Genomic DNA, 461,373 nt, shown 5'->3' with positions numbered 1-461,373 from the left:
ATTTTGGCAAAATCATATATACGACCTAGCGTAATACCCTGATAGACAATAGGTGCACCAATATCAAGTTCGCTATTCCAACCTAGCATTAACTCGATTTTATGACCCATTTCCGCGTCTTCGAAATCATCAAACAGATCATACTTTTGGCCATTCTGTGCGATTGCCATTTCAGGCTCAAAAGTACTATTGTCAAACGCTATACCACCAGCAACAATTGACGCCAGTGATTCGGTCGTTAGTTTCACGCCTGACGTTAGCGAGCCGGTAATTTGAAAACCGCTGGCATTCCAGAAGCGACTGTTTTCTTTAACTAAATGTGCATATTCAGGCTCGATAAAAGCATGAATGTTCACCATCTCAGTATTTTCATCGTAGCTATGTCCATCAACATAACCTACTTTGATTTGCTTGTAGCTGATCGGGCTATTTTTACCAATCGAGCCGAGATTATCTGCTGAAAGTGTGATGTGAAGCCCAGGTGTTTCTTGAGAGAGTGAAGGTGGCTCTTTTAGCGCAACAAAATGACGCTGACGTTTACCTGTTCTATCGCTGTCTGGCTGCATGTTGATGTAGCTGCCAGATAATAATGTATCTAGGCCCGTTACCCCTTGAAAGGATACATCTGCGGTGACGAACCAGAATTGCGTTTCGTCTGTTAGTGAGTCTGCTGACTCGCTAATCATTTCAATCTCTACAATGACATTTTGTAAGTCATCAGACACTTCAACATCTTTTACGACACCAATAGTCAGGCCTTTGTATCGCACTTCTGTTTTACCGACAACAATACCGTTTGCGTTATCAAATTCTATGGTAATAAACTCACCGCGTTCAGAGACGGCTTTTATCAATAACCATGCACCGAACAGCAGAGCAATAAATGGGACGAGCCAAACAGCAGAGATACCCTCCCGCTTTACAACATCGACCATTGACGATTCATTATTATTTTGATTGTTCATCAGTTTGTGTATCCCATAGCAAACGTGGATCAAAGCTTTCAGCAGCGACCATGGTTAACACCACCATCAATGCGAAATAAACGATACCTGGTCCTGCTTGAATAGAGGTTAAAAAACCTAAATTAACGACGGCCGCCATAATCGCGACAACAAATACGTCAAGCATTGACCAAGGACCTAAAAACTCAACTAAATGATATAGTTTAGTGCGTTGAGCCGACTTTAAGCCCGGCCCCTTTTTAGCCCCGTACATTAAGATAAATAGCCCCAGAATCTTCCCTAGAGGCACAATAAAACTGGCAATAAAAACGATAATGGCAACAGGGTACATACCCAACTGTAGGAAGATAATAATACCGCCTAGAATGGTTGATGCATCATCAACACCGAGTGTGGTAAATACCATCATTGGCATCAGGTTCGCCGGAATAAACATCACTAGCGCGGCTATTGTCCATGCCATAGTGTGTTCTAAGCTCTTCGGCTTTCGCTGATAAAAGTGTGCATTACAGCGTGAGCACTGGTGACGGCCTTCTACGGCTGGATTTAATTTGTAGCACTTAGGGCAAAGACTGAAGCCCTTATCACGGGCGGTCTCAACCATTGTCAGCTTGCTCCAACTCTTCCCAAATAAGATGGTGATCTAAGGTTACTGATATCGCTGTTGAGCAAATAAGTAAAAAAACAAATGCGGTAAAACCAATACCCACATGCAATTCTGCTAGGTCGACCAACTTATACATCGACACCACCATACCCAGCAGGAAAACATGTAACATGGTCCAACTATCAAGCTGATGATAAGAACTGAAAAAGGTACGCATTGAAGGCGTGATGCGATTGAATTTGATGGATGCGCAGATATAAGCGGCACTAATTAATCGCACGAGTGGAATAGCAAAAGCGAACAGAAAAAGGCACAAAGCAATGCCTTGATAGTTGGTGTCAATCAAAAGCCCAATACTGTCGACAATTGATGCTTGATTAAAGATACCTACAGCGCTTACACCCATCACAGGTAAGGTCATCGCAGGATACGCTAATATCAATCCTGCCAGTGAAAGAGCAAGGGTTCTATCGATTGAGTTGGGTTTACACTCATAAAGCTTGGCACCACAGCGGTGACATACAAGCTTTTGGCCTTCATGCACGTCGGGCGCAGGTGATAAAGCATCACATTGATGACAAGCGACGTGAGTTTCAACGGAAGGTTTTTGTTGAGTCATTCCACAACTTTATTGATTGTTTTTAATTCAGTGTAATTTATGAAGTTATTGATTGCTATGTCATTAATCAAAATTTAACCAAAAAAAAAGCAGCCATTAGGCTGCTTTTTCGTAATTTGGATACTGACATTAAAGCGATTTAATGTACTCGGTTAAGTTGGCGATATCTTCATCAGTCAACTTAATAGCAATATCTTGCATCATACCGTTTGTATCATTTGCACGTGTACCTGAACGGAACTGTTCAAGTTGTGATTTGATGTAGTCGCTATTTTGGTTTGCAAGCACTGGGAACTTAGCGTGTTGCATACCTTCACCGCTTGGGCTGTGACATGCTGCACATGCTGTAATGCCGCGCTCAGCGTCGCCACCAAACCAAAGTTTGTAACCCGCTTGGTTAACTGTGTCAGGCTTAGCTACTTTACTTACTGTTTGGCTTGCGTAGTAAGCTGCTAAGTTTTTCATGTCTTCGTCAGAAAGCGCTGCAACCATACCAGCCATTACGCCGTTGTTACGTGCGCCCGACTTGAATTCAACCAGTTGCTTGTATAGGTAACCTTCATGTTGACCCGCAATCTTCGGGTACATAGCAATAACCGCGTTACCGTCTGCGCCGTGACATGCTACACAGGTTGCTGACTTCGCTTTACCTAGCTCAGCATCACCCATGACTTTCACAGCACCTTTCGCTTTCTTAGGCGCAACGTTGGCAACAGCCTCAGGATCTTTTAAGTATGCACCTAAGTCAGCAATTTCTTGCTCTGTTAGAGGCGCAGCAAATTCACCCATTGCGTAGTTGTTGGCGCGGTTACCTTCTTTGAATTGCTTCAACTGCTTTTCGATGTACTCAGGGTGTTGCTTTGCAAGATTAGGGTAGATAAGTACTTGGCTTTCACCCTTGTCGCCGTGACAGCCGATACATGCACCGATACCACGAGTTTCGTCACCGTTTTCGTATAAGTATTTACCTGCTGCAGCGTCACCCACAATCGCAACTGGTGCTGCAACAGCAGCCGTTGCTTCACCGCCCGCAGCAGCTGCGCCGCCACCTGCAGTAATTGGCTGACTTGCGAAGTATGCACCTAGGTCAAGCATGTCTTGTTCAGATAGACCTGCTGCCATTGGTGCCATTACCGCATCGCTACGTGTTGAACCATCTTTAAATGCTTTCAACTGCTTAACGATATATTCAGCGTGTTGACCTGCTAGGTTAGGATACATGTCTATTGCGCTATGACCCGTAGCGCCGTGACAAGCTGCACAAGTTGCTGCTTTTGCTTTACCCGCTTCTGCATCGCCTTGGGCATTGGCATTTGCCAACATACCTAAGCCTAAAACCAGTGATACGATAACTTTTTTCATCGAATGCTCTCTGCTTTATTCTTCTTGCTTGGGGGCGCTGTTCAAATAAACAACACCCATTAATTCGTCTCTTAATTAATCGCGCCATTTTACACGAATATTCGTTTCGTGTAACAGCATATGACATAAAAACCTATAAAAAATCAGGTTATTTATGCATCTAGTTGTCAGCCAGGCGAGAAAAAACGTTATAATGTGCGCATCTTAGCCTGTGGAATATACTTGTGACAGAGCAACAAACGATCAACTTAAACAAAGCGAAGTTTACAATTAGCGCGCCTGACATTCGTCGTTTACCTGAAGACTCAGGTATTGAAGTCGCGTTTGCTGGCCGATCAAATGCCGGTAAATCTAGCGCCTTAAATACGCTTACCAACCAAAAGAGCCTTGCTCGCACCAGTAAAACACCTGGCCGTACGCAATTAATTAATGTTTTTGAGATTGAAGAAAACAAACGTTTAATTGATTTGCCTGGCTACGGATTTGCAAAAGTGCCACTAGAAATGAAAAAGAAGTGGCAAAAATCATTAGGTGAATACCTAGAGAAGCGTGACTGTTTAAAAGGTCTTGTTGTATTAATGGATATTCGTCATCCACTCAAAGACCTGGATCGCGATTTAATTGAATGGGCGGTAGATAGTGACTTACCCGTACTTGCTCTGCTGACAAAGTCAGACAAGTTATCGCAGGGTAAAGCGTCAGCTGAAGTATTGAAAGTGAAAAAGATTTTGGCTGAACTCAATGGCGACATCAAAGTACAGTCTTTCTCTTCATTAAAGAAAACAGGCATGCCGCAAGCATTGCAAGTGATCAACAACTGGTTTACTGAAGAGTAAACCAGTCTCCCCAACATTTTCTCTAGACCAAAAAAAACCGCCGGTACAAGTACCAGCGGCGTATTAGCTATGGGGAAAGCTAGAATATACAAAATTATTACAACAGGCGTTCACAAGGAACGAGTTGAATTATAGAGTAACAGCTCTACAAAAGTAAAGTAGTTACTCTAAAATAATCGATATTCATGCGGTGAATACGTTTGCATGTGTGGATCGTCACAAATTATCAGAAGTGCGTCATGCCATCAGAAAATTTAATAATCTAAATGTCGAACACGTACAGTTTTATAAAACGAGTTCATACATAAATTTTTCACCAACACCAACAGATCTGCCTTTTGATTTATTAGGAAAATCATAAATGGCTCCAACGTACTTCTGTCTTGTATTATTCGGAGCATTGTTTACAAGAAATACGCAAGCAGCGATTGCTGCTGGCTTAGTGCCCATGGAAGCAATTACTACTTTTTGATAAGCATCATAAAACTTCTCTAATACTAAATTTAGCTCATATGGGTTTGTTGCTGGATAAGAATGCAACGAAGTTCTAATATTATCGAAATACTCTATATGCCTATGAATTGAACGGTTTTCCCAGCCGGGATTGAACGCAGGTATACCCACCATTGAGATTAGATTACTGAAAGATGCCCCATCATACTCTTCTAAAACCTGGCCAAGACGATTATTTTCAAATCCTAGCAACGCAATTAAATGGGACCTTTCATTGTCTTGGTTATTAACAGAAAACAAAGGTAAACCGATAAATTTTTGCTGTGACTCACTAAGCAGAAATTCTTCTTTTTCTTTTAAGTGGGTATTGGCATTACTATAGTCTTCTGGTTCAAGATAAGATAATACTAGTTCTATTTTTCCTTCTAAAACCTTTAGTCCGTGTAGTAGATATAAAATCTCACTAAAGTCTAAAGAAGTCGCTTCTATTAACACACGAATATTAGTTTCTGTTGTAACTTTACTTACAAAAAAGTCACTTAGATTTAATATCGGCAAAGCTTCATCATTAAAACATAAACTGTACCTTTCAATATCAATTTTTACTTTGTAGATACTCTCAGAGCGACAGTTTTTGTTTATTAGCTCGTTAATATGCGTGGTTCTATCATCAATCGATAAACCACAAAAAATGAGGTCATATGGCGAGTCAAAAATACAATCAGTACTTTTAAGCTGTCTGATTTTCTTAATTTTTACCATGTTAAACTATACTGCGAGTTAGTGTCTGAAATAGAGTTATCGTCGTCTACTCTTAACTTCTTGCGTAAACCATCTAAAAAGGAGTTGAAATCTTCATCTCTGCCTAAAAAAATCACTTCTAACTGTTCTGGCATGAATTTAATTTTCCTTTTTTTCCTAGGGCTTATTCCAAAGTGACATGATAAAACTGGGTGCAGTAAGTAATCAATTTGCTCGATATCACTTTCAGATTTGTTTTTTGTACTCCTGTAAGGGATTAAAACCGACCATACTAACGACTCGTTGAGTAATTGCTGAACTTTCTCATTAAGTAAAGATACATCTGATATATCTATCGAGAAATGATTAACTTCAGGTTCACTTTGTGATTTTCTTTTTTGATGCTGCGAGAAGATAATTCCCAGTCTGTAAGCAATTTTCTGCAAGTATTTACCATTAGCTCCAGAATTTATTATTTTACCGAGCTGGTTTGTGCTAGTCGTTAACGTAGCTTTTGACTGCGTTTCAATAGGCACGGAGCTGATAAATTTATCTTCAAGCAAATTAGACTCAGATTGAGCTTTTGACAAAGATTGAAAACAAAGCTCTAAAAAATGCCTCAGGTTTCCTTTTGACATAAGTATAAACTCAGAAAAACCAGCATATGTTGGGCTTACCCTTTGAGGAAGAGTGTTATATAGATACAGCAACGCCCCATATAGATTGTTTTGAATCCACTGTTTGTACTTTGCATTACTTCCTAACGCAATTAAAGAGTCAAATTCTTGCTTTATTTCTATAGGCTTCACTCTCGTTCTATGTAACAACACTCCATTAATAATAGAGGCTTCAGGATAGTCACTGTTAATAAAATCTAGCGATGTCAATTCAGTTTCGCCATTCTTTTTTAAAGCATCTTCAATCAATGTGCTTTTCAATTTATTTAACAGCGTACTATCTGATAAAAGCTGTCTAGATATTTCTGCTTGAGATTGGCTAGGGAAAATATGTTCGATGATTTTTTTTATTTGAGCTTGATATGTTGGCTGCTTTCTTAGTTCTATAGACTCAACTTCAGAATAAGCCTTAATTACTTTATCCATATCTGGCATGTCTAAATAGTCACTTAGTTTTAACAATAGAAGCTCTGCGGCTAATATCTCAAATGACTTTGGATTCTCAGAATTAAAATATATTTTTTCAACATCAATTAAGCGATAGTCATCCCTTTCCTCTAACTTTTCTTGAGTCTTTGTGTCACTAGTTACATTCGCATATTTTTTATATGCAATGCTAAATAAAAGAGGGTCATGTCCATGCTTCAACCAAGAGTTAATGATTTTTTGCTGTTCACTACTCAAATTCTCGAACTCATCAATAAAAATATGAAAGAGTGAATCATTCAGTTGAGGGCAATTAGACTTAAGCTTTTGAATTACCAACAAGGCTGTTTGTTTCAAATCAAGACTAAAAGGTGGTGTTTCTGAGGATGGCATTCTAATCCAGTTTGTTATTTCAAATAACGCATCTTGGAAATATTCCTCGGAGGAAATAAAATTAGTCTCTTCAATAGATAATGCTTTCTTAATAGGGGTTGGAATTAGGAAGTTTTGGAGATTAGCTTTTAGATTAGGATCATCAATATTGGACAAGTATATGTTATTTATGAGACGAGAAAATTCAATTAATATCGATACTGACATCAAACTATTGAAAACACTTTCCCAGTATTTACCCACCCAGTTCGGGTTAATATTAGGTGTAAATGCAGTATCGGGCCTCCAATGAATTCCCAAGAAACTTAAATCTTCGCGCGTTATTTCCCTTCTCTTGGGGCTTAATTGCGTAGCGTGACAATGATATTTAATAAACATTGTCTTCCCTGTTCCTCTGCCACCAACAATAACTGAGGCTTTTTTCTTTTCTTTTAACGCGATGCTTTCAAAGTCCAGAGGTAGAACAAATTGTCCCCATAAATCTTCAGGTAGCTCTTCCGCTCTGTTCTTAGCAAAAACTTCTAAAATTGATTTACTCACATTTTACCTCTTTACAAGCCTTTTCCAGTTTTTGTCTCCATACCAAAGGGCAGCGATATTATTATTTGGTGTTGAGTCATTAAATAGGTATGTTAACGCCAACTCACCTTTACCCAATAACTCATTGACGTCCATTTTAAAGTTTCTACTAGAGCACAAAGCTTTATAAAAGTGTTTAAAATCTTCTGCTTTACAAATATTGTCGTGATAAAAAAGTTTATTAGACTTTGCAAACAAGCCGTTTGCTTCACTAAGAATTTCAACTGGTAATACATCAATACTGGGGTACTTGCTTTTGATTTCCTTTAACCCCTCTGCATTAGCTGCAAAAGGGCAATAAAGTACGTTCAAGTTCAGCGAAAGCAGTCCAGTTTTTTTAATAAAAGTATCAAATTGTTCGCCCGTTCCCAATATATCGTCAAAAAGAATTAACGTATTGATTTTGTTGTTTTTTGATAGGTTTTCGAAGGACTGACATCCAATACCTAGACTATTGTCAAAAAACTCTTTTTTTAATGCTCTGAAAATTGCAGCTCCACTTTTTGCGGGCTTATTGTCAACCCCCTCTATAGTGGAGAACCTAAAGGGCAAGTTTGCTCTAGCGTTGGGGGTATTGATCTGCTCATGCCAAGAATCTAAACAGTCAATAGAATAAACTTTCTTTTCTTCAAGATAATTTGGGATTGTGACTTGGAAAAGCTGTGCACCAAATGTTCTGATTGCATTTTGATTACGGTAGATCAAAGTTAACAGAATTGAAGCGGCGAAATATTTTTCTTCTTTGGTTGTAAAATTGTTAATCCAAGAAACTAGCTCATACTCTTGAATAGCATCCCAATATTTATATTCGATTAGTTTTTTAGCACTTTCAAAAATCCGCTCTGAAATATTTTCAGCGTCTGCTGGTATAGGAAGGTTCATATAAATATTGGTAATTCACTTAAATCAGTTAAAGTAATATGTCTTGCGCCAACACCTTTTGAAATGGAGTTGAGCCAATTTTTTCCAGCACGTGATTTTAAAGTTCTCAGTATGAGTTCTCTGCTTTTCTCATCATCAGCTCTAATAGCTATAATACAATCTGAAATGTGAAAACATCCTTTTGAAACAAGCCCAACTTTACCAATAGCCCTAGTACCTACTCTAGCAATCACAATATCGCCATCTTTAACATGTTTTTCATTATCATTTTCAATGTTTTCATTAGAAAAAACCTTAAAATCACTGCTTCCAAAAGAAGTTGTGTGAATGAAATCAACAGACATATTCGATAATTGTTTATTGGGTAGTCGGCCTCGAATGAGTTGAGCATTTAGTGTTTTTAATTTACGTGCATTCAAATGGCTAGGCTTTGTATGATATGAATAGTCGGCTCTAGAAATGAATTCAGATTTGCTTATTGAGATCGAGCTATTAGGAAAGTCAATCGACTCTAACTTAACTTTATAAGGTGATTTTAGTTTTCTTTTTTTCAAAGTTAATATATGAGTGCAAGCTTCGGTACCTTCAAATCTTTTTTTCCCTAAATGAACGACGCTAATAACTCTGTAATTACTAATTAATACTTCTCTAAAATTCTCATATCGAGCGTTCGTTAAAAGCCCATCTGGTAATATATAGCTCAAGACCCCATCATGTTTTAGACAACGAATACCCAAAAGTACAAATAGCAACTCTAAAGAAACGTTTGCTGAGGAACAGTTACACCCGAATTCATTTAAAATATTAACAATAAAAGGGGTTTTCTCAATAAATCCAAATGGTGGATTACCCAGAACTAATTCGAAGCTATTGGTGCCGATTAGAACGTCTAAGGCTTTGGATGTGGAGTCAATATTGAAAACATTTACATTAAGGTTTTCTTGTTTAGAGACAAAATTAACGTTTTTACTATCGATGTCGCAGCCATATAAAGTTGCACGTGGGTAGATATTTTTTGCGCTTTGAAGAAGCGCACCTTCTCCCATACTTAAATCAATAATCTTACTCGGAGTGGGTAATTGTTCTAACCTTTCAACAAGTACGCTACTAATATCATTACAAGTATAATATTGGGCATATAGCTTTCGCGCATCCAAGCGCTCTATATTTTTATCAATACTCGTCAACATTTAGCGACTCTCAAAACAAAAAACCTAATGTTATCATATCAATTATTCACATACCTTAAAGGTTTTTAACCCCACAACCCAAGAGACGGTAAGTTTATATATATCAATAACATACCGTACAAAATATTACCTCGCATCACTATTGACTTTATTTCAAATCAAATGAATTTGATTTATTAATGCATAGGTACAGTGCTCTAATTACTTTGGCGCTTAGTTTCAGATAGGTTACTTTCATATGCTGACATCATCTTCTCAATGACTTGATCCATATAAGAATCAAGTTCAATAAACATATCTTTGTTTTCTAAGGTCAGACGGTTTTCCAGCACAATTTTGGTGTCTTTATGTGTTTTAGAACCGCAAGTTTTAGCAAGCGCTAAAATATCGTCTTCTAATTGAGCGATTGAGTCTTCTGTTGATTTTTCTGACATATCATTGGAAATTTCAACAACCAGATCATTCATCCACTCCATCCCTTTTGGTAACTCGATATTGTTAGGAACGGACTTACTATACTGACTCGCTTGGCTAATTAGCTTTGCCAGAGCTTCCTTGCCTTTGAGGCTGAATGATAAAACTGGATTAACGCCAGCAAGCTCCAAAAGTGATTCTTCATAGGGTTTTATTAAGTCAGCTTCTGCCTTAATTTTTACTGTCGAAACGATGCTTTCAAAATACCCACGAATTAAATCAACCAGCCCTTCGTCAAAGTCACTTTTTGATAGCTTAATGCCTTTTCCGGTAAGGTGTTTGGAGTAATGTTCAATGTATAATGCAGTTTCCTTATCCGGGTTAAACAGTGAAGTCAGAATAAAATACCTAATTTCTAGTAAGTAATAGAGTGACTTTCGAGCGCTCTTTTTTGCCTCAGCTCTCACTTTATAAAAATAAGCTCCGGCACTTAAAGCTGAAGCTAGCAAAACGCCAAACAGTGCGATTAATGCCGCAATAACTTTTACATCTACTCCAAACATCATTGTTGACTAGCTTCCTTTTGTTTTACCTTTTTCTTATCCCTAACCCATGTTGCTGAGCCATGAGTTTGCTTCATTTCAAACAAATCAATTGCAGCAAATAAATCACTAAGTTTTTTAAAGCCGTAATTTCGCTGGTCGAAGGACGCATGATTTGAAATATGTTTGCCGATAGGGCCTAACTGTGCCCAGCCATCCTCCTCTTCAGATGCTTCTATTGCCTGGCGAAGCATATTCATCAACCTTGTATCACTTTTAATACTTGGCTTTCGTTTTTGTATTGGCTTTTCTTCAGTCTCAATATCGTCAAGATACAGGAACTTTGAACAGCTATTTACGAATGCAGTTGGTGCTTTTCGTTCACCAAAACCAATGACAAACTTGCCATCTGCAAGTGCTCGCGTAACAAGTGGAGTAAAATCACAATCAGATGAAACTAAACAAATGGTGTCGACGTCTTTGGTATATAGGGTATCCATCGCGTCTATAACGAGTGCTATATCAGTAGCATTTTTGCCTTTGGTTAAATCAAATTGTTGAATGGGTTGGATAGCATATTCGTGTAAAACATCTTCCCAAGGTTTAATACATGGGCTTTTCCAGTTGCCGTAGGCTTTTCGAATATTTACTACACCATAGCGAGCAAGCTCTGAAAGTATGATGTCAATTTTAGTAGCAGGAGCATTATCAGCATCTATAAATAGCGCGATTTTTTCCTTGTCTTTCATGTCTAAAATCCTTTTTATTAGACAAAACCGTTTCATATTAATGACATAACCAACTGAGATATCAACTGATTTCGTCTCATTCATTGTTTCTAATCAAATGAACTAGACTTATTAATAGGGATGTTTGGGCGAAGCAAAAATGAAGAAATCAACCAATCGTCAGCTAGATTTTGCAAACCTAAATAGACACTGGGATTCAAATAGCAGCATCTATCGCAACATGACATTAGACGAGTTGTTGAAGCTTACAAGTCAATTTATTCAGTCGAGACGAAAAAGCCGCCATCACTCAAGGCCTGGTTGTTTGAAAGGTGAGAATCACGAGTCATAAGGTCAAAGACCTTGTCACGCTTATTGCCTATTTTTTTCATAAGCCTTGAATAACGCTTGCGATATAAATCCGGTACGCTCTTTTCTTTTGATGCGCTACTTTCTTGATATTCTTTTGCCATCTCGACGAAAGTCTGTCCGTCTAGCCTATCCCAAAAACAACGAATTTCTTTATCATTGAGGTGTAGCTTTTTTAGGTATTCCGTTGTGCTCTCAATGGCCTCATCACTAATATTAGCTACCCCAAACGACGTGCTTAATATAGCGATTTCTAGTTTGTCGTTACCGTCAACAGCCCGCGCAGCTTTACCACGTCTTTTCTCTGTTTGGATGACATTACCATCTGCGTCAACCACTTTTGAGCGGCCTTGATTACATTTGACTTGTTTGGCTGTGCAGTAGGTATGCGTCGCGGTAGTTAAGTACTCTTCAATGTAGTTAGGGTCTTTTTGAAACTTTTCTAACTTTTCTCGCTGGAATTTGAGTCTATTGGAATAGCCTTCTGCTTTTTCAAATTGCGCATAAACTACGTTTGAGATATGGCTCGTGCACTTCTCTGCTGTGCTCCACATACAAGTGTATTCAGGAAAACTACCTAGCCTTTTAGCCACAGTACGGCGAATCTTTGCTTGCCTTGAAGGGCTACGCAACTCTAATTCCAGAGCATCTCGAAATGCTTTTTTTAAATTCTCTGTCACAAACTTGTCCGGTATTCCCAAAACTTCACAGGTTAATCATTGAAAGGCTCAAAAGAAGTTGTGTGTAACAAGACAAAAAGTTGTCCGGTTACTCCCAAAACTCACACGTAGCTTTCATGAATACATAAAGATTTTTGCTGATAACCACCAAAAAGGGCCACAAAAGTTGTCCGGTCGCCTGCAAAAGTCCCAAGTATTTAAGCATAAGCCAGCCGGTTTTAAGAAGACTTATTTATTAACGCCCTGGCAAGAAAAATTGAAATGTCTGATTTTAGAACACTTTAACTGACAGCTAATTAATTATTGCTATATTAAGTTGTTGATATTTAAGGTTTTTGTATTTGAAAATTTTTGCAAAGTGTACCATACCTCAAAGATAAAAATTTTTGAGGGTGTGAAATGAAAAATCTGACTGAGCCAATAAAAAAATATCAATTGGGAAATGCTACTGATGACACAACGCGAATTATCAAAGTATCGCTCAGATAGACAAGTAACGCTATTTAAGTCGTACAAAAACGACCGAAGTGACTTCGTTTGGGCTGAAAGCCAGCTAGAGCGAGACACGCAGCGCTACTATGAATACCAACAAAACGTGATTTCTTTCAAAGAACAACCGGCTCGATATGAGTATATCGACGATAGAGGTGTTAAACGCGGTTATACACCAGACTTAGAAATCACCACAAAGGACGGCATTGATCTTCGCGAAACAAAGCCTGCTATTTTCACCCGTTCGAAACGTGCAGAAGAGCGTTTTAATCATCTAAGAGACCTTTTTGACGAAGTAAAAGGGCTAAAAATTGCCTACGCCACTGACGAGCAAGTCTACGCCGGACATACCACCAAAAATCTAAAAAAAATCCATCATTTTCGTCGTTTAAGCATCGCACAAATCGATTTGGAGGCGATGCACGAAGCGCTCGGAGAAGTTACTTCGTTTAGCAAGCTTACAACCTACATTCAGTCTCTTGGACTTCAAACCAAGCATGCATTAGCTCTACTTGGTCATCAAGTTTTTATCTTTGATTACGCGCTAGAGCTAAATGAAAACACCACGTTAACGGCAACAGGAGAATAACAATGAATCACGCATTAACACTAGCATCAGGCCAAGAAGTTAAGCTGTCAGGCCGCCACGGCACGATTAAGCACATCGACAACGACGTAGTCTTTATTAAATTCGGTGATAAAAGCTACCAGCATTTTGCCCCTCACGAGATTTATCAAGCAGCAAACGAAGGCCATTTCCATATGGTTGAAAAGCCCATTGATATTCGATGTATCGTGGAAATGACCGAGAAGCAAAAGCGTGAGTGCGAACGAAGAAGTGCATATTGCGACGCTTTTTTAGCCTTTAAGGACGAGCATCCCACAGAAGGATTATCTGAAGACTTAATTAATAGCGTCTACGAAGAAATTCAAGAGACACACGCTAGAAAGCCAGCAGTCAAAACAGTCTATGGCTGGTACAAGCTGTGGCTTAGCGACGGTCGAGATATGGCGCTACAAGTGGTACATGGCAACAGCCGAGATGAGCGAATGCCGCCTGAGGTAAAAGAGCTTATGGCTCAAACCTTAACACTTCATTACTTAAAGCCAAGTAGGCCGACAATTAATTTCGCTTATAGACAATTTAGCCTCGCTTTCGAGGCAAAAGGTCGGTCTTTTTCTGGTTTCACCATGCCAAGCAAGTCTACTTTTTCTCGGTTCATTAAACGTTTGCCTAAGTACGAAGTTGAACTTAAACGCTATGGCAAAAGACATGCAGATAGAGAAAATCGAATCGCAGCTAAAACGTTCAACGTGACCATGCCACTTGAAGTTGCTGAGTGTGACGCAGCTGAATTCAATATCGGTTTATTAAATGGTGACGGCACATACGCTGGCAAAGTTCTCATCCTCGCTATCGTTGATGTCGCCACTAGAGCATGTCTCGGATATACGGTACAGGTATCTGAAAAGCCAGCAGAATCGGCAGCACTTGTTATTCACTCGTTGACTCATTCAATGCGTGTAAAGCAAGACCCAATGAGATATCCGATGGCAGGTATTGCGGTGACATATATCTTCGACAACGGACCGGGATTTCGCGCAGAAATGACGCGAAAATTCATGAATAACATTGGCTCTGAACTTACTTACTGTCGCTCTCGTCGCCCAGAAGAAAAGCCGCATGCCGAGAGAATGTTTGGTACGTGGAGAACAAAGTTTTTCGGTAAGTTGCCAGGCTATCTTGGTAAACGTCAGAAAGAAATTATTCAAGAATCAACGCTAAGACAAGCAGCAAAACTCACTGTTACAGAGTTCATGGAACTCTTTGAAACTTATGTTCAAGATGAGTACCACCACACGCCTAACAAAGGGATCAACAATTACACTCCTTTTCAAAAGTGGCAAAAACTAGCTCGTATTGATGAGGTCATGACAATGAGTGATTTGGATGACCGCCTTAAGATTCGCGGCAATGCCAAAAGCCTCACTTGTACTTCATCTCATGGGATTTCTCATAGAGGCCAACGCTTTCAGAGTACTGAGTTGAAAAAAGCATTTGCCAATATTGTTCGCAATAGCGGGAAAAGCTCTTCAAAGGTGAGTGTAATGATTGATGATTATGATGCATCTGCCATCACAGTTGCCTTACCCGACGGACAACTCATTGAAGTACCAAACGTAAGCGGTATCGACCGTGACATTAGCTTTACACAGGCTAGCTCACACATGCGTAAAGTCACTGAAAAAGACTACCCAGAGAGCCAAACAGTGCAAAAAGCTAGAAACAAAATCAAACGAAAACGCGCCAATGGCACCTTAGTTCAAAGCGATTCTTTGGTGCGCGACGACGAATTATCACAAGACACACAAACTGAAATGGAGACTGACATTGAGCAGAGCACAACAATCACCGACGAAGAACGAGACACATCAACTGGCTTTGGTCTTGAATAACGAGGAGGAGACGAATATGGCAGAATTGCTACCCGATGACTCACCAGAGTTACTCGAAGAAACACATGCTTTCTTAGCACAAAAGATGAGAACGCCGGATATTGCCATTGTTAGGAAAGCATTCGATGCATGTCGCGCAACCCGTCACACTAATTGTGTGCAAGGTATGTATCTCATCGGTGATTCTGGGACAGGTAAGTCTTACATCGCAAGAAGCTATGCAGAGCAGTCACCGCCTTATCAAACAGACGTACAGAGAGTGGTACCGGTTCTGTATGTCAATTTGCAAGAGAAGTCGACGTCTAAAGCGCTTATTCAGCGTCTTTACAGGAAGCTGACTGGGGTGAAGCGAATCACAGGAAGTGAAGAAGAAATCCAAGCACGACTGGTTGCCCGACTGCGCAAATCTCAAACCGAATTAATCATTCTAGATGAAGCTCAACATCTCGTTAGAGAAACATCAAGCGTGAGTGCCCAGCACGCTGCTGACGCGATTAAAGCGCTAATGGATGATGAAGATGGTGCGGGCATTCCCGTTATTTGTGTTGGTATTGATTCGGCGGCTGAGTTACTGACCGGCAAAGCAAAGTTTAAAGCTGAAAAACAACTACAGCGCCGCAACAGAAAGCTGCATCGCATCGCGGGCTACTCCGTCGGTACTTCAAACTGGAAAAGCCTAATTGAAATGTATCAAAAAGCATTGGATTGCAAAGTTAATCTTTGCACTGAAGACATGCTTAAACGCTTGCATCTCGCCACTCACGGACTGTTCGGCAATTTAACACCGTTATTTAAAGAAGCCATTGAAATTGCGGGTTCAAGAGACGCGATTACTAAAGAATCTTTGGCAAAAGCATACAGAGTATTTCAGCCAAAGAATGAGCTTAGTTGCAATCCGTTTGATACCACTATGGCGACTATCGAAATGCACCTAACCACCAAGCTAGTTACTAACAATAGGGACGCTGCATAATGAAGTTAATGACCGCACTTTACCCAATCGAAAATGAGAGCATTCGAAGCTTTCTACTGCGATTATCGATTGCCAATGACTATGAGCTTACCAACAGGCTTTTCAGTGAGTTAAACGACTCGACTGCCGTCGGTATGGGAAGCACAGAAGAAAGACTCGTATCGTTTGTTTGCTCGCTTGTTGATACCTGTGACCACAGCTCTTTTTCACCTGTTCAAAAAAGTCCGAGGGAATGTGGCAAAAGACTAGGCTATCAGGCAATTACTCAACGCACACCGCACGTGTGCGCTGAGTGTATGATCACGCAAAACCATACTGATTCGCATTGGCAACTTACTCCGATCACACATTGCCACAAGCATCAAAAGCGCCTCATCTCGAATTGCCCTTGTTGTGAAAAGGTACTGCATTGGAATGAGGACTTGTTGCATTTTGGATGCAGCCAGTGTGACGCGGCTTGGCATGAAATCGCAGCAATGTTGCCAGAAGAACAGTTGCCGAACTATATCGAGCATTTTCACGCACAACCTGATGATGAACGAGCAGACTATTTAGAAGACTTGTTAACAGCAGCTATGCGAGCACTGCGTCCTTACGACTCAGTCCACCATGCAATCAAACAGCTCCCTCAATTGGAGCTAGATTGGACGAAGCTATTCACTCAAGCATACGACTTACTCACGAATAAGCATTTGATTGAACTGTGGTGTCAGTCAATGATCAATCAACGTCGTAAATACGCTGAAATTGGCTCTGGCGCAGTCTTTTATCCTTTAAAAACAATGTTGACCCGCCTTCATCAAAAGTGGCTTGTACATGCGTTTGCACCAACGTTAACGAATACGGCGATTTCGAGTGACTTAATGTGCTTTCATCACCATACTCCGTGCACTACTCGAAATGCCGCTATTGCTGTGCTGTCAGATGACGAAAGTAACCAGCAACTGATTCACCATATTGACCAGCACGCATTTGCTCAAATGCTTGGCTGTGACTTAGCGCTAGCTAGAAAGCTCTTTAAAGTGTCGTCCATTTCATCCGTAACACCGGTCGGTCGTGGTCGATACAGTTTCATCGATATTCGTGACTTTATTGAGCAAACCAAGCGCCAAAATACAGCGTGTGCTGCTAATACAATGAAACTCAACGAGCTATCTGAATTACTAGACATTTACACTATTGATACGGGCGACATTTTGGTCGAAATTTACAAGCATAATTTGCCAATTTACATAGATAGAGCTGCTAATACTCTTGTCGATGCAATCAAGATAAATGAGCAGCTTATCAGTGAGCATTTTGAGACAACTTACTTGGAAGGTGAGGCGTCCATATCGCTTACACGAGCCACTCATATATTGAGAATTTCACGTAACCGAGTGAAGCAACTTGGTGCACTAAAGCTCATCAAGGAATTACCAAGTAAACCATTTACACATAATTACTCAGGGACATCAATTGCAGAGTTTTTGAGTCGCTACGAATGCATTGAACGCTGGGCAAGTCACAACAATGTTTGCGCTGACAAAATTATCAAGACGCTAAGAGGTAGTAATATTCAGCCGGTTATAGCGCCATTTATTTATGCAAGAACCCCAAAGCTTGAACAAATATTGAATGACCATGTTAATGCCAGCTGGCAACAGCAAGAGCAACTAGAACTCTTTCCTTTAGCTGGTTAGCTAAGCCCCTAGAAACATTAACACCAATAACCTATATCAAACGAACTGGACAACGAAATGAAAACAGATGAACTAGCTTACTTGCTAAGAAGCCACCCAGAAATTCACAAAGCCGTCTTAGAGGTCTTTAAAAGAGATGACGTGGCTCTGAGGTGGCTAAGAGCCCCTAGGGTACAATTAGGCCACAAGACGCCTATAGAGGCTTTGGAAGGTGACGAATCAATGGTACTAGACCTTTTATTTCGTATTAAAACAGGCGATTTATCTTAGCCCATGTAATACAGATTCATTTGAGCGTGCTCACTATTTTTACGCACTAAGAATCAACTCTTTTTGAATCTCACTCGAATATCGTGCCTAGTTGCTGCAATATCTAACCATTCATTTATTTCTTTCTGTTTAGAATCTCGCTCATACTCAAGTCTAAACTCAAAATAAAATCCAAAAAACAATATGTAGCCAGACATAACAAAAACGAAAAACAAAGTGTAATTTAACGACTCTACTTCTTTTGAGTATTCACTGACACGACTCAACGCACTCTCTAGCTGAATATTTTGATACACCCCTAAATCACAATCTATGCTCTTAATTTTAGAGTCAAAGTTTTCGCACCCAATTTCCCGTAACATATAGTATATATCGTGAAAAATGGCTTCTTGCGCTACCTCTTTGTTCTGAGAAACCAATTCATTATTTCCATTTATTTGAAATTGAATAAACGGCACAGCAATAAGTGTTAACAAGAAACCCGCAAGCTGTATGACTCTGTGTGGATGGAGCGATATTTTCATCGTTTTTATGAAACTCAAAACTACTATTACTTTGAAAAGTATTGTAAGCAGAAGCTATCAGCTTTATCGAGAAAATAATGTTAACTATCTGATGTTTATATCAACTGGAAGCTGATAAATACAAAATTTCATATTCTGTAAGTAGGCTAATATCTATATCAAAGCTTGAGTTGACGGTAAAAATTGGTGTGCCTTTAGCGTCTAATTCCAAACCATCTATATAAACCACACCTCCTTCTTCTATACCTAGCTCATTGAATCTCTTAAGCATTGAGTTACATACAAAAACATATTTATCGTCGAGTACTTCCAAGCTACACACTTTAATGTTTGAGTAGTTTTTCTTTGCATGGATAGAAAGTGCTTGATAATTCATTAACGAACTCGATGTACAAACTAGGTCACTTAAGTTTAGCAGCCTCGATAAGTTCAACTATGGACAAAAACCTAAAATATGAAAATGCTTACATAAAAGCACTCATTCCTAGATTGTCGAGAGGCACAAAAATTGTAATCCCTCTCACCTAAGTGTATGTTATTTAAATATTTACTGTTATTTCAAATTAGTGAAAAAGCAATGCGTAGTCAATGAAACCATATTAGCTGCATGGTAGGTACAATAAAATATGAAGGAAAACTTACGTGAAAACTAACTCAATACGATTTGACTTATCTGATTGGCTAATTCACTTTTTTCGAGACATTGATTTCGAGAGTAATAATTCAATCGCCTATGTCGAGCATATGGGATGGGGAAACGTTGCTGAAGACAACAAATATTCAGCGTTATTCATGCTAAGGTGTGCAATAAGATCAGGGCGCTTATGGGCGACTTGGTCTTATCGTAACCATGTAAGAACAATTTATGGGCCTGATCCTGCGGTTTGTTTTACTGAAATGCCAATCGCGGCTTTCTTAGAATCAGGGGAATCACGGCATAGGCGAGGTGAGGCAATGAGCCCATTTGCTCTGATATTCCCTAAAAAAGCGATGTTTAAAGCAGGTGCCAATCCGGTTATATATGGTTTAGATAATCGAGACCGCTGGGCTCCTCGTGGAGAAGGAGGTGGTCCTAGAATTTTTGACTCTCATATACTTCCTGAACGTGAACAGTACCGATACGTTACTTATAATCCCGCTTCAACAAAACCAATTGACTGGAGCCATGAGAGAGAATGGAGGTGGCCGTATCGTGGTGATTACGGACACGTAGAAAAAGCTCTTGAAAAATTTGGAATGATAGACGAAATCAAGGATATTCCGGGGCTTAACTTCTATGAAGAGGTAACTACAGGTATAGGTGTCGTTGTAAAAAAGGCTTCGCATGGAAGGTGGGTGACTCACGATATCTTAGCTCTCGTTGATAGAGGGGTAATTCAAAAAAATACTTTTAGCTTTGTACTTGTTTCTGACGAACTGCCTGAAAGTGAAAATCTTATTAGCCCTCAAGAAATCAGCACGGCAATCAACGATTCTTTAATTGATCTTGCCCCCTTTTTCTCTCATAAAAAAGAAAAATTAGAGGTAGTAGCTCAAGAGTTTTCAGCTTTTGTTTCTGAAATAGAAAATGAGGCTGATGCGCCAAATTCTGGAGAAGTAGGAGGTTGTTGGCTCTGGATACTCGACAACACTAATACCTTAACTAGGGCTCTCATAGATGATGAACGTGTTACAGTTACCGAATCAGGAAAGTATCTAGTGCATTTGTATGAGTTCAATGATGCAAGAGGGCTTCGAGAACGTGAAGAAATGACGAAAAAGTTGGCAGCTAAGATTTCTAATCATTTTGGTGTTGAGTGTGGATATTTTTCTGTTTTGAATTCGGACGACCCGGATAGCGTTCCATTCTATAGTAGCGATTATTTGGATAATCATATGCACTATAATGTTTCCGGGGAATATTAACCCAGAAGAAATGTTCATTGCTCAATTCAGTGCCAGATGTGTCTAGAGCGGGCATTAAAACTGATAACTATAAAATATTATAGTTATCAGTAGGAAATTTATGCCAATATAGTACTAGTAGTGAATAGTCGGCTTGTTAATTTTCTTACTAAATTGGAATCTTTTTTTCAATTTCTGGCGACATGTGAATCAAAGTTTAATCTTATTTTCCTTGAAGTTCGCTACAGCCCATAAGATACCATTCAAGAATTCTCATTAATTATGACGATCCACAGATAAGTTATGTGAGATCTAGCGCCATTTGTGACCACGCATAATGCTTGAGATTATCAGTCAGCGTGTGAGATTTACGAAATATTAAGCAATTCTTAGTATTTTTTTTGAAGAGTACTGGCAACCCCTTTTTCAGTTAGAAACAGTGACAGATTCGAATAATCATTTAAATGATCTGCGCAATATGCTGGCAGTATATAAAGTCCAAGTTCAGAAACAAGCTTAAACATATCAAGGCACTGCTCTTGGTCTAAATATTTAAAATGGATAGTCCAATTATCTTCAAACCAAATCTCTACTCCTAGTTTTTCGAAAACAATATTTGGTGAGTACACTTCATCAAATTGTTCCGAAAAATATTCTGAAGCTTGCGCATCACCGATGTAATTCGAAAACTGCAATTTTTGATTAACGTTTCGACCTACATACTTATATTTTATCGGAACTTCTATCGCAGTTAGCTGAGACAGAAATGATTTAATAATCATGTCCCACTCTCTTTTTTGCGCTTCGGTAGCGCCCTCAATAATATTGAAGGAGGCCGTCTCGTATAACCAATGATCAAAGATAGTAACCGCAGCCCAAGAAAAGTCAGCATTGGTGCAGTCTTCATTATATTTTAAAAGAAATGAAAACTTTTCAGACAATACTTTGTTATCTGCTTTAGTTACGTTTTTAAACTTTCTCATCGCTACCTGACGAATGCTTTAAAATATAAGCTTCTAATAGTGCTCCAATATCATTCGGGTACTTGTAAAACTGATCATCTAAATCCTCTAGATAATCATCAAACTTCTCGTTAAGGGAAAAGAGTTTTTGAGTTCTCTTATGCCAGTCCCTATCAGGGCCATCAGAACCAAATATCAAATTCGCCTTTCTAGCTATTTTAGCCATTTCAAATGCTCCAATAGCCACTAGAGCAGTAGGGGCATAGAAAGCAATATCACCAGATGAATTAAAGAAAAATTGATCAAAGCCTCCATTGTTAACTTCAGCTTCTATCGCAAATGTTGTAGCAATTACTTTGTCTTGCTCACTCAAGGCATCAAAGCCATTTAATCCCAAATTCTCTAATGCTTTATCGTAGGCAGCATAAATTAGGTCATTCAAAATAGATATTCCCTATCATTTAATCCATTCCTCCAATTCTTCTTTGTCGATATAGCTAACATTTGAGACTTCACTCAAGCAGCTAAATATTATGAACAGTCGAGCGCACTAGGAAGTGTCGATGCCCACTATAGTCTGGGCCTTTTACTTTATAAAGGGCTAGGAGTAGAAGACAAAGAGAGCTATCGACTTAATCAAATACGCAGCAGATGAGAATTATCAAGACGCTATTCATTTTATGTCAAAAATTTTGAATGATGAGTGTTAGAAGACTTATTTATAGAGTACTGGTAATACACTTACTATATATCTTCTAGCATAAACCCACCAAATCGCACCTACGTCGTCAGTTAACAAATAAAAATTTAATCCGTCATCGACATAGTTAGACTCTATATATCTAGTGATTAAGTCGTTGCGCAATTCAATGGTAACAGGCGCTAATAAACTAAACGAAAGATTAACAGCTTCAACGTTTAAAAAGACTAATTCAATCTCTCCTTTGTCTTTAGTTCCAGTATCACCATTAAACTTAATAGTAATAGCTCCTGAAATAACAGTGATATCTTCAACCGATGCAGGTCCATGAAGCACATTAAGGTAGCTGTTCAACTCTTCAAGGTTCATATTGAGCATTCTTTTTTTCAGAAACGCATGGCTTGAACTCAACGGCTTTGAGTTCACCGATTAAATCGGACTTATCTATCTCTTTAATGACTTTTTTCATAAGCTTTTTTAGATGAGGCTTGAGATATTGATGAGCTGCGTCATCAGGTAGCTTTTTTAGTTTTATAAACAGAGCAAGCGCATATATATGCTCAGTTTCACTTAAATAACCACTACGGCTAGTCTTCCATCCTTGAGAGTCGGTATCAGTATACTGACTAAAATTGAATGCAGAGTTCGCCATAAATAGGCCAAAGCCCATGAAAGTAGCAGCGACATCAGTAGCAAATTCCCAATTTTCCCAACCACCCGGTGGTTCTTCTGGTGAAGTAGCCGTTAAATAATGCGCAAGCTCATGTGCAAGTGTGGCAACTAGCTGAATAGGCTGTCCTACCAAGGCAGGGTTATAGGTAATGATAACCTCATTGTTCTCAGTAGCCTGAAACGTCCCATTTGGGCTTGTTGGACTATTTTGAACAACCATTGTTGGAGCCACTAGAGGATTTGCGTCTTCCTCTTGCTCTTGTAACTTACAATCCCAAGAGTCCATATTTGCATGTTTTTTAACTGACTTAAAAGTTGCCGCAGCAGCCGCTTCAGGGCTATCTACTTCATCAGGAAAGTGTTGTTTGGTAGGTAAAACTAAGTTAGTTAATTTATAAAAGTCATCACCACCAAAGTTCCGCAGTAACCATTTAAAAGTGGCAATTAGAAATTCTTGATCTGCTGACGATAGCAAAGGTTTTGATTTGAAAAGGCTAAACATAAATCCATTTATTTTTTATTCGAATATTCAATGTACTAGCCTACTTTACTGCTAATTTAGCTGATAGACCACATCATTTTAGATTTCGCGCTAAACTTTTATAACACGTCACGAAAATACTCATACCTCTCCTTTCAGAGTAAATCAACCTCACTAATTGACTCATAAACATCAATAACTTAAGGTCTGTTTCAAATAAAAATTAAAAGGATTTTAGCTTGTCTGATGCATGGAAACCCAAAGGTTGGATAGCGATACTGCTAGGGTTAATACTGCAACCATTTGTTTTTTTATACGTCAATAAACTCAAAGTATTTTTCTTATATTTACTGGTTGTAATTTGCAGTGCTTTGTTAGATATGAATCTGCAAGCTACTGCGACTGAGTCAATTTGGTATAAAGACATCTATTTCTCCAGTTTTTTCATGTTAATTTGCCCCGCCCATGCTTACTGGATAACAAGAAATTATAACGCGAATGATCCCCGCGCATGGTTTGCGAGTTGGTGGGCAACATCTTTGACATTTATCAGCGTTTTTATATCTATTATTGGATTTAGAACATTCCTTATTGAGCCTTTTACTTTACCAGCTTCATCTATGGCTCCTACTTTAGACAAAGGAGTTCAAATACTAGTTAGTAAACTTGGTTATGGGAACTATCGATATCTAGGCATTCAAATTCACAAGACAAAGGTTAGTGCAGAGGTTAAAAGAGGAGACGTTGTAGTTTTCCAGTACCCTCAAAGCCCGGAGTCAGACTGGGTTAAAAGAATAATTGGTCTTGAAGGTGATCGTGTAATTTATCGAAACAAGACTGTATATATTAAAAAAGCATGTGATGCTCAATCTGAAGAATGCTCTGGTTTTGAACCGCTAAAATCTTCATCTGAATCGGTTTCACCCGAAGGTTTAATCGTGCGAAAAGAGGAGATTGATGGGCAAGAATACGAAGTTTTATTGAATGAAGCTCAAGGCGACCTTACACATCATTATTTTCGACAGGTCGGCAGTGGGACTGGTGAGTGGGTTGTCCCTGAGGGTCACTTTTTTGTCTTAGGTGACTCTAGAGATAATAGTTTAGATAGTAGGTTCTGGGGATTTGTACCCAAAGAAAACTTGATCGGTAAAGTTGTTTATTCTTGGTAAATGATGAAAAAGAATAGCGTTAAATTACTTATTTATATTGTGGTTGTTTGTTTAGTTGCCTACTTAGCAATAAATAACTCTGCTCATGACGAGCAAGATGTCTTTCTTTCGTTGGTTCAAACTATTAAAAAAAATGAAAGCTCTAAACAAGCTGCCTTTTACAGTTACCCCACTCACTGTATGCAAAATGTAGAGAATATTTATGAACTAGAAACTGGCTTATGGAATAGTTTTTTGAAAGCAAATGATTATAACAAAGGACCTGTACAACTCTTTTCTCTCAATGGGTTAGCAAACACTGTAAAGTGGGAGGATAACCTTCAAATTTATGACACAGAAGGTGGCTCTAAGCTATTTAGAAGTTCAAACAAAGATCTTATAAAATTATCTAGGGTTGGCTTTAATAGTAGTAAAGAGCAAGCTCTAGTTTGTTTAGAGTCTAGCTGGAGAGGTATATTATTTCACCTCCGAAAACAGGATGATAGTTGGGTAATTGTTGATGAGTTTCAAGCTTGGATAAGCTAGTAAACTAGGGCCAAAATTTGAAGAAGATCATAATATTCATACTAGCTGCCTTTTCTTTGAAAAGTATAGCTTGTATGGTTCCAATACACGGTGAACAGTATGACAAGCTAATTGTACTAACCCAGTTAAAAGCAATTAATAGCTACAACTTGTCAATCCCTAGTAGTGTGAATTCATCGAATGAACTACCTTCAGTCTTTGTTATTTATGACAAGAAAGAAAGCAGTAACACTCAGCCAGTTCAATTTGTTCAAGAAATAGAAGTGATGGGGTTTGCAGAGAGGGTCATTGATTTTTTTTGGTCAAGCGATGGAGATGTTCTCAATATAGTGTTTACGTCAAAAGAGAAAGAGGGCTATAACAGAACTTTAAAAGTTTCTTGGCCTAGTGAAGTGTGTAGTACTTCGGCTAGCAAGAAAATGTTTTAAGTTCCTTACGTTCATTTTGCCGCTTTAGAAACGAAGTTAACAATGGAAATATATACCCTTAACAATGGCAGAGCCGATACACTACTCTATGCTCTGAGCCAAAATCAGTTAAAAGAGCTTGATTCCGCTTTCAAGCATTTCAATAAAGCCACTGGTATACGAATTGATTTATACGGTGACACCAGGTTTTCATCTGGAAATGAAGTTCTTATAGAATCAATTGAAGAAAGCTTGGAAATTAAATCAAAGACAAGAAAAGATGTTGTTAACGTCCTTAAGGCCAATAAGAAGATTATTTTTGTAGGAGACTAACTGCTTTAAATTTGATTAGTTATAGGTACAAGCGTTGAAATGTTGTGACTGAATCCTAGATAATGTGACTGAAAAAATGAAAAGTCGAATTTTCAGCCACCCCATATGTCAGCTCTGGCAAAGTTCAACAGATGAGACTCTCTCAAGCATTATGACTGGTCACAACTCTAACCAAGGCTACAAACTAAACCTTTCTCGCAAGAACTTTGCTACCCCATCATCGTCATGATGGCCGATAATCTGGGTAGCTTTTTCCTTTATTTGCTCGTTGGCGTTTGCTGGTGCATAGCATTCGTCTGCAATATCAAACATGCTCAAGTCGTTGTAGCCGTCACCAAAGCAAATGACGCTATCAACCGCCAGTTGAGTTTTAAGCCTTTCAATGGCGGCGCCTTTGTTAGCGCCGTTATGATGAATATCTATCCAACGATAGTCCTCTCGTTCAGCAGCTTGGCCAGAATAGGATGCAATTTGTTTGAGTGAGGTTATGTTTTGCTCTGCGCTCAATACTTCTTCACTTGGTCCAATCATACTAATATTGGTAACACGCACATCGGGTGCCATTTGCTCGATTGGCATCAATAACGTGTCTTGATGATCACTTAAGCGTTCAAGCACACTCTGTTCTATCTGATTTTTGAATCTGCTGTGAAAAATGATGCGCTGTTTCTCGTCATTTATTGCGCTAATAAAAGGGGTAGCTGATAAAGATTCCATTGCAGTGAGTGCAGACAGGCTCTCGTCTTTTGTTAAACAATTGTCGAAACTAAACTGTTCTTGTTTAGGACACCATGTCACTACGCCATTTGTGTATATCTGCGGGAGTCCGAATGTGTGATCTTTGATGATTCGAGCCGCAGAAAGAAAGCTTCTGCCCGTAGCTATCGTGTAGTGAATACCTTGCGAATCCATATCTCTGAGCGTTTGCAGTGTTAATTCGGAAAGCTCTGATGCCTTGTTTAATAATGTTTGGTCAAGATCAAATACAACTAACTGCTTGAGTTCGCTCAAAATAATTACCTTTTAGTGTAAGTGTTTATATGTAGAGTATGGGTTTTTCCGCAATGGAACTTCGAGTCGGTTACTGCCCTGCTTTGGCGGTTGACCCACCATTTCATCGTATGCACTTTCATGCCGTAGAACAATCGCCTCTATGTCCATGTGTTCAAAATGTTCACGCATTTTGGTGAGATTTCTCGTGGTCAGTGTTTTCGTTTCAGACTCCCAAATAACATGCTCATCGCCGTTTATAACAGCTATCGCCTGATATAGTGCCTGCTCGAGTGAGTTGATGATTAGCTTATCTATCTTCCTCGAGGGTAAATCTTGATAAAGTAACTTCATGTGTATGCCTTTTTATTTGAGCATTAACCTGTGCCAACGATTAAATCGGAACCAAATACTTTAAAATTACGTCGTGAATGGTGCATTTGATCAAAGACGGCTTTTTTCGAGAACAGCTAAAATCAAAGCATCGGCTACTCATTCCATCTATACTGAGCGACAGTACGATAAAAATTAAAGGAAAACTCAATGAAAATTGCAGCAAAGCAATGGGTAAATAGAGCTTTTATTGTTTCATTACTTACCCTGATGTCGTTATTTAGCGTTGTGAAGTCTGCATATGCAGAAGACTCATCGTCGTTAACCAATATGCTGGTTAGCAACTTAGGTATTACAGAGCAACAAGCACAAGGTGGTATGGGTGCTTTACTTAATTTAGCGAAAACTAATTTGTCAGGTGGTGAATTCTCATCATTGCTGGGCGGTATTGCTGGTGGTAGCGATATGTTAAGTGCGACGCCTGAGGTGAAAGCGAAGGAAAACAGCACATCTTCAATGTTGGGCAGCTTAGGCGGTAATTCGCTTAAAGCCTTGGCTGATAGCGCCTTGGTGAAAGAGCAGTTTGAGGCACTGGGATTAAGCCCGAAAATGATCGGTTCATTTGTTGATACATCAATCAACTACTTACAATCTGAGCAAGGCCAACAAATGGTTGATTTATTTAAGAAGGGCGTGACTAAACTCCTCTAATAGTAAGCCACAAGCTCCTGTCAAAAAAAAGAGAACCTATTTCGGGTTCTCTTTTTTATTTGGTTTTAGCCGCGAATAGTTACTGCGTGCTTGCGGTGTGCATCGGCTGCTCTTTGATACTGACTAACACACGGTCTGCCAATTCCAAAGCCGTTGTGAGATTACTGGTATCTTTATAGATATCGCCATCTCTTCCTGAATGGTGGCCGTGACCAATCAATACCATTTGATTTAAGTTATCAGGCTGGCTGAAATCAATCACCGATTCATAAATGACAGAAGGCTGCGCACTGAACCCATCACCAGAGTATATTTCGTCATCTGGGAATCTATCTGACGAGTAGTATTCGTTATAATCAAACGAATGGTTTATCTCCATTCGCACGCGGTATTGCCCTGTTAACGCTTCAGGCATTGTGATTGTGTAGATAAAGTTTTCCGTCATGGTCGCACCGCTAAATCCATCCACTTCTAAGCTATTGTCGGTCGGTACAAAATAGCCATTGTCTGCTTTAGCAGCTAGTTGATGCAGAAAAACAGGTAGTGACTCAGGACGCATACGAGTGTCTTTGCTTTCAGGGTCTTCGCCTCCTTCCAGTGCGCTCGCCGCAATCGGATTAGGGCCTACCATTAAGTGGGAATTGAACACTTGATTGGGATCTTTCTTGCTGACTTTATTCGTGAAATTGTTGGTTGCAATAGCGCTAGTGACATAAAGCGGTTGTACAAATTCACCTGAAAGCGTTTCAAGCCATATAGCGTACTGCGGCCACAGAAAATAAGGTCCTTTTTTAAGTTCGATGGTGATTGACTGCCCTGTTGCTCCTTCAACATCCACTTGTCGTTCCACATACATGTGCTCAACATCGTCGTTTCCTTTGTCCGCTGCTTTGAGTGTTTGACCAAGGCGATAAATATCCATCGCCGGCGATAAACGCAGAAATGGCGATGCGATTAAGTAGCCAATAAATAGTAATGCTACTGGAAAAGCGAGGTTTATCTTCCCTTGGTGTTTCTTTAACGGGTTTAGGTATTGCACTAAAGGCTTGTAGTTTTTCACTAAATGCCAAATCAGTGTCAGTACCATGGCAAAGCCAATCATTGTGTGAATGAGTGCAATTAAATTACTGTGCTGCTGACTGAACAGCAAAAATGACGTGATAAGCATCACAATAAAGGCAAAAAATAATGCCGCGCCAATAAATGAGCGCGATTGCATAGCTGGCATAAAACTCTCCTCGTTTGTTTTGTGTTTTATGCCCGCTGAAGTCTATTAAGGTCTAATTAATCTTTTTGAAATTTTCTGAAATCGTTGATATCTATAAGGAATTTATAAGTGATTCTATTTCGTCTATTTTGATTGTTAAGTGACGTTTGGTCGCAATATCCATTGCTTTTTTAAGTGCTAGAGACTGCTTTTCTGTGTCATTTTGGCGCTTTGCTAACTCGCTCAAGAATATCCAGGACTGGGTTTCACCCAGTGGACACTTAAGCACTTGATGGTAGCCTTTTGCCTCTTCAATCAGTTTTTCTGCATTGAGAAAATCATCGGTATGCATCGCGATTGTCGCTTGTAATTCGGTGAGGTAGGCAAGGAATAACCAGTCTTTACTTTCCTGCGCTAAGCCCAACCCTTCAGCAATAGTCTGGGCTGCTAATTCAGGCGTGCCATTCATAATGCTATAGATACTTTGAAAGTACAGCAGTCTGGTAAGCTCTTGGTTGTCAGCTTGCTCTCGAGCAACGGGTAACGCTGCATTGAGCTGGTATTTGGCATCTTCAATGCTGCCGGTTTTTAGGTAGCTTTCAACCAGTAGCCGATGAGCGGTAAGATTGTTTGCATCACTGTCGACAATACTTTTCAACAGTGCAATGGCTTGTTGGTCTTTGTTTTCAAGTTTCAGGTCAATGGCAACGCCCAACATTTCATTATTGAAATCGGCGTGATACTGACTTGCACTATATGGTGAACTTGGTCCTATGCGCGTTGCAATTAGGTCGCCTAGTTCGTCGATGGCGCCCTGAATATCTCTATTAAAAATAGCACCCTTGTGCTGCGAATTAGGTCGATAGAATGTGTAGCTTAATTGGTAATCGTGTGGTGAACCTGACAGCCTAGTGGCCACAATAAAGTCTGCGCCAGAAACGGTAAAAATGTTAGGTATGTGATCAGGTTTAATGTCAGTTAAAGGTGCACTCGCTCTTTCTAGCACTTGCATAACGTAGTCGGTTTGTAACACGCCGACTTGGTCATTACTGGGTAGACGTTGAATGAGTTGGTCCATCAAGCCCAGCCTTATCCAGCTATGATCGTTGCCAGGGATACGATTTTCGGTAGGTAGAATCACTACAGAGCCTGAAACATTTAACTCAACACTGCTTGGGGAAGCGTGCTGAGCTGGCGTCCAATATTGCGTGTATACACCAGTTATTGCTGCAATAAAAATAATGCTGGCTACAAATGTTATAGTTAATCTATTGACCTTGTTATCACTCGACTGCTCATTAACAGTCTTTACTTCGGCTAGCCAAACATAGCCTTGCTTGGGTATGGTTTTAATGACAATGTCATCAGCAAATAATTTACGTAGCTCTTTTATCGACTGAAAGATGACTTGCTCATCAACCACCGAATCACGCCAAACTGAAGACAGTATGGTTTGTTTACTGACAGAACTGCCTGCATTCTCTAACAATAGAATCAACAATTGGCAGGTTTTAGGTCGAATATCGATAGGTTCGCCGTTAGGTGCTTTAACTGAAAGTGCTTGGCTATCTATTTCGTAATGTAAACAATGAAATCGTGGCAAGGTAGCGATGTTTGTTGCTCGTTAATAGGGGTTAACTTAAGGGAAAATAACAATCAGTCAATCAATAAAGTAAAACTAATTGTGTCTATTCATCAGTTATTGGTGAATTCAGGTTGACCACTTCACCTATCGTTAACCATACTAAACATATAACAATGATGTGATGTTGCTGATCAGGTAAGCATTTGTATCTCTGCATCAATAAAGTCATATAGTAGTAAGCAGGTGTTCATGCTCGATTCCCTTCTCAATAATGTAAACGCGTACATCTTCGTTAAGAATTGTCAGGGAAAGTACATCTATGTCAATCAAAAGGTTGCTGAGCTATTTGAAAAGCCTATCGATGAGATTTTAGGAAAAGATGACAGTGAGTTTTTTGATTTAACGCATTATCAAACCCTCAAAGAAAATGACCAAAAAGTGCTCTCAGAACGTGTCACCATTGAATCGGAAGAAGAGACATTTGTTAAAGCATTGAACTCTATCCGGGTCTACAAAACCACTAAATCACCACTGTTTGAAAATGGTGAGTTGATTGGTTTGTACGGTGTTTCCACCGACATAACCGAAATGAAATTGCTTCAAGACGACCTAAAACGAAAAGAAAACCTGTTGAATGTAGTGTTAAACAATGTCGATGCTCATATTTACATGAAAGACAGCAATAGAAATTTCTTGTATGTAAACAACAAGGTGGCTGATCTGTTTGGTTATGATGCTGACTTTATCGCCGGTAAGCGCGATTCTAGTGTGCTGCCACAAGAAACCGCAGATCATTTCTGGCAGTCAGATAAACAGGTTTTCGAACGTAATGAAAAAACCGTTGCCCATGAAGTCGTCGAAGATAATGGACAAAGGTTGCATTATCAAAGTGTCAAAATACCGTTTGAATATGAGAACGGCCAACAAGCGCTGATAGGCTTTTCAACAGACGTTACAGAGCTGTATAACCTGAAAGAATCATTTGAGCAGCTGGCGGTGCTTGACCATTTAACGGGATTAAATAACAGGCGCTATTTTGAAGAACAATCCATAAAAGAGTTCAATCGAGCCCAAAGGCATAACTCACCGCTGTCGATCATTTCAATTGATATCGATAACTTCAAAAATATTAATGATACCTATGGCCATCCGGTGGGTGATCAAGTCTTGATAGAGTTGTCGAAGAACCTCAAAACCATCGTTAGAGACCATGACATTGTGGCGCGAATGGGAGGAGAAGAATTTTCGATATTATTACCAAACACTTTTTTAAACGAAGCCAAGGTGATAGCAGAACGTATTCGAGTTCATCAGCTCAACCAAGGGATTACGGGTTGCTGGGGGCAAGAAATTTTTATTACCTTGAGTTTAGGTGTTGCTCAAAGAACGAATGAACATACGCGCTTTGAGGACATGTTTAGCATCGTCGACAAAGCGCTATATCAAGCTAAAAATGAAGGCCGTAACCGAATTAAAGTGTACGCATAGTTAGCTTTCTATTCTTTTCTACTTTATTGCCCTGTCTGCTTCTTTCGATTGAACCAGAATTCAACAACACTTAGGTTGATGACAATGGCAAGTAATCGTCCGTAGTTATGGTGTAGATCAACAAGCATATCGAAAACTCCATTAAATGAGCCAAACACAAGCAGTATTAATATGTCGACAAATAAGGGTGTTACCGCAGCCAATGTGACTGCAACAGCACGTGCCATCCATTTTTGGTGAGCACTCACACGTTTATTAATGATATGCCATAGAGCGATGGAAAAGGTTAGACACATGGCAATGCTCATGACAATCAAAGAAAAATACCTTCCTCCTTGTGATTCCGGTGTTAATACGTTGTGCATCCATACACCTGAAATAGCCATGACATATCCTGAAACAACGGCAATTCTGCCTGACATCTTGTGCCAGTTTAAGTGACTTGCTCTTAGCTTGGGGGAAAACTGAAATGGCATGCTCAGAAAAAACAGTACGCCAGATCCTCCATGCACAAAAAGAGCAGCGGGTTTTTCAAAGTGTGCGGCACTCACGTAAGCCGTTAACTCGCCAATAACCGATGGCCCCAATGCAACAGCAGTGATAAAAAACATGGCAGGAATAGCAGGAATGGCCATCAAGAAAAATAGTGAGCCTACCACCGTCCAATTGAATGAAATTGTTGGCTTTTCAGAGCTGAGTTTAGCGGTATTTGCTAGTGTCATTTGTTATATCCGTATCAAGTAGCTTAGGTGGAACTGATTATGTAGAATCGAACTAACATTGGCGTCCGATTATGCTAGCTCGAACCTGTAAAAAGGTTCATCCTGTAGGTTCGAACTTTTTTCTATTTTCTCGAGCCCAGTCAATACGGGGGTTACATGGTAGAATAGAGAATCAATAGTAATGGATAACCCTGTTCAGCTTTTTTTTAATATTGTTACCTTAACCATCATTGTTTTTGGTGCGCACTTGCTTTTTTTACGTGCGCTGAATAGACAAACTTATTTGCCATTGGCTATTTGTTTACTAGCAATCGGCGTGGTTATTTGTCAGCCAAGCATCGCATTTTTATTACCTGAATTACGTGATGAATTTTTAATATTTTCCTTACCTGCACTCCTATTAATAGCACCCATGTTTTGGTTTTACGTTGTTGGCTTAACCGCCGAATCAGCATGGCATGTTAGACAAGTTAACCCCGTTCATATCGTGCCAGCGGTGATTGGCTTATTGGTGTCACTAGTGGCTGTATTTATGCCCGCAGACATAAAATACGCGCTCTTAATGGAAGGTGATGACGCTATTTTGAAAACGCTGCTGCCAACGCTCCGCTATACCGTTGTGACGCTGTTAATCACCACCTTATTGTTGGTTATTTTTTGGGTACTGCAGTCTGGTTGGTATTTTGATCAGGTTGTTCGTCGTCTTGCGGCCTATCGCCGTCAATTGAAAGACCTTTTTGCAACCACAGATGCAAAGGAGATCCGATGGCTAAGTTGGTTATTGCTAGCGGTTGGTGTGGTTTGGTCAGCAACGGCAATTAACATATTGTTGGACAACTTATTTTATTCGACAGAAATAAGTGCAAACCTTGCTGCAATAGTGACGTTGCTGATGGTATGGTCAATTGCGTTATGGGGATTGCGCCAAAAACCGGGGCTGGAAGAGCTATACGACAGTAAAGAGGAAATTAATGATGTACTCGATACGGCGCAAACTGCGTCAGGAAAGTACCAAAAGTCGGCGCTCGATCAGGCACATGCAGAAAAAATTGCGGCAAAAATAGAGGCAGCAATGCAGCAAGACAAACTCTATCTTGATGCGTCATTATCACTACAGAAGTTGGCAAAGCATATCAGCACTTCACCGAATTATATTTCGCAAACGTTAAATGAATCACTTGGCATGAATTTCTTTGATTATGTGAATAAACATCGAGTTCAAGCAGCGCAGCAGTTGTTGAGAGAAACTGACGATACTGTGCTTGATATTGCAATGAATGTCGGCTTCAACGCTAAGTCCTCATTTTACACCGCATTCAAAAAAGAAGTGTTCCAAACGCCTAGCCAGTATCGAAAGAGTGCCGACTAACCTCAATTTCTCATTAAACTTATCTATACTTGGGTAAGAGTGCGTTGTTTCCGTATCTTGCTGTTGAATTAACGTGTGTAGTTTAGTTTTTGAATGAAGTGCCGGTTCGATGAAGTTATCGTGGTTGTTGGCAGTGTTAATGTTGTTTCACATAGAAACACAGGCACAGCAGTTAGAATTGAAAGTCGTTACTGAAAACTGGCCTCCCTATATTATTAAAGGTGATGAGCCCAGTGGTATCGTTACTGAAAAAATTAATCAGATTCTCTCCTATACTAATCTCAATTACTCCATCTCAGTGTATCCATGGGCACGAAGCTATTATATTGCGACTAATAAGCCCAACGTGCTGATTTACTCAATTTACCGCAATGCCAAACGTGAGCCGCTTTTTCATTGGTTTTGTCCAATACATCAAGCTACCCCCATTCGGATATATAAACTGGCAGGAAACCCTACCGATATTGATTCTATCGAGGGCTTAAAGAAGTCTGTCTTGGGCATAATGCGAGGTGACAATAGTCATAACTTCTTTCTTCAGAATGGTTTTGTGCCAGGAAAAAACATTGATATTTCTGCCAGTGAAGAGATTAACTTATTGAAGTTAGTGAATGGTAAAGTAGATGCTGTTGTGCAGTCGGAAGAATCATTGCGTCATCGGCTCAATGACATGGATGCAGAGCACCTTACCTTTATTGCTGGGTTGGTGCTCCATGACGGTGAAAAAGCACAACATTGCATGGCATTGAGTAAAGAAACGGAGCCTGAGATCATTCAAGCGGTGCAAACCGCATTTGATACTTGGCAATTAACGCAGGCGAATTAGTAAACTGACCACCCCAGGTATTCGGATAACATTTCCAAAGCCGCTAAACCTGCATATGAGTTGCCTGCTTCATTCAAGCTTGGTGACCAAACACAGATAGAAAGTTTGCCTGGAACAATGGCGATAATACCGCCTCCCACGCCACTTTTACCCGGCATACCCACTTTAAAGGCGAAACGGCCTGCTTCGTCATATAAGCCACTTGTTGCCATTAACGCATTCAGCTGTTTGGTTTGGTTTTTGGTGAGCACTTGTCTGTCTGTGCCTAAATGTACGCCATTATTGGCAAGGTAACTGACTGATTTAGCTAAATCGATACATGACATGGTAATCGCGCAGTTGGAAAAATAGCTGAGCAGCACTTTTTCAACATCGTTATCGAAGTTACCAAATGCTTTCATCAAGTAAGCCATTGCCGCATTGCGTGAACGATGTTCGTATTCCGATGCAGCGACTACTTCGTCTACTTTAATGGCTTCATTGCGTGCCAACCGTCTAACAAAGTGCTTCATCACCAAATTTGAAGCCGCGTAATGCGACTCTATCATGTCTGAGATAACCAGTGCGCCGGCGTTGATAAAAGGGTTACGAGGTATGCCATTCTCATATTCAAGTTGAACAAGTGAGTTAAAGGGAAGACCTGACGGCTCTCGGCCAACTCGCTGCCATATATCATCGCCTTTACGCTGCATGGCCAGGGTTAAACCAAAGACTTTTGAGATACTCTGAATAGAAAAAGGCGTTTTTGCATCGCCAGCAGAATATACTTTGCCTTCGTTTGTATAGATAGCTATCCCAAATTGGTTAGGGTTTACCTTCGCAAGCGCAGGAATATAATCCGCGACCTTGCCTTTGGTGGTCAGCGGTAAACACTGTTTGTAGATATCTTCCAGTAAGTCTTTCATTTAGCGACGTAATTAGAGCCGGATGTTCAAATAATAGAGAATCTCGATGCTAACAAAGTCTTTGATAAGGGAAAACCAGTTAAACAAAATACTGGTAGTAAACAGATAAAAATAAGCGATAAGTGAGCGCCATTTTAGGCGCCCACAAGTCGATAGTTTGGCCTACGTTGTTATTGCATAAGCCACATTCTTGCGCCACGTTCTGGTAAGTAGAACTTGTGCCATTGAGAGGTTATGTATTGCGTGTCGCCCGTTAAGGTATCGACGTAATTTCGGTACCACCACAAGTTGTCGGTTGCAGTATTCACCCAAACGTCGCGACCTGAACCACACTTATTAATACCAACAATACCAACATGATCTCGTTTAAATAAGATATGACAGTCGCTGTAACTAATGACTTGCATACCATGGCCATGCGCGCCGTTATGGAACTTCAATTGTGCAACCACATCACTACGCTTGTACATATCTTGCCAGCGGTTATCACCACTTTCGTTATGATCTGAATAAACCATGGGTACGCCGCCATCACGACCAAATATGTAGGCATTTGCTAAGAACTCGTCAGTAGGGTCTAAGATTTGGTATCTAAAACCCTCATTGAGCGGGATGTCATGTGTGACACTGAAGGTTATCGCACGGTTGCCATCAAGCGCTTGGCCATATGCGCCTGGATCAACTAGCTGGGCCATCGAGCCACCGAAGCCTAATGCGTTACGCATTGAGTTAAACAACGGAAAGTCGTAGGCATTGTGTCCAGTATCGTTTAAATACGGGGCTAGAAAGCTATCGTACTCTGTTGAACCTGCACCGCCTGCGGTGATCACTTCACCAAATACATTAACGCCATTTTTGATATCACCATCAAATACGGCGTTGATATGGTAGTTTGACATATGTTTTGCAGCATCAACTCTAAAGCCGGTCACACCGAATTCTTTTAACTTGTTTAAGTAAGTCTTTTGCTGCGCGACAACCCAATTGTTAGGGTCTAGATCCGGTAAACCAGTGTCACCATTACCACCACACAATCGCCAATACTGAACATGGCCTGGATTCCCCCAGTCAGTAATACAACCTGCTGGATGGAAATCATTGGCGCCTAAAAAGTTATCGGTTATGTCACCAAACAAGGTCTGATTAGCTGTATCAGGGTTACTGGCGTATTCAGCCAATACTGCACTGCCTGGATAGCTCAAATCAGAGCGAATTGATGCTTCGTTTGCCATGTGATTAAACACGATATCAGCATACACCTCCACACCGTGGCTTTTCAGTGTTGTGATCATCTCTTTAAAGTCAGTCGTGTTACCGAGCGGATTATCAATGACGCGATAGTCTTGTGGCTGATAACGTGCCCACCATTGACTACCGGTTGATTTATACGCAGGCGAAACTAGCACCTTCTTGTAACCAAGGTTAGCAATTTCTGATGCTTTCGCCGCCACGTCATCGTACGACCAGTTGAACGCATGTAGTATCGCCTCGGCGCTGGCTGAACCACTAAAGGCGATGCTTAACGCTAAAAGACTGGTTGTTATTTTACTTTTCATTTTCTACTCCCCCCTCTGTTAATATTTTGTTAACCAAGAATAGGTTTAGCATCGTTTTCGGTTGAAAAATATTCATCTATAGGATGAATACGTATGCAGTTAAAAGAGCAATAATGTTGAAAACTGAAAAGTTAAGGTGAAAAAAAACGCCACATTAGTGGCGTTTAATAAGTATGTAAGCGCTTACTGTTATCTATTTCAAATCAAAGCGATCTAGGCGCATGACTTTCACCCATGCTTTTACGAATTACCGAAATAAAACTCGTATTCTTTTAATACTTCTGCAAGTTGGTCATCTGTCGATATATCTGAGACAAACTTTTCAGTAGATTTTTTAAGCCATTCTTTCGTTTCTTTATTTAGTTCTCGATTTGGACCTGCCCAAATCGAGTTTGCGTCTGTCACATTGTGTGTGTAAATGTGCTCAGTAACTGTTGAATTGTTAAGCCTAATACGGAACGTAAGAACGATATCGTTATTGTTAACGATAGGGATTATGCCAAGTGTTGCAGCTGAAAAAAGTGCTGATGTTGCAACAGCGGCGCTACCACCGTTTGTTTCTTGAGTTTCCATGTATGCAACAAGAAGAAAAGGACTGCCATGAAGCTCCTTGTCTAAATTCTTCCACGCATTGTTTGACTTAAGCACATCGAAGCTATGTTCATCATCGACATTACTTACGTATTTCATTGCTGGTATCGGACTAGCAGCAGATTGCAAAGTAACGCTGAATATTAAGAGAGTTATTGCCCAGTTTATAAGTTTCATATCATATCCTTATTGATAGCAAACAACTTGCCCTGTAGATGCTAACGCTATGTCGTTCACATCTTGCAAGGCTAAATTTTTATTTGTTTCGTATTGTATCTGGTGAGCATCTAAAAATTTGGAAAGGTAGTGACTTTGAAGTGCAAAATTAATATTTTGCGGGACGATACCCTCCTCGATCAGCTCTTTCGCGTTGAGAGTGCTCGTGACAACACCAATTACTTCGCCACTTTCAGCAACTAAAGCTCCGCCACTTGAACCAGGCTGAATGGGTGCACTAAACTGAAATAAGCCAAGTGAGCCTTGAAGTGCTTTTTTAGAGGTTACATTTCCAAGCGTTAAATTTGCCGAAGAAGCTAGAACACCTTTGAGTGGATAGCTCACAGATACAACCTTCTCTCCTAAGTTAATTTTCTCAGATTTTCTAATTGGTAAAAAATCTTTATCAGATACCGCCGAGCTAAATACTGCCAAGTCCAACAATTTACTGTTTTCTTCGAGTTTTACGTCAAAAACACCGTCTTTGAATTTTACTTTTGTAACCATACAGCTTTTGACTACGTGGTTTGAAGTCATGAAATTTCCATGACTATTGAGAAGAAATGCAGTTCCACTGCTTACGGGCTTATCAGCATTTATTAGCAGATTTAAATCAAAAGCAGCCATGTTTCCTGCACTAGGAAATTTTTCTTGTGAAGGTAGTTGTTTGTTTAGTATCGAAATGGCTAAGCTTTGTAGTGCCTTGAAACTAGAATTAAAAAACGCTGCGTCGGTATGTCGATAATTTGCCGTAGCATTGTTTTTGAATGTTCCAGATCTTATATTTTCACCACTTGGTAAATAAATATTGTAATTGATGGTTGAATAGACTTTTCCATTTTCAAATTTCCATTCTGGATCAAGATCTAATAGCAACCCAAATTTATCGACATCATTTTTGTAGTCGAACAGTCTGTAGTTTTTAAAATAAGGTTTAAAAGCTTCAATAACGCTATCTTGTAAAGCTTTTCCTGGTCTGTGAAGTGTTCCTGAAAAAAACTCTAGTGTTCGCTTGCCTTCTGGCAGGTAAATAGCTAACTCTGTAGAGTTTGGAGTTTCTACGCTTGCGTTCACTTTTACTTTAGGTTTATTAGTAACTCGTGAAGTATTAGCGCAACCAGTGAGCGTCAGAGAGACGACAATGGCAGCCAATATGACGATGCCCTTCATGATCATTTCCTTTTGTCATTATTTTTGCGGGACAACTTTACATTTATCGGTGATATAGCACAACTTAAGTTGCATAATGCAGGAAAATTCATGTATTGATCAAAAAAGAGCGGCGATGTTGCCGCTCAAGTTAGGTTTGTTACTTTAAATCAAAGCGATCCAGGCGCATCACTTTCACCCATGCTTTTACGAAGTCGTCCACGAACTTTTGTTTAGCATCAGCAGAGGCATACACTTCAGCAATGGCTCTTAGCTCTGAATTCGAGCCATAAATTAGATCAACTGGCGTTGCGGTCCATTTCGTTTTGCCAGATTTTCTGTCTTTACCTTCATAAAGGCCTTCTTGCGCACCTTTGCTCCATACGGTGCTCATATCAAGCAGATTCACGAAAAAGTCATTACTCAAACTACCTGGCTTATTCGTTAAAATGCCGTGACTACTGCCGTCGTAGTTGATATTGATACTACGCAACCCACCAAGTAACACCGTCATTTCAGGTACGGTAAGGCCTAACATGTTGGCTTTGTCGACCATCATCTCTGTGGGCCCCATATAACTAGTGCCATCGAAGTAGTTTCTAAAGGCATCGGCTTTTGGCTCTAAGTAAGAAAACGACAGCACCTCTGTTTGCGCTTGTGTTGCATCAACGCGACCCGGTGCGAAAGGCACAACAAGTTTTCTGCCACCTGCTTTTGCTGCTTCCTCAATACCTGCTGCACCAGCAAGTACGATAACGTCAGCAAGTGATACTTTTCGACTGCTCGACTTTTTGTTGAAAGCTGTTTGAACTTTCTCTAGCTCTGCCAGTGTGCTGCTTAGATTTTTAGGGTCGTTTACCGCCCAATTTGCTTGTGGCTCCAGACGAATACGAGCACCATTGGCACCGCCACGCATATCAGTAACACGATGACTTGCTGCAGATGCCCACGCTGTTTTCACGAGTTCTGATGGTGCAATGCCTGTCGCAATGATTTGCTTCTTAATATCTGTTGCATCTTTCCGATTAATCGGCTTGCCTTTAGCCGCTGGCAATGGATCTTGCCATAGCAGTACTTCGGCTGGTACTTCAGCACCAACATAACGAGCACGTGGTCCCATATCGCGGTGTGTTAATTTAAACCATGCTTTCGCGAAGGCTAACTCAAATTCTGCAGGGTCTTTGCGAAAACGTTCGACGATTGCTCTAAATGCGGGATCTTCTTTCAATGCAATGTCAGTGGTTAACATCATTGGGGCGTTAAATTTTCCTTTAACATGTGCATCCGGCACAAGTTTGTCAGCACCGTCAAAGTCAGGCTTCCATTGTTTTGCACCCGCTGGGCTCTTTGTTAATACCCAATTGAAGTTCATCAAGTTATCGAGGAAGTTAGTTGACCACTGTGTTGGTGTCACTGTCCAAGCACCCTCTAGGCCACTGGTAATGGTATCTTCAGCATTCCCTTTTCCACATTTGTTCTTCCAACCAAAACCTTGCTCTTCAATTGCAGCTGCGGCTGGCTCTTTGCCAACACAACCTTTAGGGCTCTTTGCGCCATGTGCTTTACCGAAGGTGTGACCACCGGCAATAAGCGCTACAATCTCTTCATCGTTCATTGCCATACGCCCAAAAGACATACGGATATCTTGGGCCGCTAAAAGTGGATCAGGTTTACCATGTGGGCCTTCTGGATTCACATAAATGAGGCCCATTTCTACCGCTGCAAGAGGACCTTTTAATTTACCTTTTTTGTCACGTCGGTTGTCTTTCAACATCACCGTTTCTGGACCCCAATACACCAGATCTGGCTCCCAGTCATCTGCACGTCCACCCGCAAAACCAAAGGTTTTAAAGCCCATAGATTCAAGCGCAACATTACCTGCAAGTACCATTAAATCAGCCCAAGAAAGGCTGCGACCGTACTTTTGCTTCACCGGCCACAACAGGCGTCGTGCTTTGTCGAGGTTAGCATTATCTGGCCAGCTGTTGAGTGGGTCGAATCGTTGTTGACCGCCTGCTGCACCGCCACGGCCATCGTGCACGCGGTATACACCAGCGCTATGCCATGCCATACGAATCATCAATGGACCGTAGTGTCCCCAATCAGCCGGCCACCAATCTTTCGAATCTTTTAAGGTTTTCTCGATATCTGTTTTAACGGTTGCTAGGTCTAACTTGGCAAAGGCTTGGGCATAATTAAAATCTGCGCCGTAAGGATTAGATTCTGCGCCGTGTTGACGGAGTGGACTTAAGTTGAGTTGCTCTGGCCACCAGAATTGATTTGTTTTTGCTTCGCCGATTGACGCAGCTATCGATGTTGAACTTAACATCGCACTTGCTGCGACTATCGCAGACAGTACCTGTTTGATTTGCATGTGCTCCCCCTTGATGGAAGTGGATAGTTGTTTTCACGAATACCCTTACAAGCATAGAAGTGTTTCCTCATTCTCGAAATCGCATTAAACTGAAGTTAATGTTCAATTTTTTAGAACGTCATCATGATTTCTATAAAACAAATCAATTACGCATTGGCGGTAGAAAAAACCCTGCACTTTAAAAAAGCGTCTGAACTTTGCAATGTGTCGCAATCTGCTTTAAGTACAGCCATTAACGAAATGGAAAATCAGTTGGGCTTAAAGGTGTTCGAACGTAACAATAAACACGTTTTTGTCACCGATTGTGGTAAGAAAGTGCTGGCAAAAGCTCAGAAAATAAAACTTGAGTTGGACGAGTTGATGCAGCTATCACAACTTGAAAAAACACCACTGAGTACACCCATGACGCTTGGTGTGATTCCGACAATTGGACCTTACTTGCTGCCTAAGGTATTGCCCGATGTACGCAAGCAATACCCTGAATTCCGCCTGAAAATTGTTGAAGCGCAGTCACATGAATTGGTCGATGGAGTTAGAGATGGTCATCTTGATGCGGCGATACTGGCCTTGCCTTACCCTATCGACGGCCTCATGAGTTTTGAATTCTGGCAAGAAGATTTCTATATGGTGTGCCATCAAGATGAATGCCCGCAACAAGCCAAAGAAATTACCACCAAAGAAATGGAAATCGACAAGTTAATGTTGCTCAAAGAGGGACACTGTCTCAAAGATCATGCATTGGCGGCGTGTCAGCAAAAGAGTATGGAGCAAGATGCAACGTTCGACTCGACAAGTCTGCATACCATTATCCAAATGGTGGCAGGTAAGCTTGGCACTACATTAGTGCCCGAAATGGCGTTAAGCCAGTTATTGCACAATGAAACCGACCTTCGAGCAATTCATTTGAACGAGCCAGGACCACACCGCAGTATCGCATTTGTTATACGTCCTAACTACGTTAAAACCCCAGATATAGAAGTGCTGATAACGCTCTTTCAAAAGCAATTGAAAGTGTTATGCCCACAAGGTGGTTCGAAAAAATAGATTACAGCTATCGATTTAATCCATTTTTATAATCAAACAAGCTCTCGCATACTGAATTTGTCAACCCAACATCGCCTATAAAGCGACAGGATATGAGGAATTTAGTATGAAAGAAGTTATTCAACAACTCGTTAACCAATTCAATAGCGCAGCGCACGAAAGCGAAGAGACACAGGTTTGCAACTACGCTGACAACTACTACGGCGACCAGCTGTGTAAATCATCAGCAGCGGAAAACTAGGAGCAAGTTATGGCGAAAACTACCACGTTTGCAGTCACCCATTTCTCTGTGGCATTCGGCGTAACCTACGCCATAACAGGTGATTTTGTGCTTGGCGGACTGGTGGCCATTGTTGAGCCAGCCATTAATACCGTGGCGTACTTTTTCCATGAGAAATTGTGGGAAAAAGCGCGTAAACCACAAATAACGCCAAGCGAAAGTAACGAACTGCTGGCCACATAGATGACTAAAGCTTTTGATATCACAGCGCGGCAGAATTAAAAACTCACCGCTGTGCACCTGATAGCAAAGCGATGCGTAATGATAAAACGGCTTGACGGTTTCGGGCAGTTGTAGAGTTACCATCTATAGTTATATCAGTCGCAAAACAAGGGCAATGTGTAGTTCGCCTTAATAATCACGAATAATTGGAGAGCACCATGAGCAATGACAATGCGTCTGCGAGCGGCAAATGCCCGTTCGTACACGGAAGCAATACGAAATTAGGTGGTACAGGCACCAACAATAAGGATTGGTGGCCAGAGCAGCTTAACCTCAATATCCTCCGCCAACATGATACTAAATCAGATCCTATGGGTAGCGACTTCAGTTACGCAGAACACTTCAATCAACTCGACTTGGATGCACTTAAACAAGATCTCTATGCATTGATGACCGACTCACAAGACTGGTGGCCTGCCGACTATGGTCATTATGGGCCGTTGTTTATTCGAATGGCATGGCACAGTGCAGGTACATACCGTATCGGTGATGGTCGTGGTGGTGCATCAACCGGCAATCAACGTTTTGCACCGTTAAATAGCTGGCCAGATAACGGTAACCTGGATAAAGCACGCCGCTTGTTATGGCCAATAAAGCAGAAATACGGCGCCAATATTTCATGGGCGGATCTGATGATACTTGCGGGTAATTGCGCGCTGGAATCTATGGGCTTTAAAACCTTTGGCTTTGGCGGAGGACGTGAAGATATCTGGCACCCAGAAGAAGATATTTACTGGGGAGCAGAAACCACCTGGTTAACAGATAAGCGGTACACAGGAGAGCGCGATCTAGAAAACCCACTTGCTGCTGTTGAGATGGGCCTTATTTATGTAAACCCAGAAGGTCCTAATGGCGAGCCTTCTGCGTTAGCATCAGGTCAGGATATCCGTGAAACCTTTGCACGCATGGGGATGGACGACAAAGAAACTGTTGCATTGGTGGCAGGCGGCCACACGTTTGGTAAGTGTCATGGCGCAGGTGATGCCGCCCATGTCGGCCCAGAACCTGAAGCGGCGCCAGTTGAAGCCATGGGACTTGGCTGGTTGAGTACGCACGGGAGCGGCAGTGGCAATGATACCATTACTAGCGGTATTGAAGGTGCTTGGACTGCCAATCCAACGCAGTGGGACAATGGTTACTTCGATGTGTTATTTGGCTATGACTGGGATTTAGTCAAAAGCCCAGCGGGTGCTTGGCAGTGGGTACCGGTTTCGCCAGCTGATGAACACTTAGTGCCTACTGCGCAGGATCCATCGAAGAAAGTAAAAACCATCATGACGACGGCAGATATGGCAATGCGAATGGACCCGATTTATGGACCTATTTCAAAGCGTTTCCATGAAAATCCAGAAGAATTCGCTGACGCATTTGCACGTGCTTGGTTCAAACTAACACACCGAGATATGGGACCTAAGGCAAACTATTTGGGTAGTGAAGTACCGAGTGAAGATTTAATTTGGCAAGACCCAGTGCCAGCACATCAAGGTGAATATCTTGATGACAACGACATTGCGTCGTTGAAATCGGAAATTTTAGCATCAGGCCTATCGGCACAAGCACTGATATACACAGCTTGGTCATCAGCATCTACTTATCGTCATTCAGATAAACGTGGTGGTGCCAACGGTGCTCGTATTCGCTTAGCGCCACAAAACACGTGGCAAGTGAATGAACCAGAGCAACTTGCCAATGTGCTTGAACACCTTGGCGCTATTCAGCGTGCATTTAATGACGCAAATAGTGGTAAACAGGTATCAATGGCGGATTTGATTGTACTTGGTGGTAGCGGAGCCATAGAGCAGGCAGCAAAAGCTGCGGGTCATCATGTGACTGTGCCTTTCTGTCCTGGACGTACTGATGCGACCGAGTCACAGACAGATAAAGCTGCATTTGCGGTGCTCAAGCCAAAAAGTGATGGCTTTAGAAATTTTGGTACCAGTGCTCCTGGCGTTCGCCCAGAAGAAACCTTGCTGGATAAAGCACATTTACTCACGCTAACGCCACCAGAGCTTACCGTGCTTATTGGCGGATTTAGAGCGCTTAACATCAATCATGGGCAGTCAGATTATGGGGTGTTAACGGATAATCCTGGTCAACTGACCAATGACTTCTTTGTGAATTTACTCGACATGAGTACACAGTGGCAAAAGACAGACAATGAATTAGTGTTTGACGGCATCGATAGAGCGAGCGGCAACAAGAAATGGACAGCAACACGTATTGATTTATTGTTTGGCTCTAATTCTGAATTGCGAGCCATTGCAGAAGTGTATGCGACCAATGAAGCGAAATCGAAGTTTGTGCAAGACTTTGTGAATGCGTGGTCAAAGGTGATGCATTTAGATATGAAGCACTAGTCTTATGGCTAATTAGCATGTAATAAAAAGCATCAAAGTAAATAGTTTATAAAGGCACGGGAAACGTGCCTTTATTGTTTACCTACGATACTTTTTCTGACGTGTGTTAACGCTATTTAGCCTTGGCGGTCATGCCTATTTTTTCGGCGTCACTCACTAGTTTTGCCATTAAACGTTTTATTGTTGGTGCGCCTGCTGCTGGGGCTGTGCCCGTGTGATTTGCTTCAAACGTATAGCCCTGGACAGTATTGTTATTGTCGTCGATGCCTTGCGCTGGAATAGCACTTACCGTTATCGCGTCAGTATCTATTCCCCAATCCACAGACGACGAATAGCCGATATCAGATGACAGTTTCAGTATCGATTTTTCTTCAAATTCCGTTTTCATCGCAGCGTAGATAAGCCTATCTGCTATGCGTTCATTAATGACGTAGATATGATTTTTTGCGTTGCCTGAAATGTCAGAGGATTTGATAGTGCCTGAACATGCGGTACACACAATAATGCACACGATCAGTAAAAAATATTTCATGATGGTTCCCTTTTGTCGCTTTTGTCTGCCCTGTAACGCTTCATGTGTTTATTGTTCGCAGAGAGCGCGTACTTTGATTAACGCATTGTCGGTTTCTTTGTCTGTTGTTGCTGCCAGTAATGCCTTTCTTGCCGCGACACATGCGTTGGCTTGTTGCGTTTGCATATCGGTAACATCCTGTTCAGATAAGGCGGGATGACTAGGGTGTAAACAAAAGCTGTTAGAGACAGGCCTGACGTTTACATGCCTTTCAATGGTCTCAATTACGACACAATCGCCGACATTAAACTTGCCATTATCGAGAGCAACTTGTTTGAGTTGTGTGCCTTGTTCTATTTTATAAATAAAGATGCGGCGATCGCCCTCTAGCGCAGAGGTGATCGCAAAGCCACCCGCGGCACCAGACAATACGCTTTGTGTTGAATCGCCAATGAGTAGCCCCAACATGCCGCCCAAAAGGGTGCCCTCGGGTACATTCGTTTCAGGAGCTATTACTTTTACGTTGATAACATTGCCATAGAATTGCTCAGGCTTTTCTGTGGCGAACGCCCCCGGAATCAAGCACAAGGAACAAAGTGTCATTGCTAATTTTTTAAACAACGCTGATTTCTCCTATACTCAAGGCTGTTAACCATCTGATTGGCATAAAAAATGACGCTTCTACGCCATGTTGTGGCTCTATTCTCGTTCAACGGCCACATTGAACGATTGCAATTTTGGCTAATTATTATTCTGACCAATATCGTGCTAACCCCTATTCATATTCACTATGGTGAAAGCGTAAGCCAAGGCACAGTGACAGTGATCCATAGCCTTATCTATATCATAGTAACGTTAGTCGCATTTTGGCTAATTATTGCGGCATGTAAGAAACGATTAAACAGCAGAGGGCGACCGACTTACTGGTTGTTCCTTCTGTTAATACCTATGCTAGGACACATTTGGCTGATGGTTGAATGCGGTATCCTTGGCAATAAACAGGCGGCAAAATCAGACTGATTTTACGAGCAATAACAATAAAAAGGATAAGCGAGATGCAAGATAAAAATGAGATACCACAAGAAGCGTTTGATTGGTACGACGATTATGCCCATGGCGGTATGGATCGACGCACTTTCATGAAAAAACTGAGTGGTTTGGTTGCGCTTGGTTATTCGATGACGGTGCTTACCGGTGCACTTTTGCCAAATTACGCGCTTGCAGAGCAAGTGTCGTTTAATGACCCAGAAATTAAAGCCTCATTTGCAGAATTTGATTCACCTAAAGGGCATGGCAAAGGTCGCGGTTACTTGGTTGTGCCAACGACAGAGAAAGCAAATTATCCTGTGGTGCTGGTGATACACGAGAATCGTGGTTTAAACCCTTATGTAAAAGATGTTGCCAGACGCTTGGCGAAAGCGGGGTTTGTGGCATTTGCACCAGATGCCTTATTTCCTGTTGGTGGTTACCCAGGAAATGACGATGAAGGACGAGCCATGCAACGTCAACTGGAACGCAGCAAGATAGAACAAGACTTTTTAGCCGCAGCGAAGTTTTTGAAATCTCATTCACTCAGCAATGGCAAGCTAGGCGCTGTAGGATTCTGCTTTGGTGGCTATATGGTCAATTATCTGGCCGCTGTTGAAAGCGATTTGTTGTCAGCAGGTGTTCCGTTTTATGGCACGCCAGCGGCGAAGGCGCTACGTGCAAACATCAAAGCACCGTTGATGATTCAGCTGGGCGAGTTAGACGAGCGAGTGAATAAGTCTTGGCCTGAATATGAGCAAGATTTAAAAGCAGCGGGCGTTGATTATCAAATGCATATGTATAAAAACGCTAAACACGGTTTCCATAATGACTCGACGGGTCGTTTTGACAAGGAAAACGCAGAGCTTGCATGGCAAAGAACACTGTCATTCTTCACGGAGAAGCTGAGCTAAATGCTCAGCTTTTGTGTTTCAAAAAAGTGGTAAAGAATTGATCTGACGCGTACTGATTACCAGAAAAATTCTGTACGCGTTTAATCTTCCCATTTTCTATTTGATAGAGCAGCACCCAGTTGATATCGATGTTGTCTCCGCCTGTGTTACTCCAACCTCGATGAGCATCAATCACATAAGTATCATTTGCGGCGAGTATCATTACTTCCGCTTTAAAACCTGCGCTTGCAAGTGATGAAAAGAATGCAAGAAACTCATCGATTCCTCGCTTTGTGCCAGCAAGAGGGTGCTTTCCTGGGATATGCCATTCCACGTCTTCTGCCACAAATTGTCTGAGTTTAGCGGTATCGTCTTCAGCATAAGCTTCGAAAAATTGTTGAACGACTTTGAGCGCTTCACTACTTTCTGAACCCAATGCAACGGGGGCTGCTGGTTTCGGCCATAGTGCAGGGTCGTTAATGTCTTTTGCCAATGTAGTAGGTGTTTGTAGCGAAGCGAAAAACAATGTTGCGCTAAGCAGTTTAGTCATCACGTTATACATAGCGAACTCCTCCTTTTGATGTTTGATAAGTTAAATCGCGGTCACTTGATAGTCATGAATGATTAAGCCTTTGTCAGTTTGCTCAGTCATTTGCCACGTTTCATTGACCAACATGTTGATGTCATCTCCACAGAGGGATTGCGCAATTAGGCGTATGCGCAAGTTTACTTCGAAGCCTTCGTTGGTTTTCTCAACATCAATTTGCTCTACTTGATGATCACATCCTGGCTGAAAGGTTTGTTTTGCGATGGCGTACCAGTCCTTGAACCCTGCATGGCCTTTGAAGGCGCCATCGGGCATTACCCAGTTGATGTCTTCGGCAAGTTTGGCTAGGAAAAACGAATCGCTGTCTGGCAGCTGATCGAACTCTGCAAACCAATCGGCAACGAACTTTTTAATGCGTGTTTCTGCTGAATTAGCTAATACATTTAGGGTATCAATTAACCGGCTTGCATGGTTTAGAGCGCGCTTTTCAACATCTTCTTGGGTGTTGTACACACCAGGAATAAACACCATGCGATGGGTATATATTGAAGGCAGCATATTCAGTCCAGCTAAATAGGCGGTTTGCTTCAGTGGTTTAATCAGTTCTTCGATAGGGTAATGGTTATATCCCAACGGATCGTATGACTCTTCGGGGCCACCAATGGTGAAAGACAGAATAAGATTTTTGCCTTTTAGCTTGTCGCCCTTTGAGCCGTATGCAAAATCGTAGGCGAATACATCGTCTAACCACTTTTTCAGTAGTGCAGGTACTGAGTACCAGTAAAAAGGAAACTGGAAAACGATAGTATCGGCAGATAGCAAAGCCGCCTGTTCAGCTGCAACATCGATTTGGTAGTCGGGATACAGCTGATCGAGATGACGAATTTCTATATCTGAAACCTCTGCTGATAGGGCAGTTAAAATACTAGAATTTGTGTAAGAAGACGCTAAATTTGGGTGTCCTGAAATGACTAGTACCTTGCTCATATCTAACCTCGTAAATCATGTGACTTATTCAATACGGATATAGTAGTCACTATTACTGTTAATTTTTAGATGAGGTTTTTCTAAAAAATTATTAGGATAAACCTAATAATGTGCTGATAAGGCAAAAATACATGAAAGGCGCAACGTACAATCAACTGGCAACATTTCACTGTATTGTGAGTGAAGGGTCAATTTCAGGTGCTGCTAGGCAACTTGAAATAGCCCCCGCATCAGTTAGCCAGTCACTAAAATTGCTTGAGTCACACTTGGGTTTACCGTTGTTTACGCGTACAACCCGTCGTATCGAGTTGACTGAAGCTGGTCACCAATTGTTTGCTCAAACACAGTCTGCGATGTTTGATATTGATAGTGCATTGGAAAATGTGGGTGATCTCAGTCAGGTACCGTCGGGGCATGTTCGTATAACAACCCCACGTTTTGCCTACCAGTTTTTTCTGGCACCTATTTACGCAGAATTTTGTCAGCGTTACCCAGAAATCACCTTGGAAATTTCAATTTCCGATAAAGCCGAAGACATCATCAAAGAAGGGTTTGATGTAGGCATCCGCTTTGGCGACAGGATTGCTGAAGGAATGGTTGCTAGACAACTTACACCCGCGATGCGTGATGCCATGTTTGTTTCTCAAGGATACGCTGAAAAGCATTGCCTGCCAGAAACACCTAATGACCTCCATAACCATAAAATGGTGCAATATCGATTTATTGCCTCCAACCAAATTGCGCCTTTGCGACTAAATAATGATGGCGAAGAACTGCTGGTAGATATGGAGTCAGCGCTGATTTCGAATGACACGGATGTGATGGTAGATGCCGCAGCCAAAGGGCTGGGTATTGGCCGACTTATTGAGCCCATGGTTAAGCATCAGCTTACATCAGGTAAATTAATCCCTGTGTTAGAGGATTACTGGTTTACGTATCCGGGCCTCTACGTGTATTTTGTTCAACACGCACAACGTGCAAAGCGAGTGCGTGTACTGATCGACTTTCTTCAAGAAAAAGCGATGAAACAGTGGTCTTGATTAACTTGGCAATAATTGCCAGGCAGACGTGGTGGCAGGAAATAGTCCTTTCAGGCCACCAGGCACTTTTTCGTGTGCAAGTTGCGTGATTTGATATGCATTTCGATAGTGAGCATAAATTTCTTGCTCACTAATAGAGAAAGGTGGTCCAGGATAATCTGGCTGGTCATATTCATACGTGACGATAAGTTGTGGCGCGTGTTTCGTTAGCGTTATAAGATGTTGGCTATACGCGATACGCATTTCTGCTGGCAGGGCTACGATAGCTGCTCGGTCGTAAATAGCGTCAACATAATCCAATTGCTCAGCGGTTAATGTAAAGATATCACCCACCCATATGACTAACTTTTCCGCGGCGTAGCGTTTTAATTGACCGTGTTCTGATATTTCAGGTGTTAGCGCTAGTTCTTCAAATAATTGTCTAATAGCAAGTTCACTTAGCTCTGCGCCAACAACGGCATAGCCTAGTGATAACAGCCAGCCTATATCCCCCGTTTTGCCACATAGAGGCAGAAATATTCGAGAATGTGGTGATTGGGCAATCGTTGATAAATGTGACTGCAAAAGTGCATTTGGGTTTGTTTCGTGAAAGCCAATCTCATTGGTTGCCCAGATATTGTGCCAAAACGCATGTTCCATCTTTGTCGTCCTCTATAAATATGTGTGAAAGTTGCGCTAACAATCTTGTTTGCCAACATATGAGCTACTACCATACAACTTGAAGTCGACTTCAAGTCAACATCCTTTTTAAGGAATGTGAGGATTGATTATGGATATTGCTGAAGTAGCAAAGGTCTCAGGTATTGCGGCTCATACACTGCGTTTTTATGAAAAAAAAGGATTGATTAGTTCGATTGGCCGGCAGGGTATTCGTCGCCAGTTTCATCAAAATGTGATTGAGCGCTTATCGCTCATTTCATTGGGTATTGCTGCTGGTTTTTCGCTTGATGAAATTCATGAGATGTTCACTGACAGTGGCCCCAACATAGACCGTGAATTACTGTCTTCCAAGGCTAACGAATTGGATAAAAAAATTAAGCAGCTGACCGCTATGCGAGATGGACTAAGACATGCCGCGCAATGTCAGGCACCCAGTCATCTCGAATGTCCTAATTTTCTGCGTATTCTTAAAATTGCCAGTAACAAACGATTCAAACCACAGTCAAAGTTTTAGGTCCTTATCATGTTTCTGAATCTCGTTAGAATTTACATTAACAAAACGTTTACATTTTGTTAGGCTAAGTTTTAGCACAGGGTAAGAGCTTCTCACGAAGTGGTGCGGAGTTTTTACTCACACATAAAAAACTATAAACAAGGATGCGTCATGAATTTATTCAAGTCACTTGCTGCTACAGCATTACTTTCTAGCTCTCTATTTGCACAGGCAACGTCGGTTGACGAAATTATCTCTACATACCACGAAAATATTGGTGGTGTAGAAGCGCTTAAGCAATTGAAGGGCGTAAAAATGACCGGAAATTTCCAACAAGGTCAAATGCAATTCCCAATTGAAATCGTCAATCTTGATTCTGGCAAAACGTACACAAAATTTTCGGTACAAGGTAAAGACTTCAAGCAAGCGGTTTACGACGGTGAAACGTTATGGTCAATCAACATGATGACGTTAAAGCCTGAAAAAAGCACAGCAGAAGACACATACAACTTCAGCTTAAACTCAAATGATTTCCCTGACGCGTTAATGGACTACAAAGCAAAAGGTTACACTGCTGAGCTAGTGGGTACCGAAACTGTTGAAGGTGCTGACGCATACAAAATTAAATTAACTCAAGAGCCAATAAAGTTAGAAGGTAAAGAAGTACCTAATGTGTCTTACCACTACTTTGATGCCGACTCTATGGTGTTAGTGATGACAGAAACTGAGCTTCACTCTGGCCCAATGAAAGGCGCAACGCAAATTATGAAGTTTAGCGATTACCAAGAAGTTGATTCTTTATATTTCCCATTTGCGATCATGAGTGAAATTAAAGGTCAACCGGGTGGTTCGCCAATTACTATTAAGTCTGTAGAGCTAAATCCTTCAGTTGATAATGCGGTATTTGACTTCCCTACAGCACCAGCTGCTGAATAATTCACATTTCAGGTAAATTGAACATGAATCTAAAATTGATTTGTGCTGCAGTGCTAGGTTTGAGCGCTGCAGCTTTACCTGTTGACGCTAAAAAACTGACAGGTAAAAGCGTATTTGGTGATTTAGAAGCCCGCCATGTTGGTCCGGCACTGATGAGTGGCCGCATTGGTGATTTGGAAATGCATCCGACCAATAGCCGTATTATTTATGCCGGCGCTGCGGGTGGTGGTGTATGGAAAAGTATTAATGGTGGTGCCACGTTTAAGCCGATTTTCGATGAGCATCCACAATCGATAGGTGCCATTGAGCTAGACCCTAATGACCCAGATAACACCGTTTGGGTTGGTACCGGTGAAATCTGGACACGTAATAGTGTTTCTGTTGGTGATGGCTTATTCGTCAGTAAAGATGGCGGCGCAAACTGGACACAGAAAGGCTTTGAAGGTTCAGAGCGTATCAGTAGTGTTGTGGTAAACCCAAAAAACAGTAAAGAAATTTACGTCGGTGTGCTTGGCGCCCTATGGGGAGACAGCAAACAGCGTGGCGTTTATAAGTCTGTTGACGGCGGTGATACGTGGGAACAGCTGCTATATATCGACGAAACAACAGGTTGTTCAGACGTGGTGATGGATCCGAGCGACCCGAATGTGCTTTACGCGTCAATGTGGGAGTTTCGTCGCACGGCATGGTCATTTAACTCGGGCGGCGAGAGCAGCGCATTATATAAATCGACAGATGCCGGTAAAACGTGGAATAAAATCCACAACGGCTTCCCTGAAGGTAAATTAGGCCGTATCGCGGTGGCTGTCGCGCCATCAGATCCTAATCGACTTTATTCTGTACTTGAGACGGAAAAAGACGAAGATAAAGGTTTATATCGCTCTGACGATGGCGGTAAAAGTTGGCAGCACTTAAACGGCGACTTTGGCCTAGTGGTTCGCCCTTTCTACTTTTCACGCATTGTTGTTGACCCGCAGAATCCTGATATTTTAGTTAAAGGTGGCTTGTTTGGTTCTATCAGCCGTGACGGTGGTGCAACGTTCAAAGACTTAGGCCGTATGCATGCCGATATCCATGACGCTGTGTTTGACCCCAAAGATTCAGAGCGCATGTATGTGGCGACTGATGGCGGTGTTTACCGTACTTGGGACGGTGGTTCGACAATGGAAATTGTTGAAAACATACCTGTATCGCAGTTCTATCACATCAGTGTTGATAATGCTGAACCGTATAACATTTACGGTGGCTTGCAAGACAACGGCTCATGGTATGGCCCATCTTCTTCACCTGGCGGTGTTGAAGCGAGAGACTGGAATAGCGTTGGCTATGGTGATGGCTTCCGTGTGTTAAAACATGCCACTAAGCCCATTGTTTACTCAGAAATGCAAGGCGCACAAAATGTTTGGCGTTTGAATACTGAGTTAAATCAAGTGAAAACGATTCAGCCGCTACCAGAGAAAGGCGACCCTAAATTACGTTTCAACTGGAATGCGCCGATTGAATTGAGTCCAAATGAGCCAGATCGCTTGTACATGGGGAGTCAGTTTGTCCACGTCTCTGAAGACATGGGTAGCACATGGAAAAAAATCTCTCCTGATTTGACGACAAACGACCCGGCGAAGCAAAACCAGCTAGAGTCAGGTGGATTGTCGGTAGACAATTCTGGTGCAGAAAATCATTCAACGATATTTACCATTGCTGAATCTAGTCTTGACGAAGATATTATCTGGGTAGGTACAGATGATGGCAACGTACAAGTGACCAAGAACGGCGGTAAAAAATGGCAAAATGTTATTGAAAATGTGCCTAACTTACCTAAACACACTTGGGTAAGCCACATTGAAGCGAGTGTTCACGACAAAGGAACAGCCTATGCCGTGTTTGATGGACATACCGCTAATGACAGCAATACGTATGTCTACAAAACCACTGACTTTGGTAAAACTTGGACGTCGCTTGCCAAAGACAATATCAAAGGTTTTGCACGTAATATTCAAGAAGATTACGAAAACCCTAACTTACTGTTTTTAGGCACAGAGTTTGGTTTGTACATTACCTTGAATGGCGGTCAGGACTGGTTACGCTTTACCAATAATATGCCTGCCACTGCCGTGCATTACATTGAGTTGCAAAAGCAGACAAATGACTTAGTGCTTGGTACACATGGACGCGGAATCATTATTCTAGATGACATTAGCCCACTACGTGAGCTAAGTGATGATGTACTTAACAAGAAGTTTCACTTCTTTGCATCTGAACCGACGATCATCAACGAAGAAAATGGTTTTGGCGGCGGTAGTACTGAAACACAATTTGTTGGTCAAAACGCTTCAACTAGCGCCCAAATTAAATACTTTATGAAGAAACGCCATATCTTTGGCAAAGTTAAATTGGAAGTATTTGATGAAGAGGGTAACAAGGTTGCTGATCTACCTGCAGGTAAAGCGAAAGGCATCAATGTTGTTGATTGGAACTATCACTTAAAGCCGCCGAAAATTGCTAAAGGCAAAACGTGGACGTTTGGTGGGTTCACTGCGCCTCGTGTAAGCCCTGGTGTTTACAATGTTGTCATGACAAAAGGTAAAGAAGTCTACGAGACAAAAGTTGAGCTTATTGCCGACCCAGACTCGCCATTGTCGAAACGTGACCGTAAAAAGTTACATAAAACGACGATGAAACTTTACGATATGACGCAAGAGTTAGCGTACTTGGTTTATCAAATAGATGAGCATATTGCGCTTGCTGAAAAGCAAGAAGGGGAGCAAGCCATCGCGTTAACAAAGGCGTTAAACACGTTAAAAGAAACGTTGGTGATTACTACTGGTGATAACTACGTTGGCAGCGCAGAGCCGCAATTACGTGAAAAATTGGCTGACTTATACAGTAAGGTCACACAAGGCTTTGAAGTGCCATCTAAATCAGAAATGGCTAATTTAGCATTGCTAACGACCCGTTTTGATGATGCTAAAAAGCAATACGGTGATATTTTGGCTGGTCAAGCTGACACAATTAATGGTTTGAAAGGTAGTGACACTGAAGGTCAACCATTTGAAGTGAAAACGTACGATGAGTTTGTTGCTGAATAGCAAATAGTCCATTTAAAGAAAAGGCCTGTATAAACAGGCCTTTTTTATTGGTGTGATGCCAATAAATGGCACCGTCAAAACAAAGCCGGGCTTTAGGTAAACGTTATCGCTTTGTTAAGGGGTAACTCCCTTATACGCTGGCCAGTTGCTGCATAAATGGCGTTTGCTAATGCTGGTGCAGCTGGCGGTACACCAGGTTCACCAGCTCCCTTGATGGCGTCACCATTTTCAAGTACGTGGACCGTTATGTCAGGTGCTTGATTGATTCTCATAGCTTGATATTGATGGTAGTTGGTTTGTACTGGTGCATAGTTTTCATACGTCAATTCACAGTTCATTGCATGCCCGAGTCCGAATATGGCACCACCTGAGAGTTGCGCCTCGATATTGATCGGGTCTAATACTGCGCCAACATCGGCAACAATATACACATGATCAATTCGAATACGGCTTGCTTCATAACTGACATCGACCACAAAACCGACCGGTACGCCAAATGATTTTGTCATAGCGATACCTCTGCCCTTGTTTTCAGCAGGCTTAGGTCCTTGCCATTGACTTATTTCACCAAGCTTTTCCAGCACCTTAGTGGCAATGTCATCGTTGCACAATCTGAGCCGCTCTTTTAGTGGATCAGCACCAGCTTCAGTAATGAGTTCATCAAGGAAAGACTCGTGGTAGAAGCCGTTTTGGGAAGCACCCACCGAACGCCAAGAACTGATTGGCACCATTTCAGGCGCTTTGTAACCCGTTACTCGATAGTGGGGAATACCGTAGGGTTGGTCATCAGCACCCGTTGTAATCGTGGCATCGGGTCCAGGCGGTGCAGAGTCAATTCGTCCCATCCAGGAGGCAACCAACGATGCCGATACGATTTGAAGCTGCATTGCTGAAACTTGGCCGTTTTCGACAGAACCTTGCGCTTTTGCCAGGGTCATTGGACGCGGGTAATCATGCTGCATGTCCTCTTCGCGAGACCATGTCATTTTTATCGGGGTTCCTTTCATGGCCTGCGCAATTTCAAGGGCTTGCAAAACGTAGGTATCCTCCAGCCGGCGGCCAAAGCTACCTCCCATAGGTTGTGCATAAAGGTGGATTTGGGATTTCAATAGTCCAGTTAACTCCGCAACATGATTGACGACAAAGCGTGGTATTTGTGTACCTGTCCAAATTTCGACTTTGTTGTCAGTCACTAGCACTGTTGCATTCATGGGCTCTAATGGAGCATGTGCTAAATAGGGTGTGCGGTAACTGTGTGAAATGACGTTACTGTTGCCAACAGAAAGTGCTTTGGCGATATCCCCTTCGTTTTTTCGCTCCACATTTTCAAATTCAGGCGTTAGATGTTGCTCCAATACCTGCCACATTTGCGCTGAATTTTCAGGGTAAGGCCCCGGTGACCAGGTGATGTCAATTGCGTTGACCGCTTTTATCGCACGCCACGTATTATCAGCAATTACCGCTACACCATTGGTTATCGGTAATATTTTTTTAACCCCGCGCAATGCCTTAGCTTTAGTGTCGTCAAAAGACGCTGCACCTGCTCCTATGCCCGGATTTGCTCGCACGGACGCATACAACATGTTGTCAAAGGTTACATCGATACCATAGTCCTGTGTGCCAGTAGATTTAGCCAAAATATCGGTGCGTTGATGTGGCTTACCTAAATACTTCCATGAAGAGGGTGGACGAAGGCTAACGTCGTTAACAGGCGCGATATTCGCGGCAGCAGTTGCTAATTCACTGTAGTTTATCGCTCTACCATCGGGTAAATGTACCTGACCATTTTTAGTCGTAAGCTTTGCCATATCAACGGAATACAGAGTTGCCGCAGCTTGCTTTAAGGTTTCCCTTGCGACAGCACCGGCGAGACGCATACGTTCATACATATCGGGTACTGTTGAGCTACCACCAGTAATTTGCATACCTAACAATTTACCCAGTACATCCCCAAATCCGGGAGCCGCCTCATCCAATACGGCACCGTTATAATAGGCCGCACTGGGTTTTCCGGGTGAAGTGCGCACTTGATAAGGGTCGATATCCAGCTCTTCTGCAAGCAGCATTGCTTGAATTGAGTAGGCGCCTTGGCCTTTATCAGCACGCGGTGTGATGAGAGTTACACCATGTTGGTCAATCTTCACAAAGGGTGTGATCGCTGCTTCATCAGCTTTCAAGTCATCAAGTAGCGGGTTGTCTTCCGGTGTTAAGTACTTGTAGGTGCCAAAAGCCACACCACCAGCAATAGCGGTAGTACCAATGAGAAAGGCGCGGCGGGTAAAGGTTCGTAGCTTGCTCATTTACTTACCCTCTCTTAGTCGTTTTCCAGCCGCTTGAATGGCCGCTTTGATACGTGGGTAAGTGCCACATCGACATAGGTTGCCCGCCATCGCGTTGTTGATGTCTTGTTCGCTTGGGTTACTGTTGGTGGCTAACAGAGACGCTGCTTGCATCATTTGGCCCGATTGACAGTAGCCACATTGGGCAACTTGGTGTTCTACCCAAGCCTGTTGAATAGCACCAAGCGCTTCTGGCGTGCCTAATCCTTCAATAGTCGTAATTTTTTGGCCATTGACGGCAACAGCTGGTAGCTGACATGAGCGCATTGCTACGCCGTTCATGTGAACTGTGCATGCACCGCACTGAGCGAAACCACAACCGAACTTGGTGCCTTTACTATTAAGCTCGTCTCGCAATACCCAAAGCAATGGCATGTCATCTTCGACATCAACGCTAACTTGCTGACCATTTAATTCGAAATTCATTGTACCTGCCCCCAAAATGCAACAAATGACATCAATCATTCGTGATCTAGATGATTAATTAAAGCATAGAATACATTGTTGAACTTTAGTGTAATAAAGCACTTTGCTATCAGCAACTTGTTGTTAGGTCGTGTTTTTTGTACTTTTAATGTACGCATCTATGGTTCTTACTGTGAAGAACGATGCAAACAAGGATTTACGTTTATGTTGCTGCGCCCTTTATTTTTACTTTGCTTGTTTTTGTTCGGATCGCTTTCTCATTATGGCGTGTCTGCACAAGAGCCTGAGTCTCCTGCTCCGTCTTCCCAATTACAAATAGATATTGATGCTATTAACGAAGAAATAAGGGCGCTGTCAGAGTCCTTGCAGCATTCAAAAGGGGATGACTTTGGTGCTATTCAGCTGCAGCTCTTTTATAAAAACGAAGAGCTACGACACGACATTACCAAAGCCATTAGCAGCCAAGGTGTGGCGTCTGCAACATTAAAGACCTTAGTGTCTGACCAACAAAAGTACACATCGCAAGCAATCGATCATTTGAATAGCCGCTCTGATGAGTTGACCGAAGAAATTAGCGCGGCTAAGTTGGAAGACAAATTGAGCTTGTTAAATCGGTATCGCGAGCTTCAACACTTCTTAGACTTGATGTTCAAATGGAGTCATCAAAATATTGATTGGATGACAGCTTTAGCGATCAAAGCTGATAACACGACTGAGGCTTTAGAGCGAAAACTGCGTTCGCGATTGCGCTTACTCTCTGCCTCAATTAAATACTATGGTCAGCAAAATAAGTTCTTGAACCAGCAGTTAGCTGAAAGCCCTGAATCTGAAAAAGCAAATTTGCAGGTGAATCAGCTGGTGATTAAACAACGCCTAGAAATCAGCACAACTAGCATGCGCTCGCTCGTCGATATTGCAGCAGATTTCGATATTGAAACATCAGAATATAAGCAACTGATATTCGAAACGACGGGTGATATCACCTATGACTTATTGAATTGGAAAGTGATGCTCACCATTGTGACCAGTTGGTCTGAAAGGTTATGGGCATGGTTAGTTGATAATGCGCCTGGGCATGTTTTCCAAGTATTAATTTTCGTCATCATCATTCTGGTGGCTAAAGTTATCGCTAAAGCGTTTAGCCGCGTTGTTAGTAAAGCGGTGCGCACCAAGAACTTAAACATGTCGCAATTGATGCAAGACTTTTTCGTGTCGATTTCGGGTAAAACCATCATGGTGATAGGCTTTCTAATCGCACTGTCGCAAATTGGGCTCGATTTGACGCCTGTGCTTGCCGGTTTTGGTATTGCCGGCGTGATAATAGGTTTTGCACTTCAAGACACATTATCGAACTTAGCAGCGGGCATGATGTTACTGATTTACCGTCCATTTGATGTCGGCGATTTTGTCTATGCTGGTGGCGTTAATGGCAAAGTGAACAAGATGAGTCTAGTGAACACCACTATTCGCACCTTTGACAACCAAGTGATTATTGTACCCAATAGCAAAATATGGGGAGACGTTATCAAAAACGTGACTCACGAACGTATACGCCGTGTCGATATGGTGTTTGGCATTGGATATCAAGATGATGTGAATCAAGCGGAAGAGGTGTTAAGAGACATTATTGAGTCACATGAGTCTATTCTTCGTTCGCCAGAGCCGATGATTAAAGTACATACGCTCAACACGAGCTCAGTCGACTTCATCGTCCGTCCTTGGGTAAAAACGGACGATTATTGGGATGTCTACTGGGATGTCACAAAGGCGGTAAAACTGCGCTTCGACGAGGAAGGCATTACCATACCGTTTCCTCAACAAGATGTGCACCTGCACATGGTGAAAAACGAATTACCTAGCGAATAAGCCGTGATAATTGGGCTAACTTAAAGAATACGCTGCTGCTTGTTGGCGACTGTATTTTACTTGGTTCTTACCATTGTGTTTTGCACGATAAAGCGCATTGTCCGCCTCTGTTATCATGCGCTCAAAGAAACTGTCTTGAAGCGGAAGTTGATGCAGTTTTCCATGGTTAGTGCCGGCTACACCAAAACTTGCTGTTAAGCGGATAGCAGAATCTAACCATTGTACTTCTAATGCTGCAATGGCGGTACGCAGCCTTTCTGCTTGCACCATAGCTAGCTCGGCGGATGTTTCAGGTAAAAACAGGATGAATTCTTCACCGCCCCAACGACCAATTACATCACATTTTCGAGCAGTATTTTTAATACAGCGGGAGATGGTTTGTAACACTTTGTCCCCTGCTTGATGGCCATAGGTGTCGTTGATTGACTTGAAGGCATCAATATCTAATAAAACGATGGAAGCATCTCGCTGTTCACGAATACATTTTTGCCAAAGAGGATGTGATATATCTTGAAAGCCATGGCGATTGTTCACTTGGGTGAGAGGATCGGTTCGCGCATAGCGTTCAGCAATCATTTTATCCACTTTAGCCATGCGAAACTGTTGTGCAAGTATGACGGCAAGCAGTATTGCTTCGAATGCCATGCCTGCCTCAATGGCTTTAAAGGTAACATCGTTATAGGGCACAAGAACCCCTGCGACAGCGAGAGTTGATATGGTAATGCAAATTGCTGCTGTTACAGATGAGAATAGGAAAATCACTGCAAATGGTCTATTCGCTTTTAGTGCGTAGATACCCATTGCAATAAACAAGGTGACGAACCCGCAATTCAATATAAAGGCGAGGCTAGTGGCAAATACCAGTTGGTCAAAGACAAAGCCTATAACCATACCGGCAGGAATCAACACAGTAATTCGTACGACAAATTGATCGAGCTTGGGCGCATGTGCTTTGGTGTGCAATAACGTTCGCGCAAAGTGAAGTCCTGCAACGCTATAAGTAATCATTAAGAAGATATCGACCCAATCTTGAAAATAGGGGCCGTAGTCAACGGTGATAATGGTGTGAAGTTGTCCAGTATATGACAAGCTGTTTATGACAAAACCCAACAAATACAGACTATACAATCCATATTCGCGTTGGCGAATAAAGATATAGAGAACCAGATTATATAGCGCTAGTGCGACCATAATGCCGTATAACACACCATACTGATATGCCGCACTAATATCGCGTTCTATTGCCTCTGGCACTGTACTTAATCGAACCGGAATAGCCATAGGGCCTAGTGACTCGACTCGAATATAAACATCCGTTAAGCCAGGGGAAAAAGTATGCTCAAAAGCGTAATACTTATACTGCATTGGACGTTGTTCAAATGGAACAGCATCACCACCTATAACGTGCTTTTCAACAATACCTTGGTGATAAACCCAGGTATCGATATGGTCAAGCCACGGCGTTTCTATCGCTAAACGATATGCTTGGCTAAGTTGAGTTTGCTGATGCACCGTGAATTTTAACCACACTGGCGCAACGCCTATGCCGAGTGAAATGGAGTCGCTCGTTGCGCCTTTTCCAAAACCGAGATCAAACGTTTCTTTTGCTTGCTCTAGAGTGAGCCTTTGCTGTTTTTCTTGAAAATACGTGATGGACGGACCGATGGTGTCTTGCGTAAATGTCGACAGTTCTATGGCGGATTTTTGTTCCTGCGCAGCAGCCATCATACTGACAATAAGTGTCAGAAAAAATGAGAGAAATACACGCTGCATCATCCTGACACTGAGACGCGGTTGTTCAAGAGGTAACGTGTTTATCGGCGACATTTACGACAAAAAATAATCCAATTAAAGAGTGTATACAATTATTGTAACACCCTTGTAACTTGGGCTCTACGTTGACGTTATACGTATCACTTTTTATCTATACTTATTATCCATTGTTACATAATCAACGCTGTGCAAATTTCTAATATTTGATAATGTTATGAATGTGTTATCACTACTTTTATTTTTTCATGTCAACATCGCTTAAAGATATTTTAGCGACGTGGTATCCACGTCGAGATGAAACCGAGTGGGTTTTGTGTACGCTTTTCCAAACAGAAGGTTCGAGTTATCGAAAACCTGGCGCGATGATGATGTTCTCAGGCGATGGTGCTCAACTGGGGATTCTGTCGGGTGGCTGTTTAGAGGGGGACATTCAGCGCCATGCGCAAACGGTAATGGCCAGTCAAAAAGCAAAAACCATCACTTATGACGCAACAGATGAAGATGATGTTACGTTTCAACTAGGTATCGGCTGTGGTGGGGTAGTACACATCTTGATGCAGCCAGTTTGCGCAGAAAACAATTATCTCGCCTTGGAGAACGTCTTTCATGCCTGCGAGCAAAGTGAAACTGGTTTGTATAAGCAAGTGATCCCAAATAGCCCTGACACTGCTAAAGCAAGCTTTTCTCGCACTGATGTTCAGCATCAATGGTCTTTAAATCGTCGTTCGCAACTAGAAAGCATAGAAGGAGTCACGTACTTAGTCACCCATATCTTTCCAGAACCTCATTTATTGGTCATTGGTGGAGGCTTTGATGCTCGTCCAGTTACGCAAATGGCAAAATTACTCGGCTGGCGCGTTTCACTTTGGGATCAAAGGCCGGCCAATGCACGACAAGCCTATTTTAAAGAGGTTGATAACATTTGTGAGGGTGACCTTGAAAGTGTTGCACAATATGCCACAACACAAAACATTACGGGCGTGATTTTAATGAGCCACAGTGTCTCTATTGATGCAAAGGCTCTCGCTGTATTACACAGTTTACCCTGTGCCTATATTGGATTACTTGGGCCGATTCATCGTAAGCAGCAAGTTATTGAACAAAGTGGTATCCATCCAAGCACCATGCAAACCAAGCTTTCTGGGCCAATAGGTTTGGATTTAGGGGGCGAAACACCAGAGAGCATTGCACTGTGTATGTTATCTGAAATGCACGCGGTGATTTGTCAGCGCAATGGTAAATCGATTAGCCAAGTCACTATTGATTGATTCAATCCGTTATTACATTTTAAGTTGTTTGCGTCGTGCCGCTTCAATACACTTGATAAATTGCAGTGAATTGAGCCGATAAACATGCCAGCTGATAGATTTATTCCCTTTAGAAAGCAAGATGTTGTGACGATGTGTCGAGATACTGTTGTGTCTGATACTGACTCGGTCTCCTTTCAGCAGTTTTGTGATTTGTTGGCCAGCGTTATTCATTTTAAGTATCACGATTTACTTGAACAGCTTAAAAATGACTATGCGCCTTTCGACCCGAACATTGATACGCGCGTCATTCAACGTTTAAACCATGCAGAGCGCCAATCAGCGCAGAAAATGTTTGCCTCAAATTTTGCTAAGGTGCTTGATGCCGCCAATTTCGAAAAAATTACCGAGCAAGATCTGCAGGACGCGTTGACAGAAGAGTCGCTATTTAAAGTGCGCCTTGAAGTAGAGTTTGAGGACTTTGAGCAAGTCGTTTTTTATCGTCGTGGTGAATCGCAAAAAACAGAAACACTCACCACGTGGTGGGGGTTGCGTAAACAAACAATACATTTTACCAACTACGATCGAGTCGCGGTTTTTATTACCTTTAAAGACCAAGCCTATTTCGAACAAAAACAAAAAACACCACTTGGCTATGAACCAGGTGCCACGATTATCAAGCTATTTCAAAACGTGCCTAAAGCTGATCTGGAGATGTTGTTTCCCAACAGTGAAGTGAGAATGCGTCCTATTGATAAAGTGATTATCGGTGCATCCGCTGTTGTTGGTGGAGCTGTGGTGCTTGTCACTAAACTGGGGGCGTCGTTTTTGTTGCTCGCGGCACTGATCGCCTTTTGGTTAGGCTGGCGTGCAGATGATGTAGAAATGACGCGACAGCACTTTATCTCACTTGGCATAGGATTAGGTGTTTTTGGTAGCTTTGTGTTTAAAGAGTGGAGTAAGTTTAAAAATCGAAAAATTAAATTTATGAAAGCGTTGGCTGACAATCTCTATTTTAAAAATTTAGATAATAATGCTGGTGTTTTTCATACCTTAGTCGATGCTGCAGAAGATGAAGACTTTAAAGAAGCACTGCTAGCGTATGCATTTTTACTCAATCAGCCACAAGGGTTAAGCGCGCAAGCACTTGATGAGAAGGTTGAGCAATGGTTTGCGCATCAACATGACTGTGTACTCGATTTTGAAATATCTGACGCTTTGCAAAAACTGGAGACGTTACGCCTGGTTACCTTGCAAGGCGATATCTTTCACGCGTTGCCATTGGAGCAAGCTAAACAAGTGCTCGACCATTATTGGGACAACGTATTTAATTACAATCAATAGTGCTTTTATCTGGACTTTATTTCTTGGCATTACAGTAACTCGCGTAAATTTGACCTGATTTTTCACAGGTTTAGATTACACTTAGGTCTGTTGCACATTGATTAGTGGCGACGTACTGAAAAATAATAAAGTAGCATCTCAGGGTGGCCAATGCAGCGCTCAAACCAACTCTCAACTCACTCAGGGTTAACCCGTATTACCCTGCTTCCCCTACTCATCCTGCTGGTAGGTGGGGCGATATTGTGGTTGGTTAATGGCTATGTTGCCGAGCAAGCAACCGAAGTACGTAATCAAGAGCTTGGCTTTCAAGCAGACACAATACACAGGGAAGTGCAGTCGAATATTAATCGTCGGATGTTTCAAGTCGCTTCTGTTGCTAATCTTTTCAGTAGTTCGAATTGGGTAAGCGCGCGTGAATTTGAACAAATGATTGAGCTTGTTTACGGTGATGAAGCTAATGAGCAACGCTTAACATTTCTGGTGAACACAGTGCCGGATCAAGTATCGGCTATCGAGCAACAAGTACGAGATAGCGATGATCCTGTGTTTCGACAATTTTCGATTTTTGATTTTGATTACATTGCGCAGGAACCCCGGCCTTTAGCGAAAGATCAAAAGCATGTCGTCGCTATTATGTATGACTATCCGAGGCGCGCTCATCCTCATTTTATCGGGCGTAATTTAGGTAAACAAAGGCCCGTGTATGAGCACGCCATGGCGGCAAAGCTAACGATGCAGCCGTTTATTGGTCCACTTTCAATGCCGATTCCAGCCGTCAATCAATTGCATTTTTTTATTGTGTATCCGGTATTGGATTTTAGCCAGCAAACACACAGCGTTTCTGGCTTTATGGTGTCTGCTAATATTTTAACTAGTGTTTTTGATTCGTTAAAAAATGGCCCTTTGCTGGCAAAGCATGAAGTAATTCTGGCCGACAGCAACGGTGTCTTCTATCACTTGAATGACAATATATTTACCAGTGAGCCGGTTTCAAGCGACCAGCGCCAGTGGCTGACAAGACCACTGACGATTGCCGATCAAACTTGGCAACTTTATGTGGCCCCAAAAAATGTTGTCAGCACGACATCGAGTCAATTGATGATCATTGTTAATGCGTTTGCCACCTTGTTTCTGCTCACCTTGGCCTTGCTATTTAGGAATGCTTTCAAGCAACAAAAGACTTTAGCCCATGCGGTTGAACAGAAAACCAAAGAGCTCGTAGAGCAAAACGCGCAGCTTGAAGAAGCCAATAGAGAAGCTGAAAATGCGGTACGCATTAAGTCTCAGTTTCTTGCCAATATGAGTCATGAGATTCGTACACCAATGAACGGCGTACTCGGGATGACAACGCTGCTTAAAGATACGTTACTTGATGACACGCAAGCTGACTATGCAGACAAAATAGAGCTATCTGCGAAACACTTGCTGACCATTATTAACGACATTCTTGATTTCTCTAAGCTTGAGTCAGGCAAACTCGATATTAATGCACAACCTTTTAGCTTGCACAGCGTGGCAACGTTGCTTAAAGATACGTTTGTATTTGATGCCAAAGAGCAAGGTATAGAATTTCTGCTGGAACTTGATGATGACATTAGTACCGATTTGGTTGGCGATGTGGTGCGCATTAATCAAGTACTCCTTAACTTATGCTCAAATGCAACAAAGTTTACCCATCACGGTAAGGTCTCTGTGTTTATCGACGGCAGGTCAATAGCACCAGCCGGAAATCAAAATTATCAACTCAGATTTACTGTTATTGATACGGGTATTGGTATTACGCGTGATAAACAAGCAAATTTGTTCGGCGCCTTTATTCAAGCTGATTCTTCCATATCAAAACAATATGGTGGCACAGGACTGGGCCTTTCCATCAGCAAAAAATTGTGTGAACAAATGGGCGGTGATATCACCTTTAACAGTCAGCCAGGAAAAGGCAGTGAGTTTATAGCAACACTCAATGTGAGAACTAATGAACGTGTCATTAATACTACGGAGCAATCACTGCAGTTTGCCAACAAAGTAAAATTAATGGTGGTTGATGACAATGCACTGGCAAGGGAGGCACTTTATGGTTGCCTGACAAAAATGAATGCTGATGTCGTCCTATGCAAAAGTGGTAAAGCGGCATTAGGAAAACTTCGCGATGAAGCGTCTAATATTGACGCTATTATCATGGATTGGATATTGCCCGATATGAAGGGTAGTAAGTTGATGCGCGTTTTTAAACAGCAATATGACATTTTGGCGCCGATCATCATATTGTCGGCCTATTGCAAAGATGAACTCGGCAAGGAGTCCTTCGCATTACCTGTATTTGATGTGCTGGAGAAACCGTGTGAAGACAAATGTTTGTTTGATACCATTCAAGCGGCTATTAACAAGGAAGAAAACCGAATTCCAGAGAATACTGGTCGTGATCTGTCATCTTTAAAAATACTCGTCGCTGAAGACAATAAGATTAATCAGGTCATTATTCAAAAATTACTTGCGAGTGAAAATGGTCGTGCCGATATTGCGGCTGATGGTGTTATCGCGCTAGATATGCTTGATAACGCGAAATATGATTTGGTGTTGATGGATATCAGTATGCCTAACATGGATGGGTTGACGGCAACTAAACGAATAAGGAGTAGCGGCGAGCTTTATCAAGATATTCCTATAATCGCATTGACTGCCAATGTACTCGCTTCTGAAGTGAAAACCTATATGGAGTCAGGTATGAATGCTCATGTGCCAAAACCTATCGATAAAGAAAAGCTGATGAGTAAAATTATTGAAGTGATGAGTAATCACTAGGATTTGCTCTCTAACATTTGCTGGCAATAAAGTCATGCAAAGTTCATTAACATACCATATGATGACAACATGGTTGGCTATATTCACCTTCTAAGATGTTGAAAAACAGAAAGTTCCCTCTCTTTACATTAGTCTTTCTTATACTGCTTGGCCTGCTATGGGCAAACTTAGCCCGTATAGCAAATTATTATACGAATAAATCGCTTGCTGAACTTGGCCTTGAAGTTGATATTGGTGGGCTGTCGGTCAATTTACTTCACCTGAACATCGAGGTCAGCAATCTCGATATTAACCATACGAGTGGCAAGCTATTTTCCGCTGGCTACCTTAGGATTGATGCTGAATACACTAAATGGTGGCAGGGGAATATCCAGGTTGCAGATGTTGAAATAGATAAACTCTCATTGAGTGTACCGGTTCTTAATACTTTTCTTGCTGAGCAGTCAACCGCTAGCGACTCTGATAACAATGTCGCGAATAATGCGAATTCAGATATCAATCAAGCGCAACAGGAGAGCGCAGCAGAGTCTATAGCTGCTAGCGCAGATACTGTACCCCAAAATCCGTTAGCTATTGCTGTTGGTAGCGTAGTGGTGACTGACAGTGAAGTGCTATTAGTTGCAGAGCAAGCACCAGTTAAAGTGACTGATTTAGCGCTTGAGAATTTTAGACTAACTGACGGTAATATCTTAAGCGACGTTGAGATGGGCTTAACCTGGCTGAATAATACCATTGCGGTTGAGGGCAGTTACCAACAAAAATCTGAGCAACAGAGTGTAACATTACGTCAACTGAACGTAGATATTGATATGGTAGAGCTGGATCAGTTGTTGTCTGTTGGTCTGCCTGTAGAACAAGGACAATTGTCTTTTGATGGCAACCTTCGTGTTAATTTGGTGCCCGGTATTATTCAAGTGGCCAGTGATACGTTGTCGACCAAGGTCTCTTCACTCAAATCATCATTACCGTTTAAAGGTGATCATCAATTAACTATTGAGTCTGCCGAATTGAAGGCAAATAGCTTGTCAGTATCGATGGACGCTGCGCAAGGTGTTTTTGTCGATACTGCGCAGAGTAGTTTGCGCGTAAATGGGATCGATTGGCTGGCTGACAATAGTCAGTCAACAATTGCGAAGATAGCTGAACTTTCGTCACAGTTTACGCTTAACCACTCTTCAAAAGATTCTTCACTAAACATTGAGGAGTTGAACGTTACACAAGGTACTTTGGTTAAGCCGAGCCAGCTTAAAACCATTGTACTTGAAGAGGGTGAAGTGCCAGAGCCTCTGTTAGTTTTTCAACAGCTTATAGTGAAGTCTGCAAACATCACGTCGAAACAGTTTATGGCAGAGCAAATTGTGTTAGACGCAGACCGCATCGTGGTTTACAAAAGTGCCGATCAACTCTTGGACAACCTAATAGAAATAGAACCTGTAGCTGCTGAATCATCAGACACCGCGGCTTCGACAGATGAAGTGTTTGGGTTGAGCATCAAGCGGCTCAGCTTAGTTGATGAACCCGTTATTGCTTTGTTCGATCATTCAGTTTCACCCGCAGTTGAACAAGAAGTGAAAGTGACAAAGTTTGAGCTCAATGGCATTAGCAATTTAAGCGGTAGTGCGATAACTGATTTTGATGTAGCAGCCAATATCGGTAAGCGGGGAAGTTTCAACGCAAGTGGTACCATTGATTTGTTTGCTAACCAGCGGGACATGTCTGCGCAAGGGTCAATAAACGCGTTGAATCTGGTGCCTTACTCGCCTTATATTTCTGAAGCTATGGGATACGCTATCAAAAGAGGTACCTTATACTCAGACTTTGATTTTAGTGTTGAGCAACAACAAATTTCCGGCAAGGTAAAAACAAATATCAGAGCGATTGCCTTAGGAGACTATCAACTCGATCACCAAAAAGAAGAAGAATCAACGGTTTTACCACTCAACACAGTGATCAATCAACTAACTGACGATAAAGGGAATTTTGAACTTGAAGTGCCATTGTCCGGCGCTGTTGATGACCCCAACTTTGGTTTGACTGGCCTAGTTTCGTTAGTGACGACTAAGGCCATTAAGCAAGGTGCAACAACCTATTTGTTGCAGTCATTAGTGCCGTACGCAACGGTAGTGAATATCGCGATGATGGCGACAGACAACTTGTTTGAGCTTACGGTTAATGATCTTGAGTATGCTATCGGACAAGAAGAATTGTCTGAAGCGCAATTATCTTATGTTGGCAAGCTTGCCCAGCTGCTAAAAGATAAACCTGAGCTGCAACTTACCGTATGTCCAACGGTGTTGATTGAACCAGAACTTAACGTGGCAAAAAAATCAGAACTTACTGACAAGCAGCGCAAAGCGCTGCGTAAACGTGGTCAAGATCGGATGCACGCGTTTATTGACGTGATGGCTGATCAATATAGTGTTTCTACTGACCGCATGATTGAGTGCCAAACCAGCATTGCAAACGGCGGAAAAATTAAACCACACCTAGCGTTTACTGTGAAATAGCAGATCTTGTTGGGAAACCGTAGATGACCAAAAGCGTTCATTATTTGGTCATCAAACCGTCAGCAAGCTTTTAAAAAAGTGTCACAGATCTGACATATCTGCTTCTTAGCATGTGCTCATGAGTAAAAGGCTGACGAGCGCCTGTCATGAAGCAACATCATCGCACGGTTTGGTTATCTGATATTCACCTCGGCTGTAAAGATTGTAAAGCCGAACTTCTTCTCGACTTTCTTGAACACAATACCATGGATACCCTCTATTTAGTTGGCGATATCGTCGACTTTTGGGCGCTTAAACGGCGCTTTATGTGGCCAGAAAGTCACAATACGTTGCTTCACGCCTTGTATCAGAAATCAGTAGATGGCACCCGTGTAGTGTATCTTCCGGGTAATCACGATGAAATTATTAAACCTTATGCAAATATGCTGTTTGGCAACATTGAAATAGAGCGTCGTATTGTCCATACCACAGCAACGGGTAAACGTTTGCTGGTTTTACACGGTGATGATTTTGATGGCGAAGTTTGCCTGGCCAAATGGCAAGCGTGGTTAGGCGACAAACTGTATGACTTTTTGTTGTTTCTTAATCGTCATTACAATCATTTTCGACGTATGCGAGGTGGGCATTATTGGTCACTTGCTGCTTACATCAAAAAGCGTTTTCACAAAGCGAACGAAGCCATTGCCCGTTATCGAGAAGCGACTCTTAAAGAGGTGGCTCGCCATGGTTTAGATGGCGTCGTATGTGGCCATATTCATCATCCAGAGATTGTGGAACAGAATGGCTTAACTTATTGCAATGACGGTGATTGGATAGAAAGTTGCAGCGCTTTAACCGAGAGCACCAGCGGTGATTTGTCGCTGACTTACTGGACCGTTATGCAAGAGAATTTGGACGTGATTCAACTGGCCAGTTGATGGTCATAAAAGCATCACATCGTTGTCACCGAAGTTTCATTTATTCGCTCTAAGGTTGCTCACATTGACGTGTAGTAAACGCGTTTATGGTGTATTTGAGTTAAACGGAGAGCGAAAATGTTTCGTGTCGACGATGTCGTAGCAAAAAACCTACCTGCTATTTCAGGCAAACCTTGGCTGGAGAAGCCAGTAAAAGCAGCCCTGCGAGGCCTACTTCATGAGAAAGAATTCCAGGCATTTGAACAGCAATACCCGCATTTAACGGGGTTCGATTTTGTTGAACAAGTGTTGAACATGTTTGATGTCAGTTATTCGGTGCGAGACTCGGAGCGCGAAAATATTCCTTGTTCTGGTCGCGCAGTCATTATTGCTAATCATCCCATTGGCTCCATTGACGGTCTGGCGTTGATTAAAATGGTTGCAGACATAAGGCGGGACGTAAAAGTGGTTGTGAATAGTCTTTTAATGACGCTCGACCCACTCAGTCCATTATTACTGCCAGTAAATAATATGACGGGCGGTAAAACACCAAAGGAAAACTTAAAAGCTATTCAAGAACACTTAGACATGGATGCTGCCATTATTGTATTTCCTGCGGGCGAAGTCTCTCGAATTAGACCTAACGGAGTTAGAGACACTAAGTGGCATTCTGGCTTCTTAAGGTTCGCGCAATCGGCAAAAGCGCCTGTCATTCCTGTGTATATTCAAGCTAAGAACTCGGCAGCGTTTTACGGTGTTTCGATGATGTATAAGCCGGCATCAACCTTGATGTTGGTGAACGAAATGTTCAAACAGCAGCAAAAAGATATTCCTATGCGCATTGGTCGCCAAATACCGTATGACAGTTACAGCAGTATGCAGTTGGACTTAAAAACTAAGACTAAGCTATTTAAAAAGCACTTATACCGTTTAAAAAATGGCAAGGCGGATGTGTTTCAAACACAAAGTCCAATAGCGCCCGCTGAAGACCGTAAGGTGTTGAAAAAAGCTATCAAACAATGCGAATACTTGGGAGATACACAAGACGGTAAGGCCATTTACTTGCACCGTGCAAAAGAAAATGACCCTATCATGCGAGAAGTTGGTGTGCTTCGGGAAATTGCATTTCGTATGGTCGGTGAAGGTAGTAACTTGCGACGTGATATCGACAAATACGACAGCCATTATTTACACCTCATTTTATGGGATCACGATGAGTTAGAAATCGTTGGTGCTTATCGCTTGGCTGATACTAAAGATGTTATCGCAAAAATTGGTATGGAAGGGTTATACACTCACACTTTATTTGAGCTGACAGAGGGTATGTCTCCCTATCTGGAGCAGGGCTTGGAGCTCGGTAGAAGTTTTGTACAGCCTAAATGTTGGGGCAAGCGCAGCCTGGATTATCTATGGTATGGCATTGGCGCTTTTTTACAGAAGTATCCGCAATATCGCTACCTATTTGGCCCGGTCACTATCAGTAATGCTTTACCTCAATCAGCGAAAGAGTTGCTGGTGTATTTTTACCAGATGTATTTTGGTGCGGATCGCGAGATAGCGCCTTCTCGTTCGCCATTTACGATTAATAAGCCAGCGATGGAGCAACTCAAAAGCCAGTTTACTGGTGATGACTATAAAGCAGACTTTGCTCAGTTGAAGCATCTCCTCGCAAACATGGGCACTAGCGTGCCAACGCTCTACAAACAGTACAGTGAATTGACGGAAGAAGGCGGTGTTCAGTTTATCGACTTCGGCGTTGATAAAGATTTTAATGACTGTATCGATGGTTTGGTACTGCTCGATATCGAAAAGTTAAAACCGAAAAAACGTCAGCGTTATTTGTCGCAAGAACTCACTAAATCTGCATAGAAAACCCGAACATAGCCACTAGTGGCGAAGCTTGTCGCCGTTAGTGGTTGTCCTCTTAGATTAACGTTAAAGTATTGACGACTAACTAGCCATGAGTTTGGTGAGGAGTGCTTGATAGATATCTTGCAATGTTTGAAGGTCTGTGAGTTTTACGCGTTCGTTAATTTGATGAATGGTGTTATTTGGCACGCCGACTTCAACGACTTGGCAACCTGTTTCTGCAATAAATCGGCCGTCGGATGTTCCGCCAGATGTTGATAAACGTGGAAAACGTTTGCACACCGAGTAAATTGCTTGTTCAACTTCAGACACGAGGTTGACACCGTATTCGGGTGCATTCGTGAAATAGGGAATACAAGGGCGCTGCCAATCAATAGCGATGTCTTGTTGTATTTGCATCAAACCATCTTCGATGCGTTGGCGAATGCCCAGTTCGTTATATACGTGGCTGTATCGGATATTAAAGCACAGCGTACTATCACCTGGAATGATATTATCGGTCCACGGTCCTGTATCTATGCTGGTGATTTGCAAACTGGTCCCAGGGAAGTCATCACTCCCACTATCCCAGCTTAAGTGATTGAGCCAAGAGGCAATATCGGAAGCAATATGCGCAGCATTGTTGGCATATTGGGGATAGGCAGCATGGCCTTGTTTACCCTGTATTTTAAGCTCACCAGATATTGCGCCTCTGCGACCTATTTTAATCACGTCACCTGTTTGCTTGCTGGCACTAGGCTCGCCAACAATACACAATTCAGGCAGCAAATGGTGTTCTCGTAAATATTGCACAATCGATTTGGTGCCAAACTCTGCCTCACCTTCTTCGTCACTGGTAATTAATAACATGAAGGTATACTCGTTCAAATCCCAGCTGCTGACGCTTTTCTCAATGGCAGCCATCATTGCTGCAATACCGCCTTTCATATCGGCAATACCACGTCCGACGATTTCATCATCGACAAAAGTAGGTTGAAAAGGATGACTTTTCCAGAGCGCAATATCTCCTGTTGGTACCACATCTGTGTGACCAGCAAACGCAATTCTGGTATCACCTTCACCAATTGTCGCAATTAAGTTGCTGACCCCATAGTGATTAAATTGATGAACGCTGAACCCGAGCGCTTGTAATTGCTCGGTAATGTATGCCTGACAACCCTCATCATGAGGGGTAATTGACGCTTTGCTGACCAAACACTCAATATGGTTTAGTAAATTTATGTACTGCGAAGCCGTCTTTTTTTGGTTTGAAACGTGCTGAGCTAACTGCATAGCTGACAACTTTTTAGCTTGCTTAATCGTCGATGATATGGTCATTTATTGACAGGGCCGTGACAGTAACGTGGCAAATTGATGACAGGTTTACACGCATCATGCGTATCAATTTGTAACAACACTTTCAATGGTTGTACCAGATCAGTAAAATAGCGCACCAGTCGAAGTGAGCAGTGATGTGGAGGTAGAAATGAAATACGCAGAAATTACAGGTTGGGGTAAATGTATACCGCCAGCAACCTTAACAAATGAAGATTTAGCGACTTTCGTTGATACAAGTGATGAGTGGATAACCAGCAGAACAGGTATTAAGGCTCGCCGTATTTCTCATGTCAACACAGCTGAGCTAGCAGCACTAGCAGCCAAGCGCGCACTGGCAACTGCCGGTATCGACCCGGAAGAGGTTGATTTAATCGCTGTCGCCACATCCTGCCCAGATACGTTAATCCCTAATACGTCTTCAAAAGTACAGCAAATTTTAGGTGCGCATAATGCAGCAGCATTTGATCTAAACTCTGCATGTACGGGCTTTTTATACGCGCTTCAAAACGCAACCGCACAAGTACGCATGGGTGCAATTAAGAAAGCGATTGTTATTGGTGCAGAGCGAATGAGTTGGTTTGTGAACTGGTCTCGTCGTGAAACTTGCGTACTTTTTGGTGATGGCGCAGGTGCGGTGGTTATTGAAGCGACCGACAAACCTGTAGGTTTGCTAGAAGCCAAATTAGGTTGTGACAGCCAGGCGCGCGACATATTAGAAGTGCGCGGATTTGGTACTGACATGGATCGCTATGAAAACCCACCAACAGCGTTGGATATCAACTTTATAGGTCAGGACATCTTTAAGCGTGCAGTTAAGGCGATGGGAGCAGGCGCTACTCATGTCACTGAGAAAGCGAATCTGTCGATTGATGACATTGATTTGCTTGTGCCGCACCAAGCGAATCTTCGTATTATTGCGGCATTACAGAAACAGTTTAAGCTGGCCGATGAAAATGTCATGGTGAATATCGACAAATACGGTAACACCTCAGCGGCGACTATTCCTATTGCATTATGTGAGGCCGTTGAGCAAGGCCGTGTTAAACCAGACGCAAATATTATGACAGCAGCTTTCGGTGCAGGGCTGACATGGGGCGCGGGATATATCAAATGGGGTGAGAGAGTCACGCCGATTGCTAAATGTGATGATGAATTGCCTGCAAATGACAAAACCGCAAAAGAGTTATTGTCGACGGCAATTGACTATTGTTTGTCAAAACAAAATAGCGAACAATAGCGCCTATTAATTGTCTGTGTTTTAATAGAAAAGCCGCATTGTGCGGCTTTTTTTGTATGAGAAGATTTTATGAAAGCGATAGATGCTAACCATCAAATTTGCGATGTGACAATTCTGGGTAATTTGGTTGCTAAACCTGATATTCGTTATTTGGCAAACCCAGTGATGGCTATTACAGATGTGGTTGTGGCAACCACTCATCGCTGGAAAGACAAAGCCGGTAATAACAAGGAGTGGACCAGCTATCACCATATAAAAGTGGTTGGGAAATTGGTTGAAGATAGTCTTATTCATGCAAATAAAGGCGATATAGTGTTAGTAAAAGGCTATATCGTGAATAATAAGTCAGAGCCGAAAGAGGTGATTCATGCGACAAGCATGCAGCATTTTCCAAAAGGCTTTACACAAAGTATCAATCACATCACATGCAGCGCATCTATTGATTCACCAATTCGATTACTCAATGCTGACAGTGGTGCACCGCTTGCTGCATTTGATGTATCGATTCACCACTTTGCATATGCAGAACACAAGCAAACAATGGTGGCGCACCAAGTATCGAGACCGGTACAAGTATGGGGGCAGCAAGCGAAGTACTTAGCTGAGCATGGCAAAGAAGGTGCTACTGTGATTATTGAAGGGCGAATAAGCTACGCGAATAATCAGCAAAAAAGTCAGCAAATAGATGCGTCGAATGTCCACGTGCTACCAAAATAGATAAATTATTGAAAAGAGTGGCTAAATGGCACCTATAGGCACTATTTTCGTCACATTGGTATGATAATATTAGGTGTAATGGTACAAGGATGAAGAAAACTTAAGCACATGATGAAAAATGTATTGGCCAATCTTTTGGTCTTAATATTTGTTGGCATATCGACGGTGAGCCAAGCGTTTCAATTAACGGTCGACACCATAGCTGAGCTACCCAAGGAAATTAATACACTCAGTGACTTATTGCCAATAACTAATCAGAAGGACAAATTTTTTGCGGTCAGTGACAGTGGCGAGATCTACGTTGTCGACTTGAAGCAACGTAATGATGCGCCGCTGGTTAAAGTTTTCGATATTAATTATTTAGTCCCCGATGCCATTCTCACGGCGATGACGATTCATCCTAATTTTGCCATTCGAGACCAGGACGGCTATCGCAAAGTCTACATTGCCTATGTGACTAAACAACCGTCTCAGAAACGGTTGCTTCCACCAAAGAGTAATGGGAGTGATTACCCCAATACGGCGGTTATTTCCGAATGGCTCCTAGACGAACAATTCATTGTGCAGCCAAACAGTCAGCGTGTGGTGATGAATATTGGATTACCCAATGATGTTGAGGGAGTTACGTTACTCTCGTTCAATCCCTATTCACGTGTTTGGAATGATGACTTTGGACAACTATTTTTTACCTTGTCTGCATCTAAGAATGCCGAATTCGCAAAAGAGCATCCGCTATATTCTGGTGCCGTACTGAGAATTGAACCAAGCACATTTGGACTAAAAAATTACACGGTACCTAACGATAACCCTTTCGTTGCAGACCTTGCTATTCCCTCAGAGCTGTGGGCTTATGGCCTAGGTGAATTGACGGGGTTATTCTGGTTGCCTGGCATAAAAGACACGTTAATTGTTGATCATACTATCGATAATTCTCATCAAATTGATGAGGTCAAAGAAGGAACGAAAAACAAAGAAGCGATTGTACGCTCTCAAACGATTAACTCGCTTGCTGGTGTGCATCATATGTTGAGATATACCGGAAATCAGCACACTTACCTTCGAAATAAATTAGTTTTTGCTGATAAGGATGACAGTGGTTGGAGTATATATCAGCTTAGCGATCTAAATGATGAACCGAGTCTGGTTTGGTCTTTTCAGCAAAATGAACCAATCAAGCTATTTACCGACCATGACAACGAAGTTTTGATCTATCAACCGAGCAACGGCCACGTTCAACGATTAATGAAAGTGATGCTAGCAGGGGAAGCTCAAGCTTCATCTCCGTCAGCAATCGGGCAGAGCAGTCGTTGGTGGCAGTACATGTTGGTTGTCGTGGCGATAATACTGTTGGCGCTGCTTTGTGCGATAGTCGCGCGCAGGTATTATGTGAAAAAGCATTCAGCCAAGCATTTTATTGCCAAAAAATACGTGAAAGCAGAATTTGATGCTGCCAACCAAGTCATTGGGTTCTACAAAGCAAGGCAGGAAGAGCCTGAAAGCACGCTTCGTTATCATGAACTATCTTCCTTAGCCATATATATCAACGGTGCTCAAGTGGGTGTTGTTGATGTTAATGCGTCCTTTTCAAATGATGCGGAAGATAAATTACGAGAAGCATTCGCCAAAGAGCGCACGAAAAAGCTTTCTGATGACAGCTGGCGTACTGTTTCATTAACGTTTGTGGATAAGCATAGTGAACAAACAGAGCTGTTTTGTTACTTCCGTAAGGGCAGTAACCGTATGACACGATTTAATTACGACAAAGCGCAAGAATTTGTTGTCGACTGTTGTTGGGACAGTGCGGCGATAATTGCGCCGGAAACTCTCGAGAAACGCAGTTCTGTCAAAAAAGAAGAACAACACAGATCGATAAAGAAATTTGTCCAGCCACCTAAGCAAGCATTAGAAACACAGGTAACGGTTCAAACATCGGCATCTAAAACGAGAACTCGTAACACCGTTGATGTAGAAGGCGCTTCGAAGTCTACAGGTAGTGCTGACTCGATGAAGCGAGACACAGAAGTTGTCTTTGCGCTAAACCAATTGGTTGAAATGCGAAAAGAAGGCTTTTTGTCAGAAGAAGAGTTTGAGCAAGCAAAAGCTAAATTGCTAAAAGGGTTACAGTAATATCGAATCGTTAAATCAAGCCATTGTTGGACTGGATTGGTTTGGTCAATCAATAGAGGGCATGTTAGCCCTTTATTTATTTCTGTCTGTTGCAACCGCGCTGGCATTGCCACGGCAAGTGGCGGCACTGAGTGCAGGGGTTATTTTGGGGTTTAGCCAAGGCTTAGCTATCGCTTTATTGGCAACCATTACTGGATGTTTTACCACATACCTTGTTGCAAAACTTTTGCTCGCAAATTGGGTTAAGCGGCGCTTTCCTGATAAAACCAAGGTTGTTCATGAATTTTTATCAAACGACACCTTTGTAAAAGCCTTAATTATTCGCATTCTACCTCTTGGCAGTAATTGGCTAACCAACGTTGTTGCGGGTGCTACACGTATTCCAACGCTGCCATTTATTTTGGGCTCGAGTATCGGTTTTGTTCCTCAGATGGTGATTTTTTCACTGGCCGGCGCGGGCCTTAAATTGTCAGCAGGCAATGAGCAAATTATCACTTACGGATTAGTAGCAATCGCCATAGCTTTGGTTGTATTTCTTTGGTGTAAAAAGACAAAAAAAAAGCCTAGCGAATGCTAGGCTTTTACATATTTCCTCTACTTAACTTGCACTGTCTAGCGCAACCAAGTAGTTAACAAGATTAATGTAGTCTTGTTCGAAGTTGTTGCGATCTAGCTTATCGACATTAATGCGGTATTTACCGTTTACAACAACAGTAGGAACACCTGTTAATGCGCGCTTTTGCACTAATTCGGTTTGCTTCTTCTTCATTAACTTCGCTTTGCTGTTTACCGCGAAGCTCTTAAATGCTTTGTCAAATGCTTCACCGTCTACACCATTCAGCACGAAAAGGTTACGAACGTCTTTCTCTTCGGTAATGGCTGCACGTTGAACTTGAATGTAGTTGAAAATAGCGGCAACCACTTTTTCTTCAACGTTTAGCTGTTGCGCAGTGACAAGTGCTTTAGTCACTAAGAATTGTATTTCTGGCGACGCTGCACGTAGGAAGTCGACATGGTTACGTTCAAAAGCTACATTTTCAGGTAACTTTTTCTTCAATGTTGCAAAGAACGGCTCAAAACGCAGACAATGCGGGCAGTAGAAAGAAAAGTACTCGCGTACCTCTGGTTTTTTAGATAAGTTCTCACTGACTTTAGTGTACTGCTTACCTTCTTCATAGTTAGCGGCAACGGCTGCGAAAGGTAGTAAAACAGCTACCAACAAACTCGCAAATACTTTTTTCATAGTTGATCCTTTAAGGTAGTAAACTTAACGGTGGCTGCTCCAATGCAGCGTGCTGCTCTTTGAGCATCAACACCTGTTGTTCCCAATATTTTTCTGTATTAAACCACGGGAAATTGCGCGGAAACGCGGGGTCGCCCCATCGCTTACATAGCCAAGCAATATAATTGACTACCCGCATTGTACGTAAAGATTCTATCAGCGCAAGTTCACTTGATTCAAATGAATAGAACTCTTCATAGCCACAAAGCATGGTATCCATTTGTAACATTTGTTGTGACCTGTCGCCTGACAACATCATCCATAAGTCTTGAATCGCTGGTCCTTGTCTCGCGTCATCTAAATCAACGAAGTGTGGGCCATGTTCATCGCGCCATAAAATGTTGCCCGCGTGGCAATCTCCATGTAATCGTATTGTAGATGTTGGCTTATATTGGCTGACTGCTAGCTGAACGACTTGATCTAATACCGTAAAAAATGCGGTTTCTAGCGTTCGCGGAACGAAGCCGCTGGCGACGATTGTTTCCCGTGCCTGAGTGAGTAATTCGTCGGTAGTGATACTTGGTCTATGAGCAAATGGTTTACTTGCGCCAATCGCGTGGATGCGGCCAATAAAGCGACCCATCCATTCAAGTTGGTCGAGATTATCCACTTCAAATATGCGCCCGCCGCGGCATGGATACAGTGCGAAATGGTAACCTTGGTGCTCAAATAGGGTTTCTCCGTCACGCACCATCGGAGCGATCATAGGGACTTCATGTCCCTCGAGCTCAAGCGCAAATTCATGTTCTTCTCGAATTTGCGCTAGTGACCACCGTTGTGGTCGATAAAACTTAGTCACCAATCGTTCACCGGTGTCGGTTTGGAATTGGTAAACACGGTTTTCATAGCTGTTTAGCGCCAACAAGCCGCTATCAGCATAACATCCCACTGACTCTAGCCCATCGAGAATAAGGTCAGGCGTCAGCGAGGAAAAATCAAATACTGCCATTAACGTTTTTTAAAGAATCTACTTTCGTGCGTTAGCTTAACATCTGCATTACCAACTTGCTCGATAACAAATTCAATATCAGTCATATAGCTCTCTAATTCATAAGGGTCTACAGCAATGCTTATCGGCAACGTGAACACTGCAGCAGCATCAACGGTTACTTCACTGTCACCAATCCAGCTCGCGTTTTCGATACCCGTGACAGACAACTTATATGTCTGTTGCTGTTGTGACTTGTTGAGAATCTTTAAGGTATATACATTCTCTACTTCACCTTTGAAGTTTTCACGAGCTAGCGAATTTCGATCACGAATGATATCTAGCGCGACAGGCTCCCGATTCATGATCTCAAAGCCGAGTAATGATGTCATAATGATCATTAAGGTAGCGTAGCCAACAAGTTTGCCACGCATAATATGCACTTTCTTGCCCTGTAATTCATGTTCGGTGGTATAGCGAATTAAGCCTTTTTCATAATTCATTTTTTCCATTACGCCATCACATGCATCAACACATGCACCGCAGTTAATGCATTCATACTGCAGGCCGTTACGGATATCAATGCCTGTTGGGCATACTTGCACACATAAGCTACAGTCAATACAGTCGCCTAAACCCAGCGCCTTTGGATCCTGTTTTCTTCCGCGAGGGCCTCGGCTTTCTCCGCGGTTGTAATCATAAGAAACCGTTAAGGTGTCTTTGTCGAACATGGCTGATTGGAAACGTGCATATGGACACATATGGAGACACATAATTTCACGCATCCAGCCGGCATTACCGTATGTACAAAAGGCGAAAAACCAAACGACTGCTGCTGCCGCAAATGAGGCGTCAAAAATGAAAAAGTCGACGAATAAGTCGCGAATTGGGGTGAAATAGCCAGCAAAAGTGAGTGCGGTCAGTAACGAGAAAAATAGCCAACAAAAGTGTTTCAGTGCTTTTTTCCAAAACTTCGAAGCATCCATTTTTTGCGCATCGAGCTTCTTGCGTTGATTCGCGGTACCTTCAATTTTCTCTTCAAACCATATAAAGATAAATGTCCACACCGTTTGAGGACACATATATCCACACCACACCCTCCCCAAGAAGGTTGTGACAAAGAAAAGGAGAAACGCTGACAAAATAAAAAGCCAAGCTAATAGCGTTAAGTCTTGTGGCCAAAGGGTCATGCCCCAAATGTTGAATCGTTGCTCTTGAATATCAAAAAGGACGGCTTGTTGTCCGTTAAAGTTTATCCATGGAATGGCTGCGAACATGAACAAAAAGACAAAATTCATTTTCTGTCGCAAACGCTGGAAGACACCTTCTACCTTACGAACATAAATTTGATCCCTCGGTTTATATTGCTCTTGCGAGGTACCTTTAGGTTGATGAATTTTTACGTTCTTAACAGGGATATTTTTTATTTCTGCTGACTGCTTAGTTTTATCGTCCACGCTGCGCCTTTGCTCTCAAAAAATACAGGAGTTGATATCATCGAAATACGAAAAATGTGGTTCGGTTGACCCGTTTAACTTTTCACTTTTTTTTATTATCCTATAACCACTTAACTATTATATGCCAAGCTATGAAAAATTTATTGATCTTAATCGTGTTTGCCGCGGTGTTTTTACACTTCTACCCTCAACCAGAGCTTACAGAGTGGTATGAAGAGCAAAAAGACAATGTATTGGAGGCGTTTTCAGATGCGACTGACACGAAAGTCAGGCTAAAGTCGGACAGGATCTATAAGGATTTGGAACCTAAGTTTAATCAATTTCGTCCAAGTGAACAGAAACACCTGCAAGACATCACAGCATCACGTCCCGCTGTAAAGAAGTATTACCGAGAATATTGTGAGACGAAAAAACGTGATCAAAAACTTGCTCGCGTTAATCAAGAGTTGGTTTGTAAAACCATCAGTAAGTATACAAATCTGTTTTAATCAGTGTTTTTTGCGCCGTTTTATTTAACACAATAGCGATGGATTTGGACGTGGGTGTGAAGCTGCCATCACCTACACTATCGAGGGGAACAAGCGGGTTAGCTTCAGGAAAATAAGCGGCAGCGTTCCCCATTGGAATATCATACGGTACCAGCGTAAAGCCCGTCACCTCACGTTTTTTGCCATCAAGCCATAAAGATGCAATATCGACTAGTTCTCCAGCACTAAAACCGAGCTTGGTAATGTCTTTTTCATTCAGTAGCAATACCTTACGCTCACCAGAAATGCCTCGGTACCTGTCCTCGAAACCATAAATGGTGGTGTTGTACTGGTCATGAGAGCGGAGTGTTTGGAGGACCAATATTGGATTTTGTGATTGTGAACGTATTTTCTCTGAGATAATTGCCTCGGGAAGAGGGTGAGAAGTGAACTCGGCCCGTTGTGAGTGTGTCAGCCATTTGCGTTCAGCAGCACTGTTCCCAAGATAAAAGCCGCCGGGTTGATCAAGCTTTATGTTCATATCTGAAAAGCCTGGAATGACGGCTTCAATGTGATTGCGAATCAAGTCGTAATTCCCTACTAATGTAAGCCAATCAACAGGTTGATTGCCTAGCGTTGCGTCCGCTATCCCCGCAATAATTGCAGGCTCAGAGAGCATCTCACCAATATCACTTTCAACAACGCCTGATGAAGCGTGTACCATGGAAAAGGAATCTTCTACGGTAACACGTTGTGGTCCTGTCGCTTGAATATCGATGTCAGTGCGGCCCAGGCAAGGGAGGATATATGCATTTTTCCCAGGATTTACGTGTGTTCGATTAAGCTTGGTTGCAATATGTACGGTAAGTTCGCACTGTGACAACGCTTGTGCAGTGACCGTTGAATCTGGTGTAGCCGCTGCAAAGTTGCCGCCTAAGCCAATAAATACTTTACTGTCGCCGGTAAGCATAGCTTTTATAGCTTGTACGGTATTGTGACCTAGTGTTGATGGTGGTCTAAAATCAAAGTGCTTGCCAAGGTTGTTAAGAAAAGTTTTATCAGGCTTCTCATTAATGCCCATGGTGCGGTCACCTTGCACATTGGAATGCCCTCTTACTGGGCACAGCCCTGCGCCTTTTTTACCTATTTGGCCAAAGAGCAACTGTAAGTTAGTGATTTCTTGGATAGTTGCGACCGAGTGCTTGTGCTGAGTGATACCCATGGCCCAAGTGATGATGACATTTTCTGCTTTTGCATAGAGCTTCGCTGCTTGCTCTATGTCGTCCTGCGATAAGCCTGATTGCTCTTCTATCCGTTGCCAAGACGTATTGGCGACCATAGTGAGGTAGTCATCCAAATGCTGCGTGTGTTGCTCTATAAATTCGAGGTCGAACAACGAGCTGCCTTGTTCGATTTTTTGCTGATGCTGCGCTGTTAGGTATTTCACCATGCCTCGGACAACAGCCATATCGCCACCTAGATTCGGTGTAAAATAACGGCTTGAAATAGTTGTTGCTTGGTTGGTTAGCATGTCCTTGGGTGACTGGGGGTTCGTAAAGCGTTCCAATCCTCGTTCTTTGAGAGGGTTGAAAGTAACGATTGTCGCACCACGCCGAGAGGCATGGCTCAAGGAATCTAACATTCGCGGGTGATTTGTTCCTGGGTTCTGCCCAAAAATAAAAATAGCATCAGCGTGTTCAAAATCCTCGAGAGTCACAGTACCTTTACCGACACCAATAGATTGTTTTAGGGCAACGCCGCTAGCCTCATGGCACATGTTTGAGCAATCTGGAAAATTGTTTGTACCAAAAGCTCTAACGAACAACTGATACAGAAATGCTGCTTCGTTACTTGCTCTACCAGAGGTATAAAACTCAGCTTGATTTGGGTCTTTTAACGCGTTGAGTTGGCTTGCGATATCGGTAAAAGCATGCTGCCAAGACGTTGGCAGGTATTTATCAGTTGCAGCATCATAACGCAGCGGTTGGTGCAGCCGGCCTTGATCCTCAAGGAAGTAGTCACTTTGTTTGTTTAGCCAAGTGACACTATGCCGCTTAAAAAAATCGGCTGGAATGCGCTTGCGTGTTGCTTCCCAGTTCACTGCTTTTGCACCGTTTTCACAGAATCGAAAGCGACCTGGTTCATCTTTTTCTCCCCAAGCACAACCAGGGCAGTCAAATCCTTGATCCTGATTAGTTTTTAGCAAGTTCTTGATGTTTTTGGCGACGTTTTCGCTTTTTAACAGGTGTTTTGCAGTGCTTGTAAGTGCACCCCACCCGCCAGCTGCACCTTGATACTTTTTGAAACTCATAATGACCCTAGCTAGGAAGAATTAGCTGCTCATATCCATAATATACGTTAGCTTGAGTAGGCTTCACAAAGCCTATTAACGGTAGGTTGAATTGTTGAGCGGTTGCGATGGCAAGATCTGATGGTGCACCGACGGCAATGATCGCACCAATATTGGCGACAACTGCTTTTTGGACAAGCTCAAAACTGATTCGGCCACTGAGCACTAACACTGATTTTTCTGCGTTTAAGTGAAGATCTGATTCTTCACTCAGCTCACCGGCTAGTTTGTGCTGATGTAATTGGCCGATAACTTTGTCTACGGCATTGTGCCGTCCGACATCTTCGGCGATGAGTTGAATGTTGCCCTCAAATGCTAAACCAGCACCGTGCATGCCACCTGTTTGCACGAAAGCTGCTTGTGCTGACTGCAGTTTAGCCGGCAGGGTCAGTATCTCGTCCATGCTCAGCCATGGCGTATTGGATGTTCGTGCATCAAACTGCGTCGCTAGTTGTTTGAGTTGACTCTGCCCGCATACCCCGCATCCAGAATGACTCACAAAAATACGCGCTAATGCTTGCCAGTCAGGTTCGAACGACTCGACTAGTGTGATGTCGGCAACATTTTCATCAGAAAACGTGATGTGCTTAATATCATCAACACATGCGATAACTTGTTGAGTGAGCAAGAAGCCAATGACTAAGGCTTTATCATCACCTGGCGAGCGCATAACAATCGCCAGCTGTTTGGATTGCCATTGTTGTGATGCTTGCCCAAACCAGTTGAGCATCAATTGCAGCGGCTGCTCAGAGGCGACGACGTCTTTTTTCCACTTACCAAGTGACACTTTGCCGTTGTCGATAGTGACAACAGCACGAGAAGATTCGGTAATGAGTGCGTGTTTAGTCATCGAAGACCCTAGATCTCAGCCACTGGTCGCTACGTTACGCTGACAGGCTTGCTAACAGTTTACTGAAGCGTTGTTTAGTGTCCACTTCAAGCGGGTGTTTACCGTTTTCAATCACCCATTGGCCATTAACCATCACATCTTGGACGCAATTGTCATTGGTCGCAAATATTAGGCTATCAAGCCAGTGGGCAGGGCTATTCGCGTAACAAGCTAATGTGTTGTCATCTAACACAAGTAAATCAGCTTGTTTGCCAACCGCGATTTCCCCCGTATTCGTACTGGTACTTTGCGCGCCACCTTGGGCAGATTGCTGCCACAAATATTGACCAACAGATGGTGTTGCATTATCTGCCAGTAACGCACGTTGTTGCTTGTCTAAACGCTGTGCGTACTCTAACCAGCGTAACTCTTCTACCGGATCTACACTGATATGGCTATCAGAGCCAATGGCCAGCACTCCTTGCTCTCCAAAATATTCTGTCGTTGGGAAAATACCATCACCTAAATTTGCTTCGGTGGTTGGACAAATGCCAGCTACCGCACCGCTGTCAGCCATAGTTTTGCGTTCTTTTTCAGTGATGTGCGTTGCGTGTATTAGGCACCAGTGTTTATCAACATCAATGTTGTTATAAAGCCATTCTACTGGTCGCTCTCCATAATGCGCTAAGCAATCGTTCACTTCTTGTTGCTGCTCGGCAATGTGGATATGAATGGGGGCGTTTGCATCTTTACTTCGCACATGTGCAACCGCTTGTTCAATATCAGATTTGTTGGTTGCACGTAATGAATGAGGTGCGATACCTACGTTGGTGTTCTCGTATTGTTCACTTAATGAAAAACACTCGTCAATTAGCTGATTAAACTGCTCTATAGAATTAATAAAGCGGCGCTGCCCGTCATTAGGTTGTTGTTCACCAAAACCGGCATAGCGATATAACACGGGGAGCAATGTCAGACCTATGCCTGAATTTTTAGCGGCATCAAAAATTGCTTTCGCCATGGTGGACAATTCGCGGTATGGCTGACCGTTTTCTGCATGATGTAAATAGTGAAATTCAGCCACACGGGTATAGCCGCGTTTGAGCATTTCAATATATAGCTGCTGAGCGATCAGTTGCGCGTCATCATTCGTTAGCTTTGAAAGAAATTGGTACATGATTTTGCGCCAGGTCCAAAAACTGTCATTTCCTTCACTACCTTGCTCACTGAAGCCAGCAAAAGCGCGTTGGAATGCATGAGAATGACAGTTAACCATACCAGGTATCACTATCTGTTTTGAGGTATCCGCTTGTTCAATGCTGCCTGATGTAATCGCTTCAATTGCGCCATTTTCAATGGTGATAATTTGGTTTTGTGTCCAACCTGTAGGTAATAACACGTGATGTGCAAATAATTTCATTGTTATGTTTTTGCCTGTTGTGCGAACGAGATAAGTGCCTCAACCATAGCCTTTAACTTAGGCTTTACTTTTTTTGCCAATTCTTCATTGTAAGTGAGTGCTTGCTCATCCATGTATGTGATTTGTGAAAGTTCAAGCTGTAGAGCGTGAATGTTGTTCTCTGGGTCGCCATATTCACGTGTGATAAAACCACCTTTGAATCGGCCGTTGGTCGTACGTGAATAAGGCATTAAGTCTAGGTTCTCAACCGCTTGTAACATAGCTGGTGAACAACTTGCACCATCGGCTGTGCCGAAGTTGAAATCAGGTAAACGTCCTTCAAAAAAGCGAGGAACATGTGACTGAATTGAATGCGCTTCAAGTAACACTGCTACCCCAAATTTAGCTTTCATCTCTGTCAGTGTGGCCGCTAATGCTTGGTGATAGGGTTGCCAGTAAAGGGCGATTCGTCTGTCAACTTCTTCAGCATTTGGCTGTTTGCCATCTTGATATAGCGGGGCTAAGTCAAATGCTGTTGTTGGACAAAGCTCTGTACTGTTTGCGCCCGGATAAAGGTTCGTTCCGGCAGTATCGCGATTCAGGTCAATCACAAATCGGCTGTAGGTAGGTGATATGGTGTATGCTCCGAGCGCTTGAGCAAAATCATAGAGTTTGTCTTTGAACCAATCGGTGTCACGACTAGAGCGGCCATCGTCTGTCATGGTTGCAGCAATATCATCGGGGATAGCATGGCCATTGTGGGGCATACTAATAAGAAGAGGCACGTTGCCAGACGTTAGCGTAAAGCTATCTGTCATAAATCACCAAATTGTATATACAAGTTGTGTGCTAATTTATCATGCCTGTTGGTTTACTGGCAATGTGTCAGATGAATTATAGCTAAGGCAATAAAAAAGCCAGCAAAATGCTGGCTCTCTTCAAAGGTTTACACTGCTTTTGTGATCAGTCACGAATAAACTCAGCTACCGTATTGCCATCTTCATTCAATAAAAATAACTTGGCGTAATCAATTTTGTAGCTTTTTACTTCCGCCATTGTTTTTGCAAACGACGCTTCCAGCTCCATACCAGATTGACAAAACTTTCGTGTCATTGCCAATTGGCTAAATGACACGTTGTTTTCGTCCGCTGTATATGACGCAAAGTAATTATTGCACCCGGCAAAGCCATTGATTTTTTTTGTCGCTTTATCGAAAGTTAAGTAGGGCGTTTTTCCACCTGCGCCTTTGACTTCGTTACTGCCGTTTAGTGACTGCAATTTCCATTTTAAAAAAACTAGCACATCAAGTGAACTTGGCTTTGTTTCCATGGCTTTTTCTTGTGCAACCTCTTCCACTGTCCGTGTTGTTTTACAAGCGCTTATTGCAAGCGCGGTACACACCAAAACAACACTGGCGATTAATTTCATCGTATTTTGCCCCGTCGTCCATCATAGAATAACTTCATAGTAACGCTTTTTGCGCGGAAATCGATGAAGAATTCGCTTCAACTTATTTCACAAGTTTTGCAGCAAGTAACAACAAGTCTTCGTGTAAGCGTACACGGAAATTAGGGTTAACATAGCTAAATTGCACTAACGCATTTTCATCAACTACATAAATTGCAGGCACAGGCAGCACTAAGCGTGGCTCTCCTGCTGCATTCTTTTGAAGTGGATTGCCCAGTTTCATTGCAGCTAGGTAACGATCAGTCACTTTTTGTGATGTGAAGAAAGCAAGACCGAATGCCTGACTAACGTTAGAGTTGTAGTCTGACAGCAGATCGTACTCTAATGACATGTCTTTGATGCTCTTTTGCAAATCAGCTGGTGCATCAGTTGAAATACCAATGAGTTGAAAGCCCATTGCTTTAAGTTGTGGTTCGATTTGTTTTAGCTGTCCCATTTGCGTGTTACAAAATGGACACCAACCGCCGCGGTAGAAAAACAAAATAGATTTTTTACCCGTTAACGTTTCTTTTAAATCAACGTCTTTGCCATCAATGGTTTGTGCAATCACAGACGGGATGGTTTGGCCATTGAGCAGTGGCGCTACTTGTTCTTGTGTTTCAGCAATTGGCTTATTCGCTGCCATTGCGCTTGAAAAAGACAGACTAACTAGAGTGGTAAGAAGGTAAATATACTTTTTCATGGTTTTCCCATTACAGATTGTTGTGCTGGTATTGACCTGACGGATCTCAAAATAATTTCGATGTTCTAAAATTAGTTGCAATATCAGCGGTTTTATCTAGATTATATCTTTGTAATACAAGGAAAATTGTTATGGTTCGAGCGATAACGAGAAGTCTGCTAACACGCTGTCGTGTACTTTGCGTCATCTTCCTCGTATTGTCTTGTTTTAGCGCTCAAGCCTTTAGTCAAAGCTCGCTACCACCTAGACCCAATAATAAACCTGTACAACCCATCAAAATTGCTCTGCCTCATATTGATGACAGTCAAATCAGTCACACAGAGCGCTTTAAAGATCTCGTCCGCTTTTTACAGGAGTATTGGCAGATATGGGCAATAGACTACGGTTACAAAGTTGAGTTTGTTGAGATTGCATCAGAGGCGGCTCGACAAGCACTGGTCAATGGCGAAATTGATGTGGTCTCGGTTGGCATTTATAGCGAAGATATGACAGAAAAGTACCTGTTTAGTTTGCCATATGCCAAATATAAACAACGATTGTTTCGTCGTGTCGACGCTGACCCTAGCAAAGGGGTTCAAATAGGTATTCATTCTAGTCAGCCAACCACCTTAGATTTTTTAAGCAATCAGATTGAACGTGAATACTTCACTGACCTAGCGACATTGATGGCTCAATATCAGCGTTTTGATGCTCTATATTCGAGCACGCCATGGGCGCTTCAAGATTATCTTGTTGAAAATAACCTGATTAATCGCTTTTACGTGAGCAAGAGTGAGGCGCCAAGCATCTTTTTTCATGCAATGACCCGCAAAGTCGATCGGCAGTTGATGTACGACATTAATGAAGGGCTGCGCAACATCAATCAAATTCAAGCGAAACTCTGGCGTGAAAAATACCCATTCAAGACAACGAGTAATATCGAGCTGACTTTAGGCAACTACTTGCGAGATATCACAGAATCAGAAAAACAGTTTCTTTTAGACCATAATCAGTTGACCTATCCCTTGCCGGAACGGGGCTTTCCGCCTTTTTTGATCACCAAAAGTTATACCAATATAGCCGAAAGAGGCTTTGTCATTGATCTATTTAAGCGCGTAACTGAGCGAACAGGCCTTATTTTTAAGCCGCTATATATTCCAAATGAACAATTTTATTTGGAGAGTGTACGCAGTGGCAAAGCGGACCTGCTCGCTATCACTAATGAGCAGAACTTTCTCGTTGATTACGTTGATTTAACAATCCCTTTTCTTAAAGCGCGTTTCAGCTTAGTTACCCGCATAGACTCAACACTCACCAATGATATGGATGATCTTAAACAAGAAAGGTTTGCGTTGCTGCGCGAATCAACAAACTCTGTGTTATTGAAGCAACAATTACCCGGTGCAACGTTTACTTTGTATGACACTCAGGAAGAAGCACTTCGCGCGGTCGCGAATGGCGACGCCAATGTTTACATAGGTAATACACTGCTCACAGCATATGAAATTAAGCGCTTGCTGCTTGCAAATTTAACGTCTCAGCCTATGCCTGATTTCAGACCAACGAGCCACTACAGCTTCGCCATGTTGAAGGGTAAACAAGCGCAACTAACCTTGCTAAATCGTACATTGAGTAGCATCTCTGCGGATGAATATGAGCAACTATATGACCGCTGGAGTAGCGCCGCCTTTCAAGAGAAAGATGTGCAAGAACATGTCGAAGGGGCATATCGACAGGCTGGGTTTGTTATTGCCATTTTATTAGTTGTTGTCGGCTTAATTGGCTGGATTTACTACCGCCATGTACAAGCGATGAAAGCGGCTAACGCAAAAGTAGAACATGCTTTGGCTATTGCGGAAGCCGCAAGGGCTGATGCGGAAAAATCAGCGCAAGCCAAAATCACATTTTTAGCGCGTATGAGTCATGAAATACGGACGCCGATGAATGGGGTACTTGGCATGGCAGAAGAGCTGTCATATACGACATTAAGTGATAATCAGGAAGAATTGCTCGATACGTTGCAAAGCTCGGCACGAAACCTTTTATCGTTACTTAACGACATTCTCGACTTCTCTAAGATCGATGCAGGCAAGCTCGTACTTGAATCAGTGCCTGTGGATATCCGAGAGCTATCACATGTCGCTGTGGCTGGTTTTAAACATCATGAAAATGAGAAACCGATAAAGCTAGTGCTGGTTGTAGATGATGAGCTTGCCTCAACGTATATCAGCGATCCAACAAGGTTAATGCAGGTTTTTAATAACCTGTTAAGTAACGCGGTTAAGTTCACCCATCAGGGCAGCATTACGCTATCTATAGGTTTGGTGAACAAAAAGTCCAAGCAAGATAGTGAATACCACACCTTAAAAATTGCGGTGAAAGACACAGGTATAGGTATTGCGAAAGAAAACCAAACACAGCTTTTCACGCCATTTATTCAGGCCGACAGTGCGGTGAGTCGCAAATTTGGTGGGACTGGTCTTGGCCTAAGTATTTGCCAAGAGATTGTGAATGCTATGGGCAGTAAAATTACAATTAATTCTGAGGAAGGCGAAGGGAGTGAGTTTTCGTTTGCATTAACGTTTAAGCAAGCGACACAGTTGAGCACTAAGGTTGAAAGACGGCAGCAAGATCGAACCAGTTTACCTGCGCAAGACGACCGTTTTGATGGCGTTCGATTTCTTATTGCCGAAGACAACTTGGTCAACGTGAAAGTACTCACGGCTCAACTTGCACGACTGAATATCTACCCTGATGTCGCAGAGAATGGCCAACAGGCACTCGATATGCACAATGCGCAGCCATATGACATCATAATTTCTGATTGTCATATGCCTGAGCTCGATGGCTTTGAATTAGCCAAAATACTAACCAGTCGCGAGACCTCCGCTCCGCTTTGGATGATTGCTGTTACAGCCGATGCATTGTCTGGTAGTGCAGAAAAATGTCTGGCAGCAGGCTTCGATGATTATATGGCTAAACCCAGCTCACAAGAAACGGTAGCGGATAAAATGCATCATGCTTATCGTCAATTTATGCGCCGCAAAAAAGCTTCCGCTATCGCTTTGCCAGATAAAACACAATATCGTTTGTTTAATCCTAAAATTTTACTCAAAGACAATGGCCACGACCTAGTGTTGTCAACCAGTGTGGCGGCAATGTTTGTTGATGCCTGGCCACAAAATAGAAAAAGTCTCGAAGATGCCTTGGCTATGCAAGACTTAGAAAACCTTGTTGCCATAAGCCACAAAATAAAAGGTGGCGTTCACTACCTTGTGGGCTCTGCCTTAAATGCTGCAGTGGCAGAGGTAAGCGATAGCGCTTCAGATAAAGAATTAGACAATGCTAAGGAAGCAACGTTTGCGCTCGTTTCACAATTAGATGAATTGTCTAGTGAAGTGTCTACTTGGTTGAAAAACCAGGCAAGTGCATTAGCCACGGAAGAGTAATTGGCAGAGGAAAATTACCGGAGAATTGAGCTTATTAAAAAAGGCGAGCAAGCTCGCCTTTCTGGGGTACATAACCAATACATTTACACTCTGAACTTACTCACTAACGCGTTAAGATCATCAAATGCGACTTGCAAATCATCACATGCTGCTTGCGTTTGCTGTAAATTGTCGACACCTTCTTGGTTGAGGTGCATTAGCTGCATCACTTCTTCATCAATTGACTGAATGACATTCACTTGCTGCTGTGTTGCCTCTGCAACGGCATGGTTTTCAACATCAACTGCACGCAATGCTTCAATAATATGCTGCATGGTTTCGCCAGCCGCATTAGCCATTGCAACGCTGGCTTCACTCGTGCGTTTACTCTCAGTCATTGAATCGACAACAGTGGCAGAGCCGGACTGAAGATTATCAATCATTTGCTCAATTTCTTCTGTAGCGTCTTGCGTACGTTGTGCTAATTGACGAACTTCATCGGCAACAACAGCGAAGCCTCGGCCCGCTTCACCTGCGCGTGCTGCCTCAATAGCAGCATTTAGTGCAAGTAGATTAGTTTGTGCACTGACGCCTTTTATTACGTCAAGTATGTTGCCAATATTTTGTGTTTCTTCACTTAACTTGGCTATTTCAACACTAGATTCTTCCATCACGTGCGACAGTTTTTCCATCGATGACAAGTTACTTTTTAACGTACCTACGCCTTCGCTCGATTCTGTTTGCATGTTGCTGGTCAATTCTGATGCTGAACTCGCATTAGAGGAAATTTCTTGTGCCGAGCTATTCAGTTCCGTAACCGCTGTTGAAACGTTGGTACCGCGGCTTAGCTGCTCTTCAACCATGGAAATACCCGATGCCGCACTCTGGCGAACCTGGGTAATTTGGCATCTTAAGGTTTCAGCAACCTTGAGCACTTGCGACATTGATTGGTGTATGGTGTCGATAAAACCATTGAAATGCTCAGATAACTCACCAATTTCATCATGGCTACTGACCTGTAAACGTTTGGTTAAATCGCCTTCACCTTCTGAAATATCTTTAATGGCCTCTGACAGTTGATTTACCGGTTGCAGTAAACGTGTTAGCACTAAGTTCAAGAGAATCATGGTGACGATAACGCTAATACCACCAAATATAATTGATTGATTTCGTGCCGATGCTAATGGCGCATATGCTTTGTCTTGGTCAAGCACTACGCCGACGTACCAGCTGACCGACTCTATGCCTTTAACTGGAATAAAAGAGATAATTTGGTTGCTATCATCAACATCAGTGAGTTGGTTGTTAAAAGCCGGTTTAAAACCCAATAAGTCGGTAATGTTCTTATCGATATATTTAGCATCTGGGTGACTTAATATCTTGCCTTTGTCTGTAACGAGATAAGCGTAGCCTAGGCCCAAAAATTCGATGTCATTAATTATGCGTGCAATTTCATCGAGTAAAATGTCACCACCTGCAACACCGATAAATTGACCTTGTTTCTCGATAGGCGCGACAGCAGATATCAGCAATTGGTTAATGGTCACATCGATATAGGGTTCTGTAAATGAACTGGCACGTTCCTGTTTTACTTGTGTGTACCAAGGACGTTGGCGAGCATCGAAATCAGCGGGTAACTGAACGGTCGGATCATCAAGAATAAATTCGCCTGTGCTCTCTACACCTACGTAGGCATTTTTAAAATCACCTGATATATCCGCTTGTACAACGATATCGCTGATACGTGCAGAGCTACTATCTGCGTCGGTTGCTTGCGCAATAGCATTGACGATGGCTAATTTTCCATTAAGCCAGTTGGCGATATTCCCCGACACAGATGAGGTAATTTCTGATATCCCTTGTGCCAGGTTGTCTTGAATTTGTGTTTTTACGGCGCTGTAGTTTCTGATGGTTAAAACGGTCAACGCAAACACTAATAAAATTGCTGCTACTAAATTGATTTTGTGAGCAAATTTTAGTTTTGCAAACATCGTGTTCTCTTTTACTGCTGATTCGATGAAGTGAACTTGTTATATCACGTTATGGCAAAAATGCCCAAGTTAGAGCACTTTAATCTATGTGAATAATCAGACAAACGAAATAAATTCATTTATTTCATCAATTTATTTTTGTCGCTGGTTTACCAGCCGGACAAGATTAGATTTTGTCTACAGCACTTTTCGTTGTTTATTGTTCGGAATAATCTTTATCTGTTTATAAAACTAGTGGAAGTATTCAGCGTTTATAGGGGCTGTAGGCTTGTGTAGGGCTAGTAATTGTCTGCTAATTCACTCAGTATAGAGTTTTTACTCTCGGAAAATAAACATGCAGTCTTTTAATCACTATGTACTCACTTGGCAGTGTCCTGACTCGTCTGGTGTTTTGGCCAAAATCACACAAAACCTATATGAGCATGGTGCCTTTATTACTGAGACTGCACAGTATAGTGACCCTTATACCGATACGTTCTTTTCGCGCATAGCTTTTGACGATAGAGCGATGACAGTGCCTATCGAAGAGTTTAAAGAAGGCATCGAAACGTTAGCGAAACCACTAGATATCGATTATCAACTGCGTAGTCGCGACTTATTGCCCAAAATTGTAATCGCTGTTTCTAAAGATGATCACTGCTTAGTGTCGTTGCTAACCAAATGGAAAGCAGGTGCACTACCAGTGGATATCGTTGCTGTAGTATCAAATCATGAGGATTGTCGGGCGCTTGCAGAGTGGCATGGGATAAAGTTCCATTACCTACCTATTTCAAAAGACACCAAATCTCAGCAAGAATCACAAATGCTGGCCATTTTTAATGATTATCAAGCCGATTTGCTAGTACTGGCGCGTTACATGCAAATATTGTCAGATGACTTGTGTGGTAAGCTTAAAGGCAGAGCCATTAATATTCATCATTCTTTCTTACCAAGCTTTAAAGGTGCGAGGCCTTACCACCAAGCGCATGCTCGAGGTGTTAAAGTCATTGGTGCTACAGCCCATTATGTCACCGCAGATCTCGATGAAGGGCCAATTATTGTGCAAGAAGTTAAACCTATCAATCACACATTCACCATAGAGCAGATGGTGCACATGGGACATGACTTGGAGGCAACGGCCCTATCTCATGCGGTAAAAATGCACGCTGAACAACGTATTTGTTTAAATGGTGATAAAACCGTTATTTTGGTGTGATTGGTACTGAGTTGAGCCAAAACAAGTTGAGATTTACTTGTATGTAATTGTTTACAGGTGTAGTCAATCACTTACGTTTACGTGCGTAATAATTTAGCGGCTAGTTTTAGTAGCTAGATCCGGTTTGTGATAAAACTAGCCCCAACATTACCGATTGAGCAAGTAACAATGATAAACATCAAGCGTTTCCACCACGTTGCTTACCGTTGTAAGGACGCGAAGCAAACTGTTGACTGGTACAAAGATATGTTGAACATGGAGTTGACGGTTGCGATAGCCGAAGATGAAGTGCCTTCAACAAAGGAACCAGACCCCTACATGCACATCTTTTTAGATGCGGGTATGGGTAATGTATTGGCGTTTTTTGAAATACCTAACTCACCTGACATGGGGCGAGATGAAAACACACCAGTGTGGGTGCAACACATTGCGCTAGAGGTCGAAAATTTCGACGCATTAGTTGCAGCTAAAGAAACGCTTCAGTCTAAAGGTGTTGAGGTACTAGGTCCGGTGAACCATGGCGTATTCAAATCAATATATTTCTTCGATCCTAATGGTCATCGTCTAGAGTTGGCTGCCAATACGGGCACTGAAGAACAATATAAAGAATTAAAGCGTGTAGCACCTGATATGGTAGAAGAGTGGAGCCAAACGAAAAAGGCACCGCGTCATGCTGCCTGGTTACACGAGCAAGACTAATTTGAATATGTCTAGGCAGTAGTTCACCACTTCTGCCTCTTTACTCTCTCCATTACCTCTCCATTACTTTTTAACCTTTTTTATTTGTATTCCGCCAACTGTCGAAAATTTCTATTATTTTTGTATAAAAACCTGACATTATGAATGTTTATTCATCATAACGAATGATTTCGTACAAAAAACAGTCGATGCATTTGTGAGATATCGGATTTTATGTTTGTAAGACATTTGCCATAAAAGTGGGTTTATTTTGCGCTTATTTTATTTGGTTACATTTAATTACATTTGAAATACAGCGACTTAGCCATTTAACCGAAAAGATATAAAAAAAATATAGCAATATCCCCTTGTCGTTAAGGACAAGATAGGTAGAGTAGTTGCCAGCTATTCATTTAGCGATAAAAACAAGGACGCTAGTAAAGCTAGCCTTGCACAGGAAGCAAGTCGTCAATCACGAAAGTATTGACCCTTTAAAGACACGGATGGTTCAATCAAATTATCAGGATGATAAGTTTATACGGTCCAGGAGGGCTCGTAGGGACAGCTAAGAAAGTGTTAGGAAGACCGAGAAAAAGAAAATTAAGTACGGAAACATTAGAAATACAAGAGGAACGTGTCAGATTTACAGGGACTGTGCTAATTAGGTAGGATACCTATTAAGAATCGGAACTATTAGTTGCTGGCGTGAGCCACAATGACTATCCCAAAGCGGTGCTACGGCATCGCTTTTTTCTTTTCAGCTATTTTTGGCAACTAGACGTAAATTTACGTAAAATAGCCTACATTCAACTTTACTGCCCCAACAGACTATGACTCGTAAGAAAAAATCACGTAAGCCAGGCCGAGGTTCCATTGGCCTTATCAAAGCGGATAACACCCTTAAGGAAACGGCTAAAGACAAAAAGCCAAGAAAGAAAACCGGTAAACCTGCCGGCTCTCGTCAAACCGAGGCAGTAAAGAAAAAGCGTGTTGTCCAAAGTGGCGGAGGCACAAAGGACGAACGTATCGGTAGTAAAACGCCTATTGTACTCGTCAAAAGTGACCAAAAGCCTGCATCACATGCTCCAACCAAAGTTAAAAAACCATCAGCGATTCCTGGTGTTCGGGTTATTGACCGTGGGCCAAGTATTGCTGAGCAGATTGAGCAAATAGAACAAGATGAACGTTTGTTAACGATCTTGGCGAAACAAGAAGAGGGTGAACTTTTGTCTAGTGAAGAAGTTGATTATTACAACGACTTAATGGACAAGCATGAACAACTCTCTGAACAATTAGAAGACACGACACGTACTCCTGATGTCGAAGAACCGATGGATGAAGATGCGCTATGGGATAAGTTAGACGGCAGCGATTTGTCCGATTACGAGTAGTATGTACTTATGTGGATTATGTTGATAGCGCTTGGCGCCTTGGTCATTTTTGGACTCGCTGTATACGCGGGAAAACTGTTGATGCAATTAAAGCAACAGCGCTTGCGTCAAGAACAGGCAGAAAAAGAGCATGCAAAAAACTTGGCAAAGCACGATGCCAAAGTCTACGACAGTGTAATTATCATTGTGAGAGCAATGAAAGAGAAACAGTGTGAGCTAGGTGAGGGGTCTTGGCGACTATCGGTGTTATTAGAGTCACTTAAACTGCCGTCTGAGGCTAAATCTGAGTTTCCTGCTATATTTGATCTATACGATGCAATTAAACACCACGCGATTTTGGATGCGCGTAAACAACTACCAAAACAGCAGCGAATGAAACAGGATGTTGAACGTATGAGTGCCGAAGCTAAGTTTACTGAGCAGATTTCAGCTGAGCTTGACCGCCTCTACGATCACGCTGTCGCCCAAAAGTCAGCACTAAGCGGATAACCCTATTCGGTGGTTCGCTTTGTCCTAGGAGCGAACCATGCATGAACAATTAAAGCAGCAATTTACAGAGCGTATCGTTGCGCTTCAGCAACGTATTGACAGTATTCATCAGGATTTTGCAGATGGCCGTCATGCCGATTGGTCAGAGCAAGCTGGTGAACGCGAAAACGACGAAGTGCTCAATGCCCTAGAATCTGAAGCGAAAGTCGAAATACAACAACTATCCAATGCGATCATGCGTATTAATAATGGTTATTACGGCTACTGCCAAACGTGCGGCGAAGAAATTGCTGAAAGGCGTTTGGAGGTGCAGCCTGCCGCCATCAAATGTATTAAATGCGCAGATTAGAGCGAAAGCTTGCTTGAGATCAATATCCCCATCTCGCAATTTGCATAGAATATGCGCTTCATCATAGGGAGCCCATATGCAAGTTGCGCAATTTTTCGACCCAACCTTACTCGCTAAATACAATACCAGCGGACCACGATATACTTCTTACCCGACAGCGTTAGAGTTTAACAGTGACTTTTCTGTTGCGGACTTTGAGCATGCTATTGAGTCTTCTGCGAACCGCGCATTATCCTTGTATATCCATATTCCGTTTTGTCACAGCCTCTGTTACTACTGTGGTTGCAATAAAATCGTAACGCGTCATCGACACAAAGCTGATGACTATCTTGTCTACTTGGCTAAAGAAATTTCAAAAAAGGCCCCGTTGTTCAGTGATTACAAGGTCAGTCAGTTGCACCTTGGTGGTGGCACCCCTAGCTTTTTGACCTCAATGCAGCTGGGTCAGTTGGTCAATTTACTTAAACAGTCGTTTCATTTTGCTGATGATGTTGAGATGGGCATCGAAATGGACCCGCGAGAGATAGCGATAGACTATGCTAATGACTTGGCTACTCTTGGTTTTAACCGCATGAGTATCGGTGTACAGGATGTCGACGAGCGCGTTCAAGAAGCCATTAACCGCAGGCAGTCTACTGAGTTCATCAGCGACTTAGTTGCTCGTGCGAAACATGTTGGCTTCAAATCGGTGAATGTTGATTTAATTTATGGCCTGCCGTTCCAAACGGCGGAAACCTTCGGCAATACGCTAAAGAGTGTCAAGGCGATGGATGTCGATCGCATTTCGCTATTTTCTTATGCGCATTTGCCTGCACGATTTGCGGCACAAAGAAAACTAAAGGACGAGTGGCTACCTTCAGTTGATGAAAAGCTCGCGCTCATGCGTCAAGCGGTAGAATACTTAACGAACCATGGTTACGACTTTATTGGAATGGACCACTTTGCAAAAGTTGATGATGAGCTGGCAATAGCGCAACGCGCAGGAAAGCTGCATCGCAACTTTCAAGGTTATACCACTAATGGTCATTGTGACTTGCTCGGTCTCGGGGTTTCTTCTATCAGTGCGGTAGGTAATTGTTACAGTCAAAATCAAAAGGAATTGAACGCCTATTATCAAGGTATTGATGCGTGTGGCTCTGCCGTTGAGAAAGGACTGACAATGAGCCCTGATGACGCAGTGCGACATGACGTAATTAAAGCATTGATGTGCAATATGCGCGTTGACAAAGCAGATATCGAAAGCAAGCACCAAATTAACTTTGACGAGTACTTTTCTGAGGAACTGTCCGACTTAGCAACATTCATAGCGGACGGGCTAGTCATTTTGCGTGACGCAGAAGTGGTGGTGACGGCTAAAGCGCGTTTGCTCATTCGCAATATTTGCATGACATTCGATACGTACATGAAAAAGCACATTAACAAGCAACGTTTTTCTAGGGTCATTTAACTAACCTGGATATGCAGCTCTACAGTTAGCTATGAATTATCGCGTTAGCAATAACCGATAACAATCGAGTTACCTGCGCTCTCAAAGTACACCTCTGTCCCTTGCTCTGCAGTATCACGCTGAAGTGCTTGTTCTATCCACTGGTAATAGACATTTCGGTGTACTTTAGCGCGTAAGTTGCGTCTGACGGTAACATAAAGAGTGCCATCTTCAGAGATGCTCAGCGGGTGTTCTTCTGACAAGGGAAATTCGTCACCTAAATTGGTTGCGAGTATCATAGTCGAGTGCGCTTTGTCGTCCTGCCATTGCCATCGAGTAATGATGAAGGGCACATCCTCTACTTGAATTTTGACTTTCTCTACTGGCGTGACCAGAAAATACTCTTCACTATCTTTTCGCAGAACAGACGCAAAAAGTTTCACTAGTGACAACCGCTTAAAGGGCGTACCCATATAAAACCAATCACCATTTTGCTTAATGACTAAATCAATTTCACCACAGTATTCGGGCGCCCATTTATCAACAGGCGGCATACCTTTTTCTTCGCCCGTTAAATGATTGTCGAGCTGTGCAAATAGATTATCTAAAGCCATTAATTTTCAATTCAGAGGAGTTCTCATTTTATTTTATGGCCGATCGCGTGAAAAGTCGAAAATCTCGCTTGTCAAAAATAAATAAACGATATAGAATCCGCGCACTAATTCGCTGTCACGCCCGCTTGGGTCTATGATTGACGGATAAAGTACTTCTTAGTGGTGGCATTAGCTCAGTTGGTAGAGCCCTGGATTGTGATTCCAGTTGTCGTGGGTTCAAGTCCCATATGCCACCCCACTCTTTCTCGTGTCGCTTAACCCCTTTAAAAATAAAGACCTTTTTTCCATTCGGAGACCCTTGGACCGTTATGGTGTCCGAAGTATTTCAATTCAAGAAAACGAAAAACTATTTCGAAATGATGCAGATGCTAATTTTGCTAACGAGGTACTTTGAGGGTGGCGCACCCAGCAGGAGTCGAACCTGCGGCCTCTGCCTCCGGAGGGCAGCGCTCTATCCAGCTGAGCTATGGGTGCAGCGCGGGCAATAGTATAAGCTATCTATGTGGTTGTCTAGAGCTCTGCTTCTGTTTTTTGGCTTTCTCTTTCTTCCAGTTTATCGGTCACACTGCGAATCGATTTTTTTATCAAATGAGGAATGAGAAGTCGAAGGGGCATTCTCAGTAAATGGGCTCTAAGATACAAGGTCATTGAAGCAATGTAGTATTGCTTAGTTCGACAGCTAGAATGGAAGGGTTGTAGTACCTGACAATAACAACGGTCGAGAATACTCAACCTCACCTTGGTGGGTTTGAATGCCTCAACGGTTTCAAGCATCGTTTTAGAGAAGCCAATGTTAAACAGTTTATGACTGTATCGTATAGCTAAATACAAAGGTAATATCAGGTTGGTCTGTTCAGCCAAACGAATAACGTTTTTGAGTGAATCATGGTTTTTTAGGTATTGCTCAAAGAGACTGGCTATGTCTGATAAGTCTCGAAAACCCTTCTCAAATTCCCCTTCATGAAATAGGTGTGTTGCGCAATGCAATATCAGCGCTTCTTCACTTAACGTGTTGATGTGAGAAAAATGCTCGAATTGCGACTGTCCTTCCAGTAAAGGAGGTAAATTCACTTCTGTCTTACCTGAAACGGGCAGAATATTGTGGTGAATATCTAACACCGTCTTGCGCTTTATGTGTTGAAGCGGTTCTATTTCATGCATCCATTGGCGATAGTAGCGTTTATCGTAATCATCTTCTTTCGCTGCTATATAGCCGCTAAACCACAGCTCTTTTTCAACGGTCTCTATGTGAGACCGAGGAAAAAGTAAATCGATGTCAGAAAATACTCGCCCTTTACTCACTGGTAGGTTCAACTCTGAGTAGGCTGCTCCTTTAAGTAAGGTAGCTGTCACGGAAATTCTTGAAAAAGTACCGTTTAGACGCATTAATTCATGGTGAGTATCGAGCTTTTGTTTGTCCGCTACGATGATGGCATTTGCCATGTGTCGCCATACGCGTTCAGGAATATTGCCATTTTTGTATTGTGAATGCAGCTTGTGTCCGAGGCTAGCGAGCACGTAACTTGAACGAGCTTGGCCAACAAGTAACTGCCATTGTTTATTGGTTAAATTGCCAGCGACATCAGGCGCCCGCCATACTTGGAGTAAAAGGTTCATTAGTCTGAATTTACCTTGGCATTGATAAATGCAATGGCGTCATCCAAGTTGTCATATTCTATGGTGTAACCATCGACGTTAGAAATAAATGCCGACATGGCGTCAAATCCCTCGCTCCCTAAATGATTGTAATTGAAAGAATCTTCTACACATTTCAAGAAGCACTCAGCCTTGGAAAGTTCACTCTGGCTAAAGGGAGCACCGCTTTTATATTTGGGAAACACGACAAACCGAGGTTGGCAGAGTTTGCCAATATTGACGTCGGTAGGAAAGTGCGCGACATAGCCCTTGTTTTCAGTTCTTACATTGCTAGCAGGTGATAGAGACGGGTAACGTTCAGTGATGACGTCAATTGATTTATTTTTTAAGCTAATAGGTCGACAAACGGGATCTATAAGACCTGTTTCGCGATCAAAAAGCGCGAGTTCATCAGAAAGCACTTGATAACCTTCAGCCATCAGTGCGGCGCAAAGTGTACTTTTTCCAGAGCCTGGCGCGCCAGGAAGAATAACGATAGCGTCATTCTTTTTTAATACCGCGGAGTGAATGATTAAATATTGATGGGCATGAGCGCCAATACACCAGTTCATGCTCCATTCTAAAAGGGGGAATGCTTCTCTTAAACTTAATGGTTTAAAGGGGCATTGGTCATCGAAGAAAAACTCTATTTGGGGCTTGAACCAACGACGTATACCTGTGCTCTTTTTAAGATATATATTAAAGTCAACAAAGTCGTCTTTAGAGAGCAGCTTATGATTGCCATACAATACCCTAAAAGGTTTAACGATGGCTGTATGGTTTGACGATAACAGAAAATTAAAGGGACCTATTTTGATGGGTAGCCCCTGACTCGTTAATAACTCAGTAAGCTCAGATTCCGGCAATTCCTTTACATATTGGAGCATTTAATTAAATTACTTGATGCTAACGCGTCTAAATAAGGTTTGATGTCATTTAAAGAAATATTTTCTCCATCGCACTGTTTATTTAATGAAGCCAGTATCGATTCCGGAGAGTTTATATTTTGAGACAATAGCTCGATGATTTCAAAAGAAATTTCATCTAGTGCTATTGTCTCATTTGTCGTCAGTTGGTAAATGACAATCGAATCGTCAAATACCACTGATTTGTATGGGCTGGACAGGTAGTAATGACAACTCACAACGTAAACGAACTGCTCTGTTGACGTTACGAGAAAAACTCAATTTGCGCCTTAACTTCGTCGCTATCGACAGTGAAGCTTGGCGGAAGGTTTTTGTATATCTGACCGTTTGTATGTGATGTAAAGATTGAATCGAATATTTCGATAATATCATTCGCTCGAGTCGAGCCCGGTTGTCGTGCTACAATCTGGAACGCATCAATAACTTGTTGTGCTGTATAAGGAACGTCTGCTGACATCATAGGGTGTCTTGCAGATAAATACGCTGCAACAACATGTCTATCGAAGCTATTGGACGCTCCGCCGAGTTCCATAACGTGTCCAAGAGAATCATTTACGCCAGCGCCAGGTGTCGCACCAAAGATGTTTGAAAACGAATATGAAGGCCACGCACCAGCCTCTCTCCAGTTATATAAAACTTTAAGACCTAACTGATGATGAGCACTGTTACTAGACGTAACTTTCCACCATTTGCTCCAAAAGCCAGGAGAACGGCCTGTCGGCCCATCACAGCTGTATTGCGTGCCATGATTTGACATGTTGCCAGACAACGAACCAGAAAGCGCACAAATACCTGCACCCCAAACTGGTTTGCTTGCAATCGACGAAATGATTGGAGCACCTAATGCTGCGCCTTTTAGAAACTTTCGTCTTAATTCTGTGTTATCTTTTTCTAATCTCGAATTAGGTTCGTGATTTGACATCTTTTAAATCCTTTCGGTGTTACGTTCGACCTACTGTCGATAACCTTTACACTAGTCGGTGTAAATGCGTACAATTGATAGTGTGTAAGCAAGAATCAAGCCCATAATTTTTTATCAAAGAAAACAACAAATTCTTAGGGCTGCTTATTTTTTTTACGTATCCGTGTAAATATATAAAACGATAAATATGAAACTATGATAACAAAAGTGCGCATTGGCTGCATTTTTTTCATCAATCTTTACGAAAAAGAAGGCACTAAATGGAAGTAATTGGTATTGCTGGGTTTGGATTAGCAAGTGTTGCGTATCTAGTATTTTCACTGCTGCTTTTAGTCATACGACAGAAGTCTTTTATTGCTAAACAGATTGTGTTTATTTCTGTCATGGTGCTTGCTACGTCGATAATGTCGCTCGTACAGATTCAGTTATCCCTGTCGCTTAAATATGTGCTTTTACTCGAAAACGTGAAGTTATCGCTTTACTTGCTGCTATTGGTTTTTTTGCGCCATGGCGTGAATTCACTGTCTCAGGCATTTAGAAGTAAAGATGTGCGCTTGGCTATATTCTACATGGCGATTGCGTCAACAGCCTGCTGGAGTTTTTCTCTGGTATCCGAAGATGGACATCATTTCTTATTCTTACTCTTTTTAGTGCTCAACCTCGGCATCATGGTTTACCTAGAGCAAATATACCGAAATGCAGATGCTAAAATGAAGTGGGCTTTGTGGCCACTTGTTATCGCGCTCGGTACCTTAAGCACATTTGATTTCATTATATTTGCTCAAGCGACAATGCTGGATCAATTGGACTTCTCTTTCTGGTATGCACGAGGATTTATAATTGCGTTAGGAATGCCTTTTATTCTTATCAGTGCGCGCAGAATTAAGAATTGGGAAGTTGAAGTTTTTGTCTCCCGCGAGGTTGTTTTTTACAGCACTATGCTGATGATTGCAGGCGTTTATTTGCTAGTTCTCGCGTCGGCTGGTTATTTATTGCGTCTAATCGGCGGGCAATGGGGTGACGTACTTAGTATTGTTTTCGCTTTGCTGGGTTTATCCGTACTCGCTACCCTTCTGCTCACAGAGCGCTTGAGACGCGAAGTTAAAGTATTTATTACTAAGCATTTTTATGCCAATAAATATGACTATAGAATAGAGTGGCTGAAGTCTATTGAGCAGTTGGCCCAGAGCGAAAATAAAGATTTTTATGCTAACGCACTGGATATCATTTGCTCATCAATGCATTTCAAAAAAGGGGCGTTAATTCGAGCCGAAAAAGGAAACCGTTTTAAAGTTGTTCATGATAATCAGCTCGGTATTTTAGAGCTTCCATCTGAAGAGATGCAAATTCTCTCAGAATTTTGCTTAACGCACAGTTGGATAATCGATGTCAAAGAATATGTCTACGTAGAGGATGTGTACAAAGGACTCAACTTAGATCTCGAGTTTTACCGTTTATATAATATTGATGTTATCGTACCTGTTATAAATGCTGACAAGCTCTATGGACTGTTCCTTTTGTCAAGAGGGGAAGCGTCGAGCACGTATTTGAATTGGGAAGATAGGGATCTTCTTTTTGCTGTTACCAAACAGCTGAGTAATTATTTATCTCTTAACGAGGCAAGGATAGAGTTATCCGAATCAAAACAATTTGAAGCCTTTCATAGAATGTCTGCGTTTTTGGTGCACGATCTTAAAAATGTTCAAGCACAGTTGTCTCTCATTAGCAGTAATGCTGAAAAACATAAAAATAACCCTGCATTTATCGAAGATGTATTTGAAACGGTTGAATCGGCGACAGAGCGGCTAGAAAAAGTGCTCAATCAACTGAGAAATAAGCAGCTTCCAGAGCGTCACTCGAAGGCAACTACGGTTGAATCTGCAATACACAAGGTTGTAGAGCAGCGCAATTTAAATAAACCTAGTGTTGACGCTGAAATTGATGGACAATTGGATGTAACGATAAGCGATGAGTTGGTCTCGGTGTTAAACCATCTCGTCCAAAATGCACAGGAAGCGACGCCAGCTGATGGCTGGGTATCCGTTAAAGCATCTTTAGCTGAAAGTGATGTACTCGTAGCGGTCATCGATAATGGTTCCGGGATGAATGAGGCTTTTATAAAAAACCGCTTGTTTAAACCGTTTGATACCACTAAAGGTAATGCAGGTATGGGTATTGGCGCCTATGAAGCCAAACAATTTGTCGAAAGCCTGGGCGGTAGCATCAGCGTTACGAGCATTGAAGGTGAAGGCAGTATATTTACGCTGCGAATCCCAAGTAAACAATAAAAAATAAAAGGTATATAAAGTAGTTATGGAAAAATTACTTATCGTCGATGATGATTTGGGTGTGCAAAAACAGCTCAAATGGAGCTTGTCTGATTACGACGTAGTGCTGGCCGAAAATCGAGAGTCTGCAATTGCCGCCGTTCGTCGGTTTGAACCGAGTGTTGTTACATTAGATTTAGGTTTGCCCCCTGATACCGCAAACGCTTCTGAAGGATTAGCTGCACTAAAGGAAATCCTGGCAATCGCACCACATACCAAGGTGATCGTTATCACGGGCAATGATAACCATGAGGTGGCGTTGCAGGCAATTGAAATGGGAGCATATGACTTCTATCAAAAGCCAGTCGATGCAGACGTCATCAATGTTATTGTGAATCGTGCTTTTGCTGTTGCTGGGTTAGAAAGTGATAACCGAGCAATGAAATCGTTTGTTGGCGCTGATACGGGGATTATAGGGAATAGCGCGAGCATAGACAGAATGCGCCAAATGATTCAACGCATTGCACCAACGGAGATTACGGCATTGCTTCTTGGTGAATCGGGCACCGGTAAGGAAGTGACAGCCAAAGCGGTACACAATGTCAGTAACCGCGTGAAAAAGCCTTTTATCGCAATAAACTGTGCCTCTATCCCAGAGACGCTGTTAGAAAGTGAATTGTTTGGTTTTGAGAAAGGCGCATTCACTGGTGCACACAAAACGACAAAAGGGAAAATCGAGTGCGCACAGGGCGGCACTTTATTTCTCGATGAAATCGGTGATATGCCCTTTAACCTCCAAGCAAAGCTTCTTCGGTTCCTGCAAGAGAAAGTCATCGAACGTATTGGTGGCAGACAAGAAATACCTGTTGATGTCAGGGTGGTTTGTGCAACTAACCAAAACTTGCAAGAAATGGTTGCCAACAAAGAGTTTCGTGAAGATCTGTATTATCGCATCAGTGAAATTACGCTCGATATTCCGCCACTACGAGACCGAGAGGAAGATGTGCTCATTCTTGCGCAATTCTTCCTTCAGCAGTACGCAAAAGAATACAAACGTAACGTAAAATCGTTTGCAGAAGATGCTATTCAAGCCCTTAAGCAACACAAGTGGCCGGGTAATATTCGAGAACTACAGAACAAAGTGAAATCATCGGTCATTATGGCGATGGGTAGCCAGGTAACAGCGCTAGATTTAGGCTTGGTTGTTTCTCAAGATGAAGGGTTTGAACTGTCTCTGAACTTACGTACGGTGCGCGAAGAAGCGGAAACTGTGGCGATTCAAAAAGCATATGCGCTGGCCGATGGTAATATGTCAAAAACAGCTCAACTCTTGGGAATAACCAGACCTACATTGTATAGCTTGATTGAAAAATACGGATTAAATTTAAACAACTAGCCAGAGCGGCTGGTTAAAGGAAAAATGATGACATTTGCGAATTTGTACCCTGCAATAATGTGTGGCGGCAGTGGAACAAGATTATGGCCATTATCGAGAAAGTTATTCCCAAAACAGTTTATTTCGTTGGTTAATGATACATCTATGCTACAAGACACGATAAATCGTTTACCTAATGGTTGTGAAAAGCCACTCTTTATTTGCAATGAAGAACATCGGTTCAGTGTTGCGGAACAAGTGTTAGCGCTGGGTGCCAAAGGCGATATTCTACTCGAACCAGAGGGAAGGAATACTGCGCCTGCAGTTGCGTTAGCTGCTTTTCAGGCGCTTTCGAAGGACCCTGAGGCCATCTTGCTGGTGTTGGCAGCTGATCATGTCATAAGCAATACTTCAGCTTTTCATCAAGCGATCGAAACGGCATATAAAGCGACATTGACGGATAAGTTGGTGACATTTGGCATTGTGCCGGATAAACCTGAAACGGGTTATGGGTATATTAAGTTTGGTGATACCGACAACAGCGGTGTTGCACCAGTAGAAAAATTTGTCGAAAAACCTAATTTAACAACAGCTGAAACCTACTTGGCGTCTGGTAATTACCTGTGGAACAGTGGCATGTTTATGTTCAAAGCCAGTGTTTACCTTGAAGAGCTCAAAACGTTCAATCCAAACATTTATTCGGCATGCGAACAGTCGATGTCGGATAGCCAAACAGACCTTGATTTTATCCGTCCGAACAAAGACGCGTTTCTTACTAGCCCGGATGACTCTATTGACTATGCCGTCATGGAAAAAACCGCTTCTGCTGTTGTTGTGCCATTAGATGCTGGTTGGAGTGACGTAGGCTCATACAGTGCGCTTTGGGAAGCTTCAAAACAAGATGATAACGGTAACGTACAACGAGGTGATGTGCTTACCCATAACACGAACAATAGCTACCTTCATTCGGAAGATAAATTAATTGCAACTGTTGGTGTGAATAATATTGTGGTTATTGATACGCCGGATGCGGTGATGGTTGCTGATAAAAATCAAGTGCAAGATGTCAAAGCGATAGTAAATCAACTCAAAAAAGATAAACGCAGTGAAGTTGAGCATCACCGACAAGTCTATCGCCCTTGGGGAAGCTATGACTCTATCGACATGGGTGAGCGCTTTCAGGTAAAACGGATTGTCGTTAAGTCAGGCGCGAAACTTTCAGTGCAAATGCATCATCACCGCGCTGAACACTGGATTGTCGTTTCTGGAACAGCAAAAGTTACCATTAATGATGATACCTTCCTAATGACGGAAAATGAATCCACGTATATCCCTATCGGTGCAGTTCATGCGTTGGAAAATCCTGGCAAACTGCCGCTTGAGATGATTGAAGTGCAGTCAGGTAGTTACTTAGGTGAAGATGACATTGTCCGTTTTGAAGATAGATACGGACGTGTAGAAAAATAATGACGACGCTAACATGTTTTAAAGCCTATGATATACGTGGCGAATTGGGCAGTGAGTTGAATGACGAAATTGCCTACCGTATTGGCCGAGCTTACGCCCAACATCTTGAACCCAAAGTAGTTGTTGTAGGTGGAGATATCAGACTGACCAGTGCGTCGTTAAAAGCCTCATTAGCACAAGGTTTAATGGATGGCGGTAGCGATGTTATTGATATTGGCCTTTGTGGTACTGAGCACATTTATTTTGCGACCAGTTATCTTCAATGTGATGGTGGCATTTGTGTGACGGCAAGCCATAACCCGATCAATTACAACGGTATGAAATTGATCAGAGAGGATAGTAAGCCGATAAGTGGTGATACCGGCCTTCGCGATATTCAGCGCCTAGCAGAAGAAAACCAATTCGCTGATATAACGTCTGTTGGCAATATTACGCAGAGAGATATCGCTGAGCCCTATACTGAGCATCTGCTTACTTATATTGAGCCAGCAAATATTAAGCCTTTAAAGCTTGTTGTCAACGCAGGTAATGGTGCAGCAGGTCCTGCGCTAGACGCCATTGAAGAGGCCTTTCATCGGAAAAGTATTCCTGTTGAGTTTGTTAAAGTGCATCATGAACCGGATGGTTCATTCCCGCATGGCATTCCAAACCCATTGTTGCCTGAAAACAGAGCGAGTACATGTGATGCTGTGATAGCGCATAATGCTGATATGGGGATAGCGTGGGATGGTGACTTTGACCGCTGTTTTCTATTTGATGAACGTGGTGAGTTTATTGAAGGCTATTATATTGTTGGATTACTGGCAGAGAATTTTCTTGCTAAGTCATCTAATGAAAAAATTATTCACGACCCCCGCTTAACCTGGAATACTGTCGACATTGTTGAGCAGTCTGGTGGCACCCCTGTTCAGAGTAAAACGGGCCACGCTTTTATAAAAGAGCGCATGCGACTTGAAAATGCGGTTTATGGTGGTGAAATGAGTGCGCATCATTATTTCCGAGATTTCTTTTATTGTGATAGCGGCATGATTCCGTGGTTGTTAGTGGCTGAACTTATTTGTTTGAAAGAACAGCCACTATCAGCTTTAGTGAAAGAGAGAATCGCGAAGTTTCCGTCCTCCGGTGAAATAAATAATAAGCTACGCAATCCAGCAGAATCGATTGCGCGTGTTAAAGCCCATTATGCTCAACAAGCGTTAGCTATCGACGAGACGGATGGTATCAGTATGTCTTTCGCTGATTGGCGATTTAATTTACGTTCAAGTAATACAGAGCCGGTTGTTAGACTCAATGTCGAGTCAAGATCAGACCCTTCGCTGATGAAAGCAAAAACACGAGAAGTGTTAAACTTATTAATTCAGGCGTAGAATACGCCTGCTAGTCAAACAAAATTTTTGGTATTAAAGCAATGCAAGCAAAAATGAAGATAGGGATAATCGTTGGCACTCGTCCTGAGATCATAAAGATGGCCCCAGTCATTAGAGAGTGTCAAAAGCGTGGGCTTCCTTACTTTATTATTCACTCAAATCAGCACTACTCTGAAGAAATGGACAGTATCTTTTTCAAAGAGTTGAATTTACCTGAGCCTCACTATAATTTGGGCGTTGGTTCTGGATTACACAGTAACCAAACCGGAAATATTCTTATCAAGATGGAGCCCATCTTGGTAGATGAGCAACCTGATGTTGTTTTGGTGCAAGGGGACACAAATACTGTGTTAGCAGGTGCGCTTGCCGCATCTAAGTTGAACATTAAGGTGGGGCATATCGAGGCAGGTTTGCGGAGTTATGACCGCACAATGCCGGAAGAAACCAACCGTATTCTAACTGACCACCTGAGTGAGTTTCTATTTGCTGTAGGTCCAAATCAAGAAAAGATCTTGAAGCATGAAAGTATTGACGAGGAAAAAATATACACGGTTGGTAATACTGTCTCTGATTCACTCTTCCAACATCTAGAAATTGCCTCAGATAAAAGCACTATTTTAGAAGAATTAGCGGTTGAGGCTGGTAAATTTTTCCTGGTGACGGCTCACAGAGCTTCAAATGTTGATATCCCTGCCCACCTTAAAGAGCTGCTTTCGCTATTTGACCGCTTACATGAAAAGTATAGCCAACCTATCGTTTGGCCTATTCACCCACGTACTAAAGCAAAACTTGAAGAGTTTAGCATAGCCGTCCCAAGTTACTTGAAGCTGAGCCCGCCAATTGGTTATTTAGATTTTATTCAACTTCAAAAGAATGCACAGCTTATCCTGACTGACTCTGGTGGTATCCAAGAAGAGGCCTGTTTGCTGGGCGTACCATGTATCACGTTAAGAGAAAACACTGAACGACCAGAGTCTATTGAAGTGGGTGCGAATGTCTTGGTTGGTCGCGATGCAGATAAAGCGTTAGAAGCGGCCGATAAATGGCTGACTGCAGAGAGTTTTTCATGGGAAAACCCGTTTGGTGATGGCCACGTAGCAGAGCGAATTATTGATATTTGCTTAGGTGAGGACAAAAACGAAGAAATTGTATCTATTACACCTAAGCATCAAGATATTGCGGTTGTTGGAATGGGCTATATGGGGTTACCTATCGCTTGTTTACTTGCTGATGCTGGTTACAGTGTGACAGGAATTGATTTAAATGCAGACAAAGTCGCTTCCATCAATAAGGCTGAGTGTCCATTTGATGAAGTAGGAATGCCAGAGCTCTTGTCTCGGGTAGTCGGTCAAGGATACTTGAAAGCATCGACAGAAATTCCTAGTAGTGATACATATCTTGTCGCAGTACCTACCCCCCACAAAAATAATAGCTGCGATCGCTCTTACGTGTTTAGCGCAGTTGATGCTATTGCGAAAGTGGCCAAAGAGGGACAGACCGTCATTATTGAGTCGACGATCTCCCCACAGACAAGTTTGGAAGCGGCTAAACGATTTGAAAGTGTGGGTGTTAACGTTGACGTAGTTCACTGCCCTGAGCGAGCAATTCCAGGTCAAACACTCCACGAGCTTGTGAATAATGACCGTATTATTGGTGCAAATAATGAAGTGGCACAGAACAAAGTTAAAACCATTTACCAAAGCTTTGTGAAAGGCCAAGTATTCTTGACTGATTTGACTACGGCAGAGTGCGTAAAGCTTGTTGAAAACACGTCTCGTGATGTCGGTATTGCGTTTGCTAATGAGCTGGCGCAAGTATGTGAAGAGCTAGATGTTAATGTATATGAAGTTATCAAATTAGCGAACAGACACCCGCGAGTTAATGTATTAACGCCGGGCCCTGGAGTTGGTGGCCATTGTATTCCTATTGACCCTTGGTTCCTTGTTGAAAATACTAAGTCTGGCGATTTTATTCGTATGGCGCGTCATGTGAATGATAAACGACCAGAAATAGTGGCTGAAAAGGTAAAAGCGTTGTTAAGTCAGGGGCAAAATAAAGTTGGTATATTAGGCGTTGCCTACAAAGCCAATGTTGATGACTGCCGTGAAACACCTGCTGATCCAATCTATGATTATTTAGTGAATGCTGGTGTTGAAGTGCGTTACCACGACCCTTACGTACCTCATTGGCAATGTCAGCGCATCGATTCAATAGACGCTATCGATGACTGGGCTGACGTTTTGGTCTTAGTGACCGACCATAAGTGTTACCAAAAACTAACTGTTAAATCCTTGCTACTAAATACGCGAGGTTAATAAAAAGCTCACGATTCGTGAGCTTTTTCGTAAGTAAATTCATGGAAAGATAGTAATGAAAAATATGCTAAAAAAAACCGTAGTAGCCATCAGTATTTTATCTCTTCTATATGGCTGTGGAGAAGCTGAAACCGCTGACAAATATATCACACAAGCTAAAACGCAACTGGCACAGAATGATATAAACACATCGATCATTTCATTGAAAAATGCAATTCAAATAGATAACAAAAATGCAGAGGCACGATATTTACTTGGTAAAATCTATTTGGAATCAGGCAATATTTTAAATGCGATTAAAGAATTAGAAAAAGCTGATTCATTAGTGTTTGACGATAACTTAGTTTTACCTCTATTGGCTAATGCTTACTATCTAAACGATGACTTTCAAGCGATAACAGCTCTTAAATCTGACGGTGTTCAAGATCAAGCGAAAAATGAACTCCTGACATTTCAAGCACTGTCTTCAGTGCAATTAGACAATATTCCAAAAGCGAGAAACTTAATTGGCCGATTGAGCAATGCTTCTGGTGAGACTGGTCATGAGTTGCTCGTTTCAAGCTACATTGCATTTTCTCAACAGGAACTCGAAGTGGCTAAAACGAAAGCGGAAGAAGCGTTGAGCAAGCTCCCAGGGCAACCTCAGGCTTTGTTGCTACTCGGTCACATTGGTATGGCTAGCCAAGACTTTGCTCTCGCTAGTGAAAATTACCGAAAATATATGCAAGGTATTCCGAATCAACACAGCGTTGAATTAATGCTAAGTAACGCACTAATGAAGAAAGGTGATTTGGATGAAGCGGAAAAGCATGCGGACAATATATTACGGCTTTTACCGAATCAGCCCTTTGCTAACTACATTAAAGCGATGGCTCGTGCTGCAGCACAAGATTATGAAGCTGCAAACAAGCATGCTGAAACGGCAATAGCCAATAAATTTAACCAACGTGATATTAAACTCGTTGCAGGTGTCAGTGCGTTTTATCTGAAAAAGTTTGAACTTGCGCTCTATCATTTAAAGCCGCTTCAACAGTATTTGCCAGCTGACCATTTTGCGCGAAAGCTGGTTATTGTTAGTCAGATGGAGCTTGGTTTAATCGTTGATGCAGCTGATACTCTTGATGATTTGTCAATCAATACCGAAGACAATCCTTCATTTTATTCCGCATTGAGTTACAAGCTGTTGCAAGCTGGTGCAACCGAAGAAGCACGTGAACTCATTGCCAAATACGGTGATAGCCAATCGAATGACCCTGAAAAGCTTTTACAAGAAGGCTTCCTACAAATGATGGTTGGCGACCAAGCAGCCCTGAAGTCTCTTGAAAAGGCAGTAGAGTTGGATCCTCAGCTAGTAAAAGCTGAATTGGCATTAGCCTATTTAGCTGTAAAGTCAGGTGATATTAACAAAGCGCAATTAATAGCAGAAAAATGGAAACAGAACTTACCAGATAAAGCAGACGGTCTAAATTTAGAGTCAGCAATTGCGGTTCATCGAAATGATCTAGATTTGGCAAAGCGCTTGTTAATGAAGGGCTTGGAAGTAGAGCCCAATAATTCATATGGCTTAGTTCAGTTGGCTATTATCAATCACAGTCAAAAAAATGAAGAAGATGCTAAACAATTTATAGCTAAGGCGCTTGAGCAGACACCGAATAATATAAAAGTCTTACGTGTTTATGACAGTATATTTAATGATAGCCAGTCGTTGGAAAATATTGCGAAAAAATATAAAGCTGAACAGCAGGAACTATTGGGTATAGTTTATGCGGAAGCATTAGTAAAAAGGCAAAAAATTGACGAAGCAACAAATGTATTAAATGGTATCGAGCCATCGTTAACAACACCGAAGTTGTACTTTACGTTGAAGGTTTATGTAGCAAAAGAGAAGAATAACAAAACGTTATTGAAATCGACGTTAGATACTTGGCGCAAACTCAACCCATACCACGTAGAACATTACATTTATCTTGCAGAATATTACTCAGTAGATAGAAAACCTGATTCGGCACTGAAAGCCGTTGAAGAGGGCCTTATTCACCATCCTGATAACCTACCTTTGTCGTTAGTGAAAGCGCACTTACTCATAGATCTAAAAGATGTTAGGGCCGCCAAACAGTTTTATTCAAGCATGAAAGGCAAACTTAGTGGTTTGCCGGCGCAGAATGCTATCGAGGGGCGATTAGCGCTATTGGAAAACGATTATGAACTTGCTCAAGACAGACTGCTTGCTTTCTATACCACGATGCCCTCTCCTAAGAATGCATTGTTCGTCACTTCAGCATTGGTGAACGGTGACAAAAAGAAAGAAGCGATTTTATTTATAGAAGATCACATAAATACTAGAGGTTTCAACCAACAACTCGCATCATTGCTTGGTAGCCTACTGTTGGAGCAGGGCCAAAACGCTGATGCGCTTAATGTATTTGAGTCAATGGTTAAACAGCAGCCTAATAATGTTATTGCTATGAACAATGCTGCTTGGCTGTTGATGGAACAAGGTAAGTTAGAGGAAGCTGAGCGCTTAGCAGCAGATGCCGTCAAATTAGCACCCAATGTATCGAATATTGCAGATACATATAGTCAAATCTTATTAAAAGCTGGAAAGGCGAGAGAGGCCTTAACGTTCTCTCGGAAGGCATATGAGATATCGAAAGGCAAGGACGTTGATATTGCTTTGAACTATGTCGAAGCACTACTCAAGAGTGCACGTAAAAATGAGGCACGTAAAATTCTGACGCCACTAGCAGTGAATACGCCGGAACAAGAAGAAAAGAAAACTACTTTGTTGAATGAACTAAAAAGCTCATAGGAAGAATCATGAATATTAAGAGTTTTGTCGTTGCAGGCGCTATTGGAATACTTGCGGCGTGCACGCCTAGTCAAACTGTTGAAGAGCTTAAAGTATCTGCAAACTCCTTTATTCAGCAAGGAGATTTTCAGAGCGCCATCATTGATCTCAAAAATGCAGTGCAGCAGTCTCCCCGAGATCCAAGTTTAAGGCTTACATTGGGGCAATCATACACCAAGCTAGGTTTTTACTTGGAAGCTGAGAAAGAGTTTGAGAAAGCGCTTGATCTTGGTGGAGACTACAATGTTCTCTTAACTGAGATTGCTTATATTAAAATGAAGCTGTTAAAAGCGGAAGACGTTACAGACATTGTGAATAGTGCTGGAGAGCTGTCAAATGAGGAATATGCAAAGATATTGCTTTACGCAGGAATTGTCAGTTATAGCCAACTTACAGTGCAAGAAGCACAAGATTTCTTTGGCCAGGTACTTGCTGTTGCGCCATCTAGTGAAACGGCAGTCCTTTCACGAGCATATTTAGCCTATATTGATAACGACTATACCGCCGTATTAGACCAGCTTGATTCCGTTGAAATGCTCGATAGCAAGCCACTTTTTCTGCTAATAAAGGCGTCTGCGCTAGCTAAAATAGGTCAACACAGCTTATCTGCCGATGCATATGTGATTTACCAAGAACTTGTGCCTTTTGAAGAAAATATTCGTTTGGTGGAAGTTGAACAACTCATTCAGGCTGAAGAAATTGAAAGAGCAGATCAGCGACTTAAAGCAAAATTTGGCATTTTTGAAGAAGAGCCGAAAGCCCATGAACTTAATGCCCAAATATCATTTGTTCGCGAAAATTATGAAGCTGCTTTGCAGCAAGCAGACAAAGCGTTGCAGTTAAATAAAAACTACTTCCTCTCTAATGTTATTGCAGGTCTGAGTGCATACAAATTAGGCAATTTAGAGCAGTCATATTCTTACCTGAAAGCGGTTGATAGGTTTGTTCCTTTTGATCACCCAGTTAAAAGGGTGTATGCAAGTGTCAAATTACAACTGGGCTACAGTGAAGGTGCTGCTGATCTTATTGGTGAGATAGACCAGTTAGCGGGTGCAGATACCGAGCTTTTATTTAAAGCTGGCCATGAATTATTAAAAATAGGCGAAATAGACAAAGTTCGCGACATCTTGGAGATGGAACTGCCAGAGGGTGAAGACTCTCCAGAAGCACTGCTGACAAGAGGTTATTTGAAAGTTGCTTCTAACGACTTTAATGGCGTAAAAGACATCGAAAAAGCTATTGAGTCAGGAGCTGACCAAGATCAGTCCAAAATTTTACTAGCAACAGCATATTTGTCACAGGGTGATATTGCCTCAGCCCTCGGTATTGCAAAAGAGTGGCAAAGAGAAGCGCCTGATAACATAAATGCCAACGTTTTACTTGCAAAGATACACGATCTTAAAGGCGAAAAAGCGGAGTTAGCTAAACTGATCACCAAGATTGAAACATTGAACCCAAACAATCTTGTGGTTTTGCGATATCGAGCACTTCAAGCACTTGAAAATAAAGAAATGGATAAAGCTGAAGCGCTATTGGCTAATTATTTAGAGCAAGATAACACAGCGGTAGATGCGCATAGCTTGTATTACTCACTGCTGAAAGGTAAACAAAAGCAGCATGTAGCCATCGAAAAAGTTAACGCCGCATGGTTAGAACAACCCGATAATGTGCAATTACGTTACACACTTGCCAAAATGTTTTTTGCAGAAGAACGGTATCAAGAAGCGTATGAACTATTAATGAGTAATAGTGACATGACACAACTACCTGCTAATTATTGGTTGATAGCGGCAAACAGTGCGCTTAAGTTTTCTGATTATGGATACGATGTAGCGCTTGAGGTCTACGATAAATGGATTTCTGTATCTCCGGAGCATAACCGTGCATGGTATGGCAAACTAGAGCTCTTAGAAAAAGGACAGAAGTGGCCAGAAGTCATTGAAACGGCGAAGAAATTTTCTCAACGATATCCCGCAAATGAAAATATTGCACTACTGTTACCATATTACTTAGTAGTCACCAAAGACTACCAAGAAGCTGAAAAAGTACTTAGCCAGCTAAGTGATGCGACATTATCACAACCATTTGCAGCAGGTTTAGTAGGGCAGGTTGCGTTCTCTAAAGGCAATTACCAAAAGGCACTGCCTGACCTACTATCACTTTACCGTCAAAAGCAAAGCCCCAAGCATGCAGGGCTTGTTTACACCAGCTACTACAAACTGGGCCAAATACAACAGGCTGTAAGTTTTATTGAGGAGCACCTTACGCAATCACCGAATGATGTGATAACAAAATCTTTCTACGGCCAATTGCTACTTGACCACGATCACAATAAAGCTGAACGAGTCTATCAAGAGTTACTGGCACTAGATGAAAGCAATATGGTGTTCTTAAACAATAGTGCTTGGGTAAAGTCGAAACTGGGTAAGCAGTCAGAAGCTAAAGCTATTATCGAGCGTGCTGTTGAAGTGGCCCCCGAGAACCCAATCGTTCTCGATACTTATGGAATGATACTAATAGCGTTGAATCAATATGAAGATGCGCAAAGAGTGCTAGAAAAAGCGATATCAATAAACCCAGATAATGCAAGTGTTAAACGTCGACTCTCAACACTAAAGGAACAGTTGTAGCTGTCGATATTTTTTACGCAAGCCAAATTGCGAGCAAGGTAATTATCTTTAAGTGTATGTTATACAATGATTAAATATTCTTGGCATTGAAAGTGCTTTATACAGAACAGATAAACTACACTGCGTATATCTTAAAGGATTTGAGTATGAAAAAATTAATTCTAGGTGGCTTGTTAGCTGCGCTTTCTGTAACTGCTCAGGCAGATACGTTTATGTTTGACCCAGAGCAAGACGGCAGCTTTGTAAATGTTGATATTTTCAATGCTGGCATCGCACCAAACTTCCCTGTGGAAGTGCGTCAGTACTTAGGCGCTGACCTTGTGTTAAACGATGGCGATCTTTTCGAAGAAGAATTCGCTTACAACATGGTATTTAGCACTGACTTAGGTGGCGGTACAGCAGAATTCTACACGCCAGGTGACTTAAACTTCAGCTTTGACCTGTCAGGCTACATTAGCGACGTTGCATATGGCGCTGGTATTCCAGATCTAGCGAATAACACTGCTCCTGAGTTTGCTGCGAACATGGCTGCATCGTCTTTCAAAGTTAACTTCGATAATTCAGAAGCTGCTTTGACTATCGACTACCAAGGTACAGTCATTGGTGTATTTGATATTTTCGCATCAAGCACAACTGACCGTATTGAACTTGACGGTTCTAACCAAAACGTTGGCTTCCTATTCGGTTTCGAGTTCAACGAAGCGTGGGCTGCATTAAACATGGCAACGATTAATGATGTATGGCGCAAATTCAACGGCGACATCATTGATATTAAAACATTCCGCATCGGTGCTGCTGGTTCAGCAGGCCCTGACGGTACATCAACAGGTGTATCTGCTGACGGAAATGGTTTTTATGTAGGTGTTAACACTAAAGACAATGGTTCTACGTTTATCGCTCGTATTCCTGAGCCAGCATCTATCGCTATCCTAGGTCTAGGCCTATTAGGTATGGCGGGTATGCGTCGCAAAGCATAAGTAATCTTATTACTTGAGAGAAGGCTAGCGCAATTGCTAGCCTTTTTTATGCCTGCAATTTAACCTCGATAGACCCTTAATTAATGTTATATCAGTGTTCAATGTAAAGTTTCCAATTGGTTAGATTGGATTCGATCTGCAACAGCGGATTAGATGTACAAAGTGGTTGGCTAAGTGCTAAGTGCATACAGAAGATGTGAAAAAAACCAGCAATAGCTGGCTTTTTGGTTATCAATACGACTTTATTGTTATTCGCTAACGATTAAGTCTTTTAAATCCATTCGTGTTGAACGAGAGGTCGGTAGTGGCCCTCTGCCAAGTCGCCCTAAGAAGTGGACGTTTTGTTGTGTGCCGACTAGCGTTTCAAACATTTGCTTTCCTTTCTTGGCGTTTTTCACCACGTCATCTTGTTCTGTAAATGACAGTCCGTTCTCAAGAAAGCGTGCGAATATAACTGGCGTTTGCTCCGGCTGAAAGCCAAGACCAAGTTTTGCGGCTGTTAGCCAAAAGCGTTGCACAGCTCGGCCAGCATTAAAATAATCTTCAATGGTCTCAGGCTTCTTATCGGCCTTAATCGCGAAGTGCGCGCAACTTTTGATACTAGGTAGAAAATCGAGCATTATTCTCGGCATGTACGTACCCGCAAAATACTTATTTGCTACCTCTATCCGAGACCAACTCTTGAACAACCATTGCATTAAGCGTGCTGTCATCCAATCTACGCCAAGCGCCTTTTCGGGAATTTTAGTCTTACTGTACTGTTCACCCCACTCGATGATTTCTTTATGAACGAAGTACGCTTCCTTCATCGTCAACCGTGTTTTTGCGTTGCAAAAATTCAATTTTGCTAAGGCAAGTCTCTCATCGAAAGATTCGAACCATTGAATTGAGTAATGGTCTGGTAAGCACTCTTCAAGCTCTTGTTTTTCAACTACCGTCAAAGAGCGCGTGCCCATTGGTTTTCGTTGAACAGTTCGGGTTTTAATGTAAGGGAAAAGGCTATCCGTTTTGACTTCTTCCTCTTTAACCAGTTCTACCCGTATTCTTAGCTCTTCTATGTTAGTGAAGTCGTAGTGATAAATTGTTTTGTAACCATACTCTGACGAAGCAATATCAATTGTTTCAGCTAAAATACCGAGCGCTAGATGGCTGGAGTGTCTGTCCAAATCATATACAACGTGGTCGCTTGTGTCGAAACCTAATATCGTAAAGCTGGTGTCACTGTCTATTTTAAAGCGCCAATTTTGCTTGTTGTCTCCACTTGCTGCCCAGCGTGCTTGCTCTAATACTTTCAATGCAATGGTATTAAGCTCAATATCTGAAGACGCAATATTTTGAGGAACAAGTAACGTCTTTTTGGCCATATTAAAGATTAGCTTTTGCAAAACATTATTGTTTCCACCAGGACGCCAGTTCTTTTTAAATTTATTCGTGTAGGCATCATAGTGCAGGCTCCATGGGACCGATATAACCGATCCCCGGTTGAGCAGTATCTTAGATACATTTGCTGCAACAACGCCGGCTGCCAGCTTACATCCGATAATTGTAGATGGGCCTTTCTTATTGGCTAGATCCAATTTGCTTGGGTCGACAAGGTACTCTTTCTGAAGCGCAGCAGGTGTAAGCCCGATAAAAAATTTCAGGTATTGTTCGTTTTCAGTACAGCCTTCTAATCTAAAATACTCTTCAAATGTCATTTCGCCCGGCATAAAGTTGAGGTAGGCAGTTCCCATGCCTATAGGAGCGGCTGTTGTTGAGGGAATTCCTTTTTCTGCGCATAGTCTAAAGACTCTTTTTCTTGCTTCTAACGCAAAAAAATCAAGCGAATCTACATAGCAATCAACCCCTTCCAGAAATTCGTCGGTATTGTCTTCATCAATACCGTCTGGAAAAAGTTTAATGTCTAGAGCTGGGTTTATTGCGAGTGCCATTTCAACCATGACGTCCAGCTTTTTCCGGTCGTAAGTATTGACGTTGGCACCCGCTTGTCGGTTTGTGTTCTCGCAGCCAAATTCGTCGAAATCAGAAAGGTTAAATTTTGTAATACCCAATCGGACAAGTGTTAGGATGTGCTCTCCGCCTACGCCACCGCATCCAGCAATCGCAATGCGTTTGCTCTTTAATACTTGTTGCTCGGCCTCAGTCACCCAGCCAATGTTTCTGGAGTATGCCAAGTCATAATCAAAATCTTGATTCATAATACTATTCCGATTTATTTGTCACGGGGGTTAGTAAATGGCACGAGGTAAAGCTGTTCAACCAAATCGTTATATATCAGCTTGTAGAACTCTAACAACTCTGGAGAAAGATCTGAGTTAAACCCCGCTCTTTTTAGATAAAACATGGCTCGCATACCATGATAATCCATTTCATCACCGCATTGTACGAACGGTAGCCCGAATCGGGTCAATCGGCGATTAAGGCGGGGCTCCATCATGACAAACATACCTTGATGATTGCATATATCTGCTAATGCTACAGCTGCTAGATACAACCCCATAGCAATATTGGGAAAGTTTCGTCTCTCTTCTTCAGAGTAAACGTTTTGAGGATTCACTTCATTCAGAACAAAAGGCTTGTTCTTTTCTTTCTCCCTTCGTCTGAAGGTTTCAAGAACGGCAAGCCTTGATATCTCACCAAAGCTTCCTCTTGGCAGTATGGTCGAGTCGATAACGTCTTTACGTGCGCTCTGTAGGCAGTTTGCTTCGAACGGTAATTTTAGGCCGGGATTATCGGGGGAGGGAATAACTAACCTCACACAGCCAGCAAATACCCCCGTCCTTTTATGCTCGAGTAAACAATGATAAGCGTAGTCATCACACTCATCAGTTTCCATCTTGTGTTCATTCTCTGGCTCCCAGCCTAGCTCCGCAGCATAAACACCGTAGCGTATTTTAAACGCTTCTTGTCTTAGCTCTTTTGTATTTGCAAACCGAATTTTGAAATACTGCGCAAAATTACTAGCGATGGAATATTCACTCATGAGTTATCCGAGATACCTTTGCTTAGTAAATGGCACTATTACCATTTTAGTGCGTAATCTGTATTAACTATAACAAGTTATCGCGAGAATTCATTAAAATAAGCAAAATTGTCTTAAAATTTTACAACACCTATCTTTATGAATTTAGAGTAAAATTTCTTTTAGCTCTGGTTGGCTGAGGAAATTTTGCGGGCTTGCAGATGCACCGTAGGCACCTGATTGAAAAACAGCAATAAGATCGCCAATTTCAATCGTTGGTAACATCATTTTATCCGCAATAATATCCAGCGGTGTACACAGTGGGCCGACAACATTGGTCTTGGTGAGATGTTCCTCTTCCACTTCTAACTTGTTGGCAACAGCAACAGGGTAGTTTTTACGAATAACTTGGCCAAAATTTCCGGAGTTTGACAGGTGATGATGTAATCCTCCATCACAAACAGCGTACTGTGTGCCTCGAGATTCTTTAATATCAACTACTTCACAAATGTATACGCCAGCTTCACCAACAAAGTAGCGACCTAGTTCCATAATGAGTTCGATTCCTGCCAGCCCCTTATGTCGCGCAATTAATTGAGCAAGGTTATCGCTAATTTCTTCCAGTTGAATGCGTTTCTCACCCGGGAAATACGGAATACCGAGTCCGCCACCTATGTTAACGTAGTCAATGTTTACTGGCGTCATTGCCACCAACTCTTCTGCCAGTGCAAAAGTTTTTTGGTGCATTTCAATAATGGCGTCAATATTTAGATTTTGTGAGCCTGCGAATATGTGGAAGCCACGAAACTTAACCGAATCAAAATCCATTTGGCCGATAATGTCGGGCAACAACTCTTGATCGATACCAAACGGTTTAGCGCCGCCAGCCATTTTCATGCCCGATGCTTTTAGTTCAAAAGCAGGGTTCACGCGAATAGCAATATTTGGCTTTATCCCCAATGATTTTCCTAGTTTCGTTGCGCGCGAAATTTCTGTAGCCGATTCTGCATGTAAGGTAATGCCAGCAATAATTGACGCTGAAATGTCGTCTTCAGTTTTACCTGGTCCGGCAAAACTGATCTCTTCCGGCGGCATACCGCTTTGAATAGCCAGCAGCATTTCCTTTTTTGACGCAACATCAAAACCGTCAACAAGTGGCTTCATAAAATTGACGAGCGGTGGGTAGGGGTTAGCTTTAACCGCGTAATGTAGAGAAATTGATTCAGGCAATGCCGACTTTAGCTGAGTAACTTTGTCACTCAGCAGTTTTCTATCGTATGCGTAAAAAGGTGTACTACCTAGCATTTGCTTTATTTGCGTCGTTGTTAGGCCACCGACGACAAGTTCGTTATTTCTTTGTTCAAATGGCGGTATTACATCGTGTTTTGCTTTCATCGCTAGCTCGTAAATAGGTGTTGGTATTCGCGGTTTAAATTTGCGCGGTCAATTTTTCCGTTCGCATTGTGAGGCATATCTTTGAGCACAATGATGCGTTTAGGTACCATAAAGTTTGCTAGCTCTCGCATACAATGCTTGTTGATTGATTTTACCAGCTCATCTTTTTCTAGTTCACCATTGCCTTGAACAATCGCTACAATGGCTTGTCCTAGTTCTGGGTGCTTAGCACCAATAATTGCGCCTTCAGCGATATTGGGGTGTTGATATAACACCTCTTCTACTTCCATTGGGCTAATGCGATACCCAGATGATTTTATCATTTCATCTGCTCGGGCAACAAAGTACAAGTAGCCATCTGCATCCCGTTTGACTGTATCACCAGACCAAACTGCCATCTCTGTTAGCATGATACCGCTGGGTTTACTTGTTACTGGCTTAAAGCGTTCAGCCGTTTTTTCTGGGGCATTCCAGTAACCTAAGCTAACCAAAGGGCCGATGTGAACTAATTCACCCGGCTCATCAACATCACATTCTGTGCCATCAGGTCTCATCACGATGACTTCTGCATTCGGAATGGCTTTTCCCATTGAACCAAGACGATTGTCTACTTCACTAGGCGGTAAATATGTAGAGCGGAAAGCTTCTGTTAGTCCGTACATTAAGTAAGGGCTTGCTGAGGGCATTCTGTCACGAAGCGTACTCAGGTTTGCAAGCGTTAACGCACCGCCACTATTAGTGAAATAACGGATAGATTGGCCTGAGCCTTCTGGCCAATTTAGGCTGCACAGTTGTGAGTACAGTGGTGGAACAGCGGCCAAACCAGTGATTTGATACTTATCTATAGTTGTGAGTACATCTTTAGGCAATAGATAGTCAAGAAGTACGCAAGAAGCACCAACGTAAAAGCTTGTTGTTAATTGGCTTAATCCATAGTCAAAGCTAAGTGGTAACACTGCCAAAATAACGTCTTCAGACGTGTTTTCTAAATAAGTCGCTACTGAAATTGCACCTTCAACCATGTTTTGGTGGGACAGCACAACTCCTTTAGGTTTCCCTGTACTGCCCGATGTATAGAGTATGGCGGCCATATCTGTACCGGTTTTAGGTGACAGGCTTGGAGCGTTTTTACCGGATGTGTTGAGGAATGTCTGCCACGAAATAATGTGGCACTGCTCGACTTGGCGGTCTTCTTCCTGTTTGCCGTCTACAACAACAATATGCTGCAGGCTTGGCAAGCTTGAAATAACACCTTCTAAAGACTTTAATCTGCCCTTGTTTGTGACAAGTACTTTAATATCGCAGTCATTTGCAATGTGCTGAACTTGTGCAGCTTTAAGCACCGGATTAATGGGGACAAAAACACCGCCAACTTTGCTTGCTGCAAAAAGGCTTGTAATGGTTTCAAAGCTTTTCGCTAGATATACGCCGATACGATCAAATCGTTGCAATCCCAATGCCTGATAGCAAGCCGCTACTTTGGATGTTTGCTCAGACAGCGCATGATAAGACAGCGTGTCTTGCTTAAAATGGATAGCTACAGCATCCGGCGTTCGTTGAGCGCTTGTCTCAATGAAGTCGTGTAAAAACGTGGCCATTCTTCGTCCTGAAAGTGGTAAAGCAGAAAGTACCGCTAAAAACGCGTAATTTGGCCTTATTATGACAATTCTTGTGGGGTGTTCACAAGTCTAACTATGCACAACGCGTTTGTTAACCGAACTTACTGGTTGTGCCTTGATTTTGGTTTTCACAGGGATAATATCCATCGCTGTGTTGTAGCCGGTTTCGAATAACTTCAGCTTCTTATCAGGTGTCATGTTGAAGTCTACCGCTGAACAGTCACCCGTATTGATGATAATGGTGTTATGCCAGAACGCTTCATTGATGTATTCCCGCGATATTGTAGTCATAAACGTTCTAATCAGTAGGGTAACGTAGTTAAAAATGGGGAATATGCCGCCCACGTTTAAATCGTCATATTCTTGTTCTCCGCGCAAGCGAAAACATAAGACTGGCGTCTTCTTCCCATCCCAGTCCCTGTGTAAAGCATCTTCTGACAGAATGCTACCATCTACCATGATGCGTTTGCCAAAAGGCTTAAAGCTGAAAACAAGCGGAATTGACATTGAAAAACGCACCGCTAGGGATACTTTGGTGTTTGGGGTATGCTCTGCATCGAAGATAACCGGTCTACCGCTTTTGACATCAGTGGCGACAATATGAAGATGCTTATCCATTTCTTCAAATGTTTTACCATCAAGTAAGTTATCGACCCAAGCTTCAAAAGCATCTCCAGAGCTTAAGCCACCATTACGGATTAACTTAAACAACGAAAATTCTCTGAATTGATTGTAATTGGTTTCTAAGGCTATTTTTTTGATATCCGGTAAAGACAAGCCGGATGCATACAAACTAGACACTATACTACCGCCAGATACACCCACAATATCGTCAAATTCGACACCGAGCTGTTCAAGTGCGGATAAAATACCAATATGCGCAGGTAGTCTGGTACCCCCACCCGCCATGATAGGAATAATTTTATCTGTCATTTTGAATATCTCTCCTGAACGTAAAATAATTATGGTTCAGATCTGTGATCTTTGCCTAAAATTGGCATACTAATAGTCAGTCGATGGCGGCCTGAACGGAAATTCTAAAAAGGGACATCATGAAAAAGATAATCACTATTCTCGTCTGTATTGCGTTAAGTTTCTCTGCATATAGCCATGATATGGTCAATATCATTAAACAAATTAAACCGTCGGTTGTTGGTATCGGCGTTCATACCCCGTTAGGACAACCTAAAAATGAGTTGCGAGGAACGGGGTTTGTGATCGGTAATGGACAATATGTTGCGACTAATCACCATGTGTTACCTGAGCTATTGAACAGCGAACGTTTGCAAGAAATGGTGGTTTTTATTGGCGCAGGAAAGAAAGCAACAGCGAGAAAAGCAGAGATAATAGCGTCTTCTCAGTATTACGATTTGGCGATACTGAAAATTGAGGGAGAGCCGCTGCCTGCTATGAAGCTTGCGTCTGATAACTTTTATCCTGAGGGCAAAGTGGTTGGCTTTACCGGCTTTCCTATCGGTGCCATTTTAGGTTTGTACCCTGTGACTCATACAGGGATGATTGCAAGCATTACGCCTGTTGTTATACCCGTAAAAGATACACGCCAAATGACCATAACGATGCTTAAGCGCTTACGAGATCCCTATATGGTGTATCAATTGGATGGCACCGCGTACCCAGGCAATAGTGGAAGTGCTATGTATGATGTTGACAGTGGTGAGGTGGTAGCCGTGATTAATAAGGTGTTTGTGCAACAAACGAAAGAAGCCGTTATCTCAAATCCAAGTGGTATTACTTATGCTATTCCGGTGCGTCATTTACGCAGGCTAATGAAAGATAACAAAATCGCTGAATAGTTGACTATTCAGCGCTGATACTTGGTGCCAGGTTCGTATGCTCTCGTAAATAAAGCGAAGATAAAGGGACTAATTCAATATTGTTTTGTTTAAGTTGTGGAATTAGTCGACTCAAAGACTCTACTGTTTGAGGATGAGGGTGGGCAATAGCAATGGCGACCTGGTTCTTCTTAGCTTTGCGTATCAGTTGTTTAAATTGCCCTGCAATATAATCATGATTTAAGTGGTTATCTAAAAATACATGTCGACTCATCACCGGTACGCCTAATTGGTTTGCAATCGCTTTGCCTAGTGAGTTAGGGCTAGTCACACTATCTAAAAACAACATGTTGTTATCCTTTAGAAATTGCATCGTCCAAATCATGGGCTCTGTTAGTGTCGTTAGGTGGCTGCCCATATGATTATTGATACCAACCGCAAACGGCACTTCTTCAAGAGACTTAGTTAAGCTTTGGCGTAGCGCTTTTTCGTCCATATCGCTTGTTAAGGCACCTGGTCCTAGTTTTTTGCCAAGCGTTGACTCCATCGGGATATGTAAAATAACTTCTTGATTACGTGCGTTAGCAACTTTTGCTATGCGCTCGCCAAACGGCGTATGGGGTAAAACTGCAAAGGTGACTTTCCCTGGGATATTCAACACGTTTTTGTCTGTCATGCGATATCCAATATCGTCAATAACAATAGCAACTTGCGCTGGTTGAGCGAAACTGAAAGTGGAAATTAGGAGTAGTAGAAAAAAAGAAAAGCGCGCCACAAGCGAATAAATCATAATATATTATTGTTATTTCAAATTAGCGTAGCAGCTTTGGTAGGCAAAATCGATGCTTTATTTACACCAAATCTTAGGGTTCATTGCCTTACCACGGTGACGAATTTCAAAGTAAAGCCCCGATTCACTTTGACCACCACTTTGCCCGACTAAAGCAATAGGTTCGCCCGCTTCGACCGTTTCGCCAACATCTTTGAGTAACGCCTGATTGTGGCCGTATAGGCTCATGTAACCCTTACCGTGATCAATAACGGTGACTAAACCATATCCTTTTAGCCAGTCAGCAAACAAAACTTTACCAGCTTGAATACTTGATACTTGCTGTCCAACAGGTGCTGATAACAATACCCCTTTCCATCGCAGGTAGCCTTGTTTGCGTGTGCCAAAAGAGTGCTTTATTTTACCTTTGACAGGCCACTTTAATCTTCGTTTGTATTTGTTTAGCCCATTTAAGTTTGCGGCAAGTGAGCTTTGACGTGCTAGTCGCTCAAGCGCTTGCATTAACGCGGTTTCTTCTTCTTCCAGCTTGGCGAGCTGTTGTTGGTTAGTAAGCAGTTCCTTACGTAGGGCTTTAAGTGTTTTTTTACGTTTTTCTTTTGTTTTCTCTAGAGCGAGTTTTTGTTGCTGTTGAGTAACTTGAAGTATTTTGAGCTTCTCTTCCTTCTCTTCTAGCTCTGCTGCAACAGCGTCCAACTCAGCGATGGTTTTTTGAAAGGTTTCAATTTCTTCGATGCGCGCCTTGTTAAGATACTGGTAGTAAGTGACAGAACGCTGCACCTGTGACGACTGTTGCTGATTTAATAGCATCTTCAGATAGTCATGTTGTCCAGTGGTGTATGCGGTACGAAGCTGGTGAGCGAGCGCTTTTTCTTGTTGTTGCTTTGCTAGAGTGAGTTTCGTTTTTTGTTTATTGAGGAGTGCGATACGGCTGCGGGTAGATTTTAGTGTTTTATCCGTTTTGTTGATGGCCTTTGCCACCTTAGCGATGGCGAAGTCATCTTTTTTTAGCTGCATATCCAGCTTTCGGCGTTGTTGGCTAACTTTTACTATTGCTGTTTTTTGCTTAGCAATCTCTTTTTTAACTTTGGATAGCTCTTTGTCTGACGACTGTTGCGCCAATGCCAAAGAGCTAGTTAAACAAAATATGACCGCTAAGCAGCGTTGTAAAAAGCTAAAATCCATTACTACCGACAAATTACTGGTTAGCTAAGTTGCATGAGTACCTTGCCAGTCATCTCTTCTGGCTGCTCCATGCCCATTAAATGCAATATTGTTGGCGAGATGTCTCTAAGTGAGCCGTCCGCCGCAGGCGTTGCTTGGCGACCAACATAAATTAAAGGAACCGGCTCACACGTATGCGCTGTGTGTGCTTGCCCTGTTGTTGGGTTTACCATTTGTTCAGCATTACCGTGGTCTGCGGTGATTAAGCACTCACCACCTACTTTTTCTAGCGCTTCCACAACGCGGCCTATTGACGCATCTACGGCTTCACATGCTTTGACAGCGGCATCGAATTTACCCGTATGTCCAACCATATCACCATTTGGGTAGTTACAAACAATGAAATCAAAATCGCCGCTTTCGATAGCGCCAACAAGCTTGTCTGTTAACAGTGCTGAGTTCATTTCTGGTTGTAAATCGTAGGTTGCAACTTGAGGTGAAGGAACCAAAATACGCTGCTCTCCGTCGAATTCGTCTTCACGTCCACCGCTAAAGAAGAATGTCACGTGTGCATATTTCTCCGTTTCAGAAATGCGTAACTGTGTTTTGTTATGCTTAGCTAACCATTCGCCCATCACATTGTTCAGTTCTTCTGGTGGGAAAGCGCAGCTCGTTTTGATATCGGCAGCGTATTCGGTCAACATGACAAAATCTGAAATTGCCGGTACTTTTTTGCGAACAAAGCCAACAAAATCTTGCTCGGTAAATGTTCGGGTGAATTGACGGGCTCGGTCGGCACGGAAGTTCATGAATACCATTGCGTCGCCATCTTCGACCTCAACGGCATTGCCATCAGGTTTTGTGATGACACTTGCTGTTACAAACTCATCATTTTCGTCACGCTCATATGCAGCAGCGAGTGCCTCTGTAGCCGATGAATATTGGTATTCTGCTTCACCGCTAACGATAAGGTTGTACGCTGCTTCAACACGATCCCAGCGTTGATCTCTGTCCATTGCAAAGTAACGTCCGACTATCGACGCTACTTGACCATTGCCTAATTCCGCAAACTTATCTTGTGCTTTTTGCAATGACTCATGTGCGCAACGTGGCGGTGTGTCTCGGCCATCTAAAAATGCGTGTAAGTACACTTTCTCTGCGCCTCGTGCTTTTGCTAACTCCATCATGGCAAAAATATGATCTTCGTGGCTATGTACACCACCTGGCGACATCAGTCCGAATAAATGTACGGCTTTACCTGCTGTTACTGCTTTATCAACCGCTTGGGTGAGTGCAGGGTTGTCATTAAATTCACCGTCTTCAATGGCTTTCGTAATACGAGTGAAATCTTGGTAAACAATGCGGCCTGCACCTAAATTCACGTGGCCTACTTCTGAATTACCCATTTGCCCGTCTGGTAAGCCGACAGCCATACCAGATGTACCAATTAACATATTTGGATAGTTTGCTTTTAAGCCGTCTAGTACTGGGGTGTTAGCGTGAAAAATAGCGTTAGAGTCTTCTTTTTCGCTATATCCCCAACCATCGAGGATAAGTAGCACCACGGGCTTTTTACTTGGCATGTGTTTTTCCTAAATATGTTCTTATTACAGCGAGAAGATTATTGTACACAGAAGAAGATGAATAGCACTAGCCGACACCTGAAAAATATTGACTTATTTCTGCGCTAAAGTTGGGTTTGCGATATGAACTCTGTATACTGTGCCGGTTTTTTAACAAGTTCGTACACGGTAGATTTTTATGGAACAACTTATGGCGTTTGCCGCGAACCATCCTATGCTTAGCACGCTTTGGGTTGGCTTGTTTATCGGGGTCATCGTATTAACTGTGATGATTCAAATGTCACCTATTAAACAACTGTCACCTCAAGAGATGACGTTAATGGTCAATAAGCAAGATGGCGTCATTGTTGATATTCGCCCTGACAAAGAATTTAAAAAGAGTCGTATTATTGATTCGGTGCATTTACCGCTAGAAAAAGCGAATAAAAATGACTTTGCTGCCCTTGAAAAGCACAAAGATAAACCCATTATCGTGGTATGTACTGCTGGTTTAACAGCATCAAAAGTCGCCAGCCAAATGGCTAAAGCAGGTTTTGCGCAAGTAAACTTGTTAAAAGGTGGTTTAAACGCATGGGTAAACGCAGGTTTGCCAGTAGCGAAAAAGTAAGAGGTTCTAGTGGCATCTAAAGTAGAAATTTATACGAAAGCATTTTGTCCGTTTTGTGTCAGAGCAAAAGCATTGTTAGAGCATAAACAAGCTGCATTTACTGAATTTAAAATTGACGAAAATCCATCACTTCGCCCAGAAATGATTGAGCGCGCAAATGGCGGGTCAACCGTGCCGCAAATATTTATTGGCGAAAAGCATGTTGGTGGCTGTGACGATTTATTTGCTTTGGAAGCAGCTAGTAAGCTCGACGAATTACTTGCAGGCTAGTCTTGCATCGATAACTAATTAATGAGTGCCTGAACTGATTCGGGCCAATATATAGGAATTATTCACATGGCTGACGAAAACCAAGTTCAAGACCAAAACGCACAACCACAGTTCGCAATTCAGCGTGTTTATACAAAAGACATCTCTTTTGAAACGCCAAATTCTCCAGCGATTTTCCAGAAAGAATGGAAGCCTGAAGTAAAGTTAGATATCGACACTCGCTCAAACCAAATTGCTGAAAACACGTACGAAGTCATTCTAGCGGTTACAGCAACAGCAACTGTTGAAGGCCAAACAGCGTTTTTAGCGGAAGTACAACAAGCCGGTATTTTCAACATTGGTAATGTAGGCGAAGCACAATTAGCACACATGATCGGTGCTTTCTGCCCTAACACGTTATTCCCATATGCACGTGAAACGGTAGCTAACTTAGTAAACCGTGGTTCTTTCCCACAACTTAACCTAGCACCGGTTAACTTTGACGCATTATTTGCTCAGTACCTTCAGAAGCGTCAAGAGCAAGAACAAGCGCAAGCGGCTAGTACAGAAACTCACTAATTTTATGGCTGCGCAATCAGCAAAAATCACTGTTTTAGGGGCAGGGTCTTATGGCTCTGCCCTTGCTATTTGTTTTGCCCGAAATGGTCATAAAACTGTCCTTTGGGGGCGAAGTCGTGAGCATATTGCTGAAATGGCGGTAAGCCGAAGCAATGATAAATATCTACCTGGCAGTAAATTTCCTGAAAGTTTAGTGCTGGAAAGTGATTTAGAAACGGCGGTTACCGCAAGTGACATTATTTTAGTTGTCGTGCCAAGCCATGTGTTTGGCGACATGCTTGACCAAATTAAGCCACTTATTTCTGAAAATGCAAAAATCGCATGGGCAACCAAAGGGTTAGACCCTGATACAGGGCACTTGCTTCAACATGTCGCGCGTGAAAAACTTGGTAACGAAATTACCTTAGGTGTGTTGTCGGGACCAACGTTTGCCAAAGAAATGGCTGCTGGCTTGCCGACAGCAATTTCACTTTCATCGACTGATCAACGTTTTGTTGATGAATTATCTGAGTTACTGCATTGCGAGAAAACGTTCCGCGTATACAGTAACAATGACTTTATCGGCGTGCAGTTAGGCGGTGCCGTTAAAAACGTAATTGCAATTGGCGCGGGCATGGCAGACGGTATTGGCTTTGGTGCAAACGCTCGTACGGCTTTGATAACGCGAGGCCTTGCTGAAATGACACGTTTAGGCATTGCATTAAACGCAGAGCCGAGTACCTTTATGGGGATGGCAGGGTTAGGCGACCTTGTATTGACCTGTACAGACAATCAATCTCGTAACCGACGCTTTGGTCTAGCGTTGGGGAAAGGGAAAGATGTTGATACCGCTATGGCTGATATTGGCCAAGTCGTTGAAGGTTTCCGCAACACCAAAGAAGTGTATATGTTAGCTCAGCGACAGGGTGTAGAAATGCCAATTGTAGAGCAAGTGTATCAAGTGCTCTATGAGGGTAAGCCTGCACTGAAAGCGGCCTCTGATTTGTTATCTCGAGAAAAGAAATTTGAATAGCGCCATAGGCGCTATTTTTATATGGGGTTTAGAAGTTCGTAACACTACAATCCATTCTTAAAGCCAAGCTGTCGCCATGCTTCATAAATAATGACTGCAGCTGAATTCGATAAGTTCATACTACGGCTACCTTCGACCATCGGAATACGAATTTTGTGTTCATCAGGAATTTGATCGCGCACTACATCTGGCAGTCCACTCGTCTCTGAACCAAACATGACATAATCATCAGTATTAAACGTGACTTGATGATGGTAGCGTGTCGCTTTAGTAGTGATAGCATAGAGTGCTTTAGGTTGCTCTGATGCAATAAAGGCATCAAAGCTCGCATGGCGCTTTAGGTCTGCAAATTCGTGGTAATCAAGACCTGCTCGTTTCAAACGTTTATCTTCAATTGAAAACCCAAGTGGCTCAATTAAATGTAACTTGAAGCCAGAATTAGCGCACAAGCGAATAATATTGCCGGTATTAGGTGGAATTTCTGGTTGGAACAAAACAACGTTTAACATGCGAATCAATACTATATTAATGTTGGCCGTATTATAACGAATGGCTTCATAAGACTCATCAGAAATATGGTGATTAGGTCTATACTTACCAAAGTATCAGTGAGGTAAATGCTATTTCATCAACTTCTTATCAGTTTTGGGTCAAAGCCGCAGCTTGGGCGTCTACGCTCGTAGCTGTTCTCCTTATAACTATCAAAATTTATGCGTGGCTTGTTTCCGGTGCGAGCTCAATTTTAGCGTCAGCCACTGACTCTTTACTGGATTTATTTGCCTCGCTGCTTAATTTGGTTGTCCTTAAATTTGCATTGGCACCACCTGATAACGAACATAAATTTGGTCACGGTAAAGCAGAGAGTTTGGCAGGCATTGCCCAGGCGGCGTTTATTAGTGCGTCAGCAATACTGTTGTTTGTTCACGGCCTAGAGCGTTTGTTCAATCCGCAGGCAATCAACCAGAGTGAGGTGGCGATTGTAATCACTATTATTTCGCTTGCTCTGACACTTGGGCTTGTATGGTTTCAACGTTGGGTCGTGTTAAAAACCCAATCAATAGTGATTAGCGCGGACGCACTGCATTATCAATCCGATATTTTACTGAATATTGGTGTGCTGGTTGCGGTTATTTTGTCAGAGAGTATGTGGCCGCAAGCTGATGGGGTATTTACAGTATTGGTTGCGTTTTATTTACTGTATGGCGTAAAAGCGATACTCGGGCAAAGCCTAAACCAATTGCTAGATCACGAACTAAGTGCTTCGGATATCAGCACTATTGAAGCAATCATTAAGTCGCAGTCTAAAGTACTTGGGCATCACCAGTTAAAGACACGACAAGCTGGACCGTTGAAGTTTGTACAGGTACATATTGAACTACCAGCGGAGATGGCGCTTAGAGAAGCTCATGAAGTCGCTGATTCGATAAGTATGGCGATAGAAAAAGCGCTATCGCCATGTGAGGTGATAATTCACCAAGATCCTATTGCGTCATCGACGCGCCATGCTCAGTGAACCAACGCATAACTTCTTCAATACCTTGTTGCCTTAGCGCGTCGGTTTCAAAGAAAATTTCATGGCGAGCTTCGGCAACCACAAAGGGCTTTCCGCCAGGGCAGGACGCTTCATGTGACTGGTTTAGCGCGGCACAAAAGTCAAATTGTGCTTGGTTATCTACGACAGTGTCATCGCCTGCTTGTAATACCTGAACAGGTGTATTTAGCTTGTTAATATCTGCAAAAAGATTCTCGTTGACGGCCAGTGCTTCGTTAAGCCAGCGATAGGTGACACCGCCTAGCTGTAAATCAGTTTGTTGCTGGTATAAATCAGTAAAAATTTTGTAGCGCGCTTTTGATTGCATTAATTGGTTTTCTTCAAACGGCGTTTGCTCAAACTCGCCTTGACCCAAGAAATACCAGGAGTCTTGACCGAATAAAGTCGCTAAGCCATCCCCGGTATTAATGATAGCGCTGGCTAACCAAGTAGGAATGCCGCCACTGTTAATTGCAATCATAGGAGATGCGAGTACTGCAGCTTTTATCTTGCCCGGATAAAGCTGAAGATAACGCGCGCTGATAGCGCCTCCCATAGAGTGGGCGAGTAGAAAAACATCTTTTTTACAATCCTTTGAAACTACGTCATTAACAAAGGTGTTTAAGTCTTCGCTATAGTCATCGAAATGATTTACGTAGCCTTTGTGTTTATTAGCAAGCATTCGCTCTGACAAGCCTTGACCACGATGATCAATAATATAAATATCAAAACCCAATCGTGAAATGTCGTATGCTAACTCCTGATACTTGAGGTAGCCTTCAGAGCGTCCAGGTACTATGACTAAACACTGCGGGTTATTCGCTTGGCTAAATTGGGCATAGCGAATTTTTACATCATCAACGCCTGTAAAACTGCTGAATTGTCCCTGTTGCCAAAATGCCCTTATTTCATTGTTATAACGACTTTCGAGCTGCTCTTCGGTCGTTAAACTTAGCGGGTTCGCTGTGGCAATTGTCGTTGTCATAAGCAGTGCTAGGCATCCATGTATTATTGATTTCATCTGGTTATAAAATTGATTGAAGGCGTAGTTATATTACGTCATTTAAGTCATAAATAAAGCGCAGATTAACCGACAGGAAATACGATCCGTACTAACAAACCGCCATTGGCAATGTTTTCTGCCACAATTGAGCCTTGATGGGCAAGAATCGATTGCTTGGCAATCGCCAAACCGAGGCCTGTACCACCACTTGCTCTGTCTCTTGCGTCAGCTACTCGATAAAAGGGTTCGAAAAGCCTAGGTATGCTTGCAGCAGGAACACCGTCTCCCTGGTCGCTGATGGTAATGCAGATATTTGTCTCTTTTTGCTCTAAACAAACGGACACAACAGAGCGCTCAGGGCTGTATTTGACGGCATTGTTTATGATGTTGCTAATTGCACTAGCGATTAACTGGCTATCAATCTTCACCATCAAATCAGCGTTAATACGTCTTTTCAATGAAACATCTACCTGCTTGTCCTGACCTAAAAATGCAGCGTCATCTACAATCGAGTCGATTAAGGGTGAAATAGCGCAAGGCGCGATATTGATTGGTTGAGTACTATTTTCGAGTCTAGATAGCACTAAAACGTGATCAATCATTGAATCGAGCTTATCTATCTCTTGTTCGCAGCGGCCAAGGTAAGTCTCTAATTCAGCCGCGTTGTCTTGGTTTTTCTGTGATAGCGCGATAGCCATTTGTAATCTGGTTAGCGGTGAACGAAGCTCATGAGAAACGTCAGCCATTAAACGCTGATGAGCGGAAACATTTACCGACAATTGCTCGGCCATGTCGTTGAAGTTTTTGGCTAATTCACCTAATTCGTCATTACGGTTGCCATGTCCCTGAACACGAGCCTTTAAGTCACCTTGTCCAAATCTGTGCGCAACATTAGCCATGTCACTCAGTGGTTTACTTAAAGAACGCGCCAAAAACCAGCACAAGATAAAGCTGACCAGTAGCGGTGTACCAAATCGAGCCCATGGTGGTAGCTGCATTAATATTGCGCCAACGGAATTAGGGTGCTTGAATTTTCGTTGATAGAAAACTCGAAACTCTTGATCGTTAAGCGAAAACTCCAGTGGCCCTGTTAAACGAGTGCGAGGTATTAGCCAGGTACTAGGTTCATTAATTAATGTGTTGTCTAAAAAATTTTCAATATCTTGTTGGTGGCGTTTATCACCCAGTAGCAACTCGCCTGTATTTATATTTTGCACAACAATATGGCGCACAAACATCTTTACCCGAGCTCGCTTGGATAAGGCTTTGATGAAGGTTTTAAGATCGGCAGGTTGAAAACGATTTACGCCGTCAACAAACATATGCAAGCGGCTCAAGTCTTCTTCATCTAACGTAACTTGAATATGCTGCTGGCTTAACTGAACAGAGACAAACCTTGTTGCAGCGATGGCACAAATCGTCACAAGCCAAAACCAAAGAAACAGCTTTATCTTTATCGAACTTAACTGCTTAACAACATGATTAGCCACTAAGCTTCACCCGTAAGGAAAATATAGCCAGCACCTCGAACGGTCTTAATTTTGTCACTGGCTTCATGTGCAAGAAATTTACGTCGAATATTGCTAACGTGCATGTCTATACTGCGATCAAAGGGGCTCAATTTCCGCCCCAATACCTGCTCAGATAAATCATCCTTACTGACGATTTCGCCGTGATGACTGACAAGTAAATGCAGCATTTCATATTCGGTGCCTGTTAAAACAACTTCGTGGCCGTGGCAGGTCACTTCGCGTGTTGCATTGTCTAATAAGACCTGATTTACACTCAGTTGGGTCGCTTTGCCTTTTTGTTGCTTCACAATCTCAATGCGTCTGAAAATCGCATTGATGCGTGCAATCAATTCTTTGTGGTGAAATGGTTTTGCAAGGTAATCGTCAGCTCCCAGCTCTAACCCTTGAATTCGATCTTCGTTGTCGCCCTTTGCTGTCAGCATCAGTATAGGTGTTGGGTGTGAACCACCGAGCGCCTTCAGTACTTCAAAGCCATTCAGTTTTGGCATCATCACATCTAATAAAATTAAATCTACACTGTCGTCAAAGGTTTTTGCTAACCCGCTTGCGCCGTCATTGCATACACTGGTTCGAAAGCCTTCTGAAGCTAAGTACTCAGAGAGTAATTCAGTTAGTTCTTTGTCGTCATCAATAATTAAGATATGTTTTGCCACAATTGCCACCTTAGTGTGTTCGATATCAGCATTCTACCAAGCAACATTTAGGGGCAAGGTAATCTTTACATAGCTTTACACACTGCTTGCGTTTCTTTGCATTGCAATTTCTATAATGCATTTGAACTTGTTAGAGAGGACAATGCAAATGAATCTATCATCAACAATGAAGCATACGTTAATCGCGTTAACTACAGCTGGCATTTTAGCTGCTCCGCTGAGTATGGCATACGCCGATAGCGATGGCGTTCGCCACGATAAACATCATAGCGCCAAAAAAATGCGCTTTATGGCACGTTACTTAGATCTCAGTGAAGAGCAAAAAACGCAAATCAAAGCAATAAAGGAAGACAGTAAAGCGGAAGGTGAAGCGGTTCGTGAACAAGTTAAAAATTTCCGCGAACAAGTGCAGGCCCTAAAAGATAGCCCAGTGTTTGACGAAGCGGCATTTACAGCGCTCTATAGTCAGTACCAAGATACATTCGCACAAGCAGCGCTTATTAAGGCAAAAACTCGCCATGCTATGTATTACGTATTGACCGAAGAACAGCAACAAAAATGGGATGAATTTCAGGAGTCTCGAAAAGGGAAGCGTGCTGAGGCGGCAGCAGAATAACCGTTCTAGTGGTTAGGCGAGCGAATTATCGCTCGCAATCTATTGCTGTTTTGAATGTCACTAACTTAGATTAAAAGAGAAAATCTTCGACATCTTACTCTGAACCGCTTCCCCGTTGATACGTGCCGGTTCAAATTTCCACTGTTTCATCGCTGCAGTAATGGACGTCCTAAAATATGATAGTCTGCTTTGCTGCTCAAACTGAATATCGATAACATTGCCAGCTTCATCAATTGTGAAGTTGACGAATACTTCAAGCTCGATTCCTTTGCGTTTAGCAACAGAAGGGTATTTGGGGTCAATCGCTTCTAATAGCTTAGCTTCTTCGCGGGTGCTTATTTGTTCAAGCAATTGGCGCTGCTCGCTTTGGTAGCGCTGCTCAAGCAAACTAAACTCAGATTTATCTTCAAACAGTGGCTGATCAAGTTGCGTGAAGGTTTGACTCTCATCAGCTAAAGCAATGGGTGAAGGAGCCGAGATGCTACTTGATGTTCGTATGGCATCAAGCGCTTTTGGTTCATTTACCACTCGATCTGCTTTAATTGTTCTAGCTTCAATATTTGCCAGGGTGAGCTCAACTTCTTCATCAATGATCGTAGCTGCTATTTTATCTTCTTGAACCTGAGCAATAGGTGGTTTATTGACCACTTTTTTTAAGGCTGGTTTACCGATGACTTGTTCATTACTCGCTAATATTTCAACAAGCTTTTCGGGCTTTTCAACAGGTGGCGGCGTATCAGCAATAACCTCTTTCACCGTAGGTGCGATAGCTTCTAATTCGCTTGTTCTAACTATCGTGTTAACCGGTGTTTCTACAATGCCTGGTTTCGTTAGCGTTTCTGCGGGTTTAACGATTTTACGCTCAGATTTTTCAGGCGCGAGTAATTGTTGTGCAATGCTTGTGACGGGTAACGGGTTAAAATTCTCTTCTGAATTGAGAGAAAGAGATGGAACGGCACCAGCGTGAATATCGAGAGTAGGTAAGCTCACGACTTGCTTGGCGGCAATCAAAAATAAGGCAAACGCTATGGTTAGTCCCGCCAGCCACTTTCCAGGGTCGTTGCTATCAGTACAGCTATGATTGACCAAGCGCACGACGCGCTCTTTTAGGTCGCCACCCGACGCTGCCATTGCCATTGTCGGAATCGTGGCATGATGATGGCCTTTGCAAATAGCAGCAGTGTCGGTCAATGTATGCGCATATGCGACTGGGTTACCACAATGGCTTACGGCAATATCGTCACTGCAATACTCACGTTCTTGACGCATGTGTTTGGCAATCCAGTGCACCGCAGGGTGGAAGAAAAGTAATATTTCTACCAAGGTCTGCAAAAAATTCACAAGATAATCATGACGACGAATATGAGCGAGTTCGTGTAAAAGCAGCATTTCTAACTGCTCTTGTGTTAACCCCATTACCATTTTAGCTGGCATCAAAACAGCCGGTTTTAGCCAACCTATGGCCATTGGTACTTCTGCTTTGAGGGAAATCACTAACTTGGGAACGCGATTGAGCCCTATCTGTTTTGCTAACTGTGCAAACTTTGCCAGCATTTCTGGTTCTGGCGCAAGGTGCGAATGATAAGGTAATCGTTGTACGCCAGCGACATCCAGCAACAACCTTACGGTTAAGAAGGCTACCCAAATTAGCCAAGCTACTGATAAAAACGGCAGGTAATCTACTGTCTTTTGATACCAGTCACTGGCTGCAACGGGCGCAAAACTTTGTTGCAAGTTATCGATGGGAAGGATACCAATGTGGGAAATCGATTGATTAGCAACAGGTTCGAAGTAGTAACCAAATGTAGCAACGGGTAAAATTAAACAAGCTAGCATGGCTGCACATGCCAATGCGTAACGTAACTGAGGGTGCTTGTCAGAAATAAACGAGATCAACACCTTGAATACCGCAGCCACAAGCACCCCTTGCCACAAAAAGTGGATAATGGTGATTGCTAGCGTTTGCAATATAGGATGATTAATCAGTGTCTCTGGCATTTATCGTTTTGCTTTTTTATTTCTCTAAGCTGTCTAACAGTTGACGAATATCGTCAATTTCTTCTTTAGACGTTGTTTCGTCTATTGCGCGTAATACAAGTTTAGACGTTGAACCACCAAATGCACGGCTGATCAGGTCTTTGATTAATGAAGACTGTGTTTGCATCTCACTATTTGCAGCAGCATAAACGTGAGCACGATTACTTTCGTCGCGAATCACTAATGATTTCTCATGCATGATTTGCAGTATTTTTAGAACGGTAGTGTAACCCGTTTTTTGGCTTTCACTTACCGCTTCGTGAATTTGTCTAACTGTTGCAGGGCCTATTTCCCAGAGGACATTAAGGAGCGACAATTCTGCTTCAGTTGGCTTAATGCTTGAGTTATCTCTAGCCATTTAAACTTCCTTCCATCTTTATATTTTTGCCCAAGGCAAATGCTTTTTTACGAACCTAATCGTATCCTGTGATGATTAATTGAGCAAATGAAAAAAAATGTTACAAGGTTAAGCTATTGAATAAACGTGAACTTTACTGGTTCTCATGGTCATGAATCAAGGCTTTACTACGCTGTGGAAAGTTAGAAAAAATGGCATCTACACCAAGTTCCATACACCAACGAACATCCTCGGGTCTGTCAACGGTATACACCCAAAGCTCTATATTTTGTTGGTGAGCATGATCAACCAGCACTTTGTTTAGACTATTGAGGTCGATATTAAGTGAAGAAGCCTTTAGCTCAGCAGCACAATCACTCAGATTGGTTGGGATATTTGCAATTAACGCACCTGTTTTTACTTGAGGTAACTTGGCCTTACAAGCATGGAGTATCGAGTGGTTAAAGCTGGATAGTATGAAACTAGACCACGAATATTGTGAGGTTGAAGCAGCAACAGCTAAACGACGACGCAAGTCTTCAACCAACAACTCAATGTAGCTTTGTTCAACCTCTCGCTCTTTAATTTCGATATTGACGGGGCATCGACCTGCAATAGCACTCAGCGCTTGTTCCAACGTCGGTAAAGGCAATTCGTCTTTACCACGCAAGCAAGCAAGCTCAGCAGGTAGCATGGCTTTCAATAGGCCGCTACCTGAAGTGGTGGTATCAACATAGAAATCGTGGATAACGTACCACTTGTCAGCGCCTGAGTGATATTGCACATCAAGCTCTATACCATCAGCCTGCTGTGCAATCGCTTGCTCAAATGCAACAAGTGTATTTTCTGGAAAGTCACCACTAGCACCGCGATGAGCGAAGACTTTCATCAAGTTAGCTTTCTTCAGCGTCGATTTCAGGTTGGCTAGCAACAACGTCCGCGTAGTGCTTGCCTAAACGCGTCACTGTGCCTGGTCCAGCAGTTTCGTTGAATTCAATCATACCCGGACCAAATGTGCTCACGACGGTTGAGCCTAATTTGAATCGACCCATTTCATCGCCTTTTTTCAGATGAATGCTACCAGGGCCTGAAGCAGGGTAGTGCCAGCGGAACACGTCTTTACCTGCAGGGGGGGTAATTGTACCCGCCCAGACTGTTTCAATGCTCGCGACAATGGTCGCGCCGACAAGAACCATAGCCATTGGCCCAGCTGCTGTATCGAACACAGTGACAACGCGTTCATTTCTGGCAAATAAATTAGGTACATTATTGGCTGTTAGTGGGTTTACAGAGAATAAATCGCCTGGCACGTAAATCATTTCACGCAGCGTAGCGTCCATTGGCATATGGATACGGTGATAGTCCGTTGGGGCTAAATAGATACAACTGAACTTGCCGTCCTGGAAAGGCGCAGCGGTTGTTTCATCACCGCCTAGTAGTGTTTGCAAACTGTATTTAAAGCCTTTTGCTTGAATAAGTTGACCTTGAGAAATATCGCCTTGCTGGCTTATTTTGCCATCTACCGGATAGCACAGTGTTGAGGCATTATCGTCAATCGTTCGTACGCCATCTTCCAGTTCACGTGTAAAGAAGTCGTTAAATGTGGCGAAATCTTGCGGGCGTTTAAGCTTCGCTTCGTCCATATTGATGTCATATGCTTTGATAAAGTATTTGATTGCTTGGGTGGTAAACCAGCCAGCTTCTGCAGCGGCGAACTTCCCAACTAATCGTGACAATGCATGTTTCGGCATCGCATACTGAAGACCGATTTTAATCTTGTCTAATACCACTCAAATATCCTCGTAAATTAATGTTTAAATCTTGATGTTAAATTATTTGTGTCTAAGCTATCGACTATGCGCTGGTAACTTTCCAACCTTTCAGGGTAAATTTCGCCTGCTTCTACAGCGGCGACCAAGGCGCAACCGGGGTCATCCTTGTGTTTGCAGTCTCTGAACTTACACGTGCCCAAGTAGTCGTCAAACTCAATAAAACCGTCTGCAACCTGTTCGGCCGTTAAATGCCACAGGCCAAATTCTCTAATTCCGGGAGAATCGATAAGGTCACCGCCATCGGCAAAATGGTAAAGTCTAGCAACAGTGGTCGTGTGTTGCCCAAGGCCAGAGTTTTCAGAGACTTCCTGTGTATCTAATGACAGTTCTGGCATTAGTGAATTTACCAGTGTCGATTTGCCGACACCGGATTGACCTACGAATATACTGGTTTCGTTATTCAGCTGCGTTTTTAATTCGTCAATACCATCGCCTGAGGCACTACTGGCGTAAAGCACTTGATAGCCAATATCGCGATAGATATCGAGCTGTTGTTCTACGATTTCAGCGAGCTCTTCATCCATTAAATCTACTTTATTAAGCAAAATGACAGGCTTGATGCCGGTTTGCACACACGCAACGATATAGCGATCTATGATGTCAGGGTTAAAAGCGGGCAGAACCGTGGTGACAATAATGATTTGGCTGATATTTGCGGCGATAGGCTTTAGGCCATCATAAACATCAGGTCGACTTAATTCAGAGCTGCGATCATGAACTGCTTCTACAACACCAGAAATACTGTGTTCATTAGACTTACCTTCTCTAAAAAGTACTTTGTCGCCACAAACTAATGAGGCTACGCCTCGCCGCAAGTTGCAGCGAAATGTATCACCTTGTCCATTTTCGATATCGGCGTGTTGACCAAAGCGACTTATAACGGTGCCTTCTTGCGGAGCACCTAGTTCATTATCCTGCCACTCAACGGCATCGCTTTTTTGGCGTAGTTTTTTGGCTTGATTCGCGCGAATTCGGCGCGCTTGGCCTTTGGTCAGTTTTTTTGCTTTTGCCACGTTGACTCGATAGGGCTGCAGCCAACAATTAACATTGGCTTTTCAATATTGATAAATGTCACGTATTATACTGACTTATTAGCTGCTCGGCTAATGGTTAGCCAAGCGGCATCTAATATAGTCAGTATAAAGAGACCTTCATGAGTGTAAGTGATACAAATTTAGTGTGGTTAGATCTAGAAATGACCGGGTTAGAACCTGAAGAGGACGTAATTCTAGAAATCGCCACAATCGTAACGGACAGCCAACTAAATATCCTTGCTGAAGGACCTGTGTTCGCTATTCATCAGCCAGATGACGTGTTGGACAATATGAGCCCTTGGTGTATTGAACATCATGGAAAATCAGGCTTAACTGAACGCTGCCGAAATAGCAGGACAGACTTGGCTACGGCACAAGAAAAAACGATTGAATTTATTGCACAGTATGTGCCTAAAGGTAAGTCACCGATGTGTGGCAATAGTATTGGCCAAGATCGTCGTTTCATTAACAAATACATGGTAGATTTCGAAGATTGGTTTCACTACCGCAACCTTGATGTCAGCACTGTTAAAGAGTTAGCTCGACGCTGGAAGCCTGAAGTACTCGATAAAGTGCAAAAAGCTGGTGCACATTTAGCGTTAGATGATATTCGAGAATCTATCGAAGAATTAAAAGTATATCAAACACACTTTTTTAAATTATAAAAGTTTGGGCCATTTAAAGCCTAATGCTGGAGTAATGTGAAGCGAAAACGAGTATTTTCGCTTCTTACTTTTCATAAATTATCTGCCATCTTTTGCCAGAGTGATTTACCCAGTTGTTGATGACTGTCTTTGGCTCCTTGTGCAACCCACTCAGCTATCGACTTTGCCACGTTTGGGAGCGGACGAGCTTGCGGTACATTCATCTTTTCTAACCATTGCGAAACGATGGGTAAGCTAATCTCGGAGGTAACCTTGGCATAGTTTAATTGCTCTAATGCCAACGCATTCGAATGTTGTTCCATTTGTCCGTTAAGTGGTTTTGTAAGAATAGGAAGCCCTAGGTGCAAGCACTCACTTATCAGCTCAAAGCCACTATTACAGATAACACCTCTAGCACTGACCAAATCATTTTTAAACGCTTGATATGACGTTTTACGCAACGCAACATTCCCTTGGTGACCGTCAATTAACTCAGGTGAATACTGAATAAAGTTAACGTTGGGAAGTTGATTTAATACCTGGGTCACCAATTTTTGATTTTCAAAAGGTAAATAAATCAAAATATGTTCGCCCAAATCACCTGGGCTTAAGTTGGTATCAATAATCGGGGGGAGCACATTGTCACTGTATGGGTGCCAGTGCAGGCCAATCGATTTATTTGCAGGTGCAAAATTCTGCATTATCCATTTTGCCATCATAGACTCGCCGGCAAGCGGTGTATTTTCGCCGAAGGCGTATTGATGGCCAACGCCAAGCACAGGCACTTTGGCTAACTTACCTGCCCAGGCACTGACAGGCTCAAAGTCGGTGATAACCAAATCGTAGTCTCTAACCGGTAAAGCACGAATATCACGAATAAATTCCAGCACTGAGTTTTGTTTAAAGGTCTCAAGATAGTTAATCTTGCCGTCATTGGTCGCAAATGTAAGGCCTTTTCGATGCCAAAAATCACCAAAAATTTCCATATCAAAGAGTTTCGCTTTTTCGCGCCCTGAGATGAGGTATGTAACGTCTATCTGATGTTCCGCTAAATACTTGGCGAGAATTCTTGCTCTAGAGATATGCCCGTTACCTGTTCCTTGAATGCCGAACAGTATTTTCATACAGCTTATACAACTCCAATTAAAATGAGAGAACCGAGGGTGGCGCCCGCTAATATGTCTGAGGGGAAGTGCACACCTAATATCACGCGTGAGGCGCCAACGGCTGTAGCCCATAAGTACATAGGTATGGCAATAGCGCCAAATTCAACAACAACCAGCCCTGTTAATAAGAACGCAGCCATAGTGTGCCCTGAAGGAAAACTGAATTGATCAGACGGTGTTACTAGGCATTTAAAGTTTGGCACTATGTCTGGTGGGCGGCGGCGTTTCAGCGTGTTTTTCAACACGAAATAAATGGGGCGCTCTAAAGCGAAAGCGATTAGCGCAAGCATAAAAAAAGCTATGCTTTGTGAATACATCGCTACTAGGGTAGGTACGATAACCTGCATGTAGCCATCGCCAGTGCGAGAAATGCCCCTAACGCAGTTGATAAACTTGCGATGATAATGGGATTTAACACACCACCGAAGTAGGCGTAAATCGTATTGATACATATCGTGCAATACAGTCATAAGCGAACGATAAATAGAGTTTGTGACCATTCGTTGACAATAATATGTCTATTTAATGAACAGTGAGTGCGAAGAGGAAAATAAATTAAACTTGCAGGTCTGACCAGTAGGCTAAATAATGGAGTAAAAATCGATGGAGAGATCACGTGGCCAATAAATTCAGCAAATTAGTAAAAACGGTTTATAAACTCCCCAAATTTAGTCATGAGTACTTGTTAACTAAACTATTTTGTTCCCAGGTAAAGTACGCCAATACTTCGCGCGTAAAAATACATCGTATTTCAAATACTGACGCGGAATTGTCGCTTGCTAATAGTAAACGTGTGCAAAATCATATTGGTGGTGTCCATGCGGTTGCGGCGTCGCTTTTGGCAGAGTCGGCAACAGGCATTGTGTTTGGCATGAATGTTCCTGACAGTCATCTACCGTTGCTAAAATCAATGACGGTAAACTATAACCGTCGAATGCAAGGTGATTTGAAAGCAATTGCTACCTTAACGACAGAGCAAATTCAAACTATCGAAAGTGCAGAAAAGGGCGATCTTGTGGTTGCGGTTACTATTACAGATGAGTCAGGTCAAGAACCGATCGAATGTTTGATGAATTGGGCATGGGTGCCTAAAAAACGGAAATAAAACCGCTTCGTCGCGTTTGAATCCTGTTGATAATGATTTAAACTATAAATGCATAATTAACCATCATTTTGTCGATACAAGCTGGTGGTTTTTTTAATGGATTTTGGTTTTAACGTTATAACAAGGAAAGCCGGTAAGGGATTATTGGTTTAATCACATGACAGATTCACGCGCTACAAAAACAATTGCCCGCCAATTAACGCCGTTATTTCTCTCCATATTTGTCTTTCTTGTATTGGCAATCGGCCTGTTTACTGTTTCCCAGTTAACACTTAGCCAGGCTTTTATGTCTTCTGGCAATCAAGCGTTACCAAGCGCTGAAAAACAACTCAGTAAAATCATCGCCATTGATAAAGCGCTCAAAACTGTTGAAGCTATTCAAAAAAAGTTAGGTCATGAAGATGTAGCTGCTTTGCATGGAGAGTTACTGTTGCAACTCAATTCTATCGATTTGAGCCAAACTGATCTCACTGCTATTCGCAGCTATGATGAAACAGAATTGGCAAGGTTGGCGACAAATATCGAACGTAATATCTCAATAGGAGAGCGCGCTGACATTGCCTTAACGGGGTCACTACAACAAATACAACTATTACTCACTGAGTTAAACCGTGACACCGTTGCAGATACTGAGCAACAGTTGAACCTGCTAAAAACTGTTGAACAACTAAGTAGCTTACAAAAACGATTAAACCAGCTGCAGTTCCAAGTCAGTCAAATAGCGACCTTTGGCATTGAAACCTATCAAGAAGATAGTAAAGCAGCCATGGCTGAAGCAGAGAGTTTATCTGCGCAAATAGCAACATCTATGATAAATCCTGAGCAACAATCTCAGTTATCAGGCTCGCTAAATGAACTGCTAAATATATTTCTCCGACGTGATGCTTTGATTGGTAAGTGGCAAGGCACTAAACGACTCTACAACGAATATCAACAGTTAGTGACTGTATTACACACGCAGTTGTCGGCTAACCGAGAAACAGCGTTAAGCCAAGCGGAATTAATAGCCGAGCAATCTAATCAAAAACTTGCACTGCCTATGCTGGGTCAGCAGGTCACGCAAGAGCAGCTACGTTCGAGCCTTTTAATCGGCGCATCGATTCTTTTTGGTATAGCCGCCCTGCTAATTGCTCGCTTATATCACCTATTCTCTAACAAAATAAAGCAAACGATAACAGACATCGATACCCGTCTTGCAGGGCGAAAAGGTGCAAACGTTGAACAAAGCCTTGAATTTTCTGTCGTAGAAAATGCTATTAGTTCAGCCTTTACAAATGCCTATGCAGAACAAGATGTCAGAGCACTAGAAGCTGCTCACCAAGCTCAGCTGGACATGATCGGGGAAGTTGAGAATACATTTGCATGGCGAATTGCTGATGGGAACTTGGAAATATCTTCCCCCAATCAGGTAAAAGCGTTTCTACGAGCTGGTGAGTATGAACTCCCTCAGCCAAAACATAGTGATTTTGTCCGTGTTTTTGGCAAAGAAACCGTAAAAGCACTGTTGCAATACGCGCGTTCCGCCAAGGTAGATAGGGTATTACAAAAGTGTGTGGTAAAACTTGCTGATGGCCAATTCCTCAATGTCGCCATTCGTTATGAAAGCAATCAATGGTTAGGTACCTTTTCTAGTCATTCGGAAATTGCTGAGAAAGATGGTGAGATCGCAACACTCACTCAGCAGCTTAACGACCAGCAACAAAGTGCATTAGTGAGCATTGAACACGACCATGAAACACTCAGCCAAATGTTGGTTCAAGCCATGCTGCAAAGTCAAAATGCCGCGATGGTGTCTGGTGTTAGTTCACAGCCAGTATACCGCCAACTTGAGCGTGTCTTTGATTGGTTGCGCCAGCAACAGATTATTGCGCAATTAGGCCAAGCTAAGCGACAGCGTGAGCTTGGTGACGTTGATATTAGACAGACGATATACGCAGCAGTTTATAACCTTACGGTCGAGGCGCAGTTACGTCATAACAAAGTGCGTTTAGCAATAGATGACCGCATGGCAGACTATGTGAATACGGATATTCGTTTATTCAGTCGTTTATTTACTGCATTCTCTAGGCTTTTGCTAAAAGAACAATTCAAGCATGAACTGGTGTTGAGTGTTGGTGTCGTTGACCAAAATCCCGGGCAACAAACATTAGTGGTATCAGGTGAGGTATTTACCAATAGTGATCGCAAGCCGCTACCCAAACATCTATCGCGCATAGCGTCAGGTAAGTCATCATCATACCAGTCGCGGACGGAAATTTATTTCCAAGCACTGTTGAATGCATTGCACGGTAAGGGGTTAGCAATTAGCCAAACAGGGCAAGGTTTTGAAGCACATTTTCAATTGCCAGTGTCTGTTACTTCATTGGCTAGCCCGCACGACAGGTCAAATGAACTGATGCATAAACATGTATTGGTTATCTCGGGTGATGATAACAATCGTAAAATATTGGCGCGCTATATTTCGCAAGCTAAAGCAGATTGCGAAACGTTATCCAAAGCCGATTACTTTGCTAAAGACTATAGCCTTGCGTCGATTTCTCGCAGAAAACTTGATTGTGTTGTTTTAGGTAGCGATATGTTGAGTCAGATAGAGACTGTTCAACAGCACATTGATACGCTTCCCGCTGCCAAGCAGCCCGCATTGGTTGCATTGCAGCCTGCACTAGGCGCAAGTATAGAAAAAGATGGGCTATTCAGCATGACTGACACGCCTGTTTGCGGTAAACAATTGATCGACGAAATAGTAACGACTGTGAATAATCGCTACCAAGGGAAAACGGCCGTTGAAGCGGCACAGTTTAGTGATTATAACCATATCGCTACGCATGTAGAGTTGCTGTTAGCGGTTAAAAATGTTGCTGAACAACAGGTCTTATGGCGACTACTCAATTGGCTAGGATTCAGAGTGACTGTTGTGGCTAACCCTCAAAGTATGTTGAAGCATTGGCAAACCGGTCGTTATTTAGTGTTGATGAATGCCTTTGATACGTCGCCATTTGTTCCAATGTTGGCGGGCAAGTCGATCAGTCGTGGCGTATTCCATTTTGCCGAAGACGACGTATTTGAGCTTAATGAAGAGCAAATTGAATTGGGCAAACACTGGCACTTTGGCCGAGTACCACACGCTAACGATGTGCAAGCCTTAATCAAGTTGCTTTCACCTTGGCTGAAAGAGAAACGTGACGTAGAGACCACTTTTGCGAATACGTCACATAAAGCAGAGCCACAAGTGGTACCATCACTTCCTAGCGATAGCTTTAAAGACAGTCTTTCGTTTGAACAAATGGCTGACGCATTGCCTGCGGCCTTTGATATGAACGAATATGTTAAAAACCAAGGGTCGCCTGAGCTTGCGGTGTTTATGTTGGAAGAATACATTGACACGTTAAAAGAAAAGGCAGGTATTCTTATTGAGCTAATTGAAGCGCAGGCGCATGAAGATGTGCAGTTGGCTATTAATGAAATTAACTTAGTTGCCAACATTCTGTCTGCACCGGGGTTAATTCAATTAGGCTCTCAATTAGAGCAAGCATTGCTGAATAACTCTTATGATCACATGATGCGTTTAGTTGAACAGGTGAAAACCGAAATTAGCGTAGTGAAGACGTTCGCTGATGCCATCTGATGTTAATCCTACTGGCACGGAAGAGTTGGCTAGCCCGTGTGTTCGAAACTGTTGCCTCGATCGGGATGATATCTGCTTGGGCTGCTTTCGCCATATTGATGAGATTGTGGGCTGGCAGTCGTTTTCTGCTGACAAGAAACGTTTGATTTTGACAAATTGTGCTGATAGAGCCGTTAAGCGTCGCGAGGCAGCCCCTTTTCAATCGAACGAATGAGTCGCTCGTTAAGTCGCAACCCTTCTATTCTATGAGCAGCACTGCGTTTGCTTTCTTGCTGGCCTATAGCCCAAAGAATATGTTCGCTCACAACCTTATCAGACTCAGGTAACGTCGCCCTTAACGTTTCTACAATTTCCTCACTAAAAGGTGCATTGCCCAATCCTATGGCAATATTGCGCTGCCAATTTTGATAACCAATGCGTCTAATTGGTGAACCTTCCGTTTTCGATAAAAACTCGTTTTCACTCCAACTAAATAAGTCGAGTAGGTTGCGATTGTCCAGTTGCTGGCGTGGATGGAAGTCTTGCTCTTTGGTTACTTGTCCAAATTTATTCCAAGGACAAATCAATTGGCAATCGTCACAACCATAAATTCGATTTCCCATAGCTTGGCGGAATTCCTCAGGAATGACTCCCTTGTGCTCAATGGTCAGGTACGAAATGCAGCGCTTTGCATCAACTACATAAGGCGCGACAATAGCCTGTGTTGGGCAAATTTTCATACAGGCGACGCACGAACCGCAATCATTCTGCGGCGCACTATCGACAGGCAGTGGAATGTTAACCAGTAGCTCCCCTAAAAAGAACCAGGAGCCAGCAGACTTGTTAATCAATAAGCTGTGTTTCCCAACCCAGCCTAACCCAGCCTTTTCAGCTAACGGACGTTCCAAAACCGGTGCGGAATCAACAAAGGGCCTGAACGCGAATGTCTCGCAATGTTGTTGAATTTTTTGCCCAAGCTTTTGCAGTCGTTTGCGCATAAGCTTGTGATAATCACGGCCCACAGCATAGCGGCTTACATAGCCTTTGGTTTTGTTTTTTAATGTGTGTGCAAATTTAGCTTCAGGCGGCAGATAGTTCATGCGAACGCTGATAACTCTTACTGAGCCTGGCGCTAGTTCCGTTGGTCTGGCTCGCATCATGCCGTGTCTAGCCATGTAATCCATTGAGCCGTGATATTGGTTGTCTAACCAAGTTTGCAAGTGAACTTCATGTTCAGACAAATCAACATCCGTGATGCCCACTTGAGCAAAACCAAGTTCTTGACCCCACTGCTTGATTTTTTCAGCGAGATCCTGATAGTTGATAGTTGACGACATAAACAGTGAAGCGACCATGGAAGTAATGCAATTGCCGGCTAGTTTACCACAGCCAATTTACAGCGCGAATCAGGTACTACAGCACGAGATGAAAGCGGCTCAAAGCGCGGGGATAACTCTATTTGAATTGATGCAAAGAGCAGGGGCTAGTGCCTATAACGAGTTAGCGTCGCTTAGCCACAACAAAATGTCAGTACTGGTTGTAGCTGGCAAAGGCAATAATGGTGGTGATGGCTTTGTTGTGGCTCGGCATTGCTTAGCACATGGCTTTGAAGTCAGTGTTTTGGTGCTATGCGAAGAAGGCGTGGTCAGTGGAGAGGCCAAACTGGCGCTAGAGCAGTTTCAGTCGCAACAGGGTGAATGCAACTTTATATCAGACTTGGCTGTAGCATCACAATACATCGCCGATGCAGAAGCGGATATTATTGTTGATGCTATCTTTGGTATTGGATTTAGGGGGAAGCTGTCAGAACCTTGGCAACAGGTCATCTCCGAAATCAATCAACACTGCGGCCAAGTGCTGAGTGTGGATATCCCCTCTGGACTTTGTGCAACTACAGGCGCTGTAGACACAATAGCTGTCGCCGCGGATATTACAGTCACATTTATTGTTATCAAACAGGGACTAGTGACAGGTAAAGCTGCAAACGTTGTCGGTAGTTTACGGTTAGCAACGTTAGATGTGCAATCTGAGTTTGTTCAACTACTCCCCACAAATGCCTTTGCACAAGGTCGTAAAGGTTTACCTAATATTCAACCCCGTCGTCCAACTATCCACAAAGGGAGTATTGGGCTAGTACTTTCGATGGGTGGCAATATTGGCATGCCGGGGGCTATTCGAATGGCGAGTGAGGCTGCTTTGCGCGCGGGCGCTGCGCTAGTTGCAGTTGCTTGCCAAGAAGCTAATCAAGCGATCGTATCGCAAGGGCGTCCGGAGTTAATGTTAGCACCGTCAGAGCCAGAACGGTTAAAAGGCTCAAATTTCATTCAAAAGGCTAAAGTGTTATTGATAGGACCTGGGCTGGGGCAAGACACATGGGCGCAACAACTGGTTAAAGTGGCTAGCGAACAAGAGGTATCTCTAGTCGTTGATGCTGACGCGTTAGCTTTGGTTAAACAATTAAAGCTATACAGGCAAGATTGGGTGTTGACCCCACACCCAGGTGAAGCCGCTTACTTGCTAGGTACGGATATTGCGACAATTGAAGCCGACCGTTATAAAGCAGCGAGAACATTAGCGGTTAGGTATGGCGGTATCTGTGTTTTAAAAGGCTCTGGCACTATTATTTCCGACGGTGAACAGGTTATCGTTAACACAACCGGTAACTCAGGTATGGCGTCGGGTGGCATGGGAGATGTATTATCAGGCATAATAGCTGCATTGATACTACAAACTGGCTCGTTAATGGATGCCACGCGACTTGCGGTCAGTATTCATGGTCAGGCGGCAGAAGCAATAACTCAGCAACATGGTATGCGTGGGCTGCTCGCCAGTGATTTGTATGAGCCAATTAGACAACTAGTGAATTTATATTAACTATGCATAAGTATTTCTTAGCTGATGAGCAAGCCACTGTTGATTTAGGTGGTGCGTTAGCTGATTTAATCAAAAATGATGTAAAAAAAGGTTTCGTTGCTTTCCTCAATGGTAATTTAGGGGCGGGTAAGACCACGCTAACTCGTGGGTTTGTTAATGGTATGGGGCATTCAGGTGCAGTTAAGAGTCCTACTTATACGCTAGTTGAACCTTATGAATTAGCCGACTGGCGTATCTATCATTTTGATTTATATCGTTTAGCCGATCCCGAAGAACTTGAGTTTATGGGAATTAGAGATTACTTTACCGGTAACAGTTGTAGCTTTATAGAATGGCCAGAGAAGGGAGAAGGTTTGCTTCCCGCACCAGATTTGGTGATTGACTTAGCCTATGAAAATGAAAGCCGCATTGTCACTTTTACGCCAAACAGTGCGACAGGAAATGACCTGTTAGCGCAGCTTGCGTCAAAGTACAGTGGCACAAAAGTATAAATGAAATCTATTGGTATAAAGTTTGTTCATTGGTTTGCCGCACTGACGTTTTTTGTCAGTGTGAGTGCGTTTGCGAGCAACACCATAAAAGGTGTAAGGGTTTGGCCTGCGCCGGAAAACACTCGTGTCGTTTTCGATTTGGCGAAGACACCTGATTACAGCTACTTCTCATTATCAAGACCTGATCGGTTGGTGATTGATTTTGCCGACAGTAAAAATGCTGTTCAACTGGCAAATCTCGCCAAAAATGACAAGCGCATTGAGCGTGTTCGCACCAGTAAACCCAAGAAAAAGGGTGGCACGCGAATCGTGCTAGAGCTTGCCGACTCGTATCAACTTACCATATTCCCTCTTGCTCCTGCCGGTCAGTACGGTAACCGCTTGGTTGTTGACTTGTATGACAAAGAGAAGATTAACAATGTTGAGAAGGTGGCGAAGCGAACACCAAAAAGTGATCGTGATATTGTCATCGGTATTGTCGCCGGCCATGGTGGTGAAGACCCCGGCTCTATAGGCCCTAAAGGCACCTATGAAAAACATGTTACGCTTGCCATTGCAAAAAGATTAGAAGCGTTAATTAAAAAACAAAAAGGCATGAAAGCGGTGATGATTCGTACGGGGGACTATTACGTGCCTGTTGGGCGTCGTAGTGAAATTGCCCGTCAAAAGAAAGTAGATTTTCTCGTCTCGATTCATGCAGATGCGTTTTATACGCCAAAACCTAGTGGAGCATCTGTATGGGTGGTAACGAATAAACGCGTTGAATCAGAATTGTCTAAATGGTTACGTAACCGTTCTAAGAACTCTGAGCTGCTTGGCGGCGGTGGCGGAGTTATTAAAAATACCAAAGATGACAATCTGGCTATTACGTTGGCTGATATGAACAAAGAGCATTCATTGTCGGTAGGTATGAGTGTCGCACATGATGTTCAAAGCCACTTAGCACGTGTCACTAAAATGCATAAAAAACGCCCGCAGCACGGCAATTTTGGTGTACTTAAATCTTCAGATTTTCCGTCTATTTTGGTTGAAACGGGCTTTATTTCTAATCCTAAAGAAGAACGTAACCTAAATAGTGGTAAGCATCAGCAAAAACTGGCTAATGCAGTCTTTAACGGTATCAAGAAACATTTCCTAGAAAACCCACCGATGGGGACGTATTTTGCGAAAATGGGTTATCGCAAACACAAGGTCTCTCGCGGTGAATCTTTGTCATTATTAGCGCAGCGTTACAACGTGTCTGTTGGTGAGTTGAAGTCTGCCAATAACTTGAAATCGAGCACTGTGCGCATCGGTCAAACGTTGCGTATTCCTAGAGCAGAATAATTCATGTCCATTCAAATTTTGCCAGCGCGACTGGCAAACCAAATAGCTGCCGGAGAAGTGGTTGAGCGTCCTGCGTCTGTTGTTAAAGAGTTAGTTGAAAATAGCTTAGATGCTGGCGCAACCAAAATTGTAGTCGAGATTGATAAAGGTGGTGCCAAACGCATTCGTATCTCTGACAACGGCAAAGGAATTATTAAGGACGAGCTCACGTTAGCGTTAAGCCGTCATGCGACAAGCAAAATTAAAGATTTAAGCGACCTCGAGGCGATTAGCAGTTTGGGCTTTCGTGGTGAAGCCTTGGCAAGTATCAGCTCCGTCGCAAGGCTTACACTAACCTCCAAGCCTGCAGAGCAAGAGACGGCATGGCAAGCTTTTGCCCAAGGGCGAGATATGGATGTAACCATTCAGCCTGCAGCGCATCCAGACGGTACAACTATCGAAGTAACTGATCTCTTTTTTAATACGCCTGCGCGGCGCAAGTTTCTGCGCACAGAAAAAACTGAGTTCACTCATATAGATGAAGTTATACGTCGTATTGCGCTTGCTTGTTTCGATGTTAGTTTTACGCTCATTCACAACGGGAAAACAATTCGCCAATATCGTGCTGCTCGCTCTCTGGAACACTATAGTAAGCGTGTGGCAGCTGTATGTGGTCAAAAATTTATTGATAGTGCTGTAACCGTTGATTGTCACCACGATGGCATGCATTTATGGGGATGGTTGGCCAGTCCTGAGTATTTTCGCGTGCAGAATGATTTGTGCTACAGCTATGTCAACGGCCGTATGATGCGAGACAAGTTGATCAATCATGGCATTAGACAAGCTTTTGCTGAATTATTGCCAAACGACGCTTATCCTGCATTTGTACTTTACCTCGATCTCGATCATCGTGAAGTCGACGTAAACGTTCACCCAGCTAAACATGAAGTACGTTTTCATCAAGGCCGATATGTGCATGACTTTATCTATTCTGTTTGTCACAAAGCCATTGTATCCGGCCTAACGCCTGAATTATCAGAATCGCATCATGCTGCAGAAGAGAGGGGGGTAGAGTATGCAATGTCGCATCATCAACCTCAAAGCCAGTCCACAGCCTATTCACAACCACAATCAAAATCAGAGGTGCGTGAGTACGTAACCCCATTGCGTCAATCGAGTGCAAGCGGTTATTCTTCAGGCTACCAGCCACCATCCCAGAGCAATATTCCTGCTGCATCAGCTGCATATAGCGAGCTTCTGCGCACGGTAGAGCCTGCTGCGTCAGCATCAACGGCAACGAAACCAAATGATGGTGCTTGTCAGCAGGTACATTGCTTGTACATCGAAAACGGTATGTTTGCAGCAACAGCCTATAACGACAAGCTAATGCTTACCTCACTCAATAAACTGGCTACAACAGTAAATCAGAAATTAGTTGAGCAGCGCTGGCCAGAGAAGTTCGTGAGTCAGCCGCTACTACTGCCTGTTTTGCTCAAAGCTTCAAAAGAACAGTGTCGATGGGTAAATGCTAACATTGATGTGTTAGAGCATATTGGCGTTGTACTGCAAGTGAACGCAAACCATCAGATACAAGTACGTCAATTTCCGGCGCTATTGCGAGCACAAGATGTTAATAGGTGCATGGAACAAATATTGTTGTTAGCGGAAACCGCGCATGAAGCAACATCGGTCAGTGAGCAATTGAAGTCAACACTTGCGTGTTTACTAACCCCTGCTACATTTGATTTAACGAGCGCTCAACAATTATTTGTTCAAGGACAAACCATTTTAGGTGAAAAATTTATTGCTGAGTACCTCTTGAATTCAACCGCGGTTGACCTTACATCGGAAATATCGCAATTGCAGTAGGTTGCTATGACATTGCCGCAAAAACTTCCACCTGTCATTTGTTTGATGGGGCCCACAGCGTCCGGTAAGACCGCACTGGCTATGGCGCTTTATGACGCGCTTCCATGTGAAATTGTTAGTGTAGATTCTGCCCTAGTGTATAAAGGGATGGATATTGGCACGGCAAAGCCAACCGCTGATGAGCTTGAAAAATATCCGCATCGATTGATTGACTTAATTGATCCTGCAGACAGTTATTCAGCAGCAGACTTTTGCAAAGATGCACTGCGGGAGATTGCTGAAATTCGTGCTGCGGGGAAAATTCCTCTATTGGTCGGTGGTACTATGATGTACTTCAAAAGTTTGATCGAAGGTATTTCGCCACTCCCAGAAGCATCGCCAGAAGTGCGCAAAGTCATTGAAAAAGAAGCCAACGAATATGGCTGGCAGCATATGCACAATGAATTGGCCAAAGTGGATGCAGTTTCAGCTGAGCGAATTCATCCGAATGACCCACAGCGGTTGACTAGAGCGTTGGAAGTGTACCGACTAACGGGAAACACTTTGACACAATTAACCGCAATAAAAGGTGATACCGTTGATGGAGATGTTTTACAATTCGCCATCGCACCGAGAGATCGGTCTACGCTGCATCAACGTATTGAACTTAGATATAACATGATGATAGAGCAGGGCTTTGAACAAGAAGTTCAGGCTCTGAAAGCGCGCGGTGATTTGCACGAAAACCTTCCATCAATTCGCTGCGTGGGTTATCGTCAAATGTGGCAATACCTTGACGGAGAATTTGATCATAAAGAAATGATTTTTCGTGGGGTATGCGCGACTAGACAGTTGGCTAAAAGACAGCTAACTTGGTTAAGAAGCTGGCCAAATTTACAATGGTTGGACATGGAAGATGAGTCTAACTTGCAACAAGTATTGTCAGCAATAAGCAAACTATAAACTTTGATGTATAATTAGTTTGTACTGAGTAATTGATTAATAATAATTTTTTTACTGTACTTTTCTAACAATAACAAAAGGGGCCAAAGAATGGCAAAGGGGCAATCTTTACAAGACCCATTTTTGAATGCACTTCGTCGTGATCGCATTCCTGTAGCAATTTATCTCGTTAACGGCATCAAACTCCAAGGTCAGGTGGAGTCGTTTGATCAGTTCGTTATTCTGCTGAAAAACACGGTTAGCCAAATGGTTTATAAGCATGCAATTTCAACAGTTGTACCGGCTCGCGCGGTATCAACTATGCCTGCTCAAGGCCAAGACTTTAACCAACAACAAGTGGAATCTTAATTTTCATGAAGCCTAGAAGTATTGTTCGGAGTTGCTCATTTGTTTGATCGCTATCAGGCAGGTGAGCAGGCAATACTTGTTCATGTAGATTTTCCAGACGACAGCAGCAAAGAAGACTTACAAGAATTTAAAATGTTAGTCTCGTCTGCTGGTGTCAATTCGCTCGCAGTAGTCACTGGCAAGCGCAATTCGCCTCATCCGAAATATTTCGTTGGTAGCGGTAAAGCTGAAGAGGTAGCTGACGCTGTCAATTTATACGATGCCAATGTAGTACTGTTTAATCATGCCCTTTCTCCTTCTCAAGAGAAAAATATTGAAGCTTTATGTCAATGTAGAGTTATTGATAGAACCACACTGATACTCGATATTTTCGCACAGCGTGCCCGCACGCATGAAGGTAAGCTGCAAGTTGAATTGGCACAGCTGCGACATATTAGCACGCGCTTGATACGGGGTTGGACTCACCTAGAGAGACAAAAAGGTGGTATTGGTCTTAGAGGGCCAGGCGAAACACAATTAGAAACAGATAGACGATTGCTTCGTGAGCGAATGAATAACATTATGAAGCGATTGGAAAAGGTCGAGAAGCAACGTCAACAAGGGCGTCGTTCGCGTGTTCGAGCTGAAATTCCGACAATTTCTTTGGTGGGGTATACCAATGCCGGTAAATCATCTTTATTCAATTTGATAACCAAGGCGGATGTATATGCGGCCGATCAATTGTTTGCCACGCTCGATCCAACATTACGCAAAATTGACATTGAAGATGTAGGCCGTGCGATTTTAGCCGATACTGTAGGGTTTATTCGACATCTACCGCATGACCTTGTCGCAGCGTTCAAAGCAACGTTGACTGAAACCCGCGAAGCTGAGCTGCTATTACATGTGGTTGACATTGCGGACGATAGACGCAGTGAAAATATCCAAGAAGTGCATAACGTTTTAGCAGAGATTGAGGCGAATGAAGTTCCTCAACTCATGGTATGCAATAAAATAGATAAACTTGATGATTGTGAGCCTCGTATAGATCGAGATGAAAACGGTATCCCAGTAAGAGTGTGGGTATCAGCACATGCCAATCTAGGTATCGAACTGCTATTTGAAGCGCTTGCCGAGCGGTTAGGGCGACAAGTAGTGAAACACAAATTACGAATTCCACCAACGGCAGGCAGGTTTCTCGGCGCTTTATATCAACTCAACTGTATCGCTGATGAGGCTTATGATGAGCTGGGTAATTGCCTTGTTGATATCAAATTGCCGGTTAGAGAGTGGAATAGACTGATTAAACAAGAAAAAGCGGAAGTTGAACGCTTTATCGAAAGTTAGTGGGCTGATATATTATTGGCCTTATTTCTGTTGTAAGCAATGTAGCGGAGTGCGTCATGGCGTGGAACGAGCCGGGGAATAACGATAAAGATCCCTGGAAGAACAAAGGTGGCAATAATCAAGGGCCGCCAGATTTAGATGATTTATTCAAAGATTTAGGTAATAAAGTAAGTGGCATTTTCGGCGGTAAGTCCGGCGGTGGTGGTGCAAGCTCAGGTAACGGTGGCGGCAGTTTTTCTGGCGTAGCTGTGACTTTAGCGTTGTTTATTGCGCTCATTGCTTATTTGTTTACCTGTGTATATACCATCAAAGAAGCAGAACGTGGTGTTAAATTGCGTTTCGGTGAATACGTTGGTGTTGTAGAACCGGGCTTAAGCTGGAAGTGGACTTTTATTGAGAACATTATTCCGGTTGACGTACAAACCACGCGTGACATAAGAGCTGAAGGCTTTATGCTCACACAGGATGAAAACGTCGTTCGCGTTGAAATGGAAGTTCAGTATCGCGTTGTGGACGCAAGAGACTATATCTTCAGCGTGACAAATGCCGATAACAGCTTGAGTGATGCGTTAGACAGTGCACTTCGATATGTTGTTGGTCATTCAAATATGGATGATGTGTTAACCAGTGGTCGTGAGGAAGTGCGTCAGAAGGTTCGTGCAGAACTAGACGGTATCATTGAGTCTTACAACTTGGGCTTGTTGGTTGTCGACGTCAACTTTAAAGATGCAAGACCACCTGAAGAAGTTAAAGAAGCTTTCGATGATGCTATCGCAGCACAAGCTGACGAAGAGAGATTCATTCAAGAAGCGGAAGCATATGCAAGAAGTATTGAGCCGAGAGCACGTGGTCGTGTAAATCGTATGGAACAAGAAGCGCTCGCATACAAGCAACAAACTGTGCTTGAAGCAGAAGGTGCAGTAGCGCGCTTTGATAAGCTTTTACCTGAATACCAAGCGGCACCAGAAGTCACGCGTCAGCGCATGTACTTATCAACCATGGAAAAGGTATACGGTAACACCAGTAAAGTCATGGTAGACGTTGAAGGCGGTAACAACATGATGTACTTGCCTTTGGACAAAATAATGCAACAACAAAACAGTCAAACACGTATGTTGCCAGCATCATCAGTATCTAATGTGCCTGCTGTAACTGGCAAGAATTCTTCGCCAACGAGCAGCTCTACTCGAACTGACAGATTCAGTAGTGGGAGAAACTAAACCATGAAAAACTTTTTAGTCTCTGGCTTAGCCCTACTCTTTATTCTTGTTGTATCTTCGGTATTTGTGGTGCCAGAAGGGCAACGTGGCATTGTGTTTCAATTTTCAAAAATTAAACGTGATGCAGATACCGGTGAAATGCGCATCTATGAACCAGGACTGCATTTCAAAATACCGATGATTGAAAACGTTAAACGCTTAGATGCGCGAATTCAAACGTTGGATGAAGCACCTGACCGTTTCGTCACTGCAGAGAAAAAAGATTTGATGGTCGATTCGTACGTTAAATGGCGTATTGTGGACTTTTCAAGGTTCTATCTGCGTACTTCAGGTAGCTTTGATCAAGCATCAATTCTTTTAAAGCAGAAAGTAAATAATGGCTTACGTACTGAGTTTGGTACACGTACCATCCAAGAAATCGTTTCAGGTGACCGAGACGGTTTGATGGCGAAAGCATTAGAAAGTGCGGAAAGTAGTCGTGACGATCTAGGTATCGAGGTGATCGACGTACGAGTGAAAGCGATTAACTTGCCAAATGAAGTGAGCAATTCAATTTACGAGCGAATGCGTGCTGAACGAAATGCGGTAGCAAAAGAACACCGTTCTAAAGGTCAGGAGCAATCAGAAATCATTCGTGCCACTATTGATGCGAAAGTAACGGTTATGCTTGCTGATGCTCAAAAGAAAGCGTTTGAAATTCGTGGTGAAGGTGATGCATTAGCGGCAAAAGTTTATGCTGACGTGTATGGTAAAGACCCTGAGTTCTTCAAGTTCTTCCGTAGCCTACAAGCATACGAGAATAGCTTTAACAGCAAAAACGATATCATGGTTGTCAAACCAGACAGTGATTTCTTTAATTACCTGAAAGATGGTGATAAAACGAAGTAACTGACATATCCAATTAAAAAAAGGCCATTTTTATAGTGGCCTTTTTTCTATCAACAGAAAAACGTTTATGACTTTAGATACATTACTAATCGCTATCGGCTTAGCGTTTATTTTAGAAGGTTTTTTTCCCGCTCTATTCCCAAATAAGTGGCGTGCCTATGTCGCGAAACTTGCGGAAGAACCAAGCGCTAGCATTCGCAATATAGGCCTTGTTATTATGGCACTTGGCGCGATTATCCTATACGCCGTCGCAAAGTAAATTACACCGCCCGAATGGTGTAAAATTAGCCAATTTATACTTGGACTCGATCTTGATATTTGATAGAATCGCCGCCTAATTTTCTTACCAACATGTAATCATGGGCAAAAACGTAGTAGTTCTGGGCACTCAATGGGGTGACGAGGGTAAGGGTAAAGTTGTTGACTTACTCACAGACAAGGCAAAGTACGTAGTACGTTATCAAGGCGGTCACAACGCCGGTCACACACTAGTTATCAACGGTGAAAAAACTGTTCTTCACTTAATTCCATCAGGTGTTTTACGTGACAACGTAAAGTGCTTAATTGGTAACGGTGTTGTATTGTGTCCAAAAGCATTAATGAAAGAAATCACGATGCTTGAAGAGCGTGGTGTTCCTGTTCGTGAACGTCTACTCATCAGTGATATGTGTCCGCTTATCCTTCCGTACCATAACGCATTAGATGCAGCACGCGAGAAAGCGCGTGGTAGCAAAGCAATCGGTACAACCGGTCGTGGTATCGGTCCAGCTTACGAAGATAAAGTAGCGCGCCGTGGTTTACGTGTTGGCGATTTATTCTGTGCTGACTCATTCGCAGCTAAGCTTAAAGAAATTGTTGAATACCATAACTTCGCACTTGTTAACTACTACAAAGCTGAGCCTGTAAGCTATGAAGAAGTACTAGCAGACGCTATGGCTGTAGCTGAAGTGATTAAGGGTATGGTAGCAGATATTGCTGAGCTACTAGACCAAGCACGTAAGAACGGTGAGTCGATTATGTTTGAAGGTGCACAAGGCACACTTCTAGATATTGACCATGGTACATACCCATACGTGACATCTTCAAATACTACGGTTGGTGGTGTAGCAACTGGCTGTGGTTTTGGTCCACGCTATTTAGACTACGTTCTAGGTATTACAAAAGCGTATACAACACGTGTTGGTTCTGGCCCATTCCCGACGGAATTGAATGATGAAATCGGCAACCACTTAGGCACAGTTGGTCACGAGTTTGGTGCGACTACAGGTCGTGAACGTCGCTGTGGATGGTTTGATGCGGTTGCAATGCATCGTGCTGTTCAAATCAATAGCATCAGTGGTTTCTGCTTAACAAAACTAGACGTATTAGATGGCTTGGAAGAGTTAAAAATCTGTACTGGCTACAAAACTGAAAACGGTGATGTTATTACTGTTCCGCCGACAGCTGCGGAAGGCTATGAAAAAATCACGCCGGTATACGAATCTATGCCAGGTTGGTCAGAGTCTACTGTGGGTGCAACGTCGTTTGACGAATTACCTGCGAATGCAGTGGCTTACATCAAGCGTTTAGAGGAAGTAACCGGTGTACCAATTGACATCGTTTCAACGGGCCCAGATCGTAACGAGACCATGATTCTTGTTAACCCGTTTGATGAATAATTAGTTACTTTTATTCTTGAAAAACCAGCCCAAGGGCTGGTTTTTTTATATCTAAACCCTGTCAAAATAAATTTATCTTCGCATAAAATGCGCAAAATACTGCATAAAATTTAAAAACCTAAATGGTACGACCTCTTGTTTTATATGGCCTGTAGCGCTTTTTTATGCAAAAACGAGCTTGTCATCGCTCCATCGAATCCAATACCATATAAACCATAATAATAATAAGTATAAGACCACTGTGATTTACAAACGAAGTCACATCTATAAAGCTAGCGACAAGGGCTCACATTAGGAACCACAATGACAGATATTAGACAACAGGCACTTGATTACCACGCACTGCCTACGCCCGGTAAAATAAGTATAGAATTAACCACCCCTGCTGAAACCAGCAAAGATCTCGCTCTAGCATATAGCCCAGGTGTAGCAGAACCTGTGCGCGAAATAGCGGATGATCCGGACAACGTATACAAATATACAGCAAAAGGTAATACCGTTGCTGTTATCTCAAATGGCACCGCGATTCTTGGATTAGGTAATTTAGGCCCTATGGCTTCTAAGCCAGTAATGGAAGGTAAAGCGTTACTGTTCAAGCGATTTGCAAACATCGACTCGTTCGACATCGAAGTAAAGCATAAGACGGTTGAAGAGTTTGTCACGACAGTGGCCAACATCGCTGATTCGTTCGGTGGTATCAATTTGGAAGATATCAAAGCGCCTGAATGTTTCGAAATTGAGCGAGCATTGATTGAACGCTGTAAAGTGCCGGTTTTCCATGATGACCAACACGGTACAGCGATTGTTACAGCTGCAGGTATGCTTAATGCACTCGATATTCAAGGTAAGGATATTAAGCAAGCAAATATTGTTTGTATGGGGGCTGGCGCCGCTGCTATCGCTTGTATGGAACTTCTGATAACGTGTGGCGCGCAGCGTGAAAAGATTTACATGCTCGATCGTAAAGGTGTTATTCATACGCGTCGCGACGATCTGAATGAGTATAAAAAGCTGTTTGCCAATAACACCGATAAGCGTACCTTAGAAGACGTAATTGATGGCGCGGATGTATTTGTTGGTGTTTCTGGCCCTGACTTATTATCAGCTGAAAACTTGGCCCTTATGGCGCCTAATCCGGTGGTATTTGCTTGTTCAAATCCTGACCCAGAGATTAAACCTGAAGTTGCATTGGCCACACGTGATGACGTTATCATCGCTACTGGTCGCAGTGACTATCCGAACCAAGTAAATAATGTATTGTGCTTCCCGTTTATCTTCCGTGGTGCATTGGACGTGCGTGCACGTGCTATCAACGCAGACATGAAAGTAGCAGCAGTGCATGCGATTCGTGAGCTAGCGAAAGAGCCGGTGCCGGACGAAGTACTAAAAGCAAGTGGTGAAAAGTCGCTTACTTTTGGTCGTGACTATATTATTCCTAAACCGATGGATACTCGTTTGTGCGAGCGTGTCGCAAAAGCGGTGGCTACAGCCGCTATTGATTCAGGTGTTGCTGCATTAGAGTTACCTGCAAAGTACCAGTAACTGCTCTTTAGAAACACGAAAAAATAGAATGAAAAAAGGCGCACAAAGCGCCTTTTTTATTTTTGGAAAATTAGGGATTAGTAACCAATCGCCATGCCGTCTTTACGCATCTCACTGGCACCATAATAAACGCCTGTGTCTGGATCCCGCCAAATTGCTTGATATCCGCCAAATGGACCTGACGTAATATCAACCTTGTGTCCACGTTTTTGAAGTTCTCGAACGACGTCAGCAGAAATGCCACTTTCCAACTCCAGTGTGCCACCGTCTTGCATACGGCCTTTCCATGTTGGTTCTGTTGAACCCTTATGGTGGTATCTTGCTGCATCACCTGATTGTTGAACACCCATACCAAAATCAATAATGTTGGCAACCATTTGCACATGCCCTTGGGGTTGCATAGCGCCGCCCATTAAACCAAAGCTCATTAGTGGCTTACCATCTTTAGTCATGAACGCGGGAATAATGGTGTGGAAAGGGCGCTTATTCGGTGCATATACATTGGGATGCCCTTCGGTTAATGAGTATTGTGCGCCACGATTTTGGAAAATAAATCCAAGACCGTCAGCAACAAGACCAGAGCCCATACCACGGTAATTACTCTGGATAAGTGAAACCATCATCCCATCTTTATCTGCTACCGTCAGGTAAATGGTGTCGCCATCGATGAGCTTTGGATTTCCATGGTCGACTTGGTTGGCAGCTTTTGTCATATCTATTAAACCGCGCCTATCGCTGGCGTATTGTTTCGATAATAAGCCATCAAGCGGAATATCGTAGTAGTCAGGATCGGCATAAAATCTAGCTCTGTCTTCAAACGCGAGTTTTTTCGCCTCTGCCATCACATGAAGATAATCCGCACTATTATGACCCATCGACTTAAGGTCGTAGCCTTCTAGGATGTTTAGCATTTGAAGGGCAGCGATACCTTGGCCATTCGGTGGCAATTCCCAAACATCATAACCGCGGTAGTTCACGGAAACCGGTTCTATCCATGTACTGGTATGTGAGGCGAAGTCGTCTTTTCGTAACGGGCCGTCAATGCGTTTGAAATATGCATCGATGGTGTCGGCAATTTCCCCTTTGTAAAAAGCATCTCGGCCGCCCTCAGCTATTTTGGCATAGGTGTTGGCTAAATCAGGGTTTTTAAAAATTTGCCCTTCTTTAATGAACTCACCGTTTTCAAGGAATGTTGCTTGATAGTTTGCAATTTCCTCAATTTCGCCTGCTTTATGTAAGCGCTCATATCGTTCCTGATAAATGCCCATATAGTAGGAAATGACTTCTGTGACAGGGAAGCCTTCATTAGCATAATCAATTGCAGGCTGTAAGTTGTCTGTCATTGATAACGTGCCAAATTTTCCGTGCAATTCATACCATGCATCGACGGTACCGGGCACAGTCACAGGCGCGCTGCCCCAGTTAGGTATTTCGCTGACATCCCCAATTTTTGCTTTTAGCTGTGCAAGTGTTTGCCCTTTGGGTGAGCGACCTGAACCGTTCAAACCGTACAATTTTTGTGTTTTTGGATCCCAAACAATCGCAAATAAGTCACCGCCGATACCATTTCCGGTTGGCTCCATCAAGCCTATTGCCGCATTTGCAGCGATAGCAGCGTCAACAGCGCTACCCCCCTTTTTGAGAATATCGATCGCCACTTGGCTTGCTAGCGGATGTGAAGTTGCTGCCATGCCATTCTTGCCTAACACTGCAGAGCGCGTTGCCCATGGGGCACTGACCACACGGTCTCCTCTATTGTCTTCTCGCATGGTTACTGCACGGTTATCTTTACCGACATAAACAATACGTGAATCAGTCACTGTGTTTGGCTGAGTGTTATTTGAATGGGTTGTACTTGTACAAGCTGCGAGCAGAGTGACTGCACTGGCTGACAAGGCTAAAGAAAGGCTTTTCATGGCTGTACCTATTGCTTTTATATGTTTTAGACTGTTACAGAAAATGAAAATACGGTCAAAACCGTTTTGACGTTTAATCGACCAATGGTAAGGAATTTACGGTTAACTGTGTGAGTTTATTGAGGGAGTGAAAAATTCTGCAGATAAAAAGTAAAAAGGCCGCATAGTGCGACCTTTTCTGATAATGACAGTTGCTTATTCTTCGTCGTCAGACTCGAATACAGAGAAATCAGTGATACCCCGAGCTTCGAGTGCTTCTCGCACTGCTGCCGGTAATTTGTGCTCATTCTCTTTTGATAGGTCTCCATCATCCGGAAGTGGCTGGCCTGTAAAGGCATGTAAAAATGCTTCACATAACAACTCACTGTTTGTCGCATGCCGTAAATTATTGACTTGGCGACGTGTACGCTCATCGGTAAGTACTTTTAATACACGTAGCGGTATCGATACCGTGATCTTCTTTACTTGTTCACTTTTTTTACCGTGTTCCGCATACGGATTAATGTATTCGCCGTTCCACTCAGCCATGTAATACCTCTGCTTGTTCTTCACTTTGGGCGTTGGTAAGCGATGTTCAAGTCACAACATTGAAACACCCGTTTGCATATAGTGAATTGTACTGGTTGGCATTTTTCAGTCAACCTATATGTGTAGAAGTTTAGACGTCTAAAAGTTCTTGACCCTATAAAACAAAACGTTTAGATTTATAGACGTCTAAACATCCATTTTTCAAGGTGAATAGTATGCCTAACCAAAAACTAGCCACAACAGCGGTACGAGCGGGTATTAATACCGACGAACATCACGGCGCTGTTGTTGCCCCTATTCACCTATCAAGTACCTATTCATTGAAGGGCTTCAATCAAAAGCGAGACTTTGACTATTCCCGCACCGGTAACCCAACACGCGCGACGTTTGGACAAGCTATAGCCGATTTAGAGGGTGGTGAAGTAGGCATTGTGACCAGTACTGGCATGGCGGCAGTGCATTTGATTTGTCAGCTATTGTCAGTGGGAGACAAAGTGGTTATCCCCCATGATTGTTATGGTGGTAGTTATCGCTTATTTGTGCATTTAGCGAAACGTGGTCAGTTTGACGTGATTGTTGTTGATCAAAGTGATGAACAAGCGCTCGCCGATGCATTAGCACAACAACCTAAATTGGTACTTATTGAAACGCCTAGTAACCCTTTGCTTCGCCTTGTTGATATTGAAAAAATTGCTACGGCAAGTAAGGCTGCTGGTGCCGTTGTCGCTGTAGACAACACCTTCTTATCGCCATTGTTACAGCAACCCTTAGCTTTGGGCGCAGATATTGTTTTTCATTCCACTACGAAATTTATCAATGGTCACTCTGACGTGGTTGGCGGAGTGTTGGTCACGAAAGACAAAACACTCGGTGAAGAACTTGCGTGGTGGGCAAACTGTATAGGTATTACCGGCTCTGCATTTGATAGCTATTTAGCGTTACGTGGATTAAAAACACTGCCGCTGCGCATGCAAGGTCATCAAGCAAATGCTGACGCTGTCGCAGAATTTCTAGCATCACACCCAGCGATTGAAAATGTTTATTACCCGGGTCTTAGCACTCATCCCCAGCACGAACTGGCCAAAAGCCAGCAAAAAAATTTCGGCTCAATGTTGAGCTTCGAAGTGAAGGGCGGCGTTGAAGCTGTAAAAGCCTTATTCGACAATTTATCGCTATTAACCTTAGCCCAATCGCTCGGTGGCGTAGAGAGCTTGATTAGCCACCCTTCAACCATGACGCATGCCGGTATGGATATTGAAGCACAGAAAGAAGCGGGCATAACGCAGAGCTTAGTGCGTATTTCTGTGGGTTTAGAGGACATAGACGACATACTTGCTGATTTGGCAACAGGCCTGGAGGCGAGTCAACAACGTTTGTCAGTTGTGAGCAATGAAAAACAACCAAGTTTTAGAATAAGCTCAGCGCAAGCTGCAGTGTGGTAGACGTAAGCGGTATAGGTAGGAAAATGACAGCCCAAGCATCGACAAATAAATTAGCCAAACATGCGGTACAAGTACATAAGTTTGGTGGTAGCTCGCTTGCATCTATCGAATGTATTAATCGAGTCGTTGATATTATCCAGCACAATTGCCAGTTGCACGATGTTGTTGTGGTGTCAGCAAATGGTGATACCACGGACGATTTGATCAACGTCTATGAACTAGCACAGGAAAATAGCGACCAAGTACACCAGGCAATTGAAGCCTTAAAGCTTAAACAAGAGGCTTTAATAAATGGCTTGTTAACTGGCGAACATACTGATCCGTTGTTAACCCAGGTCGCTGCGGATATTGCTCTAATAAACAAGTGGCTACAGCTGGATATTAGCGTTCATGAAAGTGAGTTATTAGCCTTGGGAGAGTGCTGGTCGGCGCGTTTGCTTGCTGCTATCTTGACCGAGCGTGTCTGTCCTAGTGCGGCAATTGATTCACGTGACTTTCTTGTCATTGATAATGCAACAAATTGCCAAGTTGATTACCAAACAAGCCAAGAAAACCTCACCCATGTGTTGACGCGTGGTCACCTTAATGTGATCACTGGCTACATTGCTCGAAATGCGCAAGGGCAACCTTGTACACTCGGACGAAATGGCAGTGATTATTCTGCCACTATTGTTGCAGCGTTAACTAACGCACAAAATGTAACACTGTGGACTGATGTTGACGGTATTTATAGTGCTGACCCGCGTGTCGTTCCGCTAGCTCGTAAGTTGCACCGTGTTCCACGCTCTGTGGCAAAAGAACTGGGACGACTAGGTAACCCGGTACTTCATGCAAAAACGTTACAGCCTTTAAATGATGTTGGCAGCCATTTACATGTTGCCAGCAGCTTTGACCCAGACACAACAGGTACAGAAGTTGGTGATTTCGGCCAAATTGCACAACAAGAATTGTCCGTAACTTACCTTAATGATTTGTTGCTTGTTCAGTCGGAAAGCTTCATTGGTGATGCTGGCCAACAGGCTTATGATAAATTTAACGCCATTAGTGGCGATGTGAACAAAGGACAACTCGTTATTCCATTAAGCGCGCAAAAAGCAGTAAGCGAATGGTTGGCGAGTGACGATACAGAGGTCAAGTTTACGCCCATCTCTATCATGGCGATTGTTGGTCATCAGGTTGCAGCAAGAGGTAATGTAAAAGCGCGATTTAAACGCGCTCTAAAGCATCATCAGCCCCTAGCGTTTTTCAATAGCTTGCATCAAGACAGTTTGATTGCGGCCTTGCCGCAGCCTTGCACGGGCGAATTACTCAATAATGTTCATCATGATGTAACAAAAGATGCTCGCCATATCGGTTTAGTGGTTGCAGGTTTGGGAAATATCGGTCAGCGGTTTATAGAGTTATTGCCAGACCAGCTATCTAAAGTAAGTGCGTTAGAAAACGTACATTTAGTTGGCCTAGTGTCATCTAAAAAAATGCTTATTCAATCAGATGGTATTGATGCAGAGCAAGCCTTGAAAGATTTTCAACACTCGGCACAAGCCTATGAAGAGCAAGGGTTACTCACTTGGCTTGAAAACCACCCTTACGATGAATTAATTGTTGCCGATATCACGCCGAGCGAGGAATTTAGCCAACTTTATAGCCACTTCTTTGAGCACGGTATTCATGTCATTGGCGCGAATAAGTGGGCAGCATCAGCACCCTTGTCACAATACAAGCAAGCGCAAGCGTTAGCAGAGAAAAGCCAAGCCTTGTGGTTAGGTAATACTACGGTTGGCGCTGGTTTGCCGATAAATTATGCCATTAACGATTTATTGAAAAGTGGTGACCACATAGTAGAAATTTCAGGTATTTTCTCGGGCACTTTGTCTTGGTTATTTGAGAAGTTTGATGGCACGGTTCCGTTTGGTGAACTCACCCAAATGGCTCTTGCTGACGGCATTACTGAGCCAGACCCTCGTGAAGATCTGTCGGGTAGAGATGTCCAGCGTAAGTTGCTAATTCTCGCCCGTTTAGCGGGGTTTGACATCTCATTGGAAGACATAGCATGTGAAAACTTGGTACCTGATCATCTAGTTGACCTTTCTATTGAAGAATTTTTATCACGTATAGATGAGCTAGATGATACGTTTGCGAACAAGTTGTTAGATGCGAAGTCAAAACAAGCATGCATACGCTATGTCGCTCGATTTGTTTCAGATGGAGGCAGTATTAAAGCAAAAGTTAGCCTTGAAACTTTGCCACTAGACGACCCGTTTGCCAGCCTTACCCCCTGTGACAATATCTTTAAAATCGTCAGTGAGTGGTATCAAGCTAACCCATTAATCATCCGTGGGCCTGGAGCTGGTCGCGATGTAACGGCTGGCGGCTTGCACTCAGATCTTGCGTCTGCTTGTCGTTTATTGGTGAACAAGCAGCATCAAGTGAAACTGAAGGGTATAAACGAATAATTTAGCGGATGACTTCAGGTTAAAGCTGTGTTCGTTTTCTCGACCTATCAAGACATATCGATGTTACCGCCTAACATAGCCGAGGAAGCCTCATCGGCTATGTTAACTTTACAAATTACCACATCAAGAAGTTTGAGTTTTTTCTAGTTTTCACTTATGTTTACGTGAAATTAGCGTGCCTCAATAACCATTAACGTTGGTATGAAAAAGAAAACCCATCAGTCACTTATTACTACCCAAGTTGTTGGCATCATTGATCGCATGTTCAAACCAAGTCCGATCAAAGATGCAACGATTGATGGTGCACTTGAATACTTTGCTGCGCAATCAGACATAGAAAAAGCCAATAATGATTTTGCTCAACGCGCACACCAATATGCTGAGGAGTCTGATAAAGATGATGGCAGCAAAGCGTCGAAGATAGAACGTAAAGTAGCTACCCTCGACAATGAACGAGCTGAATTCGAACAGCTTCAAAAATTTGATCGCTCTGAGCGCAGTGAGCGCTTAAATTTACTGTGTTACGACATCCTAGAGCTCACTGAGGGTGAAACGTTTGCTGAAACCAATCGAAAATCCGCACAAGTGCTAGGTACCATTCAGCTGCTAAGTCACACTGAAGGAAGTCAAATAGCGCAAACCAACGAGCTTCATAAAGCACTCTATAAAGGCGTGCTAACATTACGCTTGCTCGACAAGCTCATTATTGATGGCGGCACTAACCACGCATATATCAAGCACTTCCTAGGCGAGTATACGTTAGACAACTACAAAGACTTTAAGCGCATGGATGAAGCTGCTTATGCAACCTTTGTTCATGAAGTAAAAGTGCCTGTTTTGAAAGCGGCTATTTTACAGGACATCGGTAATTATCACCCGAATGCCCAAGACATATTGTATGGCAAAGATAAATCACTTGACCCTTATCGCACGCTTGAAATAGACGAGCGAAAATCATTACTGCAAATCAATTATCGCGAAACGGTCAAATATCTTGTTGAGGGGATAGGGCAAGGGCGCTATTTAGGAAACTCAAAGAAAGACCGTGAAGTGTTTGAAAAGCAGGAAGTTCGCAAGCTTAAGTTTATGAAAGAACTGCTGCGTAGCGCTATCACGCCGAAAGAAGGCTTAGGGAATTTACTGAAAGTCCCACAAATTTATGTGTCTATCGTTTTATCGACCAAGCCAAGTTATAAATACAAGCTGATTCCTAAGGTTTATCAAGTGCTTCGACAAAACGCTGAACGCGGCCAATGCAGTGAAAAGGTAGTCGAGAGCCTTTATCAAATTACGGGTATGTTCCCGCAAGGCTATGGGGTTACCTACTTAGCTGTAGACGCCGCTGGTCATTCGTTAGAGCGATACGAATATGCAATAGTTAACCATCTCTATCCTGAAAACCCAGAAGAGCCAGAATGTAGAATTGCTACTAGGCAATTAACCTTTATCAGTTACGGCTCAGATATCCGTATTCACAAATCAGAAAACCTGTACTTTCCAGAGTCAGCTAAACGATTGGCTTCAATCAGCCGTGCGCGGTTAGAAGAAATTTTGGAAAAGTTGGTTTCGAATTATCAAGAGCGTATAGAGCTTGACCTTATTCCACGTTGCTGGCACCCGCGAGAGTTTTTTTCTATTAAAGAAAATCAGAAATTATGGAATAAAAGCAGTAAGTAAATACTTACAATCTATTTCGGAGGGAAAGTAGTTTCTCTGCCGTTACCCTCGATTTTCTGAAGCTCTTAAACACACCTTCTCATTAGTCATGTATCTGTGGCTAATGTCTCAAAGTATTAATGGATTTTTTTGTGCATTCACTTGATAGATGAAATGTAACTTCATCAACAGCTAATCTGTGCCGTCTATGAATCGTCACAATATATCCTGAATAATATTTATGTTAAATAGTTGCATAAAAATTCATTGAGTGGTACCTTGCACCCATCGATGTAATTAACCTTCTATAAGGGCACAACGGAAATACAATGAAGTATTCAATTATTCGACGATGTTAAGTCATTTTTAATCGCGAAACAGGTAACAAAACCCCTGTTTCAGTTAACTAAATCGAACAATAAGTGTTCGGGTTGAAAGTTATATTTTGAATACAATTGCAATTTTTGGTGTTTTTTATGAATGTCGCAGTTATAGGCGCAAGTGGTTATGTAGGAGCAGAGCTAATTGGCTTGCTAGCTCAACACGATAAAGTTTCGATATCGCATCTAGTGGTGTCGGAAAACAGTACTTCCAATGGATCATTATTTTCTGAGTTATTTGCTCGCTGGCAGGGGATCTGTGATGTACCCCTTCAGTCTTTTTCGAAAGACTGGTTTAACACTGTTTCCGAAACCTTAGATGCGGTTTTTTTTGCTACTCCGCATGAATTCAGCGCTCAATGGGCACAAGCGTTTGTCGACAAAGGCGTAAACGTTTACGACCTTTCTGGTGGTTTTCGTCTTAAAAATACCGCTGACTATCCCACGTATTATGGGTTCGAGCACCAGTACCCGCAGGCTGTAGCAAATGCTAAATATGGTTTAGCGGAATGGTTCCCTGCTGATTTTACGTCAACCAAACTTGTTGCCGTTCCCGGCTGTTACCCAACAGCTAGCTTGTTGTCTTTGAAGCCGATTACTGCGGCGGGCTTACATCAAAACAATGGTCTAATTGTTGTTAATGGTGTCAGCGGTGTAAGTGGCGCAGGTAGAAAAGCATCATTAGCAACGAGCTTTAATGAAGTCAGTTTACGTCCATACAATATTTTACAGCATCGTCACCAACCAGAAATTTCACAAGAAGCGGGTACGCAGGTGATATTCAATCCGCATCTTGCTCCTTACAAAAGGGGTCTGTTGACCACCGTTACTCTGAATTTGAAAAAAGGCGTAACGACAGAGCAGGTTAATGAAGCTTTTGTAAACGCGTATCAAGAACAGCCGCTCGTCAGAATTAAAGCTACTTGGCCCCAAATTGACGATGTGGCACACACACCTTTTGCGGATATTCATTGGCAATATGACGAGAAAAAGCAGGTGCTAGTGGTCACCACAGCTATAGATAACTTACTTAAAGGTGCTGCATCACAAGCGGTGCAATGTATGAATGCCACATTAGGGTTACCGACACACTATGGATTAGTGCCTCAATTACAAGGAGCCATTGCATGAAACCTTTAGTCATCAAAATAGGCGGCGCGATTTTAGAAACTGAAGGTGCATTGGATAGTCTTTTATCCGTTATTGGTCAGTTAAAAAATCAACCTGTTGTTATTGTTCATGGCGGTGGTTGTGTTGTAGATGACATGCTCAGCCAAGCCGGCTTTACGACGGAAAAGAAAAACGGTTTGAGAATTACCCCTCAAGAACAAATGCCGATTATTAGTGGCGCACTGGCTGGTAATGTTAACAAAGCTATTGTTGCTAAAGCCAATGCCTCACATATAACCGCTGTTGGTTTGTCTTTAACGGACGGCAATATGGTGTCCTGCACGTTAAATGCTAATGACTTAGGTGCAGTGGGTGAGCCTGTAGCGAACAGCAGTAAGCTGCTCGACAGCTTATTAAAAGCAAAGTTTTTACCTGTCATATCATCAATTGGGGCGTTGGCTAACGGTCAACTGGTTAATGTGAATGCCGATGATGCTGCGGTTGCGATTTGTCAGCTATTAAACGCTGAACTATTACTACTGACCGATGTTGACGGGGTGATGGATGGTAAAGGTAAGTATCTGTCTGATCTCACTGAGAAAGATGCTAATAATTTAATCGCTGAAGGGGTTATCTCTGGGGGGATGACAGCCAAGGTAAACGCTGCATTTCATGCGGCAAATCAATTACGACGAAGTATCGCGGTTGCCAGCTGGCAAGCGCCTGAACAAATTCTGAATTTGTTAGCTGGCGCAAGCATAGGCACCCGCATTATTCCACGAAGAGCTGCTTAATCAGCAACACGTAGTCTTGAGCAATAGGCTCATGCCTACAACAAAACACTTTTACGAATTAACGAGATACTTTTAGGAAAATTGATGACTTTTTCACATTTTTTAGCCGATGATTTGCAGTCTAAACAACAAATTTTAGATCTGATTTCACTCGCAAAAACAATCAAAAATTCACCGGCTGACTTTGCTAGCGCGCTAGCAGGAAAATCAGTCGCTATGATTTTTGAAAAACCTTCGTTGAGAACGCATGTAAGCTTTGATATCGGCATTGCTAAGCTCGGTGGACATGCACTTTATTTAGGTCAACAAAATGGCAAACTGGGTGAACGTGAGCGGGTTAGCGACTACGCAAAAAACCTCTCTTGCTACGCAGACGCCATTGTTGCCCGGGTGTTTGACCATCAGTCAATTGTTGGCTTAGCAGAACATGCGTCTGTACCTGTGATAAACGCATTATGCGACCTGTATCACCCATGCCAAGCGCTAGCTGACTTTGTCACTATTTCTGAGAAATTTGACGACTTATCCGAGGTTAAGGTTGCGTACATTGGCGATGCAAACAATGTAAGCAATTCGCTGATGTTAATGGCTGCCACGTTAGGCGTAGCTTTCACGCTAGTCACACCGACAGGTTGCGGTCCCTCTGCTGCCATGATCGATAAAGTGAAAACCATTGCGTCTCATTCAGGAGCAATATTTACACACACTACTGATATGGATGCCTTGGGTTCTCAGGACGTTATTTACACTGATACTTGGGTTTCGATGGGTAATGAAGACGACCAAGATAAAGACAATGTGCTTGCCACCTTTATGCCCTATCAAGTTAATCATCAGTTAATGGCAAACACTGGCGCCAGTGTTGTTATGCACTGCCAGCCAGCCCACTTGGAAGAAGAAATCACGACAGCATTGTTCGACGATGAAAAATACTCAGTGGTTTTCCAGCAGGCAGAAAACAGAATGTGGGCCCAAAATGCCGTCTTGGTAACGTTGCTGGGCGCCTAGTAGAAGATTGCATCTAACGATTTTGAACAGAATTTAAGATTTAAAGGTAAAAGAAAATGGCTTTAGCAAAGAAAAAACAAATCAAAAAAGTGGTACTCGCATACTCAGGTGGTCTTGATACATCAGCAATTATTCCATGGTTAAAAGAAAATTATGATGGTTGTGAAGTTGTCGCGTTCTGTGCTGATGTGGGGCAGGGTGATGAAGAGCTCGAAGGCATCAAAGAAAAGGCGATAGCGTCAGGTGCATCTGAATGTCATGTTGTCGATCTCAAAGAAGAGTTCGTCAAAGATTACATCTACCCTATTTTAAAAACGGGTTCAGTTTACGAAGGCCAATATTTATTGGGGACATCGATGGCGCGTCCTGTCATTGCCAAAGCACATGTTGAAGTTGCACTAAAAGTCGGTGCTGATGCGGTATGTCATGGCTGCACAGGTAAGGGTAATGACCAAGTGCGTTTTGAATCTTGTTTTGCTGCGCTTGCGCCGCACCTTACAGTGATTGCGCCGTGGCGTGAGTGGGACATGGTGTCGCGTGAGGATTTATTAGACTACTTAGCAGAGCGTGATATTCCTTGTTCAGCATCACTTACGAAAATCTACAGCCGTGATGCCAATGCTTGGCATATTTCTCATGAAGGTGGTGAGTTGGAAGACCCATGGTGTGAACCATCTAAAGAAGTATGGACTATGACCGTTGATCCAATGGACGCGCCAGATACACCAGAAACAGTTGAGCTAAGTTTTGACAAAGGTGAGCTAGTTGCGGTTGATGGACAGCAGTTATCTGCGTATGACTCTTTGGTTTACTTGAACGATAAAGCTGGCGCACATGGCGTAGGCAGAATTGATATTGTTGAAAATCGCCTTGTTGGTATGAAGTCTCGTGGATGTTATGAAACACCTGGCGGCACAGTGCTAATGGCTGCCTACAAAGGCTTAGAATCACTTATCCTTGATAAGGAGTCGCTGAAATTTAGAGAGTCAGTTGCCCTTGAGTTTTCACATGTGATTTATGACGGTCGTTGGTTTACACCGCTCGCAAAAGCACAATTAGCGGCAGCGGCGTCATTTGCAGAAAACATGACGGGTGATGTTGTCGTTAAGCTATACAAAGGAACTGCTACTGTCACGCAGCGCCGTTCGCCAAACAGCCTATACTCTGAAGAGTTTGCAACCTTTGGTGCTGATGACGTGTACGACCAACAACATGCGGAAGGCTTTATTCGTTTGTTCAGCTTGTCGAGCAGAATTACTGCAATGAATCAGCAAACACAGAAATAGCGCATAGGTTAGGAGAAGCGACATGGCATTATGGGGTGGCCGGTTTAAAGAAAAGGCGAGCATTCAGTTCAAAAAGTTTAATGACTCACTACCGGTAGATTACCGTATGGCGGTGCAAGATATTGTGGGTTCTATTGCTTGGGCAGGTGCACTAAATGGCGTTGGCGTGTTGTCTGATGATGAGCTTGCAAGTTTGGAGTCAGCACTGCTGGAGCTAAAAGCGTCGGTGGAAGAAAATCCGAGACAAATTTTAGCGTCAGACGCTGAAGATATTCACAGCTGGGTGGAAATTCAGCTGATTGAAAAAACCGGTGATTTAGGGAAAAAACTACACACTGGTCGTAGCCGTAATGACCAAGTCGCGACGGACTTAAAACTATGGTGCAAAGAAAAAGGCGGTGACTTGCTATTTGCATTAGTGACCTTGCAAGAAGCGCTGATGAAACTGGCTGAACGCGAAGCAGGTACGGTATTGCCGGGGTATACCCATTTACAGCGTGCGCAACCTGTGACTTTTGCACACTGGTGCCTTGCCTATGTTGAAATGTTTAACCGTGATATCGGTCGTCTAAAAGATGCACTTTATAGGGCAGACACTTCACCATTAGGCTCAGGTGCATTAGCTGGCACGGCTTACCCAATCGATCGTGAGCAGCTAGCGCAAAATTTAGGTTTTAGAAAGGCTACCCTCAATAGCCTAGATGCTGTGTCAGACAGAGACCATGTGATAGAGCTTCTTTCTGCTGCCAGCGTTAGCATGATGCATTTGTCGCGTTTTGCAGAAGACCTTATTTTCTATAATTCCGGTGAAGCGGGTTTTGTAGAAATGTCTGATTTAGTGAGCTCTGGTTCGTCATTGATGCCACAGAAAAAGAACCCGGATGCCTGTGAATTGATTCGTGGTAAAGCGGGCCGTGTTTTTGGTTCGTTAACTGGCATGCTCACTACCATGAAAGCGTTAGCGCTTGCATACAACAAAGACATGCAAGAAGACAAAGAGGGCCTTTTTGATGCGCTTGATACGTGGCAGGAATGTATGGAAATGGCGACTTTGGTTGTTGATGGTCTCAAAGTAAATAGCGCAAGAACCTTGGCGGCTGCGCAACAGGGGTACGCTAATGCGACGGAACTTGCAGATTATTTAGTGAGTAAAGATATTCCGTTTCGTGAAGCCCATCATATAGTTGGTGAGGTGGTGTTGGCCGCGATTGATAAAGGCTGTCCGCTCGAAGATTTAACCCTGACTCAACTGCAAGCATTTAGCGACAAAATTGAGCAAGATGTTTATCAACATTTGTCGATTGAATCGACGCTAGACAAACGTGAAGCGCTTGGCGGTACGTCGAGAAGTCAAGTGCAAAAAGCACTGGCGCAAATTCAAGAGGGCCAAGCTGACATCTTGAATGAGCAGGTTGTTGGTGCACCAGGGAAACAACAAGTCAAAACAGCACTTAAGCAAGTGCAACAGCGTTTAAATGCGCAAAAAGCAGCGGCCATGTCAGTGCGTCGTGCGCGTATGTCAGATGTTGATAAAATCCATCAACTTGTCGACTTTTGGGCTGATAAAGGTGAAATCTTGCCGAGAACGCGCCAAAACATTATTCACGACGTGCAAAACTTTGTTGTCGCAGAAATGGATGGTGTGGTCGTGGGATGTGCGTCACTTTATATCTACGAACCTGGGTTGGCAGAAATTCGTTCCGTGGTTATCGACGAGCAATATCACAGCCAAGGTCAAGGGCAGGCGTTGACGCAATACTTGTTGGAATTCGCCCATGGGATGGAACTAGAGACGATCATCGTACTCACTTATATTCCTCAGTACTTTGAGAAGTTGGGCTTTATCACCATCGAAAAGTCGTCGTTAGCAGACAATATCATTGAAGACAGTGAGCCTAGTCCACACAAAAATCCAGTAGACGAAGTCGCGATGGCTTACCAAGTCAATCGTAGTAGTAAGTAGCGAATAAGAAGTAAGGTTGAAAGCAGTCGTGGTAAACAAGGATACAGACTACGTTAAATGGTTTCGCAATGCAGCGCCCTATATCAATGCGCACCGCGGCAAAACCTTTGTCTTGATGTTTGGTGGAGAAGCGGTAACGCATGCTAATTTTGCCAATATTATTCATGATATCGCTTTGCTTCGCAGTTTAGGCGTAAAGCTGGTTATCGTGCATGGCGCGCGTCCACAGATCGCCGAGCGTGCTGAGTTGCTGGGTGTAGATCAGCAGTTTGAAAAAAACTTACGTATTACTGACCCACAGACACTAATGGCGGTGAAAGATGCGACTGGCTCGTTGCGTGTTCACATTGAAGCACTATTGACCATGGGGCTAGCGAATTCACCCATGCATGGCTCACAAATTCGCGTCAGTACCGGAAACTTTGTTATTGCTCGACCTATTGGTGTAAAAGACGGTATCGATTTTAAGAATACTGGGTTAGTGCGTCGTATTGATACAGAAGGGATTAATACCCAACTTGATTTTGGCTCGATTGTGCTGCTTTCTCCCGTAGGGTACTCAACAACGGGGGAGGTATTTAACCTAGCGTTGGAAGATGTCGCGACCCAAACAGCAATATCATTGGGTGCTGATAAGCTTATCACGTTCACAGAAGATGACGGCCTGATTGACACTGATGGCAGCCTAATTCGCAGTTGTAGTGTACGTAAAGTCAAAGAATTGTTAGACGATTACGGTGAAGAGGAAACCGATCATGTCCGTCAATTGTTACTACGCGCCATAATTCAAAGCGGTGAAAACGGCGTAGAGCGTTGTCATTGTGTTTCATATCGCAGTGACACCGCTTTACTGCAAGAGCTATTTACCCGAGACGGCGCGGGAACGCTAATTGCGAAAGATCACAAAGAGCACATCTCAACGGCATCGATTGATGATGTTGGTGGTATTCTAGAACTCATTCAACCGCTAGAAGAAGAGGGCGTTTTAGTTCGCCGATCACGCAAGTTACTCGAGACGGAAATCGACCGTTTTATCGTGTTGAAAAAAGAAGACATTATTATCGCCTGCGCTGCCTTGTATCCTTATCCAGATTCAAATACGGGCGAACTTGCTTGTGTCGTCATTCACCCTGATTATCGCAAAGGTAATCGTGGTGAACGATTAATTGCGGCGGTGGAAGCATTTGCAAAACGTCAAAAACTCGAGCAGTTGTTTGTGTTGACTACAGTGAGTGGCCATTGGTTTAGAGAGCAAGGGTTTGTTGAAACCTCAGTTGATGATCTGCCTGAGGAAAAGAAGCAGATGTATAACTATCAACGGAAGTCTAAGGTGTTGGTTAAGGCCATATAGTTGTCACGGTGGCGATAGCACCCAAGGGGACGCTTGCGCCGCTCTCCCTATGGAACCCTATGGCGCTGCTGCAAAATGTGTAACTTCATTCATCAATCAATATTCGGGCTTACGATCAGATAGCGCTTCCTTGTGCTATTTCACTTTGCTGGCGCCCTGCCAACAATAGCTGATATTAATAATTCATTCAGACATTTTGTTAAGCAGAACTTATGCTGCGTTTAAGTTGGATGCTGAGGGGGTTGAAAGAGGGAAACAAGCATTTTTTCCCTCTTTCGTGCTGTCGGCACCGCGACAAGAGAACGCTATTAAGCCTCCAATTTTGAAAGTATTTCTCCGTTAAGTAGCGTCAACTAAAACAATATATGGAAGTTGCGTTGATTTGTCTTATCGAAAAACGTAGATTGAATTTAAGAATAACATTTAACCAATACTCATTTATTAAAGACAAAGGATAGGTGCGTTGTAATGGAAAAATCGACGGTATTAGTAGTTGACGATGTCGCGAGTAACCTCGACTTATTGGTCGATATACTGGGTGGTGACTACCAAGTAAAAGTAGCCACTAATGGTGTTGATGCACTGAAAATTGCGCGTGCAAAGGAGCAGCCTGATTTAATCTTACTTGATATCATGATGCCGGAAGTTGATGGTTATGAAGTGATAACCGATCTCAAAGCTCATCCTGAGACATCGCATATCCCCGTGATCTTTATTACGGCAAAATCATCTGTCGAAGATGAAGAAAAAGGCTTTGAACTCGGGGCTGTGGATTACATTACCAAACCCGTTAGTCCACCTATTGTAAGAGCGCGCGTTAAAACGCATATAGAGCTCAGCCAGCTTGTGCATATGCTAAGCTCTCAAGTGTCGTAAGTTTTTTAACGGTATAGCAAAAAACTAGTTTTCTGGGGCCGAGTCGTGGTCGTCTAATTTTTCTTTGAGGGTGTCTAAATCTTCTTTGATATCAGTGATCTGTTGGTATACATAACTGAAATAGAAAACAGCACCAATGGCGATGAAGTACAGTGTGGCGATAATCATAGTATTGGAGAGAATGTGAATCGTTGAGGTTGATAATAAAGAGCCGATAACAAGTACTAATATGGTGATAGCGCCAGTCACAAGGCCAATTTTTAAGCCCGATTTTGCGCGATTATACTCTTGCTCAAATTGCTGTAGCTCAACAGCAAGCAAATTATTCATGTGAGTACTCATGTATTCATCCTTGTCTACGTTAGAGTGTTGTCTGAAAAGCTAAGCCGCGGGATTGTATACCAAGTAGAACCGAATTTGCATGTATTTTTTGTCTGGTTAGAACGCCCAGGCGATTTGATTTCTGAGTTGTTCTACATCTTCTACATTACGACCAGCAACAGCGAGATAAACAAAAGCCTTGTTTTCTAATGCCACACATTTTATTGCGGCTCGATTGCCACTTAAGTTGCCATATACATAGTTATCATTCTGAACGACTTGAGTGAATTTCATGTTACTTAGTGTCGTTTTTCCCTTGTTTGAACATTCGGCTGCATTCATGTTTAAGATTTTATGGTGTGACCATAATTGCGGAATAGCTTTACTGCCCGCAATATCACTTGGTTGATGATGCTCATCGGGCCCAGTTTCAGCGTATATGTAATCGAGAATAAGTGTGGTGAGTAGGGTAATGATAACCCCTATAACAACCGCTGAGATGATGGTTTTACTGTGGTTAACTATGGATTGAAACAAGCCTACCTCCTGTTAGCTTTGCTCAAGACAAGAGCGCTGCTAGTCTAGCAACTCAAGATGAGGTTTCAATGCCTTTTTAAGCATACTGTCTTTTACTTCTGTAATAGCAACTCTGGCCATTAAGAGTCCTAAAAGGGTACCTACCACAATCGACCAAATTGCCATGTCAAAGAAAAAATAGCTTGCGCAGAGCATAGAGACTAAAAACATTAACCTAAACATGGTTGGGATAATACTGAAGAGTGGGACTTTATGGCTGGCGAGAACATCTCGATATGCTTTTTCTAACAACTCAAATTGTTTGTCTCTATCGAGATGAGAGATTTCGTCGAAGTAATCAATGTAGAGTTTGATATCCATATTCGTAGTATATTGTTGTTTTATATTAGTTGAGTCGCTAAAGCAGAATCCAGAGTTAAATGATGCTAATACTCGGGAATAAGGTTTAGCTTGCCAATGGCTTCTTGAATATCATCCGGCCAAATCCACAATCTATATGGCTCCGGCACATTAAAATAGGCCTCTGGCTGATACAGTTCACGAGAGCGTATATCAGCGCAATACCTTGATCGCCAAGCAGTTTTTCTAGCATACGATATTGACTCTCCGTTGACGAGTTTTTTAGTAATATCGTATAGCTTTTCACACATTCTGTACTCGTAACCCGGCATTGATAGGGAGTCGGCGAACTGACCTTTCTTATCGTTTATAGCTTCGGTCACGACCTCGATAAATAATGGAAGATCAGCCTCATTGGGAATCGTGGGATACAAAATAAAGGGTGCCGCCCAACCACTGGCTAACATGTCTAAATTAAACGTAGCGCGCTCACGTCGAGTCATGCTTGAAATTTCACGGGTACTATAGGATGGCGACACATACGCAAGTAATCGTCCATAACTATCGAACGGCTGTTTAGGGCTGCGGATAAATAATTTGCGTTTGGTACCGTTTGGCTTGGTTAGCCGTTTACTCACTATCGCCTTGTGAAAGGCGCTAGCTTCCTTACCTTGTGTAAATTGCAAGGTACCTGCGGCCGTTTCGTCTAATTTAGGCACAATATATTTTGCGAACGTTTTGGTAACAGGGGCGTCTCCGTTTTTAATCCATAAGGCGAGTTGTTTAAACTCAGCGTCGACACGTGCTGCACCTTTTTCTGATTTTGCTGTGACTTCCGGAGTGTCGATAGACAACATGCGGATCGGCATGCGGATATTGGGCGTATCACCATCAGACGTATCAGTTAAGGCACGAGCGCCTAACGACGGCAGTGTAGTGCCACTGGGCGACCACAAAATTTGGGGCTTATCCATGTTATATGTCTCTATATTTCCTTTTCAATAAATATAGGCGACACGTAGGTTTTTGCTGATGAATTTTAAGTTAATAGAAAAGCAGAGCAATTTAGGCTCTGCTTGAGATAATCGCTTATGGATTGATAATGATGTAATTGATTTCTCTGTAGTGAGGAATCTCGTCACAGGTATTTACATCTGAACCTTCTACGTAGACTTCAACGATTTTATCATTCGTTAATGCTGTTACAGCCATTTCACCAGCAGCGTGAGACTTAGTGCACAACCATTTTCCAGCTTTGCCACCGGTGGCTTCAGTTTTGAAAGCCATATACTCACCACAGCTGGGATGATCTGCCATGACCCAAGACACTTTGCCACGGCAATTGATATCCGCAGCATTCGCTACTTGAGACAAACACAACATACCTAAGCCTAGTACTACTTTTTTCATTGTATACTCCATATTTTTGTTTTTTATTGTTCCAGCCAATAAGGTGAGTTTTATTTCGCAATCACCAATAGCTGTCATTAACATAGTGTTAATTAACTGAAAAATATAGTTAATTTTTTATTTTGTCTGCATCACGGCTTTTGGATCGCAGTGGCAATTGCAAAGGTGTGGCGTTTGAGGACAAAATAAAGATGAAGAATCTTAGGATAAAAAGAAATGACGGATTATTTAGCGATTAATAAAACTGCGTGGAATACACGTACAGATATACATTTCAGTTCAACCTTTTATGATGTTGATGGTTTTCTCAATGGGAAATCGACATTACATGCTATTGAACTAGGGCAAGTAGGGGATGTCAGCGGAAAATCATTGCTACATCTGCAGTGTCACTTTGGCTTAGATACACTTTCATGGGCGCGATTGGGCGCAAAGGTAACAGGCGTTGATTTATCGTCAACTGCGGTAGAAAAAGCACAAAACTTGGCAGAACAAACTGGTTTAGACGCTCACTTTATTTGCTCTGATGTATATCACTTTGGAACACAATGTCAGCAACATTACGATATTGTGTACACTTCGTATGGGGTGCTTTGTTGGTTGCCTAGCATGGATAATTGGGCTGAAACGGTAGCGAAGTGCTTAAAACCTGGCGGTAAAATTCATCTTGTTGAGTTTCACCCTTATTTAGATATTAAATTTGGTTATGATTACTTTCATAAAGCGCAACCAGATATTGAAGAAGAATCTACATATTCTGAAAACGCTGGTGACGACAAACAAACCATAGCCGTATGGGCGCATCCGATAGCGAATGTGATAACCGCATTAATCAAAGCAGGCATAGAGATTGAAGAAGTCTGTGAATACCCGTATAGCCCTTATGCATGCTTTGACGGTATGAAAGCGATAGCTGAAAACCAATTTGTGTTTGATGAGGATGGTCCTGAATTCCCTCTGCTTTACAGTATTAAGGGACGCAAGAAAGCTTAATTTTACAGGTTACACTGTCCTTGGTTAGTTCAGTATGGCGATAGCTTACTACTTAGTGGGCTATCGCCTTGTCTAGAGTTTTATTGGTGCATCCAAAAAATCTTGTTATGCAACACATGCGGAGCTTTACCAATAAAATCAACAGTTAATCAGCTTTGAGTGACGCGGTTTGATGCTGCGTAACAAATCTGTCGGCGTGCGCGGTTAAGTCAGCAAAAAGTGTATCCAGTTCATCTTTTTTATTGGCTTTCGCTGATTTTTCAAGTATCGCTGCGCAGCCTTCAATACCATGGGCGGTAATCATACTGGCACCGCCTTTGATTCGATGAGCAACGAGTCCTACTTCTTCTATGTTCTCTGCTTCAATTGCGAGACCAATGTCTTTTATCGATTCTCTTGTTGTGTCGATAAATTGCTGAATGAGTTCAAATACCATCTCTTGGTCGCCGAACATGTCGACAAGTGTTTGCATGTTGACATAGTCACCTTTAACACTGTCGACATTGATGTTTTCTCGCACGTCGCTGGGGAACTGGACAATATCTTGAGCGTCAATGACTTCATCCGCTTCAGCTTGAACATTCTTCAGTCCATCATCATTCGTGGTGATATGGTCAAAGTCGAAAATAGCTAAATCGTCAAAGTTATTTGCTTCAACGCTGACAAATGAGTTGTCAATGTCACTATTTAAGTACTTTTCAACCGTTGTTTGTAACACATCCATTGACGTTGGCTTAGTGAGGTAATCGTTCATGCCCATTTCTAGACAATGATCGGCCTCACCAGTCAATGCATTCGCAGTTAGTGCCACGATAGGGATTGGATTGCCCTGTGCACGAAGTGTTTTGGTTAAGTCATAGCCATCCATGTTTGGCATGTGGCAATCGGTAATCAGTAACCCGTAACTTTGCTGATAAATTGCATCGAGTGCTTGTTTACCATCGTCGACGATATCAGCATGGTAGTTAAGCTTTTCTAGCTGACGCTTAATCACCATTTGGTTGGTTGGATGATCTTCAGCAACCAAAATAAGGCGTCCAGAGGCAATGGCCTCTTCCCGAGTCATTTTACCACTAGCTTGTTTTTCATCTTTGTCGATGAGCATCATCAAGTCTGTATCTCGGTCTTGCTGTGCTTTGTTTACGCCACTAATGAGTGATGTGATTAACAGCGGGTTAATCGATATAAAATGTTGCCCAGGTTCAGGAGAGAAACTACGTTTGCTTAGGTTTATCCATGACGATACAGTGTTAATTTGCGCGAGTTGATAATGACTGATGAGCTCCTCAGGGCAAATAAATACGCACTTCCCGCTAGGTAACAATGACTTTAAATGATCAGTGTCACCGCCAAATGGGAGTACCACCAGTGGTACGCCCCATGCGTTAAAGTAGCGTTTTATTTTGCTACACGCAAAGCTCATATCATCAATCAATACGATGGGGAGTTTTCGCTTAATTTCAGGTACAAACGGTTGTTCATCTGTTTCAAGGGTGAGGCTAAAACTAAATGTTGTGCCTTGGCCTAGTGTACTGTCTACATCAATACTGCCACCGAGTCTTTCAACAAGCATTTTACAGATGGTTAAACCAAGCCCTGTGCCACCGTATTTGCGTGATGTCGAGTCCTCTGCTTGCGCAAACGGTGAGAACAGTTTGCGCAAATTCGTTGGCGATATACCAATGCCTGTATCAGTAATAGCAAAGCGTAGTGTTTGTTGCTTACTGTTTGCTTGAGTTCGTTCAACCATCAGTTTTACTTCACCCTTTTCAGTGAATTTAATGGCATTACTCAATAGATTTGAGAGCACTTGCTGTAAGCGAATAGGGTCGGTTTTGATGCCATGATAAATGGTCGGGTCAAATTCTAATTTGAGCCCTATGCCTTTATTATGTGCATTGTTCGCATGAGTCAGCATCGCAGATTCAACAAGATCGGGAAGATTGGCATCGATGTTTTCAACCGTCAATTGACCTGCTTCCAGTTTGGAGTGATCAAGTACGTCATTGAGAATGTGCAGTAAGTTATTCGCCGAGCTCGCGATAGTTTTTAAGTCGTGGTGTTGCGATTCAGTGAGGGACGATTGCTCTAATAGCTCTAACATGCCAATAATGCCACCAATAGGCGTGCGAATTTCATGGCTCATCATCGCTAAGAAACGTGATTTTGCAATAGCAGCTTGCTCTGCTGCTACTTTGGCTTTAGACAGTGCAAACTCCTGTTCCTTTCTTTCATTCACTTTGAGAAGTACGCCATTCCAAAGTGTTTCATCTCCCAACTTTTCAGGAAATGCGGCAAAATGTAGCCAGTTTACAGCGCCTTGGTCAACAATTACTCTGAACTCTATGTCGACAGGTCCTAATGTATTGATGGTTTCTTCACGCAAGACTTTTAGGCGCTCAAGGTCCTCTTTTGGAATAGCGGCAAAAAAGTTACGCGCGTCTTTAAGTAGTGCATTTTGAGAGAGTGGTCCTAAGTCTTCAATACCTTGGCTAACATAGGTAAATTCGAGGTGTTGCTTAGTATTAAGTTTAAACTGTAATACTGCACCGGGAATGGCGTCGGCGAGTGAATTTAACTCAAACTCCGCCTGTTTTGCGCGTTGCTCGGCTGCTGTTCGGCTTTTTATTTCTGCTTGAAGTTTGCGGTTCCAAAATAAAATACCACAAAGAATTACTATACCTATCATCACAGGAATCACAGCAAAAGTTATTATCTTTGATATATCAATGCCTTGCTGAATATTGAGCTGCGACCAATGATTATTGATACGGCGAATCTCTTTGCTGCCTAGCTCTGCCAATCCTTTATTGATGAGAGAATGGAGCGTTGCGTTATCGCTTCCAATACCGAAACTGACATGGATATTTTTCTCCGCGCTAGGGCTAGTCAGTATGTGGTATCGGCCAAGGTTTTCATCTTGAAGTAATGGAGCAACAGAAGACAATAAAATAAAAAAGGCGTCTGCTTCACCTTCATCTAGCATCTGTAGGGCGTGCTCCATATCGCGAAGCACCACAATGTCGGCAACGGGGAATTGTTCACCAATGGTAACTCTCACCCCTTCAATATTGGGGATTGCAATTCGCGCTGTTTTGGCGTCTTGCGACGTTTTCACTCGACTATTCGATCTTGCGATAAGTACCCATGGTGACATGTGATAGCTGCGAGAAAGCAAAATGTCGTCATCAAGAAATTGAGTGTTTACCATGCCAGGTAGAAGGTCGACCTTATCGTTAGCGAGAAATTGTTCGCCTTGACGCCAGTTTTCTACATATACGGGCTCAAGATCTAGGCCTAACCGTTCTGCAATGGCCTCTAATATTTCAACGGCAATACCAATGGGTTTACCGTCTAGATTAACTTGTGTAAATGGTCGCCATTTTTCACTGTAGGCATAACGGATAGTGTCGTTTCTTGCCAGCCAGTCACTTTCAGTTGGCGTCAAAATCAGCGGGACGCGACTGTTGTTTTGAATAGCATTACTGCTATTCCAGCGAGCAGCGATGAACGCTTTTGTAGTCGGTGCTATATTTTGAATCACTTTATTAATTGCTGATTTTAACAAGGGCTGATCGGGCTGCACCGCAAATTGAGAACGGTCTTCAGGTACATCGTTCAGCGCGACTAAATTAAGGTCTGAGTTTTTCGCTTTGTCATAGATGTAATTGTTCGTGATCCAATCACCATAATACGCTTGGGCGAGACCAAACTTGATGGCTGACATTGCCTCAGGCGTGCCATTGACGTCGAAGAATTGAATGTCAGGTAAGTGCTGTTTGAGCTCTGTTCTGCTGGCAAACCCCTCTTCGATGGCGAAAACATAGTTGTTAAATGCTTGGATAGAATCAATCGAGTTACTGTTAATGTGTTTGGGCACTAATATAGATCGCGGTACCGAAATAAACGGGTCAGTAAAGCTCATAAAGGCTTTACGGCGTTCTAAGTCAGCAAAGCCAACAATAATGTCTATTTCTTTTCGAGCGAAGGCTTCTTCCATTTCCTTGCTAGTTGAATAGATACGATATTCGATACTAAGCCCTAGCTCACTACTTACCAATTTTAAATAATCGTTAAAAATACCGAGAATTTTCCCGTCTGAGCTTTGAATGATGTAGGGCAAGTATTCAAAGCTTGGATAGGCGGTGACTAAGGTTTTTTTGTTCGATAACCAGTTTTGTTCTTCCGCTGTTAAATCAGTTTCAGCAAAGCTAGGTTGTGTCACTATCAATAAACAGATGAGCGTGACTAATCGCATAAACGTTGACATTAACATTGCTCCATAGCTAAGGCATTAAAAGACTTTTCGACACCGTTACTTGTGCCGTTGAACCACTGCGGTATGTCGTCTTCTGATATTTTGAGCTCAATGGTTTTCTTTGCTTGCTCAAACATAAAACGCACGTTGGCTAAGGGCATATTCATAGGAATGGAGTGCGACAAGCTTCGAATCAAATGAAATGCAGTATCAGGTTCAAAAGGCTTGATTTGCCAAATTTTTATCCATTGCAACACCGCTTTCATGGTTTCATTGGCTTGCTGTAGCTCGATGGCTTGCTTGGTTAGGCGTTTGAGTGAGGCTTGATTTTGTCGATGAAGAACGGCAAGTTGCTCAGTTAAGATTTCTTGCGAAATTTCAATATCTTCACCAAGGTCATCTGTCATCATTTCAGCGACGCCACCTAGTCTATTACCAAGGTGCATTGCATCTAATGAGCAATAGAAGGATATTTGCTGCGCTTCATCATCTTGCTGATAGGCGAACCAAATTTCTTCAGCAAGCATTAAGTCACCCGTTAACATGGCATAGCGCGCTTTCAACATATCTCGTTGCCACTGGTATTGAGAAAGTTTCAATGACTGTTCAACCGCTTTAATCCGCTTTTTAAATTCCCCTAGGTGGACTTCTCTTGCTGCAGGGTTTTGTTCGCGCTCGGCAAGCTCTAAATAAGTGCGTGCACCGATAAGAATATGGTCAGCGGTAAACCAGCGAGAGTTTGTAATCCGTGAACTAATTTTGTTCGTCAGGTTAAGCAGTAATTGCGAGTCATCAGCAGCTAGCGCTAGATTGTACATGACAAGCAGACGCTCTACGCTAGTAGAAGACATGCTATTCAGTTGTTGGCATACCTCTAAACATTTAGTGGTGTTGCGCGTTTTTAAGAAGCAACGCGCTTGAACTTGCAGGGCTTTGAATCGCAGTTTTTTCTCTTCAATAACGGGGTTGACAACCTTCAGTGCGAGCTCGTACTTTTCTTGCTCAACTAACATTTTTCCGAGGTGAATCCGAGCGATATCTTCGCCACTATTGATCAAACTGATATAAGCCTGCTGAGCTTGTTCAAATGCTTCCTCTTGTTGCAGAATATTGGCGCGGACTAGTTGAATGTTGGTAGAGCTCTCGTATCGCGCACACTTTTTAAACGCGGCTTCTGCACCTTCGTTACGATAGGTTTGATAAATCGAGCGAATCACTTGTTTTTGGCGGTAAGCGTTGACTAGCCTATTGGTGACGGCATTAATATTTATTGGCTTAAGCAAATAGCCGTCTGGCTCTAGTTCAGAGAAACCAAAGAATACGTCTTTACTCACTTCCCCTGTGACCACAAAAACAACCGTTTTCTCGGCTAAGCCGTTATTGATTCTGAGTTGTTCAAGTAGTTGCAGACCGTCTGTACCGTGCCCTAGATTGTAATCGCAAAGTATGAAATCGTATTTTGTTGCTGTACAAGCTGTGATTGCTTGACGTGCGTCTTTCGCCGTATTGATATTGTCAGGATTGGAGCCATTTTTTATCAACATCGCGCGAGTCGCGTTAAGAATCATTGGGCAGTCATCAATGACTAATACGGTTTTATCTTTGAAAAACTTAATAATCTGAAAATTTGACATAAATTCCCCCTAAACTTTAATGAACACTTGGCAAAAACTCGGTTAAGACGCTTTTGCTGGTTCAGAGGAAATTGATGCAATATTGGTGTGGTATTCCTTCAACCAACGTTGCATGGTTGGAATAAGCTGATGTAACTCAATTGGCTTAGATATCAGGTAGCCTTGGCACTGATCGCAACCCAGTTTCTGAAGTACATGCCATTGTTGATAGGTTTCTACACCTTCTGCAATAACTTGCATGCCAAGAGTCCGACCCAAACGGACGCAAGACTCGACAATAGCGTAGGCGCTATGGTCGACCAACATTTTGCCGACAAATGAGCGATCTATTTTGAGCTCATTAAACGGATATTGCCCGATTTGCTCCATGGTAGAGTAGCCTGTGCCAAAATCATCTAGGGATAGTTGAAAACCATTCATCCGCAAACGCGTCAGAATCTCTAGCGCCATCATAGGATCGGAAATACAGGCTTGTTCGGTAAGCTCCAACGTAACCTTACGACTTTTTTGATTGTTAATTTGATTGAGGTTCAGCAGCAAATATTGAATAACATTGTCACGTAGGCTCTTCGAGGAAATGTTGATAGATAAACGCAGCTTTTCAAATGCCGCTGGTAATTTAGCCATTTCCTGCAGACTATGCATAAACATTTGCTCGGTTAGCTCGGCAATAAGATCGTCCTTTTCTTCGGCAAGCGGAATAAAAGTGTCAGGACCAATAACGCCATGAGTGGGATGGTTCCACCGGGCAAGTGCTTCAACGCCTATCAATTTTCCTGTTTTCATGCAGGTTTGTGGCTGAAAATAGGGCACTATCTCTCGGTTTGCGATAGCGTGTTCAACATCTGCGACGGTGAATTCAAACGTTTTGGGTTTATGTATTACGCTGTTGTGGTGAGGCACAAAATGGCGAGCAAGTGCATCAGTTAGTGATTTTGGCTGCAATGGTTTTGCGATAGCGCCAAGCATGTTTAACCCTAAGCTTTTCGCTAATGCTTTGGCACTACGGATAAGACTGGCGTCAAGTGCACTCGAAACAAGAATGCTGCCTGCAAAGGAAGATTTTGACAGTTGGCGAATTAATGCAAGGCCATCCATATTCGGCATAGATAAATCGCAAATAATGACGTCAAATGAGCGTAAGTCTAAAAACTCTAATGCTTTCTCACCGTCACCTGCGCTAAATACATCCTTAAGACCAAGCTTCTTCACCATCTGCACTAACGCTAAGCGCTGAAACTTATCGTCTTCAACGACTAATAGTGATAATGCTGAAATTTCACTGCTGACTACTTCCATTGGCACCTCTCTCATCAATCGCGCAAGTATAAAAAATGTTCACTTGTAGAGGTGTAATGTTTTGTTATTGTTTTGCTGTCACTATGTAACAGTGCTTTGGTTTGGTTGCGAAGCTGTTACATAGTTATTACTGATTAGTTGCTACTACGATGGTTTTACGTTGGTAATCCATACACTTTGGTAGGGCGACAATAATAGCGCTTGTGTTAAATCGGTGATTTCGATACCAATGATAAGGTCATACCAAGATTCGGTAATAATCAAGTTCAATTCGCTAATAGGCAACTCGATTTCTTGGTCAGTAATATTCGATACACAGAAAATACTTTGTCTTCTGTCTTGGCTTTGACGCCAAAACCCGAATAAATTTAATCCCAAATGCAAAGTGAACTGAGTCGCATTAGGGTGAAATGCTTTTTGCGCTGTGCGTTTGTCTATCAGGGCCAGCATTTGCTCAAGCACTATCGCATGAGGGTTTGATGCGTCTGCCAATTTTTCTTGTAACGCAGTATAGTCCCAGCGGTGTCGGTTAATGGCACGATTGTGATGTGTATTTTTTAGTTTTTCATAGTCGTTACGTGTACCCAATAGACTGTGTATATAAATGCCCGGTATTCCTTCAAGCGCCAACATAATGGTGTGTGCACAAATAAAGCGCGGCATACCCCATTTATCTGGCCCATTTGTTGTCCCCTGCAAAGCATCAAATAGCGAAATATTCATTTCATACGCTTTTTGTTCACCTGTTTCACTAGTGCGCCACGAAATGGCACCGCCAAATGACTTCATTGTGTTAATGAGCGTGCTGATTTCCTGATCGCTGAGTAGGCCTTCAGCAGGCCTTAAGCCAATGCCGTCATGGGATGCGATAAAGTTAAAATACGTCGTGCCATCTTGCGCTGGTGGCATACTCATTAACCAACGTTTTAAATACAAACAATTACCAGTGATTAAGGTATTAATAAGTAGTGGAGGTAATGAGAAGTTATAGATGCAGTGTGCTTCGTTAGCGTTGCCAAAATACGTTAGGTTTTGCGTGTTAGGAATGTTAGTTTCTGTGATGATCACAGCATCTGGTTGCGCATGTTCTATTAGGGTACGCAACAACCTAACGACTTCATGCGTTTGTGGTAAATTGATAGAAGAAGAGCCCACTATTTTCCATAAAAAGGCCACGGCATCCATTCTGAAAATACGTACGCCATTGTCTAAGTACTGGCGTAAAATTTTGACAAACTGACTGAGTACTTCAGGATTACGAAAGTCCAGATCAACTTGGTCATGGCTGAAGGTGCACCAGACATATTTCTCGCCATCAGCAGTACCTGTTTTTCTAAGCAACGGTGATGTGCGTGGTCGCACGACCTGTGATAAATCGTCTTCAGGTTCGGCAGTGAAGAAATAGTCATGTCCTTGACCCTCGCCCTTGATAAAATTCTCAAACCAAAGGCTTCGACTAGAGCAATGATTGATGACCAAGTCAGCCATTAATTTTTTAGCATCGGCAATACGATTAATATCTTGCCAGTCGCCTAGGGATTCATTAACTGAGGAATAGTCAATCACTGAAAATCCATCGTCTGAGCTATACGGGAAAAACGGCAGTATATGAATGCTATTGATGTGGTCTTGTAAGTAGTTCTCAGAGAAATGGTGCAGCGTTTGTAGCGGCTTTTCATTTTGCTTAAGTAAAGAGTCACCATAGGTGATCATGATGACATCTTGTTCTGACCAATGATTGCTGAACGGCGCTGGCGGAGTGTCCGAAGGGCCTATCCGCATTTCGCTGATAAGCCTTTCGGCGAGATCATCGTACGTGCAATGTAAATCCACGTCGTCATATATGACCGCAAGTTGCTGCGATACTTTTTGAGCTAACGCTTGCATACCATCAATTGTCATTGGTTACTCCTTACTAACCACCAAATTCTATGTTGTCTTGTTCTACGGCGTCTTTCAGCTCTTCCAGAATATTTGGCTCAGCACTGATCACGCGGTTCCATGTTGGAATAAACGGGGTTTCCATAGGATTTTCTAAGAACGTTTGGCCAGCACGCATGATGTTTTTGGCGAACATCTCAACAGCGGCTTCTTCATTGTGAATATCAAGAGATAAGCCATTCATCAGCGCATCGTGCCGGTAGGTTTCAACATAGTCGAGTGCGATTCGGAAGTAAGTCGCCTTGATTGAGCGGAACGTTTCTGTGCTAAAGGTTTGGCCTTGCGTTGCTAGTTTTCTGAAAAACGCCTTGGTGATATCTATCGACATTTTTGACAGTCCAGCTTCTGCGTTATCCAGTGATAGATCTTGATGCTTATGGTCATATACGTCTGCAATATCGACTTGGCAAATGCGATTAGTCGCATAATTACGATGCATTTCACTGAGTACGCCAATTTCAAGCCCCCAGTCGCTGGGAATACGGAGGTCGTTAAGTACATCGCGTCGGAAAGAAAACTCGCCGGCAAGTGGGTAGCGGAAGCAATCCATATAGTCTAGGTATTCGTTCGGGCCAACAACTCGCTTTAATGCGCGAATGAGTGGTGTCACCAATAAGCGTGATACTCGACCATTAATTTTTCCATCAGCGACTCGGGCATAAAAGCCTTTGCTAAACTCGTAGTTGAATTGAGGGTGGGCGACTGGGTAGAGCAGACGAGCCAGTAAGTCTTTTTCATAGGTCAAAATGTCACAGTCATGCAATGCGACAGATTCCGCTCTATTTGAGGCAAGAATATAACCCATGCAATACCATACGTTACGTCCTTTTCCCATTTCAGTAGGCGCTAAGCCTAGTGCTTGTAGCTTCGCATCAAGTGCTTTTAACCTTGGTCCGTCATTCCAAAGTACGCGATGATGCTGTGGTAGCTTGTTGAAAAAAGAAAGGGCATAACGATACTGGTCTTCATCTGCTCTATCCAGTCCAATTACAATTTCAGACAGGTATGGCACCTCAGAAATTTTGTCGATAATCTTGGCGAGTGCTGGACCTTCCAATTCAGAAAACAGCGATGGTAATAACAAACCCAATGGACGTTTTTTGTTAAACGTGATGAGTTCTTCTTCCATATCCTGATAAGAGCGCTGCCCAAGATTATGTAAAGTGGTAACGCTGCCATTTTGATAAAAATCAGCCATGGGAATGCCCTCCAAGTAATGGGAAATTTAAAATGAAATTCAGAGATTCAGCCCAACCCACAGGCCCATATCCTTTGGTCTGAAATATGAATCTTGTGCGATCAGTGTCGAGTCGTGGAAATGAGTGTGTTGGCGATTTAATTTGTACCGCGATATCAGCGGCTTCAAGCATGGCTATGTCATTGCCACTGTCGCCCAAGGCTATCGCTGTCACATACGGCAGCTTGAGTAGGTGTTGATATTCACCAGCCAGCCAATTGAGCGCTTTCCCTTTATCACAAGCATCGCAGATATGGATAAAACGCCCACCCAATAACACATTAGCGCCAAGCGCTTTAGCCGACGCTACAAATTGATGCTTTTCTTTGTCTGTGCCCAACCATAAAACAGGCTCGCCAAATTGGCGCTGGCTGGCAAGTTTTGCCTGTGGAACCGTTAGCCCCGTAACTTCAGCAATATCAGCGGATGTCATTTGATAGAAGCTTCGGAACTTTTCGCCAAAGGAATTGCTAAGTTGTTCAACAACGTTGATGAACGTCTCTCTGGAGCGACTAAATGATTTGACCCAAAAGTGAGGCTGCTCGGTCGTATCTTGAGGTTGTTTGTTAAAAAGTTGTTTCGGCAAGTATACCGCTGCACCGTTCTCGACAATGAATGGGCCGTTGATACCTATTGCTTCATAGATGTTAATGACTTCTTGCACCGTTTTGCTTGTAGTAGCGACCACCGGGATGTCGTTTACTTTTAATTGAGCAATGACTGGTAAAGCCGCTTCAAAGCTATACGTGTAGTGATCGAGTAGTGTGCCATCTAAATCTGTGAAGATGATAGGGTGTTGAATCATGTTAAAGGCTCCCTACTTGCTTGGTAATACTTCTATCGATGGCTAGCTCGAACGTGATGTCCATATCTTGAGGCAATGTTGCTAGCGCATGCTCTGTAAGACGCTGGAAATAGGCGATAAAGGTATTGACCTGAGCTTTTGTCATTGTCTTGTTGTTTACTTGCCCAACCTTTTCGATGAGTTTTTGCTCTTGTTGCCAACGCCAATCAGCAACTTGCTCAAAGCTGGGCGCTTTTAGCATGAGCCATGTATCAACCATGTCGTATAAGGGCAGATACTCTGAATTGAGCGCATGATTAATATATTTGCGCCATTCAAGCGTTTTGTCGTGCTCTTGCTCTAGCTTGTTGATAGGCATTGTTAGAGAAGCTTCAGATTGAGGTTTCACACCCCAACACCATCCTTCAATGATGACGATGTCTACTTCGTTATCTATTGTTGGCCAATCGGACGTTGGTTTAGGGTTGTCTGTCGCTTTGTCGAATCTTGGTAACGTTGTAGAAGCCCCTTCTTGTAAGCATTTTAAGGTGTTGCAAAGCAATTCAGTATTATGAGTGCCTGGTACACCGCGTGTGCGAAACAATGGGTGAGTGGACTTTGCTAGCGATTCTCTCTCTTCACGTGATAAATAAAAATCATCAAGGGATAGATTGGCAACACGCAACTTATATTGTTGAGTCAACGTGAATTCTAAGTACGCTGCTAAGGTTGATTTTCCAGAGCCTTGGCTGCCGTTGATGCCAATAAACCACGGTGCCTTTGTTTTGGCTAATGTATTGATTTTAGTCACAAGTGACGCAAACCATTGATTTGCAGTAGCCTGATAACTATCTGGTAGTTGTTGCTGCTCTAAAAACGGAGATAACATGCACTGCCTGCGATTAAACCTTTTATTTAGGTATAACAAGGTTTATGCCGCTTTTCATATACAGCGGTGCTTCAATCAACAATGCTGATGAAATATAGGCTAGAGAGCAATAAGCAAACGGAAAGTAAAGCGGAATTTTTCTTGTAGGTAGTGGCCTCTGCACCAAAATGGTGCGCACCATTTTGGTGATGCGCGATATTTTTAAGTGGACATATTGGCAATCAGACAGTGATTTTATTCAAAAATATCTTCTTCAGGCTCTTCAACACCATCGAGGATTATACTGCTTTCATCACTTTTGACGTAGTCGCTAGGCGCTGTGCCTAATTGAAAATATTCAAACATACTCGATCTATCTGTCAAAGTCGTCAGCTTGCCTGACGTCTTATCAATACGAACCGAGACAATATCTTCTGGCGGCATAAACGGTTCTACTGGCAAGTCACTGAGGGCTACCTTCATGAAATCAATCCACGCTGGTTGTGCTGATTTTGCGCCGAATTCCTTACCGGTAATTTGATTTTTAGGGAGGTTATTGTTGTATCGCGTTTGTCCAAGCTTGCGTGTGTGGTCGTCAAACCCTATCCAAGACGTAGCAACCATACGTCTGCTATAACCCGAGAACCATGCGTCCTTAGCTTCGTTCGTTGTGCCGGTTTTACCCGCGATATCTCTACGTTTTAGAGAACGGCCCCTAAAGCCTGTTCCCTGCCAACCCGGAGAAACAGACCAGTCAGCACCCCAAATAGCGGAGTTTAGTGCTTCAGAGATTAAAAATGCATTTTGTGCTGATATAACACGTTCTGCGGTTTGAATCTCTGGCGTACTGGATTGCGACACGAGAGTAGCGATAGCCGCTTGTTTTTCCGACGCGTCTGATGCCTGTTCTAAAGTTTCGCCTTCGGTTGCGGATTGATTTAAATCAGCAATATTTTCTGCGCTTTCAGCTGCACTTTCTCTTTTTGTTAGCAGCTCAGTACAAGGCAGCGCACATGCTAGTTTCGGATTTGCTTGATAAATGGTGTTGCCAAAAGAATCTTCTATTCTATCGATGAAATAAGGCTCTACAAGAAATCCACCATTGGCGAATGTGGCGAAGCCAGTTGCCACTTCCAACGGTGTTAATGACGCAGACCCAAGTGCAATTGACTCGTCTCGTGGTAGCTCATCTGGCGCAAAACCAAAGCTGCTTAAATGGTTTATGACGTTATCCAATCCAACTGCGCGAAGAAGGCGAACCGCGACAACATTTTTTGATTCTGCTAATGCACGCCTAACGCGAATAGGACCGTTATAGGTTGGTGGCGAGTTTTTTGGACGCCATACCACACCAGAGCGTTTGTCCCATTGATTGATTGGTGCGTCATTAACGAGTGTTGCTAATGTGTAGTCACTATCTAGTGCGGCAGAGTAAACAAATGGCTTAATATTTGAGCCAACTTGTCGCTTTGCTTGGGTGACGCGATTGAACTGACTTTGTTTAAAGCTAAACCCACCAACGACAGCTTGTATAGCGCCATCGTCAGGATTGAGCGCGACTAAAGCTGCACTAGCCTGCGGTAATTGGCTCAAGGTGTATTTTTCGCCTTGCTGTGTGACATAAATAACATCACCAATTTTCAGTATATCTGACGCAACTTTGGGTTCTTGACCTTGTTTTAAATCGTTAATATAAGGCCTTGCCCATGCCATTGCTTGCCAATCTAGCGTTGATTCTTCAAGCGATGCGAACTTTATTGTGGCGCTTTGTTCACTAACGTCGGTAACAACAGCAGGTTCCAATTGTTGAAAGTCTGGAACGCCAATCAACGCGTTTTCAATTTCTGTATCGGTTAGTGCAATACTTAAATTTTCAACAGTCGGCTCTTGCGTTACAGGACGAAGTTCAAGCACAGGTCCCCGGTAGCCATGGCGTTGGTCGTAGTTGTGTAAATTTTTTACGACGGCTGACTCTGCTGCTTTTTGAATTTTGGCGTTTACCGTCAAGTAAACCTTATAACCGCCCGTGTAGGCTTCGTCACTACCAAATCGCGTCAGCATTTCTTGGTGTGCCATTTCAGCAATGTATGGTGCGTTTAAGCTAATTTCTGCCCCATGCTTTTTTGCCGTTATTGGAGACAAAGTCGCACTATCGTGTTGCTTCTGTGTAATGTAATTGCTCACTAACATGCGATGAAGTACAACATTGCGTCGTGCTTTTGCACGCTCTGGGCGACTTATTGGGTTTAACGTGGACGGTGCCTTTGGAAGCCCAGCAAGCACAGCGATTTGTGGAAGAGATAAATCTTTAACATCTTTACCGTAATAAACTTGTGCTGCGGCACCAAAACCAAATGCGCGATGACCTAACTCAATTTTATTCAGATAAAGCTCTAGAATTTCGTCTTTTGTCAGCAGACTTTCGATATGAAAAGACAAGAACACTTCACGGATTTTACGCGTGTAGGTGACCTCTCGAGTCAAAAAGAAGTTACGTGCAACCTGCATGGTGATAGTGCTTGCACCACCTTTATTTTGCCCCATGAGCTTGGCGACAACAGCTCGACCAACGCCTATAGGGTCGACACCAAAATGTGAATAAAAACGATCATCCTCTGTCGCTAATATTGCATCAATAAGTTGCTGGGGGAATTCATTGAGCGACAAAGGAATACGCTTTTTCTCTCCGAATTGAGAAATCAGTTCACCGTCGTGACTGAAGATCTGCATCGGTGTTTGCCACTTCATGTCTTTTAACGACTCCACACTGGGTAAGTCGTCTTTCATAGAAAAATAGAGGCCAAATAAGGAGAGAATACCCAAAAAGCTTAGCGCTAAGACTAATTTCGCTAAATTTTTTACTGAAAACACGGAAATTGCTCTAATTTTGAAAAAAATTTGTATGATAAGACTAGTATATCGTCTAAAACCATGTAATAAATGTATTTATGCGTTTATTATAACGAAAATAATTACAACTATAAGATTTAGTAGGAAGTTATGCTAAGCAAGTTATGGAAAAAGAAAGCATCCATGATGGTTGGAATCGATATCGGTTCTCATGCTGTCAAAGCTGTTTTGTTAAGCCAGGGAGATGATGGGTACGTTTTAGAAGACTTCGCTATAGAACCAATGCCTCGTGGTGCTATCGTTGACCGTGAAATACAAGACATTGAAGCTGTAGGTAAAATTATCGCCAAGGTGCGTAAAAAAATAGCTTCTTCTATTAAACTTGCTGCAGTGGCTGTTTCAGGCCAAACCGTAATCACCAAAGTTATTTATATGGATGTTGTTTTAAGTGATGAAGAGCTAGCAGGCCAGATAGAGGTTGAAGCTGACAGCTTAATTCCATATCCACTTGATGAAGTTAGCTTGGATTTTGAAAAGCTGGCGGTCAATGAGTCTGACCCGAGTAAGATTAACGTTTTGTTGAGTGCTGCTCGAACGGAATCTGTAGAAGCTCGCGTGGCTGCGTTAGAAGCTGGCGGATTTACGACGAAAGTTGTTGATGTTGAATCTTATGCGATAAGTCGCACGCATGACTTGTGTATTTCTCAGTTACCAGAAGATGCAAGCAATAAAATGGTTGCGATGGTCGATATCGGCGCAACCATGACGCTTTTTTCTGCAACGAATGAAGGTGAGCACGTATACAGTCGTGACCAGTTATTCGGTGGTGAACAATATACACGTTCCATCGTATCGTACTACAACCAGTCTTTCGAAGAGGCAGAGTCTGCTAAAGTCAGTGATAATTTACCTCCCAACTATCGTTTTGAGGTCCTAGCGCCATTCCACACCATTTTGGTACAACAAATTCGCCGTGCGATACAAATGTTCTTAACATCAAGTGGTTACGAAAAAGTCGATTACTTGGTAATATCTGGCGGTACTGCGTTGGTTGAAGGTGTTCAAGAGTTGTTAACCGAAGAATTAGGGATTTTTACGGTTGTTGCAAACCCGTTTGATGGCGTTGAAATCTCAGACAATATCGACCGTGCTGAAGTAAGCAAGGTTGCACCACAATTGATGGTGGCTGCCGGATTAGCGTTAAGGAGTTTTACGCCATGGCATATATAAACCTCCTGCCTTGGCGGGAAGAAGCGCAAAAAGCAAGGCAAAAAGAATTTATAACTATACTCGCCTTTGTTGCATTGATTACATTACTGATCGTGTTTTCTATTAGTGCGTTTTACCAAGCGCAAATCGATGGTCAAAACACACGAAACCAATTCTTGAAGAATGAAATTCAAATTCTGGATGTTCGTATTGCAGAAATTAAGACGCTGAACGAGAAAAAAGATGCACTTCAAAAGCGTATTAGTGTAATCGAACAGTTACAGCGTAGTCGTAATGTTGGTACGCAAGTACTGGATGAAATAGCTAAGATTATCCCTAACGGCATATACATCACTAAGCTCGAGAAAAAAGGTAACATTATTCACCTGACTGGTAAGAGTGAGTCGAATAACCATCTGGCGAACATGATTCGTGAGATTGAGTTATCAGACTTGTTCACTGACGCAACGCCTGAATCTATTATTACTGATGAAGAAGCAACTAAGTTGCTAAGTGATTTTAAAATGCGAGTCAAAATCAAAGGTCTTGTTGATGACTTAGATGCTGCCGTAGACCAAGCGTTCCAAGGAGGTAACTAATGGATTTAGATTTATCCAAATATACGGAACAGTTTGATGGCCTTGAATTAGATAATCTTGGTGAGTGGCCAATACTCGCCAAAATCGTATTCACTATTTTCATGGCTGTTGTCGTGGCGGGCGTTTCGTATATCGGACTTGTCAGTGATAAAATCACTACGCTGGAAAGCGTTAAAGCAAACGAAGTAACGCTAAAGCAAGAATACGAATCAAAATATCACGTGGCAGCCAACTTAGAGCTTTTCCAACAGCAAATGGCAGAAGCGGAAAACATTTTCGCAAACCAATTACGAAGCTTACCGGAAAGTCATGAGACACCGGGCCTACTAGATGATATAACGTTTGTAGGGACAACCAGTGGCTTAGACTTTGTTAAGTTGAATTGGCAGCCAGAAATTGTAAAAGAAATTTATATTGAATTACCGATTGATATTGAAGTTATTGGTGCGTATCACGAGTTTGGTAGTTTCGTAAGTAAAATAGCGGGACTTCCAAGGATTGTTACCTTGCATGACTTCACTATTGATATTGCACAAGTATCTAGCGAAACACTAAATCTTAAACTTCAGGCCAAGACCTACCGTTACCAGGAGGCTAGCCAATAATGAAAAAGTTAATCGTACTAGCACCTTTATTACTGCTGGCGGGTTGCTTTGATGATACAAGTGATCTCAAAATACACATTGCTAAAGTAAAAGCTAACACGCGTAGTTATATTGAGCCGATGCCAGAAGTGCCAACGTTTAATCATTTTGATTACGCAGCGGCAGACTTGAGAAGCCCTTTCGTAGCCCCACGTCCAGAAGCGATTCAGGAAAAGCTACAACAAATGTCAGGATGCTTGAGCCCAGATCCTAGGCGACGTAAGCAACCACTTGAAAAGTTTGCCTTGGGTGACTTGGTTATGCGCGGCACACTAGGCGAAGGTGGCGTTACTTGGGCACTAGTTGAAGCATCCGATAATACGCTTCATCGTGTGTCAATCGGTAACTATGTTGGCCTGTACAATGGCCGCATTACAGAAGTGAATAATAATAGCGTTAGTGTTATTGAATTAACGCCAGACGGCGCAGGCTGTTGGGTAGAACGTGAAACAGAAATCGAAATGGTAGAATTGGATAGTAAAAGGTAAAGGAAGTAGTGATGCTATTTAATAAAATAATAAACAATAAAATTTTTGCCTTGAAGCAACAGGTGAAAATTGCCATTGCTACGTGTTTATATCTTGTCTACTCGTCAGCAGCATTAGCCTCTGACTTGATAGGTATCGCGTACAATACTATCCATAATGATCAAATCGAGCTTGTATTCTCGTTTTCAGAAGAGATTTATGGCCAACCATCTGTCAAAACATCCGTTAATCCGGCAACAATTGAGGTTAACTTTGGGCGTGTAGCGTTTGAAGAAGATTACGCGGAAACCTTTGTTGACCACGCTGGTGTAGAGACCATCTTGGTGACAGAAGTCGATGGTAATATGGTTGCAACCATCAACATGGACAAGCTTAATGTCTTTGATGTTGCAATTGAGGGTGACCAATACGCTATTACCTTAACATACGGTAAAGCTGCGGAAGTTGTTGAGCAGGTAGCTCCAGCAGGTGAAGAGTTCATCAACAACATTCAGTCTATCGATTTCCGTCGTGGTGAAGCTGAAGGCGAAGGTCAAGTTATTATCAACTTGGGTGATAGCGTCGTAGCTGCTGATGTAAGCGATCAATTAGGTAAAGTGGTTGTAGAGTTCTACAACACACAAATCCTTGAAGATATGCTTTACAAACTTGATGTTACTGACTTCAACACAATTGTGTCTGGCATGGAAACATTCCGCGATGGCCGAAACGCCAAGATTGTTATCGATGTAGACAGCAACTTTACGTTTGAACATGATCAACAAGAAAATGTGTTCCTTGTGAATATTCGTAAAGAAGAGAAGAAAGTCGGTTACTTAGGTGCCGAAGAAGACTTCAGTGGCCGCACGATTTCACTTAACTTCCAAGATATCTCAGTGCGTACAGTTCTTCAGATTATTGCGGATTACAACGAGTTTAACTTAATCACTAGTGATACAGTAACAGGCAACATTACGCTACGTTTGGACGGTGTGCCGTGGGATCAGGCGTTGGACATCATCCTGAAGGTGAAAGGCCTTGATAAGCGTATGCAAGGCAACATCCTTATGGTTGCGCCAAGTGATGAGTTAGCGGCGCGCGAAGCGAAAAATCTACAAGCTCAGCAACAAGTAGAAGAACTTGCGCCTTTATATTCTGAGTATGTGCAGATTAACTACGCGAAAGCGACTGAGCTAGCTTCTCTAATCAAAAATGAAGATACCAGTATTTTATCAACGCGCGGTTCAGTTTCCGTTGATGAGCGTACGAATACATTACTTATCCGTGATACGGCTAAGAGCATTGAAGATATCAAGCGTATGGTTGATATCCTAGATATCCCTGTGCGTCAGGTTGTAATCGAAGCACGTATGGTAACCGTTAAAGACGATATCAATGAAGAAATGGGTATTCGTTGGGGAGTTACTGACACAGATGGTGAATATGCTACCTCAGGTACCTTAGAGGGTGCAGATTCTGCAGCGGCAGGCATTGTTCCAGACCTTGCGGATCGCCTAAACGTAAACCTACCCGTTGCTAACCCAGCAGGCAGTATTGCTTTCCAAGTCGCACGTTTAGCGGACGGCACTATCCTTGATTTAGAGCTAAGTGCACTAGAGCAAGAAAACAAGGGTGAAATTATAGCAAGCCCACGCATCACAACGGCTAACCAAAAAGAAGCCTTTATCGAGCAGGGTGTTGAAATCCCTTACCAAGAAGCAGCGTCTAGTGGTGCAACGGCTACGCAATTCAAGAAAGCAGTACTAAGTTTAACCGTTACACCGCATATTACGCCGGATAACAAAATCATCTTGGATTTAAGTGTTACACAAGATACTGTTTCTGACATCACTAGTGGTCAAGCACCAGCTATTGATACTCAGCGAATTGGTACTCAAGTACTCGTTAGTAACGGTGAAACCATTGTATTGGGTGGTATTTACCAGCAATCTATCATTAGTGCGGTATCAAAAATTCCAGTATTAGGTGATATTCCTTACTTTGGTTGGATGTTCCGTAACACAAATAATTTCAACGAAAAGAAAGAGTTATTAATTTTTGTGACACCTAGAATCGTCACCGAACACTTCTAATAACCCCTTAATTGCAAGTAGGTGGCGTAATTTTTGGACACTTACTTGCAATCTGCTCCCAACAATTGCGATAATTACGCCCTTGAAATTTTTGAGGGGAGTCTCCTCTTACCTGTTAACACTTTTTGTACGAGAATTAAGTAAGTCTAATGGCAGAAAAACGTAATATTTTCCTAGTTGGTCCGATGGGCGCAGGCAAAAGCACAATTGGTAGAGAATTAGCAGATAAACTTCACTTAGAGTTTTATGACTCAGACCAGGAAATCGAACGCCGCACCGGAGCTGATATCTCGTGGGTTTTTGATTTAGAAGGTGAAGAAGGCTTTCGCAAAAGAGAAGAAGGTGTCATTGACGACTTGACCGAAATGCAAGGTATTGTGCTTGCAACCGGTGGTGGCTCAGTAATTAGCTCACAAGTCCGTAATCGTCTATCTGCGCGCGGTATTGTTGTTTATCTAGAAACAACTATCGATAAGCAAGTTGCTCGAACTCAACGTGATCGTCGTCGTCCACTTTTACAAACGTCTGAAGAGCCACGTTCAGTGCTAGAAAAACTAGCCGTCGAACGTAACCCGTTGTATGAAGAAATTGCTGACGTTATCGTTCAAACTGATGACCAAAGTGCGAAAGTTGTTGCTCATAAAATCGTAGATAGACTAGATTTCTAATGACAACACTTCATGTTGATCTGGATGATCGCAGCTATCCAATCTACATCGAGCAAGGGCTACTTTCACAAAGTAGCCTGATCGCTCAACACATCAAAAACAAACGCGTTTGTATTATTTCTAATGAAGTCGTATTTCCTCTTTACGGCGAGTCTTTAATAAATTCTTTGCAAAACTTCGATATTGATAGCGTCATTCTTCGTGATGGAGAGCAAGAAAAAAGCTTAGCTAATTTTGACGGTATTATGACCCACCTTCTAGAGAAAGGGCATGGTCGAGATACTACCATCATAGCGCTAGGTGGCGGCGTAATAGGCGATATCAGTGGCTTTGCAGCTGCGTGTTATCAACGTGGTATTGATTTTATTCAAGTGCCGACAACACTGCTTTCTCAAGTTGACTCTTCAGTTGGTGGTAAAACGGCTATTAATCACCCGTTGGGTAAGAATATGGTTGGTGCTTTCTATCAGCCTAATGCCGTCATTGTCGACCTCAATACGCTAATTACATTACCTCCAAGAGAATTCGCAGCAGGAATGGCAGAAGTCATAAAATATGGCATTTTAGGTGATGCTGAGTTCTTTGAGTGGCTTGAACAGAACAAAGAAAGTATCAAAGCCAAAGACTTTGATACGCTGGCATACGTCATAGCCCGCTGTTGTCAGTGTAAAGCAGACATAGTGTCAGAAGATGAAAAAGAAGCAGGGAAACGTGCTTTGCTCAATCTTGGACATACATTTGGTCATGCGATTGAAGCTGAAATGGGGTACGGCAAATGGTTACATGGAGAGGCGGTCGCTACTGGTATGGTGCTTGCTTCTACACTGTCAAAGTACCGTGAATTGCTATCAGCGTCAGAACTTCGTCGTATTATTGACCTTATCACTTACTTTGACTTACCTACCTCGTCACCTGAGAGTATGGCTTGCACGGAATATGTTAAGCATATGAAACGTGACAAAAAGAACCTAGGTGGCTTGATGCGTTTTGTATTACCCGAGGGGATTGGTCAAAGTCACGTCGTGAGTGATGTAACCGAGGAGGAGCTGAAGCAACTTCTAGGCTAGATTAATAGAAGAGGTCTATATGACTGCTTTGGCGACTCAAGTGCAAACGAATCACACTACACAAGAATCTGAAAACATCACTGCAATTAGCGTAAATGCGCGTGTAGATTACATTTTAAAGTTTTCTAAGCATCTCGTCGCTGTTATTGATGATGTTGGGCTAGGCTATGGCTCTACTTCTGGCAGCTACCTTGATTCATTACCTGAAGACGCTAATGCTGCTCTAGTCAATGTATCAGCCCGTCTCAATGATGTGCAGGTAAGAGCGCGTATCAACGAGCAACTATTCCCGAATGAGCCTTTTGATCCTGAGGTGTCTCTAACAAAAAGTGTCGCAGAGCAGTATGAGAGAAACGTAGGCACTATTGCTATTGTCATTGAGCAGGCTCAGCACCTGTCGCTGCAAGTGATGCATGAGCTTACATTGCTCGTCGAATTAGCAAAAAAACTTCAACGTGATATTCAAGTGGTCCTTCTGGGAAATGTCGAGCTAGGCAAAGTTATTTCACAGAATTACACGTTATTCAGTAAAAAGTTGTCTATGATTTCGATGAGCAAAGGTCAGTTGCTCCACGCAAATGCATCACTGTTCAAAGCACCTAAAAAAGCGTTTAGTTTTACCCCTTTTAATATCGCTATTTTAGTCTTGCTTGGCCTTTTAGTCGTGACCTTTGTCAGCCTGTATAGCCTGTATCAGCGAGATAGCTTTGGTTTTGCAAAGCTACCTGGTGAGCCTGTGAGTATCGAACAAGAAATTGACTCAGCGAAACAACCAGATGAATTAATCACAGAACTAGACCAAACGAATGCGGGTTCACAGGACATTTTAAGCGCGTTAAGTGCTGTACCAATTGAGCCAACCCGTAATGCATCGGTAGAAGATATTCTAGCGGCAATCACTGTTGCTCATGCGCCAACGGAAGTCACTGTAGCATCTTCTCGTGATCAGAGCGCTAATAACCTGCCGATAGAGGAAGCCAACCTACCTAAAATCGATAGTGTTGAGCCAGCAAAGTTAACTGAGGCTGTTCAAGTTGAGCAAGCACCTATATTAGAAACGAATCAATTAGATAACGTTAATCGGTATACCTTTGACGGCATCTATGAAGGTGTTGTAATTCAATACACTGCATTAAAACAAGAGTCTGGTGTCAGCGATTTAAGTATCGCTGTGAAATTTGCTGAACGATATCTAATCACCGACTTTAAATACTACACGAGGAGCATTAATGGCGAGCCTTTTGTGGTAATCACATCTCTTGTATTTAATGATAGAAATCAGGCCAAAGAGGCTATGTCACTACTACCAGAGCCACTGAGAAATTCAGGGATATGGTTAAAGTCTGTACAAACAGTGCAAACGGAAATACAGGCTAGCCTGTAAAGCTGAAAAAACATTGGTCTGCTAGGCGATTCAAGCTACAATCGCAGTCGAATTTTGTGGTAGTGGAACAGTTGGCCGAATGACCAATAAAAACAGGGCATTTTTGAAATGGGCGGGTGGTAAATATACGCTCTGTGATGTCATTAATAAAATGCTTCCCAAAGGTGACTGTTTAATTGAACCTTTCGTTGGTGCAGGCTCAGTATTTCTTAACAGCAATTACAAACGCTACATACTGAACGATATTAATCGCGATTTGATTAACGTATACAAGTTATTGCAAACGCAGCCTGAACGTTACATTCAGGAAGCGCAAAAGTTATTCTCTGAACAACACAATCAAGCAGACGCCTATTACGAATATCGTAAAGTATTTAATGCCTCCACTGATGTTTTTGAGCGTTCGATTCTCTTTCTCTATTTAAATCGCCATGGTTATAACGGCTTGTGTCGATATAATAAGTCTGGTGGCTACAACGTGCCTTTTGGCAAGTATAAAAAGCCTTATTTCCCGCAAAAAGAGCTACAAATATTCGCAGAGAAGTCACAACGTGCGGAATTCCACTGCGAGAATTACCGCGACACATTCGCAAGAGCGACTGATGGTGATGTCATTTACTGTGACCCGCCTTATGTTCCTTTGAGCAAAACGGCAAGCTTTACGAGCTATGCCGGTAATGGTTTTGGCTTAGATGAACAAGCCGACTTGGCCAATGCTGCGGAAGAAACAATCGTTGATGTACCCAAAGCGACAGTTTTAATCAGTAATCACGATACTATTTGGACACGCAAAATATATGAACATGCAAAGCGTATTCGAAAGTTAAATGTAGCGCGTACTATCAGTCAAAAAGGAAATGGACGTAAGAAGGTTGGTGAACTTATGGCTTTGTATAAAGCGTAAATAGAATTTTTACCGTCAACGGCATGTGCTTGTTGATCAGTATAAATATATGACACTTACCTTCAATTGTTAGGCATCACCAAGCTGACAGCGATAACTAAACTCATAATAAACAAAAACACGGCAAGTAAGCCGACGATAATAAATTGAATGGGTTTCCCTTTATTGAAGTCTTGTTGGTGATTATTGGTACTTTGCACACCAAAAAATGCAGCGCCAACACTTTTTACTGTTTGCCACCAAGAAAGTCGGTCTTTGTTTTTATTGCCTTTGCTTGTCATCAATACCTCTTGCGTCTTATGAGTTCAATTTTAGCTTAGCAAATAAGCACAAAAAAGCCCGGTGAAAACCGGGCTTTCTCAGTGTGATAAACCTTAAAGGTCAATATCGATAGCGTAAGATACAACGAATTTCACATCATCGTTGTCTAAATCTGTATCTGAAAGAGCAAAAGTGAAACCGTCTTTACTTAAACTAATGCCATAGTCTGTGTAGTCTGCATCATCATAGTCATCATCAAAGCTATAGTTACCTACGTGAAATGCTAGCTCTAAACCTTCAGCTACTTCAAATGCAGCATCAGCACTGATGTATAATGCGTCCTCAAAGATTTCGCCAGCGTCATCGCTATTGGTTCCGTAATTAGCTGTTACTCTAAAAACACCGTACGATAAGCTACCGTAAACTTCACCGAAGTCGTATTCATTGTCACTATCTGTTTCTGCTGAATCAGGGTAAGCGTAGTAGATGTAACCAACATCGTAGCCAAAACCAGAGTCGCCGATGTCACCGCCAAAGCCAAAGTAGAAATCCAACTCATAACTTGCGTCATCACCAAAATCTACATTTGAAGCCCACGTACCAGCGTAGAAACCTGAACCGTGCTCGTAATCGATACCACCAGAAATCGCAGCCGCATCGTCAGTTTGCGATACCCCGCGCCATAAATAATTACTTGTAAGGCCAACATTTGCTGACAAACCTTCTACTGCATGCGTTTCTGTAGAGACAACTGAGGCTGCTAAACCTGAAGCAATTGCTAATCCCATTAGTGCGTTTTTCATGATTATTCTCTCTGTTTTTTTATTGTTGATTCTGTTTTTGCAAAGAGAGTGCCCAAATCAGAGTAATTATTCAAAAACGCCTTTAGGCCTTAGTAAATAAAGGAGAGAGGACAATATTATCTTTGCTTATAAGATATGTTTTTTAGGTGACGTCCCATTGTGGTGCGTTGTTTAAATCTTATTCACCATAAATGTGCACAAAAAAGCACCGTAAAACTCTGCTTTTACTTCAATAATGCTCGCGCTTTAGGTAAAGTAGCGCAGATTTTGCTGGGGGTAATACTATGTCTTCTTATTTGATAGCACCATCTATTCTTTCTGCTGACCTTGCTAGGCTTGGCGATGATGTTGATAAAGTCCTGTCAGCTGGTGCTGACGTCGTCCACTTTGACGTGATGGATAATCACTATGTGCCAAATCTGACATTTGGTCCAATGGTGTGCAAAGCCTTAAGAGACTATGGTATTACGGCGCCTATTGATGTGCATTTAATGGTGAAACCTGTTGATCGCATCATTCCAGACTTTGCCAAAGCAGGTGCTGACATCATCACTTTCCACCCTGAAGCAAGTGAACATATCGACCGAACGTTACAGCTTATTAAAGATAACGGATGTAAAGCTGGTTTAGTGTTAAACCCTGCGACACCGTTGCATGTGCTTGACCATGTTATGGACCGACTTGATGTTATTTTATTAATGTCAGTCAATCCTGGCTTTGGTGGTCAATCATTTATACCATCTACATTAGATAAGCTTCGCTTAGTAAAACAGCGTATCGTCGAAAGTGGTCGCGATATTCGCTTAGAAATAGACGGCGGTGTTAAAGTTGATAACATTGCTGAGATTGCCGAAGCAGGAGCGGATATGTTTGTTGCTGGTTCAGCGATATTTTCACAACCAGATTACCAAGCTGTAATTGAGCAAATGCGTGCTCAATTGGCGTCAGTGACTAAAGATTAACAAGTAAAGAGAATACAATGACTAAACCGATCGTTTTAAGCGGCTGCCAGCCATCAGGTGAACTAACCATAGGTAATTACCTTGGTGCAATTAAGCAGTGGGTTAACATGCAAGATGATCACAACTGTTATTATATGCTTGTTGATCAGCACGCTATTACTGTCCGTCCAGAACCAGAAGCACTCAGAAAAGCAACGTTAGATGGTTTAGCGCTTTATCTAGCGTGTGGTGTAGACCCTCAAAAAAGCACTATTTTTATTCAATCACACGTGCCAGAGCATGCTCAGTTGAGTTGGGTATTGAACTGTTACACCCAAATGGGTGAGCTTAATCGTATGACGCAATACAAAGACAAGTCTCAAAAGTCTGAAGCAAACATGAACTCAGGTTTGTTTACTTATCCAGTGCTTATGGCTGCAGATATTCTGTTATACAGTGCTAATAGAGTGCCAGTGGGGGATGACCAAAAGCAGCATCTAGAGTTAGCGCGTGATGTCGCTACTCGTTTTAACAATCTCTATGGCGACATATTTGCAGTCCCAGAACCTCATATTCCAGAGTTTGGTGCTCGTATTATGAGCCTGCAAGATCCTAACAAAAAGATGTCAAAGTCAGATGAGAATACGAACAACTTTATTGGGCTGCTAGAAGACACGAAGAAAATCACGAAAAAGATAAAACGAGCGGTGACTGACTCTGATGAGCAAGCGCGTATTTATTTCGACGTGGAAGAGAAGCCTGGTGTTTCAAACTTATTGTCGCTACTTTCTTGTGCTACAGGCAAGTCAGTGGAAAGCCTTGTACCTGATTATGAAGACAAAATGTATGGTCATTTGAAAGGTGACGTAGCAGATGCTGTTGTTTCGTTATTAGAGCCTATTCAGGCGCGTTACAACGAATACCGACAAGACCAAGCCTTTCTAAATAAAGTGATGCTAGAAGGCGCAGAGAAAGCGTCAGCGCGTGCTTCAGTGCTGGTTGATAAAGTATATGATGCTATTGGTTTTGTTGCTAAGCCAAAATAACACGTTAACGTTTTAAAAAGGCGAGCATGCTCGCCTTTTTTGTCGCTATTTATCAACCTTTTTCTTTATTACTCTTTTCGGCAAGCTCTCTTGTTTTTTCAAACAACTTTTCGCTATCAGAAATGAATGTATCCACATCGGAAGCCCCTGAAAGCTGATAAGCTGGAGGTAGCAATGTCGCATCATACTGCGGTCTAGGATTGAAGTCAGGCTGCTTGCTAATTTGCACTAGCGCCGTACCACCAAAGAATAATCCTGTCAGCAATACCGCTGTTATTCCTCTACGTAAACTGCTCATGTGAAAGCCGACATAGCAATTTAGCCAGAATAAGCAAAACGCGACCATAATTGGCAGTACGTTACTCATTGCACCAATAGGTAAATTGCTTGAAGTATTAAACTTTAATAAGGCTTGGACTGCATCGGTACTCATCAGCACTAAGTAAAAAACGAAACTTAGCCCAATTTGATGCATGATGCGCGCATCATTTTTTGTGAGGTGCGAAACCAACGAGACCATTGCTGGCCATATACCAAACAGTAATGTCATCCCAATGGCGGGCACCAACAGTTGGATGAAGCTTACTTCTTTACCGCTATCTAGATAAGTTAACCATGCTGAGATTAAGGTAAATAGCAATACACTACTACCGATAATCAAAGGGTTTCTTGCTAGATTAATCAACGTTTCGAATGGGCTGAATGGCACACTTGAAGGTACAGGGTGATTAGGGAACAAAATACGTATTTGGCTGTTGCCAATATTAATCACATCGCCTGAATGAATGATATGCCCATCAGCGCTTTGTTTACCATTGTCGAGAAACGAACCATTGAGACTCCCTAAATCGTGTACACGCCACTGGCCGTCAATTTCTTCTATTTTTAGGTGCTCAGGGCAAATATGTGGGTCTGTGAGTATAACGTCATTTGAATACGCCCGACCGACATTAACGGAAGATTGGTGGTACTTATGTCGGCCAATTAATTTGTGGCCTTTGCTGATTTCTTCAATGATTATTTCCATGCAACAGACTCCATAAACTTCTTGGTAAAGGCTGTTGCAACACTTTGTTCAACACCAGCAATGGTAAAATGACTGATCAGTGCCTGCTTCTTTTTGTCGACCGATAGCCCTAAATAAAGGACATCAAATAGCTCAGGAAACTTTTTATAGTTACGGGTACAAAGAATACTTTTATTGGTGATCGACATATTCATTGGTGCTACTAAATCGTGGTGGCACGCAAATTCTGTAACGTCCTCTTTTGTTGCTTTGTTGCCCGCTGTCGCTCGACTGATCTGGCGCTGATACAAGTGGTAAAACTTTAAATCGTCTATTTTATCGGTTTCCATATACTGAAACTGCATTTCTACACTGCTTGTAAAAAATGTCGCATCAATGAATGTATTCTCGTCAAGCGCACAATTAGCCATTGCCGACAATATCAGCGCATCTTTTTTGTCGGCGTTACTTTCACCCCAGCATCGAATAAAAGGGACATCAATAGTCGGTACTACAGCAGCACCCAGCGCCTTACCTTCCCATGTGCTGTTCATTAGAGTTGTAAACAACGCTTTTTGATTGTCTTTGAGTTGCGCAGCCATTTGTTCTTCAATAGAGCTAGGCTTTGCAGTTTTATATCCATCAAACAGCGTCACTAGCTTGTCATGCGGCACTAAAAAACCAATTTGGTTGCCGGAAGTAGCGACATTTATGCCAACCACTTCACTGTCTTTATTTACGACAGGCCCACCGCTCATACCTGAGTTAACAGAGCCGGTAAAATGAATTTTGTCGTTAAAGGATTCCGTTTTCAGGCCATTATATGTGCCTGGTACAACAATCATTCCCAGATCATGTGGGTTGCCCAATGAAAATAGCTTCTCGCCTTTTATCGGCGCTTGTTCGGCAATGGCAAAGAAAGACATCGGCTTTGACACACTGCGTTTTACCAATGCCAAGTCGTTGATAACATCAACGCTTTCAAGTGACAGTTCACCTTTATTACCTTGGTCATCTAAATATTGAATTTGATACTTTTGCGGTGCTTGCGCGTAACCTGAGATGACATGATAGTTTGTCGCTATCAGGCCGTTATCCGTAATTTGAAAACCTGAGCCAATCGTTGATTTTTCGCCACTGACTTTGTCTATCAAACGAATTTGGTAAAGGGATGGGGCAAGCTGCTTGAAAATGGTGCCTGCCTGTTCGGCAGCATAAGAAGCCGTACTCACTACACAAAGTAGTAAGGCAATAACTCTCTTCATCGATATTCCTATTGTTCTTTTCTCACTCTATTGTGCCAAGTAATTTGGGTATTAACAGCCCTATATACGAAAAAAGGCGCGTATTGCGCCTTATTTTGAAAAGATAATTGTTGATATTTATTTCCAGCCTAATTGCTCTTCAAAATCGTTATCAAGTTTTTTAGCAAAGTCTTTGGCGTGTATGGCTACTTTTTCTAGCTGTTTATCTTCGTCTGATTGTGGCTCAAATTTGGGAACTTTTATAGGATACCCCGCTTCATCTTTGGCCATAAACGTAATAAAGCAGCGGTTGGTAACCGTTTGCTTATTGGCTTTTGGGTCGCCCGCCCTGACTACTACGTATATGTGCATACTGGACTTTCCTGTATGCACTATTCTTGCTTCGACACTGATCATTTGGCCGACGAGTATTGGACGGATAAACCGTATTGCGTTAGCAGATACGGTAACACAGTAATGTTTGCTCCACTGTGCAGCGCATGCATAGGACGCTTGATCTATCCATTTCATCACCATTCCACCGTGTACTTTCCCGCCAAAATTGACGTCGGTTGGCTCTGCTAAGAACCTAAACTCTACGATATTACTTGCTGCCATAGTGAGACTATATGTTGATAGTATTTCTTAAACTATAGCTAATAATCAGTGACTTAGTGTAAAAAAGGCAGCGAATGCTGCCTTTGACTATTTCTGTCGACGAAGTAAACCCAATCCAGTTAACAGGGTTAACCAAAACAGGCTGCCGCCGCCACCGCTGCTATTGTTATTGTCAGTATCACCATCGGTTGGTTGGTTTATCAACGTGTTAGGTGTTTTTGGTAAGTCGGTATCAGTCACTTCAGTTGCGTCAATGATATCGATGCGTGAAATAGTGACAAAGTTGTCGTAGGTTGGTGTTTCGCCACTCGAGCATTGATCATTCGTGAAATCGACCATAGGTGTTGCGCCAAAACTGTTGACACAGCGACTCAACGCTTCAATTTCTTCTAAGATAGCCATATCTTCTTCAATGACTTGGCCAAATACAGTGAATCCGCCATTTTGTATATCAAGGTTGGCGCTATTGTCGTTTATATTGAAAAACCATTGACTGGTTGCACTATTGGGGTTTCCCGCTATCTTCGCCATTGCGATAGTGCCTTTGACATTTGACAGTTTAGGTTCATTTTCTACAGCGTCTTCAGTATCTATCGCATCGTGATCAAAGCCATCTTTGTATTTAAAACCGCCACCTTGGACAACAAAGTTAGGCTCAACTCGATGTATCACGGTGTCTTGATAATCACCGTCTTCAACGTAGCTTAAAAAATTTTCTACCGTTTTAGGGGTAGTTTGGTCGTGCAAATTGACACGAATATTGCCAACGGAGGTGACAAACTCAACAATTGTTGCTTGAGCATTTGTCGATAAAAGAGTTGCACCAAGAACAATGCTTGTTGCTAGTTTAGACATGTTTTTCATCGTTAACTTTTGTTACGGCTATTGCGGTGTGAAAGCATACTAACGACACTTAAACGTAAAGGCTAGTAACTAAAATGTTATCAATTGTAGTCGGCGCTTAAGTGATAACGGAAAAACATTGGTGAAAGGTCCTTCAAAGGCACAGGTATAATTGAGGATTAATCATTATGCTTATATAGTGGTTGGAAGAATCGACTTAGATTAAGTGAAGGTAAAGGCTTTGCGTGGTTTTTTGCTCCTGCTGATGGGAGTATTGTTGTCACAAAGTGTTGTTGCTCAAGAGCATGAAATTAGCTGGTATAGTTATGATCATGCTCCCGCGGCATTCTTGCGTGGAGAACACAAAGGGGAAGGGTTTGTAGAATTGACCCGTAAGCTCATTACAAAACAGTTACCGCAGTATCAACATGTGATAAAAGAAGCAAATTTTGGCCGAATCATGTTTGATATGAAACGCGGCAAGCCCGGTTGCTTCCCTGCCATGATAAAAACCGCCGAAAGAGAGCAGTTCGTAACATTTTCAAAGCCCTCTATATTGCAGTATAACGTGCAGGTACTCATCAAAAAGTCGTTGGCTGAAGAATTAAAACTTGGTGAGGACGTTGATCTTAAAGCCTTATTTGAACAACATGATTTAACCCTGGCCAAAATCATAAGCCGTTCGTATACCGAGCAAATTGATACGCTACTATCCGCCTACCCTCAAAATATAGTTGATCGGTCGACCAATTCTATTTATCAGCTTTTTCAATCACTTGTGCGCGATAGAGTTGATTTTTTGTTGGTTTACCCCAGCGTTAGCCATTACAACTTGAAGCAATTAGGCCACTTAGATGACTATGTCTCATTACCGATCAAAGGCACGAAACGCTTTTTAACGAGTCATGTGGGTTGTACGAAAGGAAAGTGGGGGAGTACAGTAATAGCTGATATTGATCAGGCATTAACGAAAGCAAAACAGTCCGATGCATATTTTCATGCTCTGACTTCCTGGTTAAACCCTGAACATATAACGCCTGACTTTAGACGTTGGTACCAGCAACGGCTAGTTGAACAATGACCTTGATGTTATTATCCGCATCAGTTGAAATCATACCATTTGTCCAAAATAGGCGCATGATGCACGTCAAATTATTTACTCTTGTTTTTCTCACTTCAATTTCATTTGTATCCTCAGCTACTTTTCGCTTTGAGAAAGAGAGCACACCTAACTTTGGTCAATTAGCGCATTTTAAGGGTAGCGAGCTGTGTATTGTCGCTGACAATGTTGCTACTTTTATGGATAAGAATGCTCAAGATGATTATGCGGTTCACGCGGGCACAGTATTTCCGGCTGAAATAACAGTAGAACGTGTAAAAAAAACGCTGAACTTTCTCTGTGAAACTTACCGAGATGATGTTCGCGCGAAGCGAAATAGCCGACTGCATAACAGAGAGTTTTTGACCCAGCATTTTCACTTTTATCGCTGGTATCCCGACAAAACGAAAGCAGACAGTATTGCTAAAAAGAGTAGTAACGCTGTAAAGCAGCGAATGCTGAATAATATTCCCAACAACCAGCTTTTTCTGACTAAGTATTACACCAAACTATTGGATGCAAGTGAGCAACAAACCAAGCAATACACCCAAGCTTTATATGAGCTGCCTTATGATGAGCAAGGGTTAACCTATGAGCAAGCAGAACAGCTGAAAGCGTCGTTAACTCGCTACAAATATACACGTCAGCAAGTCATTGCAGGCGCGCTTCTAGATAAAAAGCTGGCCAACCCCTTAGTATGGATAACAGAAGAGGCACTTCATGATGTGCTACTGCAAGGGACTGGTGTATTGCTTGTGGACGATAATGTCCGTTATTTCAATGTTCATCGCAATAATCATATCGCGTATGACTATCACCTCGGTAAGCGAGAGCAAGCGAGATACTGGTATTTTGCTGAAGTTGATGGTGTTATGGGGTATGGACAAGAAATTGGCAATAAAGTGGCGCTCAAGGCGCATGTAAGCTTAGCAGGTAATGTTAAACAGTTAGGGTTAGGCAAGTTACTTTTATTGAATATGCAATATGGTAGCGAGAATAAAGCTCGCATGGCGATTTTAGCTGACGAAGGTGGCGCGTTCACCGATAATTTGTTCCAACTGGATTTACTCGTTGATAGCTACCGTGGTTGGGATGATTACCACGCAGCAAACAAAAATATTGGCGACTACGCAGACGTTTGGCTAATGGTATTAAAAAACTAGTATGGCAAGGCTAAAGCAAACTTACCCGGAACAAGGCTTTTTTGGCATTGGTATTATGAACAATGTTGATGAGCTTAACATCGGCACACTGTGGCGCTCTGCATACATCCTTGGTGCTTCGTTTATTTTTACTGTTGATAAGCGTTATAAAAAACAAACATCAGATGTGACGAATGCTTGGCAACGTATTCCTCTTTATCATTACGATACCGTGGATGACTTGTTAAAAAACTTGCCCTATGACACTCCGCTTGTTGGTGTCGAGCTTGATGATAATGCAGTAGAAATTGAGAGCTTCTCTCACCCACATCGTTGCGTGTATTTGTTAGGTAATGAGCAGTCAGGCTTAACCAAAGAAGCGATAACAAAATGCCATCGCTTAATTCAATTACCGGGCAGTTACAGTCTCAATGTGTCAGTAGCAGGCAGTATTGTGATGTATGACAGGGCCGCAAAGCTAAAACGTTAGTTTTGCGGTACCTCAGAAAGGCGAGCTAGCTGCTCTTTTTTGTCATTTAGGTGCTTGGCTGGTTCAAGTCCAAGTGGCGCATAACCTAAAGGCGCATCAATTAGGATTTGACGAATTTCTGCAATATTTTCATCTTTCATTGCAGTAATGACTTTATCAAGCAATTGATTTACTTCAGGCCAAGGGAGTGAAATTTCATTTGCCGTCATAATACGCTTATGCGCCGTAACTTCCGCGTTGTCTTCGATCAATAACTCTTCATAAAGCTTCTCACCAGGACGTAAGCCGCTGAATCGTATTTCGATGTCGCCGTTAGGGTTTTCCTCATCTTTCACGGTTAAACCCATTAAGTGAGTCATTTTTATCGCTAAATCGACAATTTTTACTGGAGCGCCCATGTCCAATACAAATACATCGCCGCCTTTACCCATGGCACCTGCTTGAATAACGAGCTGTGCAGCTTCTGGGATGGTCATAAAGTAACGTATGATGTCTGGGTGGGTGACGGTAATTGGGCCACCTTTCTTAATTTGCTTTTTAAACAATGGCACTACTGAGCCTGAGGAACCTAATACATTACCAAAACGCACCATAACAAAACGTGTTTGGTGATCTCGTTTAGCAAGGCCTTGCAGCACTAATTCGGCCATACGCTTGGTTGCACCCATCACATTGGTAGGGCGAACGGCTTTATCAGTAGAAATCAACACAAAGGTTTCAACTTCACAGAAAACAGCTGCTTGCGCGATTTCGTATGTGCCCAAAACGTTATTGGTAATACCCGCGATGACATTATTTTCCACCATAGGCACATGCTTGTACGCAGCGGCATGGTAAATGGTTTGTACTTTGTGGTTATCGAAAATTCGCGTCATTAACATACCGTTTTGGACGTTACCTATTAGCGGAATGACGGGCGTTTCTAATTCATGCTCTTTTTTGTATTCAATCAATTCTTGGTTTATTTCATACAAAAACGCTTCGCTCACTTCGATCAAAATAAGCTTTTCTGGTCGTTGGCGGATGATTTGACGACATAGCTCTTTACCTATCGAACCACCTGCGCCAGATACGGCAACAACTTTGCCTTCTACGTTTGCGTTGAGCAATTCTGGAATAGGTTCTACGGGTTCGCGGCCAAGTAATTCGTCAACGGATACTTCACGTAATTCATCAATTTTACGTTTACCCGATACAATGTCGTACATTGACGGAACAGTAAGTAGTTCAAGTGCGTACGGTTCGAAAACGTTAACAATTTCTTTCATACGTTCTGGGTTTACTTCTGAAACCGCGATCAGGACTTTAAATTGGCCATATTTCTTAATGAGTTGCTCAATGTTGTTTAGGCCATAAACTTTTACGCCAAATAAGGAGCGGCCAACATATACCGTCTTTTGGTCGATAATAGCTAAAACTTGATATTTGCTGCCTAAACTTAGCGTACTAATAAGCTCGCGGCCTGTGGTACCCGCGCCAAAAATTACGACAGGCTCACGCTGTTCAAACCATTGTTTGCCGACAATAAAGCCAACAAGCGCTCTTGCACCAGCGATAAAGAGGGCAGCTAACACTAAGAACGAAAAAGGGATAGAACGCGGTAAAAATGCTTCGTATATTTGCGCAGATACGTAACAAACTACAGTTGAAAGGGCGACTATGGCAGTAATTTTTACAAACGACTTTGCATTAAAAAATCGAGTGACCGAGGAGTAGACATCAGTAAGGTAAAAACACGCAATGGTAAATACGGCAGTGGTAACGAATACCAGCAACTCAGGCACACCGAATGAGTCAATATCACCGCCTAGCCTCAATAAATAGGAAAGGAAAAAAGCAATACTTAATGAAATTAAGTCATAGCTTACGGTAATGAGAAATTTTAGTTTACTCGGTATTAGATCTATACGCCTGATCATAAATTCTACACCTTATTCTTTTACTAACGTCCATGTCGGGTGCATCCTTGCTGAATATTTTGGCAATTCTTTACGGCAAAGTCATCAAAATGTTACATTTTGTTAACGGTTCCCTGACATTTTTTTATCTACTTGCTCAATTGCTCGGCAGGTTTGGTTTATTTCTTCCTGCGTAAGTGTTGGATGTACAAGGAACATTAGACTAGTTTCGCCCAATTGCTTAGCATTTGGCAAGGGAGTTTTTGGTCGTAATGTTGTGTTATCAAACGCTTTTTCCTTGTATACCTCTGAACAGCTACCCGAATAGCAAGGGACTCCCTGCGCAACTATCTCTTCGATAATGCGGTCTCGATTCCAATCCGCGGGTAATTTATTCGCATTAACCTGAATGTAGCACTTGTAATAAGCATGTTGCACATCTGACGGGACATCTTCTGTTTGCAGCCAATCAATTTGATTAGCAATATCCAATAGTTGTGTCGCATACTCGTGCCTTTTCGCTGTCCAACCGGGCATGCGCGCTGTTTGAATACGACCAATAGCCGATTGCATTTCGGTTAAGCGCCAATTGGTACCGAATGAATCATGTAGCCAGCGATAGCCAGGGGGGTGTTCACGCTCATAAACCGCTTCATAGGATTTACCGTGATCTTTAAATGCCCACGCTTTTCGCCATAAAGTTTCGTCATTAGTGGTTAACATGCCACCTTCGCCGCCAGTGGTCATAATTTTATCTTGGCAGAATGACCAGCAACCGATATGGCCAATACTTCCAACAGATTTACCTTTATATTTGGCGCCATGTGCCTGAGCACAATCTTCAATAACGAATAAATCATGCTCTTGGGCAAGTGCCATTATGTCGTCCATCTCACACGGGAAACCGGCAAGGTGGACACAAATAATTGCCTTTGTATTTTGAGTGAGTACCGGTTTGACTGTCTCAACGCATATATTCTGAGAATTTAGATCGACATCTGCAAAAATAGGCGTCGCACCTGCATTAATGATGCAACTTATTGAAGCAATAAATGTACGTGGCGTGACAATAACTTCATCACCTTCACCAATGTTCAATGCATGAAGCGCTAAATCTAATGCCAGTGTACCGTTAGCGACAGCTACGGCATATGTGCTATCGGTATATTCGGCAAATTCCTTTTCGAAAGCTCGTCCTTCTTGGCCCGTCCAATAGTTAACTTTATTGGATAGCAATACTCTTGAAACTGCATCAGATTCTTCTTGGGTAAATGAAGGCCAAGGAGAAAATTTAGTATTAAGCACGTGACTTCCTTTATTTAATTCGTTTAGCGGGTACACCCACGTAGGTGCCCGATTGTTTTAAATCATTGACGATAACTGCGCCTGCACCAATATATACATCATCGGTGAGCGAAAGGTTTTGAATAATTGTACTGCCAACACCTACCCATACACGATTGCCTAACGTTGTCGTCCCAGAAATATTGACGCCTGGGGCAATGTGGCAACCATTGCCAATGGTGCAATCATGGTCAATTGTGGCTCCCGTATTTACAATGGTAGCAACACCTAACTGGCAGTTCACGTTAATCGCGGCATTAGCAAACACAACTGAACCTGCGCCAATGTTGGCGTATTTGCTTATTGTCGCCTGAGGATGAATTAACGTGGCTAATTTGCCACCTAGTTGCTCAATTTTTTCACTGAGCGCTAACCTTGCCTGATTGTTGCCAATTGAGACGATAAACTCGTAATGTTCGATGTAGTGTGACCAATAGCTGTCATCACCAATAATTCGCCAGTGGCTATTGTGTGTGTTATTGGGGTAGCTCGCATCAGCAAAGGATATTTCGCTAAAACATCCCATCGCTTCGGCACAATCTGCTGCAACTCTGCCATGTCCGCCAGCACCTATAAGCAATAATTTCCGCACTTATTTGTTTCCTGTGAACTTGGTCATTGTCGCTTCACCTTCAGCAGATATATCACTGCGTTTTACCACTTTATATGCGGTCATAAACAGGATTTTTATATCTAACCAAAAGGAGCGATTATCAACATACCAAACATCGAGCTCAAACTTTTCTTGCCATGACAATGCGTTTCGCCCATTCACTTGTGCCCAGCCTGTAATACCTGGGCGCACGTTATGTCGACGAGCCTGTTCTTCTGAATAAAGTGGTAAATATTCGACAAGTAATGGTCTTGGACCTACCAAGCTCATATTGCCAACCAATACATTCCATAAACCAGGCAGCTCATCCATACTCGATGAGCGAAGAAACTTGCCAAATGATGTGAGCCGCTGCGCGTCTGGCAGTAATTCGCCGTGCTCATCGGTCTCACCAGTCATGCTGCGAAATTTCATCATTTTGAATATTTTCCCATTCAAACCAGGGCGTGCTTGCGAAAAGAGAATAGGAGAGCCCAGCTTAAAGCGGACCAAAATAGCCACCACGATGAATATAGGGGACAGCATCAGCATCAGGGTCAATGCTACAAAAAAATCAAATAATCGTTTCACTGTCATGACTCCCGTTGACGAAACTTTATGTTGTAATAATCAAGTAAGGCATTGACCAATACTTGCTCGTCAAATTCAGATTCTGCACGTGACTTTGCTTGGTTTTTTAACTGCTCATAAAGGGTTGGGTCATCCAAGAGCATTTGCATGCATTTACGTAAATCATCAGCATTTTTTACTTCATGCAACAACCCACTGTAATTGTCGGCTACGGCGTCTGATAATCCGTAAATATTAGAAGCGATGGAAGGAATTCCGCAGGCTGCTGCTTCAATAATAACATTGCCAAACCCTTCTCGGTGACTGGGTAGCACTAATGTATCAGCAAAGCTGCAGTACTCCGGTACATTTGATTTAAAACCAAGATAATGGATGTTGTCATTATCTGCAGCCAGCGAGGCCAACGCTTCTTCATCGCTGCCTATGACGAACAGTGAAAACTTTCTGTCGCTGGAAAGTTGGTTAAATGCTTGAAAGAGCTCAGGTATCCCTTTTTCTCTGTTTAAGCGGCCAACAAAAAGGAATACAAACTCGTCGTCACCAATACCATGTTCAGCCCGTAAGGTTTGTCTTGCTTGCGGGTCATGTTGAAAGCGACTCAAATTGATTCCAGATATCGAACCATTGGCTAATACCGTGCATTTGCTATCTTTTACGACGCCCTCGCCAACAATAAATGCCTTCTGAGAGCCACTGTCGGCTAGACATGCTGTACACAGGGTTGCGGTTACTTTATCGAGTGTTTTTAGAAGTGTTCTGCCCGCACCTTGTTTGGTGGCCCAGACTTGCCCTGTAAAGGTGTGAAAACGGTATTTAACCCCAGCAAAAAAACTGGCAAGTTGGGTGATTAAGCCCGCTTTTGGGGTAAATGAGTGAACCATGTCAAAATTGTGCTTTCGTAAAAATCGATATAATGCGAAAAGTGATTTAAGGTCTTTAGCCACACTAGGTTTTCTCGCAATATCAATATTATGCACTGTTATTGTGTCAGCCAAATTATTGAGCTGTTTCTCGCTATGACTCGTCAATACATGCACGTCGTAATGTTTATTTAACGCGTTTAAATACGACGTTAAGAAAGCGTTCACGGTTTCCGGTACTGCGGTAACGTATAAAATTTTCTTCAAAGTTAACTCCGGATAGAGTCGAGCTGTTGTTGCAACTCGCTCAGCTTTTCGGTTTCCTGCTCTGTACTTTTGTTGCGAACAGCAAGTAAATAGTTCGACAAATTAACGAGATTCAGCACATAAACAAAGGCCATTTTTGCACGCATGAGCAGTGTAAAGTGTAAGTTATCTTTTGTACTTAAATAGCGACTGTATTGCTGTTTCACTATCGCTATTTGATTCCTGTAGGCATTAATTGCTTTTTGCGGCGATACGCTGCTTTCTTCACGATAGAAATAGAGAGGCGTGCTGATAAAGCCAGCATTTAAATCGTTTTTAACTGCAGCATCTATCCATAGTTGGTAGTCTTCCATAAGTTTAGCTTTTTCGTTGTAGCGGTTGCGCTCAAACCATGCCTTACGCGCCATAATTGTAGCGTGTGCAATATCTGATTGGCCAAATATCGCCTGTTTAACCGTTATTTCAGGGTTGGTACGCTCAGCTGGCGTTCTGTAACCGATAACTTTGCAATCATTAGTAATTGAACATAACCCCGTTGACACTAAATCAATATCGGCGTGCTCATCAAGATAAGCCACTTGTTTTGCAAGGCGCTCTGGACTGATTAAGTCGTCTGCATCCATACGAGCTATATACTCACCGTTTGATAATGCTATCAATTCATTAAGACGCGCAGGTAACCCTTTGTTTGTGCCATCATTAACAACGCGTACGCGAGAGTCTTCAAAAGAATTTGCTATCTCGACAGACTCATCTTTAGAACCATCATTAAGAAGAATAAGCTCAAAATCAGTAAACGTTTGCGCCAGCACTGACTCTATCGTGCTTTTGAACACGTGACCGGGGTTGTAAAACGGTATTCCGATACTAACTTTCATTTATATACCTAACGCTGGGTTAAATCGGTAAGGTGTTAAGTGACTAAAGGTCGACATCGTTAAATAGAAATACGCCATCATTAGCAACACTGCAGCCAAGGTTATCATCCACCGCATTTGTATATCTCTAAAACTGCCAATGCTAAGTGGTACTAAAAAAGTACTTAACTGCACGAAATATAAGCTTAAACGTAAAAAGCCCGAAGGGTCTACCCTTAGAATTATCGACATTAAGCTAATTAGTGCGCCGAGTAAATAAAGCGATAACAATACATCGTAGGTTCTAGTCGCCAAAATGTGTTTATTAACGATGCGCGCAAGTAAAAACCAAACGAATAAGATGATATTGAATAATGATACAACAATACCGCCCCCTTCAGCTTTTTGGTCACCATATGTGGAATAGCGAGAATCTATGCTTGAAGCCACACTAATAAACATTTGGAAGAAAATAATGAACAATAAGAAGCCAAATAATATCAACGCAATTTTTCGGGGTTTAATCTCGCCTTTAAAAACAAAATAGAGAGGCAAACATAAAATCATCGACTTATGAAACATAAAGCCTATTAACACCGTTGCCAAAAAGCGTATCGGTTGTTCTTTAATAATAAAAATCACAGAGATAGAGAATAATGCAATAGTTATTGCTTGCCGGTTACCATTTAGCTGGAAAAAGTAGGGGCCGATGAACAGCAATGTAAACAGTGACAGCGTTTTTAGGTTGAACACTTTCAAAGAGTACATGTAACAGCAGGTGACGATAACAGCTGTGAAGGTAAACAAAATAAAATAATTATCGGTAAATTGATGACCGAGAGCGTTCATTAGCCAATAGCCCGCCTCACCGTGATGGCTGGCCATCTCCATCGCATCTTCAAAGGTTTGTAAATTGTTGAAAAAGTAGATGTAAGAGCCTGTATCTGTCCCCACCTTTTTAAATTTAAAGCCACAGATTAATATCAGAGGCAGGCTAGAAAGCATCATACAAGCGGCTAGCGCTACAGAGTTAAACTTAAAGCGATAGGCGATAAAAAAAGGAATAAGTGCAGTAAAGGTGGCGATGAAGTAGGGCAACATGTGCGTGACGCCTTATTTTGCCTTCGCAAAAACCTGTAAATAGCGCGCTGTCATTTGCGTATCAGATAAGTTTTGCAAAAAGTTCTGCTCCAATGCGTTTCTATCAATATTAACCATACCATCATCATCGGCAAGTTGCGCTAAGCCTTGAGCAAAGGATTCGGTATTGAAATCAAAAATAGCGATTCCATCATTACTGCAACGTTTCAATTCTTTATGCGGCTCAATAGCAGACAATAAACAGGGAACACCAGCGGCCATCACTTCGATCACCGCCATGGGTAAGCCCTCAGCCAATGAAGGATTTACAAAAATACTATTGTCAGACAAGGTACTGAGAAAATCATCATGAAAGCCCATGACTTTAATGCGATCTGTTTCTTGTTTTTTGACCTCGTCAAATTGTTCACCATCACCAAAAATAACCAATTCAACATTAGGCCAGCGTGATTTGTCTAACGCATTGAAACAGTCTATCGCTAATTGCACATTCTTTCGCTGAATTAAGCGGCCAGCAAAGACGAGAGATAACGTACTACTGGCAGGAAAGTCTATGGGGCGGTGTTGCACACCATTGCGCACAACGTCACTGTCATGCGCTAAAACGCTTTGTACAGCGGCAGAAACAGATACACGTTGTTGTATAAATCGTAAAAAGAGGTTGTGAATAAAAAGGTAGCTTTTTGCTTTGAGCGGCGGATATTCCATTGTGTAATCTGCTGCTAAATCACAATGTATTGTGCTTACCGTTCTGGCGCTAATAAACGGAGAAATCAGGCCGATAGCGACATCCGGGATTAAGCCATGACTATGCACAACATCAATGTCTTGTTCATTAACGAGGCGTTTAAGCTTGCTAAGCCCTTTTAATCCAGGTCCGGGTAAAGCTTCATAGCGGACACCGAATGGTGCAAGTCTATCGAGATATTCTTGTTCAAAGCCCAAGAAGCTGGCGATAACAATGTCATGATCACGCATCATCGGGTGAGAAATAATAGACGCTACTACATTTGACGGTCCTGAATTTGTCAGCTTTGGAAGTAAAAACAAAATTTTCACGTTTATGCGTCTTCTATCAGTTGATGAATATAGGGAATCAGCGAATCAAAATCTTCTCGGTTTACTTTGCGAGCAAAACAACAGCTTAGTGATTTTGCGGTATCAATGTGCTCTGCTTTAAAGGCTTGCAAGCCTCCTGTGCCGTCAGCAATTCCCCAGTTAATATAATGGAGCCCTTGTTTTAGGGAAGACTGCTCAAAGCTCCAATCGATCTTCGTATTAAAAGGAGAGTTGCAAGCCAACGTATGAAACGTTTTTTCATCGGGTGCATGCATATTGGCAAACTGACGAGCAACTTTTGGGTCTTCGAGTTGTTCAATAAAGAACTTAGCCAGATCCGCAGTAATTACCCACCACTGTGAGCCTTTGATGTAATGATCAAAAGTGAACGTTGCCATCAATGGGATAAAACTCAGCAATTTATTGATCAGCAACATACGATATATTTTAAAGCGACTTTTCGAGGCGTATGCTTCACCTGGGTTTGCCCAACCAATATGGTAATTATGACGTTTAAAAAATTCTCTACTGCCTTTTTGCTGAGGGTAATCGAGTAGCCGCCATTGGGCAAAATAGCTCACATCAGCAGTTAACCGTTTTTTTAAGGCAGATTTAGTTAACAGTGGCATATCAGCACCACTGACGAGTACAAAACGGTCAAAATCACCTGCGTTTAATGCTGCTTTTAATAACGAAATAGTTGCTTTTACTATATCATACGTGCCCCAGCGAGTACGGAAGCGCTCACTTCTAGGCAGTAATCGTATGTCTGGGTGTGTGAGTTTTATGTTTTGATCTGGCACGCCAGAATCTACATGTAAGAAAAATGCATCGTTGTCAGAACAATAATATCTAGCGACTTCGTCTAAGTAATCAAAGTTATTATGAGCAAGACATAAAAACGCGATTCTTGCCATTTACTTAAGTGCCTCAATCAGTGGCGTATATTTGCCTGCTAAATCAGGCAGTGCGACTTCTTCTTCAGGCACTGCACGAACTTTGCGAATAGCGTTGATGACAGTATCAACACTAAAGTCCTCGATTAAGGCGATATGGGGTAATGCTGTGAGCCAGTTTTCATGAGTTTGCTGTACTTTATGATTGTTGTTTAACAGCACTACACATGGCGTCTTGGTGATGACTGAAAAAATCATCCCGTGCAAACGGTCGGTAACAACAACTTCTGATGTTCTAAACTGTTGCCATATTTTTTCAAGCTCTGCGGTGCGCTCGTCCCAACTCAGCTCGCCACGGCCTATATGCGTGTCTGACTCAGTCACTTGGTTTTCAAATTCTTGATGGATGGCTTTTAGCAACCCTTGGCGCTCGTCAAAAGACAGCTTTGATTCTTCGTCATTGCGAATACAGGTTGTGATACCAACCCGTTGGCTATCATCCTTTGTTTCATCGAGCGACAGCACAATGTCAGGGCAAAGCTTGGCGCGATCGCCAAGCAGATCTTGTAATTGGGCGTAAGAAATTTTCTCTCTGGCAAAAAACGTTAAGTCTTTATGATTTTTGTATACGTCAAATGACTCAGCTAAAGACTTTTGACCTTCGTTATCGCTAGAGAAGTCTATTGTTTGTGGAAATGAAACATAACGATTATTAGGAAAGCTCTTCAACCACGCTAGCCTAAAATTTTCAATATCTTGATATTTGTTGGTGAGATTACCACCACCCACAGTGGTGATGATGTCATCGGGTTTTATGTATTTCTTGATTACCCGAATGTTTTTGTATGTTTGACTAATCGGTACATCGATAATTTCATAGTCTGGAAAGTGCTTTTTAAAAAACTGATATTCCGCGTAGCTCAACGCAACATCACCTAAGTTGCCATAGTCAGCAGCCAGACCAATGAAAACTTTTCTTTTTGACGACGTTAAATCGCCATTAATATTGGCATCTGAAAAATAGCTTTTTATCAGTTGTTTCGTTTTAAGCGGAATCAAAGCTTTTAACATGTTATCAAGCACTTGTTTTTGTTATTAGGGATCTAAGATACCCTATTTCTTGTGTCGATGGTACGAAGTTCGGTAAAGACTCACCTAACGACCTTTTATACATCACTAATGTCACGGCAATACGCAGTACCGCTGATGCAAGCATGGCAATACTTAGTGCGATTATTGGGCTGAATCCTGTCAGTATAAACGGTAGCGTAAATAAAGGGATTAATGACAGCAGTTGTCTTAGTAACACAAGCCCAGGTTTACCAATGGCATTAAAGCGTTGTGCCAATAACCAGCTGGTTGATGACAAAATGCACTCAAAAAGTAGTAACACAAACGGAATGACTGCCAACGAGTAGTCGTTGCCAAACACAAAAGGAATTAGCCAGGGTGCGAAACTGGCTACAACAGCTGCAACCAAGAGCAATGGTAAAAATAACGCCGTAAATGCTCGGTTGGTAAACGCCCGAAGTTCCTCACTGTCTTTTCCTGCAAATCGTGAATAGGTCACTGTCGCAATGGTATCAGGCACGATACCGGCAAGTCGGCTAATACCATAGGCGACAACATACAAGCCAAAGTCTGTCATCGACCCTAATATCAATAAAATCACTTTGTCGAAACTATTAATGCAAATGCCCGTTAACGACGTGCCATACACTTTTATGCTATATGGCACTGTTTCTCTGAGCGGAAGCTTTGATAGATCGGAATAGGCTATCTCATGCGAAAAGGTTTTAAAGGCTTGCAGCAGGCAGGCAATGGCAAGCGCGATGGTACCGATAATGATGACATTTTCAACAGAAACCTGGCCAGTGCCAAGCATTACAAGGGCGCCCAATCCCAGAATATTTGATGTTGGGGTGAGAAATTTCGCTAAGTTATATGTATTTAATGACTTATCAATTTGAACGCTATTTTGGAAAAATAATTGTAACGCCGTGACAAACGCTAATGTAAACCATATATGGCGATATGGGATGAGCTCTTCTGGCAACAAGAACAGGTCAGTAAACAGCACCAAACACGCTGTGATAGCAGTTACTATAAAAGACGCCTTGATAAGTAGTGGTATGGAAAAACGTTCAGTGTGCCGGCGGTGATAGATAAAACCTTGCGCTAACCCCATTTGAGCAAAGCCTGCGATTAACACCGTTGTCATCAGTGCTGTGCCGACAATACCTCGCCCTTCAGGGCCCAATGCTCTGGCGATAATGACACTGTATATAAAGCCTAATAATACGGTCAGTAAAGACGTACCCACAGACTTAAAAACTACTTTTAGCATAGGTAGTTAGCAAACCACTCATCTCTCCAATCAGAGTATGCTAACTGAGTTATCAGTAAAACGCGAAGAATTTCCCGTGAATAGGCTAAACAGTTGGCCTGTACAATATTCCATCCAACTTTAATATCAATGTAACTATAATTGAGATTGATTCTTATTTAGTTTATTGCTTATAATGCTCCACATTATTTACAAAGCTTTACGATTGGTTAGCGAAAGTTAACAAACCAAAATACTAATAAGGTCATTCAGATGAACTCGCGTAAGTCTCTATTAACATCAGCTATTTTAGCTTCTTTAACATTATCAGCATGTGGCGGTGGTGGTGGCAGTAGCTCAACACCAACGGTTGAGCCAACGCCAACGAATACTGCACCAACTGATATTACATTAAGCAACATGTCTGTTGATGAAAACACTATGGGGGCAGCAGTAGGTACTCTTTCAGCAACTGATGCTGAAGGCGGTGCGATGACATTTACCACTGATAGTGAAATGTTCTCTATTGATGGTGACCAACTTTCACTGGCTGCTGACTACACAGCTAACTATGAAGAAGCGACGTCGATGACCGTTAACGTGACGGTTGCTGATGCAGACGGTGCGACATACTCAAAAGAATTAACTATCGACGTTACTGATTTACTTGATACATATGCTTTCAGCAGCAAGTTTGTTGACGGTGAATCAAGTGTTTCATACACAGGTCAAGTTGCACGTCATGCACTTATCGCTGAATTAAACCACTACATTGGTAATGTGCTTAAATCTGAGCTAGATGATGGCACATTGACAAGCCGTCAAGACGTTATCGACCGTCTTAATAAGTACTTCCGTACAACAGAAGAACAATACGACAACTTCCCAATCACCTTTACAGAAGCTAAGCAAGGCTTCATGACTGATATATCAAGCAGTCACAAAAACCTTGTTGGTAAACTTGCTGGTAACGATGCTACAGGTCAGCATAAATTATGGAATGATGGTGACTTTGAAGGTTGGGGCGCTAAAGGCTCAACAACTCCGGAAGGCCTAATTGATATTTTCTTTGGTCAGTTGGCTGACAACGCTGAAGCGCACCTAAACGGTGTTATTCGTCAATCAGTAACCGGTGAAGACTTAACAGCTATCTACCTAAATACTGATGGCACAGATCTTAAGCAACTTATTCAAAAGTTCTTGTTAATGGGTATTACATACTCACAATCAGCTGATGATTACCTTGGCCATGAAACAGAAGGTAAAGGTTTAACAACAGATAACACGGGTGCGGTATCAGGTAAGTCATATTCAAACTTAGAACACCAATTCGATGAAGGCTTCGGTTACTTCGGTGCAGCGGTTGACTACCTTGAGTACAACGACAACGAAATTTCAAGCAAAGTATCTTCAGAAGAAGATGGTCGTGCAGATTGGAATGGTAAGCATGACAGCGATGGTGATGGTGAAATTGATTTAACGTCAGAGTACAACTTTGGCCAATCAGTTAATGCTGCAAAACGTGACCGTGGTACAGCTAGCAACACTAACCCAACAGATTTAACCAAACAAGCGATGGAAGCTTTTATTGCGGGTCGTGAAATCATCAACACTAATGCGGGTGCAGCGTTAACTGATGAGCAAATGGAAGCATTAAAAGGTCACCGTGACTTAGCACTTGATGCGTGGGAGCGTGCTATTGCTGCAACAGTTGTTCACTACATCAACGATACGATTGCAGACCTAGATAACCTAGGCACTGCTGATTTTAACTACAGTGATTTAGCGAAGCACTACTCAGAAATGAAGGGTTTTGCGTTGGGTCTACAGTTTAACCCGTACTCGCTAATTTCAGATGAAGACTACGCACAATTACACGTACTAATGAAAGATGCACCGGTATTAGATGCAGCTGAAGTAGACGCATATAAAACGGATCTATTAGCAGCACGTGACATTATCCAAACAGCACTGAGCTTTGATGCAGAAAACGTTGCTGGTTGGTAATTTATTAACTAAATACAAATAGTTAATCTATTTAAAAGCTTGGCTGATCTACAGCCAAGCTTTTGCCGTTTATAAACACTTAAAAATAACGTAGGGGTTTCAATGTTTCGAGCAATTAACGCTAATGTCAGTATGCTAGCGTTGAGCGTTGCAGGCGCACTTACACTGGCAGGTTGTGGGGAAGACACCAGTGCTACTGCAGGACCTGATTTCGGTGGCGGTTCAACACCACCACCCGTTGATACGGAATTTAACGAACAGGCACTTATCACGAATTTAGCAGACAACGTCATTACGCCTGTCTATCAGCAATTCAACTTGAACGCACAATCACAAGCATCGCTGGTTGATGCGTATTGCCAGGCCGAAGTAGCATTAGGCGAACTGACGGGCTCAGAGCAAGCAGTAACAGATACGAAAGTGGCGGCTCAGCAGGGTTGGTCTGCAGCAATGGCAACATGGCAGCAAGCTGAATTGATGCTGTTGGGTCCTTTGCTAGAAAATGATTCTTTACTACGTAATAGCATTTACTCGTGGCCAATCGTAAACACGTGTGCCGTTGATTATGATGTGGTGTTTTTCCAAGAAGGTACCGTAAATGGTCAGCCTTACGACATTACATTGCGTACCCCTACTCGCAAGGGGATGGCAGCATTAGAGTACTTGTTGTTTAACAATAACCTTGAAGACAGCTGTGATACTGCTCCACCTGAAGGCTGGCGTAATCAAACAGACACTGAGCGTAAAATTGCACGCTGTGCATTTGCCACTGAAGTAGCAAACGACATTGTCAATTCAAGCAATGAATTGCTGACGCGATGGAGCGGTGATAACGGTTATGCTAACCAGCTAAAAACGGCGGGAACAGCGACAAGTGATATTCCTTCAGAGCACGATGCCGTGAATCGTATCAGTGATGCTATGTTCTACATCGATAGTTCTACTAAAGACGGTAAGTTAGCAACACCATTAGGCATTTTTGCGAATACCTGTGGTAGCCAGGCATGTCCTGAAGATGTTGAGTCAAACTTTGCTATGCAATCGATTTCGCATATCGCCAACAATTTAAAAGCTTTTGAAGATTTACTGACGGGTAAAGACGGTGTTGGTTTTATTGAATATTTAATTGATGTTGGCGATCAAGATACTGCTGATACGATGAGCGCAGATGTTGAAGCTGCCATTGCAGACACAGAAGCTTATCAATCGACACTGGCTGAAGCCTTGCTTAACAACGAAGCGCAAGTAACAGAGACACATACCAAAGTAAAAGCGGTAACGGACAAACTTAAAGTGGACTTCATTAATAGTTTGGCGCTTGAACTACCACAAACGTCAGCGGGAGATAACGACTAATGGCCCAAGTTAAACAAATTGCAAAGCAGTTCCCCAAGCATTTGTTGGCGTTGTCTGTTGCGGCTGTTGTAAACCCTGTATGGGCAGATACCCCAGCAGATGACGAACCAGCGCAGTACTATGAACGCATCCAAATATTGGGACAAGACGACAAGCTGCGCACAGAAGCGGGTTCAGCAACCATTATTGGTGAAACGGAATTAGAAAAGTTTAAATTTGATGACATTAACCGTGTGTTGTACAGCGTGCCTGGCGTGAATATTCGTGAAGAAGATGGCTATGGCTTGCGTCCTAACATCGGGTTCCGTGGTGCAACTCCTGAGCGTAGTAAAAAAATTACGGTGATGGAAGATGGTGTGCTTATCGGTCCTGCGCCTTACTCTGCTCCTGCGGCTTATTATTTCCCGATGATGGGTAAAATGACATCGCTAGAAGTATTTAAAGGTCCTGCTGCAACTAAATATGGCCCAAATACTGTTGCTGGCGCACTTAATATGACAACGCGCCATATCCCGACGGCGAAAGAGGGGCAAATTGATCTTGCTGCGGGTACCGATGGCTTTGCTAAAGCGGAAGGTTATTTTGGCAGCACCAATGGTAAGTTTGGCTACTTAATTGAAGGTATTCATATTGAGTCAGATGGCTACAAAGAGCTTGATGGCGGTGGCGATACCGGCTTTGATAAAAACGATATCATGGTTAAGTTCAACTATGACTTGTCTAATGATAAGTTTGATCAAATCGTAGAGTTCAAATATTCATACGCAGATGAACTGTCAGATGAGACTTACCTGGGCTTAACAGATGCAGATTTCTCTGCCAATGAAAACCGTCGTTATGCAGCAAGCCAGAAAGACCGTATGGATTGGGAGCATACAACAGCGATGTTCACCCACTTTATTGGAAACGATACCTTCGATGTGACAACCCGTGTATATCGCAATGATTTCGAACGTTCATGGTTCAAAATCAACGGTTTCAAAGGTGGTCTAGTGAACCGAGATTTACAAGAAATTTTGGCAAATCCTGAAGATGAGGTGAATGCGCGTTTCTTGAGTATTCTTAAAGGCGACCAAGATACGGTGCAAGAATACGAGAAAATTATCTTGGGTGATAATTACCGAGAATACTATTCACAAGGTATACAGTCAGAGCTTTATTACAAGCTAAAATTTGCTGGTTATGAGCATCAGTTTAATGCCGGTTTTAGATACCACGAAGACGAAATTAAACGTCGTCACACTGAAGATGCGTTTTTCATGCAAGGTGGTGATCTCGTGTCTGACGGCTCTGCACAAGTGGCCACTACTACTAACCGTGAAGAAACTGACGCATTAGCTGTGTTCTTCAAAGATACTGTTTATATCAACGACTTTGAAGTAACCGCTGGTATCCGTGGTGAATTTATAGACGGTACTTACCAAAATGAAGCGCCGGGTAAAGAAGGCGATTACTTGAAGAAAGAGACCGATATTTGGTTGCCGAGTTTAAGTGTGTTTTACAAGTACTCAGATAATTTAGGCTTCTTTGGTGGGGTGCACGAAGGCTTTATCCCAACCAGTCCAGCAGAAAGTCCAGATGTTGAGATAGAAAATAGCATCAATTATGAGCTAGGTGGTCGTTACAATCATCAAGGTACTAACGTCGAGTTAGTGGCCTTTTTCAATGATGTTGAAAACTTGAAAGAAAGTTGTTCGTTCTCTGCATCAGGTGGTGAAGGATGTCGCCTTGATGAAGAGTTCAACAGTGGTGAAGCAAGTGTCTATGGTCTTGAGTTTACCGCTAACCATACTTTTTCGACAGAGATGGGTTTGGATGTGCCGGTATCTGCAACATATACCTATACCAAAGGTGAATTTGATAGCAGCTTCGAATCAGATTTTCCGATGTGGGGTATCGTAGAAAAAGGCGATGAACTTCCTTATCTACCTGAGAATCAATTGACGTTAAGTGTTGGTCTTGCCAGTGATTTATGGGAAGTGAACATGATAGCGCGATATATTGATGAAATGTTAGAAGCGTCTGGTGATGGCGTGACGTTGGAAGGCGTAACAACTGAAGCATTAACCGTTGTCGATTTATCAGCAAGCTATGATCTTGGTGAATGGGGTAGCGTATACCTTAAAGTTGACAATGTACTTGATGAACAAGAAATTGTTAGTCGCCGTCCGTACGGTGCACGTCCAATCAAGCCACAGCAAGCGATGGTGGGTTACCAGTATAGCTTCTAGCGGCTAGCGTTTATGCAGGACGCGCGGTAAAATGGCGTCCTGCATCTTAAGGTAGCAATTGTGATTGAATTTTTAACCAGTAATTTTTCTGAACTTGCGTCATATTTGTGGGACGCTAATAAGCGAATTTACTGGGGGTATGTCGCTAGTGCTATTTTGCTAGCAATTCCGGTTTTTATTGCGGTTTACCGACGACAAGGTAGTTCACCTCTAGCAGTCAGTCATATTCCCGAGCCCATTGATGGCGAAAAGCTTTCAGTTGGCAAATTTATTCGATTTCTTTTACCTGCATCGATATATTTCAGTCAGTCAGCAAAAAACGACTACTGGCTTTTTATTTTCAATAAGTTACTCAAAGCTGCACTGTTTCCTGCCATTGTCATTACCATGGTGCCAATTGCGCTTGGTACCTCTAACGCTATTGAATATGTTTTCGGTGCTTTAGAGCCTGTATCCTCATCCATGCAAACAACCATGATAGTTTTTACTTTGCTGTTGTTTGTATTCGACGATTTAACCCGATTCTTATTGCACTTAGCGTTACATAAAATTCCTTTTTTATGGGAATTTCACAAAGTACACCATTCGGCTAAAGTACTTACACCCATGACCATTTATCGGTCACATCCTGTTGAGAGTTACTTGTATGCGTGTCGCATGGCTTTAACCCAGGGCTTTGTGGTTGGTGTTTGTTATTACCTCTTTGGGCCAACACTCAAAATGATCGATGTGGTAGGTGCGAACTTGTTTGTCTTCTTGTTTAACATCATGGGTAGTAACTTACGTCATAGTCATATTTGGCTAAGTTGGGGAGATAAAGTCGAAAATTGGTTTATTTCGCCGGCCCAGCATCAGGTCCACCATAGTGATAGCCCCAAGTATTTCGATGTTAATCTAGGGTCAGCGTTGGCCATTTGGGATCGTATGGCAGGTACTTTAGTGCGTGCCTCTAGCGTGAAATCGTTATCTATTGGGATTGGTGATGAATACGCGCAGCATCAAACTCTACGCGGTATTTACTTGGAACCGTTTAAACGTGCTGCCCTATTACTGCTTCCTAAATCTGGTCGTTCAATAAAAAAATCGAAATGATTTTTTACACTTGAACCGTTTCCCATCTACAATTTAGTTATTCATTTTAAAAAGTTAATGAATAAACAATTAGTTAGACAGGGAAATGATCATGGCACAACAAGAAGAAAACGCCGTAGAAGAAACGGTTGAGGAAGTCATCGATAGCACGGCTGAAGTCATGCAAATTGATGTCGATAAAGTCGAGCATTATGTGCAGTTGCTTGGCGAAATGAGTATCACTTTTGGCTCGCGCCTGTTATTAGCGATTATCGTCTGGATAATAGGTTCTTGGATTATTAAACGTGTTGTCGGTTTGCTCGATGCTGCCATGACACGTAAAAAAGTCGAAGTCACCCTTCATAATTTTTTAGTCAGTATTTTCAACATCACCTTTAAAGCCGTGCTGGTGATTATATTCGCCTCTATGATAGGTGTTGAAACAGCATCATTGATCGCGATGTTAGGTGCTGCCGGCCTCGCTATAGGCTTGGCATTGCAAGGCAGCTTGGCGAACTTTGCGGGCGGTATATTAATTTTATTCTTCCGCCCATTCAAAGCGGGCGATGTTATCGAGGCACAGGGGTTTGTTGGTACTGTACAAGAAATTCAAATCTTCAATACCATTATGCTAACGCTCGATAATCAGCGGGTGATCATCCCTAATGGTTTATTGTCCAATGGTTGTGTGAAAAACTTATTTGCTGAATCTACACGCCGTGTCGATATGACATTTGGTATCAGTTACGGTGATGACATCAGAAAAGCTAAAGCGGTATTGCAAGAAGTCATGGATGCAGATAGCAGAGTATTGAAAACACCTGGAGCTGACATTTTTGTATCTGCACACGCTGACAGTTCAATTAACTTTGTTGTCCGCCCTTGGGTAAATTCAGATGACTACTGGCCAGTATTTTTTGATACCCATGAAGCTGTTAAACTTGCTTTTGATGAAGCGGGCATTACTATTCCGTTCCCACAACGCGATGTGCATTTGATACAACAAAATGCGTAACGCAAAATTTGTGTGTTAAAAAGCGGCTTTTGGCCGCTTTTTTTATGTCGACACTGACTACTTGATAATCAATTTAACGCCCTCACTTTATTATTAATCTGACTATGGCAAAGGATGGCAATGCAACACTCTCGTTCGTATTTATTATTGCTTGGCATGAAAGACTGCGCGCCCCTAATTTTGGCGGCGATTCCTTTCGGATTTATCTACGGTGCTCTTGGCCACACTACCTCGCTTTCGTTTGCCGCGGTAATGGCGATGTCACTAGTTGTCTTTGCGGGGTCGGCGCAGTTTATTGCTATTGGGTTACTCGCCGCTGGTACAAGTTGGCCTGTTATTGTTTTAACAACATTTTTTGTAAATTTCAGGCATTTACTCTATGCCGCTAATTTACTGCCTCATGTGAAAGAATACGGGCAAGGTGTGCGAGCACCCATGGCGTTCCTGCTCACTGATGAAAGTTTCGCGGTAGCGAGCAACTATCTTCAGCAACACAAAGAGCAGCCATTTTTTAGTTGGTACTATTTTGGCGCTGCTGGTTTTATGTACCTTAACTGGCAATTGTGTACTTTCCTTGGTTATTACGTTGGGCAAAGCATCCCAGACATGGCAAATTGGGGACTTGATATGGCCATGGTTGTCGCGTTTATTGGTATAGTGGTGCCATGTCTGCATAATCGAGCGACAGTTGCCTGCGCGATAGTGGCGGGCGTTTTGTCGCTTATTACATTAGATTGGCCCCATAAAACAGGTTTGTTGTTTTCTGCGCTTTCGGCAATTGCCGTTGCTATGTATCTAGAGCAAAAGACTCCTCAGTCTTCTCAGGCGTTGAAAGAGGAGGCTGGCCATGGGTGAAGTATGGTTAATCATAGGTATGTTCATAGTGACGTTTGGGGTTAGGTACGTGCTATTTGCCTTTGCTGACAATATCCACTTTCCTGAGTCTCTAAAACGAGCGTTAAATTATGTCCCCATTGCGGTGTTAACCGCGATAATCTTTCCTGCGGTATTTATGCCCAAAGGAGAGCTGCATTTTGGGTTAGATAATGCCTATATTTATGGTGCAATCGCTGCAGTGATAGTCAGTGCATGGAAAAAGAATATGCTATTAACAGTGGTATTCGGCCTTGTTGTGTTTGCTTGCGCGAAGTTCGTATTAGGAAGTTAATCATGTGGAACTTTGAAGAGAATTGGCACCATTTTGCACCGAGTTGTGAGCGAAACAAGCAGGTAATTTATGAAGCGTTGTCTTCTACCTTTCAAGAAAAAACAAAGGTGTTAGAAATTGGCAGCTACTCTGGTCAGCATGCTGTACATTTTGTTCAGAAATTACCACAGCTTTCTTGGCAATGTAGTGATATTGCGCAAATGTTGCCGGGTCTTCATGAAAATCTTGTCTTACATGGAAGAGGTGTGTTTAAAACGCCAATCGAAATTGACGTTTCAGACTCACGTATGTGGCCAGATAATACATTTGAATTGATATATACCGCTAACACCTTTCACATCATGAGCCAAAAGCATGTGGAACAGTGTTTCAAAAACTTACCTAAAGTTTGTGAGTCAGGAACAGTGTTGGCAGTTTATGGCCCCTTCAATTATGACGGTGAATACACCAGTGAAAGCAATGCTGATTTTGATATTTGGTTGAAGGAGCGAGACAGCCAGAGTGCTATTCGAGACTTTGAGCAGGTAAATAATTATGCAGAGAGCGCTGGATTTAGGCTCCAATCAGACTTAAAAATGCCTGCTAACAATCAACTTATCCTGTGGCAATTTACATAATGTAAAACAATTATTGTGTCCGATCCGTTATACTTTCAATGACGTACTTTATTTCACGGAGCAAGCGCCAATGACTGGCAAGCATATTTCATTCATTCTTTCTGTAGCACTTTGCTTTGCACCGCTTGCAAGCGGTCAAGAAACCATGACAGAAGAGCACAAAAGATGGTTGAAAGAAAAGTTTGCGGCTAAACACCAAGCGCTGATCCCAAAAGTCGCGGTAGCGGACATGTTTTATGGATGTAATACAGTGCGTAAAACAGACCCAGTGCCTTATCAAGTACCTGACATTATCCGAAAAATGGATAAAAACTTACTCGCTGAAAAGCTAAAATTGTGTTTAGGTGAAGAAACCCCGCAATCGGACAATGCGCTAAACTTTGGGTTAGTAGGCTGTTTCAATGATCAGCTATCTGAGTTATCTGACAAAGAGCGCATGGAAAAGATGGAATTGGTTGAAAGCGCGATATTGCGCCTATCTCGTGAACAGCGCCAACAAAGCTTTACTAAATGCGTAACCGAGCAAGCTATTCGTTACCTTCAGTGAAACATAGACGGTACTACACTAGTTATTAATTGCATAGTTTTGGGGTGATAACACAGGTGTACCTAACATATAGGGATATTCAACATGTATAACAAAAAAATGTTCATGTCGGTGTTATGTGTATGGCTGCTGCTTATTGCCCATGTTGCTGGTGCAGTTAGTGTCACTAAAGGCTCTCTCCATACCGTAAAGCAGTTTTCTGCTAAACAAATACCCGCACGTGATATTCATGTTTGGTTGCCCCCTAATTTTGATGAAAGCCAGCGCTATCCTGTTCTCTACATGCATGATGGACAAATGTTGTTTGATGAAAAAGCCACTTGGAATGGTCAAGAGTGGGGAGTTGATGAAGTCGCCGGTCGTTTAATTGAAAGAGGGGTGGTGAAGCCCTTTATTGTTGTCGGTATTAACAATGCGGATAGTGCTCGGCACAGTGAGTACTTCCCACAGCAAGCGTTTATTAAAATGACTAGGCAGCAACAAATTCATGCCTATAAGATGGATAGAGAGCCTGGCGTTAAATTGTTTTCCCGTCATGTGTATTCTGACAAGTATCTACAATTTATTGTCAATGAGCTCAAACCCTATATTGATCAACACTATCCAACCATCGCGAGTAAACACGGTACTTTTGTGATGGGCTCTAGCATGGGCGGCCTTATCTCTTTGTATGCGATATCCAAGTACCCTGAAATTTTTGGCGGTGCTGCATGTTTATCGACACATTGGTTAGGGCTTATGCCGCATAAAGATAACCCTGCCCCTGACGCTTTAATCGCATATTTCAAGGATAGTCTGCCTGCCCCAGGTCACCACAAGCTGTATTTTGACTACGGTGACAAGACTCTTGATAAATATTACCCACCATTACAGCGCACGTTTGACCAACATTTGGATGACAAGGGTTTCAAACCTCCACTGTTAAAAGTGAAGTATTATCCTGGCCATGCCCATACTGAAAATGCATGGAGAAGCCGTCTTGATATACCTTTGATGTTCCTCTTTGCTGAGGACAAGTCATAGCGTTGCGCGCTAAAATGTTTCCTATTGATGCCTTTTTGTTATATGAATCCTGTTTAGATATATTAATATCTTAACGCTTTGTAACATTTTCGATTGTTCACCGTGATTTTTATTGCTTATAGTGAAAACATACTCTTTGAGGATAAGGCTAAAATTATGGGACAGGAAACACAGAAAGTTTTAGTTGTAGATGATGATATGCGTCTGCGCGCACTGCTAGAACGTTATCTAGTAGAGCAGGGTTTTGCTGTGCGTTCAGCAGCGAACTCTGAGCAAATGGATCGCTTATTGGAGCGAGAAAATTTCCACTTGATTGTATTAGACCTTATGCTTCCGGGCGAAGATGGGTTATCAATTTGTCGTCGACTTCGCCAATCTGGCAATAATATTCCAATCGTGATGTTAACGGCCAAAGGTGATGAGGTTGATCGCATTATCGGCTTAGAACTCGGTGCTGATGACTATATGCCTAAGCCATTTAATCCGCGTGAATTATTGGCGCGCATTAAAGCCGTATTGCGTCGTCGCGTGCAGGAAGCACCAGGTGCGCCTTCGTTAGAAGAAAACGTTGTCGTATTTGGCGATTATTCACTGAACTTGGCGACACGAGAGATGGTTAAAGGTGATGTCAATATGCCATTAACCAGTGGAGAATTTGCGGTATTGAAGGCGTTAGTGACACACCCTAGAGAGCCATTATCTCGAGATAAATTGATGAACTTAGCTCGTGGTCGAGATTATTCAGCATTGGAGCGAAGCATTGATGTGCAAGTGAGCCGATTGCGTCGTATGCTAGAGGTCGACCCTGCAAAACCTCGCTATATTCAGACCGTGTGGGGTCTTGGTTATGTTTTTGTTCCTGATGGGCAAGAGGCCGCATAGTACTTTATATTTATGAAAATATTGCCACGTAGTGCTTTTGGGCAAACCGTTTTATTGATTGGCTTTCTGTTGTTGATAAATCAGGTGGTGTCGTACGTTTCAATCGCGTTATACATCATACAGCCAAACTTTAAACAAATTAACGAGCTACTTGCCAAGCAAGTACGCGTGGTCTTTATTGATATTAAGGATGCAGAGCTCAGCCCTGCGATGGCTGAAGCGTTTCATCGAGAAACCGGTATTGGTGTCTACCGAGAACAAGATGCTATGCGATTAGGGCTTGCCGAGGCAGTATATGTCGAGTTTCGTTCTGCGCAAATGTCAGATTTGCTCGATGGTCCTGCTGAAGTCCGCATTTCCCAAGGAGACGAATATTTGTTTTGGATTCGTCCCCCTCAAGCCCCGAATCTATGGGTCAAAATTCCTCTAACAGGCATCGAAGAATCTGATTTTTCGCCTCTCATTTTTTTCCTTGTCATTTTAGGGGTGCTATCTGTAGCTGGTGGCTGGCTGTTCGTACGTAATTTGAATAGACCCCTCAGAGCATTGCAGTTCGCTGCAGAAGACGTTGGTCGAGGTGAGTTTCCTGAGCCACTCAAAGAACAGGGTACCACTGAAATCATGGCGGTTACGCAAGCCTTTAATCATATGTCAAAGGGGATTAAACAGCTTGAGGATGACCGAAATCTACTCATGGCAGGTATCTCTCATGATTTGAGAACACCACTTACAAGAATCCGATTAAGCGCTGAAATGATGTCTCAAGAAGACGACTTCCTAAAGGAGGGTATAGAAAGCGATATCGACGATATGAATGCGATTATTGACCAATTTATTGATTACATTCGGCATGACAGTAAAGACAAAGCAGAAATGGTCGATTTAAACGTGCTTGTTGATGATGTGGTGCAGGCAGAGACACCGACTGACAGGGTTGTGAAATTCAAAGCGGGTGAAATTCCACAAATACCGTTACGTTATGTAGCAATGAAGCGGGTTATAGCGAACTTAATTCAAAATGCCATTCGTTATACCGATGATGAAATAAGTGTTGAAACATTTTTAGAAAACAAACGTTTCGCTTGTGTCACAGTGAGTGACAAAGGAACAGGTATTCCCGAAGCGGAAATGGAGCGTTTATTTCAACCATTCACTCAAGGCGACAAGGCGCGAGGCACTGAAGGCAGTGGTTTGGGTTTAGCTATCATTAAACGCATTGTTGACACCCATGGTGGCAAGGTGAAGTTGTCTAACCTTGAAACCGGTGGCTTACAAGCCAAAGTATTGCTGCCACTAGCTCACTAGTGGCGCACTATTTCTTCTATCTGCTCTGCGATTAGTGTCGTCGCGTAATTATTCCCAACATAGCGGGCTTTGCGTAATTTACGTTCCAGTTTCTGAAGCAAAGTTGCTTTGTTTTCACGGTTCAATGTCATGGTGCGGACACGGTCGTATCGAAACCTGTGCTGTGTTTCTTCTTTAATTTGTTTTACACGCTCTTCAGCGTTAACTATCCGAAAATAAGGAAAGCCATCCTCTTTTGAACGGCACATGTGCTGATATTTGGGTAAGCTGTTTATGAGTTGCTCGTCACTCCATAACTTGATGGATAAGTTGTTGTGTCTTGTCAACCACAGGCATAACCCCAGAAACAACGCGAATTTGAATAAGAATAGATACAGCATATTTACTCCGTTAAATGATGCGTATGTACTTTAAGTTTAGTCGTTTTTATTATATTTGCCATGTGGTTGATATGACGAGTTGGCATAAAAAAAGCCGCGATTATCGCGGCTTTTTTAGGTTAAGTTTCTCGATTTACAGCTGAGGTCCAGCTGCAACCAATGACTTACCATGTTCATTGTCAGTAAACTTCTCAAAGTTTGTGACGAAGCGATCTGCCAAGTCTCTTGCTTTACCTTCCCAGTCTGTCGCACTTTCATAGGTGTTGCGAGGATCAAGGATATTGCTGTCACAATCATGTAAGGCCGTTGGCACGCTTAGGTTAAACATTGGTAATTCAACCATCTCAGCATTTTCAATCGAACCGTCTAAGATAGCATCGATAATTGCGCGAGTATCTTTAATTGAAATACGTTTACCTGTGCCATTCCAACCGGTGTTAACTAGATAAGCCTCTGCACCAACTGCTTCCATACGTTTACGTAATACGTCGGCGTATTGTGTTGGATGCAAGCTTAAGAACGCCGCGCCAAAACAGCTAGAGAAGGTAGGCGTTGGTTCTGTAATACCACGCTCTGTACCTGCTAATTTCGCCGTGAAACCTGAAAGGAAGTAATACTCTGTTTGTTCAGGTGTTAATTTAGCAACGGGTGGTAATACACCAAATGCATCAGCGGTTAAGAAGATAACTTTCTTTGCGTGGCCTGCACGAGATACTGGCTTAACGATATTGTCAATGTGGTGAATTGGGTAAGAAACACGTGTATTTTCGGTTTTTGAATTATCGTCGTAGTCAATCTTACCATTCTCATCAACAGATACGTTTTCTAACAATGCGTCACGGCGAATGGCATTGAAGATATCTGGCTCGTTTTCTTTTGATAGGTTGATTGTTTTTGCGTAACAACCGCCTTCAAAGTTAAACACGCCATTGTCGTCCCAACCATGCTCGTCATCACCGATTAGCTCACGCTTAGGATCTGTTGAAAGTGTGGTTTTACCTGTACCTGATAAACCAAAGAATACTGCTACGTCACCGTCTTTACCTACATTGGCACTACAGTGCATTGATGCAATACCTTTAAGCGGAAGCAAGTAGTTCATCATAGAGAACATACCTTTCTTCATTTCACCACCGTACCAAGTACCACCGATCAACTGCATTTTTTCAGTTAAGTTGAAAGCAACAAAGTTTTCTGAGTTAAGCCCTTGCTCTTTCCAATTCGGGTTTGTGGTTTTCGCGCCATTCATGACGATGAAATCAGGCTCGTAATCTTTTAGTTGTTCTTCTGTAGGGCGAATGAACATGTTTTTTACAAAATGTGCTTGCCATGCCACTTCAGTGATAAAGCGCACTTTCAAACGCGTATCTTCGTTTGCACCACAGAAAGTGTCCACAACAAAAAGGCGCTTGCCTGATAGCTGTGTAGTAACCAAATCTTTTAACGACGACCATGTTTCTGTGCTCATTGGCTTGTTATCGTTTTTGCCCTGATCAGCCCACCACACGGTATCTTTGGTTGTTTCGTCTCGAACGATATATTTATCTTTAGGAGAGCGGCCTGTAAATATCCCAGTGTCAACGGCGACTGCCCCAGACTCCGTTACTACACCTTTGTCATAACCATCGAGCTCTGCTTTTGTTTCTTCTTCAAAAAGTGTGTCGTAAGAAGGATTGTAAACAATCTCTGCAACGTTGGTGATGCCGTATTGAGATAAATCAATCGTGTTTTCCAAAGCAGCCATGGCTTTATGTCTCCAGTATTTTTCAAATGGGTATTTAAAGGTTGCTCAGATTCTCTCTGAGGCCGCTAATTCTATGTGATCGTTTTATAAAACAAAAGTAAAAAATTATTGTGACTGAAAGTTTTCATCTTTTATTACAGTGAGCGCCCAAAATGATAATTTTTTTATGTAATAAAACGACAAAATGACTATTTGTCTTATAAATTTGATGCTCGTCAGGCGTTTGTTTTACTAGCGTTGCACTAGTTTTTTGAAAGTTTATGAAGGTTTGGGAAGTTTTATCAATTTTAGTTGTAAATATGACAGATATATCGCGATATTCACTTGCTAATTGGCAAATATAATTTGGATCTATGTACAAAATGGTGACACTACAGAATTCTCTCGGTTACAAATTAGTGTTAACAAAAAATTTACAAATGTGTAACGCAATGGTAAAACGTCTGCTCCCCCGCTGAATTCGACGTATCGATTTTCAGCTTTTCAACGATAAAAAATATAAACACTCGCGGTTTTTCGTGAACCTTGGAGGAAGTATGAAAACTAAGGTAGCAATAGCTATTTCAGCCATTTTAGCGACAGTTCCTGCGCTATCACAAGCTGGTGTAACAGTCGGTAAATCAAGCAATGCGCTTGAGTACATTAAACCGGCAACAGAAAAGAAAACCCAAAGTGCAGGTGTTTCTAATACAGTGTTCACGCCAGAACGTGACCTAGATTCTGGCACTTACCGATACTTTGTACGTTTAAGCGACAGCCCTGTTGCTTTATACGAAGGTGGTCTAGCAGGCATGCCAGCTACAAACCCTGTTATTGCGAAAAGTGCGGGCGCTAAGCTTAGCGTTAATGATAAAAACGTAAAGACTTACCGCAAATACTTAACAGAGAGACAAACTGATGTACTAGCCAAAGCTAAATCAGTTGTTGGTAAGTTAAATGTCAAACAACAGACAACACTAGCATTCAACGGTTTTGTTGTTGAAATGACACAAGCAGATGCTATCAAGCTTGCTACAGTTCCTGGTATTGCCAATATCCATCGCGAGAAAATGCGTTACACAACAACTGATGTTGGCCCGCAGTTCATTCAAGCAGATAAAGTGTGGGAAGGTGCGTCAACGGGCGTAGCAACAAAAGGTGAAGGTGTTGTAGTTGGTATCATTGATACAGGTATTAACACTGACAACCCGTCATTCGCAGACGTTGGTGGTGACGGCTATGACCATACTAACCCTTGGGGTGAAGGTGTATATTCAGGTGATTGTGCTACGGAAGAGTGGGCAGATCTTTGTAATGACAAATTAATTGGTGTCCATAGCTGGGACACATTGACTGACTTGTATGCTGACTACGATCCAGAAATGGCGCAAAATGGTCAAGACTACAATGGTCACGGCTCTCATGTAGCGGGTACGACGGCTGGTAACGTATTGTCTGATGTAGATGCAGAATCTCAAGGCGTTACTTTTGATCGCATTTCAGGTGTGGCACCGCATGCGAACATTGTTTCTTACCAGGTGTGTTTACCGGGTGAAGATGATGCTATTGGCTTCAACGGTTGTTTCCCTTCACTAACCGTTCTTGCAGTTGAGCATGCAATCGAAGCGGGTGTAGATGTACTTAACTACTCAGTAGGTGGTGGTTCAACTGACCCATGGAATGATGCTGATGCACTTGCATTCTTGGCTGCGCGTGAAGCGGGTATTCATGTAGCGACTTCAGCGGGCAACTCTGGCCCGGAAGCGGGCACTGTTGGTTCTCCTGGTGATGCACCTTGGATTTCTACAGTGGCTGCAGCAACGCACAACCGTGATATTGTAAAGTATGTATCACTTGGCGGTGAAAACTATGAATACGCTTCAGGCACAGGTCCGTCGTTTGACGCAATCATTGAAGGCCCATTAACAAATGCAGCGGTAGTTGATGCTGCTAATTTTGAAGGCTGTGAAGAGTTTTCTGCAGGTGCATTTGACGGTGCAATTGCACTTATCAGCCGAGGCACTTGTACATTTGAAACAAAGGTTGTCAATGCCACAGCAGCTGGCGCTCAAGCGGTAATTATTCATAATAACCGTGACGGTGATGCGACTATAACTATGTCAGGTCTAGAAGGAACAACTGTTCCGTCAATTATGGTATCTGAGAATAACGGTGCCGCTATGGCAGCAGCGTTAGAGGGTGATGCATCATTAACGGTATCTATTGACCCTGCTGCGTCAGTCGTCGAAGTTGCTGGTGGTGAGATCGCAGACTTTAGTTCTCGCGGTGCTAACACGTCTGTGCCTGATGTACTTGTACCGTCAATTGCTGCGCCAGGTGTTAGCATTTTCGCACCGTATGCTGATGAACAGTCTGCAGGTTTCAAAGAAAATCCAGATCCGTCAGATTATGCTTTCCTATCAGGTACATCGATGGCGAGCCCACACATGGCTGGTGCACTAGCACTAATTGCCGATCTACAACCAACTTGGTCGCCGGCGGCAGTTCAATCTGCATTAATGCTAACTGCGAACCAAAGTGTATTAAGTCATGATGGTACCGACGCGACATTCTTTGATATGGGCGCGGGCATGGCTGACGTGAACTTAGCCGCACAAACGGGCTTGGTTGTTGATGAAGACTTTAACGGCTACATGAGCGGTAATCCGAGCACGGGTGGTCAACCTTCTCAAATGAACCTAGCAAGTATGGCAAATGCAAGTTGTGTTGACACGTGTACATGGACGCGTACTGTTACTGCAACTAAAGACGGCGACTGGACGGCGACTATTGAGTCTGTGTCTGGTGACGCAACGTACACCGTATCACCTGAATCATTCTCTTTGTCAGCTGGTCAAACGCAAGAATTGACAGTGACGGCTGATGTAACAGATGCATCGGAAGGTTGGCAGTTCGCTAACTTAACTATGACAGCAGAAGGTAGCCCTGATGCGAGAATGCCAATTGTTGTAAAAGCAGGTGGAGATAACTTACCAGAAAGCATTAATATCGACGCAGGTCGTGATACTGGTAGCGTGTTGTTGTCAGGCTTTAAGTCAAATGAAATGACAAACATTACAGCTGCTGTGTATGACAAAGTTAGCCCAATCATCGACCCTGTTGAGCTTAACGTTCCTGATGATGGCTTAGACTTCTTCGATGTAACTTTTGACGAGGCACTACCAAACGTTATCTTCTCTACTACTGCTTCTCCTGCTCCAGATGTAGATCTTCGCATTCTAGATGCTGAGTTCAACAATATTGGTTCAAGTGCAGGTGCAACGCAGTTTGAATCGGTTGCGTTTACTAACCTAGCAGCTGGTACCTACTACGTTGTTGTCGACGGTTACACAGGTTCTTCGCCTGGTGCAACTGACCCAGTAACGGTTGAAATTACGGCAGTTCAATTCGACGAAGCATCACTAAGTGAAACAGTTTCTGTTGATGTCATTGAAAATGGTGAAGAGTTCGACCTGAATGTTTCATGGGAAGGCTTAGAGCAGTCTACAGGCTACATCGCACTTTCGTCTGATGAAGGCCTGACTCGTCAACTTCAATACTCTGTAGTAAGAGGTGAAGATGATGTACAAACTAATGTAACAGGTGATGTTCAAGCTGAAGACGTATTAACGCCGGGTGTTGCTCAGAGCTTAAGCTTTGATATTGCACCTAACTTTGAAAACGCGGATAAAGTTTACACATTGACTGCGTCAGCGTCTTCGCATGAGTTTACAAATATTGCGAACGGCGGTGAAGTTTCAGCTGACGGCGTTACTTGGACTGTTGAACGTAAAGCTGGTGAGTCTAGCGACACGATGACGGTTGCGTTTGACTTCATTCCTCGCAAGTCTGGTGTTAACTACACATTAACGTTAGCGAATGGTCTTAACGGTGATACACAAGAATTGAACTATCAATTCAGTGTGCCGGAAGTTGCACCGACAGCTGTTGTTTCAGCGGCTAGCCGTTACGAGAAAGGTGACCTAGTTCAGCTAGATGCAAGTGGTTCATTCGATGCTAACGGTGACGATATTAGCTTCGCATGGACACAGCGCAGTGGTAAGCCGGTAACGTTTGATGGCTCTAGCCCTGTACCTTCATTCTTAGCACCAAGCGGTGGTAAAGATGGTGAAGTTATGACATTTGACCTAGTGGTTACTGATGCAAACGGTAATACGGATGAAGCGGCTGTTTCATTCACGATTACTAGTAAGAGCAGCAGTGGTGGCTCAATGGGCTACTGGCTACTAGCGCTATTACCATTATTGGGTTTACGTCGTCGTTCAAACTAATCGATAGAACGACATGAATCAAAAAAGGCGCTAATACTAGCGCCTTTTTTATGTCTGTTTGTTGATGAAATGGGGCGAATATGCCCCTACATCATCGAAATTTTCTAGTGTTTGGCTTGGTTAATGAAGCTGCCTAATTGCTGTTCATCAAACGAATACGTCGTTAAGCAATAGTCACAGGTCATACTGACGGCGCCTTGCTCAGCAATAATGCTTTTAAGTTCATCAGGGCCGAGCTGAGAAATTGCGCTCAAACACTTTTCCTCTGAGCAACTGCAGCGATAGGTCACTTGCTGTGGGTCAAAGACACGCACTTCTTCTTCGTGATACAGTCGATGCAGCAAATCTTCAGCAGGTAAATCAAAAATTTCTTCTGCTTTAATTGTTGCCGTTAAATGGCGAAGGTGATCATAATCGCTGAGCTGTTGTGCTTTATCGTCACTGTCCGGCAACAATTGCACTAAAGCGCCTGCCGTTTGATTATTTGCAGCATCAGTAAATAACCAAATTGATGTCGGAATTTGATCCGATGTTTCAAAGTAATTTGCAAGACACTCTGCCAATGTTGGTTTTTCAAGAGCGACAACGCCTTGATAAGGTTCGCCTTTATTTGGGCGAATTGTGATTACCATAATGCCGTTGCCAATTAGCGCTTTTAAACCTTTGGCATCGGTCGATTCGTGTAGCTTGGCGACACCACGCATGTTTTGTTGATGGTCACCATTGATCGCCATATAGTTGAGTGGGGCGTCAGTGCCGCCCTGAAGCTGAACTGCTATTTCACCTTCAAACTTCAACGTAGCCGTTAATAGACAGGTAGCCGACAGCAACTCACCAAGTAGCGTTTTTACGCCTTCAGGGTAGTCGTGATTGGCAGTAATTTCTTGGTACGCTTGTTGGATCTGAACTAATTCTCCACGCGCGTGTTTGCCATCAAAAAGGTAGCGATTGAGTACGTCTTGAGTAGACACGAGATTATATCCTTTCTTTAAGTTGACGAATTTGTCGACGTTGTTTTTTATCGGGTTTGGTATCGGTAGCCGGACTGAAATACGCACCTTGCTTACGCGCAAGTGTATTTCGCTCTCTTGTTTCAATACTGGCGTCCGTTTCTTGATATAAGGTTTGCGCAAAGGTCGCGTCACGACGCTTATCTGCAAGTGCAATAACAATCACTTCCTTCTCATCAAATCCTTGGCGCACGCGAATACGGTCGCCTAGGGTGACAGCTTTACCTGACTTAGTGCGCTGACCGTTATAAAACACTTTGCCACCATCAATCATTTGTTTAGCTATAGCGCGCGTTTTATAAAAACGTGCCGCCCAAAGCCACTTATCGAGGCGGGTCGCACCAGATTCAGAAGATGTTTGTTGTTTGCCCAAATGTTGTCCTTTTTTTACCCGGTTGAAAAAGTGCGCGAAAGGTACCACAAACCGCGTCTTTTAGCCATATTGCGACACCCTTTTCGTGTTATTGCGACTTTGTTATGTAAATAATAGTTAAATTTAATGTCATCGGGTTGTTGCTTGCTGTTTGGTCAAGTATCATCGGCTATCAACAAGGAAATTAAACTCTAATAACATCGCATGCAGTTGCCTGAAAATATGGCCGCGCTAAATGAAAAGTTAGCGACACTCCCGCAAGTAAAAATTGCCAAGGCCATCAGTTTTATCATCGTTATCTATATTGCTTATTTGCTCGCGCAAATAACCTGGCAGTTTGTGCCGTCGACGCATCAACCTGACCACACCATAAAGGCAATTGCTACCGCTAGTCCTAGCCAACAGACAGCCAAGTTTAATATTGAAGATTTTTTACAACTCAACGTGTTTGGCATTTTTGACCAAACTCAGAAAGTAGAACAGTTACCAGAAGTGCAAGATGCACCTGAAACTAAATTGAACTTAACCCTGTCTGGTGTAGTCGCATCTAGTGTGCCTAAAACGGCCGCTGCAATTATCGAGCACAGCGGTAGCCAAGAAACGTATGGTATTGGCGACAAAATTAAAGGAACACGCGCAAGTTTAGAGCAGGTGTATGCGGACAGAGTGATTATTAAACAGTCGGGCCGATTAGAAACCCTTATGTTGGATGGCTTTGATTACAATAAAAAGACAAATGTCATCAATTCGTCACCTAAAAATGATAAAAATCGCGCCCGCTCACCCGCGGTGAAAAAGGCGCAACAAGCAGGTGCAGGTCGCGGTGAAACTGTCGACTTACGTCAAAATAAGCAGCTGACTAAAGCCGTTCAAGCATTGAAAACTGATATCGCTGAGAACCCGGGGAAAATCAGTGATTACTTGAAAATATCGCCTAAGCGAGAACAAGGCAAGGTGGTAGGTTATCGCCTTATGCCAGGTAAAAATGCTGAGTTTTTCAAAAATTCAGGCCTCAAGTCGGGCGATGTCGCAGTGCAGATGAATGGCTTAGATTTGTCATTGCCTGCTGAGTCGGCACAAGCGTTAAGATTACTACGAGAAGCCAGTGATATTGCGTTACTGGTTGATCGCAACGGAGAGTTAACAGAGATTCTGTTTAGCATTGCACAATGATAAAGAAAAAAGTATTTAATCGCCGCGCTATGTGGCAGAAAGTTCCTGGTGTAAAAAGTGTACTTTCACCATTGGTATTGGCGATGGCGTTAAGCACTGCAGTAGTGCCAATGTCACCTGATGTGTTTGCTGCACAGTTTTCACCGAATTTTAAGAACACTGAGATTAACGAGTTCGTTAACATTGTGGGTCGAAATCTGCAAAAGACCATGATTGTAGACCCTAACGTGCGAGGTAAGATCAATGTTCGCAGTTACGATTTATTAACGGAAGAACAATATTATCAGTTTTTCCTAAATGTTCTTGAAGTGTACGGCTTTGCTGCTGTCAAAATGGATAACAACATTATAAAAGTTATCCGAAATAAAGACGCAAAAACATCCTCTATCCCTGTTGTTGGAAATGGCAGTGGCCTAACGGGTGATGAAATGGTGACGCGCGTTGTAGAAGTCAAGAACGTAACCGTGCGTGAGCTTGTTCCATTGTTGCGTCAGCTCTCTGATCAGGCGGGTTCTGGCAACGTCGTTAACTATGACCCTGCCAACGTTATTATGATCACTGGTAGCGCAGCTGTTGTTAACCGCTTAGTTAAAATTATCGAGCGCGTTGATAAGGCGGGTGACCAAGACGTTCAAATCATTAAATTAAAGTATGCATCTGCTGGTGAAATGGTGCGTATCATCGAAAAGATGAACAAACCACAAACAGGCGCTAAAGCTGGCACGCCAACGTTTCTTATCCCTAAAATTGTGGCTGATGATCGTACCAACAGTGTCATCGTCAGTGGTGAAAGACAAGCGCGTGAGCGTATTACTAAATTGGTTGAGCGCTTAGATAGTGAACTTGAGAGTAACGGTAATACACGTGTTTATTACCTAAAGTATTCGAAAGCAGAAGATCTCGTCAAAGTACTTGAAGGGGTCAGTAAATCTATTGAAGCAGAAGAGAATGCTGGTAAGGCAACAGCGCAAAAAACTAAGAAACGTAATGTCAGCATTGATGCGCATGAAGATACCAATACCCTTGTTATTACAGCGCAACCAGATATGTTGCGCTCACTTGAAGCGGTTATTCGTCAGTTGGATGTGCGTCGTGCTCAGGTACTTGTTGAAGCTATCATCGTTGAAGTGTTTGAAAGTGATGGTGTGAACCTCGGCGTTCAGTGGTATCACGAAGACGGTGGTTTTACACAGTTTAACAATGGCCCTGTACCTATCAGTAGTTTAGCAGCGGCTGCGCAAGCTGCTGAGGGCGAAGAGGGTACAACGGTTACAACTATCGACGGCAACGGTAACCCTGTAACCACAACTAACCCTGATACTGATGGTGATTACACGTTACTTGCACAGCTGCTTGGCTCAGTGAATGGTATGATGTTCGGCTTAATCGAAGATGATTGGGGCGCCATTGTGCAGGCGGTAAGTTCAGATACCAATTCGAATATACTTGCAACGCCAAGTATTACGACACTTGATAACGAAGAAGCTTATTTCATCGTAGGTCAAGAAGTCCCTATTATTACCGGGTCTACCACCGGTTCAAATAACAATAACCCATTCCAAACGGTTGATCGTCAAGAAGTGGGTATTAAGCTGAAAGTGACGCCACAAGTTAATGAAGGCACAGGTGTTCAGCTAACGATTGAGCAAGAGGTGTCGTCAGTAAGCGGTGCGACGGGTGTTGATATTTCAATTAACAAACGTGAGATTAAGACCACTGTCATGGCTGATAATGGTGCAACGGTTATTTTGGGTGGTTTGATTGATGAAGATGTGCAAGAAAGCCAACAAAAAGTACCTTTATTAGGCGATATCCCAATCTTGGGTCACTTATTCAAGTCAACCAGCAATGCCGTGCGCAAGCGTAACCTCATGGTATTCCTACGTCCTACGATAATTCGTGATGGACAGTTAATGAATGAAGTGACGAAAGCCAAATATAACTATATCCGTGCTGATGAAATTTTGCGTCAAGAGCAAGGTTTAAGCTTGATGGAAGATGCGCGTTTGCCTATTTTGCCGGAATGGAACGAAGAGCTTGTGCTACCTCCATCGTATGAAGAATACATGGAGCAGCGAGAGCAAGATAAAAATGGCAAAGACAATGGTGAACAGTAACCATGACGACGGCTGAGCAAACAGTAGATAGTCAGTTATTGCCCGACGAAGGTAACGTTGAATTAGTTGCACCGCACAGCTTAGTAAAGCAGTTACCGTTTAATTTCGCTAAACGGCACAACGCTTTGCTTATTCGTGAGGATGAGCATTACACATTGCATTGCATTGCAACAACTGAACCTGACGTGTTAGTTGAAGTACGTCGCTTTTTGGGAGAAGCCTATCAAGTGACAGTGCAGTCGCCAGAACAATTCGAGCAGCTACTGACCCAAGCTTATCAGCGAGACTCATCTGAAGCGAAACAGATGATGGAAGACATCGGAAATGAAGTTGATCTTTATTCGTTAGCAGATGAAATTACTGAAACAGAAGACTTGCTAGAGAATGAAGATGATGCACCGATCATCAAAATGATTAACGCAATGCTTGGTGAAGCAATTAAAGAGAATGCGTCAGATATTCATATCGAAACCTTTGAACAAATGCTTCAAATTCGATTTCGTGTTGACGGTGTGTTGCGTGAAGTTCTCAAGCCAAACAGAAAGCTTGCCTCTTTGCTGGTTTCACGTATCAAAGTAATGGCAAAACTTGATATTGCCGAGAAGCGTATTCCGCAAGACGGCCGTATTTCGTTGCGTATTGCAGGCCGTGCGGTTGATGTGCGTGTTTCTACTATGCCAACGGGGCATGGCGAGCGTGTTGTACTTCGTTTACTTGATAAGAACGCTGCTCGCCTTGATTTGCAAGATTTAGGTATGACAGATGCAAACCGAGAACGTTTTGCAGAACTTATCGATAAACCTCACGGTATTATTCTTGTCACCGGCCCAACAGGTTCAGGTAAATCAACAACGCTTTATGCAGGCCTAACACAAATTGATAGCCGAGAGCGCAATGTGCTCACCGTTGAAGACCCTATTGAATATGCGATTGAAGGCATTGGTCAAACGCAAGTGAATACAAAAGTGGATATGACCTTTGCTCGTGGACTACGCGCAATATTGCGTCAGGATCCAGATGTTGTCATGGTAGGTGAGATTCGTGACCTTGAGACGGCGCAAATTGGTGTCCAAGCCAGTTTGACGGGTCACTTAGTATTGTCGACGCTGCATACCAATACAGCCGCTGGCGCTATTACGCGAATGGAAGACATGGGGGTAGAGCCTTTCTTGCTGTCTTCTAGCCTTTTGGGGGTGTTGGCACAGCGACTCGTTAGGACCTTATGTCCTCACTGTAAAGAAGCGCACCTGCCGGATGAAGAGGAGCGTAAAATTATTGGTTTAGCAGACGACCATAGCACGCCAATATACCGTGCTGTTGGTTGTCCAGAATGTAGCTTTAAAGGCTACAAAGGGCGAACTGGTATTCATGAACTATTATTCGTGGATGATAAGGTAAGAGAGCTTATCCACAATGGTAAAGGCGAGCAAACCATTGAGAAATACATCCGAAAATCAACACCCAGTATTCGCCGAGATGGTTTCGACAAAGTACTTGCCGGTATGACAACATTGGAAGAAGTGCTGCGCGTGACACGCGAAGATTAGTGGTGAAGCATGGCAGCATTTGATTACCAAGCGGTTAACGCAAAGGGCAAAACAATAAAAGGGGTTATTGAAGGCGATACCCCGCGTCATGCACGTTCACTTTTGCGTGAACAGGGCTTAATGCCAACCGAAGTCACCGCCAGCTTGAAAAAACAAAAAGCAGCAGGTGCAGGTAAAGCAAGCCGTCGAGATAAAATATCCGCAACTGATTTAGCACTACTGACTCGCCAATTGGCAACGCTGGTCGAATCAGGCTTACCGCTTGAAGAAGCGTTGATGGCGGTAGCTGAACAAAGTGAAAAAAACCGCCAGAAAAGTATGATCATGGCTGTTCGTACAAAAGTCACTGAAGGTTACGGGTTGGCCGAAAGTATGGCGGAATTCCCGCATGTATTTTCACACCTTTATCGCGCCATGGTGGCGGCCGGTGAAAAATCGGGCCATCTGGATAACGTATTAAACCGATTGGCAGATTACACTGAACAGCGTCAGCAGCTTCGCTCACAAATGATTCAGGCTTTGGTCTACCCAGTCATTATGACAGTAGTTGCGGTTGCCGTAATTGTCGTCTTGTTAACTGCTGTTGTGCCAAAAATAGTGAGTCAGTTTGAACACATGGGCCAAAGCTTGCCGGGCACGACTCAGTTCCTTATCTCCAGTAGTGATTTTCTCGGCAATTATGGCTTGTTCATTTTGCTTGCATTTTCGTTGAGTATGGTGGCGTTTAACCAGTTAATGCGCAAACCTGCTTTTCGTTTTGGCGTCCATCAAAAACTGATTGGCATGCCGATGATTGGAAAAGTGTCGCGTGGCCTGAACACTGCTCGATTTGCGCGCACGCTCAGTATTTTGACAGCCAGTGCAGTGCCATTGCTAGAAAGTATGCGTATTGCTGGCGAAGTACTTGATAATCTTTATATTAAACAAAAAATAAAAGAGTCAGGCGACATGGTTAGAGAAGGTTCAAGTCTTCGGGTATCGCTTGAGCAAACGAAATTATTTCCGCCGATGATGCTTCATATGATAGCAAGCGGCGAAAAAAGTGGTGAGCTTGAACAAATGCTAGGACGTGCGGCAGATAATCAAGACCGCGAGTTTGAAGCATTGATGAATATCTCAATTAAAGCATTTGAACCTGCGCTAATGGTTACCATGGCAGGAGTTGTGCTTTTCATCGTTATGGCCATTTTACAGCCAATTTTACAGTTAAATACGTTAGTAGGAAGTTAATTATGCGAACTCGTCAGTCAGGTTTTACCTTACTAGAAGTCATGGTTGTTATTGTTATTCTAGGTATCTTAGCCAGTATGGTTGTGCCTAACCTTATGGGCAGCCAAGAACGCGCGAATGTACAAAAAGCCGTATCAGATGTAACGGCGTTAGAAACTTCATTGAGCATGTATAAAATGGATAACTACAACTATCCAACCACAGAGCAAGGCTTAGAAGCGCTCGTGAATGAGACGGATATCGAACCATTACCTCGCCGATTCCCTGAAGAGGGGTACATTAAACGTTTACCAAACGATCCTTGGGGCAATGAATACCAGTTATTGAACCCAGGTGAGAACGGAAAAATTGATATTTTCTCAATGGGTCCAGACGGTGAAGCAGGTACTGATGATGACATCGGTAACTGGAACTTAACCGACTATCAGTAAATTGATTTGAGCGTCGCAAAGCGGCGCTTTCTCTATTTTTCTCGCCTTAATTATTTATCTTACTCATGCCAAAGTTACTCAAAACAAAGCACTATAATGGCTTCACTTTATTAGAAGTTATGATGGTCATTGTTGTTGTTGGCGTGTTAATGAGCGCAGTGCAATTCACTTTTTTTGGTAACCAAAGCCAAAAACAATTGCAACAAGTGAGTGAAAGGTTTGCCGGAGCCTTCGAACTTGCTAGTGAATATGGTTTATTAAATAACATTGAACTCGGTGTCTATTTTGACGAGCAAAGTTATGAGTTTGTTGGTTACGATGGCACGAAGTGGACGGCATTACCTGAAGCTGAATTTTTAGCAAAAGAAGAAATGCCTGAAGGTATTTCATTTGAGTTGGTGTTAGATGATTTGCCGATAGACCAGCCGGTCATGTTTGATGCAGAGACATTCAGACCGGAAGAAGAAAATTTCACTGAAAAAGAACAACCTATCTTTCCGCAAATCGTCATCCTCTCTGGTGGAGATATAAGCCCTTTTAGCGTCACTTTTCGTATTAGTGACGAATTTGAAGCACCCTTGGCATACAAAGTGACGGGGCTATACAGTACGCCACTTGTCATTGAAGGTCCTCTTGATGATGAATAAGTTAAGAGGATTTACGCTAATAGAAGTCATGCTTGCTATGGCGGTATTCGCTATTGCTGGCGTCGCGTTAATGGGGGCCGCACAAAACAACTTTGATAACCTTTCACGCCTTGAGCAAAAGACAGTAGCCAATTGGGTGGCGTCGAATCAGCTTACCGCTGCGGTGTTAGATACGAAACAATGGCCGCCCAAGAATAACCGAAAAGGTGAAGTCGAAATGGCGGGCAGTAAATGGTATTGGCAGCAAAAAGTAGAGCGAACACAAGACTCTGCCTTACGTTCTGTGACTATTGAAGTGCGTGCAACTGTAGACCAAGAAAAACCTATTACCGAAATGACAACGTTTATTGCGAGGCCTAATCTCTAATGGCCTCGCGTTTAGTGAAAGGTTTCACCTTATTAGAAGTGCTAATCGCTATGGCGATTTTTGCTGTCATCAGCCTATCCAGTTTCACTATTTTTGATACGGTTTTTGTCAGTGATGAACAGTCGAAGATCAAGACCGAGCGATTAAATGAACTCAATCGTGCTTTCATTGTGATGGAGAGAGATTTTTTACAAATTGCTCGCCGTACGATGCGTGTCAATGGCGAAGCGCCGCTTTCGGGTTACATGCATTTAGATGACCAAGGGTACTTTTCAGAAACCACAGGTTTAGCTTTTGTTCGTAGTGGCTGGACTAACCCTGGCATGTTGCTGCCGCGCAGTGATCTTCAAACCGTTGCATACAACATGCAAGACGGTGTACTCAATCGCCTTCATTACAATTTTGTTGATGCCGTAGTGGGGCAGGAGCCAATGGTTCGACCGCTATTAACGGGCATTGAAGATGTGAAATTCGAATTTTATATGGCCGGTAAATGGCTAAAAGAAATTGAAGGCACTGACCTACCTCAGGCGGTTGCGGTCATTTTACAGACGGAAGATTTTGGGGAGCTACGTCGTCAATTCCTCGTGGCGAGTGAACCAGAAAAAGAGGCTGATGATGACGAACAAACATAATCATCAGCGTGGCGTAGCCCTCATAACGGTTATGCTAATCGTTGCGTTGGCTGCCATTTTAGCAACAGAAATGACCGCGCGACTTCAACATCAATTGCAACGATCAAGTAATATCCAGTTTAATCAGCAAGCGTATTGGTATGCGATGGGCGCTGAGGCTTTTGCTAAGCGGGTGCTGGTGATGGATAACGAAAAAGAAGACGAAGTGACTAATCTCCAGCAACAGTGGGCGCAAGGCTATAATAACTTCCCAGTGCCGCAAGGTGAAATATCTGGTGGTTTGTTCGATTTACATGCCTGTTTGAACTTGAACGCACTTAGAGCGATACCAGAAAACGCCAATAATAACCCAAACCAAGAAGTGCCGGCACGCGCTGCTCTTGAACGCTTAATTGTCAATCTAGGTGTCGAAGGAGTGTCCGAGTTTGAAGCAGAATATATGGCGGACGCGTTGACAGATTGGCTTGATGAAAATGATCAAATAGCCAGTGCAGGCGGTGCAGAAGACAATGATTATGCCAGTAAAGAGTTCCCTTATTTAGCGGCCAATAGCTTTCTTGCAAGTGTGCAAGAGTTGCGAGTGGTAGAGCACTTTACGCCAGCCGTAATCAATGAATTGAAAGCATATACGTGTATTATTCCTGGTAGTGATGCACATAAAATTAATATCAATACGTTAACGGAAGAGCAGCTGCCACTACTACAAGCGTTACTTGATATCACCGTTGATGAAGCCAAGTCGATTATAGATGCGCGCGATCCCGAGGGATTTGATAACATCGATGACTTTAAAAATATGCCTGAGTTGACTGAACTCAATTTAACCGATGAACAAAAACAACAGTTTGTTGTTGATAGTGAATACTTTACACTAAAGGCCAACGCGCAATTTAATAACAGTTATTTTAACTTGGTATCGACACTACAGGTCGTTGATAACAGCCAAGTCAGCGTAATAGGTCGCACGATAGGACGCTTTTAATGCAGGAAGTTTTATACATCCGCTTAGCCAGTCAAGCTACGGAAACAATGCCGTGGTTGATATGGTCTCCAGGTCAGCAAGAAATAATAGCCAGTGGTGAGATTACTGGCGCAGAGGCACTAAGCGAATTAGCTGAAAAAGCTCAAACACGCCAGACTATTGCATTGGCACCAGGTAGTGATGTGTTGCTTAAAGCGTTAAGTGTGCCCGCTAAAAATCAACGAGCGATGAGTAAAGCTGTCCCTTACATGCTTGAGGAAGAGCTATCTGAAGACGTTGAAGAGTTGTTTTTTGCCTTTGCTAAAGTCAAAGCCAGTGGTGAAGAAAGTAATTGTCATGTTGCTGTCGTAAAGCGTGAACTCATGTCTGTTTGGCAGAGCTGGTTAAAAGACGCAGGCATCAAATGCCAAACCCTTATTCCCGAGCAGCTACTGTTACCGGAGCAGGAACAGGGCTGGAGTGCCATTGCACTGGGGGAGCAAATTGTTATTCGCCAAGGCAGTTGGCAAGGCACTGCGTTAGATAGTGCGCAATGGCCGTTTATGGCCGATAGCTGGCAGCAAGAGGAAACGCCGGTCGTTATTCACCGGTACTCACCGTTGCCTGAATTACCTGTCACTATAGAGCAAGTGGCTGAACCCGAAGAGTTGCCATTAGCTTTGTTTGCGCAGCATAAATCCGTGCCAATCAATTTGCTACAAGGTGATTTTACGGTCAAAACTGAACGCTCTCCGTCGCTTAAATATTGGGCGATAGCCGCGTCACTTGCATTGGTTGCTCTGTTGCTAAATATAGGCGTAAAAGGCGCTGCGCTATATCAGTTAAACAGCCAACAAGCGATGGTTGAACAACAAATTATTGATACGTATAAAGAAGCGTTTCCACAGACTAAGCGTGTGCGTGTCTCAACGATTCGATCGCAGCTAAAGCGCAAATTGTCTGAAGCGGGCAGCGGTGATTCAGGGGCTGGTTTTTTGGCCATGCTTGCCAAAGTGCGTGGTGCTTTTCAGCAAGTACCCGAGTTACAACCGACATCGTTGAAATTCGACCGTAAACGCCAAGAACTACGTATTCAAGCGGAAGCAAAAGATTATCAAGCCTTCGACAAGTTTAAAACGGTGTTAGAACAAGCACGTATGGAAGTTAAACAAGGCGCACAGAATAACCAAGGTGAGCGTGTGACAGGCTCATTGAGTATTAAGGGCTAATCATGAAGCAGTGGTGGCAACAACTTCAACAGCGAGAACGCATTTTAGTGATTGCTATGGCAGCGGTTATCGGCGTTTTCATTCTTTATCAGGGCATTTGGAGTCCTATCAATAATGGTTTAACCAAAGCGGATCAAAAACTTGAACGCACTGAGCAGTTACTGTCTTATGTGCAACAAACCACATCTCAGTTAAAAAACACTCAGGGTGTAAAGCGTACATCAAGTGGTAGCTTATCAAGTGTGGTTAATCGTGTTGCACGCCAGCACAATATCACCATCGACCGTGTTCAACCGAATGGTGATGACCTGCAAGTTTGGATAGATGAAGTCGCCTTCAATCAATTGCTACGCATGTTGACGCAGCTGTCTGAGCAGCATGGTTTGAGTGTCAGCAATATAGACATCAGTAAAGGTAATAATGAAGGCATCGTAAAAGTGCGTCGTCTTCAAGTCAGCCGCGGTTAACACAATAACGTTATGAAATTAAAAATTCTTTTTGCCGTGGCTTTTATTGCTGCTTACTTAGTTTTCATTGTAGCTAAGATACCAGCTAGTATTGCAACGGCTTGGTTTTCAGCACCAAAACATATGTCGATAGGTAATGTCTATGGAACCGTTTGGGGTGCAAATATTGATGCCATTAAGTATCAAAATTTTCTAATCCATGACGTTAAAAGTGAACTCAGTGCATTGTCACTGTTGATGATTGCACCGTCGACCTCACTGACCTTTGGTGATGCGTTGCTAGGTGGTCCACAAGGTCATGCGGATATTACGTTGTCGTCGTCAGGTATTTCTCTGGAAAATACACAAGTCACTATTGCAGCGAGTGAAATAGTTCCTTATTTGCCTTTGCCAATTCCAGTTGAAGCCTTTGGGCAAGTGACACTGGAACTGACGGAGCTAGCTATTGTTGATAATCAGTGTCAAGCCGCGAAAGGTGTGTTGACGTGGAATCGCGCCGCTGTAACCAGTTTAGAGCAGACTGTTGAATTAGGCGGCTTTACAGCAGACATTCGCTGCCAAGACAGTAAACTGGCGTTAGCCGTTAGTCCTGACAATAAGCTAGGGCTTGAGTACGTTGCATTGATAGGCATTGACGGCAAAACATCTGGCCAGGGTTATTTGACGCCAGGGGCTGACTTTCCAGCTCAATGGCGTCAAGGCTTATCGTTTATTGGAAACCCTGATTCGCAAGGGCGCTACGCGCTTAACTTCTAGTTCGGCGTAAATGGAGTAAACAGCTGTTGACTAGGCGCTAGCAAAAGGCGTCGACAACAGCTCTGCAGTAATTGAACGGTAATCGGTAATCGCAGGAAATTCTTCAATTGTTCTGACGGCTTGCTGACTGTCAGGGTTTGCAATGGCTAACAAGTGCTTTATACCAAATTGTTGCGCTGACTTTAGAATGTTAATGCTGTCATCAACGAACAGAGTGTTTTTTACATTAAACCCTTCATCTGCTTGTAGGCGTTGCCATAGCAATTGAGACTCTTTTGTTGCCCCAAATTCATGCGTTGAATAAAGCTTGTCAAAATAAGTATCCAACTGCGTGCGCTCTATTTTCAGAGATAAGCTGTCAGGATGAGCATTAGTCACAAGCACTATGCGACGGCCACTGTCGCGCAACGCAACCAAAAAGTCATGAGCGTCAGCACGAAGCGCAATTAAGTGCTGTAATTCACGCTTGAGCTCAGTGATAGGTAGTTGAGTTTGTTCAGCCCAATAGTCCAAACAATACCAAGCAATGGTCCCTTCAACTTGTTGATAATGCGAAACAAGCTTCTCTCTTGCTTCCTGTTCAGATATCCCCTGACTTTCACTGTATCGTTTAGGTAGGTGATGGAGCCAAAATTGATTGTCGAAGTGCAAATCAAGAATTGTCCCATCCATATCGAGCAAAACCGTTGAAATTTCTGACCAATCAAGCATAGATTTATTCCATGTAAACATATGTTAAAAAACTGCACTTGATTTTACTTTCTAAAAAAGCGTTGTAAATCAAAGTGTGATGTATCAACAAAACCCTTTAAACATATAGAGTTATATAACTATATAACTATTTTTTACTCGTGTTTTTATGGGTTTTTAACGGGTGTTTTGTGATTTAGATCTCTGATACGATCTCTCACGAAAACTACAAAAACCTATAGTTAGCGCTATAGGTCGGAAGCAAAGGGGAGTTACCGCTCCCCTCGTTTCCTAAGCACAACTAAAGTAAAGGTGAAAAAAGTCATGCCTAAAAAAGATGTTAGCAAATCATTTGGTACGCCAAAACAGTTACGTGATTGTTTGGCACTAGATTTCCGCAATACCGCACTTACACACGAATCATTTCCGGGCTTTCGTGTTGAGATTTCCAAACAGGGAACAGCGACGTTTACCTACAGGTACAGCCAACCGCTGACCAAGAAGCTTAAACAAATCAAGATAGGCGCTGCTAATGGTCTAGTTGCTATGACGTTGAATGATGCGACAGAGAAATATCTGGAGTATGTGAAACTGCGCGACAGTGGTATTTGTCCTGTTGAGTTTAGAAAAGCACAGGAGTCTATGGCTAAAGCTGAAGCCGCTAGAGAAGCAAAAGAGAAGTTCAGCGTTAAGCAAATGATGGAGTTCTACATTGAGAAACGACTAGATGGCAGACGTACAATGCGTGGTGTTCAAACGGTGGTTAACCTTAATAAGCAACACATCTTGCCAGCGTTTGGCCGTCGCTCTGCGCTTAATGTTACCTCTGACGAGATAGAAGATAGATTTGATGCTATCAGCGCTAAAACCCCATATATGGGTAATATCTTTGTCAAAGAACTACGCTATGCGTACGAATTCGCTATCCGCAAAGGTAAGTTACCTAATACGTTTCGTAATCCCACTACAGGCATAGATTTAAACAAAGGCTCACGCCGTAGCCGGATATTAAATGATGCTGAATTAAAAACGCTTAATGTGGCGATCCATAGCGAAGTATTCACAGAGAACGTGGGCAATGTATTAAAGCTTGCGATGTGGACGCTATGTCGTACTGGTGAACTGGTTAATTTGATGTGGAACCAAGTGAATTTTGAAGACGGTTACATTCATTTGTACAAAACCAAGAATGGTGGAGACAGGATAGTCGCGCTATCTTCGCAAGCACTGCAATTCCTACGTGAATTAAAAATGAAATCAACTTCACACCTGTTATTTCCGACACGCCTGAACCCGAATAAACCCATTAATCAGCAAGCGCTAGTGCAGAACCTATATGACGTTCGTCATCTGCTGCCTTTAGATCACTGGACTGGGCATGATTTACGCCGTACGGGGCGTACACGCGTCAGTGGTTATACAGATATCCAGAAATATAAAGAGCTACTTTTGGGCCATAAACAACCCGATTTAGATTTGACGTATGACTTGTACGCATACACCGAAGAACAACGCGAATTACTTCAATTACTTGCCGACGAATACGACGGTATTTTCAATAATGACAATGTGAAAGTATTGGAAAAGCAGTTAACAACTGTGTAAATAATATACAGATAGAGAGACATAATATGACAAATAGACACGTACCAATTCGCCCAATCGACACCAGCATGAGCTACTTCATGACCGTAAAAGAAGTGGCTGCTTATCTAAGCGTAAGCGTCCAAATGGTAACGGCATTAATCAAAGATGGTGTGTTAACAGAATACAAAATACGCGGTGCAAAGCGTGTTAGAGCAGATGAATTAGAGGCATATGTTCAAACATGTGCAGTAACCCAAGATTACGAGGATTTTTATGGAGAAGATAACAATGCGGCATAAGTCGCGAACAATAAAAAAGCCAGCTCACTTTGGCGGGTCAACTGGCTTTTTTAATACCTCTACTAAAACTAGCTCCCTATGGAAGCTGGCTTTTGTACATCCAACAATTACCAAGAAGGAACTGTATGGACTATGACATTCTATAACATCAGATCTCGCATTTCACGCTTTGAAATTTTGGCGGCTGAAATTTCGCGCTTTTTCCATATACGGATTAATAAAGAGTCTTGTTTCGATATACGTCGGAGGGGGCTCGCAAATATACGCATCCGGGAATCAAAAAACGTACAGATTTTGTTGTCCTTTTTATCGCAGGCAGCAGTTCCATACCAACCAACAACAATCAATGCAGCGCCACTGCTTACGATAAAAGGATAATCATTATGCAACAACAAACATCATATATCGATGAAGAACTAGAGATACAGCTTATTGGTGGTTTGCTTAATGACAACGAACAGTACCAGAGCGTTAAGGAAGTAATACAGCCAGAGTTCTTTTATTCAAAGCTGCATCAACAGATATACAGGGCTATTCAGGAGCGTTTAGACAGGGGTGAACCTGTTGATGCTGTGTTGCTATCAGATGACCTTAAAAATACTGATACAGGCAGTTCTAACGTCGATTTGTTATCGCATTTAGCTAGTTTACAAAAAAATAATACGACTTCAGCTAATGCCAAGTCATATGCAAGTAAGCTCGCGCAGCATTATTGGTTGAACCGCAAAAAAACTGCTCACCTCAATGCAGCCAACGGCGATATTGATGCGGAAAACAAAATACTAAATGGCTTCTATGACTCTAAATTAAGGGCTATCAGTGGTGGTGCAGCGCCAACACCATTAGTAATTGAAGATACGCTGCCAGAGCCTTATCCAGTTGAATCGCTGGGCGTACTATCTAAGTATGCATCCAAAATAGCCTCAACAGTGCAAGCACCTGTAGAAATGGTTGCTAATAGCTTGTTATCAGCTGCGAGCCTTTCGGTTCAGCACATTGCCAACGTAGATAGAGACGGTGAACTAATTCCACTAAGTTTATGGTTTTTTACTATTGCTGATTCTGGTGATCGTAAATCGGCAGTGGATAAGCATTGTAGTAGGGCTGTAAAAGAGCGTGACAAGCAATTAAGGACGGAATATCAGGTAGCGCTAACTAGTTATAAAAATGAGTCGGATGTCATACAGCGAGCCAGACAACACATATTAAACGCGAGCAAAAAGGGCGAGGCTTTTAATGTTACTGAGCTAGCAGAGAAGTTAAACGAATTAGAAGAACCTAAGCCACCGAAAAAACCAAATGTTTTAACTAGCGATTTTACTATCGAAGGTTTGGCAAAGTCGTTCTACTTTGGGCAACCAAGCCAAGGACTGTTTAACAATGATGCTGGTGGTGTTTTTGGTAGTTATGCCATGAACAAGGAAAACAGCCTTAAAACTATTTCACAACTAAGCACAATTTGGGATGGGCAATCATTAGAGCGCACTAGAGGCGATGAGGCCGAAAGTATGACCATTGAGAACCCAAGGTTAGCTTGTCACCTAATGCTTCAGCCTGTTGTCGCTAAAACGCTTCTGAGTGATGAAATATTAATGAAGCAAGGCTATTTAGCACGTTTTCTAATGGCAGAGCCTAAACATATCAGAGGAACGCGTTTTTATACTGACGGTACTGAATTAAACAAAGTTTCCTCTAAAGAACTGACCGAGTTACTAGGCAAACCCCTTAAAGAGCCATATCCACTAGACGATCGCGGTGTGTTAACGCCTAGAGAGTTACCAATGAGTAAAGCCGCCAAAATTAAATGGATTGGTGCGTATAACGCTATTGAGTCAGAACTATCAGATGATGGTGAGTTATCACACGTATCACCGATAGCATCTAAGCAGCCTGAGCAGATATTGAGGATAGCTGGGGTACTTACCTTAATTGAAGATCCGAAAGCCAAATCTATTAACGAAGCCACTATGGATAATGCTATCAGGCTTGGCGAATGGTACTTGCAAGAAGCTGTGCGAATAGATGCAGTGAGTGAACAAAGCAAGATAGATAGCCACTGTAAGCGGTTGTTAGATTGGTTAGTCGCTAATGAATACCGTGAATTTGTTGATAGAGATTTATCGAATAGCGGCCCAAGTGAATTACGTAAAGACCAGAGTTTACGACAACGGTTGTTAACTGAATTAGTTGAACTTGGTTATCTCGATTTGTTGCCAAAAGGCTCAATTGTTAATGGTAGAACGATCAGAAAAACTGGATGGAAATTAATCAATAATTAGTGGTTAAAAATGAAAAGCGACAGAAAAAGTCTTAGCGACATTTGCGACATTGCGACAAAAGTCCTTTTTTACTATGTAAAACATATGGTTAGCTATTTTGAGTGCTGCGACATAGCTGCGACACAGCTGCGACATAGGATTTTTTACAGTTGCGACATAGCTGCGACATTGCGACATAGCTGCGACATAGGAAATTGCCTGTAGCCCTTTAAATATAAGGGTTCTTTGTTCTATGTCGCAATGTCGCAAATGTCGCTAGGGTATTTTTTTATTGTTTTTTTTATCACGGTATTTTTTGTAGGTGTTCGTCTGTAGCCCTTTAAATATAAGGGTTTTGTGGTTTGCGACATAACTTGCGACATAGGCTGCGACATAGAGTTGCGACATAACTTGCGACATAGGATTGCGACATAGGCATGTTAGAACGATTAAAACGTAAAATTAAAGAAACGTTGGAGGCTGGAAAGTCAGACAATACAAGGGGTGAGGGCTTTTTAGATACCCAAGTTGATGGTTGCGACATAACTTGCGACATAGAAAATACATCTTGCGACACAACTTGCGACATAGAAAAAAATATTGCTTGCGACATAGAAAATACTATTTGCGACATAGACGATTTTGAAAGCGTACACGTTACGTTTGAAGATGGTTTTCCAATGCCGTCGAACTATTACTGTGATGGTGTATTTAATGATCGTAGTTTTATAAAACAATGCTTGGCATCAGCACCATATAACCGTGACCATTTAGCAAAAGAATATTCGATGCTGTATGAACGAGTTAAAAACAGTGAACCTGTACAACATAAAAAAGAGAATGCAGCGAGGCGAGCCGCTAATATCTGGCTACGTAAAGAAGTCAAAAAACAGCACTAAACACTAGGATATATTTCTGGGTAATAAATAACAGTTCTTTATTTTTAAAGGGCTGTAGCTATACAGCGGTAATTAGCTACAGTGGGACTTATACCTCTGTCTGGTACACCAGTTAAAAAGTAGGTTTATGCAAAAAACGTCTTTCTAAACTTATTCTCATTATCCACTCGAAAGAACGTCAACTCATCAGCATTTGCCAATAACACTAAGTCACCAGTTCTAAAGTTTTGTTGCTGTGCGTCTAGTCCATCAAAGATATTTTCATCAAAGCTAATCCAGAACGCACCAGAGCCACCATGCGCGACTTTTAATGTGTTCGATAAGGCATTAGCTCTCGATTTGTTGATAAAGCTAAACGGGGCTTTGTGCAGTTGCTCACTCATTTAAGCCACCTCTAGTTTTGATTTGGGCATAGGAGGTACTTGAACATGTAACGCAGCTTTTAAACCGTGAAACTTCACACCGACCTCACTGATAGCACCACGGGCCATATTGTCGGACATGTCGGTTAAGTCCAAAGGGGTAACACCTGTTTCACTGGCTAGACACATCATGTGGCAAAGCTGAATGTTACTTAGTCGGCCTATAGATTTACCCGATACCCGGTTTAATTGCTTACCAATGGAGTGCAGCTCGCTAATAAGCACAGCCGATTGTTTACGGTTAGCGGCTAACTTCTCGATAGTCTTGTTGAAGTCATCAACTAAGCCATCAATACACGCGTTTTTATCCACTGCTAACGTGTGAGCCGTCATTGCATCGTCTTCAGCTTGCTGCTTCTCTGCGGCCTTTATCGCGCTCTCTAATCGACGCAATTGTTTATTGCTGGTGTCGATTTGTTTTTCCAATGTGCTTACGTCGGTTTTTTTACCGTTGATATAAGCTGCACCTACGGCTTGGTGCATGGTGTCTATGTCGGCTTGTAGTTGGGCCTTTTCGTCCAGTAGTTCTTTTACTTTCACGGTTATTCCTCAATGATGTGATCAGGTGTTTGGCTGGGGTAGTCTTCTGTATAGGCTTCAAGTTCCTCACGATATGCCGCTTCTAGTGTTGCGTCGTGTCGGTTATGCAATACATGCTCTCGAAGGTTTAGCAGTTCTTGGTATCTGGCTGCTTTTGTGAACTCTGGGCCGAATCCGAGTTCGGTGTCTTGCCCGCGCTTAAAATTCATAACCACCTCTGGCTCGGCAGGGAATTCAGCAGCAAAGGCTTTTAACTCGCCTTGATACTGCGATTTAATACCAGAATCATCAGGAAACATTTGTTGTTGCTGATAGAGCTTTAACAAGCTGTTTTCCCATGCTTTGCGACTGCTTCTATCAACAATCACGGTTTGATCGTCACCTTCTTCGGGTATTACTTGCCCGTTAAGTCCAATCCTCATAGTTGTTCCCTTATGGCTTTGATGTGTATTTGTTGATTACCACCAAATTTAGCGCTGGTGTGTAATATCGTGGATTGCACCGCATCAACCGTCCACGGTGCGAGATTAGGGTTTAGGCCAAGTGCTTTATAGAATTTTTCCGGTATGGCTAAGCCCTGAAGTTTTACAGGTTCAAACAGTACCAGGCGCTCAAATTCACTTAACATTTTTGCCTCTCAAAATTTTGGTTGTTGGTCATATTCCGTATATATAAAAACTAGTCATCGGCCGCTTTAGAAGGGGGCTCGGCATATACGCGCCTACGCGCGTGGGTTTTCTGTGTAAATTCGATGTTTAATCTTCTCACCCACCTTTGATACGCCTCACGTCTAACGATGCGTCGCTTCAATCGTTTCATTACTTATGTCGTATCCATCCTTAATCTGCGGTGGCTCGCATTCCTCGATAGGCTCTATGCCTAGTGCCTTTAGTTCGTCTTCACTATCAACGCCCAATTGCCATATTCGACGCCACTTGTTTTTACCTGTAGGCAGCTTCTCTAAGACAGTTGCTACTTCGTAATAACCAAAGCCACCAATGCGGATAATCTTCAGTGGCATTTCATCGGTTGATGCTTCTAGTAAGTGACGTTTACCGCGTAATCGGTGAGGTAATGCCATTAGATAAGCCCTTGTTCTTTGCGCTCTAAGAGGATTTTGTCGATGGTGCGTTCTAAGTCTTCCAATTCAACAATCGTGCATGTATCCCGGCATACAGCGAGTGCAGCTTGCGCAACATCAGGGCTGATTATTCCGTCATTCATGGCTTGTGTGATGGTTTGTGCGTCTGTCTTAATGTCACCGCTTGAAGTGATGGTGTATGTGGGCATGGTGGAGCGTTGTGTGGGCATCACTTTAGCGACTATGCCTGCCCAATGAAGCTGCTGTTCGTGGTTGGGATTCATTGCATTTAAGAACGCCATTTCCACAAAGGTATGACGATATTTGTCGATTACCAATGAGAGTTTATTGCGTGAACCTCGTGGCCTACCACGCTTTTTAGGCTGCTTATCTGCTGTAAATTGCCCGTTATCCGCCATTTTCCAACCGTTTATTTAATCAATTTTATTGATTAAATTATAACTATTGAATTGAATAATTGTTTAAAAAATGTACAGGGAAAAGTTTAGGGTTGATAAGAGGCTGATAAGTATCTGACAATAAATAGGAAACAATCAATTGAGGGACTGAGATGAAGAAAAGAGAATTAACTGAAGTACTGTTACACATTCTCGACAAAGGGAAGTTGCATATTCCGGATATAACCAATGCTGGAACTCTCAAGTGGATCATTGAAGGTGAAATCGAAATACCTAAAGACGCGATTGAGCTAGTTACTACGATCGACGCAGACTATCCAGCACAAGTGAGAGAGCAATCGGAATATAGCAAGGCTTTGCACTTACTTTCTGAGGCAGAAAAGTATGGTTTAATAAACGTCATTTCCGAAGATATATACACACATAAAAAGCCAGACGAAAATCGGATATTTCGGTTGGCAGGTAAGTTGGCAACACTAAACGAGTCGGGGTTTTCCGCAGCACTAAAGTTTCAAGAGTTCAATGACAACGAAAGAAGATTTCAACAACAGAAGGATTTTACTGAAGAGCAAATAAATATTAGTGAATCTCAAGCAAATATTAGTGCAGCACTAAAGACTAATAGCGATAAATCTATTCAAACTGCTCGTATCGCACTAGGTATCACGGCATTTGCGTTAATTTTGAGTGGCTTTCGTGTTTATCAGTTGGAGCAAAAAATAATATCTAATCAAGAAATGGACAGACGCATTAAACTACTAGAAATAGATAATCGCGTTCTTAAGAATGAGCTTTCAAATATAAAGAAGCAGAAGTCAGGCGTACCTGCTAATCAACTGTAACTAGAACTTTGTCACGTCAGATAATGGAAGGTTACCCCCCAATAAAAAAGAAAAGCTCCCAAGGGAGCTTAAAGTTTTAATATGGATGTTGGCGGATTAGACCAACGTCATAGAGTTTGGTACATGTATGACAATTAAGCAAATTTTAAATTTATCCTATTTGCTTTTCTACAATTGCCAATTCAACTTTATCTAAGTGACTACCTATACCAGCTAAATTCTCGTCGCTACGCTCAAGTGCTTCATGCGCAATCATACGTCTTTGAGTTTCTTCCGCTAAACGAAGCAATTCAATTGCTTCACTAATCTTGATACCAAGTTCCTTGGAAAGATCTCTAGCATCCGAAAATAGGTTCTTCGCTAGCGTGACCGTATCTGGTAGTTCAAACCTCGATTGCTTTCCTAATACTCCCATTTCACCTCCTTAAAGTTTTATGTCGATGATACTTTAACAGAGTAGGAATGAAGCTGTCTGAATTTGTCACTTGAAAATCGCACCTTATTTCTTCTTGAATTATGGTGCGTTAATTTGATAGTCTAAAAAAGTAATTTGGAGAACCGAACTGATATGACAAAAGAAAGAGATCCTAATTGGGGTGGGGCAAGGCCGAGAGCTGGACGCAAACCCAGAGGATATAAATCAGTACAGAAACGAATTCCGGAACCATTGCTACCAATATTCGATGTAGTGAACGTCGATAACATTGACGAAGCGATGTTGGTATTGAAATCACACTTCAGTGAAAGCGATAAATAGGAGAAAGATAATATAGTAACTTGATTGGTGATTCGCTTTTCAAGTGGTATGGCTTACAGTGTAGGAAAAAAGTGTAGTTCAACTACAGCCCTTGATAGACGGGAACCCCTTTATTTCTTCCATGAAAACATCTTATTATGGCATTATAACGAGAGACGAAAGGCTCTACACCTTAAACTTTTTTTAAACGTACAAGCCGAGAAATAATGACTAAAACGAATCGCTTACCAGAAATTACCGACCGAAAAACTGTCGCGAAAAGTCGGTTGTTCGCTATAGAGCAAATCGACTTAACTTTTAGTAATGGTGAGCAGCGAGAGTATGAACGTATGCAAGGTGCCGGTCGAGGCGCCGTGATGGTCGTACCAATTACCGAAAAAGGTGAGTTATTATTGGTACGTGAATATTGTGCAGGTACTCACAGTTATGAGCTCGGCTTTCCAAAAGGCTTGATAGACCCAGGCGAAACAGGTGCTGAAGCGGCGAACAGAGAATTACAAGAAGAAATAGGTTTTGCTGCTAAATCCCTCACGCATTTGCATGACGTTGCGCTAGCACCCGCTTTTTTTAACGCGAGTATGCAAATATTCGTTGCTAAACAGTTAACGCCGTCTGTATTACCTGGCGATGAACCTGAGCCATTAGAGGTCGTGCCATGGCCGATAGATAATTATAGTGAGTTGCTTCAACAACCTGATTTTAAAGAAGCACGTTCGATTGCTGCCCTGATGCTAGTGCGTGATAAGGAAGGTGTACATGACAGATGACCAATTGCTAACCATTGCACTTGATACAGCAAAATTAGCGGGCAAAGATGTAATGAATTTTTATCGACAGCGTAATTTTACGTCAGAGATAAAAGAAGATGATAGCCCGGTGACTAGTGCGGATTTGGCAGCAAATCAGGTCATTATGGATCAACTCAAAAGGCTAACCCCAGACATTCCTATTATTTCAGAAGAGGTGGGCCCTCTGCCTCTAGAAAAACGCGGAAAGTGGGAACGTTATTGGTTACTTGATCCGATTGACGGAACAGGTGAATTTATCATTGGTAGCGGTGACTTTGCGGTCAATATCGCGTTAGTGGAAAACGGCTGGCCAACAATTGGGGTAATTCATGCGCCCGATCATTGTCTGACCTACTATGGTCAAAAAGGGTTAGGCTCTTTTAAAGATAACGGGCAATCTAGCAAACAAATACATGTCGCACCGTTTGAGGAGTCCCGTCACGTAAAAGTGGCGATTAGCCGTCGTCAAGAATTGAGCTTGATGGGCCAATATTTAAATGAAGACTTCGAATTTGATTACATAGCCTTAGGCAGTTGCTCATTGAAAAACTGCCTAATAGCTGAAGGTGGTGCCGATTGCTATCTTCGCATAGGGCCAACAGGTGAGTGGGATACTGGTGCTAGTCAATGCATTTTAGAGCAAGCTGGCGGCACCATTCTTGACAGTGAATTTAATGGGCTGAGCTATAATGAGCGAAGTACGTTAATGAACCCAGATTTTATCAGTCTTGGTGATCAAGCATTTCCGTGGCGAGACATCATAAAACCGCATCGCGCTAATCGCGACTTTTAACAAGGAAGAAACTTATGCGTATACCAGCGTTACTTTTATCTAGCCTACTTGCATTTCCTGCGTTGAGTGCGTGGCAGCTTGATAATAATCAGTCAACGATTAACTTTGTCAGCACGAAAAAAGGGGATATTGCCGAAATTCACAAATTTGACAATATTTCAGGTGCAATTAATGAAGACGGCAAGGTGACGTTTACTATTGACCTAGCCAGTGTTAACACCGGCATTGGTATTCGTGATGAGCGCATGGCGGAATTCTTGTTCGAAACATCTAAATTCACATCGGCAACATTCACGACGACAATTGATTTAGCGTTTATTAAAGGCATGCCGAAAGGTGTACAGAAGCAAGTACCTATTGAAGGGGAAATTAGCCTTCACGGTAAAACACAAACAGTGAAAACGCTTGTGCAAGTGGTTAAGCTAACAAGAGACCGTTTACTGGTTAATTCTACCAAACCGCTGATATTGAACGCGGCGCAATTTGATTTAACGGCGGGCGTGACTAAGTTAAAAGAACTTGCTGGCTTACCAAGCATCAGCAACGCAGTTCCCGTGACATTCAACTTGACCTTCGCTGATAAATAAACAGAAAGCTTAGCGAGAATGCAGACAATATAATTGAAAGAGCCAGCCTAGTGCTGGCTTTATTTTATGATGACTATAGCTATCCAGACCCCGATGACCAATGGCGAAATATTTCGCCGCCTTCTTTTTCGAAAGCGCTCAGCTGTGGCGGACTTTTATCCACATGGCTTGCGGATAGATGGACTGACCGAAAGTGCAGAAAAAATAGCTGCATTTAAATTAATGTTTAGTTGTCAGCGCTTACCCATGAGTTACCTATTTAATGTCGGTTATCGCTACTTAGGGCAACTCTTGGTACAGGGACCGTTCCCTAGTGGTCTAATGGGCTTAATACATTTATCAAGTGATTATGAGCAACATCAACAAGTCGACTGGTCTCAACCGTTTGACTTGATTGTACGCATAGACAAACTGAAAAATAGTAAAAAAGGTATTACCTACCATTTGGTTACAGAGCTACTGCAATCGAATGACGTTTGCCTGACTAATTTTAATAAAATTTTAGACAAAGCCAAAGGCTATCGTAGCGCTAAAACCAGAACAATAGAGCCGCCACACGGCCAATCATTAAGTGAACGTGTGTTAACCGCAAGGTTGGCGCGTGACTATGCCAAGCTCTCTGGTGATTATAACCCCATTCACCTTCATCCTCTGTTCGCTAAAGGACTGGGTCTAAAGTCGAGTATTATGCATGGCATGTATAATGTGCATTGGTTGCTCACGCAGTTACCGCCTGAGCAACACCAAAAGTCTGTAAATGCGCGATTTAATCAACCTTGCTATTTACCCAATAACATTGAACTGGTGCCGTTATCGGAAGACAGCTACGGCCTTTATTCTCACGAGCGTGCGCAGCGGCACTTGCATGTGGTTTGTCGCTAGCAGTCTGGACTTTCCTCTTCTGCCATTTGTTCAAAGGTGTCTTTGGGTAAAATATTGATGGTTTCGTGAAGCTCTGAAAATACGATAACGGCGCTTCCCTCTTTGAGTTGACGCTTTACTTGCGCAACTTTCTCCTCTATCGAAACGTCTTGGGCGCCATAGTCCGTGCCTTCTCTAAGTACAAATTCATGCAATAGGTTGTCTAGTGTGTCTGGATTTATATCTTTGTAAGGGATGATCATAAATGTTGCTCAAAAAATTCGGGAACGCGTTGCTCTAGCCAGTATTCTGGCTTGAAAGGATTTTTGCCTGAAACAAATCCGACATGACCACCTTTAGTACTGACCTCAAACGTAAGGTGCTTTGGTAACGGCTCGCTAGGGACAATATGCTGATGGTCAAGAAACGGGTCATCAGCTGCATGAATGAACAAACAAGGTTGTTTGATTTCTTTCATAACAGGTTTTCCGCTCGCTTGTTGGTAGTAATGTGCAGCACTATCAAAGCCGTTGATAGGAGCTGTTACCATGTGGTCAAAATCCCATAGTTTTGTCACATCTGCGAGCTTTTGTGGGCATATGTCGGGCAGTAGCGATTGTTCTATTTTTTCAAAGGTTGCTTCTTTGAGCATGTCTACCAGATACTTTTGGTAAATTTTGGAACTACCCTTGCCAATACGGTGGCTGCAGCTGGTTAAGTCTAAAGGAGCACAAATAACCGCTCCTGCCTTGTAGCCACTGTCAGGTGCTTCTGCCAGATACTTTGTCAGGACATTGCCACCGAGCGAAAAACCCATAGCGGCTCTCGGCGCGTTGGGATATTGAGCAGCTAACCACTCTGAAAAAAAGCGGATATCTCTGGTGTCGCCAGAATGATATGACTGCGCCATACGATTTGGTCTACCGCTACAACCCCGAAAGTGCATCAAGGCACCAATCCAGCCTTTTCGCTTTATTTGATCAAGCATTCCCTTGGCGTAATGACTGTCAGCAGAGCCTGCTAAACCATGCAAAATAACCACTATTGGCTTGGTACTTTTACTGTTGGGAATTTCAGTCCAAGCAATATCAATAAAGTCACCATCTGGCGTATCCAATGTTTGTGTCAACAAACTCACGTGTTGAGACTTTTTGAGATATTTAGCCAATATGGTTTGTAAATGGGCGCTTGGTAACCACCAAGCAGGTTTAAAAGAACTTTCTGTGATCATAAAAAATAAAAGCCCACATCTGTGAGCTTTGTATTATATAGGCTGTAGATTTATCTGCTAGCGGCTTTACACTAATTGGTTTACCAATAAGCCTTTGCGCTCTTCTTCATCTTTTTGGTTGATGACAGAGGCCTGCAACAAAACATTCAACTGTTGCTGTTGTGAGCTTGATGCTGCGTAATCTGTATCTTCAATACGAGAACGTGATTCACTGGCATTTACATAAGAGGTTTGGTAGGTGCTCACCTGGCTCGATAATGCATTACTGTCAGCCCCAAGTTGTGAGGCTGCATCCGAAATTGTCCCAAATGCTGACTCAAGCGCTTGTTGCGTTGCCTCAGGATCTGAAGCGTCGAGACCAGAAAGAAAATTTGGCACGCCAAACACTTCTTCTGCAACCGTATTAATTTGCTCAGTGAGTTCGTCAAATTCTGCTTGGATGGCATCATCATCAGCAAGTGGGCTACCAGACTGAACGGCAAGCTCATTGGCACGCTGTAAGCCTGAACCAATAGCACCTAGTGCGCCTTCTTGCACTTGGTTTACATTGATTTGGTCTTGTGCGTTGTAGCTTAGTTGCTGATAACCATTAATTTCTGAGGTGAGGCGGCTAGCAATTTGAAGACCTGCAGGGTCATCAGCAGCACTATTAATGCGTTTTGACGAAGCGAGTTTTTCTTCCTCTTCCTGCTTTTTCTCGTTGACTTGATTAATGTAACTTAGAGTAGACGAACTGCTATTGACTGAAATCATCGTAAAACCCTCACCGTAGTAATGCCTAGATTATAGCAAAGTTGTTACGAAAAAAGGTTATTAATTGTACTAAATTGTGCATTTATACCGATAGCGCGAGCCATTCGTTTGCTCGCGCAAAGGTAAGGTTTTGAAAATCAAAAGATAAGCGGAAATTTGATTTTTAGTGCTGCTCAGCATCGCTTTCGCTAATGTTCTTCAAAAAGAAGTACACATAGTAGCTGCAAATAGCCAATACGATGAATAGGCCACCAAAAGAGAACCAAAAGATAGGATCGTTAAAAAATGATTTGAGAATGTCCATAACAGGCTCCTTATTTACTTACTGGTAACTATTGTAAATAAGGCGCCGATTAAGATAGTGATATGGATCAATATTTGCGCGTGTTTTCGCGCGAAAATTAATTACCTAACTTGGCTCGTAATTCACTTTGAGCGACAAGGTTGTTGTAGATGCTTTCTGCTTTCTCTCGCCCTTCTTGAATATCTTTAACGCCTAACTGGCGCTCATCGATAATACGGCTGGTTTCTGCATCCTTGTAGCCATTGAAAGAGGCGATAGTGTTCCATATGTACGAGTTCATTAAACTCTTTTCTGTACCTTTACCGTCAAAATACATCCGCGCCAGATTATATTGTGCCAATGGATAGTTTTGATTGGCGGCTTTTTCATAACTGCGAAATGCTTTCGTGTTGTCTTTGTAGGTACCGGTGCCATTTGCGTACATAACCCCGAGATTAAACTGTGCGCTTGCTAACCCCTCTTCGGCGGCTCTTTTAGTCAGTTCAAAGGCCTTTTTTAAATCTTTCTTGATAGGTTCACCGTCGGAGTACATGACCGACAATTCGAACAATGCGTCAGGGTAGTTTTGCTCAGCAGCAAGCGTGAATAGTTCGTACGCTTTGTTTAGGTTTTTACGCATGCCCCAACCATTTTTGTGCATTAATGCCACTTGGTATTGTGCTGGTGCATAGCCTTCAGCAAGTAAAGGTTCGAACTCTGCCATGGCGGCTTTAAACTGGCCTCTATTGAGTTCAAAAATGCCTGTTTTTAAATCCGCACTGGTTGCGGAGAACGTGGCAGCAGAGAGTATTACAGCAACACTGATTGAGACGATTTTGTTCATAATGGTTTTCTCTTATTCGATGAACGAGCTGATTCTAAGTGTAGCAAAGTTATAAAGAATTTAAGCGATTAGCTACTTATTTTTGTTAGTAAAATTGCAACAAGTTGTTGGAATGTATGTAGAAACTTGGGCTGTGTTACCTGTTAACGCAGCCAACAGGTCTTAGATAGTCATGCTTATAATTGAGCGAATGCAACTAAAGTGAGTCGTCTTCACTATTCGTCGGTTTGCTGCATAATCTCGTCAATTTGCTCTTCAAGCGTTAACCATTCCATTTCGGCTTCTGCAATCTGATCTGACAGCTTAGCTTGCTGTTTTAACATGTTTTCTAGCTTCACGTTATCGCCAGATTGATAAATACTGCCTTCTGCGAGTTCAGCTTCAATAGCATCCAGCGCTTCTTGCCACTTGGCCATTTGGGTATTGAGTTTATCGACTTGCTTTTTATAAGGCGCTGCTTTTTTACGTAATTCAGCCTGTTGCTGGCGCTGTGCCTTCTTATCGATTGTCACGGCTTTAACAGGGGCTTTTTCGGCAGCTGTTTGTTTTTTATCGTCGTTTAGCCATTGTTGGTAATCGTCGATGTCACCAGAAAAATCAGTCACTTTTCCCTGACCGACAAGCAAAAATTCATCTACGCATGATTCAAGTAAATATCTATCATGGGCAATAAGAATAATAGCGCCTTCAAAGTCTTGCAGTGCCATTACTAACGCTTGTCGCATCTCTAAATCTAAATGGTTAGTTGGTTCGTCAAGCAGCAACAATTGTGGCTTTTCCAAAACAATGAGAGCTAATACCAGTCGCGCCTTTTCGCCTCCTGACATATTGTCGACTTGTGAAAGCGCTTGATCACCACTAAAACCAAAACGTCCCAAGTAATTCCTTGCTTCAAGATCTGTCATACTCGGTTTATAGCGCAAAATATGTTCTACAGCACTTGTACCGGCGTGTAATTGCTCAAGTTGATGCTGAGAGAAATACCCGATGTTCAGTTCTTGTGCACAAAAACGCTCACCTTTCTGAAGAGCCAGTTCGCCAGCCAATGATTTAATCAGCGTTGATTTACCTGCGCCATTCCTGCCTAGTAGCCCTAATCGAGTGCCTGGTACCAGTGTCAGGTTTACACCAGACAAAATATTGATGTCACCATATCCGCAGTCGGTAGCAGTTAACGATAATAGCGGGTATGGCAAATGTTCTGGCTTTTCAAAAGAAAAGGTAAACTGACTATCAACATGCGCTGGCGCTAAGTCCGGTAATTTCTGTAGGCGCTTTAAGCGACTCTGCGCTTGTTTTGCTTTACTTGCTTTGGCACGGAAACGGTCAACAAATTTGGTCAAATGTGCGACCTCTCGCTGTTGTTTTTGGAAAGCTGCGTCTTGCTGTGCCAAATGCTCTGCGCGTTGGCGCTCAAACGATGAGTAATTGCCAGAATACAACTTCGCTTGTTGGCGTTCTATATGCAGAATCTGGCCAATAACGTCATCTAAGAAGTCTCTGTCATGCGAAATGAGGACTAATGTACCGTCATATCGTTTTAGCCAACGTTGAAGCCATATAACCGCATCTAAATCTAAGTGGTTGGTTGGCTCATCCAGTAACATCAAATCAGCACGCGATATCAATGCCTGTGCAAGGTTTAAACGCATGCGCCAACCACCAGAAAAGCTCTTAACGGGTTCAGTTAACTGCTCTTGCAAAAAGCCAAGGCCATGAAGCAATTCACCGGCACGTGCAGGCAAACTGTATCCATTTATCGCATCCATATGGTTAAGCAGAGTCGCCTCTAATGTGCCATTATCGTTCGCTCTGGCTTGCTCTAGCTGGGTCTCAATATCGCGATATTCGGTATCACCGTCCATCACGTAATCAAGTGCAGAGCAATCTAGTGCGGGGGTTTCTTGTTTTACGGTTGCTATTTTCCAGCCATTGGGCATTTTTAACTCGCCGGAATCTGGCGATAGCCCACCAAGAAAGACAGAAAACAGTGATGATTTGCCACAACCGTTCGCGCCAACTAATCCCACTTTATGTTTTGCATGTATGGTAAAGGTAGCTTGTTTTATTAGTGGCTTGGCACCGCGATATACGCTTAACTCTTGTGCGGTAATCAACTGTTTGTCCTCATGGCATAAAATCGCGGTATTGTCGCTTTTCCAAGGCATAGTATTCAAGTTAAAATACACAAGTACCACAAATAAAGAGAACGCATGTGAAAAAACGATTTATTGCCGGCGCAGTATGCCCAAGTTGTAAAGCAATGGACACTATGGCACTGACGAAAGAAGATGGTGTTGAGAAAGTGACTTGCGTCAGCTGTGGTGAGCAAATGACACAACCTGAAGCCCACGTTGAAAAAGATGTGAGAGCCAACGAACAAGTCATTGGCATTTTTAATCCTGAATAAGCAAGGGTAACTTATCGTCTGTGACTAGTAGTGAGGTGGGGGCGGCTCGTCTTCTTGCTTCATCAAACTGCCGGGCGCCGAATCTTTGATGCGGCTAGCGATAAGTTCAATGTGTTCTTGTAATTGCGCAAGTTGTGCTTGATGTACAGCGATTTCTTGGTTTAATTGCTCAATTACATCTTCCTGAAAAGCGCTTTTTGCTTCGAGCGTTTCAACACGCTCTTCTAACGCTTTTACATGGTCTATTGAGGTAGTGGCCATAATTCGGCAAATCCTGATGAGCTCTCGGTAATAAAGTGGTTATTATCTCTAAAAGCCGCGCTGTAAACAACGGCCCCTGCAGGGCGGATATCTTCACGTGGTGTAACACGCCAGCTATGCAATCGCTGACCTGTACCAATATTCCACAAACTGACTTTTCGCGTAGGAGCACCGGTTAATAACTGACTGCCGTCTGGCGAGAAGCGCACAGAGCTGAACACTTCCTGACGATTTGTGTACTGAAGGCTTTGAACTAATTGACCTGTTTTCAAGTTCCAAATATGGGCATCTTTCTTTGAATCTGCGGTAAAGGCGTAACGTCCTTCCGGATCCAAGGCGACTTTAGTTACTCTGCTAGGGTGATTAAATTGATAAATTACTTGTCCAGACTGGGTATCCCAAACATAGGCAATGAAGTCGTTGCCACCAGAAATGGCAACACGCCCATTAGGAAGCATATCAACGGTATTCACTTTTTCGCTGTGGCCGAGAAATTCAATTCTTCTGCCATTGGCCATAGTGACATGAACGACAGTGCCATTTGATTTACCGATAAGTACGTGACGCCCTTCACTTGATAGTGCAATATCACGGATGTTGGACTCTCTTACTTGCCAATAGCCAATAGACTCGCCAGACACGGCATCCCAAAGTGCAAATGTGTCTCGGTTGGCGGTTAGCACTTGTGAGTTGTCATCAGCGATATCAATCGCCAGCACTAAGTTGTCGGCATTGTCTTGCTGTTGTGACCAAGTAAATTTCAAGGCGTTGTTGTCTAAATCCCAGACACTGATACCGTGGTGAATAGAGGAAACAACACTTAATGTACCATCATTGGAAATGTCGGCGGCACGGGCGCCTTCTGCAGCATGACGCCACCGCTCTAATGGCTCCGAGTCGGACGGGCTACAGCCTGATATCAAGGCCGTCGCTAGGCCTAAAAAACAAACGTAAACAAGACGATAACAATCTGTCAAAATATTAGTACTTTTTTCCGTAACCATTTGTCGTTAGTATAAGTCTTTTTTTACGCTATTGAACAAGAATAATAAAGATCGCGTCCCTTTCTGAAATATTCTTAATGTGTTCATTTTTGGAGATTTAAATGAAATTGTTTAAGCCAACCTTGGTTGCAATTGCACTCGTATCTGTATTTGGCTGTCAAGAAGGCAAGAAAGAAGAAGTCGCTGCAGAAAAGCCAGTAGCTGTGCTAGAAACTGAAGCTCAAAAGCAAGCATACGGCTTAGGTGCATCAATTGGTATGTACATGGAACGTAACCTACAAGAGCACAACAAGTTAGGTTTAACGCTTGATAAAGAGTTGATCGTAAAAGGCTTTATTGAAAGTTTAGAAGGTAAAGCACAGTTGTCTGAAGACGAAGTGAAAAACGTGTTGATGGCACTTGATCAAGAAATGAAAACTAAGCAACAAGAAAAGATTGCACAAGAAGCTGAAGCAGCAAAAGCTGAAGGCGTAAACTACATGGCTGAAAACGCGAAGCGTGAAGGCGTCATGACAACTGAATCGGGTATTCAGTACGAAGTGATTACTGCAGCGGAAGGTGAAAAGCCAAAAGCAACTGATACGGTTAAAGTACATTACACAGGTACATTCATTAATGGTGACGTGTTTGATAGCTCAGTAGAGCGTGGTCAGCCAGCTGTATTCCCATTGAATCGTGTAATCAGTGGTTGGACTGAAGGTGTTCAGCTGATGTCTGTAGGTTCAAAATACAAGTTCACTATCCCTTCAGATCTAGCGTATGGCCCAATGGGTAATCCACCGCGCATTCCTGGTAACTCAGTGCTTAACTTTGAAATTGAATTACTCGAAATTCAAAAGCCAGAGCCAGCACCAGAAGTGGGTCAAAAGCCAGAAGCAAAAGCCGCTGAAGCAGCCGCCAACTAATAAGGCTGTTATTGCGATTGGAAAAAGCGAGCTTTAGCTCGCTTTTTTTGTTGCGACAGTTTGGTAAAATTACCCCCCAATACATAACGTCTGAGCTTTCTTTTGAGTAAGTCGCCTATCACTAAATCTTTGCTAATCATTGGTTGGGTATGGCCTGAGCCCAATTCCTCGGCTGCAGGCAGCCGCATGGTACAACTGATCGAGCTATTTCAAACATTTGGCTATGATGTGACGTTTGCGAGTCCCGCACAGCGGACTGAGCACATGATGGATTTGGCTGATTTACAGGTTGAAATGCAAGACATATTGCTAAATTGCGATAGCTTTGACGCGTTTGTTCAGGCGTTAAATCCAGACGCAGTGATGTATGACCGCTATATGATGGAAGAACAGTTTGGCTGGCGAGTGGCGAAACATTGCCCCAATGCGGTGCGTATTCTAGACACTGAAGATTTGCAAAGTCTGCGCAATGCAAGGCACCAGGCATATAAAAAAAACGGCAGTATCGACACCATAGATTGGCATACAGATCTTGCAATTAGAGAAGTCGCTGCAATTTATCGGTGCGATTTAACGATTATGATTTCACCGGCTGAAATAGATGTTTTAATGCAGCATTACGGTGTGCCCGCGCAGTTGCTGAGTTATTTGCCTTTCGTGTATCCAGATGATCTATTGCAAGCACAAGGGCGCTCTTTCGACAATCGCCAACATTTCATTTCGATCGGTAATTTTAGACATGCGCCTAACTGGGATTCTGTGCTTTGGCTCAAACAACTATGGCCACATATTCGAAAGCAGTTACCGCAGGCTGAGCTCCATGTCTACGGGGCTTACCCTCCCAAGAAAGCTACTGATTTGCATTGTGAGCGTTCAGGCTTTTTAGTAAAAGGTTGGGTGGATAACGCCCTCAACGTGATGGAACAGGCAAAAGTATGCCTAGCGCCGTTGCGATTTGGTGCAGGCATTAAAGGCAAGTTGGCGGACGCAATGCTATGTGGCACACCTTCTGTTACCACATCAATTGGTGAAGAGGGCATGGCAAGTGACCAACCATGGGCTGGAGCTGTCGTGAACGGCGAAGATGAGTTCATTAGAGAAGCAGTTGCCTTGTACCAGAATGCATCAAGATGGCAGGAAGCAAGTAAACAGGCAAAATATAACCGTCAGTTCTTGTTCTCATCAGACAAGTTTGTCAGCCATTTTCAACGCCAATTAGACGAGATTGCTGATCAATTTACATCACATCGTCAACAAAACTTTGTCGGCCTGATGCTAAATCATCACTCTCATCGAAGCACTCAGTTTATGTCGCAGTGGATAGCAGCAAAAAATAAGCTTGCTGAAGCAAATGATGTCTAAAGATGCTGCTCTAATAGCCAAGCAAGTCTAGTGGCAGCTTGTTGAATACGGATGTTTAATTGCTGGCTGCCCCAATCCAGTTGCGCTTTATTTAATGGAACGGGGAGTTTTCGTTCTGCGCACACATCACCTTTTTCGACCGAACAATATCCGGTGTTTGGGTGACGAGCGATAATGAGTGATTCTGTAGCCCAATCTGTCACACTGCCCTGTTGCCACTGTTGTATTTGAGTGTCTTTGACAGTCGAAAGCTTCATCCATAGCGGTAAGTACTGCGTTTTCAATGAACCGCCTGTTACTTGTCTCGTAAGTAAACACACATCCCACAGCCCGTGCATGCTGTCGCACGAAATACCGTCAACTTTTATATCTGTTTTATTACCGCCCCAGTCGCTACTAAAGCTCACATGCATAGGCGTATGGAGATCACCTAGCCAATGACCCAAAAATAGTAATGCTTGTAGCTTATCTTTCGTGTTGTCGGCGTTTAATTGTTCGGTATGGAAGGGGATTGCTTCCGTGATACAGTCTTTCTTACAGGCCTTTTCTTTTGCCTTAGTGGTGTCGCGATCAAAGTTCACGTAGTGCCATTTTTTATAGGCTTTGTAAGGCTTATCATTTTTTACAACGTCTGGCCAAGTGCAGGCTTTACCATAGGTCATTGGTGTTTTCACATTGGCATGGTTAAAGTTATTCACTCTTTTTTTGTCATTCTTAGGTAGCTGGCTCAGAAGGGCATCAATCTCACCTTGTTTTGAAGGCGACAGTTGTTGATAGGCGATATCACACACTAATTGATGGCCAAGTTTTCCGAGAGCCCAACTAGTTGTGGTAAATAGGGTTAGCGCAAAGAACAAAGCAAATGTTGAGAAAACGTGCATAATGTTGACCTATCGAATTTCTAGTTAGAACCGTAAAGTTGCTGAGCCGGCTTGAACATCACCCAACTGGCTAAAACATATTTGTCTTTTTCGATCGGTGTTACGCCGCGGTGCGTGTGGGTAAATCCACAGGGAGATAATACTAGGCTGCCGGTAGCAGGTTTGATACGTGCTTGCTGATATAAAAACTCGGTTTCACCACCTTGGTCAATATCATTGAGGTATACCAACCATAACAATACACGACGCAGACTTTTCTGACTTGTATCGGTCGGGTGCGGATAATGCTCACTGTGCCAGTGATTAAAGTTACCTTTGCTCGCCTCGTATTTCTGCATATTGATGGCGTCGAGCTCAAAGACACTACTAATGATATTGCTAAGCTGTTGTTCCGGCATCGCTTGAATATGTTCAGGTGTTAATGGCGTGGCTTGTCCGGTTACAGGGTCAGCAATGGCCGGTGAAATGGCGCCAACTAACATATGTGGATAGGCCTTAATGTATTGTATTAAGGCTTGCTGGATGGTCTGCTGTATCTGTTGGTGCTCTTGTTGCCAGTCACTTAATGTTGAGAGATGAATATCGATACTGTTTTTTTTGGTGGTATCGACACCTGAGCCAATTCGGCCCTGTGTTTTGTGTGGGTCTGTCTCAAATTTTGAGATCAGTTGCTGACAAAAATCTGGTGCGAAAGCGTGTTTAAATTCGGCGATGAAATGGTGCATAAAATTTTTCTTATTATCGTTATGTTTATCTGGTTCTATGGACAGTAGCGCGCAGCAAATGTGTCACTGTTGTTTCGGCGGCATTGAAATGCTTGTTCTGCAATAAATGGTTGCCAATATCCATTAGTTTGCTTAGTAAATCGAACGCGGTAGTAAACCTGTTTAATACTGTCATCAAGCACGTTAGTGTTGAGGGCTTCGATAGTGGTGTCGGTTGACGAGTGATGGTGCTGCCTAACGTCAATGGTTCGGCTTTCCGTTAACTTTAGCTCTGCAAGCAACGTTTCCACCAACATACTTTGCTTTTTAATAGTGTTTGGCCAGCGCATTTTCAGGCTGCCAAGATTTTCAATGTTCAGGTTGTCGGCGAGCCTAGGTTGTTTGGGGACAGTTGACTGACACCCGACAACAGATAAAGACAAAACGCTTGCCAACAGTAGAGAAAAAACACGCATAAGTGGTTTACAGTAGCTAGAGATTGTCGTCAGTGTATACGGGTGCCAAGTTAAAAGCGATATCTACTATCTGCCAGCTGAAACATAAACCACTTTGGCTGGCTTAGGCTGGTTTTGGGCGACATCTTTGATAGTGACAGATGATTTCACTTTGTTTTTACCAAAACTCAATTTGTTCAAATAATTAAACGTCTCATTTGCACCAAATTCATGTGCGAATTTGGCCGGTGACACGTCATTACAACGAATTGAGTTTATATTGGCTTTACGCTCATGGATACCCATACGACGGAGCGTAACCTTCATTTTCTTGGCTTGGTTGGCGCCTGCATGTATGCAAAGCTTTGTCTCATGAGAGCTATCCATGGCGACAAACTTATACTGACTCGCAAGCGCGTTGGTCGAGTATACGCAGGTCAAACCTACGGCAATTAGTACGGCAATTTTCATTTTCTTCTCCTTAACTCATGATATTCCTTAGTTACCTTTGCGGTACTTCGATGGCTTAGCTATTTGGCAAAATAAACTAGCCGCCCACAACGCCACATAAACACTTCCATGTGCTAGTGCATTTTTTATCAAATAAAGTTGTACGATTGATGTCGTAGAAATGTCAGGATGTAACAACGACTGTGTTTTATGTCAGTTGCAGGAGCGATTCAGTACGCAATTCGCTGATATTTTATTGAAATAAAAAGGATATCTAATAGTGATAAGAAACCAGGGAATTCCTTGCTATGTGTTGATGACATAAAGCGTTATGTCTCGACATACAATGACATGAAGTTGTGTCTTGACGGAGGGCTTGCTGCAGACCAAGCCGGTGGAATGAATAAAAGGCGTAGCAACTCGCCGGGAATATGTCTATTCTTTACGCTATACCAATAAACTTTATTAAAAAAATCAGCAGGTAAGGCATGCGTAATACCGCTTTACTCATAGTGGCTTTGCTTTTTGTTGTGCTCTGGCCTGATCCGTCTAGGGCGGAGCAAACTGTCAAGCCGATTATAGTAGCGCCAAACATAAGTCATTATCCCTATTCCTTCATCAATGAACAGGGTGAGTACGATGGTGTGACTCATGATTACCTGACACTCATCAGCGTCAAAACAGGCCTAACATTTACGATTGAATCAGAACTGTCTGCTCAAGAGGTGATCGAAGGCGTCAGGAATAACAGTGTTCATATCGTACCTGTCGCGATAAAGCAGCAGCAATACCAAAATATCGTCAATTACACCATTCCTTATATCGCGAGTGTTGAGCATGTTATTACGCGAAAAGAGTTAGCTAACGATATCGCTCCTATCGAAGCGGTATATAAAACGGTGGCCGTTGTTGCCTACCAGGAAATTGAATCCTGGATGAAGGCTAACCATCCAGGTACGGAAGTGAAAACGTATTCTAGCCAACGAAATGCATTGAAGGCTGTTGCCAGTGGAGAAGCTGATGCATTTATTGGCAACGCAGTCTCTGCAATGTATATGAGTAAGCAGCTACGCCTGAACAATTTAGTCGACATTGGTTTGATGCCGGGTCGCGAGAATTACCAATATCGATTTGCTGTGAGCAAGGGAAAGCCAGAGCTTGCAAGGAAGATAGACAAAGCGCTTAAGGCACTTACTTGGGATGAAAAAAATGAAATAACAAGAAAGTGGCTAGCAGACAACCCTTACCGAGGAAGATTGCATGGAGCCTTTGGTTTTGCTCGCCCACCTTTTATGTATGACCAGTCTTCTGAGATAGGGATTGAGTATGAAGTTACCAAGCGAGTATTTGCCTCTATGGGCTATCGAATTGGCGACATTGAGCAAGTGCCTACGACAGTAGGCCAAACTATTTTAGATAGCCGTGATGATCTTGATTTCTCTGCTGGCGTGGCAAACTTGGGCGGAGTTGATAACTTCTATAGCCAAAGTATAGCGACTTACAGTAATGTCGCTATGTCACGTCGAACCGACAATATTGAGCTAGATAGTTATGAAGACTTGAATCAATACTCGATATCCACGTTTGCGGGCGCTAACCAAGCACTTGAAAATGACTTCGGCGGACGTGTCGCGTCAGTCAATCCTAACTATCGAGAATATGTTGTTCAAGATGATGCCTATCAGTCATTTTTTTCAGGCGAAACCCAGGTCATTATCTCCGACGAAAACATTCTGCGCTGGGTCATCAAACATGGCGGCTTTACGGATTTAAGTGCCGAAGATTTCACGTTTCATCCGCTGTTTAAAGAAACCGTTGAATACACAGTAGCGTTTAAAAATAAACAACTGCAGGAACGTTTTGATGCCGCATTGTCGGCATTCAAACAGACGCAGGAGTACAAAGACCTGTTGACGCTATACATGGATAGTAACTTTTCTCACCATATCCAACGTGCAAATTTAGTTGCTGCCATCAGTGGCTATTACATTCTCAACGACGATTACCGAACTTTACACACAATATTGAATAAGTTTGGGCCAGGTAAAGACATTATGGCGGTCGAGATATTTGACGATAGCACGATCACGCCCAAATTGAGTTTACGGTGGCATAAACGTCGATTTGTTGAAGCGAATGTATTGGATAAAAGTGGTCTTATTAAGCTTTCCAAGCCTGCGATATATACCGATAACAACAGTGACTTGTTAGTTGGCCAAGTTGTTCTTTATTTTCCAGCCGATACCGTTGAACAGGTAAATCACGCCTTTATTCCTAAACTTAATGTGTTTAAAGCGTTGTCGCCTTTTGAACAGGAGCGTATTTCAAGCGCATATAAATTGCTGAGTTTGTCGGGGCAATTACTTAACTTAAGTGACAAAGAGCAAGAGTGGGTTGCTAACAACCCTGTCATTAGCATTGCTGTCGACCCTAATGCCTTACCCTATGAAGCATTTGATCAGCATGGTGAATACATTGGTATCGTTGCTGACTACATGCAGTTGGTTGAAGACTTAACGGGAATAGATATTCAGCCATTGCCCGTCGATAACTGGCAAGAATCAATGGTCGCTATCGAAAACCGTGATGCCACCATGGTCTCTGCCGCAGTGGGCAATCCTAGTGTAAACATAGACTATATTGCGTCAGAACCCTTCATTGATAGTCCGCTTGCCGTTGTTATGAAAGGAGAACGACGCTTTCTCCGTAATGCCAACGAACTTGCAGGTAAGAAAGTGGCAGCCGTCAATGGGGCCTCACAAACACAAAGATTGCAAACCAATTACCCGCAAGTCGATTGGCAATTGGTAGATAATACCCTTCAGGGTATCGAGGGAGTGCTGACTGGCGAGTATGATGCCGTGATTGATACCATGCATGTCCTAAACTACCTCATTTATACGAATGCATATGCGACACTGAACATTGTTGGCCGTTTAGATATGAAAGTTCAGCCTGCTTTCTATTCACTTAAAAGTGAGCCGGAGCTGCATCACATTATTAATAAGGCGCTTGCAGCTATTCCGCTAGACCAAAAAAATGCCATTGTGACCAAGTGGAGTCCGCAAATCACGATAGATACCACTGACTATACCTTGGTGAAACAGGTTGGCGTTTTTGTGGCCTTATTGTTTGTCGGTTTTGTTTTTTGGAATAGAAAGTTAAAAGCGCAAGTTGCTCGCACAAAAGCTGCAGAGGAACAAGTAAAACAGCGTGAAAATCAGTTGTTCAGTATGCTTAATTCAGCGCCTATTGCGGTTGCTATTGTGCAAAATGAGCGTGCAGTATTTACAAATAAAACGGCCTTAGAGCTATTCAAATTAGATAAAGAGCGCATTAAAGATTTCGATGTAGCTAACATCTATAACGATATTGAACTGCGCCAAAAGATTTTGCTTGGTTTAAAACAAGATGGTCAAGTCAATAATCAGGAAGTCGACTTTATCAAAGCAGATGGTAGTCATTTCACAGGATTAACTAACTACTTCCCTACCACTTATAAAGATAAACCTGCACTTTTGTTCTGGGCATATGATGTCTCAGAACTCAAGGCGCTGAATGATCAACTAACAGCGGCAAAAGAGTTGGCTGATTCTGCAAACAAGGCGAAGTCCGATTTTTTAGCAAATATGAGCCACGAAATCCGTACGCCAATGAATGCTATTTTGGGGATGAGCCATTTAGCGCTGCAATCGGAGTTAGACGCCAAGCCCAAAGGCTATGTGACTAAAGTGCAACGTGCAGCTAAGTCATTACTGGGGATAATTAATGACATACTCGACTTCTCTAAAATTGAAGCGGGTAAATTAGACATAGAGTCTATTCCGTTTAGCTTAGAGCAAGTGTTTGATAATTTGGCCAATGTTGTTGCATTAAAAACGCAAGAGAAAAGCCTAGATTTTGCTATCGAATTTGATGAGCAGGTACCCATGTTTTTAGTCGGCGACCCACTGCGTTTAGGGCAAGTGCTACTTAACTTAGCTGGCAACGCTGTTAAGTTCACTGAAAAAGGGGAAGTGGCTATTCGAGTGTCAGTTGAAAGTGTCAGTGGAAAGCAAGCGGTGTTGAAATTTGCCATTAAAGACTCCGGCATAGGAATGACACCTGAACAACAAAGTAAGCTGTTTACGTCTTTTACCCAAGCGGATAGTTCTACAACGCGAAAATATGGTGGAACAGGTCTAGGGTTAACCATCAGCCAAAAGCTAGCAGAATTGATGCAAGGGGACATAGGGTTTACCAGTGAAGCGGGCAAAGGAAGCGAATTTTTCTTTACAATCACTTGTGGAATTGATGAAAGAACCGCGAAAAAGTATCAACAAGATATCAAACCTTTGTGTCGATATGTCGCGAATACAAAAGTTGTTATCGCTGACGACAACAATGCTGCTTCAAGTCTATCTAGTCGACTATTGCAGCACGCTGGCGTAACAAATGTTTCGTCAATCAATGATCAACACGTGCTCTCTGATGACACAGTGTATTGGCTTGACCACCAAACTGTCATGGCAAATAAAACGTTAGAAAGTGAGTTGCTTGAGGCAGATATTCCTAAAATTTTGGTGTCGTCATATGCAGAAGAATACGCTCAAGCTTTTGCCGATAAGTTAGGTTGTTCTGCCTGCTTATTAAAACCTTTGTTGCCTGATGAAGTCTTAAAAACCTTGTATCAAGTGAGTACCGGAGAGAAGGCATTGACGCCTACAGAGTCTCGCGTTGAACGTGTTAACAAAGATGCGCTAGCTGGAGCACATGTGTTACTGGTTGAAGACAATGAATTGAATCAAGAACTCGCCATTGCTTTGTTGAGTGATATGGGCGTTACCTTAGATTTAGCGGAAAACGGTTTAGAAGCCGTCGAAAAAACCAAAGACAATGAGTACGATGGCATATTGATGGATATCCAAATGCCAGTGATGGATGGCTACGAAGCAACACAGAACATTCGCAGCTTTAATGAAGATATTGCTATTATTGCGATGACGGCAAATGCCATGTCTGGTGACAAAGAAAAAGTGATTCAGTCAGGAATGAATGACTATATATCTAAGCCGATAAATGTCGCCAGTATGGTTAAAACAATGATGAAATGGATTACCCCTCAAAACCCTACTGAATCTGATGTTGGCGTAACGTCGGGTGAGCCCGAAGAAGGCTACCCATTCGATGTTATCAAAGCTGATCTTGGTTTAATGACCAGCAATCAAAATCATGCCTTGTATCAAAAGCTACTGCACAAGTTTAAACATGGCCAGAGAGACTTTGTAGCGCTTTACCAAATGGCGACTGTTCAACAGGACTGGGCAACGGCAACACGACTAGCCCACACGCTCAAAGGGAATGCCGGCAATATCGGTGCAACAGAGCTTCAACATATATCAGGCGAACTTGAGGCGATAACGCAGGCTATTCAACAAGGTGATTTTGATAAACAAGAAGATATAGAGAGTGTGTTAAGCCGCTGTGAAAAAGCTTTACTGGCGGTTATTGACGATATTCAGCGGTTGGGTGATTCGACGCAAACGTCGACGACATCGAGCGAAGAAATCGAAAAGCTTTCCGATGATGAGCTGGATGCTGCACTTCAAGAAATTAAGGAACTACTGCAAGACTTTGATACCGATGCCGTCGATGTTCTCGATAAAGTCTTACCCAAAATTGATGATAGCCAAAGGCTTATGCAATTGAGAAAAGTCCAGCAACACCTTGAAAATTATGACTTTGATGCGGCATTGATTGAACTAGATAAAATGGAGTAACGCATGGAACAATCGGAAGTTGAACGGTACTTGCTGGCAAAGCCAGTTACCGCACTTGATTACCCCTTTGGCGAAGACGTCAAAGTGTTTAAAGTCAAAGGAAAGATGTTTGCCACACTGTCATTAGGCACAGGCAAAGAAAAAGACACAGATGGTAAAATGGCGGGTCACTATTGCATGAACTTAAAATGTGACCCAGAAGAAGCTGTGATGCTCAGAGATATCTTTCCGTCAGTTATTCCGGGTTACCACATGAACAAAGCGCAGTGGAATACCGTTATTCTTGATGGCTCAATTCCTCAAGGAGAAATTGAGCGCATGGTGGATAATTCGTTTAATTTGGTTGTATCCAAAATGACGAAAAAAGATCAGCAATCGATTTTACTGCAGCTTTAATTATTTTCGTGTAGCACCATATTATTACGGTGATATGATTTACTTTTAACCTGCTTGTTCAAATAAGTATATATCGCTGTCATTAGCTTCAAATTGTGTGCATAACCAATGCGCGTCACCATCTATATATTCAGCATGAGTAACGTTGTTGCAATTGCTGTCCAATTTTATCTCTAACAATGTATTCAGCATTTCATCTAGAAATATCAGTTTACTTCCTGCTAATCGCTCAATGTGCACGGCAATATGTTCTTCTAACGCAAAAACATAGCGAATTCTTTCATGTGTGGTAAGAGCTAACTTTCTGGTCCCCCAGTACAAAACACCCTCTTTGATTCCTATTTGGTTACCTACATTATCCACGCCAATGAGAGACTCATTTTTATTAACAATAAACTCAGTATTTCCACTTTCAACGTTGTAATTCAATACATCGCCGTTGTGGTCTAGATAGGTCAAATTATGCTTCTTCCATTGAATGAGTTGCTTAGCATTTGTGATTCTTGGCAACGGCCTCTGCTTATATGTTTGCGTGTCAATAATGACGACCAAACCATCTATAATTATTGCGATGTTTTCTTCGTTATCAGACCAAAGGAGTGGAGGGATAAAGGAGACTTTTCCCTTATTTTCAAAGAGCAGTTTTGTCGCTTGTTTCGTTTTTAAGAAAACTTGCGGATAGCCACTTCGTGTTGACAAGTACGCCACATCGCCGCGCGAATTAGATGTCGCTTGATAATCATTAAATTTACTGTTGATTAGCTTTTCAAAAAGGTCAACGCCTTTAATACGCTGCCATTGAACAACATCAGAATCTGGCTGTGATTGAGTGACGACTAATCTACTTCCATAGTTATCGACATGCTGAACGATAGCTTCACTTGTTAGTTTAAAATGTTGGAGTTGATCGTTTCTGTAAATATATTGCTCGGCGTTAAGCTGGTCGCTGACTAAAAGTCCTTGCTCGCTATCTAGCCAACTTAGTTTGCTGATGTCTGGTGTGTTCGCTGCGAGAATTTCCACCTCGCTATTCATTGATACTCTGCCAAAGTGTTTAGTTTCTCCATCGAAATAATGGAAATAGATACCGTATGGTGTATACGCCAGTGATTTTTCGACAATCGTTTCACCCATAATGTGCAAAAAGCGAGATTGATCAGAGACTAAATCATATTCAGCAATGTAGTGCATTAAGTCTGATGTCTTACCGACAAAGTACAACGTATTGTCGGCGCCAATCTGCAATGCCTTTATATGTCTCCATTGTCCGAAAGGCTTTTTGACAATCGCATTTGCAGAGTTAGCTATGTTAGAAAGCTGCTCTATATATGTTGAACCATCTTTGGCACGGGTGATTGCGATAATCCCATTGTTTAGCCATACGTAGTCTTCGATTGCGTGGTTAAATTGGATTTGGGTAGTCGATGATAGGTCTGCCGTATCAACTAAAAACAATTGGCTCGCTTCTATATCTGATTGATAGCTCAGCCAGTGACCTTGTGGTGACAGCTTACCGTTAAATTCAGCAGTGTTACCATGCGTAATAGGTAGTTTATGAAAGGTGGTTTCTTCGGGCGGAGATGTATATGTCGATAGAAAAAATACCGAAAGAACACCAAGAACTATTAGTAGACAAACGAAAAACTGGAGTCGGCGCTTCTGAGAAATATTGCTATTAGCAGTATCAGGTATTTCACTCGCAGGTACTTCTAACCGATACCCAAGTTTCGGATGTGTAAATAAAAACGTTGGGCTTTGGCTAGTTTCATTTAGGGCTTTTCGGATAATCGCGATGACTCTTTGCAGAGAACTAGGCGAAAAAATGCGATCTGGCCAAACAGCGTCGAATAATTCTTGTTGGCTCACGACTTGGCCCGATCGAGCTTGTAGTTGGCATAAAACCGCCATTGCTTTAGGTTCAATGGTTTTCACTAGACCGTCAGCTGAAATGGTTCCTTTGCTTGGTTCAACGCTATATGGCCCTAGCTTAAATGTTTGCATTTTTCTTTCTGTCCCTTGTAGAACCTTGCCCTAAGGCTTTCCTAAGATAAAAATAAGGCTTTCTACATTGTGCTGTAATCCCTTATTTAGGCATGTTTCCCACGAATTCATAACTAACAGGGAAAACACTAATGAAGAATTTCTTGCTCATGGTTTTGTTTGGCATCTTATCCAGTTTTGCGAGCGCTAACCAGCTAGGGGAAAAAATTAAACTCAAGTCGATTCATCTTGGAGAAGAACGAGAAATTGTTGTTTCTTTGCCACCGATATACGACAGCGAACCATTCTACAAATTCCCCGTCATGTATCTAACCGATGCTTATTCCCAATTTGATCATACTGCAAGCATGGTACATTACTTTTCAGGAGAGTTTAGCCCGATGATTGTTGTCGGGATTTACACGCAAGATCGCTTGAATGAGCTCAAACCTTACACGGCAGAAAAACAACCAAACCCGAAAGCAGAGCAACTTCGTAAGTTTATTGTTGAGGAAGTAAAAGCCTACGTAGAGAAAAACTACCGTACCGAAACGTTCTCAATATTTGCGGGACACTCACTTGGTGGATCTTTTGCTACTCATGCTTACTTGAAAGGCCCAAATGACTTTAATGTTTTTCTAGCATTTGCACCGAACTTTGCAATGGGTAATGAAGTGATGTTTGATTTGATGCCAGCGGCATTTGCGCAACATAAACAGCCTAATATGTATTTTCAATTTGAAGGCATTACGCCGTTTCCCACGCCTATCAAAAGCTATCACAAAATTTCCTCTATGTTGTTGGATGCTCCGCATTTAAAAGGTAGTCATAGCGTGCAATTGCTAAATGGTGAAGATCATATGTCAGTAACGCATGTTGGGTTAATAAGTGCATTTAAAGAAATTTATCGTGACTGGTTTTTGTACATTCATCCGGTTCTGGCTGATAAAAACGCGTTTACCGCTCACTACAAAATGCTATCTGAACGCGTTGGTTATACAGTAAAGCCAACTGAATCAAACCTTTGGGAATTTGTCACTATTCTAATCGAACAGAACAAGCTTGGTACCGCACAATTTATCGCTGATAAGGCCATTGAAATGTACCCTAAGTCACACTTCAGTTATTCGCTTTTAGCAGATGTTGCACTGGCAAGAAATGAAAATATGATAGCAGTTAAACATTTAAATCAAGCGATTGAACTTGCCGCGGGTGATGTAGAAAGAGTTACTCGTTATCGCAGAAGGATCGAAAAATTGAACGGCTAAAAGGCTACTAGGTAAACATAGCCAAACATATAATTGGCAAATGCGTTGAGAGCAATTTGCCAATTAATGGATATTGAAGGTTTAGTTATCTATCGCTTTCCATGTTATTGTTTTTTCTTTTTAAATAAGAAATTGGCTTTGTATGTTGTGGCTGGATAATTCTTTACAAGCGCGAGTAGCGTTACAGAAAAGGGCGCTGGTATTCGCGCTAGTCACTGTGCTTATTTTATTCATCTTTCAGCCATTTGGTACCTATGAATCGGAACTCACCTACAAGTACTTGCGCCTAGCAGGATATGGTGTTGCTACGTTTTTGGCGGTGTTCATTGCTGGCTCGATAGAAATTCTGTTATCGCGCCATCGACATAACATATTGTATTACCCCTATATCATTATTTCGCTGTATATCGTTGTGGCAGCCTTGCTTAATCACAGCTATTTTGTTGTCGCCATCTTCGGCACTTGGTACTGGCTGAATCAATTGATGTTTGTCTTTTATGTTTCAGCCATTGCAGCTTTTCCTGTCATATTGATGTACTTTCGCCACGCTAAAAAGGGCAGTATAAGTACTGCATACAAAGCAGCGGCCCAAGAAACAGAGCTACAACAAGCTGAAAGGTGTACTACTGATCATGAAATAAAAACGAAAGAGTCAGTAGAGGAGCAATTAAGTGAGCAGGGTGCTCAAGCTCAAGGTGAAGCGCCTGTGCTTGTTCAAATCGTTGGCGAGAACAAAGCCGACGTATTATCTGTTTCGTTAACCGATATTGTATTGCTCAAGTCTGCGGACAACTATTGTGAAATCGTGACTAAAAAAGATAATGAGGTTACGACTAATCTGCTCAGAATTTCGCTTACCAAAGCGCTTACTCAGCTACCTGAAAATACATTAATTGTTCGTTGTCATCGCTCTTTTGCCGTGAACTTAAGTCAGGTTAAATCAACATCGGGTAATGCGAGTGGCTTGAAATTAGAAATGCTGCTGGCTGATATGATTGTTCCTGTTTCTCGAACCTTTGTCAGTGACATAAAACATGCTTTGTCATTCGCCCCTAAACCTTGTCAGTCATCACGTTCAGAAGATAACTCGCCACTAAATTCGCCAGTTAGTACCTAACATATTGTCGTCGAAAAAATAGCGACTCACACTGTCATCACAACTTTGTTAATGACTTGGGAGTCGTTTATGTCTAACCACTATAAGGCTGTTTTATTACTCGCCACCTTTATTTGTTGCCACCTGTTTATGCGAAATTTGTGGGGAGAGTCGTGGACTGACTATTTACTCGCATTAGATGGTCAAACCTATGTTTTGCAAACCTTGGCAAGGTGGCTGTTTATTTACGGGCCGTTTGTGTTAGTTACCTTAGTAGTGCTTAGAGATGAGCATTGGCTTGACGTGCTTGGACTAAGAACCCAACGCCAGGATAATTATTTCCTGTATGCCTTGTTGTGTTGTTTGCCGATGATCATTGGCTATGCTTTTTTGAGTAACGTAATAAACCTCTCTTTTGTCGATATTATGACGGGCTCTGTATACCCCGCATTTTTTGAGGAAGTGATGTTTCGTGCTGTACTTTTTGGTGCGCTATTCCGCGTATGCAAATGGGGATTTATTCCAGCCGCCTTAATGAGTTCACTTATTTTCGGTATCGGGCACTTATATCAAAGTCATGATCTTGGTTCGGCGCTTATGTTGATGGCTTTCATGGCGGTAGCAGGTTCATGGTTTGCATGGCTTTATTGCGAGTGTGGCTACAGGATTTGGTATCCAATGTGGATGCACTTCATCATGAATGCTGCTTACGGTGTATTTACTATGTCTGGTGGGGCAATGGGCACTGCCAACGCCAATATTTTTAAAGCGGTAACGATTATTCTCAGCCTTGTTTTCGTTCAGTGGCTCATTAAAAACGGTAAACCAAGAGAAGTTTCCAAAGCGCGATTGTGGAAAAACAATATGCCAACTTCTAGCACACAAGATAGTACTAAAACGTTTCATGGACAGGATAGGCTTTTAAGCTAGTTGATAACTAGAGCAAAAATTGCTGGTCATGTGCCAGCTGGCAGAGCACAGTCAGCTGGTGCATGACATCTTCGTTAGGCACTTGACCTATATTGATACGGAAACAGTCTTGATAGAGTGTGGTGGTTGAGAAATTATGCCCAGCTTTAACGTAAATGCCCTGTTCTGACAGCGTCTTAGCGAGTTTACCAGCATCTATGCTTGGGAGTTTCACCCAAATGACTAGCCCACCATTGGGGTAGGAAACCTCAGTATTGTCGGGCAAATATGTGGTTAAGAAATCACAGTATACCGCTCGATGTGAACTCAGCGCCCGATTCACACGCTTTATATGCGTCGCGTAGTGGCCCAGTGTAAGGTAATTGGCCAGTGCAAGTTGCATTGGCTGATTGTGGCCTAAGGTTCGAATACGACGCTGCATGAGGTATGTGTCGGCGAATCGGCCGGGCAGACACCAACCAACACGAAAACCTGGTGTAAGTGTTTTGGAAATACTGCAACACCAGATAACCCAGCCTTGTTTGTCAAAATGTTTGATGGGCAAAGGTACTGGCTGTTGATGACTGAGTTCACGATAAACATCATCTTCAACAATGGGCACTTCATATTGCTGCGCTAAACCAGCAACATCTGACTTTTGCTGATTAGTGAGTGAGTGTCCCGTCGGGTTTTGAAAATTAGCGGTGAGCAAACACGCTGCAACTTCTTTTGATTGCATCGCACTCTCCAGCTGCCTTAAATCGAGCCCTTCAGTTGTGCTGGGTATTTCGAGTACAGAGCGTCCAAGTATCGATAGCATATCGAGCAACCCTGAATAACAGGGGGAGCTAATAGCGATGACATCACCTGGCTGGCTAACGGTTTCTAGTGCTAGCAACACTGCGTCAAGGCAGCCATGCGTGATGACTAAGTCATCGCTATGACACGTTAAACCTTGTTCATTGAAGCGATTTGCCAGTGCCTGCCTTAATACGGTGCTGCCCTGAAGCTCATCGTAACCTAAAGCAAAGTTTGGGTGACGTGTAACCGCTTTAATACTTCGCTTTAGGTCTGCATCATCAACTAGCGATGCATCAAGTTGGGCAGTGCCTAAAGATTGCTCATCGGGGCGAGTGCTCATGCTTGCGTTAGGTATTCGAGCATTGCTTGTTGACACAACACTGGTGAATTGAGGAAAGGTGCTGTTTCGGCCAACCGCTCCCGGTTTTTTTACATAAAAGCCTTTCTTCTCTTCTGCTGACAAATATTGATGTTGTTCAAGGTAACGATAACAGCTGATGGCCGTTGTCATGCTGATGTTATGCAACTTAGCAAATGTGCGAAGTGACGGAAGTTTTGCGGAAATTGCGAGTTTGCCATTTTCGATATCAGCAATCAGTTGTTGTGCAATAACGATATATTTAGCAGTCATCTGTTATCTAAAAATATTTAAAATCTGTATCTGTTCTCTTTTTTTGTTCATCGTAAACTAAATTTACGCATTCGAAAAGGAGACTAGCATGCGCTATAACCTGAAAACCCAAAACGACATACTGGCAGCACTTTCTCGTCAATTTCAGCATTTTCACGACAATTTAGCCGAAAAATCTGTGGCAAGTTCGTCACTAAAAGCACCAATATTGGAGTTGCCCAACACAGGCATGCCATTCGAGCAGCTAGAAAATCTTATTGAGAACCAAGTACAACCAGGCTTGTCAGCTAGCAACGGTGGCCGTTATTGGGGGTTTGTGACTGGCGGTGCTAATCCGGTAGCAACTTATGCTGATTGGCTTGTCACTACTTTTAATCAGAACGTATCGAAAGATGGCGACTCTATGTCGTCGGCCATTGAGATTCAGGCGATAGAGTGGCTATGTGAACTATTCCATCTACCACATGCTTTTAAAGGCATTTTTACAACCGGTGCAACATCGGCAAACTTTTTAGGTGCTGTTATTGCTCGCCAATTTGCGGGTATACAGCAAGGTATAGATACCGCCAAACAAGGTATGGAAGGTTTGAATGTCAGTATATATAGTGCGACACCGCACGCAAGTATGGTGAAAAGCCTCGGTATGGCTGGTTTTGGGCAGCGTTCATGGCAAGCGATTCGCTGCGAAGAGGGTCTAGAGTCAATGGATGTATCTGCGCTTGAACAGGCACTCGCCAATAGTTGCTCAAAAAGCAATATTGTTATCGCCAGTGCAGCAACTGTAACGGGCACCGATTATGATGACTTAGCGGCGATAGCTGCGATTTGCAAAAAACATGATGCTTGGTTACACGTCGATGCGGCATTTGGCATTTTCGAACGCTTGGTTAATGGCGCAGAGGGGAAAACGCGAGGCCTAGAGCTCGCTGATAGTATTACACTTGATTGCCACAAGTGGCTGAATGTTCCTTATGATTGTGGTGTGTTTCTGACACGTCATGTCGAGTTATTGCAGCAAAGCTTTGAAGTAACAGCACCTTATTTTTCCAGTTCCAGTGACGACATTCCATTTATGTCGATGGGTGTTGAAAACTCACGTCGCTTCCGTGCTTTTCCGGTTTGGGCAACATTACTGAGTTATGGGAGAGACGGCATTAGTGCTGAAATTGCCCAAAATATGGCGCAAGCCAAAAAGTTAGCGTCATGGATCTCACAATCAGACGCATTTGAGTTGGTGAAACCTTGCGAGCTCAATGTTGTGCTATTTAAGCCAAACCCTAGCGTATTATCGTTGGGTAGTGAGCAATGCCGACAAGCAATCAATTCGACAGGTAAAGTGTTTTTAACACCTGGAGTATGGCAAGGTCAGTCGGTTATTCGCGCGGCTCTCAGCAATTGGTCAACGACTGATGACGATATTGAAACAGTGATTGCGGTATTAAAAGCGGTATCAGATCACAAGCACGCCATTTAAGCGGAGTGCTTGTTTAACCATTCTAACGGGATTTGCCATAACTGTTGTGATTTACGGCTAAAGAATTTCATGTGGCCTATTTCGTCTAAGCCATGATCTTTCGGGGTTAAGGTCAAAGTCTCTGCGGGCATATTGGGACTCACGGCAATCATGTCTTGCACGTTTGCATTATTAGCAATGTAATCATCAACCGCATTTACCCACATTGATGGCGTCGTCAGTTCGTCATACCAGTGTTGGTGTATTGTTTTATCGAATGCGGTTTTGACGTAGCCACCGCCGTTACACCATACTTGCCATTGCCTAGCTACCTGTTTTGGCAAGGGCTCTCCCATGCCCACCCATTGTGACTTTGTATGTCCAAAGAGAAGGTTCGAGACAGGGATGAAGAAGTTCATGAAAAAGTGCGCTTTTGCTTGATGCACGAGTTTCATATTCCACAACCTACCTGATGAGCAAGCGTAGTTGAAAATAGACGTTAGCCTATCTGCATTGGGCAAAAGTCCGAAAAGCTGCCCACCAGCACTGTGGCCTACCAAGTGGTAGCGCGTATCAGGAAAGGTAGCCATTAGTTGATCGAGTGCTGCGGGTTGGTCAAGCTGACCCCATGACTGCAGCGTAGCGTCACTATCTTTCACCTTGCCATTAAGTGAACCAGCAATACCACGGTTGTCATACGTTAATACACCATAACCTTGCTCTGCCAAAAATTGGGCGAAGTTCGCGTAAAACTGCCGCTTGATACCTGTTGCAGGGCCGATTAGTACAGCGCCTTTCAACGCCGCTTTGGGCTGGTAACATGTAGCAGCCAATACATATTGGTCTTCACATGTAATTTGAATGTCGTTGATAGTTGTCGTCGTCATGCTTTCTAACTGTATCGTTAAGCCAGTGTTAAAACTTGGTGGTCATACCAGTTTACAGGCATTTATCGATAAGACAACTCCTGAGGAAACAACAGCCCTTAGAAAAAGTCACAAATTATTACATGCAAAATTATTTATATATGAAACAATGTATGTATTAGGTGTTTAGTGAGTATCTGACATGAAAGAGTCCTCAACAAAGAAAAAAGCAAAGAAAAAATCAGTGCTATTCCTGTGCACGGGTAACTCTGCGCGTTCGCAAATGGCAGAAGCAATACTTCGCCATAAAGCCGGAGATCGATTCGATGTACAGAGTGCAGGTATGCACCCTGAAACTGTTGACCCGAGAACAGTGAAAGCTTTACAGCAATTCGGGTTACCTAGTGAAGGATTACATAGCAAAGGGCTTGAGTCGTTTTCCGGGAAATCATTTGATTATGTGATAAGCCTTTGCGACAAAGCGGCACAAGAGTGCCGCGTGTTTGAAGGTGCTAAAACACAGCTTGCCTGGGATTTCCCTGATCCCAAAACGCGTATAGGTATCGACCCTTTTGCAGCCACAGTGGCTGAATTGGCCAACCGCATCAGCATGTTTTTACTGATTGATGATAAGTCGGCGGTAACGCAGGTTGAAGAAGATATCGACCCCATCGCATTTTTTAAATGCTTAACCGACGATATCCGATTAAAAACGCTATTGTTAACCAACTACCATGGCGAACTGTGTGTATGCGAGTTAATGGAAGCCTTGTCGGAAGAGAGCCAGCCAAAAGTGTCACGCAATTTAGCGGTGCTAAAAAAAGCGAACGTGATTAGTGACCGTAAAAATGGCCAGTGGGTGTTCTATCGCATCAATCCGTCGTTGCCTCAATGGGCTAAAAATACTATTGCGCAAACAACGGAGAGCAATGTGAGCCTGATCGCACCACATATTGAGCGTTTAGCGAATATGGAAAACCGCCCAGATAAAGTCAGTTTTTGTAAGTAATGAAACTTTAGTCAGTCATAAAGTAGGAGAATACCGTGGGTATTTTTGAACGTTATTTGTCGATTTGGGTTGGCTTAGCAATCACCGCTGGTGTCTTGCTTGGCTTGTGGCAGCCTGAGGTATTTCAGCTGGTTGCCAATTTAGAGTTTGCCCATGTAAATATCCTTGTGGCTGTATTTATCTGGGTGATGATTTACCCAATGATGGTGCAAATTGATTTTTCCTCGATTAAAGATGTAGGGAAAAATCCCCAAGGGTTAGTACTTACTGGTGTCGTTAACTGGCTTGTTAAACCTTTTTCAATGGCTGCACTAGGCTGGTTGTTCTTCAACTATGTTTTCGCCGATATGGTCGACCCAAGTTCTGCGCAAGAATACATTGCCGGCATGATATTACTTGGTGTAGCGCCCTGTACTGCCATGGTGTTTGTCTGGTCACAACTTACGAAAGGTGACCCCAACTACACCTTAGTGCAAGTATCACTTAACGACGTAATTATGATTTTCGCATTTGCGCCCATTACAGCATTTTTACTAGGCGTTAGTGACATTCAGGTGCCTTGGGAAACTTTATTAATTTCGGTTGTACTTTATGTATTATTGCCGCTAATAGCCGGTGTAATAACACGTAAACGCCTTAATTCACGGAAATCAGATGAAGCACTAACTGCGTTTTTAGCCAAGTTAAAACCTTGGTCCATGATTGGCTTGCTGGCGACGGTCGTTCTATTATTTGGTTTTCAAGCAAATACCATTATTGACGACCCAAAGACCATTGGTCTGATAGCTATTCCGTTAATTATTCAAACCTACGGTATTTTTGTGATTGCTTACATCGCCGCAAAATGGATGAAGCTACCGCATAAAGTGGCAGGGCCTGCTTGCCTTATCGGCACGTCTAACTTTTTTGAGCTAGCAGTTGCTGTAGCGATATCGCTATTTGGACTTCACTCTGGTGCGGCGCTGGCCACGGTTGTTGGTGTGTTAGTTGAAGTCCCTGTGATGCTGAGCTTAGTGGCAATCGTTAATCGTACCAGGCACTGGTTTGCATAAATGAATGAAATAGTAACGGTATACGAGAAACAAAATGACTAAACATCCATATGACATCTTAACGTTAGACAATGGCGCCAAACTGATTTTTACACCTTGTCCGGGCACAAAATCAGAATCTTTGATGGAGTCAATTGCAACATTAAAGGCAGCAGGTACATCAATGTTAATTACGCTGATGTATGACGAAGAAATGGAAAAGAACCAAGCGCAAGCGTTGCCAGATTTTTGTGAGGAACAAGGTGTGCAATGGATGCAACTACCATTGCCTGATGATGCTGCACCTAACGAGGATTTTGCTCGAGCTTGGCAAACAAATAGGCAAGTAATCCTAGATAAAGTGGCTAACAAGGGTACGATAGCCGTGCATTGTAAAGGCGGTTCAGGCCGAACAGGATTAGTGATCGGTTTAATCATGAAAGCACTAGGTTTGCCAGTAAGTGAGATTAAGCAGCAGGTACAAGCACTGCGACCAAAAGCGCTCGTAAACCCAAGTCAGTTAACGTTTTTCGAACGTTTTAATGGTTAACTTAAAAGAGACTATTCAAAAACTTATTAACCATTTTTACACGAGCACTTTGATTTGCCATGCGGTTGTAGCAAAGATAAGCATGTTCATAGGCTTTGTTTTTTAGCGGATGAACGTGTATGTCTTGATGTCGTTTAAACGCTTGTACGGCATATAGCGGCAATACGGTAAACCCAAATCCACGTGCGACAGGCTCTAGAATGAGTGTGATTTGGTTTGAGCTTCCACAGTCGATGAACTGGCTGGTATGTTCAAATTCGTCAAAGTTTTTAGTCAGTAGAAGCTTTGCGTGATGTTCTGCGTCAGGGTGATGAATAAAGCCTAAATCAAGCAAGTTTGGCCAACTCACGTTTTTTATATACTTGGGTGTAACTAATACAATTGGCTCTTGTGTCAGTTCTTTACTGGCAATGTGCTTGTGTTCCGGCACTTTTGTCATAATGCCGATATCTAAGGCATGATTAGCAAGCGCTTGCTCAATACCGCTGTTTGATGCGAAGTGATGTGAAAAACATAGTTGCGGGTAGCGCTCTTGTAGTGACAGTAATTGTGGGTAAAGCTTCAAACCTATGCTGCCTGGCGACATGATTGACACATCACCTTCAAAACTACTGTCTTTTTTAAACGTTTCATTCAGATCAGTAGCGAGTTGCAACAATTTGCTGCCACGCTGATAGAGCTCTCTTCCTTGCTGAGTGAGCCTAAAGCTTTTTCCTTCTCGTATAAGTAAATCGACGCCTAATTGCGTCTCTAACTTTTTAATGTGCTGGCTTACACCTGATTGAGTCATGAATAGGCGTTCAGCGGTCTGTGTGAAGTGGCCGACATCAGCTAGGGTGATAAATGTCTTTAACCAAGTCTGATTTATCATTACATAAAATACTCATTTTTATGATTATTGATAATTTTTTATGTTTGATTATAGCGTCTATACTTTGCTCATCAAGTAAGCAGTTGGCTAGCAGCTGCAACGACACAAATAAAGGAGCATAGAATGGCAACACCTTATCCACGCACATTTTCACACATTGGTATATCAGTACCTGATGTTGAGGCAGCGGTTAAGTTTTATACTGAGGTGCTTGGTTGGTACCTGATCATGGAGCCAACAGAAATTGAAGAAGACGATAGCCCAATCGGAGAAATGTGTACTGATGTATTTGGCCCGAATTGGGGAAAATTTAAAATAGCCCACCTGTCGACAGGTGATCGTATTGGAGTAGAGCTATTTCAGTTCAAGAATCAACAGAATCCAGAAAACAACTTTGAATATTGGAAAACAGGTATATTTCATTTCTGTGTTCAAGATCCAAACTTGGAAGATTTGGTTGAAAAGGTGGTCGCAGCGGGCGGTAAGAAACGTATGGATGCACCGCGTTATTACTACCCTGGTGAAAAGCCATATCGTATGATTTATATGGAAGACCCGTTCGGAAATATTTTAGAAATATACAGCCATAGCTACGAGTTAACGTATTCTGCCGGCGCATATTAATACTGAGTGCAAGGGTAGCAAATGCTACCCTTTCTTATGAGTTACCTGACTATGACCGACGCTTTTGCATTGCGAATAACCCGAGTAACACAAGCGCTAATGTTGCAGGTGCATCAATTGGCGTAGAAAGCTGAGTTACTTGCACGTTGGTATATTCTCCGACCCAGTTTTCATTATTATTAAACACGATAGCTTCAGGAATAATAACGTTACCAAATGGTCCGTTGAAAGGGTCGCCAGCGAAGGTATGGAATCCTAAAATAGCTTTTTCAATGCCATTGTCAAAGTTGATGGCAAAGTGATCGAAAGCACCATCTACATCAGCACCTTCAAACCAAATTTGCGCCGTTGGTCCGCCTGTCGCAGGTTCGTTTACATCACTGATAACATGGCTAGTATCAAAATTAAAACCATTAATCAGCAAGTTTGCAGAGACAACGTCGTAACCAAACCAAGGACTGATCATTAAAGGGTCAAGTAATGTCGGCTCAGATGAGTCCATTTGTCGTGTTAAGTCGTCAACATCAACAACTATTTCAAAGCTACCTGTAATATTCGAAAATAAAGGGACAATGTCACCAGTAATTTGATACATCAGGCCCGCCTTTGCATTTGGCGATATGGCTAGCGTAAGTAATACGACACTAATAAGCTTTGTTACTGATTTTCCAAGCATTTGTTTACTATCCTTTAGGTGTTAACTACAAATGACGCTCAGCAAAAAAACATGCCAATAGAATAGTGCTTTTAAAACAAAGGTTTGGGTGGCTTTAATTTTCCTTATGTAAATAAATGCTACACTTAGTGTTCACATTTTTTGCAGTGTGAATCCTTCGTCTAACCAGCCAGTAATTCCGCCTACCATTAGCTTTACGGGTCGTTCTAATTGAGCCAGTTTTACTGCCGCTTTTGCTGCGCCGTTGCAATGAGGACCTGCGCAATAGACGACAAATAATGTATCGATTGTCCAATCTCGCATTTTTGAAGCGATAATTTTTCCATGAGGTAAATTCACTGCACCGGGAATATGACCGCTTTTGTATAGCTCGGGGCTGCGGACATCCAATAGCACAAAGCTTGGGTTGTCTAGTTGAAGGGCAAAGTGAGTATCCCAGCAGTCCGTTTCGAACGAAAATGAGCGTTTAAAGTGCGCTAGTGCTTCGTTAGCTGGAGCCGCGTTAACCTGAGTGACAGGGTTGTTCATGGTCAGTCCTTTTTCATCGTTTCGGTAGTGAGTGGGTATTGTCTGCTTATATGCTATTCGCTACTATTGGCGTAAATGACATGGTTCGATGAAAAAGTGACAAATGAGTCTTGCCACACTACCTCACAAGGTTAACGCCAACGAAGATATCCACATAGGTGTGTTGATATACAACAACCTGTGTTTGTTTGAATTTAGCTGTGTCGCAGAAATTTTTGGTTTGGCGCGGCCTGAAATTGAAGGAAACTGGTATCAATATTCGACGATTTCAGTTGATGGTCAGTGTGTCAACACACAATATGGTGGACAAATGTCAGCTGACTATGCCCTTTCTGATTGGCGAGAGTTCGACACCATTATTATCCCTGGGTGGAGTGGCATAGACAAAGAGCCACCGCCTGTTTTGTGTCAAACCCTCAGGCAGGCATCGAGTGCAGGCATTCGTTTAGCATCAATATGTTCAGGTGTTTTTGTCTTAGCGGCAGCTGGCCTACTTGAAGACAAGCGAGCAACAACGCATTGGCGCTATGCGACCAAGTTAAAAGAAAAATACCCGCAAATACATGTCGACGCTGATGTTCTTTATATTGAGTTAGAAAACATTACCACATCAGCTGGCAGCGCGGCCGGCATTGATATGTGTTTGTCTTTGGTTAGGCAAGACTTTGGTCATGAAGCGGCAAACAAAGTGGCTCGTCGGTTAGTCGTGCAACCTGTGCGAAGTGGCGGCCAGGCACAATTTATTGAGCAACCTATGCCACAAACTGGGCGAAATAATATGTCAGAAGTGCTCTATTTTATGGAGCAGCATTTTGCCGAAAAAGTCACTATTGCTCAATTAGCTGGTCAGCTTCATATGAGTGATCGTACTTTTCTCCGACATTTCAAAAAAGCAACAGGCACAACACCAGGTGAGTGGCTAATCCATTTGCGCATTGAAGCGGCAAAGCATTTATTGGAGTCCACAGCACTGTCGATGGATGCAGTCGCAGAACAAGTCGGGCTAGGCACGTCAATGACGCTGCGGCATCACTTTAAACAACGCGTATCGATATCGCCAATGGCTTATCGAAAACAATTCAATGCAATAGCCAGCGAATAGGGTGTTGTTGAAAGACACGCTAAAAGTCTGGAGCCACCTCGAAGCTAACCCGTTCTTGGCTAATAGGGTGAAAGAAGCTCAAGCGTTGGGCATGTAAGTGCAATCGTCGATCTGACGAACCATACAACTCATCACCGAGAATCGGGGTATTTAACCCATCGGGGTGAGAGCAATGAACGCGAAGCTGATGGGTTCTACCCGTGATAGGATAGAGGTAAAGGCGTGTTTTACCCTGACTATGTTCGATGACTTTCCACTTTGTTTGGGCGGGTTTGCCATGCGCAATGTCGACTATTTGGCGAGGACGATCGTGAATGTCGAGCATCAAGGGTAAGTTTATTTCTCCGTCATGTGTATCAATAGTGTTTTCAAGCAACGCAACGTAACGCTTTTGAATGACTTTATTGATAAATTGCTTTTGCAAATGCTTATGGCTTCGAGGCGTTAGCGCCAATACCAACAAGCCAGACGTTGCCATGTCTAATCGGTGCAGTGTCAATGCGCCTGTGGCGTCAGGAAACATTGTTTTTATGCGTGTGTAAACAGAATCTTTGATTGTCTTGCCTGGCACAGAGAGCAATCCAGCGGGTTTATTAACAACCACTAAGTGTTCGTCTTGGTAAACTATAGGTAGCTCTAGATTTTCCGCTGGATTTGTCAGTAAAGGATTGTCATCGAGCGTTATGCCTTGCAACATATGCCCCAATATAGGTTGGCACTTTCCTTGGCAAGCGGGGTAATACTGGCCATGTTTTCGCACTTCCGATTTAGGTGCTTGCCCCCACCAAAATTCAGCCATACAAATCGGCTTTAACTTATTTTTGAACGCGTATTGAAGAAGTTTAGGTGCTGCACAATCACCACTGCCTGCTGGCGGTTTAGCGTGTTCAGTTTCTTGAAAAATGTCGTAAACGCTTTTGGCATCGCCATGTTGGTTAAGCATTTGATATTGCTTGAACAGCATTTTTTGTAAACCAGAGGAAAGCTTACGACGTTGCTTTTTCAATGCGTCTAACTGGCTTTCAAGTGTGTTAAGCTTTGCAGACACTTGCTCAATTCGTTGTTGCCAGTAGTCTTTTAGGGCGCTTATTGTTTTTTTGTCGTGCACGCTTTGACGAGAAAGCTCAATGCTTTGCTCTCTGTGCTCCTGCTCTGTAATGGTGTTGTTGGCTAGCTGTTCACTAAGTTCGCTGCGCGCCTTTTTCCGTTGCTTTCTATTTTCAACATGGTGGCGTTGACAGCGGCCGATTTGAAATTCACTGGCAGACTTTTCAGAGCTCACCAATGTACCGAGTTGTTGGTACAGAGAGGATGTCGTTAATGCATCAATTTCCTCGTTGATAGACAGCACAATTTGATGTTTACGATTGAATTCACTATCGTTCTCAAACCCTTCAAAAACAGGCGGGACAAAAGGGATTTCGTATTGGTGATCTAGCGGGCTTTGATCGCCAGATACAGCCGTTAAATAACCCAGTTGATCTTTATCATTTTGAACCACCAGTACCCCGTACATTTTTCCGGGTATTTTGTCATCAGGTTTGTGTATCTTATCTAGTGAAGTTTGTAGGTGCTCACTAGCAAGTGTGGACAATGGATGAGGCTCGTAACAAAACGGGTAAGTGAATTTCGCGGGCAATGTCGTATCTGAATCGATACTTAGTGGTGTAAAGTGCGTTGTTGAACTGTCGTTAGTCATGCTGTGCAAGCGATAAAAATTCTAGCCGCATTTTACCTTGTTTAGCGCTTTATAAACAGTGGGCGTCATCCATGCTTTATAGTTTGATATTTTTCAGTGTAAAGCCAATTACCTACCAAGCTCAGATTGTCGCATGGGCATAGTATCTATTAGGGCTGAAATACGCTCAAAGTTAAGCGACTCAATTTCGTATTCGGCTTTTTGTCCGCCATCTAATCCAATCACTACAGCAGTATTTGGTGAAGTTAGTGTTGCCTGCAAGGCTTTGTCAAAAGGCTTTGTGCGCTTCATCACACCGCTTGGCAGTATTTGATAGCTTTGTTTATTGATAAGTGCGTATACGACAAGCTTTCTGTCTGTCAGTTGCTGATAATCTAATTCTCGCATAAATGGCATAAGCGGCGGCTGTGAGTCGACGTTAATGAGTATGAGTCGATTTTGCCACGCAAATTCAGCGATACTCTCTGGTGCATCTATCGCTTGTTTCGTTGCAGCAAAACCTGACAATGCCAACGCTGCAGTGAGCCCAATCATCGCGAGAAGTACGTATTTTCGTTGCTTGGCGGCCATAGTGTAAGTGGTTCTCATTTGTTCGATTGGCAAACCTATGCGGAGTGCCAAGTATTACCGACTTAAGTAGAAACAATACGAAGCAAAAAAGCCTAAGGCTCAATGTAACTTCCTTACGGTTTGATCTTCATTTTTGCGTAACGCGTAGGCTATGATGGTGAATAATTAATCAGGTTAAATTTGGTCGATATATGAAACACTTAGTTGCTGCTCTGGTCAGTTTTGTGCTCCTCTTTCAGCAGGGCTGGGCGCAAAGCACCGCAGATGGGCCGCATATTAAAGTGACCTTACTTTCTGAACATTCTACGGTTATTGTAGGTAAGCAATATTGGCTGGGAATATTACTATCACCAGATCCTGAATGGCATACCTACTGGCGTAACGCCGGAGATTCGGGTGAAGCGCCGGCGGTTTCCTGGCAAACGGATGCCAAAATAAATTTTGGTGACATTCACTGGCCAATTCCAGAGCAGATTCCAGTTGCCCACCTAATCAATTATGGCTACAGCGGTGATACGTTGCTAATGGTACCGTTTACGGTCGATAACCTCGCCGGTTCAGATACTGCAACCATCACTGCTGATTTGTCTTGGTTAGTATGTAAAGAAGACTGTATTCCTGGCTGGGCGACGCTCTCAATCGATATTGCTGTTGGTGAACACGCCATAGCGTCAGAGCAAGCGAAGATGTTTCTTGAAACTCGCGAGCGATTGCCCCAAACAACGCAACTTGAAGGGCAGTATGAAATAACTGAACAATATCTCACCTTATCAGTGCAAACACCTTATAACGGGGACTGGCAGTTATTGCCGTTTCGAGCTGACTTAATTCAACACAATGCCAAGCAACAGTGGATAGCAGAAGAACATGATAAAACTCAGCAAAATGTGTTACTTGCCAAGTCTGATTATTTTAGCCTTAACGATGAGCCTGTGAATTTCCTACTGACGGACGGTAAACAGGGCTTTTATCTCAATGCGCAGTTGAATGCTGGCGTCGCATCGATAGCAAGTACAAACCAGTCGCTGTGGCTAATGATGTTTTTTGCTTTTTTAGGCGGCCTTATTCTCAATATTATGCCTTGTGTATTGCCGGTACTCTCAATAAAAGCCATGGCACTGGCAGCGGGCAACGGTGTGGGTAAAACACAAAAGCACGATCATTGGGGTTATTTAGCGGGAATATTGTTGAGCTTTTGGTTATTTGCCGTATTGATCTTGGGGCTTAAAGCAAGTGGAAATGCCATTGGCTGGGGCTTTCATTTGCAAGAGCCTTTGGTAATCGCTGGACTCTCTTTCTTATTTCTTTTTATTGCGCTGATGCTATGGGATGTCGCGCCTTCCGGGGCTAGGCTTTCTGGGGCTGGCCAAAAGCTGACACAAGGAAATAGCTTTAGCAGCCAGTTTTTTACTGGCGTGTTAGCCGTTATTGTGGCCTCGCCTTGTACAGCACCATTTATGGCAACAGCTCTAGGTATCGCTATGGTAAGCCCTGCGCTAGATACCTTATTAATTTTTACTGCACTCGCGCTTGGTTTCGCCATGCCGATGAGTTTGCTTAGCGTATCCTCTAGGTTTGCAGCGCTACTACCAAAACCTGGGGCTTGGATGGAAACGTTTAGGCAATTTTTGGCTTTCCCCATGTTAGCGACGGTAGTGTGGTTGCTTTGGGTGTTTTTAGGGCAGACCAATAGTTTGGGGCAACTGTGGTTATTGTCTGGCTTACTGATATTCGCACTTGCTATTTGGCTAGCGAGTAAAATGAAGAGTGCTACTACCTATGTCGCTTTAGCAGCTGCATTGGGTGTTGCAGGCTATACCAGCGTAAAGGCTGTGGGTTTTTCTCCAGGAGAAAGTATTCAAACCGAGCAGAGCTATAGCGACACAAAACTTGCAGTACTACGCGATGATGGGCAAGTAGTGGTGGTCAATATGACGGCTGACTGGTGTATCACCTGTAAAGTTAACGAACAAGTTGCATTCAATGATGAGCAATTACAACAGTCATTAGCACAGCAAGGCGTGCATTATTTGGTGGGTGACTGGACCAATAAAAACCAAGAAATACTGGACTTCTTGACGCGTTACCAACGCTCAGGCGTGCCACTTTATGTAGTGTACGCAGGCAATAAGTCTGAACAAGTTTTACCACAAGTTCTAACACCAGAAATTGTGATCAATGCAATAAAACAAGCACAACAGGAGCTAAACCATGCGATACGTTAAACACTGGCTAGTGACAATAGTTTGTATGCTGCCATTTATAACCAGTGCAGCAGTAAAAGTAGATAAAACGGCACCGACATTTGCGCTACAAAACAGCCAAGGTCAAACGGTAAACCTGAGCGATTATGCGGGTAAGTATGTTGTTTTAGAGTGGACTAACCATCTTTGCCCCTATGTTAAAAAGCACTATGAAAGCGATAACATGCAGGCATTACAACGAAAATACACAGAGCAAGATGTGGTGTGGTTATCCATCATTTCTTCCGCTCCAGGTAAACAAGGCCATGTCAGTCCCGAAAAAGCTGATGAGCTAACACAAACACGCAAGGCTGCACCGAGTCATGTTTTGTTTGATGAAAGTGGTGAAGTAGGTAAGTTATATGGCGCAAAGACAACACCGCACATGTACATCATCGACCCGAAAGGTATGCTACGTTATGCTGGCGCCATCGATAGTATCAAGTCAGCAAATCCGGCTGACATTGCTAAGGCGACCAACTATGTTGATGCAGGTATGAATAGCTTAATGGCTGGTGCAGCGGTTGATAAAAAACTCACAGCACCATACGGTTGCTCAGTAAAATATAAAAGCTAGCATACTGAAAATTAAAGGCTTTTATTGTCATCACCCCAAGGTTATTGCTATGGTGCGATTCCATCGATAATTTTGGGGTGTGAAATGACATATGAGTGGCTGCTGGCCTTTTCAATTCTTGGTGTAGTAGTTGGGTTTGTCGCAGGACTACTCGGTGTCGGTGGCGGCGGCATCATGGTGCCCGCTCTAACAGTCATGTTACTTGCCCAAGGCATTGATACAGAAAGTGTCGTCCACCTTGCACTTGGAACCTCAATGGCGTGTATCGTCTTTACTTCAATCGCTAGTTTGCGTGCCCATCGAAAAGCAGGAGCCATTGTTTGGCCTGTAGTAAGTAAAATGTCTGGCGGGGTTATCCTTGGAACCTTTTTAGCAACATTTCTTGCGGCACAATTAAACTCTTTGTATCTCGCTATGTTTTTCTCTGCCTTTATGGGCTTTACCGCTTGGCAAATGTTTTTCAAAAAAACAGCCAACGCAGAAGAAACAGAGATTTCGACACTTCAACTGCTCTCTGTAGGCACAGGTATAGGTGCTATTTCTGCGTTAGTCTCTATTGGCGGTGGCTCATTAACCGTACCTTACTTAACGCGTAAAGGCATTGATATCAAAAAGGCCATCGGCACGTCTGCGGCAATGGGGCTGCCTATATCTGTTGCCGGTACATTGGGGTATTTAGTGAATGGTTGGAGTAAAAGTTACGGCGAGCACCTAACCCTGGGGTTTGTCTTTTTACCTGCCGTAGCATGTATTGCTGTGACGAGCTTTTTTACCGCACCTATCGGTGCAAAAGTTGCGCATGCACTCCCTGTCGCAGTGCTGAAAAAAGTGTTCGCCTTACTGCTTGTGGCGTTGAGTATTAAGATGCTGACCTCCGTTTGGTAGTCAGCAAATACGTTGATGACTATGGCAGTATTTTCATAAATTTTCGGCTTTCGAGTATGCGCTGGTGACCTAACGTGTTGGTGGTTATCAACTCTACATTATGCTTTTCGGCCAGTGGTAACACGGCAGCTAATGGTGCCATCACATCCTGTTTGTCATGAATAATATGCGTGACTCCTGGAAAGCTGCCAAGCGGCTCAGATATATTCATTGAGGAAAATAGCACGCGGTCGCGTCGCAAAATGTCATGTGCGAAGCGCTCAAAGTATTCATGGTTAAAGGTATAGTCTTTGAACAACGAACGTTGATGTTTACATGGGTCAACGATTGGCGCAGCCATGACAAATTTACCATCAAAACGCTTGAACCATCGGCTATTGGCAACGACGCTTGCGCCAATGCCATGAGCAATCACCACTTCCGGTTCAAATAAGCTGGATGCTGCGCTGTCGAATGCACGCACCAGTTGCGGAATGGTAATTTGTAAACGGTTGCTATAGCCGTGCGCAGGCAAATCAAAAGCGATAGCGCAGTAACCCTGTTCTGCAAGTTTTTGCATAAGCGGCCAAAATTGTCGACCATGCCCCGACCAGCCATGTACTAGCCAAACCATTTTGCCTTCGCCATAGCGGTAAGCCCTTACTTTGCCGTAAGGGGTTTCAACATGAAAGCAGCGAACTTGAGATGACCACTTTTCTCTTACTTTTTTTGGGGTTAGCAGGCGCTTTTTGTACAGGCTATATCCGACACCCGGTAGCACTTTTGCCAAGGCACTTAAGACGACAGGAAGAAATTTACTGCGTTGATTCGACTCTTGCTTACTCATGTGACTCTTTTATGGCTGTTAATAAACAGTGAGAAACATACCAAGCAAATGTGGAAAAAATATGGAAAATTAGATATTTACTGGTCGTATCAGAGAGCGTTAACAGGCTTTTCGTAGCAGTTGGATGATGTTGTCACTCTCTAACACATTATTTTCATCAGCACAGACTAAAGCAACATTCGGCTTTTTAGCTAAAACAGGGACTTGTTCAAGGACAGCATCAATACTTTTTGCTTCGTGAATGATGTGCGTTTCACCAGTAAAGTCCATTAAACATTCCACTAGACCAAGGTTAGTCAGCAACGCTTTATCGCGCTTTAGTATATGGTGTACATAGCGCTCAAAATAGGCGTCGTTGAATCGATATCCGGACATTTTCTCATATTGAAGTAGATACGGATCAAAGGTTGGTTCAACTAAAATAAGTTTGTCTTGATAATTTTTAAACCAGCTCGCATTCGCTACAACTGTCGCGCCTATAGAATGAGCAATAATCATTTTGGGGCTAAACATCTTTCTGGCAGCGCTATCGAAAGCGCGAATGAGCTGTGGGATAGACACTTGGTTTCTGCGACTATATCCGTGAGCTGGCAGTTCAAGTGCAATTGCCCGATAACCTTTTTCAGCAAGTGCTTGCATTAATGGCCAATATTGATGAGCATGCCCAGACCAACCATGCACCAACCAAATATCTTCACCTTCTCCGTATGCAAAAGCACGTATTTTGCCAATGGGTGTGTTGATACTGAATCTATCTACGTCACACGACCATTGGTGCTGAATTTTACGAGGTGTTTGCAAACGATCTATAAACATTCGATAGGCTAATCGAGGTGCAAGAAGACTCAACACATTAATCGTTAATGAGTGGAGTTTACTCAGCAAAGGTTCATTATTGATGTGACGGGAATACTGCATTTAGACCGAAAATAACGTTAAGCTGCCAGTTAGTGTAATCGCAAAATGTGATAGAAATATGGAGTCTAACACAATATATCTTACATATAAGGCAACTTAGCGTATTTGTTGGCGTTAGCCAACATCCTTTTAAGATTAACCGTGGCGTTTAAAGTCAACAACCACCTCGGAGAATGACTCTCCGGTTGATTTTACTTGGTTGCGACCTAAGTTCTTCGCTTTGTAGAGCGCTTGATCCGCACGAGCCAGCAATTTAGTCATGCCATCGCGTTGCTCTGTTAATTCTAACGTTGCAACACCGAAGCTGGCGGTTGCATTGCCGACAGTGTCAAAGTTAAATGCTTCGACTTCTTGGCGTAATTTTTCAGCTAAAACAACAGCTTGTTCAAGAGAGGTTTCCGGGCACACGATGACAAACTCTTCGCCACCAAAGCGACCCACTAAATCGGTTGCTCGAATGTTACTCGACAGTAATTCAGCAAACTCTTTTAGCACATAGTCACCCGTTAAATGGCCATACGTGTCATTAACTTTTTTGAAGTGGTCAATGTCGATAAACATTGCTGACAATGGTCGCTGGTAACGTTTTGCACGGCCAATTTCTCTTTTTAATGTCTCTTCTGTCGCCATTTTATTCGTTAGCTTAGTCAGTGGATCTAGGCGGTTATCACGTTCCAACTGCCTTACATAACTAAGGTTTTTTACGGAAGCAACAAGCCTTGGCGTTTTACCCACATTAAATGCGGTGATTTTTACTTCAACAGGGATAGAGTCACCAGACTTTAATATCGCTTTAACATCTTGCTGCTCAGACTGCATGACAACATCTTTTTCGCTTGGTTTACCTGTCAGTGAGGAGGTAAAACTATCACGTAGTTTTTTATGAATGTGGCGGTCCATACTGACAAGGTTATCAATGGTTAGTTTACTGAACTCTTTGTCGGTGTAGCCAAACATGAGTGCCGCTTGCTGATTGCTTTTGATGATACGACCACTTTGGTCGCAAACGACTAGCGCATCTGGGGTTCCACTGAACAACGCGTTAACTTCCCTGAGCAGTCTTGATGTGCGGATTAGAGAGTAAACATACGCAAGAAACAAAAACAGCACGAATGGACTAACGATATATGTTTGTACAAAAATTCGAAGTTGTGCTTTTTCAAGTAAACCTTCCGTTTTGGCCGTCGTTGCTAAGTAGTCTGCATACAAGCGAGTGGCGACAGCGGTCATGGTACCAAGCACACGCGCGTCATCAGCACCCACTAACTGATCTAGCTCTGCGTTGGAATAGGTTTTGCCTAGTGCTAAGTCGATTTTTACAATGTTAACTTTGTCTAAATAGGAAGCGACAACCTCTTTTATTTGGTAGAAGTCGTGATGGAATTGTTCGGTTTGTGGACTGTTCAACAACAAGTCTATGTTATGCAAAGCGTTTTCAAGTGACGCTTTAGATTTCTCTAGGTAGCTTGCATCTCGTCGAATGATGTAATTTTTAAAATTATCGATAAAACCATCATAACCAACACTCGTACGGACATTGTAGAAGGCATCCACATCTTTTTGCTGGGTCATCATTTCTTTATGCCAATGATCTTGCAATGTCTTAAACTCATTGGAAAGACGAGCGTTACTCCACAACAATGCACCGTAACAAATCACAGCAAGTACAATGGCAATGATTAGTTTTTTATTAAACATGGCTGACCCCTATTTGTTACGATTTTGCAAATTATCGCAGTTTTAGGCCGTCAGAATTGTCATACCTATGAGGGTTTTTGATCGAAATTGTAATCACTATGTCTAGGTGTGAGGGAAAAGAAGAGAAAAGTAGGACACGTGCAAGTTATGCAAGTGTCCTACGAGGGAAGAAAAAGGGATTAGGTTTTAACAAATATACGATAGCCATATGGTTCAATGGTCAACGCTGTTTGCTCTTCAATAACTTGAGGTTGCTGGGTAAACCATTCCGTGTAGTTACCCCACTGAATATTCTCATTGAACGTTGCCGTTTGAGTTTTATCGGAAAAATTAATGACGACAAACACTTTGTCTTCATTTTTTTGACGAGCAAATGAAAACAGCGCTTTAGGTGCCGTATTGGGTACTGGGATCATCTTTCCACCCCAATTTCCGTTCCACAAGGCTTGGTTTTGATGCTTCAATGTAAATAATGATTTATACATGTCGCCGATTGGATGTTCACGCCATTCAATTTCATCTTTTTCGAAGAAAGCGAGTACCTTGTCTAAACCTGCTTCTTGGCCGCTATATAGTAGAGGCATACCTTCAGCGGTAGCCGTCAGCACGATGCTGGCATGTAAATAGGGGCCGAAGCGATCAAACATGGTTTTTTCCCACGAATTTTTGTCATGGTTATCAACAAAGTTCATAGTTATTGCATTGTCTGGCCACGCACTGAGTGAATGTGCAAAGAAGTGATAAATCGCGCCACCGTCTTTTTTGCCTGTGGCAACGTCATGCATCACATCGTGAAGCCCCCAGTTGTAGGTCATATCAAAAGCTTTTTTATGTAAGTCGCGAGCATCCCATTCTGCCAACATAAATACTGGCTTAATTTGATCTAACTCTTTACGCGCGTTGTCCCAGAAATCTGTTGGTATAAAACCGGCAACATCGGCGCGATAGCCATCAATATTCGCTTCTTTCACCCAGTAAAGTAATGACTCTGTCATATACTTGCGCATTTCAGGGTTTTCGTAATCGAAATCTATGATATCTGACCAATCCCACCATGGTGTCGGTTGAAAGTTTCCGTTGTGGTCTTTGGTATACCATTCAGGATTCGTTTCTGTCAGCGGATTGTCCCATGCTGAATGATTAGCAACCCAATCAAGAATGACGTACATGCCCATTTCGTGCGCTTGATTTACTAGCGACTTCAAATCATCTAAGGTGCCGAACTCTGGATTAACGGCCTGATAATCCTTTACTGCATAATAGCTACCTCGGCCACCTTTTCGGTTTTTTTCACCAATAGGGTGTATTGGCATTAACCATAGAATATCTACACCTAAGCCTTTTAAGCGCGGTAAGTGCTCAGCAAACGCGTTAAATGTACCTTCTTTCGTATATTGACGAATATTCACTTCGTAAATAGTGGCACTTTTAGACCATTCCGGATGCTGAATTTCAACATAAGGTTTAGGTTGGTATTGTTCCATTTTTGCTTGAGTTGTTGCTTGGTTATTTGCCTTGTTTTCAGTTGTTTGACAAGCACTCAGTGCTGCTAAAGCACACAGTGTTGTCCCCAATTTTTTGATCGTTTTCATCACGCATTACCCCTTTGATGGTTATAGCGTATTTTCATGTAACTGCCAGAAACGACAACCAACAACCGGAAAAATATTGTTTACATATGGAAACAGTGTTAGTTAGTGTTTCTATTTTGATGTCATAGAAGGTAGGCCCATGAGTATTGAGCAAATGCGTTTGTTTGCTGAAGTTGTAAAAAGTGGCAGTTACACTCAAGCGGCGGATAGGCTGGATGTATCCAAAGGATTTTTATCAAAGCAAGTAAAGCAATTAGAGCAGCAATTAGGTATGCCATTACTGGTAAGAAATACCCGGACCATGCGCGTAACCAGTGCCGGTGAAGCCCTGTATAAGGAAGCGGTAAAACTGACTACCTTTTGGCAAGAAACTAAAACCATGCTGGAAAAGAAAGAGGAGCACTTAGCAGGTAAAATAAGTTGTACAGCCCCTTTAGCCGTCACGCGTTATCTGCTGTGGCCCATTTTTCATCAGTTAATGGCCAAACACCGTGACCTCAATGTGGTTATTGACTCTGGTAATACAACTCGCAACCTTGTCTCAGAAGATTTTGATTTTGCGGTACGTATTACCAACACCCCGCCGGAAGACATGGTGGCCCGCCATTTGTGTCGCATTAATTATTTGTGTGTTGCTTCTCCTGATTATATGTCAAAACACAAAATTGAACCTCACCCTAGAACGATGGAAAAGCTTGATTGCCTTTCTCTGCCTCACTGGAAAGAGTGGCATTTCCATTTAGAAGAAGGCATTTATAAATTCATGCCATCAGGGAAGTTTGTCGCCAGTGATAATGAGCTGCTTAAGGAAGCCTGCCTACAAGGTGTCGGTGTAGCAAGGCTTCCAAATTTTATGGTCCAACGAGAAATTGAACAGGGGACGTTAGTTCCTATTTTCCCTGATATTCAAGGGGATTATCGTGAGCTCTATTTGATTTTTCCACAGCTAAGTGCCAGAGCGAAAAGGGTCAGCCTATGCTTAGAAGCTGTTATACAGCACTTTACCTAATGTCGAACAATCGCGTTTTAGGCAAGAAGGGTTAACATGCGTTGAATGATCACTGCATTAGCAATATCGATGAAGAATGCTCCGACAAGAGGAATCACGATAAATGCTGTTGGGGCTGCGCCATATCGCTTGGTTACGGCGGTCATATTTGCTATTGCCGTGGGTGTCGCGCCCAACGCTAGACCAGCATACCCGGAAGCCATTACCGCTGCGTCATAGCTTCTGCCAAGCAGCGGGTAAACGACAAACAATGCGAATATAGAGACTATGGCAACTTGCGCGGCAAGCAGTAGAATAATGGGTAACGCCAATTCAACTAATGTCCATAGTTGTAAACTCATTAATGACATGGCAAGAAATAGTCCCAGACATACTTCTGAAGTGAGGGCTAATGTTGGTTTACCGGTTGGCCATGTGACGTTTTTCCATATTAGCGGAACGGTATTGGTGAGAATAATGCCACCAAAAATACAAGGAACAAATACGGGGAGCTGAACACCCATTGTTTGTAGCCATTCATATAAATTAACCCCTATACCAATAGCTAGAGCCAGTACAAGCAAGCAATTAAAGACAGAATCAACGGTAATTTTTTCATGCTTTTCATCTTCAATCCCTACCGATAAGTGTTGGTGTGATGTCGATTCTAATGCATGTTTATGAATAAGATGGCGAGCGAGCGGCCCCCCAATAATACCACCCAGTACAAGGCCAAAAGTTGCACATGCGATGCCGATTTCAGCGGCATTACTGATGCCATATTTTTCTGCAAAGGTTGGTGACCACGCAATAGCTATACTGTGTACCCTTTTAACAACTTACATTTTATTACAGTATGACCACCTCAAATCAGTACAATATCGGTATGACTACAGCTTACTCTTACAAACGCTTTTCATCAGCAAAACAAGCCTCTGGCGATTCACTCCGCAGACAAACAGAAGCCGCAGAGAAGTATTGCCAAGATAATGGTCTTACTCTTTCAGCAGAAACATTTAATGATTTAGGTGTCAGTGCTTTTGATCGGTCTAACGTAACTGGTGATGCAGCGTTAGCACAATTTATTGAAGCGTGTGAGAAAGGTTTTATACAAGCTGGTTCGTATCTTATTGTTGAATCCCTTGACCGTTTATCTAGGGCAACAGTAGAAGACGCATTGATGCAATTGCTAACACTTATACGCCAGCACCAAATCACTGTAGTAACGCTTTTAGATAATCGGGTTTACCAATCACCAGTAAACACAACCGACCTTATTATCTCAATCACAATAATGGAACGCGCACACGACGAGTCAGCTACTAAACGGTATCGGTCTAAAGCTAGTTGGTCAGCAAAACGTAATCCAGATATTGAAACCAAGAAAATAAAGAACTGCCCTTTCTGGCTTCGCCTAAATTCAGCAACAAACACTTATGAACTAGTACCAGACAAAGCAGCCGTTGTTAAACGTGTATTCCAGTTATCAGTAGACGGTCTAGGTGGCGCACGTATCGCTCAAACTCTTAACAGTGAAAACGTAAAACCACCTAAAGCAAAAGCTTGGGGTAAGTCTTCGATAATGGCGATACTAAGTTCTGACAGTGTTATTGGTCACTTCCAGCATAAAGAAATAATCGACGGTAAATATCAACCAGTCGGTGAAGTGATAACAGACTACTTTCCACCAGCAATCGACAAACAATTATTCCACCTTAGCCGCTCACGAATAAAGCAAAGAAAGATTAAAACAGTTGGCCGTAGTTCAGATCGATTTACTAATGTATTCAACAACTTAGCCAAGTGCCGTAAATGTGGTTCAGCAATGACCTACAGCAAAAAGAAAGCTAATCAAAGTTATCTAACTTGCACCAAGAAGCTAACCAAACAGTGCGACAATAAAGCTGTACCCTACCGCAAACTTGAACGGTTTATATTCCAGCAATATTTAAGGCCAGCATTCTTTGAAGACGTAAACAAGTTAGCAACGCCAGCACTTACACCAGTAGAGAGTGTCGAAGTATTGCAAGCTGAATTAGAAGCAACCACAGCAACGCTGGACGCTGTTCTGGCATCAATTGGTACAAACACCAATGACGCAATCACAAACCGGATACAGCAGCTTAGTGAAAACATTACAGATTTAAATCAGCGTATCGAGAACCACGCCGAAACATCAGCAGAAGCCAAAGCGAAATCAATTCACGCATCTTTCAGAGAAGCTTACGATTTTACCCTAGACTGCTTTAACAGTCAGAGAGCAGCCAGCGAGTTGTATCGTGATCGGGTTAAACTAAACAGAATCTTGCAGCAAACCTTTGATAAGTTCGAGTTATTACACATCGGCAATGATGTACACTTATACACTGACCAGTACGATTACACTTACTTTAAAAATCAATGGGTTATCGGTTTAAATCCATCAATCCGTACCATCGAAGACAAAGCCAAGTACCCTAGCTTGGTTTAGCCCTCATACGTCCACAGGAACACGCCTAAAACGCTCATATTCGAGACTTTAGGTATTGACCTAAGCCATTGTATTACTTAAATAAAGACGCCTAGAATCGCTGTTTTGGTAGGTAGAATTAAACGGGGGTATCTTTGACCATAAAAATGTATGTTAGTACACCACCAGCCCAGACACATTTACGTAATGTTCCCCCAGATATTTCCCCCCGTTCAAACGGGCATTGTATCCGTATCTAACGGAAATCTAATGGAAAGGTCAGCCGAATTTGTACGGTGTTTGATCGGTTAATAATGGTCTTTAATGGTGGTTTGTTTCCACAAATATGGAAAGGATATGGAAAGGGCTTTGTGTATCTAACACATATCTAACACAAAGATTCCCGTTTAATAACGGAAAATAATCGGAAAGCGTAACCGTAAATACGGATACTTTACGGAAAGGATTTGACCAGTATCTAGTGGTGGTTTACTGGTGGATTTGTCCTGCTTTTACAGGTCGTTTACAGGTGAATGTTTCCAGTTAATACAGGAAAAGAACAGGAAAGAACAAGCAACTACATTTAGTTTTATCAGCATCATATTCTGGCTTGGTTCATCACAGTAGTACATCAGACCTAGTGGTCTAACGGGTGATTATATTACAAAGCTAGTGGCTTAGTTCGCACCGCAGCAATGCGTTTAAACGTGCCGTCATTGTGTCGTAACTTAACAAAGCCATCAGCACTAGGTTTACGTACCGTTCCCGTCTTTCTGTTGCGTACAGCCAGCGAGAATAAGTCTTGCTCATATCCGTCGAACTCTTTTAGGTCACGCCACAGTTCAAAGCCGTCAGCAGCCGCTTGGTTAATCACAGCCACAGCATTCAATACTTTAGTTTCAGTTAGTTGTTTAGTCATAATAAAAATCCTCAATTAAGGTGTTAGTTGTAAGCCGCCTTGTAACGACTCGGTGAATTGTTCCGGTGTCATTAGTTCGACACCCTTATCAGTAAATTTATCCAATCTTTTCAACAGTTTAAGATCGGATTTATGTTTGTCCATCTTGGGGTCAACAACGATAATTCGTGTATCACCGCTCATCGTTCCGTCTTCAAGTTCAACAGCACCAAAGGCATTCGCCATTGACACCATCTTATGCCCTGAATGATTCCAGCCCATTGTATTGCTGGCGTAGTTAAGACGTTGTTTAAACGTGCCTCGTCCGTGTGGGTTGTTAATGTAGTTTTCCTTTTTGTTATCAGCAGCAGCTTTACCGCCACGCGCCCCATCCGTTGTTAAACAGTTGCCGTCTTTAAACTCGACAATACAAAAGTTACCATCAACATCAGCCATCAGTAGGTCGGGTATAACGGTATGCGCCAGCCCTTTGTTGTCTACACTCATCAGCGGGTATTCGTGTTCGACCAGCCCCAAATCAGCCAGCCATTGTTTTTCAGAGTTACTTTTTGCAGCCATAATATTAAGCCCTCGTTAAGTATGTTAAATGAGAGGGTAGAGGTAGTCTGAATGTTTGTTATCAAATCCTCTACATCCCTTGGTATTCGTAGCCCGTAGCCATTTTGTGGTGTTACAAAACAGACTAAAAGCCCTTTATCACACTTGCCAGCGCTTCGTTATTCCAGTCAGCAGTTGTCATACCCGTAACGTCAACAGCAGCCCTCACATTGTCGTAGAAGTAATCGGGGTATTTACCTACAGCAGCGCTAACACTACTTGTATCTGTATAACCCATCGAATCTAACTGGCTGGGGTGTTTATTATCCAAGCTGGGTTTGTGGTCGATCGGGAAACTAAGCAATATTTCGATAGTCTCGTTTAACTGCTTTTGCCTAACCTTTTCATCCATTACAGCAGCACTCAATTCTTCAGTAGTACGCTCGGTTAACTCTGATTCGATGTTGTCCATACGTGAAGCCATAGCCGCTTCTTTTGTCATTGTATTCATAATGTTATCTTGTCTCTTGTAAAAATTAATAATCTGTTCTTGTTCGCTGGCGTAATCACTAACACGTTCCAAAGTTTCTAAACCGCCACAAATATCAGCGAACTTACTTTCCACCTTGTCGAACTTGCTAACGATAAAATCTGTAGCCTTTGGTTCCACACCTAAACGCTCACATTCTCTTTCCAGTACACGTTCAGCATCAATTGCCCAACAAGCGTCCGTCTGTGGCTCTGTAGGCACCTCGTTTAGCTTGTACTTAGACAACTGGGTCATATCGTCTTTGAAGCGCTGTATAAACGCCTGACGGAACGCATTCTTATCGGTGTATTCTTTGCTGGTTTTCTTGAAGTGTTCCAAGCCATCACCGTGATTGTTACCTAGTGATCGGTTTACATTCCAAGGCATTACCACCAAATTGTCAGCAGTTAAAGCACCGCCTTTACTACAAGGGTATCGGTGCCCAACTTCGTACTTATACGTTTTCTGGAAATCCTCGCCATCGAAGTACCAGCCCATTGCTAAGTTAGCGAACCGTTTTACTTCTAATACAGCAATCAAGTCTTCAATAGTTTCGGGTAGCTGGTTAGTGCCACCACGTTTAGCCATTGACCATAGCCATTCAAAGTAAGTGCTTTCCATAAATCGGTCTGCTCTACATTCAGCACAGATACCGTAGTGGGTAGTTCGCTTTGCTTTGCCGCAGACTTTACACCGCTTTAGTTTGTTCTTTGGCTGTGCCATACATAAGCCCCCAATCTCTAAAATGTTTAACCAGCACTTTGCTGGCGTACTCACTGATAGTCTCACCATCAGCCCTTGTTTTGTTCAGCAGCCGTATCACCTCACTGGGTAATGTTAGCCGTATTCTTTCAGTGCTCATAAAAGCCCTCCGTTATTATTAAAAGTACACTAAGGATATTAGCGTTTCATCTCAATTTGTGACAAATGAAATTGTGCCAGTTTAAATATAATCAAAACACCCCTCGATTGTGACAATCCCAGTAAAAATAAGTCTTGTAGCCATTTAAACGTGAAAAGTCCCCGTATACGTAGTCGTAAAAGTTCTGTGACTGTGACAAAATAAGTTGTGCCAATTACGTATACGTTTTTAAAATGAACATGTGACTCGGTCTGACCAGTTGGTAAGCGTCAGTGTAGTAACAGTCCCCAGTTGGGTCTGTAGGTATGTTAAATAAGAGGTTAGAGGTAGTCTGTAAGTTTATTGTTAAAATCGCTACAGCCCTTGTGGGCTAGTGGCTACAGACAATTCGGGGTGTTACAAATCGTTGTTTTTCACATACTTTTCTTGATTTTGTAAAAAGTTGTCTTGCCTACACCAGTTAGTTTCATTATCTCAGCAGGCTTTAAGTTACCCTCTTGAATCATACGCTCCACCTCAGCAACAGTATCCGACTTAGTCGGCTGGCGTCCTTTGTACTTGCCCTCGGCTTTGGCTTTGGCGATACCCTCTTTCTGACGCTCTAACATCATTTCACGTTCGAACTGAGCAACAGAACCAAGAACATTCAACATCAACTTACCGCTGGCGGTGCTGGTATCAATGTTCATATCCAATATATGCAAGTCAGCTTTCTTTAGTTCCAACTCTTTTACAATCAAGCCAAGGTCAGCAACAGAACGAGCGAGGCGATCCAACTTCGTAACAACTAACTTATCGCCAGCTTCAATGTTTGCCATCAACGTATCAAGCTTGGGTCTAGCAGCAACAGAGCTAACTTGCTCTTGGTACAACACATCAGCACCAGCAGTATTCAACTGTTCAATCTGCGCCTCTAGTCCGTATTGCTGTTCGATGGTTGATGTTCTAGCGTAGCCGTATACTGTCATATTCGTAATCTCATTGGTTAGTTCGTTTAGAGTCTAAGATATTAGCGGAAAGTTCGTTTAGAGTCCAGCGTTAATTTATAACGAACCAATTTGATGTAGATGTAGGTAGTTCATTTAGACCGAGCTTTAAACGAACCATAATCATACTTCTGTATGTTCATGAACCTAACCACTCACCGGAACTGGTGAACAAACAATCTAATTAATTCCCTCTTGGGAATATATTATCCAAAAGCCTTTTACCCCGATTCTGAGAGGAACGCCAAAAAAGCAATTCCCCCTTTTACCTTTTTTCTGTGTGTGCATATCGGCCATACCCCGAAACCCGAAATTCTAGGATAATGTATGTATTATTTTATTGGTTACAATAAGAGTCCATTTCCATCATCACCAGCAAGCCTTTAGCAGTTATCATTTGATCGACTTAAACAAGAGGCGAGTATCAATGTACATTAAGATTCATTTCAAGATTGCTGGCGTAGAAATCAAAGCAGAAATAAACACATCAAAGTAATGTCAAATGTTAAATCTAACGGACGGCTAACGGACAAATGGGGGTCTTTCTCAACTGTTAATACTGTTCAACAACTGTTTATGTTAACGCCGTAACAAGTTTTAGGGTGTACACAGTCTCCGGCTTAAAGTGGGAATCTAACGGATAAACACCCCCGATTATCAGTGTATATTTTAACCAGCAATACAAAAGTAGTGATAAAGGTACAAACAACAGCGGTACCATGTCCTCCACTGAGACTTACCGAACCACCAAGTACTCCTACTTCACTTGGCAGGCCTGTTGATACGGCAATGCCAATGCCCGTTAAATTTTGAATAACCAAGTAAATGACAGCGAGTACGAGTAAAATTACCAAAGTCGTGCCGCCCTGTTTCAACGTAGAAAATTTAGCACTCAGGCCTACACAGGTAAAAAAGACGATGAGAAGCGCATCTCGCTGAAGCAATGAGAATTGGACCGTGATATCAAAAAGGGTATATATCGCAGCGAAAACAATGGAAATTAGCACGCCGCCGGTGACGGGTTCAGGTATATTGAAGTGGTTAAGTACGCTCAACTTTTTATTCAGATAACGGCCCAGAAACAAGACTAGAATGGCAACGATGATGGTTTGACGAGCGTTTAAGTCCATGTGGCTCTCTAAAAAATAGGCAGTGAGTTAAGTGTATATGAACCAACAAATTTTCAAAGTAACAGCATGTAATTTTGATAAAAAGTAGAGTGATATGCGTGTTGGTTTAGGGTGTAAATCGTTTACATTGCCAATAAAAAAGCAGCACAAAGGCTGCTTTTTTTGATTCCTATATTTGTTACTCGCTTAGTCGTGCAACTTTGCAACGGCATCTTTCAACGCTAAATCTAGCTCTGCATTGATAAGCTTTTGTGACTCCATGTCAAAGTTATCAAAAAAGCTCGGTATTGATAGCGATGCACGTACATCAGCAGCAAAAAATTGTGCTGAATTAGTCGCTGCAGCTAAAACGCTCTGTGCGCCACCAGGTCCAGGTGATGTTGCTAGGTACACAACGGGCTTACCTTGAAACACCTTCATATCAATGCGAGACGTCCAATCAAACAAGTTTTTATACGCCGCTGTGTAAGTACCATTGTGCTCTGCAAAGGAGATGATGATCGCGTCAGCTTCCCCTAGCTTGGCAAAAAAATCTTTTGCTTGCTGTGGCTGGCCAAGCTCTTCTTCTCGGTCTTGGCTAAAAATAGGCATTTCGTAGTCGTTAATATCTAACATTTCGAATTCCGCACCTTCTACAAGAGAAGCTGCGTAGTTTGCTAATGTTTTATTGATTGACTTGGAGCTGCTGCTCGCAGCAAATGCTAAAACTTTCATCGTATTTCCTCTCTTGTTAAAGCGTTTCGTACGGAGGGTCACTATTAAATCAATGACAGCGACTTACTCAATTAACTTGAACTCCAGTATATATTGTTGCTATTTTTTAATTAATAGCCTTAAAGTTGAAATACTTTTTCCATATGACTGTTAATACGCGATTGTTCGATGGTGTGGTGATATTCACACAAGTGGTGGAAAGCGGAAGCTTAACAAAAGCTGCAGAACAAACTGGGCACTCTACTTCATTCATTAGCAAGGAACTTAACAAACTTGAAGCACGATTAGGTGTGCGTTTGTTAAACAGAACAACGCGCTCGCTCGGGCTAACGCCAGAAGGCCAACTTTACTATCAGCAGTGTCAGCAGCTAGTGCAGGAAGCGGAACAAGGATTAGGGCAGATCAGTTATGGCGATGTGACACCTCGAGGAAAGCTGCGAGTAAGCTGCCCAGTAGCGTTGAGCTTGAGTTACTTACAGCCAATTATGTCCAAATATATGACGATGTATCCACAAGTAGATTTGGAATTAGACCTCAATGATAGAAAAGTTGATGTTGTTCAAGATGGCTTTGATGTGGTAATTCGAGCAACTCATACTCTCGAAGAGTCTAGCTTGATTTGCCGTAAGCTTTTCTCGAGCCCAGCGCATACCGTTGCATCACATGATTACGTAAAAAAACATGGTGTTGTTGCACATCCAAGTGAACTTAAAAACCACCGTTGTATCTGCTATTCCAATTTAAAGAATCCTACACGATGGGAGTACACAACACCTGAAGGTACACCACTGAAAGTGGATGTTACGCCCAGTATGATGTGCAATAGTTCAGAAATGGAGTTAGCCATGGTGCTAGATGGGCATGGCGTATGCCGACTACCAGCCTTTACTATGAAATCGGCGATGGAAAATAGTCAACTTGCCATAATGTTGGATGATTATGCTGGTAAGGATGTTGATGTGTTTGTGGTGTACCCGTCTCGAAAGCATTTATCACCGAAGGTGAGAAGCTTTATTGACCTCCTCGTTAGCAGTTTTTCATCAGACGTTACGTCATTATGATAAATAAATACTTGCTAACTTACCTGGGGGTAAGTTAGTCTTTTCCTATGCAAACTCGTTTAAAAAATCGCAAAGAGCAAATTGTTGATGTTGCGTTGGATTTGCTTCAAATCCATGGTTTTGAAAATTTTAGCTTTTTGGATATCGCTAATCATTTATCGATCACAAAAGCTAGCATACATCATCACTTTGCAAAGAAAGAAGATCTTGGCGTAGCCCTGTGCGCGGCGATTCAAGCGTGGCATGAAAAAGCATTTGCTGCCATTTTGATTGAACAAAAGAGCCCGAGACAGCAGTTAGATACCTATATCAACGGTATGCTTCGTTTTGCCTGTGGCAAGAATAAAGTATGCCCATTAAGCAGTTTGCAAGCGGACATTAATTCGTTACCGATAGCCATGCAGGAGTCATTGCGTCAATTAGACGAGCATGAGTTAGCTTTTGTTGCTGATGTGCTTGAACGGGGAAGAGAAGAAAAAGAGTTCCAATTTCTCGGTGATGCTAATGCCCAAGCAACGGTGCTTGTGTTGTCAGTAAAAGGTGCGCTCCAGTATTCGCGAGTCCATGGTCAGCAGTTATTCGACCATGTGCTTGCGCAAATAAATATCCTTTTGGGCAGTAAGTAAAAAATTTTAATTTGATAACTTACCTCTAGGTAAGTTACGGAAAGTTTAATAAAAGAGGAAAGTTAAATGGCGACAACTGAGAAATTGTTTGAATCTGTCGAGCTAGGAAATCTTCAGCTTGATAATCGTATTGTGATGGCTCCTATGACGCGGACATACTCACCTGGAAATGTCCCCAATCAGCTCGTTGTCGATTATTACAAGCGCCGTGCAGAAGGTGGTGTAGGCTTAATCATTACCGAAGGTACTTGTGTTGGCCACAAAGCTGCATCGGGTTATGACAATGTCCCATTTTTTGCAGGTGATGAAGCATTAGCAGGCTGGAAGAAGGTCGTTGATGCCGTGCATGAAGCGGGTGGTAAGATTGCACCGCAGCTATGGCATGTAGGTGCTATTCGTAAGCCAGGCATAGAGCCGGGTGGTGATACTCCGGGCTATGGGCCTTCAGGTATGGCGTTCCCGGGTAAGAAGACTGGCCATGAAATGACCAAGGAAGATATTCAAGAAGTTATCGCGGCGTTTGTTCAAGCTGCTGTAGATGCAAAAGAGATTGGCTTTGATGCTATTGAGCTTCACGGTGCTCACGGCTACTTGATTGATCAATTTTTCTGGGAAGGCACCAACCAACGTACTGACGAGTATGGTGGTGATTTAGCGGGTCGTTCAACATTCGCTATTGAACTTGTGCGTGCAGTTCGTGAAGCGGTTGGTGAAGAATTCCCAATTATTTTCCGTTGGTCGCAATGGAAGCAGCAAGACTATACCGCGCGTTTGGTCGAAACACCTGAGCAGCTTGAAAGTTTCTTGAAACCATTGGCAGACGCCGGTGTTGATATTTTTCATTGTTCACAACGACGCTTCTGGGAGCCAGAATTTGAAGGAAGCGAGCTAAACTTAGCGGGTTGGGTGAAAAAAGTGACGGGTAAACCAACCATCACTGTGGGGAGTGTTGGTCTTAACCAAGATTTCTTGCCAGAAGATGGTACGGCAAACTTTAAAGATGCTGAAGCAGCAAATATTGATGATTTGCTTAAGCGTGTCAGCGATGATGAATTTGAATTAGTCGCAGTAGGGCGTGCTTTGATTGCTAACCCTGATTGGGCAAACAAAATTAAAGCGGGTGAAACCGAGAGCTTAAAAGCGTTTGATAAAAAGCAATTAATGGAATTAGTGTAATACTTTCGTAACTGAATAGAGGTTACAGTTGCTGCTGTAACCTCTATTTTTAAGTGTTTACACGCTTAGGATAAGCTAAAAAACAAAGCTCACCATCAGGGTGACTAAATCAGCGTCATCGTCTGTCGGTGCCTCTACAAAAGAACCTCGCTGCCCGCCTAACGCATCAAAGGTCTGCCATTCTAAATTCACCGAGATGTTATACCTTAAATCATAACGTACGCCTAAATTCCAACTTCTGCCTGACTTACCATTGTAGGTAGATACATTGGTTACTTTGGCATAGTTTTCACCGTATAGAGCATAAGGTACAAACTTACCTATACGATACGCTGCACTGGCATACCAGGTTGAACGAATATTACTCATCTGTCGTTCTGCGTTGAGTATCCAATTACCTAATTCGTACTCTGCACCAAAAGAATATAATTCGATATCTTCTTTCGGTAGAGCTAACTCTGTATAGGGCACACCTGGAAAGGCGTTAGTGAATTCAAAGGTTTGCATAAAATCAGCATGAAAATAAGCAAAGTTCCAACGGAAGTAATCCCCGTGAATTTGTGCGCTAGCGCCCGACATTTTATCAATGTCAATTTGTACATCGAGAGTGCTTGTGACATCAACCGTACTGTCGTCATCAAAACCAATAAATGGTGTAAATGTCAGTTGATATTCATCTGCAATCTCATACTGCCATACGAGGTTAAAGCCGTTATATGCGGTGATACCCAATATTGAGTTATAGAGCTCTTCTGGTGGTCGAGCAAAAATGTATGCGTGACCCACATAGTAATACTCTGATGCAAGAAATACGGGTAACCTCAGTCGCCCACCACGAAGTTCTATATCATCTATAGCGTAACCGAGATAAGCCCATTCTAGTTCAGGATCGCTCCACTCATCTTGCGGCCGCTTTACCAGTTGTGTAGAGGCGCGAAAATCCTCTTTAAAGTAGTCTAATTGCAAACCCAGTGTCGTATCACAATCCCAACAGACGTCGTCTGCAATGCTGCGGTTAATAATTAACGGTGTGTCATTGTCTGATTTACTTATTGAAGTTGAACCGAAGCCACTCAGCACCAATGAATCGCTAAGCTCTATCGCAGCAAAGCAATTGGTCGCAAAAAATAAGTTAGCAATACTTACCGTCAATTTCCTCACTACTTACTCTCCTTATCCACGACATAAAGCACGTTGGCGTTTTCAGGTAACATGTCGAGCGGTGCGTAGCCTATGCTTGAAGGGTTTTCAGATAGCCACATAATTAATTCATCCATTGAATCGTTGTTTAGTTCTTTGGGCGGACGAGCTTTACCGGAAAAGGATAAGCTTGCCCAGTGTGCATTCATTTGTGCATTGTCTTTGCCGAGTAATTGCAGATAGAACTCTGTTCTAATCGTATGTTGCTCAGGCCAATCGGATAGCATGACTTTTTTACCTTGCAACTTTTTAGTTTTGCCGCGAAATAACATCCGAACTTTGTTCTTAGTCAAAGGTTTTAAATCATGATTCAGGGAGAATACCGCGAGCGATTCAGTCGCCATGGCTTGAACAGGAAAAAGTGACACTATCAACAAAACGAGCACTGCTACTATGAAAGTGCAGGTACTCTTGGATGCTGTTGCTTTATGTTGATTAGTGGGCAAATGCGCGTCCTTGGCTGAATGACTATATTATATTTATTCCAATTAGCTCGATTAACTGTATGAGCTTATTACTAATATTAGTTGGAATACAGGAAAAAAAAAGAAAATAACCTAACCTTAATAAGGTAAGGCTGAAAATGGACATCAAATGTTGCTAGTAAGTTTATGGAATAACTTAAGTGTCAGAAAAAGGTTAATCGGGTTAATTCTCCTCCCGACCTTTGTTGTTCTTGTACTTGTCGACCGTCAGCTTAATGTGCTCAATGAACGCGTGGCTAGTACGAACAATGCTGCATCTGTTATTCAATCTCTGTCAGCCTTAAATTCGCTGACGTTTGCACTTCAAAATGAGAGAGCTACATACGATTTTTCCAAAAGCCAAGTAGCACTCAATTCGTTAGCCGAACATATCGCATCAGGCCCTGCAAATAGTAATAAAGCTGCCCTTAATGGCGCTATCAGTGAGTACAAAGATACATTTGAAGCGAGTGTTGAATCACAAAACGATATCGAAAGCATGCTAGATATCATTGATTGGCAAGCGGATACCCATACACAGCTTTTATTTCAATTTGAAAAAACACAATTTCCAGCGTTAATTCCTGCAATTGCAGCAAAACTACAGGCTCTATTTCAATTGGAGTGGTTGATTTTTTGGGTCAATGAAGAAAGCTGGCTCAGCGAACAACTTATCAAAAGCGCATCACTTGATGAAGAGAGCAGGGCGAGCATACGTGAGAAAATTAAGGACTTAAGCGGCAAACAGCAGTTGTTTATGAACCGTTTTGTCGGCATTAATGCTGATGCTCAGCAAGTTGAAATGTTGCTAGATACTTTTTCTGATGAAGCCTTTGAAAAAAGTGCATTGTTTCGACAGTTGCTAATTGACAATGAAAACATCAGCACTGGTGACGTTCTCGAAGGCCAGAAAGCATTTGCTCGCAGAGTAATGTTGTTTCAAAACGTCGCTCAAAAAATCCAAAACGAGTTGAGACAAGAAATCGCTGAGAACATACAAACATACGAACAAAGAAGATTTATTTTTCTTATCGTCACCACAAGTTTTCTTATTGCGTTGTTAGTGTTTGGTTACTCGTTAGCACAGCGAATAATCAATAATTTGCAGAAGGTATTGACCTATTTGGAAGCCTCTACCAAAGAGCAGGAGAACATAGAGCTTTGCAAGTCGCTTGAAGGAAAAGATGAACTTTCCCGGTTTGCAAAACAAGTAGAGCGGATAAATGTTGAACGAATAAAGGGCCAGAAAGAATTGGTTAGCACTAAAAACCAAGCGCTTAAAGCAAAAGAAGAGGCAATTAGAGCGAGTAAAGCGAAGAGTAGTTTTTTAGCGAATATGTCACATGAAATCAGAACCCCACTCAATGGTGTTTTAGGTATTTCTGAAATTCTCGCTGGTACGACATTGAACGCAGAACAACGTGATTATGTTGATACCATTGAAACATCTTCACAGTTATTACTTAGCCTAATCAACGATATTTTAGACTTCTCGAAAATTGAATCAGGGAAATTGCCTATTAATAAATATTCTTGTGCTATCAGAGAGAGTATTTATGATGTAGCTGCGATAGTTGCTGCCAAGTTAGCTGAAAAAAATGTCGACTTAGACATTCATATCGACAGCGATGTTCCCGATTTATTGATGGCTGATGACCACCGTATTCGACAAGTGTTGATGAATTTAATGTCAAATGCTGCCAAATTCACAAGCGAAGGTCAGGTCGTCCTCAAAGTATCAGAACAGTCCGTTGAACATGGTGAAACGTTGAAAACGCATCATATCCAATTTGAAGTTATTGATACGGGTATTGGTGTAAGTGCTGATCAAAAAGCGCAGATTTTTAAACCCTTCACTCAAGAGGATACGTCTACAACTCGAGAGTTTGGTGGCACAGGCTTAGGCTTGGCGATTACCAAACAACTTATCGAGTTAATGGGGGGGACTATTCAGCTAGATTCAATAAAAGGCGAAGGTAGCCGTTTTTATTTCGTTTTGCCGCTAGAAGAAGCCATTGAAGAGTCCTCAACCCATATTAATCTCGATTACTGCTCTGTTACGCTAATTTCAGATATCAAGCAGGTTTCGGCTGAGATAAAGGAAAGCCTATCCCATTTTAATATCAAGCCTGAAATGGAGCTCACCTACTTGTCTGACATGCCAAAGGAGAGCGACACTAAACGTGTTATTTTGTGGGCGCCAAGTGATATTGAAATCGCAAATGCAGATGTCGAGCGTGTTAAATCGCTTAATTTAGGTAACAACTCTTTGTGTTTGGTTAAAGGTTTACTTCAAGATACAAAGTCAATAACTCCTAATGTTTCTGCAATTGTGACCTATCCGTTGCTGGGTAATCGTCTACGAAAAGCTTTAGACAGCTGCTTACGCGTGAAATCGGCAATTTCTCAGCTCATTGAAAATGCGCAACAGCATAACCCTGCTTCCAAAGTCATCTTGCTGGTTGAAGACAATAAAATAAACCAAAAGGTTGCTTCACTTCATATCAAGCGTATGGGGTTTGAATACGATATTGCCAGCAATGGTGAAGAAGCCGTCAACATGTATGCCAGTCAACGCTATGATCTGATTTTAATGGACTGCATGATGCCAGTGATGAATGGGTTTACCGCAACAAGAAAAATACGGCAGTATGAAGCAAAGCATGGTAAAGACGCGACACCTATCATTGCATTGACTGCTAGCGTAGTCGAAGGTGATATTCAAAAGTGCTATGACGCGGGTATGAATGATTACGTACCTAAGCCTTTTCGAGCGGAACTGCTCCACGAGCGCATTATGCATGCCTTTAATATTATTGAAGCCGAGAATTCGACCACCATTGAGACTGATGTCACACCTTTGCGTGTGCTTGTAGTGGAAGATAATAAAATCAATCAAAAAGTGATGCTAACCGTACTCAAGCAAGTTAATTATCAAACAGTTATCGCTAACGATGGGCAAGAAGCCATTGATATATACAGTGAAGATCAAGCGTTTGATTTGATTTTGATGGATTTAATGATGCCTAAAAAAGACGGCTTCGAGGCGACAAAAGGTATTAGGGAGTATGAAAAATCTCGTGAATTAGCGGCTACGCCTATTATTGCAGTAACGGCGAGTGTTGTTGATGATGATATTAAACAGTGTTTCGCTGTTGGTATGGATGGTTACGTACCTAAGCCTGTTCAACCAGAACAGTTACACCTGGAAATCAATAAATTAGGCATTAAAAGTGGGGTTTCTAAGTCTGGTCGGTAAAAATCACTCGGTTAGTTCTCCACTTTATGGCGTTGCTAAGCTTTTTGGATGCGGCGATTTCTTTTATAATTCGTGCAAATTTTTGGTTTTCAGATGAAAACCTCTGTTCAAAGGTTGTTTCTAGGTTGAGTCTTGATATCTATTCACATCGATTGTCCGTTGCGCCCATGCTTGATTGGAGAGCTAGTTAGGGAATACATGACTTCTAGAGAGGTTTGGGGAACTTTAGGGGAACTAATTTTCCTAAAAGCTTAATTTGGGGTACCGATAAAAAGCCGCTATAACAGCGGCTTTTTTCATGCCTGAGTTTAAATCAATTTAACTTTACTGTGCGCATTCGTCCTACTAATTTATGGGGTACTTTAGGGGTAATATTGGGGTAAAATAGGTGGTATTGAGAGTTTTTAATTTTCTATTAGACAAATTTGGTTGTTTAATATTCGAAAAGTGTATGTTTTATGAGTGAGAAACCGTATTTTAGGCACAGAATGAGCGTTGCCCCCATGCTTGATTGGACGGACCGTCATTGTCGCTACTTTTACCGCCTAATGTCTGCAAACACTGTGCTATATACCGAGATGGTAACAACAGGTGCGATTATTTTTGGTAAAGGTGACTACCTTGGTTACAACGAGGAAGAGCATCCACTCGTTCTACAGTTAGGCGGCAGTGATCCAGAAGCGATGGCGCAGTGCGCTAAGCGTGCTTCAGAACTTGGTTACGATGAAATTAATATTAACGTTGGTTGCCCGTCAGATCGCGTGCAAAACGGTCGCTTCGGTGCCTGTTTAATGGCTGAACCTGCGTTAGTTGCTGAGTGTGTGACGCGAATGAAAGAAGCAGTAGACATCCCTGTCACGGTCAAGTCGCGTATTGGTATCGACGATCAAGACAGCTATGAATTTCTGCAAGAGTTCATTTCGATTGTTTCTGCCTCTGGTTGCGAGCATTTTATTATTCATGCGCGCAAGGCATGGTTATCTGGTTTAAGCCCAAAACAAAATCGCGATATTCCGCCACTTGATTACGGCCGCGTATATCAAATTAAAAAAGAGTTTCCAGAACTGGCTATATCAATTAATGGTGGCATCAAAACGTATGATGAAACATTAGAGCATCTAAACCATATTGATGGAGTGATGATCGGGCGCGAGTTTTATGCAAACCCTTATTTATTGGCAGAAGCTGACAATCTCGTTTATCAGACAGACAAGCCATTAATTACTCGCGGTGAGATTATTGAGAAAATGGCGGGCTATATTGATAAACATATTGCCGGTGGTAATAAGGCGAAAGCGTCTCATGTGACAAGGCACATGTTAGGCATGTGCAACGGTTTAGCGGGAGCAAAACAGTTTCGTCGTTATCTGAGTGAAAATGCGGGTTCACCTGAAGCCACTGGTGATGTACTTAAGCGTGCATTTGAATTTGTAACAGAGTAGTTACAAAAAGACTAATAATTGGTCAAAAATACTAAAGCGCTAGCTTACCGAGGTGAGTTTGGCGCTTTTTCATTTCTACGGAAAAATTAAATTTCCTTATTTATCATTGATATGTAATTTTTTTCACTCGCTGGCACAACCTTTGTACTAGTTAATGCAACTTAATTAGTACACACATAAAGTGAAAAGGAAAAAGCCATGAAAACATTACATCTTACCTGTACCTTAATCGGCGCGTTAGTTAGTGGTAGCGTCTTTGCGGCAGAGACAGGCAATGTCGAACAAGTAACTGAAGCATTAGTTAAGCAACAACATACAGTGGTATCAGACGCTGTTGCTCAACAAGTTAATCAAGACATTTTGTTTGCTCTACGCACTATGCAATTACCGGCTGTAAACGTTGACAACAGTATGGTGGCAAAAGTAGACGTTGAAAATAAAGCAGATACACGCGGCGAATAAGGAATGCTTATGTTGAGTTTACCTGCATTATTCGGTGTCATGATGGTGCCATGTTTAGCTGTCTTGGCAACATCACTGATTGTTAGTGCATTTGAATCTGATCCAAGCGCACTGTCTAACAAACTATCACGTAAAGAGTGCCCCTAAGTGGTGATACCTTAGCCTCACCACTTTTCAATTTTCTAATCTGTTTAAGATTGATAAGCTAATAGAAAATAACGTGCTTATCGATTATGTCACTATCCTCCCCTTTAGTATCTGCAAAGGACTTAGCAAGTCATATTGCTGATCCAAATATTGTTATTATTGATGCAAGTTTACCGCCTGTCGGTGGCGGCCACCGGCCAGAAGCAAAATGGCCTGGTGTAGTTATTGGCTCAGCCAAAAGAATGGATATTGAAAATGACTTTTCTGATTCCTACGCGCCGTTTCCTCACACAATGCTGTCAGCAAACGCTTTTCAACAGCAATGCAGAAGTCTCGGGATAAATGATGACAGCCATGTGGTTGTCTATGATGATCTTGGCTTATTCTCTGCGGCAAGAGCTTGGTGGATGCTAAAAGCCATGGGACATAAGCAAGTCTCAGTGTTAGATGGTGGCTTACCGCAATGGTTACGTTTAGGACTACCAACACGTCAAGCTATCGGTAGTGCTTCATCTGAGTCGGTAGCTGGTAATTTTACTGCAAAGCCGCAAGACGACTATTTTGTTGATTCAAGCTTTGTTTTAAAAGCGCTAGAAAACAAAGACTATTGCGTATTGGACGCCAGAGCTCAGGGAAGATTTATTGGTACAGTTCCAGAGCCTAGGTCAGGTGTTCGCAACGGCCATATGCCAAATGCCTCCAACATGCCATATTCAGCGCTCTTATCAGACGGTTTACTCAAACCTCCATCGGTGTTGAAAGCGGTTTTTACGAATAAACTTGGAAGCGCCAATTCGATAGTCACTTCGTGCGGCTCTGGTATCACTGCTTGCATACTCGCCTTGGCAGCACAGGTTGCTAATATTAATGTGAGGATACATGTGTATGATGGCTCTTGGGCTGAGTGGGGAGCTACCCAGGTGCTACCTGTAGTGCAGGGGGAGCAAAGCTAGTGGCTTATGTAGCAAAAGCTCATTTCCTCAAGCCCCTTGTTACGCCTTTGTTTTTTCGTCTTTTCAAATGATGACGGAAGCTTATTTAATCTAATGCCAACGGCGTTGTCCCTCTTTTTTCCTCTCTATAGCAGCGAATTTGGCATTTTTACACACCACAAATCTTTCAAAATTTATTCTCTCATATAGGTGTTAAATCTCACTTGGCATATTTGGCTAAGTCAGTGGTTAAATTTACCAATTATTAGTTCGACATAATATGTCACCGGTTGTTGGTCATGTTTCTATTTTTAGTAAATTCCTTTTAAAACAAGTGTTTATAAATTTTTTAAACCTTGGCACATCACTTGTAATACCTATAACAAACGAACAAACCATATTGGTTTATTTAATTAAGAAAAGGAAAGTGAGATGAACACGTTACGTAAAACCACCTTAGCTTTGATGACATCTTTGTCGTTTGTAGCATTCGCAAGTGGTTCAGCAAATGCGGCGCAAGTGTCAACTGAACAAGCAGTATCTCAGTTCGTTCTTGCACAAGGAAAACAAGTGATGGCTACGCTGGCAGATCAGCTTCAACACTCAATAACATCAAGTTTGGAACAATTTAGTGTAGATAGCACGTTGTCTTGGTCAGATGAAGAAGCTGAATCAACAGCTGCTAGCCAAAATGAAAAAGAATCAACAGATAAAACAGCAGAAGAAGAGTAGGAGTAAGTTATGGGTATGTTTTCAAGATTTGCGGACATCATCAATGCCAACATCAACAGCATGTTAGATAAGGCTGAAGATCCACAAAAGATGATCCGCTTGATTATCCAAGAAATGGAAGAAACGCTGGTTGAAGTAAGAGCAACCGCTGCAAAACACATTGCTGAGCAAAAATCAGTTGCTCGCCAACAAGCTAGCCTCGAGAAGAGCGTGAATTATTGGCAAGAAAAAGCAGAGTTGGCCATCAGTAAAGGCCGTGATGATTTAGCTAAAAGTGCGTTAGGTGAGAAGCATAAGGTGCAGCAGCAGCTTGATGGCTTGCAAGAGGAATCAGTAAAGTTGGAAGAATTTCTAGCGGCGGTTCAAGAAGACAGTCAACGCTTACAGCAAAAGCTTAGTGAAGCAAAACGTCGCCAGGAAGCACTAGTACTGCGTCAAGAGTCAGCCGTTGTCCGCTTGAAAGTACGAGAAAAATCAGCGCAGTACAACATTGATGAAGCAATGGCACGTTTCGACCGATATCAAGAAAAGATTGAACGCGTAGAGGCTGAAGTAGAAGCGTACGACATGACGCAGAATCAAGACTTGGAAAGCCAGTTCCGCGATTTAGAAGCGAACGATTCAATTGACACAGAGCTGGCTGAACTGAAGAAGAAAGTGGTTAATGGTTAATCATTTCGCAGGGAACTAGGAACATGGATGTTGACTGGGTGTTTTTGTGGATAAGTTTGGCACCCGTCATTATTTTCGCCATTGCTGCAGGGATTGCGGCGATTGCAAAGCGAAAGCAAATGTAGTGAATAGTGAGGAAAATTATGAGTTATCAACGCAGTTATATCAAAAAAACATTGTCGAAAGACTTAGTTCACAAAAAGTTGTCAGGCGTATGTGCAGGTATTGCTAGACACTATGAGGTTCCTCGCTTGGCAGTTCGGGTTGGTGCAATCGTAGCACTTGTGACATTCCCGGTAGCGACAGGCGTAGCCTATGTAGTCGCGGCAATGCTAATGCCTAACCGCTTATAGACAGCTAATACGCATCTATTCATACGCCATATAAACATCATAAAATCAAAAGGGAGAGAAGGATGTCATTTTTTAAATCATTGTTATTAGCGATCATTGCCACGCTTTTTATCACTTACGTACTTGGCATTAGCTTACTTGATATGTTTGATGTTGATGTTTACATGGGCGATGAACTCATTGAGCCATTAAAAGCAATTAGTATCGCAGCCTTGGTGACAGTTGCTTTAGTCATTGCCGCTTTAGCGATTGTATTGACAGTTTTTGGTTCGGTTATTTTTGCAGGCTTGTTGGTGTTTGGTGCTATAGCACTCGCGGTGATAGGTGTTTTTTGGCCAATATTCTTAGTCGCTTTTATTTTATGGTTAGTGTTGAGAGAGCCAAAACACAAAGTAGCACGAGCATAAGCTCGTGCTTTCATTTTTGGCGCTATTTAGATAAGAACTTGGATAAAATCGATTTGCATTCGTCAGTTTGCATTAATCGCGAGAATGCATCGAACTCGCTAGCCATTGCTTTTTTTACCAGAGATTGGTTTGCCTCTTTTAACAATCGACGTGAGGTTAAGACCGCATCATGAGGCAAAGCAGCTATTGTTTCAGCATATGTTTGGGCCTTATCAAGTAATTCATCACTACTAATAACCTCTGTGATTAAATTGAGTGCCAATGCTTTTTCTGCCGAAAACGTTTGACCAATAACAAGTAACTCAAAAGCTTTTACATGACCTACTAGCTGAGTTAATAAGGCACTAGAACCTGCCTCTGGACACAAGCCTATTTGGCTAAATGGTAAGGCAAATTTGCTGTTTGGACTGGCAACTACAATATCAGCATGCAGCAATAGTGTAGTTCCTATACCAACCGCTGGGCCAGCGACTGCGGCAACAAGTGGTTTATCGAAGGCGGCGAGTGTTTGCACAAATGTAAACGCAGCAAGTTCTTCACCTTCTTGGCAAGCGAGAAAATCTTGAAGGTCATTGCCGGCACAAAAACATTGGTCGTCACCTTGGATAACGACACAGTGAACAGACGAGGTTTTACTTGCGTAGTTGAATAAATGGCACAGTTGCATATACATGTCACCTGTGAGGGCATTCTTTTTTTCAAAGCGATTCAAGGTGATAGTTAGTATGCCGTTTTGTTCTTTATGGTGAATTAAGTTATCCATTTTCAGCTAGCTTGGTTACAATAAAAATCAGTCCAACCATAATCGTTCTCAAAAAGGATGTATAGGAAGCTATGAATATTTTTCGTCAACTGTGTTGTGCGTTCGTTGGCTTAGTCACTAGTGCGAGTATTTTCGCGCAGTCAGTCTCCGTTGAAAATGGCTATATCAGAGAAGTTATTCCAGGTAACAAAATCACTTCTGCATACATGCAGATTCATAATGGTACAGAGCAAAATAAAAAGCTGGTTGCTGCGAAAAGTGCAGAGATTCCGCGCATTGAAATTCATGAGCACGTAATGGAAGACGGCATGATGAAAATGGGTGAAGTGGCCTTTATTGAGATTCCTGCTGGTGAAATGGTTGAATTGGAGCCAATGGGCTTACATTTGATGATGTTTGATATCGAACAACCAGTCAAAGCAGGTCACAACATTACAGTGACGTTAGTCTTTGAAGATAAAAAAACGTTGGACGTGCTGTTACCGGTAAAGAGCCTTAAAAAGGCTAAATCCTCGCATCACCACCATCATTAGGAGTTGAGTTATGAACATGAGCATTTCAGCAAAGTCTGTCTTTGGTGTGTTGGGTAGCATTGTCGTTGTGTTGTACCTTATTGGTGTGTTCTGGAGTTTTGAACCCTCAGAATTTGATGTACGTGAACAAGTGACACAGGATGCAACCGCAGAAAACGTGGCGCCTGTTATCGGGTATACCACTACAACAACACTGATCCGCGTAACTGAAACATTACTCGATAAGCCGGGTGGCTATTTAGCCAATGATGCGCTACCACCGTCAGTGTTTCTCGATAATATTCCATCATGGGAGTTTGGTGTATTAGAAATGGTTCGCGACATGGCGCTTGTCATGCGACAAGAGTTTAGTCGCTCTCAATCACAATCTCGTGAAGATGAATTTTTAAAACTAGCTCAGCCACAGTTGAATATTGATCACACCAGTTGGGCAATACCTTCAGCGGAGAGCGAATATGGTAAAGCAATAAAGAACTTCTATAACTATCGCCGTTCGCTGACAAATACTGAAAGCCAAAGCGCTCAGTTTTACGCACGTGCAGACAACCTTAGAGCGTGGTTAAGTGAAGTGGAGAAACGTTTAGGTAGCTATTCTCAGCGTTTAAGTGCATCAGTAGGTCGTGAAATCGTTAACACAGACCTAGCAGGTGACAGTGTTGCGCAGCAATCTACGTATACATCATCAAACTTAGCAGTAAAAACAAGTTGGTGGAAAATTGATAATGAATTTTACGAAGCCCGCGGCGCATGCTGGGCGCTACTGCACTTCTTAAAGGCGATAGAAATTGACTTTAACGATGTGTTAGAGAACAAAAACGCGAAAGTCAGTGTTCAGCAAATCATTAGAGAGCTAGAAGCAAGCCAACAAAGTGTTTGGAGCCCTATGATACTAAACGGTGATGGCTTTGGTGTGTTAGCGAATCATTCATTGGTGATGGCGAATTACATTTCTCGAGCCAACGCCGCATTAATTGACCTTAATGAATTATTAAGCAAAGGGTAACTCATGAAAAAAACATTATTGGCTGCTGGTATTGCAGCGCTTATATCAACATCGGTACACGCGGATGTTGTTGGCGTATATGTAGGCGGCCATGTTTGGGATAATGAAGCTTCAGGTGTCTTCGGTGAAAGTGGTGGTCAGGTTGATTACAGCTTAGAAGATGAAACGCAGAACTATTTTTATATTGCGGTTGAACACCCTTTTCCATTTATCCCGAACGTAAAACTCGCAAAGTCTGAGCTAGATACCATGGGCGACACGACACTGACCCAAGATATCACATTTGGTGATACAGACTTTGCATCAGGTTCAGTGGTTGATGCTGCTTTTGATGTTAGCTACATGGATTATACGTTTTACTATGAGCTCTTCGACAATGGCTTGTTTAGCTTTGATTTTGGCTTAACCGCACGTGATTTTGACGGTGATGTGAAGCTATCATCGACTGTTGAAATCACTGGCCCTGAAGGTACGCCAGTTGAGGTACCTATTGACGGCACTATTAAAACTTCAGAAATAGTGCCAATGCTTTATGCGAGGACAAAGGTGGGCTTACCATTAACCGGCCTTAACTTTTTTGCAGAAGGTAATTTCTTATCGCTTGATGATCACACGTTATACGACTATCAAGCAGGTGTGAGCTATGACCTAATTGATAACGTGATTGTTGATATGAATATTATGGCTGGCTATCGCTCGGTGCGTCTAGAGCTAGAAGACTTAGATGATTTGTATTCTGACATCGACTTTGATGGTGTTTTTGCCGGTATCGAAGTGCACTTTTAGTCAGAAAAGTTAGCGATAAAAAAGCCCAGCAAATGCTGGGCTTTTTTTATTAAATGGGTTGGTCTAGAATGGAATATCGTCATCAAAGTCGATAGTTGGCTCTTGTGGGTTAACCTTTGGTGCATTGGCTTGCTGCTGAGCAGGTTGCTGGTTGAAGCCACCACCTTGTTGCTGATTAAAGCCGCCACCTTGTTGTGGCTGCTGATTAAAACCGCCGCTCTGTTGTGGTTGTTGGTTAAAACCACCACTTTGCTGCTGATTGAAGCCACCACTTTGGCTCGATGACTGCTGTGCAGGTGCTTGGTTAAAGTTATTTTGCTGCGCTTGTGCTGACTGGTTAAAACCACCGCTTTGTTGAGCCGCAGGTTGTTGGTTATAGTTATTTTGTTGCTGGAAGCCACCACTTTGACCTTGACCACGAGAATCTAACATTTGCATGTCATTTACGATGATTTCAGTTGTGTACTGATCTTGGCCTTGTTGGTTTTGCCATTTACGTGTTTGTAGGCGTCCTTCCAGGTAAACTTTTGAGCCTTTCTTTAAGTATTCGCCAGCGATTTCTGCAAGTCGTTGGTACATGACAATGCGGTGCCACTCTGTTTTCTCTTTTTGTTCACCACTTTGCTTGTCTTTCCACGTTTCACTAGTTGCCACAGTAAAATTAGCAACAGCACCACCATTTGGCATAAAACGTACTTCAGGATCTTGTCCTAAGTTACCGACAATGATGACTTTATTAATACCACGACTGGCCATGTATTATTCCTATTTACTTTGGCAGAGAGCTGTTTTGCTCGCTGACTTAGGCGCTAAATTAATCGCTTTGCGATGCACCCTAAAAAACCTTAACTGAGTCGATCGATTCTATCACTGAGCCGCCAGATTGGATAGTAAAAATCTCGGCAAATTGTGTAATCGAGTATTTAATCTTCACTGAACAAATGTGCAGACAACGAAGTACGAATATGGTCAGGAATACTCGCCGAATTTTGCGTTTTGTAGTCAAAATGCACCATCACTGCAGTACCATTAGCAACGCGTTTGTGGCGCTGCCAAAGCTCTTGGTAGACGTCAAAAGATGAACCGCCAATTCGGCTTATATAAGTGCGGACTTCAAAGTTTTCACCGTAGTACATTTGTGCTTCAAAATTGACATCGATTTTGGCAAGTATCAGTGGCCAATTATCGAGTGCAAGTTCCGGCGTGAAAATTTTAAAAACCGGTGTTCTTGCACCTTCAAACCAAACGGGCACCATAGTGTTATTAATATGACCTAGCGCGTCGGTATCGCTAAACCTCGGTGTGATAATTTCGGAAAAATAATTTGACGGCATGCGTTACTCTTATTCGTTATACAATTTCCTTCGGGCTAGTGTATCCTCTACCAAAAACACAAAGGAAACAACCGGATGACCGACTTTATTGAGCAGTATCCTAACGCGTTATCCCCAGAGTTTTGTCAGCAGCTGATCAAAGATTTCGAGGCGAGTCCCCACAAAAATGCTGGACGCACTGGCGGTGGTGTAGATACGACAAAAAAAATCAGTGAAGACATCTACCTGAATCAACACAGTACTTTTACACCGCACTTAAAACAAATAAACCAAGCGGTTAAACAGTGCACAATGGACTATTTTAGCAAATACTTTTTTAGTTTAATCAGTTCGATATCGTTAAAAGTTACAGATCCTGTGACCAAGGGCCCCGTGCAACTTACCGAAGATAATTTTGAGGAGTTAGGTAAACCAAATCTTGCCAATTTGGCGAGCTATCTTTTTCGCATCGACTCTATAAATGCGCAAAAGTATGCTAAAGATAAAGGAAACTATGGTTACTGGCATTCAGAGATTTTTCCTGAGCTCGGCGAAAACAAAGCGTTGCATCGTATACTTTTGTTTCTGATTTATTTGAATGATGTTGAAGACGGTGGAGAAACTGATTTCTACTACCAAAATAAAAGTATTAAACCGAAAGCCGGCACTATGGTCATTGCTCCATGCGGATTTACTCATACGCATAGGGGGAATGTTCCTAGGTCGAATGACAAATACGTCTTAACTTCTTGGGTGTTATATAACCCTGCTCAAAGAATTTACACACCAGCTATTTAAGGATATCACCATGAAAAAATTCGCCTTGCTTTTCTCGACGCTATTGTCCTTCTCTATAGCGGCTGCTCCGGGGGCCAAAGCGCCTGAGAAAGATCAAGGCGAAGGGCCATATGAACGTCTTATTTTACGTGGCGGCATCATGGTTAATGGTGAAGGGGCACCAGCAAGAGGGCCCGTCGATATTGTCATTGAAAATGACCGTATTACTCGCATTGTCAATGTTGGTCACCCAGGTGTGCCGATTAAGCCCGAAAAACGTCCGGAAGCGCAAAAGGGTGACAAGGAAATAGATGTCCAAGGTCAGTATATTCTACCTGGCTTTATCGATATGCATGGCCATATAGGCGGCAGTGCTGACGATATACCGGCGGAGTATGTGTTTAAACTGTGGCTAGCACACGGTATTACAACAGTGAGAGAGCCAGGCAGTTTTAATGGTATTGATTGGGTGATGGATCATGTGAAGCGTAGTGACGACAATACCATTGTTGCACCGCGCATTATTCCATATGTTGGTTTTGGTATGGGAATGGATGAGCCGATCACGACACCCAAGCAAGCCCAAAAATGGGTCAAATCAATTGCTAAGCAAGGTGCAAAAGGCATCAAGTTTTTTGGTGCACCGCCAGCCATCATGAAATCAGCACTTACTGAAGCTAAGAATCAAGGGCTGGGGAGTATGATGCATCATGCTCAACTTGAAGTGACTAATATGAATGTGATTGATTCTGCAAGGCTGGGCTTAACGACTATGGAGCATTGGTATGGTCTACCCGAAGCCTTATTTGAGCATCAACACATCCAACATTATTCTCCGGAGTATAACTACAACAACGAGCAGGACCGCTTCGGTGAAGCTGGTCGATTGTGGGACCAAGCGGCAAAGCCCGACACTGAAAAGTGGGAGCAGGTACGTGATGAGTTAGTTGCCTTGGATTTTACCATTAATCCTACCATGACTATTTATGAGGCGAGTCGAGACCTGATGCGTGAAATGAATGCCGATTGGCATGATGAGTATACGCTACCAACGTTGTGGGAGTTCTTCCAACCAAGCCGTTACGCGCATGGTTCATATTGGTTTGATTGGCCCATCTTTATAGAATCTGAAATGATAGGTTGATAAATCCTCAATTCAAGACCTATTGTATTACAAGGCTTGTGGGGAATCAAGTGTGAAATATTACCCTATCACTTTTTCCCTATCATTTTATTATGACTTGTTTTCAGAAATATTTATTAAACCCCTATCATTTAATTTGAATATCAATTTGCTAACTATTTGAGGTAAATATTAACGAATTGTGAGGTGGAACATTTCCTTCTATTAAAAGTACACAGTGCAATTAACTGTTAATTATCTACCAATTACATCACTATTAAACTACAAAAGCGATTAACGATTAAGGCATCAATATGCAAAACACAAAAAGAACCTTTTTAAAGCAATCGGCAGTTGCCTTTGCATCACTTGGATTAGTTCCGATTGCATCAGCTTCTTCAACGTCAACTAGCAATAGTTCCCAAAATGCTTTGAGAGATCTGACTTCGTCAGTAAAACCTATTAGTAGCTTCGAGAGACTAGAGCGAATTAAGAAAGCACAAAAGTTGATGAGTATTTATGACATTAATGCTTTGGTTCTGGAGCCGGGGGCGTCCATGACATATTTCAGTGATTTGAAATGGTGGCGAAGTGAACGGCTAACTTCCGTTGTTATACCGCGTGAAGGCAATTGCTTTGTAGTGTGCCCAGAATTTGAAGTACCAACTATCCAAGAAAGTATTAATTCTGATATTGCAGTTGTAGCATGGAATGAACATCAAAGCCCCTATAAAGCATTAGCTCAGCATTTGAAAAGTGTTGGAGTTGTAAAAGGTAATATTGGTTTTGAGGAGTCGGTACGATATTTCGTGTTTGAAGGAATAATGAATGAATTGCCGAGTATGAACCATGTTTCTGCTGATCCAGTGACGCAAGGATGCAGGATGTTCAAAAGCAAAAATGAGTTACAACTCATGAGAAAAGCAAATGAGATTACCTTAGCTGCATACAACTATGTATATAGTAACCTTGAAGAAGGAATGACTGGGAAAGACATAAAATCACTAATGAACTCTGCACAAACCCAATTGGGAGGCGATGGTGTTTGGTCAATGGCACTATCAAATGAATCAAGTGCTTTACCGCATGGAACAAAGAAACCTCAGATCTTGAAAAAGGGTTCTATTATCCTAATGGACAGCGGTTGTAACGTGCATGAATATCGTTCAGATATTAGCCGTACTTTTGTTTTTGGAGAACCGTCTAACAGGCACAGAAAAATTTGGAATACTGTAAGGAAAGGCCAAGACATAGTATTTAAGACAGCTCAAATTGGTGTTTTAGCAACTAATGTGGATGATGCTGTGAGATCTTTTTATGAATCAGAGGGATTCGGGCCGGGCTATGCAACGCCGGGATTATCGCACCGAACTGGGCACGGTATAGGTATGGAAATTCATGAAGAGATAAACTTTGTACATGGCGAAAAAACAAAATTAAAGGCAGGCATGTGCTTCAGTAACGAACCGGGAATTTATATCCCCGGTGAGTTCGGAGTTCGAATTGAAGATTGCATTTATCTTACTGAAGGTGGTCCTCAATATTTCACAAACCCACCTAAATCAATTGAAGAGCCACTTGGCACAATTGGGCCTGAGATAATTTAGCCTTATATAAATACAACACTGGCTCTTGTTGGTAGCGCACCGCCTATGGTGCTCATAGATTTAATTAATAGAACCAGTTGGCTGCTTCAATGGTGTTTTAAAATTCCGTTAGCTGTCTTAAAATATATTTGATGGCTTCTCAGAGAAGCCCGTTCCCACGAAAACAGGACGAAATGGATTTACTCTGAACTAAAAGATTAAATATTCACATAAAAACTGAGTGACATAGGTGCGTGGCCTAGCGTTGCCGTTTTTGGGTGTATTGATGTCTTTTAATAAAGAAGACCTGCTAGTAAATATAAAAAGGCAGGCAAAACGATTATCTAAATTATTAACTATTCCCCTTGGGCAGGCCCAAGAAGGGGTAGCTATTTGTCTTTACGGCTGTGGCAGTTACGGTGATTTACTAGTAAAAATAAAAGCTGAATCCTTTGACAACCCATTGATAGCACTGTCTGCTCTCTCACCAAACTCGGAAATATTTTTAGTAAAAATATTAGCTAGCCACTTAGATAGCATTATCGGAAATTTTGAAATAAAATTTCCCGGTTCCAATATAAATGAAGAAATGGTCGTATCCCTATTTGGGCTTAGCTTTTCAGAGTTCAAACTCAAAATATCTACCTAAAGTTGTACAAATACGTAAGTTGTTATTTTGTTTTTTGGCGATATTATAAGATGAAGGCTGAACGGACAGCCTACGCCTACACATGTTTTTCGCCTTGGAAAACGTGAGCAGTGAAGCGGAGCATCCGTGAAAATTTGGTGATTCAAACATTCAAGTAAACAATGTGTTCGTAGGCCATTGTTTGTTTGCAAACATTGTTTGGAGAACTAAATGATCTCACTACCTCAACTAAAGAATAAGCTTAATAACCAAGCCAAGAATTTTGCATTATTGTTAGAGTTTCCTGACCTGTATGCAGAGCGTTTATGGTCAATAGGTGTTTATAACTGTTCTGACTTTTTACAAACTCACATCCGCCTTAAGGAAGTATTTGACGATAATAATCTAGACTCAATTCTAAAGCACGATTCCCTGAAATACTTAATGATCAACGAATATGATGATCAAGAAATTATTGAGTCGCTTCATAAAGAAATTGAGTCAATGGCAAACCGTATTGAAAGCCTAATGCTAGTCGATATCGAAACGCTAGAGTTAGTTTCGGTTATATATCAAGTTTTAGGACTACCTGATGACGCTAAATTTGTAATAAATACAGGTCCTGATTTCCGTCTAGAATGGCGACCATACTTTGATGCCTTTGATGATCCGTTGATAGTCCAATATGCAGATTTAAAAGTTCATGATTGCTATTTCAGGCTAATCGCGTGCAAGTTTCCGTTTGAAAAGCTTTCCTTGGATAACATTAAAAAATACATGTACATCAATCATGTAAACCATGATGGTGAGTTCGAAGGCTGTATTTCTGAAGGTAATACATTTTCTAAGCATGAGCACTGGCTGGTGTTGACACTTGAATTATTCAGTAGCGGCAAAGTAAATAAGGCTCAGTTCAATCCAACAACCTTCAAAATCGAAGGTATGCGCTATTTGGTATATGGCTTCCCACTGATTCCTTCCTTTGTATCTGATTGGCATAAACCTGATTTATGTCTACGAGTCAAAAATCTAGATGGCGATCAGAAGTTCATTGTTCGTGTTGATCAGCAAGCTCTTGTTTTCCATGCACGCCGTGTCGATACCAATTTTTTTAACACCATCGATTATGAAAAATATATTTCGTTGTATCAGGCTAGCGTTCTGTCACATTTTGATGCTGACAACAATTTACTAAAAGTTAATGGAGTTAAGTACCTTAGTTTTTTCCGCCCGTTTTGCTTAGAAGATAAGAAGGAAGCATAAGCATGAGACCAAGAGTAAAACTAACTAACGCAACACTCATTTCAATTAAATCTGACTTAAAAGATAAGGTTGAACAGGTGCTTTACGCAACTTTTGCTGAGGATAGTAAGAACGGTAAAAAAGGTGAGGCTTTGTTCACCACGAAAGTCATGGAAGTAAACGGTCTTGAATATAGAACTTTTGGTGCGGATTTTTATACCTTAGATGCTGAACCCAAAGAGTTTGATGTAAATGTATTTGAATTCAATTTAATGCATGAGTGTATGTACTCTCCTAATGAGTTATTAGAGCTGAGAGAAATGCTCCCTGCTGGCTATTAGTAGGGAGTAACAAATGGACAAAACATATTTAAAGAGTGCTTACATACTCTCGGTCTATGATTATAAAGAATTTGAAAAGCTATTTCTCGGCGAGTTTCTATCTGGTGTTGTCATTGACGACGAAACATTCAGATTTCGGCCATTTGAGCAAATAGTAACTTCAAAGGTTATTAGCAAATCTGCTGTTGAGGATAAGTTAGAAATAACCACACATAGTGGGAGTTATTATGTGATTGATGCTGATCATAAGTTAATTGATATTTCGTTTGTTGAACTGGTTGTTATGAGAGCAGGAGCTTATTCAGCAGATCGAGTTTTAGAAATGAGGGAGCAACTAAAGTCTTGAAATAAAAGTCATTGAATAACGAAAATAAGAAGTCTGACGAGATTATTATGTGTCACTTATACTGTTGAAAAATTTGACGATAATCAAATATTCATAAATGTTTACATGACATTAATTTACTTATTCGAAAACTTACATTACTATTGGGGTTGTGTATTTGTAAGAGAATTTTATGTCTAGAGCATTTTCAAAAGTCTTAGTAATAACGCTTATGCTGGTTGCCTTTGTAGGGCAAGCATTTGCGTATTCTGCTATGTCTTGCGAAATGTCTTCAGGCTCTCACGAGTCGCACATGAGCATGGATCATTCCAAGATGAGTCATCATGAAGGAATGAACCACGGTGAAATGAATAAAAGCAGTAATGGTCAATCAGAAGATTGTTGTGATGTTGAATGTGTTTGTCCTGCAAATGCTTGCTCATCTACGACAGTCCTAAATTCCAGTGTTGACTCGACAGATATTCAAATATTGAGTGAATCTGTAGCTGCTCTGCAATCTAAACAACCTCATTCAATTTCCACTTCCCTTTATCGTCCACCAATTTTTGCCTAATACAGGATTAGTGCGTCCAAATTTCGCGCACATGTAATTAATTTTTCTGTTAGTCAATATAGCGTCGTAGCGCTATAGCTATTTTCCAGCGATGTCTGGGGGCAAAAATGATCAATAAGTATTTAAAAATAGCAGTTGTAATGCTGCTTTCACCTGCGTTTGCAAACGCTAATGAACATAAACATGCACACAATAACGACGTAACACCTTTGGAGTTAATCGTTTACAAAACCCCTACTTGTGGGTGTTGTAAAAAATGGATAACTCATATTGAAGACGAAGGGATCGTTGCGCACTCCAAAGATTTCCGAAACATCAGCAATATCAAAACTAAGTATGGTATTAAGCCTAATTACCGCTCTTGCCATACGGCAGTGAGCAGAAATGGATTTGCCTTTGAAGGTCATGTACCCGCTAAGTTTATTCAGCAGTTCTTATCAGAAGAACATCCCAATGCGATTGGGCTTTCAGTTCCAGCAATGCCAGTTGGCTCTCCCGGTATGGAAGTCGGTGACCGCTTTATGCCATACAACGTGTTAATTCTATTTAAAGATGGAACGAGCAAAGTCTATGCAAAAGTTAAGAGCTACGAGGAGCAATTCTAATGAAATTGAACGCTGCAAACATTGCTTCACTTTCAACTGCGTTAATGCTCAGCTTGTCAGTATTCTCTGCTCAAGCTGAAAAAGTAGTGTCGCTTGAACAAGCCATCACCTTAGCCCAGCAAAATGATCCTTGGCTTCATGGTAGTCGATTGAAACAAAGTGCGGTTGAGAATAGAAGTATCGCTTCAGGTACTTTGCCTGATCCGAAAGTATCACTAGGGATAATGAATTTACCAACAGATACTTGGGATTTAGATCAGGAAGGAATGACTCAGCTAAAGGTTGGTGTCTCTCAAATGTTTCCGAGAGGAGATAGCCTAGAGATCAAACAAGACCAGTTAAAAATTGAGTCCACGAAATTTCCATTGCTACGTGAGGATCGTAAAGCGAAGTTGAAAAGCCAAGTGTCACAGCTTTGGTTAGAAGCGTACTTAGCCCAACAAACCATTAAATTGATTGAAGCAGATTGGGCGCTTTTTGAGCAGATGGCGGAAGTGGCTAAAGCTAGCTACTCAAACGTTGTTGGTAAAACCAGACAGCAAGATGTTATTCGTGCTCAATTGGAAATCGTACAGTTAGATGACAGATTAACTTCGCAAAAGCAGAAACTCGAAACGACAATCGCTCGCCTTAATGAGTGGCTTCATATTTACGATGCTGACCGATTGAATGAATCATTCAACTTTGATGCGCAACCACTAGAGTTTAGCGTCTCAAAAGAATTGCCTTTGATTCGATTGATTAATCCAACAGTCCTAAAAGCATCTAATTACTCAAGAAATCTATTGGCTCAGGCACTTGCTAATCATCCAGCCATACTTGCAATTGATGTAAAACGCAAAGCTTCAGAAAAAGGAGTTGAGTTAGCTAAACAGCAATATGAGCCGCAATGGGGTGTTAATGCGAGCTATGCCTATCGTGACAATATGCCTTCTGGTGATAGCCGAGCTGATTTATTTTCTGTTGGGGTAACTTTTGATTTACCGTTGTTTACCGAGAACAGACAAGATAAGCAAGTTGCCGCTTCTATTGCAGATTCAGAGGCTGTTAAAACCGAGAAACTATTGCTGACAAAGCAAATGATCAGTGCGGTGGAAAAGGAGCTTAGACAGCTTAAACGTTTATCTGATAGACAATCTATCTATCAAGAACAACTCCTTAAACAAACTCATGACCAAGCGGAAGCGTCATTGACGGCCTACACAAACGATGATGGTGATTTTGCCGAAGTTGTTCGTGCAAGAATCGCAGAATTAAACGCCAGAATATCAGCCTTAAGAATTGACGTTGACGCACTTAAAACAGTTGCTCGCATCAACTATTTCTTTGCGCATTCTCAATCTCAATCAAATGCTGAACATAAGCCAATGCACACTTCGCACAAAATGAATCAGCACTTATCCAATCAGCAATTTGGAGAAAAATAATGTCATCTAATACGAAAACAATTATCGCTATCATCATAGGTGCTGCGTTAGGCGCTGGAGCATTGAGCTTATATCAAGGTGGAGGTTCAAACATTAATACTGATGAAGCAACATCAGGAGAGAAGAAACCGCTGTATTGGGTCGCACCGATGGATTCTAATTACCGCCGGGACAAGCCCGGTAAGTCGCCTATGGGGATGGATTTAATTCCTGTGTATGAGGAAGAATCATCTGGTGATGACTTTGGCCCCGGAGCAATAAAAATTGCGCCTCATGTAGTGAATAACCTTGGGGTTCGCACTGCACCTGTTGAACTGAAAAATATGCATACCGAAATATCAACAGTAGGTTACGTTCAATATGATGAAGATAAGCTAATTCATATCCACCCACGCGTTGACGGTTGGATTGAAAAACTTTACATCAAAGCAGCAGGTAACCCTGTAGAGAAAGGGCAGCCTCTTTATACACTGTATTCTCCTCAATTAGTTAACGCGCAAGAAGAACTGTTAATAGCGTTAAAACGCAATAACAGTTCTTTAATTTCAGCAGCTAAAGATCGTCTGAAAGCGTTGCAGCTTTCAGCAGACTTTATTCAAAAGCTAGAAAAAACAAGAAAGGTACAGCAAACCATCACCTTTTACTCCCCTCAGGCGGGTGTTGTTGATGGCCTGAAAGTTAGAGAAGGCTTCTACGTCAAACCGGGGAATACTCTTCTAAGCATTGGTCAGTTAGATCAAGTTTGGGTTGAAGCTGAGGTTTTTGAACGGGATGCCGCCCTGATTAAAGAAGGTCTGCCAGTTTCAATGACACTGGATTACTTACCGGGTGAAGACTGGGCTGGTGTTGTTGATTATGTCTATCCAACATTAAACAGTAAAACGCGTACTCTCAGAGTGAGGCTGAAGTTTGATAACCCAGACTATCAATTAAAACCAAACATGTTTGCACAAGTATCTATTCACGCTAATCAAGCTGATAGCACCATACTCGTACCTAAAGAAGCCGTCATTCGCACTGGTAAACAAGACAGAGTTGTACTTGCCTTGGGGGATGGGCAATTTAAGTCTATCGAAGTGACAATTGGCCGGGTTGATATCGATAGTATCGAAATCTTAGAGGGTCTTAATGAAGATGATGTTGTGGTGACATCTGCTCAATTCTTGATTGATTCTGAATCAAGTAAAAACTCTGATTTTAAACGAATGACTCATGACCAAGTGCCTAACTCTGTTTGGATGGAAGGCGAAATCAACAGCGTCATGGCGGGGCATCGTATGGTTAATATTACTCATGGCCCTGCTGAGGCTTGGGGTTGGCCTGAAATGACAATGGACTTCGATGTGGGTGAAAAGGTAGATATTGATTCACTGAAGTCTGGTCAATCTTTGCACTTTGAAGTGAGCAAAACCGAAGACGGTGGATATGAAGTTACTGGAATTCATATCATGAGTGAGCCTGAAGTATCATCAGCAACCGTATCAGGTTTGATCAATGCGATTGATATTGATACACGGATTCTAAATATTAGCAGAGGCCCAATAGAGAAATGGGATAGACCTTCTGCGACGATGGATTTTATCGTCGCGGACAATATAGAAATGGCTGATTTCAATGTTGGTGATAATGTCACTTTCACCTTTGAGGTAAGAGATGACTTAGTGATAACTGAAATTTCCCTTGAATCTGATGATCAACACGAGCATGAACAAAAAAGTGCTGTTGACCATTCGAATCATTAAGTTGGGAGATAAGTGATGATTGAATCAATTATTAGATGGTCAATCGGCAATCGTTTCTTTGTGTTGCTGGTTACCTTAATTATTGCTTTTGGCGGTTTGTATTCTTTACAAAAAACGCCCGTAGATGCAATTCCAGACCTTTCAGACGTACAGGTCATTATTAAGACAAGCTATCCGGGACAAGCGCCACAGGTTGTGCAAGATCAAGTGACTTTCCCTCTTACTACAGCCATGTTGTCTGTACCGGGAGCGCAAACTGTTCGTGGTTACTCATTTTTTGGTGACTCCTACGTCTATATCATTTTTGATGATGATACTGATTTGTATTGGGCGAGAAGCAGAGTGCTTGAATACTTAAGCCAAGTAGCATCAAGCTTACCTGATTCAGCAAAGCCTCAATTAGGACCTGATGCAACAGGCGTTGGCTGGGTATACATTTATGCTTTGACAGATAAGTCAGGTAACCATGACTTAAGCCAATTAAGAAGTATTCAAGATTGGTTTTTAAAGTATGAATTGCAAACTGTTCCGGGCGTGTCTGAGGTTGCCGCCGTTGGCGGAATGGTTAAGCAATATCAAGTGCAAGTCGATCCCGATAAGCTCAGAGCTTATAACGTGCCGTTAAGCCATATCCAAATGGCACTTAAACGAGGCAATAAAGAAACTGGCGCATCCGTTGTGGAAATGGCGGAAGCTGAGTATATGGTTACTGCTACCGGATATATTCAATCAGTTGCGGACATCGAAAAAATTCCACTTGGCATTAACGAGCAAGGTACACCGTTGCGTATTGGTGATGTTGCTACCGTGAATTTAGGACCACAAATGCGCCGTGGTATCGCAGAGCTAAATGGTGAAGGCGAAGTTGTTGGTGGTGTTGTCGTTATGCGCTTTGGTGAAAACGCACAACAAACCATAAATGGTGTAAAAGAAAAGCTGGAGTCACTGAAATCTTCTCTACCAGAGGGGGTAGAGATTGTCCCTGTTTATGACAGATCGAAGTTAATAGATCGTGCGGTTGATAACCTTTGGAGCAAGTTGCTTGAGGAGCTTGCAGTCGTTGCTATTGTCTGTGTTGCTTTCCTATTTCATCTTCGCTCATCAATTGTTGCAGTTGTTACTCTGCCATTAGGCATCTTGGTGTCGTTTATCATCATGTATATGCAAGGCATCAATGCCAATATTATGTCGTTGGGCGGTATCGCTATTGCGATTGGTGCGATGACTGATGGTGCAATAGTGATGATTGAAAATATGCATAAACATATGGAGAAAACACCGCTAACAGATCAAAACCGCTGGCAAATTGTCGCTAAGGCTGCGAGTGAAGTAGGACCTGCATTATTTTTTAGCTTGTTGATAATTACAGTCTCATTCTTACCTGTATTTATCTTGGAAGCGCAAGAAGGCAGAATGTTCTCACCTCTTGCATATACTAAAACCTATGCAATGGCAGCATCAGCAGGCTTGGCAATAACATTGGTGCCTGTTTTGATGGGCTACTTTATTCGAGGCAAAGTCGTCTCTGAAAAGAAAAACCCGTTAAACCGATTATTGATTGCTATCTACATGCCTGTTTTAAAGCAGGTCATGAAGTTTCCAAAATCGACAATAGTAGCAGCAGTATTAATGACGATCGTTGGTTTTTGGCCTGTCGATAAAATTGGTAGTGAATTCATTCCTCCATTGGATGAAGGCGATCTCATGTATATGCCTACTACCTATCCCGGTATTTCTATTGGTAAAGCAAGAGAGTTATTACAGCAAACGGACAAGCTTATCCGCACTGTACCAGAGGTTGAAAATGTTTTCGGTAAAGTAGGACGAGCCGAAACTGCAACGGACCCAGCGCCTCTAACTATGATTGAAACCTTTATTCAATTGAAGCCACAAGAACAATGGCGAGAAGGCGTGACAACTGAGTCGTTAAAAGCAGAGTTTGATAAGTTAGTTAAGTTTCCGGGCTTAACAAATGCTTGGGTTATGCCAATCAAGACCCGCATCGATATGTTAGCTACAGGTATAAAAACGCCTGTGGGTATTAAAGTCGCGGGACCAGAGCTTGATGTAATTCAGGAAATCGGCCAACAAATAGAACAACTCTTGCCAGAAGTGACAGGCACAGCGTCGGTTTACTCTGAGCGAGTTGCAGGTGGACGATATATCAAGGTTGATATTTCACGAGATAAGGCCAGTCGCTTTGGGTTAAATATCGAAGATGTCCAACAAGTGGTTTCTACCGCTATTGGTGGAATGAATGTAACTCAAACAATAGAGGGTCAAGAGCGTTACCCTGTTAACTTACGTTATCCGCAAGATTACCGAGATTCTCCTGAGCAGCTATCACGATTACCCGTTGTAACACCAAATGGTCAACGCATTGCACTAGGTGATGTTGCTGACATTCGAGTGGAAAATGGTCCACCGGGTATTAAGAGTGAGAATGCCAGAATCAATGGCTGGACTTTCATTGATATCGATGGCGTTGATGTTGGTACTTATGTTGAGAACGCCAAGGAATACTTATCAAATAACCTGACGTTACCAGCAGGATATTCAATTAATTGGGCTGGGCAGTATGAATATATGGAAAGAGCAAAAGAAAAGCTCACCTATGTATTGCCATTAACACTCGCCATTATTGTTGTTTTACTTTACCTAAATTTCAGAGCGTTTAGTGAAGTGGCTATCATTATCGTTACCTTACCAATGGCAATGATTGGTGGCTTATGGTTAATGTATCTGGAAGGGTTTAACTTCTCAGTTGCTGTTGGAGTGGGCTTTATTGCTTTGGCTGGTGTTGCTGTTGAGATAGGCGTGATAATGCTGGTCTATCTCAATCAAGCGCTTGCTGAGCTTAAGGAAAAAGCCGAGGAGCGAGCAGAGCCTATCTCAGATGATGCTTACCAAGACGCATTGTTACACGGTGCTGGCTTACGTGTGCGCCCAGTAATGATGACGGTAGCCACAATCATTATCGGCTTAATGCCTATTTTGTATGGCACAGGAACTGGCTCAGAGGTTATGAGTCGTATTGCTGCACCTATGGTAGGCGGAATGACAAGTGCGGTGCTGCTCACTCTTATTGTATTACCTGCGATTTACTCAATCGTTAAAAAGCCTGAAGTAAATGCCTTTAATAAAGAGCTTTCTAACGCGGAGCTAGAGAATAATGCTTAGCAGAGTTAGAAAATATCACAAATGGCTTATGGCATTTGTCGGAATACAATTTCTGTTTTGGTCTATTACTGGTGTGTATATGGTGACTATGGATATTCACTATATACACGGCGAAACATTGGCTAAGAGTGAGCAAGCCAAAATAGATTTAGCAGATGTGGATTACTCCATTGTAGAACTTGCTGCTGACTATCCTGAAGCTAGTCAAGTCAGGCTTACCCAAAGCATGGGCAACCCTTTGTATTCTTTTATTAATGGAGAACAGGGGAAAATGGCAATTGATGCTAAAACAGGGGCTGTTCAAGCCCTTGTTGATGAAATCAAAGCTAAAGAAATCGCGCAATATCACTATGCGATGAATCATGAAATCAACAGCACAAGGCTGATTAAGTCAGTGACTGATATGCCTGCTGAATTGTCTCCAAGACACTTACCCGTTTGGAGAGTGACGTTTGAGCAATTCGCCACACCAACATTTTATATAAGTCAACAAACAGGCGCACTCGTTGCCAAGCGGCATGATTACTGGCGCTTGTTTGATTGGATGTGGCGTTTTCACATTATGGATTACGATGATGGAGAAAACGTATCTAACTGGTTTTTGTTCTTAGTTGCAACTTTAGGTTTGATGGCAGCTATTACTGGCGCAGTATTGACTTATTATCGAGTGCTTTCTCCAAATAAAAAGGAAGTCATTTGATGCGACTATTTAAGTTAAATACAACGATACACAAGTGGCTTTCTTTATTTGTTGGTTTGCAACTGCTTATTTGGTTGGGAACGGGCCTTTACTTCAATTTGATGGATCATAGTAAAGCCAGTGGTAATGAGCTTAGAGTTCATTCTCATCATGAAGGTTACATTACAGACTTTAGATTTATCCCTATTAAAAACATTACTAGTGAAGCACCTCAAGAAGTAAAACTTATATGGATTTTACATCAGCCTTACTATCATTTTGTGTTCGATAAGGGCCAGCATAGCTATCAAGAACGCCACTCAAAGCTATTTGATGCTGTAACAGGAAAGCCATTTAATCTGTCTGAAGAACAAGTACTAACTTTGGCAAAAAACTCCTATTCAGGTGAGGGCAAGCTAACTACACCAGTGTTATCTCAACCTCCATTTTCTGACCACGTAAGGCAGAAAAATTCTATGTGGCAAGTTGTCGTTGAGGATGAGAATAATACAACTATTTATTTAGATAGTATTACAGGCCAAGTGCTTCGCCATGCCAATGATGATTTCAGGCTAAAAGATCTGATGATGAAGCTTCACTTTATGGACTATGGCAATTCTGGAGGATTTAACCATTGGTTGATCATTGCATTTGCTTTTACAACGCTATTCCTTTCAGTTACTGGTGTTACTTGGCTGATACAACAGTATCAAAATGGCTTGCTGAGATTAAGTTGGGGTAGTAACAGGAAAAAAGTGGCAGTGACTTTTTCCAATGAAAATACTATTACTGACATCTCAGCAATTGGTAGCTCAACTGTATTAGAAGGACTAGCAAGTTCACATGTATACCTATCGTCAAGTTGTGGTGGCGGCGGTACATGTGGTAAATGCATGTTCTTAAGTTCAACTCAATTACCGATAACTCTATCTGAACAGGAACATTTATCTCAGGAGCAACTTAAGGAAGGCTATCGGCTTGGATGTCAGCATAGGTTCTCTGAAATTAGTTCGATTGAAGTTAATACTGATCTCAATATTGAAAATCATGAGCTAGTTGTGGTTGCGACTAATTTCATTACCCCTTTTATCAAGGAAGTGAAATTTAAGCTGAAATCAGGCAAACAATTGGAATTTAAAGCTGGTGCATATATGCAATTTGACGTGCCAGCAGGGATGAATAGCCTACGCCCAGATGATATGCCTGAGAACTTTGAAACATACTGGGAAAGTTATTCTCATGGAAAGTTTTCACATGGCAGCGTAACTCGCCATTACTCCTTGGTTAACTTTGATCAAGAAACAGATGAGCTAACCTTCAACATCCGCTGGCAAACTGCTAAGGATGGTTATAATGCAGGTATAGGTTCAAGCTATTTAGGGTCACTCGAAGTTGGTGAAACGATAATCGCAAAAGGTCCTTTTTCTGACTTTTACGCTACTTCAGATAAAAAGGTTCCTCGCATATTTATTGGCGCTGGCTCAGGACTTGCCCCACTCAGAGCTATCATTTTTGAACAGTTGAAAAAACGCCAAGATGAAGGTGACTTGACTCTCATCTATGGTGCGCGAACTGAAGATGACTTGCTGTACCGCGATGAGTTGAACTTATTGAGTGAGCAGCATAAAAACTTTTCTTATATTCCTACACTTTCTAACCCTTCAGAACAATGGCAAGGGCATTCTGGCTATGTACAGCAAGTACTTCTGCCGTATTTGAGCCAGAAAGTAAAATTCCTGTCTACAGAATTTTACTTGTGCGGCCCAGAAGCAATGATGAGCGAAGTGGAACAAATAATTACTGATGTTGGTATACCCAGTAATCAAATTTTCAAAGACAAATTTAGTCGTTAATACATAAATTAAATAGAGGTAAATATGAAAATATTAATTAAATTTTTAACCGTAATCAGCATTGTTTTTAGTAGCGCGGTGTTCGCGCACGTTCATCTTGAAAAAAGTGTGCCTGCTGATAATGCAATGTTAATGAAGACTCCAGAAGAGTTAACGTTGGCATTTAGTAAAGAGGTTCGTGTAGTCAAAATTACATTGAAAAATAAGCAAGGCAAAAAGGTTAAATTTGGCTTCAAACCTACTAAAGAAACCAATACCGAATTTACGTGGAAGCTACCGAAACTTGCACCTGCTAACTATGTTGTTGATGTTACTTTCTTAGGTAAAGATGGGCACAAAATGAAAGATAGCTTTGGCTTTATGGTTCACTAATCTAATGGAGTGATTGCTATGGAAATGTATATCTGGAATACAGTCATTGTACTGTCAAAAATTGTATTTTACGTCGGTTTTGCCTGCATTGCTGGTTATACATTTTTCAAGCAAGTTTTTGAACAAAGTGAGTCTCATAATAACTTGGCAATAGCGAACCTAAAATGGATAAGAGGTTCAATAGTCATCGCTTTGCTTGCAAATGGTCTTTGGTTCTTCGCTAGTACTGGTGCGATGGCAGAAGAAGGCATTCAAGGTGCTTTTGACCCTGATATTTTAGACATAATGTGGGATTCTCCTATCGGTGATGGAACTTTACTTAGAGGTCTTGGGTTAGTTCTAGCGATATTCGCGATAACGTCACACATTAAATTCAAATCAGTAGTACTGAGCAATTACCTAAAACAAGGCATTTTGGTATCTAGTTTATTTTTACTTGCATACACCTTTACCTTAATCGGCCATGTATCTGAGCTAGGAGTGTTCGAAAAAGTATTGCTGATGCTCCATGTGCTTGTTATGGCTTGGTGGTTCGGAGCATTGTTTCCGCTTAAACAGGCTTGCCAAAAACTAAGTTATGCAGAGCTTCATTTGTTGATGGAAAGCTTTGGCAAACAAGCAAGTATCGCTGTGAGTCTATTGTTAGTTGCTGGCCTTTGGTTAGCTTTTCAATTAGTCGGAAATGTTGAAGAGCTGTTTAGTTCAAGTTATGGGCAAACACTGCTACTTAAATTAGCTCTCGTGACTTCGATATTGGGCATCGCAGCTAAGCATAAATTAAAACTCGTCCCACAACTTAAAAATAACGATGGCAGAGAAGCGCTATCTAAATCTATCTCGATAGAAATGGTAGTCGCTTTTGCCATTTTATCTGTAACGGCTGGGCTTACTAGTGTTGTTGGCCCTGCAAATTAAAACCTAAAAGAGAGAATGAAAATGAAAACAATAAATATATTACTCGTTTTATTAATGACGTTTAGTTTCGTAGCAAACGCTCATGGTGATAAGAACAAAGACAAAGGTTTGTTTAAAGGTATAGATACCCCTGCCGCAAAAGTTGTTTTGGCATTTCATCAAGCACTAGAAACGGGTAATAAGGAGCTAGCAAGAGCACAGTTGGCTGATGATGTGACCATCTACGAGGGTGGCCGTGTTGAAAGAAGTGCTGATGAATATGCACATCACCATATGTTGGCCGATATGAAATATTTAGCAGCAGTGAAAACTAAAACGCTAGAGCATCAAGTGACTATTCTTGGAAATGCCGCTATCTCAGCGTCACGCAGCCATACTAAAGGAACATACAAAGGTAAAGACCGTGATTATCAGGGCATGGAAACGATAATACTCGAAAAGCAAAACGAAGAATGGAAAATCAAGCATATTCATTGGTCACACTAGATCTAAAATAATTATATTGGGCTTGACCTGTGTCTTACACACAGGTCTAAACTTAACTCAGTTAACCCATTTATTAAGTCAGGATAGCTTATGAAAGTTACTGAATTAGCCAAAGAGTTTGGTACAACACCCGATACTGTCAGATACTACACTCGATTAAAATTACTCAATCCAACTAAGTCTGAAAACGGATATAAGTACTACCCCCCAACAGAAATCTCTAGACTGAAGTTTATTTTAAGTGCAAGACAACTGGGGTTTTCAGTATCAGATATACAACACATTGTTGATGAGGCGAGTCTCGGAAAAGCTGCATGCCCTCTAGTTAGGTCTTTAATTAAGGAAAGGCTAGCTGAGACTGAAAAACAATTTCAGGCAATGTTAGCTTTGCGTAAAAACATGAAAGATGCGCTAGCACAATGGGAAGTCAAGGAAGATAAAGCACCAACCTCCACTATGGTATGTCACCTCATAGACAGCTTTGAACCTATAGAAAACAATGGCGGCTCCCATGAATAATATTAAACCTGATCATCAGCTCATTATAGAAGGTGCTGGCTGTGCAAGTTGCGTCGGTAAAATTGAGGGGGCGCTGAAAGGAACCAATGGTGTAGTTAGTGCTGAAATGAATTTTGCTGATAGGACTGTTCAAGTCACAGGAACCGTGAAAACTGAAGAGCTGATTAAAGCTGTTGAATCTATCGGTTATAACGCTAAGCCAATCGATGATAGTTCAGCAATTGATACGCTTGACGAGAAAGAGGCAGCAGACTGGAAGTATTACAAAAAGCTAATACGAGATACTTTTATTGCGCTTTCACTTGGCGTTCCTTTAATGATCTACAGCATTGTTGTTGGAGAAATGACGGTTGAAACAAACCTTGAACGCATGTCTTGGCTAGTTGTAGGCATTTTAACTTTTGGCGTTATGTATTTTTCAGGTAAGCATTTCTATGTAGGAGCATGGAAAAGCTTTAAAAATCACTCTGCTAATATGGACACCCTAATTGCTTTAGGAACAGGCACGGCATGGATTTACTCAATAGCTGTTGTATTGGCTCCAGACGCAGTGCCGTTGATGGCGAGACATGTTTATTTTGAAGCGACAGCCATGATCATTGGATTGATTAATTTAGGTTTGGCACTAGAACTAAAAGCCAGAGGTAAAACCTCTGAAGCCATCAAACGTCTTATCGGGTTACAAACCAAAACAGCAACAGTAGTTCGTGATAGCAAAGAGGTTCAGATAGGTATCGAGCAGGTTTTACTTAATGATGTGGTGAAGGTAAAACCGGGGGGGAAAATTCCTGTAGATGGCACTGTATTAGAAGGCCACACATCTATAGACGAATCAATGCTTACGGGCGAACCCATGCCTGTTGAAAAAGCCAAAGAAGATGAAGTTGTTGCAGGAACGTTAAACAAGTCAGGCATGATTTTGTTTAGAGCGACACGCGTAGGCAAAGACACGGCGCTTGCGCAAATCATCAATATGGTGAAACGAGCGCAAAACTCTAAACCACCTATTGGCCGCTTGGCCGATGTGATTTCCGCTTATTTTGTTCCTGTTGTCATGATCATATCTATATTAAGCGCTCTAGCATGGCTTAACTTTGGACCAGAGCCAGCAATTGCTTTTGCCATCGTTTCAGCAACTACCGTACTCATTATTGCGTGCCCGTGTGCTTTGGGTTTAGCAACGCCTATGTCTGTCATGGTGGGAGTTGGAAAAGCGGCAGAAGCTGGAGTGCTTATTCGCAATGGCGAAGCTTTACAAACCGCCTCTAAAATCACTTCCATGATTTTAGATAAAACGGGAACTATTACTGAAGGGGCACCAAAGGTAACTAATATTGTTTTGGCAAAAGCGACTGACGAGAAAGAAGTGTTACAGCTTGCGGCAAGTTTAGAAAGTGGCTCCGAGCACCCTTTGGCACAAGCGATTGTTGAAAGTGCGTTAGATCAGGATATTGAGTTACTAAAAATAGAATCGTTTAACGCCATTACGGGTTTTGGTGTAGAAGCAACCTGTAACAACAAAACCTTACTTTTTGGTAACGATAAACTAATGAAAATTAAAGGCATTGACCTTACAGGTTTCGTTGGAAAAGCCCAGTCTTTAGCAAAAGAAGCTAAAACACCAATGTATTTTGCTGTTAATGGCGAGCTGGCAGCAATTATTGCTGTTGCTGATCCTATTAAGTCAGACTCAATTTCCGCGATTAAACGGCTTCAGACCAATGGGATTCGCGTCATTATGTTAACGGGCGATAACAAGGATACAGCCGCCGCTGTTGCCAAAAAAGCGGGAATTAGTGAGTTTTTTGCTGAAGTGCTGCCAGAAGACAAAGCCAACAAGGTTAAAGAGCTACAAGACAGCGGCGAAACTGTTGGTATGACAGGTGATGGTATTAACGATGCTCCTGCACTTGCGTTAGCCGATGTTGGTTTCGCCATAGGCACAGGGACTGATGTAGCAATCGAAAGTGCTGATATAACCCTGATGCGTGGCTCACTTCATGGCCTTGCTGATGCCATAGCGGTAAGCAAGGCCACTTTACGAAATATCAAACAAAACTTATTTGGCGCGTTTGTCTATAACGTAGCTGGGATTCCTTTTGCTGCGGGGATTCTATATCCCTTCTTTGGAATTCTGCTTAGCCCTGTAATAGCTGGGGCAGCAATGGCGTTTTCGTCATTGACCGTGGTGTCAAATGCGAATCGACTTCGGTTTTTTAAAGCCCAAAACTCATAGAAAGTAAGCATTAAGGAGACGCACGATGATGTTAATTAACTTATTAGGCTTAGTGTTGATCGCGCTGATTGTTTGGTGGTTTTGGCTGTACAAACCTAACAAAACAATTGTGCAAAACAGAGAAGTGTTAATTGAAGTGAAAGATGGCGTGTATTCCCCATCTTCAATTCAGGTGTCTGCAAGCCAACCTGTCACCTTGAAGTTTATGCGTAAAGATCAATCCCCCTGCGCTGAAACAATCCTTATTCCTTCATTGGATATAAGCGAACAGCTTAAATTGAATGAAATTACTCAAATTACCTTATTGAACTTGTCACCGGGAGAGCATGAGTTTCATTGTCAGATGCAAATGTATCGCGGCGTCTTAAAAGTAATTTAGTTTTAAATAGATCTTTTTACGCACCTGAGTGAGCAAAAGTAACGTAATAAAAGGCTTCTCTAAATAATTACGAGAAGCCTCCAAACTAAAGTTAAGATTTGAATTTGTGATAAACAATTCGATAAAGAACAGGCAATACAACTAAAGTTAGTAAAGTTGAGGAAATAATTCCCCCAATCACCACCGTCGCTAATGGCCTCTGAACTTCAGCTCCAGTTCCAACATTTAACGCCATAGGAATGAATCCTAAACTAGCAACGAGTGCCGTCATTAATACAGGACGTAGCCTTACCGTTGCACCGTCGATAATTGAGTTAATTAATTCTCCCGTTTCAAGTAATCGCTGTTTAATGAATGACAGCATCACCAGTCCATTTAATACAGCTATCCCTGAAAGAGCGATAAACCCAACAGCAGCAGAAATTGAAAGAGGCATGTCTCTTAACCACAAAGCCAGTACGCCGCCTGTAAGTGCTAAAGGCACACCACTAAATATGATCAGGGCATCTTTTATTGAACTAAATGCTATGACTAGCAGTGTCAAAATTACAAACAATGTGGCAGGTACTACGATGGATAATCTTTGCGTTGCACTCTCAAGTTGCTCAAATGTTCCGCCGTACTCAAGCCAATAACCAGCAGGCAATTCAACATTTTGTTGAATTTTTTGCTGTGCCTCTTGTACGAATGAGCCTAGATCTCGGTTTCTAACATTTGCTGTAACTACAATTCGTCTCTTACCATTTTCTCGGCTGATTTGACTTGGAACCGTCGTATAATTTAACTCTGCAACCTCACTCACAGGTACAAACTCACCACTTTCTGTTGCGATTGGCAAATTTCCTAACTGATCAAGGTCGGTTCGCAACAGCTCTGGGTATCTAATTACAATTTCAAATCGACGATCACCTTCGAATATTAACCCTGCACTTTCACCTGACACGACAGTTTTTAACCAAAATTGTAAATCGCTTATATCTAACCCGTATAATGCTAATGCTTCAGGCTTGGGATTAACAGTAAAAATAGGCACATCATCAACTTGTTCAAGCCTTGCATCTGCGACACCTGAAATTGTATTGAGTGCAGTTAAAATTTCTTGTGCTGAATTAACAAGTTGGGATAGGTCATCACCGTAGAGTTTAATCCCCAAATCAGCTCTTACTCCACTAATTAATTCGTTAAATCGCATCTGAATTGGTTGAGTAAACTCATAATTATTGCCGGGAATCGAACTGAGATCTTTTTCCAGCTTTCCAACAAAATCCGCTTTCGTTAAATTGGGGTTGGGCCATTGCTCTCTAGGCTTTAGTATAAGAAAAGTATCAGTCACATTTGGCGGCATCGCATCTGTCGCCACTTCTGCTGTGCCTGTTTTTGAAAACACCGTAGCAACCTCATCATATTTCATAATGTGTTGTTCAAGTATCTTCTGCATTTCTACAGCTTGGTCAATACCAGTGCCCGGAATACGCATCGCGTGCAGTGCAATGTCACCTTCATTAAGTTGTGGAACAAATTCAGATCCTAACTTACTACCAAGTAATATGCTAAATGTCACAAGTAAAGCAGCGCCACAAACAACTAGCCATCGTAGTTTTAAAGCCCACTTCAAAACCGGACGATATACTGACTTAGCACCGACAATGATCGGACTTTCTTTTTCGCTGATTTTGCCTTTCAAGAATAACGCAACTGCTGCGGGAACGAGCGTGAAGGTAAATACCATTGCAGACAATAGAGCGATGATCACAGTTGCAGCCATCGGATGAAACATTTTGCCCTCAACACCCGATAAGGTAAACAAAGGCACATAGACGATGGTTATAATCAATACGCCAAAAACACTAGGCCGTATCACCTCATTGGTTGCAGCATAAACAATATCTAACCGCTCCTTGAGGGAAATGACTGAACCATTTCGTTTTTGGCTTTCTGCTAAGCGCCGAATGCAGTTCTCAACGATGATTACCGCTCCATCGACAATTAATCCAAAATCCAAAGCTCCCAAACTCATTAAATTCGCAGAGACCTTGCTTTGAACCATGCCCGTGATTGTTGCCAACATTGCCAAAGGAATGACTGCGGCAGTAATTAGAGCGGCTCGTATATTACCCAGTAATAGGAACAATACGAAGATAACTAACAACGCGCCTTCAATGAGATTTTTCTGTACGGTGCTAATTGCTTTATCAACCAGAGTTGTCCTGTCATATAAGGGAACTATTGACACTCCTTGAGGTAAGCTATTTTGAATTTCACTAAGCTTGTCGCCAACAGCCAAAGCCACCGAGCGTGAATTTTCTCCTACCAGCATCATTGCTGTGCCAATCACACTTTCCTTACCTTCCTGTGATGCAGCACCAGTTCTTAGCTCTTTTCCTATCGCAACTTCGGCAACATCTTTAACTTTTACAAGTGTGCCGTCATCGCTTTTAATAATGACGTTTTGAATGTCTTGAATAGTTTGCAATTGAGCTTGTGAACGAACAAGAATTTGCTGTCCGCTTGTTTCTATAAATCCTGCCCCTTGATTAGCATTATTTCGCATTACTGCTTTTGATAACGCATCACTGGTAATGCCGAAGTGCAGCATCTTTAAAGGATCTGGGTTGATATGGTATTGCTTTTTATAGCCACCAATTGCATTGATTTCCGTAATCCCTTTAACCAATGAAAGTTGTGGTTTCACTACCCAGTCATGGATCTCCCTTAACGCCATCGCGTCATAGGGTAAGCCATTATTCTGCTTTGCACTCTCGTCGGCAGTTATACTGTACATGTATATTTCACCGAGGCCCGTAGCAATTGGCCCCATTTCTGGTTCAATACCTAACGGTAGTTGCTCTTTAATTGCGCTAAGCCGCTCATTGATTAGATTTCTGGCAAAATACAGATCTGTGCCTTCTTCGAACACAACTGTTACTTGTGACAGACCATATCGAGAAAGTGAACGGGTATAATCGAGCTTAGGTAAACCCGCCAAGCCCGTTTCGACAATAAACGTGATCCGTTGCTCTGTTTCCAAAGGTGAATAACCTTGAGCCTGCGTGTTTATTTGTACTTGTACATTGGTAATATCAGGCACGGCATCAATAGGTAGCTTTTGATAATTCCACATTCCTAAAGCGATGATAAACAACGCCATTAGCAACATAGTTCCACGTCGGCGGATAGATAATTCTAGTATCCAAGCGATCATATTTTCACCTCGATAATATTGAAGCTAATATGAAGTAAATAAAGACTTCGGAGTTTAGTGTTCATGCCCAGCCTCCGATTTTTTTAGATCTGCAACTAGCAGGTAGCTGTTCTTAACAACCACACTTTCGCCGACGTTCAAACCCTCGATGATAGCAATATTGATAGCGTCTGAAGCGCCAGTTTTTACGGCGCTAGGGTGGTATTCATTGCCTTCCTTAATAAAAACAACATCATTGCCTTCAAACTCTTGAATGGCTTCTTTTGGCACAACAATTGGAGCAGAGTGTTGACTAGTTGTAACCGCCCCTTTAATTGCTGAGCCAAGCGGCCAGTTTTTCGTTTTGTTATTTAATTTTACATATGCCAACGAATAAGGCTTGTCGTTTAGTGATGGTGTTAAATAGCTAATTTGCGCACTTTGATTAAATTCCGTGCTATGAATTAGCACCTGCTGGTCAACGTTAACCTTACTTAGCTGAGTAGGAAACACTGATAGTTGTGCCCAAACCACGTCAAAGTTGGCTATTGTCAGCAAGTTTTCACCGTTTGTAAGCTCGCCAATATTTGCTTGCCTAGCGACTATACGCCCTGACATTGGTGCTTTTATCGAATATTGGTTTAAGCTTTCATTGGATTCGATGACTACCAACGTTTCACTTTTTTTAACCTCTTCGCCGAGATTAACTTTTACTTCCTTAATAACACCATCGAATCTCGCATTAACATGTGCAAGAGAGGCAGGATCAGCGACAATTTTTCCGTAAAGAATCTCTTCATTGCGAATAACTCCGCTGGTAACAACAATTGTTTCAATACCGTTTTGTTTAGCCATTTCAGCAGACATGGACACGAACTCATCAGCATGTTCTTCACTGGCTGAAGTCGTGACGGAGGTGAAACCAATTACAGCAACAAGCATTAATTTGAAAAGACTGATTGGTACATTTAATTTTTTTATATTTTTCATGATTAATTCTCGATAAAGCTTGAAAGTTGGCTTGCTGTATTGCCGAAAGAAATTAATGGAATGCCTGATAAGGACTCGATGGCGGCGCTTTGTTTGTGAACCTCACTTGCGGCAAAAATAAGCGCGTATTGCATCTCAATAAGCTCTTTTTGAACTGAAACTAGTTCCAAATAACTAAAGCGCCCGTCCGAGTAGGCTTTTTGCACTAATGACAAAGCACTTTCTTGTGGTGGAATAATACTAGTTTGTAAGGTTTCAACCGTAAGGCGAGCCTCTTCCTGAGCCGAATAAAATGTCGCTAATTGGCTGTAAATTGCTCGCTCACTGGCTTTCTTTTGCTGCTCACCTTCATCGAGTATTGCTTTTTGGGATTGATAATTGCCTCTGTTTCTATCACTCGTAAATAGAGGGACGCTAAACCCTGCAACCAACGCAGTGTCATTGCTACCTTCAAGTCTTTTTACTCCTGCGCTCCACGTTATATTAGCGTGGCTTTGTGTGTTGATTGATTGTAATTGAGCTTGCTGAATTCTCGATTGCTCTGCATAAGCTAATATATGAGGGCTTTGAGAAAGTTGAGCCATGATGTATTCGAGCGATATTGTTTTGGGAAACGCAAATAAATCGCCTGATACACGAGAGAATTGCGGTGATTGCTCTCCCCACATAATAGCTAACTTACGAACACTGGCCTCTAACTGCTTGGAAATGGTTAGCGTCTTTAGTCTAGCTGTTGCTAAAGCTGCTTCTGCTCGCTTGCGCTCTGATGACGGTGCTGAACCAACACGAACTTTTTTCGAGACGGTTTGATAGGTTTCTCTTGCTAGCTTTTCTGCATTTTCATTGACGAGCATGACTTGTTGCAAGGTTAAAACATCGATATAGCGAGCTGCTACTTCACCCAAAATATCGAGAGTTTGTATTCTTTTATCAACAGCTATAGCTTGCTGTTGGGCATTAACATAAAACTTTCTGCTATTTACTTTATCACCCAACTCCACTACGGAAGATATCGACAAGGTTAATTCAGCGTCGTTGAATCCAGATACATCACCTGTACCTGCAAAGTTTTCCAATTCAACACTGATGTTATATTCAGGTTTTAATCCTGCGGTAGCTAACTCGCCGTCTAAGCGCTTTTGTTTGTATTCAAAAGCCGTTAACTGTGGGTTGTTTGCAAGTGTTCGTTGTATCGCATCTGATAATGAAACTGAATCAATGGATAAGCCATTTGCAAATACGTTATTGGTTGTCACTAAAAATGACAACAGAAGCAACCGTTTTACTTTCTTCCAAGTAAGCACGGGAGCCTTAAAATAAGACATATTCATATTTTGTCCTGTTTATTTTATGAAAGGAGCGAAGGCTTGCCGCCTAACGCGCAAATTAAATAAAAGGACTAACTTTTGGGAGGGCGAAGCAACCTTGAAAGTGGGGCTTCAATCACTACTTTTAAGTAATTAAAGGCATGATTTGATTTGAAATCAAAATTCTCACTGATGTAGATGTGTGTAGCAAACTGTACGTGTGAGCCATTGCAGTGTCCGCAATGATGACAATCAGCGGGGTTGTGTTGGTCAATATCTGCTGTTGATTGTATTAATTGTTCAGAAGAAATATGGTCATCTAAAGCATGAACATGCTCGGTTTTTATATGTTCGGAATCAACAATATGAATATCAGCAATTTTTGCCACAGCAGAAAATGACTGAAGTAGTATCAGCATTATCATGATGTATGCAGGAATTTGTTTAATATTCATTTCGTTCAATGTTCTCTTAGTTATGTCAATGTTAACACTATCATTTAGCTTGCGTCACGACATTGCTCGTCTATGAACTCTATTTCAATTGTTGTATGAGCAAAATCAAACTCTTTAAGCTCATGCTGTAATTCTAGTTTGTACGATTTCAGTTCCTCGTTAGATATTTCAGTGTTTAAAACAATATGAGCGGTTAAAACGTTGTTTTCACCATCAAGTGACCAGATGTGCAAGTGATGTACTTCACCCACAATGGCTTTAGAAACTATTTTCGATTTAATATTTTCAATAAGCTCAATATCTGGTGTCGCTTGCAAGAAGAGCATAAGTGTCGATTTCAGTGTTCTTACAACATTAAATAAAATAAAAAGAGTAAACCCAATTGATAAAATAGGGTCGAGTATGGGCCATTCAACAAACATCAATACGATTGATACAATAAATATAGCTATCCAACCTAAAACGTCTTCAAGCAAGTGCCAGTTTAAAACTCGTTCATTTAAGGTCTTTCCATGACTTAGCTTATAGGCAGCATAACCATTTACCACCATGCCAAAAATAGCTAATAAGAGCATTCCTTCGACTTGAGGCATTTCGGGGTTAGCCAATCTTGGTATAGCCTCAATTAGTATAAAAACGGAACCAACAGTTAATACTAAACCGTTAATCAATGCGCCAAGCAATGAAAAGCGCTTGTAACCGTATGAAAACTGGCTAGAGGCAGGCTTGTTACTGAGCTTATTCAATCCCCATGCTGTGCCTATGGAAATGCTATCTCCTAAATCATGGATAGCATCTGCCATGATTGCCGTACTATTGGTTAACCAACCCCCAATAAACTCGATGATGGTAAACGAGAGGTTTAGAAAAAAAGCCCAGCCAATACGTCTCGAAGCGTCCTCATCATTGTGAGAGTGATTATGACCGTGAGAGTGACTATGCATGTTGAGCCTCGGCACTTACATTTTTTCCTCTAAGCCTTTGTACATTCCAATTAATGATATGACGGATAAAGTTTTGGTACGCCCAACGTTTAATACCCGTCAGATTGGTTCCCTGCTCAGCATAGAATTCATCGGGCGAGTCATAAAGGCCAAAGTCGTCGTGTATGCCTTCTTTTTGGATATAAGTATCTTTCCCAACCCAGTTAGTCTCTGGGTTACTTATGCAGGTAGTAGCGATGCCATAACCACAAAAACTATCTTTAGCTTGACTGAATTTGGATTGAATTGAACTTAGATAAGCTTCGTCGAGAATAAAGCCTTCCAAATTGATCCATTTACCATCATAGAGCACTTCTACCCAGCTATGGATAATGTATTTAGGGGCCAACCAAAATACATAAGAAGGAATTGCGCCTTTCTGAAGTTGTTGATCAATCGTAAAACCATGAAAACGACACTGAATACCGAGCGCTCGTAAGAGAGCCATTAACAAGTTTCCCTTGGTGTTGCACTGTCCATAGCCATCGGCTAAAACTTCACTTGCTGCGATATCATCGCTGCGGTTGTAACCGAACTGAATATCGTCTTTAACAAAGGTGTAAGCAGCTCCAATCTTGTTGTAATCATCCAAAGTTTGCCAATTTCGCTCCGCTATTAACGATTGGATGCTTTGATCATCAAAGTCTAATATTTTTGTTTTCTCTAAATAATTAGCATTCATTATCAATCTCCTTTAAGAACATGATTTTGATTTACTTCCGCTACAGCCATTGTTTTCGCTTGTTAACTCTGCGTTGCTCAGCTCTTTCTTCGCATCAGTAATAATCAGGTAAGCCCCTCTTAAAATTAGGGTTGCAATCACACTACCAATCACAATGTCAGGCCAGCGTGAATCAAGCAGCATCACCAGCACACCAGCAGCAATTACGCCCATATTTGCGATCACATCGTTGGCTGAAAATATCCAGCTTGCACGCATATGCACTTCACCATTGTTATGCTTTCTGATTAAAACTAAACAAATAACGTTTGCTATTAATGCAATAAAACCAAAGCCGATCATGAACCAAGAGTGAGGCTCACCTTCTCCGAGTATTCTTCTTACTATGTCAAAGATTATCAGTAATCCGAGTGTTAGCTGAAAGTAACCGCTGATAAGGGCTGCATTGGCTTTATGCTTTAAAGATCGGCTCACGGCATACAGAGCAATACCATAGACAATTGCATCAGCCAGCATATCCATTGAATCTGCTATCAAAGCCGTTGAATTTGCATATAGCCCCACAGTAATCTCAACGCAGAACATAAATGCATTAATACCGAGTAACCAATACAGCACATGTTTTTGTTTCGCATCTTTTAGTTCGACTTCGCAACCACAACCACTCATTACACGTCCTTAGTTATTTGTTTAATAATTCAACTATAAAGTCTATAGTTACTATAGAGTCAAGCTTTAGGAGTAAAGTTTTATGAAAATAGGTGAACTTTCAAAAACGACAGGGTGTTCGATACAAACAATTCGGTATTACGAGAAAGAAGGGTTGCTTTCAACTCCTGAACGTACTGAAGGGAATTACAGGTTATACGGTGAACGGGCTTTAAAAGAATTAGAGTTTATAAAGCATTGCCGAAGTTTGGATATCCCTCTTATAGATGTTAAACGTCTTATTGAACTTAAAAATAAGCCAGAAGAAAGCTGTGCAAGTGTTAATGCTCTTATCGAGCAACAATTGACCTTAGTTAATAAGCGCATGAGAGAACTCAAGGCGTTAAAGGCAGAGCTTCAACAAATGGCAAGTTCATGCACAACTGAAAACACAGTTGAAGCGTGCGGAATAATTAAGTCACTTGATAGTTAGAATTGTCTTTATTTTCTCTCTGCATTGTGTACGAATATCTATATTTTGTTACGTTCATGTACGAATATCATTTAATGGACTTTCGTTCAGTTGTTTGGTAAGGTGTACGAAAGTTATAGGTTTCGTACATATATGAAAGTTGGTTTTGCAAGGGTCTCAACGAAAAAGCAAGAATTGAATGTTCAACTGTCCAAGTTGGACGAATATGGTTGTGAGAAGATCTTTCAGGGTAAACAATCAGGAACTTCAATTAAAAATGATGAAAAGCTAATGGAGTTAATTGATTTCATTAGGGATGGTGATGAAGTAATTGTTACACGCCTCGACCGTTTGGGACGGTCGTTAAAATCTATTCTTGAGGCTATCGAGAGCATTCACAATAAAGGAGCTTGTCTTAATATTATAGATGGCTCATTAAACACAAATAATAATAATCCGTTTGCAACAGCAATGATTAACCTATGTGGCGTCTTTGCGCAGCTAGATAGAGATCTTATAAAAGCTAGAACGGCAGAAGGTCGTGAAGAAGCGAGAGCTAAAGGCAAGCATATGGGCAGATTGCCTGCATTGTCAGACAAGCAAGCGGAAGAATTATATAAAGATAAATTAAATGGTGAGTCAATCTCAGCATTAGCAAAAAAATATTCTGTTAGCCGCCCTACAGTTCACCGTACTTTAGAAAGAATGGAACAAAAGAAATAATAAATAAAAGGAGATGTTATGTGGTCTGATAAAGAATCAAAAATTGATTTCTTAAATTTTAATGAAACGGCTGAGTCGATTAAAGATCTTATAACTGAAAAGGAATTAATGCCTATTAGCATTGGTGTCTTTGGGGATTGGGGCGCAGGAAAATCTACCATTCTTGAACTTACCAAAGCATCTTTGGAAACTGATGAACAAGAATATATCCAAGTACATTTTGATGCATGGACATTCCAAGGATACGATGATGCTAAAGCAGCACTATTAGAAACAATCGCATCTACTTTAGTTAAAAAAGCAGCAGACGATAAAAACCTAAGTGCAAAAGCAAAAGAGTTTGCTGGACGAATAGATAAGATCAGACTGATGGGGCTACTAATGGATGGTGGTGCAGCATTAGCGGGTATACCAACTATGGGTGGTATACAGAAGTTTATGGGATTATTCAGTGGTGGTGATGATGGTGAACTGGATGTTGGTGATGTAAAGGATGCTGTGGACGGTGCTAAAGATGTCGCTAAGAAAAACAAAGGTCTAATCAAAGGTAAGAAATCATTCTCACCCCCTAAAGAAATTAAAGAATTCCGAAAGGCATATTCAGATCTGCTAAAGGAGTTTGATAAACCACTTATTGTCTATGTCGATAATTTAGATCGCTGTTCTCCATTTAATGCCATTTCAACACTTGAGGCGATCAGATTATTTCTGTTTTTACCAAATACCGCCTTTGTTATTGCCGCAGATGAAGACATGATCCGCTTGGCAGTACCTGAATATCACAAAGGTGCATCTCAACGACATCAAACTGATTATTTAGACAAGCTTATTCAAATTCCTGTGCATGTACCAAGACCCGGAGTTCTTGAGATAAGGGCATATTTAATGATGCTCACCGCCCAAGATCACGGTGTTACCGATACTCAGTTAGAAACGATAAGGTGTGCCCTTGAAGAATCATTAAGGCTGTCGTGGAAACAACCACAAATTACCGTTGATGAGCTACTTCAATATCACTCAATCGAAAAGCATTCCGAACTCAGAAGTAAATTTGTAGTTGCTGAACAGTTAGCTCCACTATTAGCTGAGTCCACAAACATTAACGGCAACCCTCGCATAGTTAAGAGATTACTCAATCAAGTTAAGATGAGAAAGAAAACGGCTCACCGTCGAGGAATGCAGCTTGATGAAAAAACTATCACTAAGCTGGTAATTTTTGAGAGGTGCTTGGGCACTCAGGCTACTAACAAGCTTTATGAATTAATTGATAAGGAAAACGGATATCCAAAAGTATTAGCGGATCTCGAAAATCCAGAAGTTGAATTTGACGAAATAAAGTTACCTGAAGAGTGGAAGCTAGACCTAGCCTTTATTGATAAATGGTCAAAATTACCTCCAATGTTTACTGAGATGGATTTGACTCCAGCGGCATATCTGAGTCGAGAAAGCATTCCAATGGGCGCTGTTAATGCGGTAATGTCGGGAGCTGCTCAAAAACTCGTAGAAGAATTAATGAAGCAAAAAGTAAGGGTCAGTGGCGTTAACTCTACTGCGATTACCACAACTCCGAAGGAAGAATACATGTCAGTCATGGATGGTTTGATTGAAAACTTTAAGTTGATTGGTGATTGGACCGAAAGACCTACAGGCATTTATGGAGCGGTGCTACTTGCCAAGCAGGATGAAAAATGTTGCTTAAGTCTTCTTACATTCTTAAAAAGCTTGCCTCGTCAAAGATGGCTTAATCCAATTTTAAAAGAGCTAGAGGGAACTAAGTAATATGGGTACTTCAGCGTCGTCAACGGGACCGAATAATAAAAGTCCACTCATTCCATCGTGGGCAGAGCAAGGAGATTCCGTCACGATAGAACCTGCATCAGGTACTGATGGGGATGATCAAACTGGTTCTGACAGTAGTCAAGTAGGTGATCAGAATGACAATAGCAATGATATTGACAATGACAAGGTTCAACAAGAAATCGGTGGTTCACCTACGGCAACACCGCCTCCAAATAGGTTTGCCAGTGCCAGAAGAGCATTTGGTAAATACGCTCAAACAGGTGGCTCAACCTCGGATCTAAAGCGTTCATTAAAAAGTTACTCTAGAAAAGGCTCTGGCGGAGGTAAGAGCACAAGCCGGAGACTAGCAAGTGGCATAACTGCTGGTTCTGGACTGCTTGGTGTCATGCGTGGCGACACCGTAACGATTAATAATCAAAGCTTATCATTAGGTGATTTAACTGGGTTATCGACTGACCAAGCAATCGACAAAATTGCTAGTCATTTAGCACCTGATAATGCCGATTCGGATGCTGTTAGAGTTGCGTTAGATTACGCGTTAGAAGAAGCTCTACCCGATACTGAAGAATTTGATCCTAACAGTTTTACCGACGAAGTTATCCAAGAAGCCATAGGCTGTTATTTAACAGATCTTATATTTCAAGATGTTGTAGAAGGAATGGGCAGAGCATGGTTTCACGTTGAGCCTGCAAGCAAACATCATCAAATGGAAGTTGAGTTAAGGGAATTAATAAAAGTGATCACACAAGAGCAGTTAGACAAAGTAACTAATGGCAACCCTAGTACTATTAGCAAGGAAAATATTACTAAAATTCAAGCTGGTGCAATTGCAATGACAGTGGATGAATGGGAGAGCTTTGATGACTAATTTTTATTTTAACCATGACCCAGCTAACTTGCCTGATTTTTCTGATGATTGTCATCCTGTCCAGATGTTCCATACGCATCAAAATGACATCACTAAGCACAGCTTAGTGTCGAAACAATTACTACAAACAGTTCGTGATTTAGGATTGAATGTAGATGCTGATGCAATAGATCTGATAACAATTGCAACTGCCGTTACCGCCGCTGATACGTTTGAATTGAGGGATAATGCAGAAAATGCATGGGCGAGGAAAATGCATTTGCATGTTCCTGTTACCGATGAGGATATGTGGAATTTTGTAGAGCCTGAACTAAGTTCTTTGCTCAACTTTCTTACAGGCGATCAATGGCAGTTTACGTTTGAAAAAACAACTATGGCAATGCCAGCTCCTAAGAATAGTGAACAAGCGAAAGCCAAGGCAAAATCACTAATTGGACTCAACTCAGTTTGCCTTTTTTCTGGTGGTCTTGATAGCGCAGTTGGTGCAATTGACATTTTAAACGGAGAGTCAGATTTAAAGCCTCTTTTGGTTAGCCACGCTTATCGTGGTGATGGTGCGAAACAGGAAGATATTAAGCATTTATTATCCCCGCCATTCGGCGAACTGTCCTATTCAATGTCTCCTCATATTATCAAGCATTTAGAAGGTAAAACTGACATTAGCATGAGGGGAAGAAGTTTCAACTTCCTAGCTATGGCGGTACTTGGTATATCAGCCTTAAGAAATGCTAATTGCGATAGCAGAATTGAAACTATTGTCGTCCCTGAGAATGGCTATATTTCTATAAATCCACCGCTTACCAGAAGACGGATTGGTAGCCATAGCACTAGAACTACTCATCCTAATTTTCTAAGCAGGCTTGAATCTTTGCTTAGAGACACTGGGTTTCATGTCAAATTTGTAAACCCGTATCAATTCAAAACTAAAGGTGAAATGTTAGCGGAATGTGTTGATCAAGACGCAATTAGAAAAGCAGTTCCTCTAAGTGTTTCATGTAGTCATTGGCACAGAGAGCATAAACAGTGTGGGCATTGTGTACCTTGTCTTATTCGAAGAGCGTCAGTTTTTCATGCTGGTTTTACACAAGATGCGCCATACAAGACAAAGCGGTTGAAAGGGCTTATCAAAGAAAAAGATACGCGTGATGATCTTCAAGCGGTTCAAACTGCCATTATTCGGTTGAAGCAGACAGATAATTATCGTTCTTGGTTAAGAATGTCGGGGCCGATACCGCAAGATAAATATATACGAGAAAAATTAGAATCAACTATTAAGCGAGGATTGGCAGAGGTTGAATTATTTCTCCAAGCGGATAAATCGTCATGATGGATCTTCATTGCCATGTTGATTTATATCCAGATCGTCAAGAGGTATTGAACGACATAAAAAGCAGTAATTATTACGTGCTATCAGTAACAACTGTGCCTTCGGCTTTTGAAGGTACAGTCCAGTTAACAAGTGGCATAAAACACTGTAAAACGGCTTTGGGACTGCACCCTCAACTTGCTCATCTAAGAAAAAATGAATTAGCACTATTCGATAGGCTAGTTGATAGAACTCGATATATCGGAGAAATCGGCCTAGACAGTTCAAAAGGTTATAGAGAACATTTTGATGATCAGCTAGAGGTTTTCACCCATATTTTAAAAAACTGTGAGATGTTTGATGATAAAATCCTAACTATTCATAGTCTAAACGCTACAGGAGAAGTACTTGAACAGCTTAGGTTACACCCTAAAGCAGGAGTCCCTATTCTTCACTGGTTCTTAGGAACAAAGAAGCAAGTACAGGAAGCCGTTGATCTAGGTTGCTTCTTTTCTATTGGGCCAGCTATGCTGAACTCAGCCAGAGCAAAAAAAGTAATTTCGTGGATACCTCAAGATAGGGTTCTACTCGAAACCGATGGACCATTCGCTAAAGTAGCGGGAAATATTCTGTTTCCTTCAAGTGTTGGCACTGTTACTGAATATCTAGCTGAAATTTGGTACAAAAATAAAGCTTCGGTAATAGAGCAATTGTCAGTAAACCTTAAGTGTTTAACCTCAGTTAGGTAAAGATCTATATGTCAGGTAATCTCAGATCTATTTTATTCAGGTTTAATCGGTGTGTTTGAAGTTTTTGTATTAGCTATAGCACTCAGTATGGACGCGTTTGCAGTATCCATAGGCTTAGGTTCTAAAAAAGTAGAGAATGCTGAAAAGCTCTTTATTAAAGCCGCTACTTATTTTGGTTTTTTTCAAGGGTTCATGCCAACTCTAGGTTATTACAGCGGTAAAGGGTTATCATCTTGGATTGAAGATTATGCATCTTGGATAGCTTTTATCTTACTCGTTATTATCGGTAGTAAGATGATTTATGAGTCCCTATCCGAAGGAATTGAAGAAGATATTGCAAAAGTTACTCATCGCGTGCTACTTGTTCTTGCTATCGCTACAAGTATTGATGCTATGGCCGCAGGTTATGCAATCACTTTGCTTGAGGTAGATATTATCTTAGCCTGCTTGATAATAGGCATCGCGACGTTTGCGTTTAGCTGGATTGGCGTGAATATCGGCAAAAAAAGTGGCGTATGGTTAGAATCTAAAGCCGAAATCTTTGGCGGTTTAGTATTAATCGCAATCGCATTTAAAATATTGTTAATGTAGTCTCTCTTTAACAGCAGAGGTTTATTGAGAGTTCAATTTCTCAATTGATGATCAAGAACTATTTAGTTGAATAACATTAATTACTTGTAGTAGCTCATATCTGATCATACAGTTTTGCTGATTAGGTTTAGACTTCATCTGACAGGCAGCTATAAGCGATTAACGGAAGTTCAGCTTTTGTCTAATAATGATAAAATGATGCTAGTTGTTTAAGAGAGTCTGTTTATGAAAACCATTGGAAAGCTGGCTAAAGAACTAAGCATTAACGTAGAAACAGTCCGATTCTATGAACGTAAAGGACTTATTGTACAGCCACTAAAGCCTGATAGCGGTTATCGCATCTATGACAACACACATGTCAATCAACTTAAATTCATATTAAAAGCTAAAGCTTTGGGTTTTACACTTGATGAAGTCGCTTCGCTTATGTCGCTAAGTGGAAGCTGTGCTGATGTCGAGTCTATGGGATTACAGAAACTCAGATTAATTAGGGAGAAAATTTCTGATTTGCAGCGGCTAGAGCAGGTGATTCAAGATATGACAAATTCTTGTAAAGCCAATCAAGACCCCAACTCATGCCCAATAATAAATTCGCTCAGTTAGCTGTTGACTCTGTACCTATATACGGAGTTTAAACTACCTCAAAAATAGAGGTAATTATGATTAATAAAATTCTTGATAAAATCGGCTCTGGTGGCGTTTGGCTAGCCGCACTTAGCTGCACAGCATGTTTTCCAGCACTCGGTTCACTAGCATCAGCTCTAGGGCTTGGTTTCCTGTCTCATTTTGAAGGAATAGCGGTTAATACTTTATTACCATTGTTTGCTGCACTCGCTTTATTGGTCAACTCGTACAACTGGTATCAACATAAGCATGTGGTAAGAGGCATATTAAGTGTAGTTGGCCCAATTGCAGTATTGCTGGCACTTTATCCGTTGTGGCAATACGACTGGAGCACTTACTTATTTTACTTTGGGATCACATGGATGGTAATTATGTCAGTGTTGGATATCGTTAAGCCAGTTAAGGAACCCGTATGCAAGGTATAGAATTAGAATCTAAGATTACTTGTCCCAAATGCGGATTTAGTAAGGTCGAGACCATGCCAACAAACGCCTGCCAGTGGTATTACGAATGTGAGGGATGCAAAGCGCTACTCAAGCCGTTAAAAGGCGATTGTTGCGTTTATTGCTCTTACGGGACTGTTAAATGCCCACCTATTCAAGAAGGAAGCAGTTGCTGCAATAAATCTTAAGGTCTGCTTTTGGGCACTTATGCGACTGTCAGGTTTGATTAAGTTCTATTAGTCAAACCTGACAGATCAAGTTAAGACTTATTCATATCAGCTAGTTAAAGTCTGCGTAATCAGAAAGATCATTGATACCCCGGAATGCCTGCATCGACACCGAAAATTTAACCATTAAAATTTAACCACATTAGAAGGCCGTATTTGTAACTTTCTTCTAATTGGCTCATCAAGCTGATTGAAAATAGTCTCTACTTGTTCAATTACATTTTTCTTTTGTAGCTCTTTTAGTTGATCTTCAGTGGATGTGGCAAGCTCTACTAGCTCTTCTTTGGTAGCAGCGTGTTTACCACGGCTCTGTTTTTTTCTTTGTTTTTCAACGCGAGCATTTTTGGCCTCTAGAAGTTCTTTGTTAACCCCTTTTAAAAAGTCATTAAAGTCTTTTGCAAAACTTACTTTTTTTTCGTCAGTGAGGCTATTGGCTGCACAATCCAACGCTATCGCAATACTTCGAGCTGAAATGTGGTAAGTTTTTTTAGCCTTAAAGTCAGATAAGTTTTTGTGCCTTTCTATATAAGCCATCAACTCATCTTGCTTTTTGATAATCTCTAAGTAAGCAGGTTTAGATAAGTTATTCTCTGATACCCACTCTGGTAGCTCATCTTTTTTTGCTTCTTCTGCTTTGGCTTCAAAATGATTAAGCATTTTTATTCTCTTTCTTAGCTAATTTTTCATAAGCAATCATTGCAGTTTGGTATTGTTTAAGCACTTCATTATTTGGCGAGAGGTTTGAAATATGCTTGTGTGCTTTTTTGATTAAATCATAAGAACTCCACAGAATATTTAGAGGAAACAACTCCAGATCATTACGGCTTAATAAAGCGATATGTTGCATTGTTTCAAAGACAATGTAATCAACATTAGAAGACTTAGTTAAGTTGTGATGACAGCCAAGACAAAGGATTGGAGTAGCGTTTTGACGTTGCGGAACTCCATCTTCAGCACATTTTGCTAATTCTTTATTAGTGCGCCTTAATAAGCAAAATCCCCACGGATTCGCTTTTATATCTGTAATTTCAATTTTTGCTAAGTTTTCTATGACTGCATGTAGACTTTCTACTTTTTGTAACTTACTGACTTTAAATAACCGTCTTAAGAATACGTGGAATCGGCCTGCATGCTCTTTTCCTTCGTTTTGCAGCCAGTTGTTTAACAAACTAGTCTTTACCGCTACTTGAACGTGATTGTTTAAGTCTCGGTTATCTTTATCTCTGATATAAGCGAGCCACATTCCCATTGTGATGTGTTTGAATTGACTGCGTATCATCCAGCCAACGTCGCCATCAAAACGCCTGTAGACTGCCTCAGCCCACATATGCCGGAAGGCATGCGGAGTTGGATATAAGCATCCTTCGATAATTTCAGCGGAGATTATTTTCGAGACACTGTTGGTTTTGAGATAACTATGCTCAGAGGAACGAATATAATCTTTGGTGTCATCAGATAAATGCTCGTCTAGCATAGTTATCCATTCGCTAGGTAACTCAGTCTCCCCTTGTAATAAATAGCTTTTATATTTAATGAGCCAGTTTTTTTTAGATTTATTTTCTGGGCCAGTAAGGTAAAAATCTACTCTTGTTCTCTCTCTTTGGGCGCGTTCATACGCGTCTCTCAGCTCATTATCGGCTATATATTTTTGCCATTCATTGGCTTTGATAATTTTCTGTAGCCCTTGTATTTTTTGTGCTTCCTCAAAAGATAGTACGTTGTCGGGTTTACTAGCAGCCAAGATTGCATCAATTTGATTTTGCGTGCCAATGGCTTTGAAAGGTTCATAGTTATCTATAAAGCGTGTCCAGTTTGATTTAACAGATGCTTCAATCCTTTTACCTGAGTTTTTGATATCTTTGGCGTTTGCTTTAGCAAAGTACATTGCTGGACATGTTTCATGACTTTCATGTAGCAGTGAAAGCTGATTGATTAATCTATACGATGTATGGGTTATCTCACGCTGTGTAATCGTGTCTCCATGCGTTTTAAAAACATGCCAATCTACGATGAACCGTATAGGATAAGCATGTTTATCCAAAGGATCCGTATTTTCAATCGAACTAACCGAAGTTAAGGGGAAACCATACTCTGATTTTCTCCAGCCATTGAGTGAAACAAAATAGGTTAAGCCAGCATCCCGAATGGTTTTTACAAAACTGTTGATGATTGATCTACTCGTCTTCGGTATGCCTAATTGCTCGTAGAAGTCAGAGTCTGGCATTGTGACCTCTACAGGCGCACTTTGTTTTATTTCATTAATAGCTATCGTTAACTGTTCGAGCGAAATGTGCTGTAAGTCACCGTTAAACGATTTCCTTACCAACTCAATGTTTTGTGACAGCGAAACATGTTCAACTAGAAATGTTATTTTATCGCGAATATGAAGATCATTTGGAAGGTTAAAACGTTCAATGACCCTGTCTATGCTTTCATCTGATAAAAGATAGTCATGTTGGAGTAACGGCAGCATATACCGCTGATATTTTGATTTTAGTATCTCTGCCAGTTCATAGGCCACATCCCTTTTTAATGAAAACTCCTTTATTAAGTTATCGATTGTTTCTCCAGACAGAATCCTTAGCACAGCCCTGTCAGTCTTGCCCTTAGCACCTAATCGTTGAAGGTCATCCTTTGACTCGTTCATTATGCGCATTAATACATGCGCATGGTTTATATATTGACTAAAGTACTCCTGACAATAGTCAACATAATATCTGCCATAATCCAATGTCAGAAAGTTAAACGTTCCCCCATCTTTCCATTGATTGTAAGTAACTTCTCCGCCACTTAATACATCAATTGCATTCTTAAGAGTTTGATCAATGTGGATTTCTTTAACATCTTGAATAAAGTTGTCGATGCCGATTTCTTTAAGCAATAAGTTTATATCGGTTAACTTCGTAGCTCTGATAAAAAGAGCGTAACTTTTGATAGAAGGTCTCTTGAAAACAAATTTGTTAAAGTCATGTAGAAGGAACCATTCAATGAAAGAATAAAGGTTTTCTCTGTCTATTCTGTGCCAATTATTTTGTGCTAGGAAGTAAAATAGTAGAACTAGTCCATTAAATCGGCCTATAAAATAGTGAGCACCTTGAGAGCTAATATCCATTTGGTTCAACCAAATATACTTGGCCATATCAGTCGGAGAAATAGGAAAACTGTCAAACCAATCAGGATATAAACCTTTCAAGTTTTCTATCGAAGAAAAATCCGTAGTAACGTCAAAGTATTTATTTTTAAACGTCCAAGATAAAGAGTTAATGTTGTTAGTTGAGCTTTGAGACAGACCATTTAAGATCTCTATAAGCTCATTGTTATTTAACAGTTCCTGAGATTGCTGAGAAATGGAAATAACACTGCTCATTAGCCAATCCCTCCATACAGTTCATTTGTAAATAAATCTGGCAAATGTTTTTTGATATTTTCGTATGTGCTCTTGCCTTGAATGAATGCATCAGATTTAGGACTGAACAGCTCAGACAGTACGTATTTATGCCACTCAACGTTGACCAGAACAGTGAAGTAAAAAAAGTTAGGATTCATCTTTTTTAGTTGCTCCGAATATTTATCAGCTTGAGCTATGTAGTGAAGCATTTGCACTACCGTTTCCTTACTTTCAATTATTCTAATGTCATCAAAATCAAATTCTGATGAAACGTAGGTATTATCTTCATGAGCGATTGCTTTGACTGATAGGTCATCGTTTTCAGTAATTTTAACCAAATGAGAGCGTATATTTTTATCGTGGATCTTTGATTGGAGTTTGTCCAAGTTTGGTTGATATACGGAGCTTTCGATATCTTGTAATACAGCTCGTGAAACACGTCCAGCTTGATTCACAAATTCTGGGTTATCGGAGCCTAAATAGTTGGTCTTTTCGGTCAAAGATGTATGAGAATTAAAATTTTTAATATCACCGTCTCGGTATTTATCAGAGTTAGCATGGACAGCAGAGTTTTTTATATGCGCCAACCAAAATAGATATACTGGTTGAGTAAATACACTTGAGTTGATGTAATCTTCATACAATCCCATATTATTTCTCTTCCATGCGGAGAATGGGAAAGCTTTAGGTGAAGAAATCGCAGATATACAATCAAGAAAAAGAGTACTTTTCCCCTCAGTATTTAATACAGGCATTACTTGAGATTTGAAGTGATTGCTACGCCAAAGCCTTACTAAAAAACTTGAAATCGAATTATCATTTTTAACTGAATGTATCGAATAGGTCGAAAACTTAACTCGATCTAGCTTTTGGCTAAATAGGTGTTCCTGATTTTCAGGTATACTATCCAAATATTGGTATATAGCTCGTCCTGCGGAATGCCGCATAGAGAGAACAGGCGTGTCGTGATTGCCGCCTGATCTGCCTTTGAAGTAAGTTATCGATATATTACGAGGTTCATTTCTAGTGTTTCGTGCAACAGCGAAGTGTTTTTTTCGTAACTTAAAAATGTCTTCTGGTTGCACACAATAAGAAGCACATAAAAATGCCATTAAAAGTTGCTCTAATTCAGAAATGACTTCTCCAAAATTGTTATTTATAAAAACCTGAGTTTTGATAATAGACTTTACTGGAGCTGGTTTACCCTTACTTAAGTTATTAAGTATCTGAGCCTCGAATTTAGTTCTGGTGCCGTCAATAAGTAGAATGTTGGAAAAAATATCAGCAGGTCTTTTTAAGTCATCCAAAACGACCCTTTTGCTAATAAGATCTGCAAGTTCATTTCGTTGAGTGTAAATATCATCAGAGTTGTTCAACACTAAATTGTTGAAATCAGAACTTTGTTTTATCAACTCTCCAAATTTTTTCAGGTAGAACAAAGATTCTGAAACTACTATTCTGAACGACTCTATTAAGCGTTTAGGGCTAGCCAATTTTAGAAACTGTTTGTTGCCTATTTCACTCTCAATCCATGAATGTTCTAAAAAATATCCTGTTAGCGTCGCTTGTTTAGTCGAAACGTTTGAGTTTGGAATCAACTTACTTTTATTTATTACCGTACTAATAAACTTTAAGTCAGAACCTGCCAAGGAAGATTTTACCAATGCATGTTTTATGCAAAACAAAATTTCAGTGGCTCCTGTAGATTCCGGCTTTATTTTTTTATGATTTACTTGTTCAGTCTCAAAATCTTTTACCACTGTGTTTGAAACATTATCTTTAGTGTTCAGCCAAGTGACAAAATAATGGATTGCGTTTAGGTAACCTTGTCGAGATTGTTCCTTAATTTTGTTGAATTTGGGGGTTGTTAAGTACAAACGCAAAAGTTTAAATATTAATGTCGCCTTTTCATGCTGGTTCGTAAGTTCAGTTATTCTCGTAGATGCTAAGTAAGCACCTGTGTTGATCCTATTAGTATCAACAGGCAGAGGAACTGGATCTTGAGAACGATTTTTTGAAAATGTATTTGCTAAATTCGTATTGTCCCATGCGAATTCAGATGTTCTATTATTGTCATCCATAACTAAGCTGCCATCCCTTCAATATCCTTCATTTCTTCTAACAAACGAATATATATTGTTGTAGTTGAAGGAGCTTTTCCTTCCTTTCTATCTAGCTTGTGCCCAAGGCGTATCGCGACGTTAATAAGAGCTGCACTTTCACTGCGAGTTTCTCTACCACTCTTATCCAATAAATTCTGGTAGAATAGTTCTGTGGCAAAAGTATGCCGCAAAGCATGGTAAGTTAACTCTTGATCAAGTCCGGGGATATTTACTTTTCTCTTACTAAAGACATTCGAGGCATGCCATGTAGCTATAGGTAGCCCCTCACAACCATTGTCGCTTCTTACAAATAAGTAATCATGTTGATAGTCGTTAACATCAATCATGTCTTGGCGTTCAGTTTCGACATAATCCTTTAGAGCAAGAAGTAGCTCCTTATTAAAGTAAATGTCTCTAGGCCGTCCATTCTTTGTATATTTACCTTGTAAGTGGTATCTGAATTTGCTCTTATTTTTATCTTCTTCGAGTTGGTCAAATAGAGACTGTAATCCATTATTTGTATCGGTTTCTTTTTCCTTCTTTAGAAGTAGACCACAGTTTTCTGCTGCTCTAAGCCCAACTTCATGACCCATTCTCAATATAAGTTTTTCCGCTTTTGATTTACATGCCATTTGCAGTAAATGACGATGATCACGTGATACGTACTTGATGACATTTTTTGTCTCATCCAATTCTGCTACTCGCTGTCTGGACTTAGCGTAAATGGCTAAATCTAGAGAGTGGCAAATACCGATATGAGATAAGAAATTAAAGTAGCCATCCAACGCTGCTTTGTGCTCATCAATTGATTTAATTCCACTTTCGACCAAAAAGTCATTTAAGTAGTCATTCACGAAATAACTATCGCATTTATAAACTTGATGAGTTGATATGTTTTCAACGCTTTTAGCTAGCTCATTTAAATAGTTGTGAAATTTAGAAATATAAGAAAAGTAAGTAGGTATACTTGATTCACTTAGTATCCCTTCTGCCAATTCTTTATACTCTTTCCCATCATCATCTTTACGTTGAATGTATCTGAATGAGGTTCCTATTCTATCAAGATGAACAGCGTATAATAATGGTAGCAATAAAACATTGTTGTCATCATCAGTAATAACAATTAGTTTGTGAAATGGTTGCCCATTTATCTTCACATTTTCTAATATGTCTTTACGCATAATAATATTACTACCTAACAAAGTTGATATTTAAGTGTTACTGTTAAAAGAATATACCATAAATCCCATACTATCATATTGGATATTTAGCTTAAGGTTCTATTTAACAACAGATGATGAAATTGCGTGGAAAAAAAATTTTCAGCAATGGATGGCATTTCTAAATGATTATAAAAATCATGGTGGGCGGGTCACTACTGGCTCAGATTCTGGCTACATTTTTAAAATTTATGGATTTGGCTATATTCGGGAGCTAGAGTTATTGCGTGAAGCTGGGTTCAATGCACTAGAGGTAGTTCAAGCTGCAACAATTAACGGCGCAGAGGCACTCGGTATGGAAAATGAAATAGGCTCAATTCGTGTCGGTAAAAAAGCGGACTTGGTTATCGTTGAAGAAAACCCTCTGCGTAATTTTAAAGCACTATACGGCACTGGCCATTTCCGATTGAACGATAACAATGAACCAATTCGCACTGGAGGTGTTCACTTAACCATCAAAGATGGTATTGTGTATGATGCTGAAGCATTACTAAACGATGTGCGAGCGATGGTAGCAAATGCCAAAGCTGAAACGTCGATGTAGTTTTTTATTTGGGTACCGCATGGAGGCTGATTGCAAGAGAGAGTTGTATGCGCGTATTAGTCTTATGCCTTTTTTTGTTGTCGATGTCGTGTCTGGCTGCAATCAAGCCTGTCGTTCGGGTCGTGATTCCAGCCGACCAATCAAAAGCTATAAGTAAAAAAGCTGAAACGTATCAACGAATTATTGAAGCCGCATTAGAAAATCACTATCAGCTCGACTTTATCTCTGTGCCTGTAACGCAATTAGCACAGTTTGAAGCAGAAAGCGCTGCACATAGGGCGGATATTATTGTTCCGCTATTCGAACAAGAGCCTCAAGACAATAAACTTTATAGTGCTCACCACATCGATAAACACTACCCCGTCCAATTGCTTTATGATGCGAGCCACGTCAATTTTGGCGTGGATGAACCCGCCAAGAAGCACCTATTCGCGGTGACTTCTGACATAGCCGAACTTGGCATACTGCCGCCCAGTGCAGGAGTGTATCACGCTGATAACCTCTCCCAGTTGCCAAATTTACTGCGAAGCCGACGTGTTGATGGCATTGTTACCTATAGCTACAACGTTCACCTTGCTGACCCTAGCAGAGAATTTCAGACCCTGGAGTTAGTCCCAGCGAGCAAAGTACTATTAAAATTCAATAACAACATAGAAGGACAACGGTTAGCTACTGAGTTTGATGCGGCAATGACAAACCTTATTCAGTCTAATCAGTTGGCCCAGTATTTTCCTAATAATGCTGACTATGTGCATGCCGATTTTACGCATTCAGTCACGCTATCACCACCAGTTAACTGGCATGTAATGGCCAAAAAATACAGTGAAGATGGAACACGTTTAGAGCCTCTGCCGCACGAGCTGGCATTTTCTAAAAACCTACTAGCACATATGCCAAGTGTTAATTTTAATATAGAAATTAATAGTTCTCGGGTAGCACTGGATACATTGAAAGGTGACCAAACTAGCTGCATTTTGAATATTTCTAAAACTCCTGATCGTGAATTAATAGCGCATTTTTCATCGCCAACTTATGCCTTTCTCAGCCCAAGATTACTCGTATTAGATAGCTCGCCGTTAATAAAGAAAATGGGAGACTACACTGAGAATGTTGCCTCACTGACAGACCTTTTTAATACCCATCCCAATACGCGCGTAGCCATTGTTGAAAATGGCAATACGGAAAAAACATTAACGAAAGAACTCAATACTAGTACGCTAAATAAACTGTATAAAATTAAGGATGTTACCTTAACAAAATTGATGACGATGTTGCTGTCGCAACGTGTCGATGCGGTGATCGCATGGCCAAGCCATGTGCCGAATATTATTAATGACGAGGACATTGCTCGCCATATCACTTCGTTCGCTATTTCTGAATTAAAGCAGCGTCACTTCTATAGTTACATTGCTTGTAGTAGGAATGCCGAAGGGCAACAGATTATCGAGACTATCAATAAGACACTAGCTTCTCCTGAAAAATCAGAAGCGTTATTTGCGCCTATCCTTCAGACCATGGATCGCGGATCCGCTGAAGGCTTTAGAAAACTTATCTTAACGAATTAAAGGCTTTCGTATGTCTCATACTGAAGGGTACGTTACAGGGCAGTTTTAGATTGTTAACAGCTACTTTCTAACTGTTTGCTCTGCTCATTAATAACACAGGGAGCGCAGTGTTTAGTTTTCCTGTTAAATAATTTGTCGTGTTAGCATAAGCGCAACGTAAAAAGCCCTAGATTAATTAGGGCTTTTTACAGAAAAACAATCAAGTAGATTACATTTGTGACTGCAAATAATTACTCAAACCTATTTTGTCGATAAGTCCTATTTGTTGCTCTAACCAAAAGGCATGGTCAACTTCAGTATCGTTAATGAGTGTCTGCAACATATCTCGGGTCACATAGTCGCGTTCTTTCTCACAAAGCCCCATGACTTCTTTAAGCTTTTTATCAACCTCGTACTCTACACGTAAATCACTTTTGAGCATTTCAGGCACGTCTTTGCCAATTTGGAGTCCGGTACGCGTGATCATATTGGGTGTGCCTTCTAAAAAAAGAATGCGCTCTATCAGAACTGAAGCGTGTCCTTTTTCGTCGTCAAATTCGTGATCGATTCGCTCGAATAGTTTTTTAAATCCCCAGTCATCATACATGCGTGAGTGGATGAAATACTGGTCCATGGCTGCAAGCTCATAAGCTAACAGTTCATTGAGTTGATTGATAATCTCACTATTACCTTTCATGTTCTGCTCCTATATTTGTGCTTGCAGGTAGTTTTCAATACCCATTTCTTTGATTTGATACTGTTGTGTTTCAAGCCAGTCGATATGTTCTTCTTCACCTTCTAGAATATCCGTTAGCATGTCGCGGCTCACAAAATCACTTTGTGCTTCGCAAAACGCTATGGCGTCTTTGATGGTATTTATTTGTTTAAGCTCAAACTGGTAGTCACACCCAAGCATCTCTTCAGTATGCTCACCAATAGAAAGGGCGCCTAGCTGTTGTAGGTTGGGAAGACCCTCAAGAAACAATACGCGCTCAATAATTTTGTCCGCTTGTTTCATATCCAAAATCGATTTTTTGTAGCACTTATCGTTTAGTTGCGAAAATCCCCAATTTTTGTACATACGGGCATGCAGAAAATATTGGTTAATAGAAGTTAACTCTGTGGTTAATACTTGATTTAAATGGCGAATAATATCGGCTTGACTCTTCATGGCTTTGGCCTCAAACAAAAAGGTTCAAGCTGAGTATAGAATGGTCTTTCGAAATTACAAAAATTCTTTTAATTACAAGAAGTTGTAGTGATAATGATTCGTAATTAGGTTGTTTTTTGGGCAGGGTGCGTGAGGCTAAACAACTTCTTTAAATAAGCTTTCATCGATGATGGTGTTATCGATTACTTGTTGGGCAGCTTTAACACAGGTGCCACATTGAGAGGCGACGTCAAGGTGTTGTTTAAGTTCACGAATAGAGCCTACACCGCTGTCGATAACCAGTTGTTTGATTTGCGTGTCGGTGATGCCTTTGCAGATGCAGACGTACATAAGAACCTCTTACTAATATGAACGCAAGTGATAATAGTTATTATTTGTTTTGGTATCAAGCTAAAATTTGTATATATTAGCTAAGTGATTATTACGTAAAGAAATATAATTTTAAGGCAATAAAAAAGCTCCCGAGGGAGCTTTTTTATCATTGTTTGTACCTAGTAGTAGGTGTCTTGTCTATTGTGAGCCTGTGGGTCTTCGATTAATTCCTCAAAGTTAACTTCAAAGCTGCTGTTATTCTCAGTATCAGCCATATATACGGTGCGTGTAGAGCCATCTATCCATGTAACCGTGCCACTTCCTTTTTTGCTGCCGCACTTCATTCCAATATGAATATCACTAAACTCCATTGCTCCTCCTAAAATGTGTGTTGATACAATAGGCGCAAAACTTTAGATGGTTAGTTTTATTTTTAGTTCAAAAAATAGACGTTTTGGCCACGTTAACGATCATTATTTTTGTCTGTTTTTCGACAGACGAGTTTTCAGTATAGAAGTGATTTTAGATGTTGCTAGGAAAAATTTAGGGTAAAAAAAGTACACCAAGTGTCGTACTTTTTTTAGCGCCCGTCACCGCTGGAATGTTGCTACAAAAATTATTTTTGTATGCAAAAGCAAGATAAGCAAAAGCCATTGCCTCTAGCGCATCGCCGTCAATACCTAGCTGATCAATATTAGCGATTCGTTTTGCCGGCATCATCTTGCACAGCGTTTCAATAAGAAAACTATTGTGTCTTCCGCCACCGCATAGCCATATTGCGTCGACACTTGGCAATGAATTGATAGCGTCGGTAATTGTGCGTGCAGTTAACGCGAGTAGGGTTGCTTGTATATCCGCTGGCGCATATTGGCCGAGGTTTACAAACCCTGAAAGCCAATCTAAATGAAAGACTTCGCGTCCCGTACTTTTGGGCGGAGGACCTTGAAAATAGGGCTCAGCACATAGTGTGTCGAGTAATGGGGTAATAACACTGCCTGATGAAGCCCACTTACCGTCACAATCATAGTTTCCGTGGCTGTGATGTTTTGCAAACCAGGCATCCATTAAGCCATTGGCAGGCCCAGTATCAAAACCCATGACTCTGTCTTTCGTTAAATAGGTGATGTTTGCTATACCGCCTAGATTCAGCACAACGCTTGGCGTTTGTTCGCCTAGCAAAAACTGGTGGAAGGCGGGTGCTAACGGTGCGCCTTGTCCGCCTAAAGCGATATCTTTAACGCGAAATTGCCCTATAACCTCTATTCCGGTTAACACAGCTAAGGTTTGATTGCAGCCTATTTGAAGGGTGTAGGGTAGTTTTCTTTCTCTTTCTGGCGGAAAGTGGCGAATCGTTTGACCGTGATTGCCTATAGCTACAATGTCTTTTTTGGCAACCCCTGAAACTTCTAACAGCTGGTGAACAGCGTCAGCGTATAAGGTAGCGAGTTTCTTATCCAGCGTTTGACTGCGCTGTATTTCATCGCTATTCGGTTGGTAAAGGCTGGTAATTTCACGTCGAGTTTCTGCATCAAAAGGGATAAACAAGCTGTGAACGAGTTTGCACTGGTGTTGACGATCAGAATGATTATCAGCAGAAAAATCGACTAGCGCAGCGTCGATGCCGTCTGCGCTGGTGCCTGACATCAAGCCAATGAAATAGTTAGCCTTGGTTGCCATTGCCAGTTTGCATTGCTAGCAAAGCTTGTTTTGAGCCATTTAGTTCTTGGACACGCTTGTCTGCTATTGCTAAGAAATCTTTTTTGTACTTATTTGCAATAGGTTTTGCGTCGGGCAATTTAACTGTACGTGGATTACGGTGTACCCCATTCACTAAAAATTCGTAGTGAAGATGTGGCGCTTGTGACATGCCTGTTGATCCAACGTAACCGATGACTTGCCCTTGTTTGACGCGCTGGCCTTTTTTAACCGCACGTTTTGAAAAATGCAGATATTTAGTCACTATGCCATCACCATGTTGGATAAAGACATAATTACCGTTGTATTTGTTGTATGTTGAATGGGTTACTTTACCATTACCCGCGGCAACGACAGGGGTTCCTGTTGCAGCGCGATAGTCTGTGCCGTTATGTGCTTTCCATCGTTTCTGGATAGGGTGAAAACGACGAGGCTTAAAGTTTGAACTGATGTATTTGAAGTTTACAGGTGCACGCAGGAATGCCTTGCGCATACTTTTGCCTTCTGGCGTGTAGTACTCATCATCTGTAAAACGTATAGCTTTAAATTCTTCATTTTGGTTGACGAATTCAGCGGCTAAAATTTTTCCAGAGCCAATGAACTCTCCGTCAACATAACGGTTTTCATACACCACATGGAAGGTGTCGCCTTTGCGGATATCTAACGCGAAGTCTATATCCCAGCCAAATATATTGGCTAATGAAATAATTTGGTTGTCATCTAATCCAGCTGAAATGCCAGCATTCCAGAAGCTTGAACTTATTGTGCCGTGTGCAAATGTTTCGCGCACTTCGACTTGCTTTTCTTCTATATGCGATTGGTAAGCGCCATCAACTAACTCGACATGAAGGGTTTTTATCTTAGACAGCGGATACTCTAAAGCGGCTAGCTGGTTATCGGAATTTTTTCCAATGCGCATTGTATCGCCGACTTTGATTTTCTTGAGTAAACCACGCCCTTCACCTTCTGCACGGCTAACATCATGCGTAGTGCGTGCACTGTACCCCAAGCGTTTAAAAATTTTAGCTAATGAATCGCCAGACTTTATTTTCGTGGTTTGCCAAGTTAACGCAGGCGCTTCTGGCTCGTGAGTTTCAGCAATTGATTGATTTGTAACATTCGTTGTCAGAGAAGACGGCGTGATGGATTCATTTTCAGTGGTTTGCGAGCTAGATAACCCTTCTAGTTTGGTTTTTGACTCACTAGCTACCTCGGTTAAGCCTTTGTCTGACAAGCTGTAGCGTTTACCCACTTCTAACCCAGCGGTTTGCTTACTTGCTTCCGCTTTTTCTGACGGTACTAGTAAAGAAATGAGGAGTATGCCAGATACAGCACTTAAAATAATTCGGTGCTGCTTGGGGAGCGATAAATATAAATTTTTTATATTTTTCAATGAAATACTACTCTTACTGCTGAACATCTTCGGTTTTGCTGTCCTCACTATAACAAAAAAAGTGGTCAGAAACAGTATCAGGGTTTTATCCAGCCCTTATTTTACAGTAGAATCGGCGTTTTGTTATTCACCCAAAGACCTATTGTTGGAGCCAGTTACATGACCGATGTCAGCCAAGCGTTTGCGGAAATTAAACGCGGTGCAGAAGAAATCCTGCTTGAAGATGAATTACTTGAGAAGTTAAAAACAGGTAAGCCATTAAAAATTAAGGCGGGTTTTGATCCAACAGCCCCTGACTTGCATTTAGGTCATACTGTGTTGATTAACAAGCTTCGTCAGTTTCAGCAACTCGGTCATGAAGTTATCTTCTTGATTGGAGATTTCACGGGCATGATTGGTGACCCTACCGGGAAAAACGTCACCCGTAAGCCACTCACGAAAGAAGACGTGTTGGCAAATGCTGAAACCTATAAAGAGCAAGTATTCAAAATTCTTGATCCAGCAAAAACAAAGGTAGCATTTAATTCAACGTGGATGGAAGAGCTGGGAGCGGCTGGTATGCTGAAGCTTGCGTCACGTCAAACTGTAGCTCGTATGCTGGAGCGAGATGATTTTAAAAAGCGTTATGCAGGCGGCCAAGCTATAGCGATTCATGAATTCATGTACCCGCTTGTGCAAGGTTGGGATTCGGTCGCGTTAGAGTCTGACGTTGAGTTAGGTGGCACCGATCAGAAGTTTAACTTATTGATGGGCCGTGAATTACAGAAGTCAGAAGGTCAACGTCCACAAACTGTATTGATGATGCCACTTCTTGAAGGCCTTGATGGTGTTCAGAAAATGTCTAAGTCACTGAACAACTACATTGGTATCACTGACGCACCATCAGAAATGTTTGGTAAGATCATGTCTATTTCTGATGACTTGATGTGGCGTTACTATGATCTATTAAGCTTCCGTCCTATTGAAGAGATTGAAGCGTTCAAACAGAAAATAGCGGAAGGTGCGAACCCTCGCGATATCAAAATTGAATTGGCGAAAGAGATCATTGCACGCTTTCATGACCAAGCGGCAGCAGATGCTGCGCAGCAAGAGTTTATCAACCGCTTCCAAAAGGGCGCGATGCCTGATGAAATGCCAGAGTTTACTTTCACACCAGAAGGCGGTGAATTAGCAATCGCAAACTTATTAAAAGATGCAGGCTTAGTGGCAAGCACGTCTGAGGCGATGCGAATGATCAAGCAAGGCGCTGCGAAGATAGATGGTGAAAAAGTGGCAGATAACAAGCTACAAGTAGCGTCAGGTACCACTGCTGTTTATCAAGTAGGTAAACGTAAGTTTGCGCGCGTAACCATCGCATAAGTAAGATGATTTTTAGATAGATAAAAAGCCAGCATATGCTGGCTTTTTTATTTTTGAGCGCTTGTATTTTTTTAGAGTCTCGGTAGGCTAAAGACAACCTTAATAAGATTCTCTGCACCTATGACAGGAACATTACGCGCAAATATTTTCATTGCCCTAACTTTGCTCATTGTGGGTTGTAGTTCGCCTAAGCAAGCTGATGTTAAGTATCAGCCTATTTTCGATTTCGGCAATTTGGAAAGCTATGGGCTCTATGGACGCGAAGATGAATTCAATGACTGGCAACCCTTAAGTCATGCAATACGCAACAGCATTGAACTGGCCATTGAGCAAGAAATGGAAGCGCAACAGTTCAGCTTTAAACCTGCAGACAGTGCTGATGTTGTAATCACTTATTATATCGTTAAACAAAATCAACGAACCTTCCGTGCATACAATCAAGGTGTAAATTACTGCTCCTACTGTTTAACAAACACAAAGTCAGGCAAAAAAGAGGAACGTTTGCGTATCGTACCTGGCAGTTTGATTATTGATGCGGTCAAGCCTAAGAATCGTCGCTCAATTTGGCGTGCCGCTTACCCATTGAGAATCAAAGAGAAAGACAATAGTGCGCAAATCAATGAAAAGGTAAAAGAAGCGGTTAGCATCATCATTAAACAATTTGCCGAAGCAGCAAACAAAACAGACAGTTTGAGTAATCGTGCTTAAGTCATTGTTCAAATGGATATCTATTGCAGCGATAGCGTTAGCTGTTATTGCGTTAATACTTTTGGGGGTCGGTTATATTCTGTCGAAAAATGAAAAAGAAACACGTGCGTTAAAAGACAAGCTAGATGAAAGAGCAATCGCTGAGTCAAAAGTGCGAACGCGTGCCGATATCCTATCAGGGCAAAAAAGTATCTCTCGCAATCCATTACCTCCTCAGCCACGAAAGCCAACCCTTCGCCTTCCAGTGGTTGAAGATATGCTGGCAAAGCAAGTCATTACCAATAATTTGGTTTGCCAAGATGTTAGCCAATGTGAGTTATTTGATACAGGCCGAACGTCGCTTGGATGTGTCGTTGCCGTTAATGGCATTGGTTTATCGCAACTTAATCGCTTGAATTTTGGCGGTAAAGAGACAGAGTGTGAAGAAACTATCACGAATGTCCAAGCGACGTGTCATCATAATATCTGTTCAATAAAGTAATGCACGATATGGCGCCTCGCTCTATAATGCCGCCATACGAGTAAAGAGAATAAAAATTATGAATTTCCCAAACGATGATACAGGCAATGTACTGGCTGAAATGGCCGAAGCAGGTATTAATCTCAATGAAATCCACGATGTGGTATTTTTCCAGTTGTTTGAGAAAAAAGAACAAGCTGACAAGTTTGCACAGCATTTACAGAGTGTTGCTCCAGACATGAAAGTCAACGTTCACCCAGATGAGACACCCAATATATGGGACGTTGATTGCATCGTTAGAATGATGCCTACCTATGATGGTATTGTCGCGCAAGAAGCAGAATTTGAACAAATCGCCGATAAATTCAATGGCTACAATGATGGTTGGGGTATTGAAGCATAAGTAGTATTCAATGTGACACGAATACTACTTTTCTTCGCTTTCCACAATCTGAAACGCAGGCAATGACACTTTCCAGTAAATAGCCGCTAGGCGCAGCACTAGACACCCCATCACAGAAACAACAATAGAAATCTGATTATCCCAACCCAGCCAATAGAGCAGTGCGTATGTGCCACCACCCACCATGGCTGCTGTGGCGTATATTTCTTGACGCAAGATCATCGGGATTACGTTACAAAGCACATCTCGAATCATACCGCCGGCAACACCGGTTATTGTGCCAAGCACGACTGCTGCAGGAATGGAAGCGCCAAAACTAAGTGCTTTTTCAGTACCAAGTACTGCAAATAACGCTAAGCCAAACGCATCAGCAATCAATAAAAAGCGTTTCGGAATACGCTTCGGTTTGCGGATAAACACAATGGTTAATAATGCGGTGATGCTTATCGTCCAAAGATAGTATGTTTGCTCTACCCAAAAGACAGGCGCGTTAAGGATCACATCGCGAATAGTCCCACCGCCAATTGCGGTAACTGCCGCTAATACTACAACCCCAAAAGGGTCTAGTTGATACCTGCCCGCCATCAACGCCCCAGAAAGCGCAAAAACAATAATGCCGAACAAGTCCAGCCAATAGAGGAGATCTGTCATTAACATCTATTTTTGAGTCGGCAAGTTGTTGCGCTGCCAAGCTTTCATATCACCGTCCATATGCCATACGTTGGTATAACCCGCGTTAGCAAGAATGTCTTCTGCTACGCCAGCTCGTCTACCTGAGCGGCAATACACAACAATCAACTGTGACTTATCACTTGGTAACATGCTTAGCTTGTCTGCAAGCGTTGAATGACTGATGTTGGTTGCGCCTGGCACATGCCCCTCAGAAAACTCTTCTGCACTCCTTACATCAAGCACCGTATAGGCGGCCGCTTTGGGTGCTTCAATTAGACTCATGACCTGAGTTTGAGTCATTGTAGGCCTTTGTTCCTCAGCAAAGCTTGTTGTGCTCGACAGTAATAAGGCGAGGGTGAAAAAAGTGACGGTAGTTATGTTTCTCATGACGTTCTCTGCTCAGTACTATGTTAATTAATATGTATAGGATGCTAGCCAAGGCAGCGTTACTAAAGCGATTGCCAGCATAGCCAAAAGCGTATTTATACGGGACAGGAACTGGTGACAGCTCACTATGTCCTTAATTTCAGGTTGCTTTCCATTGTCATTAAACGACCTCCGTCGGACTTTAATGCCTTTATACATCGCTACACCAGCTAATCTTACATTCAGAGCAATTGCAAAAAACTGAAGTAAGGCATGGTTATTTAGCTTAAAAAAGTCGGGCATAGTCATACGCCATAACAGTGTCGATTGCTGGCCAAAAGACAGGAATAAGCCTGCAAGTAGCATAAATCTGCAGGGTAGCCATGTGAAAAGTTCAGTGAGTTGCTTGGCAAATTGGCCAAAAGCGCGCAGTGCAGTAATCTTTTGGTTCCAACTGTAATGCATTTCTAGGATGAGACGATAGCTTATCGCTAACAAGCCCCCGCCCAATAAGAATAAAAAGCTCACCGCTACCGTTTGTTGCATATGACGCAATATAAGCATTTCAATGGTTGCTTTGTTGATGCCCAGAGGAGATAGCTGTTCTGTGTCACGTAACACTTGGTCAGCAAGCAATTGTTTTGCTTGATACTTGTCACCAGCGCTAAGTGTTTTTACAACTTTATTAGCGGTCGGTTTAAGCGTTAACTCTCCCAGTGCAAAGTAAAGTAAGAGGGCTTGCCATAGCGCTTCAACTTGAACAAAGTCTGCGAATAACCAAAGGATAACCCATAGAGGGGCAAAGGTAATGAGTACAGCTACAAAACCAGAAATCGTCTGCTGACGGCTACCATTCTCTGATTTATTGACTTTTAAGGCGAGTTGCTGACAGAAAAAACGAAAGTAAATAAAGGGTTCGTGTGGAGAGATACCTTGGAGGATGCGCTTAACCAGCATTACCACCACAAGTATGGTGATGCCATGTAATTGTGGTGGTAGTGAGGTTATAAGGTCCATTAGCTCAGTTGCTTTCCTTTCAGGCTATCAATCATACTTGTAACAAGTTTTGACGAATTAACTGATGCCGTTTCGAGGTAGGCTTCAAACGATGTTGGAGACTCTTTGCCTGCGATATCTGACATCGAACGAATAACCACAAACGGTACGTCAAACTGATGACAAGTTTGGGCAATGGCTGCTCCTTCCATTTCAACTGCTGCCATGGTTGGGAAATTTGCGCGGGCTTTTGCAATATCGTCATCAGCTGTCATAAAGGTATCGCCAGTGGTGATAAGGCCAACCAAGGTGTTAATGCCGTCTAAGCTGTCGATACCTGCTTTTGCTGCTTCAACTAACGTTGGATGAGGTTCGAACGCTGCAGGATTAGCAGGTAATTGACCAATTTCATAGCCAAATGCTGTAACGTTTACGTCGTTGTAACGCAACTCAGAGCTTATAACAATATCACCGACACTAAGTGACTGATCAAAACCACCAGCAGAGCCGGTGTTTACCACATAGTCAGGGCTAAATTTATCGATCAGTAAAACGGTAGCGAGTGCTGCTGCTACTTTACCAATACCTGATTGGACAATAACAACCTCAGAACCATTTAATAGACCTTGGTGAAATTCAAAGCCACCGTGCTTGGTTGTTGTAGGGTTTTCTAAAGCTGCTTTTAAAATGGCAACCTCTGGTTCCATTGCACCAATAATGCCTGCTTTCATATGTCGTCTCTTAGCAAATTTGTCTGAAAAAATAATGGCGAAATTATACGTTTAAGGCAATTTAATTAACAGCCATTGACCGCACAACATCAACAGTATTTCAAGCGGGTAGTTATGCAGACAAATATTTATCATCTTGATTTAACTGACTTTGCTTTTAAAAAAGCATAGCAATACGTATGGAACGTAGCCAGTTATGCACTGGCTACTATCAAGATTTAAGGAGTGTTAGTGCGGTAAGGCCGCCATTGATGGTGAGTTTAGTTGCGGTTGTTGCTGTGCCATTTCTTTGGCAGCCGCTTTGGTTAATACACCAGCATTGCTTTTACGTGCACGAACCATAGGCGCTGGAATCGTGGTGCCCTTGATCTTCGGTGTAGCATTTACGCTTGGTCTGCCAAGAATTTTACTCCCCAAACAAGCGCGTATTTCGTCTACGCTGTAGTTTGGTTTAACTTTGACACGAACATGTGGAATAGACGCCGCTTCTAGTGCACCACTAACAAACCAGTCTTTTTTGACTTTATAGCCACGACCATTGGTATCAACTAGGTCAACAGCACCGAGCATTCTCATGGTTTTACGGTCACAAATTACAAAGTCTAAGTACTTGTTGTTGGCGTTGGTCAATGCGGCTTGTGTCGCTTTTTTCGATACCCCTTTTCGGATATTGACGACATCGCTCAATGCAACTCGATTTAATACGCGGTAATCTGATCCCAATGCGTTTTCAACCAGATTTAGAAAGTTTTTCTCTGCAGGCGTAAATATTGCCTGACGGCTATCAAACGGGAATGGAAAGCTGTTGTCGTTTAAACGACTGGCTAACAAAGCGACTATGACAATTAAGCTGATTAAAGCGAATAAAATTAGCTCCATATACATCTCCAGCAATCAAAATTTTGACAGTTAACATTAGTTTTACTGACTAAAGCAGAAACTATGCCAGTGATCCTAGGATCATTTTTATCGATTACTTTTGTCTTCAATTACGCATCAAAAGTGGATGTTTAGCGCTGTTTGGCAAATACTGAAATGAGTTAACCACCACAAGGCTCGAAACGTTGACCTTAAAAAACACAGAAACAGCATATGGTACTGTTGCTAAATGGTTGCATTGGGGCGTCGCAGTATTATTTTTAGCGGCATATGCCAGTTATTACTATCGACATTGGTTCACTGAGAGCAAGACGCCTGAGAATATGACGGCACTGCAAATTCATTTGTCTGTCGGCATTTCTATTTTTGTGCTGGTGTTGCTACGCATCATCTGGCGAGTGATGAACGCCCAACCTAAGCCAGAGCCAGGCACAAAACTTGAACATTTAGCTGCACATCTCGGGCATTATGCCTTGTATGGGGTCATGATAATTATGCCTATAACGGGGTATTTGGGAACGGGATTAGGAGCTGACTTTTTCTTTATGTTTGAGATCCCAAAGTTTGAAGAAACATGGCTATTTAATTTTTTGGTGGTGGAACAGTTAGGAATGACGTTTAAAGAATTTGAGAAGCCTATGGATTTTATTCATAAAGATATTTTTGGTGCCTGGTTAGCATGGATTTTAATTTTGGGACACTTCTTAGCGGCGCTCTACCATCACTATGTAAAGCAAGACAATACATTGATAAAGATGACGACAGGTAAATAAAAAAGCCCGCAATAAAGCAGGCTTTTTTGGGCTAAATCGTTTGTTGGTGATTGCTAGCCTGGATAATTAGCCTTCAGGGTATTGTAGACCTGTTGTTGGAAATCTTCAGCAGCGCTATCCAGTTTTACCACTTCATCGGCCAGCACTTCGTTGTCCTCTTTTCCGTTCCACACTTTGATGTATGTCCCTTCTTTGTATCCATGATCTTGGCGGAAGAAGTTTAAGGTATTTTTACCGACGTATTGACGGAATAATTCGTCTAAGTCCATTTGCATTAAACGCATACATTGACCAAATGCTTCACCATTAAATGCCTTGTTCGTAACAGCGTCAGAGGCCAACGTTTCAAGCGCTAATTTAAAGTCTTTTTCACCACTGTCTTTTTCCACTTCAACAGCCAGGCTGTTAGCAATGTTTTCAATGGTTTCGCCCGCCATCAAACGAAGGCTTAAACCGAAGTGAAAAATGTCGACAAGCTCCAGTTGCACTTGAGGTACATCAATTTCTTGATGCTTCCACCATTTCCAGCCGTGGTGGTCGAGCATTTCTGCACACTCTACCCATATTGCGCGGTACCATTCGTATCCGTTGTCACGCCATGTTTCACTTACGCGCGTATTCATCGCGTCTTGCATGGCTAACATTTGGGTAATTTGGGTTACAGCAACTGCTTGTGTTGTCATTATCTTCTCAACTGCATAATTCACAAAGGCTATAGTGTGCCTATGTGCAAAGCCGCTTTCAACTGTTTGTCTCACTCAATGCTTGTGATCACCAAAGTGTCAACGCGATGATAAATGGTGTAACTAAACTGACCACAACATTGGTGGTAAGAAAAAAGGGTTTACTGCCAATACCTTGCCCAAATTCAAAAGCGCCTAGAATGCTGATTAAGGCAAAGGGCAGTGTGCAAAATGCCCAATAAGCGGTTTCCGGTAACACTCGTGTTTCCACGAGGAAAATGACTAGACCAAAGGCCAGCAGTACATTGGTAGTGTAGACATATGCAGATATTTTGGTGCCATAGGCAATTGGTAACGTGTTACGGCCATGCGCTTTATCAGCCATAATGTCCGGAAATTGATTTAATAACAGTAGGTTGTTGATTAATAGGAAAGGAATAGCTGCAATAGCTACCGCATCTAGCGTTATCGTGTATGTTAGCGATAGAAATGTACCTAAAATCATAATCCAAGCAAACCCAAAGCCAGGAGCAATATGGCATAGCCAAGGAAGCTTGTTCAGCGTTGATGTATATTGGTAGATAGTCACTAAGCCAGCAATACCTAAGGGAACGAGCAACCACGTTCGTGTGTAGGAGAGGTATAGGCCAATGATGACAATGAGGGCAATGGCTAGATACGCGATGGTTTTTGTCACATCGGCTGCTGAGGGTGTTGCAACCAGTGCACCACTCCCACCGCTAAAAGGCGTGCGCGTTGTGTTTAAGTCGAGGCCGCTTTTAAAATCTTGGTACTCATTGAGCATATTAACAGCGATATGTCCTAACATGGCACAAACTAGGGCAAGTGCAGCTGTTTCCATCGGTAATGGATAGCCATGATAACTGGCTAAGCCGTATGCAAGAAAAATACAGATAGGTGTAAGCAGTAAAAATGGAGGCCGCATTGTTTTAACGGTGGCGATAACGTTGTTCATATGCATTTCCCTTTTGTCCTTCTCCATTTCAACCGTTAGAAATAAAAAAGGCCAGACAATGTCTGACCTTTATACGTTGCGTTAAGTACGTTCGATGTATTGTTCGACTAATCTTTCCAGAACATCTAGCGGTACTGCGCCGTTTTTAAGAACGACATCGTGGAAATCGCGTAAATCAAAACGGTCACCTAGCACATCTTTGGCGCGCTGGCGTAGCTCTAGTATCTTCATCATACCTACCTTGTAAGCGGTTGCTTGGCCAGGCATGACTATATAGCGCTCAATTTCTGAGACTACGTCGCTTTGCGCCATACCGGTATTTGCTTTCATGTAATCAATCGCTTGCTCACGTGTCCAGCGCTTAGCATGAATACCAGTGTCCACCACTAAGCGAACAGCGCGGAATAGCTCTGCTTGTAAGCGACCGATATTGTCGAAAGGGTTTTCTTGGAAACCAAGCTCCCAAGCTAAGTATTCGGTGTACAACGCCCAACCTTCGGTATATGCCGTGAATGGAGATATACGGCGAATAAATGGCATACCTTCTAATTCCATCGAAATGGCAATTTGGAAATGATGACCCGGAATACCTTCGTGATATGCCAAGGTACGCATGCTGTATGTTGGCGTCGCTTTGATGTCATATAGGTTTGCGAAGAAACGCCCTGGACGACTGCCATCAATTGCTGGTTGTTGATAATACGCACCAGGTGAGGTTTTCTCTTTAAACTCTGGAATACGTACGACTTCCATGCCTGCTTTCGGACGTATACGGAAGGCATTGTCGAGGTTGCCGTCGATCTCGTCTAAGATTTTTTGGTAATCTTTTAATATTTGAGCGCGGCCTTCATCCGAATCTTCGTAGTAAAAGCGTTCGTCAGCGGCAAGCGCCTCAATAGCGGTTGTAAAGCCTTGGCTAATGTCATAACCCTCCGCTTCTAAGATCGCTAGAATTTCTCCCTGGATGCGGTCTACTTCAGCAAGTCCAATATTGTGAATTTCATCAGCGGTGTAGTCTGTTGTGGTAAACAGTTTTAGTGCCATTTCATATGCTTTGTCACCGTCAGGTAAATGCCATAGTCCATCGTCTGTTCCTGCGCGTGTTTTCACGCGATCAAAATACTCTATCAACAAGTCATAAGCCGGATAAACATATTGCTTAATGTTATCTTCAGCAGACGCTAACAAACGTGACTTTTCATTTGCAGGTATTTCAACCGCTTCATTCATTTTCCTCTCTAAAGAGGTGAAAAGAATGTTTTCTTGTGGCGGTGTGTTAACAAAATTTGTCATCTCTTCTAATACCCGATCAATGACAAATCGCGGTGGCAATATTCCTTTTTCTTCTCGTAGTTGAATGCCCGCAAGTGTTTGCGCAAACTTAACGCGCACACCTTCTAATCGTGACAGATAGTTTTCAGCATCTTCAACTGTGTGCACTTGGTGTTGTGCTTCCATAAAGCTTGGATAGCCATTTTGAACACCAAACAACTGGTTAACTGGATAGTTGTGATAGCGGAAAGGTTCCGACGCTTCGCCAAATTCTAAAAGATATAAGGTAATTTCTTTTGATAGGCGGTCTTGCTCAGAAAGACTATCGTCGTCATAGCTTAACAGTACCTCTTTAATCGCAGGCAACTTGGCATAAAGTTCGTCTGTACGCTCAGGACTGTTATCATCTAACTGTGCATTATGATCTTTAATGCCTAGAGACTCTAAAAAGCCAAGCGACGTTAATGTTTCCGGGCTTTCAAACGCAAACTTGATCAAGGTGCGATCAAGAAATGCTCTAAAGATAAAAGGTTTTTCGGCTTTCCATTCGTGTGCAGCAAATGCGCCTGCAAGCACCAGTAAAACTAGTAAACCTATGAATAGTCGTTTAAAAAGTTTTTTTATCATGCCCATAAGTAGATGATCTTCTTGTTATTGTTACATTTCAAGATTAACACCGAAGGCAGCAATAAAACAGGTGTTTTAGAAAGGCGCGTAAAACCCTTAGTTGTTCATAGTTGTCGATGCATAAAAGAGTGACATAACTGATATCTATAATGAACAAAGCCCTTCTTTCTATGCACTGTATTTATGGTTGTCTATCAATTTGTATCATTTGTATTAATTCTTGAGCTTTTTAGTATCGGGTTAACGTGAAATTTTGATCCGATAAAGGGAGAGCACCATGACTGCTTTTGAAAAACCTAATGAAGCAACTATTGCTTCAATGACTCGAGGCAGCGATAAATTCACCGTTGCTCAGCCGCCTCAATTTTCTGATAAAAAAGAACAGCAACAATACGAAAAGCAAAGACTGGCTGCAGCATTCAGAATATTTGCCATGAAAGGTTTTGACGAGGGACTAGCTGGACATATCACATTACGTGATTGTATTGACCCAGACACGTTTTGGGTTAATCCACTTGCTATTCATTTTGCGCATATTAAAGCGTCTGATCTGGTGCGCGTAAGCCATCAAGGGGAGATTGTTGAAGGACATCACCCAATCAACAATGCTGCTTTTGCGATTCATTCCCGTATTCATATGGCAAGACCCGACGTGAATGCCGTAGCGCATGCCCATACTGTATATGGTCGAGCTTTTTCTGCACTAGGGCAACGCTTGCAACCTATCTCACAAGATGCTTGTATGTTCTACAACAATCATGCGTTATTTGCTGAATTTACCGGTGTGGTCTCTGCAACGGAAGAGGGCGACCTTATTGCAGGTGCATTAGAGAATAACATGGCGGTTATTTTGCAAAATCATGGTTTGCTGACGACAGGTAAAACGGTCGATGCAGCAGCAGCGAATTTCGTACTCATGGACAGCTGCTGTCAGAGCCAGCTGCTAGCGCAAAGTGCTGGCGAGCTGACACTGGTGCCTGATGCAATTGCACAGCAAACTCAACGTATCAATGGCTCTGACTTGGTGACGTGGGGGAACTTCCAACCTATGTACATGCAGGTCTTGGCACAAGATGACAGCTTTTTAGATTAAGAAAAATTATGCAGGCAAGTGTTTTTACCGAGATTATGTTACCGCTAGCGTTAGCCTTTATCATGTTTGGCATGGGGTTAGGGCTGCAACGTCAAGATTTCACCCGCTTATCCCAATCACCTAAATTGGTTATTGCGGGTCTTTTTGGCCAAATAGTGCTGCTTCCGGCCATTGCATTTGCCCTCGTTTTTGTTTTTTCTTTGCCAGCAGAGTATGCCGTAGGGCTAATTATTTTAGCGGCATGCCCTGGTGGCACTATGTCCAATGTATTGAGCCAACTGGCTAAAGCTAATTTAGCCTTATCTATTACACTAACGGCTTTTGCTACGTTAATTTGCATATTTACTTCACCCTTACTGATCGTGGGTAGCTTGCAGTACTTCGTGCCGGAACGGGCAAATGACGTATCACTGTTCAATATTAGTCTGTCGATTCTGCTGATAACACTGGTCCCTGTCGGCTTAGGCATGTTGATGCGAGTTCGCTTTGACAAACAAGCACAGAGGTTGCTGCCATATTTTCAACGCTTGTCGATGACATTTTTGGTCGTTATGGTCATCGCCATTGTTGTCAAAGAGTGGCAGGCATTAAATCTAGTACTGGCAAGCCTGTTTTGGTCAACACTCTTACTGAATGTATTGGCTACAGCGGTGGGTGTTTTTCTAGCTGTACTTGCTGGTGGTGATTTAGCTGGGCGGTTAACGTTGGGTATAGAGGTAGGAATTCAGAATGCATCTATGGCTATGTTAATCGCTATTTCGCTGCTTAACTACAGTGAACTTGCCGTGCCTGCTGGCATTTATGGCTTAACCATGTACTTGGGTACTGGTATTTTACTGTTGGTGAACAAAAGTGCGAAACGCCGTTCGGCAGCGGCTATAAGCAGTTAATGCTAAAAAATCGATTGTTCTTGCTAATACAACACTGATGTAATTTGCGAACGCATCCAACTAAGCGCTTCATTTTCAACAGTATGCTCATGCCAATATAAATGGGTTTCACTGGCGGGGATTGATACCGGCAGCGAAAACATGACGGTTCGTTCACTCAGGTATTTACTCGCTATGAGCTTGGGCAACGTAAGCAATAAAGCTGACTGCTCAACGATGTCAACAGCCGCCTGATAGCTTTGACAACGAATCCGTATATCTCGATTAATGCCCTGTTGTAACAGGGCAAAATCTTCAATGACCCTGCCCGATGGTCTGCTTGATACCACAATGTGTTGGCTGGCCAAGTATTGGCGTCGTGATATTGCCTCAACATGTGTCGAGGATGCTAGAACACAGAAATCATCTTGGGACAGTTTACTGTGCTGAATAGGCGACTTCATAGGCCTTGCAATATCAATGGCAAGATCTACCTCTCCAGAACTCAGCTGACGAGCCAGTAACTCTCGGTTCAAAGCGACACTCGTCAAATTCGCTTTTGGTACAAGTGGCGCAATTTGATTGACCAGAACAGGAATAATAAGTGGTTCTAATGCGTCATGAATAGCTATCTTAAAGGTCTGTTCGGTTGTCTCTGGTGAGAACTCCCCGCACTGCTGCAAAATTTGCTTTAAACGAGTCAGTGTATCAATGAGTTGTGGTGCCATTCGCTCACATGCGGGCGTTGGCTTCATTTGTTGGCCTTGTCTCACAAATAGCGGGTCGTTCAAAGTATTACGAAGTCTTTTCACGGCATGACTAACGGCAGACGGGGTAATGAACAAGGCTCTAGCCGTTGCCGACATATTCCGCTCTACATACAAAGATTCAAATATTTTCAGCAAGTTAAAATCAAGTTTTTGGATATCTTTTGATGCCGGCATGTCACGTATCTTTATGAATTATATTCATAGTATGGTAGCAAATACTTTCATTATGTTCATTGTTGTTGACGGGTTATGCTAGTCAATAACATGCTAATGACTCAATGGAGTGGCAGATATGAATTTTGAACACAGTGAATTATCCCAACAGTACCTCGATAAAGTGTCTGAGTTTATGCAGACCAAGGTACTCCCGAAAGAAGCCGAAATATTGGCACAAAACCGAAAAATCAATGAACACGGCGACTGGCGTCAGTGGCAAGTGCCGACTGCAGCAAAAGCCTTAAAACAAGAAGCCAAAGCAGCTGGTTTATGGAATTTGTTTTTGCCAGATAGTGAGCTTGCACAAGGCCTATCATGTGTTGACTATGCGCCACTTGCTGAAGCCATGGGTCATAGTTTAATTGCACCCGATATTTTTAACTGTAATGCGCCGGATACGGGCAATATGGAAGTGCTTTACCACTTTGGGTCAAAAGCCCAGCAAGAACAATGGCTTAAACCGCTTTTGTCTGGTGAAATTCGGTCAGTGTTTGGGATGACAGAGCCGGACGTTGCTTCTTCTGATGCCACCAATATGGCAGCGACGATAGAAGATGCCGGCAACGATGTGATTGTAAATGGTCGTAAGTGGTGGACTACAGGGCTTGGCCATCCTGATGCAAAAGTGGCCATTGTGATGGGGTTGTCCAACCCTGACGCAGAGAAGCATCAGCGTCATTCCATGGTGCTCGTACCGCTTGACAGTCAAGGCTTAACTATCGACCGAATGCTTCGTGCATATGGTGATTATGATGCACCTTATGGGCATGGAGAAATGACATTAGATAACGTTCGTGTGCCAAAAGAGAACGTCATTATGGGGCTTGGTAAAGGGTTTGCGATTGCCCAAGGTCGACTCGGTCCGGGTCGTATTCACCACTGCATGAGAGCTATTGGTGCTGCAGAGCGAGCACTTAAGTTAATGATAGAGCGTGGTCAACAACGCGTTGCGTTTGGCAAGCCGACGATTAAGTTAGGTGGCAATTTAGAGCGTGTAGCACAAGCGCGTATGATGATAGATCAAGCCCGTCTTTTAACCTTAAATGCAGCCTGGAAAATCGATAATCTGGGGGTTAAGCAGGCCATGACAGAAATTTCAGCTATCAAGGTCGTTGTGCCTAACATGCTGCAACAAGTCGTTGATATGGCATTACAAGTTCATGGTGGCGGTGGCATGTGTGATGACTTTCCGCTGGCGGGGTTTGCGGCGATGGCAAGAAGTCTCAGGCTTGCGGATGGCCCAGATGAGGTGCATATGGGCATGGTGTCGCGTTTAGAACTCGCCAAATATAAACCTAAGCAACGCTAAAGGTTGGACGCAGAGATGGAACATAACTATGTCATTGTCACAGGTGGTGCTTCTGGGCTGGGTAAGGCATTAGCCGAGCGCTGGGCCAAAGCGGGTGCCAGTGTTTGTATTGCTGATATCAATGATACTGCTGGGCAAGCGTTGGTCGCATCATTGAATGAACTCAATGGTAGCAACAGTAGCACACATTTTTACGCGAACTGTGATGTCACTAAAGTCAAAAGCATTCAGCACCTCAAAGAGGTTGCCATAGCAAAGTGGGGACGCATCGATTTAGTGGTGAATAATGCTGGTGTTGCCACGGCTGATAAGCTCGAAGATGAACCACTAAGTCAATGGCAGTGGGTATTTGATATTAATTTGTTTGCTATGGTACGAGTGAGTCAAGAATTTACCACTGTCTTCAAAAAACAAGGACGTGGACACTTTCTTAATGTTGCCTCTCAAGCAGGGATTACACCAATCCCCTATATGGCTAGCTACAATGCCTCAAAGGCTGCTTTGGTCAGCCTATCTGAGACGATGCGATTAGAACTGGCTGATTTTAATATTGGGGTGAGCGTGCTATGTCCTGGTTTTTTCAAAACCAATTTAGGAATGAGCTTGAAAACCAAGTCTGGTGCGATGCGAAAAATGCTGGACAGAGTGTTTGAAAAAGCTGAATTAACGGCTGACGAAGTCGCGGACATTAGCTTTGAGAGGGTAAGTCGTAACGATTTTATGATAGTCACGCACCCAGCGGGACAAAAAGCCTATCGACTTAAACGTTTTTTACCGACAAACTGGTATTTGAATTCCGTGTTAAAACAAACAACTAAATTAAGACAACGGGTTAGCGCAGATGAGCAGTGAAGTATTAGATAAAGCCAAAGCGGTTCGCAGCGGTGAAGAACTACCAGTAGAAACGGTAGATGCTTGGCTAAAAAAACAAGATGACACGTTAACAGGCCAACCCCAAGTTACCCAATACAGTGGTGGGGCGTCTAACTGGACCTATTGTTTAGAGTATCCTGAAAAATCACTTATTTTACGTCGTGCTCCCCGAGGTACAAAGGCTAAAGGTGCTCATGATATGGGACGAGAGTATCGCTTACAAAAAGCTCTCAAGCCCGTATATAGCTATGTACCTGAAATGGTCGCCTTATGCGATGATCCGAGCGTGCTGGAAAGTGAATTCTATGTCATGGAAAAGCTCACAGGTATTATTCCGCGTAAAAACATGCCTAAAGGCTTGAAGTTGTCGACTGCGCAAACGAAGCAGCTTTGTACCAATGTGCTCGATTGTTTGATTGAGTTGCACAGTGTAGATGTTGAGGCCGCTGGTTTAAATCATTTAGGTAAAGGTAGTGGCTACACACAACGTCAAATTGATGGCTGGTGCGAGCGCTATGCAAAAGCAAAAACGTGGAATGTACCATCAGGCAAGAAAGTGATGCACTGGTTGCAACAAAATATGCCCAGTGATGAACGTATATGCTTAACGCACAATGACTTTCGATTTGATAACGTCATCCTCAGCGAAAATGAACCAACCAAAGTCATTGGTGTGCTTGACTGGGAGCTTGCTACGCTTGGTGACCCATTGATGGATTTAGGCAATAGTCTTGCTTATTGGGTGGAAGCTGATGATGATTTTATGGCGCAAAATACAAGGCGTCAGCCCACCCATTTACCCGGTATGTTTTCTCGTCGACAAGTTATCGATTACTACTGCAAAAAAATGGCAATCGATATTGAATCGTTCACCTTTTATGAGGTCTACGGTCTGTTCCGGTTAGCGGGAATAGTGCAGCAAATTTATTACCGCTACCACCATAAACAAACACGTAACCCTGCATTCAAAAACTTTTGGCTATTCAGTCATTATTTGCTGTGGCGATGCAATAAAGCGATAAAAAATCAAGGAAAATAGTATGGGCAGCATTTACTTGGTTAGGCACGGGCAAGCAGGTTTTGGTCAGCAAGACTACGATATCTTAACCGAAATCGGTGTTTCACAAGCTGAGACTCTAGGCCACCATTTCAACGCTCGACAGCTGCGTGCTGGAAGGGTCATTAGCGGTACTATGACGCGTCACTTGCTGACAAAGCAACATGCTTTGTCGCACTGGGGCGATTCGGTAAATGGAGGAGAGTCGTTTACTGAACAACAACATGAAGGTTGGAATGAGTTCGATCATCAAAATGTGCTACAAGTGTTAGACCCAGCTTTTGCAGATCCAGAAGCAATGGTGGCACAGTTTAATCAACATCAAGATAAGACTCTGCAATTTGTGAAAGTGTTTTCGAGTGCTCTTAAACGTTGGCAAAGTGGAGATTTTGATGACGAATACAATGAGGCGTGGCACGTATTTTTTACTCGTGTGACCGACGCTTTCAGGCAGCTGTGTGATGAACTTCCTGCAAAAGAAAATGCCGTTGTGTTTACGTCGGGTGGTGTAATCGCTGCTTTGCTTGTATCGCTATTGAATGTACCAGATGAGAACTTTATGCGCATTAACATGAACGTAGCTAACGCGAGCGTTACCGAAATAAAAGTGTCGCGTTTTGGGGCCATGTTACATCGGTTTAATGATTACAGCGCAATGGAGTTATCCGGTCACCATGAGCTCGTTACTTTTAAATAAGTCAGCATATGATATTAGCAGAGAACATGGTTCACAGAGTCTCTAGAACGAAACAATAAGAAAAGAATACTAAGAAGAAAAGACTATGAGCAGACAAAATATATTAATTACCGGTGCGAGTTCTGGCTTGGGTAAAGAAATGGCCAAGCAATTCGCTAAGCTAGGGCGAAATTTAGCGCTATGTGCGCGCCGTGTTGAACGATTAGAAACGCTAAAAGCCGAACTTTTGTCAATTAACCCGAACATCCAAGTGTTGATCAAGTCACTCGATGTGAATGACCATGATGCCGTTTTTACTGTCTTTGGCGAATTTAAGCAGGAACTTGGTTCGCTTGATCGCGTTATTGTTAATGCCGGAATGGGGAAGGGGGCATCGATAGGTACTGGCTTTTTTCATGCAAACAAACAAACGGCTGAGACAAACTTTGTTGCTGCCATCGCGCAATGTGAGGCAGCTATGGAAATATTCAGAGAGCAGAATGCTGGACACTTAGTCACAATTTCTTCAATAAGCGCCGTTCGTGGATTCAGGCGAGCAATGACTGTTTATGCGGCAACCAAGGCAGCGCTCACCAGTTTATCTGAAGGCATACGCATCGATGTGATGGGCACACCAATTAAAGTAAGCTGTATTCACCCTGGCTTTATACGTAGTGAAATTAATGAAACAGTGGAAAAAGTGCCCTTTATTGTCGATACAGAAACTGGCTGTCGAGCCATGGTTAACGCTATAGAGAAAGAAAAGGCTAACGCTTTTGTACCAAGTTACCCGTGGGCATTGTTGCATTGGGTTCTACGTATTTTGCCGAGCAGTTCGTTGCGTAAAATGAGCTAAGAGCGTTAAAAGATGAGATGTCATCTCGTCTCTATTTCTTTTTGTTAGATTTATGATCGAGGAGGCTAGTGACATTGGTTGCTTCCTCTTTATATTTCACTACGGTATTCCGACCTTCTCTTTTGGCCTCATAAAGTGCTTTATCTGCTTTATTAATGAGCTTATTGGCTTTTATGCCTTTGAGATCATCAGTAATGGCATAACCAACACTCACAGTAATCACACCTGATGAACCAATGCCACTTCGCTGATGTGGAATAGCCATTTCACGAATGCTTGCACAAATAGTTTCCGCCGCATACTTAACATAGTCTTCTGTGGTGTTGCTGAGCATGACAATAAATTCTTCACCACCATAACGGGCAATAATGTCACTAGGGCGCTTGGTGATGTTAATTTCTTTGAGTTTGCTGCCAACGTTTTGTAAGCATAAATCACCCGACAGATGACCATAAAAGTCGTTGTATTGTTTAAAGTAGTCGATATCTAGGATGATGATGGCAATCGACCTATTGTCACGTAAACATCGTTGCCACTCTAAGCTGTATTGCGTGTCGAAGTGGCGGCGGTTACTCAGCCCGGTCAAACTGTCGGTGATCACGAGTACTTCAAGCTCTTGGTTCGCGCGTGAAAGCTCCTCTTTGGCTTGTTCTAAGTCTTGGGTGCGGTCTGAAATACGTTGCTCAAGGCTAGCGTTTGCTTGCATGATTTTACGTTGATGTAATCGCTGAGTGACAATAAAAAATTTGAGTAGAAACACGCATAGCAATGACGTAATCGAAATCAGAGTGAGCAGGGTATTACGTGTTTTGTAGTAGGGCTGAAGTGCTTCTTCGACATTTATTTCAGTGGCAATACCGAATTGATAATCGGGCTCCCATAACCAAGCGCCAAAGACCAATACACCGCGGTAATCTCGATAGCCATCAACATTAATACCACTGCGCCCAGCTATTGCTTCGCTCGCCATTAAGGTCATCGGCATGTCATGATAGCTAAGACGTGGCTTGTAGCCTTGCGTTAGATCTCCTCCAGGGTCTTTCAGTAGAATATTCTCATCTGATTTACCGCTAAAACCCACAATGTTGATGCGACGCAACTGTGCGATAAAGCGACTGTCCGTCAGTAGTCTTCCCTTCGAGTCAAAAGCATAAGTTTCACCTGTTTCGCCAACTCGGCCGAGGGTGGTGATGTTGGTGAAATAACTTTTAGGGTTGATGCGTAACGCTATAGCTGCAATGACTTCAACACGACTATTGAAGATTGGCGCAATAATAAACATGCGGGTGTCGTAGGTTCTGTTGTTGACGACTAGTTCACTGCCGTAGTTAATGACGGGTGGAACAAACACGGTTTGGCCTGAAAACACTTTGGCTAAATGCTCAGGTGCTTGTACAGCCATGATATTTTGGCTGCCAAGGGCGGCATTACGCATCGAGGCAATGTTGGTATAGTCCGGCGCGATAATATAAAAATCATTATCACTAAAATTTTCTAACACCGGGTTCATAAATTGGCGAATGGCCATTAATGCATCGCTTTTAACAATAGGCGCTTTTTGTTGATATTCACTAACTAACTGCTGAGAAAGTTGCATGAAACTTTCATTTTCAGAGACGCTTTCGATGGTGTAACGGCGCTGCTCTAACAGAATATGATGAGCCTCTTGAACGGTAAGTAGCAATGTTTGCAGGTTATCGCGGATTTGCTCGGCACTGCTTTTTTTTATTTGTTGGAGCGCGAAGTAAGTGAATGCAACAACAGCACTCATAAAAATGCCAATAATCGCTACAGCTAGGATTAATTGTCGTTTAGATTGTCTCACGCGCCACCACAAATACTTCGACATGCAAACTAAATTATAGCAATTGTTGCATTTGTGTAACATCACCTAACATCAAAAAGTGGCGAAAAAAAAGGCTGTGCAGTGCATAGCCTTTGATTTTTTTTAATTTTTATTGTTTATAGTTTGGCCTATACCGCGATGACTTGCTCTGCATATAGGTAGTCAAGAATACCTAACGCTGCTTTTCGGCCCTGATCAATTGCGGTTACCACGAGGTCCGAACCCAACACCATATCACCACCGGCAAAGATATTTGTTGCGCTGGTTTGCAAAGCAAATTGGCTATTATCAGTCGCGATAACACGGCCTTTAGCGTCTACTTCTACACCAGCATCTTTCATCCATTGCGGTGGGCTAGGTAAGAAACCAAAGGCGATAACAACGGCGTCAGCTTCCATCACAAACTCGCTGCCTTCAATAGGCTCTGGGCTACGTCGGCCATTAGCGTCTGGTGCGCCCAATTGCGTTTTTACGAATTTAACGCCAATCGCTTTACCGTTTTCATCAACGGCAACGTCAAGTGGCTGAAGGTTAAACTGAAAGTTCACACCTTCTTCTTTGGCGTTTTGTACTTCGCGTGGTGAGCCAGGCATATTCGCCTCGTCTCGGCGGTAAGCACAGGTTACTTCTGCTGCACTTTGACGAACAGAGGTACGTACACAGTCCATCGCAGTATCACCACCACCCAAAACAACGACCTTTTTACCTTCGAAGTTTACGTAAGGCTTAGCACCTTCGGTGACACCCATAATGTGTTGTGTGTTGGCAATCAAAAAGTCCAAGGCATTGTATACACCCGGCGCTTTTTCGTTGTCGAAACCGCCTTCCATATCAGTGTATGTACCAAGCCCTAAGAAAACCGCGTCATACTCGTTAGTTAGACTTTCAAAGGTTACATCAACACCTACATTTGTATTTAGGCAGAACTCAATGCCCATACCTTCAAATATTTTACGGCGACGAACAATAACGTCTTTTTCTAGTTTAAATGCAGGGATACCAAACGTGAGTAAACCACCGATTTCTGAATGCTTATCGTAAACTACACAATCGACACCGTTACGCGTTAAAACGTCAGCACAAGCTAAACCGGCTGGACCTGCGCCAACAATAGCAACGCGTTTACCTGTTTTTACAACATGAGAAAGGTCTGGCGTCCAACCTTGCTCAAAGGCTGTGTCAGTGATGTACTTTTCGATGTTACCGATAGTGACCGCACCAAACTCATCATTCAATGTACAAGCAGACTCGCAAAGTCTATCTTGTGGGCACACACGACCACACATTTCAGGCAAACTGTTTGTTTGATGACAAAGCTCAGCCGCCTCAAAAATCTTCCCTTCAGTGACTAACTCCAACCATTGCGGAATATAGTTGTGAACCGGACATTTCCACTCACAGTAAGGGTTACCGCAGTCAAGACAACGATCTGCTTGTCCTTGGCTTTGTTCATTGCTTAATGGGTGATAAATTTCAACGAAATCAATTCTTCGTTCGTCTATCGACTTCTTAGGCGGATCAATACGCTTTACGTCGATAAATTGATAAACATTTTTGCTCATAATTCTTATACCTCGACTATTGCGCTTGAACACGTAATTCTGCTGATGATCGGCTTTTGTGACCCAACAGTGCCTTCACGTCAGTAGATTTTGGTTTAATTAATTTAAACTTAGGAGCGTATTCGGCGAAATCTTTCAAAATCGCTTGTGCGCGCAAGCTGCCGGTTTCTTCAAAATGTTGGTTGATAATGCCGCGCAGGTGTTCTTGGTGAATCACTAAGTCTTCGATATCTAGCATCTCGATTGATTCATTGTTCAAGCGTGCCGATAAGTCATCTGATTCATCAAGTACGTAAGCAAAACCGCCTGTCATGCCTGCGCCAAAATTTAGGCCTACTTGACCAAGCACAGTAACAATACCACCTGTCATGTATTCACACGTGTGGTCACCTGTTCCTTCAACAACGGCATGTGCACCAGAGTTACGAACACCGAAACGTTCGCCGGCACGGCCACAAGCGAATAACTTACCGCCAGTCGCACCGTATAGGCAGGTGTTACCCATTATCATGGTCTCATGCGTTTCGTACTCAACACCTTTAGGTGGTTTGATCGTCAGTTTACCGCCGGTCATACCTTTACCAACATAATCATTGGCATCACCGGTTAAGGTCATTTCCAAACCGCCTGCGTTCCAAACACCAAAACTTTGACCAGCAGTACCTTTTAAGTGGATCTTAATTGGGCTACTTGCCATGCCTTGGTCGCCATGCTGTTTGGCAATTTCACCAGACAGTGCTGCACCAACAGAACGGTCAGTATTGTTGATGTTGAAGCGATATTCGCCACCTGTTTTATGGGCAACAGCATCTATGGTTGCCGCTACCATTTGTTGATTTAGCTGTGCTTCATCAAATGGCACGTTTTCTTCGGTTTGATGTAGTGCAGTGTTTGGACCTGCAACAACAGGAGCAATGATTGGTGATAAGTCTAACTTTTGTTGCTTAGCACTAATGCCCTCAAGTTGCACGAGTAAATCTGTTCGGCCAATAATCGCTGTTAAGCTTTCTACACCAAGCTTGGCTAGAATTTCACGCACATCTTGTGCAACGAATTTAAAGTAATTCATCACTTGTTCTGGCAAGCCTTTGAAGAACTCTTCGCGCAACACTTCATCTTGCGTTGCAACGCCTGTAGCACAGTTGTTTAAGTGACAGATACGCAGGAATTTACAGCCCAACGTGACCATTGGTGCTGTGCCAAAACCGAAGCTTTCCGCCCCTAGAATTGCCGCTTTAACAATGTCTAAACCTGTCTTTAAGCCGCCATCAACTTGTAGTCGAACTTTATGACGTAGCCCGTTATCAACCAGTGATTGGTGTGCTTCAGCTAAGCCAAGCTCCCATGGACACCCGGCATATTTAACAGACGTCAGCGGGCTTGCACCAGTACCACCATCGTAGCCTGAAATGGTGATGAAGTCGGCGTACGCTTTTGCCACACCTGAAGCGATTGTGCCAACACCTGGCCCTGAAACCAGTTTTACAGAAATTACTGCTTTAGGGTTAACCTGTTTTAAATCAAAAATTAGCTGTGCTAAATCTTCAATCGAGTAAATATCGTGGTGTGGCGGCGGTGAAATTAAGGTTACGCCCGGTACTGAAAAGCGTAACTTCGCGATCAGAGGAGTTACTTTGTCGCCTGGTAACTGACCACCTTCACCTGGTTTAGCACCTTGCGCTACTTTAATTTGCAGTACATCTGCATTGACTAAGTAGTGCGGTGTAACACCGAAGCGACCTGATGCAATTTGCTTGATACGTGAATTCTTCACTGTACCAAAGCGGCGTTCGTCTTCACCACCTTCACCTGAATTCGAGAAGCCACCAAGGCGGTTCATCGCAATAGCGAGTGCTTCATGGGCTTCAGGGCTTAGCGCACCAATCGACATAGCGGCACTGTCGAAACGTTTGTATAGTTCAGTGTCGGATTCTACTTTGCTAATATCAATCGCTTGTGTGTCATCTTTCAATGCCAGTAAATCACGTAGTGTTGCTACAGGGCGATTATTTACTTCATCTGCAAACTTACGATAGTCATTGTATTCACCAGACTGAACGGCGTCTTGAAGATGCTTAACCACATCTGGGTTAAAGGCATGATATTCGCCGCCATGCACATATTTCAATAAGCCGCCGTGATCGACTTTTTGATGCGGTAAGAAGGCACGTCGAGCTAAGTTTATGTTGTCTTGTTCAATGTCGTTAAAGTCTGCACCTTCAATACGGCTTGGGATATCAGGGAAGCATAGCTCCATGATTTTGCTGTTTAAGCCAACAACTTCAAACAGGCCGGCACAGCGGTAACTAGCGATAGTTGAAATACCCATCTTAGATAGGATCTTCAATAAACCTTTGTTGATACCGTTTCGGTAATTCACAATGGCTTCGCGCGCAGGTAAATCGATTTGTCCTTTCTCTACCATTTGCTCAATAGTTTCAAATGCTAGGAACGGGTAGATAGCTGTCGCACCCAAACCAAGCAATACGGCAAATTGATGAGAATCGCGTACAGACGCTGTTTCAACGATGATATTTGAGTCACAACGGAGTTGTTGTTCTACCAAACGCTTTTGGACTGCACCCACAGCCATCGCCGCAGGAATTGGTAGTAAGCCAGGGTGAATCTGACGGTCTGACAGGACTAAAATGACCGTGTTTTTGTTACGAACCAAGTCTTCAGCTTCATCACACAAGCGAAGAATCGCAGCCTCTAACCCTTCATCTGGGTCATAATTTAGCGTCAGCGTGTCACTGCGATAGTGTTCTTGATCAAGTTCACGGAGTTGTTTTAATCCGGTGTACATCAATACTGGCGTTTCAAAGCCAATTCGATCAGCGTGGCCCGTTGTTTCGTTAAACACGTTATGTTCACGACCAATAATGGTACCAAGCGACATCACGTAACGTTCACGCAATGGGTCAATTGGTGGGTTAGTTACTTGCGCGAATTGCTGACGGAAGTAGTCGAATAGGGTACGTGGTTTACTTGATAACACGGCCATTGGCGTATCATCACCCATTGAGCCTGTCGCTTCTTGGCCATTTTCCGCGAGCGTTTTAACGACTTGATTGATCTCTTCATAACTGTAATTAAATAGCTTGTGATACTGCGCCATTTCAGCGTCGTTAAATACGCGAGTGCCGATAAGATTTGCTTCTAGTTGGTCAAACGGCACCAACTTACGAATGTTTTTATTCAGCCATTCACGATAAGGATGACGGACTTTCAGCTCGTTATTGATATCTTCTGAATTAAAAATCTTACCGGTGTAGGTATCGACAGCAAGCATTTCACCAGGCCCAACTCGGCCTTTCTCTAACACTTCGTCTTCGCCGTAATCCCAAATCCCTACTTCCGATGCCAATGTAATAAAGCCGTCTCGGGTAATAACATAGCGAGCAGGGCGTAAGCCATTTCGGTCAAGGTTACAGGCAACATGGCGACCGTTGGTCATTACGATGCCTGCTGGGCCATCCCAAGGCTCCATATGCATCGAGTTAAACTCATAGAATGCTTTTAAGTCGTCATCCATCTTTGGATTGTTTTGCCATGCCGGTGGCATAAGCAAACGCATCGCGCGATATAAATCCATGCCGCCTGCTAAGAATAGCTCAAGCATATTATCAAGCGATGATGAATCTGAACCGCTTTCATTAACGAAAGGTGCAGCATCCTGTAAGTCTGGTAGTAATGGTGACTGGAATCGGTAAGTACGAGCGCGTGCCCATTGACGGTTACCTTTAATGGTATTGATTTCACCATTGTGCGCTAAATAGCGGAACGGTTGAGCAAGGTGCCATTGTGGAGAGGTATTTGTCGAAAAACGTTGGTGGAAAACACAAATTGCACTTTGTAAGCGGATATCAGCCAAGTCTAAATAGAAGTTTGGCAGATCTACCGGCATCATTAAGCCTTTGTAGATGGTCACCAAACAAGACAGGCTGGCAATATAAAAGCGCTCTTCCGTGATACGTTTCTCTGCGCGGCGGCGAGCCATATATAGTCGACGTTCTAGGTCGCGATTACGCCATCCTGGAGGAGCATCTACAAATACTTGTTCAATTGCTGGTAAGTTACTCGCTGCTATTGGACCAAGAATTGATTTATCAGTTGGTACAACACGCCAACCAACAATGGTTAATGTTTCTTTCTTTAACTCTTCTTCGAAAATTCGTTTTGTTTGTGCCGCAATTTCTGGATCAGGGTTTAAGAACACCATACCAACACCGTACTTGCGACCCAATTGCCAGCCTTGTTCTTCGGCTATAGCGCGGAAAAAGGTATCAGGCTTTTGCATTAACAGGCCACAACCGTCACCTGTTTTACCATCGGCAGCTATACCGCCGCGGTGCTGCATACGATCAAGCGCACTAATTGCCGTTTTGATCAGTTTATGACTTGCTTCACCTTTTTGGTGCGCAATTAAACCAAAACCACAATTGTCTTTCTGTGAAGACGGATCATATAGCTGCATCTTTGTTCTCCAAGCATTTATTATTCGCAGATACAAGGTAATGGGTATGAATAAAACGAGAAGTATAGTGAATAAATATACCCATTTTCGCCCAAAGCGAACCAACAACACTATCGACAAAAATAAGCTTCGTCAACAATTATAGAGTATTTGCTCGTAATAAAATTTCATAACTTAGCGCTTTTTTATACATGAATGCGCCAAACTAAAGCATTGATGAGTAAAAAGTTGAATAAATGGTCAATATTGATGCAGCTGTCGTCAGACTTTGGTCTATCATATGTAATAAAATTACAGTTTAGCTATTCTGCTATACGAATAGTCATTATCAGGTTGGTGAATAAAGAATTAAATTTTATTCAGTGGGGTGGTGTTGGTTATGATACAAAAAAGCCCGCAAATGCGGGCTTTAATTCGGTAAATTATACTAGGCTTTAGTACTAGGCTGTATACCCACCTGGGATGCCTTTAGCGGTGATGCTGACAGCATCATGCGCATGTAACGATTCTAAGTGATTTACTTTCAACCAGAAGTCAGCATAACCCGCTTCGTTGTTTAACGTATGCTGAAGCTTGCGCGCTGCGTCTTCACAAAACATAAGGTTCTGACCATTCAAGCGGGCAAATTCTTGTTCGTCTTCACGTTTTACTGCAGCTTGGACAGGCGTTTTTAGTGAGCCTTCAATCGCATCAACAAGGTCAGCAATTGGGAACTCAGTCACCGATGCATCCAACATCACTTTCACTTCAGCGACTGAACGCTGGCTGTGTGGTGTCGCTACAATGCCTTCAGTGCTGCCAAGCCATTCATGCATGGTATCAATATCAACATTACCGTCTTGTCCAAACTTGTCCATAAAAGCGCGTTGGATAAGTTGGCGGGCGAGAGCTGCCGAACAAGGACATGTCGAAGAGTAGCGCACGTCAATCGCTAATTCGATGCTTAACTTGCCTTTATCTAAGCGACCCGTAATTGTTACTGGATATGCTTTCCAGCCTTGCTTGCCACTGATAAGCGATTTGCGACGTAGATGATAATCGAAGCTAAATACTACTTTCGCATTGTCACTTAGCTCTTGGTGAGAGCTGATAAAGCCATCGAGCAAACTCGAAAGCGATTGGTAATTTAACACATTACTATTTGATAACTCGTCCAACAGTAAATATAAGCGAGACATGTGAATGCCTTTTGCTTCTGGCTCCGTCAGATTTACATACGCGTCAATATGCGCAGACACCATGCGCTCAGCTTGATCTTTAGAACCCACCATAACTGGCATTTCAATATTGCTCATACCGACCCAATCCAACTTACCCTCTGTCTGAGCAGTAGTGTGGTTAGCGATATCCGGCATTGATGTTGGCATTACTTCTCCGCGAAAACGTACAAACTAGTTAAGTGCTAAGTAGCGAAAGGCTACTGCGCTACCGAAACGCTTTGCAAAAAATGGTGGCAAAGGGTCCGGTCAAAATGGGCGGCTATTCTGAACGAAAATCAAGCTAAAATCAATATATGACGCAGGCTAACGCGTAATTTGTTGTTATCTAAAAGACGTTATTTTTATAAGGTTAATTTACAAGAGCCGCGCTAATGTTTACGCTTGCTTAACGATAAAAGAACAATAGAGAGAACAAAGTTGAGTAGTGCAAATGTCATTGATAGTGAACTCATTCAAGGTTATCTAGATAACCTAGGCAAAGATGTCATCAAGCAGATGCTAGCGTTATATGAACAGCAATCTAGCGTCTATTTAGCTGAAATTGAACAAGCCTTGCAGGCTCAGTCGCAAGAACAATGGCATGAGCGATGTCACAAAATGAAGGGCGCCGCCGGCAGTGTTGGGCTTATTGCTGTCCATGCACAACTTGTAAGTATTGAGAATGTTCTTGAGAGTTGGCAAGAAAAAGTCGCCATGTTGGCGACTCTTAAAACATTAAACGCTGAGGCACTAACTGCCTTTGATGAATGGTTAGCGTCTGTCTAGCCCCGTTAATCAATATTTCCTACAAATCGATAACCTTCACCATGGATGGTGTTGATAAACTCAGGCGCGTTATCGTCTAATTCAAAATGCTTACGTAAACGACGGATAGTGACATCTACTGTTCGGTCATTTGAACGCAATTCACGGCCGGTCATTTCTTTAATCAGTTCTTGTCGTGTTACTATTTGTCCCGCGTTTTCAATTAATAAGCGTAATGCTCTATATTCGCCGCGAGGAATAGGAATCTCACTACCTTGTGGCGATGTCATTTTGCGAGAGTTGCCGTCAAGTGACCAGCCGTTAAAGCTATACATAGCATTCTCTGGTTCGGGCTTACCTTGGGTGATGCGACTCAGAATATTGCGAGCCCGTATAGTCAATTCTCTTGGGTTAAATGGCTTGGTAAGATAATCATCTGCGCCAATCTCAAGACCAAGAATTTTGTCGATGTCGCTATCGCGGCCGGTCAAAAATATCAGCCCTAAGTCACGGTTGTTTTTCAGTTCTCGTGCAAGTAAAAGCCCATTTTTACCCGGAAGGTTAATATCCATAATCACCAAGTTAATGGTATTTGCCTTAAGCATTTCATCCATGCTGTCGCCGTCAATAGCTTCTGAAACCTCATAGCCTTCTGCTTCAAACAAGTTTCGCAGATTAAAGCGTGTGACGTCTTCATCTTCGACTATTAAAATGTGAGCTTTCTGCATCGTATTTCCGTTATTTTTCTTCGTTAGGTGCACTAAGCACGTCTATTCTTTGGTTGCCCGACGTTAACCTGATGTTAATGCCAGTTATTATTCAATGTTAGCAGGGAGTAAAAAAATAACACAACCTTTCAGTTGTTTATTGTCAATCTTTACTCAATTTACAACCTTATGTCTCAACAATCGTCACTGGGAAGTTGATGTCAAAACGCACGCCATGTCCCAATTCACTGTCAAAAAGGATATTCCCGCCTAATGCTTGTGTCACTAAGTTATATACTAAGTGAAGCCCCAGACCGCTGCCACCTTCTCCACGCTTAGTGGTAATAAAGGGGTCAAAAATTTTGTTCTTAAGCGCTTGGTCAACACCCTTACCATTATCGGCGTAACTAATATGAAGTTGACCACTGAGTTGCATAATGTTGAGGTTGATGACACCCTCTTCTTGATTCTCGAAGCCGTGAATTATCGAATTGACAATCAAGTTAATCAGTATTTGATTGAGCGGACCTGGTTTGCTGACAACCGTCAGGTGAGAAGGACAATCTATTTGCAAATCTACTGGCTTTGTTTTGAGCTGTGGAGCGAGTGTTAGGATCACTTCATCGATTAACTCGCTGACTTTAAATCGGCGATCTTCTTCAGATGACTGGTCAACGGCTACCTTTTTGAAGCTAGAGATTAAGTCTGCTGCGCGATTTAAGTTGCGATAAATAATGCCAACGTTTTCTTCACCTTCGTTAAGAAACTTGCGCAGTTGGCTAGATTTCAGCGTCTTGTCTTCAAATGCTGTCTTGATCTCGCCAAGTCTATCAGACAGAAGTGTTGATGCGGTTACACCTAGGCCGATAGGTGTATTAACCTCGTGTGCTACGCCTGCGACCATATCACCGAGTGATGCCATTTTCTCACTTTCTACCAGTTGTCCTTGGAACTGGTGAAGCTTTTCAAGGGTGGACAGTAACTCCTGGTTTGATTCTTTTAGTGCCTCTGTACGCTGACTAACCTTATCTTCTAGCTCTTGGTTTAACTTTAATATTTCTTGCTCTGCACTGTCTTGCTTCTGTAAATATTTCTCGGTGCGGTGAAGCAGTATGTTGAGGTTCTTACTCAGCATGTCGAATTCTACACTGTCCATCGACTCAATGCGTTGACTGTAGTCACGCTTTTGTGAAATTGAGCGAATGCCTGTTGAAACTTGCGTGATGCCTTGGAGCACCATACTGTGCATGTGAAGCGTTAAATAGGCACCAATGGCCATAAACAGAAGGTAACCTACTGCAAGTGTCAGAAACGTTGTAAATTTAAGTTGGTCATAAGCTTCCGTGGTCATTTGGATATAGGAATATCCAACTAGCTCTTCACCACTTTTAATGGGAGAGATGTATTCAATAATTTTGTCCGAGATGACCGGCTCTTTAAATTTCTCCAGTTGGTCCATCTTTGGCGCAATCGTAGGCAACGTACCTTTGTTGTAGCTGCTGAAAAAGTCGATTTTACCGTCTTCGACATCATAAACATGCACGTAATTAAATCGCGGTATTGCTTTAAGATTGGCCAGTACTGGCTCGTATTCGTTGTAATTGTTCGCTTTGATAAAATCGACAGAGCGGGCGGCAATGATATTGGCGCGATCTTTAATATCGGCTTTAAGCTCGTTCTCTAGGTAATCAAAAACAAAATGAGAAACAGTCAAATGCGCAATAAAAAAGGCTATGGTGACAAACATTGCCATTATGGCCAGAAATTTTCGGCGAAGAGGAATAACTTTACGATCTACTGTCATCGTCATACTTTTAGTAACGCATTGCTTATTCAATCATTATTGAATCTGAAACAATGTTCAACATTTACTGTGAAATTCTTTTATTTAGTCGCGAAATATACGGTAAAACCGTTTTCAGTGAACTTCGTCGTCAATCGGCCAAACTGCTGTTCGATGATAGGTTGATACTTTAAAAAACTGTTAGCGACAACCGTTAAACTTCCACGGTTAGCCAAATATCTTTTACATTCAGCAAGAAACGTCTCAGTGGCTGCATAATGTGTTTTTAGCCCCTGATGAAAAGGCGGGTTAGAGATGATATGGTCAAAGGTATTGTTGACTTCCGCCAAACCGTCGGATGCCAACACATGACCGCTAAGCCCGTTAATTTCTAGTGTTTTTTGGGACGAAGCTACCGCCAATGCACTGATGTCTAAAGCGGTAATGTCAATATTTTCAAACTTAGTGGCTAACACGGCGCTAATCACACCTGCGCCGCAGCCGAAATCTAGCACGCTACCTTGATAGTCTGCTGGCAAGTTTTCAAGCAATACCTTAGTGCCTTTATCCAAACCTTGCTGGCTAAAAACGCCAGGCAATGCCGCCACTGTGATTTCAATGCCTGCGATATTCAAGGGGTAATAGTGAAACCAGTCGTCAATATTCATTGGTGTTTGCTCAGCGGTATACATGCCCGCAAACAATATGCAGTGACGAGCCGAATCAAGTTTGTGGCAATTTGCCACATAGTCTTTGGCAAGCTTGGCAACCGATTTGACGCCACCCTTATTATCGCCAACAAATAACACCCGAGCTTCTGGGGTGAGATAATTAGCTAACATTGCCAGTGTAAAGCCGAGCTCAGCCTTGCTTTTTGGAAAGGCAATGACAACGAGGTCGAAAGAACGCTCTACCTGCAAGTAAGCGCCAAAGCTATGGCTAACCTTTGGATGTGAAATCCTAGCAAGCTCATTGGCTGCGAGTTTGTTATTGGTGAAGTAGTGCAAGGCTGCCTGAGGGTGTTCTTCAAGCCATTCTTTGTATAAACCGTCAACGGGCATGTTTACCAATAAAGCATTGGAGCACGCCAGTTCATCGGAGTTACGAAGTAGGACTTGGCTGAGGTTAGACAGCGACATTAAACACCTGCATATTTTAGATACGGAATGACGGCGCTAGTTTACGTGATCTTGCCGTTGATACCAAACAAGCAAAATACGCTGTGTTGACTTTAGAGTAAATGTTCGATTAAATAAGCGCGTCCTTATTCCAACGTAATTGATTTTCTTCAGTTACGTGAACGAAAAGGGCCAGAAGAGGAGCGTTAACCAGGTAGTTAATGGGAGGAGATCAAACTCCAACGAACATTAATGAGGGGGATTAACGCCGAGGCAAATACGTTTTTTGATGAATGTAGTTGTCGGTTGACCAGGCTGAATCCTGGCAATTGTCACCCATTAGGTGGAGAGCTTCTGGCCTTTGTGCATACCAGAAGCTTGCTTCATCGGTGTGTGCAATCGCCTATAAGTTCTCCGAACGAAGTGAGTTCGAGAGACATGAATCTAGATACTTCATACAACTTAGCTGAATTTCCGTTGTGGACGGCGTTAGTTACCCCGTTTACAGACGGTGGCTCTGTTGATTTTGCAAGCTTGAGTCGCATTGCTAGGCAGCAAGCAGCAGCAGGTAATGCACTACTCGTGCTTGGCAGCACAGGGGAGGCGTTATCGCTTACTGCAGAACAGCAATTCGCCGTCGTTAACTACATATGTGAGCTACACCTTGATGTACCGATAATGGTCGGTGTTGGTGGTAATCAGCTCAATCAACAATTAGCGTGGATTGAAAAGTGTAATGCCCTGGCGGTTGATGCTTTTCTACTTGGCGCCCCCTTATACGCAAAGCCCGGACCTGAAGGCCAGCACCTTTGGTTCAGCGCATTACTGGATGCGGCTGATAAGCCATGCATGCTTTACAACGTGCCTTCACGAAGCGGTGTAAGCCTGTCTGAAAAAACATTAGCTGCACTGCAAACCCATCCTAACTTTTGGGCGTTGAAAGAAGCCAGTGGCGATATCAATCAATTTGTTGCCTATCGACAAGCTTGTCCAAACATCGCGCTTTATAGCGGTGAAGATGCGCTACTGCCTTATTTGGCGACAGCAGGTGCGCAAGGTCTGGTATCTGTGGCGGCTAATGCCTGGCCAGAAGCTACTTTGCTTTATGCTCGACAATGCCTGTCGTCGCAATCTGAGCTGACCTTCCCTACGTGGCATCAAGCAGTTGAGGCACTTTTTAGTGTCGCAAATCCAGTACCTGTCAAGGTATTGATGCATGAAAATGGTGATATTGACTCGCCACAACTGCAGCCACCTCTAACGCACTTAGAGCTCGGTTCTAAGCAAGCACTTCTGAAGGCGCACGACGCTATCACTGATTGGTATCAGCTACACGCAGAACAACCGAAGCAACGCGCTTAGGCGCGTACCGTATTTATCGATAGATTTTAGGAAAGATTACACATGAACTGGCAAGAAACACTAGCACAAATGGAGCGCGGCGAAGTACGTGCAGCAACACAGGACGAACAAGGCAACTGGCACGCGAACGTTGAAGCAAAGCAAGCTATTTTGGCAGCCTTTGGTGCGGGCGAAAATCAAGAGTTTGACGGCATTTATCAGGGCTTTGTTGATAAGCATAACCTGCCCGCTCGCGCATTTACGCGCGATGATGCAGTGCGCCTAGTGCCGGGCGGTTCTTCTGTACGTACTGGTGCTTATGTCGCTCCAGGCGTGATTATTATGCCGCCTGCGTATATTAATGTTGGCGCTTACGTTGGCAAAGGTACGATGGTCGATAGCCACGCTTTGGTTGGCTCGTGTGCTCAAATTGGTGAAAACGTACATTTGTCAGCAGCCGTGCAAATCGGTGGCGTATTAGAGCCTATTGGTGCAAGCCCCGTCATCATTGAAGACGACGCCTTCTTGGGCGCCGGCGTGGTGGTCGTTGAGGGTATCGTTATCAAGAAAGGGGCTGTCTTAGCGCCGGGCGTATCACTGTCAGCCTCTGTACCGATATTTGATTTGGTGAATAACCGTCGACTTGAAAAAGGTGAGCCTATTCCTGAACGTGCAGTCGTAATTCCTGGCACTCGCCCAGTCGACAATGAATGGGCGCGTGAACAGGGCCTTAATATGGCGTGCGCTCTTATTGTTAAATACCGTGATGAGCAAAGTGATGCGTCGTTAGAACTTGAGTCGGTATTAAGATAATGGCGTTCCCTGTCCCTTCTGATGCAGTGCTTAGTGCACTGCGCGAACATCGTCCGGCAAATACCGCTGAGCAAGGCTATTTTGTTTATGACTTAGATAAACTTAAGCAGCATTTGGCAATGTTGCAACAGCAAGATGTCGTCAAACTTTGGTATGCCGTTAAAGCTAACCCTTTATCAAAAATCGTTGAAACCGTTGCCAACAGCGGCATTAACTTTGACGTGGCAAGCCGCGGTGAACTCTCGCAAGTTATCGCACAGGGTGTCGATGCGGGCAGGGTATTAAATACAGGTCCAGCGAAGTCAAAACGTCAGTTGGCAGAGTTTTTAGTGCAAGGGGTAAATACCTTTGTGGTGGAAAGCGTAAACCAACTCACTTGGCTAGAAGAGGCTGCCGCTGAACAAGACAAAAAACCTGATGTGTTGTTGCGTGTGCAGCTTCGTTTCGACGAAGGCGACAGCAACCCTTTGGGTGGAAATAGCCTAACGCCGTTCGGTTTAGGTGTTGATGAATGGTGCGGAATTTGTGCACAACGTTATCAGCATGTAAACCTGTGTGGATTACATATTTTCCAATGGGGCAATATGCTCAATAACGCCAAAATGTATGAGCTTTGGTCGCATATGGTTAGACCGCTTAAGCAATTGGCGACAGATATAGGCTTCGAACTCAAGGTATTAGATTTGGGTGGTGGTTTTGGTGTCGATTATTTAGGTTCGGGGCAAACCATTGATTGGCAAACCGCAATGACAGATTTGGCGAAAGTGAAAGCAGAAGCTGGCGTTCATGAGCTATGGTTAGAGCTTGGACGTTATGCGGTAGCTGATTGTGGCTACTACATTACCTCTGTAGTTGATCGCAAAACCAACTTTGGTGAACAGCAATTGGTGTTGGCAGCTGGTATAAATCATCTATTGCGACCTGCAATCACCGAACAACCTTTTCCTGTTGCATTGCTTCGTGCATCAACTGAAGCAAAACAAGCATTTTATTTGCACGGGCCTTTATGCACCAGTATGGATTGCTTAGGACATCTTGAATTGCCGAACGATGTGAACGTAGGTGACCAACTCGTATTTGGCTTTGTTGGCGCCTACGGTTTTACGGAAAGTATGCCAATGTTCCTATGCCACGAAATAGCCGCTGAATACGTGCTAGATAACCATGAACTCCAATTAGTTAGACAAGCAGAATCTGCTGCTTGGTATTTACGTTAGTGTAGGGTGAACACCATGAATATGGCAGACTATCAATTAACCAAAGAAGTGATGCATGTCGGTGAAATGGCAAGTGGTGCAGAGCTCACTGTGCCTGTCTATCGCTTCAAAGGCCAAACGGATGCACCGAGTGTTTACATTCAAGCAAATATGCACGGTGCAGAAGTACAAGGCAATGCCGTTATCTATCAACTACTAGAGCAGCTGCGCAATTTAAAAATACTGGGTGACATTACCCTTGTTCCGTATGCCAATCCGGTGGGCTGTAACCATAAAAATGGTGAGTACACGCTTGGCCGCTTTGACCCTATCACTGGGGTTAATTGGAATCGGATGTATCACTTTAATGAAGCCTTGATTCAGCCTATTGTTGAGCAGTATTTAGATAGCACCGAGCAGGAAATTGAAGCAGCATTTAAGCAAGCGTTACTGGATGACATCATCGACCAGCTTGACCACAATATTTATGGTTTAACAACAGGCCAACGCATAGCCTATCAACTACAAAAGCTCGCGCATCAAGCCGACTTTGTGTTGGACCTACATACAGGCCCGATATCCAGCAAACATTTGTATTGCCCTGAGTACGCCAAAGCCAGTGCGAGTTTTTTCAATATCGAACATACTATTTTGATCCCTAATGATTTTGCTGGCGCTTTAGATGAAGCGACCTTTTGTCCTTGGTGGTCATTGACAGAAGCATTTGCGAAAAAAGGCAGAACACTGAACGTAAATAAAGAAAGTTTTACCGTTGAGCTAGGATCACAAGAGCAAATAGATTTGGATGTGGCCTTAGATGACGCCAAAAGCATTCTGACTTACTTGCAATACAAAGGCGTGATTGCTGGAAGTGAATTTGTACCGGAAACGATGACGCGCTATGCCTGTTATTTGGAACACTACAAAGCGTTTTATTCCCCAATGGGCGGCATGGTCGATTACTTAGCTGAATTCGGAAAGCCACTTGCAGCTGGCGAGCCGTTAGTGCGAATTCTGCGCATGGATAATTATGGCGACGGTGATGCATTGCACTACATATCTCTCGATAAAGAAGTGATTCCTATTTTGCATTTTGCGTCTGCAAGCGTGAACCAAGGGACAGAGCTTTACAAAGTGTTTAGCGAGTTTTTTGAGTTATAGCTAGGGTAGGCATTTCCGCAATGGGCGCTCTTTGAGCGCCTTGTTACCTAATGATGATTGACCTGTCTTGTTTACTATCCACCATTCACTCTCCATCCTTACCCCTTCAACATAACCTTTTACACCACAAAAGTTGACCTATCTGCATTATAAATACATGCTAGTTGGGTGAAACTACAACAACAAAAGGGAAGAATAATGAGGAAGTTATCGTTTCTCGCCGCTAGCGTGATGTCATTCATGTTAGTGGGTTGCGGGCAACCCAGTGCCCCTAATGCCGATACTGCTAGCCAGCAGAAAACTACCGCCCTAGAAGAGCAAATTGAAGCCGCTAGTTCTGCCGTCAATTACAACGTCCCCATCGAATATTTTACTTTGGACAATGGTTTAAAAGTGGTGCTGTCGCCAGATGATACCGCGCCAACTGTAACCGTTGCCGTGTACTACAATATAGGCTTTCGAAACGAACCGAAAGACCGCACAGGCTTTGCGCATCTGTTCGAGCATATGATGTTTCAAGGTTCAGAAAACCTTGGCAAGATGGAGTTTGTGAAGTTAGTTAACGCCAACGGTGGCGTGTTAAATGGCTCTACGCGATTCGACTTCACAAACTATTTTGAAATCGTACCAGCACACAAACTTGAAACGTTTTTATGGGCTGAAGCTGACCGTATGAAAGGGTTAGCCATTACTCAAGAAAACCTGACCAACCAACAAGGTGTGGTGAAAAACGAAGTCAAAGTGAATGTGCTTAACCAGCCATATGGCGGTTTTCCTTGGTTAGATATGCCGCAATATGCGTTCAGCAATTGGTATAACGCCCATAACTTTTATGGCGACCTAAAAGACCTTGATGCTGCAAACTTAGAAGACGTAGATGCTTTCTTTAAAATGTACTACGCACCAAATAACGCCGCGTTAGTTGTCGTGGGTGACATTAATGTGGTGGAAGCGAAAGCCATGGTCGAAAAGTACTTTGGTGCTATAGCGTCTGCTGAAATATCACCACAACCAGACCTTACTGAGCTGCGACAAGAAAAAGAACAAGTCTTTAATAAATTCGATAAATTGGCACCTAAACCGGCCTTTGCCTTTGCTTATAAAATGCCTGAGCGAGATACCCCAGAGTATTATGCCATGGGCATTATTGACCAAATTTTAGTGCAGGGTGAGGACAGCCTGCTGTATCAGGAGTTGGTCAAAAATAAACAAATCACAGGCAGTGTAGGTGGCGGTATCAACTACTTGCTGGGCAATATGTTTAATTACAATGGCCCTATGCTGTGGATGAGTTCTTTCACGCATGATGAAAATATCAGTCAAGCAGATATCACGTCAGCAATTGATAATGTGGTGAGTAAATTCACCGAAGAAGCGTTATCGCGTGAAGAGATGGACAGAGCTATTGTAAAAATTCGATCAAGTTTATTTGATGCCATTGATCAATTTTATGGGTTTGGACGCGCTGACTTGTTAGCCAGCTTTGCTTTGTTCGACAACGACCCTTACAAAATTAATCAGTTAGAGGCGAACTTCAAGAAAGTGACGCCTGAGCTCATCATGAAAACGGCAAAAGAATACTTACGCCCAACTAACCGCACTATTTTGACAGTGACACCGGGTGAAGACCCTGCTGCAGTGCCTGCTGAGCAACAAGGAGAGTAGTTATGAAACTCAGTAATTTAATGATCGCTGCTGTCTTTGGTGTCAGCGCAAGTTTGGCGTTTTCTTCACAGGTGTTTGCTAAAGAAAAGCCACCTGTTGGCGCAGAGCCAAGCGCATTTACGGTGCCAGAAACACAAAGTACAAGCTTACCCAATGGCCTAAAGGTCACCTTTATACCGTACGGTTCAACACCGAAAGTTACGGTTCGGTTGGTCACCAATACCGGTAATGTCGATGATAACGGCAAGGTATGGCTGTCAGATATTAGCTACGAAATGTTGCGCCAAGGCACAGAAACGCAAACAGCGAAGCAGTTGGCTGAATCTGTAGCGAGCATGGGCGGCTCAATTGATACGTCAGTTGGTATGGATTCAAGCTGGGTAGGCATGGACGTGCTCAGTGAATTTGCCGATGAAGCGGTAGCAGTAGTTGCTGATATGGCGTTGCATGCAAAACTGGCAGAACAAGACTTGTCGCGTATTAAAACGGATCGTCAACGTCAGCTAAAAGTTAACCTGTCACGCCCCGGACCTCTTGCTAACCAAGCATTTTACAAAGAAATTTATGGCAATCACCCCTACGGGCAACTGTATCCAACGGATGAGTCTTTAGCGGCATTAACCACTGAAGATATTAGCCAGTTCGTTGCAACCAATATTGTACCTAATCGCACACACCTTTATGTTTCAGGGGTATTTGACCAAGCAAAAGTCACCGCTGCGGTGCATCAAGCATTTGGTACGTGGAAGATTGGTGAAAAACGCGCTACCAAGGCGGTAGTTGCTGAAGCAGGCCCTAAAATTGTTATGATTGACCGCGCCGATGCACCGCAATCAACACTGCGTTTAGGACTGGCATCATTTGGGCCTGAACACGAAGACTACCTCGAAATGACCATGATGAATACATTACTTGGTGGTGCATTCTCTAGCCGTATCACCGCAAATATTCGTGAAGACAAGGGGTACACTTACTCGCCGCGCTCTAGTGTGGTTAATCGTGTTAATACCGGTCTCTGGTATCAAGCTGCCGATGTGACGGCTGAGCATACCGGCAATTCGTTAAAAGAAATTTTTAAAGAAATTAATTTGTTAGCTAATGAAGCGCCAAGCAAAGAAGAACTGGATGGTATTAAAAATTATATGGCGGGCATTTTCGTGCTGAGAAATTCATCACGTAGTGCCATTATCAATCAGCTTGCTTTCCTTGAACTTCATGGTTTGTCTGACCAATACCTGAAGCAATATATCGCCAAAGTGTATGATGCAACGCCAGAAGAAATCTCAGCCATGGTGAAGAAGTATTTGAACCCAGCCAAGATGACGTTAGTCGTTGTCGGTGATAAAGCGACTGTTGAACCACAACTGAAAGCGCTTGATGAGTTGAAGATGTATTGGTAAAAGCGCTACGTTTCTTATTTATTAAAGGGCGTTAGTCGCCCTTTTTATTTTTAAGAGATGTAAGTAACCCAAGTAAATGCGTTGTTTTGATGTGTTTGGGTAATTTAATTGGACTCTGACCCCTTTTATTTATTTCTGGTCTAGCCAGTGGAGCTGTTTCTTATGGTGCTAACACTATGTTAGGTAAATATTCACAAAATTTACCTACAGTACTTCTTAATAAAGCAACTTTGAGGCCAATTGCCGCTAGTTCTGCAGGAGCCTTAACTAGTGCTCAATCAAATACGTTTTTTTCTGATTGGTTTAAAGGAGAGTAAGTATAAGTACTGATTTACTTATACAGAAATAAAACATGAAAAATAAGTATACATTACTTGAAGTAAACTATGTAAAAGCCCTAAAAGATATGGTGGTAGTTATTATTATCACTTTATTTTTTTTCGTATTTAGTGTGTTAAATGATAGGCAATATGAGCTTCAATTGCTATCTGGAGGGCTGCTATTTTTGGCACTTATAACGCCAATGGTACAAACTTTTCGCAATAAAGTTGTGATTGTTACAACGTCGGAAAATGGGCTAATAGTGAAGGAAAAAGCAAGCTACAAGTGGGAGGAAATATCTTCAGTTAATTCATTAGAAATGAGACTGCAAATTTTGGCTGCTCCTACCCCGGGTTATGTATTGCATTTTTATGACGGGAACGAAGTAATTATTGATCAAAGACTTAATGGTTATACAAATTTATATCACGAACTGTATCAGCATAAAATTGAAGGTTCTGAAAAGCCACTTTATTTATACGAGACAAATATGGCCGGCTCAAGTAAGTCTATGAGTAGAAAATACCATAGTGTTTACTATCCTGAGAATGACCAAATAGTTCGAGAGTCAGGCATAGCATGAATCGCATAAAAGGGGTCAGAGCCAAATTAAATGGTCTATGCTCGGTTTATAGTGCGTTTTTTATGAGTGGACTTGTCACTAAAAGGACTTTTTATGGCAATGAAGCATTAGTTGGCTGTCTGGGGGGGAAGACTGATTCTATGCACTTATTATGTCCTTTTTAAACTAAGCGTCCTTGAAGTAAGAACGCTATGCTTTCAAAACTTAATCACTTACTACCAAGCATCTGTCCAAACACACTGCCAATAAACGTAAACAATGCCAAACACGACAGCACGTAGAAGATAAACCGTGGCATCACCTTTCCATTCATGCAATGTGCAATGGAGTGAAGAATGCGCAAAAACAAAAAAGCCCATGCAGATAGGTTGCTCACCACGCTGTGGTCATGAATAGATGCGGCAACAAATACGGTGACATAAAACAGTACCGGCATTTCAAACAAATTCTTTAAGTTGTTCGAGGCAGCGTTGACGTGGTCAGGTAACAGCTCTGCGACTTTCTCAGGTAAATGTAATCTATCAGCGGCAATTCTGTGCTTGGTAACGTAGCTCAAGCGCTTAGTGTACATAAATATCCACACTAGGCAGGTGAGTAACACCATACCGAATAGCGGCAGAAATAAAGGGTGGTAGCCCATGGTAGGTCCTTCTTTTTGGTATAAAAAATTGTCATTAGACTAACCAATTTTGTTTAAGGAGGTAAAGGCTTGTCATTGAAGTGTAATCCTCGGTGTTATATTATCACCTCGCTATGAACGGGTACTTCTTAACCAATAATAAAAAATTACGCTTATACAGCATGCTAGCGCTAGTAGCATGGCTGTTTTTGTCGTTTTCGCATAGCGCCCACAGTGAAATATTATCGCAGCATGATACAGGAATAGAATGCCACCTTTGTCATAATGCAATTGACGCTGGAAGCGACATTAACGTTGTTCCGGCCGATGGAAATCATTTAAAACGTGCCAAATATGAAGCGCAGCAAGACGATAGTTTTGTCTGTTTCCCTCATTTACTACCACACTTGAGAGGGCCGCCCTCTCTGAGCTTTTAACAAAGTTTCTCAATCGTTCTTTGCCGCAGCTTGCTGGTGAAGAACACCCCGATTTATTACAAGGTTTAATCATGAAATTTAACAAGGTCATGATCGCGTTAGCGATCAATTCCGCTGTTATTGCGAATGCAATGGCGCAAAATATTTCAGGTAAAGTGGTTGATGCCCAAGGCAACCCTATCGCTAATGCTGAAATTCACGTAGAAAACGTGAAAACGCGCGTTTTAACGGATGAAAACGGTCAATTCTCTATTACTGATGTAGCTAAAGGTCCTGTAGAGCTGCACGTAAAAGCTGATAATTACAGTCATTACCATGAAGATGTGGTGGTATCTGACAGTGATGTCACCGGCTTGTCTATTACGTTAGCGCCAACGGTAATGGAAATTATCGATATTCACGCAACACCGTTGCATTCATCTGCGATTGAGTCAGCTTTACCGATCAATGTACTAGCGGCTGATGAGCTGCGTATGAAGCAAGCATCAACACTTGGTGAAACCTTGAAAAACGAAGTGGGTGTTCACTCAAGCTACTACGGCCCAGTGTCAAGCACGCCAATTATTCGTGGTATGGATGGCCCGCGTGTAATGGTTACACAGAATGGCCTAGATGTGGGTGACGCGTCTCGCGTAGGTGCTGACCATATTGTGTCAACAGAAGCGGCAACGGCAACACAAATTGAAGTATTACGTGGCCCTGCAACCTTATTTTACGGTAGCGGTGCTATTGGTGGTGTGGTTAACGTAGTAGATAACCGTGTACCAACGTCGACAGATACCACATTTGACTACTTGGCACAGCACAGCAGTGTATCCGATGAAGACGAAGCGTCTTTTGCGTTGAATACTGGTTCTGGTAACTTCGCGTTGTATTTAGATGGTTTCTGGCGTGAATCAAACGACTACGATATTCCGGGTTACGCAGAAGCACACGACGAGCACCATGATGAGCATGAAGAAGACCATGACGAGCATGAAGGCGAAGAGCATGAAGAGCACGAGGAAGAGGGCGTAAAAGGTACGCTTGAAAACAGTGCATCTAAATCTTCTGGCTTCACGATTGGTACTAGCTACATTCTAGATAACGGTTTTGTTGGTTTCTCTTACGGCCGTTTAGATCGTGAGTACGGTATTCCGGGTCACAGCCATGGTCATGGTGAAGAAGAACACGATGAGCATGAAGGCGAAGAGCATGACGAACATGAAGAGCATGAGGAAGAGGGCGTATATGGTGATTTGGAGCAAGATCGCTTCCAAATGCTAAGCGACCTTTACTTTGAAGATAAGTTCTTAAACCGCTTAGCGACTAAGTTTGCCTACACTGACTACCAACATCAGGAAGTTGAAGAGGGTGAAGTGGGTACAACGTTTAAAAACGAAAGCTATGAAGCACGTGCTGACTTATACCACGCTGATTGGAACGGTTGGAACGGTGCTTGGACGTTGCACTACAAACACAGCGACTTCGAAGCAACGGGTGAAGAAGCATTCACACCACCGTCTGAAACGTCAACACTTGCGCTTGCATGGTTGGAAGAAACACACTTAAGTGAAGATGTGTTGCTACAACTTGGTGCTCGTATTGAGTATGTGGAGCTTAAGCCTAACGGTATGGCAGAAGAGCATCATGATGATGAACACGAAGATGAGCATCATGACGAGCATGAAGAAGGCGAAGAGCATGATGAGCACGAAGATGAGCATCTAGCGTTAGATGACCAAGACTTCACGCCAGTAAGTGCGTCTGTTGGTATTGTTTGGGATTACGAGCCGGGCTACAACCTAGGTTTCTCGGCAGCATTCTCACAACGTGCGCCATCTGCAGCAGAATTATTCTCTAATGGTCCACATATCGGTACTAACACGTTTGAAGTGGGTGCACTTTACGAAATACACGAGCACGGCGACCACGTTGATATTGAAATTGGCGACCAAGATGTAGATCTAGAAACGTCTTACAACCTAGATGTGACATGGCGTAAATTTGAAGGTGACTTCGGCTTTATTGTTAGCGCGTTCTACAACCATATTGAAGACTACTACTATCAGCAAGACACAGGTTTTGTGATGGAAGATGGTCACGACCATGGTGACGAGCATGAACATGAAGACGAGCACATGGAAGAAATGGAAGATGAGCATGGCCACGAAGAAGAAGGCTTGTCATTATTCATTTATCAACAAGATGACGTTGACATGTATGGTGTTGAAGCAGAGTTTGTTTATCAAATTAGCGCACCATTAAAAATGACCGTATTTGGTGACTACATCCGTGCAGAGCTTTCTGACGGCGGTAACATTCCGCGTATTCCACCAATGCGCATTGGTTCACAGTTCAACTACGTGAATAACCAAATTGCGGCTGAATTAGCTGTTAGCTATTACTTCAAGCAAGATGATGTTGCTGAGTTTGAAACAGAAACTGACAGCTACACTATGGTTGATGCGAACTTCAACTACTTCATTGACGGTATTGGCTCAGACATGGCTATTTTCGTGAAAGGTAATAACCTGACTGACGAAGAAGCGCGTGTTCACTCTTCATTCTTGAAGAACGATGCACCATTACCTGGCCGTAATATCACAGTTGGTATTCGCGGTAGCTTCTAAGCGATATAGGTATTAAAAAAGCCACCTTCGGGTGGCTTTTTTGTTTGTGATGAAGTAGTCAGCTTACATGAGTTGCTAGCCGAGGTTCTTTTGGAATAGATCTTCTAACTTCACAATGGTTTCTGAAATCAATTTCGTATCTGTTGGCGCGATAAAAATTGTATCGTCACCAGCAATAGTGCCTAATACGCCATCACTTTTACTGACACTATCAAGCAAACGGGCAATTAATTGTGCAGCGCCCGGGCTAGTGCGGATAATGATCATCACATCGTTATGTTCTATGTCTAGAACCAACTGTTTTAATGGGCTTTTGGCTGTAGGAACGCCAAGCTCGGCAGGCAAGCAGTAGACCATTTCTTGGCGAGCATTACGGGTGCGAACTGCGCCAAACTTACTGAGCATGCGTGATACTTTTGATTGGCTGATGTTGTCAAAACCTTGCGCTTTTAACGCGTCAACAATTTCACCTTGCGAACCAAATTGTTCTTGTTTTAGTAGGTCTTTAAAGGCTTGTACTAAGGCTTCTTGTTTTTGTTGTGGTGTTGTCATAGCGTGTTGTAACCAATTGCAGTGAATGTACTACCTATGTCGCATTCCATTCAGTTATTTTTAGTCTATCCTCTACTATACCAAGTTGCTGGCGATAATTCTTGCCAATAGTGAGAATAGTTTATACGTGCTGGCAAAAGTAACATGGGTTAGCGAAAATCATCGTTTGCCTGTAAACAAAAGTTGCTTAATTAGGCGAATAGATTCTAAACACCGCTCAGAGAATAGATTGAGTTTTATGCGTCAATACTATATCTTTTGGGCGACAAAAATTAACGTAATTACTCAAATTCCGGAGAATTTCAATGAAAGTTGCTGTTTTAGGCGCAGCTGGCGGTATCGGCCAAGCGTTATCATTACTTCTAAAAACTCAATTACCAGCAGGTTCTGATCTAGCGTTGTACGACGTAGCACCAGTTGTTCCAGGTGTAGCTGTAGATTTAAGCCACATCCCAACGGCAGTTAACGTAAAAGGTTACGGTGCTGACGATTTAGCGCCTGCACTAGACGGTGCTGACATTGTAATTATCCCAGCGGGTATGCCACGTAAGCCTGGTATGGACCGTGCTGACCTATTCAACGTAAACGCTGGTATCGTTAAGACACTTGCTGAAGGTATCGTTGCAAACTGTCCTAAAGCATTAGTAGGTGTTATCACTAACCCAGTAAACGGCACAGTGCCAATCGTTGCTGAAGTATTCAAGAAAGCAGGTACTTACGAAGCAAACCGTGTATTCGGTGTAACAACGCTTGACGTTATCCGTTCAGAAGCATTTATTGCTGAACTTAAAGGTGTTGACGTAGCATCTGTTAAAGTGCCAGTTATTGGTGGTCACTCAGGTACAACGATTCTTCCTCTTCTTTCACAAGTTGAAGGTGTTGAGTTCACTGAAGAAGAAGTTGCAGCACTTACACCGCGTATCCAAAACGCAGGTACTGAAGTTGTTAACGCGAAAGCGGGCGGCGGTTCAGCGACATTATCAATGGGCGCAGCAGCAGCACGCTTCACAATGTCTTTAATCAAAGGCTTAAACGGTGAAGAGGTTGTTGATTACGCTTACGTTGCAGTTGAAAACGGCGATGCTGAGTACTTCGCTCACCCAGTACGTCTTGGTAAGAACGGTGTTGAAGAAATCCTTTCTTACGGTGAATTAAGTGCGTTCGAACAAAAAGCAAAAGAAGACATGCTTGAAACACTTAACAAAGATATCAAAGAAGGTATCGATTTCATCAACGGTTAATAGCAACTGTTATTGAATACAAAAAAGCCGCTCATTGAGCGGCTTTTTTTATGGGGATATGTCAACTTCATAGGGTACTACCTATATTTCGCTAAGGTAGATTGCCATTGTTCGTCAAACTCCATCTGACTAATAATGGGTAATAAGTAATGGTACAAATGTTCATTATCGAGTGGAATTAGGACGCGCCGGTCGTATATGTCATGTGGCTTTTTCGACAAGTGAAATTTATCCTGCCATTCGTTAATTTTTACCATGTAGTCAAAGGTTGAGCGGCTTATAACGGCGGCATCTATTCGTCTATTTAGTAGCATGCTAAATAGATCAATCTCATGAACGGTATCTATGCGCAATACGCGTTGCTGTTTGATAATTTCATTGATGCCAAAATAATAAAAACCCCTTACGCCACCAAAGACTTTACCCTCTAGCGAGTCTGGATTAATGTATTCTACAGGCGTTTCCTTGAGGGAAACCAGTTCATCTCGATCGGTGAATATTCGAGGTGACCATAAATACTTAGTTTCTTGTTTGTCCTTGAACCATACCGGGTTAACACCGAGCAGAATACCATCAAGCTCTTTCTCAGCTAACATTTTATCGATTCGTTTGCGAGGGATGTGGGTGAGTTGAAACTGATAATCTTTACTGCTGCTATTCAGGTAGTTAACAAAATCAAAATACAGACCTTTTTGTTCTTGGTCGTCAATAATGAGAGGGGGTTTAAGGTGATAGCTATAAACAGGAACAGAGAGCACGGGCGCAGAGACTACGCCGTTTGCAGTTGCATACGAGCAAAATAATCCACAGAGGAAGTATATTAACCGTTTCATGTACCCGCTTTTGAGATAACGTATAAAGTAAATGTAACTGCTTAGTGTTTGATTGGTACCTGAAGACGCCACTGTTTATGAGACGTCGACTTCTACAGATTCCATTAACTCCTGCATGACAGTACTACTTCCATGTTTGTTTATAAACACGTAGTAAATTACCGCCATAGAGCTTTCTAAGATCATCATTTGAATAACCCAAGGCCCAAAGTTCATCAGTGACAGCTGCTAAGTGTTTTGACAGCTCAGCGCAACCCGTTGCCCCTAAATTAAAGGCATTAACCATGTAGCCACCATCTGCATATTTATCGGCATTAGCCTTCACAAAGGGAACAACTTTCGACGTTGTCATCATGTCGTCTGTGCCAATACCTACATGATCAATACCCGCTACTTTTACTGCGCCATGGATCATTTCAGCGTATTGTTTAGGTGTTATATCTTCCGGCCAAATACCATCCAACATAAACTCAGCACCTGTAATGGCAACAACACCACCCATTGAAGCAACTTTCTTCACTTGTTCGTCTGAGAGTAAACGATAACATGCCGCTAAACGGTAATTAGGGTGACCTTTTTGCCAACCATTTTGCGCCATACGTTTTTGAGTTTCCGTTAGGGTTTCGTGCGGCTCACAGCCATAGGTTGAGGCAACAGGGGAATGAGAGAAAATAGGTGGCACACCGGGATGGTTTTTCTCCATATAATTCATCATATCCATGGTCGTTTGATTGGCGGTGTGTGACATATCAACGGTAATACCGTACTTGACCATCTCATCAATCACTTGTTTACCAAAATCAGTAAGGCCACCTTTATCACCATTAATAAAGGATATAACGCCAACACCCGTCAGTTCTGTCTCGTTGTAGGTCAGCTGCATGGTTTTAACCCCCATTTCAGCGACTTGTTTTACACGGCTTACATCACCCTCTAGCATCATGGTGGTTTGAGATGCCCATTGAACCGCATATTCACCGTTTTTGTGGGCTAGCGCGAAGTCTTCGGGTGTATTCACCATTCTTACCGGCGTATTAGCGGATTCGACAGCAGCGGTCCATGTTTTGTGCTCTTGCACAAATTTGTCCCATGTTGGCGTGTGTGGCGCGGCAAGCGTAACTGAAGCGCCAGAAATACCGCGAGATGCTGCTAAATCAATATAATTAGCGACTTCCACGTTATTATCCCAACCTGTTTTATGTGGCGATGCATAAAAATCAATGGCGATATTTTCTTTAACAAATTGCTGTGCTTTTGCAGACGCAGTTGTGTGCCAATCTCTTGTTTCTATTGAGGCATTGGCAACGCCAATTGTGGTTAAGGTAATTAGGACGGTGAGCAATGACCTTTTCATTCGACTTCCTTGGTATTGTCATAGAACCTTTTTCAAATATAGAAGAAAAGGTTTATTAATTAAACTCTATGTGTATGTTCATTAAGCGTTTATTTAGAACGTTTATATGTATCCGAATGTATTGCGAAACTCGCGAGTATTCGTCTTGATGTAATCAATCTCTTGCTTGGAGAGGAGCTTATGCGCCGTTTTGGGGTTGCTAAATACGGAGGCTTCAACTTTTCCTCTGCTAGAGTTACCTTGCCATGGAGCACCATTTTTTGTTGGAGTCAGTAACGAAGGAACAAACTCAATATCCAGAAACTGAGCTACTTGCCGCATTTCTTGTTCAGTATCGTTAATGAGATCTTCGTACCTAATAAAAATGGTTGGCGCAGTTTGCATCGACATCAAAGTGAAGCGGCTGTTTACTACTTCACAAAAATCTTCAAGATTGGTTGGTTCAGCCCCAAGTTGCTCGGCGACATTTCGCATACTGAGAAAGTGTTCGAGCGGGTCGCGGACCATCCAAATAACACGGAGCTTTTCGCCAAACATTTTTTGCCAACTCGCCATATACATTTCGTTGTGAGGTGCTTTTGAAACCGTCTGCCCAATGTTTATCAACGACTGCATATCGAGCTTTTTGGCTATCGAGAAAGCGGCGAAAGCAGACAAGTAACGTTGCTCAACATTTTTGGCTTGGGCAAAGCCTTGCTTTAGTGTTCGACTAAACTGCGAAAAATTGATATTGCGATAATCTCTAATGCCATAACCACTACCACCATGTTCTTTGATATCGGTGAAGGATTTTTGGTTGATATTTAGGTTTTGCGTATTGGGGTTTTCCAGTAATGCTTGAGCGGATTGCTGGTTCTCGACAATGTGACATCGCGCATCCATAAAGCGCAACTCTTCTGGAAACACGGCAAGTTGAGGGTGGTCATCTAGTAACGTGAGCGGGAGTGAAGTGCCTGTTTTTGCCATACCGCAGATAATGGTGTGAATGAAATCATCACTTTGCTGCCAAAGATTACTTAATTCAGTATTCACTGTCGTCAAAACTCCTTTTTCAACACTCTAACGCGAAGTAACAAATTGGGCAATTATCGAACAAATAATTATAAATTCTTTGGTTTACAAAAAGTTGTTAACGCTTTTATAGTGGAAAGATAAGACATGTGTTGGGGCTAATATGCAGCAAGAAAAAGCGAGTGAAAAGCCGGCCAAGAAAGGCTTTTTGAATAGCATTAATCACTTTCGTGGTATTGCCATTATCTTTATTGTGATGGCCCATTGTTATCGTCCAGCTGGGTGGGAAATAGAAACCTTTGCGGATAAAGCATGGTTCAACCTCATGATGAATGGCACCGTCTTTTTCGTATTCATTTCAGGCTTTCTTTTTCATCACGTGTTTTATCATCGCTGGGACTATGAAAAGTACATGCGAAATAAAACAAAATATGTGTTCGTCCCATACTTGATCCTTTCTTTACCTTGGATCATTTGGCATTTAACTGCGGGGAATTCGCCTGATTTACATGGGCAATACGCCAGTATTGAAGATGTCACATCCGCTGCCACATGGTATGTCGTTACGGGACGAGCATTGACAGCTTATTGGTATATTCCTATGGGTATGATGTTATTTGCTTTATCGCCTTGGGTAATGGACTTAATCAAGAAAAAATCATTGCTTACGGTTGCGATACCTTTATTTGTCGTTGCGATGATCATTCATCGTCCTATTTCTAATTTGAATGCGATCCAGTCATTGTTCTACTTCTTACCTGTGTACTTATTCGGTGTGTGGAGCTCTGAAAATCGAGATAAACTGTTTCCCTTTATTGATAAGTTCTGGGGGCTAATGCTGCTTGCAGCAGTTGCACTTGCGATTGGCCAAGCGCATTTCTTTGGTGCTGGTGTATTGAATAAAGGCGCATTTGAATTGACAGTGCCTGATTTAATGTTGCCACAGAAAATATTATTAACTTTGGTGTTGTTGGCGCTTCTCAATAAGTTTGAGCACATTCAAGTAGGTTTTTTACAAAAACTAGCGGATGTGAGCTTCGCGATTTATTTCATTCACCCATGGATTACCACACCATGGTGGATGATATACGACAGTCCCGATTTAGCAGGTCTTGCAGGCAAGGGAAATATTCTGACGACGCTGGTAGTAACAATGATTGTAATTGCTATCAGTTATGCGATAGCACTAATTTTTAAAAAGCTACTGGATAAAAAGAGTCGCTACATCATTGGCTGGTAAGTGGTATCAGCAATAGAATTTACAAGAGAACAAAAAAGCCGCATATTGCGGCTTTTTTGATTTTGCTGAATCGAAGCGAAACGTTAGCTAGAGCGATTGGCTGCGATGTGAGCAAGCGCTGCTAATGCTTCTTTGTATTGTGAATCAGGGAGCGGTGCTAAAGCGTTAATTGCCTTGTCAGCTTCTTGCTCGGCAATGCTTTGCGTGTATTCTAACGAGCCTGTTTCTTTAAGTGCTTCAAGAATTTCATCTAGGTGTTCCATACCATTACAGTGTTCAATGGCATCACGAATAAGTTGGCGCTGCTTGTCGTTGCCTTTCTCTATCGCATAGATTAATGGCAGGGTAGGCTTACCTTCTGCTAAATCATCACCTACGTTTTTGCCCATTTCTTTCGCGTCTGCTGTGTAATCCATTATGTCATCAACCAGCTGGAACGCAGTGCCAAGATGTTTACCATAGTCGGCAAGTGCCTGCTCGATCGTAGGATCATGATCGCCGATCACAGCAGCTAATTGGGTGGCGGCTTCGAATAAACGAGCTGTCTTGCTGTAAATAACCTGCATGTAACTTTCTTCAGTGGTATCAGGATTATTACAGTTCATCAATTGAAGTACTTCACCTTCAGCGACCACATTTGTGGTATCTGACAGAATCTCCATGACGCGCATCTTATTGATTTTTACCATCATTTGAAAAGAGCGTGTATAAAGGAAATCACCAACTAATACGCTTGCAGCATTACCAAACATCGCGTTAGCGGTTTCTCGACCGCGGCGAAGCTCAGATTCGTCGACTACATCATCATGAAGTAATGTGGCGGTATGAATAAATTCAACGATCGCGGCGATCGAAATATGATCCTTTCCTTCATAACCCAACGCACGAGCTGCCAAAACACTGAGCATCGGACGCATGCGTTTACCGCCCGCGTTAACGATGTAAATACCAAGCTGATTAATTAACGCTACATCAGATTGTAGCTGGCCGTAGATAAGTTCATTGACTGCCGACATGTCGTCAGAGGCGAGAGACTGAATTTCGCTCAAATTCATAGCAAGAAAAACAAGAAAATTTCGAGAGTTAAGTGCGCACAAGTGTACACTAATTCACGCTGGAATGAAGTGTTGTCACAGACTTATCAAAAATTATCTAATTAATGTCATATTTGCCTTGCGATCGGTAAACCGTTCGCGTAGAATTCGCGCCCTATATTTTTAAATTTACGCACCAATGACTAGCTGGTGCAGTACGGAGTAGCAAATGTACGCGGTATTCCAAAGCGGTGGTAAACAGCACCGTGTGACTGAAGGTCAAACAGTTCGTTTAGAGAAAATTGAACTAGAAGTTGGCGCTACAGTTGAATTCGATAACGTTTTAATGATCGCAAATGGCGACGACATCAAAGTTGGCGCACCTTTAGTTGACGGCGGTAAAGTAACAGCTGAAGTTGTTGCTCAAGGTCGTGGCGACAAAGTTAAAATCGTTAAGTTCAAACGTCGTAAGCATTCACGTAAGCAGCAGGGCCATCGCCAATGGTTCACTGAAGTGAAGATTACTGGTATTAACGGCTAATTTTAGGAGCATTTAAAGATGGCACATAAGAAGGCAGCAGGTAGTACCAAAAACGGTCGTGATTCAGAAAGTAAACGCCTAGGTGTTAAGCGTTTCGGTGGTCAAGAAGTTTTAGCAGGTAACATTCTAGTTCGTCAACGTGGTACTAAGTTCCACGCTGGTGACAACGTTGGTATCGGTAAAGATCACACTTTATTCGCACTAGCTGACGGTAAAGTTCAGTTCGACGTTAAAGGTCCTAAGAACCGTAAATTCGTAAGCATCGTTTCTGCTTAATTTACGCGTTACAAGAATAAAGAGCCCTGCTACGACGTAGCGGGGCTTTTTTTTGCTCTATAAGTAACAGGCTTACTCTTTGCTGACATTGGGCAAGCTGACAAAATCGCTTATACTAACAAGCAATCTCAAATTAATTATTTCCTGTACGGAGTAAACAACACCCTATGAAATTCGTTGATGAAGTCGAAATTCGCGTAGAAGCCGGTGACGGTGGTAATGGCTGCGTCAGTTTTCGTAAAGAAAAATACATTGAATTTGGCGGCCCAGATGGCGGCGACGGTGGTGATGGTGGTGACGTTTACTTAGTAGCTGATGAAAACCTAAATACCCTTATAGATTATCGTTTTGAGCGCTTTCATAAAGCAGAGCGTGGTCAAAATGGTATGTCGCGCAATTGTACGGGTAAAGGCGGTAAAGATCTTTTCTTGAAGGTGCCTGTCGGTACGCGTGCAGTAGATGTTGATACTGGCGAACAAGTCGGTGATCTGACTAAACACGAACAGAAGTTAATGGTCGCTAAAGGTGGCTGGCACGGTTTAGGTAACACACGTTTTAAGAGCAGTACTAACCGTGCACCACGTCAAAAGACAAACGGTACTGCAGGTGAGATTCGCAACCTGAAACTTGAGTTGTTATTGCTTGCTGATGTTGGCTTATTAGGTTTACCAAACGCGGGTAAATCAACGCTGATCCGCAGTGTTTCTGCAGCTAAGCCAAAAGTGGCTGATTATCCATTTACTACACTAGTGCCAAATTTAGGTGTTGTACGCTTAGATGCACAGCGTAGTTTTGTTATAGCGGATATCCCTGGTTTAATTGAAGGTGCAGCCGAAGGGGCTGGCCTAGGCACAACGTTCCTCAAACATTTAGAACGTTGTCGCATATTGCTTCACGTCGTCGACGTGATGCCTGTTGATGGATCGGATCCTGTTGAGAACGCAAGAACGATCATTTCAGAATTAGAACGTCATTCAGAAAAGCTTGCAGGCAAACCGCGTTGGTTAGTGCTTAACAAGCTAGATTTGATGCTTGATGAAGAAGCAGAAGAAGTGAAGCAAGAAATTGTTGACGCATTAGGCTGGGAAGGACAAGTTGTCAGTATTTCTGCGTTCAATAAAATGGGTACAGAAGAGCTTTGCCAAGATCTGATGAGCTTCATCGATAGCTTACCTGCAGAAGAAGAAAGCACCGAAGAAGAAGAAAGCGTTGAGTTCAAATGGGATACGTATCATCAAGATGCGATGTCTGAAGTGGATGATGACGACGATGATTGGGACGACGATGATGACGATTATTGGGATGAGAATGTCGTCTACACCAAAGAATAGGTGTTGTCGTCTCATTATGTTTGCATCTTCATATGAATTGAAAAGTTAGAAGCGAAACATAGTCAGTAAAATGGCAGTAGTGCCAACATTTAGAGAAAAGCAGAATAATTGAGATTATTCTGCTTTTTTGTCTTTATCGACGGCTTATTACTTAGCGTTTCTGAATTGACGTGTCGATAAAACAAATATACCCATTGCGATCATGATGACCGTTGAAGGTTCTGGCACTGTTAATGATTCACGCACAACGAGGGTATCATAGTAGCCTACTGCAAAATTATCAGAAAAGCTCCAGTAACCATCTAGACCATTGCCCCAATCGATGTGAGTATAGTTATTTGAAAACCAAGGTGCAGCTACGGCAACATTACCGTTCGGCAGTGAACCAGATAAATTAGCCACTCTTGCACCTGTAGACTCATCTAAATTATTCCCCGTGAAATAGTCAACATTTGCACCTTCAAATACAAAATCCCAAGGAGTAATGCCTAGTTGATTAAAAAGCACAGAATCCATGGCACGCCAGCCAAATTGAGACTGGTAAGACAGATCAAGTGGATCACATGAACTCGGTCCTAGGCCGCAAGGATTTGCCCAAGCTATATCGTAGCCATCGATAGTAATATAAGCATTTTCACTCACTTCTGAAAGTAAGATAGATGAATTCGCAATACCACATATAAAAAGGCTTAAGCCAACAACTATGCCTTTTAATAAATTGTTTTTCATTATGTTGTTCCGATATATAAAAAGAATAAGTGTTTGATTCCAATCGGTAAGGCTCACAGCAAAAACCAAACCATATATTTAAGTTTATGATATTATTGTTAAATCTATTTTTATGGTAATGGATTACAGGTATTTGTTAAATATTCTGACACTTTGTGACTGATGTAAGTGATTAAATTAAATATATTTTTTATTTCTGTCTTTTATCAGTCACCCTTGAAAACAACACGATAACCCCTCATTACTACTAATACACATACACTTAGTTCAGTGATATTTTTAGCCACTTTCATTTCTTTTTTAGCAAGAAATGAAGTAGCCAAAAAGTAGTCATTAACATAGCAAAAATAAACAGATTATGAGCACTCTTTCAATGATTGTTGCGCATGCACATAACCGCGTAATAGGTAAAGACAACGATATGCCTTGGCATTTACCCGCTGATTTAGCTTATTTCAAAAAGACGACCTTAGGTAAACCTGTGATCATGGGGCGTAAGACATATGAATCGATAGGTCGTCCACTGCCTGGACGCTTAAATATTGTCATTTCTCGTGATCCTAGTTATGAAGCTGAAGGCACGACAAGTGTGACATCGGTTGATGAAGCACTTAAAGCTGCTGGTGAAGTGGAAGAAATTATGGTGATAGGTGGAGGGGCTATTTATGCGCACTGTTTGCCTAAAGCCGACCGTCTTTATATTACCCATATCGATGCTGATATCGACGGGGACACTCAGTTTCCTGAATACGATTTGTCAGAATGGGAAAAAACCGCTAGCAATATCTTTGTAGCCGATGAGAAGAACCAATACGATTTAGACTTTTGCGTATATCAACGAAAATAGCGCATTAACGCTATTCTGTTGATAACTCAACTGGTGAGATGATTACGCCGTTCAAATCGGCGTACAGCCAGTCTCCATGGCTAATTTCAACACCTGCCAACGTAATTGGGACATGCTTTTCTCCAACACCTTTCTTTTCCGTTTTCATTGGATTTGTTCCAAGTGCTTTGACGCCGAGGTTAAGCGTGTTGATTGTGGCAACATCGCGAATGCATCCGCTAATCACAAGACCTGCCCAACCATTCTTAACGGCAGCTTCTGCTAACATATCGCCAAGCAACGCTCTTCGCATGGATGCGCCACCATCGACAACCATGACTTGATTATTACCGGGGGTATTCACTAACTGTTTTACGACAGAGTTGTCTTCAAAACATTTGACAGTGACAACTTTGCCCGAGAACTCAGTCTTTTCCCCAAAGTGTTGAAAGGGAAGTTCTATGACTCGAACGTTATCTTCAAATTCATCACATAGATCAGGAAGAAGATCAATTGGCATATGGGCGATCCTAACTTTAGAAAAGTAAATTTAGCTTACCTTGAAAAGCTGTCCGCTAGGCATATATTTTAGGAATGCTGGGTATAATTAGTCGAAGTGAAATAAAGCGTTAAATTAATTGGTATGTATTACACAAAAAAAAAGCCGCATAATGCGGCTTTTTGCTATCTGCTTGTTTCGTTATCAGTTTACAGTTTGAATTCCTGAACTGATTGTTGAAGCTCTTCTGCTAAACGCGCTACTTCACTGCTTGAAGAAGCTGTCTGCTGTGAGCCCGCTGTTGTTTGCTCAGCAATAGTTACAATCGACTCTAAGTTTTCACTGATCTCATGGGCAACCACGCTTTGTTCTTCAGCTGCTGTTGCGATTTGTGAACTACGGTCAAATGCTTCATGAACAGCATGCGTGATAGTCTCAAGCGCTTTATCTGCATTCTCACTTTGCTCAACACAATTCGCTGCTTGTGATTTACCGGTATCCATTACTGATACAGCTTTTTCTGCACCTGATTGAAGTACTTCAATCATATTTTGAATCTCTTGTGTAGATTCTTGGGTACGGCTTGCTAGCGTACGAACTTCGTCAGCTACAACCGCGAAACCACGACCTTGCTCACCCGCACGTGCCGCCTCAATAGCCGCGTTAAGTGCAAGTAAGTTAGTTTGTTCTGCAATGCCACGAATAACGTCTAAGATGCCGCCAATTGAGGCGCTGTCTTGCTGCAGTTTATTGATAACTTGCGACGCTGATTCAACTTCTTGAGCAAGTAGTTGGATAGTTTCACGGTTTTTGTTGGATATTGTCTTAACACGTTCCGCTTCGTCATCTGCTTGCTTAATCTCACCTAGCGCGTCGTTTGCACTCGAAAGTACGCTCTGACTCGTGCTACTCATTTGCGTTGTCGCAGAGGCCGCTTGCTCAACCTGATTACGTTGCTCTTCAATAGCCGTAGTGCTCTGTGCGGTAACCGCTGAAGTTTCCTCTGCCGCTGCTGCTAATTGAGTCGAGCGACTCACAATACCTTGGATTAGGCTGCGTAAGCTATCAATTAAGGCATTACAGTTGCGAGAAAGCTGTGCAAATTCGTCTTTACCTGAGTCGTCAAGCTTACGAGATAAATCACCAGAAGCCACGACGTTTAGCATTTCGTTAACACGTGATAGTGGACGTGTAATGCTCAGTAACGTAACGCGGGTAATGACGACTGCTGCAATAATAGAAATAATCATGATGACAATAGTTTGTGAGTTACCACCACTTACTGAATCTTCAACTTCCTGATTTTTCTGGTTTGTTGTGTCATTTGCTAGGCTAACTTGTTTGGCAAGAATAGCGTTTGCGCTTGCGATATCACTCTCTGCGGCGCTTAGTGATGATGTCGCTTGAGCGATAGCATTCAATTGTGAGGCCTTGTCTGCGAATAAAGAACCTGTCTCACCAACCAATGATTTAATTTGGCTGTATGCATCTTCCAGATCTGATGCTTCATCTTCTGCACCTGCGCTGTTCAGTTCGCTCAGCACGTCACCAAGGTTGCGATTTAACTCTGTGTAGGTATTACTTATTTCGCTAGCAACAATATCAACGCTCGAGGCGTCCAACGCATCACGATACTCGAATGCCGAGCTAACGATACTGTTCAATGATGTTTCAATCACTTCGCCCATGTCTACAGCACGTTGTAGCTCTGTATCTGCTAAATCGTGGTCAGCCAAGTCAAGCAGTAAGGTTGCAGCGTCATCTGCGATTTCTTCTAGGTTGTCTACGTTTTCAGTAAGTGTTGAAGCACTTTCAATAGCAAGTTGTCGGTTGGCAAAAACCGACGTGACGTTTTGATTAAAAGAATCATAAACGCTGTCTACCTTACGTAAGTTGCTAATTAGCGCGCTTTCTTGCTGAACAACGCCTTTTAACGTCTTAAGTTCATTTGTAAACTTAACGTTTGCTTCATCAAAAGATTGTTTGTTTGCAGCCAATGGTTCGAGCTCTGACTGATAGTACCCTCGAAGCGTTAAATTACCCATTTGGGTAAGCTCAACAGTCAGTTGATTACTGCCCGCCAATGTGGGGATAGCAAGCTCGCTCACTTCTGATGTAGAGTCGTGTACAGCATTAAGATTTAACAATGAAGATACACTGGTTACCACCAAAAGGAATGCGAGTATGGTAAACCCACCAATGATCTTTACCGCAACAGTTAAATTCATAGACACCACCGTTTAGAATTAGAGTAGTTTGGTTGAACTAAAGCATTCAAAATTGTCGAAATTATTAGACAAATCCTTTTGTAGGTATCGACAGAAATTGATTTAAATTTAGTAATATTTCCACATTATAACAAGCGAAAAATGTTTTTCATTAAAAGATGCGATTCTTTGAAAATCAGCAGCCTAGCTGTCAATTAAATGTGAACTTTCTGTAAACAGCTGCTTATCTTCCCAACGAAGCATTGACAAATGCCCTCCCCAGACACATCCAGTATCAAGTGCATAGACATTTTTTCTTGAACAATCGCCCATCAATGCGGCCCAATGACCGAACACCCATTTTGTTTTTCCTAGCTTAGTGAGCTCAAACCAAGGCTTAAGTGCGGAGGGGGCATTTTTGATTTGCTCTTTACAGGTAAAGTCTAACGTGCCGTCGTTGAAACAGTAACGCATGCGTGTAAAGGCATTTATGGTGTAACGGAAGCGCTGCTCTTTTGTTTGAACGAGTTGCCAGTCGTTAGGATCTTCACCGTACATAACTGAGAGCCACTTATCACGTTTTGCACCAGATAGTTTTTTGTGAGCAAAAGCGGCTTGTTTAACGGCTTGTTTAACAGTCCACTGAGGGGATAAACCGGCGTGAGACATATAAGCATTGTCATTAGGTATTTGCAGCAGTAAAGGCTGTTGTGCCAGCCAGTCCGTTATAGACGTTAAATTTGGTGCGTTTAGTAGGGCAGTAAGTTTATCTGAGCTTTTTGCTTTTTTCATACCTGCGGCGATGGCAAGTAAATGGAGGTCGTGATTACCCAACACAAATTTTGCGCTCTCGCCCAGAGATTTGACAAATTCTAGTGTTTCGAGGGATTTGGGACCGCGAGCAACAAGGTCGCCAGCAAGCCAGAGTTGATCTTTGTTTGGGGAGAACTTTACTTTAGTAAGGAGTGCTTCAAGCTCATCAAAGCACCCTTGAATATCGCCTACTAAATATAGCGCCATGTTAATTAAGAATATTTGGAACCGATAATCGGAATACTGGAATATTTGCCCAGAATGTCTCACCGTTCAAGCGTTTCATCTGATATTGACCATGCATCGTACCGATTGGTGTCTTAAAGACCGAGCCACTGGTATATGTGTGTGTTTCTCCTGGTCCAATTAATGGCTGTTTGCCAACGACACCCTCGCCCTCAACGTAAGACTCATCGCCATTGGCATCCGTAATAATCCAGCGTCTACTCATAAGTTGTGCTGGCGCATCACCGTTGTTGGTGATGCTGATAGTGTAACTGAACACATATTCGTTATTTTCGGGCGTTGATTGTTGACGCAAGTAATTGGTCGCAATACGAATGTCGATAGATGTGTCGTTTGAAGAGGATAACTGCATATTAAAAGCTACTGTGTTTTTTTGTGATCAACAAAATTAGCGATAGCAATAAAGTTATCGATAGTAAGGTTTTCAGGGCGCAATGTGGGAGATAAACCTAGCGATTCGATTTCTTCTGCACTAATCATCTCTTTAAAGCTATTTCGAATAGTTTTTCGACGCTGATTAAATGCCGTTACGCAGACATGGTTTAACGTTTCCAAAGAATTTACTGGATTTTTTATTTCCGTGTGAGGAATCAATCGAACTATAGCAGAATCTACCTTAGGTGCTGGTTTAAAGTGCTCTGGTCCAATTTCCATTACGGACATAACCTGACATTGATACTGCGTCATGATTGATAGTCGACCATAAGCTTTAGTATTTGGCTGGGCAGCCATTCTATCAACAACCTCTTTTTGCAACATAAAGTGCATGTCTTTGACTAGGTCTTTAAATGTCAACAAGTGAAAAATTAGGGGAGTTGAAATGTTGTAAGGCAAGTTACCAAAGATACGCATAGGTTGATCGGCTTTCGCCAATTGCGAGAAATCAAACTTCAACGCATCAATTTCATGGATAGTAAGGTGTTTGGCTAAAAATGGGTGATGACGAAGTCTTTCTGCCAAGTCTCTGTCTAGCTCGACAACAGACAAATCTCCCGCTCGTTCTACAACTGGTTCGGTCAAAGCACCTAAACCTGGACCTATTTCAATTAAATTTTCACCAGACTGTGGGTGAATAGCATCAACGATACGGCTGATAACGGCATCATTGTGAAGGAAGTTTTGCCCAAAGCGTTTTTTAGCTTGGTGACCTAAATGGGTATTTTTGTTCATGCTTTATTTTTAGCTAAATCAATTGCTGTGGTTAACGCTTCAATGAAGCTACCTGTATCTGCTTCATTAGTTCCCGCTAACTCAAGTGCAGTGCCATGGTCCACAGAAGTGCGAATAAAAGGTAACCCTAATGTGATATTTACCGACTGACCAAAACCTTTGTATTTTAACACGGGCAAACCTTGGTCATGATACATGGTTAAGATGGCATCAGCGTTTTCTAAATACTTTTCTTGGAAAATAGTATCAGCAGGCAAAGGACCAATGACATTAATGCCTTCATTGCGTAATTCCGCAAATGCGGGATTCATCACTTCAATTTCTTCCCGCCCCAGGTGGCCATCTTCACCAGCGTGCGGGTTAATACCACATGCATAAATAGTTGGATGTTTTAAACCAAATTTATCGCGGAGATCTTGATGAAGGATTCGGGTTACTTTTTGCAGTCTTTCGGTAGTAATCGCTTTAGATACGTAGGCGAGAGGTATGTGAGTAGTCACTAATGCGACACGTAAGCCGGGTGTTGCTAACATCATGACCACGTCTGAACAGTTTGCCTGGTGGGCAAAGTATTCGGTGTGTCCGCTGAATGCGATACCAGCTTGGTTTATTAAGCCTTTGTGCACCGGACCCGTTACTACAGCATCAAACTCGCCAGACATATTTTTCTCGCTGGCAACGCGTAATGTATCGACAACGTATGCACCGTTGCTTGGGTTTAGTTGGCCCGGCACCACAGGTGCTTCTGTCGGCATTGACAAAATTGTCAAGGTACCAGCCTTTTGAGGCATTGCCTTATCATCAGCACTGTAATCTTTTAGCACTAATGGAAGGTTCAAAGCTGCAGCTCGTTCTTTAAGAAGGTCTGCACAACCTACGACAACTAGTTCTGCGTCCCAATCTTGTTGGGCAAGTGCGATTACTAGGTCAGGTCCAATGCCGGCTGGCTCACCCGGCGTTATGGCAATGCGGTTGGTCATTATTCGCTATCCGCTTCAAAAATTTCGATATACGCCTCATCACGCGTTTCTTTCATCCAGCGCGCAGACTCCATACCAAACTTACGTTTAAATAGAAGTTGATATGCTCTGTTCTCGTTCATTTGTTTTGAAGCATCTATAGTGCGGCGATCGTTAAGTTGCACTAAGTGCCAGCCAAACGAAGAGCGGAATGGCTTGTGATATTCGTCTTTTTTCATACGAGCAAGCGCGTCTCTAAACGCAGGGTCATAACTATTCGGGTCAGCCCAGCCTAAATCACCTCCGCGCACTGAAGTAGGGCCTTCAGAATGCTCTTTTGCTAACTCAGCAAAGTCTGCTTCACCTGCATTGATTTGCTCAAGGAAGCCCTGCAATATAGCCTCCGCTTTTGCTTCACTTAAAATAATAGATGGCTTAATTAAGATATGACGAGCTCGGACTTCTTCCACTTCAACGACTTGTCGCCCACGAATATCTAAAATCTTGACGATACTAAAGCCTAAACCCGTACGAATAGGGCCTAAAATTGTGCCTTTGTCTTTGCCTTCGATGATTTCTGAGAACAAGGTTGGCAATTCGTTAATGTTTCTCCAGCCTAACTCACCACCTTCTAACGCATTGGCATCGCCTGATGAAGCAATTGCGATACGTGCAAAGTCTGAACCTTCATTTAACAATTCGATAACTTTGTCGGCGCGTACTTTCGCCTTGTTCATGTCTTCTTGTGTTGGCTCTGGTGGGAACTCAATCAAGATATGACCTAAGTTATATTCAACGTCTAGGCTCTCTTGACTTTGCATTTCAGCCATTAAGTTATCGACTTCTTGCGGAGAGATATAGATGCGACGACGAACGTTTGCACGGCGAACTTCGCCTGAAATTAGCTCGGTACGAACGCTTTCACGATACTTTTCATAGACAATGCCGTCGGCAATCAATGCATCACGAAATTGTTCCAGCGTTAAATTATTTTCGCGCGCCATGTTGGTTAGCGTGTCATCTAATTGAGCATCACTCACTTGTACACCCATACGCTCGCCCATTTGTACCATTAGGCTATCGTTTATCAGTTTATCCATGACTTGTGTGCGTAATGCGTTGTCGGATGGGAGCGTTTGATCGTTGCGCTCAGCATTATTTTTTATGGTTTTTAGTAAGTCTTGTACTTCAGACTCAAGTACCACACCTGAATTGACGATAGCCGCAACCTTGTCTAGTGATACTTCTTCTGCTTTTGCTTGTAATGAGAACCCCAGTAACAATGATGTTAGTAGAGTAAATGCAGTAATCGTTTTCTTCATCTATCTATAGTCTTAATTATTTAGAAAATATGGGCGCTTGTAACCAAAGATGCTTGCATTAAACATATCTTCAGTACTTAGCGACGATTTCTTATTGCCGAAGCCTTTAATGACGAACTGTAACACGAATCCCGTATCAAATTCATCGCGGTTGTCGCCGGCAAAATTGGTTTCTTCTATATCCGAGTTAATATGTCGGTGATACGCTAGGCGAACAGCCCAACAACAGCTTTCATATTGAAAGCCTGCGTAGCTCTCTATGCTGCGCTTGCCGCGTAAATCTTCTGTGTATCGACCAACAAATTGCCACTCTCGGTTTATTCTGACACTAGAAAGCAAAGATAGTTGCTCAATTTCTGTATCAGAAATATTACTCGCGTATCGGTGGTTTAGTTGAAATAGATTGTCTCGGTTGTGTCGGTAATCAACACTCATTTGGCTAACATTCGTTTCACTAGTGTCTGTGTTGTACTGAATGTTGCCACTAAACTGCCATTTGTCACTCACCCGGAGAAAAACATCACCAGCAAGTGCTGATTTATCTTCAGCGATGCCTTGTTCCTCATCAGCAGCGAAATTGCTGTCATTCAGGTAAACAATTCGGCCTAAACTCACCCGTAATTTTTCAGCATGATCTTCATCTAAGAAGCGTGTTGTCAAACCCCAAGAGTACTGATTAGCTTCTGCGATTCGGTCTAGACCGCTGAAGCGTTTATCCCTGAACAAGCCTTCATAATCATCTTGCAGCGTAGCGGTATCGTACACGCCAATGTCAGATTGATCTTTGTCTGGGATATACAAATATTGTAGTTGTGGCTCTAACGTTTGTGTGTAGTTCTCACCAAACAATGTCGACAAACGGTCAAAGTTGACACCACCATGGAATCTCACTTTAGGTAAAGTACGGCTGACGTCTTCTTCGAGATTTGAATCGGTTGGGATTCGGTCTTGTTGGTAGTAGGTTTGTAATACCTTGAATTCAGAATTGAAGAAGTACGCTGGTCTGTTAATCGGGAAGTTAAAGCCCGCCTCTACGTGATAGCGGTTTGCTTCTGGTAAATTGATATCAGGTGTTTCAAAGCGAGTTAACTCTGAGTACATATCGAAAGTACCGTTCCAAAAGCCGAGCGGCTGTTGCCCGGAAATTTCAATATGAGGCACGGTTTTATAACTTTGGATATGATTTCCCAGTACTTCAAAATCTTGCAATTTGATCACGGATTGCCAACCATCGCCAAAATATGCCAGCTCTCCGATTTGGTATAGATATGCGTCATTAGAGTTGTAATGCTGACTGCCAATGTCAACAAGGTAATTGTCATCACTTATTGACGTGTAATCTACATGAGCACGGAAATTTTCTGAAAATGTACCAATGTGCTGATAACGCCATAAATAGCGGGCATCATCATTGGTGGTGATTTCGTCATCTTTATCTAAATACTCGAGATCTAGCTGGCCATATTGATCATCGACGAGGTAACGAAACTCGGTTAATAGCTGCAAACCTCGCTTTGACATGTAGCGCGGTGTAAATGTCGCATCATAATTTTCTGCGATATTCCAGTAGTAAGGAATTTCTACTTCGACCCCAGACTTATCCGATGAGCTAATTTTGGGCTCTAATAGACCAGACTTGCGCTCATCGGTAATTGGGAATGAAAAATAGGGTAGGTAAAATACGGGTATTTCGTGTAATTCAAAGCGAGCATGATAGGCCTCGCCTTTATTCTCTTTTTGAGAAATGTATATTTCACTGGCTTTAAGTTGCCAATCTGGAATTTCACCGTGGCAGGTAGTGAAACTTGAATCCACTAATACCAAATCTCCATCACCGGTAACCACAATGTTACCAGCAGCGCCATGTGCTGGAGAGTCACTCAAGTAATAGGATGTATTTTCTAAAGATGTTGCATTAGTTTCTTGGCTTGCAGCCAAATTTTGTGCAAAGACATTAATACCGTTTTGCTGAAAATGAATTTGGCCAGACGCTTTGATCTCATTCGACAAACGATTAAATGATAACTCATCAGCTACTATCGCTTGATCATCTCGTGCCAATGTCACACCAC

General features: G+C 42.4%; 424 protein-coding genes, 2 tRNA genes, 4 pseudogenes and 1 riboswitch (2 of these 431 cut by a window edge). Of the genes and pseudogenes, 229 read left to right on the top strand and 201 right to left on the bottom strand.

All coding sequences use genetic code 11. From position 1 onward, the window contains the following. The 5 genes and pseudogenes from ACFSJY_RS05250 to ACFSJY_RS05230 form a co-directional block, all read right to left on the bottom strand. Nucleotides 1–965, bottom strand: partial view of a PqiB family protein gene (locus ACFSJY_RS05250; RefSeq protein WP_386031836.1) — the beginning only. Its footprint begins 2,056 nt before the window's first position; 965 of the gene's 3,021 nt are visible here — the first part of the coding sequence; the start codon lies at nucleotides 963–965; the stop codon falls past the left edge of the window. Then, complete coding sequence (locus ACFSJY_RS05245) at nucleotides 949–1,569, bottom strand: paraquat-inducible protein A (RefSeq protein ID WP_386031834.1); 621 nt, start codon at nucleotides 1,567–1,569, stop codon at nucleotides 949–951. Before ACFSJY_RS05245 ends, ACFSJY_RS05250 begins: the two co-directional genes overlap by 17 nt. Beyond that, nucleotides 1,562–2,191: a paraquat-inducible protein A gene (locus ACFSJY_RS05240; RefSeq protein ID WP_386031832.1), complete on the bottom strand. Its 630-nt coding sequence runs from the start codon at nucleotides 2,189–2,191 to the stop codon at nucleotides 1,562–1,564. The genes ACFSJY_RS05245 and ACFSJY_RS05240 overlap by 8 nt, the downstream gene beginning before the upstream one ends. 129 nt (nucleotides 2,192–2,320) lie before the next feature. Next, nucleotides 2,321–2,860, bottom strand: coding sequence for a c-type cytochrome (locus tag ACFSJY_RS05235; protein WP_386032230.1), 540 nt, complete (start codon nucleotides 2,858–2,860; stop codon nucleotides 2,321–2,323). 69 nt (nucleotides 2,861–2,929) lie between these two features. After that, nucleotides 2,930–3,514 (bottom strand): annotated as a pseudogene (locus ACFSJY_RS05230) (c-type cytochrome); the annotation flags it as partial. A 263-nt stretch (nucleotides 3,515–3,777) separates the two neighbouring features. Between ACFSJY_RS05230 and yihA the strand changes: the two are divergent. Beyond that, on the top strand, nucleotides 3,778–4,389 hold the full coding sequence (gene yihA, locus ACFSJY_RS05225) for a ribosome biogenesis GTP-binding protein YihA/YsxC (protein ID WP_386031829.1): 612 nt from the start codon (nucleotides 3,778–3,780) through the stop codon (nucleotides 4,387–4,389). Between the two features lie 285 nt (nucleotides 4,390–4,674). Here yihA and ACFSJY_RS05220 read toward each other — a convergent pair whose 3' ends face one another. The 7 genes from ACFSJY_RS05220 to ACFSJY_RS05190 all read right to left on the bottom strand — a co-directional run bounded on the left by ACFSJY_RS05220 (nucleotide 4,675) and on the right by ACFSJY_RS05190 (nucleotide 12,463). After that, nucleotides 4,675–5,604, bottom strand: a complete 930-nt coding sequence (locus ACFSJY_RS05220; RefSeq protein WP_386031827.1) for a hypothetical protein — start codon at nucleotides 5,602–5,604, stop codon at nucleotides 4,675–4,677. Next, on the bottom strand, nucleotides 5,598–7,619 hold the full coding sequence (locus tag ACFSJY_RS05215; RefSeq protein ID WP_386031824.1) for an ORC-CDC6 family AAA ATPase: 2,022 nt from the start codon (nucleotides 7,617–7,619) through the stop codon (nucleotides 5,598–5,600). Before ACFSJY_RS05215 ends, ACFSJY_RS05220 begins: the two co-directional genes overlap by 7 nt. 3 nt (nucleotides 7,620–7,622) lie before the next feature. Continuing rightward, nucleotides 7,623–8,540 carry a phosphoribosyltransferase-like protein gene (locus tag ACFSJY_RS05210; protein ID WP_386031822.1) on the bottom strand — a complete coding sequence of 306 codons (918 nt, stop codon included), beginning with the start codon at nucleotides 8,538–8,540 and terminating at the stop codon, nucleotides 7,623–7,625. Continuing rightward, nucleotides 8,537–9,730: an N-6 DNA methylase gene (locus ACFSJY_RS05205; protein ID WP_386031820.1), complete on the bottom strand. Its 1,194-nt coding sequence runs from the start codon at nucleotides 9,728–9,730 to the stop codon at nucleotides 8,537–8,539. Before ACFSJY_RS05205 ends, ACFSJY_RS05210 begins: the two co-directional genes overlap by 4 nt. A gap of 197 nt (nucleotides 9,731–9,927) precedes the next feature. Then, nucleotides 9,928–10,710, bottom strand: a complete 783-nt coding sequence (locus ACFSJY_RS05200) for a hypothetical protein (RefSeq protein WP_386031818.1) — start codon at nucleotides 10,708–10,710, stop codon at nucleotides 9,928–9,930. After that, on the bottom strand, nucleotides 10,707–11,435 hold the full coding sequence (locus ACFSJY_RS05195) for an NYN domain-containing protein (RefSeq protein ID WP_386031816.1): 729 nt from the start codon (nucleotides 11,433–11,435) through the stop codon (nucleotides 10,707–10,709). Before ACFSJY_RS05195 ends, ACFSJY_RS05200 begins: the two co-directional genes overlap by 4 nt. A 257-nt stretch (nucleotides 11,436–11,692) precedes the next feature. After that, nucleotides 11,693–12,463 (bottom strand): hypothetical protein, encoded by a 771-nt coding sequence (locus ACFSJY_RS05190; protein ID WP_386031814.1) that lies wholly within the window; start codon nucleotides 12,461–12,463, stop codon nucleotides 11,693–11,695. A gap of 451 nt (nucleotides 12,464–12,914) precedes the next feature. Between ACFSJY_RS05190 and ACFSJY_RS05185 the strand changes: the two genes are divergently transcribed. The 5 genes from ACFSJY_RS05185 to ACFSJY_RS05165 are packed head-to-tail and all read left to right on the top strand — an operon-like array spanning nucleotide 12,915 to nucleotide 18,337. Then, nucleotides 12,915–13,544 carry a Tn7 transposase TnsA N-terminal domain-containing protein gene (locus ACFSJY_RS05185; protein WP_386031812.1) on the top strand — a complete coding sequence of 210 codons (630 nt, stop codon included), beginning with the start codon at nucleotides 12,915–12,917 and terminating at the stop codon, nucleotides 13,542–13,544. Nucleotides 13,545–13,546: 2 nt separating this feature from the next. Beyond that, nucleotides 13,547–15,412, top strand: coding sequence for a DNA-binding domain-containing protein (locus ACFSJY_RS05180; RefSeq protein ID WP_386031810.1), 1,866 nt, complete (start codon nucleotides 13,547–13,549; stop codon nucleotides 15,410–15,412). A 16-nt stretch (nucleotides 15,413–15,428) separates the two neighbouring features. After that, nucleotides 15,429–16,385, top strand: coding sequence for a TniB family NTP-binding protein (locus ACFSJY_RS05175; protein WP_386031808.1), 957 nt, complete (start codon nucleotides 15,429–15,431; stop codon nucleotides 16,383–16,385). Continuing rightward, nucleotides 16,385–18,067, top strand: a complete 1,683-nt coding sequence (locus tag ACFSJY_RS05170; RefSeq protein ID WP_386031806.1) for a hypothetical protein — start codon at nucleotides 16,385–16,387, stop codon at nucleotides 18,065–18,067. Before ACFSJY_RS05175 ends, ACFSJY_RS05170 begins: the two co-directional genes overlap by 1 nt. Nucleotides 18,068–18,124: 57 nt before the next feature. Next, nucleotides 18,125–18,337 carry an antitoxin Xre/MbcA/ParS toxin-binding domain-containing protein gene (locus ACFSJY_RS05165; RefSeq protein WP_386031804.1) on the top strand — a complete coding sequence of 71 codons (213 nt, stop codon included), beginning with the start codon at nucleotides 18,125–18,127 and terminating at the stop codon, nucleotides 18,335–18,337. Nucleotides 18,338–18,390: 53 nt separating this feature from the next. Here the strand turns inward: ACFSJY_RS05165 and ACFSJY_RS05160 are convergent, their stop codons facing one another. Both ACFSJY_RS05160 and ACFSJY_RS05155 read right to left on the bottom strand, forming a co-directional pair. Continuing rightward, entirely contained in the window at nucleotides 18,391–18,813 is a 423-nt protein-coding gene (locus ACFSJY_RS05160) for a hypothetical protein (RefSeq protein ID WP_386031802.1), read from the bottom strand. A gap of 148 nt (nucleotides 18,814–18,961) precedes the next feature. Further along, the gene (locus ACFSJY_RS05155; protein ID WP_386031800.1) at nucleotides 18,962–19,237 is read right to left on the bottom strand and encodes a hypothetical protein; all 276 of its coding nucleotides are present in this window, start codon (nucleotides 19,235–19,237) and stop codon (nucleotides 18,962–18,964) included. A 266-nt stretch (nucleotides 19,238–19,503) separates the two neighbouring features. Between ACFSJY_RS05155 and ACFSJY_RS05150 the strand changes: the two genes are divergently transcribed. Then, on the top strand, nucleotides 19,504–20,766 hold the full coding sequence (locus tag ACFSJY_RS05150; RefSeq protein ID WP_386031798.1) for a DUF4427 domain-containing protein: 1,263 nt from the start codon (nucleotides 19,504–19,506) through the stop codon (nucleotides 20,764–20,766). 368 nt (nucleotides 20,767–21,134) lie between these two features. Here ACFSJY_RS05150 and ACFSJY_RS05145 read toward each other — a convergent pair whose 3' ends face one another. The 4 genes from ACFSJY_RS05145 to ACFSJY_RS05130 form a co-directional block, all read right to left on the bottom strand. Further along, nucleotides 21,135–21,728 (bottom strand): hypothetical protein, encoded by a 594-nt coding sequence (locus tag ACFSJY_RS05145; RefSeq protein WP_386031796.1) that lies wholly within the window; start codon nucleotides 21,726–21,728, stop codon nucleotides 21,135–21,137. Continuing rightward, nucleotides 21,715–22,149, bottom strand: coding sequence for a DMP19 family protein (locus ACFSJY_RS05140; RefSeq protein ID WP_386031794.1), 435 nt, complete (start codon nucleotides 22,147–22,149; stop codon nucleotides 21,715–21,717). The genes ACFSJY_RS05145 and ACFSJY_RS05140 overlap by 14 nt, the downstream gene beginning before the upstream one ends. Nucleotides 22,150–22,422: 273 nt before the next feature. Continuing rightward, nucleotides 22,423–22,776, bottom strand: a complete 354-nt coding sequence (locus ACFSJY_RS05135; RefSeq protein WP_386031792.1) for a hypothetical protein — start codon at nucleotides 22,774–22,776, stop codon at nucleotides 22,423–22,425. After that, a complete protein-coding gene (locus ACFSJY_RS05130; RefSeq protein WP_386031790.1) occupies nucleotides 22,766–23,581 on the bottom strand; it encodes a hypothetical protein in 816 nt (271 codons plus the stop codon). The genes ACFSJY_RS05135 and ACFSJY_RS05130 overlap by 11 nt, the downstream gene beginning before the upstream one ends. A gap of 218 nt (nucleotides 23,582–23,799) precedes the next feature. Here ACFSJY_RS05130 and lepB point away from each other — a divergent pair, with 218 nt between their 5' ends. The 4 genes from lepB (at nucleotide 23,800) to ACFSJY_RS05110 (ending at nucleotide 25,994) form a co-directional block, all read left to right on the top strand. Next, nucleotides 23,800–24,729, top strand: coding sequence for a signal peptidase I (gene lepB / locus ACFSJY_RS05125; RefSeq protein ID WP_386031788.1), 930 nt, complete (start codon nucleotides 23,800–23,802; stop codon nucleotides 24,727–24,729). A 3-nt stretch (nucleotides 24,730–24,732) separates the two neighbouring features. After that, nucleotides 24,733–25,254: a hypothetical protein gene (locus ACFSJY_RS05120; RefSeq protein ID WP_386031786.1), complete on the top strand. Its 522-nt coding sequence runs from the start codon at nucleotides 24,733–24,735 to the stop codon at nucleotides 25,252–25,254. 74 nt (nucleotides 25,255–25,328) lie between these two features. Further along, nucleotides 25,329–25,682 carry a hypothetical protein gene (locus tag ACFSJY_RS05115; RefSeq protein WP_386031784.1) on the top strand — a complete coding sequence of 118 codons (354 nt, stop codon included), beginning with the start codon at nucleotides 25,329–25,331 and terminating at the stop codon, nucleotides 25,680–25,682. A gap of 42 nt (nucleotides 25,683–25,724) precedes the next feature. Continuing rightward, complete coding sequence (locus ACFSJY_RS05110; RefSeq protein WP_386031782.1) at nucleotides 25,725–25,994, top strand: hypothetical protein; 270 nt, start codon at nucleotides 25,725–25,727, stop codon at nucleotides 25,992–25,994. Nucleotides 25,995–26,171: 177 nt separating this feature from the next. On the opposite strand, the gene ACFSJY_RS05105 is transcribed toward ACFSJY_RS05110, so the two are convergent. Further along, the gene (locus tag ACFSJY_RS05105; RefSeq protein WP_386031780.1) at nucleotides 26,172–27,005 is read right to left on the bottom strand and encodes an HAD family hydrolase; all 834 of its coding nucleotides are present in this window, start codon (nucleotides 27,003–27,005) and stop codon (nucleotides 26,172–26,174) included. A gap of 12 nt (nucleotides 27,006–27,017) precedes the next feature. Next, entirely contained in the window at nucleotides 27,018–27,338 is a 321-nt protein-coding gene (locus ACFSJY_RS05100) for a DUF6482 family protein (RefSeq protein ID WP_386031778.1), read from the bottom strand. A gap of 189 nt (nucleotides 27,339–27,527) precedes the next feature. Between ACFSJY_RS05100 and ACFSJY_RS05095 the strand changes: the two genes are divergently transcribed. After that, a complete protein-coding gene (locus ACFSJY_RS05095) occupies nucleotides 27,528–28,028 on the top strand; it encodes a DUF2780 domain-containing protein (RefSeq protein WP_386031776.1) in 501 nt (166 codons plus the stop codon). A gap of 79 nt (nucleotides 28,029–28,107) precedes the next feature. On the opposite strand, the gene ACFSJY_RS05090 is transcribed toward ACFSJY_RS05095, so the two are convergent. Together ACFSJY_RS05090 and ACFSJY_RS05085 are read right to left on the bottom strand one after the other, a co-directional pair. Beyond that, nucleotides 28,108–29,256, bottom strand: a complete 1,149-nt coding sequence (locus tag ACFSJY_RS05090; protein ID WP_386031773.1) for a DUF4405 domain-containing protein — start codon at nucleotides 29,254–29,256, stop codon at nucleotides 28,108–28,110. A 91-nt stretch (nucleotides 29,257–29,347) separates the two neighbouring features. Next, nucleotides 29,348–30,838 carry a winged helix-turn-helix domain-containing protein gene (locus ACFSJY_RS05085; protein WP_386031770.1) on the bottom strand — a complete coding sequence of 497 codons (1,491 nt, stop codon included), beginning with the start codon at nucleotides 30,836–30,838 and terminating at the stop codon, nucleotides 29,348–29,350. A gap of 231 nt (nucleotides 30,839–31,069) precedes the next feature. Here ACFSJY_RS05085 and ACFSJY_RS05080 point away from each other — a divergent pair, with 231 nt between their 5' ends. Beyond that, a complete protein-coding gene (locus ACFSJY_RS05080; protein ID WP_386031768.1) occupies nucleotides 31,070–32,308 on the top strand; it encodes a sensor domain-containing diguanylate cyclase in 1,239 nt (412 codons plus the stop codon). 23 nt (nucleotides 32,309–32,331) lie between these two features. Here ACFSJY_RS05080 and ACFSJY_RS05075 read toward each other — a convergent pair whose 3' ends face one another. Next, nucleotides 32,332–33,030 carry a DUF2306 domain-containing protein gene (locus ACFSJY_RS05075; RefSeq protein WP_386031766.1) on the bottom strand — a complete coding sequence of 233 codons (699 nt, stop codon included), beginning with the start codon at nucleotides 33,028–33,030 and terminating at the stop codon, nucleotides 32,332–32,334. A 181-nt stretch (nucleotides 33,031–33,211) separates the two neighbouring features. Between ACFSJY_RS05075 and ACFSJY_RS05070 the strand changes: the two genes are divergently transcribed. Both ACFSJY_RS05070 and ACFSJY_RS05065 read left to right on the top strand, forming a co-directional pair. After that, on the top strand, nucleotides 33,212–34,399 hold the full coding sequence (locus ACFSJY_RS05070; protein WP_386031764.1) for a helix-turn-helix domain-containing protein: 1,188 nt from the start codon (nucleotides 33,212–33,214) through the stop codon (nucleotides 34,397–34,399). Between the two features lie 109 nt (nucleotides 34,400–34,508). Beyond that, on the top strand, nucleotides 34,509–35,225 hold the full coding sequence (locus tag ACFSJY_RS05065; RefSeq protein ID WP_386031762.1) for a substrate-binding periplasmic protein: 717 nt from the start codon (nucleotides 34,509–34,511) through the stop codon (nucleotides 35,223–35,225). On the opposite strand, the gene glsB is transcribed toward ACFSJY_RS05065, so the two are convergent. From glsB to katG (ACFSJY_RS05040), 5 genes are all read right to left on the bottom strand, one after another. Then, a complete protein-coding gene (gene glsB, locus ACFSJY_RS05060) occupies nucleotides 35,222–36,130 on the bottom strand; it encodes a glutaminase B (protein WP_386031760.1) in 909 nt (302 codons plus the stop codon). The genes ACFSJY_RS05065 and glsB overlap by 4 nt on opposite strands. A 170-nt stretch (nucleotides 36,131–36,300) precedes the next feature. Next, a complete protein-coding gene (locus tag ACFSJY_RS05055) occupies nucleotides 36,301–37,686 on the bottom strand; it encodes an alpha-amylase family protein (RefSeq protein ID WP_386031758.1) in 1,386 nt (461 codons plus the stop codon). 240 nt (nucleotides 37,687–37,926) lie between these two features. After that, nucleotides 37,927–38,454, bottom strand: coding sequence for a hypothetical protein (locus ACFSJY_RS05050; protein ID WP_386031756.1), 528 nt, complete (start codon nucleotides 38,452–38,454; stop codon nucleotides 37,927–37,929). 9 nt (nucleotides 38,455–38,463) lie between these two features. Beyond that, on the bottom strand, nucleotides 38,464–39,663 hold the full coding sequence (locus ACFSJY_RS05045) for a S1 family peptidase (RefSeq protein WP_386031754.1): 1,200 nt from the start codon (nucleotides 39,661–39,663) through the stop codon (nucleotides 38,464–38,466). Nucleotides 39,664–39,802: 139 nt separating this feature from the next. Further along, on the bottom strand, nucleotides 39,803–42,016 hold the full coding sequence (gene katG / locus ACFSJY_RS05040; protein ID WP_386031752.1) for a catalase/peroxidase HPI: 2,214 nt from the start codon (nucleotides 42,014–42,016) through the stop codon (nucleotides 39,803–39,805). A 123-nt stretch (nucleotides 42,017–42,139) separates the two neighbouring features. Between katG (ACFSJY_RS05040) and ACFSJY_RS05035 the strand changes: the two genes are divergently transcribed. From ACFSJY_RS05035 to katG (ACFSJY_RS05020), 4 genes are all read left to right on the top strand, one after another. After that, nucleotides 42,140–43,060 carry a hydrogen peroxide-inducible genes activator gene (locus tag ACFSJY_RS05035; protein WP_386031750.1) on the top strand — a complete coding sequence of 307 codons (921 nt, stop codon included), beginning with the start codon at nucleotides 42,140–42,142 and terminating at the stop codon, nucleotides 43,058–43,060. 106 nt (nucleotides 43,061–43,166) lie between these two features. Next, nucleotides 43,167–43,301 (top strand): hypothetical protein, encoded by a 135-nt coding sequence (locus ACFSJY_RS05030; RefSeq protein WP_386031748.1) that lies wholly within the window; start codon nucleotides 43,167–43,169, stop codon nucleotides 43,299–43,301. Between the two features lie 9 nt (nucleotides 43,302–43,310). After that, nucleotides 43,311–43,523: a DUF2061 domain-containing protein gene (locus ACFSJY_RS05025; protein ID WP_386031746.1), complete on the top strand. Its 213-nt coding sequence runs from the start codon at nucleotides 43,311–43,313 to the stop codon at nucleotides 43,521–43,523. A 197-nt stretch (nucleotides 43,524–43,720) separates the two neighbouring features. After that, complete coding sequence (gene katG, locus ACFSJY_RS05020) at nucleotides 43,721–45,919, top strand: catalase/peroxidase HPI (protein ID WP_386031744.1); 2,199 nt, start codon at nucleotides 43,721–43,723, stop codon at nucleotides 45,917–45,919. A gap of 112 nt (nucleotides 45,920–46,031) precedes the next feature. Here the strand turns inward: katG (ACFSJY_RS05020) and ACFSJY_RS05015 are convergent, their stop codons facing one another. Beyond that, nucleotides 46,032–46,451 carry a hypothetical protein gene (locus ACFSJY_RS05015; RefSeq protein WP_386031742.1) on the bottom strand — a complete coding sequence of 140 codons (420 nt, stop codon included), beginning with the start codon at nucleotides 46,449–46,451 and terminating at the stop codon, nucleotides 46,032–46,034. 48 nt (nucleotides 46,452–46,499) lie between these two features. Then, nucleotides 46,500–47,051, bottom strand: a complete 552-nt coding sequence (locus tag ACFSJY_RS05010) for a hypothetical protein (protein WP_386031740.1) — start codon at nucleotides 47,049–47,051, stop codon at nucleotides 46,500–46,502. A gap of 51 nt (nucleotides 47,052–47,102) precedes the next feature. Between ACFSJY_RS05010 and ACFSJY_RS05005 the strand changes: the two genes are divergently transcribed. Both ACFSJY_RS05005 and ACFSJY_RS05000 read left to right on the top strand, forming a co-directional pair. Next, nucleotides 47,103–47,450 carry a DUF805 domain-containing protein gene (locus tag ACFSJY_RS05005; RefSeq protein WP_386031738.1) on the top strand — a complete coding sequence of 116 codons (348 nt, stop codon included), beginning with the start codon at nucleotides 47,103–47,105 and terminating at the stop codon, nucleotides 47,448–47,450. Nucleotides 47,451–47,485: 35 nt separating this feature from the next. Next, a complete protein-coding gene (locus ACFSJY_RS05000) occupies nucleotides 47,486–48,370 on the top strand; it encodes a dienelactone hydrolase family protein (RefSeq protein ID WP_386031736.1) in 885 nt (294 codons plus the stop codon). A 4-nt stretch (nucleotides 48,371–48,374) separates the two neighbouring features. Here the strand turns inward: ACFSJY_RS05000 and ACFSJY_RS04995 are convergent, their stop codons facing one another. Continuing rightward, complete coding sequence (locus ACFSJY_RS04995; RefSeq protein ID WP_386031733.1) at nucleotides 48,375–48,911, bottom strand: nuclear transport factor 2 family protein; 537 nt, start codon at nucleotides 48,909–48,911, stop codon at nucleotides 48,375–48,377. A gap of 30 nt (nucleotides 48,912–48,941) precedes the next feature. After that, nucleotides 48,942–49,883, bottom strand: a complete 942-nt coding sequence (locus ACFSJY_RS04990; protein WP_386031731.1) for an NAD(P)H-dependent oxidoreductase — start codon at nucleotides 49,881–49,883, stop codon at nucleotides 48,942–48,944. Between the two features lie 131 nt (nucleotides 49,884–50,014). Between ACFSJY_RS04990 and ACFSJY_RS04985 the strand changes: the two genes are divergently transcribed. After that, the gene (locus ACFSJY_RS04985; RefSeq protein WP_386031729.1) at nucleotides 50,015–50,923 is read left to right on the top strand and encodes a LysR family transcriptional regulator; all 909 of its coding nucleotides are present in this window, start codon (nucleotides 50,015–50,017) and stop codon (nucleotides 50,921–50,923) included. On the opposite strand, the gene tmpT is transcribed toward ACFSJY_RS04985, so the two are convergent. Then, nucleotides 50,924–51,562, bottom strand: coding sequence for a thiopurine S-methyltransferase (gene tmpT / locus ACFSJY_RS04980; protein WP_386031727.1), 639 nt, complete (start codon nucleotides 51,560–51,562; stop codon nucleotides 50,924–50,926). A gap of 130 nt (nucleotides 51,563–51,692) precedes the next feature. On the opposite strand from tmpT, the gene ACFSJY_RS04975 reads away from it, so the two are divergent. The 3 genes from ACFSJY_RS04975 (at nucleotide 51,693) to ACFSJY_RS04965 (ending at nucleotide 56,098) form a co-directional block, all read left to right on the top strand. After that, complete coding sequence (locus ACFSJY_RS04975; RefSeq protein ID WP_386031725.1) at nucleotides 51,693–52,097, top strand: helix-turn-helix domain-containing protein; 405 nt, start codon at nucleotides 51,693–51,695, stop codon at nucleotides 52,095–52,097. Between the two features lie 150 nt (nucleotides 52,098–52,247). Next, on the top strand, nucleotides 52,248–53,012 hold the full coding sequence (locus tag ACFSJY_RS04970; protein ID WP_386031723.1) for a hypothetical protein: 765 nt from the start codon (nucleotides 52,248–52,250) through the stop codon (nucleotides 53,010–53,012). Nucleotides 53,013–53,035: 23 nt separating this feature from the next. Beyond that, nucleotides 53,036–56,098 carry a WD40/YVTN/BNR-like repeat-containing protein gene (locus ACFSJY_RS04965; protein WP_386031721.1) on the top strand — a complete coding sequence of 1,021 codons (3,063 nt, stop codon included), beginning with the start codon at nucleotides 53,036–53,038 and terminating at the stop codon, nucleotides 56,096–56,098. A 92-nt stretch (nucleotides 56,099–56,190) separates the two neighbouring features. On the opposite strand, the gene ACFSJY_RS04960 is transcribed toward ACFSJY_RS04965, so the two are convergent. Both ACFSJY_RS04960 and ACFSJY_RS04955 read right to left on the bottom strand, forming a co-directional pair. Next, nucleotides 56,191–58,398 carry a xanthine dehydrogenase family protein molybdopterin-binding subunit gene (locus ACFSJY_RS04960; RefSeq protein WP_386031719.1) on the bottom strand — a complete coding sequence of 736 codons (2,208 nt, stop codon included), beginning with the start codon at nucleotides 58,396–58,398 and terminating at the stop codon, nucleotides 56,191–56,193. Continuing rightward, nucleotides 58,399–58,863, bottom strand: a complete 465-nt coding sequence (locus tag ACFSJY_RS04955) for a (2Fe-2S)-binding protein (protein ID WP_386031717.1) — start codon at nucleotides 58,861–58,863, stop codon at nucleotides 58,399–58,401. It lies immediately after the preceding gene. Nucleotides 58,864–59,067: 204 nt separating this feature from the next. On the opposite strand from ACFSJY_RS04955, the gene ACFSJY_RS04950 reads away from it, so the two are divergent. Beyond that, nucleotides 59,068–60,729 (top strand): mechanosensitive ion channel family protein, encoded by a 1,662-nt coding sequence (locus tag ACFSJY_RS04950; RefSeq protein WP_386031715.1) that lies wholly within the window; start codon nucleotides 59,068–59,070, stop codon nucleotides 60,727–60,729. A gap of 15 nt (nucleotides 60,730–60,744) precedes the next feature. On the opposite strand, the gene ACFSJY_RS04945 is transcribed toward ACFSJY_RS04950, so the two are convergent. Beyond that, entirely contained in the window at nucleotides 60,745–62,556 is a 1,812-nt protein-coding gene (locus ACFSJY_RS04945; RefSeq protein ID WP_386031713.1) for a sensor domain-containing diguanylate cyclase, read from the bottom strand. A gap of 191 nt (nucleotides 62,557–62,747) precedes the next feature. Between ACFSJY_RS04945 and ACFSJY_RS04940 the strand changes: the two genes are divergently transcribed. The 6 genes from ACFSJY_RS04940 to olsF all read left to right on the top strand — a co-directional run bounded on the left by ACFSJY_RS04940 (nucleotide 62,748) and on the right by olsF (nucleotide 73,164). Further along, nucleotides 62,748–63,770 carry an XdhC family protein gene (locus ACFSJY_RS04940; protein WP_386031711.1) on the top strand — a complete coding sequence of 341 codons (1,023 nt, stop codon included), beginning with the start codon at nucleotides 62,748–62,750 and terminating at the stop codon, nucleotides 63,768–63,770. Nucleotides 63,771–63,854: 84 nt separating this feature from the next. Continuing rightward, entirely contained in the window at nucleotides 63,855–65,093 is a 1,239-nt protein-coding gene (locus ACFSJY_RS04935) for a TMEM143 family protein (protein WP_386031709.1), read from the top strand. A gap of 150 nt (nucleotides 65,094–65,243) precedes the next feature. Next, on the top strand, nucleotides 65,244–67,892 hold the full coding sequence (locus ACFSJY_RS04930) for a response regulator (RefSeq protein ID WP_386031707.1): 2,649 nt from the start codon (nucleotides 65,244–65,246) through the stop codon (nucleotides 67,890–67,892). 95 nt (nucleotides 67,893–67,987) lie between these two features. Then, nucleotides 67,988–70,399: a DUF748 domain-containing protein gene (locus ACFSJY_RS04925; RefSeq protein ID WP_386031705.1), complete on the top strand. Its 2,412-nt coding sequence runs from the start codon at nucleotides 67,988–67,990 to the stop codon at nucleotides 70,397–70,399. A gap of 146 nt (nucleotides 70,400–70,545) precedes the next feature. Further along, the gene (locus ACFSJY_RS04920; RefSeq protein WP_386031703.1) at nucleotides 70,546–71,316 is read left to right on the top strand and encodes a UDP-2,3-diacylglucosamine diphosphatase; all 771 of its coding nucleotides are present in this window, start codon (nucleotides 70,546–70,548) and stop codon (nucleotides 71,314–71,316) included. A gap of 117 nt (nucleotides 71,317–71,433) precedes the next feature. Further along, entirely contained in the window at nucleotides 71,434–73,164 is a 1,731-nt protein-coding gene (gene olsF, locus ACFSJY_RS04915) for a bifunctional ornithine lipid synthase OlsF (protein ID WP_386031701.1), read from the top strand. A gap of 81 nt (nucleotides 73,165–73,245) precedes the next feature. Here the strand turns inward: olsF and dapE are convergent, their stop codons facing one another. Continuing rightward, on the bottom strand, nucleotides 73,246–74,481 hold the full coding sequence (gene dapE, locus ACFSJY_RS04910) for a succinyl-diaminopimelate desuccinylase (RefSeq protein WP_386031699.1): 1,236 nt from the start codon (nucleotides 74,479–74,481) through the stop codon (nucleotides 73,246–73,248). Between the two features lie 148 nt (nucleotides 74,482–74,629). Between dapE and ACFSJY_RS04905 the strand changes: the two genes are divergently transcribed. The 4 genes from ACFSJY_RS04905 to ACFSJY_RS04890 all read left to right on the top strand — a co-directional run bounded on the left by ACFSJY_RS04905 (nucleotide 74,630) and on the right by ACFSJY_RS04890 (nucleotide 79,139). Then, complete coding sequence (locus ACFSJY_RS04905; protein ID WP_386031697.1) at nucleotides 74,630–75,718, top strand: ketoacyl-ACP synthase III; 1,089 nt, start codon at nucleotides 74,630–74,632, stop codon at nucleotides 75,716–75,718. 69 nt (nucleotides 75,719–75,787) lie between these two features. After that, nucleotides 75,788–76,435: a single-stranded DNA-binding protein gene (locus ACFSJY_RS04900; protein WP_386031695.1), complete on the top strand. Its 648-nt coding sequence runs from the start codon at nucleotides 75,788–75,790 to the stop codon at nucleotides 76,433–76,435. 108 nt (nucleotides 76,436–76,543) lie between these two features. Beyond that, nucleotides 76,544–78,562: an SHOCT domain-containing protein gene (locus tag ACFSJY_RS04895; RefSeq protein WP_386031693.1), complete on the top strand. Its 2,019-nt coding sequence runs from the start codon at nucleotides 76,544–76,546 to the stop codon at nucleotides 78,560–78,562. Between the two features lie 61 nt (nucleotides 78,563–78,623). Beyond that, the gene (locus ACFSJY_RS04890) at nucleotides 78,624–79,139 is read left to right on the top strand and encodes a TVP38/TMEM64 family protein (protein ID WP_386031691.1); all 516 of its coding nucleotides are present in this window, start codon (nucleotides 78,624–78,626) and stop codon (nucleotides 79,137–79,139) included. Between the two features lie 21 nt (nucleotides 79,140–79,160). On the opposite strand, the gene ACFSJY_RS04885 is transcribed toward ACFSJY_RS04890, so the two are convergent. From ACFSJY_RS04885 to ccoG, 3 genes are read right to left on the bottom strand one after another with little or no spacing between them, the layout of a single operon-like run. After that, nucleotides 79,161–79,805 carry a thiol:disulfide interchange protein DsbA/DsbL gene (locus ACFSJY_RS04885; RefSeq protein ID WP_386031689.1) on the bottom strand — a complete coding sequence of 215 codons (645 nt, stop codon included), beginning with the start codon at nucleotides 79,803–79,805 and terminating at the stop codon, nucleotides 79,161–79,163. Nucleotides 79,806–79,815: 10 nt separating this feature from the next. Next, complete coding sequence (locus ACFSJY_RS04880) at nucleotides 79,816–80,793, bottom strand: serine/threonine protein kinase (protein ID WP_386031687.1); 978 nt, start codon at nucleotides 80,791–80,793, stop codon at nucleotides 79,816–79,818. Then, a complete protein-coding gene (ccoG, locus tag ACFSJY_RS04875; RefSeq protein WP_386031685.1) occupies nucleotides 80,793–82,229 on the bottom strand; it encodes a cytochrome c oxidase accessory protein CcoG in 1,437 nt (478 codons plus the stop codon). Before ccoG ends, ACFSJY_RS04880 begins: the two co-directional genes overlap by 1 nt. A gap of 131 nt (nucleotides 82,230–82,360) precedes the next feature. Between ccoG and ACFSJY_RS04870 the strand changes: the two genes are divergently transcribed. Continuing rightward, nucleotides 82,361–82,717 carry a hypothetical protein gene (locus ACFSJY_RS04870; protein WP_386031683.1) on the top strand — a complete coding sequence of 119 codons (357 nt, stop codon included), beginning with the start codon at nucleotides 82,361–82,363 and terminating at the stop codon, nucleotides 82,715–82,717. Here the strand turns inward: ACFSJY_RS04870 and ACFSJY_RS04865 are convergent. The 6 genes from ACFSJY_RS04865 to ACFSJY_RS04840 form a co-directional block, all read right to left on the bottom strand. Beyond that, nucleotides 82,692–85,007: an FdhF/YdeP family oxidoreductase gene (locus tag ACFSJY_RS04865; RefSeq protein ID WP_386031681.1), complete on the bottom strand. Its 2,316-nt coding sequence runs from the start codon at nucleotides 85,005–85,007 to the stop codon at nucleotides 82,692–82,694. The two genes, ACFSJY_RS04870 and ACFSJY_RS04865, sit on opposite strands and share 26 nt — an antisense overlap. A gap of 7 nt (nucleotides 85,008–85,014) precedes the next feature. Then, entirely contained in the window at nucleotides 85,015–85,896 is an 882-nt protein-coding gene (locus tag ACFSJY_RS04860; RefSeq protein WP_386031679.1) for a formate dehydrogenase accessory sulfurtransferase FdhD, read from the bottom strand. A 34-nt stretch (nucleotides 85,897–85,930) separates the two neighbouring features. Then, complete coding sequence (locus ACFSJY_RS04855) at nucleotides 85,931–87,295, bottom strand: formimidoylglutamate deiminase (RefSeq protein ID WP_386031677.1); 1,365 nt, start codon at nucleotides 87,293–87,295, stop codon at nucleotides 85,931–85,933. 2 nt (nucleotides 87,296–87,297) lie between these two features. Continuing rightward, the gene (gene hutG / locus ACFSJY_RS04850) at nucleotides 87,298–88,092 is read right to left on the bottom strand and encodes an N-formylglutamate deformylase (protein WP_386031675.1); all 795 of its coding nucleotides are present in this window, start codon (nucleotides 88,090–88,092) and stop codon (nucleotides 87,298–87,300) included. 145 nt (nucleotides 88,093–88,237) lie between these two features. Beyond that, nucleotides 88,238–88,702, bottom strand: a complete 465-nt coding sequence (locus ACFSJY_RS04845; protein WP_386031673.1) for an META domain-containing protein — start codon at nucleotides 88,700–88,702, stop codon at nucleotides 88,238–88,240. 82 nt (nucleotides 88,703–88,784) lie between these two features. After that, complete coding sequence (locus ACFSJY_RS04840) at nucleotides 88,785–89,423, bottom strand: peroxiredoxin-like family protein (RefSeq protein ID WP_386031671.1); 639 nt, start codon at nucleotides 89,421–89,423, stop codon at nucleotides 88,785–88,787. Between the two features lie 131 nt (nucleotides 89,424–89,554). On the opposite strand from ACFSJY_RS04840, the gene ACFSJY_RS04835 reads away from it, so the two are divergent. Continuing rightward, the gene (locus tag ACFSJY_RS04835; protein ID WP_386031669.1) at nucleotides 89,555–92,851 is read left to right on the top strand and encodes an ATP-binding protein; all 3,297 of its coding nucleotides are present in this window, start codon (nucleotides 89,555–89,557) and stop codon (nucleotides 92,849–92,851) included. Between the two features lie 83 nt (nucleotides 92,852–92,934). Here the strand turns inward: ACFSJY_RS04835 and ACFSJY_RS04830 are convergent, their stop codons facing one another. Then, nucleotides 92,935–94,821, bottom strand: coding sequence for a methyl-accepting chemotaxis protein (locus ACFSJY_RS04830; RefSeq protein ID WP_386031668.1), 1,887 nt, complete (start codon nucleotides 94,819–94,821; stop codon nucleotides 92,935–92,937). 334 nt (nucleotides 94,822–95,155) lie between these two features. Here ACFSJY_RS04830 and purU point away from each other — a divergent pair, with 334 nt between their 5' ends. The 6 genes from purU to hemN all read left to right on the top strand — a co-directional run bounded on the left by purU (nucleotide 95,156) and on the right by hemN (nucleotide 100,370). Next, nucleotides 95,156–96,016, top strand: a complete 861-nt coding sequence (gene purU, locus ACFSJY_RS04825; protein WP_386031666.1) for a formyltetrahydrofolate deformylase — start codon at nucleotides 95,156–95,158, stop codon at nucleotides 96,014–96,016. A 168-nt stretch (nucleotides 96,017–96,184) separates the two neighbouring features. Then, on the top strand, nucleotides 96,185–96,715 hold the full coding sequence (locus ACFSJY_RS04820) for a VOC family protein (RefSeq protein WP_386032228.1): 531 nt from the start codon (nucleotides 96,185–96,187) through the stop codon (nucleotides 96,713–96,715). A gap of 809 nt (nucleotides 96,716–97,524) precedes the next feature. Beyond that, a complete protein-coding gene (gene yihI, locus ACFSJY_RS04815) occupies nucleotides 97,525–98,085 on the top strand; it encodes a Der GTPase-activating protein YihI (protein ID WP_386031664.1) in 561 nt (186 codons plus the stop codon). Nucleotides 98,086–98,094: 9 nt separating this feature from the next. Continuing rightward, nucleotides 98,095–98,574, top strand: coding sequence for a DUF2489 domain-containing protein (locus tag ACFSJY_RS04810; RefSeq protein ID WP_386031662.1), 480 nt, complete (start codon nucleotides 98,095–98,097; stop codon nucleotides 98,572–98,574). A gap of 37 nt (nucleotides 98,575–98,611) precedes the next feature. After that, entirely contained in the window at nucleotides 98,612–98,923 is a 312-nt protein-coding gene (locus ACFSJY_RS04805; protein WP_386031660.1) for a TraR/DksA family transcriptional regulator, read from the top strand. A 76-nt stretch (nucleotides 98,924–98,999) separates the two neighbouring features. Continuing rightward, a complete protein-coding gene (hemN, locus tag ACFSJY_RS04800; RefSeq protein WP_386031658.1) occupies nucleotides 99,000–100,370 on the top strand; it encodes an oxygen-independent coproporphyrinogen III oxidase in 1,371 nt (456 codons plus the stop codon). 44 nt (nucleotides 100,371–100,414) lie between these two features. On the opposite strand, the gene ACFSJY_RS04795 is transcribed toward hemN, so the two are convergent. After that, nucleotides 100,415–100,963 (bottom strand): DUF1285 domain-containing protein, encoded by a 549-nt coding sequence (locus tag ACFSJY_RS04795; protein WP_386031656.1) that lies wholly within the window; start codon nucleotides 100,961–100,963, stop codon nucleotides 100,415–100,417. A gap of 162 nt (nucleotides 100,964–101,125) precedes the next feature. On the opposite strand from ACFSJY_RS04795, the gene ACFSJY_RS04790 reads away from it, so the two are divergent. Further along, nucleotides 101,126–101,201: transfer RNA gene (locus ACFSJY_RS04790), tRNA-His, on the top strand. Between the two features lie 159 nt (nucleotides 101,202–101,360). On the opposite strand, the gene ACFSJY_RS04785 is transcribed toward ACFSJY_RS04790, so the two are convergent. The 4 genes from ACFSJY_RS04785 to ACFSJY_RS04770 form a co-directional block, all read right to left on the bottom strand. Continuing rightward, a tRNA-Arg gene (locus tag ACFSJY_RS04785) sits at nucleotides 101,361–101,437 on the bottom strand. A 36-nt stretch (nucleotides 101,438–101,473) separates the two neighbouring features. Continuing rightward, nucleotides 101,474–102,580, bottom strand: a complete 1,107-nt coding sequence (locus ACFSJY_RS04780) for a nucleotidyltransferase domain-containing protein (protein WP_386031654.1) — start codon at nucleotides 102,578–102,580, stop codon at nucleotides 101,474–101,476. Further along, nucleotides 102,580–103,485: an HprK-related kinase A gene (locus ACFSJY_RS04775; RefSeq protein ID WP_386031652.1), complete on the bottom strand. Its 906-nt coding sequence runs from the start codon at nucleotides 103,483–103,485 to the stop codon at nucleotides 102,580–102,582. Before ACFSJY_RS04775 ends, ACFSJY_RS04780 begins: the two co-directional genes overlap by 1 nt. Before the next feature lie 283 nt (nucleotides 103,486–103,768). Then, the gene (locus ACFSJY_RS04770) at nucleotides 103,769–104,446 is read right to left on the bottom strand and encodes a hypothetical protein (protein ID WP_386031650.1); all 678 of its coding nucleotides are present in this window, start codon (nucleotides 104,444–104,446) and stop codon (nucleotides 103,769–103,771) included. Between the two features lie 260 nt (nucleotides 104,447–104,706). Between ACFSJY_RS04770 and prsK the strand changes: the two genes are divergently transcribed. The 8 genes from prsK (at nucleotide 104,707) to ACFSJY_RS04730 (ending at nucleotide 119,692) form a co-directional block, all read left to right on the top strand. Continuing rightward, the gene (gene prsK, locus ACFSJY_RS04765; protein WP_386031648.1) at nucleotides 104,707–106,734 is read left to right on the top strand and encodes an XrtA/PEP-CTERM system histidine kinase PrsK; all 2,028 of its coding nucleotides are present in this window, start codon (nucleotides 104,707–104,709) and stop codon (nucleotides 106,732–106,734) included. A 25-nt stretch (nucleotides 106,735–106,759) separates the two neighbouring features. Then, complete coding sequence (gene prsR, locus ACFSJY_RS04760) at nucleotides 106,760–108,109, top strand: PEP-CTERM-box response regulator transcription factor (protein ID WP_386031646.1); 1,350 nt, start codon at nucleotides 106,760–106,762, stop codon at nucleotides 108,107–108,109. Between the two features lie 27 nt (nucleotides 108,110–108,136). Continuing rightward, the gene (locus ACFSJY_RS04755; protein WP_386031644.1) at nucleotides 108,137–109,555 is read left to right on the top strand and encodes a mannose-1-phosphate guanylyltransferase/mannose-6-phosphate isomerase; all 1,419 of its coding nucleotides are present in this window, start codon (nucleotides 108,137–108,139) and stop codon (nucleotides 109,553–109,555) included. Then, nucleotides 109,555–110,922 (top strand): phosphohexomutase domain-containing protein, encoded by a 1,368-nt coding sequence (locus tag ACFSJY_RS04750; protein ID WP_386031642.1) that lies wholly within the window; start codon nucleotides 109,555–109,557, stop codon nucleotides 110,920–110,922. Before ACFSJY_RS04755 ends, ACFSJY_RS04750 begins: the two co-directional genes overlap by 1 nt. Before the next feature lie 53 nt (nucleotides 110,923–110,975). Beyond that, on the top strand, nucleotides 110,976–113,237 hold the full coding sequence (gene wecB / locus ACFSJY_RS04745; RefSeq protein ID WP_386031640.1) for a non-hydrolyzing UDP-N-acetylglucosamine 2-epimerase: 2,262 nt from the start codon (nucleotides 110,976–110,978) through the stop codon (nucleotides 113,235–113,237). A gap of 55 nt (nucleotides 113,238–113,292) precedes the next feature. Beyond that, nucleotides 113,293–116,046, top strand: a complete 2,754-nt coding sequence (prsT, locus tag ACFSJY_RS04740; RefSeq protein ID WP_386031638.1) for an XrtA/PEP-CTERM system TPR-repeat protein PrsT — start codon at nucleotides 113,293–113,295, stop codon at nucleotides 116,044–116,046. 8 nt (nucleotides 116,047–116,054) lie between these two features. After that, nucleotides 116,055–118,715: an XrtA/PEP-CTERM system TPR-repeat protein PrsT gene (gene prsT, locus ACFSJY_RS04735; protein WP_386031636.1), complete on the top strand. Its 2,661-nt coding sequence runs from the start codon at nucleotides 116,055–116,057 to the stop codon at nucleotides 118,713–118,715. Between the two features lie 146 nt (nucleotides 118,716–118,861). Then, entirely contained in the window at nucleotides 118,862–119,692 is an 831-nt protein-coding gene (locus ACFSJY_RS04730; RefSeq protein WP_386031634.1) for a PEP-CTERM sorting domain-containing protein, read from the top strand. Between the two features lie 248 nt (nucleotides 119,693–119,940). Here ACFSJY_RS04730 and ACFSJY_RS04725 read toward each other — a convergent pair whose 3' ends face one another. The 5 genes from ACFSJY_RS04725 to ACFSJY_RS04705 all read right to left on the bottom strand — a co-directional run bounded on the left by ACFSJY_RS04725 (nucleotide 119,941) and on the right by ACFSJY_RS04705 (nucleotide 126,601). Further along, nucleotides 119,941–121,890, bottom strand: a complete 1,950-nt coding sequence (locus ACFSJY_RS04725; RefSeq protein ID WP_386031632.1) for a ThiF family adenylyltransferase — start codon at nucleotides 121,888–121,890, stop codon at nucleotides 119,941–119,943. Nucleotides 121,891–121,904: 14 nt separating this feature from the next. Continuing rightward, entirely contained in the window at nucleotides 121,905–122,675 is a 771-nt protein-coding gene (locus tag ACFSJY_RS04720) for a PEP-CTERM/exosortase system-associated acyltransferase (protein WP_386031630.1), read from the bottom strand. A gap of 144 nt (nucleotides 122,676–122,819) precedes the next feature. Further along, entirely contained in the window at nucleotides 122,820–124,049 is a 1,230-nt protein-coding gene (locus ACFSJY_RS04715) for a pyridoxal-dependent decarboxylase, exosortase A system-associated (protein WP_386031628.1), read from the bottom strand. A 2-nt stretch (nucleotides 124,050–124,051) separates the two neighbouring features. Continuing rightward, entirely contained in the window at nucleotides 124,052–125,647 is a 1,596-nt protein-coding gene (locus ACFSJY_RS04710) for an acyl-CoA ligase (AMP-forming), exosortase A system-associated (protein ID WP_386031626.1), read from the bottom strand. Nucleotides 125,648–125,737: 90 nt separating this feature from the next. After that, nucleotides 125,738–126,601, bottom strand: coding sequence for a patatin-like phospholipase family protein (locus ACFSJY_RS04705; protein ID WP_386031624.1), 864 nt, complete (start codon nucleotides 126,599–126,601; stop codon nucleotides 125,738–125,740). Nucleotides 126,602–126,720: 119 nt separating this feature from the next. Here ACFSJY_RS04705 and ACFSJY_RS04700 point away from each other — a divergent pair, with 119 nt between their 5' ends. Next, nucleotides 126,721–127,482 (top strand): S1 family peptidase, encoded by a 762-nt coding sequence (locus ACFSJY_RS04700; protein ID WP_386031622.1) that lies wholly within the window; start codon nucleotides 126,721–126,723, stop codon nucleotides 127,480–127,482. A 4-nt stretch (nucleotides 127,483–127,486) separates the two neighbouring features. Here the strand turns inward: ACFSJY_RS04700 and ACFSJY_RS04695 are convergent, their stop codons facing one another. Genes ACFSJY_RS04695 through gpmM form a run of 3 tightly spaced genes read right to left on the bottom strand, consistent with a single transcriptional unit; the run spans nucleotide 127,487 to nucleotide 130,995 of the window. Next, complete coding sequence (locus ACFSJY_RS04695) at nucleotides 127,487–128,251, bottom strand: divergent polysaccharide deacetylase family protein (protein WP_386031619.1); 765 nt, start codon at nucleotides 128,249–128,251, stop codon at nucleotides 127,487–127,489. A gap of 57 nt (nucleotides 128,252–128,308) precedes the next feature. Then, nucleotides 128,309–129,433, bottom strand: coding sequence for a murein hydrolase activator EnvC family protein (locus ACFSJY_RS04690; protein ID WP_386031617.1), 1,125 nt, complete (start codon nucleotides 129,431–129,433; stop codon nucleotides 128,309–128,311). 20 nt (nucleotides 129,434–129,453) lie between these two features. Further along, nucleotides 129,454–130,995, bottom strand: a complete 1,542-nt coding sequence (gene gpmM, locus ACFSJY_RS04685) for a 2,3-bisphosphoglycerate-independent phosphoglycerate mutase (protein ID WP_386031615.1) — start codon at nucleotides 130,993–130,995, stop codon at nucleotides 129,454–129,456. 178 nt (nucleotides 130,996–131,173) lie between these two features. Here gpmM and ACFSJY_RS04680 point away from each other — a divergent pair, with 178 nt between their 5' ends. The 4 genes from ACFSJY_RS04680 (at nucleotide 131,174) to gpsA (ending at nucleotide 133,442) form a co-directional block, all read left to right on the top strand. After that, complete coding sequence (locus ACFSJY_RS04680) at nucleotides 131,174–131,602, top strand: rhodanese-like domain-containing protein (RefSeq protein ID WP_386031613.1); 429 nt, start codon at nucleotides 131,174–131,176, stop codon at nucleotides 131,600–131,602. Nucleotides 131,603–131,611: 9 nt separating this feature from the next. Continuing rightward, on the top strand, nucleotides 131,612–131,872 hold the full coding sequence (grxC, locus tag ACFSJY_RS04675; protein WP_386031610.1) for a glutaredoxin 3: 261 nt from the start codon (nucleotides 131,612–131,614) through the stop codon (nucleotides 131,870–131,872). Between the two features lie 66 nt (nucleotides 131,873–131,938). Next, the gene (gene secB / locus ACFSJY_RS04670) at nucleotides 131,939–132,430 is read left to right on the top strand and encodes a protein-export chaperone SecB (RefSeq protein ID WP_386031608.1); all 492 of its coding nucleotides are present in this window, start codon (nucleotides 131,939–131,941) and stop codon (nucleotides 132,428–132,430) included. Between the two features lie 4 nt (nucleotides 132,431–132,434). Continuing rightward, nucleotides 132,435–133,442 (top strand): NAD(P)H-dependent glycerol-3-phosphate dehydrogenase, encoded by a 1,008-nt coding sequence (gene gpsA, locus ACFSJY_RS04665; protein ID WP_386031606.1) that lies wholly within the window; start codon nucleotides 132,435–132,437, stop codon nucleotides 133,440–133,442. A 44-nt stretch (nucleotides 133,443–133,486) separates the two neighbouring features. Here the strand turns inward: gpsA and trmL are convergent, their stop codons facing one another. Further along, a complete protein-coding gene (gene trmL, locus ACFSJY_RS04660) occupies nucleotides 133,487–133,951 on the bottom strand; it encodes a tRNA (uridine(34)/cytosine(34)/5-carboxymethylaminomethyluridine(34)-2'-O)-methyltransferase TrmL (RefSeq protein WP_386031604.1) in 465 nt (154 codons plus the stop codon). Between the two features lie 95 nt (nucleotides 133,952–134,046). Here trmL and ACFSJY_RS04655 point away from each other — a divergent pair, with 95 nt between their 5' ends. Continuing rightward, nucleotides 134,047–134,955, top strand: a complete 909-nt coding sequence (locus ACFSJY_RS04655; RefSeq protein ID WP_386032226.1) for a cation diffusion facilitator family transporter — start codon at nucleotides 134,047–134,049, stop codon at nucleotides 134,953–134,955. On the opposite strand, the gene ACFSJY_RS04650 is transcribed toward ACFSJY_RS04655, so the two are convergent. The 3 genes from ACFSJY_RS04650 to ACFSJY_RS04640 form a co-directional block, all read right to left on the bottom strand. After that, nucleotides 134,924–135,958 carry an alpha/beta fold hydrolase gene (locus ACFSJY_RS04650; RefSeq protein WP_386031601.1) on the bottom strand — a complete coding sequence of 345 codons (1,035 nt, stop codon included), beginning with the start codon at nucleotides 135,956–135,958 and terminating at the stop codon, nucleotides 134,924–134,926. The two genes, ACFSJY_RS04655 and ACFSJY_RS04650, sit on opposite strands and share 32 nt — an antisense overlap. A gap of 101 nt (nucleotides 135,959–136,059) precedes the next feature. After that, nucleotides 136,060–137,466 (bottom strand): ATP-binding protein, encoded by a 1,407-nt coding sequence (locus ACFSJY_RS04645; RefSeq protein ID WP_386031599.1) that lies wholly within the window; start codon nucleotides 137,464–137,466, stop codon nucleotides 136,060–136,062. After that, nucleotides 137,466–138,161, bottom strand: a complete 696-nt coding sequence (locus ACFSJY_RS04640; protein ID WP_386031597.1) for a response regulator — start codon at nucleotides 138,159–138,161, stop codon at nucleotides 137,466–137,468. The genes ACFSJY_RS04645 and ACFSJY_RS04640 overlap by 1 nt, the downstream gene beginning before the upstream one ends. 148 nt (nucleotides 138,162–138,309) lie before the next feature. Here ACFSJY_RS04640 and ACFSJY_RS04635 point away from each other — a divergent pair, with 148 nt between their 5' ends. Further along, nucleotides 138,310–138,777, top strand: coding sequence for a Spy/CpxP family protein refolding chaperone (locus ACFSJY_RS04635; protein ID WP_386031595.1), 468 nt, complete (start codon nucleotides 138,310–138,312; stop codon nucleotides 138,775–138,777). 60 nt (nucleotides 138,778–138,837) lie between these two features. On the opposite strand, the gene ACFSJY_RS04630 is transcribed toward ACFSJY_RS04635, so the two are convergent. From ACFSJY_RS04630 to rsgA, 5 genes are all read right to left on the bottom strand, one after another. Continuing rightward, nucleotides 138,838–140,775 (bottom strand): TonB family protein, encoded by a 1,938-nt coding sequence (locus ACFSJY_RS04630; RefSeq protein ID WP_386031593.1) that lies wholly within the window; start codon nucleotides 140,773–140,775, stop codon nucleotides 138,838–138,840. A gap of 16 nt (nucleotides 140,776–140,791) precedes the next feature. Continuing rightward, a complete protein-coding gene (locus tag ACFSJY_RS04625) occupies nucleotides 140,792–141,172 on the bottom strand; it encodes a BlaI/MecI/CopY family transcriptional regulator (RefSeq protein WP_386031591.1) in 381 nt (126 codons plus the stop codon). A 133-nt stretch (nucleotides 141,173–141,305) separates the two neighbouring features. Further along, nucleotides 141,306–142,040 carry a glycerophosphodiester phosphodiesterase gene (locus tag ACFSJY_RS04620; RefSeq protein ID WP_386032224.1) on the bottom strand — a complete coding sequence of 245 codons (735 nt, stop codon included), beginning with the start codon at nucleotides 142,038–142,040 and terminating at the stop codon, nucleotides 141,306–141,308. A gap of 4 nt (nucleotides 142,041–142,044) precedes the next feature. Then, on the bottom strand, nucleotides 142,045–142,941 hold the full coding sequence (asd, locus tag ACFSJY_RS04615) for an archaetidylserine decarboxylase (RefSeq protein ID WP_386031589.1): 897 nt from the start codon (nucleotides 142,939–142,941) through the stop codon (nucleotides 142,045–142,047). A gap of 17 nt (nucleotides 142,942–142,958) precedes the next feature. Beyond that, nucleotides 142,959–143,996 carry a small ribosomal subunit biogenesis GTPase RsgA gene (gene rsgA / locus ACFSJY_RS04610; RefSeq protein ID WP_386031587.1) on the bottom strand — a complete coding sequence of 346 codons (1,038 nt, stop codon included), beginning with the start codon at nucleotides 143,994–143,996 and terminating at the stop codon, nucleotides 142,959–142,961. Between the two features lie 140 nt (nucleotides 143,997–144,136). Between rsgA and orn the strand changes: the two genes are divergently transcribed. Further along, the gene (gene orn / locus ACFSJY_RS04605; protein WP_386031585.1) at nucleotides 144,137–144,682 is read left to right on the top strand and encodes an oligoribonuclease; all 546 of its coding nucleotides are present in this window, start codon (nucleotides 144,137–144,139) and stop codon (nucleotides 144,680–144,682) included. A 71-nt stretch (nucleotides 144,683–144,753) separates the two neighbouring features. On the opposite strand, the gene ACFSJY_RS04600 is transcribed toward orn, so the two are convergent. Both ACFSJY_RS04600 and ACFSJY_RS04595 read right to left on the bottom strand, forming a co-directional pair. Then, nucleotides 144,754–145,785 carry an MJ1255/VC2487 family glycosyltransferase gene (locus tag ACFSJY_RS04600; protein WP_386031583.1) on the bottom strand — a complete coding sequence of 344 codons (1,032 nt, stop codon included), beginning with the start codon at nucleotides 145,783–145,785 and terminating at the stop codon, nucleotides 144,754–144,756. Between the two features lie 5 nt (nucleotides 145,786–145,790). Next, nucleotides 145,791–146,297, bottom strand: coding sequence for a phosphatase PAP2 family protein (locus ACFSJY_RS04595; RefSeq protein WP_386031580.1), 507 nt, complete (start codon nucleotides 146,295–146,297; stop codon nucleotides 145,791–145,793). 146 nt (nucleotides 146,298–146,443) lie between these two features. Between ACFSJY_RS04595 and ACFSJY_RS04590 the strand changes: the two genes are divergently transcribed. The 3 genes from ACFSJY_RS04590 (at nucleotide 146,444) to ACFSJY_RS04580 (ending at nucleotide 150,771) form a co-directional block, all read left to right on the top strand. After that, nucleotides 146,444–146,932 carry a DUF4442 domain-containing protein gene (locus tag ACFSJY_RS04590; RefSeq protein ID WP_386031578.1) on the top strand — a complete coding sequence of 163 codons (489 nt, stop codon included), beginning with the start codon at nucleotides 146,444–146,446 and terminating at the stop codon, nucleotides 146,930–146,932. Nucleotides 146,933–147,089: 157 nt separating this feature from the next. Further along, nucleotides 147,090–150,557, top strand: a complete 3,468-nt coding sequence (locus ACFSJY_RS04585; RefSeq protein WP_386031576.1) for a hypothetical protein — start codon at nucleotides 147,090–147,092, stop codon at nucleotides 150,555–150,557. Further along, the gene (locus ACFSJY_RS04580; RefSeq protein WP_386031574.1) at nucleotides 150,547–150,771 is read left to right on the top strand and encodes a DUF1289 domain-containing protein; all 225 of its coding nucleotides are present in this window, start codon (nucleotides 150,547–150,549) and stop codon (nucleotides 150,769–150,771) included. Before ACFSJY_RS04585 ends, ACFSJY_RS04580 begins: the two co-directional genes overlap by 11 nt. Here ACFSJY_RS04580 and queG read toward each other — a convergent pair. Continuing rightward, a complete protein-coding gene (gene queG, locus ACFSJY_RS04575; protein WP_386031572.1) occupies nucleotides 150,731–151,873 on the bottom strand; it encodes a tRNA epoxyqueuosine(34) reductase QueG in 1,143 nt (380 codons plus the stop codon). The two genes, ACFSJY_RS04580 and queG, sit on opposite strands and share 41 nt — an antisense overlap. Before the next feature lie 16 nt (nucleotides 151,874–151,889). On the opposite strand from queG, the gene ACFSJY_RS04570 reads away from it, so the two are divergent. From ACFSJY_RS04570 to ACFSJY_RS04515, 12 genes are all read left to right on the top strand, one after another. Then, nucleotides 151,890–153,410, top strand: coding sequence for an NAD(P)H-hydrate dehydratase (locus ACFSJY_RS04570; RefSeq protein ID WP_386031570.1), 1,521 nt, complete (start codon nucleotides 151,890–151,892; stop codon nucleotides 153,408–153,410). A gap of 2 nt (nucleotides 153,411–153,412) precedes the next feature. After that, a complete protein-coding gene (gene tsaE / locus ACFSJY_RS04565) occupies nucleotides 153,413–153,901 on the top strand; it encodes a tRNA (adenosine(37)-N6)-threonylcarbamoyltransferase complex ATPase subunit type 1 TsaE (RefSeq protein WP_386031568.1) in 489 nt (162 codons plus the stop codon). Then, nucleotides 153,902–155,227 carry an N-acetylmuramoyl-L-alanine amidase gene (locus ACFSJY_RS04560; protein ID WP_386031566.1) on the top strand — a complete coding sequence of 442 codons (1,326 nt, stop codon included), beginning with the start codon at nucleotides 153,902–153,904 and terminating at the stop codon, nucleotides 155,225–155,227. Between the two features lie 3 nt (nucleotides 155,228–155,230). Next, on the top strand, nucleotides 155,231–157,075 hold the full coding sequence (mutL, locus tag ACFSJY_RS04555; protein WP_386031563.1) for a DNA mismatch repair endonuclease MutL: 1,845 nt from the start codon (nucleotides 155,231–155,233) through the stop codon (nucleotides 157,073–157,075). Between the two features lie 6 nt (nucleotides 157,076–157,081). Further along, nucleotides 157,082–158,017: a tRNA (adenosine(37)-N6)-dimethylallyltransferase MiaA gene (miaA, locus tag ACFSJY_RS04550; protein ID WP_386031561.1), complete on the top strand. Its 936-nt coding sequence runs from the start codon at nucleotides 157,082–157,084 to the stop codon at nucleotides 158,015–158,017. A gap of 90 nt (nucleotides 158,018–158,107) precedes the next feature. After that, complete coding sequence (gene hfq, locus ACFSJY_RS04545; RefSeq protein ID WP_386031559.1) at nucleotides 158,108–158,365, top strand: RNA chaperone Hfq; 258 nt, start codon at nucleotides 158,108–158,110, stop codon at nucleotides 158,363–158,365. A gap of 39 nt (nucleotides 158,366–158,404) precedes the next feature. Continuing rightward, nucleotides 158,405–159,691: a ribosome rescue GTPase HflX gene (hflX, locus tag ACFSJY_RS04540; protein ID WP_386031557.1), complete on the top strand. Its 1,287-nt coding sequence runs from the start codon at nucleotides 158,405–158,407 to the stop codon at nucleotides 159,689–159,691. 56 nt (nucleotides 159,692–159,747) lie between these two features. Then, nucleotides 159,748–160,911, top strand: a complete 1,164-nt coding sequence (gene hflK, locus ACFSJY_RS04535) for an FtsH protease activity modulator HflK (protein ID WP_386031555.1) — start codon at nucleotides 159,748–159,750, stop codon at nucleotides 160,909–160,911. A gap of 3 nt (nucleotides 160,912–160,914) precedes the next feature. After that, the gene (gene hflC / locus ACFSJY_RS04530) at nucleotides 160,915–161,799 is read left to right on the top strand and encodes a protease modulator HflC (protein ID WP_386031553.1); all 885 of its coding nucleotides are present in this window, start codon (nucleotides 160,915–160,917) and stop codon (nucleotides 161,797–161,799) included. Between the two features lie 67 nt (nucleotides 161,800–161,866). Further along, the gene (locus ACFSJY_RS04525; RefSeq protein WP_386031551.1) at nucleotides 161,867–162,058 is read left to right on the top strand and encodes a DUF2065 domain-containing protein; all 192 of its coding nucleotides are present in this window, start codon (nucleotides 161,867–161,869) and stop codon (nucleotides 162,056–162,058) included. A 100-nt stretch (nucleotides 162,059–162,158) separates the two neighbouring features. Further along, complete coding sequence (locus ACFSJY_RS04520; protein WP_386031549.1) at nucleotides 162,159–163,457, top strand: adenylosuccinate synthase; 1,299 nt, start codon at nucleotides 162,159–162,161, stop codon at nucleotides 163,455–163,457. 303 nt (nucleotides 163,458–163,760) lie between these two features. Then, on the top strand, nucleotides 163,761–164,999 hold the full coding sequence (locus tag ACFSJY_RS04515) for a malic enzyme-like NAD(P)-binding protein (RefSeq protein ID WP_386031547.1): 1,239 nt from the start codon (nucleotides 163,761–163,763) through the stop codon (nucleotides 164,997–164,999). Nucleotides 165,000–165,076: 77 nt separating this feature from the next. Here ACFSJY_RS04515 and ggt read toward each other — a convergent pair whose 3' ends face one another. Both ggt and metJ read right to left on the bottom strand, forming a co-directional pair. Next, the gene (gene ggt / locus ACFSJY_RS04510) at nucleotides 165,077–166,768 is read right to left on the bottom strand and encodes a gamma-glutamyltransferase (RefSeq protein ID WP_386032222.1); all 1,692 of its coding nucleotides are present in this window, start codon (nucleotides 166,766–166,768) and stop codon (nucleotides 165,077–165,079) included. Between the two features lie 342 nt (nucleotides 166,769–167,110). Next, on the bottom strand, nucleotides 167,111–167,443 hold the full coding sequence (metJ, locus tag ACFSJY_RS04505) for a met regulon transcriptional regulator MetJ (protein WP_386031545.1): 333 nt from the start codon (nucleotides 167,441–167,443) through the stop codon (nucleotides 167,111–167,113). A gap of 215 nt (nucleotides 167,444–167,658) precedes the next feature. On the opposite strand from metJ, the gene metB reads away from it, so the two are divergent. From metB to ACFSJY_RS04455, 10 genes and pseudogenes are all read left to right on the top strand, one after another. Beyond that, nucleotides 167,659–168,885, top strand: a complete 1,227-nt coding sequence (metB, locus tag ACFSJY_RS04500) for a cystathionine gamma-synthase (protein ID WP_386031543.1) — start codon at nucleotides 167,659–167,661, stop codon at nucleotides 168,883–168,885. 23 nt (nucleotides 168,886–168,908) lie between these two features. Continuing rightward, nucleotides 168,909–171,338: a bifunctional aspartate kinase/homoserine dehydrogenase II gene (gene metL, locus ACFSJY_RS04495; RefSeq protein ID WP_386031541.1), complete on the top strand. Its 2,430-nt coding sequence runs from the start codon at nucleotides 168,909–168,911 to the stop codon at nucleotides 171,336–171,338. 201 nt (nucleotides 171,339–171,539) lie between these two features. Then, nucleotides 171,540–173,015, top strand: coding sequence for a hypothetical protein (locus ACFSJY_RS04490; protein WP_386031539.1), 1,476 nt, complete (start codon nucleotides 171,540–171,542; stop codon nucleotides 173,013–173,015). A gap of 455 nt (nucleotides 173,016–173,470) precedes the next feature. Next, entirely contained in the window at nucleotides 173,471–174,505 is a 1,035-nt protein-coding gene (gene argC / locus ACFSJY_RS04485; protein WP_386031537.1) for an N-acetyl-gamma-glutamyl-phosphate reductase, read from the top strand. After that, nucleotides 174,502–175,278, top strand: coding sequence for an acetylglutamate kinase (gene argB / locus ACFSJY_RS04480; protein WP_386031535.1), 777 nt, complete (start codon nucleotides 174,502–174,504; stop codon nucleotides 175,276–175,278). Before argC ends, argB begins: the two co-directional genes overlap by 4 nt. A gap of 84 nt (nucleotides 175,279–175,362) precedes the next feature. Then, nucleotides 175,363–176,286, top strand: coding sequence for an ornithine carbamoyltransferase (locus ACFSJY_RS04475; RefSeq protein WP_386031533.1), 924 nt, complete (start codon nucleotides 175,363–175,365; stop codon nucleotides 176,284–176,286). A 56-nt stretch (nucleotides 176,287–176,342) separates the two neighbouring features. Then, entirely contained in the window at nucleotides 176,343–177,572 is a 1,230-nt protein-coding gene (locus ACFSJY_RS04470) for an argininosuccinate synthase (RefSeq protein WP_386031531.1), read from the top strand. 22 nt (nucleotides 177,573–177,594) lie between these two features. After that, nucleotides 177,595–179,535, top strand: coding sequence for an argininosuccinate lyase (gene argH / locus ACFSJY_RS04465; RefSeq protein ID WP_386031529.1), 1,941 nt, complete (start codon nucleotides 177,595–177,597; stop codon nucleotides 179,533–179,535). 28 nt (nucleotides 179,536–179,563) lie between these two features. After that, entirely contained in the window at nucleotides 179,564–180,886 is a 1,323-nt protein-coding gene (gene argA / locus ACFSJY_RS04460) for an amino-acid N-acetyltransferase (RefSeq protein WP_386032220.1), read from the top strand. Between the two features lie 468 nt (nucleotides 180,887–181,354). Continuing rightward, nucleotides 181,355–181,756 (top strand): annotated as a pseudogene (locus ACFSJY_RS04455) (response regulator); the annotation flags it as partial. 30 nt (nucleotides 181,757–181,786) lie between these two features. On the opposite strand, the gene ACFSJY_RS04450 reads toward ACFSJY_RS04455, so the two are convergent. The 5 genes from ACFSJY_RS04450 to ACFSJY_RS04430 form a co-directional block, all read right to left on the bottom strand. Beyond that, nucleotides 181,787–182,104, bottom strand: a complete 318-nt coding sequence (locus ACFSJY_RS04450) for a hypothetical protein (protein ID WP_386031527.1) — start codon at nucleotides 182,102–182,104, stop codon at nucleotides 181,787–181,789. Nucleotides 182,105–182,200: 96 nt separating this feature from the next. Further along, nucleotides 182,201–182,620 carry a hypothetical protein gene (locus ACFSJY_RS04445; protein WP_386031525.1) on the bottom strand — a complete coding sequence of 140 codons (420 nt, stop codon included), beginning with the start codon at nucleotides 182,618–182,620 and terminating at the stop codon, nucleotides 182,201–182,203. A 39-nt stretch (nucleotides 182,621–182,659) separates the two neighbouring features. Continuing rightward, on the bottom strand, nucleotides 182,660–182,980 hold the full coding sequence (locus tag ACFSJY_RS04440) for a hypothetical protein (protein WP_386031523.1): 321 nt from the start codon (nucleotides 182,978–182,980) through the stop codon (nucleotides 182,660–182,662). A 65-nt stretch (nucleotides 182,981–183,045) separates the two neighbouring features. After that, complete coding sequence (locus tag ACFSJY_RS04435; RefSeq protein WP_386031521.1) at nucleotides 183,046–183,933, bottom strand: thermonuclease family protein; 888 nt, start codon at nucleotides 183,931–183,933, stop codon at nucleotides 183,046–183,048. Nucleotides 183,934–184,048: 115 nt separating this feature from the next. Next, nucleotides 184,049–184,369 (bottom strand): hypothetical protein, encoded by a 321-nt coding sequence (locus tag ACFSJY_RS04430; RefSeq protein WP_386031519.1) that lies wholly within the window; start codon nucleotides 184,367–184,369, stop codon nucleotides 184,049–184,051. A 216-nt stretch (nucleotides 184,370–184,585) separates the two neighbouring features. Between ACFSJY_RS04430 and ACFSJY_RS04425 the strand changes: the two genes are divergently transcribed. Next, nucleotides 184,586–185,362, top strand: coding sequence for a class I SAM-dependent methyltransferase (locus tag ACFSJY_RS04425; protein ID WP_386031517.1), 777 nt, complete (start codon nucleotides 184,586–184,588; stop codon nucleotides 185,360–185,362). A gap of 145 nt (nucleotides 185,363–185,507) precedes the next feature. On the opposite strand, the gene ACFSJY_RS04420 is transcribed toward ACFSJY_RS04425, so the two are convergent. The 8 genes from ACFSJY_RS04420 to ACFSJY_RS04385 all read right to left on the bottom strand — a co-directional run bounded on the left by ACFSJY_RS04420 (nucleotide 185,508) and on the right by ACFSJY_RS04385 (nucleotide 200,254). Continuing rightward, nucleotides 185,508–189,632, bottom strand: coding sequence for an ATP-binding protein (locus ACFSJY_RS04420; RefSeq protein ID WP_386031515.1), 4,125 nt, complete (start codon nucleotides 189,630–189,632; stop codon nucleotides 185,508–185,510). After that, entirely contained in the window at nucleotides 189,632–191,254 is a 1,623-nt protein-coding gene (locus ACFSJY_RS04415) for a response regulator (RefSeq protein WP_386031512.1), read from the bottom strand. The genes ACFSJY_RS04420 and ACFSJY_RS04415 overlap by 1 nt, the downstream gene beginning before the upstream one ends. A gap of 42 nt (nucleotides 191,255–191,296) precedes the next feature. Then, the gene (locus ACFSJY_RS04410; protein WP_386031510.1) at nucleotides 191,297–192,553 is read right to left on the bottom strand and encodes an EAL domain-containing response regulator; all 1,257 of its coding nucleotides are present in this window, start codon (nucleotides 192,551–192,553) and stop codon (nucleotides 191,297–191,299) included. Nucleotides 192,554–192,697: 144 nt separating this feature from the next. After that, nucleotides 192,698–194,455 (bottom strand): sugar phosphorylase, encoded by a 1,758-nt coding sequence (locus ACFSJY_RS04405; protein ID WP_386031508.1) that lies wholly within the window; start codon nucleotides 194,453–194,455, stop codon nucleotides 192,698–192,700. 13 nt (nucleotides 194,456–194,468) lie between these two features. Then, nucleotides 194,469–195,692, bottom strand: a complete 1,224-nt coding sequence (locus tag ACFSJY_RS04400; protein WP_386031506.1) for a glycosyltransferase family protein — start codon at nucleotides 195,690–195,692, stop codon at nucleotides 194,469–194,471. Beyond that, entirely contained in the window at nucleotides 195,685–196,536 is an 852-nt protein-coding gene (locus ACFSJY_RS04395; RefSeq protein ID WP_386031504.1) for an HAD-IIB family hydrolase, read from the bottom strand. Before ACFSJY_RS04395 ends, ACFSJY_RS04400 begins: the two co-directional genes overlap by 8 nt. Before the next feature lies 1 nt (nucleotide 196,537). Further along, nucleotides 196,538–197,404 (bottom strand): kinase, encoded by an 867-nt coding sequence (locus ACFSJY_RS04390; RefSeq protein ID WP_386031502.1) that lies wholly within the window; start codon nucleotides 197,402–197,404, stop codon nucleotides 196,538–196,540. 234 nt (nucleotides 197,405–197,638) lie between these two features. After that, nucleotides 197,639–200,254, bottom strand: coding sequence for a penicillin-binding protein 1A (locus tag ACFSJY_RS04385; RefSeq protein WP_386031500.1), 2,616 nt, complete (start codon nucleotides 200,252–200,254; stop codon nucleotides 197,639–197,641). 129 nt (nucleotides 200,255–200,383) lie between these two features. On the opposite strand from ACFSJY_RS04385, the gene ACFSJY_RS04380 reads away from it, so the two are divergent. From ACFSJY_RS04380 to ACFSJY_RS04340, 9 genes are all read left to right on the top strand, one after another. After that, nucleotides 200,384–201,463 (top strand): pilus assembly protein PilM, encoded by a 1,080-nt coding sequence (locus ACFSJY_RS04380; protein ID WP_386031498.1) that lies wholly within the window; start codon nucleotides 200,384–200,386, stop codon nucleotides 201,461–201,463. Then, nucleotides 201,451–202,041 (top strand): PilN domain-containing protein, encoded by a 591-nt coding sequence (locus ACFSJY_RS04375; protein WP_386031496.1) that lies wholly within the window; start codon nucleotides 201,451–201,453, stop codon nucleotides 202,039–202,041. Before ACFSJY_RS04380 ends, ACFSJY_RS04375 begins: the two co-directional genes overlap by 13 nt. Beyond that, nucleotides 202,041–202,646, top strand: coding sequence for a type IV pilus inner membrane component PilO (locus tag ACFSJY_RS04370; RefSeq protein ID WP_386031494.1), 606 nt, complete (start codon nucleotides 202,041–202,043; stop codon nucleotides 202,644–202,646). Before ACFSJY_RS04375 ends, ACFSJY_RS04370 begins: the two co-directional genes overlap by 1 nt. Further along, the gene (locus tag ACFSJY_RS04365) at nucleotides 202,646–203,173 is read left to right on the top strand and encodes a pilus assembly protein PilP (RefSeq protein WP_386031492.1); all 528 of its coding nucleotides are present in this window, start codon (nucleotides 202,646–202,648) and stop codon (nucleotides 203,171–203,173) included. The genes ACFSJY_RS04370 and ACFSJY_RS04365 overlap by 1 nt, the downstream gene beginning before the upstream one ends. 11 nt (nucleotides 203,174–203,184) lie before the next feature. Then, entirely contained in the window at nucleotides 203,185–205,245 is a 2,061-nt protein-coding gene (locus ACFSJY_RS04360; RefSeq protein WP_386031490.1) for a type IV pilus secretin PilQ, read from the top strand. Nucleotides 205,246–205,394: 149 nt separating this feature from the next. Next, entirely contained in the window at nucleotides 205,395–205,913 is a 519-nt protein-coding gene (aroK, locus tag ACFSJY_RS04355) for a shikimate kinase AroK (RefSeq protein ID WP_386031488.1), read from the top strand. Further along, nucleotides 205,913–206,980 carry a 3-dehydroquinate synthase gene (gene aroB / locus ACFSJY_RS04350; protein ID WP_386031486.1) on the top strand — a complete coding sequence of 356 codons (1,068 nt, stop codon included), beginning with the start codon at nucleotides 205,913–205,915 and terminating at the stop codon, nucleotides 206,978–206,980. The genes aroK and aroB overlap by 1 nt, the downstream gene beginning before the upstream one ends. Nucleotides 206,981–206,999: 19 nt before the next feature. After that, the gene (locus tag ACFSJY_RS04345) at nucleotides 207,000–208,364 is read left to right on the top strand and encodes an SPOR domain-containing protein (protein ID WP_386031484.1); all 1,365 of its coding nucleotides are present in this window, start codon (nucleotides 207,000–207,002) and stop codon (nucleotides 208,362–208,364) included. 79 nt (nucleotides 208,365–208,443) lie between these two features. Further along, nucleotides 208,444–209,268, top strand: a complete 825-nt coding sequence (locus tag ACFSJY_RS04340) for a Dam family site-specific DNA-(adenine-N6)-methyltransferase (protein WP_386031482.1) — start codon at nucleotides 208,444–208,446, stop codon at nucleotides 209,266–209,268. Nucleotides 209,269–209,330: 62 nt separating this feature from the next. Here ACFSJY_RS04340 and ACFSJY_RS04335 read toward each other — a convergent pair whose 3' ends face one another. Both ACFSJY_RS04335 and ACFSJY_RS04330 read right to left on the bottom strand, forming a co-directional pair. Next, nucleotides 209,331–209,549, bottom strand: a complete 219-nt coding sequence (locus ACFSJY_RS04335; RefSeq protein WP_386031480.1) for a DUF2970 domain-containing protein — start codon at nucleotides 209,547–209,549, stop codon at nucleotides 209,331–209,333. A 93-nt stretch (nucleotides 209,550–209,642) separates the two neighbouring features. Further along, on the bottom strand, nucleotides 209,643–210,332 hold the full coding sequence (locus ACFSJY_RS04330) for a TorF family putative porin (RefSeq protein WP_386031478.1): 690 nt from the start codon (nucleotides 210,330–210,332) through the stop codon (nucleotides 209,643–209,645). Between the two features lie 284 nt (nucleotides 210,333–210,616). On the opposite strand from ACFSJY_RS04330, the gene rpe reads away from it, so the two are divergent. After that, a complete protein-coding gene (gene rpe / locus ACFSJY_RS04325) occupies nucleotides 210,617–211,294 on the top strand; it encodes a ribulose-phosphate 3-epimerase (RefSeq protein WP_386031476.1) in 678 nt (225 codons plus the stop codon). A 17-nt stretch (nucleotides 211,295–211,311) separates the two neighbouring features. Further along, nucleotides 211,312–212,319, top strand: a complete 1,008-nt coding sequence (trpS, locus tag ACFSJY_RS04320) for a tryptophan--tRNA ligase (RefSeq protein ID WP_386031474.1) — start codon at nucleotides 211,312–211,314, stop codon at nucleotides 212,317–212,319. 52 nt (nucleotides 212,320–212,371) lie between these two features. On the opposite strand, the gene ACFSJY_RS04315 is transcribed toward trpS, so the two are convergent. The 4 genes from ACFSJY_RS04315 to ACFSJY_RS04300 all read right to left on the bottom strand — a co-directional run bounded on the left by ACFSJY_RS04315 (nucleotide 212,372) and on the right by ACFSJY_RS04300 (nucleotide 216,042). Next, nucleotides 212,372–213,346, bottom strand: coding sequence for an FHA domain-containing protein (locus tag ACFSJY_RS04315; protein WP_386031472.1), 975 nt, complete (start codon nucleotides 213,344–213,346; stop codon nucleotides 212,372–212,374). Continuing rightward, entirely contained in the window at nucleotides 213,337–214,590 is a 1,254-nt protein-coding gene (locus ACFSJY_RS04310; RefSeq protein ID WP_386031470.1) for a S1 family peptidase, read from the bottom strand. Before ACFSJY_RS04310 ends, ACFSJY_RS04315 begins: the two co-directional genes overlap by 10 nt. A 117-nt stretch (nucleotides 214,591–214,707) precedes the next feature. After that, entirely contained in the window at nucleotides 214,708–215,187 is a 480-nt protein-coding gene (locus ACFSJY_RS04305; RefSeq protein ID WP_386031468.1) for an acyl-CoA thioesterase, read from the bottom strand. A gap of 87 nt (nucleotides 215,188–215,274) precedes the next feature. Continuing rightward, entirely contained in the window at nucleotides 215,275–216,042 is a 768-nt protein-coding gene (locus ACFSJY_RS04300) for a peptidylprolyl isomerase (RefSeq protein WP_386031466.1), read from the bottom strand. Nucleotides 216,043–216,271: 229 nt separating this feature from the next. On the opposite strand from ACFSJY_RS04300, the gene ACFSJY_RS04295 reads away from it, so the two are divergent. Genes ACFSJY_RS04295 through ACFSJY_RS04285 form a run of 3 tightly spaced genes read left to right on the top strand, consistent with a single transcriptional unit; the run spans nucleotide 216,272 to nucleotide 218,761 of the window. Further along, entirely contained in the window at nucleotides 216,272–217,111 is an 840-nt protein-coding gene (locus tag ACFSJY_RS04295; RefSeq protein ID WP_386031464.1) for a TIGR02285 family protein, read from the top strand. Nucleotides 217,112–217,167: 56 nt separating this feature from the next. Further along, nucleotides 217,168–218,292 (top strand): MltA domain-containing protein, encoded by a 1,125-nt coding sequence (locus tag ACFSJY_RS04290; RefSeq protein WP_386031462.1) that lies wholly within the window; start codon nucleotides 217,168–217,170, stop codon nucleotides 218,290–218,292. 1 nt (nucleotide 218,293) lies between these two features. Further along, a complete protein-coding gene (locus ACFSJY_RS04285) occupies nucleotides 218,294–218,761 on the top strand; it encodes an RNA methyltransferase (protein WP_386031460.1) in 468 nt (155 codons plus the stop codon). On the opposite strand, the gene ACFSJY_RS04280 is transcribed toward ACFSJY_RS04285, so the two are convergent. From ACFSJY_RS04280 to ACFSJY_RS04230, 11 genes are all read right to left on the bottom strand, one after another. Beyond that, on the bottom strand, nucleotides 218,758–220,680 hold the full coding sequence (locus ACFSJY_RS04280; protein WP_386031458.1) for a polysaccharide biosynthesis protein: 1,923 nt from the start codon (nucleotides 220,678–220,680) through the stop codon (nucleotides 218,758–218,760). The genes ACFSJY_RS04285 and ACFSJY_RS04280 overlap by 4 nt on opposite strands. 102 nt (nucleotides 220,681–220,782) lie before the next feature. After that, on the bottom strand, nucleotides 220,783–221,964 hold the full coding sequence (locus ACFSJY_RS04275; protein WP_386031456.1) for a DegT/DnrJ/EryC1/StrS family aminotransferase: 1,182 nt from the start codon (nucleotides 221,962–221,964) through the stop codon (nucleotides 220,783–220,785). Between the two features lie 10 nt (nucleotides 221,965–221,974). Next, the gene (locus ACFSJY_RS04270) at nucleotides 221,975–222,595 is read right to left on the bottom strand and encodes an acetyltransferase (protein ID WP_386031454.1); all 621 of its coding nucleotides are present in this window, start codon (nucleotides 222,593–222,595) and stop codon (nucleotides 221,975–221,977) included. Continuing rightward, a complete protein-coding gene (locus ACFSJY_RS04265; RefSeq protein WP_386031452.1) occupies nucleotides 222,596–223,186 on the bottom strand; it encodes a sugar transferase in 591 nt (196 codons plus the stop codon). A gap of 2 nt (nucleotides 223,187–223,188) precedes the next feature. Further along, nucleotides 223,189–224,313 carry a glycosyltransferase family 4 protein gene (locus tag ACFSJY_RS04260; RefSeq protein WP_386031450.1) on the bottom strand — a complete coding sequence of 375 codons (1,125 nt, stop codon included), beginning with the start codon at nucleotides 224,311–224,313 and terminating at the stop codon, nucleotides 223,189–223,191. Between the two features lie 2 nt (nucleotides 224,314–224,315). Continuing rightward, on the bottom strand, nucleotides 224,316–225,191 hold the full coding sequence (locus ACFSJY_RS04255) for a glycosyltransferase family 2 protein (protein ID WP_386031448.1): 876 nt from the start codon (nucleotides 225,189–225,191) through the stop codon (nucleotides 224,316–224,318). Further along, entirely contained in the window at nucleotides 225,192–226,271 is a 1,080-nt protein-coding gene (locus ACFSJY_RS04250) for an EpsG family protein (protein ID WP_386031446.1), read from the bottom strand. It abuts the gene before it with no gap. Between the two features lie 12 nt (nucleotides 226,272–226,283). Beyond that, nucleotides 226,284–227,330, bottom strand: coding sequence for a glycosyltransferase family 4 protein (locus ACFSJY_RS04245; RefSeq protein WP_386031443.1), 1,047 nt, complete (start codon nucleotides 227,328–227,330; stop codon nucleotides 226,284–226,286). Between the two features lie 2 nt (nucleotides 227,331–227,332). Beyond that, nucleotides 227,333–228,247, bottom strand: coding sequence for a beta-1,6-N-acetylglucosaminyltransferase (locus ACFSJY_RS04240; protein ID WP_386031441.1), 915 nt, complete (start codon nucleotides 228,245–228,247; stop codon nucleotides 227,333–227,335). Continuing rightward, the gene (locus tag ACFSJY_RS04235; RefSeq protein WP_386031439.1) at nucleotides 228,248–229,297 is read right to left on the bottom strand and encodes a polysaccharide pyruvyl transferase family protein; all 1,050 of its coding nucleotides are present in this window, start codon (nucleotides 229,295–229,297) and stop codon (nucleotides 228,248–228,250) included. 4 nt (nucleotides 229,298–229,301) lie between these two features. Further along, nucleotides 229,302–230,573, bottom strand: coding sequence for a lipopolysaccharide biosynthesis protein (locus tag ACFSJY_RS04230; RefSeq protein ID WP_386031437.1), 1,272 nt, complete (start codon nucleotides 230,571–230,573; stop codon nucleotides 229,302–229,304). Nucleotides 230,574–230,825: 252 nt separating this feature from the next. Here ACFSJY_RS04230 and ACFSJY_RS04225 point away from each other — a divergent pair, with 252 nt between their 5' ends. The 12 genes from ACFSJY_RS04225 (at nucleotide 230,826) to envZ (ending at nucleotide 243,774) form a co-directional block, all read left to right on the top strand. Beyond that, nucleotides 230,826–232,559 (top strand): DUF4856 domain-containing protein, encoded by a 1,734-nt coding sequence (locus ACFSJY_RS04225; RefSeq protein WP_386031435.1) that lies wholly within the window; start codon nucleotides 230,826–230,828, stop codon nucleotides 232,557–232,559. 102 nt (nucleotides 232,560–232,661) lie between these two features. Then, nucleotides 232,662–233,915, top strand: coding sequence for an imelysin family protein (locus tag ACFSJY_RS04220; protein ID WP_386031433.1), 1,254 nt, complete (start codon nucleotides 232,662–232,664; stop codon nucleotides 233,913–233,915). After that, complete coding sequence (locus ACFSJY_RS04215) at nucleotides 233,915–236,146, top strand: TonB-dependent receptor family protein (protein ID WP_386031431.1); 2,232 nt, start codon at nucleotides 233,915–233,917, stop codon at nucleotides 236,144–236,146. Before ACFSJY_RS04220 ends, ACFSJY_RS04215 begins: the two co-directional genes overlap by 1 nt. 60 nt (nucleotides 236,147–236,206) lie before the next feature. Continuing rightward, nucleotides 236,207–237,238, top strand: a complete 1,032-nt coding sequence (locus ACFSJY_RS04210) for a sterol desaturase family protein (RefSeq protein ID WP_386031429.1) — start codon at nucleotides 236,207–236,209, stop codon at nucleotides 237,236–237,238. A gap of 91 nt (nucleotides 237,239–237,329) precedes the next feature. Continuing rightward, on the top strand, nucleotides 237,330–238,232 hold the full coding sequence (locus tag ACFSJY_RS04205) for a mechanosensitive ion channel family protein (RefSeq protein WP_386031427.1): 903 nt from the start codon (nucleotides 237,330–237,332) through the stop codon (nucleotides 238,230–238,232). Between the two features lie 120 nt (nucleotides 238,233–238,352). Continuing rightward, entirely contained in the window at nucleotides 238,353–239,087 is a 735-nt protein-coding gene (locus ACFSJY_RS04200) for an AzlC family ABC transporter permease (protein WP_386031425.1), read from the top strand. Then, nucleotides 239,080–239,400: an AzlD domain-containing protein gene (locus ACFSJY_RS04195; RefSeq protein WP_386031423.1), complete on the top strand. Its 321-nt coding sequence runs from the start codon at nucleotides 239,080–239,082 to the stop codon at nucleotides 239,398–239,400. The genes ACFSJY_RS04200 and ACFSJY_RS04195 overlap by 8 nt, the downstream gene beginning before the upstream one ends. Before the next feature lie 2 nt (nucleotides 239,401–239,402). Continuing rightward, complete coding sequence (locus tag ACFSJY_RS04190) at nucleotides 239,403–240,017, top strand: DUF938 domain-containing protein (RefSeq protein WP_386031421.1); 615 nt, start codon at nucleotides 239,403–239,405, stop codon at nucleotides 240,015–240,017. Between the two features lie 70 nt (nucleotides 240,018–240,087). Beyond that, nucleotides 240,088–240,564: a hypothetical protein gene (locus ACFSJY_RS04185; RefSeq protein ID WP_386031419.1), complete on the top strand. Its 477-nt coding sequence runs from the start codon at nucleotides 240,088–240,090 to the stop codon at nucleotides 240,562–240,564. Nucleotides 240,565–240,648: 84 nt separating this feature from the next. Then, entirely contained in the window at nucleotides 240,649–241,587 is a 939-nt protein-coding gene (locus ACFSJY_RS04180) for an alpha/beta hydrolase (RefSeq protein WP_386031417.1), read from the top strand. Nucleotides 241,588–241,743: 156 nt separating this feature from the next. Beyond that, nucleotides 241,744–242,469, top strand: a complete 726-nt coding sequence (ompR, locus tag ACFSJY_RS04175; RefSeq protein ID WP_386031415.1) for an osmolarity response regulator transcription factor OmpR — start codon at nucleotides 241,744–241,746, stop codon at nucleotides 242,467–242,469. A 12-nt stretch (nucleotides 242,470–242,481) separates the two neighbouring features. Further along, entirely contained in the window at nucleotides 242,482–243,774 is a 1,293-nt protein-coding gene (envZ, locus tag ACFSJY_RS04170) for a two-component system sensor histidine kinase EnvZ (RefSeq protein ID WP_386031413.1), read from the top strand. On the opposite strand, the gene ACFSJY_RS04165 is transcribed toward envZ, so the two are convergent. Beyond that, nucleotides 243,771–244,154: a hypothetical protein gene (locus ACFSJY_RS04165; RefSeq protein WP_386031410.1), complete on the bottom strand. Its 384-nt coding sequence runs from the start codon at nucleotides 244,152–244,154 to the stop codon at nucleotides 243,771–243,773. The two genes, envZ and ACFSJY_RS04165, sit on opposite strands and share 4 nt — an antisense overlap. Nucleotides 244,155–244,287: 133 nt before the next feature. After that, nucleotides 244,288–245,898: a phosphoenolpyruvate carboxykinase (ATP) gene (gene pckA, locus ACFSJY_RS04160; protein WP_386031407.1), complete on the bottom strand. Its 1,611-nt coding sequence runs from the start codon at nucleotides 245,896–245,898 to the stop codon at nucleotides 244,288–244,290. A 536-nt stretch (nucleotides 245,899–246,434) separates the two neighbouring features. On the opposite strand from pckA, the gene ACFSJY_RS04155 reads away from it, so the two are divergent. Further along, entirely contained in the window at nucleotides 246,435–250,169 is a 3,735-nt protein-coding gene (locus ACFSJY_RS04155; RefSeq protein WP_386031405.1) for a S8 family serine peptidase, read from the top strand. Nucleotides 250,170–250,273: 104 nt separating this feature from the next. Here ACFSJY_RS04155 and hslO read toward each other — a convergent pair whose 3' ends face one another. Beyond that, nucleotides 250,274–251,140, bottom strand: a complete 867-nt coding sequence (gene hslO, locus ACFSJY_RS04150; RefSeq protein WP_386031403.1) for an Hsp33 family molecular chaperone HslO — start codon at nucleotides 251,138–251,140, stop codon at nucleotides 250,274–250,276. Between the two features lie 4 nt (nucleotides 251,141–251,144). Then, on the bottom strand, nucleotides 251,145–251,552 hold the full coding sequence (hslR, locus tag ACFSJY_RS04145) for a ribosome-associated heat shock protein Hsp15 (protein WP_386031401.1): 408 nt from the start codon (nucleotides 251,550–251,552) through the stop codon (nucleotides 251,145–251,147). 204 nt (nucleotides 251,553–251,756) lie between these two features. Between hslR and gspC the strand changes: the two genes are divergently transcribed. The 12 genes from gspC (at nucleotide 251,757) to ACFSJY_RS04085 (ending at nucleotide 263,112) form a co-directional block, all read left to right on the top strand. After that, entirely contained in the window at nucleotides 251,757–252,725 is a 969-nt protein-coding gene (gspC, locus tag ACFSJY_RS04140) for a type II secretion system protein GspC (RefSeq protein WP_386031399.1), read from the top strand. A gap of 83 nt (nucleotides 252,726–252,808) precedes the next feature. Continuing rightward, complete coding sequence (gspD, locus tag ACFSJY_RS04135) at nucleotides 252,809–254,842, top strand: type II secretion system secretin GspD (RefSeq protein ID WP_386032218.1); 2,034 nt, start codon at nucleotides 252,809–252,811, stop codon at nucleotides 254,840–254,842. Nucleotides 254,843–254,844: 2 nt separating this feature from the next. Further along, nucleotides 254,845–256,389: a type II secretion system ATPase GspE gene (gspE, locus tag ACFSJY_RS04130; protein ID WP_386031396.1), complete on the top strand. Its 1,545-nt coding sequence runs from the start codon at nucleotides 254,845–254,847 to the stop codon at nucleotides 256,387–256,389. Nucleotides 256,390–256,398: 9 nt separating this feature from the next. Then, nucleotides 256,399–257,619 carry a type II secretion system inner membrane protein GspF gene (gene gspF, locus ACFSJY_RS04125; RefSeq protein ID WP_386031394.1) on the top strand — a complete coding sequence of 407 codons (1,221 nt, stop codon included), beginning with the start codon at nucleotides 256,399–256,401 and terminating at the stop codon, nucleotides 257,617–257,619. A gap of 2 nt (nucleotides 257,620–257,621) precedes the next feature. Continuing rightward, nucleotides 257,622–258,050 carry a type II secretion system major pseudopilin GspG gene (gspG, locus tag ACFSJY_RS04120; protein WP_386031391.1) on the top strand — a complete coding sequence of 143 codons (429 nt, stop codon included), beginning with the start codon at nucleotides 257,622–257,624 and terminating at the stop codon, nucleotides 258,048–258,050. Between the two features lie 65 nt (nucleotides 258,051–258,115). Beyond that, nucleotides 258,116–258,697 carry a type II secretion system minor pseudopilin GspH gene (gene gspH / locus ACFSJY_RS04115; protein WP_386031389.1) on the top strand — a complete coding sequence of 194 codons (582 nt, stop codon included), beginning with the start codon at nucleotides 258,116–258,118 and terminating at the stop codon, nucleotides 258,695–258,697. Next, the gene (gspI, locus tag ACFSJY_RS04110; RefSeq protein ID WP_386031387.1) at nucleotides 258,687–259,064 is read left to right on the top strand and encodes a type II secretion system minor pseudopilin GspI; all 378 of its coding nucleotides are present in this window, start codon (nucleotides 258,687–258,689) and stop codon (nucleotides 259,062–259,064) included. The genes gspH and gspI overlap by 11 nt, the downstream gene beginning before the upstream one ends. Then, a complete protein-coding gene (gspJ, locus tag ACFSJY_RS04105) occupies nucleotides 259,064–259,699 on the top strand; it encodes a type II secretion system minor pseudopilin GspJ (RefSeq protein WP_386031385.1) in 636 nt (211 codons plus the stop codon). The genes gspI and gspJ overlap by 1 nt, the downstream gene beginning before the upstream one ends. Beyond that, the gene (gspK, locus tag ACFSJY_RS04100) at nucleotides 259,683–260,681 is read left to right on the top strand and encodes a type II secretion system minor pseudopilin GspK (RefSeq protein WP_386031383.1); all 999 of its coding nucleotides are present in this window, start codon (nucleotides 259,683–259,685) and stop codon (nucleotides 260,679–260,681) included. The genes gspJ and gspK overlap by 17 nt, the downstream gene beginning before the upstream one ends. Beyond that, nucleotides 260,681–261,889, top strand: coding sequence for a type II secretion system protein GspL (gene gspL / locus ACFSJY_RS04095; RefSeq protein ID WP_386031381.1), 1,209 nt, complete (start codon nucleotides 260,681–260,683; stop codon nucleotides 261,887–261,889). Before gspK ends, gspL begins: the two co-directional genes overlap by 1 nt. A gap of 2 nt (nucleotides 261,890–261,891) precedes the next feature. After that, on the top strand, nucleotides 261,892–262,356 hold the full coding sequence (gene gspM, locus ACFSJY_RS04090) for a type II secretion system protein GspM (RefSeq protein WP_386031379.1): 465 nt from the start codon (nucleotides 261,892–261,894) through the stop codon (nucleotides 262,354–262,356). Nucleotides 262,357–262,368: 12 nt separating this feature from the next. After that, entirely contained in the window at nucleotides 262,369–263,112 is a 744-nt protein-coding gene (locus tag ACFSJY_RS04085) for a type II secretion system protein N (RefSeq protein WP_386031377.1), read from the top strand. A gap of 30 nt (nucleotides 263,113–263,142) precedes the next feature. Here ACFSJY_RS04085 and yrfG read toward each other — a convergent pair whose 3' ends face one another. After that, nucleotides 263,143–263,823: a GMP/IMP nucleotidase gene (gene yrfG / locus ACFSJY_RS04080; protein ID WP_386031375.1), complete on the bottom strand. Its 681-nt coding sequence runs from the start codon at nucleotides 263,821–263,823 to the stop codon at nucleotides 263,143–263,145. A 303-nt stretch (nucleotides 263,824–264,126) separates the two neighbouring features. Here yrfG and ACFSJY_RS04075 point away from each other — a divergent pair, with 303 nt between their 5' ends. The 4 genes from ACFSJY_RS04075 to ACFSJY_RS04060 all read left to right on the top strand — a co-directional run bounded on the left by ACFSJY_RS04075 (nucleotide 264,127) and on the right by ACFSJY_RS04060 (nucleotide 268,845). Beyond that, nucleotides 264,127–265,407 carry a tyrosine-type recombinase/integrase gene (locus tag ACFSJY_RS04075; protein WP_386031373.1) on the top strand — a complete coding sequence of 427 codons (1,281 nt, stop codon included), beginning with the start codon at nucleotides 264,127–264,129 and terminating at the stop codon, nucleotides 265,405–265,407. Nucleotides 265,408–265,433: 26 nt separating this feature from the next. After that, nucleotides 265,434–265,688 (top strand): helix-turn-helix domain-containing protein, encoded by a 255-nt coding sequence (locus ACFSJY_RS04070; RefSeq protein ID WP_386031371.1) that lies wholly within the window; start codon nucleotides 265,434–265,436, stop codon nucleotides 265,686–265,688. Nucleotides 265,689–266,071: 383 nt separating this feature from the next. Continuing rightward, on the top strand, nucleotides 266,072–267,967 hold the full coding sequence (locus tag ACFSJY_RS04065; protein ID WP_386031369.1) for a DUF3987 domain-containing protein: 1,896 nt from the start codon (nucleotides 266,072–266,074) through the stop codon (nucleotides 267,965–267,967). Between the two features lie 416 nt (nucleotides 267,968–268,383). After that, nucleotides 268,384–268,845 (top strand): hypothetical protein, encoded by a 462-nt coding sequence (locus tag ACFSJY_RS04060; protein WP_386031367.1) that lies wholly within the window; start codon nucleotides 268,384–268,386, stop codon nucleotides 268,843–268,845. Nucleotides 268,846–268,970: 125 nt separating this feature from the next. Here the strand turns inward: ACFSJY_RS04060 and ACFSJY_RS04055 are convergent, their stop codons facing one another. The 6 genes from ACFSJY_RS04055 to ACFSJY_RS04030 form a co-directional block, all read right to left on the bottom strand. Continuing rightward, the gene (locus tag ACFSJY_RS04055; protein WP_386031365.1) at nucleotides 268,971–269,228 is read right to left on the bottom strand and encodes a hypothetical protein; all 258 of its coding nucleotides are present in this window, start codon (nucleotides 269,226–269,228) and stop codon (nucleotides 268,971–268,973) included. Then, a complete protein-coding gene (locus ACFSJY_RS04050; RefSeq protein ID WP_386031363.1) occupies nucleotides 269,229–269,807 on the bottom strand; it encodes a hypothetical protein in 579 nt (192 codons plus the stop codon). It abuts the gene before it with no gap. A 2-nt stretch (nucleotides 269,808–269,809) separates the two neighbouring features. Next, complete coding sequence (locus tag ACFSJY_RS04045; RefSeq protein WP_386031361.1) at nucleotides 269,810–270,229, bottom strand: hypothetical protein; 420 nt, start codon at nucleotides 270,227–270,229, stop codon at nucleotides 269,810–269,812. Continuing rightward, complete coding sequence (locus tag ACFSJY_RS04040; protein WP_386031359.1) at nucleotides 270,226–270,435, bottom strand: hypothetical protein; 210 nt, start codon at nucleotides 270,433–270,435, stop codon at nucleotides 270,226–270,228. Before ACFSJY_RS04040 ends, ACFSJY_RS04045 begins: the two co-directional genes overlap by 4 nt. 162 nt (nucleotides 270,436–270,597) lie before the next feature. Beyond that, nucleotides 270,598–270,888 (bottom strand): hypothetical protein, encoded by a 291-nt coding sequence (locus tag ACFSJY_RS04035; protein WP_386031357.1) that lies wholly within the window; start codon nucleotides 270,886–270,888, stop codon nucleotides 270,598–270,600. After that, nucleotides 270,888–271,307: a hypothetical protein gene (locus tag ACFSJY_RS04030; protein ID WP_386031355.1), complete on the bottom strand. Its 420-nt coding sequence runs from the start codon at nucleotides 271,305–271,307 to the stop codon at nucleotides 270,888–270,890. Before ACFSJY_RS04030 ends, ACFSJY_RS04035 begins: the two co-directional genes overlap by 1 nt. 152 nt (nucleotides 271,308–271,459) lie before the next feature. Here ACFSJY_RS04030 and ACFSJY_RS04025 point away from each other — a divergent pair, with 152 nt between their 5' ends. Then, nucleotides 271,460–272,149 (top strand): hypothetical protein, encoded by a 690-nt coding sequence (locus ACFSJY_RS04025; protein WP_386031353.1) that lies wholly within the window; start codon nucleotides 271,460–271,462, stop codon nucleotides 272,147–272,149. Between the two features lie 151 nt (nucleotides 272,150–272,300). On the opposite strand, the gene ACFSJY_RS04020 is transcribed toward ACFSJY_RS04025, so the two are convergent. Then, complete coding sequence (locus ACFSJY_RS04020; RefSeq protein WP_386031352.1) at nucleotides 272,301–272,564, bottom strand: hypothetical protein; 264 nt, start codon at nucleotides 272,562–272,564, stop codon at nucleotides 272,301–272,303. 153 nt (nucleotides 272,565–272,717) lie between these two features. Here ACFSJY_RS04020 and ACFSJY_RS04015 point away from each other — a divergent pair, with 153 nt between their 5' ends. From ACFSJY_RS04015 to ACFSJY_RS03995, 5 genes are all read left to right on the top strand, one after another. Continuing rightward, nucleotides 272,718–272,906 carry a hypothetical protein gene (locus ACFSJY_RS04015; RefSeq protein ID WP_386031350.1) on the top strand — a complete coding sequence of 63 codons (189 nt, stop codon included), beginning with the start codon at nucleotides 272,718–272,720 and terminating at the stop codon, nucleotides 272,904–272,906. 206 nt (nucleotides 272,907–273,112) lie between these two features. Next, entirely contained in the window at nucleotides 273,113–273,673 is a 561-nt protein-coding gene (gene nudE / locus ACFSJY_RS04010) for an ADP compounds hydrolase NudE (RefSeq protein WP_386031348.1), read from the top strand. Then, complete coding sequence (gene cysQ / locus ACFSJY_RS04005; RefSeq protein WP_386031346.1) at nucleotides 273,663–274,487, top strand: 3'(2'),5'-bisphosphate nucleotidase CysQ; 825 nt, start codon at nucleotides 273,663–273,665, stop codon at nucleotides 274,485–274,487. The genes nudE and cysQ overlap by 11 nt, the downstream gene beginning before the upstream one ends. A 14-nt stretch (nucleotides 274,488–274,501) precedes the next feature. Beyond that, the gene (locus tag ACFSJY_RS04000) at nucleotides 274,502–275,074 is read left to right on the top strand and encodes a YceI family protein (RefSeq protein WP_386031344.1); all 573 of its coding nucleotides are present in this window, start codon (nucleotides 274,502–274,504) and stop codon (nucleotides 275,072–275,074) included. A 66-nt stretch (nucleotides 275,075–275,140) separates the two neighbouring features. After that, entirely contained in the window at nucleotides 275,141–275,956 is an 816-nt protein-coding gene (locus ACFSJY_RS03995; protein WP_386031341.1) for a MaoC/PaaZ C-terminal domain-containing protein, read from the top strand. Here the strand turns inward: ACFSJY_RS03995 and ACFSJY_RS03990 are convergent. From ACFSJY_RS03990 to ACFSJY_RS03965, 6 genes are all read right to left on the bottom strand, one after another. Then, nucleotides 275,953–276,198, bottom strand: coding sequence for a YheU family protein (locus ACFSJY_RS03990; protein ID WP_386031339.1), 246 nt, complete (start codon nucleotides 276,196–276,198; stop codon nucleotides 275,953–275,955). The genes ACFSJY_RS03995 and ACFSJY_RS03990 overlap by 4 nt on opposite strands. Further along, nucleotides 276,195–277,166: a hydrolase gene (locus ACFSJY_RS03985; RefSeq protein WP_386031337.1), complete on the bottom strand. Its 972-nt coding sequence runs from the start codon at nucleotides 277,164–277,166 to the stop codon at nucleotides 276,195–276,197. The genes ACFSJY_RS03990 and ACFSJY_RS03985 overlap by 4 nt, the downstream gene beginning before the upstream one ends. A gap of 66 nt (nucleotides 277,167–277,232) precedes the next feature. After that, the gene (locus ACFSJY_RS03980; protein WP_386031335.1) at nucleotides 277,233–277,919 is read right to left on the bottom strand and encodes a flagellin; all 687 of its coding nucleotides are present in this window, start codon (nucleotides 277,917–277,919) and stop codon (nucleotides 277,233–277,235) included. A 163-nt stretch (nucleotides 277,920–278,082) separates the two neighbouring features. Then, nucleotides 278,083–278,223 carry a hypothetical protein gene (locus ACFSJY_RS03975; protein ID WP_386031333.1) on the bottom strand — a complete coding sequence of 47 codons (141 nt, stop codon included), beginning with the start codon at nucleotides 278,221–278,223 and terminating at the stop codon, nucleotides 278,083–278,085. A gap of 97 nt (nucleotides 278,224–278,320) precedes the next feature. Continuing rightward, nucleotides 278,321–279,046: a tetratricopeptide repeat protein gene (locus ACFSJY_RS03970; protein WP_386031331.1), complete on the bottom strand. Its 726-nt coding sequence runs from the start codon at nucleotides 279,044–279,046 to the stop codon at nucleotides 278,321–278,323. 215 nt (nucleotides 279,047–279,261) lie between these two features. Further along, nucleotides 279,262–281,214, bottom strand: coding sequence for an ATP-binding cassette domain-containing protein (locus ACFSJY_RS03965; RefSeq protein ID WP_386031329.1), 1,953 nt, complete (start codon nucleotides 281,212–281,214; stop codon nucleotides 279,262–279,264). Nucleotides 281,215–281,261: 47 nt separating this feature from the next. Here ACFSJY_RS03965 and ACFSJY_RS03960 point away from each other — a divergent pair, with 47 nt between their 5' ends. Next, nucleotides 281,262–281,456 carry a YheV family putative zinc ribbon protein gene (locus tag ACFSJY_RS03960; protein ID WP_386031327.1) on the top strand — a complete coding sequence of 65 codons (195 nt, stop codon included), beginning with the start codon at nucleotides 281,262–281,264 and terminating at the stop codon, nucleotides 281,454–281,456. Nucleotides 281,457–281,480: 24 nt separating this feature from the next. On the opposite strand, the gene ACFSJY_RS03955 is transcribed toward ACFSJY_RS03960, so the two are convergent. Further along, nucleotides 281,481–281,717, bottom strand: coding sequence for a SlyX family protein (locus tag ACFSJY_RS03955; RefSeq protein ID WP_386031325.1), 237 nt, complete (start codon nucleotides 281,715–281,717; stop codon nucleotides 281,481–281,483). Continuing rightward, on the bottom strand, nucleotides 281,699–282,694 hold the full coding sequence (locus tag ACFSJY_RS03950; protein WP_386031323.1) for a WD40 repeat domain-containing protein: 996 nt from the start codon (nucleotides 282,692–282,694) through the stop codon (nucleotides 281,699–281,701). Before ACFSJY_RS03950 ends, ACFSJY_RS03955 begins: the two co-directional genes overlap by 19 nt. Nucleotides 282,695–282,822: 128 nt before the next feature. Between ACFSJY_RS03950 and fkpA the strand changes: the two genes are divergently transcribed. Both fkpA and ACFSJY_RS03940 read left to right on the top strand, forming a co-directional pair. Continuing rightward, a complete protein-coding gene (fkpA, locus tag ACFSJY_RS03945) occupies nucleotides 282,823–283,626 on the top strand; it encodes an FKBP-type peptidyl-prolyl cis-trans isomerase (RefSeq protein WP_386031321.1) in 804 nt (267 codons plus the stop codon). 186 nt (nucleotides 283,627–283,812) lie between these two features. Further along, the gene (locus ACFSJY_RS03940) at nucleotides 283,813–284,988 is read left to right on the top strand and encodes a glycosyltransferase (protein ID WP_386031319.1); all 1,176 of its coding nucleotides are present in this window, start codon (nucleotides 283,813–283,815) and stop codon (nucleotides 284,986–284,988) included. Here ACFSJY_RS03940 and ACFSJY_RS03935 read toward each other — a convergent pair. From ACFSJY_RS03935 to ACFSJY_RS03920, 4 genes are all read right to left on the bottom strand, one after another. Beyond that, the gene (locus ACFSJY_RS03935) at nucleotides 284,985–285,869 is read right to left on the bottom strand and encodes a S1/P1 nuclease (RefSeq protein WP_386031317.1); all 885 of its coding nucleotides are present in this window, start codon (nucleotides 285,867–285,869) and stop codon (nucleotides 284,985–284,987) included. The two genes, ACFSJY_RS03940 and ACFSJY_RS03935, sit on opposite strands and share 4 nt — an antisense overlap. Nucleotides 285,870–285,889: 20 nt before the next feature. Beyond that, a complete protein-coding gene (locus ACFSJY_RS03930) occupies nucleotides 285,890–286,594 on the bottom strand; it encodes a 2OG-Fe(II) oxygenase (RefSeq protein ID WP_386031314.1) in 705 nt (234 codons plus the stop codon). Nucleotides 286,595–286,629: 35 nt separating this feature from the next. Then, the gene (locus ACFSJY_RS03925; RefSeq protein ID WP_386031312.1) at nucleotides 286,630–287,049 is read right to left on the bottom strand and encodes a hypothetical protein; all 420 of its coding nucleotides are present in this window, start codon (nucleotides 287,047–287,049) and stop codon (nucleotides 286,630–286,632) included. A gap of 66 nt (nucleotides 287,050–287,115) precedes the next feature. Then, nucleotides 287,116–287,499 carry a DUF3718 domain-containing protein gene (locus ACFSJY_RS03920; RefSeq protein ID WP_386031310.1) on the bottom strand — a complete coding sequence of 128 codons (384 nt, stop codon included), beginning with the start codon at nucleotides 287,497–287,499 and terminating at the stop codon, nucleotides 287,116–287,118. 467 nt (nucleotides 287,500–287,966) lie between these two features. On the opposite strand from ACFSJY_RS03920, the gene ACFSJY_RS03915 reads away from it, so the two are divergent. Continuing rightward, nucleotides 287,967–293,237 carry a transporter substrate-binding domain-containing protein gene (locus ACFSJY_RS03915; protein ID WP_386031308.1) on the top strand — a complete coding sequence of 1,757 codons (5,271 nt, stop codon included), beginning with the start codon at nucleotides 287,967–287,969 and terminating at the stop codon, nucleotides 293,235–293,237. 3 nt (nucleotides 293,238–293,240) lie between these two features. Further along, nucleotides 293,241–293,633 carry an MmcQ/YjbR family DNA-binding protein gene (locus ACFSJY_RS03910; RefSeq protein WP_386031306.1) on the top strand — a complete coding sequence of 131 codons (393 nt, stop codon included), beginning with the start codon at nucleotides 293,241–293,243 and terminating at the stop codon, nucleotides 293,631–293,633. Between the two features lie 45 nt (nucleotides 293,634–293,678). On the opposite strand, the gene ACFSJY_RS03905 is transcribed toward ACFSJY_RS03910, so the two are convergent. Further along, entirely contained in the window at nucleotides 293,679–295,634 is a 1,956-nt protein-coding gene (locus ACFSJY_RS03905) for a winged helix-turn-helix domain-containing protein (protein ID WP_386031304.1), read from the bottom strand. A 131-nt stretch (nucleotides 295,635–295,765) separates the two neighbouring features. Here ACFSJY_RS03905 and ACFSJY_RS03900 point away from each other — a divergent pair, with 131 nt between their 5' ends. The 3 genes from ACFSJY_RS03900 to ACFSJY_RS03890 all read left to right on the top strand — a co-directional run bounded on the left by ACFSJY_RS03900 (nucleotide 295,766) and on the right by ACFSJY_RS03890 (nucleotide 298,907). Further along, a complete protein-coding gene (locus ACFSJY_RS03900; RefSeq protein ID WP_386031302.1) occupies nucleotides 295,766–296,881 on the top strand; it encodes an alpha/beta hydrolase-fold protein in 1,116 nt (371 codons plus the stop codon). 142 nt (nucleotides 296,882–297,023) lie between these two features. Further along, nucleotides 297,024–297,998 carry a LytTR family transcriptional regulator DNA-binding domain-containing protein gene (locus ACFSJY_RS03895; RefSeq protein ID WP_386031300.1) on the top strand — a complete coding sequence of 325 codons (975 nt, stop codon included), beginning with the start codon at nucleotides 297,024–297,026 and terminating at the stop codon, nucleotides 297,996–297,998. Between the two features lie 69 nt (nucleotides 297,999–298,067). Then, nucleotides 298,068–298,907 carry a CPBP family intramembrane glutamic endopeptidase gene (locus tag ACFSJY_RS03890; RefSeq protein ID WP_386031297.1) on the top strand — a complete coding sequence of 280 codons (840 nt, stop codon included), beginning with the start codon at nucleotides 298,068–298,070 and terminating at the stop codon, nucleotides 298,905–298,907. Between the two features lie 7 nt (nucleotides 298,908–298,914). On the opposite strand, the gene ACFSJY_RS03885 is transcribed toward ACFSJY_RS03890, so the two are convergent. Beyond that, nucleotides 298,915–300,318 (bottom strand): aminotransferase-like domain-containing protein, encoded by a 1,404-nt coding sequence (locus ACFSJY_RS03885; protein ID WP_386031294.1) that lies wholly within the window; start codon nucleotides 300,316–300,318, stop codon nucleotides 298,915–298,917. A gap of 88 nt (nucleotides 300,319–300,406) precedes the next feature. Here ACFSJY_RS03885 and ACFSJY_RS03880 point away from each other — a divergent pair, with 88 nt between their 5' ends. Further along, nucleotides 300,407–301,792 carry a pyridoxal phosphate-dependent decarboxylase family protein gene (locus tag ACFSJY_RS03880; protein ID WP_386031292.1) on the top strand — a complete coding sequence of 462 codons (1,386 nt, stop codon included), beginning with the start codon at nucleotides 300,407–300,409 and terminating at the stop codon, nucleotides 301,790–301,792. On the opposite strand, the gene ACFSJY_RS03875 is transcribed toward ACFSJY_RS03880, so the two are convergent. Beyond that, nucleotides 301,789–302,658: an alpha/beta hydrolase family protein gene (locus ACFSJY_RS03875; protein ID WP_386031290.1), complete on the bottom strand. Its 870-nt coding sequence runs from the start codon at nucleotides 302,656–302,658 to the stop codon at nucleotides 301,789–301,791. The genes ACFSJY_RS03880 and ACFSJY_RS03875 overlap by 4 nt on opposite strands. Before the next feature lie 181 nt (nucleotides 302,659–302,839). Between ACFSJY_RS03875 and ACFSJY_RS03870 the strand changes: the two genes are divergently transcribed. Genes ACFSJY_RS03870 through ACFSJY_RS03860 form a run of 3 tightly spaced genes read left to right on the top strand, consistent with a single transcriptional unit; the run spans nucleotide 302,840 to nucleotide 305,227 of the window. Then, the gene (locus tag ACFSJY_RS03870) at nucleotides 302,840–303,646 is read left to right on the top strand and encodes a metalloregulator ArsR/SmtB family transcription factor (protein ID WP_386031288.1); all 807 of its coding nucleotides are present in this window, start codon (nucleotides 302,840–302,842) and stop codon (nucleotides 303,644–303,646) included. A gap of 35 nt (nucleotides 303,647–303,681) precedes the next feature. After that, nucleotides 303,682–304,698 (top strand): ACR3 family arsenite efflux transporter, encoded by a 1,017-nt coding sequence (gene arsB / locus ACFSJY_RS03865; protein ID WP_386031286.1) that lies wholly within the window; start codon nucleotides 303,682–303,684, stop codon nucleotides 304,696–304,698. A gap of 34 nt (nucleotides 304,699–304,732) precedes the next feature. After that, a complete protein-coding gene (locus ACFSJY_RS03860) occupies nucleotides 304,733–305,227 on the top strand; it encodes a phosphatase domain-containing protein (protein WP_386031284.1) in 495 nt (164 codons plus the stop codon). Nucleotide 305,228: 1 nt separating this feature from the next. Here ACFSJY_RS03860 and ACFSJY_RS03855 read toward each other — a convergent pair whose 3' ends face one another. Further along, nucleotides 305,229–306,098, bottom strand: a complete 870-nt coding sequence (locus tag ACFSJY_RS03855; RefSeq protein WP_386031282.1) for a LysR family transcriptional regulator — start codon at nucleotides 306,096–306,098, stop codon at nucleotides 305,229–305,231. A 123-nt stretch (nucleotides 306,099–306,221) separates the two neighbouring features. Between ACFSJY_RS03855 and ACFSJY_RS03850 the strand changes: the two genes are divergently transcribed. Continuing rightward, a complete protein-coding gene (locus ACFSJY_RS03850; protein WP_386031280.1) occupies nucleotides 306,222–306,722 on the top strand; it encodes a lactoylglutathione lyase family protein in 501 nt (166 codons plus the stop codon). A 49-nt stretch (nucleotides 306,723–306,771) separates the two neighbouring features. Here ACFSJY_RS03850 and ACFSJY_RS03845 read toward each other — a convergent pair whose 3' ends face one another. Both ACFSJY_RS03845 and ACFSJY_RS03840 read right to left on the bottom strand, forming a co-directional pair. Further along, nucleotides 306,772–307,398 carry a hypothetical protein gene (locus ACFSJY_RS03845; protein WP_386031278.1) on the bottom strand — a complete coding sequence of 209 codons (627 nt, stop codon included), beginning with the start codon at nucleotides 307,396–307,398 and terminating at the stop codon, nucleotides 306,772–306,774. A gap of 132 nt (nucleotides 307,399–307,530) precedes the next feature. After that, on the bottom strand, nucleotides 307,531–307,926 hold the full coding sequence (locus tag ACFSJY_RS03840) for a rhodanese-like domain-containing protein (RefSeq protein WP_386031276.1): 396 nt from the start codon (nucleotides 307,924–307,926) through the stop codon (nucleotides 307,531–307,533). Between the two features lie 103 nt (nucleotides 307,927–308,029). Between ACFSJY_RS03840 and ftrA the strand changes: the two genes are divergently transcribed. Further along, nucleotides 308,030–309,028 carry a transcriptional regulator FtrA gene (ftrA, locus tag ACFSJY_RS03835; RefSeq protein WP_386031274.1) on the top strand — a complete coding sequence of 333 codons (999 nt, stop codon included), beginning with the start codon at nucleotides 308,030–308,032 and terminating at the stop codon, nucleotides 309,026–309,028. A gap of 19 nt (nucleotides 309,029–309,047) precedes the next feature. On the opposite strand, the gene ACFSJY_RS03830 is transcribed toward ftrA, so the two are convergent. Continuing rightward, nucleotides 309,048–310,727, bottom strand: a complete 1,680-nt coding sequence (locus tag ACFSJY_RS03830; RefSeq protein WP_386031272.1) for an RluA family pseudouridine synthase — start codon at nucleotides 310,725–310,727, stop codon at nucleotides 309,048–309,050. A 108-nt stretch (nucleotides 310,728–310,835) separates the two neighbouring features. After that, nucleotides 310,836–311,348 carry a DUF4174 domain-containing protein gene (locus ACFSJY_RS03825; protein WP_386031270.1) on the bottom strand — a complete coding sequence of 171 codons (513 nt, stop codon included), beginning with the start codon at nucleotides 311,346–311,348 and terminating at the stop codon, nucleotides 310,836–310,838. Between the two features lie 140 nt (nucleotides 311,349–311,488). On the opposite strand from ACFSJY_RS03825, the gene ACFSJY_RS03820 reads away from it, so the two are divergent. From ACFSJY_RS03820 to ACFSJY_RS03810, 3 genes are all read left to right on the top strand, one after another. Continuing rightward, a complete protein-coding gene (locus tag ACFSJY_RS03820; RefSeq protein WP_386031268.1) occupies nucleotides 311,489–313,522 on the top strand; it encodes a protein-disulfide reductase DsbD family protein in 2,034 nt (677 codons plus the stop codon). Further along, entirely contained in the window at nucleotides 313,509–314,117 is a 609-nt protein-coding gene (locus tag ACFSJY_RS03815) for a redoxin domain-containing protein (RefSeq protein ID WP_386031266.1), read from the top strand. The genes ACFSJY_RS03820 and ACFSJY_RS03815 overlap by 14 nt, the downstream gene beginning before the upstream one ends. 84 nt (nucleotides 314,118–314,201) lie before the next feature. Next, on the top strand, nucleotides 314,202–315,002 hold the full coding sequence (locus ACFSJY_RS03810; protein WP_386031263.1) for a sulfite exporter TauE/SafE family protein: 801 nt from the start codon (nucleotides 314,202–314,204) through the stop codon (nucleotides 315,000–315,002). Nucleotides 315,003–315,021: 19 nt separating this feature from the next. Here ACFSJY_RS03810 and ACFSJY_RS03805 read toward each other — a convergent pair whose 3' ends face one another. From ACFSJY_RS03805 to ACFSJY_RS03790, 4 genes are all read right to left on the bottom strand, one after another. Continuing rightward, on the bottom strand, nucleotides 315,022–315,828 hold the full coding sequence (locus ACFSJY_RS03805) for an alpha/beta hydrolase (RefSeq protein ID WP_386031261.1): 807 nt from the start codon (nucleotides 315,826–315,828) through the stop codon (nucleotides 315,022–315,024). Nucleotides 315,829–315,927: 99 nt separating this feature from the next. Beyond that, nucleotides 315,928–316,746 carry an alpha/beta hydrolase gene (locus tag ACFSJY_RS03800; protein WP_386031259.1) on the bottom strand — a complete coding sequence of 273 codons (819 nt, stop codon included), beginning with the start codon at nucleotides 316,744–316,746 and terminating at the stop codon, nucleotides 315,928–315,930. A gap of 135 nt (nucleotides 316,747–316,881) precedes the next feature. Beyond that, a complete protein-coding gene (locus ACFSJY_RS03795; RefSeq protein ID WP_386031257.1) occupies nucleotides 316,882–318,444 on the bottom strand; it encodes a sensor domain-containing diguanylate cyclase in 1,563 nt (520 codons plus the stop codon). A 179-nt stretch (nucleotides 318,445–318,623) separates the two neighbouring features. Further along, the gene (locus ACFSJY_RS03790) at nucleotides 318,624–320,036 is read right to left on the bottom strand and encodes an alpha-amylase family glycosyl hydrolase (protein ID WP_386031255.1); all 1,413 of its coding nucleotides are present in this window, start codon (nucleotides 320,034–320,036) and stop codon (nucleotides 318,624–318,626) included. A 139-nt stretch (nucleotides 320,037–320,175) separates the two neighbouring features. Between ACFSJY_RS03790 and ACFSJY_RS03785 the strand changes: the two genes are divergently transcribed. Then, nucleotides 320,176–321,045, top strand: a complete 870-nt coding sequence (locus tag ACFSJY_RS03785) for a LysR family transcriptional regulator (protein ID WP_386031253.1) — start codon at nucleotides 320,176–320,178, stop codon at nucleotides 321,043–321,045. Between the two features lie 17 nt (nucleotides 321,046–321,062). Here the strand turns inward: ACFSJY_RS03785 and ACFSJY_RS03780 are convergent, their stop codons facing one another. After that, nucleotides 321,063–321,836 (bottom strand): sodium/glutamate symporter, encoded by a 774-nt coding sequence (locus ACFSJY_RS03780; RefSeq protein WP_386032216.1) that lies wholly within the window; start codon nucleotides 321,834–321,836, stop codon nucleotides 321,063–321,065. A gap of 74 nt (nucleotides 321,837–321,910) precedes the next feature. Between ACFSJY_RS03780 and ACFSJY_RS03775 the strand changes: the two genes are divergently transcribed. Next, nucleotides 321,911–323,494 carry a recombinase family protein gene (locus ACFSJY_RS03775; protein ID WP_386031251.1) on the top strand — a complete coding sequence of 528 codons (1,584 nt, stop codon included), beginning with the start codon at nucleotides 321,911–321,913 and terminating at the stop codon, nucleotides 323,492–323,494. 640 nt (nucleotides 323,495–324,134) lie between these two features. Here ACFSJY_RS03775 and ACFSJY_RS03770 read toward each other — a convergent pair. The 7 genes from ACFSJY_RS03770 to ACFSJY_RS03740 form a co-directional block, all read right to left on the bottom strand. Beyond that, a complete protein-coding gene (locus tag ACFSJY_RS03770; protein WP_386031249.1) occupies nucleotides 324,135–324,392 on the bottom strand; it encodes a hypothetical protein in 258 nt (85 codons plus the stop codon). 15 nt (nucleotides 324,393–324,407) lie between these two features. Next, entirely contained in the window at nucleotides 324,408–324,950 is a 543-nt protein-coding gene (locus ACFSJY_RS03765; protein ID WP_386031247.1) for a hypothetical protein, read from the bottom strand. Nucleotides 324,951–325,074: 124 nt separating this feature from the next. Beyond that, nucleotides 325,075–326,079, bottom strand: coding sequence for a hypothetical protein (locus ACFSJY_RS03760; protein WP_386031245.1), 1,005 nt, complete (start codon nucleotides 326,077–326,079; stop codon nucleotides 325,075–325,077). Between the two features lie 67 nt (nucleotides 326,080–326,146). Beyond that, nucleotides 326,147–326,320 carry a hypothetical protein gene (locus ACFSJY_RS03755; RefSeq protein ID WP_386031243.1) on the bottom strand — a complete coding sequence of 58 codons (174 nt, stop codon included), beginning with the start codon at nucleotides 326,318–326,320 and terminating at the stop codon, nucleotides 326,147–326,149. A gap of 413 nt (nucleotides 326,321–326,733) precedes the next feature. Further along, on the bottom strand, nucleotides 326,734–327,288 hold the full coding sequence (locus ACFSJY_RS03750; protein WP_386031241.1) for a recombinase family protein: 555 nt from the start codon (nucleotides 327,286–327,288) through the stop codon (nucleotides 326,734–326,736). 638 nt (nucleotides 327,289–327,926) lie between these two features. After that, nucleotides 327,927–328,436 (bottom strand): sodium/glutamate symporter, encoded by a 510-nt coding sequence (locus ACFSJY_RS03745; RefSeq protein ID WP_386031239.1) that lies wholly within the window; start codon nucleotides 328,434–328,436, stop codon nucleotides 327,927–327,929. A 186-nt stretch (nucleotides 328,437–328,622) separates the two neighbouring features. Further along, complete coding sequence (locus tag ACFSJY_RS03740) at nucleotides 328,623–329,150, bottom strand: NADPH-dependent FMN reductase (protein ID WP_386031237.1); 528 nt, start codon at nucleotides 329,148–329,150, stop codon at nucleotides 328,623–328,625. A 143-nt stretch (nucleotides 329,151–329,293) separates the two neighbouring features. On the opposite strand from ACFSJY_RS03740, the gene ACFSJY_RS03735 reads away from it, so the two are divergent. The 3 genes from ACFSJY_RS03735 to ACFSJY_RS03725 all read left to right on the top strand — a co-directional run bounded on the left by ACFSJY_RS03735 (nucleotide 329,294) and on the right by ACFSJY_RS03725 (nucleotide 332,013). Next, a complete protein-coding gene (locus ACFSJY_RS03735; RefSeq protein ID WP_386031235.1) occupies nucleotides 329,294–330,211 on the top strand; it encodes a LysR family transcriptional regulator in 918 nt (305 codons plus the stop codon). 47 nt (nucleotides 330,212–330,258) lie between these two features. Continuing rightward, nucleotides 330,259–330,837, top strand: coding sequence for a TetR/AcrR family transcriptional regulator (locus tag ACFSJY_RS03730; RefSeq protein ID WP_386031233.1), 579 nt, complete (start codon nucleotides 330,259–330,261; stop codon nucleotides 330,835–330,837). A gap of 66 nt (nucleotides 330,838–330,903) precedes the next feature. Further along, the gene (locus ACFSJY_RS03725) at nucleotides 330,904–332,013 is read left to right on the top strand and encodes an NADH:flavin oxidoreductase (RefSeq protein WP_386031231.1); all 1,110 of its coding nucleotides are present in this window, start codon (nucleotides 330,904–330,906) and stop codon (nucleotides 332,011–332,013) included. 75 nt (nucleotides 332,014–332,088) lie between these two features. On the opposite strand, the gene ACFSJY_RS03720 is transcribed toward ACFSJY_RS03725, so the two are convergent. Together ACFSJY_RS03720 and ACFSJY_RS03715 are read right to left on the bottom strand one after the other, a co-directional pair. Beyond that, nucleotides 332,089–333,174 carry a hypothetical protein gene (locus ACFSJY_RS03720; RefSeq protein ID WP_386031229.1) on the bottom strand — a complete coding sequence of 362 codons (1,086 nt, stop codon included), beginning with the start codon at nucleotides 333,172–333,174 and terminating at the stop codon, nucleotides 332,089–332,091. After that, a complete protein-coding gene (locus ACFSJY_RS03715) occupies nucleotides 333,174–333,659 on the bottom strand; it encodes a hypothetical protein (protein WP_386031226.1) in 486 nt (161 codons plus the stop codon). The genes ACFSJY_RS03720 and ACFSJY_RS03715 overlap by 1 nt, the downstream gene beginning before the upstream one ends. A gap of 148 nt (nucleotides 333,660–333,807) precedes the next feature. Between ACFSJY_RS03715 and ACFSJY_RS03710 the strand changes: the two genes are divergently transcribed. From ACFSJY_RS03710 to ACFSJY_RS03670, 9 genes are all read left to right on the top strand, one after another. After that, nucleotides 333,808–336,936 carry a response regulator gene (locus ACFSJY_RS03710; RefSeq protein WP_386031224.1) on the top strand — a complete coding sequence of 1,043 codons (3,129 nt, stop codon included), beginning with the start codon at nucleotides 333,808–333,810 and terminating at the stop codon, nucleotides 336,934–336,936. Between the two features lie 458 nt (nucleotides 336,937–337,394). Next, nucleotides 337,395–338,378, top strand: coding sequence for a tRNA dihydrouridine(20/20a) synthase DusA (gene dusA / locus ACFSJY_RS03705; protein WP_386031222.1), 984 nt, complete (start codon nucleotides 337,395–337,397; stop codon nucleotides 338,376–338,378). Nucleotides 338,379–338,576: 198 nt separating this feature from the next. Continuing rightward, nucleotides 338,577–338,840: a hypothetical protein gene (locus ACFSJY_RS03700; RefSeq protein ID WP_386031220.1), complete on the top strand. Its 264-nt coding sequence runs from the start codon at nucleotides 338,577–338,579 to the stop codon at nucleotides 338,838–338,840. 9 nt (nucleotides 338,841–338,849) lie between these two features. After that, nucleotides 338,850–338,987 carry a hypothetical protein gene (locus tag ACFSJY_RS03695; protein WP_386031218.1) on the top strand — a complete coding sequence of 46 codons (138 nt, stop codon included), beginning with the start codon at nucleotides 338,850–338,852 and terminating at the stop codon, nucleotides 338,985–338,987. An 86-nt stretch (nucleotides 338,988–339,073) separates the two neighbouring features. Next, nucleotides 339,074–339,940: a sulfurtransferase gene (locus tag ACFSJY_RS03690; protein WP_386031216.1), complete on the top strand. Its 867-nt coding sequence runs from the start codon at nucleotides 339,074–339,076 to the stop codon at nucleotides 339,938–339,940. A gap of 411 nt (nucleotides 339,941–340,351) precedes the next feature. Next, nucleotides 340,352–340,651 carry a hypothetical protein gene (locus ACFSJY_RS03685; protein ID WP_386031214.1) on the top strand — a complete coding sequence of 100 codons (300 nt, stop codon included), beginning with the start codon at nucleotides 340,352–340,354 and terminating at the stop codon, nucleotides 340,649–340,651. A gap of 15 nt (nucleotides 340,652–340,666) precedes the next feature. After that, nucleotides 340,667–341,323 carry a phage shock protein PspA gene (gene pspA / locus ACFSJY_RS03680; RefSeq protein ID WP_386031212.1) on the top strand — a complete coding sequence of 219 codons (657 nt, stop codon included), beginning with the start codon at nucleotides 340,667–340,669 and terminating at the stop codon, nucleotides 341,321–341,323. A 143-nt stretch (nucleotides 341,324–341,466) separates the two neighbouring features. Then, complete coding sequence (locus tag ACFSJY_RS03675; RefSeq protein ID WP_386031210.1) at nucleotides 341,467–341,676, top strand: PspC domain-containing protein; 210 nt, start codon at nucleotides 341,467–341,469, stop codon at nucleotides 341,674–341,676. A gap of 62 nt (nucleotides 341,677–341,738) precedes the next feature. Next, a complete protein-coding gene (locus tag ACFSJY_RS03670; protein ID WP_386031208.1) occupies nucleotides 341,739–342,083 on the top strand; it encodes a hypothetical protein in 345 nt (114 codons plus the stop codon). Nucleotides 342,084–342,105: 22 nt separating this feature from the next. Here the strand turns inward: ACFSJY_RS03670 and ACFSJY_RS03665 are convergent, their stop codons facing one another. Then, nucleotides 342,106–342,846, bottom strand: coding sequence for an enoyl-CoA hydratase-related protein (locus ACFSJY_RS03665; RefSeq protein ID WP_386031206.1), 741 nt, complete (start codon nucleotides 342,844–342,846; stop codon nucleotides 342,106–342,108). Nucleotides 342,847–342,917: 71 nt separating this feature from the next. On the opposite strand from ACFSJY_RS03665, the gene ACFSJY_RS03660 reads away from it, so the two are divergent. Genes ACFSJY_RS03660 through ACFSJY_RS03650 form a run of 3 tightly spaced genes read left to right on the top strand, consistent with a single transcriptional unit; the run spans nucleotide 342,918 to nucleotide 345,168 of the window. Then, nucleotides 342,918–343,379 carry a copper chaperone PCu(A)C gene (locus ACFSJY_RS03660; RefSeq protein WP_386031203.1) on the top strand — a complete coding sequence of 154 codons (462 nt, stop codon included), beginning with the start codon at nucleotides 342,918–342,920 and terminating at the stop codon, nucleotides 343,377–343,379. Nucleotides 343,380–343,389: 10 nt separating this feature from the next. Continuing rightward, a complete protein-coding gene (locus ACFSJY_RS03655) occupies nucleotides 343,390–344,382 on the top strand; it encodes a DUF2333 family protein (RefSeq protein WP_386031201.1) in 993 nt (330 codons plus the stop codon). A gap of 3 nt (nucleotides 344,383–344,385) precedes the next feature. Continuing rightward, a complete protein-coding gene (locus ACFSJY_RS03650; RefSeq protein WP_386031199.1) occupies nucleotides 344,386–345,168 on the top strand; it encodes a TIGR04219 family outer membrane beta-barrel protein in 783 nt (260 codons plus the stop codon). Nucleotides 345,169–345,231: 63 nt separating this feature from the next. Here ACFSJY_RS03650 and ssb read toward each other — a convergent pair whose 3' ends face one another. Together ssb and ACFSJY_RS03640 are read right to left on the bottom strand one after the other, a co-directional pair. Then, a complete protein-coding gene (gene ssb, locus ACFSJY_RS03645) occupies nucleotides 345,232–345,924 on the bottom strand; it encodes a single-stranded DNA-binding protein (protein WP_386031197.1) in 693 nt (230 codons plus the stop codon). A gap of 167 nt (nucleotides 345,925–346,091) precedes the next feature. Continuing rightward, nucleotides 346,092–346,502: an acyl-CoA thioesterase gene (locus ACFSJY_RS03640; RefSeq protein WP_386031195.1), complete on the bottom strand. Its 411-nt coding sequence runs from the start codon at nucleotides 346,500–346,502 to the stop codon at nucleotides 346,092–346,094. Between the two features lie 75 nt (nucleotides 346,503–346,577). On the opposite strand from ACFSJY_RS03640, the gene ACFSJY_RS03635 reads away from it, so the two are divergent. The 20 genes and pseudogenes from ACFSJY_RS03635 (at nucleotide 346,578) to ACFSJY_RS03540 (ending at nucleotide 367,470) form a co-directional block, all read left to right on the top strand. Then, nucleotides 346,578–347,279, top strand: coding sequence for a 2OG-Fe(II) oxygenase (locus ACFSJY_RS03635; protein WP_386031193.1), 702 nt, complete (start codon nucleotides 346,578–346,580; stop codon nucleotides 347,277–347,279). A 10-nt stretch (nucleotides 347,280–347,289) separates the two neighbouring features. Then, nucleotides 347,290–348,369, top strand: a pseudogene (locus ACFSJY_RS03630) (amidohydrolase family protein); the annotation flags it as partial. 326 nt (nucleotides 348,370–348,695) lie between these two features. Next, nucleotides 348,696–349,988, top strand: a complete 1,293-nt coding sequence (locus tag ACFSJY_RS03625) for a M24 family metallopeptidase (RefSeq protein WP_386031191.1) — start codon at nucleotides 348,696–348,698, stop codon at nucleotides 349,986–349,988. 265 nt (nucleotides 349,989–350,253) lie between these two features. Continuing rightward, complete coding sequence (locus ACFSJY_RS03620) at nucleotides 350,254–350,616, top strand: hypothetical protein (protein ID WP_386031189.1); 363 nt, start codon at nucleotides 350,254–350,256, stop codon at nucleotides 350,614–350,616. A gap of 210 nt (nucleotides 350,617–350,826) precedes the next feature. Next, nucleotides 350,827–351,858 carry a hypothetical protein gene (locus ACFSJY_RS03615; RefSeq protein ID WP_386031187.1) on the top strand — a complete coding sequence of 344 codons (1,032 nt, stop codon included), beginning with the start codon at nucleotides 350,827–350,829 and terminating at the stop codon, nucleotides 351,856–351,858. Nucleotides 351,859–351,860: 2 nt separating this feature from the next. Continuing rightward, nucleotides 351,861–352,178 (top strand): hypothetical protein, encoded by a 318-nt coding sequence (locus ACFSJY_RS03610; protein WP_116001666.1) that lies wholly within the window; start codon nucleotides 351,861–351,863, stop codon nucleotides 352,176–352,178. Nucleotides 352,179–352,191: 13 nt separating this feature from the next. Next, nucleotides 352,192–352,524 (top strand): hypothetical protein, encoded by a 333-nt coding sequence (locus ACFSJY_RS03605; protein ID WP_116001664.1) that lies wholly within the window; start codon nucleotides 352,192–352,194, stop codon nucleotides 352,522–352,524. Nucleotides 352,525–352,696: 172 nt separating this feature from the next. Then, entirely contained in the window at nucleotides 352,697–353,077 is a 381-nt protein-coding gene (locus ACFSJY_RS03600; protein WP_116001662.1) for a hypothetical protein, read from the top strand. 107 nt (nucleotides 353,078–353,184) lie between these two features. Further along, nucleotides 353,185–353,682, top strand: coding sequence for a DUF411 domain-containing protein (locus ACFSJY_RS03595; protein WP_386031183.1), 498 nt, complete (start codon nucleotides 353,185–353,187; stop codon nucleotides 353,680–353,682). Beyond that, nucleotides 353,682–355,109 carry a TolC family protein gene (locus ACFSJY_RS03590; RefSeq protein WP_386031181.1) on the top strand — a complete coding sequence of 476 codons (1,428 nt, stop codon included), beginning with the start codon at nucleotides 353,682–353,684 and terminating at the stop codon, nucleotides 355,107–355,109. Before ACFSJY_RS03595 ends, ACFSJY_RS03590 begins: the two co-directional genes overlap by 1 nt. Next, entirely contained in the window at nucleotides 355,109–356,851 is a 1,743-nt protein-coding gene (locus tag ACFSJY_RS03585) for an efflux RND transporter periplasmic adaptor subunit (RefSeq protein ID WP_386031179.1), read from the top strand. Before ACFSJY_RS03590 ends, ACFSJY_RS03585 begins: the two co-directional genes overlap by 1 nt. 15 nt (nucleotides 356,852–356,866) lie before the next feature. Beyond that, entirely contained in the window at nucleotides 356,867–360,031 is a 3,165-nt protein-coding gene (locus ACFSJY_RS03580) for an efflux RND transporter permease subunit (protein WP_386031177.1), read from the top strand. 28 nt (nucleotides 360,032–360,059) lie between these two features. Beyond that, on the top strand, nucleotides 360,060–360,731 hold the full coding sequence (locus ACFSJY_RS03575) for a PepSY domain-containing protein (protein WP_386031175.1): 672 nt from the start codon (nucleotides 360,060–360,062) through the stop codon (nucleotides 360,729–360,731). Beyond that, nucleotides 360,731–362,563: a 2Fe-2S iron-sulfur cluster-binding protein gene (locus tag ACFSJY_RS03570; protein ID WP_386031173.1), complete on the top strand. Its 1,833-nt coding sequence runs from the start codon at nucleotides 360,731–360,733 to the stop codon at nucleotides 362,561–362,563. The genes ACFSJY_RS03575 and ACFSJY_RS03570 overlap by 1 nt, the downstream gene beginning before the upstream one ends. Before the next feature lie 24 nt (nucleotides 362,564–362,587). Further along, complete coding sequence (locus tag ACFSJY_RS03565; protein WP_386031171.1) at nucleotides 362,588–362,935, top strand: copper resistance CopC family protein; 348 nt, start codon at nucleotides 362,588–362,590, stop codon at nucleotides 362,933–362,935. A gap of 18 nt (nucleotides 362,936–362,953) precedes the next feature. Continuing rightward, nucleotides 362,954–363,850 carry a copper resistance D family protein gene (locus tag ACFSJY_RS03560; protein ID WP_386031169.1) on the top strand — a complete coding sequence of 299 codons (897 nt, stop codon included), beginning with the start codon at nucleotides 362,954–362,956 and terminating at the stop codon, nucleotides 363,848–363,850. A gap of 15 nt (nucleotides 363,851–363,865) precedes the next feature. After that, nucleotides 363,866–364,336: a YybH family protein gene (locus ACFSJY_RS03555; RefSeq protein WP_284208461.1), complete on the top strand. Its 471-nt coding sequence runs from the start codon at nucleotides 363,866–363,868 to the stop codon at nucleotides 364,334–364,336. A gap of 90 nt (nucleotides 364,337–364,426) precedes the next feature. After that, nucleotides 364,427–364,855 (top strand): MerR family transcriptional regulator, encoded by a 429-nt coding sequence (locus ACFSJY_RS03550; protein WP_386031167.1) that lies wholly within the window; start codon nucleotides 364,427–364,429, stop codon nucleotides 364,853–364,855. Further along, a complete protein-coding gene (locus ACFSJY_RS03545) occupies nucleotides 364,848–367,091 on the top strand; it encodes a heavy metal translocating P-type ATPase (protein ID WP_386031165.1) in 2,244 nt (747 codons plus the stop codon). The genes ACFSJY_RS03550 and ACFSJY_RS03545 overlap by 8 nt, the downstream gene beginning before the upstream one ends. 25 nt (nucleotides 367,092–367,116) lie before the next feature. After that, a complete protein-coding gene (locus tag ACFSJY_RS03540; protein ID WP_284208459.1) occupies nucleotides 367,117–367,470 on the top strand; it encodes a cupredoxin domain-containing protein in 354 nt (117 codons plus the stop codon). A gap of 91 nt (nucleotides 367,471–367,561) precedes the next feature. Here the strand turns inward: ACFSJY_RS03540 and ACFSJY_RS03535 are convergent, their stop codons facing one another. From ACFSJY_RS03535 to ACFSJY_RS03505, 7 genes are all read right to left on the bottom strand, one after another. Beyond that, the gene (locus ACFSJY_RS03535; RefSeq protein WP_386031162.1) at nucleotides 367,562–370,672 is read right to left on the bottom strand and encodes an efflux RND transporter permease subunit; all 3,111 of its coding nucleotides are present in this window, start codon (nucleotides 370,670–370,672) and stop codon (nucleotides 367,562–367,564) included. 54 nt (nucleotides 370,673–370,726) lie between these two features. Next, nucleotides 370,727–371,641, bottom strand: a complete 915-nt coding sequence (locus tag ACFSJY_RS03530) for an efflux RND transporter periplasmic adaptor subunit (RefSeq protein ID WP_386031160.1) — start codon at nucleotides 371,639–371,641, stop codon at nucleotides 370,727–370,729. A 2-nt stretch (nucleotides 371,642–371,643) separates the two neighbouring features. After that, complete coding sequence (locus tag ACFSJY_RS03525; RefSeq protein ID WP_386031158.1) at nucleotides 371,644–372,972, bottom strand: TolC family protein; 1,329 nt, start codon at nucleotides 372,970–372,972, stop codon at nucleotides 371,644–371,646. Between the two features lie 68 nt (nucleotides 372,973–373,040). Further along, nucleotides 373,041–373,403 (bottom strand): hypothetical protein, encoded by a 363-nt coding sequence (locus tag ACFSJY_RS03520; RefSeq protein WP_386031156.1) that lies wholly within the window; start codon nucleotides 373,401–373,403, stop codon nucleotides 373,041–373,043. Nucleotides 373,404–373,447: 44 nt separating this feature from the next. Beyond that, nucleotides 373,448–374,347 (bottom strand): cation diffusion facilitator family transporter, encoded by a 900-nt coding sequence (locus ACFSJY_RS03515; RefSeq protein ID WP_386032214.1) that lies wholly within the window; start codon nucleotides 374,345–374,347, stop codon nucleotides 373,448–373,450. Then, nucleotides 374,340–375,068, bottom strand: a complete 729-nt coding sequence (locus ACFSJY_RS03510; protein WP_386031154.1) for a transglutaminase-like domain-containing protein — start codon at nucleotides 375,066–375,068, stop codon at nucleotides 374,340–374,342. The genes ACFSJY_RS03515 and ACFSJY_RS03510 overlap by 8 nt, the downstream gene beginning before the upstream one ends. A gap of 12 nt (nucleotides 375,069–375,080) precedes the next feature. After that, a complete protein-coding gene (locus ACFSJY_RS03505) occupies nucleotides 375,081–375,737 on the bottom strand; it encodes a cation efflux transmembrane domain-containing protein (RefSeq protein WP_386031152.1) in 657 nt (218 codons plus the stop codon). A gap of 82 nt (nucleotides 375,738–375,819) precedes the next feature. Between ACFSJY_RS03505 and cadR the strand changes: the two genes are divergently transcribed. From cadR to ACFSJY_RS03455, 10 genes are all read left to right on the top strand, one after another. Continuing rightward, nucleotides 375,820–376,209 carry a Cd(II)/Pb(II)-responsive transcriptional regulator gene (cadR, locus tag ACFSJY_RS03500; protein WP_386031150.1) on the top strand — a complete coding sequence of 130 codons (390 nt, stop codon included), beginning with the start codon at nucleotides 375,820–375,822 and terminating at the stop codon, nucleotides 376,207–376,209. 132 nt (nucleotides 376,210–376,341) lie between these two features. Then, entirely contained in the window at nucleotides 376,342–376,911 is a 570-nt protein-coding gene (locus ACFSJY_RS03495; RefSeq protein WP_386031148.1) for a recombinase family protein, read from the top strand. An 18-nt stretch (nucleotides 376,912–376,929) separates the two neighbouring features. After that, nucleotides 376,930–378,690 (top strand): KAP family P-loop NTPase fold protein, encoded by a 1,761-nt coding sequence (locus ACFSJY_RS03490; protein WP_386031146.1) that lies wholly within the window; start codon nucleotides 376,930–376,932, stop codon nucleotides 378,688–378,690. 1 nt (nucleotide 378,691) lies between these two features. After that, a complete protein-coding gene (locus ACFSJY_RS03485; RefSeq protein WP_386031144.1) occupies nucleotides 378,692–379,579 on the top strand; it encodes a hypothetical protein in 888 nt (295 codons plus the stop codon). Continuing rightward, the gene (gene qatC / locus ACFSJY_RS03480) at nucleotides 379,572–380,906 is read left to right on the top strand and encodes a Qat anti-phage system QueC-like protein QatC (RefSeq protein WP_386031142.1); all 1,335 of its coding nucleotides are present in this window, start codon (nucleotides 379,572–379,574) and stop codon (nucleotides 380,904–380,906) included. Before ACFSJY_RS03485 ends, qatC begins: the two co-directional genes overlap by 8 nt. Beyond that, nucleotides 380,903–381,634, top strand: coding sequence for a Qat anti-phage system TatD family nuclease QatD (gene qatD, locus ACFSJY_RS03475; RefSeq protein ID WP_386031140.1), 732 nt, complete (start codon nucleotides 380,903–380,905; stop codon nucleotides 381,632–381,634). The genes qatC and qatD overlap by 4 nt, the downstream gene beginning before the upstream one ends. A gap of 51 nt (nucleotides 381,635–381,685) precedes the next feature. Further along, nucleotides 381,686–382,225 (top strand): manganese efflux pump MntP, encoded by a 540-nt coding sequence (locus ACFSJY_RS03470; RefSeq protein ID WP_386031138.1) that lies wholly within the window; start codon nucleotides 381,686–381,688, stop codon nucleotides 382,223–382,225. Nucleotides 382,226–382,450: 225 nt separating this feature from the next. After that, nucleotides 382,451–382,828 (top strand): MerR family transcriptional regulator, encoded by a 378-nt coding sequence (locus ACFSJY_RS03465; protein WP_284208446.1) that lies wholly within the window; start codon nucleotides 382,451–382,453, stop codon nucleotides 382,826–382,828. Nucleotides 382,829–382,884: 56 nt separating this feature from the next. Beyond that, a complete protein-coding gene (gene merC, locus ACFSJY_RS03460; protein WP_284208445.1) occupies nucleotides 382,885–383,274 on the top strand; it encodes an organomercurial transporter MerC in 390 nt (129 codons plus the stop codon). Further along, nucleotides 383,262–383,480 (top strand): GDCCVxC domain-containing (seleno)protein, encoded by a 219-nt coding sequence (locus ACFSJY_RS03455; RefSeq protein WP_284208443.1) that lies wholly within the window; start codon nucleotides 383,262–383,264, stop codon nucleotides 383,478–383,480. Before merC ends, ACFSJY_RS03455 begins: the two co-directional genes overlap by 13 nt. A gap of 165 nt (nucleotides 383,481–383,645) precedes the next feature. On the opposite strand, the gene ACFSJY_RS03450 is transcribed toward ACFSJY_RS03455, so the two are convergent. From ACFSJY_RS03450 to ACFSJY_RS03435, 4 genes are read right to left on the bottom strand one after another with little or no spacing between them, the layout of a single operon-like run. Next, nucleotides 383,646–384,176: a hypothetical protein gene (locus tag ACFSJY_RS03450; protein ID WP_284208442.1), complete on the bottom strand. Its 531-nt coding sequence runs from the start codon at nucleotides 384,174–384,176 to the stop codon at nucleotides 383,646–383,648. Next, nucleotides 384,169–386,886 (bottom strand): ubiquitin family protein, encoded by a 2,718-nt coding sequence (locus tag ACFSJY_RS03445; protein ID WP_284208441.1) that lies wholly within the window; start codon nucleotides 386,884–386,886, stop codon nucleotides 384,169–384,171. Before ACFSJY_RS03445 ends, ACFSJY_RS03450 begins: the two co-directional genes overlap by 8 nt. Next, nucleotides 386,886–388,988 carry a hypothetical protein gene (locus ACFSJY_RS03440; RefSeq protein ID WP_284208440.1) on the bottom strand — a complete coding sequence of 701 codons (2,103 nt, stop codon included), beginning with the start codon at nucleotides 388,986–388,988 and terminating at the stop codon, nucleotides 386,886–386,888. Before ACFSJY_RS03440 ends, ACFSJY_RS03445 begins: the two co-directional genes overlap by 1 nt. A 2-nt stretch (nucleotides 388,989–388,990) precedes the next feature. Further along, complete coding sequence (locus tag ACFSJY_RS03435) at nucleotides 388,991–390,190, bottom strand: tyrosine-type recombinase/integrase (protein ID WP_284208439.1); 1,200 nt, start codon at nucleotides 390,188–390,190, stop codon at nucleotides 388,991–388,993. A gap of 73 nt (nucleotides 390,191–390,263) precedes the next feature. On the opposite strand from ACFSJY_RS03435, the pseudogene ACFSJY_RS03430 reads away from it, so the two are divergent. Then, nucleotides 390,264–390,773, top strand: a pseudogene (locus tag ACFSJY_RS03430) (amidohydrolase family protein); the annotation flags it as partial. Between the two features lie 47 nt (nucleotides 390,774–390,820). Continuing rightward, the gene (locus tag ACFSJY_RS03425; RefSeq protein WP_386031133.1) at nucleotides 390,821–392,338 is read left to right on the top strand and encodes a hypothetical protein; all 1,518 of its coding nucleotides are present in this window, start codon (nucleotides 390,821–390,823) and stop codon (nucleotides 392,336–392,338) included. 208 nt (nucleotides 392,339–392,546) lie between these two features. On the opposite strand, the gene bfr (ACFSJY_RS03420) is transcribed toward ACFSJY_RS03425, so the two are convergent. The 6 genes from bfr (ACFSJY_RS03420) to ACFSJY_RS03395 form a co-directional block, all read right to left on the bottom strand. Further along, a complete protein-coding gene (gene bfr, locus ACFSJY_RS03420; RefSeq protein ID WP_386031131.1) occupies nucleotides 392,547–393,014 on the bottom strand; it encodes a bacterioferritin in 468 nt (155 codons plus the stop codon). A gap of 9 nt (nucleotides 393,015–393,023) precedes the next feature. Next, on the bottom strand, nucleotides 393,024–393,488 hold the full coding sequence (gene bfr, locus ACFSJY_RS03415) for a bacterioferritin (protein WP_386031129.1): 465 nt from the start codon (nucleotides 393,486–393,488) through the stop codon (nucleotides 393,024–393,026). 135 nt (nucleotides 393,489–393,623) lie between these two features. Then, entirely contained in the window at nucleotides 393,624–393,818 is a 195-nt protein-coding gene (locus ACFSJY_RS03410) for a bacterioferritin-associated ferredoxin (protein WP_386031127.1), read from the bottom strand. Nucleotides 393,819–393,979: 161 nt separating this feature from the next. Then, nucleotides 393,980–394,171, bottom strand: coding sequence for a hypothetical protein (locus ACFSJY_RS03405; RefSeq protein ID WP_386031125.1), 192 nt, complete (start codon nucleotides 394,169–394,171; stop codon nucleotides 393,980–393,982). 172 nt (nucleotides 394,172–394,343) lie between these two features. Further along, nucleotides 394,344–395,477 carry an anhydro-N-acetylmuramic acid kinase gene (locus ACFSJY_RS03400; protein ID WP_386031123.1) on the bottom strand — a complete coding sequence of 378 codons (1,134 nt, stop codon included), beginning with the start codon at nucleotides 395,475–395,477 and terminating at the stop codon, nucleotides 394,344–394,346. Beyond that, nucleotides 395,461–396,915 (bottom strand): OapA family protein, encoded by a 1,455-nt coding sequence (locus tag ACFSJY_RS03395; protein WP_386031121.1) that lies wholly within the window; start codon nucleotides 396,913–396,915, stop codon nucleotides 395,461–395,463. The genes ACFSJY_RS03400 and ACFSJY_RS03395 overlap by 17 nt, the downstream gene beginning before the upstream one ends. 132 nt (nucleotides 396,916–397,047) lie before the next feature. Here ACFSJY_RS03395 and tyrS point away from each other — a divergent pair, with 132 nt between their 5' ends. The 4 genes from tyrS (at nucleotide 397,048) to ACFSJY_RS03375 (ending at nucleotide 399,818) form a co-directional block, all read left to right on the top strand. Next, a complete protein-coding gene (tyrS, locus tag ACFSJY_RS03390; protein WP_386031119.1) occupies nucleotides 397,048–398,247 on the top strand; it encodes a tyrosine--tRNA ligase in 1,200 nt (399 codons plus the stop codon). Between the two features lie 120 nt (nucleotides 398,248–398,367). Further along, nucleotides 398,368–398,955 (top strand): DUF4136 domain-containing protein, encoded by a 588-nt coding sequence (locus ACFSJY_RS03385; RefSeq protein WP_386031117.1) that lies wholly within the window; start codon nucleotides 398,368–398,370, stop codon nucleotides 398,953–398,955. After that, a complete protein-coding gene (locus tag ACFSJY_RS03380; protein WP_386031115.1) occupies nucleotides 398,948–399,436 on the top strand; it encodes a hypothetical protein in 489 nt (162 codons plus the stop codon). The genes ACFSJY_RS03385 and ACFSJY_RS03380 overlap by 8 nt, the downstream gene beginning before the upstream one ends. 58 nt (nucleotides 399,437–399,494) lie before the next feature. Beyond that, nucleotides 399,495–399,818 (top strand): ribonuclease E inhibitor RraB, encoded by a 324-nt coding sequence (locus ACFSJY_RS03375; RefSeq protein ID WP_386031113.1) that lies wholly within the window; start codon nucleotides 399,495–399,497, stop codon nucleotides 399,816–399,818. Nucleotides 399,819–399,842: 24 nt separating this feature from the next. On the opposite strand, the gene ACFSJY_RS03370 is transcribed toward ACFSJY_RS03375, so the two are convergent. The 5 genes from ACFSJY_RS03370 to ACFSJY_RS03350 form a co-directional block, all read right to left on the bottom strand. Further along, the gene (locus ACFSJY_RS03370) at nucleotides 399,843–400,469 is read right to left on the bottom strand and encodes a trimeric intracellular cation channel family protein (protein WP_386031111.1); all 627 of its coding nucleotides are present in this window, start codon (nucleotides 400,467–400,469) and stop codon (nucleotides 399,843–399,845) included. A gap of 6 nt (nucleotides 400,470–400,475) precedes the next feature. After that, complete coding sequence (locus ACFSJY_RS03365) at nucleotides 400,476–400,790, bottom strand: rhodanese-like domain-containing protein (RefSeq protein ID WP_386031109.1); 315 nt, start codon at nucleotides 400,788–400,790, stop codon at nucleotides 400,476–400,478. Between the two features lie 114 nt (nucleotides 400,791–400,904). Further along, entirely contained in the window at nucleotides 400,905–401,873 is a 969-nt protein-coding gene (locus ACFSJY_RS03360) for a cobalamin biosynthesis protein CobD/CbiB (RefSeq protein ID WP_386031107.1), read from the bottom strand. Beyond that, entirely contained in the window at nucleotides 401,873–402,583 is a 711-nt protein-coding gene (gene mtnN, locus ACFSJY_RS03355) for a 5'-methylthioadenosine/S-adenosylhomocysteine nucleosidase (protein ID WP_386031105.1), read from the bottom strand. Before mtnN ends, ACFSJY_RS03360 begins: the two co-directional genes overlap by 1 nt. A 228-nt stretch (nucleotides 402,584–402,811) precedes the next feature. Further along, nucleotides 402,812–403,462 (bottom strand): DUF2726 domain-containing protein, encoded by a 651-nt coding sequence (locus ACFSJY_RS03350; protein WP_386031103.1) that lies wholly within the window; start codon nucleotides 403,460–403,462, stop codon nucleotides 402,812–402,814. A gap of 185 nt (nucleotides 403,463–403,647) precedes the next feature. On the opposite strand from ACFSJY_RS03350, the gene ACFSJY_RS03345 reads away from it, so the two are divergent. Next, on the top strand, nucleotides 403,648–404,235 hold the full coding sequence (locus ACFSJY_RS03345) for a cytochrome b (RefSeq protein ID WP_386031101.1): 588 nt from the start codon (nucleotides 403,648–403,650) through the stop codon (nucleotides 404,233–404,235). Between the two features lie 53 nt (nucleotides 404,236–404,288). Here the strand turns inward: ACFSJY_RS03345 and ACFSJY_RS03340 are convergent, their stop codons facing one another. The 3 genes from ACFSJY_RS03340 to ACFSJY_RS03330 form a co-directional block, all read right to left on the bottom strand. After that, entirely contained in the window at nucleotides 404,289–404,918 is a 630-nt protein-coding gene (locus ACFSJY_RS03340; RefSeq protein ID WP_386031099.1) for a dUTP diphosphatase, read from the bottom strand. A gap of 88 nt (nucleotides 404,919–405,006) precedes the next feature. Then, nucleotides 405,007–405,894, bottom strand: coding sequence for a prenyltransferase (locus ACFSJY_RS03335; protein WP_386031097.1), 888 nt, complete (start codon nucleotides 405,892–405,894; stop codon nucleotides 405,007–405,009). A gap of 81 nt (nucleotides 405,895–405,975) precedes the next feature. Further along, complete coding sequence (locus ACFSJY_RS03330) at nucleotides 405,976–407,793, bottom strand: DUF885 domain-containing protein (protein WP_386031095.1); 1,818 nt, start codon at nucleotides 407,791–407,793, stop codon at nucleotides 405,976–405,978. Between the two features lie 277 nt (nucleotides 407,794–408,070). Between ACFSJY_RS03330 and ACFSJY_RS03325 the strand changes: the two genes are divergently transcribed. Then, nucleotides 408,071–408,886, top strand: coding sequence for a class II aldolase/adducin family protein (locus ACFSJY_RS03325; RefSeq protein ID WP_386031092.1), 816 nt, complete (start codon nucleotides 408,071–408,073; stop codon nucleotides 408,884–408,886). 8 nt (nucleotides 408,887–408,894) lie between these two features. Then, entirely contained in the window at nucleotides 408,895–409,776 is an 882-nt protein-coding gene (locus ACFSJY_RS03320; protein ID WP_386031090.1) for a bile acid:sodium symporter family protein, read from the top strand. A gap of 23 nt (nucleotides 409,777–409,799) precedes the next feature. On the opposite strand, the gene ACFSJY_RS03315 is transcribed toward ACFSJY_RS03320, so the two are convergent. Then, entirely contained in the window at nucleotides 409,800–410,699 is a 900-nt protein-coding gene (locus tag ACFSJY_RS03315; protein ID WP_386031088.1) for a LysR family transcriptional regulator, read from the bottom strand. Between the two features lie 118 nt (nucleotides 410,700–410,817). On the opposite strand from ACFSJY_RS03315, the gene ACFSJY_RS03310 reads away from it, so the two are divergent. The 5 genes from ACFSJY_RS03310 (at nucleotide 410,818) to ACFSJY_RS03290 (ending at nucleotide 415,512) form a co-directional block, all read left to right on the top strand. Then, nucleotides 410,818–412,050 carry an acyl-CoA dehydrogenase family protein gene (locus ACFSJY_RS03310; RefSeq protein ID WP_386031086.1) on the top strand — a complete coding sequence of 411 codons (1,233 nt, stop codon included), beginning with the start codon at nucleotides 410,818–410,820 and terminating at the stop codon, nucleotides 412,048–412,050. A gap of 15 nt (nucleotides 412,051–412,065) precedes the next feature. After that, complete coding sequence (locus tag ACFSJY_RS03305) at nucleotides 412,066–412,902, top strand: SDR family oxidoreductase (RefSeq protein ID WP_386031084.1); 837 nt, start codon at nucleotides 412,066–412,068, stop codon at nucleotides 412,900–412,902. After that, nucleotides 412,892–413,962: a phosphotransferase family protein gene (locus ACFSJY_RS03300; protein WP_386031082.1), complete on the top strand. Its 1,071-nt coding sequence runs from the start codon at nucleotides 412,892–412,894 to the stop codon at nucleotides 413,960–413,962. Before ACFSJY_RS03305 ends, ACFSJY_RS03300 begins: the two co-directional genes overlap by 11 nt. Before the next feature lies 1 nt (nucleotide 413,963). Beyond that, entirely contained in the window at nucleotides 413,964–414,677 is a 714-nt protein-coding gene (locus ACFSJY_RS03295; protein WP_386031080.1) for a histidine phosphatase family protein, read from the top strand. A gap of 85 nt (nucleotides 414,678–414,762) precedes the next feature. Continuing rightward, nucleotides 414,763–415,512: an SDR family oxidoreductase gene (locus ACFSJY_RS03290; RefSeq protein ID WP_386031078.1), complete on the top strand. Its 750-nt coding sequence runs from the start codon at nucleotides 414,763–414,765 to the stop codon at nucleotides 415,510–415,512. Between the two features lie 31 nt (nucleotides 415,513–415,543). On the opposite strand, the gene ACFSJY_RS03285 is transcribed toward ACFSJY_RS03290, so the two are convergent. The 4 genes from ACFSJY_RS03285 to folE2 form a co-directional block, all read right to left on the bottom strand. Next, nucleotides 415,544–417,337, bottom strand: a complete 1,794-nt coding sequence (locus tag ACFSJY_RS03285; RefSeq protein ID WP_386031076.1) for a sensor domain-containing diguanylate cyclase — start codon at nucleotides 417,335–417,337, stop codon at nucleotides 415,544–415,546. 149 nt (nucleotides 417,338–417,486) lie between these two features. Further along, nucleotides 417,487–418,920 carry an FAD-dependent oxidoreductase gene (locus ACFSJY_RS03280; protein ID WP_386031073.1) on the bottom strand — a complete coding sequence of 478 codons (1,434 nt, stop codon included), beginning with the start codon at nucleotides 418,918–418,920 and terminating at the stop codon, nucleotides 417,487–417,489. Nucleotides 418,921–418,936: 16 nt separating this feature from the next. Next, nucleotides 418,937–423,397: a glutamate synthase large subunit gene (gene gltB / locus ACFSJY_RS03275; protein ID WP_386031071.1), complete on the bottom strand. Its 4,461-nt coding sequence runs from the start codon at nucleotides 423,395–423,397 to the stop codon at nucleotides 418,937–418,939. A gap of 440 nt (nucleotides 423,398–423,837) precedes the next feature. Continuing rightward, complete coding sequence (gene folE2, locus ACFSJY_RS03270) at nucleotides 423,838–424,764, bottom strand: GTP cyclohydrolase FolE2 (RefSeq protein WP_386031069.1); 927 nt, start codon at nucleotides 424,762–424,764, stop codon at nucleotides 423,838–423,840. Between the two features lie 270 nt (nucleotides 424,765–425,034). Between folE2 and ACFSJY_RS03265 the strand changes: the two genes are divergently transcribed. Beyond that, the gene (locus ACFSJY_RS03265) at nucleotides 425,035–425,382 is read left to right on the top strand and encodes an Hpt domain-containing protein (RefSeq protein WP_386031067.1); all 348 of its coding nucleotides are present in this window, start codon (nucleotides 425,035–425,037) and stop codon (nucleotides 425,380–425,382) included. A gap of 5 nt (nucleotides 425,383–425,387) precedes the next feature. On the opposite strand, the gene arcA is transcribed toward ACFSJY_RS03265, so the two are convergent. The 3 genes from arcA to ACFSJY_RS03250 form a co-directional block, all read right to left on the bottom strand. Then, complete coding sequence (gene arcA / locus ACFSJY_RS03260; protein ID WP_386031065.1) at nucleotides 425,388–426,089, bottom strand: two-component system response regulator ArcA; 702 nt, start codon at nucleotides 426,087–426,089, stop codon at nucleotides 425,388–425,390. Between the two features lie 166 nt (nucleotides 426,090–426,255). Continuing rightward, nucleotides 426,256–427,872 carry a sensor histidine kinase gene (locus ACFSJY_RS03255; protein WP_386031063.1) on the bottom strand — a complete coding sequence of 539 codons (1,617 nt, stop codon included), beginning with the start codon at nucleotides 427,870–427,872 and terminating at the stop codon, nucleotides 426,256–426,258. A gap of 80 nt (nucleotides 427,873–427,952) precedes the next feature. After that, nucleotides 427,953–428,990: a methyltransferase gene (locus ACFSJY_RS03250; protein WP_386031061.1), complete on the bottom strand. Its 1,038-nt coding sequence runs from the start codon at nucleotides 428,988–428,990 to the stop codon at nucleotides 427,953–427,955. A 167-nt stretch (nucleotides 428,991–429,157) separates the two neighbouring features. Then, nucleotides 429,158–429,331, top strand: a riboswitch (Lysine riboswitch). 76 nt (nucleotides 429,332–429,407) lie between these two features. On the opposite strand from ACFSJY_RS03250, the gene dapA reads away from it, so the two are divergent. The 7 genes from dapA to ACFSJY_RS03215 all read left to right on the top strand — a co-directional run bounded on the left by dapA (nucleotide 429,408) and on the right by ACFSJY_RS03215 (nucleotide 437,449). Beyond that, complete coding sequence (dapA, locus tag ACFSJY_RS03245) at nucleotides 429,408–430,331, top strand: 4-hydroxy-tetrahydrodipicolinate synthase (protein ID WP_386031059.1); 924 nt, start codon at nucleotides 429,408–429,410, stop codon at nucleotides 430,329–430,331. A 42-nt stretch (nucleotides 430,332–430,373) separates the two neighbouring features. After that, nucleotides 430,374–431,123, top strand: coding sequence for a 2,3,4,5-tetrahydropyridine-2,6-dicarboxylate N-succinyltransferase (locus tag ACFSJY_RS03240; RefSeq protein WP_386031057.1), 750 nt, complete (start codon nucleotides 430,374–430,376; stop codon nucleotides 431,121–431,123). Then, nucleotides 431,123–432,340, top strand: coding sequence for a PLP-dependent decarboxylase (locus ACFSJY_RS03235; RefSeq protein ID WP_386031055.1), 1,218 nt, complete (start codon nucleotides 431,123–431,125; stop codon nucleotides 432,338–432,340). The genes ACFSJY_RS03240 and ACFSJY_RS03235 overlap by 1 nt, the downstream gene beginning before the upstream one ends. A gap of 21 nt (nucleotides 432,341–432,361) precedes the next feature. Next, a complete protein-coding gene (locus ACFSJY_RS03230; protein WP_386032212.1) occupies nucleotides 432,362–433,480 on the top strand; it encodes a succinylglutamate desuccinylase/aspartoacylase family protein in 1,119 nt (372 codons plus the stop codon). A 198-nt stretch (nucleotides 433,481–433,678) separates the two neighbouring features. Next, complete coding sequence (locus ACFSJY_RS03225; RefSeq protein WP_386031053.1) at nucleotides 433,679–435,145, top strand: M16 family metallopeptidase; 1,467 nt, start codon at nucleotides 433,679–433,681, stop codon at nucleotides 435,143–435,145. 2 nt (nucleotides 435,146–435,147) lie between these two features. Continuing rightward, nucleotides 435,148–436,545: a M16 family metallopeptidase gene (locus tag ACFSJY_RS03220; RefSeq protein ID WP_386031051.1), complete on the top strand. Its 1,398-nt coding sequence runs from the start codon at nucleotides 435,148–435,150 to the stop codon at nucleotides 436,543–436,545. A 352-nt stretch (nucleotides 436,546–436,897) separates the two neighbouring features. After that, nucleotides 436,898–437,449, top strand: a complete 552-nt coding sequence (locus ACFSJY_RS03215; protein WP_386031049.1) for a hypothetical protein — start codon at nucleotides 436,898–436,900, stop codon at nucleotides 437,447–437,449. 208 nt (nucleotides 437,450–437,657) lie between these two features. Here ACFSJY_RS03215 and ACFSJY_RS03210 read toward each other — a convergent pair whose 3' ends face one another. Continuing rightward, nucleotides 437,658–438,089, bottom strand: a complete 432-nt coding sequence (locus tag ACFSJY_RS03210) for an MAPEG family protein (RefSeq protein WP_386031047.1) — start codon at nucleotides 438,087–438,089, stop codon at nucleotides 437,658–437,660. 487 nt (nucleotides 438,090–438,576) lie between these two features. Between ACFSJY_RS03210 and ACFSJY_RS03205 the strand changes: the two genes are divergently transcribed. Further along, on the top strand, nucleotides 438,577–441,117 hold the full coding sequence (locus ACFSJY_RS03205; protein WP_386031045.1) for a TonB-dependent receptor: 2,541 nt from the start codon (nucleotides 438,577–438,579) through the stop codon (nucleotides 441,115–441,117). Nucleotides 441,118–441,192: 75 nt separating this feature from the next. Here ACFSJY_RS03205 and argR read toward each other — a convergent pair whose 3' ends face one another. Beyond that, a complete protein-coding gene (gene argR / locus ACFSJY_RS03200) occupies nucleotides 441,193–441,669 on the bottom strand; it encodes a transcriptional regulator ArgR (protein WP_386031042.1) in 477 nt (158 codons plus the stop codon). A 305-nt stretch (nucleotides 441,670–441,974) separates the two neighbouring features. On the opposite strand from argR, the gene mdh reads away from it, so the two are divergent. Continuing rightward, nucleotides 441,975–442,910 carry a malate dehydrogenase gene (gene mdh, locus ACFSJY_RS03195; RefSeq protein ID WP_386031040.1) on the top strand — a complete coding sequence of 312 codons (936 nt, stop codon included), beginning with the start codon at nucleotides 441,975–441,977 and terminating at the stop codon, nucleotides 442,908–442,910. A 77-nt stretch (nucleotides 442,911–442,987) separates the two neighbouring features. Here the strand turns inward: mdh and ACFSJY_RS03190 are convergent, their stop codons facing one another. From ACFSJY_RS03190 to ACFSJY_RS03180, 3 genes are all read right to left on the bottom strand, one after another. Continuing rightward, entirely contained in the window at nucleotides 442,988–443,743 is a 756-nt protein-coding gene (locus ACFSJY_RS03190; RefSeq protein ID WP_386031038.1) for a substrate-binding periplasmic protein, read from the bottom strand. 124 nt (nucleotides 443,744–443,867) lie between these two features. Then, nucleotides 443,868–445,097, bottom strand: coding sequence for a dipeptidase (locus ACFSJY_RS03185; protein WP_386031036.1), 1,230 nt, complete (start codon nucleotides 445,095–445,097; stop codon nucleotides 443,868–443,870). A gap of 102 nt (nucleotides 445,098–445,199) precedes the next feature. Further along, nucleotides 445,200–446,129 (bottom strand): sulfotransferase, encoded by a 930-nt coding sequence (locus tag ACFSJY_RS03180; protein WP_386031034.1) that lies wholly within the window; start codon nucleotides 446,127–446,129, stop codon nucleotides 445,200–445,202. 142 nt (nucleotides 446,130–446,271) lie between these two features. Between ACFSJY_RS03180 and ACFSJY_RS03175 the strand changes: the two genes are divergently transcribed. Continuing rightward, nucleotides 446,272–447,348, top strand: coding sequence for an acyltransferase family protein (locus ACFSJY_RS03175; RefSeq protein ID WP_386031032.1), 1,077 nt, complete (start codon nucleotides 446,272–446,274; stop codon nucleotides 447,346–447,348). A gap of 83 nt (nucleotides 447,349–447,431) precedes the next feature. Here the strand turns inward: ACFSJY_RS03175 and ispB are convergent, their stop codons facing one another. Beyond that, nucleotides 447,432–448,403 (bottom strand): octaprenyl diphosphate synthase, encoded by a 972-nt coding sequence (ispB, locus tag ACFSJY_RS03170; protein ID WP_386031030.1) that lies wholly within the window; start codon nucleotides 448,401–448,403, stop codon nucleotides 447,432–447,434. Between the two features lie 208 nt (nucleotides 448,404–448,611). Here ispB and rplU point away from each other — a divergent pair, with 208 nt between their 5' ends. From rplU to cgtA, 3 genes are all read left to right on the top strand, one after another. Further along, nucleotides 448,612–448,923 carry a 50S ribosomal protein L21 gene (gene rplU, locus ACFSJY_RS03165; RefSeq protein WP_386031028.1) on the top strand — a complete coding sequence of 104 codons (312 nt, stop codon included), beginning with the start codon at nucleotides 448,612–448,614 and terminating at the stop codon, nucleotides 448,921–448,923. An 18-nt stretch (nucleotides 448,924–448,941) separates the two neighbouring features. Beyond that, nucleotides 448,942–449,199 (top strand): 50S ribosomal protein L27, encoded by a 258-nt coding sequence (rpmA, locus tag ACFSJY_RS03160; protein ID WP_386031026.1) that lies wholly within the window; start codon nucleotides 448,942–448,944, stop codon nucleotides 449,197–449,199. Between the two features lie 167 nt (nucleotides 449,200–449,366). Further along, on the top strand, nucleotides 449,367–450,530 hold the full coding sequence (gene cgtA / locus ACFSJY_RS03155; RefSeq protein WP_386031024.1) for an Obg family GTPase CgtA: 1,164 nt from the start codon (nucleotides 449,367–449,369) through the stop codon (nucleotides 450,528–450,530). A gap of 147 nt (nucleotides 450,531–450,677) precedes the next feature. Here cgtA and ACFSJY_RS03150 read toward each other — a convergent pair whose 3' ends face one another. Beyond that, nucleotides 450,678–451,259, bottom strand: coding sequence for a PEP-CTERM sorting domain-containing protein (locus ACFSJY_RS03150; RefSeq protein WP_386031021.1), 582 nt, complete (start codon nucleotides 451,257–451,259; stop codon nucleotides 450,678–450,680). Nucleotides 451,260–451,617: 358 nt separating this feature from the next. On the opposite strand from ACFSJY_RS03150, the gene folA reads away from it, so the two are divergent. Next, entirely contained in the window at nucleotides 451,618–452,106 is a 489-nt protein-coding gene (gene folA / locus ACFSJY_RS03145; protein ID WP_386031019.1) for a type 3 dihydrofolate reductase, read from the top strand. A 10-nt stretch (nucleotides 452,107–452,116) separates the two neighbouring features. Here the strand turns inward: folA and ACFSJY_RS03140 are convergent, their stop codons facing one another. The 8 genes from ACFSJY_RS03140 to ACFSJY_RS03105 all read right to left on the bottom strand — a co-directional run. After that, nucleotides 452,117–452,605, bottom strand: a complete 489-nt coding sequence (locus ACFSJY_RS03140; RefSeq protein ID WP_386031017.1) for a putative 4-hydroxy-4-methyl-2-oxoglutarate aldolase — start codon at nucleotides 452,603–452,605, stop codon at nucleotides 452,117–452,119. Nucleotides 452,606–452,793: 188 nt separating this feature from the next. Next, nucleotides 452,794–454,812, bottom strand: a complete 2,019-nt coding sequence (locus ACFSJY_RS03135; RefSeq protein WP_386031015.1) for a methyl-accepting chemotaxis protein — start codon at nucleotides 454,810–454,812, stop codon at nucleotides 452,794–452,796. 183 nt (nucleotides 454,813–454,995) lie between these two features. Then, nucleotides 454,996–455,811 carry a symmetrical bis(5'-nucleosyl)-tetraphosphatase gene (locus ACFSJY_RS03130; RefSeq protein ID WP_386031012.1) on the bottom strand — a complete coding sequence of 272 codons (816 nt, stop codon included), beginning with the start codon at nucleotides 455,809–455,811 and terminating at the stop codon, nucleotides 454,996–454,998. A 1-nt stretch (nucleotide 455,812) separates the two neighbouring features. Beyond that, nucleotides 455,813–456,202 (bottom strand): Co2+/Mg2+ efflux protein ApaG, encoded by a 390-nt coding sequence (gene apaG, locus ACFSJY_RS03125; RefSeq protein WP_386031010.1) that lies wholly within the window; start codon nucleotides 456,200–456,202, stop codon nucleotides 455,813–455,815. Nucleotides 456,203–456,210: 8 nt separating this feature from the next. After that, nucleotides 456,211–457,020 carry a 16S rRNA (adenine(1518)-N(6)/adenine(1519)-N(6))-dimethyltransferase RsmA gene (gene rsmA / locus ACFSJY_RS03120; RefSeq protein ID WP_386031008.1) on the bottom strand — a complete coding sequence of 270 codons (810 nt, stop codon included), beginning with the start codon at nucleotides 457,018–457,020 and terminating at the stop codon, nucleotides 456,211–456,213. Further along, nucleotides 457,017–458,000, bottom strand: a complete 984-nt coding sequence (gene pdxA, locus ACFSJY_RS03115; RefSeq protein WP_386031006.1) for a 4-hydroxythreonine-4-phosphate dehydrogenase PdxA — start codon at nucleotides 457,998–458,000, stop codon at nucleotides 457,017–457,019. The genes rsmA and pdxA overlap by 4 nt, the downstream gene beginning before the upstream one ends. Then, nucleotides 458,000–459,301: a peptidylprolyl isomerase SurA gene (gene surA / locus ACFSJY_RS03110; RefSeq protein WP_386031005.1), complete on the bottom strand. Its 1,302-nt coding sequence runs from the start codon at nucleotides 459,299–459,301 to the stop codon at nucleotides 458,000–458,002. The genes pdxA and surA overlap by 1 nt, the downstream gene beginning before the upstream one ends. Before the next feature lie 12 nt (nucleotides 459,302–459,313). After that, on the bottom strand, nucleotides 459,314–461,373 hold the 3' portion of the coding sequence (locus ACFSJY_RS03105; RefSeq protein WP_386031003.1) for an LPS-assembly protein LptD. Its footprint extends 223 nt past the window's final position; 2,060 of the gene's 2,283 nt are visible here — the last part of the coding sequence; its start codon lies beyond the right edge, outside the window; it ends in the stop codon at nucleotides 459,314–459,316.

Origin of the sequence: Thalassotalea euphylliae, from assembly GCF_042682785.1 — a bacterium.
GTDB lineage: Bacteria > Pseudomonadota > Gammaproteobacteria > Enterobacterales > Alteromonadaceae > Thalassotalea_F > Thalassotalea_F euphylliae.
The sequence above is the reverse complement of the archived record's forward strand: the minus strand, read 5'-3'. Positions and strand labels throughout refer to the sequence as shown.

What these genes read in the sequence shown, in the direction of transcription:
- ACFSJY_RS04335 (WP_386031480.1), bottom strand. Translation starts at nt 209,549, where the DNA reads ATGACAAGCAAAGGCAATAAAAACAAAGACCGACTTTCTTGGTGGCAA.
- ACFSJY_RS03610 (WP_116001666.1), top strand. Translation starts at nt 351,861, where the DNA reads ATGAGACCAAGAGTAAAACTAACTAACGCAACACTCATTTCAATTAAA.
- ACFSJY_RS04835 (WP_386031669.1), top strand. Translation starts at nt 89,555, where the DNA reads ATGGTTCGAGCGATAACGAGAAGTCTGCTAACACGCTGTCGTGTACTT.
- ACFSJY_RS03750 (WP_386031241.1), bottom strand. Translation starts at nt 327,288, where the DNA reads ATGACAGTATACGGCTACGCTAGAACATCAACCATCGAACAGCAATAC.
- ACFSJY_RS03800 (WP_386031259.1), bottom strand. Translation starts at nt 316,746, where the DNA reads ATGCAGTATTCCCGTCACATCAATAATGAACCTTTGCTGAGTAAACTC.
- ACFSJY_RS05045 (WP_386031754.1), bottom strand. Translation starts at nt 39,663, where the DNA reads ATGAAGGGCATCGTCATATTGGCTGCCATTGTCGTCTCTCTGACGCTC.
- ACFSJY_RS05235 (WP_386032230.1), bottom strand. Translation starts at nt 2,860, where the DNA reads ATGGGTGATGCTGAGCTAGGTAAAGCGAAGTCAGCAACCTGTGTAGCA.
- ACFSJY_RS04315 (WP_386031472.1), bottom strand. Translation starts at nt 213,346, where the DNA reads ATGGAAATAATCATTGAAGAAATCAGCAAAGGCCACAAATTAATTGGC.
- ACFSJY_RS03930 (WP_386031314.1), bottom strand. Translation starts at nt 286,594, where the DNA reads ATGCACCATTTCATCGCCGAATTTAAACACGCTTTCGCACCAGATTTT.
- ACFSJY_RS03405 (WP_386031125.1), bottom strand. Translation starts at nt 394,171, where the DNA reads ATGGAGTTTAGTGATATTCATATTGGAATGAAGTGCGGCAGCAAAAAA.
- mtnN (WP_386031105.1), bottom strand. Translation starts at nt 402,583, where the DNA reads ATGAAAGCAGGCATTATTGGTGCAATGGAACCAGAGGTTGCCATTTTA.
- ggt (WP_386032222.1), bottom strand. Translation starts at nt 166,768, where the DNA reads ATGCGAGAAGACAATAGAGGAGACCGTGTGGTCAGTGCCCCATGGGCA.
- ACFSJY_RS03760 (WP_386031245.1), bottom strand. Translation starts at nt 326,079, where the DNA reads ATGGAAAGCACTTACTTTGAATGGCTATGGTCAATGGCTAAACGTGGT.
- ACFSJY_RS04960 (WP_386031719.1), bottom strand. Translation starts at nt 58,398, where the DNA reads ATGAGCAAGCTACGAACCTTTACCCGCCGCGCCTTTCTCATTGGTACT.
- ACFSJY_RS03330 (WP_386031095.1), bottom strand. Translation starts at nt 407,793, where the DNA reads ATGATAAAAAAACTTTTTAAACGACTATTCATAGGTTTACTAGTTTTA.
- ACFSJY_RS03555 (WP_284208461.1), top strand. Translation starts at nt 363,866, where the DNA reads ATGAAAATGAAAACAATAAATATATTACTCGTTTTATTAATGACGTTT.
- ACFSJY_RS04085 (WP_386031377.1), top strand. Translation starts at nt 262,369, where the DNA reads ATGAAATTAAAAATTCTTTTTGCCGTGGCTTTTATTGCTGCTTACTTA.
- ACFSJY_RS04060 (WP_386031367.1), top strand. Translation starts at nt 268,384, where the DNA reads ATGTTAGAACGATTAAAACGTAAAATTAAAGAAACGTTGGAGGCTGGA.
- ACFSJY_RS04940 (WP_386031711.1), top strand. Translation starts at nt 62,748, where the DNA reads ATGTCAACATCGCTTAAAGATATTTTAGCGACGTGGTATCCACGTCGA.
- ACFSJY_RS03880 (WP_386031292.1), top strand. Translation starts at nt 300,407, where the DNA reads ATGCGCTATAACCTGAAAACCCAAAACGACATACTGGCAGCACTTTCT.
- ACFSJY_RS03860 (WP_386031284.1), top strand. Translation starts at nt 304,733, where the DNA reads ATGACTAAACATCCATATGACATCTTAACGTTAGACAATGGCGCCAAA.
- apaG (WP_386031010.1), bottom strand. Translation starts at nt 456,202, where the DNA reads ATGCAGTTATCCTCTTCAAACGACACATCTATCGACATTCGTATTGCG.
- ACFSJY_RS03190 (WP_386031038.1), bottom strand. Translation starts at nt 443,743, where the DNA reads ATGAAACGGTTAATATACTTCCTCTGTGGATTATTTTGCTCGTATGCA.
- ACFSJY_RS04775 (WP_386031652.1), bottom strand. Translation starts at nt 103,485, where the DNA reads ATGCTCCAATATGTAAAGGAATTGCCGGAATCTGAGCTTACTGAGTTA.
- ACFSJY_RS03130 (WP_386031012.1), bottom strand. Translation starts at nt 455,811, where the DNA reads ATGGCGCTATATTTAGTAGGCGATATTCAAGGGTGCTTTGATGAGCTT.
- ACFSJY_RS05000 (WP_386031736.1), top strand. Translation starts at nt 47,486, where the DNA reads ATGCAAGATAAAAATGAGATACCACAAGAAGCGTTTGATTGGTACGAC.
- ACFSJY_RS04000 (WP_386031344.1), top strand. Translation starts at nt 274,502, where the DNA reads ATGCGTATACCAGCGTTACTTTTATCTAGCCTACTTGCATTTCCTGCG.
- ACFSJY_RS04410 (WP_386031510.1), bottom strand. Translation starts at nt 192,553, where the DNA reads ATGGAAGTAGTCAGCAGTGAAATTTCAGCATTATCACTATTAGTCGTT.
- ACFSJY_RS04200 (WP_386031425.1), top strand. Translation starts at nt 238,353, where the DNA reads ATGCAACACTCTCGTTCGTATTTATTATTGCTTGGCATGAAAGACTGC.
- ACFSJY_RS03940 (WP_386031319.1), top strand. Translation starts at nt 283,813, where the DNA reads ATGGTACAACTGATCGAGCTATTTCAAACATTTGGCTATGATGTGACG.
- ACFSJY_RS03175 (WP_386031032.1), top strand. Translation starts at nt 446,272, where the DNA reads ATGCAGCAAGAAAAAGCGAGTGAAAAGCCGGCCAAGAAAGGCTTTTTG.
- ACFSJY_RS04345 (WP_386031484.1), top strand. Translation starts at nt 207,000, where the DNA reads ATGACTGCTTTGGCGACTCAAGTGCAAACGAATCACACTACACAAGAA.
- ACFSJY_RS05220 (WP_386031827.1), bottom strand. Translation starts at nt 5,604, where the DNA reads ATGGTAAAAATTAAGAAAATCAGACAGCTTAAAAGTACTGATTGTATT.
- glsB (WP_386031760.1), bottom strand. Translation starts at nt 36,130, where the DNA reads ATGAAAGACTTACTGGAAGATATCTACAAACAGTGTTTACCGCTGACC.
- ACFSJY_RS05180 (WP_386031810.1), top strand. Translation starts at nt 13,547, where the DNA reads ATGAATCACGCATTAACACTAGCATCAGGCCAAGAAGTTAAGCTGTCA.
- ACFSJY_RS05110 (WP_386031782.1), top strand. Translation starts at nt 25,725, where the DNA reads ATGGAAATATATACCCTTAACAATGGCAGAGCCGATACACTACTCTAT.
- ACFSJY_RS03995 (WP_386031341.1), top strand. Translation starts at nt 275,141, where the DNA reads ATGATGACTATAGCTATCCAGACCCCGATGACCAATGGCGAAATATTT.
- ACFSJY_RS03660 (WP_386031203.1), top strand. Translation starts at nt 342,918, where the DNA reads ATGAATATTTTTCGTCAACTGTGTTGTGCGTTCGTTGGCTTAGTCACT.
- ACFSJY_RS04020 (WP_386031352.1), bottom strand. Translation starts at nt 272,564, where the DNA reads ATGGGAGTATTAGGAAAGCAATCGAGGTTTGAACTACCAGATACGGTC.
- ACFSJY_RS03795 (WP_386031257.1), bottom strand. Translation starts at nt 318,444, where the DNA reads ATGTTTAATAAAAAACTAATCATTGCCATTGTACTTGCTGTGATTTGT.
- ACFSJY_RS04820 (WP_386032228.1), top strand. Translation starts at nt 96,185, where the DNA reads ATGATAAACATCAAGCGTTTCCACCACGTTGCTTACCGTTGTAAGGAC.
- ACFSJY_RS03585 (WP_386031179.1), top strand. Translation starts at nt 355,109, where the DNA reads ATGTCATCTAATACGAAAACAATTATCGCTATCATCATAGGTGCTGCG.
- ACFSJY_RS03315 (WP_386031088.1), bottom strand. Translation starts at nt 410,699, where the DNA reads ATGCCGGCATCAAAAGATATCCAAAAACTTGATTTTAACTTGCTGAAA.
- ACFSJY_RS04635 (WP_386031595.1), top strand. Translation starts at nt 138,310, where the DNA reads ATGAATCTATCATCAACAATGAAGCATACGTTAATCGCGTTAACTACA.
- ACFSJY_RS05115 (WP_386031784.1), top strand. Translation starts at nt 25,329, where the DNA reads ATGGTTCCAATACACGGTGAACAGTATGACAAGCTAATTGTACTAACC.
- gspG (WP_386031391.1), top strand. Translation starts at nt 257,622, where the DNA reads ATGCGAACTCGTCAGTCAGGTTTTACCTTACTAGAAGTCATGGTTGTT.
- ACFSJY_RS04015 (WP_386031350.1), top strand. Translation starts at nt 272,718, where the DNA reads ATGACAAAAGAAAGAGATCCTAATTGGGGTGGGGCAAGGCCGAGAGCT.
- ACFSJY_RS04715 (WP_386031628.1), bottom strand. Translation starts at nt 124,049, where the DNA reads ATGAAAGCAAAACACGATGTAATACCGCCATTTGAACAAAGAAATAAC.
- ACFSJY_RS04365 (WP_386031492.1), top strand. Translation starts at nt 202,646, where the DNA reads ATGAAAAAGTTAATCGTACTAGCACCTTTATTACTGCTGGCGGGTTGC.
- ACFSJY_RS03670 (WP_386031208.1), top strand. Translation starts at nt 341,739, where the DNA reads ATGTCATTTTTTAAATCATTGTTATTAGCGATCATTGCCACGCTTTTT.
- ACFSJY_RS05155 (WP_386031800.1), bottom strand. Translation starts at nt 19,237, where the DNA reads ATGAATTATCAAGCACTTTCTATCCATGCAAAGAAAAACTACTCAAAC.
- ACFSJY_RS04985 (WP_386031729.1), top strand. Translation starts at nt 50,015, where the DNA reads ATGAAAGGCGCAACGTACAATCAACTGGCAACATTTCACTGTATTGTG.
- ACFSJY_RS04310 (WP_386031470.1), bottom strand. Translation starts at nt 214,590, where the DNA reads ATGAAGAGAGTTATTGCCTTACTACTTTGTGTAGTGAGTACGGCTTCT.
- katG (WP_386031744.1), top strand. Translation starts at nt 43,721, where the DNA reads ATGAGCAATGACAATGCGTCTGCGAGCGGCAAATGCCCGTTCGTACAC.
- ACFSJY_RS05170 (WP_386031806.1), top strand. Translation starts at nt 16,385, where the DNA reads ATGAAGTTAATGACCGCACTTTACCCAATCGAAAATGAGAGCATTCGA.
- ACFSJY_RS03550 (WP_386031167.1), top strand. Translation starts at nt 364,427, where the DNA reads ATGAAAGTTACTGAATTAGCCAAAGAGTTTGGTACAACACCCGATACT.
- ACFSJY_RS03360 (WP_386031107.1), bottom strand. Translation starts at nt 401,873, where the DNA reads ATGGACCTTATAACCTCACTACCACCACAATTACATGGCATCACCATA.
- ACFSJY_RS04925 (WP_386031705.1), top strand. Translation starts at nt 67,988, where the DNA reads ATGTTGAAAAACAGAAAGTTCCCTCTCTTTACATTAGTCTTTCTTATA.
- ACFSJY_RS03370 (WP_386031111.1), bottom strand. Translation starts at nt 400,469, where the DNA reads ATGACAGATCTCCTCTATTGGCTGGACTTGTTCGGCATTATTGTTTTT.
- mutL (WP_386031563.1), top strand. Translation starts at nt 155,231, where the DNA reads ATGTCCATTCAAATTTTGCCAGCGCGACTGGCAAACCAAATAGCTGCC.
- ACFSJY_RS03540 (WP_284208459.1), top strand. Translation starts at nt 367,117, where the DNA reads ATGATGTTAATTAACTTATTAGGCTTAGTGTTGATCGCGCTGATTGTT.
- qatC (WP_386031142.1), top strand. Translation starts at nt 379,572, where the DNA reads ATGACTAATTTTTATTTTAACCATGACCCAGCTAACTTGCCTGATTTT.
- ACFSJY_RS03570 (WP_386031173.1), top strand. Translation starts at nt 360,731, where the DNA reads ATGCGACTATTTAAGTTAAATACAACGATACACAAGTGGCTTTCTTTA.
- ACFSJY_RS04920 (WP_386031703.1), top strand. Translation starts at nt 70,546, where the DNA reads ATGAAGCAACATCATCGCACGGTTTGGTTATCTGATATTCACCTCGGC.
- metB (WP_386031543.1), top strand. Translation starts at nt 167,659, where the DNA reads ATGCCTAACCAAAAACTAGCCACAACAGCGGTACGAGCGGGTATTAAT.
- ACFSJY_RS03575 (WP_386031175.1), top strand. Translation starts at nt 360,060, where the DNA reads ATGGCATTTGTCGGAATACAATTTCTGTTTTGGTCTATTACTGGTGTG.
- ACFSJY_RS04515 (WP_386031547.1), top strand. Translation starts at nt 163,761, where the DNA reads ATGACAGATATTAGACAACAGGCACTTGATTACCACGCACTGCCTACG.
- ACFSJY_RS04395 (WP_386031504.1), bottom strand. Translation starts at nt 196,536, where the DNA reads ATGATTCAACACCCTATCATCTTCACAGATTTAGATGGCACACTACTC.
- gspL (WP_386031381.1), top strand. Translation starts at nt 260,681, where the DNA reads ATGCAGGAAGTTTTATACATCCGCTTAGCCAGTCAAGCTACGGAAACA.
- ACFSJY_RS04030 (WP_386031355.1), bottom strand. Translation starts at nt 271,307, where the DNA reads ATGGCGGATAACGGGCAATTTACAGCAGATAAGCAGCCTAAAAAGCGT.
- ACFSJY_RS03440 (WP_284208440.1), bottom strand. Translation starts at nt 388,988, where the DNA reads ATGGATGACAATAATAGAACATCTGAATTCGCATGGGACAATACGAAT.
- ACFSJY_RS03230 (WP_386032212.1), top strand. Translation starts at nt 432,362, where the DNA reads ATGGCAGACTATCAATTAACCAAAGAAGTGATGCATGTCGGTGAAATG.
- ACFSJY_RS04255 (WP_386031448.1), bottom strand. Translation starts at nt 225,191, where the DNA reads ATGAAAGTTAGTATCGGAATACCGTTTTACAACCCCGGTCACGTGTTC.
- ACFSJY_RS03240 (WP_386031057.1), top strand. Translation starts at nt 430,374, where the DNA reads ATGAACTGGCAAGAAACACTAGCACAAATGGAGCGCGGCGAAGTACGT.
- gspJ (WP_386031385.1), top strand. Translation starts at nt 259,064, where the DNA reads ATGGCCTCGCGTTTAGTGAAAGGTTTCACCTTATTAGAAGTGCTAATC.
- ACFSJY_RS03350 (WP_386031103.1), bottom strand. Translation starts at nt 403,462, where the DNA reads ATGGAGCTAATTTTATTCGCTTTAATCAGCTTAATTGTCATAGTCGCT.
- purU (WP_386031666.1), top strand. Translation starts at nt 95,156, where the DNA reads ATGCAGTCTTTTAATCACTATGTACTCACTTGGCAGTGTCCTGACTCG.
- ACFSJY_RS03900 (WP_386031302.1), top strand. Translation starts at nt 295,766, where the DNA reads ATGAAGAATTTCTTGCTCATGGTTTTGTTTGGCATCTTATCCAGTTTT.
- tyrS (WP_386031119.1), top strand. Translation starts at nt 397,048, where the DNA reads ATGACCGATGTCAGCCAAGCGTTTGCGGAAATTAAACGCGGTGCAGAA.
- ACFSJY_RS04870 (WP_386031683.1), top strand. Translation starts at nt 82,361, where the DNA reads ATGAAAAATTTATTGATCTTAATCGTGTTTGCCGCGGTGTTTTTACAC.
- gltB (WP_386031071.1), bottom strand. Translation starts at nt 423,397, where the DNA reads ATGCAGCTATATGATCCGTCTTCACAGAAAGACAATTGTGGTTTTGGT.
- ACFSJY_RS03845 (WP_386031278.1), bottom strand. Translation starts at nt 307,398, where the DNA reads ATGCTTGGAAAATCAGTAACAAAGCTTATTAGTGTCGTATTACTTACG.
- ACFSJY_RS03640 (WP_386031195.1), bottom strand. Translation starts at nt 346,502, where the DNA reads ATGCCGTCAAATTATTTTTCCGAAATTATCACACCGAGGTTTAGCGAT.
- ACFSJY_RS04400 (WP_386031506.1), bottom strand. Translation starts at nt 195,692, where the DNA reads ATGGCTGATTTTTATCAAAATGGCAGCGTTACCACTTTACATAATCTT.
- ACFSJY_RS04075 (WP_386031373.1), top strand. Translation starts at nt 264,127, where the DNA reads ATGCCTAAAAAAGATGTTAGCAAATCATTTGGTACGCCAAAACAGTTA.
- merC (WP_284208445.1), top strand. Translation starts at nt 382,885, where the DNA reads ATGATTAATAAAATTCTTGATAAAATCGGCTCTGGTGGCGTTTGGCTA.
- ACFSJY_RS04975 (WP_386031725.1), top strand. Translation starts at nt 51,693, where the DNA reads ATGGATATTGCTGAAGTAGCAAAGGTCTCAGGTATTGCGGCTCATACA.
- ACFSJY_RS05080 (WP_386031768.1), top strand. Translation starts at nt 31,070, where the DNA reads ATGCTCGATTCCCTTCTCAATAATGTAAACGCGTACATCTTCGTTAAG.
- ACFSJY_RS04230 (WP_386031437.1), bottom strand. Translation starts at nt 230,573, where the DNA reads ATGCTAAAAGTAGTTTTTAAGTCTGTGGGTACGTCTTTACTGACCGTA.
- ACFSJY_RS04965 (WP_386031721.1), top strand. Translation starts at nt 53,036, where the DNA reads ATGAATCTAAAATTGATTTGTGCTGCAGTGCTAGGTTTGAGCGCTGCA.
- ACFSJY_RS04710 (WP_386031626.1), bottom strand. Translation starts at nt 125,647, where the DNA reads ATGGCCACGTTTTTACACGACTTCATTGAGACAAGCGCTCAACGAACG.
- ACFSJY_RS03895 (WP_386031300.1), top strand. Translation starts at nt 297,024, where the DNA reads ATGTTGTGGCTGGATAATTCTTTACAAGCGCGAGTAGCGTTACAGAAA.
- ACFSJY_RS04585 (WP_386031576.1), top strand. Translation starts at nt 147,090, where the DNA reads ATGACAGATTCACGCGCTACAAAAACAATTGCCCGCCAATTAACGCCG.
- trmL (WP_386031604.1), bottom strand. Translation starts at nt 133,951, where the DNA reads ATGTTAAACGTTGTTTTGTTCCAACCAGAAATTCCACCTAATACCGGC.
- rsmA (WP_386031008.1), bottom strand. Translation starts at nt 457,020, where the DNA reads ATGAACAAAAATACCCATTTAGGTCACCAAGCTAAAAAACGCTTTGGG.
- ACFSJY_RS04755 (WP_386031644.1), top strand. Translation starts at nt 108,137, where the DNA reads ATGACATTTGCGAATTTGTACCCTGCAATAATGTGTGGCGGCAGTGGA.
- ACFSJY_RS04770 (WP_386031650.1), bottom strand. Translation starts at nt 104,446, where the DNA reads ATGTCAAATCACGAACCTAATTCGAGATTAGAAAAAGATAACACAGAA.
- ACFSJY_RS04690 (WP_386031617.1), bottom strand. Translation starts at nt 129,433, where the DNA reads ATGGATTTTAGCTTTTTACAACGCTGCTTAGCGGTCATATTTTGTTTA.
- ACFSJY_RS05145 (WP_386031796.1), bottom strand. Translation starts at nt 21,728, where the DNA reads ATGAGAAAGTTTAAAAACGTAACTAAAGCAGATAACAAAGTATTGTCT.
- ACFSJY_RS03445 (WP_284208441.1), bottom strand. Translation starts at nt 386,886, where the DNA reads ATGAGCAGTGTTATTTCCATTTCTCAGCAATCTCAGGAACTGTTAAAT.
- prsT (WP_386031638.1), top strand. Translation starts at nt 113,293, where the DNA reads ATGAAAAATATGCTAAAAAAAACCGTAGTAGCCATCAGTATTTTATCT.
- ACFSJY_RS04475 (WP_386031533.1), top strand. Translation starts at nt 175,363, where the DNA reads ATGACTTTTTCACATTTTTTAGCCGATGATTTGCAGTCTAAACAACAA.
- ACFSJY_RS04035 (WP_386031357.1), bottom strand. Translation starts at nt 270,888, where the DNA reads ATGGCATTACCTCACCGATTACGCGGTAAACGTCACTTACTAGAAGCA.
- ACFSJY_RS03375 (WP_386031113.1), top strand. Translation starts at nt 399,495, where the DNA reads ATGAATTTCCCAAACGATGATACAGGCAATGTACTGGCTGAAATGGCC.
- yrfG (WP_386031375.1), bottom strand. Translation starts at nt 263,823, where the DNA reads ATGCTTGATTGGTCAGAAATTTCAACGGTTTTGCTCGATATGGATGGG.
- ACFSJY_RS03695 (WP_386031218.1), top strand. Translation starts at nt 338,850, where the DNA reads ATGTTGAGTTTACCTGCATTATTCGGTGTCATGATGGTGCCATGTTTA.
- ACFSJY_RS04025 (WP_386031353.1), top strand. Translation starts at nt 271,460, where the DNA reads ATGAAGAAAAGAGAATTAACTGAAGTACTGTTACACATTCTCGACAAA.
- ACFSJY_RS03905 (WP_386031304.1), bottom strand. Translation starts at nt 295,634, where the DNA reads ATGCAAACATTTAAGCTAGGGCCATATAGCGTTGAACCAAGCAAAGGA.
- ACFSJY_RS05200 (WP_386031818.1), bottom strand. Translation starts at nt 10,710, where the DNA reads ATGATGTTTGGAGTAGATGTAAAAGTTATTGCGGCATTAATCGCACTG.
- ACFSJY_RS04705 (WP_386031624.1), bottom strand. Translation starts at nt 126,601, where the DNA reads ATGACAGATAAAATTATTCCTATCATGGCGGGTGGGGGTACCAGACTA.
- ACFSJY_RS05075 (WP_386031766.1), bottom strand. Translation starts at nt 33,030, where the DNA reads ATGACACTAGCAAATACCGCTAAACTCAGCTCTGAAAAGCCAACAATT.
- ACFSJY_RS03790 (WP_386031255.1), bottom strand. Translation starts at nt 320,036, where the DNA reads ATGAAAACGATCAAAAAATTGGGGACAACACTGTGTGCTTTAGCAGCA.
- ACFSJY_RS03980 (WP_386031335.1), bottom strand. Translation starts at nt 277,919, where the DNA reads ATGATTTCAGTCAATAGCAGTTCGTCTACTCTAAGTTACATTAATCAA.
- ACFSJY_RS04720 (WP_386031630.1), bottom strand. Translation starts at nt 122,675, where the DNA reads ATGAGTGAATATTCCATCGCTAGTAATTTTGCGCAGTATTTCAAAATT.
- ACFSJY_RS03590 (WP_386031181.1), top strand. Translation starts at nt 353,682, where the DNA reads ATGAAATTGAACGCTGCAAACATTGCTTCACTTTCAACTGCGTTAATG.
- ACFSJY_RS04405 (WP_386031508.1), bottom strand. Translation starts at nt 194,455, where the DNA reads ATGACAATTGATGGTATGCAAGCGTTAGCTCAAAAAGTATCGCAGCAA.
- ACFSJY_RS04185 (WP_386031419.1), top strand. Translation starts at nt 240,088, where the DNA reads ATGACTGGCAAGCATATTTCATTCATTCTTTCTGTAGCACTTTGCTTT.
- ACFSJY_RS05015 (WP_386031742.1), bottom strand. Translation starts at nt 46,451, where the DNA reads ATGAAATATTTTTTACTGATCGTGTGCATTATTGTGTGTACCGCATGT.
- gspE (WP_386031396.1), top strand. Translation starts at nt 254,845, where the DNA reads ATGACGACGGCTGAGCAAACAGTAGATAGTCAGTTATTGCCCGACGAA.
- ACFSJY_RS03975 (WP_386031333.1), bottom strand. Translation starts at nt 278,223, where the DNA reads ATGGACATTCTCAAATCATTTTTTAACGATCCTATCTTTTGGTTCTCT.
- ACFSJY_RS03335 (WP_386031097.1), bottom strand. Translation starts at nt 405,894, where the DNA reads ATGAACAACGTTATCGCCACCGTTAAAACAATGCGGCCTCCATTTTTA.
- ACFSJY_RS05240 (WP_386031832.1), bottom strand. Translation starts at nt 2,191, where the DNA reads ATGACTCAACAAAAACCTTCCGTTGAAACTCACGTCGCTTGTCATCAA.
- gspD (WP_386032218.1), top strand. Translation starts at nt 252,809, where the DNA reads ATGGCGTTAAGCACTGCAGTAGTGCCAATGTCACCTGATGTGTTTGCT.
- ACFSJY_RS03340 (WP_386031099.1), bottom strand. Translation starts at nt 404,918, where the DNA reads ATGACAACACAAGCAGTTGCTGTAACCCAAATTACCCAAATGTTAGCC.
- ACFSJY_RS04995 (WP_386031733.1), bottom strand. Translation starts at nt 48,911, where the DNA reads ATGTATAACGTGATGACTAAACTGCTTAGCGCAACATTGTTTTTCGCT.
- ACFSJY_RS04380 (WP_386031498.1), top strand. Translation starts at nt 200,384, where the DNA reads ATGCTAAGCAAGTTATGGAAAAAGAAAGCATCCATGATGGTTGGAATC.
- ACFSJY_RS04795 (WP_386031656.1), bottom strand. Translation starts at nt 100,963, where the DNA reads ATGGCTTTAGATAATCTATTTGCACAGCTCGACAATCATTTAACGGGC.
- trpS (WP_386031474.1), top strand. Translation starts at nt 211,312, where the DNA reads ATGACTAAACCGATCGTTTTAAGCGGCTGCCAGCCATCAGGTGAACTA.
- ACFSJY_RS03150 (WP_386031021.1), bottom strand. Translation starts at nt 451,259, where the DNA reads ATGAAAAACAATTTATTAAAAGGCATAGTTGTTGGCTTAAGCCTTTTT.
- ACFSJY_RS05065 (WP_386031762.1), top strand. Translation starts at nt 34,509, where the DNA reads ATGAAGTTATCGTGGTTGTTGGCAGTGTTAATGTTGTTTCACATAGAA.
- ACFSJY_RS04470 (WP_386031531.1), top strand. Translation starts at nt 176,343, where the DNA reads ATGGCTTTAGCAAAGAAAAAACAAATCAAAAAAGTGGTACTCGCATAC.
- ACFSJY_RS03220 (WP_386031051.1), top strand. Translation starts at nt 435,148, where the DNA reads ATGAAACTCAGTAATTTAATGATCGCTGCTGTCTTTGGTGTCAGCGCA.
- ACFSJY_RS03665 (WP_386031206.1), bottom strand. Translation starts at nt 342,846, where the DNA reads ATGGATAACTTAATTCACCATAAAGAACAAAACGGCATACTAACTATC.
- ACFSJY_RS03920 (WP_386031310.1), bottom strand. Translation starts at nt 287,499, where the DNA reads ATGAAAATTGCCGTACTAATTGCCGTAGGTTTGACCTGCGTATACTCG.
- ACFSJY_RS05195 (WP_386031816.1), bottom strand. Translation starts at nt 11,435, where the DNA reads ATGAAAGACAAGGAAAAAATCGCGCTATTTATAGATGCTGATAATGCT.
- ACFSJY_RS04845 (WP_386031673.1), bottom strand. Translation starts at nt 88,702, where the DNA reads ATGAAATTAATCGCCAGTGTTGTTTTGGTGTGTACCGCGCTTGCAATA.
- ACFSJY_RS05185 (WP_386031812.1), top strand. Translation starts at nt 12,915, where the DNA reads ATGACACAACGCGAATTATCAAAGTATCGCTCAGATAGACAAGTAACG.
- argR (WP_386031042.1), bottom strand. Translation starts at nt 441,669, where the DNA reads ATGACAACACCACAACAAAAACAAGAAGCCTTAGTACAAGCCTTTAAA.
- ACFSJY_RS03785 (WP_386031253.1), top strand. Translation starts at nt 320,176, where the DNA reads ATGAGTATTGAGCAAATGCGTTTGTTTGCTGAAGTTGTAAAAAGTGGC.
- ACFSJY_RS03140 (WP_386031017.1), bottom strand. Translation starts at nt 452,605, where the DNA reads ATGCCAATTGATCTTCTTCCTGATCTATGTGATGAATTTGAAGATAAC.
- ACFSJY_RS03560 (WP_386031169.1), top strand. Translation starts at nt 362,954, where the DNA reads ATGGAAATGTATATCTGGAATACAGTCATTGTACTGTCAAAAATTGTA.
- ACFSJY_RS04205 (WP_386031427.1), top strand. Translation starts at nt 237,330, where the DNA reads ATGGCACAACAAGAAGAAAACGCCGTAGAAGAAACGGTTGAGGAAGTC.
- ACFSJY_RS04520 (WP_386031549.1), top strand. Translation starts at nt 162,159, where the DNA reads ATGGGCAAAAACGTAGTAGTTCTGGGCACTCAATGGGGTGACGAGGGT.
- ACFSJY_RS03410 (WP_386031127.1), bottom strand. Translation starts at nt 393,818, where the DNA reads ATGTACGTCTGCATCTGCAAAGGCATCACCGACACGCAAATCAAACAA.
- ACFSJY_RS04595 (WP_386031580.1), bottom strand. Translation starts at nt 146,297, where the DNA reads ATGACTGTATTGCACGATATGTATCAATACGATTTACGCCTACTTCGG.
- ACFSJY_RS03730 (WP_386031233.1), top strand. Translation starts at nt 330,259, where the DNA reads ATGCAAACTCGTTTAAAAAATCGCAAAGAGCAAATTGTTGATGTTGCG.
- ACFSJY_RS03690 (WP_386031216.1), top strand. Translation starts at nt 339,074, where the DNA reads ATGTCACTATCCTCCCCTTTAGTATCTGCAAAGGACTTAGCAAGTCAT.
- ACFSJY_RS04620 (WP_386032224.1), bottom strand. Translation starts at nt 142,040, where the DNA reads ATGAAAGTCTTCGCTCATCGCGGTGCTAGTGGTGACTTTCCAGAAAAT.
- ACFSJY_RS04430 (WP_386031519.1), bottom strand. Translation starts at nt 184,369, where the DNA reads ATGAAAAAAGTAGTACTAGGCTTAGGTATGTTGTGTTTGTCTCAAGTA.
- prsT (WP_386031636.1), top strand. Translation starts at nt 116,055, where the DNA reads ATGAATATTAAGAGTTTTGTCGTTGCAGGCGCTATTGGAATACTTGCG.
- ACFSJY_RS03710 (WP_386031224.1), top strand. Translation starts at nt 333,808, where the DNA reads ATGTTGCTAGTAAGTTTATGGAATAACTTAAGTGTCAGAAAAAGGTTA.
- ACFSJY_RS03970 (WP_386031331.1), bottom strand. Translation starts at nt 279,046, where the DNA reads ATGAACAAAATCGTCTCAATCAGTGTTGCTGTAATACTCTCTGCTGCC.
- ACFSJY_RS04415 (WP_386031512.1), bottom strand. Translation starts at nt 191,254, where the DNA reads ATGTCAAATTTTCAGATTATTAAGTTTTTCAAAGATAAAACCGTATTA.
- orn (WP_386031585.1), top strand. Translation starts at nt 144,137, where the DNA reads ATGAGTGTAAGTGATACAAATTTAGTGTGGTTAGATCTAGAAATGACC.
- ACFSJY_RS03915 (WP_386031308.1), top strand. Translation starts at nt 287,967, where the DNA reads ATGCGTAATACCGCTTTACTCATAGTGGCTTTGCTTTTTGTTGTGCTC.
- ACFSJY_RS03325 (WP_386031092.1), top strand. Translation starts at nt 408,071, where the DNA reads ATGACTGCTTTTGAAAAACCTAATGAAGCAACTATTGCTTCAATGACT.
- ACFSJY_RS04180 (WP_386031417.1), top strand. Translation starts at nt 240,649, where the DNA reads ATGTATAACAAAAAAATGTTCATGTCGGTGTTATGTGTATGGCTGCTG.
- ACFSJY_RS03925 (WP_386031312.1), bottom strand. Translation starts at nt 287,049, where the DNA reads ATGCGTGTTTTTTCTCTACTGTTGGCAAGCGTTTTGTCTTTATCTGTT.
- ispB (WP_386031030.1), bottom strand. Translation starts at nt 448,403, where the DNA reads ATGAATTTGAGCGAAATTCAGTCTCTCGCCTCTGACGACATGTCGGCA.
- fkpA (WP_386031321.1), top strand. Translation starts at nt 282,823, where the DNA reads ATGAAATTGTTTAAGCCAACCTTGGTTGCAATTGCACTCGTATCTGTA.
- ACFSJY_RS05035 (WP_386031750.1), top strand. Translation starts at nt 42,140, where the DNA reads ATGATTTCTATAAAACAAATCAATTACGCATTGGCGGTAGAAAAAACC.
- ACFSJY_RS03485 (WP_386031144.1), top strand. Translation starts at nt 378,692, where the DNA reads ATGGGTACTTCAGCGTCGTCAACGGGACCGAATAATAAAAGTCCACTC.
- ACFSJY_RS03830 (WP_386031272.1), bottom strand. Translation starts at nt 310,727, where the DNA reads ATGACTAACGACAGTTCAACAACGCACTTTACACCACTAAGTATCGAT.
- gspF (WP_386031394.1), top strand. Translation starts at nt 256,399, where the DNA reads ATGGCAGCATTTGATTACCAAGCGGTTAACGCAAAGGGCAAAACAATA.
- ACFSJY_RS05030 (WP_386031748.1), top strand. Translation starts at nt 43,167, where the DNA reads ATGAAAGAAGTTATTCAACAACTCGTTAACCAATTCAATAGCGCAGCG.
- ACFSJY_RS03855 (WP_386031282.1), bottom strand. Translation starts at nt 306,098, where the DNA reads ATGATAAATCAGACTTGGTTAAAGACATTTATCACCCTAGCTGATGTC.
- ACFSJY_RS05175 (WP_386031808.1), top strand. Translation starts at nt 15,429, where the DNA reads ATGGCAGAATTGCTACCCGATGACTCACCAGAGTTACTCGAAGAAACA.
- ACFSJY_RS03310 (WP_386031086.1), top strand. Translation starts at nt 410,818, where the DNA reads ATGAATTTTGAACACAGTGAATTATCCCAACAGTACCTCGATAAAGTG.
- ACFSJY_RS03535 (WP_386031162.1), bottom strand. Translation starts at nt 370,672, where the DNA reads ATGATCGCTTGGATACTAGAATTATCTATCCGCCGACGTGGAACTATG.
- hutG (WP_386031675.1), bottom strand. Translation starts at nt 88,092, where the DNA reads ATGACAGATAGCTTTACGCTAACGTCTGGCAACGTGCCTCTTCTTATT.
- cysQ (WP_386031346.1), top strand. Translation starts at nt 273,663, where the DNA reads ATGACAGATGACCAATTGCTAACCATTGCACTTGATACAGCAAAATTA.
- hemN (WP_386031658.1), top strand. Translation starts at nt 99,000, where the DNA reads ATGCAAGTTGCGCAATTTTTCGACCCAACCTTACTCGCTAAATACAAT.
- ACFSJY_RS04630 (WP_386031593.1), bottom strand. Translation starts at nt 140,775, where the DNA reads ATGCCAGAGACACTGATTAATCATCCTATATTGCAAACGCTAGCAATC.
- ACFSJY_RS04695 (WP_386031619.1), bottom strand. Translation starts at nt 128,251, where the DNA reads ATGATTTATTCGCTTGTGGCGCGCTTTTCTTTTTTTCTACTACTCCTA.
- ACFSJY_RS04525 (WP_386031551.1), top strand. Translation starts at nt 161,867, where the DNA reads ATGACTTTAGATACATTACTAATCGCTATCGGCTTAGCGTTTATTTTA.
- ACFSJY_RS04290 (WP_386031462.1), top strand. Translation starts at nt 217,168, where the DNA reads ATGATGCACGTCAAATTATTTACTCTTGTTTTTCTCACTTCAATTTCA.
- ACFSJY_RS03135 (WP_386031015.1), bottom strand. Translation starts at nt 454,812, where the DNA reads ATGAATTTAACTGTTGCGGTAAAGATCATTGGTGGGTTTACCATACTC.
- ACFSJY_RS03775 (WP_386031251.1), top strand. Translation starts at nt 321,911, where the DNA reads ATGACTACAGCTTACTCTTACAAACGCTTTTCATCAGCAAAACAAGCC.
- ACFSJY_RS03655 (WP_386031201.1), top strand. Translation starts at nt 343,390, where the DNA reads ATGAACATGAGCATTTCAGCAAAGTCTGTCTTTGGTGTGTTGGGTAGC.
- ACFSJY_RS03290 (WP_386031078.1), top strand. Translation starts at nt 414,763, where the DNA reads ATGAGCAGACAAAATATATTAATTACCGGTGCGAGTTCTGGCTTGGGT.
- ACFSJY_RS04900 (WP_386031695.1), top strand. Translation starts at nt 75,788, where the DNA reads ATGAAAGCGATAGATGCTAACCATCAAATTTGCGATGTGACAATTCTG.
- ACFSJY_RS04560 (WP_386031566.1), top strand. Translation starts at nt 153,902, where the DNA reads ATGAAATCTATTGGTATAAAGTTTGTTCATTGGTTTGCCGCACTGACG.
- ACFSJY_RS03755 (WP_386031243.1), bottom strand. Translation starts at nt 326,320, where the DNA reads ATGAGCACTGAAAGAATACGGCTAACATTACCCAGTGAGGTGATACGG.
- tsaE (WP_386031568.1), top strand. Translation starts at nt 153,413, where the DNA reads ATGCATAAGTATTTCTTAGCTGATGAGCAAGCCACTGTTGATTTAGGT.
- wecB (WP_386031640.1), top strand. Translation starts at nt 110,976, where the DNA reads ATGAAGATAGGGATAATCGTTGGCACTCGTCCTGAGATCATAAAGATG.
- hflK (WP_386031555.1), top strand. Translation starts at nt 159,748, where the DNA reads ATGGCGTGGAACGAGCCGGGGAATAACGATAAAGATCCCTGGAAGAAC.
- ACFSJY_RS04045 (WP_386031361.1), bottom strand. Translation starts at nt 270,229, where the DNA reads ATGAGGATTGGACTTAACGGGCAAGTAATACCCGAAGAAGGTGACGAT.
- gpmM (WP_386031615.1), bottom strand. Translation starts at nt 130,995, where the DNA reads ATGCCAAGTAAAAAGCCCGTGGTGCTACTTATCCTCGATGGTTGGGGA.
- nudE (WP_386031348.1), top strand. Translation starts at nt 273,113, where the DNA reads ATGACTAAAACGAATCGCTTACCAGAAATTACCGACCGAAAAACTGTC.
- ACFSJY_RS03520 (WP_386031156.1), bottom strand. Translation starts at nt 373,403, where the DNA reads ATGAATATTAAACAAATTCCTGCATACATCATGATAATGCTGATACTA.
- ACFSJY_RS04285 (WP_386031460.1), top strand. Translation starts at nt 218,294, where the DNA reads ATGGCAAGGCTAAAGCAAACTTACCCGGAACAAGGCTTTTTTGGCATT.
- ACFSJY_RS04600 (WP_386031583.1), bottom strand. Translation starts at nt 145,785, where the DNA reads ATGAAAATACTGTTCGGCATTCAAGGAACAGGTAACGGGCATATCTCT.
- ACFSJY_RS03740 (WP_386031237.1), bottom strand. Translation starts at nt 329,150, where the DNA reads ATGAAAGTTTTAGCATTTGCTGCGAGCAGCAGCTCCAAGTCAATCAAT.
- folE2 (WP_386031069.1), bottom strand. Translation starts at nt 424,764, where the DNA reads ATGCCAACATCAATGCCGGATATCGCTAACCACACTACTGCTCAGACA.
- ACFSJY_RS04625 (WP_386031591.1), bottom strand. Translation starts at nt 141,172, where the DNA reads ATGGCTAGAGATAACTCAAGCATTAAGCCAACTGAAGCAGAATTGTCG.
- pckA (WP_386031407.1), bottom strand. Translation starts at nt 245,898, where the DNA reads ATGGCTGCTTTGGAAAACACGATTGATTTATCTCAATACGGCATCACC.
- ACFSJY_RS05025 (WP_386031746.1), top strand. Translation starts at nt 43,311, where the DNA reads ATGGCGAAAACTACCACGTTTGCAGTCACCCATTTCTCTGTGGCATTC.
- hflC (WP_386031553.1), top strand. Translation starts at nt 160,915, where the DNA reads ATGAAAAACTTTTTAGTCTCTGGCTTAGCCCTACTCTTTATTCTTGTT.
- ACFSJY_RS04990 (WP_386031731.1), bottom strand. Translation starts at nt 49,883, where the DNA reads ATGAGCAAGGTACTAGTCATTTCAGGACACCCAAATTTAGCGTCTTCT.
- ACFSJY_RS05210 (WP_386031822.1), bottom strand. Translation starts at nt 8,540, where the DNA reads ATGAACCTTCCTATACCAGCAGACGCTGAAAATATTTCAGAGCGGATT.
- ACFSJY_RS03700 (WP_386031220.1), top strand. Translation starts at nt 338,577, where the DNA reads ATGAAAACATTACATCTTACCTGTACCTTAATCGGCGCGTTAGTTAGT.
- ACFSJY_RS05120 (WP_386031786.1), top strand. Translation starts at nt 24,733, where the DNA reads ATGAAAAAGAATAGCGTTAAATTACTTATTTATATTGTGGTTGTTTGT.
- ACFSJY_RS04220 (WP_386031433.1), top strand. Translation starts at nt 232,662, where the DNA reads ATGTTTCGAGCAATTAACGCTAATGTCAGTATGCTAGCGTTGAGCGTT.
- ACFSJY_RS03815 (WP_386031266.1), top strand. Translation starts at nt 313,509, where the DNA reads ATGCGATACGTTAAACACTGGCTAGTGACAATAGTTTGTATGCTGCCA.
- olsF (WP_386031701.1), top strand. Translation starts at nt 71,434, where the DNA reads ATGTTTCGTGTCGACGATGTCGTAGCAAAAAACCTACCTGCTATTTCA.
- ACFSJY_RS03510 (WP_386031154.1), bottom strand. Translation starts at nt 375,068, where the DNA reads ATGAATGCTAATTATTTAGAGAAAACAAAAATATTAGACTTTGATGAT.
- ACFSJY_RS04490 (WP_386031539.1), top strand. Translation starts at nt 171,540, where the DNA reads ATGAAAAAGAAAACCCATCAGTCACTTATTACTACCCAAGTTGTTGGC.
- ACFSJY_RS04750 (WP_386031642.1), top strand. Translation starts at nt 109,555, where the DNA reads ATGACGACGCTAACATGTTTTAAAGCCTATGATATACGTGGCGAATTG.
- ACFSJY_RS05245 (WP_386031834.1), bottom strand. Translation starts at nt 1,569, where the DNA reads ATGGTTGAGACCGCCCGTGATAAGGGCTTCAGTCTTTGCCCTAAGTGC.
- ACFSJY_RS04065 (WP_386031369.1), top strand. Translation starts at nt 266,072, where the DNA reads ATGCAACAACAAACATCATATATCGATGAAGAACTAGAGATACAGCTT.
- ACFSJY_RS04300 (WP_386031466.1), bottom strand. Translation starts at nt 216,042, where the DNA reads ATGTCTAAACTAGCAACAAGCATTGTTCTTGGTGCAACTCTTTTATCG.
- ACFSJY_RS03210 (WP_386031047.1), bottom strand. Translation starts at nt 438,089, where the DNA reads ATGGGCTACCACCCTTTATTTCTGCCGCTATTCGGTATGGTGTTACTC.
- ftrA (WP_386031274.1), top strand. Translation starts at nt 308,030, where the DNA reads ATGAGTCTTGCCACACTACCTCACAAGGTTAACGCCAACGAAGATATC.
- ACFSJY_RS04435 (WP_386031521.1), bottom strand. Translation starts at nt 183,933, where the DNA reads ATGGATAAGCCCCAAATTTTGTGGTCGCCCAGTGGCACTACACTGCCG.
- ACFSJY_RS03615 (WP_386031187.1), top strand. Translation starts at nt 350,827, where the DNA reads ATGATCTCACTACCTCAACTAAAGAATAAGCTTAATAACCAAGCCAAG.
- arcA (WP_386031065.1), bottom strand. Translation starts at nt 426,089, where the DNA reads ATGCAGAAAGCTCACATTTTAATAGTCGAAGATGAAGACGTCACACGC.
- queG (WP_386031572.1), bottom strand. Translation starts at nt 151,873, where the DNA reads ATGTCGTCAACTATCAACTATCAGGATCTCGCTGAAAAAATCAAGCAG.
- ACFSJY_RS04865 (WP_386031681.1), bottom strand. Translation starts at nt 85,007, where the DNA reads ATGAGTTTCAAAAAGTATCAAGGTGCAGCTGGCGGGTGGGGTGCACTT.
- ACFSJY_RS04945 (WP_386031713.1), bottom strand. Translation starts at nt 62,556, where the DNA reads ATGTCGCCGATAAACACGTTACCTCTTGAACAACCGCGTCTCAGTGTC.
- ACFSJY_RS03685 (WP_386031214.1), top strand. Translation starts at nt 340,352, where the DNA reads ATGAACACGTTACGTAAAACCACCTTAGCTTTGATGACATCTTTGTCG.
- ACFSJY_RS05050 (WP_386031756.1), bottom strand. Translation starts at nt 38,454, where the DNA reads ATGAAACTTATAAACTGGGCAATAACTCTCTTAATATTCAGCGTTACT.
- ACFSJY_RS03605 (WP_116001664.1), top strand. Translation starts at nt 352,192, where the DNA reads ATGGACAAAACATATTTAAAGAGTGCTTACATACTCTCGGTCTATGAT.
- bfr (WP_386031131.1), bottom strand. Translation starts at nt 393,014, where the DNA reads ATGAAAGGTAATAGTGAGATTATCAATCAACTCAATGAACTGTTAGCT.
- ACFSJY_RS03295 (WP_386031080.1), top strand. Translation starts at nt 413,964, where the DNA reads ATGGGCAGCATTTACTTGGTTAGGCACGGGCAAGCAGGTTTTGGTCAG.
- metJ (WP_386031545.1), bottom strand. Translation starts at nt 167,443, where the DNA reads ATGGCTGAGTGGAACGGCGAATACATTAATCCGTATGCGGAACACGGT.
- ACFSJY_RS04950 (WP_386031715.1), top strand. Translation starts at nt 59,068, where the DNA reads ATGTTGCTGCGCCCTTTATTTTTACTTTGCTTGTTTTTGTTCGGATCG.
- ACFSJY_RS04070 (WP_386031371.1), top strand. Translation starts at nt 265,434, where the DNA reads ATGACAAATAGACACGTACCAATTCGCCCAATCGACACCAGCATGAGC.
- ACFSJY_RS03910 (WP_386031306.1), top strand. Translation starts at nt 293,241, where the DNA reads ATGGAACAATCGGAAGTTGAACGGTACTTGCTGGCAAAGCCAGTTACC.
- ACFSJY_RS05205 (WP_386031820.1), bottom strand. Translation starts at nt 9,730, where the DNA reads ATGTTGACGAGTATTGATAAAAATATAGAGCGCTTGGATGCGCGAAAG.
- ACFSJY_RS03300 (WP_386031082.1), top strand. Translation starts at nt 412,892, where the DNA reads ATGAGCAGTGAAGTATTAGATAAAGCCAAAGCGGTTCGCAGCGGTGAA.
- ACFSJY_RS05005 (WP_386031738.1), top strand. Translation starts at nt 47,103, where the DNA reads ATGACGCTTCTACGCCATGTTGTGGCTCTATTCTCGTTCAACGGCCAC.
- cgtA (WP_386031024.1), top strand. Translation starts at nt 449,367, where the DNA reads ATGAAATTCGTTGATGAAGTCGAAATTCGCGTAGAAGCCGGTGACGGT.
- ACFSJY_RS03525 (WP_386031158.1), bottom strand. Translation starts at nt 372,972, where the DNA reads ATGAATATGTCTTATTTTAAGGCTCCCGTGCTTACTTGGAAGAAAGTA.
- ACFSJY_RS04650 (WP_386031601.1), bottom strand. Translation starts at nt 135,958, where the DNA reads ATGACAACGACAATTGCCACAGCGAACCCGCTAAGTTTAACGACCGAA.
- miaA (WP_386031561.1), top strand. Translation starts at nt 157,082, where the DNA reads ATGACATTGCCGCAAAAACTTCCACCTGTCATTTGTTTGATGGGGCCC.
- ACFSJY_RS04340 (WP_386031482.1), top strand. Translation starts at nt 208,444, where the DNA reads ATGACCAATAAAAACAGGGCATTTTTGAAATGGGCGGGTGGTAAATAT.
- gpsA (WP_386031606.1), top strand. Translation starts at nt 132,435, where the DNA reads ATGGCTGCGCAATCAGCAAAAATCACTGTTTTAGGGGCAGGGTCTTAT.
- ACFSJY_RS03770 (WP_386031249.1), bottom strand. Translation starts at nt 324,392, where the DNA reads ATGACTAAACAACTAACTGAAACTAAAGTATTGAATGCTGTGGCTGTG.
- ACFSJY_RS04425 (WP_386031517.1), top strand. Translation starts at nt 184,586, where the DNA reads ATGACGGATTATTTAGCGATTAATAAAACTGCGTGGAATACACGTACA.
- ACFSJY_RS03465 (WP_284208446.1), top strand. Translation starts at nt 382,451, where the DNA reads ATGAAAACCATTGGAAAGCTGGCTAAAGAACTAAGCATTAACGTAGAA.
- rpe (WP_386031476.1), top strand. Translation starts at nt 210,617, where the DNA reads ATGTCTTCTTATTTGATAGCACCATCTATTCTTTCTGCTGACCTTGCT.
- ACFSJY_RS03450 (WP_284208442.1), bottom strand. Translation starts at nt 384,176, where the DNA reads ATGCTTAATCATTTTGAAGCCAAAGCAGAAGAAGCAAAAAAAGATGAG.
- secB (WP_386031608.1), top strand. Translation starts at nt 131,939, where the DNA reads ATGGCTGACGAAAACCAAGTTCAAGACCAAAACGCACAACCACAGTTC.
- ACFSJY_RS03820 (WP_386031268.1), top strand. Translation starts at nt 311,489, where the DNA reads ATGAAACACTTAGTTGCTGCTCTGGTCAGTTTTGTGCTCCTCTTTCAG.
- ACFSJY_RS03620 (WP_386031189.1), top strand. Translation starts at nt 350,254, where the DNA reads ATGTCTTTTAATAAAGAAGACCTGCTAGTAAATATAAAAAGGCAGGCA.
- ACFSJY_RS04280 (WP_386031458.1), bottom strand. Translation starts at nt 220,680, where the DNA reads ATGATCAGGCGTATAGATCTAATACCGAGTAAACTAAAATTTCTCATT.
- ACFSJY_RS04250 (WP_386031446.1), bottom strand. Translation starts at nt 226,271, where the DNA reads ATGTTGCCCTACTTCATCGCCACCTTTACTGCACTTATTCCTTTTTTT.
- gspC (WP_386031399.1), top strand. Translation starts at nt 251,757, where the DNA reads ATGCAGTTGCCTGAAAATATGGCCGCGCTAAATGAAAAGTTAGCGACA.
- ACFSJY_RS03850 (WP_386031280.1), top strand. Translation starts at nt 306,222, where the DNA reads ATGGCAACACCTTATCCACGCACATTTTCACACATTGGTATATCAGTA.
- ACFSJY_RS03580 (WP_386031177.1), top strand. Translation starts at nt 356,867, where the DNA reads ATGATTGAATCAATTATTAGATGGTCAATCGGCAATCGTTTCTTTGTG.
- ACFSJY_RS04840 (WP_386031671.1), bottom strand. Translation starts at nt 89,423, where the DNA reads ATGAAAAAGTATATTTACCTTCTTACCACTCTAGTTAGTCTGTCTTTT.
- ACFSJY_RS05135 (WP_386031792.1), bottom strand. Translation starts at nt 22,776, where the DNA reads ATGAACCTTGAAGAGTTGAACAGCTACCTTAATGTGCTTCATGGACCT.
- ACFSJY_RS04805 (WP_386031660.1), top strand. Translation starts at nt 98,612, where the DNA reads ATGCATGAACAATTAAAGCAGCAATTTACAGAGCGTATCGTTGCGCTT.
- ACFSJY_RS04370 (WP_386031494.1), top strand. Translation starts at nt 202,041, where the DNA reads ATGGATTTAGATTTATCCAAATATACGGAACAGTTTGATGGCCTTGAA.
- gspM (WP_386031379.1), top strand. Translation starts at nt 261,892, where the DNA reads ATGAAGCAGTGGTGGCAACAACTTCAACAGCGAGAACGCATTTTAGTG.
- aroB (WP_386031486.1), top strand. Translation starts at nt 205,913, where the DNA reads ATGACAACACTTCATGTTGATCTGGATGATCGCAGCTATCCAATCTAC.
- pdxA (WP_386031006.1), bottom strand. Translation starts at nt 458,000, where the DNA reads ATGACCAACCGCATTGCCATAACGCCGGGTGAGCCAGCCGGCATTGGA.
- bfr (WP_386031129.1), bottom strand. Translation starts at nt 393,488, where the DNA reads ATGAAGAGTCAAGCCGATATTATTCGCCATTTAAATCAAGTATTAACC.
- ACFSJY_RS04195 (WP_386031423.1), top strand. Translation starts at nt 239,080, where the DNA reads ATGGGTGAAGTATGGTTAATCATAGGTATGTTCATAGTGACGTTTGGG.
- ACFSJY_RS03965 (WP_386031329.1), bottom strand. Translation starts at nt 281,214, where the DNA reads ATGCCTTGGAAAAGCGACAATACCGCGATTTTATGCCATGAGGACAAA.
- ACFSJY_RS05130 (WP_386031790.1), bottom strand. Translation starts at nt 23,581, where the DNA reads ATGTTTAGCCTTTTCAAATCAAAACCTTTGCTATCGTCAGCAGATCAA.
- ACFSJY_RS03840 (WP_386031276.1), bottom strand. Translation starts at nt 307,926, where the DNA reads ATGAACAACCCTGTCACTCAGGTTAACGCGGCTCCAGCTAACGAAGCA.
- gspK (WP_386031383.1), top strand. Translation starts at nt 259,683, where the DNA reads ATGACGAACAAACATAATCATCAGCGTGGCGTAGCCCTCATAACGGTT.
- ACFSJY_RS03215 (WP_386031049.1), top strand. Translation starts at nt 436,898, where the DNA reads ATGAAAAATAAGTATACATTACTTGAAGTAAACTATGTAAAAGCCCTA.
- ACFSJY_RS03745 (WP_386031239.1), bottom strand. Translation starts at nt 328,436, where the DNA reads ATGGACTTAAACGCTCGTCAAACCATCATCGTTGCCATTCTAGTCTTG.
- ACFSJY_RS05055 (WP_386031758.1), bottom strand. Translation starts at nt 37,686, where the DNA reads ATGAAAAGTAAAATAACAACCAGTCTTTTAGCGTTAAGCATCGCCTTT.
- ACFSJY_RS03875 (WP_386031290.1), bottom strand. Translation starts at nt 302,658, where the DNA reads ATGACGACGACAACTATCAACGACATTCAAATTACATGTGAAGACCAA.
- ACFSJY_RS04855 (WP_386031677.1), bottom strand. Translation starts at nt 87,295, where the DNA reads ATGAAATTATTTGCACATCACGTGTTATTACCTACAGGTTGGACACAA.
- ACFSJY_RS04880 (WP_386031687.1), bottom strand. Translation starts at nt 80,793, where the DNA reads ATGGCAGTATTTGATTTTTCCTCGCTGACGCCTGACCTTATTCTCGAT.
- ACFSJY_RS04955 (WP_386031717.1), bottom strand. Translation starts at nt 58,863, where the DNA reads ATGAATTTCGAATTAAATGGTCAGCAAGTTAGCGTTGATGTCGAAGAT.
- rpmA (WP_386031026.1), top strand. Translation starts at nt 448,942, where the DNA reads ATGGCACATAAGAAGGCAGCAGGTAGTACCAAAAACGGTCGTGATTCA.
- ACFSJY_RS04450 (WP_386031527.1), bottom strand. Translation starts at nt 182,104, where the DNA reads ATGAGTACTCACATGAATAATTTGCTTGCTGTTGAGCTACAGCAATTT.
- ACFSJY_RS03545 (WP_386031165.1), top strand. Translation starts at nt 364,848, where the DNA reads ATGAATAATATTAAACCTGATCATCAGCTCATTATAGAAGGTGCTGGC.
- ACFSJY_RS04330 (WP_386031478.1), bottom strand. Translation starts at nt 210,332, where the DNA reads ATGAAAAACGCACTAATGGGATTAGCAATTGCTTCAGGTTTAGCAGCC.
- aroK (WP_386031488.1), top strand. Translation starts at nt 205,395, where the DNA reads ATGGCAGAAAAACGTAATATTTTCCTAGTTGGTCCGATGGGCGCAGGC.
- ACFSJY_RS04580 (WP_386031574.1), top strand. Translation starts at nt 150,547, where the DNA reads ATGCCATCTGATGTTAATCCTACTGGCACGGAAGAGTTGGCTAGCCCG.
- ACFSJY_RS03735 (WP_386031235.1), top strand. Translation starts at nt 329,294, where the DNA reads ATGACTGTTAATACGCGATTGTTCGATGGTGTGGTGATATTCACACAA.
- ACFSJY_RS04970 (WP_386031723.1), top strand. Translation starts at nt 52,248, where the DNA reads ATGAATTTATTCAAGTCACTTGCTGCTACAGCATTACTTTCTAGCTCT.
- ACFSJY_RS04190 (WP_386031421.1), top strand. Translation starts at nt 239,403, where the DNA reads ATGTGGAACTTTGAAGAGAATTGGCACCATTTTGCACCGAGTTGTGAG.
- ACFSJY_RS04935 (WP_386031709.1), top strand. Translation starts at nt 63,855, where the DNA reads ATGCCAGCTGATAGATTTATTCCCTTTAGAAAGCAAGATGTTGTGACG.
- ACFSJY_RS03205 (WP_386031045.1), top strand. Translation starts at nt 438,577, where the DNA reads ATGAAATTTAACAAGGTCATGATCGCGTTAGCGATCAATTCCGCTGTT.
- metL (WP_386031541.1), top strand. Translation starts at nt 168,909, where the DNA reads ATGACAGCCCAAGCATCGACAAATAAATTAGCCAAACATGCGGTACAA.
- ACFSJY_RS04680 (WP_386031613.1), top strand. Translation starts at nt 131,174, where the DNA reads ATGGAACAACTTATGGCGTTTGCCGCGAACCATCCTATGCTTAGCACG.
- rplU (WP_386031028.1), top strand. Translation starts at nt 448,612, where the DNA reads ATGTACGCGGTATTCCAAAGCGGTGGTAAACAGCACCGTGTGACTGAA.
- prsR (WP_386031646.1), top strand. Translation starts at nt 106,760, where the DNA reads ATGGAAAAATTACTTATCGTCGATGATGATTTGGGTGTGCAAAAACAG.
- ACFSJY_RS04165 (WP_386031410.1), bottom strand. Translation starts at nt 244,154, where the DNA reads ATGCTGTATCTATTCTTATTCAAATTCGCGTTGTTTCTGGGGTTATGC.
- ACFSJY_RS03225 (WP_386031053.1), top strand. Translation starts at nt 433,679, where the DNA reads ATGAGGAAGTTATCGTTTCTCGCCGCTAGCGTGATGTCATTCATGTTA.
- ACFSJY_RS03805 (WP_386031261.1), bottom strand. Translation starts at nt 315,828, where the DNA reads ATGAGTAAGCAAGAGTCGAATCAACGCAGTAAATTTCTTCCTGTCGTC.
- ACFSJY_RS04885 (WP_386031689.1), bottom strand. Translation starts at nt 79,805, where the DNA reads ATGAAAAAAGTATTTGCGAGTTTGTTGGTAGCTGTTTTACTACCTTTC.
- ACFSJY_RS03565 (WP_386031171.1), top strand. Translation starts at nt 362,588, where the DNA reads ATGAAAATATTAATTAAATTTTTAACCGTAATCAGCATTGTTTTTAGT.
- ACFSJY_RS04240 (WP_386031441.1), bottom strand. Translation starts at nt 228,247, where the DNA reads ATGGCAAGAATCGCGTTTTTATGTCTTGCTCATAATAACTTTGATTAC.
- ACFSJY_RS03385 (WP_386031117.1), top strand. Translation starts at nt 398,368, where the DNA reads ATGACAGGAACATTACGCGCAAATATTTTCATTGCCCTAACTTTGCTC.
- ACFSJY_RS03255 (WP_386031063.1), bottom strand. Translation starts at nt 427,872, where the DNA reads ATGACAGTAGATCGTAAAGTTATTCCTCTTCGCCGAAAATTTCTGGCC.
- ACFSJY_RS04040 (WP_386031359.1), bottom strand. Translation starts at nt 270,435, where the DNA reads ATGTTAAGTGAATTTGAGCGCCTGGTACTGTTTGAACCTGTAAAACTT.
- cadR (WP_386031150.1), top strand. Translation starts at nt 375,820, where the DNA reads ATGAAAATAGGTGAACTTTCAAAAACGACAGGGTGTTCGATACAAACA.
- yihI (WP_386031664.1), top strand. Translation starts at nt 97,525, where the DNA reads ATGACTCGTAAGAAAAAATCACGTAAGCCAGGCCGAGGTTCCATTGGC.
- ACFSJY_RS03455 (WP_284208443.1), top strand. Translation starts at nt 383,262, where the DNA reads ATGCAAGGTATAGAATTAGAATCTAAGATTACTTGTCCCAAATGCGGA.
- folA (WP_386031019.1), top strand. Translation starts at nt 451,618, where the DNA reads ATGAGCACTCTTTCAATGATTGTTGCGCATGCACATAACCGCGTAATA.
- prsK (WP_386031648.1), top strand. Translation starts at nt 104,707, where the DNA reads ATGGAAGTAATTGGTATTGCTGGGTTTGGATTAGCAAGTGTTGCGTAT.
- qatD (WP_386031140.1), top strand. Translation starts at nt 380,903, where the DNA reads ATGATGGATCTTCATTGCCATGTTGATTTATATCCAGATCGTCAAGAG.
- ACFSJY_RS03425 (WP_386031133.1), top strand. Translation starts at nt 390,821, where the DNA reads ATGCGCGTATTAGTCTTATGCCTTTTTTTGTTGTCGATGTCGTGTCTG.
- ACFSJY_RS03400 (WP_386031123.1), bottom strand. Translation starts at nt 395,477, where the DNA reads ATGGCAACCAAGGCTAACTATTTCATTGGCTTGATGTCAGGCACCAGC.
- hfq (WP_386031559.1), top strand. Translation starts at nt 158,108, where the DNA reads ATGGCAAAGGGGCAATCTTTACAAGACCCATTTTTGAATGCACTTCGT.
- gspI (WP_386031387.1), top strand. Translation starts at nt 258,687, where the DNA reads ATGATGAATAAGTTAAGAGGATTTACGCTAATAGAAGTCATGCTTGCT.
- ACFSJY_RS05070 (WP_386031764.1), top strand. Translation starts at nt 33,212, where the DNA reads ATGGATAACCCTGTTCAGCTTTTTTTTAATATTGTTACCTTAACCATC.
- ACFSJY_RS03395 (WP_386031121.1), bottom strand. Translation starts at nt 396,915, where the DNA reads ATGTTCAGCAGTAAGAGTAGTATTTCATTGAAAAATATAAAAAATTTA.
- ACFSJY_RS03600 (WP_116001662.1), top strand. Translation starts at nt 352,697, where the DNA reads ATGTCTAGAGCATTTTCAAAAGTCTTAGTAATAACGCTTATGCTGGTT.
- ACFSJY_RS04905 (WP_386031697.1), top strand. Translation starts at nt 74,630, where the DNA reads ATGAAATACGCAGAAATTACAGGTTGGGGTAAATGTATACCGCCAGCA.
- ACFSJY_RS04810 (WP_386031662.1), top strand. Translation starts at nt 98,095, where the DNA reads ATGTGGATTATGTTGATAGCGCTTGGCGCCTTGGTCATTTTTGGACTC.
- ACFSJY_RS03625 (WP_386031191.1), top strand. Translation starts at nt 348,696, where the DNA reads ATGCAAAACACAAAAAGAACCTTTTTAAAGCAATCGGCAGTTGCCTTT.
- ACFSJY_RS04420 (WP_386031515.1), bottom strand. Translation starts at nt 189,632, where the DNA reads ATGTCAACGTTTATGCGATTAGTCACGCTCATCTGTTTATTGATAGTG.
- ACFSJY_RS04375 (WP_386031496.1), top strand. Translation starts at nt 201,451, where the DNA reads ATGGCATATATAAACCTCCTGCCTTGGCGGGAAGAAGCGCAAAAAGCA.
- pspA (WP_386031212.1), top strand. Translation starts at nt 340,667, where the DNA reads ATGTTTTCAAGATTTGCGGACATCATCAATGCCAACATCAACAGCATG.
- ACFSJY_RS04860 (WP_386031679.1), bottom strand. Translation starts at nt 85,896, where the DNA reads ATGACTAAACACGCACTCATTACCGAATCTTCTCGTGCTGTTGTCACT.
- argB (WP_386031535.1), top strand. Translation starts at nt 174,502, where the DNA reads ATGAAACCTTTAGTCATCAAAATAGGCGGCGCGATTTTAGAAACTGAA.
- surA (WP_386031005.1), bottom strand. Translation starts at nt 459,301, where the DNA reads ATGAAGAAAACGATTACTGCATTTACTCTACTAACATCATTGTTACTG.
- ACFSJY_RS03765 (WP_386031247.1), bottom strand. Translation starts at nt 324,950, where the DNA reads ATGGCTGCAAAAAGTAACTCTGAAAAACAATGGCTGGCTGATTTGGGG.
- ACFSJY_RS03635 (WP_386031193.1), top strand. Translation starts at nt 346,578, where the DNA reads ATGACCGACTTTATTGAGCAGTATCCTAACGCGTTATCCCCAGAGTTT.
- ACFSJY_RS03885 (WP_386031294.1), bottom strand. Translation starts at nt 300,318, where the DNA reads ATGACTGCTAAATATATCGTTATTGCACAACAACTGATTGCTGATATC.
- ACFSJY_RS04155 (WP_386031405.1), top strand. Translation starts at nt 246,435, where the DNA reads ATGAAAACTAAGGTAGCAATAGCTATTTCAGCCATTTTAGCGACAGTT.
- ACFSJY_RS04390 (WP_386031502.1), bottom strand. Translation starts at nt 197,404, where the DNA reads ATGTTATCTCCGTTTTTAGAGCAGCAACAACTACCAGATAGTTATCAG.
- ACFSJY_RS04055 (WP_386031365.1), bottom strand. Translation starts at nt 269,228, where the DNA reads ATGAGTGAGCAACTGCACAAAGCCCCGTTTAGCTTTATCAACAAATCG.
- ACFSJY_RS03870 (WP_386031288.1), top strand. Translation starts at nt 302,840, where the DNA reads ATGAAAGAGTCCTCAACAAAGAAAAAAGCAAAGAAAAAATCAGTGCTA.
- ACFSJY_RS04360 (WP_386031490.1), top strand. Translation starts at nt 203,185, where the DNA reads ATGCTATTTAATAAAATAATAAACAATAAAATTTTTGCCTTGAAGCAA.
- ACFSJY_RS03595 (WP_386031183.1), top strand. Translation starts at nt 353,185, where the DNA reads ATGATCAATAAGTATTTAAAAATAGCAGTTGTAATGCTGCTTTCACCT.
- ACFSJY_RS03495 (WP_386031148.1), top strand. Translation starts at nt 376,342, where the DNA reads ATGAAAGTTGGTTTTGCAAGGGTCTCAACGAAAAAGCAAGAATTGAAT.
- ACFSJY_RS04930 (WP_386031707.1), top strand. Translation starts at nt 65,244, where the DNA reads ATGCAGCGCTCAAACCAACTCTCAACTCACTCAGGGTTAACCCGTATT.
- ACFSJY_RS03725 (WP_386031231.1), top strand. Translation starts at nt 330,904, where the DNA reads ATGGCGACAACTGAGAAATTGTTTGAATCTGTCGAGCTAGGAAATCTT.
- ACFSJY_RS03810 (WP_386031263.1), top strand. Translation starts at nt 314,202, where the DNA reads ATGACATATGAGTGGCTGCTGGCCTTTTCAATTCTTGGTGTAGTAGTT.
- argH (WP_386031529.1), top strand. Translation starts at nt 177,595, where the DNA reads ATGGCATTATGGGGTGGCCGGTTTAAAGAAAAGGCGAGCATTCAGTTC.
- ompR (WP_386031415.1), top strand. Translation starts at nt 241,744, where the DNA reads ATGGGACAGGAAACACAGAAAGTTTTAGTTGTAGATGATGATATGCGT.
- ACFSJY_RS03250 (WP_386031061.1), bottom strand. Translation starts at nt 428,990, where the DNA reads ATGTCGCTGTCTAACCTCAGCCAAGTCCTACTTCGTAACTCCGATGAA.
- ACFSJY_RS03185 (WP_386031036.1), bottom strand. Translation starts at nt 445,097, where the DNA reads ATGAAAAGGTCATTGCTCACCGTCCTAATTACCTTAACCACAATTGGC.
- ACFSJY_RS04700 (WP_386031622.1), top strand. Translation starts at nt 126,721, where the DNA reads ATGAAAAAGATAATCACTATTCTCGTCTGTATTGCGTTAAGTTTCTCT.
- ACFSJY_RS05090 (WP_386031773.1), bottom strand. Translation starts at nt 29,256, where the DNA reads ATGCCAGCTATGCAATCGCGCTCATTTATTGGCGCGGCATTATTTTTT.
- ACFSJY_RS05100 (WP_386031778.1), bottom strand. Translation starts at nt 27,338, where the DNA reads ATGAAGTTACTTTATCAAGATTTACCCTCGAGGAAGATAGATAAGCTA.
- argC (WP_386031537.1), top strand. Translation starts at nt 173,471, where the DNA reads ATGAATGTCGCAGTTATAGGCGCAAGTGGTTATGTAGGAGCAGAGCTA.
- ssb (WP_386031197.1), bottom strand. Translation starts at nt 345,924, where the DNA reads ATGGCCAGTCGTGGTATTAATAAAGTCATCATTGTCGGTAACTTAGGA.
- gspH (WP_386031389.1), top strand. Translation starts at nt 258,116, where the DNA reads ATGCCAAAGTTACTCAAAACAAAGCACTATAATGGCTTCACTTTATTA.
- ACFSJY_RS03650 (WP_386031199.1), top strand. Translation starts at nt 344,386, where the DNA reads ATGAAAAAAACATTATTGGCTGCTGGTATTGCAGCGCTTATATCAACA.
- ACFSJY_RS04830 (WP_386031668.1), bottom strand. Translation starts at nt 94,821, where the DNA reads ATGTTTGCAAAACTAAAATTTGCTCACAAAATCAATTTAGTAGCAGCA.
- ACFSJY_RS04890 (WP_386031691.1), top strand. Translation starts at nt 78,624, where the DNA reads ATGTTAGCCCTTTATTTATTTCTGTCTGTTGCAACCGCGCTGGCATTG.
- ACFSJY_RS03505 (WP_386031152.1), bottom strand. Translation starts at nt 375,737, where the DNA reads ATGAGTGGTTGTGGTTGCGAAGTCGAACTAAAAGATGCGAAACAAAAA.
- ACFSJY_RS04780 (WP_386031654.1), bottom strand. Translation starts at nt 102,580, where the DNA reads ATGAACCTTTTACTCCAAGTATGGCGGGCGCCTGATGTCGCTGGCAAT.
- ACFSJY_RS04305 (WP_386031468.1), bottom strand. Translation starts at nt 215,187, where the DNA reads ATGGCAGCAAGTAATATCGTAGAGTTTAGGTTCTTAGCAGAGCCAACC.
- tmpT (WP_386031727.1), bottom strand. Translation starts at nt 51,562, where the DNA reads ATGGAACATGCGTTTTGGCACAATATCTGGGCAACCAATGAGATTGGC.
- ACFSJY_RS04895 (WP_386031693.1), top strand. Translation starts at nt 76,544, where the DNA reads ATGATGAAAAATGTATTGGCCAATCTTTTGGTCTTAATATTTGTTGGC.
- ACFSJY_RS03305 (WP_386031084.1), top strand. Translation starts at nt 412,066, where the DNA reads ATGGAACATAACTATGTCATTGTCACAGGTGGTGCTTCTGGGCTGGGT.
- dusA (WP_386031222.1), top strand. Translation starts at nt 337,395, where the DNA reads ATGAGTGAGAAACCGTATTTTAGGCACAGAATGAGCGTTGCCCCCATG.
- ACFSJY_RS04440 (WP_386031523.1), bottom strand. Translation starts at nt 182,980, where the DNA reads ATGGATATCAAACTCTACATTGATTACTTCGACGAAATCTCTCATCTC.
- ACFSJY_RS05095 (WP_386031776.1), top strand. Translation starts at nt 27,528, where the DNA reads ATGAAAATTGCAGCAAAGCAATGGGTAAATAGAGCTTTTATTGTTTCA.
- ACFSJY_RS04570 (WP_386031570.1), top strand. Translation starts at nt 151,890, where the DNA reads ATGGAAGTAATGCAATTGCCGGCTAGTTTACCACAGCCAATTTACAGC.
- ACFSJY_RS03235 (WP_386031055.1), top strand. Translation starts at nt 431,123, where the DNA reads ATGGCGTTCCCTGTCCCTTCTGATGCAGTGCTTAGTGCACTGCGCGAA.
- mdh (WP_386031040.1), top strand. Translation starts at nt 441,975, where the DNA reads ATGAAAGTTGCTGTTTTAGGCGCAGCTGGCGGTATCGGCCAAGCGTTA.
- ACFSJY_RS03990 (WP_386031339.1), bottom strand. Translation starts at nt 276,198, where the DNA reads ATGATCATCCCTTACAAAGATATAAATCCAGACACACTAGACAACCTA.
- ACFSJY_RS04725 (WP_386031632.1), bottom strand. Translation starts at nt 121,890, where the DNA reads ATGAATCAAGATTTTGATTATGACTTGGCATACTCCAGAAACATTGGC.
- ACFSJY_RS03890 (WP_386031297.1), top strand. Translation starts at nt 298,068, where the DNA reads ATGTCTAACCACTATAAGGCTGTTTTATTACTCGCCACCTTTATTTGT.
- ACFSJY_RS03955 (WP_386031325.1), bottom strand. Translation starts at nt 281,717, where the DNA reads ATGGCCACTACCTCAATAGACCATGTAAAAGCGTTAGAAGAGCGTGTT.
- ACFSJY_RS03280 (WP_386031073.1), bottom strand. Translation starts at nt 418,920, where the DNA reads ATGAGCAAAAATGTTTATCAATTTATCGACGTAAAGCGTATTGATCCG.
- ACFSJY_RS04730 (WP_386031634.1), top strand. Translation starts at nt 118,862, where the DNA reads ATGAAAAAATTAATTCTAGGTGGCTTGTTAGCTGCGCTTTCTGTAACT.
- ACFSJY_RS03985 (WP_386031337.1), bottom strand. Translation starts at nt 277,166, where the DNA reads ATGATCACAGAAAGTTCTTTTAAACCTGCTTGGTGGTTACCAAGCGCC.
- envZ (WP_386031413.1), top strand. Translation starts at nt 242,482, where the DNA reads ATGAAAATATTGCCACGTAGTGCTTTTGGGCAAACCGTTTTATTGATT.
- dapE (WP_386031699.1), bottom strand. Translation starts at nt 74,481, where the DNA reads ATGACCATATCATCGACGATTAAGCAAGCTAAAAAGTTGTCAGCTATG.
- ACFSJY_RS04215 (WP_386031431.1), top strand. Translation starts at nt 233,915, where the DNA reads ATGGCCCAAGTTAAACAAATTGCAAAGCAGTTCCCCAAGCATTTGTTG.
- dapA (WP_386031059.1), top strand. Translation starts at nt 429,408, where the DNA reads ATGAATCTAGATACTTCATACAACTTAGCTGAATTTCCGTTGTGGACG.
- ACFSJY_RS03435 (WP_284208439.1), bottom strand. Translation starts at nt 390,190, where the DNA reads ATGCGTAAAGACATATTAGAAAATGTGAAGATAAATGGGCAACCATTT.
- ACFSJY_RS03530 (WP_386031160.1), bottom strand. Translation starts at nt 371,641, where the DNA reads ATGAAAAATATAAAAAAATTAAATGTACCAATCAGTCTTTTCAAATTA.
- katG (WP_386031752.1), bottom strand. Translation starts at nt 42,016, where the DNA reads ATGCAAATCAAACAGGTACTGTCTGCGATAGTCGCAGCAAGTGCGATG.
- ACFSJY_RS03935 (WP_386031317.1), bottom strand. Translation starts at nt 285,869, where the DNA reads ATGCACGTTTTCTCAACATTTGCTTTGTTCTTTGCGCTAACCCTATTT.
- ACFSJY_RS03490 (WP_386031146.1), top strand. Translation starts at nt 376,930, where the DNA reads ATGTGGTCTGATAAAGAATCAAAAATTGATTTCTTAAATTTTAATGAA.
- ACFSJY_RS03515 (WP_386032214.1), bottom strand. Translation starts at nt 374,347, where the DNA reads ATGCATAGTCACTCTCACGGTCATAATCACTCTCACAATGATGAGGAC.
- ACFSJY_RS03675 (WP_386031210.1), top strand. Translation starts at nt 341,467, where the DNA reads ATGAGTTATCAACGCAGTTATATCAAAAAAACATTGTCGAAAGACTTA.
- ACFSJY_RS03365 (WP_386031109.1), bottom strand. Translation starts at nt 400,790, where the DNA reads ATGACTCAAACTCAGGTCATGAGTCTAATTGAAGCACCCAAAGCGGCC.
- ACFSJY_RS03320 (WP_386031090.1), top strand. Translation starts at nt 408,895, where the DNA reads ATGCAGGCAAGTGTTTTTACCGAGATTATGTTACCGCTAGCGTTAGCC.
- ACFSJY_RS05165 (WP_386031804.1), top strand. Translation starts at nt 18,125, where the DNA reads ATGAAAACAGATGAACTAGCTTACTTGCTAAGAAGCCACCCAGAAATT.
- ACFSJY_RS04225 (WP_386031435.1), top strand. Translation starts at nt 230,826, where the DNA reads ATGAACTCGCGTAAGTCTCTATTAACATCAGCTATTTTAGCTTCTTTA.
- ACFSJY_RS04235 (WP_386031439.1), bottom strand. Translation starts at nt 229,297, where the DNA reads ATGTTAAAAGCTTTGATTCCGCTTAAAACGAAACAACTGATAAAAAGC.